The following is a 452042-nucleotide window of genomic DNA, read 5'->3' as shown; positions in this document are numbered from 1 at the left end:
GAGGCCGGCATCTCCTTGACGATGTCGGCCGAGTTGGGCCAGTCGGCGTACAACCCCTCGACGTCGGTGAGGATGACCAGCCGCTCCGCCCCGAGCGCGACCGCCAATGCCGCGGCCGCACTGTCGGCATTGATGTTGTGCACCATGCCCTCGGCGTCGGGGGCGATGCTCGCCACCACCGGGATCCGGCCCGCCGCCAGCAGGCCGCCGATCGCCTCGGTGCGTACCCCGGTGACGTCGCCGACCAGTCCGAGATCGACCTCCTGCCCGTCGACGCTGGCGGTACGCCGGGTCGCGGTGAACAGCCCGCCGTCCTCCCCCGACATTCCGACCGCCAGGGTGGACTGGGAGTTGATCAACCCGACCAGGTCCCGGCCGACCTGACCGACCAGCACCATCCGGACGACGTCCATCACCTCGGGGGTGGTCACCCGCAGGCCGCCGCGGAACTCGCTCGGGATGCCGAGCCGCTGCAGCATCGCCGAGATCTGCGGCCCGCCGCCGTGCACGACGACCGGGAACAGCCCGCAGCGGCGCATGAAGACCACGTCCTGGGCGAACGCGCGTTTCAGATCCTCGTTGATCATGGCATTGCCGCCGTACTTGATCACGATGGTCTTGCCGGCATAGGTCTCCAGCCACGGCAGCGCCTCGGTCAGGATGGCGGCCTTCTCGACCAGGGTCAGCTCGTTCATGTCGAGTACTCCGCATTCTCCTTGACGTAGTCGTAGGTGAGATCGTTGGTCAGCACGGTGGCCGTGCTCGACCCGGCCCGCAGATCCACCCCGACCTCGACCGAACGGCCCGACAGGTCGACCAGCGCACGGTCCTCGCCGATCGCGCCGCCACGGCAGACGGTGATCTTGTTGAAGGACACGTCGACGTCCTCGGGTGAGAAGGCGACATCGGTGGTGCCGAGTGCCGACAACACCCTTCCCCAGTTCGGGTCGTTGCCGAAGACCGCACACTTGAAGAGGTTGGACCGGGCAACCGCGCGGGCGGCGGTCACGGCCTCGTCCTCGCTCGCGGCATTCACGACCGTGATCGCGATCTCGTGGGACGCGCCCTCGGCGTCGGCGATCAACTGCCGCGCGAGGTCGGCGCAGACCTCGGTCAACGCGGTGGCGAACACACCGGGGTCGGGGACGATGCCCGACGCTCCGTTGGCCAGCGCGATGACGGTGTCGTTGGTCGACATGCAGCCGTCGGAATCGGCCCGGTCGAAGGTCACCCGACAGGCGGTCTGCAGCGCGGCGGCCAGCGCATCGGGCGGGACCGATGCGTCGGTGGTCAGCACGACCAGCATGGTGGCCAGGCCGGGCGCGAGCATCCCCGCGCCCTTGGCCATCCCGCCGATCGACCAGCCGTCCCGGCCGGCGCGAGCCTGCTTCGGCACGGTGTCGGTCGTCATGATCGCCTCCGCCGCAGCGGGCCCGCCGTCGGCGGCGAGCGCGCGGGCCGCGCTCGCGATGCCGGGTCCGACCAGGCGAAGATCGATCAACTGGCCGATCAGGCCGGTGGAACACACGGCGACCGCGTCGGCGGGCAGGCCGAGCGCGGCACCGGTCGCGGCGGCCATCGCCCGGGCGTCGTCCAGTCCCTGCTCGCCGGTGCAGGCGTTGGCGCCCCCGGAGTTCAGCACCACGGCGCGCAGGTGCCCGTCGGCCGCGTGCGCGCGGGAGACGGTGACGGGGGCGGCCGGGAACCGGTTGCCGGTGAAGACGGCGGCGGCGCTGTCCTCCGGTCCGGTGTTGTGCACCACGGCGAGATCGGGGCGCCCGCTCGGTTTGAGGCCCGCGGTCGCCCCGGCGGCGGTGAACCCGACCGGGTCGGTGACGCTCATGGCGCGACCCCGATCGTGCTCAGGCCGGTACGCTCCGGCAGCCCGAGCGCCAGATTCAGGCACTGCACGGCTCCACCCGCGGTGCCCTTGGTCAGGTTGTCCAGCGCGGCGACCGCGACGATCCGGCCGGCGGCCTCGTCGAGCGCGACCTGGACGTGTACCGCGTTCGAGCCGATGACGTGCTGGGTCTGTGGCCAGGCGCCCTCGTCGAGCAGCTCGACGAACGGCTCGTCGGCGAAGGCGTCGCGCCAGGCCCGGCGTACCTCCTCGGCATCGGTGGGCCGCGCGACGGGAGCGGTGCAGGTCGCGAGGATGCCCCGGGCCATCGGCACCAGCACCGGGGTGAACGAGACGGATGGATCCTCGGCGCCCAGCGCCGTGAGGTTCTGCCGCAGCTCGGGGACGTGCCGGTGCACCCCGCCGACGCCGTAGGCCGAAGCCGAGCCCATCAGCTCGGCGCCGAGCAGGTGCGGCTTGGGCGCCCGGCCGGCGCCGGACGGACCGCTCGCGGCGACCACCACGACATCGCGCCCGTCGATCAGGCCGGAGGTCAGGCCGGGCAGCAGCGCGAGCGTCGCGGTGGTCGGATAGCAGCCGGGCACGGCGATCCGGCGAGCGCCGGCGAGTTTGTCGCGCTGGCCCGGCAACTCGGGCAGCCCGTAGGGCCAGCTTCCGGCGTGCGGGCTGCCGTAGAACTGCTGCCAGGCGGCCGGGTCGGCCAGCCGGTGATCCGCCCCGCAGTCGATCACCAGCACGTCGTCCGGCAGCTCGGCCGCCAGTGCCCCCGAGGTGCCGTGGGGCAGCGCCATGATCACCACATCGTGCCCGGCCAGGTTCTGCGCGGAGGTCTCGGCGACGGTACGCCCGGCCAGCGGCCGCAGGTGGGGCTGGTGCTCGGCCAGCCGCGACCCGGCGGACGAGCCCGCGGTCAGGGCGCCGATCTCGGCATCGGGGTGCGACAACAACAGGCGCAGCGCCTCGCCTCCGGCGTACCCCGTGCACCCGGCCACCGCCACTCGGAACGTCATGCGGATGATTATGCCATACGCGGAATAGTTATTCCACGAACTAGGATCGGGCCGTGCCCCTCACCGACGAGCAGCTTCCCCGGTTCTGCCGCGAGCTCGGCATTCCCGGCCTGGCCGACATCCACGTGCACTTCCTGCCCGAGCGGATGCTGGACAAGGTCTGGGCCTACTTCGACACGGCCGGCGAACGCCTCGGTCGCCCCTGGCCGATCCAGTATCGCCTACCCGAGCCCGACCGGCTGCGCATCGCGCGCCGACTCGGTTTGCGCGCCATCCCCTCACTCACCTATCCGCACAAGCCGGGAATGGCCCGCTGGCTCAACGAGTGGTGTGCCGATTTCGCCGCGCGGGTACCCGATGCCGTGCACTCGGCCACCCTCTACCCGGAGCCGGACGCACCGGACTATCTGGCCCGGGCACTCGCCGCCGGCGCCCGCTTGATCAAGATGCATGTGCAGGTGGGTGCCTTCGCGCCCGACGACCCGTTGCTGGATCCGTGCTGGGAACAGTTGCAGGCGACGGGCGTACCGATCGTCATCCATTGCGGTTCCGGCCCGCAGCCGGGAGCCTTCACCGGGGTTTCGCCGATCGCCCGGGTCCTTGATCGCTTTCCCGATCTGGTGCTCGTGATCGCGCACGCGGGGCTGCCGGAGTACCACGCGTTCGCCGACCTGGTCGAGCGCCATCCGCGCGTACATCTCGACACCACGATGGTCGGGACCGATTTCACGCAGGCGCGTTGGCCGATGCCATCCGGGTACGCCGGGCGCCTGGCCGAGCTGGCCGATCGCGTCGCGCTCGGCAGCGATTTCCCCAACATCCCCTACCCCTACGCCCACCAGATCGAGTCGCTGGTCCGGTTAGACCACGGCGAGGACTGGCTGCGCACCGTGCTCTGGCGCAACGGCGCGCGGTTGATGGGTTTGTCCGACCCGACGGATCGTTGACGAGACGTCACCCCCGGGGAGGTACGCCGGCCGCGCGCTCCGGACGGATCTCGATCACCACCCGGTCCTCCTCGATCATGGCTCGCCGATAGTCGGCCCAGTCGGGGTGTTCGCCGGCGATCGAGCGGTACACGTCCTCCAGCAGGCCGAGCGTGCGCGGATCGGACTGATCACGGATGGTCGCCGGGCCCTCGACCTGGACCCACGGGCCGAAGAAGGCGTCGGTCATGATCAACAGAGTCGCCGCGGGGTCACGGCGAAGATTGCTGACCTTGGCCAGGCCGGCGCGGCTCGACACCACCAGGGCACCGTCGATCACCCCCGCGACCACCGGCGAGAGCTGGGGTCCGCCATCGCGTCGCCGGGTGCCGAGCACGGCACGGTGGTTGGCGGCAGCGAAGTCGAGCGCGACGGAAATGTCCATGCCTCATGATGCCCCGACCCGTCCGACGGGCCGGTGGCTACCCGCCAAGACCCACCCTCTCTTCGTGAGGTATCGCCGCCTGCCGACCCCGCCAGGGGGCGATAACTGACGACACGAGGGCAGGTGCCGGCCGCTCGACCGACCCGGCGGCTCAGGCGCGTTGCACGGCCCCGGTCTCCTCGGCTGCCCGGGCCACCGCGGCGTCGCGCGCCTGCGCGGCCTCGGCGTCGGTCAGCGTCCGGTCCGGTGCCCGGAACCGCAGGGCGTACGCCAACGACTTCCGGCCATCGCCGACCTGAGGGCCGCGATAGATGTCGAACAGTCGCACCGACTCCAACAACTCGCCGGCGCCGGCGGCCAGGGCCCGCTGCACCTGCGCCGCGGTGATCTCCTCGTCCACGACGAGCGCAACATCCTCCTTCGCGACCGGATGACCCGATACCGGCGTGACCACACCGAGCGCGGGCGCATGCGCGAGCAGCCGATCGAGATCCAGTTCGACGGCACAGGTACGCTCCGGCAGCCCGTAGGCCGCGATCACGCTCGGATGCAGCTCGCCCGCGTACCCGATCACCTCCTCGCCGACCAGCAGCGCCGCACAGCGACCCGGGTGCCAGGGCGCCTGCTCGGCGGCCCGGCGGTCCAGCCGCACCCCGACGGAGCGTGCTGCCAACTCGGCGAGCGCGACGGCGTGTTGCCACCCGACCGGCCGGGCGGGCCCGGTCCAGCCCGGCGGGTCCCACTGACCGGTCAGGACCCCGGCGAAGTGCCAGGGCTGGTCCGGCAGCGCGGCCGCCAGCGCGGACAGCTCGGCATCGGAGGGCCGGCGATCGACCGGCGGCACCGGCGCGCTCGGCCGGGCAGCGCCGGTGAAGACGGTGCCGGTCTCGAACAGGGCGAGGTCGTCATTGGAACGGCTGGTGTTGCGGGCGACCGCGCCGAACAGGCCGGGCAGCAGGCTGCTGCGCAGGTTGGGCTGGCGGTCCGACAGCGGGTTGGCCAGGGTGACGAGATCGCGGCGCGGATCGTCGTCGGGCACCCCCAGCCGGTCCAGGTCCTCGACCGAGATGAACGGGAAGCTGAGCACCTCGACGAAGCCGGCGGCGATGGCGGCACGGTTCACCGCGCGCCGCCCGCGCTGACCACGGGTCAGACCGCGCCCGACCGGGGCCGTCGGCACGACCGGCTCGATCCGGTCGACGCCCCATTTGGCCCCGACCTCCTCGACGTAGTCGAACGGATCGATCAGGTCGCCGCGCCAGGTGGGCGGGACAAGACTCAGTGAGTCGCCCAGCGCGGTCACCTCGACGCCGCTGCGCTCGAGGATGTCGATCACCTCGCCGGTGCCGATCGGAGCGCCCAACACCCGTCCGGGCAGCGTCGCGTCGATCCGCTGGGCCGGCATCGGCGCGACCTTGCCGACCACCGTCGTGCCGGTCACGGACCCGCCCCCGTGGGTGGTCAGGAGATCGGCGGCGCGGAGCGCGGCCGCATAGGCCGCGTCGGCGTCGATCCCGCGCTCGAACCGGCGCGAGGCCTCCGAGACCAGCTTGAGCCGACGCGAGGTACGCCCCACCTGGATCCGGTCGAACACGGCCGACTCGATGATCACGCGCGTGCTCGCATCGGAGATCTCGGTACTGGCCCCGCCCATCACGCCGGCGAGACCGATCGGACCGGAGTCGTCGGTGATCAACAGATCACCGGGCTGCAGCTCGCGGTCCTTGTCGTCGAGCGTGGTCAACCGCTCCCCGGCTGCGGCTTCCCGGACCACGATCGCGCCCGCCACCTTGTCGGCATCGAAGGCGTGCAGCGGCTGGCCGATCTCCAACATCACATAGTTGGTGACGTCGACGGTCAGCGAGATCGGGCGTACCCCGGAGAGCTGGAGGCGCCGGGTGATGAACTGCGGCGTCGGCCTGGTCGGGTCGATGCCGTCGACGGTGATCATCGTGTAGAGCGAGGCCTTCGGGGTCTCCAGCCGAACCGGCCAGCCGCCGGCGGTCTCGGCCGGCACCGGCTGCTCGACCGGGTCGGTGAACGTCACGTCGTTGGCCAACGCGGCCTCCCGGGCGATCCCGCGGATCGACAGGCAGTACGCCAGATCCGGCGTGACCGCAACGTCGAGCACGTCCTCGCGCAGGCGCAGGGCATCGGCCGCGTCCTGACCGGGGCGCAGCGCGACACCATGATCATCGGTGGGCGGCAGCACGAGGATGCCCTCGTGCTCGTCGCCCAGGCCGAGCTCGCGAGCCGAGCAGATCATCCCGTCCGAGATGTGCCCGTAGGTCTTGCGTGCCGAGATCGCGAAATCGCCGGGCAGCACGGCACCGGGCAGCGCCACCACCACCAGGTCGCCCGCGGCGAAGTTGTGCGCGCCGCAGACGATCCCCCGCGGGCCACCGCCGGTGACCTCGGATGTCGCGTTGTACTCCCCCACGTCGACGGCGCACCAGCGGATGATCTTGCCGTTCTTCTGGGGCTCGTCGGTGAAGGACTCCACGCGACCGACCACCACCGGCCCGGTGACATCGGCACCGGCGCGATCGATGGCCTCGACCTCCAGCCCGCCGCGGGTCAACTGCTCGCGCAGCTCCACGGGATCAAGATCATCGCGCAGGTCGGCGTACTCACGAATCCAGCCGATCGGCGCCCTCATCGTGCCTCCCCGACCAGCGAACGGCTGAATCGCACATCGCCCTCGGCCATGTCGCGCATGTCCTCCACTCCGTTGCGGAACATCAATGTGCGCTCGATGCCCATCCCGAACGCGAACCCGGTGTAACGATCGGTGTCGACACCGGCGGCCGCCAGCACCCGCGGGTTGACCACGCCGCTGCCGCCCCACTCGATCCAGCCCTCCGACCGGCAGGTCCGGCACGGTCGGTCAGGATTGCCCACCGACTCGCCGTGACAGACGAAGCACTCCAGGTCCACCTCGACGCTCGGCTCGGTGAACGGGAAGTAGTCGGGTCGCCACCGCAGCCGGATGTCACCGAACATCTCGCGGGCGAAGTGCTCCAGCGCGCCCATCAGGTGACCGAGCGTGATGCCCTCGTCGACGACCAGCCCCTCGACCTGGTGGAAGACCGGGAGGTGGGTCGCGTCGAGTTCGTCGGCGCGGTAGACCTTGCCGGGCGCGACGACGTAGACCGGCAAGGGCCGCTCCAACAGCGCGCGAAGCTGGACCGGGGAGGTATGGGTCCGCAGCACCAGACTGCGATCCCTGGGCTCGACGAAGAGCGTGTCCTGTTCGGCGCGCGCCGGGTGGTCGGGGTGCAGATTGAGCGCATCGAAGTTCATCCACTCCGACTCGACCTCCGGGCCCTCGGCGATCTCCCAGCCCATCGCGACGAAGACGTCGGCGATCTTGTCGATCAGCGCCGTGACCGGATGCGCGGCACCCTGCGGGCCGAGCTCGACCGGCAGCGTGACGTCCACCCGCTCGTCGGCCAGCCGCTGCGCCAGCTCGGTCTCGACGATCTCGGCCTCGCGGGAGGCCAGGGCCGCATTGACACGACCGCGGGCCTGGCCGATCCGGCGGCCGGCGTCCTTGCGATCGGCCGGAGGGAGGGATCCGATTTCCCGGTTGGCCAGGGCGAGCGCCGAACGGTCGCCGGTGTGGGCGATCCGGGCGGCCTTGAGCTCGGCGGTGCTGCCGGCCGCGGCGAACGCGGCCTCCGCCTCCGCGACCAGGCGCTCGACGCTCGCGGCGTCGAGCGCGGCGGGCGGCGCCGGCTCGTTGTCGTTCGGACTGGTCAAGGAGACTCCTTCGGGTGGTTCTGCGCCGGCCAGTCTAGGGAATGCGCGCCGGGGCGGCGTGCGGGTTTCGGGCGCCGGGCGCGCGTCGCCGCTCAGGGCTGGGAGCGCAGGTGACCGAGGTGGCGTACCGCCTCGTCGTAGACCGCGGAGACGTGATCGTCGAACAGCCGGTAGCGGACCCGGCGTCCCTCGCGCTCGCCGACCACGAGCCCGAGATGGCGCATCAGCCGCAGGTGATTGGACACCGATGCCTGCCCGGCGTCGATCGCCACGCACAACTCGGTCACGGTCGCCGGCCCGGATCGCAGCACCCCGAGCAGCCGGAGCCGGACCGGCGAGGCCAGCCCCTGCATCACCTCGGCCAACCGGTCGGCCTCGGCGACGCCCAGCGGGTCCGTCGCGTACCGGTCCTCGGGTGCGTCGCAGGTGGTCATGACAACCATTCTGCACACCCGGGTGCAGCCAGGGCCCCGCGCGACCGCTCAGCGCAGCAGGACGAGCTTGCCGACGGCGTCGCCGGCCTCGATGCGGGCGTGCGCCGCCCGCAGGTTCGCGGCCGTGATGCCGTCGACCGTCTCGGCCAGGGTGGTGCGAAGCGTGCCGTCGTCGATCAGCCGGGCGACCCGGTCCAGGATCTCGTGCTGCCGGACCAGATCCGCGGTGGCGAACGTCGGCCGGGTGAACATCGACTCCCAGCAGACCGTGATCGATTTGGCCTTGAACGCACGGACGTCGAACTCGGCCGGGTCGTCGATCAACACCAGCGAACCCTGCGGGGCGAGCACCTGCGCGAACTCCGCCGCCCGGCCGTCGCTGTGGGACGAGAAGACGAGGTCGACCGGCCCGTCGATCTGTTCGGTGAGCGGGCGCCGATGATCGATCACGGCGTCGGCGCCCAGTTCGCGTACCCACTCGGCGGACTCCTCGCGGGACGCGGTGCCGATCACCGTCAGCCCGGTCAGTCGCCGGGCGAGCTGGATGATCATGGAGCTGACCCCGCCCGCTCCGCCCATCACCAGCAGCCGGCCGGTGGTCTGGGTCCCGACCCGGAGCCGATCGAACAGCGCCTCCCAGGCCGTGATCGCGGTCAGCGGGACCGCCGCGGCCTCGGCGTCCGAGAGCGTGGCCGGCGCGGTGCCGACGATGCGTTCGTCGACGAGTTGGTACGCGGCATTGCTACCCGGCCGGTTTCGGTCCCCGGCGTACCAGACCCGGTCGCCGACGGAGAACAACGCAACCTCGGCGCCGACCTCCCGGACGGTCCCGACGGCGTCGTAACCGAGGATCTTCGGCGGCTCCTGTCGGCCCGCCGAGCGGCGGATCTTGGTGTCCACCGGGTTCATCGCGACCGCGGCGATCTCGACGAGCAGATCGCGCGGACCCGGCCGGGGCACCGGGACCTCGATGTCGACCAGCGACCGGTCGTCGGTCGCGGGCAGCGAGTCGGTCATCGCGACCGCGGGCATCGTGGCGGGCAGTTCGGCGCTCATTCCCCGACGATAGTCAGTCTGTCGGACGCGATTGGTCAGTCCAGCTCGACAAGACGACCGGCGTCGATTCGGTAGCGATTGATCTTCCATGATCGCCTGGAGCCGGCCATGCAGGTTCCTGACGCGAATCAACGACCGGTCGGGTGCTGCGCGGTGGTCGAGGCGTAGAGGCAGACGGCGGCCGCGGTCGCCAGATTGAGGCTCTCGGCGGACCCGCGGATCGGCACCGCGACCCGCGCATCGGCGAGCGCCGCGTCGGCCGGCGGCAGACCCCATGCTTCGTTGCCGAACAGCCACGCGGTCGGCCGGGCAAGTGCGCCGTCGGCGGCGAGTTGATCGGTGCGGCGATCCGCGGAGCCGTCGGCGGCGTAGACGGCGAGCCCGCGGTCGCGGCACGCGGCGATCGCATCCGCGACGGGTACGCCGGTCGCGATCGGCAGGTGGAAGATGCTGCCGACGCTGGCCCGGGCGACCTTGGGGCTGGTCAGCTCCACCGAACCCTCGGTCATGATCACCGCGTCCGCACCGAACGCGTCGGCGCATCTGATCACCGTGCCCGCATTGCCCGGATCGCGGATCTGCGCGCAGATCACCACCAGGCGCGGATCCCCGGCGAGGGCCGTGACGAGATCGGTCCCGATGCTGCGAGCGACCGCGACGATGCCCTGGGGATGGACGGTGTCCGCCAGCAGGGCGAGCTGTTGATCATCGACCGCACGCAGGCGTACCCCCGCGGCGTCCGCGGCCGCGATCAGATCTGCGTGCCGGGCGGCCGCCTCGCTGGTGGCGAACAGTGCCGAGACCAGGCCGGGTACGGCGAGCGCTTCGCGGGCCGCCTGCGGACCCTCGACCAGGAACTCCGCCCGCTCGCGACGCTGCTTGCGCGCCGACAACCGACGGGCCGACCGCAGCTCCGCCGCGGAGGCGGGTGCGATCGGCCCGGGGGTCGACGAAGTCAACGGCTGCGGCTCAGGCGGCCTGGACGCCCTGGTTGGCCTTGGCGACCTCGACCAGCGCGGTGAACGCCTTCGGGTCGCTGACGGCCAGCTCGGCGAGGATCTTGCGGTCCACCTCGACGCCGGCGGTCTTCAGGCCGGAGACGAACCGGTTGTACGTCATCCCCTCCGCGCGGACGGCGGCGTTGATCCGCTGGATCCACAGCTTGCGGAAGTCGGCCTTGCGGGCGCGACGATCCCGGTATGCGTAGACCAGCGAGTGGGTGACCTGCTCCTTGGCCTTGCGGTACAGGCGCGAGCGCTGCCCGCGGTAACCGGAGGCCTGCTCCAGGACCTCGCGGCGCTTCTTGTGCGCGTTGACGGAACGCTTCACGCGTGCCATGTCGATCTCTCCTTGTCGGGGCGCCGGGGGGGCCGGCACGAAGTTGGTCGCGCCGGTCGGGCGCGGACGGGGTGTTCAGCGGCTCACTTGCCGAGCAGCTTGCGGGCCTTCTTGGCGTCGCCGGTCGACATCACCGCATCGCCGTCGAGACGACGGGTCCGGGTGGACGGCTTGTGCTCGTTCAGGTGCATCTTGCCGGCCTTGCGGTGCATGACCTTGCCCGAGCCGGTGATCCGGAACCGCTTCTTCGCACCGGAATGCGTCTTCATCTTGGGCATGGTGGGCCCTCCTTCTGCTGCCAGGGCCGGCGTACCGGCCTTGCTTGTGATCGGCGCTCGCGCCGACCGGTTCCTACAGGTCGATGTCGGGGTCCATGTTGTCGGCCGGACCCTTTTTCTTCTTCTTCGCCGGGGCGGCGGCAACCTTCTCGCGCCGTTCGGCCAGCTCGACGCGCTCGGCCTCGGCGCTCTCGGTACGCTCCGCCGCGCGGCGGTCGCGATCGGCGTCGACGTCGGCCTTGGCCTCCGACTTCTTCTTGTGCGGGCCGAGGACCATCAGCATGTTCCGGCCGTCCTGCTTGGGATTGGACTCGACGAAGCCGAACTCCTCGACATCGTCGGCCAGCCGCTTCAGCAGGTTGAAGCCGAGCTCCGGGCGGGACTGCTCCCGGCCGCGGAACATGATCGTGATCTTCACCTTGTCGCCCGCCTTCAGGAACCGGACCACGTGACCCTTCTTGGTCTCGTAGTCGTGGCTGTCGATCTTCGGTCGGAGCTTCATCTCCTTGATCACCGTGTTCGACTGGTTCCGCCGGCTGTTGCGGTCCTTCTGCGCACTCTCGTACTTGAACTTGCCGTAGTCCATGAGCTTCGCCACCGGCGGACGGGCCATCGGGGCGACCTCGACCAGGTCGAGATCGGACTCGCGGGCCAACCGCAGAGCGTCGTCGATGCGAACGATCCCCACCTGCTCCCCAGCCGGGCCGACCAGTCGGACCTCGGAGACGCGGATGCGATCGTTGATGCGCGGTTCAGTGCTGATGTGTCCTCCTCGTGGACGATTGCCGGTTACGCCACCGCCTGGCGCAACCAAGAAAGGCCCCCGCGTCCGCGGAGGCCTGATCGGAGGGCGCGGACGGCAAACGCCCGCGACCCGTGGACCCGGCAACTTCCGCAACCTGTGGTCGTGGCGCCGCTCGGGTGGGAGATCAGATCCCCGCTTGTTCGGTGGGACCACCGATGGTGACAACCCGTCGGTGATCGCGGTCAATGGTAGCGGCTTGCGCGATGAATCTCACATCGCGCGACCACAAGGGTGGAACGCGGGCCGGGCCGCGACTATTCCGTCGGCTCCGCCGGGGCGGTGCGGGCCCAGCCGAAGCCGTCGGGCAGACGGACCAGTCGATGCCCCTGGGCGAGTTCGCCGAGCACCTCGCCCTCGATCGTCAGGGGCGCCGGGCCGACCACATCGACCAGCACCGTGCCCGCCCCCTCCGCGAGAGCGGTCTGGGCAACCCGGTCCAGGGTCGCGGGAATCGGTCGGGCCTGCGGATGCCAGGCCGCCGCCGAGTCGCTGCCCGTGAACACCGGCAGGGCTCGAGCGCCGTCCGGTCGCTGCAGCAAGACGGCGGAGACATCGCCCTCCCGGTTCGGATCGGGGGTCAGCGTCTCGTCCCCGGCGGCAAGGACGGGGACGAGCAGCCGCGCGCCGCACAGGGCGACGACCGCGTCCAGGTAGGCCTCGGGGCGGCCGCTGCCGGCCGCGACCAGCCGGTCGCGTACCACCTCATCCGGCGAGCCGTCGTCGTCGGCGAATCGTTCGTCGTAGCCGCCGAGTTCCCGGCCGCTCACGCGCGTACCCTCACTCGATCCCCCGCTTGCGGAGCAGGGCCTCGATCTCGTCCAGCTCGGGATCGGCGGGCTGCTTGCCGCCCGCGGCCTTCTTCGGCGGCGTGCCGGGCTGCGCGGTCGAGCTCCGGGGCGCGGGTGCGACCGCGCCGGCGTCGGCCGTCCCCGCGGGAAGCGCCTTGGCCGCGGCCCGTGCTGCCGCGATGCCGCCGATCACCCACAACACGATCGCCAGGCCGACGAAGCCGAGGCCGACCCAGACCACGGGGGCGAGGATCAGCGCAAAGGCCCAGGCGATGATCCCGGCCACGAAGTTCCAGACCAGCAGCAACAGACCGGTCAGGTAGAGCCCGACGGGCAACAGCGCCAGCCCGAACATCTGGACGGCCTTGCCGCGCCGCTTGCTGGTCCGCCAGGTGATCACGGTGGCGACCAGGCCGACCAGGGTCAGCCCGATGCACAGCGGCAGGAGATAGGCCTGGGGATTCATGGCTCCTAGGCTGCCACAGTCGGGCGGGTGCGGCCGTCGTCCGACGGTCGCTCTGCGGGAAGGATCGGGGTCGCACTCCGGGCCAGCACCAGCGCGACCGCGGTGGCGATGCCGCCGGCGGCGAGCAGCAGCCCGTGCGACATCCGACCCGCCGGCGGAGTGAAGAACTGCGGCAGGTAGACGACGAGTCCGAACGCCATCGGCAGCATCAGCGCCCTCGGCCGCTCCCGGCGCCACCAGCCGACCGCGAGCGCCACACCGAGAACCGCGAGCGCCAGCAGCCCGAGCGCGAAGGTGATGGTCGGCACGAGCGCGTAGCGGACGTCGGCGAAGGTCGACAGCAGCGACCAGTCCTCGTCTGCCACGGCGCGCCGGGCGATCGAACCGAGGCCGAACGTCTCCGCCCCGTAGTACGGCAGCAGGGCCGCCCCGGCGCCGACGGCGAGCGGACCCAGCCAGGCGTACCCCCTCCCCCAGCGGGTCGCGATCAGCGGCACCCAGAACATCAGGGCGACGATGCCGACCATGGCGAGCGTGTGGGCGCCCGTCCAGGCGTTCGAGGCGACCGCGGCCGCTCCGACAGCCCCGGTCTCGGGGTTCGTGGGCGGATAGGGCCGCAGTATCTGGTAGGCCGCGAAGCACGAACCGGCGAGCGCCGGCAGCGCGATCAGGGACAGGCGACGGATCATGATCGCTCCTCGGTGGACAATTCGAGAGCGGTGCTCTCTGTCAACCAAGGCTGCCGCGCCTCCGGCACGAAGTCAAGAGCACTGCTCTCTGTTGTGAGCGAAACCCTCCCGCACCGTCGCGGAGCTGGCAGGATCGGTTCATGGCCGGATCGAGCACACCGCGCGCCCGCGCCCGGGCCCGCACCCTGGACGAGATCACCGAGATCGCGCGACGCCAGATCGCCGAGCAGGGCGCGGCGACGCTCAGCCTGCGCGGCGTCGCCCGCGAACTCGGCGTGGTGTCGTCGGCGGTCTATCGCTACTACCCCTCGCGGGATGCGCTGATCACGGCGCTGCTGATCGACTCCTTCGGGCGGCTGGGTGATGCCGTCGAGCAGGCCGCCGGGCGGCGTGCTGCGACACCGCGCGCCCGGTTCGTCGCCGCCTGTGCGGTGCTCCGCGACTGGGCGCGCGACCATCCGCACGAGTTCATGTTGATCTACGGCTCGCCGATCCCGGGGTACGCCGCCCCGGCCGATACCGTGCCCGCCGCGGCCCGGGTGGTCACACCATTCGTCGAAGTGCTCGTCGCCGCCGGGGACGCGCTCGGCGCGGCCGAGGAGGTGCCGGGGCCCGCGGCCCTGGTGCGCCAGCTCGGCGGCATCGCCGACCGGCTGGGCGCCCCGGAGCTGGCGCCCGCGACCGTCGCCGCGCTGTTCTCGGTGCTCAGCGAGCTGATCGGATTCACCAGCCTCGAGCTGAACGGCCACCTGGTCGGCACCATCGACCCGGCCGACCGGTACGCCCGACTCGCCTTCGACCGGCTGGCGGACCGGGTCGGGTTGGGCGCGGACTGAGCGCGGCCGGCCGGAAGGCCCGCGCGTGCGGTCAGCTCGCGGCGCGGTGCAGCTCGCGCAACATGCGCACGGCTCGATCGGCGCGTTCGCCGTCGACGCGTTGGATGCCGAGCATCGGGCGACGCGGCGGATCGTGCTCGCCGCTGTTGCGGAGCACGAGATTGGCCCAGGGATCCGAGCGCCGGTAGCTCACCGCCGCGACGTCCGACCACGGGTACCGCCGGGTGCGGGGCCCGTTGCGCACGGTGACGCCGCCGGCGTCCGCGCGGACCGCCGAGGCCGACAACGACCAGATCACCGCGTCCAGGGCGACCAGGAAGCCGATCAGCGTGAGCACCTGCGGGATCGTGAAGAGCGCCCGGCTCAACTCCGGCAGTGCGAACCAGCCGAGGACCGCGGCGACCGTCAGCACACCCGTGCCGAGGGCGGCGCCGATGATCGACACCCGCGAGGTGAAGCGGTACGCCCGATCGCTCACGCGAACCCGCTCAGATCCGGCAGGCGGCGATGTCGGTGACCAGGATCGCGCGGGCACCGAGCGCATACAACTGGTCCATGATCAACTGCGAACCCTCGCGGCGTACCATCGCGCGCACCGCGACCCAACCCTCGCGGGCCAGCGGGGACACGGTCGGCGATTCGAATCCCGGTGTCAGGGCGGCGGCACGGTCGGCCAGCTCGGCCGCGATGTCGTAGTCCATCATCACCCAGTTGCGCGCGACCAGCACCCCGTCCAGGCGCCGCGCGAGCTGATCAAGGCCGGCGGGCGGCACCTCGCCGCGCCGCGCGATCAGGATCGCCTCGGATTCCAGGATCGGCTCGCCGAACAGCTCCAGCCCGGCCCGGCGCAGCGTGGTCCCGGTCTCCACGACGTCCGCGACGGCATCGGCGACGCCGAGCCGGATTGCCGACTCCACCGCACCATCGAGCTTGATCAGGCGCGCATCGACGCCGCGGTCGGCCAGATAGGAGCCGACCAGTCCCGGATAGGAGGTGGCGATCCGGCTGCCCGCCAGCCGCTCGACCGACCAGTCCTGACCCGCCGGCGCGGCAAAGCGGAACCGGGTACCGCCGAATCCGAGCGCCGCCGTCTCGTCGGCCGCCGCCCGGGAATCGAGCAGCATGTCCCGGCCGGTGATCCCGACGTCCAGCGTGCCCTCGCCGACATAGACGGCGATGTCGCGCGGTCGCAGATAGTAGAACTCCACGCCGTTCGCGTCGTCGGCGAGGATCAGCTCCTTGTTGTCACCCCGCTGCCGGTACCCGGCCTCGCGCAACATCTGGATCGCCGCGTCGGACAGCGAGCCCTTGTTGGGCACGGCGACGCGCAGCAGCGGACGGTCAGGACTGGGTTCCACGGGGCGCCAGCCTAGCCGCTCGGCACACACTCGCCGCCCGGGCGCGAGCCGGCGAGATCACAGGTGGCGCCAGACGTCCTCGGGCGCCAGGTCGAGGGCCAGCATCAACACCTGCAGGTGATAGATGAGCTGACTGATCTCCTCGGCGGCCTGTTCGCGGCCCTCGTACTCCGCGGCCATCCAGACCTCGGCGGCCTCCTCGACGATCTTCTTGCCGATCTCGTGCACACCGGCGTCCAGCCGCGCGACCGTGCCCGAGCCCGTCGGACGGGTACGCGCCTTCTCGGCCAGCTCGGCGTACAGGGCGGCGAAATCCTTGCTCACGCACGCACCCTAGCCGCGATCCTCAGGCGCCGACCCGGGCGGGCGCAGCGCCATCGCCGGCATTGCGGATGTCGCGCCGCCAGGCGAAGAACCCCGCGATCACGAACCCGCCGTAGATGGCGTACATGATCGCCGACGGGTAGAAACCGCCGGCCAGCAGCAGCGGGATCCCGACGATGTCGACGGCGACCCAGATCAGCCAGAACTCCGTCCAACCGCGGGCCATGCCGTAGGTGGCGAGGATGGAGCCCGTCAGGATCCAGGCGTCGGCCAGCGCGTTCCAGCTCTCCAGCGCGGTCAGCACGAAATAGAAGCCGATCCAGCCGACCAGGCCACCGATGATCAACTGCAGCCGTCCCGAGCGACCGGCCCAGCGGGGCTGGACGCCGACATGATCACCCGGGTGATGCCGGGCATAGGTCGCCCACCGGATCCAGCCGTAGACGCTGACGGCGAAGAAGAACACCTGACGACCGGCCTGCCCCCACAGGTCGAGCTGCTGTGGCGTACCGAACGCGCCACCGAGAAACACGGTGAACAGCAACACATTGCCGACGATGCCGACCGGCCACGCCCAGACCTTGCGGCGCATCCCGAGCACCGCGCTCGCCAGGCCGAATCCGTTGCCGACGATCTCGCGCAACAGGATCGGTTGGCCGAATCCGACATCGATCTGGGCGTTCAGGAACTGCCAGACGAACTCATTCATGATCATCTCCGCTCGACGAGCCCCGCATGGTCCGGGGTCGGAGCGATGACGCGCGGATCAGCGATGCGCCGGATGGGCGCGACCGCTGCAACACCGCGGGCCCTCGTGTTCTTCCCATCCGGACTCTCACCGTCGGTCGGGGACTTCCACCCCATCAACCGATGACTGGCTGCCATCGGGTCGCGGACTTTCACCGCCGGCTCGGATTTTCACCGACCCCAGAACACGCAGGAACTACCTGCTGGCCCCATCATGCCAGCCCGGCGGCAACACCCGGCGGCCGGGTCAGGACAGCCGCACCCCGAGCAGGGCGTCGATCGCCTCGGCGAGTTGTCCGGGGGCGTGCTCGTCCGCCCCGTCCTCGGCGGCCCACTCGTCCACCACCCGCAGCGCGGTCGGGGTGTCCAGATCGTCGCGGAGCGCGGCACGGAGCGCGGCCAGCGCGGGTTCGGCCTCGGGCGCGGCGCGCCGGGTGACCGCCGCGCGCCACCGTGCCAGCCGCTGCGTCGCGGCCTCGAGCTGGTCGTCGTCATAGCTCCAGTCGGTGCGCCAGTGATGATCCAGCAGCACGAGCCGAATCGCCATCGGGTCGACCCCGGCCTCGCGCAGCTTGCTGACCAGGACGAGATTGCCCCGGGACTTGCTCATCTTCTCGCCGTCCAGGCCGACCATCCCGCTGTGGGCGTACGCCTTCGCCAACGGCTCGCCGGTGGCCACCTCACCCCCGGCGGCCGACATCTCGTGATGGGGGAAGATCAGATCGGAGCCGCCGCCCTGGATGTCGAACGCGGGCCCGAGGAAGCGGTTCGCGATCGCCGTGCACTCGATGTGCCAGCCCGGTCGGCCGCGGCCGAGGCTCGAGTCCCAGGCCGGTTCGCCCGGTCGCTCGACGCGCCAGACCAGGCCGTCCAACGGGTGCTTCTTGCCCGGCCGATCCGGGTCGCCGCCGCGCTCGGCGAACAGCGCGCGCGCCTCGTCGTCGCCGAGCCGGGCCATCTCGTTGAAGTGCGGGGCCAGCTCGTTGCGGAAGTACCAGTCGGGGTGTTCGGGATCGTCGACCTGGTAGATCGCCCCGTCGGGCAACTGCTCCAGCAGCCGGTTGATCAACGGGATCGACTCGACCGCGCCCACGAACTCCGTGGGCGGCAGCACGTTCAGCGCCGCCATGTCGGTGCGGAACAACTCGGTCTCGCGCTCCGCCAGGTCGACCCAGTCCTCCCCGGTCGCCTCGGCGCGCTCCAGCAGCGGGTCGTCGATGTCGGTCACGTTCTGCACGTAGTTGACGTTCAGCCCGAGATCGCGCCACTGCCGCTGCAGCACATCGAAGGCGACATAGGTCGCCGCGTGCCCGAGATGGGTCGCGTCATAGGGGGTGATCCCGCAGACATACATCCGTGCGGTCCCGCGCTCGGGCCCGACGGGCACGACCTCGCGTGACCACGAGTCGAAGATGCGGACCGGGCCGGCGTCTCGATCGGGGGCGAGCGACGGAACGGGTGGGAATGGCCACGCCTGCATGCGGGCGATGCTAGGCCAGCCGGGGCGCCCGCACGAAACGAACCGCGATCCGGCTGGCCTTCGCGCCCGGTGTCGGCGCCCGCCTCGCGCGGATCAGAACGGCGGCCAGGGGAACGGGAAACGGTGCTCGGCCGGCTCGGGCAGTACTCCGGCCGCGAGCAGCGCCTCGGCCCGGGCCGCGACCGCGGCAACCTCGGCGGCCGACAACAGCCCGGACAACTCGCCGGCCGCGTCCCGGGCCGCGGCCACCAGTGCCCGGTGCTCGTCGGTCAACGGCTCGCCGGCGAAACCCCACAGCACCGTCCGCAGCTTGTCCTGGGTGTGGAAGCACACGCCGTGATCGACGGCGAACACCCGTCCCTCGCGGGTCAGGATGTGGCCACCCTTGCGGTCGGCATTGTTGATCACCACATCGAAGACGGCGAGTCGGCGCAGTCGATCATCGTCGGCATGGACCACCAGGACGGGTTCGTCGGCCGCGCCGAAGCCGTCCATCACGGGCAGCCGGCCGGCAAGATCATCGTGTTCGCTGATCAGGTCCACCAGGTCGTAGTCGGCCTCGTCCACCCACGCCTGCAGGGAACCCGGGCCGAGCGGTCCGTCCACCAGCACGGTCGCCGGGACAAGATCGAACCCGGCCAGACTGGACAGGCGGTACGCCGCGACCTCGCGGGCGGCGAGCGTGCCGTCGGGAAAGTCGTGCAACGGGCGCTCGCCGCGGACCGGCTTGTGGACGGCCAACCGATCGCCGACCTGGACCAGGAAGGTCGCATTCGATGCCGTCGTCAGCCGCCCTCGGATCGTCAGCTCGCCGGCGAAGGACGGATCCAGCGCGGAGACCTCACTCACCCGAGGCGAACAGGGGACGACGGTAGCCGTTGGAGCGCGGGCAGATGTGCCCGGCGGGGTCGAGCGGCTGGGCGCAGAAGGGACAGGCGGGCCGACCCGCGGCGACGACCGCATTGGCCCGGGCCACGAACTCCCGCGCTCCGGCCGGCGTGATCCGCACCACGAAGACCTCGCCGGCGCGCTCGGACTCGGCGGCGGCGACCTCGTCGGCCGAGGTCTCGTCGTCGGGCATGTCGTCCGCGGCGTCGGTCTGGGCGAACATCTCGATCACCACGCGGGCCTGGTCGGGATCCCAGGCCAGCGTCATCGTGCCGACGCGGAACTCCTCGTCGATCGGCGCATCGAGCGGCTGCACGTCACGGGGCTGGGCGTAGGCATCGGGCACGTCACCGCTTCGGCGTACCACCTCGTCGAGGATCCGCCCGAGGTGCTCGGCGAGCACCGAGACCTGCTGCTTCTCACACACCACGCTGGTGATCCGGTTGCCCTCGCGGGCCTGCAGGAAGAACGTCCGCTCTCCCGGCTCCCCCACTGTCCCGGCGACGAATCGGTCCGGAGCGTCGTACCGGTGCTCGACGATCGACATAGCGACCAGCTTAGGCCCCGCCACCGGCAGCAACGCCGGATTCCTCCGCGGGCGAACCCGCGCCGGGCTCGGTCGGATCGTCCACGTCGCCGCCGGGGGTGCCCTCGCCCACCGGCGCCCGCGGCACCAGCGCCGCCACATCGGTCCCGGCATTCAGCGTCAGCACGCGGGTCCGACCGTCGAGGGTGGACAGCACCGACAGGCCCGCCGGATGGGTCGAGATGCGCTGGAACTGGTCCAGGTGCAGGCCGAGCGCATCAGCCAGGATCGCCTTGATCACGTCACCGTGGCTGACCGCCAGCCAGACCGCGTTCGGTCCGTGCTCGGCCGCGACCCGGGCCGCATGCGCGCGGATCGCCGCCACGCCCCGCGCCGCCATCGCCGTCATCGATTCCCCGCCGGGAAAGGTCACGGCGGACGGCGCGGCCTGCACGGTACGCCACAGGTCCTCCTTCGCCAGCTCGCCCAGCGACCGGTTGGTCCACTCGCCGTAGTCGCACTCGGTCAGTTCGGGCTCGACGACCGGCTCGAGCCCCCGGCCGGCGAGGATCAGCTCGGCCGTCTGCCGGCAGCGCTCCAGCGGGGAGGTCACGGCGGCGGCCAGCTCGACCTCCCGCAGCGCGTCGCCGAGCCGGCTCGCCTGCCCCCGACCCGTCTCGTCCAGGTCGATCCCCGGTGTGCGGCCGGCGAGCACGCGCGCGGTATTGGCCGTCGAACGCCCGTGGCGGACCAGGAGCACCGTCGTCATGAGGCCAGCCTAGTGAGCCGGCCCGACGCGCCCGCGCGCCCGGAGCGGGTCAGGACAGGTAGCGGCCACGCAGATGGAACAGCGGTTCGGCCCCGCCGACCTGCGCGGTCTCGACGACCCCGCGCAGCAACAGGGCATAACCGGCGCGCCCGGGGTCCGGCATCAGGCGTACCCCCAACCAGCCGGCGGCGCCGGCCAACCGGGGACCGTGGGCATCGTCGAGCCACTCGCCGGTGCGAAACGGCCCGCCCGGCGCCGGCGCGACGCGGGCGAACGCTTCGGCCACCGCGGCCTGACCCTCGGCGAGCACGTTGACGGTCGCGGTCGTCGCGCCGGGGAGCGCATCGGCCAACTCCGAATCGGGGTCCAGCAGCCCGAGCACCTCCGGCGGATCGCCGTCGGCGATCAGCACCGACGACAGGGTCCAGCCCTCCGGGCGCTGCCCCGGCGCGCCGATCGTCCACACCGTCACCGGCGCCGCGAGCCGGCCGCGGAGCCGGCGCAACGGATCGCGGGCGTCGTCGGGCGGCAGGAACGGGTGGTCGGCATGGATGCTCACCGCTCCATGGTGCCGGGCGCTACCCCGGTGGCAGTTCGCGGCGCGCGGGCCCGACCCGGGTCCGACGGTGCCGGAGCGGCAAGCGCCTAGTGTTGCCCGGGGCCCGCGGGCCCGCACCGCGCAACCACCGACGACGAGGAAGAGCATGAGCTGGCTGGAAGCGATCGTCCTGGGGATCGTCCAGGGACTCACCGAGTTCTTGCCCATCTCGTCGAGCGCACACGTCTCGATCGTCGGGCAGCAGTTCGGTTCGGACCCGGGTGCCGCCTTCACCGCCATCACCCAGCTCGGCACCGAGACCGCGGTCGTCGTCTACTTCCGCAAGAAGATCTGGCGGATCCTCAGCCACTGGTGCCTGGCGCTCGTCGGCAAGATCCCCCGCAACGATCCCGACGCCCGCCTCGGCTGGCTGGTGATCCTCGGCTCGATCCCGATCATCGTCCTCGGCGTCGTGCTCGAGCCGCTGATCGAGGGACCGTTCCGCAATCTGTGGATCACGGTGGCGATGCTCGCCGGCGTCGGCTTGTTGATGGGCCTCGGTGACCGGGTCGGCAAGGAGACCAAGGAACTGGACCAGATCAGTTGGCGCGACGGCATCATCTTCGGCATCGCCCAGGCCTGTGCGCTGGTGCCCGGGGTGTCGCGATCGGGCGGCACGATCACGGCCGGGCTGTTCATGGGCTACACCCGCCGGGCCGCGGCCGAGTACTCGTTCCTGCTGGCCATTCCGGCCGTCTTCGGCTCCGGGCTGTACAAGCTGACCGACGTCGCCGACGAGCCCGATCCCGCCTGGGGCCCGATCATCGTCGCCACGGTGCTGGCGTTCGCGATCGGCCTCGCGGTGATCCACTGGCTGATGCGCTACATCAGCAACCACAGCTTTGCGCCGTTCGTGATCTATCGGGTGGCGCTGGCCATCGGGTTGGCGATCTTGCTGCTGGCCGGGATCATCCCGCCGGTCACGACCGGATGATCATCACAGGTTGCGGTACGCCTCGGCGAGCGCGTCGAGCTGAGCGATCTTGGCGTCGACGCCCGTGCCGGCGGGGCTGACCGCGCAGTTGGTCAGGCCGCTGTCGGCCAGGGCGCGCAACGATGTCGTCAGGCGCCCGACATCGCCGACCAGCGCCACCCGCTCGACGAGCTCCTGCGGCACCTCCCGCGCCGCCTCGCGCTGGTTGCCCGACAGGTAGAGGTCCTGGATCCGCGCGGCCGCGTCGGCGTACCCCATCCGGACGGCGTGTGCGTTGTAGAAGTTCTGCTTCCGGCTGCCCATCCCGCCGACGTAGAGCGCGACGTGCGGGCGCAACGAGTCGGCGGCCGCGGCGACGTCGTCGCCGGCGGCGAGCGGGACGCTGGCCATCACGTCGAACTGGTCGCGGGTACGCCCGGAGCGCGCGAGGCCGGCGTCGATCGCCGCGTTCAGGCCCTCGGAGGCGTCGGCGGCGTAGAAGATCGCCTGCAGTCCGTCGGCGATCTCCCCGGCCAGCTCGACATTCTTCGGACCGACCGCGGCCAGATAGATCGGCACCCGATCGGCGACCGGACGCGCCATGATCTTGAGCGGTTTGCCGGCCCCGCCGGGCAGCGGCAGCGGATAGTGCTCACCGTCGCTGCTGACCACCTCGCCCGACAACGCGGCACGGACGATGCCGACATACTCCCGGCTGCGGGCGAGCGGCTTGGCGAAGGGCCGGCCGTGCCAGCCCTCGGCGACCTGGGGTCCGGAAACCCCCAGTCCGAGCCGGAACCGTCCCCCGCTGACGGCATCCATCCCGGTCGCCGTCATCGCGGTCATCGCGGGGGTACGCCCCGGGATCTGCATCACCGCCGAACCGACATTGATCTTCGAGGTCTGCCCGGCGAGCCAGGCGAGGAAGGAGACGCAGTCGACGCCGTACGCCTCGGCGGCCCAGACGGTGTCGAAGCCGAGCATCTCCGCGTGCCGGGTCAGCCGCAGGGCGTCCTCGGGACGATCACGACCCGTCATGTAGCCGATGTTCAGCGACAGCTTCATTGCGCCTCCTGCGTGGGATTCGGGACCCGACTGGGCGTGATTGTAGTGTCGACGCATGATCCGTCGCCATGTCGGCCATACCGGGCTGCAGGTCTCGCGCCTGGGCCTCGGCACGATGACCTGGGGCAGTGATGTCGGCATGCCCGAGGCTCGTTCGCTGCTGACCACCTTCCACCAGGCGGGCGGGACCATGATCGACACCGCCGCTGCCTATGGTCGCGGCGCCGCGGAACAGATGCTCGGCACGCTGCTCGACTCGGTCGTCCCGCGGGACGAGATGATCATCGCAACCAAGGCCGGGTTCGGCGTCCGCGACGGGCACCGGGTCGTCGACACCTCGCGCAGCGGGATGTTGCACGATCTCGATCAGTCGCTGGAGCGCCTGGGCACGGACTGGATCGATCTGTGGCAGGTGCACGCCTTCGGCGAGGCGCCGATCGAGGAAACCCTGGCCGCGATGGACTATGCGGTCTCCTCCGGTCGGGTCCGCTATGTCGGGGTGTCCAATTTCGTCGGTTGGCAGACCGCCTATGCGGCGGCCTGGCAGCGGGCCGTGCCCGGCCGCACGCCGGTGGCCAGCGGCCAGGCGGAGTACTCGTTGCTGGCCAGGCGGGCCGAGATGGAGATCCTGCCGGCCACCCGGCGGCTCGGGATGGGCTTCTTCCCGTGGTCGCCGCTGGGCCGTGGCGTGCTCACCGGGAAGTATCGCGCCGGCCTGCCGCGCGGCTCGCGCGGTGCCAGTGATCATTTCGCCTGGTTCGTCGAGCCCTATCTGGAGCAGCGCTATCGCGGCGTGGTGGAGGCGGTCACCCGGGCCGCCGACGGGATGGATCTGCAGCCGCTGCAGGTCGCGCTGCTGTGGGTACGCGATGCGCCCGGGGTGACGGCCCCGTTGCTCGGCGCGCGGACCGCCGACCAGTTGATCACCTGCCTGCGCACCGAGGAGATGGAGTTGCCGGCCGAGATCGCGGCCGCCCTCGATGATGTCTCCGGCGGGCCGGTCGCGGCCCGCGGCGCCGAGACCGGCGCCTGATGATCACGGCAGGGTGCGCCGGGCGCGAATGATCTTGCGCCGCATCCAGGCGTCCCGGGTGCCATCGCGGTAACGGCGCAGCCGATGCAATTCCCAGCCCCGGTACTCCGCGGCATCGGTGAGCAGGCGGGCGACGGCTCGCCTCGACAGCGTCCGGTCCAGGCGTACCCGCTGCTCCTCGTACTCGATCGCGGTGACTCCCATGGCGAGACACCCTAGCCGCGCGGACAACCCCGCGGACCGCGGCTCAGGCGGCGCGCCGCGCCCGCAACGGCCGGCGCTCGCGGCCGAGGAACAACTGCACCACTCCGGCCAGTGCGCCCAGCCCGCCGAACAGCACGAAGAGCATTCCGTCGGTCAGATAGGCCGACCAGAGCTGGGGAGCGGTCAGGTTCGCGATCACGAAGGGCAGCGCGGGCAGTGCGATCTGGGGTGCATACTCGCGGTAGTAGGCGTACAGGCCGACCGCCAGACACGCCACGAAGGTGACGGCCAGGCCACCGATGATCATGGCGACCAGGGCCGGGAAGCCCCGGGCGGGAGCATGGCCCGCGCCCTTGCCGTAGAGCCAGAACGCGAGCAGGGCGATCGCGAAACACCAGATCGGCGAGGGCGTACCCGGTGCCCACAGGCCGATCAGCGTGATCGCGCCGCCGAGCAGCCCGAGCGCCGCGAGCGCGAGTCCGCGGTCGACGTGCTCGGTGGTGTCGACCGGCTCCTCCAAGGACGGTCGTGGGCCCGCGGAGGTCTCGGGCAGCCACTCGGGCGTACCGCCGCGCGCGGACAGCGGCAGTCGCGGGGTCGGCGCTCCGGCGGGTGCCGGGCCGAGGACGGGGAAGGGTGGCATCGAGGCCTCCTCGGATGATCCGGAGAGCCGAGCGAGCGGCTCGGCGGCAGGTTACTGCTGTGACGTGTGTTACGTAAAGGGCCTGTTGTTACCGGGCGGGGTCGGCCGTCGGGTGCGAATCCCGGCGCATCAGCCGGAACAGGGTTCCGCCGGCGCCGAGCGCGCCGAGGAGCAGGAAGATCAACGCGTCGGGGAGGTATCCCCCGAGCACGTCGGGATTGACCAGGTTGACGGCCAGGAACTCCGCACGGCCGTAGTCGATCTGTGCGCTTTCCGCGTCGTAGTAGGCCGACAGATCGGCGCCGATGCAGGCGAGAAAGGTGCCGACCAGCCCGACCACGATCAGCCCGACCAGCGCAGCGACGCCGCGTTCGGGTGGCCGACCGGCGCCGCGGGCGTAGAGCACCACGGCGCCGGCCGCGATGACCACCGCGGCGATCGAGGCGATGTAGCCCAAGGACCAGATCGCCACCGCAACCGCCGCGCCGACAACCAGTGCCGGCAGCGCGAACAACAGCCCGCGGCCGACCCGCTCGGGCCCGGCGGGCGGCTCCCCGACGACGGTGCCCGCGCGCGGTGCGGTCGCCCAGACGCCAGTCCGCCGCGGCGCGGCCGGCGGCGCTGCGGGGGGTTCGAAGTTGGGTCGGCCGGGTGGGTTCGTCATGGCTACCGCCTCGTTCGGGCCGCTGGCGCGGCGCCGGGCCACGGTCGGGCCCTCGTGGCGCGTGACGGTAATGGGTGTGGCGCGTGTTGCGGAAGAGGCGAAATCGAACTCTTCAGGCGAGGTCGAGGAATCGGTCCAGGACGCGCGCGCCGAATTCGAGGGAATCGGTCGGCACGCGCTCGTCCACGCCGTGGAACATGCCGACGAAATCGAGCTCGGGGGGCAGCCGGAGCGGGGCGAAACCGAAGCACCGGACTCCCATCCGGTGCCACGCCTTGGCGTCGGTGCCACCGCTCATCAGGAACGGCACGGCCCGGGCATGCGGATCCTCCGCGGCCAGGCTCGCCTGCATCGCATCGGCCAGCCCGCCCGCGAACTCGGTCTCGATCCCCGAGCTGTGCACGTCGATCTCGTAGCGCACCTTGTCCCCGAGCAGTTCGGACAGCGTCGCGAAGAACTCCTCGTCGCCACCCGGCACGATCCGCCCGTCCAGGCCCGCCGTGGCGCGGCCCGGGATCACGTTCACCTTGTAACCGGCCTGCAGCATCGTCGGGTTGGCGGTATTGGACATCGTCGCGCCGACCATCCGGGCGATCGAGCCGAGCCGCGCGAGTGTGGTCTCGACGTCGTCGGGATCGAGCTCGACCTGCCAGGCGTCGGCGATCGCGTCGAGGAACGCGCGCTGGGCATCGGTGATCCGGTGTGGCCAGCGGTGGCTGCCGATCCGGGCGACGGCGGCGGCCAGCTCGGTGACCGCATTGTCGTCGTTGCGCATCGAGCCGTGCCCCGCGGTGCCGTCGGCGATCAGCTTGAGCCAGGCCATCCCCTTCTCGGCGGTCTGTACGAGATAGAGCCGCAGGTCATCGCGTACCGTCAACGAGAATCCGCCCACCTCGCCGATCGCGTGCGTGCAGCCCTCGACCGTCTCCGGATGGTTGCGGACCAGCCAGTCGGCGCCGAGCACCCCGCCGGCCTCCTCGTCGGCGGTGAAGATCAGCCGGAGCGGGCGCCGGGGAGCCCGGCCCGTCCGGACGCGGTCGCGTACCACCGAGAGCACCATCGCGTCGAAGTCCTTCATGTCCACCGCGCCGCGCCCCCAGACCATGCCGTCGCGCAACTCGCCGGCGAACGGATCGACCGTCCAGTCGGCAGCATCGGCCGGCACCACGTCGAGGTGTCCGTGGATCAGCAGCGGCTCGGCGCCCGGCTCGGTCCCCTCGGGCGCGAAATCCGCAACAAGCGTGGTACGCCGCGGCTCGGACTCGTACAGGGTGCAATCGATGCCGACCTCGTCGAGCTTCGCGGCGACATACTCGGCGCCCGCCCGCTCCCCGGGCCCGTCGACGCCCGGGCCGAAGTTGGTGGTGTCGATCCTGATCAGTTCCGCGCAGAGGTCGACCACCTCCGCATCGGGTCGTCTCGTGCCGGGGCGCGTGGTCGCTGCGTCGGTCATGGACCCATCGTCGCGCGGGCAGCCCTTGCCCATCCCGCGGGGTCGGGTCGACAATCGGGGCAACCAAGGAGGACGCCATGGCCGAAGCCAAGTGCCAGTGCCCGAACTGCACGGACAACTGCGCCGACTGCACCTGCACGAACTGCAGTTGCCCCAACTGCTCCCACTGATCCGAACACGGGCCACCGGGCGGCTTCGCGATGTGCTCGCGCCGGGCTGAGTTGCTATAGTTCACTGCGCTCCGGACCCGCCCGGGGCACACCTCGTCCGGGTGGCGGAATAGGTAGACGCGCTAGCTTGAGGTGCTAGTGGCCAGAAATGGCTGTGGGGGTTCAAGTCCCCCCTCGGACACCCACTCAGGGTCGCTCGTAGCGACTTGCAGAAATCCCGACTTGGCAGAAATCGTTGTACCGAACGCAGCCGAGGGCGACGAAGAGCAGCCCGCCCAGGACTGGGAGGCCGATCGGGCAGGTTTTCCGGGTACCAGGTACGGGGCGGTCTGGGCAGTGGAGCCAGTCCACGGCGTGCAGCGGTTTGCACTGTCGGTGCCTCATGCTGAACTAGCGACCGACCACTCACCTCGGGACGAGAGAAGCCGTCATGAGCATCGACCGTGTGCAGATTGTTGACGCCTCGCTGGGAGAAGACTGGCTGAACGAGGAGAGGCGCGACCTCGCCCGCGCTTGCCGGGAGGCGCAACTCGGCGCCGCGCACAAGCAGCGCTTGCTGCTCGTAACGGACCGGTAGCCACCGCGACATCCGTCCAACGGGGAGAGCCATGACGCCGCAGCAGCGCGACATCGTCCGGTACTGGCACGTGCTGGAACTCTTCAGCACGCAGAAGGTCGATCCGCCCGATCCCAGGAATCAGCAACGCCCGGTCGTGGCGTGGCGAGATGGAGGTCCGCTGCCGTGGGAAGTGCTGCCGCCGCCTCGCAGCCGTGGGAAGACTCCCCTTGTGTGGCAGCACACCGTGTACCTCAACGTGTACGCCGTCGGCGGACTCTTCGAGCACCTGCACCGGGTCTTCCCTCGTGATGAGGACGCCTACGAGGAAAGACCCGGTGGGCTGAGCGCTTGCGCGGCGTTCGTCGTGGATCAGAACGGCCACTACATCGCCAACTCCGCGGTGCTCTCGTCCGCGCTGTGGGGCATCGGCCGCACAATCTCTCCGGGCGTGAACCACCCGGGCTGGTTCGACGGGTTCGAGATCGCGGACCAGCACCTCCGCAACGAGATCGATGTCCATCTTGCCGACAGCGTGAATGGGCCGGAGGACGACGAACCCCCATTGAAAGCCGCTGACATCCGCAAGATTCGTGCTCTGGCCGTCCGCGCCGCAGGCATCGACGGCCTGGCCCCGCTTCACACCAACGACGTCACCATCGCAAGCAGGCAGATTAGCGAGGACCGAGCCCAGGAACTACCAGGCTTCGACTTCCTCAACAGTTTCCACCTGAACGACTTGCGCTCCATTGCGGCCGCACCGACTTGGGGCCGAGCGCTCAATGCGTACCTGACACTCGACCAAGAAGTCCAGGTGGCCGACCGGGTCGACGTGCGAGCCCACCCCGAGGTCGTGGTGTCGGGGACCACCGTTTGGAACCTGCCGCTTGGCAGATGGCCGGCCAACCCGGAGCATCCGCTGTCGACCAGCCAGCAGTTCGCAGTCAATCAGGCGCAGACCATGGATGAGTGCGGCGTGAGCCTCTTGGGTGTCAACGGTCCGCCAGGGACCGGCAAGACCACGATGCTACGTGACATACTCGCGGGTAACGTGACGCGACGAGCGTTCCGCCTGGCGCAACTGGACCATCCCGACCACGCATTCGATGGGCTTGACCATCAATGGAAGGCAGGGGACTACACCCGCAGGGTTCGGCAATTGCGCCCGGAGTTCACGGGCTTCGAGATGATCGTCGCCTCGTCCAACAACTCCGCTGTCGCCAACGTCTCGGATGAACTGCCGCTCCGAGAAAGCATCTTCCCTGCCTGGGACGAAATCGACTACTTCGCCGACCTCGCCACCGAGATCGGACGGCGCGGTGGCCGGCCAGAAGGGGACGGTGTCAGACCTGGGCGCCGATGGGGATTGATCGCCGCTCGCCTCGGGAATGCGGCCAACCGCAGCAAGTTCGAATCCGCATTCTGGTTCGGTCGCACCACACCGAGGAGATCGCAGGATGCTGACGCCGGCGCCGCCGCGGTGGCCGGAATGCAGGACCTGCTCAAGGGGTGGGAAGCCGACCCTCGGAGTCGCCCCAACTGGTCTGAGGCGCGGAACGCATTCAATGATGCGCGGCGCGCCCTCGAAGAAGTCCTCTCGGATCGCCATCAGGCCGCCCGCCGCTTGGCACGGGCACAGGAACTCCAGACTGAACAACGACGAGCGGACGTTGACGCGAGCACGGCAGCAACTTCTGTCCGGATCGCTCGCCGTCACGTTGACGACGCCGCTGCCAGATTGGCCACCGCCGGGCAGATGGCCGCAGCGGCACGCGCCCGGCACGAACGTCATCTACTGCTCAAGCCCGGATGGTGGGAAGGGGTCACGAGTTGGGGCCGCGCCACCAAGGACTGGCGCCAGCGTTTGGTCCCGCTGACCCATGCCTTGGACGAAGCCGAACGCGAGCAGATCGCCGCAGCGAACCGCCTCTCCCATCTGCACGGCGAGGCGAACAGGTGGCAGGCAAGACACGACGCCGCCCGGGCCGCACTCACACGGCTGTCCAGCGAATGGGCCGGACTGGATGCAGCCCTATCGCACGATTACCAGCGATACGGCAGCACCTACCCGAGCCCGCGGTGGCTGGCCGACGAGCGCCAGCGCGAACTCCACGGCGCCTGGCTGGATCCCGAGGTCAACACCGCTCGCTCAAACCTCTTTCATGCAGCACTCAACCTCCACGTCGCATTCCTGGCCAACGCCAAGGGCGCCCGTCAGGCCCTCCATGGTGCCCTCGATGTGATGACGGGACGTGCGCCCACGGACCTCCGCTCGGCTGCCCGGCTTGCCGCGTGGCAGTTCCTGTTCATGGTCGTCCCCCTTGTCTCGACGACGTTCGCCTCCGTGCCCTCCATGCTCAGGGGACTGCAGGCAGGCGCAATCGGATGGCTCTTGATCGACGAGGCAGGGCAAGCCTCTCCACAGGACGCAGTCGGTGCCATCTGGCGAGCCAAGCACGTGATCGCCGTCGGCGACCCCATGCAACTCACCCCTGTGGTCACGGTGCCGCCGAAGGCACAACATGATCTTGCTCGTCAGTTCACGCTGAGCGAAACCTGGATCCCCGCCTACTCGTCCGTTCAACATCTGGCGGACAGGGTGGGCAAGCACGGGACGACCCTGAGCCTTGGGCAGCGAAGCCTGTGGGTGAGCGCACCTCTGCGGGTGCACCGTCGCTGCGATTCCCCCATGTTCGACATCTGCAACCAGATCGCCTACGAGGGGCTGATGGTCAATGGGGTGAGCGGCCGCAATGGAGACGACCGCGACGACGTACCGGCAAGCCAGTGGTACGACGTTCCTGCGCGGCAGCCTGGCACCCACCTTCAGGTGGACGAGATCACCTGTCTGCGCGAGCGGCTCGACCATTTGCTCGCCGCGAACATCCGTCCCGATCAGATCATCGCAATCTCCCCGTTCCGCGCGATCGCCAACCAACTCTCGCGGTTGGACGACGACTATCCGGGCATCACAGCAGGAACGGTTCACACCGCCCAAGGACGCGAGGCCGACGTTGTGTTCCTGGTCCTTGGCGGAGACCCCCGCAAGCCTGGCGCGAAGCGCTGGGCCTCGGCCGCTCCCAACCTCGTCAACGTCGCCGTCAGCCGCGCAAAGAGGCGGCTCTACGTCATCGGAGACCACAAGTCCTGGACGCAGCGCCCATTCTTCGATACCACCGCGGCGTACTTGGATGGCACACGACCCTGATCTCCACGAAGTCGGTCGAGCGAGAGTCCGCGAACAACCCTTCCGCGCCGGGGGTTCACGGTGAACGACGACCACGCGCAGATCGGTTGGGGCACGAGCGTGAGCCCAGTCGCTGTCCCGCGCTGAGGAGAGCGCGCCGGCGTAGGAGGATCTGGCGCAAGTGATCAGCGACCTGCTGGCGAACCTGGTGTGCCAGGACCTCGGAGACGGCAATGCCGACGAGATGAAGGGCAACGCTACGTCTCCCACGTACATCCATCCGGGCTGCACGGCGGTCGATGTCACATCCCAATGCGACGATGTCCACGATGACGCACACCGACGATCCCCAGCGACATGTGGCGGCGCCTTCGCCCCGACCCGCGAGGTCTTGGCCATTGGCCGCGCGGTCACTGGGCAGTGCGTCTGTCTGGCTTCGAGAAAGGCTGATCCTGGCCGGGGCTCTCTTGGTCACCGCGATCGGCGCAGGGACTTCAAGCACCCTCCTGGCAACCGGGGCACCGTGGGCTCCCGCCGTTCTATTTGGATTGGGTTTCGTTGGCGCCGTCGCAGTCTTTCTCGACCAAGTCGCCGACCGTTACGAGAAGAACGTGTCTGTGGTGCTGGGCGAAGCCCAAGACGATGCTGTTAGCGACGCGCTGATCGCGCTTCTCACGCTGCTGGACGACAGCCACCGGATCGCCTTCCAAGAAGGTCGACCAAGGGAGGTTGCGATCGAGACGCTGCAGTCGCAGTTGGCTAGTGCAGCCGCCAGCGCGCCAACGGCGTCGAGAGTACGGGCCTCATTCTACCGATTGACGTCAGACCCCTCTGGCCAGCGCGAGTTACGTGACCCGAAGAGCCGCGGCCGCGTCGACGAAGCCTCGACCGAGTGGGTGGAGAAGGACGACCCGGATCACCCGATATGGCAGATCATGTCCGGCCGCGACACCGACTGTCGCATTCTCTCGGCCCCCGATCCATGGCCCCGCATCGACTGGGACGCAAAGCCGTACAAGACAGTCATCTCGGCGCCTGTGACCGCCAAGGCACCGGCAGGTGACGACGTCGTGTTCGGCATGCTGTCGGTCAACGCGCCCCAAGTTGGCGACCTGACCGAGACCGATCGGCTCACGGTCATCGCCATGGCCCGGGTGATGGCGCTTGTGTTGGCGATGAAGACCGGGCCGAGAAAGCTCGGCAAATGACGGTCGCGCCGCAGCAACGACGCTCCCTCCGACTACCATGAAGCACGAGAGAAGGGCAGGACTCCCATGTCTGACACGTTGACCGGTACCGAACAGCAGGCAGTCGACGAGACCCGTCGCAAAATTGCGGAGTTGCGTGCCGAGTCTCAGCGCAGGCTCGCTGAGGAACGACGCAACCCGAAAGTCGTCAAGCGACGGCGCGAGAACCTCCTGCGCCGCTATCAGGAATCCTTGACCGCCGGTTGATCCGCCGTTGGGTCCGACCCACCGACACAGACCCGCCTCCCTTGTGGAGGCGGGTCTTTCGTGTGTGAGCGCGGAGGAGACGGCAACGGCGAGGCGGCAAGATGTCCTCATGTCGAACGACACGACCGCGGGCTCCACCGGCGTCCGGACGCCGCGCCAGCTCACCCACTACCTGTCCACCGAGGCCGGCAGCGCGGGGATCCTGCTGGCCGCCGCACTGATCGCGCTGGTCTGGGCCAACTCGCCGTGGGGCGCGACCTATGCCGAACTGTGGCACACCGAGGGCATCGTCGCTCTCGGTCCGCTGCACCTGGAGATGAGTCTGCAGCACTGGGGTGAACGACGGCCTCATGGTCCTGTTCTTCCTGGTGCTCGGTCTGGAGGTACGCCGCGAACTGTCGATGGGCGAACTCACCGACCGGCGCCGGATCGCCGTGCCGCTGATCGCCGCGGCGCTCGGCATCGCCCTGCCCGCGATGATCTTCCTCGCCCTCAATCCCACCGGCGAGGCCGCGCGCGGCTGGGGCGCGGTGATCGGCACCGACACCGCATTCATGCTCGGGGCCGTGGCGCTGGCGGGCCCGCGTTGCCCCGCCCAATTGCGGATCTTCCTGCTCACCCTGACCGTCTTCGACGACATCGCCGCGGTCTCGGTGATCGGTATCGCCTATGCCGACAACATCAACTTCGCCGCGCTCGCCGTGATGGGCGCCTGCCTGGTGGCGCTCGCGCTGCTCGGTCGGGCCGGCGTGTGGCGTACCTGGCCCTACGGCGTCACGGTCTTCGTACTCTGGCTGGCGACCCTGATGTCCGGCCTGCACCCGTCGGTCGCGGGCATGATCGCGGGTCTGATGATCCCGGCCCACGAGCCCACCCGCGACGACGTCGACTCGGCCACCTCGCTGTTTCGCGCGTTCCGGCAGTCGCCGCTGCCGGACTCGGGCCAGCAGGCCCAGCGCGGGCTGCAACGCGTGGTGTCGATCAACGAGCGCTGGCAGGTCGCGCTGCACCCGTGGACCAGCTATTTCATCGTCCCGGTGTTCGCGCTCGCCAATGCCGGCGTCGCGCTCGGTGGCGGCGTCCTCACCGACGCCCTGACCTCGCGGCTCACCTGGGGCGTGGTGATCGGCCTGGTGGTCGGCAAGGCGGCCGGCATCGGGCTCGGCGTACTGCTCGCCACCCGGCTGCGGCTCGGCGACCTGCCCGAGGGCGTCGGCTTCGGTCAGGTGCTGGGCGGTGCCGCCATGTCCGGCATCGGCTTCACCATGTCGCTGCTGATCATCGGCCTCGCCTTCGACGACCCCGTGTTGCAGACCGAGGCGACGGTCGGTGTGCTGCTCGCCGCCGTGCTCGCCGCCGCCCTCGGCTTCGCGATCTTCCAGATCGCCGCGCGCGTGTTCGGCCAGACCGAGGCGAGCCTGCCCTACCTGTTGTCCGAGCCGGTCGATGTCAGCCGTGATCATTACCGCGGCAACCCCGACGCCGAGCTGACCCTGGTCGAGTACGCCGACTTCGAGTGCCCGTTCTGCGGGGACGCCACCGGCATGCTGGAGGATCTGACCGAGCGGATGGGAGTGAACGGGCGCTACATCTTCCGTCACCTGCCGCTGACCGATGTGCATCCGCACGCATTCGATGCGGCCATAGCGGCCGAGGCCGCCGCGCGGCAGGGCAATTTCTGGGGGATGCACAACCTGCTGTTCGCCCACCAGGACCGCCTCGAACGCGACGATCTGCTCGGCTATGCCGCCGAGCTCGGGCTCGACCTCGACAGGTTCGCAACCGACCTGGACGACGAGGCGTTGGCCGACCGGGTACGCGCCGACATGCAGTCGGCGCACGACAGCGGCGCGCGCGGTACGCCGACCTTCTTCGTCGGCGACCGGCGACACACGGGGCCCTACGATGCGGGGCGCCTGGAGGCCGAGTTGGTCCGGGTGTTCGGCCGACCGGAACGCCGCCCCGGCGCGATCAGCACCGACGACATGCGGCATCGCCACGGGCCCGGCGGCAGCGATCCGGGCCCCGGAGCACCGGCGGCGGACTGAGGCGACCCGCTATGGTGAGGCGTCCGTGATCACCGGGGGCGCATTCGGGGAGGCCAGCACTTGACCACCTATGCCTGCCGCTGCGGCCACGGCCGCGACGCGCACCGTCACTACCGCCCGGGCAGCGACTGTGGACGGTGCGACTGTCCGCGCTACCGATCCGAGCGCGGGCCCTTCGGCCTCAGTCGTCCACGCGATCCAGCCGAACCAGCCGATCCGCAAGCTCCGGGCGGGCCGCCGCCAGCTCCACCAGCAACTCCGGAATCGTGACCAGCACCTCGTCCGGCGCGAGATCTGCCAGCCGTTCGGGCGCCACCACCGGAATCCGGCTGCCCGGCAGCGCCCGGCCCTGTTTGCCGGGTGAGGCGTCGCCGACCGCCAGCACCTGACCGGCGCCGACCCCGGCCATCGCGAACAACGCCACCGCGCGCGACGCGGCACCGTAGGCCACCACCCGATCCCCGGCCGCCCGGCGCGCGGCGAGGTGGCGCCGCAGTCGGCGTACCGACTCCGCCGCGGCGGCGCCCATGCCGGCGAGCGCGGCCGGTTCGGTGATCCCCAGCGCGGCGTCGCGGGCCACCAGTTCCGCGACGGATCCGTCCAGCGGGTGGGCCGCCGCCCGGTGGCGCAGCGCCAGCACCACGGAGCCGCCGTAGAGGTCGTGGCGTAGGGCATGAATCGGGACCAGTCCGGCCGCGCCGAGCAGCCGGACCAGCGCCGTCGCGCTGTAGTAGGCGTAGTGCCCGTGCCGCAGCGCATTCCACTGTCGTTGTTCGGCGATCGCTGCCAGGTCGTGGAACTGGACCAGCGCCGTCCCGTCGGGCGCCAGCGCCGCGGCGAGCCTGCCCGCGGCACGCGCCTGGTCCGGCTCGTGCATCAGCCCGAGTGAGTCGATCACCACCTCGGCGACACCGTCGGTCACCACGCGGTGGCCGGGCAACAGGTCGAGCCAGGTGCCGCCGTGCGGCGACCCGAACTCGCGCACGGTCGCACCGTCCAGCAGCCCCCGCTCCCCCGCGTCGGCGAGCGCGGACCGGGCCAGATCGCGCACCGCCGTGGGTTCGACGCCGACCACCTCCGGGCCGGGATCGACCTCGCCGGCCAACTGGGCGAGGCCACAGCCCCGGCAGCACCACATCGCCAGCGGGGCCCGCGGATCGGGACCGGGATCGGCCGGATCCGGCAGGTGCTGGGTGATCGGCTGCTCGCCGAGGTCGAGCACCACGTCGTCGCGTCCGCCCGCCCGGCCGCACGCCCGGCAGATCATCGCGCCCGGCCCGCCGTCGAGAAATGCCGCGACCGGTCTCGCCCGCCGGTCCGGTCGGGCGGCATGATCATCATGTGGAGATCACCGAGACCGAACTGGCCGGGCTGTTCGTGCTCCGGCCGACCGCCCACCGCGACCCGCGGGGACTGTTCACCCGGACCTTCGACGCCGCGCTCGCCCGCGCGCACGGCATGGAACTCGGGCCCGACTGCCAGGACTCGCAGTCGCGGTCGGCGCCCGGCGTCCTGCGCGGGATGCACGGCCGCGGCGGTGCGGGCGAGGCGAAGCTCGTGCGGTGCGCGAGCGGGGCCGTCTGGGACATCGTCGTGGACGCGCGGCCGGGCTCGCCGACCCTCGGCAGGCACCACGCGATGCGGCTCGACGACACCGACTTCGCCGCGCTGTGGATTCCACCGGGCTTCCTGCACGGCTTCCAGGTGATCGGCGAACGCGCCGCCGACGTCTGCTATCGGATCGACCGGCCACATGACCCCGCCGAGGACATCGCGGTGGCCTGGGACGATCCTGATCTTGCGCTGCCCTGGCGTGAGCAACCGCGATTGATCAGCGAGCGCGACGCGGCGGCCGGCCCGTGGGCGTCCCTGCGCGGCTGAACCACCCCGGCTCACGAATCGACCCTGCTCACGAGTCGAAGGGGACCGGCCGCAGCCCGTCATCGAGCTCGCCCGCGTCGAGCCGGCGGCGCAGCGTCGCCAACCGGACGAAGGACTCCTCGAAGCCCGCCCGGTCCAGCCCATGATCGCGGTACGCCGCCGCAAGCTCGGCCGCCCCGTCCGCGACCGACCAGCGACACCCGAAGTTTGGCAGCGCCTCCCGGATCGCGGAGAAGTCGACGCGATAGGAGCGCGGATCGGGCCCGGACTCCCCGGTGATCTCGACCTCGGCACCGGGCACCGCGCGCGCGACCTCGTCGGCGATCTGCGCGACCGTGACATTGTTGCGTTCGTCGCCGACATTGAATGCCCGGGCGTGCACCGCCTCCTCCGGCGCCGCGAGCGTCTGCCGGAACGCCTCGGCGATGTCGGCTGCGTGGACGAGTGGTCGCCACGGCGTACCGTCCGACAACACTCGGATCCGTCCGGTCAGCACGGCATGGCCGACCAGATTGTTCAACACGATGTCGGCCCGCAGCCGCGGGGAGTAGCCGAAGGCGGTGGCATTGCGCAGCGAGGTCGGATGGAAATCGTCATCGGCCAGCGTGATCAACTCGTCCTCGACCTCGACCTTGCTGCGGGCATACGGCGTGACCGGAGCCAGCGGGGCCGTCTCGTCGACCAGGGAGTCGCCGGCGGCCCCGTACACCGAGCAGGTCGAGGCGTAGAGGAAGCGCCGCACCCCCGCCTGCTTCGCGAGCTGGGCGAGCCGGACGGACGCGTCACGGTTGATCGCGAAGGTCAGCTCCGGGTCGAGCGCGCCCAGCGGGTCGTTGGACAGCGCGGCCAGGTGGACGATCGCGTCGAAGCCCGCGAGTTGATCAGCGGTGACGTCGCGCAGGTCGACGGCCAGCGCGGGCGGGTCGGCGGGGGCGGGGCCCAGCAGCTCGGCGGCATACAGGCCGGTGTCGAGGCCGACCACCTCGTGACCGTCGGCGGTCAGCACGGGCGCCATCACCGTACCCAGATAGCCCAACTGGCCGGTCAACAGGACTCGCATCAAGATCCTCCGATGGATGGGTCGAACATGATCAACTCTGGGCACCGCCGGTGAGGTCGAGGACCGCCTTCTCCAACACGAAGCCCTCGGCATGGCGGGCCTGCGCCTGGACACCGCGGATCCGCAGCACGGCCCGGAATGCCTCGTCGTCGAACCAGCTTCGCCCGTGCTGGCTCGGGTAGTGCTCGGTGATCAGCGCGATCTTCTCCCCGACCACGGTGGGTTCCAGCGCGACGTGCACCGACACGGTCGGCAGGTCGGTCTCGTACTTGACGATCTCGTAGCCCAGCACCAGATGATCGCGATACTCCTGCCCGACCAGTTCGGCGAGCAGGCGGTGATCCTGGTGGGCATCGCGACGCTGGGGTGCCAGCACGAGATCCGGGTCGCCGGTACGCCGATGCGCCGCGACCAGGGACTTCGCCCGCGCCCACTCCCCCGGCATCCGACCGTCCGGCAGATCGGCCACGGTGAGCCGCAACTCCGCGCCAGGACAGAACGCCGCCAGCGCGGCCCGTTCCTCGGCCTCCCGCTCGGTGCCGGCCCCGCTCAGCACCAGCGCATCGATGATCACGCCCGGGTTGGCCCGGCACAGGGTGAGCAGGCTGCCGCCGGCCCCGATGGCGATGTCGTCACAGTGCGCGCCCAACACCGCCACCCGGGCCAGCGGCCCCGGCCGCAACGGCTTCACCGCGCCGCGCCCGAGCGTGCCAGCAGCTTGATCCGGATCCGCCAGGCCGCCCACACCGCGCGCCGAGCGAGGCGACCGAGTGCGCCCTGCCAGCGGGGAATCCCCCACTCGCGCGCCACCTCACCGAGCAGTTCGTCGGTCTGGGCGTACTGCTCGGCCGAGTGGCTGGCGGACAGATTGCTGCCACTCAGCCGGAAAGCCGCATACGTCTGCGGCTGCGCGTACAGCCGGCCCAGCCGTAGCAGTTCCACCCACAACTGGGCGTCCATCGGGTAGACGCGGTGGGCGTTCCAGCCGGTGGTGCGCGCATAGTCGGCCATCCGGAACATCACGTTGGCGGGCTCGCCGATCTGGTTGATCCCGCAGCGCACCTGGCGGCGTAGCACCGTGCGCGCCTCGCACGGGCCGGTCAGGCCGCGCAGTCCGCGATCGGCGGCGCGCACCTGCCCGTCGGCGTTGATGAAGTCACGGCGGCTGGCGACGAGGGCGATCGACGGGTCCTCGGTGAGGATCTTCGCCTGGGCGGCCAACGCCCCGGGCCGCAGCAGGTCGTCGGCACACACCACCTTCACCAGTGCGCCGCGCAACTGGGTCATCGCAAAACGCCAGTTCTCCCCCATCGGCAGCAATCGCGGGGTACGCACCACTCGGAGCCGGGGATCGTCGATCGCCTCGAGGATGGCCGGGGTCTGGTCGGTCGAGGCGTTGTCGATCACCACGACCTCGAAGTCGGCGTCGCGTTGGCCGAGGACGGAGTCGAGTGTTTCGCGAATGAAGCGCCCGCCGTTGTGCGCGGGCACGCAGACCGAGATCATCGGTCCGGATGGCGCGACCTCCCCCGGGGTCTCGCCTGCCTCATCGGTCATAGACGCTGTACGGCAGCCCCGGGCGCTCGCCAGCCGCAAACTCCCTCAGGCGATTCCACAAATGATCACCGCTGGTGCGTCCCTGATCGCCGCGCGTGCGTCCCTGATCGTCGGCGACATCACCGCTCCCGGAGCGGCTCGTCTCGCCCCCGGCGGCGCCGCCGCTGTCGGTGGCGGTCGTGCCGTCGCCGGACGCCAGGTCGCCGGTGCCGTCGGAGCGGGAACCGCCCCCACCGTCGGAGCGGGCATCGCCCGACGCGGCCGGGTCACGCACGTAGTGCGCCACCCAGTCGATCTGGACCGTGCCGGAAGCGGGGGTCTCCGCATTCGGTACGCCGCCCTTGACCGTCTCGAACCATTCCGCCTCGGGGGCATTGGGGTCCATCACACCGATCTGGAACCCGATCCACATGCGCTCGCTCACCACGGCCCGCTTCTCCGGGGTGTCGAGCGCGATCCGCGAGTGGGGCTCGCCGTTGTGGGTGAAGATCAACTCGTCGGCCTCGATGATCACGCCGTAGGTGTTCCAGACCCAGGGATCGTCGACCTGCCGCGACGCGTCGAGTCGCTCGCGACCGTCCGCGGTCCGGAAGTGGTAGAACGAGCTGACGGTCCGGGAGTTGGAGTTGCCCTCGGCGATGTCGATCTCCGGCGGCCACTTGTCGCCGGCCGGCCAGAGCAGGAAGGCATACCCCAGACCCGCGGCGCGCGGCTGGCGGACGCGGAACTCCCAGCGACCGCCGGCTGCCGTGAACAGCGGCGCGCCGCTGACGCCGGCGCTGGTCCACTGGCCATCGCGGTAGGCGTAGGTCAGATTCAGCGTACCGTTGGAGATGGTGGTGTTCTCGGGTCGATAAACACCCATCGCGCCATTGCCGACCGGCTGGTAGCCCCAGCCGTAGGGCCCCCAATTCTGATCATTCACGCTGGCCGCGGTGAAATCCTCGGAGAAATCCGCCCGCCAGCCGTCGATCTGCGGCACCTGGTCGCCGTTGAACGACGGTGCCGCCGTTGACCGTTCAACGGAGTAGGTCGCCGTGGCCACCAATGCCATGCCAACGAGTGCGGCTGCCCAACGCAGTCGGCTCACGATTTCTCTCCCGGGTCAGGGGCAGCAGGGTTTGCCCGCTGCAGAATGCGCATCCGCATGAAGAACGGAATGGTCAGGGCTAGGCTAATGGCGAAGCGGCCCGCGTTCCACCCTGCCGATTGCGGCAGCAGCACCGACAGTGCGGCCACCACCAGTGCGGCGGCGCCGAATCCGAGCACCCGGCGATTGGGACGGGTCGCGGGCTGGCGGCGGGTGGCGATCCAGCGCAGCAGGCCCACCTGGGCGGTCAGGGCGACGAGGGTGGCGATCGCGGCCCCGAGGATGCCCAGGGGGACCAGCAGCGCGGCGGTGACCACGATCTTCACCGCCACGGCGAGCACCGCGCTCCAACCCAGCGGCCGGGTGTCACCGATGGTGGTGAGCAGTTGCATGCTCGCCGCCCCGGACGCGACCGGGATCGCACAACAGGCCACCACGAAGACGACCACCACCAGGCTGTCCGGCTGGTAGCTGGGCGGTGCGAGGACGCGGAGCAGGACCGGCGCGCCCAGGGTGACTCCGAGGATCGCCCAGCCGAGCAACACATAGATGCCGTCGCGGGCCTGCTCGATGACCTGCCAGCGCTGCGCCACGTCGCTGAGACTCTTCAGCCGCGGCAGCCACGCCCGATTGGTGAAGGTCAGCAGCAGCGACATCACATTGCCGATCGTGAAGGCGATCTGGTAGCGGGCGACCTCGGCCTCGCCGAGCACGCGCAACACGGCCAGCCGGTCCGCCGCCGCGAGGACGAATTGGGAGAGCCCGGCCAGCAGCAGAGGCGCGCCGAAGGCCAGCACCCGACGAAACTCCGGAAGGTCGCGCAGCCCGGCCGGTCGCGGGCGGGTCCAGCACAGCCCGAGAACCAGCGCCAAGCTCTGCGCGAACACCCCTCCCCAGGCGTAGGTGACGGCGCTGCGATCGCCCATCGACAACATGATCGCCAGACCGATCACCGGGCCACCGGCGCTGGACAGGATGCTGACGAAGGCGAATTGGGCGAGCCGGTCCTCGGCCTGCAGCAACGCCATCATCAACATCACCGCCGCCCCCGGCGCTGCCCATCCGAAGGTGATCAGGACCAGGTCGCGGTAGCCGGCGAATCCCAGCATCGACGACCACAGCGGACTGCTCAGCGCGAAGGCGGCGACGATCAGGAAGGCGAAACAGATCCCGGCAGCCAACAGGCCGCGGGTGCGGGCCGCGTCGGGATCCTCCAGCCGGCGCATCTCGAGCGCCTGGTCGAGGCCGAAGACGGCGAGCAGCAACAGCAACTGGTACAGCGCGATGGCGGCCGCCAGCGCGCCGAACTCCTCGACGGGCAGCAGGTGCGCCAGGACCGGCGAGATCGCCGTCGCCACGACGAGTTGCATGGACCAAACGACGACATAGATCATCCCCCGGCCGAACAGGTCCTGGCGCGACCCGCGGTCGCTGTCAACCCGAGACACCGGCCACTCCCGCTCGTAGCTCGGCGTCGATCCGGCGTACCAGATCGCCCGCGTCGTCGCCGATCTTGCGGGCGAACATCACGTGGGGACCGGCCGCGACCGCAGCGGCCAGCCGTTCGAAGTCGGCGATGCCGAGCCAGTCGGGGCTGCGCACCCGGGTCCGTCCTTCGGCCTCGCCCCAGTCCATCCACCAGGGGTGGCCCGGCACCGATTCGGCCGGCCAGCGACCACCGAGGGCCGGGCTGTGCAGCATGGAGGGGATGGCCACCTCATCGGGGACCCAGCATCGCCGGAAGTACCGCAGCAGGCGCGGATGGCGATCGAGCAGGTCGATCACCAGTTCGGCGTGCCGGCGGGCGAGAATCTTGCACTGCGATCCCCCGGCGAGGGCCAGCCCGCGCGGTCGTCGACGCGGGATCGGCGCCACCACCCGATGCCGCCGCACCGGCCAGTTCGGGACCACGAAACGGTCATAGCCGCGGGTCGGTCCCCACTCGGCGATCGGCAGCGCCTGCATGTAGCCGAACGAGAATCCGCGACGGTCCCGCAACGTGCGGACGATCCGGTCGGTGGAAACCAGCGGGTAGTCGCTGCCCGTGCACACGATGATGTGCTCGGCACCGGTACGCAGGGCCGCCCGGTAACCCAACAGCTCGGCCTGCAGCACGCCGAAGCCCGCCCAACTGACCTGGACCCGCGGGAGCAGCCTGACCCGCTCGGGGAGGCCGGCCGTCATCTCGCGCCACAGGTCGCGCGGCGCGCCGGCATCGATGTGCAGGAAGACCGGCAGCGGATCGAGTGCGGCGATCAGGCGGTGCAGGTGAGTGGGCTGGTCGTGGGCCACGATCACGGCGGCGGGCATCGGGTCGGCGTCGATCACCGGACTCGGCTCGGTCACGCGCGTTCCCCTCGATAGCGGTAGAGCTGGACATCGCCGTCGCTGAACACGAGCTCCCAGCGGGGCGACGCCGCCCACGCCGCGCGCAGGCGCTCGTAGTCGGCGAGGCGCTGCTGGCCGTAGCGGTCGCCGAAGATGCCGGTGGTGGTGGTCGCGATCGCCCAGTACTGCGGGGCATCGGTCAGCAGCAACGCATCCGTGGTCCGGTCGACATCGGCGGCCGGGTCGTAGTCCGGCCCGCCCGTCTGGCCAAACGGGTCGGCCGGGAAGAGCGTCTCGCGGCCGAGGAAGCCCACCGTCTCGTAATGACGCGTGATCCGCGACGGGGTCGCCGCGCCGGTACCCAGGGTGAAGGCGAGCGAACCCGGCGGGGCGTTGTTCTCGAAGTAGGTCACCGCCGCCACGTCGGAGCGCCGGATCACCCGCGACCAGTCCATGCCGGTCAGGCCGATGGTGTTGGCGGCGAACATGACGACCAGCGCGAGGCCGAGCGCGATGCGCGCCGGCGTGCGCACCCGGACGCGGGTGGGCATCGGCCACAAGGAGACCAGGATCGCGAGCCAGGGCAGCGCGAACAGCGTCACCCGGAAGATCCCTTCCTGCCCGTAGTCGGTCCCGACGGCCAGCAACGCCGGGCTGGCGGCCGCGGCGGTCAGTCCGATCGCGAGCCGCGTGCGCAATCGCAACACGGTGAGCACGGCGAAGCATCCGACCAGCAGCAGGGCGGCGGCCGGCACGCCGAAGGTCACCTGATTGACGATCGAGACCGGATAGGGCGATGCGGCACGGCTGGGCGGCGCGAGATTGTCGAAGATGCGCCCGAACGAGGCCCCGGTGGGCAGATAGCGCTGCAACACGCCAAGATTCAGCCAGGCCCAGCCGCCCGCCAGCAGCATCGGGATCAGGGGCAACCAGACCGGCCGGACGAGCCGGAAGACGGCGAGGGCGCCGAGGGCGAAGGCCAACAGGAACGGGCTGATCTGGTGGGTCACCGTGAGGGCAACACACAACGCCGTGGCGAGCAGCAGCGACGGATCGGTCCACGGGTGCCGCGCGGGCGGGCGCCCGATGAGCAGGGTCAGGATCATCAGGGCATAGACGAATCCGACGACCTGGGGCGCATAGAAGCTGGTCGTCAGCGAGCTGGCCAGAGCGAAGACCAGCCCCGCGACCCAGGCCCTGCGCGAGATGACGAAGCGGCCGGCGAGGGTACGCACCGCGAGCACCATGACCGGTGCCGCGACCGTGCCCCAGATCGCGGCGTACTCGAACGGCGAGGTGACGCCGGCGACCTCGAAGACGAAGGCCGTCGAGGTGAACAGGCCCGCCCAGGTCTGGTAGATGTCGGTCTCGGGCGACAGGTAGCCGCGCGCCTGGAGCAGGTCGACGATGCCGAGATGGCGGGCGGCGACCCCCACCGTCGGCATCCGGTACATCACGAACTGGCTGGTGACGACGACGGAGGACGCGATCAGGGCAGGGCCGGCGAGCCGACCGGTGCCGGACACCGAGCCGCCCAGCATGGACCACACGACCGCGGCGAGCACCACGGCGGCGCCGACGAACCACAGCGGCCCGGCCGTGATGGCCGCGCCCATCGGTTGGGCCGGGCCGGCGACGCGCCACGCCGCGAACAGGCAGATACCGAGGCCGAGCAGGGCGAGTGCCGTGGGCGCGAGATCACGACTCGGCCGCGGCCACCGGGCGCGGCCGGCGGCGAGCAGGCGCAGGTCGCCGCGCACCGCCAGCAGCATCAGCCCGCCGCTGACCACGGCCAGCACCGGCCACAGGGCCGTGATGCGGACCGCACCGGTCCAGGCGAAGGGGAAGCTGACGGCAACGAGCACGGCCTGGGAGACGGTCACCGCGAGAAGCACCAGGCGGTGCCACGGCATCCGACCGAACAGCGCGACGGCGAGCCCCGGCCCGAAGTTCAGGTAGGTCGCCAGCAGGACCGTTGCCACGGGCCAGCCGGCCGCGCGACCGGCGACGCCGATGAGCAGGACGGCCACCGCGCACAAGGCGAGGACAACTCGCCCGAGCGGTCCGGCGTCGGGATTCACCTCAGGAGGGAGCGGCGGGAGCGCCAACCAGCGCGACAGCCGACCGGGCCGACGACCCGGCCGATGAGAGACCGGGCGACGAACGTGCGAGGGATGGGAGACCTGCAGGCGTGACGCCGTGCGACTGGACGAACCCGGGATTGCTGGCGGCGTAATGGTCGCAGTCAACCGCTCCCCCAATCGATAAGTGCGCAGGGGTCGCCGACAGTACGGGACCCCACGACCCCCGATTTGGTCCTCGGCCGATGCCGAGTGGTGCAGTCCCGAGGAGGGAGGCTACCAAATCGTGACCACGATCAAGGAACCGCGGATCCGGCGGGTGCCGAGACCTCGAGCCGCGCAGCCGGTGCGGATCGGGTGTCCAGCCCGACCACCCAGCCGGCCGGCAGCAGGTCGGCCAGGTCCTCCGGCGTCGTCGGCACGCCCGGGTGGGCGCACACGGCGCGGGCCACCAGCCCGCGGGCGAACTTCGCGTCGTGGGTCGCGCCGGGCACCTCAACCCGGACCCAGCGGGCGGGCGGCGCCGGCCGCCAGGCAGCCGCATAGCTGCCGGACCGGCAGTCGACGACCAGACCGGTGCCGGCCGCAGCATCGAGGGGACCCCGCAGGGCGGTACGCCAGAGCGCGGCCAGCTCGGGCAGGCCCGGCAGCCGGGCACCCATCGACAATTTGTAGGCAGGGATCCGGTCGGCCGGCCGCAGCGCCCCGAACAGGGCGGAACTGATCACCAGCCACCGGCCCGCCCGACGCCTGGCCGCGGCGTCCAGCGAGCCCGGGTCGAGTGCCCGGTAGAGCACGCCGTCGTAGACCCGGTCGGCGCGCGCCGTCGGCGCGGAGGCGAGCGCGGCATTGCGGGCCACCTCGCCCGCCAGCCCGGCGGAGACCCCGAACAGCCGTGCGGCATCGGATCGCCCGGCGGCCTCGACGGTGGCAGCGATCACCTGCTCCCGGAGCCCGGCAAGGTCGGGGAAGGACAGCGCCGAAAGATCGAGCGACCGACCCCGGACCGGGCGGCGCTTGCCCTCCGACGGAGGCAGCAGGATCAGCACCGCGACAGGCTAGCCCGACCGGCGAGGGCCAGTGCTGTCACCCTTTGCCCACCTATTCTTCGCGCGAGCGCCGCTGCACGAGTGGCCCACATCGAGGGAGTTGAGCGAGATGGCCAGGGAATTGGTATGGACGGGGTTCGTCACGTTGGACGGCGTGATGGACTCCCCCGGCGGTGACGTCGAGGGGCACCCGGGCGGCGGCTGGGTCTTCCGCACCCCGTTCGAGGAGGCGGCCTTCGCCCTGAAGGGCGAGGAGCTGGCCGACACCGGGGCGCTGCTTTTCGGCCGCCGCAGCTATCAGGCGTTCGCGCCGTTCTGGTCGCAGTCGGCCGATCATGCGGCGTACCAGGATCTTCCGAAGTATGTGCTGTCCACCACGCTCGGTGAGCAGGACCTCGTCGGCGGCTGGGGCGAGACCACCATCCTGCGCTCGGTCGACGATGTCGCGGCCCTGAAGCAGACCGACGGTGGCGGCATCTTCGTCCATGGCAGCGGGGAGGTCGCCCGCAGCCTCGCCGACGCGGGCCTGATCGACCGGTACAACCTGCTGGTGTTCCCGGTCCTGCTCGGGGAGGGCAAGAGCATCTTCAGCCGCAGCAACCAGGCCGAGCAGCGGCTGACGCTGCGCGAGTCCGAGGCCTACGGCAACGGGGTCGTCAAGGCCGTCTACGACGTCGTGCGGTAGGCCCTGCGGGTCTCGCGCACCGTCGGCCACCTATCGAACGCTAAGCTCCCGCGGGTGAGCCATTCGTCACCGTGGGAACCGACGGCAGCGCGGTTGCGCGAGATCATCGACCTGGTCGTGCGGACGGGCGACGACGAGACACCGCCGCCGGAGCTCGCGGACGTGCTGGACCGGGCGCGGGAGTTGCTGGAGCCGTACGCGGCGGACCCACAGGATGCCGTTCGCGCCTTCTGGCAGCGGCTGTCGGGTGTGCACGGGCAGAGCCGCGCCCTGATCGGCGGCCCCGCGAATCCGCTGGCGCCCGTGGTGCGCTGGGACAAGGCCGAGGATGCGTGGGTGGGCCGGACGACGCTCGGGGTCGGCTACCAGGGGCCGCCCGGTCGGGTGCACGGCGGCATGGTGGCCGCCCTGCTGGACTCGGTCCTGGGACGGGCCCAACCACGCGACGGGCTGCGGTTCACCCGCACTCTGACGATCGACTACCTGGCCGCGACCCCACTGTTCACCGAACTGGTGATCCGCGCGCGTCCCGACGACCCGGGCGGCCGCAAGGTCTGGATCACCGGCGAGGTCGAGGCCGATGGGGTGGTGACCGCGACCGCCCGCGGCCTGTGGGTGGCACCGCGTACCGTGCCCGCCGACGCCCCCGGCGATCTGGGGTTGGAGCTCGGCCGGCCCGGGCCGGCAGCGTCCACCTGACAGGCGTCATGCCCAGCGCATGAGTCGCCGAACGCCCGCGCCCGCTCGTCGGTGGCAGGATCGTCGCCATGTCGGACACCGCCGGATGGGCGCAGGTCAATGCGCGGCGCCTGGAGTTCTACCTGCGCTGGACCATGTATCTCACCCCGATGACGATCCCGCTCGTGTTCTTCGTGATGGGACGAAGCGCCGCAGACGAGCCGGTGCGCGGAGTTCTCGCCCTGGTCGGCTCCCTGGTCGTGGCGGTGGTCGGGGCGCTGGTCATCCGTCGCACTCTCGCGGCGATGCGCCGCCGTTCCACGCTGCGCCTGTCCTGGCCGCCGGACTGGAGGCTCGTGGGGTGGGTCGCCCTGGGTGTGCTGGCCTCGGTCGCGTCCGCTGCCTTCATCCAGCCGCTGCTCGGCGCCTACACCCTGATCTACGCCTTCTCCTGCGTGACGCCGATCCTCGGTTTCCGCGATGTGTTGGTCGCCTCCGTCGTCACCTCCGGACTGTCGGCGGCAATGTTGATGATCTTCCCCGGTCCGGGCTCGGCCGGGGCCACGCTCGGCCTCACGATCCTGGTCGCGGCGATCGCGCCCTTCGTGTTGCTCACGTTCTGGCACACCGCGTGGATGCTGCGGGTGCTCTGGGAGCTGCAGTCGGCCCGCGACACGGCGGCCCGGCTCGCCGTGGCGGAGGAGCGTCTGCGCTTCTCCCGGGACCTGCACGATGTCTTCGGCCGCACGCTGTCGACCGTGGCCGTGAAGAGCGAGCTGGCCGCGGGCCTCGCCGATCGCGGCCGCAGCGCAGAGTCCGCGGTCCAGATGCGCGAGGTGCATCAGCTCGTCGAGGACGCGGGCAAGGAGGTACGCGAGGTGGTGCGCGGCTATCGGCACACGACCCTGGCCCACGAGCTGGTGGGCGCCCGGTCCGTGCTGGAGTCGGCCGGCGTCCGGGCCGAGATCGCCGGCGACCCCGACGGTCTACCCCAACCGGTGTCGGAGGCGCTGGGCTGGGTGCTGCGCGAATCGGTGACGAACCTGCTCCGGCACGCCACCGCGACCCGGGTCACCGTCCGACTGGATCGCCTCGGGGACCGGGTTCGCCTGGTGATCACCAACGACGGGGTACGCGAATCCCCGGCCGATCACGTCGGCGGGTCGGGGCTGACCGGATTGCGGGAGCGGCTGGCCAGCGTCCGCGGCGAGCTGCGTACCCGGTCCGACGACAGGCGATTCGCGGTGCAGGCCGAGGTGCCGTTGACAGATCCCGCCCGCGGCGGCCGGGGTATCGCCGCCCGACCGGCGATCCCCGGTCGGCGCGGCGAGCGTGAAAGGCTGGCACGGTGATCTCGATCCTGCTCGCCGACGACGAGGGCCTGATCCGCGACGCGCTCGCCGGACTGCTGGACCTGGAGGACGACCTCGCGGTGGTCGCCCAGGCCGGTTCCGGCACCGAGGCCGTCGCGGCGGCCCGTCACGCCACCCCCGATGTGGCGGTCCTGGATCTGCAGATGCCGGGGCTGGACGGGATCGAGGCCGCCAAGCAGATCGTGGCGCAGGTGCCCGGATGCGCCTGCATGATCGTCACCAGCCACGGCCGTCCCGGCTACCTGAAGGCGGCGCTGGCCGCGGGCGTGCGGGGTTTCGTGCCCAAGACGGTCTCGGCGCAGGTGCTGGCCACGGTGATCCGGACGATCAACGACGGCGGCCGCTATGTCGATCCCGAGCTGGCCGCGGAGGCGATCGGGGCCGGCGACTCGCCGCTGTCACCGCGAGAGGCCGATGTGCTCGCCCTGGCCGCCGACGGCTCGCCGATCGACGAGATCGCCAGCCGCGCGGCGCTGTCGGTGGGCACGGTCCGCAACTATCTGTCCGCGGCCGTCACCAAGCTGGCCGTCGCCAACCGGCACGAGGCGGCCAGGCTGGCCCGGCGCAACGGCTGGATCTGATCATGGACCGGCATGTGATCACTGTGCGGTCCGAGCGTCGGAGATGACCGCGAACCGGAGGAGGAACAGACGATGGAGCTGCGACACGACGAGGCGGGGGCACGCTTCCTGGCCGAGGACGCCGGCGAGGTGGTCGGTCTGATCGACTACGCGCTGGCCGGCGACGTGGCCACATTCACCCACACCGAGACGGATCCCGCGCGGCAGGGCCGTGGCATCGCCGGCAAGCTGACCTCCTTCGCCCTGGACCGGGCCCGCGAGCTCGGCTGGCGGGTCATTCCGCAGTGTCCCTACACCGCACGGTTCGTTGCCGACCATCCCGAGTATGCGGATCTGATCGCCTGAGCGGCGGGCGAGGCGCTGGCGGCGGTCGCGACCGCGCTACAGCCCGACCCGTTCCAGTTCGAGCGCGGCGAGACGGCCGATCGTCTCCGGGTCGCGCGTCCGCCAGCCCTCGGCGAAGTCAACGCCGGTACGGGCGAGCCGTGGCAGGGGTTGGCGGGCGATCGCCCGTAGCGCCAGCAGGTCCGCGCCGTGGCCGGCTCGCAGCATCGCCCGCGCCGCACGGTTGTCCGCGTGGAACCGCAGCCGGCCCGGCAGCCACCAGACGATCATGATCAGCGCCGGCACGGCGAAGGTCAGCACGCCGACCAGGGTCGCGGCCTGTTCGACGGCCCGGATCTGCTGCTCGGCGGCGTCCACGACGCCGCCGAGATTGCCGCTGGCCGCCTCGAACGGCGCCCGCAGCATGTCGCCCAGGCCGGGTACGCCGCCGACCTGGTCGGCCGCGCCGTCCAGGTCGCGCCGCACGTCCGCGACCGAACCGGCGATCCCCCGCACCGGATCCGCGATCGCACGGACCACACCGTCGGCGATCCGGCCGATCACGAACCATGCGACCAGCCAGCAGGCCACGAACACGTCGGCGGCGATCTGGCGCGCCAGCCGCGGCGACCTTCGCGCATAGAAGCTCATACAGCACAGCCTTCCACGCCATCGACATCCGGGCCGGGCGGACGATGCCCCGCTCCCCTGCCAGACGACCCCTCAGCCCGCGCCGCCGGGTCTGATCTTCCACCGCCCGTCGGGGAGCTGGAGGGCGAGCCCCGCCTCCTCCAGCCGACCGAGGTCGATGATCACCCGCGGCAGCTCCCGGGCGAGCCGCAGCGCAAGATCACCGGCCGCGATGCCGCCACGGCCCGGAAGCGCCTCGAACAGACCCAACAGGTCCGCCGGCAGCGCGTCGACGGGGCGCGGCGCATCCGGCGGCAGCTCCGGCGCCAGGTCCTCGCCGGCCCGCCCGATGATCTCCAGCACGTCGGCTGCCCCGGTCACCGCCTCGGCGACGTGATCGCGGATCAACTGGTTCGGCGTCACCGATCCGGCCGAGGTGATCGGACCGGGCACGGCGAGCAGCGGGCGACCGAGGGCGCGGGCCCAACTCGCGGTGTTCCGCGCGCCGGAGCGGTGCGCGGCCTCCACCACGACGACGGCGCTCGTAGCCGCGGCGATCAGCCTGTTCCGGGCGAGGAACCGGACCCGCGTGGGGTGGCTGCCCGGCGCAAGCTCGGAGAGCACCAGGTGCTCAGCGGCGATCGCGGCCAGCAGCGATGCATTGCCCTGCGGGTAGGCGACATCGACCCCACAGGCGAGCACCGCGACGGTGGCTCCTCCGCCGGCCAGTGCGCCGCGGTGGGCGGCGGCGTCGATGCCGTAGGCGCCGCCGGAGATCACCGCGACCCCCGCCTCGGCCAGGTCGGCCGCGAGATCGGCCGCGACGCCCTCGCCGTAGGCGGTGCTGGCGCGGGAGCCGACGATGGCGACGGAGCGCGCGGCGACGCTGGCCGGCCCGCGCAACCAGATCCCCAACGGCAGGCCACCCAGCTCGGCCGGGGTGATCGCCCGCGTCGACACCGCCCCGAGGTCGTCGAGGCCGCGCGGCCACTCCGCATCGCCGGGGATGACGAACCGCGCTCCGGCATCGACCGCCTGTCGCGCGACAGCGGTCAGGTCGAGCGCCGAGGCCCGCCGGGCCAGCGCACCGCTTCCCCCGCGCAGGCCCGCCCAGACCGCGATCGCACCGTGCTCGGCGACGGCCCTGGCCACCTCGAGCGAGCCCGGCTCGACAACGCAGCTCAGCCCGAGTCGCGCCTCGCGCTCGGCGTCGCCGACCGCGGCGCTCATCCGGCCACCCGATCGAGCGCGGCCTCGCCCCGCCGCAGCGCGAGCGCGAGGCGGACCTCGTCGCGGCCCGGCCCGTCGCGACCGGCCAGGTCGGCGAGCGTCCAGGCGACCCGGATGACCTTGTCCGCACCGCGGCCGCTGATCTTGCCGCGCAGCATCGCCTCCTCCACCAGCTCGACCCCGCCCGGGGCGGGCCAGTGCGCCCGGATCCACGGCCCGGGCACCTCGCCGTTGGTCGTCCACGGGGTGTCGGTCATCCGCGCCAGAGCGCGCAGCCGGGCGCCTACCACCCGGGCCGCCACCGCCGCGCTCGATTCGGCCCGCTCCCGCGCGCTGCGCAACAGCGCCTTGCGGAGCGGGCGCAGCTCCTGGTGGATGTCCACCCGGTCCAAGACCGGTCCCGACAGCCGCGAGCGGTAGCGCCGCACCGCCGCGGGGGCACACTCACACACCGCACCGGCAACCCCGGAATTGCCGCACGGGCAGGGGTTTGCGGCGAGCAGCAACTGGAAGCTGGCGGGATAGCTCACCTGCCCGGCGGCCCGGGCCAAGGTCACCTGGCCGGTCTCCAGCGGGGTGCGCAGGGCATCCAGGGCGCGCGGGCTGAACTCGGCCGCCTCGTCGAGGAAGAGCACCCCGCGGTGGGCGAGGCTGACCGCACCCGGCCGCGCGATCCGGGCACCACCGCCGACCAAACTCGCGACCGAGGCCGTGTGGTGCGGGTCGGCCAGCGGCGGCAGCTCCGGCACCCGGTCGCTGACCACCCGACCGGCCAGGGACTGCACCGCGCAGACCTCGAGGCCCTCGCTCGGTCGCAGCGGAGGAAGGATGCCCGGCAACCGCTCGGCGAGCATGGTCTTGCCGACGCCCGGCGGCCCCTGCAGGAAGAGGTGGTGGCGTCCGGCGGCCGCCACCTCCAGCGCCCACCGCGCCTCGAGCTGCCCGGCCACGTCGGCGAGATCGGGCGGCTCGGGCCCCGCGGCGGGCTCGCCGCGGCCGGCCGGCTCCGGCTCCGCGGCCCGGACCGGCCGGGGCCGGCCCCGCAGCAGGTCGGCCAGCTCGCGCAGATCGGCGACACCGGTGATGGCGATGCCGTCGACGAGCGCCGCCTCGGCCCATTGCGCCGCGGGCACGACCGCGCGGTCGAACCCGTGCTCGACCGCGGCCAGCAGGGCGGGCAGCACACCTCGCACCGGCCGGACCCGGCCGTCCAGGCCGAGCTCGCCCAGGAACACCTGCCCGGCGATCCGATCGGCGCTGCCGACCCCGGTCGCGGCGAGCACGGCGGCGACGATGCCGAGGTCGTAGTGCGAGCCGGCCTTGGGCAGCGAGGCCGGTGTCAGGTTGATCGTCATCAGCGACGCGGGCCAGTCGAAACCGCTGCTGGCGACCGCCGCCCGGCAGCGGTCGCGAGCCTCGTAGAGCGCCGCATCCGGCAGCCCGACCAGGACGGTGCGCGGCAGGCCGCCGCCGACCGCCGCCTCGATCTCGACCGGCTGGCCGCGCATGCCCAGCAGGGCGACCGACCACGCGCACGCGATGGCGCCGCTCATCAGCCGATCCCCCGCACATGGCGCAGCCGCGGTCGTGGGCCGCCCAGCAGCACGCCGATCGCGTCGAGCCGGATCCGGGTCGGGCCGGCATCGTGGGCGGCCAGCCAGTGGCCGGCCAGTCGCCGCAACCGGCGCAGTTTGTCTGCCGTGATCGACTCCAGCGGATCACCGAAGCCGAGGCCCCGGCGCGCCTTGACCTCGCAGAACACCACGGCGTCGGCGGCGACATCGCGCGCGATGATGTCGACCTCACCAGCGGCACAGCGCCAATTGCGCTCCAGCACGACGAAGCCGGACGCCTGCAACAGCTCCGCCGCCAGATCCTCGCCATGCCGCCCGAGGGCGATCCGCGCGTTCCCCACTCCCATGCCAGACCATTGGCCGGTCGGGTCCGCGAATTGTCAGCCGTCGGCGAAATTGTGGACAACCGGGCGGATCGGGTGCCCTGTGGACGGACTCAGCTCTCGGAGCCGGGGACCTCGAGATCGGAGTGCACGATCTCCTCGATCGACACATCGCGGAAGGTCAGCACCTTCGCGCTCTTGATGAAGCGGGCCGGCCGATAGACGTCCCAGACCCAGGCATCGCCGAGCGACACCTCGTAGTACACGTCGCCGCCCTCGGTGCGTACCTTCAGATCGATGGCGTTGCACAGGTAGAAGCGGCGCTCGGTCTCCACCGCGTACTTGAACAGCCGCACCACATCGCGGTACTCGCGGTAGAGCTGCAGCTCCAGTTCGCTCTCGTAGGCGTCAAGATCCTCGGTGCTCATCTCACCGCCACTCTAGCCCCGCCTGCCCGCGGTCGCGGCCGAACGACGCCCGGCGTGTGCGCGCTCGGCCGTCACCACGTTGTCGAAGCGGCGACGGTGCTCCGGGCACGGCCCGTGCTCGTCCAGCGCCGCCTGGTGCTCGGCCGTGCAGTAGCCCTTGTGCACCTCGAAGCCGAAGTCGGGGTACGCCACGGCGAGCTCGGCCATCCGCCGGTCGCGGGTGACCTTGGCGAGCACGGATGCGGCGGCGACGCAGGCGGCCACCCGATCGCCCTTCCACATCGCCAGACCCGGCACCCCGAGACCGTCGACACCGAACCCGTCGGTGAGCACGAAGCGCGGGGCCGCGTCCAGCCGGTGCAGCGCCCGGCGCAGCGCCTGGACGTTCGCGACATGCATGCCGAGGCGGTCGCACTCGGTCGACTCGACGGCCACAACGGCATACGCGAGCGCATTGCGACGGATCTCGTCGAAGGCGCGCTCGCGCGCCGCGGGGGTCATCAGCTTGGAGTCCCGCAGACCGGTGATCTGCCCGGCCCGGGTCGGGGCCAAGATCACCGCGGCGGCCACCAGGGGCCCCGCGCACGCGCCCCTGCCTGCCTCGTCGGCGCCCGCGACGGGCGCCAGGCCGGCCCGGGCCAGCGCACGCTCGTAGCCGTAGATGCCGCTGTCGCGCCGGACCAGCCAGGGCCGCTGCGTACCCCTGCGGTCGCTCGCCGTCATCTCAGCAACCCGCCCCCTCCGGCGAGATGGTGCCCCGGGCGGGCGCCGGCCCGGGCGGGGGTACGCCGGCGAAGGTCGTCGGCGTGCTGAAGGTCCGCCAGCGGTCGAACGGCGCCACGATCAGCCAGGCCGTCCCGACCACGTTGTCGACCGGGACGAACGCGGCCGAACCGGGATAGCCCTCGGGACCCTCCTGATCCATGTGGCAGCGAGAATCCGCGCTGAAATTGCGGTGGTCGCCCATCACGAAGATGTGCCCGGCCGGCACCACGGCCTCGAAGGGGACGCGCGCGGGGTCCACGGTTTCACCGCCGGAGGAATACAGGTATGCCCGCTCCTCCAGCGCCTTGCCGTTGACGGTCACCCGCCCGTCGGGATCGCAGCAGGCGACGGTGTCGCCGGCGACGCCGATCACGCGCTTGATCAGATGATCGTCGCTGGTGTCGGGCAGGATCCCGAAGAACTCGAGAGCCTTGCCGACGGGCCCGCGCTCCGCGGCTTCCTGGGTCGCCGGCAGCCAGCCGCCCGGGTCCTTGAAGACGACGATGTCGCCGCGCTGGAAGGGCGTGATCTTCTGCACGACGACCCGGTCATCGACCTGCAGCGTGTTCTCCATCGACTGCGACGGGATCAGGAATGGTTGGGCCACGAACGCGCGCAACAGCCCGGACAGCACCAGCGCGCCGACGATGACGATCACCAACTCGCGGACGAAGCGGGCGAACGAGCGACCGGGCGAGCGCTTCTCGCGTCGCCGAACGTTGTCTCCGACGGTCGCGTCCTGACCGGAGTCCACCGCTTCGCCCACCAACTGCCCTTCCGTCGCTCCGCGCGCCGCTCGCACGCGTGGCAGGCACCGCGTGGGCGCCACCGAGGAGCCAGCCTAGCCCGCCCGGGCGACACCACGCGCGGCGCGCCGGGTTCGCACATCAGTTCGAATCAGCGGGTACGCTGCACGCATGAGCCAGGTCACCCTCTTCGACGCCGTCGACCACGACGAGCCCGGCACCGGTCGCTACGCCGACGGCCTCAGCCGCCGCGAGTTGACCCGCGGCGCCTGGCTGGACGTCCGACCGGGCTGGGTGCTGCGACCCGACCTGCTGATGGAGCGACTGCTCGCCGACACGCCATGGCGCGGCGAGCGGCGGCAGATGTATGACCGCGTCGTCGACACCCCGCGGCTGCTCAGCTTCCACGGCGCCGGCGATCCGTGGCCGCACCCGCTGCTGCATGCCATGCGCGCCGAGCTCTCCGCGCACTACCGGCCCGAGCTCGGCGAGGACTTCGTCACCGCCGGGCTGTGCCTGTACCGCGACGGCCGCGACTCCGTGGCCTGGCACGGTGACCGGATCGGGCGCGGCAGCACCCACGACACGATGGTCGCGATCGTCTCGCTCGGCGAGGTGCGGCGCCTGGCGCTGCGGCCGCGCGGCGGCGGCCGGTCGCTGCAGATCCCGATGGCCTCGGGCGATGTGGTCGTGATGGGCGGCACGGCGCAGCGCACCTGGGAGCACGCGGTGCCGAAGATGCGAAACGCCGGCCCCCGGATCAGTGTCCAGTTCCGGGTGGCCGGCGTGCGCTGAGCGACGCGATCAGTTGTCGCGCTTCTCCTTGATCTTGGCGGCCTTGCCGCGCAGGCCGCGCAGGTAGTAGAGCTTCGCGCGGCGCACATCGCCGCGACGCTCGACCTCGATCTTGTCGATGATGGGGCTGTGCAGCGGGAAGGTACGCTCCACGCCGACGCCGAAGCTGACCTTGCGGACGGTGAAGGTCTCGGAGATGCCGCCGCCGTTCTTGGCGATCACGACGCCCGCGAAGACCTGGACGCGGGAGCGGTTGCCCTCGACGACCTTGACGTGCACGCGCACGGAATCGCCGGCCCGGAACTCGGGGATGTCCTCCCGCACGGCAGGCTGGGTGGCGGCCTCGATGAGCTTGTTCATGGGTTGTCCTCGCCGGTGCCACAGGTCACCAGGTGCTGGGTGAGCAGTCGTCTGCCCGCGCACTCGGGCGTTCCCCCTGTGGCAGGAGCCGAGACCGCGGGCAGCAGCCGTCAAGTCTGCCACACCGCTCGCCGCGCTGACCAATCCGCGCGGGGCCCTGTCGCCGCGAATGTCCCGATCCGGGTCGGCGGTGGTAGGTTGCCGGATGTGTCGGGGGATACCTGTCGGCTTTGTCGTGCCGACGAACTTGTCAGCGTGCTCGATCTGGGCGCGACGCCACCGTGCGAACGATTCCTGACCGCGGCGGAGCTGGATGCCGCGGAGCAGACCTATCCGTTGCACGTGCGGCTGTGTCGGCGCTGCCTGCTGCTGCAGATCCCCGCGCTGATCACGCCGGAGGACACCTTCACCGAGTACGCGTACTTCTCCTCCTTCTCGACCAGTTGGGTCGATCACGCGCGGCGTTTCGTCGCGGACGCGACCGATCGCCTGGGGCTCGACGGCGACAGCCTGGTGGTCGAGGTCGCCGCGAACGACGGCTATCTGTTGCAGCACGTGCTCGACCGCAAGATCCCCTGTCTGGGCATCGAGCCGAGCACCAATGTCTCCGCGGAGGCGGTGCGCCGCGGCGTACCCGTCGTCAACGACTTCCTCACCGAACCGCTGGCACGCCGGGTGCGGGAGCAGCACGGTCCGGCCGATCTGGTCGTCGCCAACAATGTCTGGGCGCACATCCCCGACGTGGCGGGGTTCACCCGCGCATTGCGCACCCTGGTGGCCGACGACGGGCGGATCAGCATCGAGGTGCACCACGCCCTTAACCTCGTCGCCGATGCCCAGTTCGACACCGTCTACCACGAGCACTTCCAGTACTGGACGGTGCTCGCCGCGCGGGGCGCCCTCACCGCCGCCGATCTCAGCCTGGTCGATGTCGAGCTGATCCCGACCCACGGCGGATCGATCCGCTTCTGGGCCGCCCCGGCCGAACACGCACCGACGCCGTCGCCCCGGGTGGGCGCAGTCGCCGACGCCGAGCGCGCGGCGGGGCTCGACCGCGTCGACGGGTACGCCGGCCTCGCCCCGCGGGTGTCGCGGATCCGGCGCGACCTGGTCCGCCTGCTGATCGACGCGGCCGACGCGGGCCTGAAGGTGGCCGGCTACGGCGCGCCGGGCAAGGGCCAGACCTTGCTGAACTTCTGCGGCATCCGGCCCGACCTGCTGCCCTACCTGGTCGATCGCAATCCCTACAAGCACGGGCGGTTCACGCCCGGCACCCGGATCCCGATCCGGCCGGTGGAGCAGTTGTATGCAGACCGACCGGATCTGGTCGTGGTGCTGCCGTGGAATCTGCGCGAGGAGATCACCCACCAACTGGCAGGCATCGCCGAGTGGGGCGGGCGGCTGGTCTTCGCCCAGCCCACGTTGCAGATCGTCGATCCGGCGACCGGGGCACCGACGCCCCTGCCGACCGGGCTCGGCGCTTCGCCGGCAGAGCGCTGACCGCGTAGTTGCCTGGAGTTTGGGGGGAATCATGAGGAGTCACGGACTGAAGGTCGTGCTGTTCTGTGGCGGTTACGGGATGCGGATGCGCGGCAGCGCGACCGACGACGTCCCGAAACCGATGCAACTCGTCGGGCCGTATCCGTTGCTGTGGCACGTCATGCGCTATTTCGCCCACTTCGGGCACAAGGAGTTCATCTTGTGCCTCGGCTACGGCGCGCAGATGATCAAGGACTACTTCCTCAACCATGCACCGACCGCGCACAACGACTTCGCGCTGCGCGGCGGGAAGGTCGAGTTGCTCGATGACGAGATGTCCGACTGGACGATCAACTTCGTCGACACGGGTCTGACCAGTTCGATCGGGGAACGGTTGCGACGGGTACGCCCGCTGCTCGGCGACGACGAGATCTTCCTCGCCAACTACGCCGACGTGCTGACCGATGCCGATCTGCCGAGCATGATCGACTCCTTCGTCGACGACGGACAGGCCGTGGCCTCGGTGATGTCGGTGCCACCGCAGGACACCTTCCACGTGCTCGAGGTCGACGAGAAGCACCGGGTCACCAAGATCACGCCGGTGGCGACGATGCCGATGCGGGTCAATGGCGGCATGATCATCCTGCGCCAGGAGGTGTTCGACCATCTCGGCCCGGGCGAGGACCTGATCGGCGACGCCTATGCCCGACTGGCGACCCAGGGCCGCGCACTGGCCCAGCCCTACGACGGATTCTGGAAGGCCGCCGACACGTTCAAGGAGCGCGCCGAACTCGACCGGATGTGGACCACCGGGCAACGTCCGTGGGCGATCTGGGACCGGGGCGCCGAATCACCCGCTGTGACAGGAGATCGATGACCGACACGGCTCTGGAACCGCCGATGCGGATCGGCGCGCCCGTGTGGCCGGAGGCGAGCTGGATCGGCAGTTATGACCGCAGCGCGCCACCGGTCCGACATGGCAAACTCCCGCTGCGCGACGGGTCCGGCTATCGCAACGCACGGTTCCTGGTGCGCGACGGACAGACCGCCGTCGGATTCGTCACGGCTCCCGTGGTCGACGGGGCCGTCGACGCCGACGAGCTGTGGCGCCGCGCGAGCGCCCTGCCCGAACGCCAGTCCCTGCGCGGCCCGATCGGGACCGCATTGCCGTTCTTCAGCGTGATCATCCCCACCCGCGACCGGCCGGGCCCACTGGCCGATGCCGTGCGCTCGGTGCTGGAGACCGACTACCCGGACTTCGAACTGATCGTGGTCGACAACGGCTCGGCGACCGATGCGACCGCCGAGGTGGTGCGCGCCGTGGACGACGAGCGGGTTCGCCTGGTCCGTGAGCCGCGCCCGGGAGCCTCGCGGGCCCGCAATGCCGGGGTCGCCGCGGCCCGCGGCGATCACCTCGCGTTCACCGACGACGATGTGGTCGCCGATCGCTGGTGGCTGCGCCAACTGGCCGCCGGGTTCTCCCGCGGCGCCGACATCGGCGTGGTCTGCGGCATGGTCCCCACCGGCGAGCTGGCCACCCCGGCCCAGGCGTGGTTCGACGAGCGGGTCACCTGGGCGTCGAACCTCACGCCGGTCACCTACCGGCTGGCCGACCCGCCCTCCCCGCGCGGGCTCTTCCCGTTCGAGGTCGGCCGCTACGGCACCGGCGCGAACATGGCCGTGCGGCGCGAGACGTGGGAAACGATCGGCGGCTCCGATGTCCGGCTCGGTCCGGGCACGCCGACCAAGGGCGGGGAGGACCTGGACGTCTTCCTCACCGCCCTCGCCGCCGGCTATGCCGTCGCGGTCGAGCCGTCGTCCGTGGTCTGGCACCGGCACCGCGCCGAGCTGTCTGCCCTGCGCTCCCAGGTCACCGGCTACGGCCGCGGGCTGGGTGCCTGGCTGACCAAGGTCGCGCTCCACCCGCGGCTGGCGCGCCACGCGGCGCCGGTGGCGCTTCCCGGGTTGCGGCACCTGGCCGGCCTGATCATCCCCTGGCGCCGGAACGCCGCGCTGCGCGAGGCCGACGAGAGCGTGGGAGCCCGCCGTCCCGCGCCGATCTCCCCCGGGCTGATGACCAGGCTGCGCCGGGTCGAGATGCTCGGCCTGTTGAGCGGCCCGGCGAGCTATCTGCTGTCGCGCTGGCGCAACCGCTGCGACCCGGGAATCACCCGCCGGGAGACGACCCGGCCCCCCACGATTGGCCAAGGCATGGGGATCGTGGGGTAGCATGCTTGCCGAAGCGGAAGTGATCGGGCAATGGCTGCCCGGCGATCGGGGGATCACATCACACCGCCGCACATTTCCCTGTGTTGGCAACGCTTCCTCCCCGATCGCGATCAAGTTGACCAGACCAGATCAGATCAACGAGACCAGATTCACCAGAATCGGAACCACTCGGGGGACAAAGTGACCTATCCGAAGCATCGCCCCGCCGCGCCGACGATCACGATCGTGATTCCGGCACTCAACGAGGCGAAGAACCTGCGACGCATCCTGCCGCAGTTGGCGTGGGCCGACGAGGTGATCCTGGTCGACGGCCATTCCGAGGACGGAACCCTCGAGGCCGCGCGCGAGGCCATGCCGGAGATCAAGGCCCTGCGGCAGACCCGGCGGGGCAAGGGCAATGCGCTCGCCTGCGGCTTCGCGGCCGCGACGGGCGACATCATCGTGATGTTCGACGCCGACGGCTCGGCCGACCCGACCGAGATCAACCGCTTCGTGGCGGCCCTGCAGAACGGCGCCGATTTCGCCAAGGGCAGCCGCTATGTCACCGGCGGCGGGTCCTCCGACATCACCGGCCTGCGCAGCATCGGCAACCGCGCGCTCACCCTGATCATGAACACGATGTTCCGCGCCCGGTTCACCGATCTGTGCTACGGCTACAACGCCTTCTGGCGCGATGTGGTGGTCGAGCTCGACCTTCCCTCCCCCGAGCCCGAGGCCGGCGGTGACCGGTCGATGCAGTGGGGCGACGGCTTCGAGATCGAGACGGTGATCAACTGCCGCGTCGCCACCAGCGAACTCGTCGTGCACGAGGTGCCCAGCTTCGAGCTGCCGCGGATGTTCGGGGTGAGCAACCTCAACGCGATCAGCGACGGGTTGCGCGTGGGGCGTACCTTGATCACCGAGTGGCGGCGGGCCTTCGGGCGTCGCGCGCCGAGCCCGGCGGGGCCGCCCCGGCAGCGGCGAGCGCGCCTGCACAGCGTGCCCGCAGGCGATCGCGCCGCGTGAGCCCGCGCGCCACGGTCGTCGTCTGTGCCTACACCCAACGCCGCTGGGCCGAGCTGACCGCCGCGATCGGCGAGGCGGCGGAGCAGGCCCGGGACGCCCAGGCCGATGTCGTCGTGATCATCGATCACAACGATGTGCTGCTGGAGCGGGTGCGGGTCGCGTTCGCCGGGACCGGCGTGCGGGTCGAGCCGAACACCGGCCCCCGCGGCCTGTCGGGTGCCCGCAACACGGGCTGGCGGCTGGCGCGAGGCGAGGTGGTGATCTTCCTCGATGACGATGCCCGCCCGCGGCCCGGCTGGCTGGCCGCCCTGCTCGCGCCGTACGCCGACCCCACGATCATCGCTGTCGGCGGGTCCGCCGCTCCGGTCTGGCCGGCGGGCCGCACCCGCCCGCCGAGCCTGCCCGCGGGCCCGGCCCGCGGCGAGCTCGACTGGGTGGTCGGGTGCAGCTTCACCGGCCAGGCCGCCGGTGCCGGTCCCGTGCGCAACCTGATGGGCTGCAACATGTCCTTCCGGCGCGACGCGCTGGCCGGTTCGGGCGGATTCGCCGAGAACCTCGGCCGGGTCGGTACGCTGCCGCTCGGCTGCGAGGAGACCGAGCTGTGCATCCGGGTACGCCGGTCGCGCCCCGGCGCGGTGATCCTCTTCGACCCGGCCGCGGCCGTCGACCACCACGTCAGCGCGGATCGCCTGAGCTGGCGCTATCTCGCCTCGCGCTGCCGCAGCGAGGGCCTGTCCAAGGCGGCGGTTGCGGGTCTGGTCGGCGCGGACGACGCGCTGGAGACCGAACGTGGCTATGTCCGCCGGGTGCTGCCACGCGCCGTGGCCCGCGAGCTCGGCGGGGCCAATCTGCCTGGCGCGGCGGCGATCGTCGTCGCGGTCGCCGCGGCCGGATTCGGCTACCTGCAGGGCCGCCTGGCGGGGCTGCGGACCCGCCGCGCCGGCCGGGTGCCGGTCACGGCCTGAGCGATCCCGCGCGGCTCACGTCCGGCGGGCGTTGGCCAGCACCGGCAGCGTCTGGCGCACCCGGGCGACGAGCTCGGGGTCGAGGTCGGCGACCAGGAGCTCGGGGCCCGCACCGGCGGACGCCAGCACCGTGCCGTCGGGGGCGACGATGATGCTGTGCCCGACCCCGGTGGGCGCGCGACCGGGATCGCGACCCTGGCTGCGCGGATCGGCCTGGTCGCAGGCCAGCACGTAGCAGGTGGTGTCGAGCGCGCGGGCCCGCGCCAGCAACTGGAAGGCCTCCGCCTTGCCCTCCCCCGAGCCCCAGGACGCCGGCACCACGATCGCCTGCGCGCCGTCACGGGCGAGGCGGTCGAACAGCCGCGGGAAGCGGATGTCGTAGCAGGTCGCGGCACCGACGACCAGCTCCCCCACCTCGAAGGTGACGGTCCCCTCGCCCGGCGCGACCGTGTCGGACTCGGCAAAGCCGAAGGCGTCGAAGAGATGGATCTTGTCGTACGCCGCCTCCACGCCCTGCCCGGTGATCAACAGCGTGTTCCGTACCCGGCCCGCATCTCCGGGGGTGAACATGCCGGCGACGATGACGATCCCGTGCCGGGCGGCGATGTCGCGCACCCGGGCGGCCCAGTCGCCGTCGAGCGGCTCGGCGATGTCGGTGAGCCGGTGGCCGAAGGCCCGCATCGTCGCCTCCGGGAAGACGACCAGTCCGGCGCCGGCGGCGGATGCGCGTTCGGCGTACTCCTCCACCAGCGCGAGGTTCTCGACGAGATCCCGTCCGCTGGTCACCTGGGCCAGTGCCACGCGCATCGCTACCCCTCTCTCCACGGCGTCCGGGCGGTCCGTCCGGTCCGTCGAGCCTAGCGGCCGACTACGCTGGGGCGATGATCGAGTTGCGTACGCCCGACGAACTGCGAGCCATGGAACCCGCCGGCCGATTCGTCGCCGACACCCTGACCGCGCTGGCCGCGAAGGCCTCCGTCGGGGACAACCTGCTCGACATCGACGCCGAGGCACACCGGCTGATCACCGAGGCCGGTGCCGTCAGTTGCTACATCGACTACCACCCGAGCTTCGGCGCCAGCCCGTTCGGGCATGTGATCTGCACCTCGGTGAATGCGGGCGTGCTGCACGGCCTGCCGCACGACTACACGCTGGCCGACGGCGATCTGCTGAGCCTGGATTTCGCCGTGTCGATCGACGGCTGGGTCGCCGATTCGGCGATCTCCGTCGTCGTCGGGGACCCGGCGCCGGCCGATCTTCGGCTGATCGACACCACCCAGCGCGCGCTGGCCGCGGGCATCCGCGCCGCCGTGGCGGGCAACCGGATCGGCGACATCTCCGCAGCGATCGGCAAGGTCGCGAGGCGCGCGGGCTACCGCACCAACCTGGAGTTCGGCGGCCACGGGGTCGGTCGGACGATGCACGGCGACCCGCACGTGCCGAACGACGGCAAACCGGGCCGTGGGCTGGTGCTGGAGCCGGGCCTGGTGATCGCGATCGAGCCGTGGCTGCTGGCCGACACCGACAAGATCATCCGCCTGGACGACGGCTGGACCCTGGCCTCGGCCGACGGCTCGCGCGGCGCCCACAGCGAGCACACGGTCGCGATCACCGCCGACGGCCCGCTCGTGCTGACTGCCCGTGCCGACGGGATCGGCGTACCCGACAATGCGGTGCTGCCGGCCAGCCTCACCGGCTGAGCGGAACGATTCGGTCTCATTCCCCCCGGGCGAGGGCGCCGAGCAGGTCGCGGTTCAGGCGGCTGATGTTGTCGAACGGGATGCCCTTCGGGCAGACCGCGGTGCACTCGCCGATGTTGGTGCAGCCGCCGAGGCCCTCGGCGTCGTGCTGGGCGACCATCGCGAGCACCCGGCTGTCCCGCTCGGGCTGGCCCTGGGGCAGCAGGCCGAGGTGGGTCACCTTGGCGGAGGTGAACAACATCCCCGACGCGTTCGGGCAGGCGGCGACGCAGGCACCGCAGCCGATGCAGGTCGCCGACTCGAAGGCGTGATCGGCATTGTCCTTCGGCACGGCGTTGGCATTGGCCTCGGGCGCGGAGCCGGTGTTCACCGAGATGTAGCCGCCGGAGGCGATGATCCGGTCCAGGGCGCTGCGGTCGACGCAGAGGTCCTTGATCACGCCGAAGGCCTCGGCCCGGAACGGCTCGACGTCAATGGTGTCGCCGTCGGAGAACGACCGCATGTGCAACTGGCAGGTGGTGGTCGGCACCTTCGAGTCGGCCCGACCGTGGGGTACGCCGTTGATCACCACGCCGCACATCCCACAGATGCCCTCGCGACAGTCGGAGTCGAAGGCGATCGGTTCCTCACCGTCGAGCGTGAGCCGCTCGTTGACGACGTCGAGCATCTCCAGGAAGGACATGTGCTCGGAGACATCGGGAACCTCGATGGTCTGCATGTGCCCGGGCTCGTCGGGGCCCTTCTGGCGCCACACGCGCAAGGTGATCTTCACTCGCCATTCCTCACTTCTCGTTCGCTGTCCCGGCTCACTTGTAGCTGCGTTGCTTCATCTCGACGTAGTCATAGACCAGCGGTTCCTTGTGCAGGATCGGCTTGTCGCCGCCATTCCACTCCCACGCGGCGACATGGGCGAACTCGTCGTCGTGGCGCAGCGCCTCGCCGTCCTCGGTCTGCGACTCCGCCCGGAAGTGACCGCCGGCGGACTCGCGCCGGGCCAGCGCATCGATGCACATCAGCTCGCCGAGCTCCATGAAGTCGGCGACCCGGCAGGCGCGCTCCAGCGACTGGTTCAGCTCGTGTTCGGTGCCGGTCACCAACACGTCGGACCAGAACTCCTCGCGGAGCTGGCGGATCTCGACGATCGCCTTGCGCAACCCGGCGTCGGTCCGCTCCATGCCGCAGTACTCCCACATGATCTTGCCGAGCTCGCGGTGGAAGGAGTCGACCGTGCGGCTGCCCTTGATCGACAACAGCTTCTCCAGCCGTGCGTTGACGGCATCGACCACCTCGACCACCGCTGGATCGTCCTTGGCGACCGGCTCGAACTTCCCGGCCGCCAGGTAGTCGGGCACGGTGTAGGGCAACACGAAGTAGCCGTCGGCCAGGCCCTGCATCAGCGCCGAGGCGCCGAGCCGGTTGGCGCCGTGGTCGGAGAAGTTCGCCTCGCCCCCGACGAACAGCCCGGGAATGGTCGACTGCAGGTCGTAGTCCACCCACAGGCCGCCCATCGTGTAGTGCACCGCGGGATAGATCCGCATCGGCACCTCATACGGGTTCTCGCCGGTGATCTGGGCGTACATGTCGAACAGGTTCCCGTACTTCGCCTCGACGGCCTTGCGACCGAGCCGCGCGATCGCGTCGGCGAAGTCCAGGTAGACGCCCAGGCCACCCGGGCCGACGCCGCGGCCCTCATCGCAGACATACTTCGCGGCGCGGGAGGCGATGTCGCGCGGCACCAGGTTGCCGAACGCCGGATAGCGCCGCTCCAGGTAGTAGTCGCGGTCGGCCTCGGGGATCTCGCGCGGATCGCGCTTGTCCTCCCCGCTCTTCGGCACCCAGATCCGGCCGTCGTTGCGCAGCGATTCGCTCATCAGGGTGAGCTTGGACTGGTAGTCGCCGGAGACCGGGATGCAGGTCGGGTGGATCTGGGTGTAGCACGGATTGCCGAACAGCGCGCCCTTGCGGTGCGCCCGCCAGCTCGCGGTGACATTGCAGCCCATCGCATTCGTGGACAGGAAGAACACGTTGCCGTAGCCGCCGGTGCACAAGATCACGCAGTCGGCCAGGTGGGGCTCGACCTCGCCGGTGATCAGATCGCGGGTGACGATGCCACGGGCCTTGCCGTCGACCAGGATCAGGTCCAGCATGTCGTGCCGGGTGAACATGGTCACGGTGCCGGCGTTGATCTGGCGCTCCAGCGCCTGGTACGCCCCGATCAGCAACTGCTGTCCGGTCTGCCCGCGGGCGTAGAACGTGCGCTGCACCTGCACGCCGCCGAAGGAACGGGTGTCGAGCAGGCCGCCGTACTCGCGCGCGAACGGTACGCCCTGGGCGACGCACTGGTCGATGATGTTGACGCTGACCTCGGAGAGCCGGAAGACATTCGACTCCCGCGAGCGGTAGTCGCCGCCCTTCACGGTGTCGTAGAACAGCCGCTCGATCGAGTCGCCGTCGTTCTTGTAGTTCTTCGCCGCGTTGATGCCGCCCTGGGCGGCGATCGAGTGCGCTCGCCGGGGGCTGTCCTGGTAGCAGAACGCCTGCACCTGGTAGCCGGCCTCGCCGAGCGTCGCCGCGGCCGAGGCCCCGGCCAGCCCGGTCCCGACGACAATGATCTTGATCTTGCGCCGGTTGGCCGGGTTCATCAGCCGGGCCTCGAAACGGCGCCTGGCCCACCGGTCCTTGATCTCTCCGCCGGGGGCCTTGGTGTCGGCGATCGGGTCGCCGAGGATCAGGTAGTCGTCCGAATCTATTCCCAGGGTGCGGTCCGGCGCGTCGTCGGTCGTCGGCTCTGTCGTCGGGGCGGTCTCGGTGGTCATGGCTGCACAACTCCAAACAGGCAGGCGAAGGGCGGGATCAGGAATCCGAGGGACAGCACCAGCGCAATGCCGGCGGACCAGGCCAGCGCCCGGGTCCGGGCGCGCGGGGTGCGGATTCCGCCGAGGGTGGCGACCGCGCTGTAGATGCCGTGGCGCAGGTGCATCCCGAGGGCGACGATGGCCGCGGCGTAGATCAACACGACCCACCACACCGTGAAGGCGGTGACCGTGCGCACGTACGGGTCGGCCAGACCGGAGCCGGGGAAGGCGCCGTTGGTGGCGGGGTCGAGCACCAGCTTCGGCAACAGCGTGAACTGCAGCAGGTGGTAGATCACGAACAAGGCGATGGTCAGGCCGCCCCAGCGCATGGTGAAGGACGCATAGGTGCGCTGCACGCCGGTGCGGTGCTGGGTCGACACGTAGCGCCGGCCCGGTCCGACGGCCGCGCGGTCGCGCTGGGTCAGGCGTACCGCCGAGACGATGTGCAGGATCACCGCGAGCAGCAGCACCGGGCGGATCGCCCACAGCCCTGCGCTGTAGGGCAGTATCGGCTCGCCGAGGGTACGCAGGCCCTCCGCGTAGTGGTTGAACTCCTCGGCGCCGGCGAACAGCTTGAGGTTGCCCAGCATGTGACCGATCAGGAAGAGCAACATGATCAGACCGGTGATGGCCATCACGTATTTCGAGACCACGAGCGAGCGCGCCGCCCGTTGGTGAACTGTCAGTGAACTCGTCGCCACGCCCGCAACACTAGTGCGACCAGTGTGTCCACTGGTAGTAAGGAGCACCTTTCGGCGACGTGGGATTTCTCACGTCCCTCAGAAGTCGCAGGCGTCCTCGTCGCGCTCGCCGCAGTACAGCTTGCCGGCGTCCCAGGAGTAGTCGCTGAGCTCGCCGATGGTGACCAGGCTGTAGCCCTTCTCGGTCATCGTAGTGGCGATCTCCTCGGCGGCGGCGACGGTCGGGGCGTGGATGTCGTGCATCAGCACCACGCCGCCCGGCTTGACCGTCTGCGCGGAGGCAGCGGTCTGGACGGTGTCCTTGGTCGCCCAGTCGCGGGTGTCGATGTCCCAGTTGACGATCGCCTGTCCCGACTCCTTCGCGGTCTGGCGGGTCAGCTTGCCCACGGCGCCACCCGGCGGACGCATGAACAGCGGGGGTCGGCCGGTGGTCTTGGCCAGCATCTCGTTCGTCTTGCCGAACTCCTTCTTGTTCTTCTCCGGGGAGCGGTTCGGCAGCGACGTGTCGTGCACATAGGTGTGGCTGGCGATCTCCATCCCCTTCGCGGCGGCGAAGGTGGACATCTCCTCGTCATTGGCCACGACCTGCCCGAGCTGGAAGAACGTGAGCGCCTGCCCCTGGGCGAGATAGGCCTCGATCACGTCCGGGGTGCCCGAGGCAGGACCGTCGTCGTAGGTCATCGCGGCGCACTCGCGAGCCTTGCAGTTCACACCGACCCAGGGATAGGGCCGCGCGGCGGGCTCGGCGGTGGGCTCGTCGGAGGCCTCCCCGCCGGAACCGCCCGGCCCCTGCGGGATGTCCACCACCTGCGGCTCCTCGGACGGTTCGGCGCCGGCCTTCTCGTCCTCGCCGCCGACCGACTCCTTGCGGTCGCGGGAGTCGAGCTTCGCGCCCGGGTCGAACCGCTCGGGTGCGGTCGCCGAGGCCTGCGCGTCGATGCCGAACGGCGACAACAACGGATCGATCGCCGCGCGCGGAACCCGGACCGGCCCGGGCACCAGATCGTCCCGGAACGCCAGCACCGCATTGCCCTCGGCGTCGAAACCCATCGCCGGTCCGTTGCCGTAGGGCGCCGCCTCCTGGCCGAGCGCCTCGCCGACCGCGCCGGCATCGGCGTCTCGCGGCAGGGCGTCGGTCACCGCCGACACGAAGGCGGGCCAGCCGTCCAGGCTGATCAGCCCGGGTGCGGCGACGCCGCGATCGCTGGCCCGGTCGTACCACACGCTGATCGGGACCTTGCGCGGCTTGCCCTCGACGGTCGAGGAGGTGTCGAGCCAGATCCCGACGGCCTTGGGCGAGGAGCCGACCACCCGCCACTGCTGGGTGTAGTCCGTGCCGTTGGCCATCGCGTTGTTCCGCAGCCCCTTGTTGGTCGCCAGCTCGACGGCCAGCGAGAGGTTGCGCGAGTCGGGATCGAACGGGACCGCGACGTCACTCACCCCGGCGTCCTTGCTGGACAGTTTCCCCTCGTCCAGGCCGCCGACCAGGCCGCGGTCGACCTCGGCGAGCGCGACGGGTGCGGCCTCGTCGCCGCCCTGACCGCCGGGCTGCGGGGGCGTACCGGGGACGATGCCCTGGCTGGGGCCGGTGCACCCACTGAGCACGAGCCCGAGGACCAGTGCCGCGAGCGGCGCAGCCATGGCCCGGCGATGCCCGGCGCGGCGCGCGAGGCTGGGCTGACAAGCGGTGGAGGATGCAGACTGCGAGCGGGACACGGCTGTCAGGGTAGTTCGTCGGGGGTCGGACTACCCCATCAGGCCCGGCACGTCGGCCAACTTCAGGAAACCTTTATCCAGGTCGATCTCGACGACGAGTGCGGCGACCAGCGGCACCAGGTGGATCGACCCGTCGGCAGCGATCTCCAGCAGGTCCTGCGCGGGCAGGTGGGCGATGCCGCGAACCCGGCCGACAGGCGTACCCGCGTGATCGCGCACCTCCAGGCCGACGAGCTGGCGATCCCAGTACTCCTCGGGGCCGGCGGGCGTCTCGGCGCCCGGCACATCGGCGTACAGCTCGACGCCGCGCAACAGCTCGGCGGCCGTGCGGTCGTCGACGCCGTCGAGGCTGACCAGCAGCCGGCCCTGGTGCCAGTGGCTGCGCGCCACCGTCCAGGACCGGCCGCCGGCATCGCGTACCCGTGCGCCGGCGGCGAAGCGCCGGTCGGGCTCGTCGGTACGCGGCGTGATCGTCAACTCGCCGCGAATGCCGTGCGGGCGGCCGATCCGCCCCACCCGGACCTCGACCGTCCGGGAATCAGCCACGTCCGATCAGCGGCCGCGGCGCGGCCGGTCGACGTCGACGAAGTCGATCTGCACGCGCTCGCGTCCGGCGAGGGACTTGATCACGGTACGCAGGGCGGTCGCGGTGCGGCCCTGCCGGCCGATCACCTTGCCGACATCGGACGGGTCGACCCGGACCTCGAGGATCCGGCCGCGGCGCAGATCCTTGTCCGCGACCCGCACCTCGTCGGGCCGGCTGACCAGCCCGCGGACCAGATGCTCCAGCGCATCGGCCAGCATGCTCAGGACTCGGTCCCGGCGTCGGCCACCGCGTTGACGAAGCCGGCCGCCTGCGCCGCCTCGGGGCTGTTGAACCAGACCTCGGCGATGGTCCGCCCGTACCACGGCGAGTCGGGCGTGTGGAACTTCATCGAGTCCTCGTTGCCCTTGATCTCGAAGCCCTCCGGCGGGTTCTCCCCACGGAAGGAGTTCTCGCCGTAGTCCTTGGCGTCGTCGGCCTTCGCCTCGTCGGTCTTGGCGTCGTCGGCCTTCGCCTCGTCGGTCTTGGCCTCGTCGGTCTTGGCGGACTTCTTGGCCTTGGTCTTCACGGCGTCGCCGGCGGCGGCCGAGCCACCGAGGGCGGCATTGAAGGCGGCGGTCTTGTCGGTCCGCTCGGGCTGCGGGTCGATCCCGGCGGGGCTGGTGTCGCCGCTGAACTTCTGCCAGTCGCCGGAGCGCTTGAACAGCGCCACCACGGCCTCCGTCGGCTGGGCGCCGACGCCGAGCCAGTACTGCGCCCGCTCGGAGTCGACGACGATGATCGACGGGTCGTTCTTCGGGTGGTACTGGCCGATCTCCTCGATCGCCTTGCCGTCGCGCTTCTGCCGCGAGTCCATCACGACGATGCGGTAGTGCGGGGTGCGGATCTTGCCGAGCCGCTTCAGTCGAATCTTGACAGCCACGTGGGTGGTATCTCCTGTGAAGTAGGGATGGTCCTCGGCTCGGCGTGGGGACACCGGGGGCCTCGGGCCGGATGGCTCTGGCCGGCCGGCGCGGTGAGAGGGCGCCCCGACGGCACAGATGCGCGGGCAATTCTGCCAGAACGAACCGGGCGGACCAACTCGCCCGCCGCCGGTCAGTGCCGAAAGCCCGCCAGCGGGACGGCGTACCGCGGTCCGAGAATGCCGCCGAGGCCGGTCAGCGCGGCGATCGCGATCAGCAACACCGCGGCCGGCCACCAGTGCTGACCCGCGCCGGCGACCAGCGCGGTGGCCAGCAGCGGCATGAAGCCGGAGATGACGCCGGCCAGGTTCTGCGCCATTCCGGTGCCGGTGTAGCGCATCTCGGGTCGGAACAGGCCCGTCATCAAGGTTCCGGAGACGGCATAGGAGACCGACAGCAGGCAGACGGCGATGATCATGCCGGCGGCGACCGCGATGGGATTGCGGGTGGCCAGCAGCGCGAAGGCCGGGAAGGCCGCCACGGCGCTCAGCACCGCGCCGCCGATGATCACCCGGCTGGCACCGAAGCGCTCGCCCAGCCGCCCGCAGATCAGCACCGTCGGGATCTGCCCGACGGCCGCCAGCAGGCTGCCGACCAGCAACACGGTCGAGTCGATCTTCAGGGTCTGGTTGCCATAGCTGATCATGAACGCGGTGACCAGGTAGAAGCCCGGTACGCCGAGCATGGCAACCAGGCTGGCCACCAGTAGCTGGCGCCACTGCAGGCGGAACATCGAGCGGACCGGCGTGCGATCGACCGACCTCGTGTCCAGCATCGCCACGAATACCGGCGACTCCTCCAGCCGGCTGCGCAACCACAGCGAGACCGCGAGCAGCGGGATCGCCAGCAGGAACGGGATCCGCCAGCCCCAGGCAGTGAACGCAGCACCCTGCCCGACGATGAGCCCGATGATCGCGAACAGGCCGGACGACATGATCGTGCCGATCGGCGAACCGATCTGCGGGATCGCGGCGAAGCGGCTGCGCTGGTGCAACGGCGCGTGCTCGATGGCCAGGGTCATCGCACCGCCCCACTCCCCGCCGACGCTGAGCCCCTGCAGCACCCGCAGTGCCATCAGCAACAGCGGAGCAGCCAGGCCGATCTGGAAGTAGTCCGGGAGCAGGCCGATCAGACCGGTCACCATGCCGATTCCGACGATGGTGATCAACAACGTCCGTCGCCGCCCGTACCGGTCGCCCATCCAGCCGAACAGCAGGCCGCCGATGGGGCGCGCGACGAGGCCGACGCCGAAGGTCGCGAAGGAGGCCAACAGCGATGTCGTCGGATCTCCGGTGACGAAGAAGGTCTTGTTGAAGACCAGACTGGCGGCGGCGGTGAAGAGGAAGAAGTCGTACCACTCCATGGCGGTGCCGACCAGCGCGCCGATCGCGACGCGGCGGGCATCGGCGGGGCTGAGGGTCTCGGCGGTCCGTTCCTCGGCGGGGCCGGCGGTAGCGGGTTGCTCGGTCATGTCGGGAGCCCTTCGTCGAGTTCCGGCGAAGGTTACGGGGTGGCCGACCCGGCCTGCCCCGGGGTCACCACGCGGCCCCGCAGCACCACCCGGTCCGGGCTGGCGGTGACGGTCACATCGGCTCGCGGATCGGCGTCGAAGATCACCAGATCGGCGGGATCGCCCTCCGCCAGCCCCGCGGCACCGAGCCAGTCCCGGGCCCGCCAGCTCGCGGCGCCGAGCGCGAAGTCTGCTCCCCCGACCCGGGACAGCAGCGCGATCTCCTCCGCGATCGTGCCGTGCGGGCGCAGGCCGCCGGCATCGCTGCCGGCGTAGATGGCGATGCCGGCATCGTGGGCCTTACCGACCGTCTCGAAGCGGCGGGCGAACAGATCGCGCATGTGCTTGGCGTAGGTGGGGAACTTGTCCTCGCCCTGCTCGGCGAAGATCGGGAAGTTCTCGATCTGCACCAGGGTGGGGTCCAGCGCGATTGCCTTGTCGGCCATCTGCGCGATCACCTCGTCGGTCAGTCCGGTGCCGTGCTCGACGCAGTCGACGCCGACCTCGACGAGATCGGCGACGGCCTCCTCGCCGAAGACGTGGGCGGCCACGCGTACCCCCAGCTCGTGGGCGCGGTCGATGGCGGACCCGAGGATCTCGCGCGGCCACAGCGGGGCCAGGTCGCCCGAACCCCGGTCGATCCAGTCGGCGACGATCTTGATCCAGCCGTCGGAATCGGCGGCCTGCCGCTCGACGGCGCCGACGAGATCGGTCGGCTCGACCTCCTCGGCGTAGTTGCGGATGTAGCGCTTGGCGCGGGCGATGTGGCGGCCGCACCGGATGGTCCGCGGCAGGTCCGTGCGCTCCTGCACCCAGCGGGTGTCGGCGGGGATGCCGGCGTCGCGGACGAGCAGCACGCCGGAGTCGCGGTCGGTGATCGCCTGGCGTACCGCCTCGTCGCGGTCGACCGCGCCGTCCGGGCCGAGCCCGATGTGGCAGTGGGCGTCCACCAGCCCGGGCATCAGGTACGCATCGCTTGCGATCGTCGTGGCATCGGATTGCGGCTCGTCGGTGATCACCCCGTCGACGATCCAGCGATCGGCCACCTCGCCCGACGGCAGCCACGTCCCGTGCAGATGCAGCGTCTCCATGCCCGGCATCCTGCCACCCGCCGCGATCAGCGGTTCTTGAACATGTCCCGCAGTTGCGGCGGCAGCTCGAAATCGCCCATCGCCTGCTGCAGTTGCTTCTCGTCGAGCTGGCTGGGGTCCAGATTGCCGAACGCGGCCGCGGGATCGGCCGGCGTCTCCTCGGCACCGGTGGTGATCGCGCCGGCCCGCTTGGCGGGATTCCCGGAGACGCCCTTGCCGCGCTTCTTGCCCTTCTTCGCCTGCTGCTTGCCCGAACGCTGGGCGCTCTTCCCGGGACCACCGCCCGGCATTCCGGGCATTCCCGGCATTCCGGGCATCGAGCCGCTGGCCAACGCGGTCATCATCTTGCGCGCCTCGAAGAAGCGGTCGACGAGCTGGTTGACGTCGGAGACCTTGGTGCCCGATCCCTTGGCGATCCGGGAGCGCCGGGAGCCGTCGAGGATCTTCGGGTTGTCCCGCTCGGTCGGCGTCATCGACAAGATGATCGCCTCGAGCCGGTCGATCTCCTTCTCGTCGATGTTGGCGATCTGGTCCTTCATCGCGCCGGCGCCGGGCAGCATGCCGAAGATCTTGGACAGCGGCCCCATCCGGCGTACCGCCTTCATCTGGTCCAGGAAGTCGCCCAACCCGAACTCGCCGCCGCGGCCGGTGAGCTTGGCCGCGGCCTTGGCCGACTGCTCGGCGTCGAAGGTCTTCTCGGCCTGCTCGATCAGGGTGAGCATGTCGCCCATGCCGAGGATCCGGCTGGCCATCCGGTCGGGATGGAAGACGTCGAAGTCGGCCAGCTTCTCGCCGTTGGAGGCGAACATGATCGGCCGGCCGGTGACCCGGGCGATCGACAGCGCGGCGCCGCCACGGGCGTCACCGTCGAGCTTGGTCAACACGACGCCGTCGAAGCCGACCCCCTCGGCGAACGCGTTCGCGGTGTTCACCGCGTCCTGGCCGATCATCGCGTCGACGACGAACAAGACCTCGTCCGGGTTCACCGCCGCCTTGATGTCGGCGGCCTGCTGCATCAGCTCGGCATCGACGCCGAGCCGGCCGGCGGTGTCGACGATCACCACATCGTGCTGTTTGGTCTCGGCGATGCCGATGGACTCGCGCGCAACCGCGACGGGGTCGCCCACCCCGTTGCCGGGCTGCGGGGCGTACCAGGCGACGCCGGCACGCTCGGCCACCACGGTGAGCTGCTGGACCGCGTTCGGCCGCTGCAGGTCGGCGGCCACCAGCAGCGGGGTGTGCCCCTGCTCGGCGAGCCACTTCGCGAGTTTGCCCGCCAGCGTGGTCTTGCCCGCACCCTGCAGGCCGGCCAGCATGATCACGGTCGGTGGCCGCTTGGCGAAGCGGAGGGTACGCGTCTGCCCGCCGAGGATGTCGACGAGCTCCTCGTTGACGATCTTGATGACCTGCTGGCTCGGGTTCAGCGCCCCCGACAGCTCGGCGCCCTTGGCGCGCTCCCTGACCGCGGCGATGAACTCCTTGACCACCGCCAGGTTGACATCGGCCTCCAGCAGCGCAATCCGGATCTCCCGCGCCGTGGCGTCGATATCGGCATCGGTCAGCCGGCCCTTGCCGCGCAGGCCCTTGAAGGTCGCGGCCAGCCGGTCTTGCAGTGTGTCGAACAAGGCTTCCTCGGTCCCGGGGATCTTCGGTCAGGCGGTCGGTACGGCGGCCCAGCGTACCCGCCGCTGCCCATTCTCCGGATATCCGCACCCGAACGGTGTGACCGGGTGCACAATCATCGAGCCCTTCGCCGTGCACGCCGCCCGGACGAGAGCGGCACGCATCGAGAAAGGCAGCACGTGACGGATACAGCCTCGGCATCGGCGCCGGTGAACAAGCGCGGCAGGGTCATCTTCGCCTCCCTGGTCGGCACGTCGATCGAGTTCTACGACTTCTACATCTACGCGACGGCGGCCGTGCTGGTCTTCCCCAAGCTGTTCTTCCCCAATGCCGACCCGACCACGCAGCTGCTCGGCTCGTTCGCGGTGTTCGGCGTGGCCTTCATCGCCCGCCCGCTGGGCTCGATCATCTTCGGCCACCTCGGCGACCGGATCGGCCGCAAGGGCACCCTGATCGGCTCGCTGCTGACCATGGGCGTCGCCACTTTCCTGATCGGCTGCCTGCCGACCGCCGCCACTCCCGGCTGGGTCGTCCTGGCACCCCTGTGCCTGGTCATCCTCCGGTTCTGCCAAGGCATCGGGCTGGGCGGTGAATGGTCCGGCGCGGCGCTGCTCGCGACCGAGAATGCGCCGGAGGGCAAGCGCGCCATCTACGGCACGTTCCCGCAGCTCGGCGCGCCGATCGGCTTCATCCTGGCGAACATCTTCTTCATCATCATGTCTCAGTCGCTCACTCCCGAGGCCTTCGCGAGCTGGGGCTGGCGGGTGCCGTTCCTGGCCAGCGCGGTGCTGGTCCTGCTCGGGCTGTACGTGCGACTGCAGCTCGTCGAGTCGCCGGCCTTCCAGCGGGTCCAGGCCCAGGGTGCGGTACGCCGGGTCCCGCTCGGCGATGTCGTGACCACCCACCTGCGGCCGCTGATCCTCGGCACCTTCAACATGCTGGCGACCTACGTGTTGTTCTACCTGCTGACCACGTTCGTGCTCAGCTTCGGCACGGCGGCGCCGGACGCGCAGGTTCCCGGATTGGGTTATCCGCGCAGCCAGTTCCTGGCGATGATGATCGTCGGGGTGGTGTTCTTCGGCGCCTTCGTGCTGGTTGCAGGCCCACTGGCCGAACGCTTCGGCCGGCGTCGCGCCCTGCTGGTGATCACGGCCGGGATCGCCGTCTTCGGCGCGCTGTGGGTGCCGATGTTCGGCGGCGGCTTCGTCGGCGTGATGGCCGTGCTGATCATCGGCTTCAGCCTGATGGGGCTCACCTACGGCCCGATGGGCGCGCTGTTGCCCGAGATGTTCCCGACCAATGTCCGCTACACGGGCTCGGCGGTCAGCTACAACCTGGCCTCGATCCTCGGCGCGGCGGTGGCGCCGTTCATCGCCTTGTTCCTGTGGCGCAGCGCCGGCGGCAGCCCCGTGCTGGTCGGGCTCTACCTGTCCGGCGCAGCCGTGATCACCATGGTCTCGCTCTTCCTGACCCGCGAGACCCGCGACCAGGCGTACGAGACCAACGTCGGCTGAGCCTCACCAGTTGCTGACCGAGCGGGTCAGGATGCCCGCGATGTCCTCCTCGCTGGGCACGCGCGGCGCCATCGTCAGCAGGCGCTGCTGCTTCATCGTGCCGGGCACCAGGTCGGGCACGTCGGACTCGGTGAAGCCGACCCCGCCGATGCCGTTCGGAATCCCGATGTCGCGCATCAGGTCGATCAGCACCGAGGGCAACTGGTCGGCCGGCTCGTCGGTCCGCTCCGCGTCCGGCGCGAGCAGCTCGGCCACCCGCAGGTGCCGGTCCGGAGCCGCGGAGAACGTGTAGCGGAACGCCTCCGGTGCGGTCAGGGAGACCGACATGCCGTGCGGCACCATCGCCTCCTCCTGCGGATAACCCGACGGGCGGAAGTCGCGGACCATCCCGGCGATCGGGTAGGCGTTGGCATGCGGGATGTGTACGCCCGCGTTGCCGAATCCCATCCCCGCGAAGGTCGCCGCGAACATCATGTCGCCGCGGGCCTCGGTGTCGCCCTCGTGCACCGCGCGGCGAAACGACCGTGCCAACAACCCGAGCGACTTCTCCGCCCACAGGTCCGACACCGGGTTGGCGCCGCAGTAGGTGACTCGCTCCTCGGGCGCCTTGCGCGCGAAGTCGGCGTACCAGCGCGCGGTGTAGGACTCCGCAGCGTGACACAAGATGTCCATACCGGCGGCCGCGGTCACCTCCGGGGGCAGAGTCATCGTCAGCGCGGGGTCGACGATCGCCATCGTCGGGCGCAGGCGCCAGTGGCTGATCCCGGTCTTCACCTTCATCGACAACACGTCCATGATGCAGACGTTGGTGCTCTCGGCGCCCGTGCCCGCGGTGGTCGGCACCGCGAAGAGCGGCTTCAGCGGTCCGGGCGGGATCTGCGCGCGCCCGATCGGCGCGTTCAGGTAGTCCATCAGCTCGCCGGGGAAGGTGGTCAGCAGGTTGACCGCCTTCGCGGTGTCGATCGAGCTGCCGCCACCGACCGCGACGAACGCGTCCCACGGCCCCTGGGCCGCGGCGTAGGCGATCGCCTTCTCCATGCTCTCGTCGGTCGGCTCCACGTGTACGCCGTCATAGACCTCGACCTCCAGGCCGTGGCGGCGCAGCGCGTCCGCGACCCGGTGCGGCACCTCGGTCGCCGCCAGCCCGGGATCGGTGATCACCAGCACCCGCTTGGCCCCGTACTGCGCGACGTCGAAGCCGATCTCGTCGCTCGCCCCGTTGCCCACCTTGAGCGGCGGTGCCCCCCAGGTGAAGATCGTCTCCTCGGTGCCCTGCTGCTGCTCGCTCACCTGGTCTCCTTCTTCTTCGCGCTCTCCTGTTTGCCCGTCGCCTGATCGGCGTCTCGCCGGTCGGCGCTCGCCCGGGCCACCGCGGCGCCGATGTCGTCGCCGGCCCGCAACGGCCGACCGGCGAAGATGCCCTCGTGGGCCAGCACCGGGCGCCGGTCCCCGGCCAGCTCGGGGTGCCTCTCCTCCAGCTTCTCGCGCCGACTGGCGAGGTTGTGCCAGTGACGTACCGCGTCGCGATCGCCCTTGCCGACCGCATTCCAACTGTGCGGGAGCTGCTCGCGGCTCGGGCCGGTCGAGGCGCCGGTCGTGTTCACCGCCGACGGCCGGCGCCGGCTCGCGGCCCCGCACTCGGGGCAGGCGGGCGCGTCGGCCGAGGCCGAGGCGACGAAGGCCTCGAACCCGTGCCCGGCCTCGCACCGGTAGTCGTAGATGATCATGGCGCCTCAGCTGTAGTGACCGTCGGGTGCATAGGTCAGCGTCTTGGCCTGCTCCGCGTCGTGGCCGAAGATCATCTCGGCCCCGGTCTCGTCGGCGATCCGGCGCAGCTTGTCCACCGACTCCAACCACTTGACGTTGTCCCAGACGATCGCCGCGCCCACCGCCGGCGGGCCCCAGGAATCGGCGAGATACACGGCATCGGAGGTGAAGATCTTGGTCCCGTCATTGGGCAGGTCGAGCCGCAGCGACATCGTGCCCCAGGTGTGCCCGGGGGTGAAGATCACGCCAACGCCCGGGGCGATCTCGGCATCGCCGTCGATCGGCTCGATGTCCAGTCCCGCGTAGTCGCTGACCAGGTGCGCACCCGCGAACTCGCCGGTGATCGTTTTCACGCCCTCCAGCTCGGCGCGCTGGGCCATGATCTTGGCCTTGGGGAACATCTTGGCGTTGGCGGCGTGATCGAAGTGCAGATGGGAGAGCACCAGCACGTCGATGTCATCCGGTCCGAGCTCGAGGTCGGCGAGCGCCGTGTCGAGATAGCCGGGCCCGTCGACGGGCTCGCGTACCGGGAAGAACTCCTGAAAACCGGTGGGCGCCCAGCGCTGCTCCCAGTCGCGGGGTACGCCGGTGTCCCACAAGATCTTGCCGTCGGGATGCTCGATCAGCACCGCGTGGGTCGGACAATCACCCCAGACGACCGGATCGTCCTTGTGGTGGCGGTCCCGGATCGTCCGGCCGCCCTTCAGCAGCAGCCAGGTCAGGTCCGTCTCCATCACGCCCGTGGACAGGACGTGCACCTTCATCTCCGTCACAACAACCTCCATCGCTTGTCGTCGGGTCTTGCGGCCTGCCTCCACCGTTGCGCCGCACCCTCGGCCGAGCCAATGTGGTCAGGCAACACAGAATGGCTGCGAACCTGGCATCGACACACACCCCGGCCGCTAGGCTCGAGGGGTGCCCGAACCGGCCCCGACCCCGCGCGACCCCACCCCGACCCGCGTGCTCCGCGCGGTCTCGGAGTGCGCGGTCGACCTGGCCGATCTGCGCGACCCGCACCTCGTGCTGCAGGGCATCGTGCGCCGCACGCGCGATCTGCTCGGCACCGACATGGCCTATCTCAGCCTGAACGATCTCGGCCGCGGCGAGACGCACATCGAGTACACCGACGGCGTGCGCACCGAGGCGTACCGGACGATCCGGATGCCGCTCGGTACCGGCGTCCTGGGCGCGGTCGCGGCCGGCGGGGTGGACGTGCAGACCACCGACTACACCGATGACGCCGCGATGAACCACCTGCCGCGGATCGACGACATCGTCGTCGGCGAAGGGGTACGCGCGATTCACGGCTGCCCGATCCGCGTCGGCGGGCACGTCGTCGGAGCGCTGCTGGTCGCCCAGCGCACCCGGATGCGGTTCGGCCGCCGCCAGATCGCCGCGCTGCGCCGGATGGCCGAGGCGGCGGCGGTCGCGCTGGAGCTGGAGCGGCTGCGCGCGGGCGGCGCCGATCCGGTGGCCGCGCGGTTCCACGACGAGCTGACCGCCCGCGTACCGGACGGTCCGGAGGCCGTCTGCACCCTGATCGGCGCCCGCGTCGGTCACCCGGTGGAGCTGATCGAGCCGGGCGCCGAGGTCGATGGAGTGGCCGCGGCGGCGCTCGGCACGGCGGTCGCCGCCTCGCTGCACACCGCGGCGGCGGTCGGGGTCGAGGGCGCCGACGCCACGGTGCTCGCCGCACGCCACGGCGGCGGGCACGTCGCCACCGTGATCTGCCGGGTCCCGCACGCGCGCCTCGGCGAACGCGAGCGCCAACTGCTGGGGCGCTCCTCGCCCGCGGTGGGCGCGGCGGTGGCCGTCCAGCGCAACCAGGTCGAGGCCCTGTCGCGCGGGCACGCCGAGCTGGTCGACGACCTGCTGGCGAGCGCGACCCCGGGCAAGGAACTGCTCGCAAGGGCCCGGGCCCTCGGGTTCGCCCCGCGCCGCCCGGTACTGGTGCTCGTGGCGCGCCGCTTCGGCGGCAGCCGCGAGGCGTTCGTCCGCGCCGCCCGCGCCGCGCTCGCCCCGGCGCCCGCGCTGGCGTCCTCCCATGACGGTCACCTGTGCGTGCTGGCGCAGCCGGCGGGCCCCGAGCACTCCGCCGATGCCGTGCTGGCGGCGGTCCGCCCGAACCCCGCCGTCCTGGGCTGGAGCATCGCGGCGGACGGGCTGGCCGAGGTGGCGGCCGCACATGTCACCGCCCGGCGGGCCGCGCACGCGCTCGAGGCCCTGGGCGCCGCGGCCGCGGCGGCCGACCCGCCCGCGCTGGGCCTCGCCGGCGTACTGGTCGCCGGCAACGACCCGGCGCTGGTCGACGAGCTGATCACCGGCCAGCTCGGCCCGGTGCTCGCCTACGACGAGCGGCACGGCACGCGGCTGGCCGAGACGGCCTGGGCGGTGCTGGAATCGGGATCGAGCGCCGGGTCGGCGGGGCGCCTGCACGTGCACCCGAACACCGTGCGGCAGCGCTGCGAGCGGATCGGCGCGCTGATCGGCGCCGACTGGCGGCGCCCGCCGCGCTCGGTCGACCTGCACTTCGCGCTGCGCCTGTGGCGCGTCCGGGCCGAGCTCGGCTGAGCGCCGTGCTTGCATGGGGCGGTGACCGAATCGACCCCCACCCCGCCCCCTTCCGACGATCCGCTCGCGCGGATCGGCATCCTGATCTCCAGCACCCGACCCAACCGGATCGGCCACCACGTGGCCGACTGGGTGACCGAACTCGCGCCTGATGACGTCGAGGCCCGCGCCCTCGATCTGGCCCGGATCGGTCTTCCACTGCTGGACGAGCCCGACCTGCCCGCCAATGGCAACTATGCGCAGCCCCACACCCGGGCCTGGTCGGAGTTGATCATGGGCATCGACGGGCTGATCATCGTCACCGGCGAGTACAACGCGGGCTATCCGGCGCCGCTGAAGAATGCCATCGACTACCTCTGGGCGGAATGGCGCGATCTTCCGGTGGGCTGTGTCGGCTACGGCTGGGGCGGCGCCCGGAAGGCGATCGCCGCCCTCGACCAGACCCTGGAGCGGCTGAACATGAAGGTGCTGCGCCCCGTCTGCCTCGAGTTCGGCAACGACCTCACCGAGCGGGGCGAGATCGGCGTACCCAATCCGGCGCCGGAGGAAGCGGTCCGCACGCTGTATTCCCAGTTGATCGCCGCCGGCTCGCCCCGCGGGGCCGGCTCGTAGCCGATCAACTCGTAGCCGGTCAGCTCGGGGGCAGCAGGGTGGTCGGCGTCGCGTCGGCGACGAAGACCAGCGCGTCGTAGGACTCGGCCGGGGCGAGAGTGATGGTGTAGGTGAACGGCAGGAACTGGAAGCCCGGCACCACCTCGTTGCCGACATTCGTCATCGCCCGTGGCTCTCGCAGGAAGGCGGCAACGGCCGGATCGGCGCTGGCGGAGGCGAAGTCGACGAAGCCCGGTTCCTTCTCGCCGAACAGCCGCGCCCACTCCTTCGCGGCCCCGTTGCTGATGCTGGCCTGCGACGAGCCCCTGACCCCGGCCATCGTGAAGGTGGAGTTCACCACGTCGGTGCCGATGGCGTAGTAGTCGTCGCCCAGCCGCTGCCGCAGCAGCGCACCGGTCGGCGTGAAGGTGTAGGGGGTGGTCAGGACGTGGCCGTTGTGCCCGGACAAGAACGCCCGGCGTCCGGGCTCACGGTCCAGCACCCAGCCCACGTTGTCGGCCATGAAGGCGTCGCGGAGATTGGAGTCGGCGCCGCTGGCGCGCCACTCGGCGCCCTGCCAGATGATCGTGGCGTACTGCCGGGCAAGATCGTAGGCCGCCCGATCGGTCTCGGCGTAGCGCTGCTCGCGGGCGACCAGGGTGTCCAACACGGTCCGGGCGGCGGCCGCGGCACTGCGCTGCTGCTCATCGTCCAGCCCGCGGAACTTGGCGTCGGTGAGCGGGGCGAGCGCCTCCTCGGCCTCCTTCGCGAAACCGGGGTCGAGCGCGGACAGGTTGCTCGCCAGGCCGTCCTTGTTGCGGTCATAGCGCTGGAAGTCGACACCGTAGAAGCTGATCTTGTCCCCGGCCTTGGCGCGGGTGTTGAAGTCGCGGATCCATTCCACCTGTGCCACCAACTCGCGGGTCCGGTAGATCGGGAAGCCGATCGCCGAGACGGCCTCCTGCGCGCTTCCGCTGCCGTCGCGGACATAGGCGTTGACCGCTGCCGCGCCGCCGAAGTCGCCCTCGATGGCGAAGACCCGGTAGCCGTGCTCGGTCGCCAGCTCCGCGAACACCGCCTGCTTGGCGGCCAAGAACTCGGTATTGCCGTGGGTGGCCTCGCCCATCCCGACCAGTCGGGCGCCGTCGACGGCGGCGGGCAGGGCGAGGTCGTCCAGCGGCGTGACGTAGCGGCCGAACTCGGCGGGGCCGAAGTCGGCGGTCGGGGCCGCGGTGCAGCCGCCGAACAGCAGCGTGGCGGTGATGACGGTGGCGGCCAGCAGGCGCTTGGTGATCATGTCGGTACGCTCCCGCATCCCGGCCGCCGCCACCGATGCCTGTCGTCACCGCTTCGGGTGATCGCGTCAGGGACCGCCGGTGACGGATGTCAGGCGGCGCGGCCTAGCGGGTCGGATCGAGCAGCGCGTCGACGAAGACCTCGGGGTCGAACGGCGCAAGATCATCCGCGCCCTCGCCGAGTCCGACCAGTTTGACCGGTACGCCGAGCTCGTTCTGCACCGCGACGATGATCCCGCCCTTGGCCGAGCCGTCGAGCTTGGTCAGCACCACGCCGGTCACGTCGACCACCTCGGCGAAGATCCGCGCCTGGGTCAGACCGTTCTGACCGGTGGTGGCGTCGATCACCAACAACACCTCGGTGACCGGCGCCTTGCGTTCGATCACGCGCTTGACCTTGCCCAGCTCGTCCATCAGGCCGGTCTTGGTGTGCAGCCGCCCGGCCGTGTCGACGATCACCACGTCGACCTCGTTCTCGACGCCGGCGCTGACCGCGTCGAAGGCCACGCTGGCCGGATCGGCACCTTCGATGCCGCGGACGGTCGGTACGCCGACCCGCTCGCCCCAGGTCTCGAGCTGGTCCGCGGCCGCCGCGCGGAAGGTGTCGGCGGCGCCGAGCAGGACATCGCGGTCCTCGGCGACGAGGACCCGGGCGAGCTTGCCCACGGTGGTGGTCTTGCCGGTGCCGTTGACACCGACCACCAGCACCACTCCCGGCGTACCGTCCGTGTGCAGGCCGCGGTCGGTGTCGGGACCGATCAGCGCCAGCAACTCCTCGCGCAGCACGGTCCGGGCCCGGTCGGGATCGGCAATGCCGTCCACGGTGAACCGCTCGCGCAGCCGCTCGGTGAGCTGCGTGGTGGGGCCGACACCGAGATCTGCGGTGAGCAGCGTGTCCTCGAAGTCCTCCCAGGTCTCCTCGTCCAGCTTCTCGCCCGACAGCAGGCCGAGCATGGCGCGGGACAGTGGGTTGTCGGAGCGGGCGAGCCGGGCGCGCAGGCGTTGCAGGCGGGTACGCGGGGGCTCCGGGGTCTCCAGCGGGACGGCGACCGAGTCCGCCGGCGCCTCGACCTCCTCGAGGGTCTCGTCGACCTCGACGGTCTCCTCCGGGGCGGGAGCCGGGACGGTCTGCTCGCGGTCGGTGACCGCCGGCTCCTCCCGCTCGTCGACCGCGACTCCCCCGGGCGCCGGGGGCTCGCCGGACTCCTCGGCGGCGCGGCCCTCCAGTTCGGCACGTTCGCGGGCCCTGATGGCCTGCCGGCGGGCCGCGACGCCGCCGATCGCGACCGCGACCAGACCGGCGACCAGGACGATGATCAGAATGAGGGTCAGATCCACCCGGTCATCCTAGGCACGTGCACGCGCGGCAGCGACCGCCCGGCATGTCCGCGCGTCCCGAGTCGCCCGGGAGCTCAGTCGCGCACGGGACGTCAGCCCGCCGCCCCCGCCGCCCCCGCATAGGCGGCGGCGCGTTGCAGCGCCTCGGACGAGAACGTCACATGCCCGACCGCGGCCCGGTCGCCGACGGCCGCCTGGACCGCGGCGACGTGGGCGCTGGTCAGTCCGCCGCAGAGTTCGATCAGGCTGACGCCCTCGTCGACGAGGGCGCGCGCGACCTCGGCGGCGGCGTCACCGGACGGGACGGGCACGATCAGTGCCCGGACGCCGGGGGCGGAGTAGACGTGGCGGTCGCGTACCGGATCGGCGCCCGGGTGCTCGATCACGGCCGCCCAGGTCACCGGGCTCGGAATGTCGGCTGCACTCATGGCCCCGATGCTGGCCCCTCGACCACGGTTCAGGTCCAGCCCGAGAGGTCAGTGCAGCAGGCGCTGGAAGCTGCGCGGCGGGGTCGCGTCGCCGTTCAGCGCCCGAGCGGTGCGCGCGAGCAGGTCGGCCGCGCCCGGGTGCCGCTCGCGGTAGCGGCCCTGCATGCCGATCACGACGAGCGCGATCACGCCCGTGGCGACGAGCGCGCTGAGGAAGACGAAGAGCACGGTCATGTCGATCAGATCCATGGCGAATCCCTTGAGCTGGAGTGGGGAAGGTCGGCAGCCAGCCCGACTGCCGTGACCAGTGTGACACGTGTGACGGGTGTGTCAATAGCCCAGACCGCGGTCGATGGCAACCAGCCGCGCCGGGCGGGTCGACAGTTCAGGCCGAGGCGCGAGCCCCGAGCCGCTGGCTGATCACCGCGGAGACGCCGTCGCCGCGCATCGACACCCCGTACAGCGCGTCGGCGATCTCCATCGTCCGCTTCTGGTGGGTGATCACCAGCAACTGGGAGTTGTCGCGCAGTTCCTCATAGATCTCCAGCAGCCGGCCCAGGTTGGTGTCGTCCAGCGCCGCCTCGACCTCGTCGAGGATGTAGAACGGGCTCGGCCGGGCGATGAACAACGCCACCAGGAACGCCACGGCGACCAGCGACCGCTCGCCGCCCGAGAGCAGCGACAGCCGCTTCACCTTCTTGCCCGGTGGCCGGGCCTCGACATCGATGCCGGTGATCAACATGTCGTTCGGGTCGGTCAGTACCAGCCGCCCCTCGCCACCGGGGAAGAGCCGGGCGAAGACCCGGGCGAAGGCCGCCTCGACGTCGGCGTACGCCTCGGCGAAGACCTGCTGCACGCGCGCGTCGACGTCCTCGATGATGCCCGCCAGGTCGGCCCGGGTGCGCTTGAGATCGTCGAGCTGCTCGGCGAGGAACGCGTGCCGCTCCTGCATCGCGTCGTACTCCTCCAGCGCCAGCGGATTCACCCGGCCCAGCACGCCGAGGGCCTTCTCGGCCTTCTTCAGCCGCCGGGCCTGCTCGTCGCGGACGTAGGGCACCGGCTCGGGCTGCTCGTCGTCCTCGGTGAGCGCCGAGCCGTCCTCGCGGGTCAGCACCGGCACGGCCCGCTCCGGCCCATAGTCCTCGGTCAGCGCCTCGCCCTCGATGCCCAGCTCCGTCAGCGCCTTCTCCTCCAGCGCCTCGACCTTCATCCGCTGCTGCGCGCGCGCCAGCTCGTCGCGATGCACCGCATCGACCAGCTTCTCCAGCTCCCCGGCCAGCTCGCGCGAGCGCCCCCGGGCGCTCGCCAGCACCTCATCGGCCTGCGCGCGTACCCGCTCCGCCTCGGTACGCTCGACCGCCGCCGCCTCGCGGGCCGTCGCGATCCGCTCGGCCAGCCAGCGGCACGCCTGCTCGACGGCGCGGGCGACCTCGGCGTCGGCGAGCAGTTGGCGGCGGCGCTGCGCTGCCCGCTCCCGGCTCGCGCGTTCGTGTTCGGCCGCCTTGCGCAGCGAGTCGGCGCGGCCGGCCAGCGCCCTGGCCCGCTCCTCCAGCGTCCGCAGCGCCAACCGCGCGTCCATCTCCGCCGACCGGGCCGTGCGGGCCTGCTCGCCGAGCCGGTCACGCTCGGCCGGGTCCGGCTCGGCACCCTCCTCGACCTCGGCCGAGGCCAGCTCCAGCCGCTCGGTGAGCTCGGCGAGGCCCGCCCGGTTGCGGTCCCTGGCCTGCTCGGCCTCGGCGATCGACTTCTCCGCCCGGTCGGCCTCGGCCTGCGCCGAGCGGGCCGTGGCCCCGAGCCGGCCGAGCTGCTCCGCGACGGCCGACATCTCCGCATCGGAGGCGTGCAGCCGCTCCAGCACCGCCTCCACCCGGGCCGCGGCGTCCGCGCGCCGATTGCCCAGCTCGGCGCGGGCGAACCGTGCCCGCTCCATCGCGTGGCCCGCGCGCGCCAGCGCCGCCTCGGCGTCGTCCACTGCGGCCTGCACCTCGATCAGTGACTGCTTGGCCTGGGAGCCGCCGGCGGCGTACCACGCGGACAAGATGTCGCCCTCGCGCGTCACCGCCGTCAGATCGGGGTACGCCTGGACGAGCTCGCGCGCAGCGGCCAGATCGGCCACGACGGCGACCTTGTGCAACAGGCGCCCGACCGAGGGGGCCAGGCCATCGGAGGCGACCAGCACGTCCGCGGCATAGCGAACCCCGTCGGGCAGCTCCGGCCAGCCCGCGCGGTCCATCGTCTCCGCGGAGCCGAGCAGCATCCCGGCCCGGCCGAGATCCTCGTCCTTCAGGTGCCGGAAGGCACCGACCGCGGCGTCGACGCTGCCGACCGCGACCGCATCCGCGGCGGCGCCGAGCGCGGCGGAGACCGCGGTCTCGTAGCCCGCCTCGATGCCGACCAGGGTCGCCACGGAGCCGAGCACGCCGTCCAGCCGCTCGCCCGCCGCGAGCAGCGCGCCGGTCGCGTCCTTGCGGTCCAGCCCCAGCCGCAGGGCCTCCACGCGCGCCTGCGCCGCGGCCCGGTCCGAACTCGCCGCCTGCTCCGCTCCGGCGAGTTCGGCAAGCTCGGTCTCGATCCGCTCCAGCTCGGCGGCCGCCTGCTCGTGCTCGGCGTCCAGCCCCTCCTCGCCCGCGGTCATCTTCGCCACCCCGGACTCGACCGCGGTGAAGTCGGCATTGGCCTGCTCGACCCGGGCCAGGGCCTCCGCCCGCGCCTCGCCGAGTCGCCCGAGCTCGGCATCGGCGGCCTCCAGCCGGCTGGTCAGCGAGCTCACCTGGCCGTGCAGCCGCGCCAGTCCCTCGCGCCGGTCGGCGGCGGCCCGGACCAGCCCGGCGTACCGCTTCTCCTCCTCCGCGTGGGCGGCCTCGCCGGCGACCCGCAGCCGGGTCGCCTCGGCGAGCGCGGCGTCGGCGGCCTCCACCTCGCCGCGCAACTGGGCCTCCTGCGCGCCGACGGCCTCGGCCTCGGCGTCCAGCTCTTCGGGATCGCGGCCCCCGCGCTCCTCGCCCTCCGCGGTCGCCGCCTCGGCATGCCGGACCCGCTCGCGGGCGATGGAGATCGTGCTCGCGACGCGCTCGCCCAGGGCCGACAGCTCGTACCAGCTCTCCTGCGCCGCGGCCAACCGCGGCCGGCCCAGCCGCAGCTGCTCCTCCGCCTCCGCCTCGTCCCCGCGGGCCTCCTCCAGTGCCGCGTCCAGGCGTACCCGCTGCTCCCGCGCGGCTGCCTCGTCGGCAAGCTCGGAGGCCAGCGCCAGCCGCGCCTGTACCAGGTCATCGGCGAGCAGCCGCGCCCGCGCGTCGCGGGCCTCGGCCTGGATGACGGCCGCCTTCCGGGCGACCTCGGCCTGCCGGCCGAGCGGCTTGAGCTGGCGGCGTACCTCGGCCAGCAGGTCGTTCAGCCGGTTCAGGTTGCCCTCGGTCGACTCGAGCTTGCGGGCCGCCTTCTCCCGGCGCTTGCGGTGTTTGAGTACGCCCGCCGCCTCCTCCACGAAGCCACGCCGGCCCTCCGGGGTGGCCTGCAGGATGGAGTCGAGCTGCCCCTGGCCGACGATCACGTGCATCTCGCGGCCGATGCCCGAATCCGACAACAACTCCTGGACGTCGAGCAGCCGGGCGTTCTCGCCATTGATCTGGTAGTCCGACCCACCGTTGCGAAACATCGTCCGCTTGATCGTGACCTCGGTGTAGTCGATCGGCAGCGCCCCGTCGGCGTTGTCGATGGTCAGCTCCACCTCGGCCCGCCCCAGCGGCGCCCGGCCGGACGTGCCGGCGAAGATCACGTCCTCCATCTTCCCGCCGCGCAACGACTTCGCGCCCTGCTCGCCCATCACCCAGCTCAACGCGTCGACCACGTTCGACTTGCCCGAGCCGTTCGGCCCGACCACGCAGGTGATGCCCGGCTCGAAGTGCAGCGTCGTCGCCGACGCGAACGACTTGAAACCGCGCAGCACGAGGCTCTTCAGATACATCGACTACCTCCGCGAACTCTCGTCGTCGTGGTGCGCACCGACCGGCTCGGAGTGGCGCCGATCCGGGTGCGCGGCGGCCTGCTCGGCCAACGCCTCCTCGGCCTCGTCCTCCACCTCGGGCGCGACGACCGGGGCCACCATCGGCACCGGCGGCGCGTGCTCGTCGTGGCGCTTGCGCCCGCGGACGGCAGAGAAGGTCCACAGCTTGTTCAGCACGAAGGTGATCGGCACGGTGATCAGGATCGCGATCAGGTGGGCCCAGTAGTAACGGTTCGTCAGCCCGGTGCTGCCCTCGGTGAACGGCGGCCCCGGCAGGTACAGCGGCGAGGTCGGGTTGATCATCAGCGTCTCGATCAGCATGGTGACCAGTTGCGCGCCGAAGCCGACCAGCAGGAACGGCCAGTACTCCCGCAGCCAGCTCGCGTGTTTGGCACTGTTGAACGTCCAGTGCCGGTTCAGCATGAAGTTCCACAGGTTGGCGATCAGGAACGCAAGCGTCGAGTAGATCAGTTGCCAGCGGACGTTGAAGTCGGTGAACGGGATCGCGAAGACCACGTCGTTCGGGTGCGACCAGATCTTGTTGGCCAGCACGAAGATGATGTTGTTGACGACGACGCCGGAGCCGCCGACCAGGCCGAACCGGATCAGTTGGATCCAGTTGTGCCGGTGGCGGACGAAGACATAGCGGGCGGCTCGTTTCACGATTGGGTCAGACTAGCCGCGCGGCGGGCTCGCTCGGCAATCCTTCGGCCTCGGTGTCGGGATCGCGCGCCAGGCCCTCGCCCCCGGCGGCGCGCAACTGCGCGGCGAGCTCGGCCAGCACGCGGCGCTCGTCGTCGCGACGGGTGACCAGATAGAGGTGGCGGCTGACCCGGGGCGTGAGCTCGACGTAGCTGACCGGCACGGACTCGGTCCGCGCCAGGCGCGGCACCAGCGCGGCGGCCAGGCCGGCGGCGACGAGTTCGAGCTGGGCGCCGAACGCGGGCACCTCGTAGCGGATGTCGACCGGCAGGCCCGCATCGCGCAGCAGGTCGGTCAGCGCGAGGTACGCCTCGCTGCCGGCCGGGCAGGAGGTCCACGCCAGGCCCGCCGCGTCGGCCAGGCGGTGCGGGCGGCGCGGGGCCGCGCCGGGCAGGGCAAGATCGACCGGCTCGGTGAGAATGCGTTCGGCGCGCATCGCGGCCAGCCCGCGGGGCGCCCGGTCCTGCCAGGACTCCACCAGCGCCGCGTCGAGGCGGCGGGTGTGGACCAGCTCGATGCCGTCGACCGCCTCGCCGTCGACGATGCTCGGGCGCAGCGCCGGGTGGCGTGCGGTGAGCCGGCCGAGGGCGGGGCCGACGATCGTGCGGATGGCACTCATCACCACCCCGAACCGCAGCGGGCCGCCGAGCGCGTCGCGGTCGCGGATCGCGGCCACGGCGGACTCGGCGCGCTCGATCCGCTCGCGCAGGTGCAGGCCGCAGGCGGCGAGCTCGCTGCCGGCGGCGGTCAGCCGGATGCCGCGCCCGGCCGGCTCGACGAGCGCCGCGCCGACGTCGCGCTCGAGGTTGCGTACCTGCTGGCTGACGGCCGAGCCGGTGATGTGCAGCAGGTCGGCGGCGGCGCCGATCGAGCCCGTCTCGGCGACCGCCGCGAACACCCGCAGCCGGTCCCAGTTCTGCACGTGAGCTCCTCGATTCCTCAGTCCTGCTAAGCAGATTGCCTCGGGATTTCTCGATTGAGCTTAGCGCTCGGTACGCCGATGATGGGCGCGTGACCCGATCTGCGAACCCGGCGAGCACCGAGGCCGGAAGGCGAGGCGACACGGCGCCGGCCGGCGAGGGCACTCGCGCGCTGCTGGTGCTGGTCGGCGGTTGCCTGCTGGTGGGCGCCTCGTCGACCTTCATCAAGCTGTCCGGGGCCACCGCGCCCACGGCGGCCTTCGTCCGCTGCGCACTCGCGGCCGTGCTGCTCGCCCCGGTGGCGCTCGGCGAATGGCGCCGCTACGGGCTCCCGCACCGCCGCGGCCTCGGGCTGGCGGCGGCCTCGGGGGTGCTGCTGGCGGCCGACTACCTGATGTGGACCCAGAGCGTGCTGGACACCGGGGCCGCGGTCGCCACCGTGCTGATCGGCGTCCAGGTCGTCGTGTTCCCGGTACTCGCGCTGCTGCTGCTCGACATGCCGATCGCCCGCCGGTTCTGGTTGACCCTGCCGGTGATGTTGCTCGGGCTGGTCCTGACCAGCGGCCTGCTCGGCGCCGATCCCGGCGCGCCCGCGCCACTGCGCGGCGCCGTCCTCGGGGTGCTGGCCGGCGGCTGTTATGCCGGCTACCTGCTGACCAACCGGCAGGCCGCCGTGCTGGACCCGCGCCAGATCGTCACGCCCGTCGCCGTGGGCACCACCGCGGCCGCACTGGTGATCGCCGCGGTGTCGGGGCTGGCGTCCCGGACACCGGCGGGCGGCGCGCTCACCATCGACCTCGGTGCCGTCGATGCCGGCGGCTGGGTCTGGCTGGTCGCGCTCGCCATCGGCGGGCAGGTGCTGTCCTTCGTCGCGATCAGTTACGGATCGGCCCGGCTGGCACCGTCGCGGGCCGGCGCGGTGATGCTGCTGCAGCCCGTCGCGGCCATCGCCCTCGGCACCCTCGCCCTCGGCGAGCGGCCCGACGCCGCGCAGGTGCTCGGGATGGCGCTGACCGTGATCGGCGTCGGCCTGGCGACGATCGGTCGCCGGCGCCGCTAGGGCGCGGCGATAATGTGCGATCTGTGGTCATCCGGGCGCCCGGGAGTGACCACAAAGTGATCACGCCCGCGGCGGGGATTGCGCCGGTGCGCGCTGGCAGCGCGGGCACCGATACGACGAGCGGTTCATGAACGGCTCCCGGCGCATCGGCGTACCACAGCGCCCGCAGGGCAGGCCCTCGCGGCCGTAGGCCTGCAGGGAGCGCTCGAAATAACCCCACTCCACACGTTTGTGACATTGATCTACGCGAAGTGAAAATGGAAGCGTTTCTCCTTGCCAAAGGCTGGTTTCGGCCGGCTGGCGAGTGCCCGTAGCGGGCTCCACGCCGGTTCCAATCAATGACTTCTGTATCTCAACGTACATCGGCTCCCTTCCAAGGGAGAAGCCGGCAGCCGAGGACCACGCTGCGCCGTCGACACCGCCTGCGGTATCTGAGGTTTCTGGACGAGTCTGTGGCGACTGGATGGCGTGGCAGACCTGAGGATCGGCACTCATGACCTCGTGCGTCGCCATCCCGGACGAGAGCAGTGTCGAGCCGCCGGCTGGCACCCGCATCGTGTCGTACGCGGCTCGGCGTCAGAGCCCCCTGCCCCCTCGTCGGCGAGCGATCCGCGACCCACACGACTCGACCCAGCACGATCGCACAGAACCCTTGCAACTTATACCCTAGGGGGGTATGGTTCGATGAAATCGTCCCGCCGAAGGAGCTGAGATCCATGGATACGACAGCGGCAACTCCCAAGCTGACCCGAGACCCTCGACGGTGGGCAGCATCGACTACCCGGGAAGATCTGATCGCCGCCGCATTCGGACTGTGGCTGATGGGCGCTCTGTACACCGACGGCTGGGCTCATCTGAACGTGCCTGGCATGGAGACCTTCTTTACGCCCTGGCATGCCGTTCTCTACTCCGGCTTCGCCGCACTTGCCCTGTGGACGGCGCGACTGGGGTGGAAGCAGTGGCGAGCACGTCCCCACGAATCCGCATCCCAGTCATGGCCGCTTCGTGCACGGATGGCTTTCCCACCTGGCTACGGTCTCTCCGCGATCGGTGTCGGAGTGTTTCTGCTGGGTGGCGTGGGAGACATGCTGTGGCACACGTTGCTGGGCATCGAGACCGGCATCGATGCGCTGGTCTCCCCGACGCATCTTCTGCTCCTGGTGGGCGCGGGTCTCCTCGTCTCCGGCCCAGTTCGTGCTGACCGCCTCACGCGGCGCAGCGGTTCGCTCGTGTCCTGGCCGGCGGTGATCTCCTACGCCGTTGTCGCCGGGATCGCCGGCTTCTTCCTCAGCTACACCTCGGTTTTCGTCACACCGTTGGCCCGGATTCCGATGACCACGATCCCCGAAGGCGCTCCGGGTCATGAGGCCGGCGAAATGCCGACGTCACTGGGGCTGGCATCCTATTTGTTGACAACGGCATTGCTCACCGTTCCGCTGTTGATGGCCAGCAACGGCCGGCGACTCCCGACCGGGGCGATCACCATGCTCGTTGCGCTTGCGGCCATCCCGGGGGCCGCGTTGCAGAACTGGCAGAACATCGTGGCGGCGATTGCAGCCGTGCTGGGTGCTGCCGTCGCCGACATCGCCGTGTCCGCCGCACGGACTCGGCGGCCCGAACACCAGGGATGGGTTGCGGCAGTACCGCTGTTCGTATGGCCGGCACAGCTACTGGGACTGCATCTGAGTGTCGGGGTGGCATGGACCGTTGAACTCTGGGCCGGCGTGGTAGCCCTCACCGTTGTGGAGGCGGTGGTGCTCGGCCGGCTGCTGGTCACACCGCCAGATGATGCAGCCCAGCCCGCCACCCTGGGACACGGGCGATCACCGGCAACGCAGTGAAGCCGCCGGCCCCGGCTCCAGCGCAGCGGGGACCGACTCGACCAGCACCACCCCTAACTCGACCAGCGCTTCCGAGTTCACCGGCTTCCAGCAAGGGCGCGAACGGCAGTCGCCTTCGCCAAGTCCCAGCTCGGAAAACCCTACGAATTCGGAGCGACCGACCCCGGTTCATATGACTGCTCCGGCATCACCCAGACAGCCTGGGAAGCCGCCGGCGTCCAGATCAGCCGAACATCGCAGCCCCAATCCCGCGACGGCTCACCCGTCGCCATATCCGACTTTCCAAGCTGGCGACATCGTCTTCTTCTGCAACGCCACCGCACCCAGCGACGTCGGCAACGGAGTCATGATCCACACGCCGCGGCCGGGCAAATCGGTCGAGCACTCCAAGATTAGATGCATGCCGTTCTCCGGCGCACGACGACCCTGCTGATCCAACGCTTTGCCCCTTCTGGTCTGAAAGCGCCTCACGCCGCCGGGATCCTCTCCGTGAATCCCCTGTATGACCAGAGGACGCCGCTTGATCGCTCGATGGCCAAGAACCTCAACCAATTGGGTGTGCGCGGGAACCTGCAGCGGCCAACAACGACCCGTTTGCGCTTTGGCCCGTTTAACGCCGGGCCCCTTGGCCGCCGAGCTCGTCCGACAGGTCAACCCTGCTGGTAGGCGACAGCGGCCATCATCCCGGCCTCGCCGTGGTAGACGTTGTGGCAGTGCGTGAGCCAGCGGCCGGGGTTGTCGGCGTCGAACTCGACGCGGAGGGTCTTGCCGGGCAGGACGATGGAGGTGTCCTTGCGGGGCCCGCCGCCGGCGTGCTGGTAGGTGTGGCCGTGCAGGTGCATGGGATGCCACATCTTGGTGCTGTTCTTGAACTCCAGCGCGACGCGCTCCCCGTCGACGATGCCGAGGGCGTCGCGCATGGGCTGCTCCATGTCCATGCGCTTGCCGTTGATCGCCCAGTCGTACTTCTCCATGGCCCCGGTCAGCTCGAGGACGAGTGTGCGGTCCACGGCGCGCTTGGGCAGGGCGACCGCGCCGGTCGCCTTGAGGTCGGCCGCGGTGGCGGGAGCTTTCGTCTGCGGGAGCTTCGCGCCCTTGGCCGGGGCGCTGCCGGATCCGGTGCGCAGGACGGCGACGGCCTGGTCCTGCTTCCCGAGGGCTTCGGCCATGACGGCGAACGCGCCGTCGCCGACGGTGATGACGGCGTCGTAGCGCTCGCCCATGCCGAGCACGACGCTCTCGGCCTCGTGCGGCTTGACCGGGTAGCCGTCGGTGTGGGTGATGGTGAGCGGGTGCTCGGCGACGCCGAACCGGAAGGCGGTGTCGCCGCCGGCGTTGATGATCCGCAGTCTGATCTTCTGGCCCGGCTTCGCGGTGAAGGTTTCGGGGTCGGCCGCTGGCCTGCCGTTGATCAGGTAGAGCGGGTAGTAGACGTCGCCGGCGTCGCCGCCGAGCAGCGGCGAGGTCGCCCCCATCAGGGTGTTGCCCATCCGCATCGGCCCCATGTCCATGCCGCCGTGGTCCATCATGCCCCTGCCGAGTTCCTTCATCACCTGGTCGGGTGTCGCGGTGACGCCGTCGAGCCAGTCGTCGAGGACGATGATCCATTCCTGGTCGTAGTCGGCCTTCTCGTTGGGGTCGTCGATGATCAGCGGCGCGTACAGGCCGCGGTCGAGCTGGGTGCCCACGTGCGGGTGGAACCAGTAGGTCCCGGCCTGCGGGAGCGCGAACTGGTAGGAGAACGTCCCGCCTGGCTCGACCGGCTTCTGGGTGAGGTTCGGCACCCCGTCCATGTCGTTGCGCAGCGCGAGCCCGTGCCAGTGCACGGTAGTCGGGTCGGGCAGCTTGTTGGTGAGGGCGACCTTGAGGGTGTCGCCGACGTTGCCGCGGATCGGCTTGGTCGCCGACGCTCCGGTGAAGGCCCAGGTCTTCGCCTCTTTCCCGGCCAGGTCCACGGTGGCCGGTTCGGCGGTCAGGGCGCGCTGCACGGTCGCGCCGGTGCGGCGGCGCTTGGATTCGGCCTTCGCGACGGCGGCGCTGTCGGGCCCGACGAACGAGGTGGGCTTGCTGGTGGAGGTGCAGCCGGCGAGGCCTGCGGCGGTGAGGGCCAGTGCGCCGGCGAGGAACTGGCGGCGGTTCAGGTCGGTGTGCATGGTTGAACGATGTCCTTCTGTGTCGATGGTGAGCGGTGCCACGGGCATCGGCCTCGACGCGCTCGACGACCACGGTTGATCGGATGCGCAGGCTCGAGGGCCCTCGGGAGAGGGGTCAGCGCCATCTGGGCGCGATGCCGTCGCAGATGCAGGGCAGGGTCATTGGCCTGCCCCCGATGGGCAGGAGCGCCGATGAGGGCGCTCCCCGCTGCTCACGTTCGATAGATCGACAGTTCCAGGTGCGACAGGGCCAGCCTTCGGGGCGTCTGGAGCAACAGCACCGGCTCGGGCGCGGGGCCGAGCTCGGGCAGGGTCGCGGCGAGCGGGGCCGGAAGGACGGGGATGCTCTTGCCGGTGGGCCCAGGGACGCAGGTGGAGCCTGAGCCGCTGCTCATGGCACCCGCGCAGCCGCCGGAGCCGTGGACCATGCCGTGCGATCCGGACGTCGACGACGAGGGGACGGCCGCCTCGGCGGTCAGAGCTGGCGTCGCCGGGGCGGAATGCTTCATCGAGGCCATGGGGGCGCTCATGGCCGTGGCCCCGGCACCGCTGACCAGCGAGTGCATGCCGAGGAGGCCGGCGATCAGCAGGGCCGCGAGGACGAAGAGCTGCAGCCGGTGCCGGCTGCAGCGGGGTTCGGCGGTCGCGGTCTCCACGCTGCACAGCATACCCCGGTGGCGTATCCCGTCTCCAACGGAGGATCCGTCGACGAGGCGCACGCCCCGCCTTGCGAGAATACCCAGCAGGGGTATACGGTTACTCGTACGCGGTACCCACCGGGGGTATCTCTACTGAGGAGGCAATCGATGGCTGCGAACGAGTACCAGGTGACGGGCATGACCTGCGGGCACTGCGAGATGTCGGTCCGCGAGGAGGTCAGCGGGGTCCCCGGCGTCGAGGACGTCGAGGTCAGCGCGCAGACCGGCAAGCTCGTCGTGTCCGGCTCCGGCGATATCGACGACGCGAAGGTCCTAGCCGCTGTCGAGGAGGCCGGCTACACGGCCGTGCGCGCCTGACGACACCACCACCAGCGCGGCTCACGCTTCCCGTCGACTCCGATGGCGACGGGGGCTGAGCGCGCACCACTGATCGCACGGGGTATGACTGCCCTGCGCACGAGCCGGACGCCGCAGAGCCCGGAGGAGAGAAAGGACGGCAGAGGATGACTGCACCAGCGCCGCTCAGCGCGGACGCCGGCATCGAGCTGGAGATCGGCGGGATGACCTGCGCCTCGTGCGCGAACCGGATCGAGCGCAAGCTCAACAAGCTCGACGGCGTCACCGCGTCGGTCAACTACGCCACTGAGAAGGCCAAGGTCACCGTGCCCGCGGACTACGACCCCGCGCTGCTGGTCGCCGAGGTCGAGAAGACCGGCTACACCGCGGCCCTGCCCAAGCCCCCGAGCTCGACGACCGCCGAGTCGGCTGACGGCGAGAGCGAGGAGGCCGACCCGGAGCTGACCTCGCTCAGGCAGCGGCTGATCGGGTCGATCGTGCTCACCGTCCCGGTGATCGCGATGTCGATGATCCCGGCCCTGCAGTTCACCTACTGGCAGTGGGCCTCGCTGACCCTGGCCGCGCCGGTGATCGTCTGGGCGGGCTGGCCGTTCCACAAGGCGGCGTGGACCAACCTCAAGCACGGCACCGCGACGATGGACACGCTCGTCTCGATGGGCACCTCGGCGGCGTTCCTGTGGTCGCTCTACGCGCTGTTCCTCGGCCACGCCGGCATGCCCGGCATGAAGCACCCGTTCGAGTTCGCCCTGGCCCGCTCCGACGGCGCGGGCAACATCTACCTCGAGGCGGCCGCCGGGGTGACGATGTTCATCCTCGCCGGCCGCTATTTCGAGAAGCGCTCCAAGCGCCAGGCCGGCGCGGCGCTGCGCGCGCTGCTCGACCTCGGAGCGAAGGAGGTCTCGGTGCTGCGCGACGGGGCCGAGGTCAAGATCCCGACCTCCGAGCTGGCCGCGGGCGACGACTTCGTCGTCCGCCCGGGCGAGAAGATCGCCACCGACGGCACCGTCGTCTCCGGCACCTCCGCGGTGGACGCCTCCATGCTCACCGGCGAGTCCGTGCCCGTCGAGGTCGGCGAAGGCGACCCGGTCACAGGGGCCACCGTGAACGCCGGCGGCCGCCTGGTCGTCCGGGCGACCCGCGTCGGCTCGGACACCCAGCTGGCGCAGATGGCCAAGCTCGTCGAGGACGCCCAGTCCGGCAAGGCCGCCGTCCAGCGGCTGGCCGACAGGATCTCGGGCGTGTTCGTCCCGATCGTCATCGCCATCGCGCTCGTCGCCCTCGCGGCATGGCTGATCTCCGGGGCCGGCGTCTCGGCCGCGTTAACCGCCGCGGTCGCGGTCCTGGTCATCGCCTGCCCCTGCGCCCTCGGCCTGGCAACCCCCACCGCCCTGCTGGTCGGCACCGGCCGCGGCGCGCAGCTGGGAATCCTGATCAAGGGCCCCGAGGTGCTGGAGTCCACCCGCAAGGTCGACACCGTGGTGCTGGACAAGACCGGCACCGTCACCACCGGCAAGATGACGCTCGTCGAGGCGATCGCCGAGCCCGGCACCGACCGCGCCGAGCTGCTGCGCCTGGCCGGGGCGCTGGAGGACGCCTCCGAGCACCCAATCGCCCAGGCCATCGCCAAGGGCGCGGTCCAGGAGGTCGGGCAGCTCCCGACGCCGGAGGACTTCGCCAACGTCGCGGGCAAGGGCGTGCAGGGCGTCGTCGACGGCCACGCCGTGCTCGTCGGCCGCGAGTCCCTGCTAGCCGACTGGTCCCAGCACCTCTCCCCCGACGTCGCCGCCGCCAAGGCCGCAGCCGAGGCCGAGGGCAAGACCGTCGTCGCCGCCGGCTGGGACGGGCAGGCCCGCGGGATCCTCGTCGTGGCCGACACGGTCAAGCCGACCAGCGCCGAGGCGATCCAGGGCCTTAAGGGCCTGGGCCTGACCCCGGTGCTGCTCACAGGAGACAACGAGGCCGTGGCCAAGCGGATCGCCGCCGAGGTCGGCATCGACCAGGTCATCGCCGAAGTCCTGCCCAAGGACAAGGTCGACGTCGTCGCCCGCCTCCAGGGCCAAGGGAAGGTGGTGGCGATGGTCGGCGACGGCGTCAACGACGCCCCGGCGCTGGCGCAGGCCGACCTCGGCCTGGCCATGGGCACCGGCACCGACGTCGCCATCGAGGCCTCCGACATCACCCTCGTGCGCGGCGACCTGCGCGCCGCGGTCGACGCGATCCGGCTTTCCCGCAGGACGCTGGGCACGATCAAGGCCAACCTGTTCTGGGCCTTCGCCTACAACGTCGCGGCCATCCCGGTCGCGGCCCTGGGCATGCTCAACCCGATGCTCGCAGGCGCGGCGATGGCCTTCTCCAGCGTCTTCGTCGTCGGCAACAGCCTCCGCCTGCGCGGGTTCCGCAGCATCGTCCCGGTCCGCGCACGATGATCCGGCCGTGATCAGCGGCGGCGAGACCGGCGTGGGCCGCGGTCCATCAAGCCTTGCGCTGAGCGGCGCAAGTCACGGGGCCCAGACGGGCGCGCGAGCACCGGGCCATCGGTTCACCGCGTGTGCGCCCGGACCTGGTCGGTCATACACGGTCCTGCGTGACGGCGTTGGAGATGGCCTTCTAGCTGTGGCCCGGCAAGGTTGTCGTGATCTGCTGGGCGATGGTTCGAGCGTCGTGTTGGACGAATCCCAGCAAGGCCGATCCGATTGTGGTCTGCCACGGTCGGCCGACGGTGTAGAGGCCGGCAGCGCCGGTCACGACACCGCGCTCGTGTCGGAGCCGCGACCAGTCGTCCAGTACGCCATCGATCCCGATCCAGGAGTCGTCGATCACGAAACCGGTTGCCCACAGGACCGCGTCAACTTGCAACGACGAACCGTCGCTGAACCCGACGAGCCGACCTTGACCGCCGACCAGCCGGGGCCGGAAGGAGACGCCGCGCTGTGTCAACTGGCGGCGGGACGAGCCGATGACGGTGCCGTCGTTGGCCTGCATCTTCCTGCCCAGCGGGCTGTTGGCCGCGACCCGGAGCAGCCCGAGGCGATCCTGCCACCAGAAGATGTCCCGGCCCAACGGTCGCTGCGGCACGCAGGCGTTCTGCCGGCCCTCCGACAGCACGACGCGTCGACCGGCAGAGGCCAGTTCGGCAGCGATCTGAAAGCCGGAGTTTCCGCCGCCGACCACGAGCACGACGCCATCAGGAAACCGCGTCGGGTTGCGGTAGTCGGCCGTGTGGACCTGGACCACCGCGGCCAGGCCGGTCGCCACGGGTGGCACGAACGGCTGGGAGAACGGCCCGGTGGCGATGACCACCTGCCGCGCGGTGATGGTGCTACCGGCAGCGGTGCGTGCTCGGAAGTGGTCGCCTGAGGTTTCGAGCCGGGTCAGGCGGGTGTTCAGGCGGAGGGGCGGTTCCAGCCAGGTGGCGTAGCTGCCGAGGTAGTCGGCCACCTGATCCCGCCCCGGGTAGGTGTCGGTCGGTGCAGGGAACGCCCGGCCCGGCAGGTTCGCGTACTGAGCAGGTGTGAAGAGCTTCAGCGAGTCCCACCGCGAGCGCCAGCTGTGGCCGATCGCCGGGCCGGCGTCGACGATGAGAAAGTCCACGTCCCGCTGCAGCAGGTGGTAGCCCACCGCCAGCCCGGCCTGGCCGCCACCGACGACCAGAACCTCATGATCGACAGCTGTCATCAGCCCGGCAGCTCACTTCCGCTCGTGTCGCCCGCCATGCGTCGATCCAAGCACAAGCGGCGCTCTCCTGCCCGGGGCGCGGCCAACAACACGATGACCACGTTGATGGAATACCCCATAGGGGTATATGGTTGCTAAGACCAGGATCGAGACGAGGATACGGAGTCCACATGCGAAAGCGACTGACAGCAGCACTGGCCGCGGGAGTGCTCGGCGGAGCGCTGGCCCTCGCCGGATGCACCAGCGCCGGCCAGGACCATCAGGGCCACGGCAGCAGCTCAGCCAGCACCCCGGCCAGCAGCGACGGCGGGATGGACCACTCGTCGATGGAGCACCCCATGGACGGCGGGCCCGCGCCCGCGGGCATCAAGACCGCCGCCGCCCCGAAGTACCCGGTCGGCACGAAGGTGATCCTCACCGCCGACCACATGATGGGCATGGACGGCGCGAAGGCCACCATCGTCGGGGCCTACAGCACTTACACCTACGCGGTGGACTTCGCCCCCACCACCGGCGGCGAGCCGGTCAAGGACCACAAGTGGGTCGTCCAGCAGGAGATCAAGGACGCCGGTAGCAAGCGGCTGGCCGACGGCACCGAGGTCACGCTGGAGGCCGAGCACATGAAGGGGATGAAGGGCGCGAAGGCCACCATCGCCTCCTCCACTGACGAGACCGTCTACATGGTCGACTACGAGGCGGGCGGCATGAAGATGACCAACCACAAGTGGGTCGTCGAGAGCGAGATCAAGCCGGCCGCCTGAGCCGGCCACCACCGCAGAGCAGTGCCCGGACAAGGGAAGCAGCAATGACAGATCCGAACGCGCACCAGCACCACCACGGCGACGCCGCAGACGCAGCCGCCGACAGGGGACACGCTGTCGCGACCACCGTGCCCGGCCATGGGGATGACCCGCACGCCGGGCACGAGGGCCACGCCACGCATCAGGGGCAGCACGGCGACCACGCCGCGCACGACGAGAAGGGAGACCGCGCCGGCCATGGCGGTCATGGAGGCCACGGCGACCACGTGGGCCAGTTCCGGCGGCTGTTCTGGATCAACCTCGTCATCGCCGCTCCGGTGGTGGCGCTCTCGCCGATGTTCGCGATGCTGCTGGGCTACTCGGTGCCCGGCTGGTCGGGCTGGGTCGCAGCGGTGCTGGGCACCGTCATGTACGCCTGGGGCGGCAAGCCGTTTCTCACCGGTGCCTGGAGCGAGCTGAGGAGCCGCAAGCCGGGGATGATGCTGCTGATCGCGCTGGCGATCACCGTGGCGTTCTTCGCGTCCTGGGCCGCCACCCTCGGGCTGGTCGACCACGAGCTGGAGTTCTGGTGGGAGCTGGCGCTGCTGATCGTGATCATGCTGCTGGGGCACTGGATCGAGATGCGCTCCCTGGCCCAGACCACCTCCGCGCTGGACTCCCTGGCCGCGCTCCTGCCCGACGAGGCCGAGCGCGTCGAGGGCGACGACGTCGTGAAGGTCGCGCCGGCCGAGCTGCGCGTCGGGGACGTCGTCATCGTCCGCCCCGGCGGCAGCATCCCCGCCGACGGCACCGTCGTCGACGGCCGCGCCGACATGGACGAGTCGATGATCACCGGCGAGTCCCGGCCGGTCGCCCGCGGCGAGGGCGACCCGGTCATCGCCGGCACGGTGGCCACCGACTCCGGCCTGCGGGTGGAGATCACGGCCACCGGGGACGACACGGCCCTGGCCGGCATCAACCGGCTCGTCGCCGAGGCGCAGAGCTCGTCTTCCCGTGCCCAGCGCATCGCCGACCGCGCCGCCGCGTGGCTGTTCTGGTTCGCCCTCGGAGCGGCTCTGATCACCGCGACCGTCTGGACGCTGGCCGGGTCCCCCGACGACGCGGTCGTGCGCACCATCACCGTCCTCGTGATCGCCTGCCCCCACGCCCTCGGCCTGGCGATCCCGCTGGTCGTCTCCATCGCCACCGAGCGCGCCGCCCGCGGCGGCGTCCTGGTCAAGGACCGGCTGGCGCTGGAGTCCATGCGTCAGGTCGACGCCGTGCTGTTCGACAAGACCGGCACCCTGACCAGGGGCGAGCCCACCGTCACCGGCGTCGAGCCGACCGGAGACCTGGACGCCGACCAGGTGCTCGCCCTGGCAGCCTCGGCCGAGGCCGACAGCGAGCACCCGCTCGCCCGGGCCATCGTCGCCGCCGCCAAGGACCGCAGCCTCGCGTTCGAGCCCGGCAGCGGCTTCACTTCCTCGCCCGCCGTAGGCGTCACCGCGACCGTGGCCGGCCACGAGGTCCGCGTCGGCGGGCCCCGGCTGCTCGAGGAGACCGGACAGTCCGAGATCGACGCGGCCGACGCCTGGCGCGGCGAGGGCGCGATCATCCTGCACGTCCTGCGCGACGGGCAGGTGGTCGGCGGGCTGAAGTTGGCCGACGAGGTCCGTCCGGAGTCCCGCGACGCCGTCGACGCCCTGCACCGGCTCGGCGTCGAGGTCGTCATGATCACCGGCGACGCCGAGGCCGTGGCGAACGAGGTCGGACGGGAACTCGGCATCGACCGCGTCTTCTCCGGCGTCCGTCCCGAGGACAAGTCGGCGAAGGTCGCCCAGCTGCAGCACGAGGGCAAGAAGGTGGCCATGGTCGGCGACGGCGTCAACGACGCCCCGGCGCTGGCCCAGGCCGACGTCGGCATCGCTATCGGCGCGGGCACCGACGTCGCCATCGCCTCGGCCGGGGTCATCCTGGCCAGCTCCGACCCGCGCTCGGTGCTCTCGGTCATCCAGCTGTCGAAGGCCGCCTACCGGAAGATGAAGCAGAACCTGTGGTGGGCCGCCGGCTACAACCTCGTCTCCGTGCCGCTGGCAGCCGGCGTCCTCGCACCTGTCGGATTCGTGCTGCCGATGTCGGTCGGGGCGATCCTGATGTCGCTGTCCACCGTCGTCGTCGCCCTCAACGCCCAGCTGCTGCGGCGCATCGACCTCACCCCCGAAGCCAGCACCCGCTCCGTCCTGGAGCGCCAGAAGTGAAGGACACGCCCATGACACTCGACACCACCACAGACGGCATCGGCACCGTCAGCCCCGCCACCGGGGCCGACGCCGGTGCACACCAGCACGGCTACATCAGCGACAAGGACCGCTACCTGGCGCGCATGAAGCGCATCGAGGGCCAGGCCCGCGGCATCGCCAAGATGATCGACGAGGAGAAGTACTGCATCGACATCCTCACCCAGGTCTCGGCGCTCACCCGAGCTCTGCAGGGCGTCGCGACCGGATTGCTCGACGACCACCTCAAGCACTGCGTCCTCGACGCCGCCAAGCTCGGCGACGACGGCGCGGCCATCGCCAAGATCCAGGAAGCCACCGACGCGATCAACCGGCTCGTCCGGTCCTGAGGCTCGACGAGCAGCGCACCCGCGCACACCAAGGAGAGGGACCCATGCCCCGTTTCGACCCGCTGACCGCCGAGACCGCCGTCGGCTCGTCCCGGGACCTGCTCGGCGAGCTCGTCGAGCGCCACGGCACCGTGGGCGACATGGTCTCCACGATGGCCCACTCCCCGGCCGTCCTCGGCGGCTACCTGCAGCTGAGCCGGGCCATGCGCCGCGCCAAGCTCGACCGGAGGATCAGCGAGCTGATCTCCATCGCCGTGCAGGCGCAGCAGGGCTGCGGCCTGTGCCTCGACGCCCACGTCGCGGCCGCCCGCTCCCTGGGCGTCGCCGAGGAGGAGATCAGCCTCGCCCACCAGGGCACGTCGAGCGATCCCGCCATCTCGGCGATCATCCGGCTCGGGCTGCAGGTCTATCGGGAACCGACCTCCGTCACCGACGAGCAGATCGCCGAGCTCCGCGCGTTCGGCTACAGCGACCGCGCGATCGCCGACGTCGTCGGCGTCGTCGCGCTCAACATCCTCACCGGCGCGTTCAACCTCGTCGCCGGGCTGGGACCCGAGGACCAGCACTGACGCCCGAGGGCATTCTCTTCGGCGACCCGACTGTGCACGGGGCCTTTCGACCGGCGGGTGCGGGCCGCGTCGTCGGCCTCGCACCGGCTGGCCTGGCAGCGGGAGCCGTGCTCGCAGCAGTCGCACTGGCCTCGGCCAGAGCGGGGTCTGGCGGTCAGCTCCCGGGTCGGATTGGCATGTCGCCGGTGTTTGCCGAATACTTGTCCGGGGCCGCGGCGTGCTCCGCGGCACTCTGGGGCCACCGAATCGAGCGGAAGGCGGGAAGGCAGTGCAGCGTTTCCTGAGCATCGCGCGCCGCTTCTCGCCGGTGCTCGCGGTCCTCACCGTCGCAGCTCTGCTGATGCTGCAGCCGCCGGCTCGCGCCGCTGACCATTTCTCGATGTCTGCGTCACTGGGCACCGTCGCCGCCGGTGCGGGCGCTGCCGAGATGGCGACCGGTCATTCCCCGGCGAACAGCGCTCCCATTGTGGTCCACGGCCAGTTCTCGACCAAGAACGTCGGTGACCAGCAGGCGGCCGCGGCCGCCGACCCCCTGTCCATGGGGACCGTGTCCTCCGGGATGGGCATGGCGTCGGGCTGCGGCGCGGACTGCGGCTCGCCGGCGAGCCCGTCCCCGGGGCCGATGGACTGCGTCGCAGCGGGCTGCCTGATCCTGCTGGTGCTGCTGGTCGGGATCGGAAGCCTGCGGCCGGCAGCCCGCGGAGGCGGCTGGTCGCTTCCGCGCCCAGCACGGCGCACTCTCATTGAATCGTTGGTCCTCCGCTGCTGGGCTCGCCCTCCGCTGAGCCTCGCCGAGCTGTCGATCAGTCGCACCTGAGCCGGTCGCAGGTCCATCCGCGCCCGTTTCGGGGCAGCAGACATGCAGCCGTGGCCGTTCCCAGCCGGAGAACCGGCAAGTAACCACGGACCCGGCAAGTAACCACGGAACCTGTGGGCGGGTGTGCCGACCCGCGACGCTCGCGACGCCCCGGAGTCCATTCTCTGACGACTCCTTTGACAACTCGCGACGACCCCACCGGCTGGAGTTGAGCGGTCCATGCATCCTCGGCGACGTCGGGCACGTCTTCCCCGGTGGCCGTCGACCATCCCAGCTGAGAGACCCATGACCAAGAACCAGAAATCATCCACTAAGTCTTCGAAATCGTTGCCATCGCAGCGCTCGACCGGCGGGCGTACGGCCAGCAGCCGGTCCGCGCGGGACCGGCTGCGGCAGATGCAGCTCCAGGAGGCCAAGGCCCGCCGGACTCGACGGCTGATCACGGGTGCCGCGATCGCCGTCGTGGTGCTGGCCGTCGCCGCCGGAGCGGTGGTCATCGCCAGCCTCCAAGGCGGAGGATCCGGCGACCCCTCCGGCGGGTCGGCCGCCGCCGCGGGGCGTCGGGACCTGCCGCCATGGTCGCTGCCCGCCAACACCTCTGACGCGGCGAAGGCCGCCGGCCTCCGAGTCGGCCCGATGGAGGGAACGGCGGCCCACTTCCACTCCCACCTCGACATCAGCGTCAACGGGCAGCCCATCGCCGTGCCGGCCAACATCGGCGTCGACCCCGCTAGCGGCCAGATGTCGGAGCTCCACACCCACGACGAACGCGGCGTGCTGCACGTCGAGGCCCCCACCGCCGACGGCCGCTACACCCTCGGCCAGGTCTTCACCGAGTGGCAGGTCCGCCTCGACGCCGAAGGCATCGGCGGACTGGACAACAGCAACACCGACAGCCTGCGCGCCTACGTCGACGGGAAGCGATTCCAGGGAGACCCCGCCACGATCCAGCTCACCGCCCACCGGCAGATCTCACTGGTCTACGGGCCGCGAGACGCCACCGACGACCCGGCGGCCAGCTACGCCTTCGAGCAGGGCGAGTAGACGATGCCAGCGAGAGGACCACAGACCGCGGCCCGGACCGTTGCGCTGGCCGCCGTCGTGCTGAGCGTGACGCTGGCCGCGGGCTGCACGAAGTCCATCGACTCCGCCTCGCCGTCGAAGGACGGCGGCTCCGCCGGGCCGGCCTCCGGTGTGCAGCTCTATCAACCCGGCCAGCGCAAGCCCGCCTCGACCGCCGGAGGGCCGGACGTCATGACCGGCGAGAACGTGACCACCGACCATCCCGGCAAGGTGGTCGTGGTCAACGTGTGGGCGTCCTGGTGCGGGCCCTGCCGCAAGGAGGCTCCCGACCTCGCCGCCGCGAGCCGTGACACGGCCAAGACGGCCCGGTTCGTCGGCCTCAACATCCGCGACGACCGCGAAGCCGCGCAGGCCTTCACCCGCGCCTTCAAGACCCCCTACCCGAGCATCTTCGACCCCGAGGGCAAGCAGCTCGTCAGGTTCTCCGGCCAGCTGTCGACCACAGCGATCCCGACCACCCTGGTGATCGACCGCGACCGGCGCAGCGCAGCCCGGATCACCGGCCCGGTCGACCGCGACACCCTCGTCGCGCTCATCACCGACACCGCCAACGGCAAATAGCCGACGCCCCGATGAGTGCCGGACGGGCAAGGGAGGTGCTGGAATCGAACGGAGGCTGGAGCCCCGGCGGTGAGCGGGGACATGCCCGTGGCGCTGCCGGTGGCCTTCTTCTCCCGGGCACGTCCCGATGGACACCCTGCCGCTGCTCCTACACTCAGCTTGCGTTTAGCTCGGCCTCGCCGCAGCGCGACTGATTAGTCTCCATCTGAGGTACGGTGTGCCTGTGCGCGTGCGCCCGAGCCTGACATCCAGCCGATTCCTGGGCTGGATCGTCGTCCTCGTCGCTGCCGTCGCAATCGTGTTCGGGGCGGCAGTCACCGTTCAATCCGGCCAGAAGTCGGCGACGCCGCATGTCGAAGCTGTCAGCCCGGCGGTGCATCGGCAAGTCCTGACCGAGGAAGGCCAAGCGGTTGATCACGGCTGGCAGACCGTGGGGGTGGCGTCCGTGTCGCCGCCTGTTCCCGCAGCCCAGGTGAGCGGCGGTTTCTCGATGACGCCGTCCTCCGGCTCCGACCACGGACCCGGCGACGGCAGCTGCCCACTTCTCGCCGCGGCATGCATGATCGCCCTGATGGTAGTCCTGGTGAGCTGGAGGCTCCGTCGACCCGGCACATCGGTGATCCGCATCCTGCCGCGGATGGCGACCCAGGTCCCGCAGGTCTCCTCCGTGCGCTACATGCCAGCGGCTCGATCTCCACTCATGTTCGGGATCAGTCTGACCTGATCGATGAAGGGGAGGCACAGCCTCTCCCGCTGCGGTTGACTTCCATAGCGCGACCCTCTACCGCCCATGTCGCGGCGAGACGCCCGCGCTGTTCCCTGCGTGCATCGCCACGTTCAGCTGGCGCACCGTCGGCTGCCCCCTGTTCGCGCGAACCCGCTCGCGTTCGGTGTTCGGCATCGGTGTGCCCGTATTCGGAGATCCCAAATGCTTCATCTCGTCAAGCCCGGCCCGGTAAAGGCCCGGCGTGTCGTTGTCGCGGCCGCCTCGGCCGCTCTTCTTCTCGTTACTTCGGCCTGCAGCACTGGTGCCGGTGCATCCCCGACTGGTGGCACCAGTCGCGGAGCAGTCCCCGATCCGGGACTGGTTCTGTTCAAGCCGTCCGACCGGCAACGAACCGCCGTTGCTGAAGGGCCCAAGGTCATGGGATCGGGGACCGCGACCACGAGGCATCCGGGCAGGGTCGTGGTGATCAATGTCTGGGCCTCTTGGTGCGGCCCCTGCCGCAAGGAGGCACCCGACCTGGCCGCTGCCAGCCGCAGCACGGACGAGGTCGCCCGCTTCGTCGGTCTCAACATCAGGGACCAGCGCGATGCCGCGCGGGCGTTCAGCCGTGCCGTCAAGATGCCGTATCCGAGCATTTTCGACCCCGAGGGGCAGCAGCTGGTCAAGTTCTCCGGGCAACTGTCGACCACCGCCATCCCGACAACGTTGGTGATCGACGAGCAACAGCGCAGCGCGGCCCGAATCACGGGCCCTGTCGATCGCGACACCCTGATCCAATTGGTCAACGACACCGCCGACGGCAGGTGAGCGGCAATGCTTGATCAACTGGCCGCATGGGCGACACAGTCGGTGAGCGGGTCGATGCCGGTGGCCCTCCCGGTCGCCTTCCTCGCCGGTTTGGTGTCGTTCTTCTCCCCCTGCGTCATCCCGCTGTTGCCTGGCTACATCTCCTACGCCACTGGCATGTCTGCCGCCGACCTCGTCGCCGGCGGCTCACGGATGCGTCTGGGACGGACCTTGATGGGCAGCAGCCTGTTCGTCGCCGGGTTCGGCGTGGTCTTCGTTGCGAGCGCGTCACTGGCCGGGCTGCTGGGCAGCAGGTTCATCACCTGGCAGGACCCGCTCACCCGCGTCATGGGCGTGATCATGATCGGGCTCGGACTGGCCTTCACTGGCCTCCTCCGCTTCGCCCAGCGCGACCTGCGACTCAGTTGGCTGCCTCGCTTCGGGCTTCTCGCGGCCCCGCTGATCGGCTTCGTGTTCGGGCTGGGCTGGACGCCGTGCATCGGGCCGACCCTCGGGGTCGTGTTGACCATGGCGATGAGTCAGGCGACCGCAGCCAAAGGGGCGTGGCTGGCCATCGCCTACACGCTCGGACTCGGCATCCCGTTCATCGCCGCGGCGATCGCGTTCAACAAGATCAGCACGGCCGCCCGCGCCCTGCGGAACCGGCAGCAGTTGATCATGCGCATCGGCGGTATCTCCATGATCATAGTCGGCCTGCTGATGGCCACCGGCCTGTGGACCAACGTGATCGGTGCGCTCCGACAATCCATCAGCGGATTCGTGACGGTGATCTGATGAAGCAACCAGGCAGCAACAGCACTCCCGAAGAACGTCGTCGAAAGCAACGCCAACGCGAGATGAACCGCCAACTGCGCGTGTGGACTCCGCGCCGCGTCGTCGGGTGGATCCTCGTCGTGCTAGCGGTGGTGATGGGCATCACGCACTGGCTCGCGCACCTGGGATGGCGACCGATCCCACTGGCCATGGGCTGGCAGGACCTGCTGCTCGGCTACCCAGCCGCAGGCCTTCTCGCCATTGCCGGCGGGGTCGTCATCGGCGCGCGCACCCACCGGCCTGGATCCGGGAACCGTGGCCATCACTGATCCCGCTCACAGATTGCCGCACCACATGTCCCGAAACCGGCACTGACAGCAAGGCAGAAGTATGCACCCCCACACGCCAACGGCAATGCCCTTGACATCGGTACGCATCCACGGGCACCGGGACACCGGGTCCGTCCGTCTTCGGACGATGCACGACAGCGGTCCAAGCCGGCACCACGTCCTGCTCGCATGCGTGCAGGGCTGCAGCGACATCGGGGAGGCATCGGCTCAATGATCGGTCACACGCTCCCGTTGTTCTTCATTCCGAGCCCTCCGTGGAGGGAATGGTTGCTGTTCGGGCGACTCCCGATCCGGGCATACGCGCTGTGCATCATCGCGGGCGTGATCATCGGCACGATCGTCGCCACCCGACGGTGGATCGCCCGAGGCGGCAGCCGCGACGCGGTCGAGACCGTCGCCCTGGTTTCGGTTCCGTTCGGCATCGTCGGAGCCCGCCTCTACCACGTGATCACCGACTACCAGCTCTACTTCGGACCGGGCCGCACCTGGTATCGAGCGTTCTTCATCTGGGACGGCGGCCTGGGCATCTGGGGCGGTGTCGCGCTCGGAGCGTTCGGCGGCTACCTGGTCGCGCGCCGACGCCGGATCAGATTCTGGGCGCTCGCCGACGCTCTCGCCCCGGGGGTGGCCATCGCGCAGGCCGTCGGCCGACTGGGCAACTGGTTCAACCAGGAACTCTTCGGTCGGCCGAGCACCCTGCCATGGGCGCTGAAGATCGACCCGCAGTACCGGCCCGTCGGCTACGAGCAGTACGCCACCTTCCACCCGACGTTCCTGTACGAGCTGATCTGGGACGTCGCGGTGGCGATCGCGGTGATTGCGCTCGACCGTCGGTTCCGGCTGGGCCACGGCAAGGCGTTCATGCTCTACGTGATGTTCTACACCGCCGGCAGAGCATGGGTGGAGAGCCTGCGCATCGACCCCGCGCATCACCTCGGCCCGTTCCGGCTCAACGACTACGTCTCGGGCATCGTCTTCCTGGCCGCCCTGCTCTGCTTGCTCTGGCTGCTCCGCAACAAGCCCGGCCGGGAGCTGGTCGTCGAGGGTGACCGGTCGGTCGTCGGCGAGCGGCCGGGCAGCAGAGCTGGTGAAACGCCGCCCGTCCCCGCTTCCGATTCCTTCGCTGCGTTGGACCAATCAGAGCCATCCGCGCTCGATCACCCCACCACGCCGGAGCACGACTCCGGCACAGCCGAGCGTGCCGGCGGGGGTCCGCGGTGATCTACCGACGCGATGACGCGACTTCCACCCGCGGTGCCGCCTGTCACGTTGACGATGCTGCTACCGACATTTCTGTGACCTGCGTGGATTCCTCATCCACCCGGGGCCGCGGCGGTCAGATAATTCAGTCGCTGGGTCGGCTGGTCTTGGCCGCGTTGTCCGGGTTGGCAGTCGGGTTCGCGTTTCAGCCGTACGCACTGTGGCCGCTGGGCTTCCTCGGCGTCGCGGGACTGTCGGTGGCTGTTCACGCGGTTCCGCCTCGGCGCGGGTTCGCGGTCGGATACGTGTTCGGGGTGGCGCTGCTCCTGGTGGCGATCGGCTGGGTCCGGGTGATCGTCGGCGGCGGCGCGGCCGCCTACCTGGGTGTGGTGGGCCTGATCGGATTCGAGGCCGTCTTCTTCGGGCTGCTCGGCCTCGCGCTGGCGATCATCGGGCGGCTCCGGTCCTGGCCGGTGATCGCCGCTGCTGCCTGGGTCGGCGTCGAGTACGTCTACGCGCGCTATCCGTTCGGCGGCTTCGGCTGGACCCGTCTGGCCTACACCGCAGTGGATGCCCCGCTGGCCGGACTGCTGCCCTTCATCGGCACCGTAGGTGTGTCGTTCGCGGTGGCTCTGCTGGCCCAGTGCGTCGGCTGGCTGGCGATCGAGATCATCCGGGCACGGCGGTCGCACGGACCGCTGACACGCAGCATGGTGGCCCGGACAGCGCTACCGGCATTGGCGACCTGGTCGATCGTGATGGGCACGGGTTTGGCCCTGTCCGGGTGGAATCCCGGCCCGCCGGCCCCTGCACAGAAGGCTCGTGTGGGCATAGTCCAGGGCAACGTTCCGGGGAAAGGGATCGAAGCGCTGGGCCGGATGCGCACCGTGACCGCGAACCATGTCCGGGAGACCCGCCGACTGATCAACGCCGCAGACCAGGGACGGATCGCCCGGCCCGACTTCGTTCTGTGGCCGGAGAACTCCACCGACATCGACCCGACCGTTGACCCGATCACGCGCGACCAGCTGCAGTCCGCGACCGAGCTTGCCGGGGTTCCCATCTTCGCCGGGGCGGTGATGGCCGGCCCCGGCGTCGACCAGCGGCAGACCAGCGGCCTGTGGTGGGACCCCCGCCGGGGCATCGTGGCCCGCTACGACAAGCGCAACCTGGTCCCGTTCGGCGAGTGGATCCCCTTCCGTGACCGACTGCTGCCGTTGTTCCCGATCTTGAAGCTGGTCGGAGCACAGTCGGTGCCAGGCACCCGGCCCGGCGCACTCCCGGTCCCCCTCCGCCTGGCCGGCGGCCCGGAGCAGCCGGTCATCGTGGGGGATGCGATCTGTTTCGAGCTGGCCTACGACGACACGATCTACGACGTGATCACCGGCGGTGCGCAGCTCTTCCTGGTCCAGAGCAACAATGCGACCTACGTCGGGACCGGCCAGGTCGACCAGCAGTTCGCCATCACCCGGGCACGAGCGATGGAGACCCGCCGCGAGATCGCCGTCGCCACCACCAACGGAGTCTCCGGCTTCATCGGCCGGGACGGCCGTGCGCAGTGGAAGTCCCGTGAGCGCACCGCCGCCTCGACCGTGGTGACGATGCCGCTGCGCACCAACATCACCCCGGCGGTGCGGATCGCCCCCTGGCTGGAGCGTGGCCTCGCACTCCTCGCGCTGAGCGGCTGCCTCACGGCGACGGTCGGGCGTGGCCGCGCCCGCCGGTCGAGAGCGGCAGGAGCGTGATGATGATCGTGAGTAGCCTGATCTGCACCGCGGTTCTGATGGTGGCGACCGGCCTGGGCTGCGTACGGACGCGCCCTTCTGCACGAGTGTTTCCCGGGTTGCTCCAGGTGGCCGGAGCCTGGAGCGCCTGCCTGCTACTTGTGGACCTTTGGCGTCGCGGTGCCGTCACTGTGGCGTCGATCGCGACGCTGTTGACCGTCTGCGCCGTGTCGATGATCTGGTTGCGGAGGGCGGATGGCAGCACCGAAGACACCTCTGACGACTTCCAGCTCTGGGAAAGCGAGCTCGCCAGCCCGGAGGTGTCGGAGGAATGAGCGTCTCCCGCGCGACCGGCCTCGCCCTGCTGGTCAGCCTCGCGCTGATGCACCCGATGGTGTTGACGTCAGCCGAACCCGTGCCGCCGAGCAATTCGTCGGTGCACCGCGTGCCACCCGACGCGCAGCCGATTCATGCTCCAGTCACGGCAAGCAACCCACCCGGTCGACATCCAGCAACTCGACAACCGTTGAGCGGCTGTCCCAGCTGCGCGCCCCCTTCGTTGGCGGCTTCATCGCATGACCGACCGACCGGTCCGATGGGCTGCATCGCCGCCGCTGGCTGCGTCATGACCATCGTCTTGCTGGCGGTGGCCGTGATCGTTCGTGGGCGAACCCCCGGTCGATGGTGGCATTGCCGAGCCCGCAGCATCGGATCGGCCATCGGAGCCGTCGCACATTGGCGTCGCCGACCGGCTCCCAGTCTCATAGAGCTGTCGATTCTTCGGATCTGACCCCACCCGCCCGGGCCATGAGCAGGCTGCGGTGAGCCCCAGCAATTCGTCCCGCTCCTCGGCCCATCAATTGCACACCCGGCTTGATCACTGCGCGCCCGGTTGAGCAGTCAGACAAGCTCCTCAGACTCTCCAGCACGACAGGAAACAGGAACGTGAATCAGAAGCGATCGAAGAACAAGCATCGACACGGTGCATCGACCAATCGCGAACCCGGATCCGCGCGCGCCCGCGCCCGGTTGGCAGAGATGAAACGGCAGGAGGCCCGCGCCCGAACGCGGCGGCGTTTCCTGGTCGGGGTCACCGCGGTCATCGTCGCCGGTGCCCTCGGCATCGGCATTTGGCTGGTGGCCCGGCAACTATCAGCACCCAACGCCGCTGGGCCGGTGGCCGGCACCAAGGGGCGAAGCGATCTGCCGCCGTGGGGGCTCCCGGCCGATCCGGGCCGCCTGGCCGAGGCCGCCGGTCTGCAGGCATCGAACATGGAAGGCACCGCCGCGCACTTCCACTCCCATCTGGACATCACCGTCAACGGCCAGCCGCTCGCGTTACCGGGAGCAATCGGCGTCGACGCGAAGACCGGCTCGATGTCGGAGCTGCACACCCACGACGAACGCGGCGTCCTGCACGTCGAGTCACACAAGACCGACGGCAAATACACCCTCGGACAGCTGTTCGCCGAGTGGGACGTGCGACTCGACGGCCAAGGCATCGGCGGCCTGACCAACAACAAGACCGACAGCCTGCGCGCCTACGTGGACGGCAAACCGTTCACCGGCGACCCCGCCACGATCGAACTCGGCGAGCGACGCCAGATCTCACTGATCTACGGCCCCCGGAACGCGACCGACAATCCGCCCTCGAGCTTCGCCTTCGACGCCAATGAATGATCTCCGCCCCACCAGCAGATCCGATGCCGCACCTGGCCCGCGAGCCGATCCCGACGCGGCGGGCATCGCAACCACCGAACCCGCCACTCGCAGGACTTCCTCCAATGCGCCGGTGATCGGATTCCTCGGCGGGCTGCGGTTCCTGTGGACGCAGTTGATCACCATGCGGACGGCGCTGGCGTTGCTGTTCCTGCTGGCACTGGCCGCGGTGCCCGGATCGTTGGTGCCGCAGCAGAACATATCGCCGGTGCGAGTCAAGTCCTTCCTCGACCAGCACAAGACGCTGGGACCGATCTATGACAAGGTCGGACTCTTCAACGTCTACACCTCGCCCTGGTTCTCCGCGATCTACATCCTGCTGTTCATCAGCCTGATCGGCTGCATCATCCCCCGGGCCGGGGTCTATCTCCGGGCCGTGCGAGCACAGCCGCCCCGCACACCGCGATACCTGCATCGTCTGCCCGCCTACGCCTCCGCCGACCTGACCGCAGCCGAAGCCGGCGACAGCGCGGCCCCGACCGATGCTGCCATCCTGCGCCGGCTGCGCGACAACCTGCGAAGCAGGCGGTACCGGGTCACCCAGCACCCCGACGGGTCACTGGCGGCCGAGCGGGGCTACCTGCGAGAGGCGGGCAACCTCGCCTTCCACATCAGCCTGGTCTTCTTGCTGCTCGGCGTGGCCGTGGTCTGGCTGACCAGCTTCCGCGGCGACCGGGCGCTGGTCGTGGGAGGCGAAAGCTTCACCAATGACCTGGTGCAATACGACGACTTCAAGGCCGGCCCGCTGTTCCGGCAATCGTCTCTGACCCCCTTCAGCATCAAGGTCGACAGCTTCGACGTGAAGTTCGAGACCGGCAACGTCCAGCGAGGGGCCGCGCGGGAGTTCAACGCCGCAGTCACTGTCACCGACCGTCCAGGAGACAAGCCCCGCCAGGAAACCTTGCGGGTCAACCATCCGCTCAACCTGGCCGGCGGCGAAAAGGTCCACCTGATCGCCTGGGGATACGCACCGATCGTGACGGTGAAGGACGGCGACGGCAACGTCGTCTCCTCCGGTCCTGTCATCTTCCTGCCGCAGGACGGCAACTTCACCTCCGCTGGGGCGATCAGTGCGCCCGACGCCAGGCCTCGCAAACTCGGCTTTGAAGGGTTCTTCCTGCCCAGCGCCTACGTGGACGGCTCCGGGCCCCGCTCGGTGTTCCCCGACGCGTTGAATCCCCAACTGTTCCTGAACGCCTGGTCGGGCAAGCCCACCGCCGAGACCGGCCAACCCCAGAGCGTCTACTCGCTCGACACCCGCGGCATGACCCAGATCATGAACCCGAAGGACCCCAAACAGCCGCTGCGGTTCATCCTCCGACCCGGATACATCCAAAAGCTGCCCAACGGGCAAGGATCCATCCAGCTGGACGGGGTGCAGCGCTGGATCAAGATCCAGGTCGGCGACTCCCCCGGCGCACCCATCACGATCGTCGCTATCGGAACCGCCGTGCTGGGGCTCAGCTTCTCGCTGTTCATCCGGCCCCGGCGGATCTGGGCACGGATCCGACGGGTCGACGGCCACAACCTCCTCGAGATCGCCGGACTCGACCGGGCCGACGCCCGAACGGGACTCACCGAAGACGTCGAAGCCCTCGTCAACAGCCTCGACCTGCAAACGAGCTCACGCAACCAGACCCCACCCGGGCACGGGAACGAACCGGCAGAGCCCGATCCGACCACCGACAACCAATCACCGAAGGAGACGGCATGACGATCGACTACTTCTCCAACCTCGCTCTGGTCACCGCGACCGTGATCTACGCCCTGGCCCTCACCATGCACAGCATCGAATGGGCAGCCGCACGAAAAATTACCGCCGCCCGAAGCACCACCGGCAAGCGGAAGGGCGAGGCAGCGGACGACATCGAGACCAGAACCCGCCCCGACGCACGCGCAACGACCAGCCGCGCATCAGAGGCCTCAGCGTCCACCCTGACGATCACCCGGACCGCCGCCCAAGCCACGCCTGACTCACCGACCCTCGAGCCCGAAGGCGACGTCGACGTCGACGATGAACCCTTTGACGGAGACCCGATTCCGCAGCAGAAGACCGAGATGTTCGGTCGGATGGGCATCTCCTTCACCCTGATCGGGCTGGCCTGCGCGATCGCAGGCATTACCGCCCGGGGCATCGCCGCTCACCGCTGGCCGCTGGGCAACATGTTCGAGTTCACCACCATGGCGATGGTGATCATCGTCGCCGGCTACCTGGTCCTGGCCAAGATGGGGATGCGCTGGCTCGGCCTGCCCATCACCATGGTCGCCACCGTCGGCAACGGCCTGGCAGTGACCGTGTTCTACGTCGCAGTCGCCGGGTTGGTGCCGTCGCTGAACTCCTACTGGTTCATCATCCACATCACTGCCGCGACGATCAGCGGAGCAGCGTTCAACATCGGCGGAGCCATCTCGATCCTGTACCTGATCAAGAAGCGGGCCGAGGACAAGGGAACCGAGAAGGGCTACCTCCTCCGACTCCCCGATTCGCGCCGCATAGACGTGATCGCCTACCGGCTCTTCGCCTTCGCCTTCCCGCTGTGGACGTTCACCATCGCCGCCGGAGCAGTTTGGGCCGAGTACGCCTGGGGCCGCTACTGGGGATGGGACCCCAAGGAGGTCTGGGCGCTGGTCACCTGGGTGATCTTCGCCTGTTACCTCCACGCCCGATCGACCGCCGGCTGGAAGGGCGGACGGGCCGCCGTCATCGCCCTGCTCGGGCTTGCCGTCTTCTGGTTCAACTTCATCGGAGTGAACCTGCTCCTCTCCGGGCTCCACTCCTACGCAGGCATCTAACCAAGAAGCGAACGGTTGACATCGATACCCCTGGGGTACGACAGCGACTCAGCCGTTACCGCGGCACCACCAGCGAGCTCGACCCGTCTCAAAACGACACCCGGCCGCTTCAGGGCCCCTACGGCTTCAAGCCTTTCGCAGTGAACCAAGGCAGTGGATTCACCGTCCGGTAGACATCGCCGGGAGTGACGCCAGCGGGGTACAGCTCCAGGTGTGTGTGCGGGCCGAACGTCCGGCCGGTCATGCCCACCCGGCCGATGACCTGACCGGCGGCAACCCGCTGCCCGGTGCGGACCGCGGCCGACGCCATGTGCGCCATCAGCATCTGCTTCCCGTCGGGGAACTTGATGCTGACGTAGATGCCCGCCCAACCGCTGGCCGGACCGGTACCGCCGTTGGTGACGACCCCATCGGCTGTCGCTCTGATCGGTGTCCCGATCGGGGCAGCGAAGTCCACGCCAGTGTGATAGCGCGACCAGGATCCGACCTGCCCGAACGTGGCGACGATGTTGTAACTTCCCTTGGCGATCGGCAATGCCCCGCCCCCGCTGCTCGTGCCGCCTGCAGTGTCTGAACTGCCGAGATCGGCAGTACCGCTGTCGGAGCCGTTGTCGCTCGATGCCGAGTCGGTCCGGCCGACCGCCGTGCTACCGGAGGATGCATTGCCCTTGCCCGCGTCAGCTTCTTGGGCCGCTCGCATCTGCTGTTGACGCTGCTCCTTGCTGAGCGTTCCCGATAGTTTGCGGCTCTTCTCGGCGTCGGATTTCAACGCCTCTGATCGTTGCCGGGCAGCCTCCTCCGCCCGCGTGTCCTCCTGGCCGGTGTCGACAACCTTGCTGTTCTTCTGGGCTGCCCGGCGCGCCGCCATGTCGACGGTGCCGTCGAGAGGCTGGCCCGTGCTCTGCTCCTCGCTACTGCCGCTGCCTTGGGTATCGCTGCGCTGACCACTGCGTGTTGCCTCCCGAAGGCCCGCGCGCGACCGGCCAGAGGTGTCGGCCCGGTGCCCGGTGGAGCCCGCGTCATCGGGCGCGCCAGCCGTACTGGAGATTCCGGTGACCGCAGGGTTCGCCTCATGGGCAACGCCGGTCATGGCGACCGCGCCAGCGCCGGCAAGGCCGAGTCCTGCGATGGCGGCCGCGGCAATGCCGTGGCGGATCCAGCTGCGTCTGTCCCGTCCGATGTGATCCAGGGCTCGGCCAGCTCTTGCTGCGGTGCCCGCGCGCAACTCGCCGACGCGGGTTCGCAGCTGACCGAGGCTTCGCCGCTGGCGACCGTCGGGACTCATTCGGCTAGAACTCCTCGTGGGATGGGAATGACCGGACCGCTAGAGAATAACGGTTCGATAACATCGATGAATGCTGGCTTGGCCAGACTTGAGGAAATGCTCACGCCTTCGGTGGCGGTCAACGACCGCTCCAGGCCATGATAGGTCAGCCACTGCTGTATAGTTCAGTGGATGCTGACCATTGCTTCGCGCCTTGACGTCATGAACCGGCTCGGCCGGGCGATGGCGGACCCGACGCGCTCCCGGATCCTGATGTCCTTGCTCGGCGGCCCGAGCCACCCGGCCGTGCTGTCGCGCGAGCTCGACCTGACGCGCTCGAACGTGTCGAACCACCTGACCTGCCTGCGCGACTGCGGGATCGTGGTCGCCGAGCCGCACGGCCGGCAGACCCGCTACGAGATCGCCGACCCGCACCTGGCCGCGGCGCTGACGACGCTGGTGGACGTGACGCTGGCGGTGGACGAGAGCGCGCCGTGCATCGACCCGCACTGCTCGGTGCCGGGCTGCTGCGCCGTGACCGGCTCGGGGGACGCCTCGTGAGCGCCGCCTGCGGCTGCGACGAGCCGACCACCAGCCCATCCGAGGAGGCCGAGGAGACCGAGCGCTCGTGGTGGCGCGACCCGGGACTGGTGGTGCCGATCCTCTCCGGCGTCGCGTTCGGCACCGGCCTGGTGCTGGAGTGGTCGGGGATGCACATCGCGGCACTGGCCGCGTTCTGGGCGGGTCTGCTGCTGGGCGCGTACACGTTCGTGCCCGGCGCTCTGCGGAACCTGTTCGTCAGGCGGAAGCTGGGGATCGCGCTGCTGATGACGATCAGCGCCGTCGGCGCGGTGATCCTCGGCTACGTGGAGGAGGCCGCCGCGCTGGCGTTCCTCTACTCGATCGCCGAGGCCCTGGAGGACAAGGCGATGGACCGCGCCCGCGGCGGCCTGCGCGCGCTGCTGAACCTCGTGCCGGAGACCGCGACCGTGCTGCGCGACAGCGCCTCGGTCGAGATCCCGGCGAAGGAGATCGCCGTCGGCGACGTGCTGCTGGTCCGCCCCGGCGAGCGGGTCGCGACCGACGGGCTGGTCCGCGCGGGCCGCTCCAGCCTGGACACCTCGGCGATCACTGGCGAGTCGATCCCGGTCGAGGTCGCCCCCGATGACGCGGTCTCCGCCGGCGCGATCAACACCGCCGGTGTGCTGGAGGTCGAGGCGACCGCGGCGGGCACCGACAACTCGCTGACCACCATCGTGGAGCTGGTCGAGCAGGCCCAGGCCGAGAAGGGCGAGCGTGCGCGGATCGCCGACCGGATCGCCCGCCCGCTGGTGCCCGGGGTGATGGTCCTCGCCGTCCTGGTTGGCGTGCTCGGATCGCTGCTCGGCGACCCCGAGACCTGGATCACCCGCGCCCTGGTCGTCCTCGTCGCCGCCAGCCCGTGCGCGCTGGCGATCGCGGTGCCCGTCACCGTGGTCTCCGCGATCGGGGCGGCGACGAAGTTCGGCGTCGTCATCAAGAGCGGGGCAGCCTTCGAGCGCCTCGGTGGCATCCGCCACCTCGCCGTGGACAAGACCGGCACCCTGACCCGCAACCGGCCCGAGGTCACCGCCGTCGTCGCCGCCGACGGCTTCGACGACGCCCAGGTGCTGGCCTGGGCCGCGGCCGTGGAGCAGCACTCGACGCACCCTCTCGCCGCCGCCATCGCCACCGCGGGCCAGGGAGCCCCCGCCGCGCAGGACGTCGCCGAGGAGGCCGGGCACGGCATCGGCGGCCTGGTGGACGGCCGCCGGGTGACGGTGGGCAGCCCCCGCTGGATCGACGCGGGGCCGCTCAAGGCCCGGGTCGAGGAGCTGGAGGCCGAGGGCCAGACCTGCGTGCTCGTGGCCGTCGACGGCCGGCTGGCCGGGGCGATCGGCGTCCGCGACGAGCTGCGCCCCGAGGTCCCCGACGTCGTGCACACGCTGCGGGCCCAGGGCGTCGAGGTGAGCATGCTCACCGGCGACAACGCCCGCACCGCGCACGCGCTAGCGCAGCTCGCCGGGATCGGCGACGTGCACGCCGAGCTCCGGCCCGAGGACAAGGCCCGCATCGTCGCCCAGCTCTCCGAGGCCTCGCCCACGGCGATGATCGGCGACGGCATCAACGACGCCCCCGCCCTGGCCGGGGCGACCGTCGGCATCGCGATGGGCGCGACCGGCTCCGACGCCGCGATCGAGTCTGCCGACGTCGCCTTCACCGGCCACGACCTCGGCCTCATCCCGCAGGCGCTGCGCCACGCCCGCCGCGGCCGGGCGATCATGAACCAGAACATCGTGCTGTCCCTGGCGATCATCACCGTGCTGCTGCCGCTGGCCATCACCGGCGTGCTGGGCCTGGCCGCGGTCGTCCTCGTCCACGAGGTCGCCGAGGTCGTCGTCATCGCTAACGGGCTGCGCGCCGCGCGTGCCCGCAAGCCTCAGGCAGCGGGCTGATGCGGGCGAAGGACGCGGTCCGCGGGTCCACTGCCCGGATCGCTCATGGTCCGAGGCGGACGCTCCTGGTAGCGGGGACCTTCCTGCTCGGCGGTTTGGTCGTCCTGGTCGACCAAGGGACCAAGGCATGGGCTGAGGCCACCCTCTCGACGCAGGAGCGCATCCCGCTCGTCGGCGAGCTGCTGGGACTCCAGCTGGCGTACAACCCCGGTGCGGCGTTCTCCTTCGGCGAGGGCTCGACCTGGGTGTTCGCGCTGGTCGCTGTCGCGGCCGCGGTCGCCGCGGTCGTCTTCGCGTTCCGTGTCCGGCGTCTTCGGTGGGTGGTCGTGATCGGTGCCGTCGGCGGTGCGGCGGCCTCGCACGCCGGGGACCGGCTCTTCCGCGCCCCCGGCTTCGCCCGCGGCCACGTCGTGGACTTCCTGGCCTACGGCGACTGGTTCATCGGGAACGTCGCCGACATCGTCATCGTCGTGGGCGCGGTCACCGGGGCGTTCCTGATGCTCCACGACGGCTCATCGCCAGAAGACTCCCCGAGTTCTTCGGCACGGCTCAGTTCCGAAGAGGCTGGCGAGCGGAGCTGACGACGGCTGCCGAGCCGCAGACAGGATTGAGAGGAGAAGATGTTGGAGATCACGCTGCAGTACTTCGACGGGTGCCCGAATTGGGAGGTGATCGACCGGCGGCTCGCCGAGGCCCTCGACGGCCGATCGGACGTCCGCGTCGCGCATCAGCGAGTCGAGACCGCCGACGACGCCGCCCGCCTCGAGTTCCACGGGTCCCCGACCGTCCTCGTCGACGGCGTCGACCCCTTCGCCGACGAGCACACACCGGTCGGGCTCGCCTGCCGGGTGTTCCGCACTCCTGCCGGGCTGGCCGGGTCGCCGACCGTCGATCAGCTGCGCGCAGCCATCGGTCGCGCGCCGACGTCGGCGGTGACGGGGCTCGAGTCGCCGGTCGGACCGCTGGGCGGGCTGCCGATCGCCTGCGCGCTCGCGCCGACCGCGGGCAAGCAGCAGCTCGAGAGGTGGCGAGCCTTCGACGACGACTACCTCCTCGAGGTCGAGCGCGGAGAGGCCAGACTGGTCGTGCACTACGCCCGGACCGACGACTCAGCGCGGCGGCTGCGCGACCTGGTCGCGACCGAGAGCGCCTGCTGCTCGTTCGTCGACTGGCAGATCGACGACGACCACGCCGACCTGCGCCTTGTCGTCACCGGCACCCCTGAGCAGCTCGCTGGTCTCAGTATCGGCTAGGTAGGTGTTCGGGGCCAGCCGCTGGCCGCGGCGACGCCGATGCGCCACCAGCATCGTCGTCCCGGTTTCTCAGGCAGCTCGGCGCAATCCGCGCGTGGACGGGCCGCGTCCGGGTACGGGACCGGATGGCCGAACAGTCGCTGACCGTGTTGCCGGGAGGAAGGAATCCGGATGGACGTCCTGAGCGCAGTCGTCGACGCGCTGGCGATGGCCGGCTCGATGGGCTGGCAGATCCTCTGGCCCCTCGTGCTCGGTTTCATGCTGTCCGGCGTCATCCAGGCGGTGGTGCGCAAGGAGCGCGTCACGCAGCTGATGGCCGACGACTCGCCGAGATCGATCGCGGTCTCCGCGCTGTTCGGCGCGGCGTCCTCGTCCTGCTCCTACGCCGCGGTCGCGCTGGCCCGGGCGCTGTTTCGCAAGGGCGCGGACTTCGCGGCGGCGATGGCCTTCGAGATCGCCTCGACCAACCTGGTGCTCGAGCTCGGGCTGGTCCTGTGGTTCGTGATGGGCTGGCAGTTCACCGCCGCGGAGTTCGTCGGCGGCCCGATCATGATCGTGCTGGTCGCGCTCGGATTCAGGCTCTGGATGCGCGGCCGGATCGTCGAGGCGGCGCGGCGGCAGGCCGAGCAGGGGCTCGCCGGGTCGATGGAGGGCCACGCCGCCATGGACATGTCCGTCCAGGGCGACGCCGGATTCTGGGCCCGGCTGCTCTCCCGGGACGGCGTGACCGCGGTCTCGCGCTACTTCGTGATGGACTGGGCGGCCGTGCTCCGCGACATCGTGCTGGGCCTGCTGATCGCCGGCGCGTTCGCCGCATGGGTGCCCAAGGCCTGGCTGCAGGCAGTGTTCTTCACCGAAGACCCGGTCGCCTCGTTCGTGCTGGGCCCGCTGATCGGGCCACTGCTGGCCGTGGTCAGCTTCGTCTGCTCGGTCGGGAACGTGCCGCTGGCGGCGGTGCTGTGGAACGGCGGGATCAGCTTCGGCGGCGTGGTCAGCTTCCTGTTCGCCGACCTGATCATCATCCCGATCATCCTCATCTACAAGAAGTACTACGGCTGGAAGGCCACGTCCCGGATCTGCCTGGTCTTCTACGCCGCGATGGTCGTCGCCGGATACCTCGTCGAATTGATCTTCGGCCCGCTCGGCATGGTCCCGCACGACCGGAACCTGGCAGTCGCCGAGACCGGCATCAGCTGGAACTACACCACCTGGCTGAACATCGCCTTCCTGGCACTCGCCGCCGCCCTGCTGACCGTGTTCCTCCGCACCGGCAGTACCGGCATGCTCCGCATGATGGGCGGCTCCCCGGAGCCGGCAGAGCGCGGACACCACTGACCGGCTCTCCGCCGCGGACGGCTCAGCCCGCGACGCACGAGGACGATGAAGCCTCGGCTGGCGGCGAGTCGGATGGTTCACCGAGATCGTCCATCTCCAGTGCCTGCCGGCCCGATCGGCACGGTGGTCCGGCCGGCGACGACGGCGAGATCGGCGCAGCACTCACAGATACCGGCAGACCTGGTCCGGGCTGCACGAGTCGAGGTCGGGCTTCGCGGCGTCGTTCCTGAGCCCGGCGATGGTGTCTCGGAGCGCCGCGAGCTGGGCGATCTGCTGCTCGATCTCGGCCAGGCGTGCATCGAGGAGGTCGCGCACGTGCTCGCAGGGCGCGTGGCCGCCGTCCCGGATGTCGAGGATCTGGCGGATCTGGGCGAGGGTGAGGCCCGCGGCCTGGCCGCGGTGGACGAAGTCGATCCGGGCGACCGTCTCGGGCGCGTAGTCGCGGTATCCGGACGGCGTCCGCTCGGCCGGGGGAAGCAGTCCCTGCTCCTCGTAGAAGCGCAGCGTCTTCGCCGTCGTGCCCGCCCGCTCTGCGAGTTCCCCGATGCGCATCTCGCATCCCCTCTTCGATCGGCGGAAAGTCCTCTTGACCTTCCCCTGCACTGGAAGGTCCAGCATGGCTGAGCAGGGACCAGAAGTCCAAGCATCGACAGGGAGCCGGGATGACCACCATGTACGACCTCGCCATCATCGGATCGGGCGGCGGGGCGTTCGCCGCCGCGATCCGCGCGACCACGCTCGGCAAGTCGGTGGTGATGATCGAGCGCGGGACCTTCGGCGGCACCTGCGTGAACACCGGCTGCGTGCCGTCGAAGGCCCTCATCGCCGCGGCCGACGCACGGCACTCCGCGGCCGACGCCGCCGACCGGTTCCCGGGGATCGAAACGACGGCGGGGCCGGTGGACATGCCCGCCCTGATCGCCGGGAAGCAGGCGCTGGTCGAGTCGCTGCGGGGCGAGAAGTACGCCGACGTCGCCGACTCCTACGGGTGGGCCGTCCGCCGCGGCGACGCCGCGTTCGCCGGCACCCCCGACGCACCGGTCCTCCAGGTCGCCGGGGACGACGGGAGCACCGAGACGATCGAGGCCGGGCACTACCTGGTCGCGACCGGCGCTCGGCCGTGGGCCCCGCCGATCGACGGTCTGGACGAGACCGGGTACCTGACCTCGACCACGGCGATGGAGCTGACGGAGGTCCCTGAGTCGCTGCTGGTGATCGGCGGCGGCTACGTCGCCCTGGAGCAGGCGCAGCTGTTTGCCCGGCTCGGCTCCGAGGTCACCGTGCTGGTGCGGTCCCGGCTGGCGTCGAAGGAGGAGCCGGAGGTGTCCAGGACGCTGCAGGAGGTGTTCGCCGACGAGGGCATCCGGGTGGTCCGCCGTGCGCTGCCGACGCGGGTGTCGCGGGACGCCGCGACCGGGCAGGCCTTCGTCACCGCCGACGTCGCCGGCGGCCGGGAGGAGTTCCGCGCCGACCAAGTGCTCCTCGCCCTCGGGCGACGACCAGCCACCGACGGGCTCGGCCTCGACGCGGTCGGGGTCGAGACCGGGGACCTCGGCGAGGTGGTCGTCTCCGACCGGATGCAGTCCTCCCACCCGCGGATCTGGGCCGCGGGCGACGTGACCGGCCACCCCGAGTTCGTCTACGTCGCCGCCCAGCACGGCACCCTCGTCGCCGAGAACGCGTTCGCCGACGCCGACCGGGCCGTGGACTACGCCCGGCTGCCGAGGGTCACGTTCACCGGCCCTGCGATCGGCGCGGTCGGGATGACCGAGAAGGACGTCGTCGCCGCAGGGATCCGCTGCGACTGCCGCGTCCTGCCCCTGCATCATGTTCCCCGCGCACTGGTCAACCGCGACAGCCGCGGCTTCGTCAAGATCGTTGTGGACGCCGACACCGGGAAGATCCTCGGCATCACCGCCGTCGCCAAGGACGCCGGCGAGCTCGCCGCCGCAGGGGTCCACGTGCTCGGCAAGACCGTCGCCGAGGTCGCCGACGCCTGGGCCCCCTACCTGACCATGGCCGAGGGCATCCGGATCGCCGCCAGGGCCTTCACCACCGATCCGTCGCTCCTGTCGTGCTGCGCGTGAGCGCGCACGGGGCCCAGCCCACCGATCACAGATCCGAGGAGATCGCGATGACCGACCGCACCACCGACCTGGCAGGAGGCCTGGCCGACCGGCTCGTCCGCACCGAGGAGTCCGGGCTCGACGCCGGCCTGCTCGTGCCGCTGCTGAGGCTGCTCGTCGAAGGGCATCCACTCGCGGTGGAGGACCTCGCCGACGCGGCCGGCCGCAGCGAGGACGACGTGCGCGCAGGCCTGGCGCTCGTCCCCGACACCGAGTACGACGAACAGGACCGGATCGTCGGCCAGGGCCTCACCCTGCGCCCCACCGTCCACCGGTTCGCCGTCGACGGGAACGACCTGTACACCTGGTGCGCCCTGGACACCCTGGCCTTCCCAGCCCTGCTCGCACGCCCGGCGCGCATCGAGTCGACCTCGCCGACCAGCGGCCAGACCGTCCGGGTGACTGTCGACCCCGCCGCAGGCGTCACCCGCGTCGAGCCCGCCACCGCCGTGGTGTCCCTCATCGACCCCGAGCGCTTCGCCTCGATCCGCTCCTCCTTCTGCAACCAGGTGCACTACTTCGCCTCGCCCGAGGACGCCGAGGAATGGCTCGCCGAGCACCCCGACGGCCAGGTCGTCACCGTCGCAGAAGCCCACTGGCTCGGCTCCGCACTCGCCTCCGCTTTCCTGGACGGCCCCGAAAGGGCCACCGGCGGACGCAACGTCCACCCATGCTGTTGATCACGACCCAGCCACGAGAATGCAAGACAAATGCGCCGACCGGATGATCGACCGGGCGGCGGGCTGCTGATGGCGGACGGCGCGGTTCTCTTCGTGGTGCTCTGCTGCGGACTGCCGCTCGTCCTCGCCGGAGGGGCGCTCGCCGGGATCGGCGGCCACCTGCGCAGCCCCTGGACCGTCGCCGCGGGGATCGCAGTCGTCCTGGCCGTCGCCGCGGCCGCAATAGCCGGGGCGCACCGCCGAACCCAGGACGCCGACTGCCGTCCGTCCCGGACCACGCGGGCCGCACAGGACCCAGCGGCACACCGACGCCGAGCAGCCGGCGCGGATCGATGACCGCCCGCGTCTCGCCGAGACGCCGCTCGGGAACGGCGCTGGCGGACACGACGAGCCGGCGCGGACACGGCAGCCGGGCACACGCCCACGAGGATGCCGTCACCAGATGCCCTGCCGCTCCACGCGCAAGGCAGATTGCCGACCAGAACGCGCAGCGATTTGCCATTTGATTCGACGCGCTTCAATATAGAGGCATGTCTAATCAAGCAGTGACCGCTGCGTCCCCGGCGACCCGACGGCTCTCGACCTTGGATCGGTGGCTGCCCGCCTGGATTGGCCTGGCGATGGTCGCCGGCCTGCTGCTGGGCCGTCTTGTCCCGGGGCTGTCCGGGCTGCTGTCCCGGATGGAGGTCGGCGGGATCTCGGTGCCGATCGCGCTGGGGCTGCTGGTGATGATGTACCCGGTGCTCGCGAAGGTCCGCTACGACCGGGTCGCCGCCGTCACCGGCGACAGGAAGCTGCTGGTCTCCTCGCTGGTGCTGAACTGGCTCGTCGGCCCGGCGGTCATGTTCGCCCTCGCCTGGGTCTTGCTGCCGGATCTGCCCGAGTACAGGACCGGGCTGATCATCGTCGGCCTGGCCCGGTGCATCGCGATGGTCGTGATCTGGAACGACTTGGCCTGCGGGGATCGCGAGGCCACCGCGGTGCTGGTGGCGATCAACTCGGTTTTCCAGGTCGTGATGTTCTCCGTCCTGGGCTGGTTCTACCTCACTGTCCTGCCCGGCTGGCTGGGCCTGGACACGCAGGGGCTGGACGTGTCGGTGGGGCAGATCGCGCTCAACGTGCTGGTGTTCCTCGGCGTCCCGCTCGTCGCCGGGTTCGCGTCGCGGTGGATCGGCGAGAAGCGCCGCGGACGGGACTGGTACGAGGAGAAGTTCCTGCCGGTGATCGGGCCGTGGGCGCTCTACGGCCTGCTGTTCACGATCGTGCTGCTGTTCGCCCTGCAAGGGAAGGCGATCACCTCCAACCCGCTGGACGTCGCCCGGATCGCGCTGCCGTTGCTGGCCTACTTCGCGATCATGTGGCTGGCCGGGATGCTGCTCGGCCGCGGCCTCGGCCTGGGCTACGCCCGGTCGACCACGCTCGCGTTCACCGCGGCGGGCAACAACTTCGAGCTCGCCATCGCCGTCGCCATCGGCACGTTCGGTGCCACGTCCGGGCAGGCGCTGGCCGGCGTCGTTGGGCCCCTGATCGAGGTGCCGGTGCTCGTCGGCCTCGTCTACGTGTCCCTCTGGGGCGCAAAGGCCTGGTTCCGCACCGACCCCTACGCCGAATCGAGTGCATCATGACCACCGCCGAAGCCGTCACCGGTTCCGAGGCTTGCGCGCCGTCCACGACGCACGCGATCGGCCAGGAAGCCGCGACGACCGTGGCCGGCGCGCTGAAGGCGCTGGCGGAGCCGCTGCGGCTGCGGATGCTGTCCGCTATCGCGACCGATCCCCGCGGCGAGTCCTGTGTGTGCGATCTCGCCGAGCTCGCCGACGTGTCCCAGCCGACGGTCTCCCATCACCTGAAGGTGCTCAAGGAGACCGGGCTGCTGCTGTCGGAGCGCCGTGGCACCTGGGTCTGGTACCGGATCGCCCCGGCGAGGCGGCGCGCCGTCTCCGCGCTGCTCGACGCGTTCGCCCCCGCCGCGGTCGCCGACGCCCCCGAGAATGCGGAGGCCCGCGCTCAGACGCTGCCGGACATGGACGGCCGGGTCACCCGCCTGGGCGAGGAGCTGGCCGACGAGACGGCCGGCCTGGACCGCGACCTCGTGATCGCGATCGTGCGCGAGTCCTACGCGGGCCTCGCCCGCTCGGCCAAGCTCACCCAGCACATGATCCCGCTCACCGAGCGCTTCGCCCGCCAGCGCCTGGCCGACCTGACGCGAGACCGGGAGGCAGGCCGGCCGCAGGTGCTGTTCGTGTGCGTCGCCAACGCCGGCCGCTCCCAACTGGCCGCGGCGATCGTCAACCGGCTCGCCGGAGGCAGGGTGATCGCGCGCTCGGCGGGGTCGACGCCGGCGGCGGACGTGCACCCGCACGTCCGGTCGCTGCTCGCCGAGATCGAGGGCGGGCAGGAAGCCGACCGAGCCTTCCCGAAGCCCCTCACCGACGACGCCGTCCGCGCCGCCGACGTGGTCGTCACCATGGGCTGCGGCGACGTCTGCCCGATCATCCCCGGCGTCCGCTACGAGGACTGGGCCGTCGGCGACCCCGCCCTGGCCTCGCCCGAAGGAGTCGAAGCGATCCGCGACGACATCGAGCGCCGCGTCCGCACGCTCATCGCCGCCCTCACCGACTGAAAGAACAGGACCGAACATGACCGATCCGAAGCCCTCCGTCCTCTTCGTCTGCGTCCACAACGCCGGCCGCTCCCAGATGGCCGCCGGCTGGCTCCGCCGCCTCGCCGGCGACCGCATCGAGGTCCGATCGGCGGGCTCGATGCCCGCCGATCAGATCAACCCGGTCGCCGTCGAAGCGATGGCCGAGGTGGGCATCGACATCGCCGCGGAGCAGCCCAAGATCCTCACCACCGAAGCGGTGCAGGACTCCGACGTCGTGATCACCATGGGCTGCGGCGACACCTGCCCCTTCTACCCCGGCAAGCGCTACGAGGACTGGACCCTCGACGACCCCGCCGGCCAGGGCATCGACGCCGTCCGCCCGATCCGAGACGAGATCCGCGCCCGCATCGAGAAGCTGGTCGACGAACTGCTCGCGCCCGCCGAGCAGGAGGAACGCGGGCAGGTGCCGGCGGTGCTGTTCGTCTGCAAGAAGAACGGCGGGAAGTCGCAGATGGCCGCCGCCCTCATGCGCCAGATCGCCGGCGACGCCGTCGAGGTCTACTCCGCGGGCACGGCCCCAGGGGCGTCGCTCAATGCGCTGTCCGCTGCTTCGGTCGCGGAGGTCGGGGCGAGCATGGCCGGCGAGCACCCCAAGCCGATCGACCCGGCCCTGCTGCGCACCGTGGACCGCGTCGTCGTCATCGGCGACGAGGCCGTCGTCGAGCCCGCGCCGGGGATGGCCGGGACCATCGAGACCTGGAGCATCCACGAGCCGTCAGACCGCGGGATCGAGGGCGAGGAGCGGATGCGTCTGATCCGCGACGAACTCGCCGAGAAGGCCCGCGGCCTCCTCTCAGATCTGGTCGTCTCGTCGAAGGCCTGAACCCGGGTCACGCCGTCTGCTCGGCCGTGGCCTCCGCCCGGCGGGGAGCCTGGGTGCGTGAGCTGGCGATCATGAGCACCGTCCCGACCGCTGCCAGGGCGGCGAGGACGAGGAACGCGTGCGCGTAGCCGCCGGTCGCCTCGGCCAGCACCGCGCCGGCGAACGGGGCGAGGGCTGTGGCCAGCAGCACCGGCAGGCCCAGGACGCCGGAGAGGTGGCCGTAGGCGCGCGGGCCCCAGCGGTCGGTGATCGCGGTCGCCTGCAGCAGCGTCGCGATCCCGCGCCCGATCCCGGCGGCCATCGCCGCCGCGACCAGCAGGCCGACCGGGCCCGGTACGACGGCGAGGGCGAGCGTGCTCGCCGACACCAGGACGAACACCGTCGCGGTGCGCGCGGTCAGCGGGACGCGGCGCGCCAGACCGGTGTAGACGAGGCGGCCGGCGACCTGGCCAATGCCGCCGAGGCCGAACACCCATGCCGCGGACTGCGCGGTCAGGCCGCGCTCGAGCATGAGCGGGACCAGGGCGAGCAGTCCGGAGTACATCGCCAGCGACACCAGGGTGAGTCCCGCTGCGAGCAGCCGGAACCGTGCGCTGCGCAGGACCTCCGTTGCGTGGGCGCGGTCGACGGCGGGTTCCTCGGGGTGCTGCTTCGCGGGCCAGGGCCGACGCAGGAGGAACCAGTGAGCCGGGACCGTGAGCACGGCGAGGACGACCGACGCCCACAGGTAGGTCGCCCGCCAGCCCACGTGCGCGCCGACGGTCGCGGTCAGCGGAGCGAACACCGTGCTGGCCAGGCCAGCGACCAGGGTGAGCGTCGCCAGCGCACCCAGGCGTCGACCCGAGAACCAGCCGGTGATCGCGGCGAAAGCCGGCGGGTAGAGCACCCCGGCCATCGCGGCCCCGGCCAGCACCCAGCCACCGATGAAGACCGGCAGTTCCGGCGAGACGGCGATCACCACGAGGGCGAGGACGCCGAGGATCGAGCCGGCGGACATGATGCGGCGCGGCCCGTGCTGGTCGATGACCCGGCCGACCGGCACCCCGGCCAGCGCCGAGACGACCAGCGCGGCCGAGAATGCCGAGGCGACGACGACCGGCGACCAGCCAGTGTCGGCGCTGATCCGCGGGGCGAGGACGGGGAAGGCGTAGTAGAGCAGGCCCCAGGAGGCGATCTCGGTCACGCACAGCGCCGCCAGCACCGTCCCCAGCGCTGGGCGCGTCGCCAGCTCAGGCAACGGCGGCACCCCGCGGCTGCCCGGCCAGAGCCGTGACCACGTAGTCGGCGTCGCGGTGGACCCCGCGCAGCGTGTTCGAGGAGAACGAGCGCTGGAACTCCAGACCGAGGAAACCCACACCCGGCAGGCCGGTCGCGACCCCACGGTCATGTCTCGGCATGCCGGCTTCGTCGAGGACGCCGAGGGAACGCAGGTACGGCAGATGCGGCCGGTAACCGGTCGCGAACACCACCGCGTCGACCTGCTCCCGCGAGCCGTCCGGCCACACGACACCGTCGGAGGCGAACTCGGCGAACATGGGCCGCTGGTCGGGGCGTCCCGCCTCCAGCGCCTTCCGGTACTTGTCGGTGCCGATCACTGGGGTGCCGGTGACGATCCGGGCGAGGACCGACGGCGGCAGCAGGTCGGCGCGGGTCACCTTCAACCACCAGTGCAGATCCTTTCCGGCGATGACCTGCGGCGCGAACCGGACCCGGTCCCGCACCGCCAGCGACGTCCTGGCGTGGTCGGCGAGCTCGTGGGCGACCTGGACGGCGGAGTTGCCCGCGCCGACGACCACGACCCGCTGGTCCGAGAACTCCTCCGGGGACCGGTAGTCGGCCACGTGCAGGACCCGGCCGCCGAAGGCTCTCTGACCGGGGATCGTCGGCACGTGCGGGTTGCCGAACGAGCCCGAGGCGGCGATCAGCGCGGACCCCTCGAACCTGCTCCCGTCGGCCAGCTCGACCATGAACGAGAGGCCGTCCGCGGCCACGCCGACGACCCGAGCCCCGGTTCGGATCTCGACATCAAGACTGCGGGCATAGCCGCGGAGGTAGTCGACGACCTCGTCGCGGCCCGGGTAGCCGTCCGGGTCGCCGGGAAATGGGTGGCCGGGGAAGGCGCTGTAGCCGCGCGGGGAGAACAGGCGCAGACTGTCGTAGTAGCGCGGCCAGGACCCGACCGGCTCCGGCCCGGCCTCCATGAGGACCGGCTCCCAGCCGTTCACGAGCCCGGCACGGGCGGCGGCCAGCCCGGACTGGCCGCCGCCGACGACGATCAGGCGGCCGCGGCTCATCCCGCCGTCCTCGTGCCGAGCTGGATCAGCTGCGGCGCGGGCGCGCAGCAGCCGCCGGACGACGCCTCTTCGGGCGCGTCGAACAGGCCCGACCCGCCGCACACCCCGGTGTCGGGCAGCTCCAGCTCCACCCGCGACGCGGCGTCGTGGTCACCGGCGAGCTCGGCGGCCACGCTGCGGACCTGCTCGTACCCGGTCATCGCCAGGAACGTCGGAGCGCGGCCGTAGGACTTCGCTCCGACGATGTAGAAGCCGGGCTCCGGGTGGGCGAGGTCGGCCGCGCCCGTGGCGCGCACCGAGCCGCAGGAGTGGACGTTCGGGTCGACCTCGGCGGCGAGCTTCGCCGGGGCCTGCAGCCGCACGTCCAGGTCCAGGCGCACCTCGGACAGGAACGACAGGTCCGGGCGGAACCCGGTCGCGACGACCACCCGGTCCGCGGGAGCGAGCCGGCGGCCGTCCTCGGCGACCAGGACCGCCCGGCCGTCCTCGATCCGCACTTCCTCGGTGCGGAACCCGGTGACCAGGTCGACGAGGCCGTCCTCGACGGCCTTCCTCGCCCGCTGGCCCAGGGCACCGCGCTCGGGCAGCTCGTCGGCGGGCCCGCCGCCGAACGCGTTGCCGACGGAGCCGCGGCGCAGCGCCCACGTCACCCGGGTGCCCGGCTCGCGGCGCACCACCGCCGCGAGGTCACCGATGGCGGTCGCTGCCGAGTGCCCGCTGCCGACGACCACGACGTGCTTCCCGGCGAGGGCTGCAGCCTCATCCCGGCTCGGCGTGCGATGGCCGAGCAGACCGGCCTCGACCGCGTCGACCTCGCCCAGGGCAGGCAGCCCGTCCGCGCCCGCCGGGCTCGGGGCCCGCCAGGTGCCCGAGGCATCGATCACCGCACGCGCCTCGAACCGCTCCTGGCTCCCGTCGGCGCGGCGGACGTGGACGACGAACGGCTGCTCGGCCCGACCGGCGTCGACCGAGAGGTCGCGGCCCTTCCGGCCCACCCCGACCACGCGCGAGCCGTACCGGACGCGGTCGCCCAGCGCCTCGGCGAGCGGGGCGAGGTAGCCCTCGACCCACTGCGCGCCCGTCGGGTAGTCCTTGTCAGGCGTGCTCCAGCCGGAGGGCTCGAGCAGGCGGCGGGCCGCGGGATCGGTGAGCTCCGACCACGGCGAGAACAGGCGCACATGGCCCCACTCCGTGACAGCCGACGCCGGGGTGTCGCCCGATTCCAGGACCAGCGGCTCCAGCCCGCGCTCGAGCAGGTGGGCGGCGGCGGCCAGACCCTGCGGGCCGGCTCCGATGACGATGACGGGATTCACTGCAACCTCCACGTATTGACGTTCTTCGATGTGTCGAGCCTGCCTCACGTATCGACAGATGTCAATACGTGAGGCAGAATGGAGGCATGAGCACTCCTCCCGCCACCGAGGCCACGGCCGACGTCGCGCCCTGCTGCGTCCTCGGCGAGACGATCGACGACGGCCTCGCCCACGACCTCGCGAAGGTGTTCAAGGCCCTCGGCGACCCCACCCGGGTCAAGCTCATGTCCCTCATCGCCGGCAGCAGCGACGGCGAGATGTGCGTCTGCGACCTCACCGAGCCCGTCGGGCTCTCCCAGCCCACCGTCTCCCACCACATGAAGCTGCTCGTCGAGGCCGGGCTCGTCGCCCGCGAGCAGCGCGGCCGCTGGGCCTACTACCGCCCCACCATCGACACCCTCGCCGCCGCAGCCAAGGCGCTCAACGCCTGATGGAGCCGCTGGCGACCAGGCCCATGACGCCGGCCGACTGGCCCGCCGTCGAGGCCATCTACCGCGCAGGCATCGCCACCGGCCACGCCACCTTCGAAGCCGAGCCCCCGCCGGACTGGCACGCGTTCGCGTCCGGCAAGCGTCCCGACCTCATGCTCGTCGCCGTCGACGGTGATGACCGCGTGCTCGGCTGGGCCGCCGCCGGACCCGTCTCGGCCCGCCCCGTCTACCGGGGCGTCGTCGAGCACTCGGTCTACGTCGCCCCTCACGCGGCCGGGCGCGGCGTCGGATCGCAGCTGCTCGGAGACCTCCTCGCCGTCGCCGACCGATCAGGCGTCTGGACGGTCCAGTCTTCGATCTTCCCCGAGAACGCCGCCAGCCTGAAACTCCACCAGAGCGCCGGATTCAGGGTCGTCGGACGCCGCGAGCGGATCGGGCTGATGCCGTGCGGGCCGCTCGCCGGCCAGTGGCGGGACACCGTGCTCATCGAGCGGCGCGCACCCGCGACGACTTCTTGAACCTCACGACTCCGGCTACGCACCGGGCCGCAAGGTGGTGGTGCTCGTCGGCCGACAGACGCGCACGGTCGACGCCTCGACCCGTCCGTGGTAGCCTGAGGGCACTACATCCCCCACGCCTCTCCACGATGCGCACTTGGGGGATTTTCTCTGCCCGCATAGAGGAGGGAGCGTCGATGCCGCAGCCGCGCCGCGCGCCCCGCCCGCGCGGAACGCTGAGCTACGACAAGCCGCCAATGGAGCTGGAAGATCTCGTCGACCGCCTCGCCGACCGCGGACTGGTCATCGTCAACCGGGACCGGGCGCTGCGGCACCTGCGCCACATCGGATACTACCGCCTCTCCCCCTACACGATCCCGTTTCAGACGGCCGGACCGGAGCATCGCCTGCGAGATGGGACGTCGTTCGACGACGTGCTCGACCTCTACGTTTTCGACCGGGCGCTGCGCTCGGTGGTCATCGACGCCCTCGAGCGCGTCGAGGTCGCCGTGCGCGCGGCGCTGACCGATCACATGTCGACGGTCTACGACGACCCGCACTGGTACATGGACGCCTCACACTTCCGCGACCGCGGCAAGCATGCGGGACTTCTGAAGATCGTCAGGGACACCTGCGACGAGCGGCTCCGCGGCACCCCGGACGCCGGGGAGGACTCGCTGGTCCACCGCTCGGCGCTCGAGCACTACCTCACCACCTACGGCTCACCCGAGCTGCCGCCGTCCTGGCTCATGGTCGAGACCCTCACCGTCGGACAGCTCACTAGCGGGTACCGGAATCTGAAGCGCCGCTCTGATCGGACCGCCGTCGCCCGGAGCATCGGCCTGACAGCGCCCGTGCTCGAGTCTTGGATGCAGACCTACGTCCGCGTTCGCAACGTCTGCGCCCACCACGGCCGACTGTGGAACGTCGGCCTCGGCGTCTACCCGGCGATCCCGAACTCGCCCATCGTGTCCTGGCTCGAAGGAACCGAAGCGCTGCCCGAGAGATCGAGGAAGCGGCTCTACCCCGTCCTCGTCTCCCTGCAGACGGTCCTGGAAACGATCTCCCCGCGCAGCGGCTGGGCGCGGCGACTTCACGAACTGGTCGACTCCCGCCCCGCGATGAACCTGCGTGGCATGGGCATCCCCGACGACTGGGCAGACGACCCGTTCTGGCGTCGACAGCTCGACTGAGCCGCCTGACGATCCGTCATGACAGAGGTCGGATTATCACTCGTGGTTGGGTTGAACGCGAGCGTTCGGCTAGCGTTTCCGCTGGCAGACTGGGCAAAAGTGGCTGGAGCGGTTCATGAATCGCTCGCGCACGATCGGGGTGCCGCAGCGCTTGCACGGGCGACCTTCCCGCCCGTATACATCCAATGTCATTCGTCCGGACGAGCCGTTGACGTCGACGTACAGCTCGTCGAAGCTCGTCCCGCCCTGGGCGAGCGCGCCGGCCATCACGTCATGGGCGTGGCCCAGCAACTCCCGCACCCGCGCCGCGGACAGCCGTTCCGCCGGCCGGTCGTAGTGCAGCCTCGCGCGCCACAGCGCCTCGTCGGCGTAGATGTTGCCGATGCCGGAGACGAGCGTCTGGTCCAGCAGGGCGCGTTTGATACCGGTACGCCGCCGCCGGATCCGACGTACCGACTCGTCGAGATCGAACTCCGGGTCGAACGGGTCACGCCCGATGTGCGCGATCTCGGCGGGCAGCTCCGCGCCGCCCGGCGCGAGCGACAGACCGCCGAACATCCGCTGGTCGACGAAGCGCACCTCGCGGCCGGCGTCGGCGAAGGCGAACCGGATCCGGGTATTGCGCACATCGGGCGCGCCCGGCGGGTCGAGGCGGAACTGCCCGCTCATCCCCAGGTGAGCGAGCACGGCATCGCCGTCGGTCAGCGGCAGCCACAGATACTTGCCGCGGCGGCGCGGCTCGGCGAAGGTACGCCCGGTCAGCGCCGCCGCGAAGCCCTCCGGGCCGTCGGGATGACGGCGCACCGGCCGGGGGTGCAGCACGTCGACCCGGCTGATCCGCCGACCCGTCAGAGCGGCCGCGAGCCCCCGACGGACCACCTCGACCTCGGGTAGCTCCGGCATCAGTCGTCGAGGAAGCCGACCGGCTCGTCGTCGAGCGCGGCGCGGCGCGGCGCGGCCTCCGACATGTGCTTCATCGCGGCGAACGCGATGCTGGCGGCCTCCTGTTCGGCCTGCTTCTTGCTGCGGCCCACCCCCGGACCGAAGGTGAGTTCGCCGACATGGGCGTGCGCCTCGAACCGCTTGTCGTGGTCGGGCCCGGACTCGGTCACCCCGTACCACGGCGCACCGTGGCCGGTGCCGGCGGCGAGCTCCTGCAGGCTCGTCTTCCAGTCCAGGCCGGCGCCCAGCTTCGCAGCACGGCTCATCAGCGGGTCGAACAGGTGATGCACGAAGCGCGACGCACCGTCTGCGCCGTGCACCAGGTAGATGGCGCCGATGATCGCCTCCAGCGTGTCGGCGAGGATCGACGGCTTGTCCTGGCCGCCGGTCCCCAGCTCACCGCGACCGAGCCGGACCTCCGCGCCGAGGCTGAGCTCGCGGGCCACCTCGGCGAGGGCGCGCGCATTCACCACGGCGGCACGCAGCTTCGCGAGGCTGCCCTCGGACACCTCGGGATGCGTGGCGTACAGATGTTCGGTGACGATCAGACCGAGAACGGCGTCCCCCAGGAACTCCAGCCGCTCGTTCGTCGGCAGGCCGCCGTTCTCGTAGGCGAACGACCGGTGAGTGAGGGCCAACGTGCGCAACTCGGCGTCCATCACGACGCCGAGGTCGGCACAGACCTGGTCAAGCTTCGGCACTCCGGGAACCCCGATTTCCCGAGTGCTCAGGCTTCGAAGACCTGGCGACGGTTCCCGCGCGGACCGTACTGACCGCACTCCGGGCAAGCGGTGTGCGGCAGGTGCTTGCCACCGCAGGCCGGGTTGGCGCAGGTCACCAGGGTCGGTGCCGACGTCTTCCACTGGGCGCGACGGTGCCGGGTGTTGCTCCGGGACATCTTCCGCTTGGGAACAGCCACGTTGTCTCTCCTCGATCACGACCGCGGGTGCGGCCGGGTGTTGCTTCGGCGCCGGTTCCGTCCGGCGACGGTGGTTCAGTTGTCCGCCGGTCCGCGCTCGCCCCACCCGGACAGGCCCGCCCATCGCGGGTCCGTGCTCGGGCCGTGGTCGTGCCCCGGGTCGGCGTTCAGGTTCGCCCCACAATCGGGGCACAACCCGGCACAGTCGGCCCGGCAGACTGGCATGAACGGCAGTTCCAACAGCGCCTCGTCCCGCACCAACGGCTCGAGATCGGCCAGCTCGCCGTCCAATCGGCTGGCATCCTCACCGTCGGCCTCGTTGCCCGGGTAGACGTAGAGCTCCTGGATGTCGATCACCACCTGCTCGGTCACCGGCTCCAGACAGCGCCCGCACTGGCCCGTCGCCTCGAAGCGCGCCTCCCCCGTCACGAGGACTCCCTCGACGACGGCCTCCAGCCGCAGCTCCAGGTCGATCGGGGCCCCGGTCGGGACGCCGATCACGTCGTTGCCCAGCCCCTCCGGCGCCTCCACCCGCTCGCGCACCTCGCGCATGACACCCGCCTGCCGATGCAGGTTGTGGGTGTCGAGAACGAGCCCGGAACGTGGATCGGGATGCCGACGCGACGAAGACATGACAAAACCCCTTCGAATGCACCGCAACCGGAACAGCGACATGACCGGCTGCCCACCTTACCCGGCGGCCCCGCGGACAGGCAAAACGAGGGGCCTGCGGCCCTGCCGTCCCGCCGGGTCAGGCCCCGCCCGCCGCGGCCACCCGGGCGGCGATCAGCGGCGGCACGAACTCATCGATCTCGCCGCCGAACCGGGCGACATCGCGCACCAGCGTGGACGAGATGTAGCCGTACTCCGCCGATGTCGGCAACAGTATCGTCTCCAGCCCCGACATCCGGCGGTTCATCTGCGCCATCTGCAGCTCGTAGTCGAAGTCGGCGGCCAGGCGTACCCCCTTCACGGCGACATCGATGCCGTGCTCGGCGCAGTAGTCGACCAGCAGGCCGTCGATCAGGCGTACCTCCACGGGCGCGTCCGGCAGCTCCGCGGCGAGCGCCTCGATGATCATCTCGCGTCGCTCGGCGGGCTCGAAGAGCGCGTTCTTGGCGCGGTTGCGGCCGACGCCCACGATCACCCGGTCGAACAGCAGGGCGGCACGGCCGATGATGTCGAGATGACCATAGGTGAGCGGGTCGAACGACCCGGGGCAGATGGCGATCACGCGTCCCTCTCCGCGGGCGCCGGATCGGGGCCACGCTGGGCGTAGTGGATGGTGGTCTCACCGTAGCGGCGCGACCAGTGCTCGAAGCCCGGCGGCCAGCGTGGGGCGGGGGTACGCGAGGAGCGCTCGATCGCCAGCAGACCGTCCGGGACCAGCCAGCCGTTCGCGACCGCGGCGCCGATCACCCGGTCGAGGTCCGCGCTGTCCAGCGCATAGGGCGGGTCGGCCCAGACGATGTCGTAACCACACCCGGCCGGGCGCTGCAGCGCGGTCTCGGCCCGCTGGGCCGACACGGTGACGGCCAGCCCGACCTCGCGGGCATTGCGCCGGATGATCTCGGCCGCCGGGCGCGCCGCCTCGATCGCCAGCACGGGCGCCGCGCCGCGGCTGGCCGCCTCCAGCGCCATCGCGCCCGAACCGGCGTACAGATCGCAGAAGCCGAGGCCCGCGAGTGCGGCGTCCGGTGCCTCGCCGGCGGTGCCGGCCCACGCGGCGAGCGCCGAGAAGACGGCCTCGCGGACCCGGTCGGTGGTGGGCCGGGTGTCGGCGCCACCCGGTGCCGCGATCCGGCGGCCCCCGGCCCGCCCGGCGATCAGCCGCGTCATCCGCGGTCCAGCCATTCCGCGTCGGCCAGCCGCTCGACCTGGGCGACCAGGTCGGCGATACCGTCGTCGGTCTGGTCGGGGTCGTCGGCGACCACGCGGCCGGCGATGTCGCGGGCCAGCGCGATCTCCTCGGCATGGTCGATCACCCGGACCAGCCGCAGGCTGGACCGCGCGCCGGCCTGGCTGGCGCCGAGCACGTCGCCCTCGCGGCGCTGCGCCAGATCGGCATCGGCTAGCGCGAACCCGTCCCGGGTGGCGGCGATGGCCTGCAGCCGCTCCCAGGACGCCGCCTCGGTGCCGGCGGCGGTGAGCAGCAGACAGACGCCGGGGTGCGCGCCGCGGCCGATGCGGCCACGGAGCTGGTGCAACTGGGAGATCCCGAACCGGTCGGCATCGCAGATCACCATCACCGACGCATTCGGCACATCGACGCCAACCTCGACCACCGTGGTGGCGACCAGCACGTCGAGCTCGCCCGCGGCGAATGCGCGCATCGTCTCGTCCTTCTCCTCGCTCGGCATCTGTCCGTGCAGCATCGCGACCCGTAGGTCGGCGAGCGGGCCCTCGGTCAGCTCGGCGTAGGTGTCCAGCACCGTCCGGGAGTCGCCGCCGGGCGCGGACTCGGCCGACCGGTCGGATTCGGAGATCCGCGGGCAGACCACGAAAGCCTGCCGCCCCTCGGCGACCTCCTCCCGGATCCGCTGCCAGGCGCGGTCCACCCAGGCCGGATGGGCCTGCTCGTCGACGACCACGGTCTGCACGTCGGCGCGGCCCGCCGGCAGCTCGGTCAGCGTGGAGATCTCCAGGTCGCCGAACACAGTCATCGCGACCGTCCGCGGGATCGGGGTCGCGGTCATCACCAGGACGTGCGGTTGCCGCTCCGCCTTCGCCCCGAGGGCCGCGCGCTGCTCGACCCCGAAGCGGTGCTGCTCGTCGACGACGACCAGGCCCAGATCGGCGAACCGGACGGTGTCGGTGAGCAGGGCGTGGGTGCCGATCACGATGCCAGCCTCGCCGGAGGCCACCCGCAGACTCGCGTTGCGCTTGCGTACCGCGGTCATCGACCCGGTCAGCAGCTCGACGCGGGTGGCCTGTTCGGCGGCGGTCAGTTGGCCGGCCTCGGCAAGATCGCCGAGCATCGCCACGATCGTCGCGTGATGCTGCCGGGCGAGCACCTCGGTCGGCGCCAGCAGCACCGCCTGGCCGCCCGCATCGACCACGGCCAGCATCGCGCGCAGCGCGACCAGGGTCTTACCCGAGCCGACCTCGCCCTGCAGCAGCCGTTGCATGGGCACGGTCCGGGCCAGGTCGGCGAAGATCTGTTCGCTGACCTCGGCCTGCCCGTCGGTGAGCGTGAACGGCAGCCGCGCGTCGAAGGCGTCGAGCAGGCCGCCCGGGCGCCGCTCGCGGGCGGTGCCGGGTTCGGCGGCGGCGCGCCGTCGGCGGTACGCCATCGCGAGTTGGAAGGCCAGCGCCTCGTCGAAGCGCAGCCGCCGCAGGCCTGCCCGGGCGGCGTCGAGATCGCGGGGGGCGTGCACCTGCTCGATGGCGTGGTAGAGCTCCGGCACGTCGGCGGTACGGCGGATCCACTCCGGCAGCGGGTCGGGCATGTCGCCGAGCTCGTGCAGGGTCAGGGTGAGGAAGTCGGCCAGCTCGAACGGCCCCAGCGATGCGGTGCTGGGATAGATGCCGATCAGCCCGCCCTGGCGCGCGACGCCGGCCAGCCCGCGGCCGCCCTTGTTGGCCAGTGCCTGGCCGCGCGCGCCCTTGCGCTCGAAGCCGTGCTCGTCGACGACGGCGTAGTCGGGGTGGGTGAGCTGCGGCTCGCCGCGGAACTCCCCCACCTTGCCGGAGAACACGGCGCGGGTGCCGGGTTGGAGCTGGCGTGCCCAGTGCTCGAGCAGCGGTCTGCGGCCGAAGAAGGTCAGCCGGAGGAAACCGCTGCCGTCGGTGATCTTCACCTCCAGACGGGTCTTCGGCGGCTGGCCGGTGATCTTGGCGCTGGTCACATCGGCGGCGACGATGGTGTCCTCGCCGACCCGCAGCGCGGAGAAGTCGCTGAGCCGGTTGCTGTTCAGGTAGCGGCGGGGAACGTGGCGGACCAGGTCGCCGAGCGTGACGATGCCGAGCTTGTCCAACGGTTTGCGCGACTTGTCGCCGAGCACCGAGACGGCTCGCTTGTTCAACCGACGGTACGCGTCGGTGCGCCAGGTCGCCGGACCGGCGGAACCGGCCTCGGAGACGGGCGGGTCGGACATGCCGGTCAGCGTAGTCGGCCGGCCTGACCGCGGCGGGTGCCCGCGCCGCCGCGCGGGCACCCGGCCGGTCGGCTCAGGCGGCCTGGGCTGCAGGCGCCTCGGCGGCCTCGGGGTCGTCGTCCAGCAGCCGGCGTCCGTCGTAGACGTCGCGGTCGAGGATGCCGTTCCGCTTGGCCACGATCACCGGGACCAGCGCCTGGCCGGTGACATTGGTGGCGGTCCTGATCATGTCGAGGATCGGGTCGATCGCGATCAGCAGGCCGACGCCCTCCAGGGGCAGGCCGAGCGTGGAGAGCGTGAGGCTGAGCATCACGATCGCTCCGGTCAGGCCCGCGGTGGCCGCCGACCCGACGACCGAGACGAACGCGATCAGCAGATAGTCGGTGACATCGAGCGGTACGCCGAAGAGCTGCGCCACGGTGATCGCCGCGAGGGCCGGGTAGATCGCGGCGCAGCCGTCCATCTTGGTGGTGGCGCCGAAGGGCACGGCGAAGGAGCCGTACTCGTCGGGGACGCCGAGCCGGCGTACCGACTGCCGGGTGATCGGCAAGGTGCCCACCGAGGAACGCGACACGAAACCGAACTGGGTGGTCGGCCACACGCCGGCGGCGAAGCGCCGCACGCTCAGGCCGTGGGCCTTGATCAACACCGGGTAGACGATCAGCAGGACGATCAGGCAGCCGATGTAGACGTCGGCGGTGAACACCGCAAGCGGGGCGACCAGGTCCCAGCCGTAGGCGGCGATCGCGCGCCCGATCAGGGCGCCGGAGCCGATCGGGGCGAGCTTGATCACCCACCAGGTGATCTTCTGCGTGATCTCCAGCACCGAGCGGTTGAAGTCGATGAAGGCCTTGGCCCGGTCGCCGACCGCGAGCGCCGCGGCGCCGAGGACGATGCCGAGCACGACGAGCTGCAGCACGTTGAAGGACAGCGAGGTGGCGACCGATCCGTCGTCGAGCTCGGAGGAGGCCTCGAGGCCGAGGATGTTCGCCGGGATGATCGATTCGAGGAAGTCGAGCCAGCTTCCCGTCGACGACGGCTCGGCGGCATTGTCGAGCGGGATCGTCGCGGTCGCGCCGGGATTGGTGAGCAGGCCGATGCCGATGCCGATGGCGACGGCGATGAGCGAGGTGATCGCGAACCAGATCAGCGTCTGGATCGCGAGCCGGGCGTTTTGGACCTGTCGGAGATTGGCGATCGAGACGATGATCGCGGTCAGGATGAGCGGCACCACGATCACGCGGAGCAACTGGACGAAGGTGCTGCCGATGGTGCTCAGGGTCTGGGTCAGCCAGTCAACGGACCAGACCCGCGCGATCAGACCCAACGCGGCGCCGAGCAGCAGGCCGAGCAGGACCTGGGCCCAGAAGGGGATACGGAACCGGCGACGTGGCTGGCTCGGAGCAGAGGACAAGGACATTGCGGAATCCGTTCGATCGGTTCCGGGCTGCGCCCGGATCGGGGATGGGGGACGTCGTGCGGGTACGCCGAGGCGCGCCGTCGCCGGACTCAGCGACAGCCAGTCGTGCCCACGCGCCGCAGGTCGATGTGCAGGCGGCGCCAGAAAACGCAACGGGTCATCAGTGCGGGAACCTCCGATTCCGGGGCATTATTCCGCGGAATCGGCGTGTCGTCATCTCGCCCGCTGGCGCCGCCGCTGGCGACTCGCCCCCGACGCCTGCGTGAAGCGGCCCAGTGAGCCCTAGCGCGCCCGCCCCTTCGATTAGGCGGGCGTGCCGGGCCTCGGCTATCATTGACCGGTTCCCGGCTCCGGGACCACAGACCATCACGCCGCGGGAGGGGTCTCCCGCATGCGGGCGCGGCCGGCCGGTACGCGCGAAACGACTGACGAGGAGAGCTCCATGGCTGCCGTGTGCGATGTTTGCGCCAAGGGCCCGGGCTTCGGCCACAACAAGCCTTGGTCCAAGAAGAAGACCAACCGCCGCTGGAACCCGAACATCCAGCGCGTGCGCGCCGTCGTCGGCGGTGCGCCGAAGCGGCTGAACGTGTGCACCTCCTGCCTGAAGGCGGGCAAGGTCGCTCGCTGACCAGACAGCGCCAAGAGGCCCGGTCCCTTTGGGGATCGGGCCTCTTCGCTGTCCGCGCCGGCCCGGGCCGATGCCCGCGGCGCGCCTACACTGCCTGACCCATGAGCGCCGCCATCCGTGAAGCCACCCGGAACGATCTTCCCGACATCCTCCGCCTCGTTCACGCCCTGGCCGTCTACGAGAAGGAACCGGACGCCGTCGAGGCGACGGAGCAGGATTTTGCCGCGGTGATGTTCCCGTCGGATGGCGCGCCGAATGTCTACGGTCTCGTCGCCGAGGTCGAGGGTGCGGTGATCGGCATCGCGATCTGGTTCTACTCGTTCTCCACGTGGACGGGGAAGAACGGGATCTGGCTGGAGGACCTGTTCGTCGATCCCGCGCATCGGGGCACCGGGGCCGGCACCGCACTCCTCGGCCGCCTCGCCCAGCTCTGTCAGGACCGGGGGCTGACCCGGCTGGAGTGGTGTGTCCTGAAGTGGAACGAACCCTCGATCGGGTTCTACCGCTCCCTCGGCGCCCGACCCCAGGACGAGTGGGAGACCTACCGTCTCGACGGCCCGGCCCTGGCCGCCTTCGCCGACAGGACTCGGGACTGAGATTTCCGCCCGGGCCGGGTGAGGGGCGCGGGAGCCGGAGGGCGACCCAGAACTACGTCGCGACGACCACCGGCACGATCATCGGCCGCCGGCGCATCTTGCCCGAGACCCAGCGTCCGATCCGGCGGCGGATGACCTGCTGCAGCCGGTAGGTGTCCGACACCCCCTCGTCCAGCGCGGAGCGCAGGGCGTCGGCGATCTCGGCGCGGATGCCGTCGAACATCTTGTCCTGATCACCCTCGAGGAACCCACGAGCCTGGATCTCGGGCCCGCTGATCAGCTTCTTGGCGTGCAGGTTGACGACGGCGACGATGGAGATGAAGCCTTCCTCGCCGAGCACCAGCCGGTCCGAGAGCTGCGATTCGGTGACCCCGCGCATCGTGCCGTCGACGAAGATGTAGGGGGCGTCGACCCGCCCGACGACCTCGGCCTTGCCATCGGCGAGGTCCACGACGCCGCCGTCCTCGACGAGCATGATCCGGTCCGACGGTACGCCGGTGGCCTGCGCGAGCTCGCCGTTGGCGATGAGGTGGCGTACCTCCCCGTGCACCGGCATCACATTGCGGGGCCGGACGATGTTGTAGCAGTAGAGCAACTCCCCCGCCGACGCGTGTCCGGAGACGTGGACGAGCGCATTGCCCTTGTGCACCACGCGTACCCCGAGCCGGGTCAGCCCGTTGATCACGCGATAGACGGAATTCTCGTTGCCGGGGATGAGCGACGACGCCAGCAGCACGGTGTCACCCTCGGTGAGTTCGATCGAGGGGTGTTCGCGACTCGCCATCCGCGACAGCGCGGACAGCGGCTCGCCCTGGGAGCCGGTGGAGATCAGCACGACCTCGTCGGGCCGGTACTTCTCGACGTCCTTCACGGAGATCAACAAGCCCTCGGGCACATCGAGATAGCCGAGCTTCTCCGCAACGCCCATGTTCTTGATCATGGACCGCCCGACGTAGGCAACCTTGCGGCCGTAGCGGGCGGCGGCGTTCATCACCTGCTGAACCCGGTGCACATGGGAGGCGAAGCAGGCCACGACGAGCCGCTGGGTCGAGGTCGCGAAGACCCGGTCCAGGGCGGGTTGGATGTCCTTCTCGGGGGTGGTGAAGCCCGGCACCTCCGCGTTGGTGGAGTCGGTCAGGAACAGGTCGACGCCCTCCTCGCCCAGCCGGGCGAAGGCGCGCAGGTCGGTGATCCGACCGTCCAGCGGCAACTGGTCCATCTTGAAGTCGCCGGTGTGCAACACGGTCCCGGCCTCGGTCCGGATCGCCACGGCGAGCGCGTCGGGGATGGAGTGGTTCACGGCGACAAACTCGAGCCCGTAGCCGTCGACGTCGACCCGCTCGCCCTCGCGTACCGTCCGCAGGTCGGCATTGCGGATCCGGTGCTCCCGGAACTTCTCGGCCAGCAGCCCGAGGGTGAGCTGGCTGCCGTAGACCGGGATGTCCTCGCGCTGCTTCAGCAGGAACGGCACCGCGCCGATGTGGTCCTCGTGACCGTGGGTGAGCACCAGCCCGACGATGTCGTCCAGCCGATCGGACAACACGTCGAGACCGGGCAGGATCAGATCGACCCCGGGGTGGGTCTCCTCGGGAAAGAACACGCCGCAGTCGACCAGCAGGATCTTGCCGTTGATCTCGAACATCGTCATGTTCCGGCCGACATCGCCGAGGCCGCCCAACGGGATCACGCGCAGCGTGTCCCTCGCCAGCTTGGGCGGGTTCATCACCTCGGGAAAGTTCATGGGTGCGAGCGTATCGGGAGGGACTCCAGCGGCGCCCGCGGCGCGCGAGAGCCGGGTGCCGCCGCGGCGGACGCGCCGCCGACGGCCGGAGAAAGCTAGAGTCCGCGGCTGCTCGCTCGGGGGGGACGAACAGCCACGGACTTGGACCTAGTGTGCCACAGCACGACCCTGATTCGGCAACCGTGCGGAGGCAATTTATCGGTCCGAATCGTCGGCGCCTAGGCTGCGGCTTGTGTCAGCATCCACCCCGGGCCAGCCGGTGGCCGATTCGGTACGCCTGGCGCTGCCCGACGAGGCCGAACAACTGGCCGCGATCCAGCGCCGCGCCTGGCAGGAGGATCTTCCGCCGGAGGTTTCGGCGCCGATGCTTTCCGAGGCGTCGCTGGACGCTGCCGCGGAAATCTGGCGTCGCGCGATCGTCCGTCCGCCGCTCGCGGAGTGCCGCGTGCTGGTCGCCGTCGACGGCACGAACGGCCGGGTCACCGGGTTCGCGGCAACCATGCCGGCCCAGGATCCGGATGCCGACGAGGCCACCGACGGCGAGGTCGCGGAGTTCGTGGTGGATCCGGTGAGCCGGCGCCGGGGCCACGGGTCGCGGCTGGTGAATGCCGCCGTCGACACGCTGCGCGCCGACGGTTACCGGTTGGCCCGGATCTGGGTCAGGTCGACCGACGATGTACTGCGCGGGTTCTTGTCCGCCTCGGGCTGGGCGGCCGACGGCGCGCACCGCGAACTGGGCGACACCGAAGCCGGGAACCGCCTGAAGCAGGTACGCCTGCACACCGCGATCGGCTGAGCCGCCCCGCTGGGTCGCGGCCTCAGGCGGGCGGGGTGAGCGGCACGTCGGTGCCGGAGACCACCACGGCCAGCCCGTCCGGGCCGGCCTGCAGCCGTTCGGCCCGCAGTCCCATCGGCAGTTGCAACGGGATCGGGCCGGCGAGCCGCTCGATGAGCTGGCGGGCGACACCGGAGGGAAGCTCGTAGTCGGCGACGGCGACGGCCGGGTCGGCGAGCGTCAGCCGCTGGGTGGCGACATCGAGCTGCGGCGTACCGGTCACGCGTGCGGTGACGCTGGCGCCGAACACCTCGGCGCGGTAGTCGACCCGGATCCGGCCCGGTTCGGCATAGCTGACGGGTTGCCCGACGAGCGCGCCGACGCCGGCCCAGTCGAGCGTCCCGGAGCCGTCCAGCCGGGACACCACCGGCGCCTCGATGCCGCGCACATCGGTCAGCGCGAGCTCGACGCGGCGCAGGGTGAGGGTGCGTTCCCCGTCCGGCACGGTGAACTCCGCCGCCGACACGTCGACGCGCTCGAACCGCCCGGCGGCGAGCTGGGTCAGGAACGGTACGCCGGCAAAGCTGACCCGCGGCGGCGGGGTGACCCGGAAGTCGGCCGCGATCTGCTCGGCCTGCTGGCGTTCGACCAGCCAGACCGCGCCGCGGTCGGCGCCGACCAACAGACCGGCGATCACCAACAGCGAGACGACGACGGCGAGGGCTCGCCTCATCGACCGAGCCCGAGGATGTCGTCGATGCCCACCGTGAGACCCGGCCGATCGGGCACGGCGCGGACTGCGGCGATCACCCCGGGCATGAAGGAGGAGCGGTCGAAGGAGTCGTGGCGCAGCGTCAGCGTCTCCCCCGGGTCGCCGAACAGCACCTCCTCGTGCGCGACGAGCCCGCGCAGGCGTACCCCGTGCACCCGGACGCCGTCGACATCGGCGCCGCGGGCGCCGGGCAGCTCGTGCACGGTGGCATCCGGCGGGGCGGGTACGCCGGCCTCGGCGCGCGCAGCGGCGATCCGGCGGGCGGTGCTGATCGCGGTGCCCGAGGGCGCATCGGCCTTGTCCGGGTGGTGCAGCTCGATCACCTCGACGGACTCGTAGAACCGGGCCGCCTGCTCGGCGAACCGCATCAGCAGCACGGCGCCGACCGAGAAGTTCGCGGCGATCACCACACCCACCTCCGGGCGGTCGGCGAGCAGGCCGCGCAACCGGTCCAGCCGCTCGGGGGTGAAGCCGGTGGTGCCGACGACGGCACTGATCCCGCGGTCGATGCACCAGGCGAGATTGTCCATCACGGCATCGGGGTGGGTGAAGTCGATCACCACCTGCGCGGCGGCCGCGGCCTCCCGGTCGTCGCCCGCGTCGATCCGCGCGACCAGCTCGAGCCCGTCGGCCGCCTCGACGGCGTCACAGCTCGCCCGTCCCATCCGACCGCCGGCGCCGAATACCGCCACCTTCATGCCTGCCCCTTCCGTTCGGTGCGCTCGCGCCGACCAGCGTACGGGCTCGCCGGTGGTCGCGGCCGGGTCAGGACACCCAGCGCTGGACGATCCGGTCGAGGCGGCGGCGGTTGGTCCGCGGACCGACGATGCCGAGCACCGGCGGCTGGGCGAGCAGCTCGCGCGCGACGGTGGTGACATCGTCGAGGCCGACCTCGTCGTGGCTGCGCAGGTAGTCCTCGACCGTGCGGGCATCGCCGGTCAGCTCCGCGGCGCCGTTGCGGCTCATCCGGGAGGTCGAGCCCTCGTAGGCGAGCACGGTCTGGCCGCGCACCTGACCCTGCGCCCGGGCCAGCTCCGCGGCGCTGACCCCGGAGTCGACAATGGCGGCGATGGTGTCGCGGACGACGGCGAGGATGTCGCCGGCGCGCTCGGCATGGCTCGCCCACTCGACGGTGAACATCCCGGCATCGGAATAGGCGCCCTGGACCGCGTCGATGGCGTACGCCAACCCCCGGCGCTCGCGGACCTCGACGAACAGCCGCGAACTCATCCCCCCGCCGAGGATCACCGACAACAGGTTCAGCGCGGGGCGCCGCGGGTCGAACCGGCCCACCCCGCCGAAACCGAGCACCGCGCTGGACTGCTCGAACGAGCGGGAGCGGCTGATCACCGCCGGTCGGGCCGCCCGAGGTCGGGTCGGCCGGCGGTCCGGGGTGGCGCTCGGCCGGACCTGGCTGCTGGTCGCGAACGAGGTGAGCTGGGCCACGAGTCGATCATGGTCGACCCGGCCCGCGGCGCTCACCACGATCGACGAGGGGCGGTAGAACTTGCGCCAGTAGTTGATCACCTGTCGCCGCGACATGGCGATGATCGATTCCTCGCTGCCGATCACCGGGCGGCCGAGCGGGTCACGGTCGAACAGCGCCGCGGACACCAGTTCATGGGCGGACTCGCCGGGATCGTCGGCGTGCATGGAGATCTCGTCGAGGATCACCTCGCGCTCGGCCTCCAGGTCCTCGCTCCTGATCAACGAGTTGGCCAGCATGTCGATCATGACCTCGACCGCCAGCTCACGGTCCGCGCCGAGCACCTTGGCGTGGAAGCAGGTGTGCTCCTTGGCGGTGTAGGCGTTGATCTCGCCGCCCACCCCTTCGATCTCGGCGGAGATCTGCTCCGCGCCGCGGGTCGGCGTACCCTTGAACAAGACGTGTTCCAGGAAGTGCGACGCGCCGTGTTGACGGGCGGTCTCGTGCCGGGACCCGGCGTCGACGAAGAAACCGAGGGCGACCGATCCCGCCCGGGGCATGGCCTCGGTGATCACACGCAAACCGCTCGGCAGCACCGTCCGGCGGATCTCGCCGTCGCGGTGCCGCCGAGCGGCAGCGGTGGGGTTTCGGGTCACTCCTGGTCGGCCGGGGCCGACTCCGCCGCGGGCTCGTCGGACTTCGGGGCGGCCTCGCCCTCGCCCGAGCCACCCTCGACGACCGGGATCAGCGACAGCTTGCCGCGATCGTCGATGTCGGCGATCTCGACCTGCAGCTTCTGCCCGACGCTGAGCACGTCCTCGACGTTCTCGACGCGCTTGCCGCCGGTCAGGTCGCGCAGCTTGGAGATGTGCACCAGGCCGTCCTTGCCCGGCAGCAGCGACACGAACGCGCCGAAGTTGGTGGTCTTCACCACCGTGCCGAGGTAGCGCTCGCCCTTCTCCGGCATCGTCGGGTTGGCGATGGCGTTGATCGCGGCGCGGGCCGCTTCCGCGGCGTCGCCGCCGGCGGCACCGATGTAGATCGTGCCGTCGTCCTCGATCGAGATGTTGGCGCCGGTGTCGTCCTGGATCTGGTTGATGATCTTGCCCTTCGGGCCGATCACCTCGCCGATCTTGTCCACCGGGATGGTGATCGAGATGATCCGCGGCGCGGTGGGGCTCATCTCGTCCGGAGCGTCGATCGCCTCGTTCATCACCTCGAGCAGCGTGTACCGGGCCTCCTTGGCCTGGTTCAGCGCCTCGGCCAGCACGCTGGCGGGAATACCGTCGAGCTTGGTGTCGAGCTGCAGCGCGGTGATGAAGTCCTTGGTGCCGGCGACCTTGAAGTCCATGTCGCCGAGCGCGTCCTCCGCGCCGAGGATGTCGGTCAGCGCGATGTAGCGCTGCTCGCCGTCGACCTCACCGCTCATCAGGCCCATCGCGATACCGGCCACCGGGGCGCGCAGCGGCACGCCGGCGTTCAGCAGGGACATCGTGGACGCGCAGACCGAACCCATCGAGGTCGATCCGTTCGAGCCGAGCGCCTCGGAGACCTGGCGGATGGCGTAGGGGAACTCCTCCCGCGTCGGCAGCACCGGCACGAGGGCGCGCTCGGCGAGCGCACCGTGGCCGATCTCGCGGCGCTTGGGCGACCCGACGCGGCCGGTCTCGCCGGTCGAGTAGGGCGGGAAGTTGTAGTTGTGCATGTAGCGCTTGGTCGTCTCCGGGCCGAGCACGTCGAGCTTCTGCTCCATGTCCAGCATGTTCAACGTGGAGACGCCGAGGATCTGGGTCTCGCCGCGCTGGAACAGCGCCGATCCGTGCACCCGCGGGATCACGCCGACCTCGGCCGACAGGGTGCGGATGTCGCGCAGCCCGCGCCCGTCGATGCGTACCTGCTCGGCCAGCACCTTCTGCCGGACCAGCTTCTTGGTCAGCGCGCGGTAGGCGCCGGTGACCTCGTTCTCCCGGCCCTCGAAGCGCGGGTCCAGGCGCTCGTGCACCTGGCCGAGCAGCTCCTCGGTGGCGGTCTCCCGCTCGGTCTTGTCGGCGATGGTCATCACCTGGGCGAGCTGGTCGGAGGCGTCCTGGCTGACGGCGGCGTACGCATCGTCGGCGTAGTCGCTGAAGACCGGGTAGTCCTTGGTCGGCTTGCCGGCCTTGCTGGCCAGCTCGGCCTGGGCCTCGCAGAGCGCCTTGATGAACGGCTTGGCCGCCTCCAGGCCCGCGGCGACGACCTCCTCGGTCGGTGCGGTACGCCCGCTCTTGACCAGGTCCCAGGTCTGCTCGGTGGACTCGGCCTCGACCATCATGATCGCGACATCGCCGTCGGGCAGCACGCGGCCGGCGACGACCATGTCGAAGGCCGCCTCCTCCAACTGCTCGACGGTCGGGAAGCCGACCCACTGGTCACCGATCAGGGCAACCCGGACACCGCCGACCGGGCCGTTGAACGGCAGGCCGGAGAGCTGGGTGGACAACGACGCGGCGTTGATCGCGACGACGTCGTAGAGCGTGTTCGGCTCGAGCGCGAGAACGGTCACGACCACCTGGACCTCGTTGCGCAGGCCCTTGACGAAGGTCGGGCGCAGCGGCCGGTCGATCAGCCGGCAGGTGAGGATGGCGCCCTCGGACGGGCGGCCCTCGCGGCGGAAGAACGAGCCGGGGATCCGGCCCGCGGCATACATCCGCTCCTCGACATCGACGGTGAGCGGGAAGAAGTCGATCGACTCGCGCGGCTTGTTGCTGGCGGTGGTGGCCGAGAGCAACATCGTCTCGTCGTCGAGGTAGACGGTGGCCGAGCCGGCGGCCTGCTTGGCGAGCAGGCCGGTCTCGAAGCGTACGACGTGCTTGCCGAGCTCGCCGTTGTCGATCACGGCTTCGGTGCTGATGACGTCAGGTCCCTCCACGGGGATTCCTTTCTGTGGTGGACCGCGACGAAGACCAGGGCGCGCGGGCCGACCCGGGGTCGGCCGCTGCGTGCTGGGAGGCCGGTCTTCGATCGAGGTCCGCGGGCGCTCCGCCGGGCCGGTGACGGCTCTGCAGGCGGCTCCCGAAGACCACTACCGAGGACAGGACTCCCGGTCGGCGCGGTCTCGTGGATTGTCAGTTCTTCGGTTGTTCTTCGGTTGTCGGGTGAGCGGCGCTGCCGCTGTCCCTTTCTAGCAAAGAAGGGAGTGTCCCCCGGTCGGCCCGGCGCGACACTCCCTCCTTCCCACCCGAACTGCGACTCAGCGGCGCAGGCCCAGGCGGGCGATCAGCGAGCGGTAGTGCTCGATGTCCTTCTTCGCCACGTAGTTGAGCAACCCGCGGCGCTGGCCGACCATCAGCATCAGCCCGCGGCGGCTGTGATGATCGCCCTTGTGCTGCTTGAGGTGCTCGGTCAGGTGCGAGATCCGCTTGGTGAGCAACGCGATCTGGACATCGGGAGAACCCGTGTCGCCCGGCTTGCTCGCGTACTCGTCGATGATCTTCTGCTTCTCGGCGGCGTCCATTCGACACTCGTCCTTTCCGATGTCCGTTGCGCGGCGCCCTCCCGCCTGGCGGCGGTCCACATCGGGTGGGCGAGGGCTCTTGGTCGTCCGCGGCCGTCATGACGGCAACCTGCACAGGATAGCCCGCGCGCGCAGGATGGGGCGAATCGGCGGGTACGCCGGCCGCTGGTCCCGGCGCTCGCCCGACCGGCTGTGGATAACCCGACCACGGGGATCGGCGGTCGCGTAGCTTGGATACATGAGCACCTCACCGGGGGTCGAGCCGCGGGTACGCCGGCTCGAGAACGATGTCGACGGCATCTATGAGCTGCTCGGCGACCTGTCGACCACGCAGAAGCGCCAATCGACGCGGCTCGCCGAGATCGCCGACACCCAGGGCGAGCACACCCGCATCCTGGGTGAGCATGCCCGTGTCCTGGACGAGCACACCCGCATCCTGGACGAGCACAGCCGCGTCCTGGGCGAACACAGCCGCGTCCTGGACGAGCACACCCGCATCCTGGGCGAGCACGGGCAGAAGCTGGACGAGATCCTGGGTCTGCTGCGGCCCTGATCGCGCCGGCCGGTCAGGTCAGCCGGTCAGGTCAGGTCGTCGTGGTCGCCGCGCACCCAGGCGGCGTACCGTTGCGCCGATTCCTGTACGGCGCGATCCGCACCGCCGCTCACCGCCCCGCCGAAGTTGTGCCAGATCGTGTCGTAGCGCAGGTCGGCCACGCGCGCGGCGATCCGCTCCACCACCGCGGCGGACAACGGCAGCCGGTTGGGGAAGCTGCGCATGAACGTGACCGTGCGCCGATCGGGATTGGGTGCGATGGTGTCGCCGGCGAACAGCACGCCCGCCCCGCCCTGACCCGCGGCCCAGTGCGCCACCGCGCTGCCCGGGAAGTGGCCGCCGAGCTGGCGCAGCACCAGCTCGTCGGCGAGCCGCAGCTCACCCGACCACTCCTCGATCGCGGGCCCCCGCCGGCCGAGCCAGCCGGCGTCGGCGGCGTTGACCAGCACGGTCGCATCGCCGAGGGCGGCCGACCAGTCGAGCTGGGCCCCGAACATGTGCGGGTGGCTGGCGGCGATCCAGCGCACTCCGTGCTCGCGGGCGAACGCGACCGAGGCATCGTCCAGGTAGCCCGGCGGGTCCCACAGCAGCGCACCGTCGGGCGTCGGCACCAGCATCGCGGTCTGCCCGATGCCCACCTGCGGCTCCGCCGTCAGCCCCCAGTAGCCGCCGTGATCGGCGACGGCGATCCGGGTTCCCGCGGCACGCAGCTCCTCGCCGGTGGTCCACGCCTGCCCGGTCGCGGGGACGTATTGGCGTTCGTCGGCGCAGATCGGGCAGACATCGGGCAGCGGTTCGGCGTACTCCACCGCGCAGGTGCGGCAACTGATCGTCATGGCGCCACTCTCGCGCCTCGACCGCCGTTGAGGTCAACCCTCAGCGCTGCTGGGAGACCAGGACGGCCGAGGTTCCGGGTTCGAGCGCGTCGAACACGTGCGGGACGTCGCCGGGGTAGCTGTGGTAGTCCCCCGGCCCGAGCTCGACCGGCTCGTCGGCCGCCCCGGTCAGCGCGCGGCCGGCGATCAGCACCACGTGCTCGACGGTGCCGGGCGCATGGGCTGCGGAGCGGCGTGGCGGTCCTGGCTCGGCGTCGATCCGGAACAGGTCGCGGCGTACCTGCGGCGGGCAGTGGGACAACACGACGGCCGCGTACTCGGCGTGCTGGGCGCGGGTCGCCTCCCCCTCGCCCGCGCGGATCAGCCGCGACTGCGCCTCGGGCGGATCGATCAGGGCCGAGAACGGTACGCCGAGCGCGGTGGCCAGCGCCCAGATCGTCTCCACCCCGGGATTGCCCTGGCCGGCCTCCACCTGGGACAGCGTGGACTTGGCGACCCCGGCGCGACGCGCCAGCTCGGACAGGCTCATCCCGGTGCGGGCACGCTCGGCGCGGACGGCGGCGGCGATCCGGGACACCGCGGCGCTCGGTTCGCTATTTCGATCATTTCGTTCGTCTTGACGAACAGGCGTCATGCGGTCATCGTAGACCACATGTCCCTCCTAGCACTGGCGCGACGCAGCCCCGCGATCCGTGCAGGGGTCTCGATCGCGGTCGCGACCGGCGTCTACGGGGTGTCGTTCGGTGCGCTCGGGGTGGCCGCCGGACTGGACATCGCGCAGACCTGCGCGCTGAGCCTGCTGATGTTCACCGGCGGCTCGCAGTTCGCGCTGATCGGCGTGCTCGCCGGCGGCGGCTCGCCCGCCTCGGCCCTGGCGGCCGGCACCCTGCTCGGCGTCCGCAACGGTGTCTACGCCATGCAGGTGAACGCCGCGCTCCGGCCCACGGGCTGGCGCCGATTCGCCGCGGCGCACCTGACCATCGACGAGTCGACCGCGACCATGCTCGCCCAGACCGACCCGGCCGAACAACGCCGCGGGTTCTGGACCGCCGGGCTCGGCATCTACCTGCTCTGGAACACGAGCACCCTGATCGGTGCGGTGGCCGGCGATGCGCTCGGCGACCCGAGGATGTGGGGTCTGGACGGGGCCGCCGTGGCGGCCTTCCTCGGGTTGTTGTGGCCGCGGTTGTCCGGCGGCGAGCCGTGGGCGATCGCGGTGCTCTGCGGCCTGGTCACCGCGCTGGCCATCCCGCTCCTGCCGAGCGGCGTACCGATCCTGGTGGCGGCCGCCGTCGCGGCACTCTTCGCCGTCGTGGTACGCCCGCGCCGCCCGAGGGAGGCCGCGGCGCGATGAGCTGGTGGTGGCTGATCGCCGGCTGCGCGGCGGCGTACCTGATCAAGCTCAGCGGCTTCTGCATCCCCGCCCGCTTCCTCGAGCGGCCGCTGATCGTCCGGATCGCGGGGTGTATGACGATCGGCCTGCTCGCCTCGTTGGTCGTGGTGAACACGATCGCCTCGGGCCAGCAGGTGTCCCTCGATGCCCGGCTGCTGGCACTCGGCGCGGCCGCGGTCGCGCTGGTGCTCCGCGCGCCGTTCATCGTGGTGGTCGTGGTAGGGGCGGTGGCCGCGGCGCTCGGCCGGCTCGCGGGGCTGGCCTGACCGACGACCGGCCGGGGTCAGTTCAGCAGCTCCCGGCAGCGGCGGACGTCGGCGTGCATCTGCTCGATCAGATCGTCCATTCCGGTGAAGGCGACCTGCCCGCGCAGCCGTTCGACGAACTCGACCTGCAGCGGTACGCCGTAGAGCTCGAGGTCGTCGCGATCCAGCACATAGGCCTCGACGACGGTCTCGGGCACATCGTCGAACGTGGGATTGGTGCCGACGGAGATCGCCGCGGGCCAGCGCGGCGCGTCGGGCACGTCGAGCCGACGGGCCCAGCCGCCGTAGACCCCGTCGGCGGGGGCGGCGCGCCAGTCCGGCACCGGCAGGTTGGCGGTCGGGAAGCCGAGCTCGCGGCCGCGCTGGTGGCCACGAACGACGATGCCGTCGTAGCAGTAGGGGCGGCCGAGCAGTTCCGAGGCCGCCTCGACATCGCCGTCGGCCAGCGCTGCCCGGACCCGGGTCGAGGAGACGGGCTCACCGTCGATATCGGCCAGCGGGAGGCCGGTCACCTCGAACTCGCCGCGGGACAGGTCGGTCAGCCGGCCGACATCGCCGGCGGCGCGATGGCCGAACCGGAAGTTCTCGCCGACCATGATCAGGTCCGGGTGCAGCGGGCGGAGGACCCGGTCGACGAACTCCTCGGGCGTCCACTCCGAGGTGTCATCGTCGAAGCCCACCACCTCGACCTCGTCCGCGCCGGCCGCACGCAGCAACCGCTCCCGGGTCGGCAGGTCGGTGAGCAGCCGGGGCGCCTTGTCCGGGCGTACCACCGACATCGGGTGCGGCCAGAAGGTGACGACGATCAACCGGTCGGCCTGGTCGCGGGCCGCACGCAGCAGGGCCTGGTGGCCGCGATGGACGCCGTCGAAATTGCCGATCAGTACCGCCGTGCGCCCGCGCTGCCGCGCGTCCGGGTCCTGGCGCCCGCGCTGCTGCGCGTCCGTGTTCTGCTGGGCCACGCCGCCACCATAGCGACGGGTCAGGACCCGGCGGCGAAGACCGCGACCGGGCGCGCGCTCGCGCCGTCGGGGCGGTAGATCGCGAGCAGTTCGCCGCCGTGCAGCAGCGCAGCCGGGCCGTTCAGTTCCAGCGCGAGGCGCCGGCCGTGACTGATGTCGGCGGCGGCGTCGGCGTCGACCGGCACCGTGGGGAAACAGCCGGCGGCGGCCTCGGCCATGTTGATCAACTCCGGCGCTGCGTCGGTGTCGATGTCGACCGCGCGGTCGAGACCGAACGGGCCGACGCGGGTACGCCGCAGCGCGGTCAGATGCCCCGCGCTGCCGAGCGCCGCGCCGAGGTCGCGGGCCAGCGCGCGGATGTAGGTGCCCGACGAACAGCGGACCCGCACGTCGCAGTCGACGACCGCGAGACCGTCGACCTCGGCCGGGCGGGCGCCGAGCAATGCGAACTCGGCCACCTGCACGCGGCGCGGGGCGAGCTCGACACTCTCCCCCGCCCGGACGCGGGCATAGGAGCGCTTGCCGTCGACCTTGATCGCCGACACCGCGGTCGGCACCTGGTCGATGTCGCCGGTGAATGCGGGCAGTGCGGCGCGGACGCGATCGGCGTCGATCCCCGCGGCGCCGGGGGTGGCGGTGGGCTCGCCGTCGGCGTCGTCGGTGAGCGTGCCGATGCCGAGCCGGATCGTGGCGGTGTACTCCTTCTGGGTCAGCATCAGGTGGCCGAGCAGGCGGGTCGCCCGGTTCACCCCGACCAGCAGCACGCCGGTCGCCATCGGGTCGAGCGTGCCGGCGTGACCGACCTTGCGAGTGCCGAGCAGTCGGCGTACCCGTCCGACGGCCTGGTGGGAGGTCCAGCCGGCGGGCTTGTCGACGACGAGCACCCCCGAGGCCGCCGGCTCATTCATCGTCGGCGTCGCGCGGCTTCTTGTAGGGGTCGGACTCGCCGGCATACGCGGCGCCGGAGGCCCGCTCGGCGAGCGAGGCATCGTCGGTGCGGGCGCGGTCCAGCAACTCGTCGATGTGCCGGCCGGCCTCGGGCACCGCGTCGGGCTGGAAGGCGATGGACGGCGCGTGTCGCAGCCCGAGCTGCTTGCCGACCTGGCTGCGGATCAGGCCGGTCGCCGACGCCAGGGCTGCCGCGGTCCCGGCATGGTCGGCGTCGTCGCCGAGCACCGTGTAGAAGATCGTGGCCTCGCGGGTGTCGCCGGTCAGCGAGACATCGGTGATCGTCACGAAGCCCAGCCGGGGATCCTTGATCCGCCGCTCCAGCAACTGCGCGACGATCGTCTTGATCTGGTCTGCCAACTTGAGGACGCGCGGCGACGCCATGATCACTCCTTGAGGACGCGGTGCGGGTGAACGCGGACAGGCCGACCAGTCTATCCCCAGCCGCGGGCCCGGTCGGCATCCGCGAACCCAGCCGGCACCCGCGAACGGTGCAACACCCGCGCCTGCCGACCCAGCCCGCACCTGCCGATCCAGCTCGCACCTGCCGGTTCAGCCCGCACCTGCGACGGCGTACCCCAATCCGCGAACCCAACCGGCACCCGCGAAGGGTGCAACGCCCGCGCCTGCCGAGCCAGCCTGCGGCTGCCGGTTCAGCCCGCGCGTGCCGAGCCAGCCCGCACCTGCTGATCCAGCCCGCGGCTGCCGATTCAGCCCGCGGCTGCCGGGACGCGAAGCGGGCCCGCCCCCGAGAGGGGACGGGCCCGCGTTCGTTCAGCTCGCGCGCCGAGGACGCTGGAGCGGCCGGTGGATCACTCCCGCGGCTTCTCCCGCATCTCGTAGGTCTCGATCACATCGTCGACCTTGACGTCGGAGTAGTTGGTCAACGTCAGACCGCATTCGTAGCCCTCGCGGACCTCGGTGACGTCGTCCTTCTCCCGGCGCAGCGACGCGATGTCGGTGTCGACCACCACCACGCCGTCGCGGAGCAGCCGCGCCTTCGCGTTGCGGCGCATGATGCCGCCGGTGACCAGACAGCCGGCGATCGTGCCGACCTTGGAGGAGCGGAACACCTGGCGTACCTCGGCGGTCCCGAGTTGCACCTCCTCATAGATCGGCTTCAGCATGCCCTTCAGGGCCGCCTCGATCTCGTTGATCGCGTCGTAGATCACCGAGTAGTAACGGATGTCCACGTTCTCGCGATCCGCCAGCTCGGTGGCCTTGCCCTGCGCCCGGACGTTGAAGCCGATGATCACCGCACCGGAGGCGGCGGCCAGCGAGACGTTGGTCTCGGTGATGGCACCGACACCGCGATCGATCACGCGCAGCGACACCTCCTCGCCCACGTCGATCTTGGCCAGCGCCTCCTCCAGGGCCTCGACCGAACCGGCGCCGTCGCCCTTGAGGATGAGCAGCAGCTCCGACGTCTCGCCCTTCTCCATCTGCTCGAAGAGCTGATCGAGGGTACGCCGACGCGCGCCCGCCGCCTGCTGTGCGGCCCGCTTGCGCGCCTCGCGCTGATCGGCGATCTGTCGCGCGGTCCGATCGTCCGGCACCACCAAGATCGTGTCACCGGCGCCCGGGACGCTGGTCAGGCCCAACACCTGGACCGGCATCGACGGCGGCGCCTCCGCGACGGAGTCGCCATGATCATCGAGCAACGCGCGGACGCGCCCGTAGGCCGGGCCACAGACGATCGAGTCACCCACCCGCAGCGTGCCGCGCTGCACCAGCACCGTGGCGATGGGGCCGCGACCCTTGTCCAGGTGCGCCTCGATGGCGACACCCTGGGCCTCCATGTCCGGATTGGCCCGCAGCTCCAGCGCCGCATCGGCGGTCAGCACGATCGCCTCGAGAAGGTTGTCGAGCCCCACGCCGGTCACGGCGGACACGTCGACGAACATCGTCTCGCCGCCGTACTCCTCCGGGATCAGCCCGTACTCGGTGAGCTGCCCGCGCACCTTCGACGGGTCGGCGCCCTCCTTGTCGATCTTGTTCACCGCGACCACGATCGGCAGATCCGCCGCCGTGGCGTGGTTCAGCGCCTCGATGGTCTGCGGCATCACCCCGTCGTCGGCCGCCACCACCAGCACGGCGATGTCGGTCGACTTCGCACCGCGGGCACGCATGGCGGTGAACGCCTCGTGACCCGGGGTGTCGATGAAGGTGATCTTGCGCTCCTGATCATCGACCTCGGTCGCGACCTGGTACGCGCCGATGGCCTGCGTGATGCCGCCGGCCTCGCCCGCCACCACATTGGACTTGCGCAGCGCGTCCAGCAGCTTGGTCTTGCCGTGGTCGACGTGACCCATCACGGTGACGACCGGCGGCCGGACCGCCAGGTCCTCCTCGCCACCGGCATCCTCGCCGAACTCGATGTCGAACCGCTCCAGCAGCTCGCGATCCTCGTCCTCGGGCGAGACCACCTGGATGTCGTAGTTCAGCTCCGTGCCGAGCACCTGCAGCGTCTCGTCGTTCACCGACTGGGTCGCGGTGACCATCTCGCCCATGTTGAACAACACCTGGACCAGGGCCGCCGCGTCCACGCCGATCTTCTCGGCGAGGTCGGTCAGCGAGGCGCCGCGGCGCAGCCGAACGGTCTGCCCCTCGCCCTTGCGGACGCGGACGCCACCGATCGTCGGCGCCTCCATCTCGTGCACCTCTTGGCGACGCTGCTTGCGCGACTTCCGACCGCGGCCCTTCTGGCCACCGCGGCCGAACGCGCCCTGGGTGCCGCCACGGCCACCACGACCGCGCCCGGGACCCATCGGCGGGCCGCCGGGACCTCCCGGGCCGCCGGGACCACGAGAACCGCCCGGACCGCCGCGGCCGCGGCCGGGGCCGCCGCCGGGACGCCCGCGCCCCGGCGCGCCGGGCGCGCCGAGCGAGGACTGCTTGGGCATCATCGCCGGGTTCGGCCGGGGCATCCCGGACACGCCGCCCGGGCGCGGCCCGCCAGGACGGGGGCCGCCGGGACGGCCCGCGTCACCGGTGCCGGTACGCCCCTCGGGCCGGCGCGGGGTACGCCCCATGCCCTGGGAGCTGGCGAACGGGTTGTTGCCCGGTCGCGGGCCCGACGGCCGGGGTCGCGGACCACCGGCACCGGGCAGGCCGCCCGTCGAGCCGGGGCGCGGCGACCGCGGTCCGGGTCGCTCGCCCGCGCCGGGGCGCGGCGGACGATCGCCGGACGGCCGCTCGGGTGACGGCCGCTCGGCCGGCGGTCGCGGACCGGGACGCGGCGCGCCGCCGGGGCGCGCGGGTGCCGGGGGCGCCGACTCGGCCGAGGGCGCCTGGGGCGCCGACTCGGTCGCTGCCGGGCGGTCCGGCTCGGCCGCCGGCTCCTGGGGGGCCTGTGGTGCGGGCGGCCGGGGTGCCGCCTTCTTGGCGGCCGGGCCCGGGGTCGGGCGCGGCGCTGCCTTCTTTGCCGGGGCGCTCTTCTGCGCGGGCGCGGACGGCGCCCCGTTGCCCGGCGTTGCTGAACCGCCGTCCAGCTTCTCGCTCAGGCGCCGGACCACCGGCGCCTCGATCGTCGACGAAGCGGAACGGACGAATTCCCCCATGTCCTTGAGGACCTGGAGGACCTCCTTGCTTTCGAGCCCGTGCTCTTTGGCGAACTCGTAGACGCGGACCTTGGCCACTACTCTCCTTCAGGTCCGGGCCTTCGAGTGCCTGGACCAGTTAGTTGTTGTGCGTGTTCATCGCTTGTGCGTGTTCATCGCGTGTCCATGAGCGATTGCCCACCTTCTGGTCGGACGAGGCCCGGACGACCGGGCCCCTGTCGGCTCGTACAAAGACCTCCCGACGGGAGGCGTACCCGCCAATCCTAGTCGGCCGGACCCAGAACTGTCGCATCGGGCCGCTCCAGCCGCGCGGCGAGGGCGCCCCAGTCGACGCGCAGGCCGTCCGCGGGCACCCGCAGCGCCCGGGGCAGCGCCCGGCGTCGGCGGGCGAGATCGAGGCAGCCGGGATCGGGATGCAGCCACGCACCCCGCCCGGGCAGGGTACGCCCGATCGCGATCGCACCACCCGCGCCGACGGCCAGCCGGCACAGCTCCGCCTGCGGTGCCCGCCGCCGGCAGCCCACGCAGGTACGCGTCGGCGCGGGCCCCTCGCTCACTCCGCGGGCTCGGTGTCCGGCCGGATGTCGATCCGCCAGCCGGTCAGCCGGTTGGCGAGCCGGGCGTTCTGCCCCTCGCGGCCGATCGCCAGCGAGAGCTGGTAGTCGGGCACGATCACCCGGGCCGCCCGGGCGACCGGGTCGACGATCTGGACCGAGCTGACCTTGGCCGGCGACAGCGCATTCGCGACGAACGTCGCCGGGTCGTCGGACCAGTCGATGATGTCGATCTTCTCCTCGTTCAGCTCGTGCATCACCGCCCGGACCCGTTGTCCCATGGGTCCGATGCACGCGCCCTTCGCACTGACGTCGGGGCTGTTGCTGGTCACCGCGATCTTGGTCCGGTGACCGGCCTCGCGGGCGACGGCCTTGACCTCGACCACGCCCTGCTCGATCTCGGGAACCTCCATCCTGAACAGGCGCTTGACCAGGTCCGGATGGGTGCGCGACACGACGACCTGCGGGCCGCGCAGCTCCTTGCGTACCGCCACGATGAAGACCCGGATCCGGTCGCCGTGCCGGTAGGTCTCGCCGGGCACCTGCTCGGCCAGCGGCATGATCGCCTCGATCTTGCCGAGGTCGACCAGCACGGTCCGGGAATCCCTGCCCTGCTGGACGATGCCGGAGACGATGTCGCCCTCGGAGGCGGCGAAGTGACCATACTTCTGCTCGTCCTCGGCATCGCGCAGACGCTGGAAGATCACCTGCCGCGCGGTGGCCGCGGCGACCCGGCCGAAGTCGTGCGGGGTGTCGTCGTACTCGCCGACGGCATTGCCCTCCTCGTCCAGCTCAGGGGCCAGGACGCGGACGCTGCCGGTCTTGCGGTCCAGCTCCACCCGGGCACCGGGCACGGGGCTCTCGGTCTTCTCGTACGCGTTGAGCATCGCGTCCTCGAGAGCGGTCACCAACACCTCGAGCGGAATCTCCTTGTCCCGTTCGATTGCGCGCAGCGCGGACATGTCGATGTCCATGATCATTCCTCCTCGGCGGCCGCGTCGGCGGTCGGTCGCTTCTTGCTCAGCTCGACCTGCACGGTCGCCTTCTCGACGTCTTCGAAGGGGATCCGGGTCTCGGTGCCGTCAACGCTGATCAGGGCGGCGTCGTCGGTGACGCCGCTGATCCGGCCCTCGATCGGCTCGTCCGAGCGGTCCGCCCCGGCGCGCGGCCGGACCCGGACCAGCCGGTCGAGATTGCGTCGCCAGTGCTCGGGCCGGACCAGCGGCGCGCTCACGCCGCGCGAGGACACCTCCAGGGTGAACGCGCCGTTGCCGACGGCACTGGACTCGTCCAGCCGGCGCGAGATGGCCCGGGTCGCCTCGGCGATGTCGTCCAGGCTCGGCCCGCGACCGTCCGGACCGTCACCGTCCACGGTGATCCGGAGCAGGGTACGCCGACCCGCCGGACGGACGTCGAGGGCATCGAGTTCAAGATCGAACTGCGCCAGGAGCGGAGTGATCTCGGCAACGAGTTGGGGTTCGTTCACGTTGTCCTCCGGTCCGGTTGTGCTCAGCAGTTTTGTCGCAGCATACCCCGGCAGCGACCGGGATTCCGGGTGTGCCTCGGGTAGCCTGCGGCAGGTGTCCGCCACCACCCGTCGAACCTTTCTCGCGCTCGGGTCCCTCGTCGCGGCCGGCGCTGCGGGCGGCATCGCCATCGGCACCGCGGCGCTGGGCAGCCCGGCGCTGAGCGGACCGCGACCGGTGCGCCCACCGAGCCCGACGCCCACCCCGCCACCGCGTCTCGCCGAGGGCATCGAGTTGTCCGCCGGGCTGCTCGCGGCCGCCCGGGCCGCCGAAGATGATCATCCGCTGGTCGCCCAGTTGGTCCGCGACCATGCGGCACAGCTCGCGGCGCTGCGTTCGCCGGAGCCCGCCGCCCGTCCCGCCCAGCCGACGCCCGGCACCGAGCCGCCGGCACCTCGGCCCGGCCGGGATCCGTTGCGTACCCTGATCGAGGCCGAACGCGCCGCGGTCGATGCCTATGCCGGTTGGGCGGGCGAGACGACCGGCGGGATCGCCCTGGTCTGGGGCTCGCTGGCCGCCCACGCCGCCGGCGCGGCCGGCGCCCTTCGCTCCTCCACCCGCCGCGCCGAATCACCGGCACCGGGCACCGGCCCGGCGGTCGCGGTCGACGACACCACCGCCCTGCAGCAGGTGGTCGCCCAGTCCCATGCCGCGATCTTCGGCTACCAGCGGCTGCTCGCGCTGGTGCCGCGCGGCGAGTCCGAACCGGTCGACGCGGGGCTCAAGGCCTACCGCGGGTTGCGCGACGACCTGACGGCGGCGCTGGCCGACCGGGGCGCCGCGGCGCCGGCGGCCGCCCCGGCGTACCGCACCGAGGGCAGCGCCGAGGAGATCGGCCGGCAGATCGAATCCGGCGCGTTGCCGTACCTGGGTCAGTGGCTGCAGGCAGCCGCGGAACCCGCGTCGGCCACGGCCGCGCTGCGCGAGGCGACCGGGCGCGCGCTCGGGTGGGGCGCCGCCCTGCCGGCATGGCCCGGCTGGCCCGGCTGAGCCGGCCGCCGGGGCCACGCCGGTCAGGAGTTCAGCGGGCCTCCTTGAGCGTGCGATGGGTGTGGTCCAGGGTCTCGCGGGTGCGCTGCAGCGTGCGCTGGTCGGCCTTCTCGGCGGTCTTGCCCTGGGCATTGGTCTGCTTCGCCGCCTTGGCCGTGCCGAAGTCGAGGCCGTTCTCCGCGGTGGCCGCCGGCTTGCGCTGGTCGTAGAGCCAGGCGCGGAAGAAGCCGTCGAGGTCCTCGCCGCTGAGCTTCTCGGCCAGGGCCATGAACTCCTCGACCGAGCCGTTTCCGTACCTCTTCTCCGCCTGCCAGGTACGCAGGAGCTGCCAGAAGGCCGGCGATCCGATCCGATTGCGGAGCGCCTGGACGCTCATCGCGCCCCGGTCGTAGACCGCGGCGTCGAAGACATTGTCCCGGCCCGGATCGGCAATCGAGACCTGCCACATCGGGCTGTCTGCGGCGTACCCGTCGTAGTACTCGCGCAGCAACTGGTTCGCGGTCCCCTCTCCCTGGTCCTCGCTCCACAGCCACTCGGCGTGGCTGGCGAAGGCCTCGTTGACCCAGATGTCCTTCCATTCCTGGACCGACACGCTGTCACCCCACCACTGGTGGGCCCACTCGTGTGCCACCACGCCCATGTTCGAGCCCCGCCGCCAGAAGCCGCGGGTGTAGACCGGCCGGGTCTGGGTCTCCAGCGCGTAACCGAAGTCCGCGGCCGGCGCGACGTCGCCGACGGCGTCGAACGGGTACGGCCCGTACTGGCTGGACAAGTAGTCCACCACCTCCGGGGTACGCGCGAAGTCGGTCTCGGCCCGCTGGGTGGTGGTCGAGTTGTCGGTCGGCACCGCATAGATCCAGGGCAGCCCCTTGCTGGTCGTGCCCTCGGTGACCTTGTACTGCCCGATCGCCATGAACGCCAGATAGGTCGCCATCGGCTTGGTCTCGCGCCAGCGCCACACGTCGCCCTTCGGCGACAGCGTGCGCGAGACGAGCTGACCGTTGCTCAGCGCCTCGACACCGCTCGGCACCCGGATCGTGACGTCGAACCTCGCCTTGTCCTGCGGGTGGTCATTGGCCGGGTACCACCAGGCCGAGATCTCGGGCTCCCCGAGCGCCACCGCACCATCGGGGGTCTTGATCCACGGGTTGATGCCGTCAACCTCAACCGAGGAGGGTACGCCGGCGTACTCCACCGTGATCGTCATCTGCTGGCCCGAGCGGATCCGGTTCTTCGGGGTCACGACCAGCTCGTGCGGGTCGTCCTGGTTGTACCGGGCGACCTTGCCGTTGACCGTCACGCGGCTCACCGGCAGCGCGAAGTCGAGATTGAAGCGCCGCAGGTTCTGGGTGGCCTTCGCGGTGATGGTCGTGGTGCCGGTGAGCAGGTCGCCGGCCGGGCGGTAGTTGACGTCGATGGCGTACCTGCTGACGTCGTAGCCGGAATTGCCGTAGTTGGGGAAGTAGTCGTCCCCGAGACCGGCGCCGCCGATGTCGCGCGGCGCGGCACTCGCGGTGATCGGGGCGACGGCCAGCGCGACGCCGGTGACGCCGGCGGCCAGCGCCGCCCGGAGGGTGCGTGAGCGGATTGCAGATCGGTTGTGGGACACGGAATCTCCTCGGATCCGCGCGGCCGGGGCCGGCCGATGGGCAGGCCCGGGTCCGCGCGTGGACGGGTTCGATCCCTATTTCCTACCGCAGCGGGCGCGTCACGTCAGGAGAATGCGGTGGCTACTTCCGGCCAGTCCACGCCGGGCAGGCGTCGAGGCGATCGACCGTTGACCCGGCCGGTCCGCTGTGGAAGCGTGAGGTGCCACCCCGGCGGCCGCGGCCCGCCTCTGGTCGCTGGCGAGCACACTCCAGGAGACCGCCATGGGCACATCGCAGCAGCAGTCCCTCGACCAGCTCCCGTTCCCGGAGGCCATGCGCGCCGCCCGTCGACCCACCGGGCCGATCCTCGGCATCGTCGTCGTCAGCGTCATCTTCCTGCTCGCGCAGGCCTCGGCCCTGCCGTTCGTCTCTCTCGACGACCAGGGCACGCAGATGACCTTCGCCAAGCAGGCGATCCTGACCGGCAGCTTCGCCGTCGGCGCGATCCTGATCTTCGCGTGGGTGCGGTGGAAGGAGGGTCGGCGCATCAGCACGCTCGGATTCGCCCGTCCCGGGGCGATGATGAAGATCGGCCGCGGCGCTCTGATCGGGATCGCCATGATCTCCGTCGTGGCGCTCGTCAACGCGGCCCTCGGCAGCGCGAGCATCGGCTCCCCGGACTGGTCGGCCGTGGGACCGGCCGCCGTCCTACTGCTCGGCTTCGGAGTCCAGGGCAGCACCGAAGAGCTCTACGCGCGCGGCTACCTTGTCCAGGCGGTCGCATGGAAGTGGGGGGTCATCGCCGCCTTCGCGATTCAGACGATCTGGTTCACCCTGCTCCACGGCGCGAACGGGGGCATGACGCTCGTGCCGGTGATCAATCTCGCCCTTGTCGCACTGTTCCTCGGGTGCTGGTCGTTGGCCGAAGGCGGTCTGTGGGGCGTGTGCGCGTTCCATGCGCTGTGGAACTGGGGTCAGGGCAACCTGTGGGGAGCGAACGTGTCGAACATGGAGATCTCGACATCCGTCCTCTCCTTCGACCCCGCCCCCGGGGCGAGCGAGCTGCTCACCGGCGGCGGATTCGGGTTCGAAGGCAGCATCGTCGCGACCATCGTGCTCGCGATCGGCACCGTCGTCGCGTTCACCATCTGGCAGCGCAACCGCCGCCGAGATGCCGGGGCGGAGGCCGAGCTCGGCCGCTGACCCGGCACACCTCTGCGGAAACGGCGTCACCGCCCGAGGTGTCCGATCAGCTCGATGACCAGATCGGCCCCGAGCTTGGCGATCAGGGCGCCGATGACCACCAGGAAGACCACCCGGACGAACCCGTTCCCGTGTCGGACGGCCATCCGCGCGCCGATCAGCCCGCCGGTGAGATTCGCCGCCGCCATGCACAGGCCGAGGCCGACGAGCAGGTAGCCGTTCAGTCCGAAGACCAGGATGGAGGCGATGTTCGTCGTCAGATTGGCGATCTTGGCCTTCGCGGTGGCCTCCAGGAAGCCGTAGCCGAGCACCGCGACCAGCCCGATCACGAAGAACGACCCGGTTCCGGGGCCGAGGATTCCGTCGTAGCCGCCGACGACCAGCCCGATCGCCGCCGCCTTCGCGTGGTGGCGCGCGTCGCGGGTGCCGACCCGCGACTCGCGGCCGAGCGCCGGGCGGCGCCACGTGTACCAGCCGACCCCGATCAGCGCGGCGAGCACGATCGGGGTGACCAGCGCGCGGGGCAGGAACTGGGCAAGCCAGGACCCGGCGGTCGACCCCGCATAGGCCCCGACCACCAGCGGCAGCACGGTCGACCAGTGCACGGTGACCCTGGTCACGTAGGTCAGCGTGGCGACCAGCGTGCCGGCCGCCGAGCTGATCTTGTTCGTGCCGAGGATGCTCGGCGGGGGCGTGTCCGCCGGAAGGGCGAGCAGCAACGACGGGAGCTGGATCAGTCCCCCACCGCCGACCACGGAGTCGACCCATCCCGCCACGAACGCGACGCCGATCAGGGCGAGCAGGGTGACCAGCGGTATCTCGTCGAGCACGGGCCGATCATGCTGTAATGACTAAGTGTTGATCAACCCTTACGGTGCGGAGCCGGTACGCCTGGCCGCCCGACTGGCCGACGAGCGGCCTCGCACACCCGCCGAGTTGCAGGAGATCTGCGACGACGAGGACGTGGTCGGCGGTCTGCCACCCCGCCCCGCCGACGTGCGTCAGCTCGACGAACTGCTGGACGCCTGGCTGACGGTCGTCGACGCGCCCGACGACCGCGCCCGCGCGCGGCGGCTGAACCGGCTGCTCGCCCGCTACGCCGAACACCCGCGGCTGACCGACCACACCGGCACCTGGCATCTGCACTACCGCCCCGAGCGGGTCGGCCTGGCCAGGCTGCTGGCGACCATGATCACCGTGGGGACCGCCCTGCACCTGACCGAGCGCGGGATGGACCGGCTGGGCCGCTGCGCCGCCCCCGACTGCCGGCGGGCCTATGCCGACACCTCCCGCAACGGCACCCAGCGATTCTGCTGCCCACGCTGCGGCACCCGGGAGGCGGTACGCCGACACCGCGCGCGGGCCTGAGCGCGCACCCGCGCCGTCACAGCCCGGCCGCGGCGAGCACCTGCGGCAACAGCAGGGCGAGGCCGCCGACCAGGCAGGCAAGACAGATGCCGAGGAAGATCAGCACCCAGAAGGTGGCCGGCAGCCGCGTCAGCCGGGCGAGCTGGCCGGCATCGGAGGTGCGACTCGGGTGGACCAGCAGCTCCAGGGCGGCCCGCGGCGCGGACAGCAGCAGCAACCAGGTCGCGGTGAACGCGATCATGGACTGTCGGGCCGGGGCGAGGTACCACGACGCGGCCGCGATCGCGCCGCCGAGCGCGAGCAGCACCAGCAGACCGTAGAAGTTCCTGATCTTGAGCAGCAGGAGCGCGAGCAGCACCAGGCTGGCCCAGAGCAGACCCACGGCGTACCCCTGACCCAACAGCCAGGCCGCGCCCAGCCCGAAGATCGCCGGCGCCGGATAGCCCGCCGCGAAGGTGAGTACCATCCCCGGGCCGGTCGGCCGGCCCCGGGAGACGGTGAGCCCCGAGGTGTCGGTGTGCAGCCGGATGCCCTCCAGCGAGCGGCCGGCCAGCGTCGCGACCACTGCATGGCCCGCCTCGTGCACGACGGTGGTCAGCATCCGCACGAGCGGCCAGGCGATCACGACCAGGCCGAGCGCGACCAGGGCGCTGATCAACACCTCGGCCGGCTCGGGCACCGGCTGCCGTTGCGTCGCCCGCCGCCAGATCTCGCTCACGATCTCCATCGGCAACCAGTGTGCGCGAACGCACCAAGATCGGCGCGGGACCGATCATTTCGCTGGCATCGCCGCCTGCCGCGGGAAGGCGAACAGGCAGACCACGGCGGTGACCAGCAGCGCGCCGACACCCGCACCGATGGTCAACTGCGCCGCGTGGCTGAAGGCCAACTGGGCCACCTGCGCGAGTGCCGGGCTGCCGCTGCTCACGGCCTCGGCGAGCGAGGCGGTGACGCCGGGCGGCAGCCCCAGCCGGTAGAGCTGGCTGAGCACTGCGCCGAGCACGCCGATCCCGAGCGCGCCGCCGACCTCCTGGAAGGTGTCGTTGAGCGCCGATCCCATCCCGGCCCGCTCGGGCGGCAGCGCGTCGATCACCCGCAGCGCCGCGCTGGTCATCGCCATCCGGTTGCCCACGCCGGACAGCGCGATGCCGCCGATCAACAGGGCGACCTGGGAGACGCCCAGCGCCGCGGTGCCGAAGCCGACCGCACCGAGCGCGAGCCCGAGCGCGGTCGCCAGCCGGTCGCCGAGCGCGGTCGTCAGCCGGGTGATCAGGCCGTTGGTGGCGAGCATCAGCAGCACCGACGGGAGGGTCATCAGTCCGGCGATCACGGCCGAGTAGCCGAACACCAGTTGCAGCAACTGGGTGGTGATGAACATCGTGGCCATCATCATGAAGAAGACCATCGCCTCGACCAGCGCCGGCAGGGCGAACGCCCGCCGGGTGAGCAGTGAGACGTCGAGCATCGGGTGCGCCGCGCGGAGCTGCCGCGCGATGAAGGCGATGCCGGCAAGCAGCGCGATGGCCGCGGCGGCGAGTGTCGGTACGCTCAGCCAGCCGTTCTCGGGGCCGCTGCCCAGGGCATAGATCAGTCCCCCCATGGTGAACACCGAGGTCACGGCACCGATCAGATCGGCGGGCTCGGCGGTGCCGTCGGTGGACTCCGGCACGGCCCTGAGCAGGACCGGGATCGCGATCAGGGCGACCGGGATGTTGAGCAGAAACAGCCAGTTCCAGTGCAACTGGCTGAGCAGCAGGCCGCCCAGCACCGGGCCGATCGTGAATCCCGCCATCGCGGCGATGCTGAAGACCCCCATCACACTGCCGCGCGCCGGACCGGTGAAGGTGGCGAAGAGCAACGAGAGCGTACTCGGCATCACGAGCGCCGCGCCCACCCCGACGAGCGCGCGAACCGCGATCACGCCCGGGACGGTGCCACCGGCGACGAGGATCGCCAACGAGGCGACGGCCATCAGCGCCAGACCGGCCAACATCACCTTGCGGCGCCCGATCCGGTCGCTGAGGTTGCCAGTGGTCAGTAGCAGGCCGCCGAAGGTGACCGAGTACGCCGAGACGATCCACTGCAGGTCGCCCGCCGAGGCGCCCAGGTCCCGGGCGATGGTCGGCAGGGCGACGTTCAGGATGCTGTTGTCCATCATCACGGTGACGAGCGCGAGCATCATCGCGGTCAGCACCAGCCAGTTCCTCCGCAGCACGCCGCGGCCGTCCGGCGCGACCTCGGGTGCGGGTTCGGTGAGTGCGGTGGCCATCGGGGCTTCTCTCGATCGGTGTTGGTCGAACTCCGTTCGGTTCGCACGAACACGGTACGACTATCGAACGGCGTTCGGCAACCCGCCCGCGGTTCGAGTCCGTTGTGGTTCCATGGCGCCATGGCTGATGGACGGCGCGGACCGCGGCAACCCGACCGGCGGCGACCACGGCGAGCGCCCAGCGAACGCCGCGCGGCGGGCCGGGCCCGGGTAGCACTGAGCACCGAGCGGATCGTCGACGCCGCGGTCGCGATCCTCGACGAGGGCGGGCCCGACGCGTTGACCTTCCGCCGGCTCGCGGGCGAGCTCGGGGTCGGCGTCGCATCGCTGTACTGGCATGTCGACGACAAGGAAGACCTGCTGATGCTGTGCTTCGAGCACGTGCTCGACGCGGACCGCGCACCGATCGAGCCCGGCCCCGGGGCCGGGGACTGGAAGCGGGACATCCGCGAACAACTGCTGGGCTACTTCGACCTCAGCGAGCGCCATCCGTGGATCGCGGCCATTGCTCCCGGCGTGACCGCCGACGGGTTCAGCGTGGCGGTACGGGTCCTGGGCCTGACCGGGGAGCGGATCCGCTCGCTCGGTTTCGACGACGTGCGCACGTTCTATCTGGCCTCGGCCCTCTTCGGCTCGCTCACCTCGATCATGATGCAGACGATGCGGCTGGCCTACGGACCGCCGGGGCGCCGGGAGGACGTGCTGGCCGAGTTCGCCGATGCACTGGGCCGGCAGGAGGACCAGTACCCCGGCGTCGCCCGGCTGGCCCGGGTGATGGCCACCCACTCCGATCGCGACCAGTTCGTGGCGGCGGTCGACGTGATCCTGGCCGGCATCGAGGCCGAGGCCGCCAAGCTCTGAGCGGTCGTCAGGCGGTCTCGGCGTCGGTTCGCCCGTGCACCAGCGCGAGCAGGTGCCCGAGGGCGTCGTCGACGGCCACGTTCTCGCTCATCCCGGTACGCCGGTCGCGCACCTCGAGCACGCCGTCGGCCAGCCCGCGGCCCACCACCACCGTGGTCGGCATGCCCAACAGCTCGGCGTCGGCGAACTTCACCCCCGGGCTCGCCTTGCGGTCATCCAACAGCACGCGCACGCCCGCCTCGTCCAGCTCGCGGGCCAGCTCGGTCGCCTTGTCCAGCACGGCCGCATCCTTGCCGGTGGCGACGATCTGCAGATCGAACGGCGCGAGCTCGCGCGGCCAGCACAGGCCCTTCTCGTCGCTGGTGCCCTCGGCCACCACCGCCACGGCCCGGGAGACCCCGATGCCGTAGGAGCCCATCTGCACCGTCGCGAGCTTGCCGTTCTCGTCCAGCACCTGCAGGCCGAGCGCGTCGGCGTACTTGGTGCCGAGCGCGAAGACGTGGCCCATCTCGATCCCGCGGGCCAGCTCCAGCGGCCCCGACCCGTCGGGGGCCGGGTCGCCCGTGCGTACCTCGGCGACCTCGATCACGCCGTCGGGGGTGAAGTCGCGACCGGCGACCAGATCGAAGACGTGCCGGCCGGCGGCGTCCGCGCCGGTCACCCAGCGCGTACCCGTCGCGACCCGCGGGTCGACCAGATAGGTGATCTTGGAGGCGTTCTCGGCCCCCAGCACGCCCGGGCCGATGTAGCCCTTGACCAGGTCGGGGTGCCGGGCGAAGTCCTCGTCGGCGAACGGCGCGTACGCCACCCCCTCGCCGAGCTGCGCCTCCAGCCGCTTGGTGTCGACCTCCCGGTCGCCGGGCAGCCCGATGGCCAGCGGCTCCGGCTCCTGCCCCGGCCGGGTGATCATGAACACGACATTCTTCAGGGTGTCGGCGGCGGTCCACGGCCGGTCGGTACGCGGCACCCGCTCGTTCGCCACGGCGACCAGCGTCTCGATGGTCGGGCTGTCCGGGGTGTCCTCGACATGCGCGGCCGGCGCGTCGTCGAACGGCACCGGATCCGGCGGCGCCAGCTCGACCGCCTCGACGTTCGCGGCGTACCCGCCCGGGGACCGCGCGAACAGGTCCTCCCCGACCGGCGAGACGGCGAGGAACTCCTCCGACTGCGAGCCGCCCATCGCGCCCGACATCGCGCGCACGATCACGTACTCGAAGCCGAGCCGGTCGAAGATCTTGCGGTACGCGTCGCGATGGCGCGCGTACGAGGCGGCCAAACCGGCCTCGTCGATGTCGAAGGAATAGGAGTCCTTCATCACGAACTCGCGGCCGCGCATGATGCCGGCGCGCGGGCGCGGCTCGTCGCGGTACTTGGTCTGGATCTGGTACAGCGTCAGGGGCAACTCCTTGTAGGAGTTGTACATGTCCTTCACCGCGAGGGTGAACATCTCCTCGTGCGTGGGGCCGAGCAGGTAGTCGCCGCCCTTGCGGTCGTGCAGCCGGAAGATCCCGTCGCCGTACTCGGTCCACCGGTTCGTCGCCTCGTAGGGCTCGCGCGGCAGCAGCGCCGGGAACCGGAGCTCCTGGCCGCCGATCGCCGCCATCTCCTCGCGGACGATCCGCTCGACGTTCTCCAGCACCCGCAGCCCGAGCGGCAGCCAGGTGTAGATGCCCGGGGCGACCCGGCGCACGTAGCCGCCACGGACGAGCCAGCGGTGGCTCGCCACCTCGGCGTCCGCCGGGTCCTCGCGCAGGGTCCGGACGAACAGTTCCGACATGCGGGTGATCAAGGCGCCTCTTCTCGGATGGTGGTTCTCGTGCATCGGGACGCGGCAACGATACCGGCGGGTGCGGGGGCGCGCGCGCCGATTGCTGTGCGCCGCGCACTCCGCCCACGGGCGGCTCAGCGCGCGGACATCATCAGCGAGATCAACATCGCCAGGATGACGGTGTTGAAGAAGAACGACACGGCGCTGTTGCCCGCCACCAGGGACCGCATCTGGCGTGTCGTCACATTGATGTCGGACGTGGCGACGGACGTCGACACCGTGAGGGCCTGGTACAGGTAGTCGCGGAAGGTGGGCTCGTCATCGCCGGGGAAGACCATGCCCGGCCGATCCACGTCCTCGCGCAGATAGTTCACCGCGTAGGCGATGACGCCCATGCACCAGGCGGACGCCACGCCCGCCATGGTGAGCACGATCACCGGTACGGACCGCTCGCCGAGGAACCACAACAGCAAGATCGCGATGATCGAGACCAGCGAGCCCTGCACCCCCCACGACAGACCCGAGTCGTCGAAATAGGTCAACCGGCTCAGCAGCCCGCGTCGCCGGCGCGACTGGGTCGCTCGTACCAGCCCGGTCAGCCGCGCCCGCGGCAGCGGCGCGAACACCACCCAGGTGAGGACCAGCGTGAGCAAGGTGGCGATCGGGGTGACCATCAGGTACGCCGCGACGTAGCGCACCCAGGGCGAACTGACCGGCAGCCGCCACAAGACGGTGGGCACCATGATCGCGCCGCAGGCGATGCCGATCCCCCAGGCGAGGCCGTTGCGGACGCCGTCGCGGGCGAGCCAGCGCCGCCACCAGGGTTCGGTCGCCGCGCTCGGTCGCACTGCCGAACTCATCGGTCCCCCTTTCGACCCGGCCCAGCATGCCCGCCATCGGGGCGTCCGTGTCGGATCCGCGCCGCCATGGTGCAAAGTGTCCGGGTAGCAGCACAGTCGACGAGGGAAGGGAACCGAGAATGTTCGGACGGCGCGCACAGCCACAGGCCAACCCCGACGCCACGCGGGCCGTGGAGCGGGTCGGGGCACAGACCACCGGTGAGCTCCGCTCGATCGGCAAGCGGCTGGACTCGCTCGCCCCGCGGGTCGGCATCCCGCGCGTGCTGCTGATCCTGGTGGGCCTGGCCAGCGCCGCGTTGATCATCAGCGGGACCCGGGAGATTCGCGAGATCGTGGCGCCGGTCTTCTTCGGGATCAACCTCGTGCTTGCCGCCTCCCCGGTGTCCAGTTGGCTGCGCCGCCGCGGACTGCCGGCGTGGCTGTGCGCGATCGTCTCCGGGGTATTGGTGCTGGCCTTCCTGTTCGCCTTCTTCTACGCGATCTACTGGGCGATCGCCTCGCTGGTGCGCGAGCTGCCGCGCTACACCCCGCAGTTCGAGTCGCTCTATGACCAGGTGCTCGCGCTGCTGGCCCAGTTCGGGGTGACCAGTACGCAGATCACCAGCCAACTGGAGACGATCAACCCGCAGAGCATCGTCGGCGCGGCCGGCGGGCTGCTGTCCAACCTGGGCAGCGCAGGCTCGCTGATGATCGTCCTGCTCACCGTGATCTTCTTCCTGGTGCTGGACTCGATGAACTTCGGCCAGCGACTGCAGCTCGCCGACTCCACCCACCCCCGGATCACCGAGGCCCTGATCTCCTTCGCCGAGGGGGTACGCCGCTACTGGGTCGTCACCACGATCTTCGGTTTGATCGTCGCCATCCTCGACGTCGGCCTGCTGATGATCCTCGGCGTACCGCTGGCCTTCGTCTGGGGTGTGTTGTCGTTCATCACCAACTACATCCCGAACGTCGGGTTCGTCCTGGGGCTGATCCCGCCCGCGTTGATGGCGCTGCTGGACAAGGGTCCGATCGCCGCGCTGATCGTGCTGATCGGCTACTCGGTGCTCAACTTCGTGATCCAGTCGCTGATCCAGCCGAAGTTCACCGGCGATGCCGTGGGCGTCACCCCGACCGTGTCGTTCCTGTCGCTGCTGTTCTGGGCCTACGTGCTGGGACCGCTCGGCGCTCTGCTGGCGCTGCCGTCGACCCTGCTGGTGAAGGCGGTGCTGATCGATGCCGACCCCAGGGCGCGCTGGGTGAACGCGTTCATCGCCTCCAATCCGACCACCGCCGAGGCCGACAGCACCCGCGAGGCGTTCCACGGCGAGGACGGCGACGAGCAGTCCCTGCCCGGCGGCGGCAGCGGCATCTCCCGGCCGCAGCGCGCGGCGACCTGAGCGCGAGGTCCGCGTACCCCGCTCGTCCGCGCCGTTTGCGACCACTCGCCCGAGTTCTGGCAGCAGTCCGCGCGGCAGACGCGCCCTTTGCGACCACTCGCCCGGGTTCCGGCCGCAGCGCGCGGCGACCTGAGCACGAGGTCCGCCTACCCGGCTCGTCCGCGCCGTTTGCGACCACTCGCCCGGGTTTCGGCAGCAGTCCGCGCGGCAGACGCGCCCTTTGCGACCACTCGCCCGAGTTCTGGCCGCAGCGCGCGGCGACCTGAGCACAGGTCCGCATACCCGGCTCGTCCGCGCCGTTTGCGACCACTGGCCCGAGTTCTGGCAACAGTCCTCGCGCCACACGCGCCATTTGCGACCACTCGCCCGAGTTCTGCGCCGGAGGCGGCCCGTCAGTAGAGCACGGTGGCGAACTCGCCGACCTGCCGGAACCCGACATGCCGGTAGGTCGCCAGCGCGGCGTCGTTGAAGTCGTTGACATACAGCGAAACCATCGGGGCGAGCTCGCGGGCCAGCGCGACGACGGCGGCCATCGCGGGCACCGCGAGGCCGCGGCCCCGGTGCGCCGGATCCACCCAGACGCCCTGGATCTGGGCGACCCCGTTGGCCAGCGAACCGATGTCGGCCTTGAAGATCACCCGGCCGCCCTCGACGATGCCGAAGGAGTGACCGCGCCGGATCAGCTCCCGCACATAGCCGCGGTAGTGCCGCGAACTGCCGCGCGGGAACGGCGAGACGCCGACCTCCTCGGTGTACATCCGCACGGAGGCGTCGAAATACGCCTCGACATCGGTACGCCGCACCGGCGCGACCCGCGGCTCGGGGTCGGCGGCCGGGGCCGCGTCGATCAGCATCAGCGGCTGGCGCGGGCGTACCTCCCGCGTGCCGTGCCAGTCCCGGCCGGTGCGGCACAACTCGCGCCACAGCGGCAACACCATGCGGGAGGCGCCGCCGATCGACGAACAGCGGCGGTGCTCGCCCGCCTGCCGGGCGAAGGCCGCCAGCGCGTCGGCGCCGGCGCGGAACGGGATCAGGTTCGACCCCGCATGACACAGGGCCTGCAACTCGTCGTCGTGGAACCACCCCCACACCGGGCAGCCCAGCCGGAACGGGTCGAGCCCGTGGGCCTCGACCCGGGCGGCGACGAAGACCGACTCCACCGGGTCAGTGGCGAGCAGGGCCGTGACGGCCGCCAGGTCGGCGTCGGTGACGACCCGGACCTGTCCCGCGGCGGGCCGGACGGCCTGCGTGGTCACGACACGGTGACCTCGGGGGCGCCGGACTCGCCGCCCTCCATGGATTCGGCGATCCGCATCGCCTCGGTGATCAGGGTCTCGACGATCTCGGACTCCTTGACCGTCCGGATCACCTCGCCCTTGACGAAGATCTGGCCCTTGCCGTTGCCGGAGGCGACCCCGAGATCGGCCTCCCGCGCCTCCCCCGGCCCGTTCACCACACAACCCATCACCGCGACCCGCAGCGGCACCTCCAGCCCGTCCAGCCCGGCGGTCACCTGGTCGGCGAGCTTGTAGACATCGACCTGGGCCCGCCCGCACGACGGGCAGGAGACGATCTCCAGCTTGCGCGGGCGCAGGTTCAGCGACTGCAGGATCTGCGTACCGACCTTGACCTCCTCCACCGGCGGCGCGGACAGCGAGACACGGATCGTGTCGCCGATCCCCTTGCTGAGCAGGGCGCCGAAGGCGGTCGCGGACTTGATCGTGCCCTGGAACGCCGGCCCCGCCTCGGTCACCCCGAGGTGCAGCGGCCAGTCGCCGCGCTCCGCGAGCTGCTCGTAGGCCTGGACCATGATCACCGGGTCGTTGTGCTTGACCGAGATCTTGAAGTCGTGGAAGTCGTGCTCCTCGAACAGCGAGGCCTCCCAGACCGCCGACTCGACGAGCGCCTCGGGCGTCGCCTTGCCGTACTTCTCCAGCAGCCGCTTGTCCAGGGAGCCGGCGTTGACCCCGATCCGCAGCGAGACCCCGGCATCCTTGGCGGCCTTGGCGATCGCGCCGACCTGGTCGTCGAACTTGCGGATGTTGCCGGGATTGACCCGGACCGCGGCGCAGCCGGCGTCGATGGCCGCGAAGACGTACTTGGGCTGGAAGTGGATGTCGGCGATCACCGGGATCTGCGACTTGGTGGCGATGGCCGGCAGCGCATCGGCATCGTCCTGGCTCGGGCAGGCGACGCGGACGATGTCGCAACCCGCCGCGGTCAGCTCGGCGATCTGCTGCAGGGTCGAGTTCACATCGGAGGTGACCGTCGTGGTCATCGACTGCACCGAGACGGGCGCGTCGCCACCGACCTCGACCGAGCCGACGCGGATCTTGCGCGAGCGGCGGCGCGGGGCCAGCACCGGCGGGGGCGGTGCGGGAATCCCGAGGTCCACGGTCATGCCTGTCTCCTCCTCGCTCCGGCTCGATTGCTCCGGGCTCCACTGCTCGGGGCTCGATTGCTCCGGTCGTCAGAACAACGTGATCGGCGCGATGACGTCGGCGACGATCAGGACCGCCCCGCACACCACCAGGAACCCACCTACAACATAGGCGACGGGCAGGGTCTTGGCGACATCGACATAGCCGGGATCGGGCCGGCGGAACGCCTTCGCCAGGCCGCGGCGTACCCATTCCCACAGGGCGCCGGCGATGTGGCCCCCGTCGAACGGCATCAGCGGCACCAGGTTCAGGATCGCCACGAACAGGTTCACCGAACCCAGCAGCATCAACACCATGGCGAACCGGTCGTTGTCGGTCAGCCGGTCGGTGGTGGCCACCTCGCCGGCGAAGCGGCTGGCGCCGACCACGCTGACCGGGCCGTTCGGGTCGCGCTCGCGCCCGGTGACCAGGTCGGCGGCGGTGTTGAAGACGCGGACCGGCAAGGTGACGACCCCGACCGCCGAGCGCACCGTCATGTCACCCATGGTCTCCAGCACCACGACGGGCGTTCCGGCCGCGCGTACCATCTGCGGCTGCACGCCGAGGAAGCCCGCGGGCACCCGACGGGCCGGGTCGTACTGGGCGGGTACGCCGGTCACCACCGTGTTCACCTGCGGCAACTCCACCAGCCCGCCGCCCCGCTCGACGGTGATCGTGGCGGGTCCGGCAAGATTGCCGCGGATCATCGCCGAGAGCTGGTCCCAGTCCTTCAGCTCGACGCCGTTGAAGGCGACGATCCGGTCGCCGTCGGCCATCCCGGCCGCGGCGGCCGGGGTCGGCGGGTCGCCCGGACGACACGACTGGTCTCGCCGATCGGCGGGAATCACACACTCCTGCACGCTCTGCACGACAAGCGTCGGCTGGTTGATCCCGTACAGCCCGAACAGCGTCTGCAGCAGTGCGAACGCGAGGATCAGGTTCATCGCCGGGCCGGCGAACATGATGATCAGCTTCTGCCACGGCTTCTTCTGGTAGAACAACCGGCCGTCGTCGGCGGGCTTGATCTCCTCGTGCTCGATCTCGCGGGCGGAATCGGCGAGGTTCTGGAACAGCCCGGAGCTGGAGGCCCGCAGCGACCCGTCGGCGTGGCGGGGATACATGCCGATCATCCGGACATAGCCGCCGAGCGGGATCGCCTTGATGCCGTACTCGGTCTCGCCGACCTTCTTCGACCACAGGGTCTTGCCGAAGCCGACGAAATACTGGGTGGTCTTGACGCCGAACAGCTTGGCAGGAACCAGGTGGCCGATCTCGTGCAGCGCGATCGAGGCCATGATGAGCGCGAAGAACAGCACCGCCGCGCCCAGATAGATGACGGTCTCCATCAACTGCTTCCTGCTCCCTGCTGTTCGGCCTCCCGGGCCCCGATCAGTTCACTCGCCCGTCGCCGCGCCCAGTTGTCCGCCGCGAGCACCGCCGCGAGGTCGAGGTCGGCGTCGTGGACCAATCGCGATCCTACGTCGCCGGGCGAAATCGCTGGCTCCGGCGCCAGGTGTTCGACCACGACCCGCTCGATCAGATCGACGATGTCGAGGAAGCCGATCCGGCCCTCGGTGAAGGCGTCCACCGCGACCTCGTTGGCGGCGTTGTAGACCGCGGGCGCCGTGCCACCGGCGGCGCCGCAGCGGCGGATCAGGCGTACCGCCGGGAACGCCTCGTCGTCGAGCGGCTCGAACGTCCATTGCGTCGCGCGCGTCCAGTCCAGCGGCGCGCTGGCGCCCGGCATCCGATCGGGCCAGCTCAGCGCCAGCGCGATCGGCAGCCGCATGTCCGGCGGCGAGCACTGGGCGATGGTCGAACCGTCGACGAACTGGACCATCGAGTGCACGATCGACTGCGGGTGCACGACGACGTCGATCCGATCCAGCGGCACGCCGTAGAGCAGGTACGCCTCGAGCACCTCCAGCGCCTTGTTCACCAGGGTGGCCGAGTTGATGGTGATCACCCGGCCCATCCGCCAGGTCGGGTGGGCCATCGCCTGCTCGGGGGTGGCCGCGGCCATCTCGGCGCGGCTGCGTCCGCGGAACGGGCCGCCGGAGGCGGTGACCAGCAGCCGGTCCACCTCGGCGCCGCGCCCGGCGCGCAGGGCCTGGGCGAGCGCGGAGTGTTCGGAGTCGACGGGCACCAGTTGGTCCGGCGCGGCGGCGTCGGTGACCAGGCGGCCGCCGATCACCAGCGATTCCTTGTTGGCCAGGGCGAGAGTGGAGCCGCCGGCCAGCGCGGCCAGCGTGGCCGTCAGGCCCGCCGCCCCGGTGACGGCGTTCAGCACGAGGTCGGCGCCGTCGCCGGCGAGCTGCGCCGCGGCATCCGGGCCGGCGACGATCCGCGGCAGCGTGGTCTCGCCGGCTGACCAGCCGCGCCGCTGTGCCTCGGCATAGAGGGCGAGCTGCAGGTCCTGCACGGCGCTCGCGCGGGCCACCGCGACCACCTCGGGGCGGGCATCCAGCACCTGGCGGGCCAGCAGCCCCGGCTGGCCACCGCCGGCGGCCAGCCCGCGTACCCGGTAGGCGTCGCGCCGCTCGCCCAGGACGTACAGGGCCTGGGTACCGATGGAGCCGGTCGAGCCCAGGATCACCACATCGCGCACCGGCCCATTGTGGCAATCCGGGGCGCGCGCCGCAGGTTCGGCGGCCCGCGCCGATCTTTTACCCCGCCGTAACACGGGGCGACGCCGGTGAAACATCCGCCGCGCAGACTGCCACCGAAGCCCACCGCGGGCACGAGATCTCTGATGGAGGAGGATCCCGATGGAGGACACAGCGTTGACTCCGGATCTGGTCTGGATGCTGGTAGCCGCCTGTCTGGTACTGCTGATGACGCCGGGCGTGGCGTTCTTCTACGGCGGGATGACCCGCGCCAAGTCGGCCCTGAACATGATCATGATGAGCTTCATCTCGATGGGCATCGTGGGCGTGGTCTGGGTGCTGTGGGGGTACGCCCTGGGCGGTGGCGGCGCCAGCGTGGCGGGCCTGTTCGGCAACCCGTTCGAGCCGCCCTACTCGTTCGGGATGCAGAACCTGATCGGCAGCGTCGATCTGGTCGGAGCGGCCTACGGCGGCACCTTCGCGATCATCACCGTCGCGCTGATCTCGGGCGCGATCGCCGACCGGACCCGGTTCGGCGCGTGGGTGGTCTTCGTCCCGGTCTGGGTCACCCTGGTCTATGCCCCGCTGGCGTTCATGGTCTGGGGGTCCGGCGGCCTGATGCTCGACGGGGCGATCGCCAATGCGCTCGGCGGCTCGGCGATCGACTTCGCCGGCGGCACCGTGGTGCACATCAACGCCGGCGTCGCCGCGCTGGTGCTCGCGCTGATCATCGGCCGTCGCTACGGCTTCCGGGCCGAGCCGCTGCACCGGCCGCACAACATCCCGCTGGTGATGCTCGGCGCGGCCCTGCTGTGGTTCGGCTGGTTCGGCTTCAACGGCGGCCTGGCCGCGGATGCGGCCCAGGCCGGCCTGATCTGGATCAACACGCTGGCGGCCCCGGCGGCGGCGATGTTGGCCTGGCTCGTGGTGGAGAAGCTGCGGGACGGCAAGGTCACCTCGATCGGCGCCGCCTCCGGCCTGGTGGCGGGCCTGGTCGCCATCACCCCGGCGTGCGCCAATCTGGAGCCCTGGGCCGCGATGCTGCTCGGCGTGATCGCCGGTGCGGCGGCCTGTCTCGCGATCGGGCTGAAGTACCGGCTCGGCTACGACGACTCCCTGGACGTCGTGGGCGTCCACCTGGTGGCGGGCCTGATCGGCACCGTCTACCTGGGCTTCATGGCGGCGCCGACGTTCGCCGACGCCCCGCTGGGGCTGTTCTACGGCGGCGGCGCGGCGCAGTTGGTGATCCAGGTGGTGGCCGCGCTGGTGTCGATGGTGTTCACCGGCGTGCTGACCTTCATCATCGGCTCGGCGATCGCGAAGACGATCGGCTTCCGCGTCTCGGCCGAGGACGAGGACCGCGGCGTCGATCTCTCGCTGCACGACGAACTCGCCTACGAGTTCATCGAGGAGAAGATCGACGAGCGCATCTCGGAGGCGAAGGCCGCCGAACGGATCTGAACGGTCCTCCCTCCGAGACCTCGGCCCGGCCGCCCGCGCGGCCGGGCCGAGTCATGTCCGGAGGCAGGCGCCGGAGGAATCTGCGCGACCGCCTGCAGACAGTCGCACTCGCGGGCTAGATTTCTGGCCAACGTCCCCCACAAGGAGGCTCCCTGATGAGCAGTCCAGCAATCGGCCGCCGGATCGCGGCCGCCATCGCCGCCGGCGCCGCGGCCCTCGCGCTGTCCGCGGGCACGGCGACCGCCGCCCCGAGCGCCGACGAACCGCCGTCGACCCCGGTCGACCGCTCGCCGGCCGACGGCGTGCTGATGAGCTACGCGGTGAACCTGAAGCGGGCCAATTTCGGCCAGATCAAGCGGGCCGAGCGGCTGGTCGAGTCGGCCGGCGGCACGGTGGTCCAGTCCTGGCCGCAGATCGGCGTGATCATCGCCCATTCCACGAAGGCCGCGTTCCTGGCCGATCTGGACCGGATCGGCGGGCGCGGCACCCCGGTCGAGTCGGCGGGCCAGACCCGCACCGCCGAGGTCGCGGAGGGTACGCCGAAGGGCAACAAGGCCCAGCCGCCCGGCCGCTCCAAGCGCTCCGACACCGCGCAGGACCAGCTTCGGCTCGGCGGCTACGAGGCCGGCCGCGGCGTCTCCGAGGCCGCGCTGGCGCCGGACCCGCTCGAGGGCGACCAGTGGGGCAACAAGGCGATCAAGGCCGATCAGGCGCAGGAGATCACCGGCGGTGACCCCGACGTGCTGGTCGGGATCGTCGACACCGGCGTCGAGGGCACGCACCCCGACCTGGCGCCGAACTTCCGCGCCGACAAGTCGGTCTCCTGCAACAACGCGGGCCAGCCGCGGCGTACCGGCTGGGAGCCGACCACCAACGGTCACGGCACCCACGTGGCCGGCACCATCGCCGCCGCGCGCAACGGGGTCGGCGTGGTCGGCATCGCGCCCGACGTGTCGATCGCGTCGATCAAGGTGTCCAATGACGACAGCCTGTTCTACCCCGAGTACGTCGTCTGCGGCATGATCTGGGCCGCCGACAACGGCTTCGATGTGACCAACAACAGCTACTACACCGATCCGTGGAACTTCTGGTGCGGTGATCAGGCCAACCAGGTGCCCGGGCGCGAGGCGGTGCGCCGCGCCTTCGAGTACGCCAACAGCAAGGGCGTGGTGAGCGCGGCGGCCGCCGGCAACGAGGACTACGACCTGGCCAACAAGACCACCGATCCGGTCAGCCCGAACGATGTCGAGGGCCAGGAGGTCGATCGGGTGATCAACAACAACTGCCTGGACATCCCGGCCGAGCTGGAGAATGTGGTCACCGTGTCGGCGCTGAACTCCGACATCACCAAGGCCTACTTCTCCAACTACGGCGAGAACAAGATCGAGGTCACCGCGCCGGGCCAGGGCATCGTGTCCACCTACCCGGGCGGCCGGTACGCCCGGCTCAGCGGCACCTCGATGGCCACCCCGCACGTCTCGGGCGTGCTGGCGCTGCTGAAGTCCACCCATCCGGATGCCAAGCCCGCCGAGTTGGTGAAGCTGCTTCGCGAGCAGGCCACTGACCTGCCGTGCGACGACGAGCGTTGCGTGGGCACCGCGGCGTTCAACTCCTTCTACGGCGACGGCAATGTCGACGCCCTGAAGGCAGTCGGCGGCTGACCGGGAAGCCGGACTGATCGACGACCGGGGCCGGTCGGGCAGGCGCGAGTGCGTCCGTCCGACCGGCCCCGTCGCGTGTCCCGGCCCGAATCCGCCCGGCCGATCCACGTTCCCGCCCGACTCTCGTCGTGAGCTGTCGCCGCCCAGGACCGCGCCCGGGCGGCGATACCTGACGACGAGATGGGCGCTGGCACAATCGCGCCATGACCCGGCGTACCCTCGAGATCGAATCCCTCGCCCAGCTCGATGATCATCTGGCGCGCATCGCCAGTCTGGCCGGGTGTTATCTGCAAGGCCTGGACCTGACCGGGCGCGCCACGCTGGCGGGGGTGGAGGTGGCCGGCGCGGTCTTCCTGGGCTGCCGGTTCGATCCCGGCGCCGATGACGACCTGCGCGCCCGCGGCGGGCTGATCTTCCCGGCGCTGCCGGGCGTACCCTTCGATCCTTACCGCAATGCGCTGTACGCCGCCCGCGAGCTCTACGACACCGCCGCCTATGCCGACTCGCTCGACGCGCGCAGCTATGCCTGGCGGCAGGGACACGTGCCGGAGCCGGGCATCGACGACACGCTGGCGATGGCCCTGCATGATCACTCGATCGGCGACGCGCTGGCCGATGCGCTGCGCCCCTACCCCGCCCGGGACCTGATCGGGATCATGGGCGGGCACGCGATCCGGCGCGACGAGCCGGCGTACCGGGAGGCGGCCGAGCTCGGCCGGGAGCTGACCCGCGCCGGGCGGCTGGTGCTGACCGGCGGCGGCCCCGGCGCGATGGAGGCGGCCAACCTCGGCGCGCTGCTGGCGCCGCGCGAGGACGACGCGCTGACGCAGGCGTGCGCGATGCTGGCGCAGGTGCCGGACTTCCGGCCAAGCATCGAGGACTGGGCGGGTGCGGCCTTCGCGGTGCTGGACCGGTTCGGCGGGCCCGATGCGGGTGCCAGCGTCGGCATCCCGACCTGGTTCTACGGCCACGAGCCGCCGAACGTCTTCGCGACCATGATCGCGAAGTATTTCTCCAATGCCCTGCGCGAGGACACGCTGCTCACCCGCAGCCGCGGCGGCATCGCGTGTCTGCCGGGCGCCGCCGGAACCGTGCAGGAGATCTTCGCCGCGACCACGGAGAACTACTACGCCCCGGATCCGGAGCTGATCGCGCCGATGGTGCTGATCGGTGTCGAGCACTGGACCGAGCGACTGCCAGCCTGGCAGTTGCTCACCGCGCTCGGCCGCGACCGGCCGATGGGCGCGTACCTGCATCTGGCCCCCGACGCCGCGGCCGCCGGCCGGGCACTGCTCGGCTGATCGCCGGATCGCGCGGAGATCTCGGTGCCCGCCCGGGCAGGCCCGTCCCGGATCAGGCGAGCAGCGCGGTGATCAGCAAGATGACAGGCACTGACAGCACGGTGGTCAGGAAGACCGAGTCCCGCGCCAGCACCACCCCGGCGTCGTAGCGGACCGCGAACACGAAGACGTTCTGCGCGGTGGGCAGAGCGGCGATGATCACCACGGCCAGCAGCGCCGGGCCGGTCAGGCCCAGGGCCAATGCGGCGACCAGCCCCGCCACGAGCGGCTGCACCACGAGTTTCAGTGCCGTGATCACCGCGAGCTGGGCCGGCCGTTCGCCGCGGCCGGGCACCGGGCCGGTGCGCAGGGACACGCCGTAGCCGATCAGCATGCATGGGATGGCCAGGCCTCCGATCAGCCCGATCGGATCCATGATCACCGCCGGCGGCTGCCAGCCGGTGACGGCGAGCAGCACGCCGATCGCGGCACCGATGGTGATCGGGTTGCGGATCGGCCGCAGCAGCGCCGAGCGGATCATCATGCCGGCGCCGAACCGGCCCGACTGCTGCCCGTCCAGCGCGTCCAGGATGGCCAGCCCGCCCGGTTGCAGGACCAGGATCTGGACCAGCAGCATCGGCGCCAGCACCGCCGCATCGCCGATCGCATAGGCGGCGATCGGGATGCCGAGGTTGCCGGCATTCACATACGAGGAACAGAACGCACCGATCACCGTGTCGCGGGCGTCGCGGCGGAAGGCCAGCCGGGAAGCGAGCACGGAGAGCACGGCGGTGACCACCACTCCGGTGACCGAGGCGATCAGATTCGCCGAGAACAGGCGGTGCACATCGGAGGAACCGATCATGGTGATCATCAGCGCCGGCGTACCGGCATGGAAGGTCAGCCGAGCCAGCACCACCTGCGCCCGGGCGTCCAACACCTTGGTGTGCGCCAGCACCCAACCGACCGCGATGATGATCGCGATGGTGGCGAAGCCGGACAGCACCCCCGCCACGTCAGGCTGCCCGCGACTTCACGACCCGGTCGCGGCGAGCTGCCCGCACGCGCCGTCGATCTCGCGGCCGCGGGTGTCGCGAACCGTGACCGGTACGCCCCGAGCCGCCAGTCGCCGGACGAACTCGGCCTCGTCCTCGGGCCGCGATGCGGTCCACTTCGAGCCGGGTGTCGGGTTCAGCGGAATCAGGTTCACGTGCACCCAACCCCAGCTCCCGTCGGCCTTGGTGCCGCGCCGCTTCAGCACATCGGCGAGCAGGTCGGCGCGGTGCGCCTGGTCGTTGATGTCCTTGATCAGTGCGTACTCCACCGATACCCGGCGCTTCGTCGCCCGGGCGTACTCCCAGGCCGCGTCGACGGCCTCGCCGACGTTCCAGCGGTTGTTCACCGGGACCAGCTCGTCGCGCAACTCGTCGTCCGGGGCGTGCAGCGACAGGGCCAGGGTCAGCGGCAGGCCCTCCGCGGTCAGCCGGTGGATCGCCGGCACCAGGCCGACGGTGGAGACGGTGATGCCGCGCGCGCCGATGCCGAGCCCGTCCGGCGCGGGCGTGGTCATGGCCCGCACCGCGCCGATCACCGACTTGTAGTTGGCCAGCGGCTCCCCCATCCCCATGAAGACGATGTTGCTGACCCGGCCGGGCCCGCCGGGAATCTCACCGGCGCGCAGCGCCCGGGCGCCGTCGGTGACCTGCTCGACGATCTCCGCGGTGGACATGTTGCGCTGCAGGCCGCCCTGCCCGGTCGCACAGAACGGGCAGGCCATCCCGCAGCCGGCCTGCGACGAGACGCACATGGTGGTCCGGTTCGGGTAGCGCATCAGCACGCTCTCCACCAGCGCGCCGTCGTGCAGCTTCCACAGCGTCTTCACGGTGGTGCCCTGGTCGGTCTGCATCCGGCGTACCGGGTCGAGCAGCCGCGGGAAGAGCTGCTCGGCGAGCTCGGTACGCAGTACCGCCGGCAGGTCGGTCCAGGACCGCGGGTCGTCGTTCAGGTGCTCGAAGTAGTGGCGCGAGAGCTGCTGCGCGCGAAACCGGGGCAGGCCGGCGGCCTGCACCGCCTCGATCCTCGCCTCGGGATCGAGATCGGCCCAGTGCCGTGGCGGCTTGCCACGGCGGGGTGCCTCGAACACCAGCGGCAGCGCGGTGCGTCCTTCGGTCATCGTCATCCTCCAGGAACGAAGATCAGCATGATCAGCCACGCCACCGGGGCTGCCAACAACAGCGAGTCGAGCCGGTCCATCACGCCACCGTGGCCGGGCAGGAAGGAGCTCATGTCCTTGATCCCGATGTCACGCTTGATCAGCGATTCGACCAGGTCGCCGCAGGCGCCGGCCAGAACCAGCGCCACGCCGAGGATCGCCCCGACCCACCACGGCTGGCCGAGGAACAGCGTCATCATCGCGACCGCGCCCGCGGTGCCGAGGACGAGTGACCCGGCGAAACCCTCCCACGACTTCTTGGGGCTGATCCGGGGCGCCATCGGGTGCCTGCCGAAGACGACGCCCACGGCGTACCCTCCGGTGTCGGCCAGCACGATCACCACCAGGAAGGTGATCACCCGCAGCGGGCCCTGGTTGCCGGCCAGCATCATCGACGCGAACGCGCCGAGCAGCGGGATCCAACCGATGATCAACATGCTGCCCGCGACATCGCGGAGATAGCCGTCGGCGCCGCGCGGCATCCGCCAGACCAGGCTGGCCAGGACCGTCAGCCCCAAGATGGCGAGCATCCAGGTGTTGGTACTGACCCGGTGCTCCAGATTCGCCTGGTAGGAGCCGATGATGATCGCGACCGTGCCGACCACGATCGGCACGATGGCGGCGTGGATGCCGATCCGTCGCATCGCCTGCCACACCTCGACGGTGCCCAGTGCGAGCGCCACGGCCATCAGCAGCACGAAGCCCAGGTTGAACCAGCCGAGCGTCACCACCAGGGCGACGAACAGGCCGACGCCCACGCCGATCGCCGCGGGCAGGTTGCGACCGGCCCGGCCGTGATCACGGACCGGGATCGCGTCGGGCGGCGGGTGATCCGCCGGGTCGTCTCCGGGTGGGGTCATCAGACCTCGAGCAGCTCGGCTTCCTTGTTCTTCAGCAGCTCGTCGATCTGGTCGGTGTACTTCTTGGTCCGCGCGTCGAGGTCCTTCTCGGCCCGGGTCACCTCGTCCTCGCCGACCTCCTTGTCCTTGACCAGCTTGTCGAGGGCGTCCTTGGCCTGGCGGCGGGAGTTGCGGATCGCGACCCGGCCCTCCTCGGCCTTGGTCTTGGCGAGCTTGGTGTACTCCTTGCGGCGCTCCTCGGTCAGCTCCGGCAGCGAAACCCGGATCTGGTTGCCGTCGGTGGCCGGGTTGACGCCGAGATCGGAATCGCGGATCGCCTTCTCGATGCCGTTGGTCGCATTGGTGTCGAACGGCGTGATCAGCACCATCCGCGCATCGGCGACCTGGATGGAGGCAAGCTGCTGCAGCGGAGTCTGCGTACCGTAGTAGTCGGCCGTGATCTTGGCGAACATGCCGGGGTGCGCACGACCGGTGCGGATCGCGGCGAACTCCTCCTTGGTGTGCGCCACGGTGGACGACATCCGGGAATCGGCCTCTTGGATGGTGTCGGCGATCACGCTCGTTCCTTTCGTCTGCTCGTCTCGGTGCCGGGATTGTTTCCCGCACCGCATCGGGTACGCGGGAGGCCGCGCCTCAGGCGTGCACCGTCGTTCCGATCTTCTCACCCGCCACCACGCGGCCGATGTTGCCCGCGGTGTCGAGGCTGAAGAAGACCATCGGCAGCTTGTAGTCGCGAGCCATCGAGATCGCGGTGGCGTCGGCGACCTTCAGGTCCCGGGCGAGGTACTCGTCATAGCTCAGGTCGTCGAACTTGGTCGCACCCGGGGTGGTGCGCGGGTCGGCATCGTAGACGCCGTCGGTGCCCTGCTTGCCCATCAGCAACACCTCGGCGCCGATCTCCAGCGCGCGCTGCGCCGCGACGGTGTCGGTGGAGAAGTACGGCATCCCGGATCCGGCGCCGAAGATCACCAGCCGACCCTTCTCCAGGTGTCGCTCGGCGCGCCGCGGGATGTAGGGCTCGGCGACCTGGCCCATCGCGATGGCGGTCTGCACGCGGGTGGCGATGCCTTCCTTCTCGCAGAAGTCCTGCAGGGCAAGGCAGTTCATGACCGTGCCGAGCATGCCCATGTAGTCGGCGCGGTCGCGGTCCATCCCGCCCTGCTGCAGCTCGGCGCCGCGGAAGAAGTTGCCGCCGCCCACCACCACGGCGACCTGGACGCCGCTGCGTACCACATCGGCGACCTGCCGGGCGATGCTGGCGACGACCTTCGGATCGACGCCGACGGCACCGCCGCCGAACACCTCACCGGACAGCTTCAGCAGGACGCGCCTGTACGCCATCGATTCTCCCTCGCCAGTTCCGGACACTGCCGCCCATCATCGCGCAGGCAGTCGCGCGGAGACAATTTGGCGACTCGGCGGCCGCCGCCCGCCGGGATGCGTCTGCCTCCCGGATGCGGAACGGGCGCCGTGGGTCTCCCCACGACGCCCGTCCCGGCGTACCGATCGAACGACCCGCTCGAATCAGGCGCCCGCCTCGAAGCGGACGAACCGCTTCACGGTGACGCCGGCGGCCTCGAGCTGCTGGCCGACGGTCTTCTTGTCCTCCGAGACCGACGGCTGCTCCAGCAGGACGTGGTCCTTGTAGAAGGCGTTGACCTTGCCGTCGACGATCCGGCTGATCGCCTGCTCCGGCTTGCCCTCCTCGCGGGCGGCGGCCTCGGCGACCTTGCGCTCGCCATCGACGACATCGGCGGGAACCTCGTCCCGGGTCAGGTAGGTCGGGCGCATCGCCGCGACCTGCATCGCCACGGCGCGGACCGCGTCGGCGTCGGCACCCTCGTACTCGACCATCACGCCGACCTGCGGCGGCAGGTCGGAGGCGCGGCGGTGCAGGTAGACCGCGGTCGGGCCGTCGAAGTAGGCGGCATTGGTGACCTCGAGCTTCTCGCCGATCTTCGCGGCGAGCTGCTGGACGGCGTCGGCGACGGTGGAACCGTTGACCTCGGCGGTGTTCAGCGCCTCGACGCTGTCGGCCTTGGCGGTCGCAGCCGCGGCGGCGATGTCCTCGGCCAGCTTCATGAACTCGTCGTTCTTGGCGACGAAGTCGGTCTCCGCGCCGAGCTGGACCAGCGCCTGGCCCGAGTTGGCGACGAGCCCGTTGCTCGCCTCGCGCTCGGCGCCGCGCTTGGCGGCCTTGGCCTGGCCGCTGACGCGCAGCAGCTCGACGGCCTTGTCGTGGTCGCCGTCGGCCTCGGTGAGGGCCTTCTTGGCGTCCATCATCCCGGCGCCGGTGGCGTCGCGGAGCTTCTTGACGTCAGCAGCGGTGACTGCCATGCGTACTCCCCTTTGGTGAAGGTTGGGTGGATGAGGTGATCAGTCGTTCTGGCTCGGGGTCGGCTCCGCGGGCGCGGCGACGTCGACGCTCTCGTCGGAGACCGGGCCCTTGTTCGAGGGGTTCTCCTCGGTGGCCTCGACCAGGGCCTGGGCGTCCGGGTCGTTCAGCGCCGGGGTGGCGCCGGAAGCGTCGGCGGCGGTCTCGCCGTCGGTGCCCTGGCCCGCCAGCAGCTCGCGCTCCCACTCGGCCATCGGCTCGTTCTCCTCCGAGCCGGTCTGCGCGCCGGAGCGCGCCATCAGGCCGTCGGCGACGGCGTCGGCGAGCACGCGGGTGAGCAGCGCGACCGAGCGGATCGCGTCGTCATTGCCCGGGATCGCGTAGTCGACCTCGTCGGGATCGCAGTTGGTGTCGAGGATCGCGATCACCGGGATCTTCAGCTTGCGGGCCTCGTCGACGGCCAGGTGTTCCTTCTTGGTGTCGACGATCCACACGGCCTGCGGGGTGCGGGCCATGTCGCGGATGCCGCCCAAGGTCTTCTCCAGCTTGTCCTTCTCGCGCTTGAGGCCGAGCAGTTCCTTCTTGGTCAGGCCGGTGTCGCCGCCGGTCTCGAGGTCCATGCCCTCGAGCTCCTTCAGCCGCTGGATCCGCTTGATCACGGTGTGGAAGTTGGTGAGCATGCCGCCCAGCCAGCGCTGGTTGACATACGGCATGCCGACCCGGGTGGCCTGCTCGGCGATGGCCTCCTGGGCCTGCTTCTTGGTGCCGACGAACAGCACCTGACCGCCGCGGCCGACGGTGTCCTTGACGAAGGCATAGGCCTTGTCGATGTAGTTCAGCGACTGCTGCAGGTCGATGATGTAGATGCCATTGCGCTCGGTGAAGATGAAGCGCTTCATCTTGGGGTTCCAGCGTCGGGTCTGGTGCCCGAAGTGAACGCCACTCTCCAGCAGTTGGCGCGCGGTGACGACGGCCATGGCCGTTCCTCCTCGTTCCGGCGCCCGTGCGCGGGCGCCCTCAGTTGGTCGGTACCGGCGGGTCGCCGGCACCCCTGACGCGGGCGCAGCACGAACCCTCGACGAATGCTCGGCGTGGGACTGAGCCATGCTGCCCGGCGTGACCGGGAACCCGCATGCGAAGTCGATCCGTAAGGATCGCTGCGACGAGTCTACGCGGCCGCCCGCGGACCGCGCCAATCCGCGGGATCCGGGTTGTCCACAGGGCGCGCGACCGGTGCCGATTGTCCACAGATCGCGGCCCGGCCGACAATCGGCGCCGCGGCGCGGCGATGGTCTGGCATGACCGTTCCGTCGCGCTCCGGGTACGCCATCGCGCTGGTTCTGCTGGCCGTGATCGGCCTGACCGGGGCCGGCCTGCCGCCGAGCGCCTGGCCGCTGGACGGCCCGGTGGTGCGCGAGTTCGACCCGCCAGCGAAGGACTGGCAGCCCGGGCATCGCGGTCTCGACCTCGGCGCGAGGCCCGGCACCACCGTCTCGGCGGCCGCCGCCGGGCGGGTCTCCTTCGTCGGCCGGATCGCCGGCCGGGACGTGCTGGTGATCGACCACGGCGACGTCAGGACGACCTACGAGCCGGTCCGGGCGAGCGTCGCGGTCGGCGATCGGGTGGACCTCGGCGACCCGGTCGGCGAGCTGCAGGCCGGACACCCCTGCGGCGCTGCGGCCGCCTGCCTGCACTGGGGGCTGAAGCGCGGCGAGGCCTATCTCGACCCCCGGGACCTGCTCGGCTCCGATCCGGCTCGCGGCGACGTGCGGATGTTGCCGGGCGATGCCCGCAAGCGCGCGGAGGAGGCGGCGCGGGCCCGCCGCGAGCAGGCGCAGGCCGGGGGCGGGCTCGGCCGGCCCAGCCCGCCGGGCGAGCACGGGTTCTCCATGCCGGTGCCGGGCCCCGTCACCTCGCCGTTCGGGATGCGGGTGCACCCGATCACCGGTGTCCGCAAACTGCACGACGGCACGGACTGGGGCGCCGGCTGCGGTACGCCGATCCGGGCTCCGTATGCGGGGACGGTGACGACCGTGACCTTCACCGGCGCCTGGGGCAACCGGTTGATCCTTGACCACGGGATGGTCGACGGGCGCGCGGTGCGGACGTCCTACAACCATGCGCTCGGCTACACCGTGCGACCCGGCCAGCGGGTCGCCGCGGGCCAGGTGATCGGCCGGGTCGGCAGCACGGGCTATTCGACCGGCTGCCACCTGCACCTTCAACTGTGGCTCGACGGGGGGATCGTGGACCCGCTCTCCTGGTTCTGAGCTGCCCCGTTCTGAGCTGCCCGTTCTGATCCGGCCGGTGCTCGGGGTCAGGCGCGCGGGTGGGCCTGCTCGAAGGCCGCCCGCAACCGCTCGGCGGTGACATGGGTGTAGATCTGCGTGGTGGCCAGTGAGCTGTGGCCGAGGATCTCCTGGACACTGCGCAGGTCGGCGCCGCCCTCCAGCAGGTGGGTCGCCATCGCGTGCCGGAGCCCGTGCGGGCCGAGGTCGGGGGCGCCCGGCACGGCGGCGAGGGCCCGGTGCACGATCCGGCGTACCACCCGCTGATCGATCCGGCCGCCGCGATCGCCGACGAAGACCGCCGCACCGGCGCCCTCTCCGGCCAGTTCCGGCCGGACCGCCAGCCACTGCTCGAGCGCCCGCTGCGCGGGCGCGCCGATGGGCACCGTGCGCTCCTTCGCCCCCTTGCCGAAAACGCGCAACGTTCCGCGGGCGGGATCGATGTCACCGAGATCGAGCCCGCACAGTTCCCCGACCCGGATCCCGCCGGCATACAGCACCTCGAGGATGGCGGCGTTGCGGCGGCCGGCCGGTCCCCCGTCGCGCGCGTGATCGAGCGCGGCGGCCAGCAGCTCGCCGGCGCGCCGCTGGTCCAGGGTCGCCGGCAGGCGCCGCGGCCGCTTCGGCGAGCGCAGCGCCTCGGCCGGGCTCTGCCCGATCTCGCCGGTCGCCGCCAGCCAGCGGAAGAAGGTTCGCACCGACGCCGCCCGGCGCTGGACCGTCGCGCGCCCGGCACCCATGCTCTGCTGTCGGGCGAGCCAGCTCCGCAACGACCGCAGTCCGGCCGTGGCCGGGGTCTCCCCCAACCGGTCCAGGTGTTCCAGCAGGCCCGAGGCATCGCCCAGATAGGCCCGGACGGTGTGCGCGGAGAGCTGCCGCTCCGCCGCCAGGTGCGCCCGATAGGCGGCCAACAGCGCCGCGTGCCGCTCGGGCGCGGCCGCGCCCGGATCGGCCGCCGGCTCGCCCTCGGTCACCCGGCCAGTCTGCCGTGCGGTGCGCCGAATCCCGTGCGGCACGCGGACGTGGTATCCACATGTCCATGACGTTGGGTGACGCGACGGTGGTCGTCGGGGGCTACACGAGCAACAACGACGGCGACGCCCGCGGGATCACCGGCTACCGGGTCGAGCCCACGGCGGAGGCCGTCGACATGCTCGAGCTCCCGGTGCTGGCCGCGGAGTCGCCCAGCTACCTGGTGTCCCATCCGAACGGTCGCTGGCACTACGCGGTCGGCGAGGGCGACAACTCCGAGCTCACCCTGTTCGGCGTGGAGCGCGACGCCCTGCGCCGCGGCGGATCCGTGCGCACCGGCGCAGCCGGGGCGTGCCACCTCGCGCTGACCACCGATGGCACCCACATCGTCGTCGCCCACTACACCGACGGCCTGGTCACCAGTCATCGGATCGGACCGGACGGTGCACCGGGCCCGGTGCTGGGCACGCACCGGTTCACCGGCTCGGGCCCGGACCCGGATCGCCAGTCGGTCCCGCACGCGCACCAGGTGGTGCCGTTCGGCTCGGAGATCCTCGTGGTCGATCTCGGCACGGACCGCATCCACCGGCTCGCGCTCGACAGCTCCGGCCGGTTCAGCGAATCGGGTCATCCGATCCCGGTGCCCGCCGGGTCCGGTCCGCGGCACCTGGTGGTCGACTCGACCGACCGGCTGATCGTCGCCTGCGAGCTGTCGGCCCAGGTCTTGTTGCTGCGCCACGACGGGCGGGAGTGGCGGGTGCGCGACGCGGTGTCGGCGACGACCAGTTCCCGGCACTGCCAGCCGTCGGCCATCCGGCTGCGCGGCGATGACGTGTTCGTCGCCAATCGCGGCCCCGACACCTTCGCCGTGCTCGACCTGGACCGCGACGAGGATTCGCTCACGCTGCTCACCGAGGTGCCCGTCGCGGGCCGCTGGCCGCGGGACCTGGTCGTCCACGAAGACCAGGTCTGGGTGGCCTGCGAGCGGTCGGACGCGGTGTCGGTGTTCCGCGACGCCGAGGAACTCGACGAGGAGCTCGGCGGCGCCGACGAGGACATCGAGTGGCTGCTGGACTTCCGGTTCGCAAGCCCCAGCCCGGCCTGCGTGTTGCTGGTGCCGCGGCCGGATCCGAGCGCCACGCCCACCCGCGACGGCTAACATTGGGCGCCGCGCACGCGCGGCGTACCGCGCCGCGCACGCGCGGCGTACCGCGCCGCGCATGCGCGGTGCATCGCCCGAGCACCCGGAGAAGGCCCACCTGCCCGACGAAAGGTCCCCGTTGTCCGATGAACTCGATGTCCCGATGACCTCGACCGACCTCACCGGCGGCGGGCGTGTTCGACCCATCACCCGCTGGGGCGCCCCCGTCATGCATGCCCCGACGACGCCGGTGACAAAGTTCGACGACGAGCTGCGCGAGCTGGCCCGCGACATGTTCGCGACGATGGCGGCCGCGTCCGGCGTGGGGCTTGCCGCAACCCAGGTCGGGCTCGGGTTGTCGATCTTCGTCTACGACTGCCCCGACGAGGACGAGGTGAACCGGGTCGGGGTGCTGTGCAATCCCGTGGTCGAGCTGCCAACCGGCAAGGAACGGCACCTGGAAACGGCCGACGAGGGCTGCCTGTCGCTGCCCGGCGCGTACGCGGAACTGGCCCGGCCCGACCACGCGATCGCCCGCGGTCAGGACGAGTTCGGCAACGATGTGGAGATCGTCGGCACCGGGCTGCTCGCGCGCTGCCTGCAGCACGAGACCGATCACCTCAACGGCATCGTCTTCGGCGACCGGCTGCGCGGCAAACTCCGCAAGGGCCTGTACGCCGCACACGAGGAACTGTCTGAGCGCTACCCCGCCGACTGGCCGGTGCACCCCGCGCGGCGGCCGACCCCGGCAGACGCGGAGTCCGACGGCTGAGGCGCGCGGCAGGATCACTGTCCGCGCTGGCTGAAATGGTGCTGGTCACACCGATCCGGGGTCCTAGGCTCGTCTCATGATCACCGAGACGTTGCTGCCCTATCTGGCAGTGGTGCTCGCCGTGGTGCTGGTGCCCGGCGCGGACTTCACGATCGTGCTGCGCAACACCGTGATCGGCGGCCGGGGACGCGGGCTCGCGACGTCCGCGGGGGTCGCGGCCGCGTCGATGCTGCAGGGACTGGCGGCCGCGGCCGGGCTCGGTGCGTTGATCATGGCCAGCCACACGCTGTTCGCCGCGGTCAAGTGGCTCGGCGTGGTCTACCTGTGCTGGCTCGCGGCGCAGGCGCTGATCAGCGCGAGGCGCGGCCGCTATCGCGATCCGGCGGCGAGCGCCGCGCCGTCGCGCTGGGCCGGGTTTCGGCAGGGCTTCCTGGGCAATGCGACGAATCCGAAGATTCTGATCTTCTACCTTGCGCTGCTGCCCCAGTTCCTGACGCCGGGCGCGCCGATCTGGATCGGCATCGCCTACGCCTGGCTGCTACCGGTTATCGGCACCACCTGGTTGGTGCTCATCGTGTTCGCAGCGGTGCGCGCCAGGGCGCTGTTGCTGCGCAGCCCGGTGCGGCGCGCCGTGGATGCGCTGACCGGCGTGGTGCTCGGGGCATTCGCGCTACGCCTGGCGACCGAGCGGTCCTGACCGGACCCGCGCCGGCGGACCTCGGCAGCAATGATCACCCGGCGAGCCCACCGGCGAGTACGAAGATCACCGCCGAGATGGCAAACCCGAGCAGCCCCATCGCGCCCTGCAACAGGGTCCAGGTCGCCAGCGTCTGCTTCATGTCGAGTCCGAAGAACCGACTGACCAGCCAGAACCCGGAGTCGTTGACGTGGCTGAAGCCCACCGAGCCGGCGGCGGTGGCGAGCACGATCGCCGCGATCTCGACCGTGTTGTAGCTTCCCGCCGCAACCACCGCCGACATCAGCGAAGCGGCCGTGGTCAGGGCCACCGTCGCCGAGCCCTGGGCCAGGCGTACCAATTGCGCGATCAGGTACGCCGCGACGATCACGGGCAGTCCGATGCCGTTCAGGGACTCGGCGAGCGCGTCGCCGATCCCGGTCGCGCGCAGCACCCCGCCGAACATCCCGCCGGCCCCGGTGACCAGGACGACGGAGCAGATCGGGCCGAGCGCGGAGTCGGCAATCTTCTCCACCAGCGTCCCCGGCTTGCCCATCCCCCAGCCGAGCACCGCCATCGACACCACGACCGTGATCAACAACGCGATCGGGGTCTCACCGAGCGTCCGCAGGGTCGCGACCCAGGGCTGGGCGAGGAATGCCTCCCGGTCGGGCTGCATCGCCGAGGCCATGTTCAGGCCCGTGTTCAACAAGATCAGCAGCAGCGGGAGCAACAACAGGGCGAGTACCCGCCCGACCGAGGGATTCGACTCGAAGCCCTCGTCCTCGGACCGGGTGCCGTCGAGAAGGGTGGGCACGGGCACGTCGAACCGGCGCCCGAGCCGGCCGCCGAGCAGCACGCCGACCACGTACCAGACCGGGATCGCCACGACCAGGCCGAGCAGCAGCACCAGGCCGACGTCGGCGCCGTAGATCGCCGACGCCGACACCGGCCCCGGATGTGGCGGCAGGAAGATGTGCATCGTGCTGAAGGCGATGGCCGAGGGCAGCGCGATGGACAGGAACGACCCGCCGACGCGGCGCGCGACGGCGTAGATGATCGGCATCATCACCACCAGTCCCGCGTCGAAGAAGATCGGGAAACCCATCAGCAGGCTGGTCAGCGACAGCGCGAATCCGGCGCGCCGTTCGCCGAAGATCGCGATCATCCGATCGGCGAGCACGCGTGCCCCGCCCGAGGTCTCGATCATCCTTCCCAGCATCGCGCCGAGCGCGACCAGCAGCATGACGCTGCCCAGGGTGGGATTGAAGCCGTACTCCAGGGCGTCGACGAGTTGGTCCGGCGGGATCCCGGCGGCCACGGCGGTGAGCACGCTGATCGCCATCAAGGCGATGAAGGCGTGCACCTTGAACACCATGATCAGCACCAGCAGCAGCCCGATCGCGGCAACGGCCAGCGCGAGCAGGCCCGCCGTGCCGAGCTGCCAACTCAGCGTCAGCTCATCCATCGTGCCTCCGATCCCCAGTTCGGCCCCGATCCCCGGTGGCATAGAACGCCACCGCCGAGCTCGCCGCAACGTTCAGCGAGTCCACCCCGTTCAGCATCGGGATCCTCACCCGCGCATCGAGCAACCGGTCCGCGCCCGGACTCAACCCGTGGCCCTCCGTGCCGAAGACCAGCGCCAACCGAGGATGATCGCCGGCGACCAGTTCGTCCAGGGTGAGCGCACCCTCGCCGAGCGACATCCCGGCAACCAGATAGCCCGCCTCGCGCAGCCGCGCGACACCGGCCGGCCACGGCTCGATCCGCGCCCACGGCACCTGCAGTACCGCGCCCATGCTGACCTTGATCGAGCGGCGGTAGAGCGGGTCGGCGCAGCGCGGCGAGACCAGCACGGCATCGACTCCGAGCGCGGCTGCCGAGCGGAACACCGCGCCCACATTGGCATGATCGACCAGATCCTCCAGCACGGCGATCCGGGAACGTCCCGGCGTGGCCAGCAGGTCGGCGACGGCGTAGCGCTGCTCGCGATGCAGCGAGGCCAGCGCGCCGCGATGCACGTGGAATCCCGTCACCCGCTCGGCCAGCTCCTCGGTGACCACCAGCACGTCGGTCGCCGGCCAGCGGTCCAAGACATCGCGCAGGGAGTCCAGCCAGCGTTCGGCGAGCAGGAACGACCGCGGCCGATAGCCCGCCTCGACCGCGCGCCGGATCACCTTCTCCCCCTCGGCGATGAACAGTCCCTCCGCAGACTCCAGATGCCGGCGCAGCGACGTGTCGCGCAGGGCGACATAGTCGGCCAGGCGCGGATCGGCGGCATCGGCGACGGTGATCAACGGCACCGGGTCATGCTGCCACGTCACGGCGCCCGCCCGGACGTGCCTAGGATCGGACGGGTGAACGCACCGCAACTCGGCACCCTGGACTGGCACGACCTGGCGACGACCACGGAGCTGGTCGCAGCGCCGGTGGCGGCGGCCGCCCCGCCGGGGCCCGCGTGGGTGGCGCCGATCGACGCCGAGCTGGCCGACACCGCGGCATTCTGCGAGCGCTACCAGGTGCCGCTCGGGGCATCGGCGAACTGCGTGATCGTGGAGGGCCGCCGCGGCGAGCAGACCACCCACGCCGCGGTGCTGGTGCTGGCCACCCATCGCGCCGATGTGAACAAGACCGTCCGCAAGCATCTCGGGGTACGCAAGATCAGCTTCGCGCCGATGGAGACCGCGACCTCGCTGACCGGGATGGAGTACGGCGGGATCACCCCGATCGGCCTGCCGGCGGACTGGCCGGTCCTCGTCGACGAGGCCGTCGCGGCGGCCGGGCCGGTGGTGATCGGCGCGGGCGTGCGTGCCGCCAAGATCATGATCGACGGCGCCGACCTCGCGCGGCTGCCGGGCGCCGAGGTGTTGGCGCTGGCCCAGCCGACCGATTGATCAACGAGCGGCGGTACGCCGGGTGAACCGAGCGCTGCCGTTGGGGACGGCGCGGGCCGCCCACCGACCGTCGGATTCGGTCAACGCCAGCGGCAGGCCGAAGGTCTCCGACATGTTCGCATCGGTCAGCGTCTCGCGCAGCGGCCCGCTCGCCACGATCCGGCCGCCGCGCAGCAGCAGCGCGTGGGTGATGCCGAGCGGGATCTCCTCGACATGGTGGGTGACCAGGACCTGAGCGGGTGCCCGGGTGTCGAGCGCGAGCCGCGACAGCGTACCCACCAAGGACTCGCGCCCGGCCAGATCCAGCCCCGCGGCCGGCTCGTCGAGCAGCAGCAGCTCGGGATCGCTCATCAGGGCCCGGGCGACGAGGACCCGCTTGCGCTCGCCCTCGCTCAGCGTGGAGAAGGTCCGCTCGGCGAGGTGGGCGACGCCGACCTGGTCCAGCAGCTCCCGCGCACGCTCGTGGTCGAGTTCCTCGTACTCCTCGCGCCACCGACCGAGCACGGCATAGGACGCCGAGACCACCACATCGGTGACCTTCTCCCCGCGCGGCACCTTGTCCGCGAGTGCGGCCGAGGTCATCCCGATCCGCGGGCGGAGCTCGAAGACATCCGTCGCGCCGAGGATCTCGCCGAGCAGGTCCACCATCCCGCCGGTCGGATGCAGATGGGCGCCCAGAACCTGGAGCAGGGTGGTCTTGCCGGCGCCGTTCGGGCCGATCACGACCCAGCGGTCGGACTCGTTGATCTGCCAGTCGATGTCGGCCAACAGCTCCGCGCTGCCGCGGATCACACTGACGCCGACGAGCTCGGCCACTTCTGCCATGCGCGCGAACCTACCAAGGCCGACCGGGCCGGCTCGGCCTCCACCCCGACCGGGCGCCGGAGGCCCCGGACTACGCTGGCCGGGTGCATGCCCTGGCCGCCGCGATCCGGCTGACGGCGCAGTTGAATCTGCTGCGTACCACCGCGACCAGCGTCGAGGTGACGGCGCGCGCGGTGACCGGCGACGACCCGGCCCACCATGTGGTCGACCCCGCCGGCATCCTCGGCCTGGACGCGCTGAACGCGGTCGAACTCGACACCGCACTGGCCGCCACCCGGTTGTTCGCGCCGGGCCCCTGGCTGCTCGCGGTTCCCCGCGCCGGTGCCCCCGGGCTGCTGCGCGGGCCGGCGGCGCTGAACTCGGCCGCGATCGAGGCCGGCGCCGCGGTCGTCGCCGAGCAGGGACGGTGCGCGTTCGTGCCCCAGTCGGTCGGCAATGCGGTGCAGTGGCGCATCCACGACGCCGCCCCGCCTGCCCCCGCCCCCGGCCCGTACGAGGCCGAGCGCGCGCTGAGCGAGGCGGTACTCGCCGCCGCCCGGGTGCTGGACGAGATCGGCGGTGCCGGCGGGGAGCGCCCGGCGAGCCCGGCGGGTCTGCTGCCGGCGGCCTATCCGGCGCGGTCGCGGCGCGCGGCCGACCGGGCGGCCGGGTTGTTGGTCGCCGCCGAGGCCGGCCTCGACGGCGCGTCGGCGGCGTGGTCCAGCCATGCGGTGGAGGTACGCTCCCGCGAGCTGCGGGCCCTGCGCGATGCCGCCGCGGAGGCGCTGTGCGCCGCGGTGGCCTGGCCGGGCGACCGGACGGGGTAGACGTTCCGGCGGGAACGTCGTGGTGGTACGCCGCCGCTCAGGCGCCCATCGCGTGCAGGCCGCCGTCGACGTGCAGGATCTCGCCGGTGGTGGCCGGGAACCAGTCGCTGAGCAGCGCGACGACCGCCTTCGCGGTGGGCTCGAGATTCTTCGAGTCCCAGCCGAGCGGCGCCCGCTCGCCCCAGATCGCGTTGAACTCGTCGGCGCCGGGGATCGCCTGCTTGGCCAGCGTGTCCAGCGGGCCGGCGGCGACCAGGTTGGATCGGATGCCGTCGGCGCCGAGATAGCGGGCGAGATACCGATTGACCGATTCCAGGGCGGCCTTGGAGACCCCCATCCAGTCGTAGACGGGCCAGGCCAGGCTGGCATCGAAGGTCAGCCCGACCACGGAGGCATCCTCGGCGAGCAGCGGCCGGCAGGCGTTGACCAGGCTGACCAGCGAGTACGCCGAGACCTGCACCGCGCTCGCCACGTCCGGCCAGGGCGTGGACAAGAACTTGCCCCCGAGCGAGGTCTCCGGGTTGGCGAAGGCCACCGAGTGCACCACCCCGTCGACGCGGTCCAGGTGCTCGCCCAGCGCGGCCGGCAGGCCTGCGAGGTGGTCGGCGTCGGTGACGTCCAGCTCGATCACCGGCGGCGTCGGGTCCAGCCGCTGCACCACCCGCTGGGTGAGCCGGAGCGCGCGGCCGAAGTTGGAGACCACGACGCTGGCGCCCTGCTCCTGGGCGATCCGGGCCACCTCGTAGGCGATGGAGGTGTGCTTGGTCAGGCCGGTGACGAGGATCTGCTTGCCCTCGAGGATTCCCATGTCGAACTGTGCCCTTTCCTGCTGATCTGCCCTGCTGGTCTGCCCCTACTGATCGCTTCAGTGCCCCATCCCGAGGCCGCCGTCGACGGGCAGCACGGCGCCGGTGATGTAGGCCGCATCCGGCCCGGCGAGGAAGCGCACGGCGCCCGCGACATCACTGGCCGCGCCCATCCGGCCGAGCGGGATCTGCTCGGCGTACCCGCGGACCAGATCCTCCGACAGCTCCGCGGTCATGTCCGTCTCGATGAAGCCCGGCGCCACCACATTGGCGGTGACACCGCGCGAACCGAGCTCGCGGGCGATCGAGCGGGCCATCCCGACCAGCCCCGCCTTGGAGGCCGCGTAGTTCACCTGCCCGGCCGAGCCGAGCAGGCCCACCACCGAGGAGATGAAGATGATCCGACCGAACCGCTTGCGGATCATCGGCCGCGCCGCCCGCCGCGCGACGCGGAACGCGCCGGCCAGATTTGCCTGCACGACGGCGTCGAAGTCCTCATCGCTCATCCGCAGCAGCAGCCCGTCGCGGGTGATACCGGCATTGGCGACGACGACCTCCACCGGGCCGAGCTCGGCCTCGACGGTGGCGAATGCCTGTTCGACCGACTCGGGGTCGGTGACATCGCACTGCACGCCGAGCACGCCGTCCGGGACCTCTCCCGAGCGGTGCGTGGCGGCGACCCGGTGGCCGTACGCCGCGAACTCCTCGGCGATCACGCGACCGATCCCGCGGTTGCCGCCGGTCACCAGCACCGTCCGGGGCTGCTCGCCGAATCGGTCCTCGGCGGCGGCAGCGGCGCCGCGGCCCTCCTCGTCAGGCGTCGAATTCACAGGCCCGAGGCTAGCGGACGTAGGCTGGCCGGGTGGCCCGACGAAACGCGCGGCGGCCCGTGCTCGTCACGTCCGCCCCGAACTCACCCGCGGTGGAGCGGCGGCACCGCGAGGTGCGGTACGCCATCACGATGGGCATCCGGATGGTCTGCTTCTTGTTGATCATCGTCGTCCCGGGCTGGTGGAAGGCCGTGATGCTGGCCGGCGCCGTGATCCTGCCCGCGATCGCCGTGATCGCCGCCAATGCCGTCGACCGGCGCGCGGAGCAGCCCACCCCTCGGGCCGCCGATCCCGGTGACGGGCGGGCGATCGCGACGGGCCCGGTGCTGCGCGCCGACGAGACCGATGATTTCGTCAATGAGACCAATGATCCCGCCGACGAAACCGATGATCCCGCCGACAAAGCCGGGGGCCACCGATGAGCGAGACGCCGACGGAGGACGCGATCTGTTCGGCGAAGGGTTGCCGCCGGGCGGCCGAGTTCGACCTCGCCTGGAACAACCCGAAGCTGCACACCCCCGAGCGCCGCAAGCACTGGCTCGCCTGTGCCGAGCATCGCGAATCCCTGGACCGCTTCCTGTCGGCGCGGGGCTTCCTGCGCGAGGTCGGGCCGATCGCCTGACCGGCCGGCTCAGCCGCCGATCGCCGACATCGGCCGCTCCGGCTGCAGGAAGCCCGGATCGTCGATGCCGTGCCCCGCGCGCTTGCCGGCCACCGCGGACAGCCAGCGCCGCGCCAGCTCCTCGTCGTCGGCCCCGCCGCGCAGCGCCGATCGCAGATCGGATTCCTCCCGGGCGAACAGGCAGTTGCGGATCTGCCCGTCCGCGGTCAGCCGGACCCGGTCGCAGTTGCCGCAGAACGGGCGGCTGACCGAGGCGATCACGCCGACCCGGGCATCGGTGCCCTCGACCCGGAACAGCTCGGCGGGCGCGCTCCCGCGGGCCAGCCGGTCGGCCGGATCCTCCACCAGCCGGAACCGGGTGGCGATCCGCGCATGGATCTCGTCGGCGGTGATCATCTCGGTCCGGCGCCAGCCGTGCTGGGCATCCAGCGGCATCTGCTCGATGAAGCGCAGTTGGACGCCCTCGCCGATCGCCCACTCCACCAGATGGGCGGCCTCATGATCGTTCACCCCGCGCATCAGCACGGAGTTGATCTTGACCGGGTGCAGGCCGGCGGCGACCGCGGCGCGGATCCCGGCCAACACATCGGGTAGCCGCCGCCGGCGAGTCAGCGCGGCGAAGGTCTGCGGGTCGAGGGTGTCGAGGGAGATGTTCAGCCGGTCCAGCCCGGCCCGGGCGAGCTCCTCGGCCCGCTTGGCCAGCCCGATCCCGTTGGTGGTCAACGCGATCCGCGGCCGCGGCCGCAGCGCGTCTATGCCGGCGACGATCTCGATCAGGTCGGAACGCAGCAGCGGCTCGCCACCGGTCAGGCGTACCGAGGTGATCCCGAGCCGCTCCACCCCGACCCGGATCAGCCGCGTCAGCTCGGCATTGGTCAGCAACTCCTCGCGATCCAGCCAGGGCAGTCCTTCGGCCGGCATGCAATAGGTACAGCGCAGATTGCAGCGGTCGGTCAGCGACACCCGCAGGTCGGTCGCGACGCGACCGAACCCGTCGACGAGGGGCAACCCGGACCGTGCAGCCATGCCGGCCAGTCTAGGCGCGCGGTCCCGGGGCCGTGATCGGCGCCGCGCGGGCCCATGTCATGATCGCAATGCGGGCGCGGTACGCCAGATCGCCCCCAGGACCGCGAGACGGACGACGGAGGACAGATGTCGGCTGAGACCAACACGCTGAACGGCTGGCTGGGCGAGGTGTGTGCCGTCCTCGATCTCGCCGAGGACGAGTTGGACGAGGACGCCCGCCACATCCTGCTCGACCTGACCCGGGACGCGGCGCACCAGGTGATCCGGCCGGCCGCGCCGCTCACGGCGTACCTGATCGGGCTGGCGGTCGGCCGCGGGGCGACGTTGAGCGCCGCGTCGGCGAAGGTGCAGCTCGCCCTGAGCTCCGCTGCGCCGGAGGAGCCGGACGAGACCGAGGAGCGGGAGTCCGGCACCTAGAGTCCGGCACCTAGAGTGGGTCCGTGCGTCGCCTGATCCTGCGCTGGCTCGCCCTGCTGGCCTTCGTTGCCGTGGTGGCGACCGCCTGCGTGCTGCTCGGGCGCTGGCAGCTCAGCCGGCTCGAGGAGCGGCAGCAGACCAATGACCGGCTGCTGGCCCGGGAGGCCGCCGAGCCGGTACCGGGCGAGGATATCTTCGGCGCCCCGGTGACCGAGGCCCAGCAGTGGCAGCGGGTCGAGCTGACCGGTCGCTATGACGCCGCGAACCAGTTCGTGATCCGGCTCCGCACCCGGGCAAGCGTGCCCGGCGTCGAGATCGTCGCCCCGCTGCGCACCGCCGACGGGACGGTGGTGCTGGTCGACCGTGGCTTCCTCGCTGCCCCACGCAACGCCCCGGCGCCGGCGGCGCCCCCGCCACCGGACGGGGAGGTCCGGGTGATCGGGTTCGTCCGGGTCGACGAACAGGGACCGGTCGAGGCGATCACCCCGGTCGACGGCCAGGCCCGGCTGGTGAACGCCCGCGGCCTGGCCGGCGCGCTGCCCTATCCGGTCGCCGACGGCTGGGTCGCGCTGCAGTCCTCGGACCCGGCCGAGCCGGAGCTGGCGCCGCTGCTGTTGCCCGAGCTGTCCGACGGTCCGCATTTCTGGTACGCCGTGCAGTGGTTCATGTTCGGCTCGATCGGCCTGCTCGGGCTCGTCGTCTTCATCCGCGCGGACCTGCGCGACCGCCGCGCCCAGCGGGCCGAGCGCGCCCGGTCGGCCGCGCCGGAGCGGCAACCCCAACCCACCGCAGGAGGCTGATCATGGATCTGGGACTGACCGACAAGGTGTTCGTGGTGACCGCGGCGAGCGCGGGCCTCGGCCTCGCCACCGCGCGGGTGCTGGTCGCCGAGGGCGCCCGGGTGGTGCTGGTGGCGCGCCGCGAGCAGGCCCTCGCCGAGGCGGTGGCCGAGCTCGGGCCCGAACGGGCAGCGGCGGTGGCCGGCGACCTGGCCACCCCGGAGCTGGCGGGGCAGGTCTGCCGCTTCGCCGTGCAGCAGTGGGGCCGGCTGGACGGCGCGCTGATCAGCGTCGGCGGCCCGCCCCGTGGGGCCGTGCTGGAGATGACCGACCAGGAGTGGCGACAGTCCTTCGACACCGTGTTCCTGCCGGCCCTGCGGATGGTCCGCGATGTGGTGACCTTCGGCACCGCCGATGATCTTGCGATCGGCGTCGTGCTGTCGACGTCGGTGCGGGTGCCGCTGCCCGGAATGGCGATCTCCAACGGGCTTCGGCCGGGGCTGGCGATGCTGATCAAGCAGTTGGCCGACGAGCTCGGCCCGGAGGGTACGCGGATCCTCGGCCTGATGCCGGGCAGCATCGAGACCGAGCGGTTGGCCGAGCTGATGGCGGCCGAGCCCGACCCCGAGCAGGCGATCGCCCGCGCGGCCTCGCGGATCCCGCTGCGGCGCCTCGGGCGGCCCGAGGAGTTCGGGCGGGTGGCTGCGTTCGCCCTGTCGCCGATGGCCTCCTATGTGACGGGTTCCATGATCGCCATCGACGGCGGCTCCCTGCGTACCCCGTGACCGCGCTCGCGCGCCTGGCGGGGGCGCTGCGCTGTCCGGTGTGTGCGGGCGCGCTGGCCGTTGCCGACCGGTCGCTGTGCTGCGGGCTCGGCCACAGCTTCGACATCGCCCGGCAGGGGCATGTCAATCTGACCGGGCGTGCCGCGCCGGGCCATGCCGATACCGCCGAGATGGTCGCCGCCCGCGCCCGCTTCCTCGATACCGGCGCGTACGCGCCGATCGCCGCGGCGCTGGTCGAACGCGCTCCGGAATCCGGGCTCGCCGTGGACGCGGGCGCCGGACCCGGCTGGTACGCCCGACAGATCCTGCAGGCCCGACCGGCGCTGTCTGCTCTCGCGCTCGACGTCTCCCCCGCCGCGGCCCGCACGGCCGCCCGCGCCCATCCCCGCCTGGCGGCGGTCGTCGCCGACACCTGGCGCGACGTACCGGTCGGTGATCGCCGCGCCGACCTGATCACCTGCGTCTTCGCGCCGCGCAATGTCGGCGAGTTCGCCCGGGTGCTGCGACCCGGCGGGCTGCTGCTGATCGTCACGCCCGGACCCGATCATCTGGCCGAACTGCGAGATCGTGAGCAGATGCTGGGCATCGAGCCGGCCAAGCTGGACCGGCTGGACACGGCCCTCGGCGCCGACTTCGAGATCACCGATCGATCTACCGTGCGCGGTCGGCTCGCGCTCGACCGCGATCAGGTACGCGATCTGATCAACATGGGGCCGAACGCCTTCCACGCCGCCGCCGATGATCCGGAGCCGATCGTCACCGGCCTGGCCGTCGAGGTGACGACGGCCCGACGGCGCTGATCGACCGCCGAACGGCCGGGTCGGCGCACGAGACGAGGGCCCGGCGGCGCCATCCGACGCCGCCGGGCCCTCGTGCCGAATCAGCGGGAGGCGCGCTTGCGCGCGGTCGCCTTCTTCGCCGTGGTCTTCTTCGCGGCGGTCTTCTTGGCGGCGGTCTTCTTGGCGGCGGTCTTCTTGGCCGGGGCCTTCTTGGCGGTGCTCTTCTTCGCCGTCGACTTCTTCGCCGGCGCCTTGGCGGTCGTCTTCTTGGCGGTCGTCTTCTTGGCGGCGGCCTTCTTGGTCGTCGTCTTCTTCGCCGTGGTCTTCTTGGCGGCGGTCTTCTTGGCCGGGGCCTTCTTGGCGGTGCTCTTCTTCGCCGTCGACTTCTTCGCCGTGGTCTTCTTCGCCGCGCCGCGGGTCGCACCGCCGCGGCCGCGCAGGTCCACGCCGGCCTCCTTCAGCACGCCGTGCACGAATCCGTAGGAACGGCCCGCGTCATCGGCGATCGACCGGATGCTCTCACCGGCCTTGTAGCGGCGGGCGAAACCCGCGGCCAGGCTGTCGCGCTGCCCGCCGGTGATCCGCGCGCCCTTGGCCAGGGAGGCGGTGGCGGCCCGGCCGGTGGACTTGCGGGCCGGGGCCTTCTTGGTCGTGCTGCGTGCGGGCGCCTTCTTGGCGGCGGCCTTGCGTGTGGTCGTTTTCTTGGTGGTCCGTCGGGTGGCTGTTGCCATGACTCCCCCTCGTGTTCGGGCGATCAGCAGATGAAGTTGGGAGGTTCGGCTGTCCGGCAGAGCAGCCGTCTTCCCACCATGATCAACCCAAAACGGGTCTCTGATCAAGATTTCGACGATATCGGCGTGTGGTGATCAGCGATCATCGGCCGATATCTGGTCGGAAACGGATCAGAAATGGGTGATTCCCCACACCGGCCCGGTTGCCGCGAACAACTGATCAAGCGACGCGGCGACGGACGGTCGGAGCTCGCGGATCAGGCCGGCGGCGGCCAGCACCGACGGGCGTACCCCGCCGAGACAGATCGATCCGAGGGCCGCCGCGTCCATCGCCGCGTCGGCCTCATCGTCGGTGCGGGTGACTTCGGCATCGCCGTCGGCGATCTTGATCCGGTAGCGACCGCCGACAAGATCAAGGGAGTCCTCGACCGCCAGCACGCAGGAACCCGTGGACTGCCAGGCCCGCGCGGTCAGCGCTGCCGGGACGTCCAGCATGCGCAACCAGACGTTCGCGTCCAGGCCGCGGACCCGATAGAGATCCGGCTCGGTGAGGGCGAAGCGCAACGGATCCTCGGTCGGGGCACTGCCCCAGCGGACGCTGTCGATCAGATCGACATGGCCGAGGAAATCCCACAGCGCAAGGTAGGCCCGCGGCGTCAGCGGCACCAGATCGCGGACGGTGATCTTGCCGAACTCGTCCGGATCGCGGCGCGCCTCCCAGGCCACGTATCCCTCGGGCTCACCGGACTCGGCGACGAAGATCGCGCCGCGTACCCGGCGGTTCTCCTCCCGCGACGACCAGTCCCACAGGCCGCTGACGTGGGTCGGGATGACGCTGAATCGCTGGACCGACCCGAGGGTCTGGGCGTGATAGCGGCGGAAGATCTCCCCCGCATGCTCCTCCAGGACGGCCGCATCGACCAGCACGACCTGCCCGCCGCCGTCCGGCGGTGTGTGCAGGGCGAAGCGGGAGTCGGTGGCGACCTCGATCTTCGCCTCGAAGGTGGCGGGACCGAACCCGAAGCGGCGATAGATGCCGCCCTCGGTGACGGTCAGCGCGGCAACCGGCAGCCCGGCGGCCTTCGCCTCGGCCAGTTCCGCGGACATCATGGTGCGCAACAGCCCGCGCCGCCGGTGCGACGGGCGTACCGTCACGTCGGTGATCAGGCGGGCCGGCAGCATCCGCCCGGCCCCGGCATTGATCGTCCCGTCGGTGCTGCTGAAGGTGGCGACCGGGCGGCGCGGATCGGCCGGCGCCGGGATGTCGTGATCATGCACCGCGCGCAGGGTGAACCCGTCGTCCAGCAGCCCCTGCAGTGATCTTCCGAGCGCCTCGTCGGTCAGCCGGTCCTGGTGGAATCCCTGACTGACGGCGCGCAGCCAGGCGACCGCCTCGGGATCCTCGGCGGGGTCGGCCGAACGCGGACGGAAGGTGCTCATCTGCAGATCCACGACCACCAACCTAGACGCCCGGCGGTGATCGGCCAACGGATGATCAGGCGAGCGCGACCAGATCGGAGTAGGTCGCGCTCCACAGATCCTCGTCGCCGTCGGGCAGCAGCAACACCCGGTCGGGCTGGAGTGCGTCCACGGCCCCCTCGTCGTGGGTGACCAGGACCACCGCGCCGGAGTAGGTACGGATCGCCTCCAACACCTCGGTCCGCGACGCCGGGTCCAGGTTGTTGGTCGGCTCGTCGAGCAGCAGCACGTTGGCCCCGGAGACCACCAGCATCGCCAGCGCGAGCCGGGTCTTCTCCCCACCGGAGAGCACGCCGGCCGGCTTGTCCACGTCGTCACCGGTGAACAGGAACGAGCCGAGGATCTTGCGTACCTCGGTGTCGTTCAGGTGCGGCGAGGCGCTGATCATGTTGTCCAGCACGCTGCGGGCGGTGTCCAGGGTCTCGTGCTCCTGGGCGTAGTAGCCGAGCCGCAGACCGTGACCGGGGACGACCTCGCCGGTGTCGGGATCCTCCATCCCGGCCAGGATTCGCAACATCGTGGTCTTGCCGGCGCCGTTCAGCCCGAGGATGACGACCTTGGAACCGCGGTCGATGGCAAGATCGACTCCGGTGAAGACCTCCAGCGAGCCGTAGGTCTTGGACAGGTCGTGCCCGGTCAGCGGGGTACGCCCGGACGGCGCCGGCTCGGGGAACCTGATCTTGGCGACCTTGTCGGCCACCCGCTCGCCCTCGATGCCGGCGAGCAGCTTGTCGGCGCGGCGGGCCATGTTCTGCGCGGCGACGGCCTTGGTCGCCTTGGCGCCCATCTTCGCCGCCTGGGTGCGCAACTGGTCGGCCTTGCGCTCGGCATTCACCCGCTCGCGGCGGCGGCGCTTCTCGTCGGTCTCGCGCTGGGCGAGATAGCGCTTCCAGTTCATCGAGTAGACGTCCAGCGCCGAACGATTGGCGTCCAGGTGGAACACCTTGGTCACCACGGCATCCAGCAGGCCGGTGTCGTGGCTGATCACGATCAGACCGCCCGGGTAGGACTGCAGGAATCCGCGCAGCCAGGCGATGGAGTCGGCATCCAGGTGGTTGGTCGGCTCGTCCAGCAGCAGGGTCTCCGCGCCGGAGAACAGGATCCGGGCGAGCTCGATCCGGCGCCGCTGTCCGCCGGAGAGGGTACGCAGCGGCTGGTCGAGCACCCGATCCGGCAGCGCGAGGTTGCTCGCGATCCGGGCCGCCTCGGCCTCCGCGGCGTACCCCCCGCCGGCCTGCAGTTCCGCCTCGGCACGGGCGTAGCGGGCCATCGCCCGGTCGCGCTCAGCATCGTCGGCCGAGCCCATCTGCTCCTCCGCGGCGCGCAGCCGGCGCAGCACGCGGTCCAGGTCGCGGGCGGACAGGACCCGGTCGCGGGCGAGCACGTCGAGGTCGCCGGTGCGCGGGTCCTGGGGCAGGTAGCCCACCTCCCCGCCGGGACTGACGGTGCCCGCGGCCGGCGTGCCCTGGCCCGCCAGGATCCGGGTCAGCGTCGTCTTGCCGGCGCCGTTGCGGCCGACCAGGCCGATCTTGTCGCCCGCCGCGATCTGGAACGACGCGTTCTCCAGCAGCAGCCGGGCGCCGGCGCGCACCTCGAGATCGCGGGCAACGAGCATGATCGGGACAACCTTCTGGTGGTGACGTCGTGCGCCCCCGGGTGTCGGGCGGACGGCAAACAGCACCAAGTTTCCCGCCTCCGGCGCCGAACACCAAACCGTTTCCGGGCGCGGGAGGCGCACCCCCCTCAGCCGCGCAGGGGCAACCCGGCGGCGCGCCAGGCGGCGTACCCGCCGATCACGTCGGCGACATCGGCCACGCCGAGGCGGGCCAGCGCGCCGGCGACGCGGACCGACGCATTGCCCTGGGCGCAGAACAGGATCGGTCGGCTGCCGGCCAGCGCTCGGGCGAGCCAGGGCAGATCGGACGGGTCGGCGGCCAGCGCCTGCAGGCGTGGTGACGGCTCGCCGGCCAACTCGCGCAACCAGACCGGGCGCAGGTCGACGAGGAGGCCGTAGCCGTGCAGCGCCTCCTGGTAGGCCCGGCGCGCGCTGATCCGCTCGGTGGGCGCGCCCGGACCGCCCGGCAGGAACCGGGCGCCGCTGAACAGCGAGGTCTGGCGGACGGTCTCGCCCTGGGTGACGGGGCTGGTGGTCATCTGGGTGTTCTCCGGGGTGTGGGCGCCTGGATGGGCGCGGGCTGTTGGCTGGGAATCAGGCGCGACAACAGCGACAACGCATTCGGCACGCCGACGGCGCGGCCGAGATCGCGGTGCGGGAGAACATGGCGCAACGATAGGCCGTCGCCCCGGCGGGCGTCATCGCCGTCCCGGTCGGCGAGACGGCCTCACTCGGCGCGCATGTCGACCGGTGTCGGCAGTTGCACGGTGCGGCTCACGGTGCACAGCCGGTCGCGGGACTGGCGGACCGCGGTCGGCAACACCTCGCGCGCCCGGTCGCCGTCGGCGCCCTCGCCGAACCGCACGGTGAACACCACCTCGACCGGGCCGAGGTGGTTGCCGTGGGCGTCGCGCAGCTTCTCGGCGGCCGCGTTGACCGCGAAGGCCTCCGGTTCGGCGCGGCGCGAGGTGAGCAGGTCGACATCGATCGCCGAGCACCCGGCGACCGCGGCGAGCAACAGCTCGACCGGGGTGAAATCGGCATCGCCCCCGCTGCCGATCGGCAGCGTGCCGCCGCGGGCATTGGTCGCGGTGTAGTGCCCGGCGCAATCGCGGGTGAGTTCGACCCCGCGCATCGCGTCGGTGGTCGGCTTCGTTGAATCGGTCACCCGGCCAGTCTGCCCGCTCAGAGCAGCGCGCCGACCCGGATGTGGGCCAGTTGCACCCGGAGCCGGTACGCCCGCGCGGCGAGCGGCCCGAGCGCAGGCCGGGCCAGCTCCAGCCCGAGCGCGGCCGCCACGGCCTCGACCACCTGGTCGATCGAGCGCCCGTCGGTCGGCACGGCCTCGGCGTACTCCGGGCGGCGCAGCGCGGCCACACACCGGTCGATCTGTTCCAGCGCCCACAGGTCGCGGCGCTTCCACTGCCGGACGGCGAGCCGCCGACGCAGCGTCTGTGGGCTTGCCTGCAGGGCGACGTGGCGGACGTCGTGCCCGGCGGCGCGCAGGCCGCCGACGATCTCGGCGAAGTACGCGTCGTCGACCAGGGTCATCGGCGCAATCACCGGCTGCTCGCGCCCACCATCGGCGCGGGCCAGCATCTCGGCCACCCCGGATCGCCACGCGGCGAATTCCTGGAAGTCCGAGCGCAGCGGCCCGGGCAGCATCCGCTGCAGGCCGAAGCCGGGCAGCTCGGGGTCGGCCACCCAGCCACGACCGAGGCGGCGGCGCAGCTCGTGCGCGGTCTGGGTCTTGCCGGCGCCGAACGCGCCGTTGACCCAGACGATCACGGGCGGCTCAGACGTTGAAACCGAGCGCGCGCAACTGCTCGCGGCCGTCGTCGGTGATCTTGGCGGCCGTCCACGGCGGCATCCACACCCAGTTCAGCACGGCGCGCTCGACCAGGCCGTCCAACGCCGTCGCCACCTGGTCCTCGATCACGTCGGTCAGCGGGCAGGCGGCGCTGGTCAGGGTCATGTCGATCACTGCCGACCCGTCCTCCTCCAGGTGCACGCCGTAGACCAGGCCGAGGTCGACGACATTGATCCCGAGCTCGGGGTCGACGACATCCTTCAGCGCCTCGGTGACGTCCTCCACGGAGGCGGAGGTGTCCGGCCCGGGCGCGGTCACGTCGGGCAGCTCGTCGGCGACCCGGTCGGACGGGCGTACGGTCTGGTCGATCTCGGACTCGGTCATTGCTGGTCCTCCTCGGTTCCGTTGCTCTGCGATCCGTCCGCGTTCTGCGGTACGCCCGCGCGGGCCGCGGCGTCCTTGAACGCCGACCAGCCCAGCAGCGCGCACTTCACGCGGGCGGGAAACTTCGCCACCCCGGCGAAGGCGATGCCGTCCTCCAGGGTGTCCTCGTTCGGCTCGACCTGGCCGCGGCCGTGCATCAGCTCGGTGAACTCCGCGTGCCGGGCGAGCGCCTCGGTCAGTGGCCTGCCGATCACCAGGTCGGTCATCACCGATGTCGACGCCTGCGAGATCGAGCAGCCGACGCCGTCGTAGGACACGTCGGCGACGGTGTCGCCGTCGAGCGCCACCCGCAGCGTGACCTCGTCGCCGCAGCTCGGGTTGACGTGGTGCACCTGCGCCCCGAAGGGCTCCCGCAGTCCGCTGTGGTGCTTCTCGCGGTAGTGCTCCAGGATGATCTCCTGGTACATCTCCTCGACATTCGCCGTCATGATCAACCTCGGTTGAAGAATCGCTGGGTGTGGCCGACCGCGTCGACCAGGGCGTCGATCTCGGCCTTCGTCGTGTAGAGGTACGACGACGCCCGCGTGCTCGACTGTACGCCGAGCCGCTCGTGCAGCGGCCGCGCGCAGTGGTGCCCGCCGCGCACCGCGACGCCGCGGCCGTCCAGGAACTGCGCCATGTCGTGCGGGTGCACCCCAGCCACGTCGAAGCTGATCGCGCCGCCGCGGTCGACGACCTGCGTCGGGCCGAGGATGCGCAGCCCGGGCACGGTCTGCAGCCCCTCCAGCGCGTAGGCGGTGATCTCGCGCTCGTGCTCGGCGATCGCCGACATGCCCAGCCCGGTCAGGTAATCGGCGGCGACGCCCAGCACGGCGGCCTCGGCGATCGGCGGCGTACCCGCCTCGAACCTGGCCGGCGGCGGCGCGAACGTCGAGCCCGTCATCCGGACGATCTCGATCATCTCCCCGCCGCCGAGGAACGGCGGCAGCTCCGCCAGCAGGTCGTAGCGTCCCCACAGCGCGCCGATCCCGGTCGGGCCGACCATCTTGTGACCGGTGAAGGCGACCAGGTCGGCGCCCAGCGCGGCCACCCGGGTGGGTAGCTGGGGTACGCCCTGACAGGCGTCGACGACCATGATCGCGCCGACCGCGTGGGCGGCCTCGGCGACCTCGGCGATCGGGTTGATCGTGCCCAGCACGTTCGACACCCAGGTCAGCGAGACGACCTTGGTGCGCTCGTTGATCAACCCGTCGCGTTCGGCGGCGGCAAGATCGAGCCGGCCGTCGTCGGTGATGTCGAACCAGCGGAGTTTCGCGCCGGTCCGCTCACACATCAACTGCCACGGAACGATGTTGGAGTGGTGCTCCATCACCGACACGACGACCTCGTCGCCGGGACCGAGCCGGGAGCCGAGGGTGTGCGCGGCGAGGTTCAGCGCCTCGGAGGCATTCTTGGTGAAGACCAGCTCCTCCGGCCGCGCCGCGCCCACGAAGTCGGCCACCTTGGCCCGGCCGCCCTCGTAGGCCTCGGTCGCCTCCGCGCCGAGCATGTGCATCGCGCGCGCCACATTGGCGTTGTGCTCGGCATAGTGCTCGGCAATGGCATCGATCACGACCTGAGGTTTCTGCGAGGTGTTCGCCGAGTCCAGGTAGACCAGCGGATGATCACCGACCGTGCGCTGCAGGATCGGGAAGTCCTTGCGGGCAACCTCCGGGTCGTAGGCCATGATCAGTTCGCCGCGGCCTTCACGAACCGGTCGTAGCCCTCGTCCTCGAGGCGCTCCGCGAGCTCCGGCCCACCCTCCTCGGCGATCTTGCCGTCGACGAAGACATGCACGAAGTCGGGCTTGATGTAGCGCAGGATCCGCGTGTAGTGGGTGATCAACAACAGTCCGCGATCACCCTGGTCGGTATAGCGGTTCACGCCCTCGGAGACGATCCGCAGCGCGTCGATGTCCAGACCGGAGTCCGTCTCGTCGAGAATCGCGAACTTCGGGTTCAGCAGCCCGAGCTGGACGATCTCGTGGCGCTTCTTCTCGCCGCCGGAGAAGCCGTCGTTGACCGAGCGCTGGGCGAAGCTGGCGTCCAGGTTCATCTGGGCCATCGCCTCGTTGACGTCCTTCACCCAGGTACGGACCTTCGGCGCCTCGCCGGAGACGGCGGTCTTGGCGGTACGCAGGAAGTTCGCCACGGAGATGCCCGGCACCTCCACCGGGTACTGCATCGCCAGGAACAGCCCGGCCCGCGCCCGCTCGTCGACGCTCATCGACAAGATGTCCTCGCCGTCCAGCGTCACCGAGCCGTCGGTGATCTCGTACTTCGGGTGGCCCGCGATGGCATAGGCCAGCGTGGACTTGCCGGACCCGTTCGGGCCCATGATCGCGTGCTTCTCGCCGCTGTTCACCGTGAGGTCGACGCCCTTCAGGATCTCCTTCGGGCCCGACTCGGTGTTGACGACCGTGTGCAGGTTCTTGATCGCGAGAGTTGACATGTTCTACGACTCCGTCGTGGTGGTGATGGACTTCAGGTGGGCTGCCAGCTCGGCCTCGACCGCGGCGAGGAGCTGGTCCTCGACCTCGGGCACGCCGATCCGGCGGATGATCTCGGCGAAGAACGCATGCACCACCAGGCGCCGCGCCTCGTCCTCGGGGATCCCGCGGCTGCGCAGGTAGAACAACTGCTGATCGTCGAACCGGCCCGTCGTCGACGCGTGGCCCGCGCCCTCGATCTCGCCGGTCTCGATCTCCAGGTTGGGCACCGAGTCGGCCTGGGCCCCGTCGGTGAGCAGCAGGTTGCGATTCTCCTCATAGGTCTCGATGCCCTCGGCGACCTTGCGGATCAACACATCGCCGATCCACACGGTGTGCGCGCCCTTGCCCTGCAGGGCGCCCTTGTAGGAAACATTCGACCGCGTCTTCGGCTGGTTGTGGTCGACGAACAGCCGGTGCTCCAGGTGCTGGCCCGCATCGGCGAAGTAGACGCCCAGCAGCTCGGCAGAACCGCCCGGAGCGGCGTAGTCGACCGACGCGCTCAGGCGTACCAGCCCACCGAAGGAGACGGCGATGTGCCGGACCTCGGCGTCGCGGCCGACCGACGCGTGCTGCGCGGAGTGATGCACCGCGTCGTCGGCCCAGTCCTGCACCGACACCACGGTGAGCTGCGCGCCGTCGCCGGCGATGATCTCCACCACGTCGGCGACGGTCGCCGACCCGGCGAATCGCAGCACGACGGTCGCCTTGGCGAACTTGCCGGCTCGGATGATCACGTGCCCGGCGCCGGCGACGTCGGAACCGGTGCCGGTGTGGGTGATCACGGTCGCGCCCTCGACCACCGCCTCGTCGGCGATGTCGATCACGGTCGCGCCACCGGCCGCCTGCCAGGCGCGCGCGGTGATCCGGTCGGCCGGCAGGTAGCCGCTGGAACCGATCACCGGGTCACCGGCGGCAACCTCGCGCACCGTCACGCCCTCGGCGGCGGCGATGTCGACGTCGAGCGCGCCCGGACCGAACGGCGCGTCGGTGTGCAGCCCGCGCAACCGCTTCAGCGGGGTGAACCGCCACACCTCCTCGCGGCCGGTCGGAACGGGATGATCATCGACATTCGTCGAGCCCTCCGGATGCAGGTGGCTCGCCACCCGATCGGAGGTCTCGACCGCGCCCGCGAGGTTGTTCGTCTCCAGGGGCTTGTTCTCCAGGGCTTGGGTCACCCGACGGCACCTTCCATCTGCAGTTCGATCAGCCGATTGAGCTCCAGGGCGTACTCCATCGGCAGTTCCTTGGCGATCGGCTCGACGAAGCCCCGGACGATCATGGCCATCGCCTCGTCCTCCTCCATGCCCCGCGACATGAGGTAGAACAACTGGTCGTCGCTGACCTTCGACACCGTCGCCTCGTGCGCCATCGACACGTCGTCGTTGCGGACGTCCACATAGGGGTAGGTGTCCGAGCGCGAGATCTGGTCGACCAGCAGCGCGTCGCACTTCACCACCGATGCGGAGTGCTCGGCGCCCTCCTGGACCTGGACCAGGCCCCGGTAGGAGGTACGCCCACCGCCGCGCGCGACCGACTTGGAGATGATCGAGGACGAGGTGTTCGGGGCGCAGTGCACCATCTTGGCGCCCGCGTCCTGGTGCTGGCCCTCGCCCGCGAAGGCCACCGACAGCGTCTCGCCCTTGGCGTGCTCGCCCATCAGGTAGACGGCCGGGTACTTCATGGTGACCTTGGAGCCGATGTTGCCGTCGACCCACTCCATCGTCGCGCCCTCCTCGCAGGTGGCGCGCTTGGTGACCAGGTTGTAGACGTTGTTCGACCAGTTCTGGATGGTCGTGTAGCGGCAGCGAGCACCCTTCTTCACGATGATCTCGACGACCGCGGAGTGCAGCGAGTCCGACTTGTAGATCGGCGCGGTGCAGCCCTCGACGTAGTGCACGTAGGCGTCCTCGTCGACGATGATCAGCGTCCGCTCGAACTGGCCCATGTTTTCGGTGTTGATCCGGAAGTACGCCTGCAGCGGGATGTCCACGTGCACGCCCTTCGGCACGTAGATGAACGATCCGCCCGACCACACCGCGGTGTTCAGCGCGGCGAACTTGTTGTCGCCGGTCGGGATCACCGTGCCGAAGTACTCCTCGAACAGCTCCGGGTGCTCGCGCAGCGCCGTGTCGGTGTCGAGGAAGAGCACGCCCTGCTTCTCCAGCTCCTCGTTGATCTGGTGGTAGACGACCTCGGACTCGTACTGCGCGGCGACACCGGCGACCAGCCGGGCCTTCTCCGCCTCCGGGATGCCGAGCTTGTCGTAGGTGTTCTTGATGTCGGCCGGCAGGTCCTCCCAGGACTGGGCCTGCTTCTCGGTCGACCGGACGAAGTACTTGATGTTGTCGAAGTCGATGTCGTCCAGCTCGGCTCCCCAGGCCGGCATCGGCTTGCGGCCGAACAGCTTCAGACCCTTCATCCGGCGGGCGAGCATCCACTCGGGCTCGTTCTTCTTCGCCGAGATGTCGGCGACGATGGCCTCGTTCAGGCCGCGCTGGGCGGAGGCGCCGGCGACGTCGTCGTCGTGCCAGCCCCACTGGTACTTGCCCAGGGCGTCCAGGTGCTCTTCCTGGGTGATCTCCTGCTGCGTCATCGGGCAGCCTTCCTTCCTCGGGGTCGGTGGGCTCGGGTGGTGGTCGGGACCGGATCGGTGAGATCCGGGATGTTGGTCGTGCAGACGCCGTCGCCCTCGGCGATCGTCGCGAGTCGCTGGACATGGACGCCGAGCAGGTCGGCGAAGGCCTCGGTCTCCGCCGCGCACAATTGCGGGAACTCCTCCGCGACGTGGGCGATCGGGCAGTGGTGCTGGCACAACTGCTCGCCGCCGTGCGCCGGCTGGACCGAGGCGACGTAGCCGTCATCGGTCAGCACCCGGGCCAAGATCTCGCCCGGGCTGAGCTCGGGATGGGCGTCGAGCTGCTCGCGATAGCGCTGTTCGACGCCGGCGACCCGGTCCCGGGCGAACGCCGCGACGGCGCCGTCGCCGCCGTGTTCGGCGAGCGCCCGCAGCGCGTGCACGGCCAGGTCGTCGTAGCTTTGCCGAAAGCCGGTACGCCCGGCGTCGGTCAGCGCGAAGACCTTGGCCGGCCGGCCGCGGCCGCGCTGGCCCCGGACCCGTTGCTCACGAGCCTCCAGGTCGCCCGACTCGAGCAGGGCGGACAGGTGCCGGCGGATCGCCGCCGGGGTCAGGCTGAGCCGGGTGGCCAGCTCCGCCGCGGTGGACGGGCCGTGCTCGAGGATGGACTGTGCGACGCGGCGCCGGGTGGACGCGTCGGTCTCCCCCGGGGGCACGGTCGGGTTCCCCGGGCTCGTCACGGGGCGATCCCCCGGCCGCGCGGAACTTTTCACAACGCCATTCTTGCCTTAATCCCCGACAGATCAACCAAGGGACCCCTAACCCGATCGGCCGCTGTGTCGGGGCGCGGCACCGCGCGACGTTAGGCTCGTCACATCGCCGAGCCCACGCCCGCCCAGGAGGTCGATGATGACCGCAGACCGGACCGATCCCCCCACCCCGGAGCAGGAGGCGATGGCGGCCGCGCGCGAGATCCATCTCGCCCGCCACCTGGGCGAGTACACGGTGCTGCACGAGCGCGCCGAACACGGCGGCGCGATCGACATCTACGCCTTCGGCCCCAATGACCACACGCCGCACGTCGTCCTGGTCACCTCCGGCATGTCGGAGCGCCCGATGCCCGTGCCGCCGGGCCACAGCGGCGTCGCCAGGCTGGAGTTGATCATCGCGGTGCCCGCCGACTGGCCGGGTCTCGCGCGGAGCAACGGCCAGTTCACCGCGCTGACCGAACTCGGCCAGCCGCGCCACTCCTGGCCGCTCCACCTGTTGTCCGCCCTGGCTCACCATCCGCACGAGAGCGGGACCTGGCTGGGCCGGGGCCACACCGTTCCCAACGGGAATCCCGCCCTGCCGTTCGCCGAGGACGTCGCATTCGTCGGCGCGCTGATCGGCCCGCCCCTGGGTCTGCCCGAGGAGCTGGCCGACGGCGAACCCGGCGGGGTGGGCTATCTGGCCGTGCTGCCGGTGACCGCATCCGAGCTGGCCTACGCCAGCGACCCGGCCGAGGGGCCGGATCCGTTGATCGAACGACTGCGCGCGAACGGCGTGACGGTCGCCGTGGACCGCAACCGCGCACCGGTGGCCTGACCGGGCAGCGCGCGATTGCCAGCGGCCGGCCGCGCTTGCTAGATTGACGCTCGAAACGATTCGATACGCGTCGAAGGGCGTACCCGTGAGCACCACCACCTCCCCCTCCCGCGAGCTGCTGCGCTGGCGGAACGCGATCTTCGCGATCTTCTTCGCCACCGGGTACGCCGTCGCGAGCTGGATGTCGCGGATCCCGCGGCTGCGCGACGACCTCGGCGCCAGCACCGGACAGATGGGCCTGCTGGTCTTCACCTTCAGCGTCGGCTCGATCGTCAGCCTGTCCTTCTCCTCGCACGTGATCGCCCGCTTCGGCGCCCGCGCCACCATCCGCACCGGCCTGCTGATGCTCGCCGGCGGGATGTTGATCGCCGGGCTCGGCACGCTGGCCCCGAACGCGCCGCTGATCGTCGCCGGCCTGGTGGTGGCCGGCCTCGGCATGGGCTCGACCGATGTCGCGATGAACTTCTCCGGCGCGGCCGCCGAGCGCGACCTCGGCAAGACGGTGATGCCGCTGTTCCACGCCGCCTTCAGCTTCGGCACGATGGCCGGCGCCGGGGTCGGGGCGCTCGCCGCCGCGCTCGGCGTACCGATCGCGCCGCAGGCCGTGTTCGCGGCACTGCTGACCGCGGCGATCGCCGCCACCACCGTGCGGATCCCGCTCGCGGCCAAGCCGACGGACGACGACGAGCCCGAGCCGAGCTTCGGCGAACGGATGGCGGTCTGGCGCCATCCGGCGACGTGGGCGATCGGTCTGGTGGTGCTCGGCATGGCGCTGACCGAGGGCGCCGCGAACGACTGGCTCGCGCTGGCCGCCGTCGACGGCCGCGGGATGACCGACGCCCAGGGCGCGGTCGTGCTCGGCATCTTCCTGACCGCGATGACGGTCGGGCGGATCGCCGGCGTCCGCGTCGTCGACCGGATCGGTCGGGTCCGGACCGTGCTCGCCACCGCGATCATCGCGGCCGTCGGGCTGGTCGCGGTGATCTTCGTGCCGCACCCGGTGGCCCTGTACGGGGGCGCGGCGCTGTGGGGCGTCGGCGCCTCGCTGGGCTTCCCGCTCGGCATGTCGGCCGCCGCGGACGACCCGCGCAACGGGGCGGCGCGGGTCAGCGCCGTTGCCACCATCGGCTATCTCGCCTTCCTGGCCTTCCCGCCCCTGCTCGGCTTCCTGGGCGACCACATCGGGATCCTGCACACGCTGCTGGTCGTGCTGGTGCTGATCGTGGCCGCCGCGCTGGCGGCGCCGTCCCTGCGCGAGCGCGCCCGGGCGGACCGGCGCGAGATGCCCGAACCCACCCGCCGGACCTAGACTGCCCGGGTGCCGACCCGACCCACGCCCGCGCTCAGCGCGCGGGGCCTGAGCGTGCGGTTCGGTGCCACGCCGGCGCTGGACGCACTCGACCTGACCGCCGCCGCGGGCGAGGTCACGGTGCTGCTCGGGCCGAACGGCGCGGGCAAGACGACGCTGCTGCGTTGCCTGACCGGGTTGCTGCGCCCCGACGCCGGCGAGTTGACCCTGCTCGGCCGGGAGCCGGCGCGGGCCATCGCCGACGGCCGGGTCGGCCTGATGCCGCAGCGCACCGCCGCCTGGTCGGGAATCCGGCCGCTGGAGTTGTTGGAATACCTGGCCGCCCTGCACGCCCATCCGCTGCCGGTGGGTCCGCTGGCCGCCGAGCTGGGCATCGACCGGTTCGCGGGTACGCCGTATCGCCGCCTGTCCGGCGGCGAGCAGCAGGCCGTGAACCTGGCCGGCGCGATCATCGGCCGCCCCGAGCTGGTGCTGCTGGACGAGCCGACGGCCGGGATGGACGTGCACCTGCGGCGTACCGTCTTCGACCTGATCGCCCGGCTGCGCGACGCCGGCGTGTCCGTGCTGCTGACCACCCACGACATGGCCGAGGCGAGCCGGCTCGCCGACCGGATCGCGATCATCGACCGGGGCCGGGTGAGCGCCCACGGGACCCTGGCCGAACTGACCGGGGGCGCGCGCGACCTGGAGGAGGTCTTCGTCGACCTGACCACCCCGGCGGGTGGCGCGCGATGACCCTGGACCTCTCCCCCGCGCCGGGCGCCGCCCCGCCGGCCCGGCGGATCGCCCGGCACGCGCGCACCGAGGCGTTGCTGCTGGCGCGCAACGGCGAGCAACTGCTGCTGGCGGCCGTGATCCCGGCCGCGACGCTGGTCGGCGGCGCGATCGCCGGCCCGCGGCTCGGCATCGGACTCGGCGCACTTGCGCCGTCGGTGCTGGCGCTCGCGATCTGGTCCACCGCATTCACCTCGTGCGCGATCGCCACCGGCTTCGACCGCCGCTACCAGGTGCTGGAGCGGCTGGCGGCCTCACCCCTGCGCCGCAGCGGTCTGGTGGCGGGCAAGGCGGCCGCGATCGTGATCATCGTGCTCGCCCAGGTGGCGCTGCTCGCGGCGGTCGCCGCGCTGCTCGGCTGGCGCCCGGCGCTCGCCCCGGCGGCCGCCTGCTCGGCCGCCCTCGCCGTGCTGGCCGCGGTCTGCGCCTTCGTCGCCGGCGCCCTGATCCTGGCCGGGACGCTGCGCGCGGAGCTCACCCTCGCCTGCGCCAACCTGCTCTACCTCGCCGGCCTGTTCGCCGGCATCCTGCCCGTCGGCGGCGCCGGCTGGCTGGGCGCCGTCCGCTGGCTGCCGACAGGGGCCCTCGGCGAGGCGCTCCGGGCGGCCGGCGCCGGCCATCCGGACTGGCTCGCCGTGGCCACGCTGGTCGCCTGGGCAATCGTCCTCACCATGATCGCCAGGAGGGTGTTCCGATGGACCTCGTGAGGCGCGTGGTCGGCGCCCGCACGCTGCCGGCCTGGGCCTGGGCCACGCTCGCGGTGCAATCGCTGATCATCGTCACGGGCACCACGGTGCGGCTGACCGGCTCGGGCCTGGGGTGTCCGACCTGGCCGCGCTGCACCGCGGATTCGTTCGTGCCGCAAGGCGAGCTGACCATCCATGCCGCGATCGAGTTCGGCAACCGGTTGCTGACCTTCCTCCTGATCGCCGTCGCCCTCGCCACCTTCGTCGCGGCCCTCACGGCCTGGTCCCGCGACCGGACCCGTCGCTCGTCGCTGGTCCTGGCGATCGTGATCGGGCTCGGCGTACCGCTCCAGGCCGTGGTCGGCGGCATCACCGTCCGCACCCAGCTCAACCCCTTCATCGTCGCGCCGCACCTGCTGATCTCGGTCGCCATGGTGGTGCTGTCGACGTGGCTGGTCCGCGCCGCCACCCGACGCCCCGGCCACCGCGCGGCGCGGGGCGGCCGGCTGCTGACCCTGCTCATCTTCTGCTCGCTGATGATCTCCATCTGGCTCGGCACCATCGTCACGGGCTCCGGCCCGCATGCCGGCGACGCCGGCGCCCGGCGTACCGGCTTCGACATCGAGACCGTCGCGAAGCTGCACGCCGGGTCGGTCTGGGTACTGCTCGGACTGACCGTGGTCGCGGTCGCCGTGCTGCGCACCCGCGCCGCCGTCGGCCTGCTGCTGGTCCTGCTCGCCCAGGGCGCGATCGGCTACCTGCAGTACTTCACCGGGCTGCCCGTGCCCGTGGTGGCGCTGCACATGATCGGCATCCCGGCCTGCACGATCGCGGGCACCTGGCTGCTGCTCGACTCCCGCACATCCGCCGCCGCGGCCTCCCCCGCCGCCCAGATCCACCGCGTACCGTCCTGAGCATGCACGCCGATCCCGAGCTGCCCGGGGCGGACCCGGTCACGATCAACCGCGCGCTCGATCTCGCCCTCAAGGTCGGCGAACTGTTGCTCACCAATGGGGCCGGATCGCTGGACACCGTGATGGCGATGCGCACCGTGACCAATGCCGCGGGACTGCGGGGCGCCCAGGTCGATCTCACGCTGACCACGATGATGATCAGCTACCAGGGCAGCATCGACCAGGTGCCGGTGACCCGGATCCAGTACGTCCATCGGGGCGAGCTGAACTACTCCGTGCTGGAGCGCGTCGAGCAGGTGCTGCGCGACCTGCGCGCCCGGCGGGCCGGGCTTGCCGAGGCGCGGCTGCGGATCGATGACACGATCGCGCGCCCGCGCCGCTACCCGAAATGGCTGCGGTTGCTGGCCACGCTGCTGATGGGCGCGGGCGTCGGTCTGCTGATCGGCGGATCGCCGGCGGTGGTCGTGCTGGCCGGCGTGTCCGCCGCCGCCATCGAACTGGTGATGCAGGCCTTCACCCGGTTCGGCATCCCCCAGTTCTTCGCCTATGTCACCGGCGGGTTCATCGCGACCGGCGTCGCAGCCGTCGTCCGGCTGGTCGATCCCGAGCACAACTCCTCGCTGATCGTGGCGGCGGTGATCATCGTCCTGCTCGCCGGGATGACCATCGTCACCGCGGTGCAGGACGCGCTGGTCGGCTATCTGGTCACCGCCGGCGCGCGCGGGCTGGACGCCGCGCTCACCACCATCGGCATCATCGCCGGGGTCGCCGGCGGCCTGTCGGCGGCGAATCGGCTCGGCGTGACGCTGACCGTCCAGCCCTACAGCCCGCCCACCCTGGCCAACCTGCCACTCTCGCTGCTGGCCGCCGCGGTGATCACCGTCGGCTTCGCCCTGTCCTGCTCCGGACCGCTGCGCGCGCTCGGGCCGGGCGCCCTGATCGGCGTGCTCGGCACCACGGTCGCGGTGCTCGGCGCCCAGTCGGGCTCGCTGTTCGGCATCGCGGCCGGCGCGGTCGCCATCGGCATCGCCGCGGCGCCGCTGGCCGACTGGCTGCGCATCCCGAGCCTGCTGCTGGTGATCCCGGCGATGGTCCCGCTGCTGCCCGGCCTGCGGCTCTACCGGGGCCTCTTCCTGCTGTCGCAGGGCTACATCGACGGCTGGACCCGGGTGATCGAGGCACTGTCGATCGCCATCGCGCTGGCGGCGGGCGTACTGCTCGGCGAGTATCTGTCCAGCCCGATCCGGCGGCTCTGGACGCGCAAGCTGACCGTCCAGAACTGAGGCGGATCAGCCGAAGATCACCGGATCGATGGCGGCAGCGAGGAAGACCAGCGCCAGGTAGCTGTTCGACCAGTGGAACAGTCGCATCGGCTTCAGTGCCGCATCCCTGCGACCACGGCGGGCCCGGACCAGCAGCGCCACCGCCTCGGCGAGGAAGATCGCGCCGGCGGCGCCCGCGACGGCCGGGTAGAGCCAGCCGGTGCCGGCCACCGGCCAGACGGCCAGGGAGACGGCGACGGTGACGACGGAATAGAGCAGGATCCGCACGGCCACCCGCGGCGCGTCCATCACCACCGGCAGCATCGGTACGCCCGCGGCCGCGTAGTCGTCGCGGTAGCGGAAGGCCAGCGCCCAGGTGTGCGGCGGGGTCCAGAAGAAGACGATCGCGAACAGCAGGATCGGGGTCAGCGCGACCGAGTCGGTGACGGCGGTCCAGCCGATCAGCGGCGGGAAGCAGCCGGCGATGCCGCCCCAGACGACGTTCTGGGAGGAGCTGCGCTTCAGCCACAGCGTGTAGACGAACACGTAGAACGCATTGGCGAGGAGCGCGAGCACCGCGGACAGCGGATTGGCACCGATCCACAGCACGGCGGTCGCGGCGATCCCGAGGATCCCGCCGAAGATCACCGCATTGCTCGGTGTGACCTGGTGGCGCGGCATCGGCCGACGGCGGGTACGCCGCATCCGCTGGTCGATGTCGCGGTCCAGCACGCAGTTGAAGACATTGGCGCTCGCGGCGGCCAGGAACCCGCCGATCATGGTCACCGCGACCAGCCCCAGGGGCGGGATGCCGCGCTGGGCGAGGAACATCGCGGGAACCGTGGTGATCAGCAACAGCTCGATGATCCGCGGCTTGGTCAGCGAGACGTAGGCGCCGAGAATGTCGCGCGTGCGGGCCCGGCCGGCCGGACGCGCCGCGGCCTGCGCCGAGCGCTCGGCAACCTCGATCTGGCTCACGAAACCTCGTCCCGCTCGACTCCTCCGACTGGCGTGGAGTCTAGTGTCGCGCCGCCTCGGCAGTCACATCGGCTCGCGGCGAGCGGGTCGGAGTAGGGCTGGCCACACCCCGAGGACTCGACCCCGACGGATGGTGCGCGACGAACGCGCGCACTGCAATGGACGGCATGAACACACTTCTTCGCGCCTGTGCCGTCGGAACCGTCCTCGCGGCCGGGCTCTCCCTGACCGCCTGCAGTTCCAGCCCGAGTTCTGCCCAACAGTCCTTCCCCTATGCCGGGTCCGCGCTCGATGTGATCAACGACAATGCCAACATGCCGGTCACGGTGACGGCCGGTGCCGCCCGGGAGGTCGCCGTCGAGGTCCGCACCCAGACCGTTGGCCGCAGCCCGCAGACCCCCGCTTGGTCGCTCAACGGCGACACGCTCATCCTGGGTACGCCGTGCGGCGCGAGCTGGGTCGGCTACTGCGAGGCCAGCTTCGCGGTACGCGTACCCGACGGCACGACCGTGCGGGTGAACGGGCAGGAGGCCGTCGTCGGCTGATCCCGGCGGCCGACCGCAACGCCGCCCGTCGATCGCGGGCGGCTCAGCCGGCCGGCCCGCGCAGGTACGCCAGGACCGCCGCGACGCGGCGGTTCTGGTCGTCGTTCGGCGGCAGGTCGAGCTTCATCATGATGTTGCCGATGTGCTTGACCACCGCCGCGTCGGAGACGAACAACCGGCGGGCGATGGCGGCATTGGAATGCCCCTGCGCCATCTCCGCCAATACCTCCCGCTCGCGCGCGGTGAGGCGTTCCAGCGGATCCCGGCGGCGCCGCAGCAACTGTCCGATCACCTCCGGATCCACGGCGGTCCCGCCGGCGTGCACGCGGCGCAGCGTCTCGCCGAAATCCGCGACATCGCTCACCCGGTCCTTCAGCAGATAGCCGATGCCGCCCCGGCCGGAGCTGTCCAGCAGGTCGGCGACGTAGCTCTGCTCCACGTACTGGCTCAGCACCACGACCGGCAGGTCGGGATTCTCCGCGCGCAGCAGCACCGCGGCGGCCAGCCCCTCGGCGCGGTGGTCCGGCGGCATCCGGACATCGGTGATCACCAGGTCCGGGGCGAGGGCCCGGCAGGCGCGGAGCAGCTCGTCTGCGTTCCCGACGGCCGCGAGGACCCGGAAGCCGCCGCGGTCCAGGAGCCCGGCCAGCCCCTCGCGCAGCAGGGCATTGTCCTCGGCGATCACGACCGTGATCGGTTCGGTCATCGGTTCGCCTCCTTCCCCGGGGCGGCGACGGTGATCGCGGCGATGGTGGGCCCGCCGAGCGGGGAATCGATCAGCAGGCTGCCGCCGAGGGCCGCGACCCGGTCCGCGATCCCGGCCAGTCCCCCGTCGACGCGGCCGTTGCTCGCCGCGCCGCCGCGGCCGTCGTCGCGGACCGTGACCCGGACCCGGCCGGGAGCCGGCCGCTCCAGCTCCACCTGGGCGTGCTCGGCCAAGCTGTGCTTGGCGACATTGGCCATCAGCTCGGCGATGCAGAAGTAGAGGTTGGTCTCGACCTCGGCGGGCAGCCGGTCGCCCAGCCGGTCGGTGATCGTGATCGGCACGGGCAAGGTGTCGGCAAGCTCGCTCACCGCGGCGACAAGTCCGTGATCGATCAGCACCTGCGGGTGGATGTTGCGGACGAAGCCGCGCAGCGCATCGAGCGTGCTACGTGCCTGCTGCTGCGCGCGCAGCACGTCCGCGCGGCCCGGCGCGTCCGCGGGCATGGCCGCGAGCGCCAGGCCCAGGGTCATGCTGACCGACAGCAACTGGGGTTGGACCCCGTCGTGCAGATCGCGCTCGATCCGCCGGCGCTCGACATCGAAGGCGCGGACCAGCCGCGCGCGGGACAGCGCGGTCGTCGCCAGGTCGCGCCGCAGGCGTTGTTCGGGCCGGGTCAGGACCTGCCGCACCACGGCGGCGTGCGCGCGGGCGAGGGGCGGCGCGACGGCGACCAGCCCAGCCAGGACGACGAGCGCGGCGGCGACCGCCACCACGGCGCGCGCCGCCGTGTCCACGGCGAACGGCCCGATCACGGCGTGATCGCCCGCCGCCACCAGGATCGGGCTGGTCAGGGCGACCACCGCGGCCACCACCAGGACCGCGATCAGCACGGCCGCGGCGCCGCCGAGGGTCAACAGCACGACCGTGTAGGCCAACGGCCGGACCAGGCTGCGCGGCTCGGTCAACCGGATCGTCGGGCCGTCGGTCGGATCGGCGCCGAGCAGCCACGCCACAGCGCGCCAGTCGGAGCGGGCCGCAACCGCGGCGATCACGGGCAGCCCCGCCCCGAGCAGGACCAGACCGGCGATCACCAGCGCGCCGACGGCCCCCGCACCGCGCTCGGCCCGACCGAGCGCCAGCCAGATCGGCGCGCCGAGCAGGCCGACCGCAGCGAGCGCCGCGAGCACCCGCAGCGACGTGCCACCGACGTGCAGCACGGCCCGCCACGCGCCGATCGCGGGTGGCGCCTCGGGGGCGGATCCGGCGCGCTGCATCGGTGCCATCCTAGGAGCGTCCTCGGCGCCGGCCGGTAGAGCCAGCCCTACCTCGATCCGGCGGTCGGCCCCACTGCCGCGCGGCGCGGGGCGCGGTGTGCTGGCTCCATGAGCCGATCACCCGCGTCACCGACCGCCCTGCAACTCGACGAGGTGACCCGCAGCTACCGCTCGGGCATCTCGAACCTGACCGCGCTGGACCACGTCACGCTCGGCTGCCGGCGCGGGTCCTGGACGGCCGTGATGGGCCCGTCCGGGTCCGGCAAATCCACCCTGCTGAACTGCGCCGCCGGCCTGGACCGGCCCGATTCCGGCCGGGTGTTCCTCGACGGCACCGACATCGCCGGCCTCGGGGACGATGCCCTGACCCGGCTGCGCCGCGACGTCATCGGCTTCGTCTTCCAGCAGTTCAACCTGGTGGCCGCGTTGACGGCGGCACAGAATGTCGCGCTTCCGCTGCGGCTGGCCGGGCGTACCGATGCCGATGGGGTGGCCGCCGAGGCACTGCACCTGCTCGGGCTCGGCGCGCATCTCGCGCACAGGCCGCGCGAGCTGTCGGGCGGCCAGCAGCAGCGGGTGGCGCTCGCCCGCGCGGTGGCGACCACGCCCAGCATCTTGTTCGCCGACGAACCGACCGGCGCCCTGGACAGCGCCTCGGCGGGAATCGTTCTCGACCTGCTTCGTTCGCTGGTCGACGAGCACGGGCAGACGATCTTGATGGTCACCCATGATCCGCTCGCCGCCTCCCGGGCCGACCATGTCGCCTTCCTGCGCGACGGACGGCTGGTCAGCACGCTGGCCGGCGCGGACGCCGCGACGATCGCCGCGACCCTGACCGATCTGGAAGGTGCCCGATGATCCGGCTCGCCGCACGCACCTTCGCCGACCGTTGGCCGCTCTTCGTCGGCACCGTGTCGGCGGTGACCCTGGGCGTGGCGATCGTGCACGCCGGGATGACGATCATCCTCGGCGTCGAGGGCGCGCCGCCGGCCGGCCTCGCCCCGGAGGAGGCGGCCGCGTTTCGTCAGTCGGCGTCGGCTGCGAGCACGCTGACCGGGATGACCGTCGTCCTCGGCGGTTTCCTGACGATCTTCGTGGTGGCGTCGACCCTCGGTTTCGCCGTCGACCAGCGGCGACATGATCTTGCCGTGCTTCGCCTCGGCGGGGTCACCGCCGGCCAGGTACGCCGGTTGCTGCTGGTCGAGGCGATGCTGGCGGCGCTCGCCGGTGCGGCGGCCGGGGCCGTGCTGGGGGTCGTCCTGGCGCAGGTGCAACGCGCCATCCTGAGCGGTCTCGGCGCCTTCCCGCCCGCGCTGGCGATCCCGGTCCGACCGGAACTGGCGGCGCTCGACGTCGTCGTGGCGGTGGGCGTCTGCCTGGTCGGCGGCTGGGGTGTGGCGCGGCGGGCCACCCGGATCGCGCCGCTGGCGGCGCTGCGCCGCGGCCCCGACGAGCGTCGCGTGATGACGCCCGGCCGGTGGATCGGCACGGCGGTCTTCACGGCGCTCACGGTGACCCAGATCTTCTTCGCGGCGAGCGCGGGCGGCGTACTGATTCCCCTGCTGCTCGGTCTGGGCACGGTGCTCACCGGGTCGGTCGCGATGAGCGGGCTGGCGCCGCTCGTGGTTCCCGTCCTCGCCCGTGCGCTCGGCGCGCTGACCGGCCGCTCCCCCGTCGCGGGGCTCGCCGCCGCGAACCTTCGTGACGCGGTCCGGCGTACCGCATCGTGCGCCGCGCCGATGATCGTCCTGGTCGGGCTCGTGATGGGCCTGCAGGGGATCCTCGACACCCAGACGCGGGCGGCCGGGACCGAGGCGGACCGGTTGCTGCGCGCCGATCTGGTCGCGACGGGGGACCGGGTCGATGCCGACGCGGTGGCGTCGATTCCCGGGATCGCGGTGGCGTCGGTGCAGACCCGGGTTCCGTTGACGGTCCGGCTCGGCCGCGACGGCATCCAGACCGATTCGCCGGGCACCGTCGTCGCTGTCGATCCGGTGGCCTTCCGGGCCACCAACGCGCAGCAGCCGGCGCGCGGCGATGTCTCCGACTTCGACGCGCGGGGCATCGTCTTCGGCCCCGGCCTGGACTCCACGATGCTCGCCGACCGCTACGACACCATCGAGGTGCTGATCGACGACCGGCCGGTGCGACTGGGCGAGGCCGCCCGGATGGGCGAGACGCTGGCCGGCGAGGACGGCTTCTACCTGGACCGGTCGATCGTGCCCGCCCGGCTGCTCGACGGGCCGACCACCGTCGTGGTGCAGCTCCTCCCCGGCGCCGATGCCGCGGCCGTCGGGCGGGCGCTGCGCGCGGCCGGCGCCGCCGATGTCCGCCGGCCGGGAGAGATCACTCCCGCGGAGAATGCCGCGGCCGATGCGGAGAACCGCGGGGTGATGGCGGCGATCGTCGGGCTCGGCAGCGGGTACGCCCTGATCAGCGTGCTCAGCACCCTCGCCATCTCCGTCGGCCAGCGCCGCGGCGAGCTCGCCACCTTACGCCTGGCCGGCCTGACCCGCCGCCAGATCGTCGGCGCCACGGTCGGCGAGGCGCTCGGCGCCATCGCCATCGGGCTGGTGCTCGGCGCCGTGGCAGCGGTCCTCGGCCTGGTCGGGCTGTGGCTGGCGACCGCCCGGGTCTACGGGAGCCCGGTGATCGCGATCCCGTGGTCCCTGCTCGCCGCGATCACCGGGCTGACCGCCCTGCTGACCGCGCTGACGGCCGTGCTGGCGGCGCGCTCGGCGCTGCGCATCCCGGCCATCCGCGCGCTGGGCACGGGCGAGTGAGCGCCGCACCGGCGGCGATGCCGATCCCGCCGCCGGTCGGCGGTGAGTAGCCGGTCGCCCGTGAGTAGGCTGGACGCGGAACCGCGCGGATCGCCGGATCGGTGATCGCGCGCAGGCCCGACCAGTCAGCTCGCGTCCCGATCGATGGCGTCCGGCGCGAGACCCGCGCGCGAAAGGACATCCGCAACGATGACCAGCTCCTCCCTGAAGCTTCCCGACGACTGGACCGATGTCGACGCCAAGGCGATCGACACGGTCCGGGTGCTCGCCGCGGACGCGGTCCAGAACGTGGGCAATGGCCACCCGGGCACGGCGATGAGCCTCGCGCCGGCGGCGTACCTGCTGTTCCAGAAGTACCTGCGGATCAACCCGGCCGACCCGAAGTGGCCCGGCCGCGACCGGTTCGTGCTGTCGGCCGGCCACTCCTCGCTGACGCTCTACATCCAGCTCTTCCTGGCCGGATTCGGGCTGGAGCTGGACGACCTCAAGGCGCTGCGCACCTGGGACTCGAAGACCCCGGGTCACCCCGAGTACGGCCACACCCCGGGCGTGGAGACGACCACGGGCCCGCTCGGCCAGGGCGTCGGCAATGCCGTCGGGATGGCGATGGCGGCCCGCCGCGAGCACGGCCTGTTCGATCCCGAGACGTCGATGGGCGAGTCGTTCTTCGATCACCACATCTACTGCATCGCCTCCGACGGCGACCTGGAGGAGGGCGTGTCCAACGAGGCGTCCTCGCTCGCCGGTACGCAGCGGCTGGGCAACCTGACCCTGATCTGGGACGACAACGCGATCTCCATCGAGGACGACACCAACATCGCGTTCACCGAGAACGTCCAGGGCCGCTACGAGGCGCTCGGCTGGCACGTGCAGACCGTGGACTGGACCAACGGCGGCAAGGGCTACACCGAGGACGTGCCGGCGCTCGCGGCCGCGCTCGACGAGGCCCGCAAGGTCACCGACAGGCCGAGCTTCATCGCGCTGAAGACGATCATCGGCTGGCCGGCGCCGAACCTGCGCGGCACCGGCAAGGCGCACGGGGCCGCGCTCGGCGAGGACGAGGTCGCCGCCACCAAGCGCGAGCTCGGCTTCGACCCCGACAAGACCTTCGAGGTCGATCCCAAGGTGTTGGAGCACACCCGTGCCCAGGTCGCCGAGAAGGGCGCGGCGGAGCAGGCACGCTGGGACGCCGACTTCGCCACGTGGCGCGAGGCCAATCCCGAGCGCGCGGCGCTGTGGGACCGGATGGCCAAGCGCGAGCTGCCCGACGGCTGGGACGCCGACCTGCCGACGTGGGACGCCGACGAGAAGGGCATCGCGACCCGGAAGGCCTCGGCCGCGGTGCTGCAGACCTTCAAGGACCTGCCGGAGATCTGGGGCGGCTCGGCCGACCTCGCCGAGTCCAACAACACCCCGATCGACGGTGAGCCGTCGTTCCTGCCGACCGACCGGCAGACCAAGATGTGGGAGGGCAACGAGTTCGGCCGCAACCTGCACTTCGGCGTGCGCGAGCACGGGATGGGCGCGATCCTGAATGGGATCACCCTGCACGGCGGCTCGCGCCCCTACGGCGCGACGTTCCTGATCTTCTCCGACTACATGCGCCCGCCGGTGCGGCTGGCGGCGTTGATGAAGCTGCCGACGATCTATGTCTGGACCCACGACTCGATCGGCCTCGGCGAGGACGGCCCGACCCACCAGCCGATCGAGCAGCTCGCGAACCTGCGCGCGGTGCCCGGCCTGGACGTCGTGCGGCCCGCCGATGCCAATGAGACGGCGATCGCCTGGCGTACCGCGTTGTCCCACAACGACCGCCCGGCGGGTCTCGCGCTGACCCGGCAGAACCTGCCGGTCTTCCCCCGCGGGGTCGACGGGTACGCCGAGGCGAGCGAGGTCGCCAAGGGCGCCTACACGCTGCTGGACACCCCGGACGGCTCGGCACCCGACGTGATCCTGGTCGGCACCGGCTCGGAGGTGCAGTACTGCGTCGGTGCCCGCGACCAGCTCGCCGCCCAGGGCGTGCAGGCCCGTGTCGTGTCGATGCCGTGCAAGGAGTGGTTCGACGAGCAGGACGACGCCTACCGCGACTCCGTGTTCCCGGCCGACGTGCTGGCCCGGGTCAGCATCGAGGCCGGCGTGGCGCAGGGCTGGCGCGAGATCGTCGGCGACTTCGGCGAGATCATCAGCCTCGACCACTACGGCGCCAGCGCCGCCGGCTCCCGACTGTTCACCGAGTTCGGCTTCACCGCCGACGCGGTCACCGATCGGGCCAAGAAGTCGATCAAGAACGCCGCCGACGGGGTACGCCGGCTCGCCCGCGCCGCCCACGGCCCGGTCGGACCGGCCGACGCCGAGGCCGAGTCCGGCTCCGACACCCCGGTCGGCTGACCGGCCATTTCCGAGCAACCCGATCAAGGAGGAGCATCCATGAGTGAGGCACTGCAGAAGCTGTCCGATGCCGGCGTATCGATCTGGCTGGACGACCTGAGCCGCGAGCGGATCACCAGCGGCAACCTGTCGGATCTGATCAAGAACGACTCGGTCGTCGGGGTGACCACCAACCCGACGATCTTCGCCGCCGCGCTCGCCGACGGCGAGTCCTATCGCGACCAGGTCGCCCAGCTCAAGGGCGACACGGTCGACGAGGCCATCGTCCTGCTCACGACCGAGGACGTGCGCAACGCCTGCGACCTGTTCCGCGAGACCTACGAGGCCACCGACGGCGTCGACGGCCGGGTCAGCATCGAGGTCTCCCCCGGCCTGGCCCGCGACACCAACGGCACGGTCGAGCAGGCCCGCCAACTGCGCGACATGGTGGACCGGCCGCAGGTGTTGATCAAGATCCCGGCGACCAAGGAAGGGCTGTCGGCGATCACCCAGACGATCGCGGCGGGGATCAGCGTCAATGTCACGCTGATCTTCTCCCTGGAGCGCTATCGCGAGGTGATCGATGCGTACCTGACCGGCCTGGAGCAGGCGCTCGAGGCCGGTCAGCCGATCGACGACATCCAGTCCGTGGCCTCCTTCTTCGTGTCCCGGGTGGACACCGAGGTCGACAAGCGACTGGACGAGATCGGTACGCCGGAGGCCGCCGCCCTGAAGGGGAAGGCCGCCGTCGCCAACGCCCGGCTCGCCTATCAGGTGTTCGCCGACTCGCTGCGCAGCGAACGCTGGCAGCGGCTCGCCGAGGCCGGCGCGAATCCGCAGCGGCCGCTGTGGGCGTCCACCGGGGTGAAGAATCCCGACTACGACGACACGATGTATGTCAGCGAACTGGTCGCCCCGCACACAGTGAACACGATGCCGGAGAAGACGCTGCAGGCGTTCGCCGATCACGGCAAGGTGACCGGCGACACGATCACCCCGTACTACGACGACGCCCGCCGGGTGCTGGAGCAGCTCGCCGACGTGGGCATCGACATGGCCGATGTCACCCAGGTGCTGGAGGACGAGGGCGTGGAGAAGTTCGCCAAGTCGTGGGACGAGCTGGTGCAGACCGTCCAGAAGGCCCTGGACGCCGCGTGATCGATCTGTCGCGCGCCAATCCGCTGCGCGATCCCCAGGACCGGCGGCTGCCCCGCATCGCGGGCCCGTCGGTCCTGGTGATCTTCGGCGTGACCGGCGACCTCGCCACCAAGAAGTTGATGCCCGCGGTCTACGACCTGGCCAACCGCGGGCTGCTGCCGCCCGGCTTCGCGCTGGTCGGGTTCGCCCGCCGCGACTGGGCCGACCAGGACTTCGCCGAGATCGTCCACGACGCGGTCCAAAAACACGCCCGGACGCCGTTTCGCGAGGAGGTCTGGCAACAACTGATCGACGGGATCCGGTTCGTGCCGGGCGATTTCGACGACGACGCGGCTTTCGCCCAGCTCAAGCAGACGATCATCGAGTTGGACGAATCGCGCGGCACCGGCGGCAACCACGCGTTCTACCTGTCGATCCCGCCCCGGTTCTTCGAGAACGTCGTCGACCAGTTGCGCCGGCACGGGATGGCCGACCAGGACGGCGGTCGCTGGCGCCGGGTGATCATCGAGAAGCCGTTCGGCCACGACCTGGAAAGCGCCCGTGACCTGAACCGGATCGTCTCCTCGGTGTTCCCGTCCAGTTCGGTGTTCCGGATCGATCACTATCTGGGCAAGGAGACCGTGCAGAACATGCTCGCGCTCCGGTTCGCCAACCAGATGTTCGACCCGATCTGGAACAACAACTACATCGACCAGGTGCAGATCACGATGGCCGAGGACATCGGCATCGGCGGCCGGGCCGGCTACTACGACGGCATCGGCGCGGCCCGCGACGTGATCCAGAACCACCTGCTGCAACTGCTCGCGCTGACCGCGATGGAGGAGCCGACCTCCTTCGATGCCCGGCAGTTGCGGACCGAGAAGCAGAAGGTGCTGGCAGCGACCAGGCCGCCGGCCGACATCGACGCGCACACCGCCCGTGGGCGCTACACGCGCGCCTGGGCCGGCGGCCGGAATGTCCGCGGCTATCTGGAGGAGGAGGGCATCTCGCCCGATTCGATCACCGAGACCTATGCGGCGATCCGGGTCGACATCGACAACCGCCGCTGGGCGGGGGTGCCGTTCTACCTGCGTACCGGCAAGCGGCTGGCCCGGCGTACCACCGAGGTGGCGCTCGGCTTCAAGCGCGCGCCGCACCTGCCCTTCGACAACACCGACACCGAGGAACTGGGCGCGAACGCGCTGGTGATGCGGATCCAGCCCGACGAGGGCATCACGCTGCGGTTCGGGGCGAAGGTGCCCGGCACCCAGATGGAGATCCGGCAGGTGAACATGGACTTCGCCTACGGCGGATCGTTCACCGAGTCCAGCCCGGAGGCCTACGAGCGGCTGATCCTCGACGTGCTGCTCGGCGACCCGCCGCTGTTCCCGCAGCACGAGGAGGTCGAGCTGTCCTGGCAGATCCTCGACCCGATCCTGCAGCACTGGGAGAATTCGGGTATGCCGCCGCAGGACTATGCCGCGGGAAGCTGGGGGCCGATGGTCGCCGACGAGATGATGGCCCGCGACGGGCACGTGTGGCGCCGGCCATGAGCGCGCGGGAACGAGTGAGGTACGCGGAATGATCATCGAACTGGCCGACACCACGGCATCCCAGATCTCCCAGGCGCTGCTGCGCGCCCGCCGCAGCGCCGGCAGCCCGGCGATGGGCATGGTGATGACCATGGTCGTGGTCTGCGACGAGAAGACCTTCGAGTCGGCGCTCGCCGACTCGACCAAGGCCGGCCGCGAGCATCCGTCGCGGATCCTGCTGGTCGTCCGCCGGCCGGGCCGGCGGGCCGGCCTGGACGCCGAGGTACGCGTCGGCGACGGCGCCCCCGGCGAGACCGTGATCTTGTGGCTGCACGGGCCGGTCGCCGATCACGCCGACGGGGTGGTGCTGCCGCTGCTGCTGCCCGACACGCCGGTCGTGGTCTGGTGGCCGGGGCGGGCGCCGGAGGTGGCGGCCGAGGATCCGGTGGGCGAGCTGGGCAACCGGCGGATCACCGACTCCGGATCGGCCGCGCAGTTGATCAACCGGGCGCGGCACACCCGGCCGGGCGATTCCGACCTGGCCTGGACCCGACTCACCGCCTGGCGCGCGCTGCTTGCCGCGGCCCTCGACCAGTACCCGGCGCACATCCTGTCGGCGACCGTCGCCGCCCGGCGCGGCAGTGCGTCCGCGCTGCTGCTGGCGGCCTGGCTGGAGGATCGACTCGGCGTACCCGTCCGGCTGCGGACCAGCGGCGGCCCGGGCATCACCGACGTCCGGATGACCACGGCGGCCGGGGACATCGCGATCAGCCGGGAGAACGGGGTGCTCGCCGACTACACCGTGCCCGGTCAGCCGCTGCGGCAGGTGGCCCTGAAGCGTCGCCCGATCACCGAGCTGCTCGCCGAGGAGCTGCGCCGGATGGATCCCGACCAGATCTATGAGACCGCGGCCGCCGGCGTCGTGGCCCGCGCCGCGCGGGCCGAGGCCGCCGGCCCGCGGAGATCCGCGAAGGCGCCGGCCAGCAAACCGACCGCCAGGAAGGCGCCGGCGAAGAAGGCGGCCGCCAAGAAGGCCGTCGCCAAGAAGGCCCCGGCAAAGAAGACACCGGCAAAGAAGGCCCCGGCGAAGAAGACGGCCGCCAAGCGGACGACGAGGAAGACCACCGGATCGAGACGAGGGAGTTGATCATGGAGACCGAGCTCGAGATCTTCGACGATGCGGACACGCTGGCCGCCGGGGTCAGCGAGGGGCTGGTCCGGCGGATCAGCGAGCTGCAGCGCGAGTCGAACACCAAGATCGTCTCGGTCTGTCTGACCGGCGGAACCATCGCGGGCAAGGTGCACGAGCTGCTGGGCGCCGAGCTGGCGGACGGCCCGGTCGATCCCTACCGGATCGCGCTGTGGTGGGGCGACGAGCGATTCGTGCCGACCGGGTCGGAGGACCGCAACGCCGAGCCGGCGATCAGCGCGCTGACCCCGGCCGGTCTGGACCAGGCGCTGGTGCACCCGATGCCGTCCTCGGACGGTGTCGACCTCGACGGCGCCGCACAGGCCTATGCCGCCGAGCTCGGCGACACCGTCTTCGACATCTGCCTGCTCGGCATCGGTCCCGACGGCCACGTGGCCTCGCTGTTCCCCGACCACCCGTCGCTGGCGGCGGGCGGGGAGGACGCCGCGGCCAGGGTGATCGCGGTCCGGGATTCGCCGAAGCCGCCGCCGGAGCGGATCAGCCTGACGCTGCCGGTGATCAACGCCAGCCAGCAGGTGTGGCTGGTCGCGGCCGGACAGGGCAAGGCCGAGGCCGTCGCCAAGGCGTACCGGCAGGATCCGTCGGTGCCCGCCGGGCGCGTGCACGGAAACGAGGCGACGTGGTACTGGCTGGACCGGGCGGCGGCCGCCGACCTCGACTGAGCGGCCCGGCCGCGGCGGCCGGGAAGAAAATACCGACGGGTGCGTCAACTGTGACGCAGCCGTCGGTATTTTCTTCTCAGGCCGTCAGTAGATGACCTCGCCGCGGGCGCGGCGGTCGCGCAGCAGCTCCAGGGCCTCGGCCAGGATGGCCTCGGCCTCGGAGTCGGAGCGGCGCTCCTTCACATAGGCGAGGTGGGTCTTGTAGGGCGTCGTCTTCGGCGGCGGCGGCGGGTTCTCCGCATCCGTGTTCGCCGGCAGGCCGCAACGCGGGCAGTCCCACGCCTCCGGCACGTCCGCCTCGATCGCGAAGGCCGGCCGGGTCTCGTGGCCATTGGCACAGAAGTAGGACACGTGCGCCCGCGGGGCGGTGTCCCCCCGCTCCGCCTCGCCCATCGGCCCGGCACCGACCCGGCTGCCGCGGATCGCGCTCCCACCTACCACGTGTCTGTCTCCTTCGTCGGGGCCTGCGGCCCATTTCTGCGTGTTGCGGCCGGACCGGCCGGGACTGTCAGGGGTGGTCGACGATCGGACCCCGAGCTGTCGGTGCGACGATCCGCGATGCCGTCGAGGTGGCCGCGCGGGGGGCCTTGGGCAGCGGAATCACGGGCGCAACTGTAATCGCAGCGTGCGGCATGGACCAAACCCCGCCGGCACCCGGTCAGCGGGCGGGAAAGCCGGGTCGGAGCGGTTGACAACTCCTGAGGTTCGGTTATTCCATAACTCTATGGAATATGAGTCGACTAGCGCGGCCGAACCCGACGCGGCGCCCGCCACCGCCCGCTGGAGCGATCTCTTCGCCCCCCACACCCGCGGCCCGGTCATCGTCCTGGCCTCCGGCATCGCGCTGTACGCGATCAACGTCTACGTCACCGCCAGCCTGCTGCCGAACGCCGTCGCCGACATCGGCGGCGAAGAGCTGTACGCCTGGGCGATGACGAGCTTCCTGCTCGCATCGGTGATCTCGTCGATGTTCGTCGGCCAGCTCTCCGCCGGGCTGGACGCGCGACTGGGCTACCTGCTCGCCTTCGCCGGATTCGGCGCGGGCCTGGTCATCGACGCCGTCGCGCCCACGATACCGGTCTTCCTGGCCGGGCGGATCGTCCAGGGCGCGGCCGGCGGGTTGCTCACCGGGCTCGCCTACACGGTGCTGCGGCGCGTCCTGCCGGCCCACCTGTGGACCCGGGCGATCGCCCTGCTGTCGGCGATGTGGGGAGTGGGCAACGTGATCGGCCCGGTGCTCGGTGGCCTGTTCGCCCAGCTCGGCGTGTGGCGCGGCGCCTTCTGGACCCTGATCGCGGCGACGGCCGCGGCCGCCGGCCTCGCCGCGCGGGTGATGCCCGCGTCGGGCCGTGGCGCGGGCGGCGCCGGCGGCGTACCCAAGCTGTCGCTGTTGCTGCTCACCCTCGCCACGGCCGCCCTGTCCGGCGCGCAGCTCACCACGGGGCTGCTGCCCGTCGCCGTGCTCGGCCTCGCGGCGGCCCTCGCGCTGACCGGCTTCGTCGCCCGGGATCGCGCCACCAGCCCCCGCTCGCTGCTCCCGGGGCTGACCTATCTCCCCCGCTCGCCGCTGCGCTGGATCTACCTGGTGATCGCGGCGGTCGCCATCGGCTCCACCATCGAGGCCTTCGTGCCGCTGTTCGGTCAGCGGCTCGGCGCGCTGTCGCCCCTGCCCGCGGGCCTGCTCGGCGCCGCCATCTCCTGGGGCTGGAGCGCGGCGGGCATCGCCACCTCGGGCGTGACCTCCGCCCGTGGCCTCGCCCGGCTGCGGATCGGCGGACCCGCCCTGCTCGCCGCCGGCTTCTGCGCCTACGCCCTGACCCAGCGCGCCGACCCCGGCCCCGTCATCGTGGCGGCCTGGTTCGGCACGCTGTTCATCGCAGGCTGCGGGATCGGGATGACGTTCGGGCACAGCGCCGCCGCGGTGCTGCGGAGCACCGACGACGACGCGGAGGCGCAGAAGGCCTCGGCCGGCGTGAACACGGTCCAGTTGGTCGCGAACACCCTCGGCTCCGCGCTGGCGGGCGTACTGGTCAGCCTCGGCGGGCCGTCGCTGGTCGGCTCCGCCGTCACGGTCTCGGTCGGCTTCGCCGTGATCGCAGCGCTCGGCGCGGTCTGCTCGGCGCTGGCGCTGCGCGGCGAGCGTTCGACCGGCGCACTAGGCTGAACCGACCATGACCAAGGCATTCCCCGAGCTGCCCATCTACGAGCAGCTCGCCCAGGTGGGCAAGGCGCTGGCCAGCCCGATCCGGCTGCGGCTGCTGGACCAGCTCGAGGAGGGCGAGTCCACGGTCGAGGAGCTGGCCGCGCGCGCCGGCGTCGGGCTGAAGAGCACGTCGGCGCAGCTCCAGCAGCTCAAGGCGCTGCAGCTCGTGGCCGCGCGCCGCGACGGCGTACGCATCCACTACCGGATCGCCTCGCCGCAGGTCTCGGCGCTGCTGGCCAGCTTCGAGGAGTTCGCCGAACGCACGGTGCCTGCGGTGCGGACGGCGGTCAGCGAGTACTTCGCCGCGCACCCCGGGCCGGAGCCGGTGACGGTGGAGGAGCTGGAGCGACGGATGCGGGGCGGCACGATGGTGATCGACGTGCGCTCCGCCGAGGAGTACGCCAAGGGCCACGTGCCCGGGGCGCTGAGCATCCCGCTGCCTCATCTGCGCGACCGGCTGGCCGAACTGCCGGCGGACGCGGACGTCATCGCCTACTGCCAGGGCCCTTACTGCCTGTCCTCGCCCAGGGCGGTCGCCCTGCTCGGCGAGCTGGGCCGCGAGGCCCGCTCCGTGCGGGGCGGGATCACCGCGTGGATTCGCTCCGGGCGGGAGCTGCGCACGCCCGCCTGAGCGGGGCATCAGCGCCCGGCGCGGCTCACGGGAACCAGCGGTAGAGCACCAACAGCACGACGACGATCGCGATCCAGATCAGCCCGAGGACGATGGTCAGGCGATCGAGCGTGCGCTCCGCGGTCGAGCTGCCGCCGAAGCTGGTCGACATGCCGCCACCGAACAGGTCGGACATGCCGCCGCCGCGGCCCTTGTGCAGGAGCACGAACAGCGTGAGGATCGTGCTGACGATCACCAACAGGATCGACAGGACGAGGATCGGTACGCTCATCCGGCGGACCCGATCCCGACGGGCGCGAGCGCTGGCGTCATGGGGGCGGCAAACACGGGCGTCACTCTAGCCCGACGACCCGACACACGCGAAGTTCGGCTCACCCGCCCGCCAGATCGTAGAAGCGGCAGATCGCGGCGAACTCGTCGACCTTCAGCGACGCACCGCCGACGAGGCAGCCGTCGATATCCGGTTCGGCCATGATCGCCACCACATTGTCGGCCTTCACCGAGCCGCCGTAGAGGATCCGGACCCGCTCGGCGACCGCGATTCCGTGCTCCTCGGCGAGGAACTGCCGGATCGCCCCACAGACCTCCTGCGCGTCGTCGGGGGTGGCGACCTTTCCGGTGCCGATGGCCCACACGGGCTCGTAGGCGATCACGCTGCGGGTGATGTCCTCGGGCTTCAGCCCGGCCAGCGAACCGCCGACCTGGGCCAGGCAGTGATCGACCTGGCCGTCGGCCTCCCGGACCTCCGGGCCCTCCCCGACGCAGACGATCGGGGCGATGTCGGCACGCAGCGCCTGCAGCGCCTTCGCCTGGACGACCGCATCGGACTCATCGTGTTCGGTGCGCCGCTCGGAATGCCCGACGATCACGTAGCGGCAGCCGAGCTTGGCCAGCATCCGCGCCGTGACCTCGCCGGTGTGGGCGCCGCCGTCGTGGGACGAGACGTCCTGCGCCCCGTACTCCAGTTGCAGCTTGTCGCCCTCCACCAGCGTCTGCACCGTCCGCAGGTCGGTGAACGGCGGGAACACCGCGACCTCCGACTTCGCCGGATCCCAGCGCTTGTCCTGCAGCGTCCAGGCCAGCTTCTGCACCAGCCCGGTCGCCTCGACGTGGTTCAGATTGGACTTCCAGTTGCCCGCCATCAGCGGGGTACGCCCGTGCGTCGCTTCGGCCATGATCAGTCCTCCAGTACCTGCAGGCCGGGCAGTTCCTTGCCCTCGAGGTATTCCAGGCTGGCGCCGCCGCCGGTCGAGATGTGGCCGAAGTCGTCGTCGGCGAAGCCGAGATCGCGCACCGCGGCCGCAGAGTCGCCACCGCCCACCACGGACAGCCCATCGACCTTCGTCATGGCCTCGGCAACGGCACGCGTACCGCCGGCGAACGCCGCAAACTCGGCGACGCCCATCGGGCCGTTCCAGAAGGCCGTGCGTGCGCCGGCGATCTTCTCGGCGAAGGCCGCAGCAGACTCGGGGCCGATGTCCATCCCGAGCTGATCGGCCGGGATCGCGTCGGCGGCGACCACCGTGGGCGGCGCGTCGGCGGCGAACTCGGGTGCCACCACGATGTCGGTCGGCAGGACGATCTCGGTGCCCTCGCGTCCGGCGCGCTCGAGGTAGCTCCGGCAGGTCTCGACCTGATCGGCCTCGAGCAGCGACTTGCCCACCTCGAAGCCCCGCGCCGCGAGGAAGGTGAAGACCATCCCGCCGCCGATCAGCAGGGAATCGGCCTTGGCGAGCAGGTTGTCGATCACCGCCAGCTTGTCCGAGACCTTCGCGCCGCCGAGCACGACCACGAACGGCCGCTGCGGATCCTCGGTGATCGCGCGCAGCACCTCGGTCTCGGCCTTGACCAGCTCGCCCGCGGCGTGCGGAAGCAGCTTCGCCAGGTCGTAGACCGAGGCCTGCTTGCGGTGCACCACCCCGAACCCGTCGGAGACGAAGGCGTCGCCCAGCTCGGCATAGGCCCGGGCCAGCTCCGCACGCTCAGCCTCGTCCTTGGAGTCCTCGCGCGGGTCGAAGCGGACGTTCTCCAGCAGCGCCACCTCGCCGTCGGCCAGCCCGTCGACCACCTCACGCGCCTGCGGACCCGTGGTGTCGGCCGCGAAGGCGACCGGCCGCCCGAGGAGCTCGGCGAGCCGCTCGGCGACCGGCGCCAGCGAGAACTCGGGGTTCGGCTTGCCCTTGGGCCGGCCGAGGTGGGCGAGGATGATCACCTTCGCCCCGGCATCGGCCAGCCTGGTCAGGGTCGGGACCGAGGCCCGGATCCGCCCGTCGTCGGTGATCTTGTCGCCGTCCAGCGGGACGTTCAGATCGCAGCGGATGATCACCCGCTTGCCGCGCAGGTCACCAAGATCATCGATGGACTTCATCGGTCCGCGGTCCCCTCTCCCTCGTGATTCGCTCAGAGCTTCTCGCCGACCAGCTTGGTCAGGTCGACCAAGCGGTTGGAGTAGCCCCACTCGTTGTCGTACCAACCGACCACCTTGACGTTGTTGCCGATCACCTTGGTCAGGCCGGAGTCGAAGATGCACGACGCCGGGTCGGTGACGATGTCGGAGGAGACCAGCGGATCCTCGCTGTAGTTCAGGTAGGGCGCCAGCGGCCCGTCCTCGGCGGCGGACTTCATGATCTCGTTGACCTCCTCGACCGAGGTCTCGCGGGCGGCCTCGAAGGTCAGGTCGGTGGCCGATCCGGTGATCACCGGGACGCGCAGGGCGTACCCGTCCAGCTTGCCCTTCAGCTCGGGCAGCACCAGGCCGATGGCCTTGGCCGCGCCGGTGGAGGTCGGCACGATGTTCTGCGCGGCGGCGCGGGCCCGGCGCGGGTCCTTGTGCGGGCCGTCCTGCAGGTTCTGGTCCTGGGTGTAGGCGTGCACCGTGGTCATCAGGCCCTTGTTGATGCCCAGCGCATCGTTCAGCGCCTTGGCCAGCGGGGCCAGGCAGTTGGTGGTGCAGGAGGCGTTGGAGATGATGTGCTGCGTGGCCGGGTCGTAGTCGCCGTCGTTGACGCCCATCACGATGGTGATGTCCTCGTTCTTCGCCGGAGCGGAGATGATCACCTTCTTCGCGCCGCCGTCGATGTGGGCCTTGGCCTTGGTGGCGTCGGTGAAGATGCCGGTCGACTCGATCACGATGTCGGCGCCGAGGTCACCCCACGGGATGTTCGCCGGATCCTTCTCGGCGAAGACCTTGATCAGCTTGCCGTCGACGGTGATGCCCTCGTCGTTGGCGGTGATCTCGCCGGGGAAACGGCCGAGCACGGTGTCGAACTTCAGCAACTGGGCGATCGAGGCGTTGTCGGTCAGGTCATTGGCGGCGACGACCTCGACGTCGGCGCCCGAGGCCACCAGGGCCCGGAAGAAGTTGCGGCCGATCCGGCCGAAGCCGTTGATGCCAACCTTGATGGTCATGCGCGATGCTCCTTAGCGGCGTGGTCTGTCGTGACACGGAACGCGCACACAATAACCAAGGCCCCCGAGCGCGCATCCGGGCGGACCAAACCGCCCACTGGCACGCTCGGCGTACCAGCACCGGAGTTGGTCTGGGCGCGGGCACGCGCGGTTCGGCACAACCCGGGGCCCGGCTCAGGAGTCCTCGAGCATCTCCGGGGTCAGGTTGGCGTCCGTGCCGGGGATCCCGCGCTCGCCCGCCAGCTTGTCGGCGGTGGCCAGCAGCCGCCGGATCCGCCCGGCCACGGCGTCCTTGGTCAGGGGCGGGTCGTGCAACTGGCCGAGCTCCTCCAGCGAGGCCTGCTTGTGCTCCAGCCGCAGCGTGCCCGCGGCGCGCAGGTGATCGGGGACCTCGTCGCCGAGGATCTCCAGCGCCCGCTCGACCCGCGCGCCGGCGGCAACGGCCGCCCGCGCGGAGCGGCGCAGATTGGCGTCGTCGAAGTTCGCCAGCCGGTTCGCCGACGCGCGCACCTCGCGGCGCATCCGCCGCTCCTCCCAGGCCAGCAGCGACTGGTGGGCGCCCATCCGGGCGAGCATCGCGGCGATGCCGTCGCCGTCGCGGACCACGACCCGGTCGATCGCGCGTACCTCACGGGCCTTGGCCGGTACGCCGAGCCGCCGCGCCGCCCCGACCAGCGCGAGCGCCGCCTCCGGCCCGGGGCAGGTCAGCTCCAGCGACATCGAGCGCCCCGGCTCGGTCAACGACCCGTGCGCGAGGAACGCGCCGCGCCACGCGGCGACGCAGTCGTCCAACGAACCGCTGACCACCTGCGCGGGCAGGCCTCGCGCGGGCCGGCCCTTGGAGTCGACGAGGCCGGTCTGGCGGGCCAGCGCATTCCCGTCGCGGATCACCCGGACCACATAGCGGTTGCCGCGGCGCAGCCCGGAGCCGTTCACCACGACCAGGTCCGTCTGGTGCCCGAACAGGTCGGCGATCGTGCGACTCAACCGTCGGGCGGCGGCGCCGGTGTCCAGCTCCGCCTCGATCACGATCCGGCCGCCCGCCAGGTGCAGGCCGCCGGCAAAGCGCAACATCGCCGTCAGCTCGGCGCGGCGCGTCGTCGGTCGGGTGATCTCGACGGTGGCAAGCTCCGCCTTCACCTGCTGAGTCATCGCCATGGCGGCCATCCAATCACAAGCGTGGGGGGTCGGTGGGGGCCTTCGAAGCGCATCAGTCCGGGATCAGGCCCCCATGATCTCGGCGTACATCGACGCCAGCCGCAACGGGTCGTGCCGGGCGGTGCCGTCGCGGACCGCCAGGTCCCCGACCACCAGCTCGGCGCCGAGCGAGGCGGCATAGGCGGGCAGATGCCGATCGTCTCGCGCGAACCGGGTATCGGCCAGCACCACGTCCAACCGGAGCTGGGGGGCGTGCTCGGCGAGCAGCTCCAGGTGCTGGGCGGCGGTGTAGCCACGGGTCTCCCCCGCCGGCATCAGGTTCAGCGTGAGCAGCCGCCGGGCCCCGGTCGTGGTGATCGCCCGGGCCAGCTCGGGCACCATCAGGTGCGGCATCACGGAGGTGAACCAGGAGCCGGGGCCGAGGATCACCCAGTCGGAGCTCTCGATCGCGCGGACGGCCTCGTCCGCGGCCGGCGGCTCCGCCGGCTCCAGCCGGATCGTGCGCACCTCGGCATTGGTCCGGGCGACCTTGTCCTGGCCGCGGATCTCCGACAGCTCGTCGGGGTGCATCGGGTCCACGCCGATCACCTCGGCCACGATGTCCAGCGGCACCCGCGACATCGGCAGTACCCGTCCCCGCGCGCCGAGCAGCGTGGCGACCATGTCCAGGCCGGCCACCGGGTCGCCGAGCCGCTGCCACAGCCCGGCGATCAGCAGGTTGCCGATCGCGTGACCCGACAGCGCCCCGTCGCCGTCGAAGCGCGACTGCAAGACATCGGCCCACAGCCGGCCGGACGCGTCGTCGCCGCACAACGCCGCCAGCGCCATCCGCAGATCGCCCGGCGGCAGGCAGTCCAGCTCGGCGCGCAGCCGGCCCGACGATCCGCCGTCGTCGGCGACGGTGACCACCGCGGTCAACCGGTCGGTGACCCGGCGCAGCGCGGTCAGCGACGCGAACAGCCCGTGCCCGCCGCCCAGCGCGGCGACGCGCGGCAACTCGCCGGCATCGAGCGGTGACCTGGCATCGAGCGGGGAGCCGGTCATTCGCGCCCCAGATCGCGGTGCATGACCGCCGTCGGCAGGCCCGCGGCGTTCAGCCGGTCGGCGAGCTCGGTGGCGATCGCGGTGCTGCGGTGCTTGCCGCCGGTACAGCCGATCGCGATGGTGGCGTACCGCTTGCCCTCCACGGCATAGCCGCGGGCGACGTTGCCGACCAGGGCCTCGACCTGCTCCACGAACTGCTCGGCGCCGGCCTGGGCGAACACGTAGTCGCGCACCGGCGCCTCCAACCCGGTGTGGGGTTGCAACTCCGGCACCCAGTGCGGGTTGGGCAGGAAACGGACGTCGAAGACCATGTCGGCATCCAGCGGTACGCCGTTCTTGAACCCGAACGACATCACGCACAGCCGCACCCGCTCCGCGCCGCCGCCGAAGACGTGGGCGACCTGGACGCCGAGCTGGTGCAGCGTGGTGGTCGAGGTGTCGATCACCAGATCCGCGCCGGCGCGCAGGCCGGCCAGCATCGCCCGCTCCTGCCGGATGCCGTCGAGCAGCGGCCCGTCGCCCTGCAACGGGTGCGGCCGCCGGACCGAGGACTGGCGGCGGACGATGACATCGTCCTCGGCGTCGACGAACAGCAGCTCGGGCGGCGTACCGGCGGCCGCGAGTTCGGTGAACACGGTCGGCAACTGGTCGAACTGGCTGCGGCTGCGGACATCCAGCACCACCGCAACCCGGTCGATCCCGTCGGCGGCGGCCTTGGCGCACAACTCGACGAGCATCGACGGCGGGAGATTGTCCACGACGTACCAGCCCAGGTCCTCCAGCACGTGGGCGCTAGTCCGCCGGCCCGCGCCGGACATGCCGGTGATCACCACCAGCCGGATCGCCTCGGCAGACGCCGGGGCCTGCTGTACTGCCGCCGCCTCTGTCACGGGGCCCATTATGGGCCCGGTCACGAACGCGATGCGTACCGATAGCTACGCGGCGCCGGACCGTCGACCTCGACGATGCGGATCGCGAAGGGCTCGGCGTAGCGGGTCCCCGCGTCGGTCACGCCCAGCTCGTCGGCGACGGTGCGCAGCTCGCCGGCCCGTTCGGCGAGGGCGGGCCTCAGCGCGCGCCCGACGTACTGGTCGAGCACCAGAGCGTCGTCGGCGCGCGCCTGCGGCCCGGCGTAGACGGTGACCGGGATGCTCGGCGGCTCCCCGCGCGGGTCGGTCATGTCCTGCACCATGGTGGCGGTGAAGTCGTCGGGAAATTCCACCGCCAGGACGGCATCGCCGCTCTCGACCCGGCCGCGCACGACCTGGGGGTCGTAGCGCAGCTCGACGGGGCGGAAGTCGCTGACGGCGGTGGCGGTGTCGAGCGAATCGACCAGCAGGTCGCCGAAACTCAGCCACTCGGTCTTCGCGCTCTGCAGCGCCGGCACCTCGACGGGCTCGTCCCGGTAGCCGAAGGCCACCTCGAAATCGGGCCGGTCGACGGCGGCGGGCGCGGCCGCCGGCGGGGGCGCCGCCTGCTCCGGCGGCGGGACCTGCGCTTCCGGTCGCAGGGCCCAGCCGGCGGCAGCGCCGCCGATCAGCGCGGCCGCGGTCACCGCGGCGGCCGGCGCGAGCCACCAGCGCCGGATCGCTGGGCTGAGCAGGATCCGGCGACGCAGCGTGTGCCGCCCGGTCCGGCGGTCGGGGGCGGTCACGACTGCTCGATCACCTCTCCGGTGGTCATGTTGATCGCCTCGCCGCGGGTGGTGTCGCGATCCAGCGCGGACTTCACCTGCTCGGCGGTACGCCGACCGAAGCCGGGCAGGGCGGCGATCTCCTCGGTGGAGGCGGCTCGCAGCTTGCGCAGCGACCCGAAATGCTTCAGCAGGGTACGCCGGCGCACCTCCCCCAAGCCGGGCACGTCGTCGAGCAGCGACTCGACCATCGTCTTGCTGCGCCGCCCGCGGTGGTGGGTGATCGCGAAGCGGTGCGCCTCGTCGCGCAGGCGCTGCAGCAGGTACAGGCCCTCGCTGGTGCGCGGCAGGATCACCGGATGCTCCTCGCCGGGCAGCCACACCTCTTCCAGCCGCTTGGCCAGCCCGACCAGCGCGACGTCGTTGATGCCCAGCCGGGCCATCGCGTCCGCCGCGGCCGCCACCTGCGGCGGGCCGCCGTCGACGACGACGAGCTGGGGCCGGTAGGCGAACTTCTTGGGCGCGCCGGTCGTCGGGTCGACCAGGCCTCCGGTCTCGCCGGCCTCCTGCTGCAGCGTCGCCTGCTCGTCGATCAGTCGCCGGAACCGGCGGGTGATCACCTCGTCGATCGACGCGACGTCGTTCTGCCCGTCGACGCCGCGGATCACGAAGCGCCGGTACTCGCTCTTGCGCGGCAGGCCGTCCTCGAAGACCACCATCGAGGCGACGACCTCGGTGCCCTGCAGGTTCGACACGTCGTAGCACTCGATCCGTAGCGGCACCTCGGGCAGCCCGAGCGCGGTCTGGATCTCCTCCAGCGCCCGGCTGCGCGTCGACAGGTCCGAGGCCCGCTTGGTCTTGTGCCGGACCAGCGCCTCCGAGGCGTTGCGCGCGACCGTCTCCAGCAGGCGCGCCTTGTCACCGCGCTGCGGCACCCGGACCTGCACCGCCGAGCCGCGCAGCTCGCCGAGGAACTCGGCCATCGACTCGGGGCTGGTCGGCAGGTGCGGCACCAGCACCTCGCGCGGCACGGCCCGGCCGCGCTCCTCCGGCGCGACATCGGCATAGAGCTGCAACAAGAATTGCTCGATCAGCTCGGGTACGCCGGCATCGTCGGTGCGGTCGGCCACCCAGCCGCGCTCGCCGCGGATCCGGCCGCCGCGGACGTGGAAGATCTGCACGGCGACCTCGAGCGGATCCTCGGCCAGCGCGATGATGTCGGCATCGGTGCCGTCGCCGAGCACGACCGCATTGGCCTCCATCGCCCGCTGCAGCGCCCCGATGTCGTCGCGCAGCCGGGCGGCACGCTCGAACTCCAGGCCCGCTGCCGCGGTCTTCATCTCGGCCTCGAGCCGGCGGATCATCGCCGTGCCCTGACCGGCCATGAAGGCGCAGAAGTCGTCGACGATCTCGCGGTACTCCTCCGCGCTGACCCGGTCGACGCACGGCGCGGAGCACTTGTCGATGTAGCCGAGCAGGCAGGGCCGGCCGGTGGCCCGGGCGTTGCGGAAGGTGCCGTTGGTGCAGGTCCGCACCGGGAAGACGCGCTGCAGCAGGTCGACGGTCTCCCGGATCGCCCAGGCATGGCTGTAGGGACCGAAGTAGCGAGTGCCCTTGCGCTTGGCGCCGCGGCCGACGAAAACGCGCGGATATTCCTCCGACATGGTGACGGCCAGCCACGGATAGGACTTGTCGTCGCGATACTTCACGTTGAACCGCGGGTCGAACTCCTTGATCCAGGAGTATTCGAGCTGCAGCGCCTCGACCTCGGTGTTGACGACGGTCCAGTCGACCCGGGCGGCGGTGGTGACCATCGTCCGGGTCCGCTGGTGCAGCCCGGCGAGATCGGCGAAGTAGGAGTTCAGCCGCGAGCGCAGATTCTTGGCCTTGCCGACATAGATCACCCGGCCCTCGGCGTCGCTGAACCGGTAGACACCGGGCTGCTCGGGGATCGACCCCGGTGCGGGTCGGTAGGTCGCCGGATCTGCCACCCGGCCAGCCTAGTTCGGCGTACCGACCCTCCTTCGCGGCGCGGCAGCCCTCGCCTCGCACCGTTTCCGACCACTCGCCCCAGTTCTGGCGCCGATCCGCACCAACCCGCCGCCCTTACCGACCACTCGCCCCAGTTCTGGCGACGAACCGCACCAACCCGCCGCCCATACCGACCACTCGCCCGAGTTGTGGCGAGGACCGTGCCGAGCACAGCGGTACGCGGCGCGGCAGCCCGCGCCTCGCGCCCATACCGACCACTCGCCCCAGTTCTGGCGACGAACCGCACGAACCCGCCGCCCTTACCGACCACTCGCCCGGGTTCTGGCGACGAACCGCACCAACCCGCCGCCCATACCGACCACTCGCCCGAGTTGTGGCGAGGACCGGGCCGAACGCAGCGACGGTACGCGGCGCGGCAGCCCTCGCCTCGCGCCCATACCGACCACTCGCCCCAGTTCTGGCGACGATCCGCCCGAACCCGCCACCCTTACCGACCACTCGCCAGAGTTGTGGCGAGGACCGGGCCGATCACAGCGGTACGCGGCGCGGCAGCACGCGCCTCGCGCCGTTACCGACCACTCGCCCCAGTTCTGGCGACGATCCGCCCGAACCCGCCACCCATACCGACCACTCGCCCCAGTTCTGGCGAGGACCGGGGCCGATCACAGCGATCACAGCGGTACGCGGCGCGGCAGCCCTCGCCTCGCGCCCATACCGACCACTCGCCCCAGTTCTGGCGCCGAACTGCGGTTCCGACGACCAGGTGGCGGTTTCCTTCTAGCGGTCAGTGACGGGCCCGCTACCAACGCCGGCCCAGCCAGGGCTAGTCGGTCTTCCTCGCTCTCAATTCGCGCTGCTTGTTGCGGGTGCCGCAGGACTTCATCTCGCACCATCGCCGCCGCTGAGCGCGTGACCTGTCAATGAATGGGTGCGTGCAGGTGCGGTCGGCGCACCATCGCACCTGTGAAGGGTCAGTCGACGCAATGAGCTGGAGGAACGATGCTGCGATTGCGCCGAGGCATTGCTGTGCAGTGCCCTCGCGGACGATTGACTGGTCGGGCTGCATAGTGATCCGGGGCTGGCCACTTGTGGAGGCGGTATTCAGTGCCAGGCGATGCTCGTCCGGCACGCCCTCTCCTCTCTTCCAGCTCTCGAGTGCGCGAAAGAGGGACGCCCGGAGGGTTCGGGCGGCGGCAAGGTCGTGCTCCGTGGCTTGCTCTGGTCGGTCCACAACGTCGGCATCGATGAACCACTGCATGAGGTCCTGCGGCTGTCGAAGCTCCTCCACATCCTTGCTCCCGCGCTCGGAGAGGGTGCCGATGAAGTCAAGCGCGGGATGTCCCGCGATGTGCACTGCAGCCATGTAACCACCTTGACCGGTGACTGCCGTATCGGCAAGGTAACCTCATGAACAGGTTACGCCACCCCCGTGCGGCACTGGTCGTCCTGTGCTTGGTCCAATTCGTCGATGTACTCGGCGTCACCAGCGCCACGACGGCACCCCGACCATCGGATGCTGGAGCTTCGGCGAGAGCCTCTCCCGCCATTACCGACCACTCGCCCCAGTTCTGGCACCGATCCGCACCAACCCGCCACCCATACCGACCACTCGCCCGGGTTCTGGCCGCGGCGAGCCCGCGTCGCGCCGAAACCCCCGCGGAACCCTCAGCCCCCGGCGGGACGCAGCGCGGGCAGCAGCCGGTGGTAGTCCCGGTCGCGATAGACCAGCGGCGGGCCGCCGCCGATCCGGGCGGTCAGCGCCTCCAGCAGCACCAGCCGGCTGGACGCCGCCGGGATCTGGCCCGCGATCCGGGCCCGGATCCAGCCGGCGGAATCGTTGATCACCGGCTCACCCGTCGGCAGCCGCCGCCAGCCGCGGCCGGCGAACCGGTCGATCCCGCTGGTCGCGAACCGGGTCGCGAGCTCGGCCTGGTGGTGGCCGAGGAAGTTCACGACGACGTGCTCGGCACGCTCGATCGCGGGCCACGACGACGAGCCCGAGTCGATCGAGAACGCCAGCAGCGCCGGCTCCGCCGCCACCGAGATCACCGAGGTCGCCGTGAACCCGACCAGCCGCTCCGGGTCGGCCAGCGTGATCACGCAGACCCCCGCCGGGTGCTGGCGAAAGACCGCCTTGAACTCGTCGACGGACAGACCCTCACGGGTCTCGGGGTCGGGCACGCCGCTCATCGGACCACCTCCCGGTTCCTCGCGGCACCTGCCAGGCGATCCAGCCGGGCCGTCCAGGCGTCGAGCGGGCCGGCCGGATCGTCGACCTCGGACTCGGCGACCGCGACGGCCGGCAGCACGGTGGCGCCGAGCTCGCCGAGCAGGGCCGTCAGCGCCCCAGCAGTGCTGACCAGATGGGCCGGGGCCGCCGCGACGACCACCGGCACCGCCACCGCGTCGCGCAGGTCGCCCGCGGCCAGGTGATCGAGCAGGCTCTTCAACAGGCCGGTGTAGCTGCCCTTGTACGACGGCGTCGCCACCACCAGCCGGCGTGCCGAGCGGAGCCGGTCGAGCCCGGCAACGAGCTCGGGCGACCGCTCGGCGGCGAACACCGATCCCGCCAGGTCGGCGGCCTCGATCGGCTCCGCTTCGCCGCCGGACCAGCGCTCGGCGACGGTGCGGGCCAGCCTGGCGGTACGCGACCCGGGCCGCGGGTTGCCGGACAGGACGACGGTCGTTGCTTCGGACGGTTCACTCATGGGCGGCCTGCTTCCACGGTCGGGGCGAGGATCGGATGATCGTTCGCCGGCGGTTCGGCGTCGGGCGGGGACGTGACCGGCTCCCACAACCGGTCGGGAAAGGCCTCGCGCGCCTGCGGCAACACATCGCCGAGGAACGCGTCGATGCCGCGCTGCAACACCGGGTCGGGCTCGTCGGCGGTGCCGATGTGCTGCACCTCGTGGCCCAGCAGCCCGTGCAGTTGGCCGAGCTGGTCGAGCACCTCCTCGGGGCTGCCGACGAGGTAGGAGCCGTTGGCGATCGCGTCGTCCAGGTCGGCGAACGGCACGGTCTGGCGAAACGTGGACGCCCGCGCGAGCCGCGCCGCGAACACCGGCGCGAACTCCGCGCGCGCCTGCTGGGAGGTCGGCGCCACGTGCACCGCCGCGGCGCCGGCGCCGACCAGCGCCCGCTCGGGCGGGTGGCCGTACGCCGCGAGCCGCTCGCGGTAGTGGTCGACCAGCTCGGCGTACTGCTCGCGCCGACCGGTGACATTGGCCGAGTACAGCGGGTCGCCGTATCGCGCGGCGAGCTCGGTCGAGTTGGTGCTGGTCGCCGAGCCGTGCCAGATCCGCGGCGGGCTCTGCAGCCAGTCCGGCCGCGGCACGAAGTCGACCAGCGGCGGCCGGAACCGCCCGGACCAGGTGACGCTCGGCTCGTGGATCAGCCGGCGCAGCAGGTCGTACTTCTCGGCGTTGCGCTCCCACTGGTCGTCCAACGAGTAGCCGAACACCCGCGCCTGCACCTCGGTGTTGCCCTTGCCGATGATCATCTCGACCCGCCCGCCGGACAGGTTGTCCAGCGTGGCGTAGTCCTCGGCAACGCGGACCGGGTCCAGCACCGACAACACGGTGACGGCGGTGAACAACCGGATCCGGCTGGTCCTGGCGGCGATCGCGGCGAGCAGCACCGGCGGCGCGGACACCTCGGTGTCCGGCGTGTGGTGCTCGCCGACGCCGAACCCGTCCAAGCCCGCCTGTTCGGCCCGGTCGGCCGCGGCGACGATCTGATCGAGCCGCTCCTTGGAGCCGACGCGGTCCGGGCCCGGCGCGTTGAAGCCGAGCGAGATCGCGAGGAACCTCACCGCGCCCCCTCGAACGGCTCGGGCGCCAGCTCGCCGGCCTCGACCAGCAGGTCGAGATGGTTCTCGGCGGGCGGCTTCGGGCAGGTGCCGTACGGGGTGAACGCCGCCGGGAAGTTGGTCGCGCGGTTGAAGTCGATCACCGCGGATCCGTCCTCGCCGATCTCGATCGGGACCACGCGCCACTCCGCGTGCGCTCCCCCGGCGCCGAGGTCGTCGAAGATCGCGGTCACCCCATGATCGCCGAACACGGCGAGGGAGTGGGTACGCCCGTCGTGCGCGAACTCCGTGACGCCGATCTCCTCGCGCTGGTGCACCAGGCCGGGCTGCGCGCCGTCGACGGTGACCCGCCTCGGCTCGGGGTGCGCGGCGAACGTGGCGTCCTTGATCCAGGCCGGGTCGAAGTCGTGCGCCCGCAGCCCTCCGAATGCGCGCCGGGCAGGCGCCTCCGGGTCCAGCACGCGCAGGCCGAGGCGGCCGGTACGCCGGATCAGCTCGAGGCGCCGCCCGTCGGCCAGCGTCAACCAGTGCAGCGACTTCGCCTCGCCGATCCCGGCGCGGGCCTCGCCGACGATCGGCGCGCCGGATCCGTCGGGCTCGACGGGCGCGATCTGCTCGCCCGCCCCGACGGTGACCCGGGCGGTGTCGTCGACCACGTCCCAGGTGCCGGGCAGCGCCGGCAGCACCTGCGGCGATTCGTCGAGCCAGTGCAGCGCGACCTGGCTGAGCACGCCGAACGGGGCGCGGAAGACCTGCTCCCGTTCGACGCGTTCGGCCACCGCGCGCCGTTCGGCGTCGACGGCGACCCGGTCGCTGTGCACCGCGTCGATGGTGGATCCACTCATCGCTGTCTCCTTGTTCTCGGTCGGTCTCGGACGATCCCCGGATCGGTGTCGATCATGCTGCGCTGTTGATCATGCTGCGCTGTTGATCATGGAGCGTGTTGATCATGGCTGTCCCGCCGCCGCGAGGACAGGCGTACCGTGCCGCGCCCAGTGTTCGGCGAGCAGCTCGTAGGAGCGCACCCGGGCCTCGTGATCATGGGTGATCGTGGTGATCACCAGGTCGTCGGCGCCCGTCGCCTCGGCGAGCAGCCGCAACCCCGCGGTGACCTGTTCCGGCGTACCCACGAAGCGGGACGCGATCCGGTCGGCGACCAGCGCGTCGTCCTCGGCGGTCCAGGGCAGCTCGGCGGCCCGTTCCGGCGACGGGTAGGCGATGGCGCCGTCGCCGCAGCGGATGCTGCGCACCCAGTGGCCGAAGCCGCGGGCCAGCTCGGCGGCGCGCTCCGGCGTCTCGGCGACGACCACGTCGGCGGACACGGCGACCCGCGGCGCCGCGTTGCGCGGGGAGGGCCGGAACGCGGCGCGGTACGCCTCGACGGCCTCCAGCACGTTGCCGGGCGTGACGTGATAGTTGGCGCCGAAGGCGAGGCCCAGCGCGCCGGCCAGTTGCGCGCTCTCGCCGCCGCTGCTGCCCATCACCCAGATCTCCTGGTCCGGCCCGGCGTGCGGGGTGGCGGCGAGCAGTCCGCCCTCGCGGTCGGCGTAACGATCCTCGAGCAGCGCGAGGAGGTCCTCGAGCTGTTCGCCGTAGGGCTGGGCCTCGCGGCCGCCGCGCAGCAGGTCACCCTGGGCGGCCACCCGCGGCCGGGAGCCGAGCAGGGCGAACAGCCCGGGCGGGCCGGGCGGCAGCGGCAGCCCGTTCGGCGCGCGGTCCGGGCGCTTCGGCGCGGCGGGCTGGTCCGCGCCACCCTTGTCGAGGCCTCCCTTGTCGGCGCCGTTCTTGTCCGCACCGTTCTTCTCGGCGGGACCGCGGCTTGCCGAGCGTCCGAGGCCGAGGTCGATCCGGCCGGGGGCGGCGGCGTCCAGCAGCCCGAACTGCTCGACCAGGGCGAGCGCGGACTGATTGCCGGCCAGCACCGCCCCCGATCCGAGCCGGATCCGGGAGGTGTGCGCGGCGAGCAGCGCCAGCACGACGGCCGGGGACGAGCCGGCGACGCCGGGGTTGAGGTGGTGCTCGGCGACCCAGTAGCGGGCATAGCCCGCCTGCTCGGTACGCCGCGCGAGGTCGATCGTCTCCGCCACCGCCCGCCGCGCATCGCCACCCTCGGTGATCGGCACGAGGTCGAGCACCGACAGCGGCACGACGGGCGCGCCGGGCGACGCCGCGACCGGCTCGTTGTTGCTCATGCGGGGCTCCTCTCGGGTTCCCGGGCGCCGGGTACGGCGGCCAGCAGGGTGCGGGTGTAGTCGTGGCGCGGCCGGGCCAGCACCTCCTCGGTGGGTCCGACCTCGACGATCCGCCCGGCAGACAGCACGGCGGTGCGGTGCGCGATCTGGCGGACGACGGCGAGGTCGTGGGAGATGAACAGATAGCCCTGCCCGAACTCCGCCTGCAGGTCGACCAGCAGCCGCAGGATCCTGGCCTGCACGGACACGTCGAGCGCGGAGACCGGCTCGTCGCAGACGATCAGGTCCGGCTGCGGCGCGAGCGCGCGGGCGATCGACACCCGCTGCCGCTGCCCGCCGGACAGCTCGCGCGGCAGGCGCCCGGCATAGCTGGTCGGCAGGCCGACGCGGTCCAGCAGCTCGGCGACGCGGGCCGCGCGGGCGGCGCGGTCGCCGATCCCGAACACGGCGAGCGGCTCGGAGATGATCTCCGTCAGCGTCCAGCGCGGGTTGAGCGAGGCGTACGGATTCTGCTGCACGACCTGGATCCGGCGGCGCAGCAGCCGCAGCGCCTCGCCGCGCAGCCCGGACAGCGGAGCCTGGTCGAAGCTGGCCTCGCCGGCGTCCGGTCGGACGAGCCCGAGCGCGACCCGGGCCGTGGTGGTCTTGCCCGAGCCGGACTCCCCCACCAGGCCGACCGTCTCGCCGCGCTCGACGGTGAGGTCGACGCCGGACACGGCGGCCACGGTGCGGTCCGCCCCGGCCGCGCGCGGCAGCCGGAAGGAGACATCCACGCCGCGCAGCTCCAGCAGCGGCCGGGACGGCTCGGGCCGGGCGCCCACCAGCGGCGGGGTGTCCAGCCGCGGGGCGGCACCGAGCAGCTCGCGGGTGTACCCCTCCCGCGGCCGATCGATCAGATCGGACACGGAGCCGGCCTCGACCACGGTGCCGCCGCGCATCACGACCAGCCGGTCGGCCCGCTCGGCGGCGACGCCCAGGTCGTGGGTGATCAACAACACGCCCGCCCCCGATGCGCTGCTCAGCTCTGCCAGCCGGTCGAGAATGGTGCGCTGCACCGTGACGTCGAGCGCCGAGGTCGGTTCGTCGGCGACGATCAGCGCCGGGTCGGCGACGGTCGCCAGGGCGATCAGCGCGCGCTGGCGCATCCCGCCGGAGAGCTGGTGCGGGAACTGCCGCGCGCGCTGCGCCGGCCGGTCCAGCCCAGCCCGCTCCAGCGCCTCGATCGCCCGCAGCCGGGCGGTACGCCGGTCGGCGAGCCGGTGGATGCGCAGCACCTCCGCGACCTGATCGCCGATCCGCTGCACGGGGTTGAGCGCGCTCATCGGATCCTGCGGGACGAAGCCGATCCGGCGCCCGCGTACCGCGCGCAGGACCCGCGGCCGCGCGCCGATTAGCTCGATATCGCCGAGCCGGGCGCTGCCGGAGACCTCGGCGTTGTCGGGCAGTACGCCGAGCAGGGCGTGCGCGGTGCTCGACTTGCCGGAGCCGGACTCGCCGACCACGGCGACGCACTCGCCGCGGCGCACGTCGAGGCCGACCCCGCGCACCGCCGGGGCGAGCGCATCCGCCAGCCGGTAGCCGATCCGGAGATCCTTGATCGAAAGCAGTGCGTCGGTCATCGGCGATTCCCCTCCAGGGCGCGGGCGAGCCGGTTCGCCGACAGCACGGTGGCGACCACGACCAGGCCCGGCAGCGTGCTCAGCCACCAGGCGCTGCCCAGGAAGCTGCGCCCGCCGGCGACCAGCGAGCCCCACTCCGGGGTCGGCGGCTGGGCGCCGAAGCCGAGGAAGCTGAGCGAGGAGACGGCGAGCATCGCGGTGCCGAAGTCGAGCACGGCGAGGACCAGCACCGGCCCGATCGCGTGCGGCAGCACGTGCCGCCGCAGGATCGTCAGGCGGCGCGCGCCGGAGGTGGCGGCGGCCTCGACGAAGGGACTCAGCCGCACCCGCATCACCTGGGCGCGCATCACCCGCGCCGAGGCGGCGATGCTGCCCGCGCCGACGGCGATCGCCACGTTCAGGGTGCCGAAGCCGAGCGCGGTGATGAAGGCCAGCGACAACAGCAGCGCCGGGAACGCCATCAGCACGTCCACGAAGCGCATCGCGAGCTGGTCGAGCCAGCCGCCGACGGTGCCGGCCAGCAGCCCGAGCAGCCCGCCCGCCACCAGGCCGAAGCCGACCGCGACCAGGGTCGCCTGCACCGACAGGCCGGTGCCGTGCACGACGCGGGTGAGCAGATCGCGGCCGATCTGGTCGGTGCCGAACGGGTGCGCGGGGCTCGGGCCGAGCAGGGAGTCGGCCCCGTTGGCCGCGTACGGGTCGCCGGGCGCGATCAGCCCCGGCGCGAGCGCGGCGAGCAGCACGACGGCGAGCCAGGCGATCGCGAGGACGACGGTCGGGCGTACCCGCAGCCTGCGCCGGACGCGTGCGGCGCGGACCCGGGCGGCTGCCGGGGCGGCCGCGGTGAGGCGTTGATCGAGGATGGTCACGAGCGGCCTCCTGGCACCGGGGCGAGGCTCAACCGCGGGTCGAGCAGCGGCTGGACCAGGTCGACGAGCAGCGTCACGACGACCACCGTGGCCGCGCCGAGCACGACGATCCCGAGCGTGAGCGGGATGTCCTGGGTGGCGACGGCCATCGCGGTGAGCTGGCCCAGCCCGGTCCGCGAGAAGACCGTCTCGGTGACCACCGCGCCGCCCAGGAACTGGCCGGCGAGTACGCCCGCGACGGCGAGCGCGGGCAGCGCCGCGTTGCGCCCGATGTGCCACAGCACCCGCGCCGGTCCGGCGCCCTTGGTGAGCGCCGTCTCGGCGTAGGGCTGCGCCGCCTCGGCGTCCAGGCTGCGGGTGTAGACCTGCGCGACGGTCGCGGAGCCGAGCGTCGCCAGGGTGATCGCGGGCAGCACCAGGCTGGCGGCGCCGTCGTTGCCGAACGCCGGGAACCAGCCGAGCCCGAACGAGAACACCTGCAGCAGCATCAGCGCCAGCCAGAAGCTCGGCACCGAGACCCCGAGCGGCGGCAGGGCGAGCAGCAGTTGGCGTACCGGACCGACGCGGAAGCGGGTCGCGGCGAGCGCCAGCGCCCCGCCGCCGAGCAGGCTCAGCCCGGTGGCGAGCAGCGCGATCTGGGCGGTCGGCCAGATCGCCTGCCCGATCGAGGCGGCCACCGAACCGGTCCGCGGCGAGCTGCCGAGGTCGCCGCGGGCGAGCGCGGCGAGGTGCTGCACGTACTGCACCGGCACCGGCTGGTCCCAGCCGTAGCGCGCCCGCAGCTCGGCGATCTGTTCGGGAGTGGCGGTGGATGCGCTCGGGTCTCCGCCGGCCGCGACCAGGGCGGCCGGGTCACCCGGCAGGGCGTACAGGACCAGGAACGCGACCGTGTACGCGGCCCACAGCACGCCGAGTGCCTGGACGATCCGCAGCGCGAGATGACGAACCATGATCACTCCACCCGGGCGGCGTGCAACTGCAGCCGGGAGTAGGAGTCGAACCGGACGTCGCGGGCCTGTTTCGACAGCCCCAGCACGGTGGTCAACTCGAACACCGGCGCGGTGTAGGCCTGCTCGATGATGATCCGCTGGGCATTCTCGGCATGCCGCAGCCGGGCCGCCCGGTCGGTGGTCCGCTGCAGCGCGGTGAACTCCTTGATCAACTCCTTGTCCTCGATGCCGTAGGGCGCCACCCCGTCCTGCCAGTAGATGTTGCGCAGGATGTCGGGATCGGGGCGGGTCGAGTTGCCCCAGGCCAGGTCGAAGTCACCTGTGCTGAGGGTTTCGTTGAGCTTGCCGATCTGGGTCTGGCGCAGCTCCAGTTCGATGCCCACGGCGCGCAGTTGTTGTTGCTGCAGCTCCAGCGCCGCCTGGTTCGGATTGAAGTTGGTGCCCCAGTAGGCAACCAGGTGCAGCCGTTCGCCGTCCTTCACGCGGATGCCGTCCGGGCCGGTAAGCCAGCCCGCCTCGTCCAGCAGGGCCGCCGCGGCGGCCGGGTCGGGCCGCAACTGCTCGGACAGGTCCACCCAGCCGGGGGTGTTCGCAGCGATCGGGCTGCTCGCGGCGCGGAAGCTCGGGCTGAGCACCGCCGAGGTGATCGCACCGGCGTCGATCGCCCTGGCGAAGGCCCGGCGGACCCGCACGTCGGAGGTGATCGGGCGCTTCACGTTGAACCGCAGGCCGAAGACCACGCCCGGATTGGGCCGCGACTGCAGCGTGAAACCGGCGGCGGACAGGGCCTGCTCGTCCTGCGCCGCGACGCCGCCGATCGCGTCGACCTGGCCGGAGCGCAGCGAGCCGGACCGGACCCCGGACTCGGCGATGATCGGGAAGATCAGCCGGTCGCTGGCCGCCGCGCCCTTGCGGGCCCACAGCGAGGAGCCCCAGTCATAGTCGGCGCGGCGGGTCTCCACCACCTCGCTGTTCGCCGCGTACGACTCCAGCACGAAGGGGCCGCTGCCGACCAGATTGCCCGCGCACCGGTCGGCCGGGTCGGTGTCCAGCGAGGACTTCGCGAGCAGGCCGAGGAAGTGGCTGGCCGAGGCCTGCAGGAACTGCGCATTCGGCTCGCGGAACCGGACCCGCGCCGTCAGCTCGTCGACCACGTCGGTGCCGGCGTACCCGCTGAGGAACTGCAGCGACGTGCCCTGGCTGGCGCCGTTGCGGATCACCTCGTCGAAGTTGTCCTTGACCGACCGGGCGTCGACCGGCGTGCCGTCGGAATAGGTCACCCCCGGCCGGAGCTTGAACGTGAACTCCTTGGCGTCGTCGGACTGGGTGAACGATTCGGCCAGCCAGGGAACGATCTCGCCCGTCTCGGGATCCTGGTCGGTCAGCGAGTCGACCAACTGTCGCGACGGGTACGCCGCGTCGTTGTTGCCCGCCACCCGCGGGTTCAGGCAGCCGGGGTCCGAAGCGAGCGCGAACCGGAACTCCGAGGGCGTGTCCCCGGCGGGATTGCCGCCCGCGCCCCCGCAGGCGGTGAGCGCGAGCGCCAGTCCTGCCCCGAGGGCCGCCAGCCCGAGGCGGGCGTACCTGCGGGCGGTCACGATGCCACCCGGTGCGAGGCGGGATCGGCGACCGGCTGGGCGCCGGCGGGGCGCAGCCCCAGGTTCTCCCGCAGCGTCTCCCCCGGATACTCGGTGCGATAGACGCCGAGGTCCTGCAGCTCCGGCACCACCGAGTCGACGAACTCGTCCAGCCCGGCGGGGATCAGGTGCGGCACCAGGATGTAGCCGTCGGCCTCGCCGTTGTCGACGGCATCGGCGAGGGCCCGCGCGACCGTCTTCGGCGTACCGACGAAGGTCCGGCTGGCCTGCACCTCGATGATCAACTCGCGGATGCTGAGGTTCTTCTCGGCGGCGATCGCGCGGTAGCGGTCGGCGAGGTCGGGCGCGTCGTTGCGGCGGGACTGGCCCTTGACGATCGCCTTCTCGGAGCGGTCCGGCTCGATGGCGGGCAGCGGACCGTCCGGGTCGTAGCCGGACAGGTCGCGGTTCCAGACGTGTTCGAGCAGGGCGATCGCGGTCTGCGGGGTGATCTGGCCGCGCCGGATCTCCCGATCGTTCTCGCGCGCCTCCTGCTCGGTGTCGCCGAGGGCGAAACTGACGCCGGGGAAGATCAACAACTCGTCCGGGCCGCGACCGAAGGAGGCCGCGCGGCGCTTGAAGTCGGCGAACGACTCGCGGCGCTTCTCCGGCGTCTCCCACCAGCGCGCGAAGATCGCGTCCGCCGTCCGGGCGCCGAAGTCGCGGCCGTCGGCGGAGTCGCCGGCCTGCAGGATGACCGGGTGCCCCTGGGCCGGGCGGGGCGTGCCGAAGGTGCCGGCGATGTCGAACTGTTCGGAGGTACGCGAGAAGTCGCGCACGGCGCCCTCGCGCAGCAGCGCCTTGCCGAACGGGTCGATCGGGTCGTCGTCCCAACTGTCCCAGAGCTGGCGGGCGGCGGCGACCAGGTCGGCGGCGCGGACGTAGCGATCGGCGGCGTCGAGATAGCCGCCGCGGCGGAAGTTCTCGCCGGTGAACGCGTCGGAGGAGGTGACCACGTTCCAGCCGGCGCGCCCGTCGCTGAGCAGGTCGAGGCTGGCGAATTCCTTGGCCAGTTGGTCGGGCTCGTTGAAGGTCGCGTTGATCGTGCCGATCAGCCCCAGCCGCTCGGTCACCGCAGCGAGCGCGGCCAGCACCGGGATGGTGTCGGGCCGGCCGACGACGTCGAGGTCGTGGATCAGGCCCTTGCGCTCGCGCAGCCGCAGGCCCTCGGCGAGGAAGAAGAAGTCGAACAGGCCGCGCTCGGCGGTCTGGGCGAGGTGCCGGAACGAGGCGAAGTCGATGTTGCTGCCGGCATCGGGGTGCGACCACACGGTGTGGTGGTTGACCCCCGGGAAGTGCGCCGCGAGGCGTACCTCGCGGCGCGTCGTCGGCTCGGTCATGATCGTCTCCTGTCGGTCGGGGCGGGTCGTGGCCGGGCGGCGTCAGGCCGCGTAACGGTTGGCGGCGGCGGGCAGACCGAACCGGTTGCGCAACCGGTCCGGCGCGGTGCGGTGCAGGACGCCGCGCTCGATCAGGTCGGGCACGACCACGCCGGTGATCACCGGCACGTCGAGCGCGGTCACGGCGGGCCGGAGCAGGACGCCATCGAAGTCGCCGGCCAGTTCGCCGATCCGCGTCGCGAGGTCCGCGGCGGACCCGACGAAGCGCGGTCGGTCGGCGGGGGCGGTCTCGGCGGCGGACGCCGCGGCCAGCTCCGCCGCCCGGGCGCGCGCCCGCGAGCCCCGCACGTCGACCGTCACCTCGAGTTCTGCCAGCCGCGGCGCGCCGGCCGGGCCGGTATCGCCGGTCACCACATCGGCCAGTTCGGCGGCGGGGTCGGGTACGCCGGAGCGCACCAGCACCGGCGGGTTGCCCTGCGGTGGCCGGGGCGTGATCAGCGGACCCCTGACGGTGAAGAACTCGCCCGTGAAGTCGACGTAGTGCAGCTTGTCGCGATCGACGAACCGGCCGGTCGGGCGGTCCCGGATCACCGCATCGTCCTCCCAGGAGTCCCACAGGGCACGGACGACCTCGACCACCTCGCGGGCCTCGCGCCCCGCCTCGGCGGCGGTCGGCGCTGGCCGGTGGCCGACGCGCGCGGCCCCGGCGGCACTCGTGTCGACCTGGACCGACCAGCCGGCGCGGCCGCGCGAGATGTGGTCCAACGTGGCCAGCGCCTTCGCCACGTGGAACGGCTCCCGATGGCTCACCGCCGTCTCCGCGACGAGCCCGATCGCGGTGGTGACCGGTGCGATCCGCGCGGCGAGGACGATCGGGTCGAGGCGCCCACGCGACGCGTCGGTCCGGTTCTCGTCGCCGAAGAGCACGAAGTCGATCCCTGCCGCCTCGGCCCGCTGCACGAGATCGAGCGCGAAGTCCGCCCGCCAGACCCGGCGCGGGTCGCCGGGCGTCGCCCGCCAGGCCTCGGGGTGGGTGCCGAATCCGTCCAGCGTCAGACCCAGCAGCGGGCCACGGGCCGGGCTGCCGGTCGGGTTCAGGTCATTCATCGGTGCCGCCTCAGGTTCATGTGGTCTATCTCAACTGATTTTATTTACTTTGATCCCGGTGTCCGACATGAGAGACGGCGTCTCGCTCGCGCGTCCACGGCCCCGAAGGCGGCCACCTAACATGTGCCGCACCCGACCTCGCCGAATGGAAAGGCGTTCAGATGACGGAGCCCACGACCCGAGCCGCAGGCGCATCTCTCCCGTCGGACGAACCACCGACGACCGACCGCCGCAGGGTGCTGGCGCTCGGCGGGCTGATCGCCGCGGGCGGAGCACTGGCCGCGACCGCCTGCGCGCCGGCCGAGCAGGAGCCCGAACAGCGACAGCCGGCGACCCCGGGGTCGCCGCCGGTCGACAGCGGAGCGAGCGGCGCCGGCATCCGGGCCGAGGACGTCCCGGTCGCCGGGGGCGTCGTCCTGCCCGGGGTCGCGGTCGTCACCCAGCCCGAGGCCGGCCAGTTCAAGGCCTTCTCCCCCGTCTGCACCCATCAGGGCTGCGAGGTCGGCGAGGTCAGCGCCGAGGGAATCGTCTGCCCGTGCCACTTCTCGGTCTTCTCGATCACCGACGGCGCCGTCGTCGAGGGTCCGGCTGAGCAGCCGCTGGCCGAGCTGCCGGCCTCGGAGGCGGACGGCATGATCAACATCGGCTGATCGGCCCGTCGGGTCGGGCCGCGTACCCGCCCCCACCGCAGGTACGTGGACTTCCTAGTAATACGATGGCCGCACTTCCACGCTTCCCGACCAGGGCGCACCCCGACAGGCAAGGACGGCATCGGACATGGACGTTCGAGAACTCACCCACTTCGTCGACGGCGCGCCCGTCCCGGGCAGCTCGGGGCGCTTCGCCGACGTCTTCGATCCCAATACCGGCGCCGTCCAGGCCCGCGTACCGCTCGCCGACTCCGCCGAGGTCGAGGCCGCGATCGCCAGCGCCGAACAGGCCCAGCCGGCATGGGCGGCGACCAACCCGCAGAAGCGGGCACGCGTGCTGATGCGTTTCCTGCAGCTCGTCAACGACCAGATGGATGATCTTGCCGCGATGCTCTCGGCCGAGCACGGCAAGACCATTCCCGACGCCAAGGGCGACATCCAGCGCGGGCTGGAGGTGATCGAGTTCGCGATCGGCATCCCGCACCTGTTGAAGGGCGAGTACACCGAATCGGCCGGCACCGGCATCGATGTCTACTCGATGCGCCAGCCGCTCGGCGTCGTGGCCGGGATCACCCCGTTCAACTTCCCCGCGATGATCCCGCTGTGGAAGGCCGGGCCCGCGATCGCCTGCGGCAATGCCTTCGTGCTCAAGCCGTCCGAGCGCGACCCCTCGGTGCCGCTGCGACTCGCGGAGCTGTTCATCGAGGCCGGCCTGCCCAAGGGCGTGTTCAACGTGATCAACGGCGACAAGGGCGCCGTCGACACCCTGCTCACCGACCCGCGCATCGCCGCCGTCGGGTTCGTCGGATCGACGCCGATCGCGCAGTACATCTACGAGACCGCGACCGCCCACGGCAAGCGGGCGCAGTGCTTCGGCGGCGCCAAGAACCACGCGATCGTGATGCCCGACGCCGACATGGACGCCGTCGCGGATGCGCTGATCGGCGCCGGGTACGGTTCGGCCGGCGAGCGCTGCATGGCGATCTCCGTCGCCGTGCCGGTCGGCGAGGAGGCCGCGGAGGCCCTGGTGCCGCGACTGAAGGAGCGGATCGCGAACCTGCGGATCGGTCGCAGCGACGACGAGAAGGCCGACTTCGGGCCGCTGGTCACGGCGCAGGCCAAGCAGCGGGTCGAGGACTACATCGCCTCCGGCGTCGAGGAGGGCGCCGAGCTGGCGGTCGACGGCCGCGGCTTCTCCCTGGACGGGCACGAGGACGGCTTCTTCACCGGGCCCACCCTGTTCGACAAGGTCACCCCCGAGATGAAGATCTATCGCGAGGAGATCTTCGGACCGGTACTGAGCGTGGTCCGCGCCGCCGACTACGAGGAGGCGGTACGCCTGCCCACCGAACACGAGTACGGCAACGGTGTCGCGATCTTCACCCGCGACGGCGACACCGCGCGCGACTTCACCAACCGGGTCAATGTGGGCATGGTCGGCGTGAACGTGCCGATCCCGGTGCCGATCGCCTACCACACCTTCGGCGGCTGGAAGCGGTCCGGCTTCGGCGACCTGAACCAGCACGGCCCGGACTCGGTGCGCTTCTACACCAAGACCAAGACCGTCACCCAGCGCTGGCCGTCCGGCATGAAGGAGAACGCGGACCACTTCGTCATCCCGACGATGGACTGATCATGTTCGAGCTGACCGAGGAGGATCGGGCGATCCGCGACACCGCGCGCGAGTTCGCCGCCGAACGGCTGGCACCGCATGCGGTCGAGTGGGACCAGGCCAAGCACTTCCCGGTCGACGTGTTGCGCGAGGCGGCCGCGCTCGGGCTCGGTGGGGTCTATGTCGGCGAGGATGTCGGCGGCTCCGGCCTGCGGCGGCTGGATTCGGTACGCATCTTCGAGGAGCTGGCCAAGGGCGATCCGTCGGTCGCGGCGTACCTGTCCATCCACAACATGGCCGCCTGGATGATCGATCGGTTCGGCAACGACGAGCAGCGCAAGGCCTGGGTGCCGGGCCTGTGCTCGATGGAACAACTGGCCAGCTACTGCCTCAGCGAACCCGGTGCGGGCTCCGACGCCGCGGCGCTCGCCACCACCGCACGCCGCGACGGTGATCACTACGTCCTGAACGGGGTCAAGCAGTTCATCTCCGGTGCCGGCACCTCGGAGGTCTATGTGGTGATGGCCCGGACCGGCGAGGCGGGTGCCCGCGGGATCTCCGCCTTCGTCGTTTCGTCGGGTACGCCGGGACTCGGCTTCGGCGCCGAGGAACGGAAGATGGGCTGGAACTCCCAGCCGACGCGGCAGGTGATCATGGACGATGCCCGCGTACCGGCCGAGAACCTGCTCGGCGGCGAGGGCGGTGGATTCGGGATCGCGATGCAGGGCCTGAACGGCGGTCGGCTCAACATCGCCGCCTGTTCGGTCGGCGGCGGCCAGGCCGCGCTCGATGCCACGCTGCCCTATCTGTCCGGCCGGCACGCATTCGGTGGCGCGCTGATCGACAATCCGGCGCTGCAGTTCCGGCTGGCCGACATGCGGACCGAGCTGGAGGCGGCGCGAAGCTTGCTCTGGCGGGCCGCCGACGCCCTGGACCGGGGGGCTTCCGATGCGGTCGAGCTGTGTGCGATGGCGAAGCGTTTCGCCACCGACGCGGGATTCGCCGCGGCCAACGAGGCTCTGCAACTGCACGGGGGTTACGGTTATCTCGCCGAGTACGGCATCGAGAAGATCGTCCGCGACCTCCGGGTCCACCAGATCCTCGAGGGCACGAACGAGATCATGCGGGTCGTGATCGCCCGGTCCATGATCAACAAGGCTTGACCGCAAGGACGACGATGGAGTCACAGATGAGCACACAGCCCGAGCAGTCCCGCCGCATCGCCTTCCTCGGGCTGGGCAACATGGGCGGACCGATGGCGGCCAATCTTGTACGGGCCGGGCACCGGGTGACCGGTTTCGACCCCGTGCCGGAGGCGGTCGCCCGGGCCGAGGAGCACGGGATCACCGTCGTCGGCGCGGCGGAGGACGCCGTGCGCGGGGCGGAGGTCGTGATCACGATGTTGCCGAACGGGGCGCTGGTCCAGGAGGCGTACGTCGCGATCCTGCCGGCGGCCGATCCGGGCACGCTGTTCATCGACAGCTCGACCATCGACGTGGCCGATGCGCGCGCCGCCAACGATCTGGCGACGCGCTCAGGGCACCGCGCGATCGACGCCCCCGTCTCCGGCGGCGTGGTGGGCGCCGAGGCGGGCACGCTGGCGTTCATGGTCGGCGGCACCGAGGACGACTTCGCCGATGCGCAGCCGCTGCTGGAGGCGATGGGCCGCAAGATCGTGTACTGCGGCGGCCCGGGCAACGGTCAGGCGGCGAAGGTCTGCAACAACATGATCCTCGGGGTTTCCATGATCGCGGTCAGCGAGGCGTTCGTCCTCGGCGAGAAGCTGGGGCTGAGCAATCAGGCGTTGTTCGATGTCGCCGCGAATGCGTCCGGACAGTGCTGGTCGCTGACCACCAACTGCCCGATCCCGGGGCCGGTGCCGACCAGTCCGGCGAACCACGACTACCGGCCGGGATTCGCCGCCGCGCTGATGGACAAGGACCTCGGGCTGGCCTCGAACGCGGTACGCAACAATGCGGTGGCGGCAGAGCTCGGGCTGCACGCGGCCGAGATGTACCACCGCTTCGCCAGCTCCGGCGGGGGCGGCCTGGACTTCTCGGCGATCATCAACGACATCCGTGACCGGTCGACCAGCGAGGTGGAGCAATGAGCGAGCAGAACCCGGAGAACATCACCGTCGAGCAGCGCGGGCGCGTCGGCCTGATCACGCTGAACCGGCCGAAGGCGCTGAACGCGTTGAACCGCGATCTGATGGAGGAGGTGATCGCGGCCGCCCGGGCCTTCGACACCGATCCCGCGGTCGGCGCGATCGTGATCACCGGATCGGAGAAGGCCTTCGCCGCCGGGGCAGACATCAAGGAGATGCAGTCCCGGTCGTTCTCCGATGTCTACGGCGGCGATCTGTTCTCCGACTGGGACCGGATCACCAAGATCCGCAAGCCGATCATCGCAGCGGTCGCCGGCTACGCGCTCGGCGGCGGGTGCGAACTGGCGATGATGTGCGACCTGATCATCGCCGCGGACAGCGCGAAGTTCGGACAGCCCGAGATCAACCTCGGCGTGATTCCCGGGATGGGCGGTACGCAGCGTCTGACCCGCGCGGTCGGCAAGTCGAAGGCGATGGACCTGGTGCTGACCGGACGGATGATGGATGCCGAGGAGGCCGAACGGTCCGGGCTGGTTGCCCGAATCGTGCCGGCGGCCGAGCTGGTGGATGCGGCCGTGGCGGTCGCCGAGACCATCGGCGCCAAGTCCCTGCCCGTCGTGATGATGGCCAAGGAGGCGGTCAACGTGGCGCTGGAGACGACGCTGTCCGAGGGCGTGCGGTTCGAGCGGCGTACCTTCTTCTCGACGTTCGCCACCGAGGACCAGAAGGAGGGCATGTCCGCCTTCGTCGAGAAGCGCGACCCCGAGTTCAAGCACCGGTAGGCCACGACCACGGTGCGGCGCCGGCCCGAGAACCGGCGGGTCCGCGCTACCAGCGGCCGGCGCCATCCTCGAAGTCGCCCGCATCGCGACGCATCCCCGCCAGGATCTGCAGCAGCGGACCAAGATGATCACCCGGCAGCCCGACATTGCCGAACACCTCCGCGTTCAGCTTGCCGGTCGCCTCCATCGCGAGCTCTCGCCCGTCGCCGGTCAGCTCGATCAACGTGGCCCGGCGATCACTCGGGTGCGGCGCCCGGCGTACCAGGCCGGCCGACTCGAGCCGGTCCACCGCGTTGGTCACGCTCGTCGGGTGCACCTGCAGCCGCGCGCTGGCCTTCGCCATCGGCAGCGCCCCCGCCCGGCTGAAACTGAGCAGCATCAACAGCTCATACCTGGCGAAGGTCAGTTGGAACGGCCGCAGCACCTCCTCGACGCGCGCCAATACGATCTGCTGCGCCCGCATCAGCGAGGTGACCGCCGCCATCCCGTCGGCGACCTCGCCCCAACCGTGGGCCGTCCACTGACGGTGCGCCTCGGCGATCGGGTCGAGCGGGAGCGGTTCCGGCATGGGCCCGATCATCCCATGGGTACCCCGGTCGGCCGTGAGTCGCGCTGCCGAGCGATCCCGGCCGCGCCGCCGGCCAACGCGACGACGCCGACGATGACGAATGCCGCGCCCTGCAGCAGCCAGGCGATCGGGCCGCCGGCCGTGATGCCGAGCACGGCGAGGAACGACCAGCCGAAGTGGAACCCGGTGTGCACCCCGACCGCCGCCCACAGCGAGCCCGTGCGCAGCGCCAGCCCGGCCGCCGCCAGCCCGAACCCGAACGGGAGCACGAGATAGAGGAAGCGCTCGACGAGCGACTGCTGGCCGCCGCCGGACAGCAGGTGCGGCACCGCGAAGAAGATCGCGGAGAGCACCGCTGCGGTGACCGGCCCGGTGGGCACGGTGCGCTGGAACCAGCCCCGCCAGATCAGCTCCTCGCCGAAGCCCTGCAGGAAGAGCGCCCGCGCGACGATGTAGGCCGCCAACAGCGCGGGCGGGATGCCCGCCAGCTCGCTGGGCTCCGGGCGGGCGCCGAGCGCAGCCGCGAGGGCCGTGGCGGCCGCCGAGAGCGCGGTCGAGGCGCCGAGCACGACGAGCCCGATCACCAGCGTCCGGCGGGTGAACACCAGGCCGAGGGAGGCCAGCGAGCGGCGATCCCAGTACCGCGCCACCACCGCGACCAGCGCCACGACCACCAGCGGCACAACCAGCCAGCTCGCAACCTTCAGCGCCATCGCCTCGGTGACGCGCGCCGGATCGGCCAGGACGGCGCTCACCGGGATCAGCAGCAGCGACGGCACCAGCGCAGCCACCGTCATGATCACCATCGCGACAGCGAATCGAGCCAACACCAGGAGAATCTTCTTGATCATGTGATCAGCCTCGACGAGTGCCGCGACCGGTGCGCCACCCCGACGTCATGATCCGGCCGGGGCGACCCATGACGGCGGTCATGGGTCGAGCAGCCCCCGGCTGCCTAGGCTGGCCCCGTGACGGACGACCCGGACCATGACGCGAGCCAGGGTGGCGGCCCCGGCCGGGCGCCTCGCGACGGTCCCGCGCCGCGGCTGCCGAGACCGGCGGCACGGATCCTGGACGCGTTGTTCGGGTTGTGCCTGCTGGTCGGGCCGATCACCTCGATCCTGGTCGCCGATCGCTCGCCGGACCCGTCCTATCTCGGGGTCATCGCGGCGATGCTGATCCCGCTGGCCGCGGTCTGGGCGTACTGGCGTTCCGGGCGCGGCGGCCTCGTGTCGGCGATCGCCTTCGCCGTGCTCGCCGCGCTGGTCTCCCTGTTCGGCAATCTGCTGGTGCTGATGTTGCCGGCCTTGATCGTGATCACCCTCGCGGTGGGCCGCGCGGCGAGCCTGGCGCTGGCGTTCGGCCTGCTGACGATCGGTACGCTGCTCGGGCTGCTCGTGCCGGGCGGCGGGCCGGACAGCCTGCGCGAGCTTCCGCTGAACGCCCTGCTGCTCGCCCTGGGGCTGACGATCGCCTGGTTCGTCCGCGCGTACGCCGCCGAACTCACCCGATCGGAGCGGCTCGCCGCCGATGTGCTGCGCAATCGCGAGGCCGAGCGCGAGCTGGTGCTGGCCGAGGAGCGCGCGCGGGCCGCGCGGGAACTGCACGACGGGTTGGGCCATCGGCTGACGATGATCACGATGGCGCTGGACTTCGCCGAACGGGCGCGCGAACGCCAGCCCGGCCGCGCCGACGCCGAGATCTCCGCGGCGCGCCGGGTGGCCGGGCAGACGCTCACCGAGATGCGCCGCTGGGTACGCGCGCTGGCCCCGGCCACCAGACCGGGCGCGACCGGCGCCGATGCGCTGGAGGCGATCGCGGACTCCTTCCGCGGGACGGGCCTGACCGTGACCGTGCAGGCGACCGGCGCCGCCGCCGCTCCGTCGGAGGAGATCGAGCTGTTCGCCCGCCGGTTCGTCCAGGAAGGGCTGACCAATGCCCTGCGGCACGGTACGCCCGATCGGGTCAGCATCGGTTGGCGACGACGGCCCGACTCGCTGGAGCTGTCGGTGATCGACGAATCCGCGCGCGCCGCGGCGGAGCCCGCCTCCCCCGAGCCCTGCTCACCGATCCCCGGATTCGGCCTGCGCTCGCTGGCAGATCGCGCCGGCGAGCTCGGCGGGCGCATCGACGCGACCCCCATCGAGCGCGGGTTCGCGCTGCGCGCCCGGCTGCCGCTGCCCACGCCGGGGGATTCCCGATGATCGGCGTGCTGATCGTCGATGATCAACAACTGCTGCGGCGCGGGCTGCGGATGCTGCTGGAACTTCAGGACGGGATCGACGTCGTGGCGGAGGCCGCCGACGGGGCCGAGGCCCTGGCGATGATCGACAAGTACCGTCCGTCGGTGGTACTGACGGACGCCCGGATGCCCGGCATGGACGGTCCGGCGCTGGTCGCCGCATGCGCCGAGAGACACCCGGGCACGCCGGTGCTGGTGTTGACCACGTTCGACGACGAGCCGGTCGTGACGGCGGCCGTGGCGGCCGGGGCCGCCGGCTTCCTGCTCAAGGACACCTCCCCGGAGCGGCTGGCCGAGGCGGTACGCGGGGTCCTGCGCGGCGAGTTGATCATCGATCCGCGGGTCGCCCGGCTGGTGGTCGGGCCGCGATCACCGGGGCCGGACGGGCCGGGTCCGCTCGCGCGCCTCACCCCGACCGAGCGCGTCGTCGCCGGACATGTCGCCGAGGGGGCGACCAACCAGGCGATCGCCGAACGGATGGTGCTCTCGGAGGGCACGGTGAAGAACCATGTGTCCAGCCTGCTGCGCAAGCTCGATCAGCCCAACCGCACCGCCTTGGCGCTCGCCCTGCTGAAGTGGCAGCGCGATTCCTGATCGGCGGCAGGCCGCTCAGGACAGCAGCGCCTTGCGCCGCTTGGCCGACACCGGCTTCCGCGAGGAGGTCGAGGACTTCGCGGCCGCCTTCTTCGTGGTCCGCTTGCGGGCAGACTTCTTGGCAGCGGTCGCACTCGCCGCCCCGTTGCGCTCGGCCCGGGGGCGGCTACCGACCGGCACCTCGCTGCCCCGCAGCGCCTCGGCCAGGAACGCGCCCGTGTGCGAATCCGGGTCTGCCGCCACCTGCTCCGGCGTACCCTCCGCGATCACCTGACCGCCCCGGGTCCCGCCCTCGGGCCCCATGTCGATGATCCAGTCACTGGTCTTGATCACATCGAGGTTGTGCTCGATCACCACCACCGAATTGCCGGCGTCGACCAGCCGGCCGAGCACCAGCAGCAGCTTGCGGATGTCCTCGAAGTGCAGGCCGGTGGTCGGCTCGTCCAGCACATACATGGTCCGGCCCGTCGAGCGCTTCTGCAGCTCCGAGGCCAGCTTCACGCGCTGCGCCTCACCGCCGGACAGCGTCGGCGCCGGCTGCCCCAGCCGCACATAGCCGAGACCCACGTCGACCAGGGTCTGCAGGTGTCGCGCGATCGCCGGAATCGCCGCGAAGAACTCCAGCGCCTCCGAGATCGGCATGTCCAGGACCTCGGAGATGGTCCGGCCCTTGTAGTGCACCTCGAGTGTCTCCCGGTTGTAGCGCGCACCGTGGCAGACCTCGCACGGCACGTAGACATCCGGCAGGAAGTTCATCTCGATCTTGATCGTGCCGTCGCCCGCGCAGTTCTCGCAGCGGCCCCCCTTGATGTTGAAGGAGAACCTGCCTTGCTGGTAGCCGCGCACCTTTGCCTCCGGCGTCTCCGCGAACAGTCGCCGGACATGATCGAAAACTCCGGTATAGGTGGCCGGATTCGACCGCGGGGTGCGCCCGATGGGCGACTGGTCGACATGGATGATCTTGTCGATCTGGTCGGTGCCGGTGATCTTCTGGTGCCGCCCCGGCACCTCTCGGGCGTTGTAGATCTCCTTGGCCAGCGCGGTGTAGAGGATCTTGTTCACCAGCGTCGACTTGCCCGAGCCGGACACCCCGGTGACCGCGGTCAGCACACCGAGCGGGAAACTCACGGTGACATCGCGCAGATTGTTCTCCGTCGCCTTGTGCACCGTCAGCTCGCGGCCGGGGGTGCGCGGGCGGCGGCTCGCCGGCAGCGGGATCGACCGGCGCCCCGAAAGGTACGCCCCGGTCAGCGACTCACTCGACTCCAACAACTCGGGCACCGGTCCGGAGACGACCACATTGCCGCCGTGCTCCCCCGCCCCCGGGCCGATGTCGACGACCCAGTCGGCGGTCCGGATGGTGTCCTCGTCGTGCTCCACGACGATCAGCGTGTTGCCCATCCCCCGCAACCGCAGCAGGGTGTCGATCAGCCGCCGGTTGTCGCGCTGGTGCAGGCCGATCGACGGCTCGTCCAGGACGTAGAGCACGCCGACCAGCCCGGAACCGATCTGCGTCGCCAGCCGGATCCGCTGGGCCTCCCCGCCGGACAGGCTGCCGGCCGCCCGGGACAGCGTCAGGTAGTCCAGCCCGACGTCGAGCAGGAACCGCAGCCGCTCGTTGATCTCCTTCAGCACCCGGTCGGCGATCTGCCGCTCGCGGTCGGAGAGCTCCAGGCCGCCGAGAAACGCGGCGGCCTCATCGATCGACAGCGCGGCGATCTCGGCGATGTTCTTGCCGCCGACGGTGACGGCGAGCGAGCTCGGCTTGAGCCGGGCACCGTCGCAGGTCCGACAGGGCACCTCGCGCATGTAGCCCGCGAACCGCTCGCGGGTGGAATCGGTCTCGGCCTCGCGGTGCCGCCGCTCGATGTAGCCGACGGCGCCCTCGACCTTCGCCTGCCAGGACATGTTGCGCCCGTGCCGGGTGCGATAGTGCACCGTGATCTTGTCCCGCTGCCCGTGCAGCAGCAGCTTCTGCACCCGGGCCGGCAGGGCCCGCCACGGCGTATCCATCGAGAAGCTGTGCTCGGCGGCCAGCGCGCGCATCACCTTGTCGTAGTAGTCGGCCATGTTGCGGTTGGTCCAGACCGTGATCGCGCCCTCGGCCAGGCTCTTCTCCTCGTCGGGCACGACCAGCTCGGGGTCGACCTCCATCCGCGTGCCCAGCCCGGAACAGGCAGGACAGGCGCCCCACGGTCCGTTGAAGGAGAACTGCCGCGGCTCGAGCTCGTCGATGGCGATGTCGTGCCCGTTGGGGCAGGCCATCTTCTCGGAGAACCGCCGCTCCCGGTCCGGCGCCTTCGCCTCGCGGTCGACGAAATCGACCGCCACCACACCGCCGGCCAGACCGAGCGCCGTCTCGACCGAATCGGTCAGCCGCTGCTTGACGCTCGGCTTGACCGCGATCCGGTCCACGATCACGTCGATGTCGTGCTTGCGGCGCTTGTCGAGCGTCGGCGGGTCGGTGAGCTGGTGCACCTCGCCGTCCACGCGGACCCGGCTGAAGCCCTGGGTCGCGAGATTGCGGAACAGGTCGACGTGCTCGCCCTTGCGGCCGCGCACCACCGGCGCGAGCACCTGGAACCGCGTACCCTCCTCCAGCTCCAGCAGCCGATCGACGATCTGCTGCGGGCTCTGCCGGCTGATCGGCGCGCCACAGACCGGGCAGTGCGGGTGCCCGGCGCGGGCGAACAGCAACCGCAGGTAGTCATAGACCTCGGTGATCGTGCCGACGGTGGAGCGCGGATTGCGGCTCGTCGACTTCTGGTCGATCGAGACCGCCGGCGACAATCCCTCGATGAAGTCGACGTCGGGCTTGTCGAGCTGGCCGAGGAACTGCCGGGCGTACGCCGACAGCGACTCGACGTAGCGGCGCTGGCCCTCGGCGAAGATCGTGTCGAACGCGAGGCTGGACTTGCCCGACCCGGACAGCCCGGTGAAGACGATGAGCGCATCCCGCGGCAGGTCGAGCGAGATGTCGCGCAGGTTGTGCTCGCGGGCACCGCGCACCAGCAACTGATCGGTCACCCGCCGATCGTATGCGCTCCCTCCGACACAACGAATCCGAGCGCCGACGGCCGGGATACCGTGGTGCCATGACCGCTGCCGACGACCTCCGGGCGAGCCTCGCACACGAAACCCAACACCTTCTCGGCGCGACGATCGCCGTCACCGACGAGCAGTGGCACGAGCCCAGCTCCCTGCCCGGGTGGACCCGCGCCCACCTGGCCACCCACATCGCCCGCAATGCCGACGGGCTGGTCCGACTGATCCGTGGCGCGCTCGACGGCACCCCGGCGCAGATGTATCCCTCCGACGAGGTGCGCGACGCAGAGATCGCCGAGGGGGCTACCCGGTCCGGTCTGGAGCTGCAACAGGATCTGGACGCCAGCGCCGGCCGGTTCGGCCAGGCGTTCGACGAGCTCGCCGAGAGCGGTCGGCTCGACGCGGTCGTGACGATGCGTGGCGGGGCCGAGGTGCCCGCCGGGTTGCTCGGGGTGGCCCGCCTCGGCGAGGTCGTCCTGCACCACGCCGACCTGGCGCTGGGCTACTCGCTGACCGAGGCCGACGGCCCGGCCCTGCAGGCCCTGCTCGAATGGGCAAGCAGACGGATGGGCCGCAAGCCGGAGATGCCGCCGGTGCTGCTGCGCTGGGAGGGCGGCGAGCTGTCCGTCGGCGAGGGCGAACCGACCGCGGTCGTGGAGGGTACGCCGGCCGCGCTGCTCGGCTGGTTGACCGGCCGCGACGGCGGTGCGGTGACCGGTGCCGACGGCATCGCCCCGCCGCCCTACTGATCCACCCGCGCCGAGCCACACCGAGGAGGAGGCAACGATGAACGCAGGCCACGTCGACCCCGGCGGCCCGCCCCTGGTCGAACAGATCGGTCCCGGGCTGACGCTGAGCAAGCTGTCGGTCGGCCCGATGGACAACAACGCCTACCTGCTGATCCCCGACGACGCCCCGGCCGTGCTGATCGATGCCGCCGCCGAACCGGACCGGCTGCGGGCCCTGATCGGCGACACCGAGGTCGGCACCATCGTCACCACCCACCGGCACCATGATCACATCGGCGCGCTGGCCGAGCTGGCCCGCGACACCGGGGCCCGGCTGGTCGCCGGTCGCCCCGACGCCGCCGCCATCGCCGACGCGACCGGCACCCGGCCGGAGCCGGTGTGGACCGGCGACGCGATCGGCATCGGTGGCTCCGAGCTCGCGGTGCTCGGGCTGGTCGGTCACACCCCGGGCTCGATCGCGCTGGCGTACCGCCCCGGCGACGGCCGCCCCACCCAGCTCTTCACCGGCGACTCGCTGTTCCCCGGCGGGCCCGGCAAGACCGCAAACCCGACCGACTTCGGCTCGCTGATGGACGATCTCGAATCGTCGGTCTTCGGTGCGTTCGACGACGCGACGGTGGTACGCCCCGGCCACGGCGACGACACCACCCTCGGCGCCGAACGACCCCACCTCACGGAGTGGCGGGACCGCGGCTGGTGACATCGCAGCCCGGGCCAACCCGACCACGGGCGGTGATCGTGCTCCGCCGGGATCTCGTCGTGAGCTGACGCCCGCTGCGCGGACGCCAGCGGGCGTCAGCTCACACCGGAACCGTCAGCGCAGGTCGTGCGGATTGTGCAGCGGCCGATCGGTGTCATTCTCCGAGCCGGTCCCCGCCTCGCGCTCATGGGCGGCGCGGACCTCTTCCGGGTCCCTGGCCGCGGCGGTCTCCTCGCGGCCGTGGGCGTCGGGCTCCAGGCCGTGCTCGACATTCCACCTGGACCGGATCAGGCTGGCCACGGTGGTGATCAACAGCACGCCGATGATCACGGTCAGCGACAGCCAGATCGGGATCTCGCCCTCGTTCGGCAGCGTCTTCACCGTGTCATAGGCCCACTGCATCGCCGGCCCGACCACGGGCGTCCCCGCGTACTGACCCGACTCGTGCATCGCGTGCAGGAAGAGCTTCACGCCGATGAACGCCAGGATCACCGACAGGCCGAGCGACAGGTAGACCAGCCGCTTCAGCAGCCCGCCGATCAGGAAGTAGAGCTGTCGCAGACCCATCAGGGCGAAGACATTCGCGGTGAAGACCAGGAACGGCTCCTGGGTGAGCCCGTAGATCGCGGGAATCGAGTCCAGGGCGAACAGGATGTCGGCGCTGCCGAGGGCGATGATCACCAGTGCCATCGAGGTGAGCACGCGCTTGCCGTCGATCTTCGCGGTCAGCTTGGTGCCGTGGTACTCGTCGACGAAGGGAAGGTGCCGGCGGGCGAACCGGACCATCGCATTGTCGCCGGTCTCCTCCTCATGCTTGCTGTAGTCGACGGCGAGCTTGATCGCGGTGTAGATGAGGAACAGGCCGAACAGGTAGAAGACCGCGGCGAACCGGTCAATCGCGACCGCCCCGACTGCGATGAAGATGCCGCGGAAGATCAGCGCCAGCACGATGCCGACGAGCAGCGCGAACTGCTGCAGGTGCCGCGGCACCTTCAGCGAGCCCATGATGATGATGAAGATGAACAGGTTGTCCATCGACAGGCTGTACTCGGTCAGCCAGCCGGCGAAGAACTCACCGCCGTAACGGGGCCCGGCGAAGATCGTCACGCCGATTCCGAAGATCACCGCCAGGCCGACATAGATCGCGACCGCGATCCCGGCTTCCTTCATCGAGGGCTCGTGCGGGCGCCGTCCGATGATGAAGATGTCGAAGGCCAGCACGCCGACCAGCACCACCGCGGTGATGATCCAGACATACAGATGGATATTCACTCAGAACCCTTCCAAGACACTCACTGCACATGTGTGATGAATCCTGGAGGTCTCTTCCGCCCGGTCCGGGCCGAGGACACCGGGGCGACCGATGGCCGCGCCGTGATGACGGCGTCCGCGTTGCAGGAATACTCCCCTCCGCGCCGTCCAGTATCGCAGGCGGACGCGGATCTGCGAAAACGCGTCAGCGGGTCGCCTCCAGATGCTGGCGCAGGTGCTTCTTCAGGTCCGAGATCTCGTCGCGCAGCCGCGCCGCAACCTCGAACTGCAGCTCCGCCGCCGCCGCATTCATCTGGTCGGTGAGCTCGGTGACGAGATCGGCCAGCTCGGTGGCCGGCAGGTCGGTCAGGTCTCGCGAGCTGACCCGGTCCACATCGCGCGGCACCGGCGACTTCACCCGCTGCCGGCCCTTGCCCTGCCCCGAGTACTCGGCGAGCAGCTTGGACGTGTCGGCATCCTCGCGGGCCAGCATGTCGGTGATGTCGGCGATCTTCTTGCGCAGCGGCTGCGGGTCGATGCCGTGCTCGGCGTTGTAGGCGGCCTGCAGCTCGCGGCGCCGATTGGTCTCGTCGATCGCGGCCGCCATCGACGGGGTGATCTTGTCGGCGTACATGTGCACCTGGCCGGCGACATTGCGCGCCGCGCGACCGATCGTCTGGATCAGCGACTTGTCGCTGCGCAGGAAGCCCTCCTTGTCGGCGTCCAGGATCGCGACCAGCGACACCTCGGGCAGGTCGAGCCCCTCGCGGAGCAGGTTGATGCCGACCAGCACGTCGTACTCCCCCATCCGCAGCTCGCGGAGCAACTCGACGCGGCGCAGGGTGTCGACCTCGGAGTGCAGGTAGCGGGTGCGCACCCCGTTCTCCAGCAGGTAGTCGGTGAGGTCCTCGGCCATCTTCTTGGTCAGCGTGGTGACCAGCACCCGCTCGTTGCGCTCGGCACGGGCCTTGATCTCGGCCATCAGGTCGTCGATCTGGCCCTTGGTCGGCTTCACCACGACCTCGGGGTCGACCAGCCCGGTCGGGCGGATGATCTGCTCGACGTGACCGTCGCTGCGGGCGATCTCGTAGTCGCCCGGGGTCGCGGACAGGTAGACGGTCTGCCCGATCCGGTCGCTGAACTCCTCGAAGGTCAGCGGCCGGTTGTCCATCGCGCTGGGCAGCCGGAACCCATGCTCGACGAGCGTGCGCTTGCGGGACATGTCGCCCTCGTACATCCCGCCGATCTGCGGCACCGTGACATGCGACTCGTCGATCACCAGCACGAAGTCGTCGGGGAAGTAGTCGAGCAGGCAGTTCGGCGGGCTGCCGGGCGCCCGGCCGTCGATGTGACGCGAATAGTTCTCGATCCCCGACGCCGTGCCGATCTGCCGCATCATCTCGATGTCGTAGGTGGTACGCATCCGCAGCCGTTGCGCCTCGAGCAGCTTCTGCTCCCCCTCCAGCTCGGCCAGCCGCTCCTCCAGCTCGGCCTCGATCCCGCGGATCGCCCGCTCCATCCGCTCCGGCCCCGCAACATAGTGACTGGCCGGCATCAGGTGGATCTCCTCATCCTCGGAGATCACCTCACCCGTCAGCGGGTGCATCGTCATCAACCGCTCGACCTCGTCGCCGAACAGCTCGATCCGGACCGCCATCTCCTCATACTTCGGGAAGACCTCGAGCGTGTCCCCGCGTACCCGGAAGGTGCCCCGCGTGCCCGCGACGTCGTTGCGCGTGTACTGGATGTTGACCAGGTCGCGCAGCAACCGGTCGCGGTCGATCGTGTCGCCGACCCGGACCGTGACCATCCGGTCGAGATACTCCTGCGCCGAGCCCAGCCCGTAGATCGCGGACACGGTCGCGACCACGATCACGTCGCGCCGGGTCAGCAGCGAGTTGGTCGCCGAGTGCCGCAGCCGCTCGACCTCCTCGTTGAGCGAGGAGTCCTTCTCGATGTAGGTATCGGTCTGCGGCACATAGGCCTCGGGTTGGTAGTAGTCGTAGTAGGAGACGAAATACTCCACCGCGTTCTTCGGGAAGAGCTGGCGCAACTCGTTGGCGAACTGGGCGGCGAGCGTCTTGTTCGGCTGCATCACCAGGATCGGCCGCTGCAACCGCTCGGCCAACCAGGCGATGGTTGCGGTCTTGCCGGTGCCGGTGGCGCCGAGCAGCACGACATCCTGCTCGCCGGCGTTGATCCGGCGCTCCAGGTCGGCGATGGCGGCTGGCTGGTCGCCGGCCGGGTCGAACTCGCTCTCGACCTTCAGCGGCGCGACCTGGCGCTTGAGCTCTGCTGCGGGACGCATGTCTGCCAGCGTACGCACCGGCACCGACAGTCCGCGCCGGAAGGCTCAGCCGCCCAACTGGGACCGCATCATCGAGCTGCTCATCGCGCCGAAACTCTGGGTCATCTCGTCCGAGTCCGGGGCGTTCGCCGCATCGAAGATCATCGATCCGATCACGGTCTGGTCGTCCTCGGTACGCACGGACACGAAGGCCACGATGCCGACCGTCTGCGACCCACCGCCCGAGGCCATCGTCACCGTCATGCTGCCGCTGGCCACGTCGAGCGCGGGGTCGACCTCGGTCCGCGTCGGCCCTTCCCGGTCGGCCTCGGTCCCCTCGGCCGCGAGCTGGTCGAAGTAGGAGCGCAGGGTCGCCTCCGCGCCGGCGCCGGTGCCCGCGCCGGCTTGGGCGACATAGACCGAGGTCCCGTCGGAGAGGACGACCGAGTTGGCGCCCCGCTCCTCGACCCGCCACCCGGGCGGCGGCTGCACGGTGACCCCGTCACCGACCTCGACGGCATCGCCGCTCGGCTCGTTCCCGCCACCGCCACCGCCACCGGTGCCGGGCCCGCTGGGCGGCGGATCGGTGGTCGCCGGTGGGGGCGGCACCGGTACGCTCGGCGCGCCCGCGTTCCGCGATCCGCCGGTGAAGCTGGACACTGCGCCGCCCAGGATGGCGATCAGGACCAGCGCCCCGACGATGATCCCGATGATCTTGAGCGGGCTGTTGCCCCTGGTCCGCGGCGGCGCCTGACCGGGACCCGGCGGCTGCGGCATGGCTCCCCACTGGGCCTGGGCCGGGGGCGGCCCGGCGTACGGCGCCTGCTGCGGTGCGAAACCCGGCTGCTGGCCGTACGGCTGCTGCGGCTGCTGCGGCTGCTGCGGCTGCTGCGGCTGCTGCGGCTGCTGCGGCTGCTGCGGCTGCTGCGGCTGCTGACCATAGGGCGGCTGGGGTTGCTGCGGCTGCCCGTAGGGCTGACCCGGTTGCCCCCACTGACTCATGCTCGCCCCCTACCCGCGGGATGGTGCGGTTTGTGCCGGGTCCGCACGGCCACGCCGCAGGCGCTGCAGAACGCCGCGCGGGAGAGCAGCGGCATCTCGCAGCGGTGGCAGAACTCCTCGGCTGCCTCCTCCAGCGCGCCCTCGTCGTCCTGCGCGTCCTCCAGCGCCGCCTCGATCAGACCCAGGTGCAGGATCCGGCGGATCCGCAGCAGCAACACGCTCAGGATGAGCAGCCCCCAGCCGATGCTCAGCACGACGCCGAGCGTCGGGTCGGCGAGGAAGCCGAGCAGGTAGACCCCGCCGGCATAGAGCACGTTCGCGGCGATCGCCTCGCCGAGCCCGCGCAGATAGCGGGGCGTGAACCCGTCATGGCCGCGGCCCAGACCGGAGAACTCGGCACAGGCGATGCCGGTGGCCGTGCCGATCACCAGCGGCTTCACGAAGCCTTCGAGGAAGAGCAGCGACATCCACAGGCCGGGGTCGATCTCGCGGACCAGGCCCCCGGTGACCAGCGGCCAGTGCCGCACGAGCGTGTCGGCGGTGGCATAGGCGACACCGGAGATGATGCCGAAGGTCGTGCCGTCCAGCAGGTCGTCGAAGCGCGGCCGGCTGGCCAGCAGGAGCGGGCCGACTTGGCGCAGCACCTCACCGATCACCGGTACGACGACGGCCACGATCAGCAGGCCGCCGATCGTCGGGCCGAGGGTGCCGCCGAGACCTCCGGGCAGGGGCCGCGTACCCGATCCGCCGAGCCAGACCCACCAGACGAGCGTGAAGCCCAGCGCCAGGACGAACGTCAGCGCGAAGGCCAGGGCCGTGACCTGGACGGGATGGTCGTCCCACAGGTTCACGTCGTAGAGGTAGACGATGTAGATGATCGGGATGGCGAAGGCCGCCAGCAGCACCGCGATCGGCAGCGCCCCGAAGCAGGCGGCGAGCAGCGTCATCACCAGCGCGACGACGAGCGCGACCCGGTACGTCTGCGGCCGCTCCGCCGCACCCCGCGGCATGATCGTGGAGACCACCGCGAACGACGCGACCGGTTCGTCCGGCTTGACGGCGAAAGACCTGCGGCGAGCCAGATCCGGTGTGCGCATGTCCTGACCACAGTGGTGGCAGAAGTGCGCGACCTCGGGCAGCATGGCGCGACAGCGTGAGCATTCCACGCCGAACCTCCTGATCGAATGGGGATGGCTCCCCGGGCGGGCGGGATCAGTGATCCCGGCACCACACTCCCGGATGAACGGCTCAAATCGCCGGATCCACGCCCGAGAACACCGATCGAGTTTGGTGGCAGCGCGCAGCCCTCGCCCACGTCGACCCGATCCATTGCCGCTCCGAGGGTCAGGGCCGCGGAGCCGCGCTGGCTCGGCGTACCAGCTCCTGCCAGACCCGGTCGGCCTCGACCAGCAGTTGGTCCCGGTCACCGGCGTTGTCGACGACCAGGTCGGCCACCGCGAGCCGTTCGGTACGCCCGGCCTGGGCGGCGATCCGCGCGCGGGCCTGCTCGGCGCTCGACCCGTCGCGGGCCATCGCCCGGCGCAGCTGGACCTCGGTGGGCAGGTCAACCACGACGACCAGGTCGAAGCCCTCGGCTCGTCCGGTCTCGACCAACAACGGGATCACGTGGACCACGATCGCGTCCGGCGGCGCGGCCCGCTCCAGCTCGGCCGCCCGGGCCCGGATCAGCGGATGCAGGAGCCGCTCCAGATCCTTGCGTGCTTCGGGATCCGCAAACACCACCGCGCCCAGCGCCTTCCGGTCCAGGCCGCCGTCGGCGGCACGGACCTGGTCACCGAACCGCTCCAGTACCGACGCCAGCCCGGGCGTGCCGGGGCCGACGACCTCGCGGGCGAGCAGATCGGAGTCGATCAACACGGCCCCGTGCTCGGCCCAACGATCGGCGACGGATGTCTTGCCCGAGGCGAGGCCTCCGGTGAGTGCGACCCGCAGCATGCGAGCGATGCTACGGCAGCCGCGCCCGCGGCCCGGACCGGTTGCTGTCCCCTGGTGCGGAAACGACAACGGCCCCGCTCCGTCGAGGAGCGGGGCCGAAGCGTCGGGCGATCAGGCTCCGGTGAGCTTGTCCCGCAGGGCCTGCAGGGCTTCGTCGGAGGCCAGCGAGCCGGCGGCGGGCGCCGGGCCGGAGGCGTCATCGGTCGACTCCGCCGCACCACCGCTGCTGTAGCCGGTGTCGGCGACGGCGCTGGCATTGTCCGCAGACTGCTCGGCCTGCTCGACCTGGCGCTTGTGCGCCTCCCAGCGGGCGTGCGCTTCGGCGTACTGCTGCTCCCAGGCGCGCTGCTGCTCCTCGTAGCCTTCCTTCCACTCCTGGGTCTCCGGATCGAAGCCCTCGGGGTAGACGTAGTTGCCCTCGGCGTCGTAGGAGGCGGTCATCCCGTACAGCGCCGGGTCGAAGTCGTCGGCGTTCACGTCGACGTCCTCGTTGGCTTGCTTCAGCGACAGCGAGATCCGGCGGCGCTCCAGGTCGATGTCGATGATCTTGACCAGCACCTCGTCGTTGACGCTGACGACCTGCTCGGGGATCTCGACGTGGCGGGCGGCCAGCTCCGAGACGTGCACCAGGCCCTCGATGCCCTCCTCGACGCGGACGAACGCGCCGAACGGGACCAGCTTGGTGACCTTGCCCGGCACGATCTGGCCAAGCTGGTGCAGGCGGGCGAAGGCCTGCCACGGGTCCTCCTGGGTCGCCTTCAGCGACAGCGAGACGCGCTCGCGGTCCATCTCGACGCTGAGCACCTCGACGGTGACCTCGTCACCGACGGCGACGACCTCCGACGGGTGGTCGATGTGCTTCCAGGACAGCTCGGAGACGTGCACCAGGCCGTCCACACCGCCAAGATCGACGAAGGCGCCGAAGTTGACGATGGAGGACACGACGCCCTTGCGGATCTGGCCCTTCTGCAACTGGGTGAGGAAGGTCTGGCGTACCTCGGACTGGGTCTGCTCCAGCCACGCGCGACGCGACAGCACCACGTTGTTGCGGTTCTTGTCGAGCTCGATGATCTTGGCCTCGAGCTCCTGACCGACGTAGGGCTGCAGGTCGCGGACGCGGCGCATCTCGACGAGCGAGGCGGGCAGGAAGCCGCGCAGACCGATGTCCACGATCAGACCGCCCTTGACCACCTCGATGACCTGGCCGGTGACCACGCCGTCCTCGTCCTTGATCTTCTCGATCGTGCCCCAGGCGCGCTCGTACTGGGCGCGCTTCTTGGACAGGATCAGGCGACCCTCCTTGTCCTCCTTCTGCTGGACGAGGGCCTCGATCTCGTCGCCGACCTCGACCACCTCGAAGGGGTCGACGTCGTGCTTGATGGACAGTTCCTTGGACGGGATCACGCCCTCGGTCTTGTAGCCGATGTCCAGGAGAACTTCGTCGCGGTCGACCTTGACGACCGTGCCGGAGACGATGTCTCCGTCGTTGAAGTACTTGATGGTCTTGTCGATTGCCTCGAGAAAGGCTTCGGGCGAGCCGAGGTCGTCGACGGCAACCTGCGGGGATGCCTCGAGGGAGGACGTCATGTAGTAGGGCTCCGATTGATGGTCTGCAAATGTTGGGCGCGCCGCGGATCCGATTTCGCCGCCGACGGGCGGCCGGCGAGCGCAGCCTGCTCGGTCTGAGTCTGCGCAGGCCACAGCGCCCGGCAAGTCTATCCGCCCCGGTCGGAGTCGGGCAAACACGAGACCATCGGCGGAACTGGGCGTCCCGCTCCCCTCGAGCCTAGGGGAGGTACGCCGTCGCGCCGGCTCGCCGCGGCCCGCGTGTCGGCCCGCGGTGGATCCGCGTCGGTGGACCCCGGGACACCCGCGCCGAAATCCGGATGCAGCGTCGGGAATGCGGGGACTAGCGTGGGTGTTGGCACAGGTGCTGCGGCGGTTTGCAGAAGGCAAGATCGGAGATGCCCTGTGTCGGCGCCGGGGCCTAGCTTTGCATCACCGGCGGCAGTCCGTCGGCTCGAACCCTTCGGGAAGGCAATCATGTCCCTCGACACGTCCCACGCCGGCGACGTACCCACGAATGAACCCGATACCGGCCGCACACCCCCGGGCGACCTGCTGGTGATCGGCCTGATGCTCGCGGCGGCATTCGTCGTCATCCTCAACGAGACGATCATGGCCAATGCGCTGCGCCCGCTGATGCTGGACCTGGGCGTCGACGAGCGGACCGGCCAGTGGCTTTCCACCGCGTTCATGCTGACCATGGCCGTGGTCATCCCGCTGACCGGCTGGGTGATCCAGCGGTTCAGCACCCGCACCGTCTTCATCACGGCGATGACCCTGTTCACGACGGGCACCGTCATCGCGCTCGCGGCCCCCAACTTCCCCGTGCTGCTGGCCGGGCGCATCGTGCAGGCCTCGGGCACCGCGGTGATGATGCCGCTGCTGATGACCACGATCCTCAACCTGGTGCCGATGCAGCGCCGCGGCGCGATGATGGGCAACATCACCATCGTGATGTCGCTGGCGCCGGCCCTCGGCCCCACGGCCTCCGGGCTGATCCTGCAGGGATTCGGCACCTGGCGCGCGATCTTCGGTGTGATGGTCCCGATCGCCCTGACGATGCTGATCCTCGGCATCGTGAAGCTGGTCAATGTCGGCGAGTCCGGCGGCGGCACCTTCGACGCCGTGTCGATCCCGCTCGCGGTGCTCGGTTTCGGCGGGATCGTCTACACCCTGAGCCAGATCGGTGAGTCGAGCGGCGGTGGCGTACCGATCTGGGTGTCGGCGGCGATCGGTGTGGTCGGCGTGGCGCTGTTCATGGGTCGGCAGTTGCAGTTGCAGCGTCGCACCGGCGCCCCGCTGCTGGACCTGCGTACCTTCCGGCATCGGCGGTTCGGGCTCGGCCTGGCGGTGATGGTGATCGCCTTCGCCGGGCTGATGGGCACCGCGATCCTGCTCCCGCTCTACCTGCAGGGGGTGCTCGGGCTGGTGCCGCTGCAGGCCGGCCTGGTCGTGCTGCCGGGCGGCATCGTGATGGGCCTGAGTGGGCCGGTCGTCGGGCGGATCTTCGACCGGTTCGGCCCGCGGGTGCTGGCGCTGCCGGGCACGCTGCTGCTCGCGGCCTCGCTGTTCGCCTTCAGCCGGGCCGGGGAATCGACGCCGGTGTGGATGATCGTCGCGGCGCACATCGCGCTGATGGTCGGCCTGTCGATGCTGTTCACGCCGATGTTCACCACGGCGCTGAACGATCTGCCCCCGCATCTGTACCCGCACGGCAGCGCGTGGCTCGGCTCGCTGCAGCAGGTCGCCGGTGCCGCCGGCACGGCCCTGCTGGTCACGGTCTCGGCGACGGTCGCGGTGGCCACCGCCGGCGCGACCGGCGACCCGGCCGCCGCCGGCCCGCAGGCCGCCGGCTTCGAGACGGCGATGAGCGTCGGCGCGGTGATCGCGCTGCTGGCCGTCCCGCTGGTGCTGGCGCTGGGCCGGGGCAAGCCCACCGAGCCCGTCGCCGCCGCGAGCGGTCCGGTGGGCGACGGTGTACCGGCCGCCGAGGCACCGCCCGCGCACTGACGCGCACTGACGCGCACAACAAGGGGCGCCGGTCATCCGTGACCGGCGCCCCTTGTCGTGTCCGGGCACGATCGGCGAGGTCCGTGTCCCGCCCGATTCCGGAGCCCCGTACCGGAGCCGCAATTTCTCCCGTAGCTGATGCCCTCAAGTCCGCTCCAGAGCGGGCATAACTGCGGAAACAATTCGGGACGGGGAGCGCGTAGCGACGCCGGGCGGCGCACGGAGAGTCAGGCGGCGCGAGGGGAGTTCAGGCGGCGCGAGGGGAGTCAGGCGAGGCCCGGAGAGTCAGGCGGCGTTGCGGAGCGTCAGTGGCGGGCGGCGTTGCGGTGCGACGGGTCGGGCTGCGCCGCCGCCCCCTGCGCCGCCGCCCCTTGCGCAGATTTGCCGGCAGGGGCGCCGTCACGCCTGCTGGCCGGGGCGCCGTCACGCCTGCTGGCCGCAGCGCCGTCACGCCCGCCAGCCGCCGCACCGTCACGCCCGCCAGCCGCCGCACCGTCGCGTCTACCGGCCGAGGCGCCGTTGCGCTCGCGGGCCTCGACGGCGGCGCCTCCCATCGCGGCGTCCGAGGTGCCACCGCCCTCCACAGCGGGAGCCGGGTGTGCATCGAGGGCGGCGACCCGCCGGACGAAGACGGTCACCCAGGAGAAGATCACGGTTGCCGACACGACCTCCACGGCGGTCCAGGTGAAGTAGCCGACGACCCGGCTGAGGAAGATCGCGGCGACCACGATGCCGACCGCACCGCCGGAGGCCCAGACGAATCCGCGGTCGAGGCCGAGCACCTTGATCGGAGTCAGCGCCATCAACAGGACCAGGGTCAGCGCCATCGCCATGGCGAAGGCGACATGCACCGGGCGGGAGGTGCTGACCGGGATCGCGCCGATCAGGACCATCAGCACGCCCGCCCCGCCGAGCAGCCAGCGCAGCAGGCGCCGGCCGCCCGGCCGCACCTGGGCGGCATGCCGGCGCAGATCGTGGTCCAGGTAGTCCACCAGCACCACGACGGCGATGCCGGAGAGCACGAGCGTGACATTCAGCGTCAGCGCCCCGAAGCTGCCCATCCCGCCGAGCTGGGAGAAGTCGCGCTGCCACCACGTCGAGTCGCGGGCGATCAACATGGCGCCGATGCAGCCCGTCGCCAGCATCGTGATCAGCACGCTGGCCAGGTGCACGGTGCTGGTGATGGTGGCCGAGTACTGGGCCAGCACGGCCGCCACGAAGGCCGCGACCATGATCAACAACGCGCCCGCCACCGGATCGAGGGTGAGATCGTAGAAGCCCTGCTGGAACAGCCCGAAGACGCCCAGGCACAGCAGCCACGCGATCAGCGCGTGCGCCAGCGTCAGCACCACCACATCGAGGTGCCAGCGCGTGGTGGGCTGGTGCCGACGCCAGGCCAGCTCCGGGCGACGGTTGGCCCGCGCCCGCTCGACCGGGTACGCCACGGCGGCCGCGACGCCGCAGACCACCGACGCGATCAGACCGATCGACGCACCGCGCGCCATCAACGGCAGGTGCTGACCCCACAGCAGCACCACCCCGACCACCAGCCCGGCCACCCCGAAGCATGACGGCAGCACGCGACTCAGGTCGCGGTGGCGCGGCGCCGGATCCGGTCCGGGGTGCTCGGCTGACATCGTGCTCTCCTCAGTGCGCGGCGTCGAACCACGACCTACCGGCTCCGACGGAAACATCCAGCGGCACTGTCAGCTCGACGGCGTGTCCCATCTTGTCGCGCACGAGCGTCTCGAGCGAATCGCGCTCGCCCGGGGCCACCTCGAAGACCAACTCGTCGTGCACCTGGAGCAGCATCCGGCTGCGCAGCCCCGCGTCCGCGATCGCCTGCTCGACGTCGAGCATGGCGATCTTGATGATGTCGGCGGCCGACCCCTGGATCGGAGCATTCAGCGCCATCCGCTCGGCCATCTCGCGGCGCTGGCGGTTGGAGCTCATCAGATCGGGCAGGTACCGGCGCCGCCCGAGCAGCGTCTCCGTGTACTCCGTGCGTCGCGCCCCGTCGACCAGCGATCGCAGGTAGTCGCGTACCCCGCCGAATCGCTCGAAATACTCCTCCATCAGCGCCTTCGCCTCGGAGGTGTCGATCTTGAGCTGCTGACTCAGGCCGAACGCGCTCAGGCCGTAGGCCAGGCCGTAGTTCATCGCCTTGATCCGGGCGCGCTCGGTCGTGCCGATCGCGTCGGGGGCGAGGTCGAACACCTTGGCGGCGGTGATGGTGTGGAAGTCCTCGCCCGACCGGAATGCCTCGATCAGGTCGGCATCCTCGGAGGCGTGCGCCATGATCCGCATCTCGATCTGGGAGTAGTCGGCCGTCAGCAGCGAGTCGAATCCGTCGCCGACTACGAAGGCCCGGCGGATCCGGCGGCCCTCGTCGGTCCGGATCGGGATGTTCTGCAGGTTCGGCTCGGTGCTGGACAGCCGGCCGGTCGCGGCGATCGTCTGCAGATAGGTGGTGTGGATCCGGCCGTCGTCGGTGACCGCCTTCAGCAGGCCCTCGACGGTCTGCCGCAGCCGGATCGCGTCGCGGTGGGCCAGCAGGTGGGCCAGGAACGGGTGCTCGGTCTTCGCGAAGAGCTGCTGCAGCGCATCGGCGTCGGTGGTCCATCCGGTGCGGGTGCGTTTGGTCTTCGGCATCCCCAGCTCGTCGAACAGCACCACCTGCAACTGCTTCGGCGAGCCGAGATTCACCTCCTTGCCGAGCACGTCGTAGGCCCGCTGCGCGGCATCGCGCACGGCGGCGTCGAATTCCGACTCCAGGCCCGCCAGATAGTCGGTGTCGACGGCAATGCCCGCCTTCTCCATCGTCGCCAGCGTCCGCTCCAGCGGCAGCTCGACATCGGTCAGCAGGTGCGAGTTGCCGCGCGCGGCGAGTTGTTCGTCGAGGGCGACGGACAGGTCGATCACGGCCCGCGCCCGGACCATCGCCGCCTGGGCCGCCGCCTCGGAGGTCGAGGTCTCGGTGTCGGCGAACAGGGTCGCCTGGTCGGTGTCGACGCCGATCTCGGGCGTGTCCACCGCCAGCTCGCGCTTGAGGTGGCGCAACACCAGATCGGCCAGGTCGAAGGTGCGCTGGTCGGGCTTCAACAGGTACGCCGCAAGCTCGGTGTCGGACACGATGCCGCGCAGATCCCACCCCCGCGCCCAGGCCGCGAGCAGTGGACCCTTGGCTCCGTGCAGCGCCTTCGGCCGGTCGGGATCGGCAAGCCAGTCGGCCAGCGCGCGCTCGTCGGCGGGCCCGAGCTCGGTCGCATCCACCCAGGCGCCGGAGCCGTCGGCCGAGGCCAGCGCCACGATGTGCACCTGCCCCGTGCCCGATCCCCAGGTGCCGAGCACCTCGACGCCGGTGCGCTCGGCGGCGGCGTGCTCGTCGAGCCAGCCCGCCACCTCGCCCTCGCCCAGGCGCACCCCGGTCAGCTCGAAGCCGCCCTCGGGCGCGGCCTCCTCGTCCGGCAGGCTCTCCAACAGCCGGTCGCGCAGCACCCGGAACTCGAGGGCGTCGAACAGCGTGTGCGTCGCCTCCCGGTCCCACGCCCGACGCTCCAGATCGGGCAGCGCGACGGCGAGCTCGAGGTCGCGGACCACGGCGTTGACCCGGCGGTTCAGCCGGACGGACTCCAGGTGATCGCGCAGGTTCTGCCCGGCGACCCCCTTGATCTGGTCGGCATGCGCCAGCAGCGTCTCCAGGTCTCCCCACTCGCCCAGCCATTTGGCCGCGGTCTTCGGCCCGACCTTGGGCACGCCGGGCAGGTTGTCGCTGCTCTCCCCGACCAGCGCGGCCAGATCGGGATAGCGCTCCGGGGCGACCAGGTAGCGCTCCTCGACGGCCTGCGGGGTCATCCGGGCGAGATCGGACACCCCCTTGCGCGGATAGAGCACCGTCACCGAGTCGGTCACCAGTTGCATCGCGTCGCGGTCGCCGGTGGCGATCAGCACCTCGGCTCCGGCCGCCGACGCCGTGGTGGCCAGCGTCGCGATGATGTCGTCGGCCTCGAAGCCCTCCAGCTCCACATGACTGACGTTGAGCGCGTCCAGCACCTCCTTGATCAACTGGACCTGGCCCTTGAACTCGTCCGGCGAGCTGCTCCGGTTGGCCTTGTAGTCGGCGTACAGCTCCGAGCGGAACGTCTGCCGCGACACGTCGAAGGCGACCGCAAGGTGGGTCGGCTGCTCGTCGCGCAGCACATTGATCAACATCGAGGTGAAGCCGAACACCCCGTTGGTGTGCTGGCCCGTGCGGGTGGCGAAATTCTCCACCGGCAGGGCGAAGAACGCCCGGTAGGCGATCGAGTGCCCGTCGATCAGCAGCAGCTTCGGCCGCTGCGCCGCACCGTCGCCATTGCCCGCGCTGGGAGTCGTCGCTTTCACCACGGATCGACTCTAGCGATCGGCACCGACAATGCGTTCGGGCGCGGTCAGTCCTCGCCGAGATAGGCCTTGCGGACCCGGTCGTCGGAGAGCAGATTCTGGCCGGTGTCGGAGAAGGCGATCGAGCCGACCTCGAGCACATAGCCCTTGTCGGCGAGCGACAGCGCCGCCTGGGCGTTCTGCTCGACCAGCAGGATCGTCACCCCCTCGGACTGCAGCTCGGCGATGGTCGACATGATCCGCTGCATCATCAGCGGCGACAGGCCCATCGACGGCTCGTCCAGCATCAGCAGCCGCGGCCGGCTCATCAGCGCGCGACCCATCGCCAGCATCTGCTGCTCACCGCCGGAGAACGTGCCGGCCGACTGCTTGCGTCGTTCCTTCAGCACCTCGAACAGATCGAACACGCGGGCCAGGTCCGCCTGCACCCCGGCGCGGTCGCGGCGGGCGAACGCGCCGAGCATCAGGTTGTCCTCGACGCTCAGCCGGGGGAAGATCCGTCGTCCCTCCGGCGACTGCGCCAAGCCGCCCTGGACCACCTTGTGGGCAGCCATCCCGTCGATCCGCTTGCCGTCGAACCAGATCTCGCCGGCCGACGGCTGCAACAGCCCGGACAGGGTACGCAGGGTGGTCGTCTTGCCCGCCCCGTTGGTGCCGAGCAGCGTCACCACCTGCCCCTCCTCGACGGAGAAGTCGATGCCCTTGACGGCCTTGACCCGGCCGTAGGCGACCTCCAGGCCGTGCACCTCAAGCATCGCCATCGCGTTCGCTCCCCTCGGTCGGTCGGTCGGAGAACCGCTGCGGTGTCGGATCGGAGACCCGCTGTGGTGTCGGGTCGGAGACCCGCTGTGGTGTCGGGTCGTCGCCGGCCAGATCGGCCTCGGCCTCGGCGCTGGTGCCGATATAGGCCTCGATCACGCGCGGATCGGACTGCACCTCCTCCGGCGTACCCTCCACCAGGACCTTGCCCCGGACGAGGCAGAGCACCCGGTCACAGAGATTGAAGATGAATCGCATGTCGTGCTCGATCACCACCACGGCCAGGCCGGTGTCGCGGATCTTGAAGATCAACTCCTCCGCCTGCCGGGTCTCCTGCGGATTCATCCCAGCGGTGGGCTCGTCGAGCAACAAGACCTTCGGCTCGGTCGCCAGGGCCCGGGCGATCTCCAGCCTGCGCTGGTCGCCGTAGGGCAGGTTCCGCGCCAGGTGCTCCGCGGAGTCGCCGAGCCCGACGAACTCCAGCAGCTCCTGCGACTTCGCCCGGGTCGCGGCCTCCTCGGCCTTGAATCCGAACGCGCGGGTGATGGCACTGATCGCGCCGGTCCGGGTCCGGCAGTACCGGCCGACCATCACGTTCTCCAGCGCCGTCATGTTCTGGAACAGCCGGATGTTCTGGAAGGTACGCGCCATGCCGGCCTCGACCACCTTGCGCGGCGAGGAGGTCAGTTGCCTGCCGTCCAGCACCACCCGCCCGGAGGTCGGCTTGTACAGGCCGGTCAGGCAGTTGAAGAAGGTGGTCTTGCCCGCGCCGTTCGGCCCGATCAGGCCGACGATCTCGCGCGGGAAGACCTCCATGGCGACATCGCTGACGGCGGTCAGGCCGCCGAAGCGCATCGTGACATTCTCCGCCGACAGCAGGGGCGCCTCGGCCCCGGCCACTCCCCCGCTCGTCCCGGGGTCCACTGCGGTGCTCATCGGGTCTCCTCTCCGGCCGAACGCCGAGCCGGTGCTCCGGCGGGCTCGCCGCTGTCCGGCGGCCCACCGGTCAGCTCGGCGTCGAGGTGTTCGGCGAGTTCCTCGTCGCTCTCGTGGAACTCGAGCTGGCGACGGCTGCTCGGGATCAGGCCCTCGGGGCGGAACCGCATCATGATCACGAGCAGCAGCCCGAAGATCAACAGCCGGTATTCGGAGACGAATCGCAGCTTCTCCGGCATCAACTTCAACAAGGTGGCACCGACCAGAACCCCGACGATGGTGCCCATGCCGCCCAGCACCACCGCGGCCAGCAGGAAGGCCGACTCCAAGAAGATGTACTGATCGGGAGTGACCGAGACATCGACGTGGGCCTTGACCGCACCGGCCACGCCGGCCAGGGCAGCACCGCCGGCGAAGGCCAGCAGCTTCAGGCCGAAGGTGTTCACACCCATCGCCTCGGCGGCCTTCTCGTCCTCTCGGATGGCGACCCAGCCGCGACCGATCCGGCTGTCGGAGAGCCGGGAGAAGACCAGGATGATCAGCGCCAGCACCAGCAACAGCAAGAAGAAGTAGTTGCCGAAGCGAGTGATGGTCACCCCGAGGATCTCGTGGCTCTGCCCGAAGTCGAATCCGAACAGGTTCAGGTCCGGGATCCCCGGGATGCCGTTGGAGCCGCGGGTGATGTTCGGGCCATCGCTGCCGTCGAGGTTGATCATCACCAGCCGGAAGATCTCGCCGAAGGCGAGCGTGACGATGGCCAGGTAGTCCCCCGCGACGCGCAGTGTCGGCGTACCGACGACCAACCCCAGGGTGCCGGCGACGACCGCGGAGATCAGCACCACGACCGGGAAGGGCGGGTGCCAGCCGATCGTGGAGAACGCCGAGTTCGACAACACGGCCGCGGTGAACGCGCCCGCGCCGAGGAAGGCGATGTAGCCGAGGTCGAGCAGGCCGGCCTGGCCGACCACGATGTTCAGCCCGAGCGCGGTGGCGGCGAAGATCAACACCTGGGTCGCGATCGACATGTTGGCGTCGGAGCCGTCCTGGGTGAACGGGAAGGCGAAGGCCGCGACGAAGGCCGCGAAGACCAGCACGTGACGGTGGGTACGCCCGACCGCCCCGAGCCAGGAGCCGAGACCCGAACGCATGATCACCAGCAACACGGCCAGGACGAGCGCCGCGCTGACCACGAAGGAGCCCGCATCGTTCTCGTCCAACAGGTACGCCGCGACCAGCAGCGCGACTCCCACCAAGAAGATGACCGCCAGAATGCCCAGCCAGCCCGGGGTACGCGACCGGCCGAGCGTCGGCACCGGGCCGGGAGGCAGCAGCCGGGTGCCCAGATAGGCGACGAGCGCGCCGGCCAGCGCGATCCAGCCACCCCACTCGACATAGACCAGTCCGCCGCCGTCGGCGGCGATCATGATCAGGGCCAGCGCGATGTAGATCAGGCCGCCGAGGGCGGCGCCGGAGGCGGCCCCGACCAGATTCAGCGGAGCGCGGGCGGGCGGGTTCGGCGTACCCATCTGGCCGGTCAGCCGACCCGCGATCGCCGACGCCACGACCAGAACCGCGATCCCGAGGAAGAAGAACTGCAGGCCGGACGGCCCGCCGAGATAGGTCATGTCGTCGAGGGCGTCGGAGGAATATGCCCACGGCAGGTATGGCGCGCCGAGCATCAGCACGCCGCCGATCAGGGTGAGCAGCCAGCCGACCCCGGCGAACCGGCGCCGGGTCTCCAGCGGCGGGAAGCTGGTCAGGAAGAGAATCACCGCGTTCATGCCCGATCCACCACCCTCGCTCCGAGCAGACCCTGGGGCCGGAAGACCAACACCAGGATCAGCAGTGCGAATGCCCAGATGTCCTTCCAGGCCGATCCGCCGAACTGTCCGGGGATCCAGTCGGTGGCCAAGACCTCGACCAGACCGAGCAACAGGCCGCCGACGACGGCACCCCAGATGTTGCCGATGCCGCCCAGAACGGCTGCGGTGAAGGCCTTCAGACCGGCCATGAATCCCATCTTGAAGTCGATGTTGCCGTAGCGCAGGCCGTGTGCCACGCCGGCCACCGCGGCCAGTGCGGCGCCGACAGCGAAGGCGACCATGATCACCCGGTCGACGTTGATACCCATCAGGCGGGCCGTGTCCGGGTCCTGGGACGTGGCCTGCATGGCCCGCCCCATCGATGTCTGGTTGATGAACATCCACAACAGCCCGGAGCAGACCAGCAGCGCGCCGATGGTGAACACATTCGACCGTTGGATGATCAGGCCGGCGAGATCGATCGCCTCACCGGAGACGCCCTGGACCGGCGGGTAGGGCACGGCGGCCTTGGCGACGAACAGGCGGACCGCCTCCTGCAGGATGACCGAGACACCGATCGCGGTGATCAGCGGGGCCAGCCGGGGCGCATTGCGCAGCGGTCGGTACGCCACCCGTTCGGTGAGCAGGGCGACCAGGACGGCCGCGATGATGCCGCCGAGCAGCATCAGCGGCAGTTGCCACAGCGGTCCTGGCGTCTGGCTGCCCAGGATGATCCAGGTACCGAGCGAGGCGAAGGCGCCGATCATGAAGATCTCGCCGTGGGCGAAGTTGATCAACTGGATGATGCCGTAGACGACGGTGTAGCCGACGGCGATGAGCGCGTACAGCGCGCCCAGCGACAGTCCGTTGACCAGGCTCTGTGCGATCTCCACGCACGTCCTCCTGAGGTCGAGAAGCAGTGGGCCCTGATCCGGGCAGGGGACGGGCGGGCGCCGGGATCGCCGGCGCCCGCCCGGTTTGACCGCGCGGGCGGCCGAGGTGTGATTACTCGTTGAACTCGCTGCTGAAGTCAGGCGCCCACTCGCCGCCCTCGACCTTGTACACGGTCAGCACGCGAGTCTTGTTGTCGCCGTACTCGTCGAACGCGACCGGGCCGGTCGCGCCCTGCAGTTGCACGCCGCCGATGGCATTCACGGTTGCCTCGCGGGCGGACTCGACGTCCTCGGCGCTGGCCAGCGACGTCTTCATCGCCTCGATCAGCACGTTGGCCGCGTCGTAGGCGTACGCACCGTAGGCGCCGTAGGGCTCGGAGAAGCCGCCGGCGTTGTAGGCATCGACGAAGGCCTTCGCCGAGTCCAGCGTGTCGACCGGCGCACCGACCGAGGTCGACAGGTCGCCGTCACGGCCGCCCAGCTCGATGAAGTTCGGGTCGTAGATGCCGTCGCCACCCATCAGCGGGACGTTCAGACCGGCCGCGGCCATCTGCTTGCTGAGCGGGCCGGCCTGCGGGAACTCGCCGCCGTAGTAGACCGCCTTCGGGTTGGCGCCCTTGGCCTGGTTGATCACCGCCGAGAAGTCCTTGTCCTCGGGGTTGATCGTCTCGGCCGCGACGATCTTGCCGCCGTTCTCGGTGTAGTACTTGCTGAACGCGTCGACCAGGCCCTGGCCGTAGGCCTTCTTGTCGTGGATGGTCGCAACGGTGTCGATTCCGTTGTCCAGCAGGTACTTCGCCGCGAACGGGCCCTGGACGGAGTCGGTGGTGCAGGTGCGGAAGTAGGTCTTGTAGGGCCGCTCGGGGCTCTCTTCCGGCTTTGCGCCGCGGGTCATGGTCGGGTTGGTGTTGGCGGGAGAGATCAGCGCCACCCCGGCGCCGTCCATCACCGGCTGCAGTGCCTGGCCGACCGAGGAGTTCAGCGGCCCGACGACGCCGATCACCTCGGGATCGCCGGCCAGCTTCGTGGCGGCGTTGCGGCCGACATCGGGCTTGGCCTCGTCGTCCTCGGCCGCCACCTCGATCGTCCATCCCGGGATCGCTCCGGACTCGTTCGCCTGCCGCGCGGCGAGTTCGACGGAGTTGCGGATGCCCAGGCCGAGCGGGGACAGGTCGCCCGACAGGGGCGCGATCACGCCGATCTTCACGGTCTTGGTATCGCCGCCCCCCGTGTTGCCACCGGGGCCCGCGTCACGGGTCCCGCAGGCAGTGAAGGCCAGCGAGGCGGCCAGCACGACTGCGCCCGCAGCCACAAACCTCTTGTGTTGCACAAGTCCTCCCAGGAGTGAATCGCCGCGTCGGGCGATTGTTCAGTCCGGCTGTGCTGCCGGACGAGCTTTGCTGAACAGTAAGCCCACCCGAGCGGCCTGGGAGGTGCGTGCGAGGTGGCGTTGTGAGTTCGTTACACCCGTAAGGAGCAAACCATCGGTTTGCTGGCGAGAGCGCCTCAGCGCTTGGGCAGGCCCTTGCCCTCGTTGCGCTTGGCCTGCTCGATGACGCCCTCGGCGACCTCGCGCATCGGCTTGCGAAGATCCATCGCCGTCTTCTGGATCCAGCGGAACGCCTCGGGCTCGGACATCTTGAACCCCTTCTGCAGCAGCGCCTTCGCCTGGTCGACCGCCTTGCGCGCCGCCAGCCGGTCGGCGAGGTCCTCGACCTCGGCCTCGACGGCGCGGATCTCGGCGTACCGGGCAACGGCGATCTCGATCGCGGGCACCACATCGGAGGCGTCGAACGGCTTCACCACATAGGCCATCGCCCCGGCCTCGCGCGCGGACTCGATCAGCTCGCGCTGGCTGAAGGCGGTCAGCATCACGACCGGGGCGATCCGCTCCTCGGCGATCTCCTTGGCGGCGCTCAGCCCGTCGCGTCGGGGCATCTTGATGTCCATCACGACCAGATCGGGGCGCAGCTCGCGGGCGAGCCGGACCGCCTCCTCGCCGTCGGCCGCCTCACCGACCACCTGATATCCCTGATCGGCGAGCAACTCGGTCAGGTCGAGCCGGATCAGCGCCTCGTCCTCGGCGACCAGCACCCGGCGCGGCGCCGGCGCGCCCGTCTCGGTCGCCGATTCGGTTGCGTCGTCCGTCGTGGCCTGGGGGGCAGCGGTGCGCTCGTCGGAGGTGCTCACCCCCGCATTCTGGCGGGCCGTGCCCGCAGCGGCAAACGGCGCGCCCGCGCCGCGACCGCTACACTGTTCGCGGCGCGGCCGGCGGTCGCGCCCGGCCGGGGTGGCGGAATGGTATACGCGGACGGCTCAAACCCGTCTGGCCGCAAGGCCATAGGGGTTCGACTCCCCTTCCCGGCACCGTCGTCGACGGGTCCGCCCCCGGATCAGGAGGCGGAGCCGATCGTCTTCGGATCCCGGATCTTGTGCACGCGCAGGGCGTTGGTATTGCCCGGTACGCCGACCGGCGTACCCGCCACCACGATGACCTTGTCGCCCGGTTCGCACAGACCCTTCCCGACCATCGTCTCGTCGACCTGGGCCACCAGGTCGTCGAAGTTGTAGACCTCCTCGGTCAGGAAGCTCCGCGCGCCCCAGACCAGCGTCAGCTCCTGCCGGGTCTGGTCCAGCGGCGTGAACACGAAGTAGGGCATCTTGGCCCGCAGCCGCGCGACCCGGCGAGCGGTGTCGCCGGACTTGGAGAACGCGATCACGTACTTGGCGCCGACGCGATCGGCCACCTCGACGGCGACCTTGGCGATCACCCCTCCGGTGGTGTGCGGATCCCAGTCGATGTCCGCGATCTCGTCGAAGCCCTGCTCCTCGGTGCCGGCGACGATCCGGGCCATCGTCTCGACCGCGACCACCGGGAACTGCCCGACGCTGGTCTCACCCGACAGCATCACCGCGTCCGCGCCGTCCAGCACCGCATTGGCGACATCGGAGGCCTCCGCCCTGGTGGGCCGCGGATTGCCGATCATGGACTCCAGCATCTGGGTTGCCACGATCACCGGCTTGGCCATCCGTCGGGCCTTCTCGATGATCATCTTCTGCACCATCGGGACCTCTTCGAGCGGCAGCTCGACCCCGAGGTCGCCGCGCGCGACCATGATCGCGTCGAAGGCGTCGATCACCTCGTCGATGTTCTGCACGGCCTGCGGCTTCTCGATCTTGGCGATCACCGGGACGGTACGCCCCTCCTCGGCCATCACCTGGCGTACCGCGGCGCAGTCGGCGGCGGTACGCACGAAGGACAGCGCGATCATGTCGAAGCCCTGCCGCAACGCCCAGCGCAGATCGGCCAGGTCCTTGTCGCTCATCGCGGGGACGTTCACCGCCACCCCGGGCAGGTTGATGCCCTTGTTGTTGCTGATCGGGCCGCCGACCTTGACCCGGGTGATCACGTCATTGCCGGCCACGTCGACGCATTCCAGCATCACCCGGCCGTCGTCGATCAGCACCAGATCGCCGGGCGCGACATCGCCCGGCAGCCCGGCATAGGTCGTCGACGCGCGCTCGCCGTCGCCGAGGATCGGGTCGGTGGTGATGGTGAACTGCTGGCCGTAGGCCAGGGTCGCCCGGCCGTCGCCGCCGAAGCGGCCCAGCCGGATCTTCGGGCCCTGCAGGTCGGCGAAGGTGCCGATCGGGCGACCGGCCTCGGCCGCCGTCTCGCGGACCGCGACCAGCGCCCGCTCGTGGTCGGGGTAGTCGCCGTGGGACATGTTGAACCGCGCGACATCCATCCCGGCGGCGATCAACTCGCGAAGACGCTCGGGAGAGGAGGACGCGGGGCCGAGGGTGCAGACGATTTTTGCTCTACGCACGCGTCGACCCTAGCGAAGTACCGGGACCGTGCAGACCCTTGTCCGCGCCGGGTCCCTCACTCCTCGCGCAGCACGCCCAGGGCGTGGACGAGGTCGGCCGGCGGTTCGGAGGAGAACTCGACCCGCTCCCCCGTGCCCGGGTGGACGAAGCCGAGCCGCACGGCGTGCAACCACTGTCGCTCCAGCCCCAGCCGTCGCGCCAGCACCGGGTCGGCGCCGTAGGTCGCGTCCCCGGCGAGCGGGTGCCGGATCGCCGACAGGTGGACCCGGATCTGGTGGGTTCGGCCGGTCTCCAGGTGCAGTTCGAGCAGCGTCGCCCCGCGAAACACCTCGAGAGTGTCGTAGTGGGTCACCGACGGCCGCCCGCCGGCAGCGACCGTCATCTTCCACTCCCCGCTGGGATGCCGGCCGATCGGCGCATCGATCGTGCCGAGCGGCGGATCCAGGTGCCCCTGGGCCAGCCCCTGGTAGACCTTGTCGACCGTGCGGTCGCGGAAGGCCTGCTTGAGCACCGAGTAGGCGTGTTCGCTCTTCGCCACCACCATCAGACCGGAGGTGCCCACATCGAGGCGCTGCACGATGCCCTGCCGCTCGGCGGCGCCGGAGGTGGCAATGCCGAAGCCCGCGGCCGCCAGATGTTCCACCACCGACGGGCCCTCCCACCCCAGCGAGGGATGGGCGGCCACCCCGACGGGTTTGTCGACCACCACGAGGTCGGCATCGTCGTGCACGATCCGGATGCCCTCGACCGTCTGCGGAACCACCGGTACGCCCGAGGGCCGCTCGGTGAGCTCGACCTCGAGCATGGCGCCGGGCCGCACCGGGGTGGAGGGCTTCGTCACGGGCTCGCCGTCCAGGCGTACCGCCCCGGTCTCGATCAGTCCGGCGATCCGGCTTCGGGACAGGCCCAGCATCCGCGCGGCGGCCGCGTCCACCCGGTCGCCGGCCAGCCCGTCGGGCACCAGGAGCAGCCGCCCGCTCATCCGGTCGCGGCCTTCTCGGCGCGGCTGCCGGTCGCGTCGTCGGTGATCAACCGCCCGTCGAGCCCGCGGCGCAGGAAGATCGACATCGCGATGATCAACACCGCGGCCGAGCAGATCCAGACGTCGGCCAGGTTGAAGATCGGCCAGTTCGGAAGCTGGAGCAGGTCGACCACCTCACCGCGCAGCGGCGCCGGGGGCCGGGCGATCCGGTCGACAAGATTGCCCCCGATGCCGGCGAGCAGCAGTCCGATCGCCACGGCCCAGGCCGGGTGTCGCAGCCGTGGCAGGGCGTAGGCGGCGATGCCGATCACGGCGGCGATGGCAAGCATCGAGAAGATCCAGGTGTAGCCGGTCCCGAGGCTGAATGCGGCACCGGAGTTGAAGAGCAACCGGAACTGCAACAACTCGCCGACGAAGGGCACCGATCGCCCCGGGGTCAGCGACCGCAGTGCCCACTCCTTGGCGAGCTGATCGGCCGACAGCAGCGCCGCGGCGAGACCCAGCGCTATCGCCAACGCGGGCCAGCGGGCCGGGCGGACCTCGGCGGCCGCCCGATGCTGATCAACGGCGCTCGGCACGCTGCTTGCACTCGACGCACATGACGGCGCGCGGGTGGACCTGCAGACGGCCCTTGCCGATCGGGTTGCCGCACTCCGCGCAGTAGCCGTAGCGGCCCTGCTCGATGGCCCGCAGCGCCTCCCGCGCCTGTTCCAGGGCCTCGCGCGCGCTGTGCGCGAGCGTCATCTCCTGGTCCCGCTCGAAGTTCGCCAGGCCGATGTCGGCGGGGTCGCGCCCGGCATTGTCGGCGCCGTCGCGGATCAGGCCCGCCAGGTCGCCCTCGGCGACCTCGATGGTGTGCCGGTGCCGGTCGATGTCGGCCTCCAGGTCGGCGCGCAACTCGTCGACCTCCGCGCGCGTCCACGCCTCCTCGCCGTCGCGGATGGGCATCGCCAGGGCGACATCGTCGACCGGTGCCCGGACCTCGGTGGCACTCGCGGCCGCCGCGGCGGGACGCCCCTTGGCGGCGGTGGCTGTGCTGCGCTTCTTGGCGGGCATCAGTCGCTCCTCTTCACGATCGCGGCTTCGGTCGGGGCGGGCCCCCGGGGCCGGCCGAGGCTGCTCGGTCCGCCGAAGCGTACCCGACCCGGACAATCGCGACGGGACCCCACCGAAGCGGGGTCCCGTCGCGTTGTTGCGGGTGTGCTGACGCGGTCAGCGGTTGTTGTCGCCGAGCAGCGCATCCAGCCGCGGCGTGCTGGTGGCGCCGACGGCCTGCGGGCCTCCACTCGACCCGGAAGCGGCCTGGTTGCCCGACCCCCCGCCGGCCAGCGCCGGAGCATCGGACGGCTCGATGACGGCCTTCTCCACGCTGTCCAGGGTCGAGCGCAACTGCGAGGAGAAGCTGCGCCGGTACTTGTCCTCGAAGGTGCGGAGCTGGGCGACCGCCGACTGCAGCCGGTCACGCTCGTCCTCGAGGTCGGCGAACAGCTCGGTGCGGCGCGCCTCGACCTGGCGGCCGAGGTCATCGGCGCCGCGCTTGGCCTCGTCGGTCACCTTCTCGGCGCTCACCCGGGCCTCGGACTCGATCCGGTCCGCGCGGGTGCGGGCATCGGTGGTGATCTGATGCGCCTTCTGGTTGGCCTCGTCGACCTTGCGGCGGGCCTCCGACTCGGCCTCGCCCACCAGCCGCTCCGCCTGTTCGGTGTGCAGTTGGACGAGTCGCACGACCGCGGCGCTGGCCTCGGGCGTGGTCGACACGACGAGCTTCTCGGTGCCCGACGACGCGGTCGCGGTCGCGGCCGGCTGCGCCGGGGCGACCCGCGTCTGCTCCTGCTCGCGCTCCTGGGTGGCGCGCTGGGCCTGCGCACGGAGCTGCTCGACCTGCTTCTTGAGCGCCGCGTTCTCCTCGGTCAGCTTCGCCGTGGCCTGATCGTTCTGCGGCTGCTGCTGCGGCTGCTGCTGGGAAACACGGGCCGAGTTGGTCTGCGCGGACTTGAGCGAGTCGACCTGCTTCTTCAGCGAGCCGTTCTCCTCGGTCAACTGTCCGAAGGACTCCTCGACCTGGTCAACGAACCGGTCGACCTCGGTCACCTCGTAACCGCCGCGCTTTGCCACGTGGAACTTCGTGTCGCGGATCTGGTCCAGGGTCAGGGTCATCAGTCACCTCACGGGGAACGTTCTGGAACGCTTGGTGCGCATGTGCACTGTTGGGAGCGTAGCACCGATGGTCAGCGCATGAGCAATTGCTCGTTGAGCACACGGAGCAGGATTACCGCAAACCACAGGCCGAGGAAAGCGAGATCGAAAGAAACCTGGCCGACCCGGACCGGCGGGAGGAACTTGCGGAACAGCCGCAACGGCGGATCGGTGACAGTGTAGACGGCCTCCGCGAACACCAACACGGCACCGCGCGGGTTCCAGCCCTGCACCACGATCGGCATCCACGACAGCACCATCCGGGCGAGCAGCAGAGCGGTGAACACCCACAGCACGACATTGATCACGGTGCCGAGCAGGAAGAGGGGGCCGAGCGTGGTCATGGGCCAAGTCTGCCCGATCGGGCCAATAATCCGGGGGTCGGTCAGGACTGGTTGAAGAACCCGCCGGCGATGCGTTCCTTGTCCTCCGCGGTGACGTTGATGTTGCGCGGGGACAACAAGAACACCTTGCTCGTCACGCGCTCGATGTCGCCGCGCAGCCCGAAGATCAGTCCGGCCGCGAAGTCGACCAGGCGCTTGGCGTCGGCGTCTTCCATCTCCGACAGATTCATGATGACCGGTACGCCGTCGCGGAAGTGCTCGCCGATGGTGCGGGCCTCGTTGTAGGTGCGCGGGTGGACCGTGATGATCCGCGACAGGTCGGCCGTCCGGGGCTCGGGCTCGCGCCGCGCACCCAGCGCGGTCACCGTGCCGGCCGGCGCATCCGCACCGGCGGCCGGGCGCCGCACGTCGGCGTCCTCGCGGACCGTCTCTCGCCGATCGCCCCGCGCCGCGGCGCGCTCATCGGCAACGTCGACGCCCTCGGTGAGCTCGTCGTCGTAGTACTCGTCGTCATAGCGATCGTCCGCCACGAGGCCCAGCCAGGCAGCGGCACGCTTGATGCGATCGGCCATCGTCCATCCCTTCACCTGCTCAGCGGATATCGGGGCCGAGGTTACCGCCCGGGAGCCGCCGTGGCGGGGATTGCGCCGCCGACACGCGGGGCCAACCAGACCAGTGCGCCGAGACTGCCCATCCGCGCCCCGTCGCGTCGATAGGAGTGCAGGAGCGGGTCCTCGCGGGTGCAGGCCGCCACCTGCTCGACCCGGCAGCCCAGGCCGAGCAGTTGCTGGCGTGCCGCGCCGGGCAGGTCCAGCGCGGGGGTGCCCCAACTGGTCGTGGCGGCGGCTCCCGGCAGGCCGGCGGCCACGGCATCGCGCATCTCCCCCGGCACCTCGTAGCACGAACCGCAGATCGCGGGGCCGATGACGGCGGTCGGCGCGGTGGCGCCCAGCGCGGCGAGCGCCTCCACCGTCCGGGTCAGTACGCCGGCGGCGAGGCCGACCCGGCCCGCATGGGCGACACCGACCGCGCGGGCGGTCTCGTCGACGAAGATCACGGGCAGGCAGTCCGCGGTCCGGATCAGCAGTGCCACGCCGGGCCGGTCGGTGACCAGCGCGTCGGCCTGTGGCGACGCCGGCTGGCCGGGCACAGCGCTGCCGAGCCAGGCATCGGCCGACCAGCCGGACAGCGCCGCGTCGTCGATGGTCAGCACGTCGGTGCCATGTACCTGCCAGGGGGTGTAGAGCCGCTCGACCCCGATCGCGGCGAGAACGGCGCGGCCGTCTCGGCGTACCGTCTCCACACCGTGGGTCGCCGCGCCGCCGAGGGTGAGTCCCACGGGACCGCTGCCGCCCACCCGGTCGGTGAAGGCGTAGCCCGGGCCGCCGGGCCCGGCGGGGCGATGCAACCGGAACATGTCAGCGCGTCCGGGCCGCTCGAACGGATCGCGTCATCTCGGGCCGCGGGTCACTCGGGGCGCCCGGTCCGGAAGCCCGTCACTTCAAGAAGCCTGGTCACTTCAGGAAGTCGGGCACGTCCAGGTCGTCGTCGCCGGCCGGGGGGCGGCCGCTCAACGGTCCGGGCGGAGTGCTGCCCGGGCGGGTCGGCTGCCGGTCGGGGCGGTCCCCGGACGGGGAGGTTCCGCCGGCCGGCACGCCACCACTCGGCTGGCCCGGGCGCGATTCGCCCGCACTCGACGGGCCCGCACTCGATGGGCCCGCACCGGATGGGCCAGCCCCCGAGGGTCCGACACCGGGCCGGCCGGCACCCTCGGCCGCGGACTCTCCGCCCGCCGGGCCGCCGGTCGTCACCTGCTCGGGGCGGCGGCTGCGCTGTTCGACTCCCGGCTGGCGCCGCGGCGGCGCGCCGCCCTCGAAGCCGGCCGCGATCACCGTGACGCGCACCTCGTCGCCGAGTGCGTCGTCGATCACGGTGCCGAAGATGATGTTGGCCTCGTCGTGGGCGGAGGCCTGGATCAGGTTGGCGGCCGAGGAAACCTCGAACAGGCCCATGTCGGAACCGCCCGCGATGGACAGCAACACGCCGTGGGCGCCGTCGATGCTCGCCTCCAGCAGCGGCGAGGAGACCGCCATCTCGGCGGCCGCGCGGGCGCGGTCCTCGCCGCGGGCAGAACCGATGCCCATCAGCGCGGAGCCCGCATTCGACATCACGGACTTCACGTCGGCGAAGTCCAGGTTGATCAGGCCGGGGGTGGTGATCAGGTCGGTGATCCCGGAGACGCCCTGCATCAACACCTGGTCGGCCTGCTTGAAGGCATCCAGGATCGCGACCTGGTGGTCGGTCATCTCCAACAGCTTGTCGTTGGGGATGACGATCAGGGTGTCGACCTCCTCGCGGAGCTTCGCGATGCCCTCCTCGGCCTGCACCTGACGCCGCCGGCCCTCGAAGCCGAACGGCCGGGTCACCACGCCGATGGTCAGCGCGCCGAGCGCCCGCGCGACGCGGGCCACCACCGGCGCGCCGCCGGTGCCGGTCCCGCCGCCCTCACCGGCGGTGACGAAGACCATGTCGGCGCCCTTCAGCACTTCCTCGATCTCGTCGGCATGGTCCTCGGCGGCCTGGCGGCCCTTGTCCGGGTCCGCGCCGGCGCCCAGGCCTCGGGTCAGGTCGCGGCCGACATCGAGCTTGACGTCGGCATCGCTCATCAGCAGCGCCTGCGCGTCGGTGTTGATCGCGATGAACTCCACGCCCCGCAGGCCGGACTCGATCATCCGGTTCACCGCATTCACGCCGCCACCACCGACACCGACGACCTTGATCACGGCCAGGTAGTTGTGCGAGGGATTTGCCACGGGATTTCCTTAGGAGCCGACACGCCGGACAGGTTGCCTGACAGGCTAGAGAGCGCCGACAGGCGTGTCCAACACCGCAACCGCGAGAGTCGGGGATCGGCCTCAACCTCTAGTTGACCCTCAGACCGAGGGTCGTCGACCCCGTGGCCACAGGCTCGGGATGGCCGTGATCGCCACCGCGAGCACGGTGAGCACCGCGCTGCCGATGGTGGCGAAGGTGACCACATGATCACCCGCGGGCAGCAAGACGTCCACCAGCAGCGAGCCGAGCACCTGGCCGGCGACCGCGCCGAGCGACAGCAGCAACACCCCGAGCTGGTGCACCAGCACGGAGGAGGCGGCGATGTAGACCACGCCGATCGCCCCGCCGAGGTACGCCCAGCCGGGCGCGACACCCGGCCGCGGCAGCCCGGCCGTCGCGGCGTGCACGGCGAAGGCCAGGCCGAGCAGCAGCGTGCCGACGCCGAAATTGCCGACCGTCGCCACCAGCGCCGAATCGGCGGCCCGGCGTACCCGCCCGTTGGCGGCCTGTTGCCAGCCCATCGCGATGCCGATCGCGATCGGTACGGCCATCGCCAGCCACGGGGCGGCGGCCGACGTCCCTGCGGACGCCCCCCAGATCACGGCGACGACCATCGCCGCGCCGCCCAGCACCCGGGTCGGCGTCACCGGCCGCGGGCCGCCGGGCCCGATGCCCCAACGATCGATGAGGATCCCGCCGATGCTCTGCCCGGCCACGGTGCCGACGGTGAACAGCGCGACGCCGAGCAGCGGGCTGACGGCCGCCTGGGCCAACACGAAGCTGGCGCCGACGACTCCCCCGCCCAGCGCCCAGACCGGTAGCTCGCCCGAGCGGACCGCCGCGGGAATCCTGGCCAGTCCGCGCCTGCCCCGCCGCAGGGCCAGGCAGGCGGCGACGACGATCACCAGGCCGGTGCCGAAGGACCACAGCGCAGCGGCGAACGGGTCGGCCCAGACGCGTCCGAGTTCACCGTTGCCCCGCGTCTGCAGCGCCATCCCCATGCCGATGCAGACGGCCACCGCTACCCCGGCGACCACCCGCAGCGCCCGGAGCGGCCCAGGGCTCCGCGTCATCGCACGACCGGATTGCCCGGAGCGCTGACATCGATCGTGCGCCCCTTCTGCGACAGCAACGCGGTGGCCACCTGTGCCTTCAGCTCGGCGTCGTCGGAGGATCCGAAGAACACATCGGGGCGGCCGTCCACCACCAGGGTGATGTCGTCGCGGCTGCTCGCCCGCAACTCGCGCCCGCGGTCTCGCAACTCCGGGGTGAGCGCGCCCGCGACGCGAGCGACCGACGCCAGCAACCGCGGATCACCGCCCTGGACGGCCGCCACGGGCAGATCGTCCGGCACCTTGTCCCCGGGCGGGAAGGCCGCGCCGTCGGCGTCGACCAGCCGCGGCCCTTCTTCGGTCGCCGTGACGAGCACCGGGGTGCGTTCGGTGACGACGATCCGCACGGTGCCCGGCAGCTCGCGGCTGACGGTCGCCCGGCGCACGGCAGGCAGCGCGGCGACCCGCTCGCCGATCACGGACTCCGACACCCGGACCAGCGGGGTGCCCTGCGGGATGGCGGCCGCCTCCCCCACCTGAGCGGGGGTGAGCACACTGGTCCCCTCGACCGTGACCTGGCGTACCACCAGCGCCGGTGAGAAGCCGACGACATAGCCGAGTACGCCGACCACCAGCAGGACCGCGGCGATGATCACGACCCGCCGGGCCCGGCCGCGGGCGCGCCGGCGGCGGCGCTCGTCGCGATAGGAGTCGAAACGGGTCGCGGTGCTCACCGACGCAGCTCCGCGACGATCGGCGCGGCCAGTTCGGTGACGTCCCCGGCGCCGAGGGTGAGCACCAGGTCGCCGGGGCCGGCCAGCTCGCGGATCCGGGCCGCGACGGCCGCACGCGAGACCAGTTCCGAACCGGGCAGCCGCTCGCCGATCAGCGCCGAGGTGACGCCGGGGATCGGTTCCTCGCGGGCCGGGTAGATGTCCAGCAGCAACACGTGATCGGCACCGGCCAGCGCCTCGGCGAACCCGGCGGCCTGGTCGCGGGTCCGGCTGTACAGGTGCGGCTGGAAGACCGCGATCACCTTCCGGGGCCCGGTCTCGCGGGCGGCGGCGAGCGTCGCCGCAACCTCGGTCGGGTGATGGGCGTAGTCGTCGACCACGCGGATCCCGCCGGCCTCGCCCGCCGACTGGAAACGCCGGGCAGTGCCGCTGAAGGCCTCCAGGCCGGCCAACCGATCGCCCAGCCCCAGCTCGCCGAGCACGGCGGCGGCGGCGGTGGCGTTCGCCCGGTTGTGCGCGCCGGGGACGGCCAGCTCCAGACGGACCGTCGCGAACTCGGCCCCCGGCGCGTCGCCGTAGCCGATCACCCGCGGCCCCCCGGCGGCTCGGGCCCGACCCGCGAGGGCGGCCGCGCCGGGGTCGTCGGCGCCGGCGATCAGCACCCGGGCAGGCGCCGCGAAGGCATCGAAGCCCGCCACATAAGCCGCGGGATCGCCCCAGTTGTCCAGATGGTCGGCCTCGACATTGGTCACGACGGCGATGTCGCGGGGCAGTTGCAGGAAGGACGCGTCGCTCTCGTCGGCCTCGGCGACGAACGGCGCGCCGGGATCGCCGAGATCGGCGCTCACCCCGGTCGCCGCGAGCGGCGCGCCGGTGACATAGCCCGGCCGGACGCCGGCGCCGAGCAGCCCGGCGACGATCATCGCCGACGTGGTCGTCTTGCCGTGCGTGCCGCCGACCGCGATCGATGGCCGCCCCCGCATCAGCGCGCCCAACGCCGCGGACCGGTGCAGCACCCGCAGGCCGCGCCGACGGGCCTCGACCAGCTCGGGGTTGTCGTCGCGGATCGCGGTCGAGACCACGACGGTGCGGGCGTCGCCGAGTTGGGCGGCGTCGTGGCCGACGTGGGTACGGATGCCGCGCAGCCCGCGCAGCGTGGCCGAGTCCGTCCGGTCGCTGCCGCTGACGGGTACGCCGAGATCGGCGAAGGCCTGCGCGATGCCCGACATCCCGGAGCCGCCGACGGCAATGAAGTGCACCGGTCCGAGGTCGGCAGGAGAGGGCAGCGCCGCCAGGTCGATGGGCTCGATCAGCGTCATCGGCGAGCCGCCGCGAGAGCGCGCTGGGCGAGCACCCGCGCCGCGTCTCCCGGCGTACCCGATCGCGCGGCAGCAGACATGTGATCGAGCACCGCCGGATCGGTGACCATGTCGATCACCTCCGCCTGGATCCAGGTGCTGGTGAAGGCGGAGTCGGCGACCAGGCGGGCACCGCCCGCGCGAACCAGTTCCTCGGCATTGCGTACCTGCTCGCCGTTTCCGTGCGGGAACGGCACCAGGACGGTCGGCAGCCCGACCACACCCGTCTCGACGACGGTCCCGGCGCCGGATCGACCGATCATCAGATCCGCGGCGGCATAGGCATCCTGCATCCGGTCGACATAGCCGACCGGGTGATAGCCCGCGCCGGTGTCGGGATCGGTCACCTGGAGATGCTCCTCGGTGAGCTTGTCGGGGCCGAGCACGTGCAGCACCTGGACGCCGGCGGCGAGCAGCGCGTCGCGGGCACCGAGCACCGCGGTGTTGATGCTCGCCGCGCCCTGCGATCCGCCGCTGACCAGCAGCACCGGCAGATCGTCGCGCAGCCCGAAGTGGGCGCGGGCCGCCGGCCGCGCGGCTGCCCGGTCCAGGTCCGCAATCTCGCGCCGCAGCGGGAGCCCGATCGTCTCGGCGCCCGGCAGCGGGGTGTCGGGGAAGGTGGTGAGGGTGGCCTCGGCGAAGCGGGCCCCGATCTTGTTGGCGATGCCCGGCACCGCATTCTGCTCGTGCACCAGGATCGGCAGCCGAAGCTGCCGGGCGGCCAGATAGACCGGCGTCGAGACATAGCCGCCGAAACCGACCACCGCGTCGGCGCCGAGCCGGCGCAGCGTCTGCTTCGCCCCGCGCACCCAGCCGAGCAGGTCCAGCGGCAGCCGGAACAGGTCGGCGCCCACCGAGCGCGGCAGCGGGCCGGCGTCGATCAGCTCCAGGTCGATCCCGGCATCGGGCACCACCCGGACCTCCAGCCCGCGCGTCGTGCCGAGCGCCGTCACCGCCACGTCGGGGTGTTCGCGCAACTGCTCGGCGGTCGCGATCAGCGGCGACGTGTGACCGGCCGTGCCGCCGCCGGCCAGCACGATGTGGGACCTGCCCGACCGTGGGGTGGGGTTGCTCGCCATCTCGGCCCTGTCTCCTCTCCGGCGCCGGCTCAGCGCCGGCCGCCCACCAATGTCGTCACCCGGGGCCGCCGCGGGCCGCGGCGCGCCTCCCGGAGCGCTCGGGCGCCGGGCTCGTTGCGGGCGCAGGCCACCAGTACGCCGAGTGCGCACAGATTGGCCAGCAGTGCAGACCCACCGTAGGACACCATCGGCAAGGGCACGCCGAGGACCGGGAGCAGCCGCAGCACGACGCCGAGGTTGATCAGCGCCTGCACGCTGAACCAGGCGGTGACCCCGGTGGCGGCGTACCGGCAGAAATCGATGTCGCTGCGGATCGCGATCCGCAGCCCGGCGTAGGTGAGCACGGCGAACAGGGCCAGCACCACCAGCCCCCCGAGCAGCCCCAGCTCCTCGGCGATGACGGCGAAGATGAAGTCGTTGTGGGCCTCGGGCAGGCTCCCCCACTTCTGCCGGCTGCCGCCGATCCCGGTGCCCCACCAACTGCCGGAGGCGATGGCATACAGCGCCATCGTCGACTGCATGTTGGCCCCGTCGAGACCCTCGGCGGGATTGAAGAAGGCGCTGAACCGCCGCATCCGGTCCGCCGACAACAGCGTCATCGGGATCACGGCGGCCACCGCCGCGGCGGCCATCGCGAGCATCAGGCGCATCGGCGTACCGACCCCCCACAACATCACGGCGATGATCGCGATCATGATCATCGCGGTGCCGAGGTCGCCCTGGAAGACGACGAGCCCCAGCAGCAGCAGCGCCGCCGGCAGGAAGGGCACCAGCAGGTGTCGTGGCTGGTCCAGCAGCCGACGCTTGCGGCAGAACACGTCCGCGCCCCAGACGATCAGCGCCAGCTTGGCGAACTCCGAGGGCTGGATCCGGAACAGGTCGATGCCGAGGCTGAGCCAGTTCCGGTTGCCGTTCACCGTCACCCCCAACGGGGTGTAGGTGAGGATCAGCAACAAGAACGCCAGGCCCATCCCGATCCAGCCGACGATCCGCAGCTTCGCGATCGGCAGCCGGGCCAGCACGAAGGCCGCGAGCAGGCCGACGACCAGGAAGAACGCCTGACGCTTGAGGAAATAGAACGCATCGTCGTACCGGTTGGCGGCATAGACGCTGGAGGCGGACAGCACCATCATCACGCCGAGGCCGATCAGCAGCGCCGAGGAGGCGAGCACCAGGTGCAGGCTGGCCTGCGGGTGTTGCAGCAGTACGCCGAGCTGGGAGCGCAGGTCGCCGCGCCTGCCGTCGGCCGTCCGGGGATCGCGTTGATCTTGATCGGGGAAGTGATCGATCGCCACGCCGCTCTACTCCTTCGCGCCTGGCCGGGTCTGCGCCGGCGGGTCGGTCCCGAGCACCGCTGCGGCGAAGTCGTCGCCTCGCGCGGCATAGTCGGGCCAGATGTCCAAGCTGGCGCAGCCGGGGCTCAGTGCCACCACGTCACCGGGCTGCGCGAGGGTCCGCGCGGCCGCCACCGCCTGCGCCATGGCTCCACTATCGGCCCGCGCGACCTCGATCACGGGGAGTTCGGGTGCGTGTCGGGCCAGCGCCTCGGCGATCACCGCGCGGTCGACGCCGAGCAGCACCGCCCCCCGCAGCCGATTGGCGTGCCTGGCGACCAGGTCGTCGAAGGGCGCACCCTTGGCCTGCCCGCCGGCGATCCAGACCACCCGGTCGAATGCCGACAACGCGGCATCGACCGCATGCGGATTGGTCGCCTTGGAGTCATCGATCCACCGGACGCCGTCCAGCTCCGCGACGGTCGCCAACCGGTGCGGGGGCGCGGCATGCGCGCGCAGTCCGTCGCGGACGGCACGCGGCGCGACGCCGAACGAGCGGGCGAGCGCGGCCGCGGCCAGCGCGTCGGCGACATTGTGCGGGCCGGACGGGCTGACATCGGACACGGAAGCGAGCTCGACCGCCGAGCTGCGGCGCTCGCGGATGAACGCGCGGTCGACCAGCAGGTCGTCGACGACACCGACCATGCTCGGGGCCGGCACGCCGAGGGTGAACCCGATCGCCCGGGCCCCCTCGGTGACCTCGGCCTCCTCCACCATCCGTTCGGTCGCGCGATCCGCGACGTTGTAGACGCAGGCGTCGGTGACGCCGGCATAGATCCGGGCCTTGTCGGCGGCGTAGGCGTCGGCACCGCCGTGCCAGTCCAGGTGGTCGGGCTGCAGGTTCAGCACCGCCGCGGAGTGCACGGCCATCGTGGTCGTCCAGTGCAACTGGAAGCTCGACAGCTCGACGGCCAGCACGTCCAGCGGCTCGGGATCGAGCACCGTCTCGGTGATCGGCCGCTCCAGGTTGCCGACGGCCGCCGTCCGCAGTCCCCCGGCCCGCAGCATCGCAGCGAGCATCAGGGTGGCCGTGGTCTTGCCGTTGGTCCCGGTGATCGCCAGCCACGGCACCTCCGACAGCCGCCATGCGAGTTCGGTCTCGCCCCAGACGGGTACGCCCGCGCGCGCGGCCGCGACGGGCAGCGCGGCGCCGGGCCGCCAACCGGGCGAGACGATCAGCAGGTCGGTGCCCGCCGGCAGGGCGGCGCTCGCGCCGGGGCCGATCCGGACGCTCGCGCCGAGCACCTCGAGCAGCGTGCCGCGCTCCCGATTGTCGGCATCGTCGCGTTCGTCCAGCACGGTGACCGTCGCACCGAGCTCGAGCAGCGCGTCCGCGGCGGCGAATCCGGACCGGCCGATCCCGGCGACGGTGACCCGGGCGCTCGCCCAGGGCGCGTCCCGGCCGCGCCAGGCCGCGACGTCCGGGTGGTCCCGGCTCACAACCAGGCCACCCACTCGCCGTAGAACAGCCCCAGGCCGAGGGCGGCACAGATCCCCGCGATGATCCAGAACCTGATGACGATGGTCACCTCGGCCCAGCCGAGCAGCTCCAGGTGGTGGTGCAGGGGTGCCATCTTGAACAGTCGCTTGCCGCCGGTGGCCTTGAAGTAGCCGACCTGCAGGATGACCGACATGGTGACCACCACGAACAGGCCGCCGAGGATGATCAGCAGCAGCTCGGTGCGGGTGAAGATCGCGATCCCGGCCAGCGCCGCACCCAGCGAGAGCGAACCGGAGTCGCCCATGATGATCTTCGCCGGCTTCGCGTTCCACCACAAGAAGCCGAAGCAGGCCCCGGCGAGGGCGATCGAGACCATGGCGAGGTCGAGCGGATCGCGTACCTCGTAACAACCCGGGCCGACCGAGCGGATGGATCCGCAGGACTGGTTGGACTGCCAGATGTTGACCAGCGTGTAGGAGGCGAAGACCATCGCGCAGGCGCCGGTGGCCAGGCCGTCCAGGCCGTCGGTGAGGTTGACCGCGTTCGAGGTTCCCGCGATCAGCAACATGATCCAGGCCACGATCAGCACGGCCGGCAGCGGCGGACCGATGTCGCGGAGGAAGGACAGCGCCTGGGAGGCCGGGGTGACGCCCCGCTCGTCGGGCAGGCTGAGCGCCAGGACGGCGAAGGAGATCCCGACGATGCCCTGCCCGATCAGCTTGGCTTTGGCATTCAGCCCGAGGCTGCGCTGTTTGCTGATCTTGGTCCAGTCGTCGAGGAATCCGACGATGCCCATGCCGACGAACAGCCAGAGGATCAGCAGTCCGGAGACGCTCGGCATCGACCAGGTGATCAGGTGCGCGCCGAAGAAGCCGAGCAGCACCGCGATGATGATCACCAGACCACCCATGGTCGGCGTACCGCGCTTGGTGTGGTGACTGGTCGGCCCGTCGTCGCGGATGAACTGGCCGTAGCCGTGTTCGGTGAAGTAGCCGATGGCCAGCCGCGTACCGAGCAGGGTGACGATCATCGAAATGCCGCCGGACAGCAGGATCGCCCTCATCGGCGCTCCCCCCGCGACTCGCCCTCGCCGAGTCGCGCGGCCAGCGCGGCGGCCAGTTCCTCCAGTGCCTGGGCGCGAGAGGCCTTGACCAGAACCGTGTCGCCGGGCTGCAGCATGTTCGCGAGTTCTCCTGCCACCTTGGTCCTGTCGTCGCTGCCCAGCACCGTAACGGTCCGGACGTTGGGTACGCCCGCCTGCTCGGCGGCCCCGGCCGCGGCCTCGGCGTACTCGCCGACCGCGATCAGCAGGTCCACCTCGAGCGCGCCGGCCGCCCGGCCCAGCGCCTCGTGCTCCGAGCGCGCCGTCGCCCCGAGTTCCAACATGTCACCCAGGACAGCGATCGCGCGGCCCTGGCCGGTGGCGGCGCGGCGGCGCCGGGCGATGTGGGCGAGGGACTCCAGGGCGGCGAGCATCGAGTCCGGGTTGGCGTTGTAGGCGTCGTTGATCAACAGCGCCTCACCCCCCGGCACCGCGAGGGTGCTCAGCTCCATCCGCCAGGCCGAGCGGGGTCGGGCGGCGCCCAGCCGTTCCGCGACGCGCGGCAGCGCCTCGGCGCCGAGTTCGACGAGCGCGGCGGTCGCGGCGGCGAGCGCGTTCGCGATCTGGTGACGGCCCGGGGTCGCCAGCCGGACGGGGGCGCTGGCGAGCGCGCCGCCGGATTCGGCGTGCAGCACGAATCCGTGCCGGTCGAGTTCGTCGGCATCGGGGTCGCTGGCCCAGACCCGCAGCTCGCCGGGCAGGTCGGGACGGCTGCCCACCGCCCACCAGGCGATCCGTCCCGCGGTCCGCGCGGCCATCGCGGCGACCCGGACGTCGGTGGCATTCAGCACCGCCCAGCCGTCGGGCGACAGCGCCTCGACCAGCTCGCCCTTCGCGCGGGCGATCGCCTCCCGGTCGCCGAACTCGCCGAGGTGGGCCTGGCCCACGTTCAGCACGATCGCGACATCGGGCGGGGTGAGCCCGCACAGATAGGCGATGTGCCCCTCGCCACGCGCGCCCATCTCGCTGATCAGCCAGCGGGTGTCGGGCTCGACGCGGGTCGCGGTCAACGGCAGGCCGTACTCGTTGTTGTAGGACCCCACCGGGGCCACGGTCGGCCCCTCGGCCTCCAGCAGTTGGGCGAGCACGTCCTTGGTCGTCGTCTTGCCCTGGGAGCCGGTGATCGCGAGCACCCGTGCGTCGGTGCGCCGAAGGACGTCGCGACCGAGCAGGCCCAGCGCGGCAACTGTGTCGCCGACGACCACCTCGGGAAGCTCACCGGTCGGCCGGCTGACCAGGGCGGCGGCCGCGCCTCCCGCGGCGGCGGCGGCGGCGAAATCGTGGCCGTCGACCTTGCTGCCCGGCACGGCGACGAACAGCGCGCCGGGGGTTGCGCGCCGGGAATCGATGACCACATCGGGGCCCACCGGGGTGTCGGGATCGCCGGCGAGGCGACCGTTGACGGCGCGGGCGAGCTCGTCGAGGCGCAGTGATCTCATCCGCGCTCCCCGGCGAGTCCGGCCCAGGTGCGGGTGACCACCTCGGCGTCGTCGAAGGGCAGGATCTCCCCCGCGATCTCCTGGCCGCGCTCGTGCCCCTTGCCGAGGATCGCGACAACGTCGCCGGGGGCGGCGAGCGTCAGAGCCTCGGCGATCGCGTCGGCCCGCCCGCCGGCATCGCGGACCACGGTGTCCGGTCCGGCCGCGGCGCGGGCCCCGGCCAGCGCGGCGGCCCGGATGGCCGCCGGATCCTCGGTGCGCGGATTGTCATCGGTGACCAGGACCACGGCGGCGCGGCGCGCCGCCGCGGCGCCCATCGGCTCCCGCTTGGCGCGGTCGCGGTCCCCACCGCAGCCGAACACGGCGATCACCCGCTGCCCCCGCTCGCCCGCGGCCGCCAGCGCCGCGTCGATGGCCTGCGGGGTGTGGGCGAAGTCGACATAGACCTCGGGGGCGTCGCCATCGAGCCAGATCCGCTGCATCCGACCGGGCACCGTCGCATCGGCGAGCCCGCGCGCGGCCGTGGCGGCGTCCAGGCCGGCGGCGCGCAGCATCGCCAGGGCGGTCAGGGCATTGGTGATGTTGTAGGCGCCCGGCAGCGCGAGCGCGAAGTCGAGCTGGCCGTCCGGGGTCGCCGCGTTGACCTCGGTCCGCCCGGCGGCGTCGGCGCCGGTCCGCAGCACGCGGAAATCCGCGTCCTCCGCGCCCACCGTGAGGAGCGGCAACTCGCCGGCGGCCCGGATCGTCCCGGCCAGCCGGCGGCCCCACTCGTCGGTGGTCACGATGGCCGCCGCAGCCACGTGCTCCGGCGTGAACAGTGACGCCTTCGCCGCGAAGTACTCCTCCATGTCGGCGTGGAAGTCCAGGTGGTCGCGGCCCAGGTTGGTGAAGCCGGCCGCGGCGAACCGCGCGCCAGCGGTGCGGCGGTACGCCATGGCGATGCTCGACACCTCCATCACCACCCGGTCGGCTCCCTGGTCGGCCATGGCCGCCAACAGCGCGTGCAGATCGGGCGACTCCGGCGTCGTCACGGTGGTCCGGGCCCGGTCCAGTCCCCGGCCGTCGACGGCGAAGCCGTTGGTGCCGATGATGCCCACGCTGTGGCCCAGCGCGCGCAGGCCGGCCTCGACGAGATGGGCGGTGGTGGTCTTGCCGTTGGTGCCGGTGACGGCGAAGAGCCCGAGCCGCGCTGCCGGGTCCCCGTACACCGCGGCGGCGAGCGGGCCCATCGCGGCCCGGGGATCGGGCACCTCGACGACGGGCACCCCGACGTCGCCGGCCAGCGCGACACCCTCGGCGTCGGTCAACACGGCGACCGCCCCGGCTGCGGCGGCCTGGGCGGCGTAGCGGGCGCCGTGGGTGCTCGATCCGGGCAGCGCGACGTACACATCGCCCGGCCCGACCAGCCGCGAGTCCAGGCCGACCCCGCTCGCGGCGGGCAGGCCGTCCGGGACGCGCGGATCGCGATCGGCGGGCTGAGGCACAGCCTGGACGGTACTCACCGCTGCCGCTCCGGCCAACTCACCATTCGATGTCGGGATAGTCGACCTCGCGCTTCACCGGCGGGATCCCGTAGTGGGGCAACGCGTACTTCATGATGTCGACGAAGACCGGTCCGGCGTCGCTGGTGCCAGAACCTCGCCCGTCCTGCAGCACGACGTAGGTGAGCAGGGTCGGGTCCTGGGCGGGTGCGACGCCGACGAACGAGGTGGTGAAGGAGTCATAGCGCCCGGTCTTGGTGTTGAACTTCTGCGCCGTGCCCGTCTTGCCCGCGGTGGCGTACCCCGGAATCTCCAGGTTGCCCACACCCGTGTGCACGACCGAGCCCATCATCGACACGATCTGCTTCGAGGTTTCCTCCGAAACCACCCGGCGCGGCTGGCCGCGGTCGATCGGCACATCGCGACCATCCGGTCCGGTCGCCGACCTGATCAGGGTCGGGCTGTTGTAGACACCGCCGTTGACGATGCCGGCGACCGCCGCCGCCATCTGGATCGTGGTCGTGGAGTACGCCTGACCGAACGCGACCCGGTCGCTGGTCGCGCGCTTGCCGAAGGCGTCCTCGGCGGGCAGCGAGCCGGTCCCCTCGCCCGGCAGCTCGATCCCGGTGCGCCGGCCGATGCCGAAGTCGGCCAGGTACTTGCGGAGCACGCCCTCCTCCATCTGGCGCGAGATCAGCATCATGCCGAGATTGGACGACTTCACGAGTACGCCGCGCGCGGTCAGGTTGATCGTGCCGTGCTCGAAGTGATCGGTCACCCTCGATCCGCCCGACCGCAGGCTCGGCGGGATGATCAGCCTCGACTCCGAGGACACCGTGCCGCTGTCGATGGCGGCCGCCATGGTCAGCACCTTGCCGGTGGATCCGGGCTCGAAGGCGAAGTTGTTCGCCCGGTTGAACAGGTCGTCGGGGTTTGCCTCGCCCGGCCGGTTGGCGTCGAAACCCGGGGTGTTGGCCATCGCCAGCACCTCCCCGGTCTTGATGTTCATCACCACGGCCGCGCCCGAGCTCGCTCGCGTGTCGGCCATGCCCTGGGCGAGCCGGCGCTCGGTGGCGGCCTGCAGCGACGTGTCCAGGGTGAGCTGGTAGTCGATGCCGTCGACCGCCGGGACGGTGACATTGCGGCCGAGCGGGATGCGATAGCCCGAGGAGGACTCATAGGTCTCCTCGCCCGGCGTACCGGTCAGATTGTCGTTGGCCGTCATCTCGATGCCGGCCCGGCCCTCGCCCTCGGAATTGACGAAGCCGAGGACGGCCGCCGCGGTGGACTGTTCGGGGTAGAGCCGGATCGGGTCGGACTGCCGAAACACCCCGTAGATGCCGAGCTGGGTCAGCTCGTCGGCGATCTTGGCGTAGCTGGCGACCGGTACCTTGCGCGCGACGAAGGCGAACCGGGTGTTGGGCTTGGTCAGCGCCTCGCGATACTTCGCGGGTTCCGGATCGGTCAGGTGCCGCACCAAGACGTCGACGATCTCGTCGGCCCGGGTGGCCGTGAGGCTGGGATCGGCGGTGATGGCGACCGCCTCCTCGGTGGTCGCGAGCACCGTGCCGGATCGGTCCGTGATCTCGCCGCGGACGGCGGGCAGCTTGACCTTCGCGGTCAGTCGGCTCTCGTTCTTCGCCGCGTATGCCTGGGTGTCGAGCGCCTGGATCTGGATCAGCCGGCCCGCGCACAGCGAGACGACGATCGCCAGGGCGATCATCAGCACGCGCAACCGCTGCTGGGCCGAGCCGAGCGGGATCCGCAGCGGGCGCCGGCGCCGGGTTCCGCCGCGCCGGACGGGGCGCCGACCGCCGCGCGAGCGGCCGGCGGCCGGGCCGCGGCGGGTCCGCGAATCGGGGCGTCGCGTCATCGGTCTCCTCCTCGGGAATCGTCGGAGTTGCCTCGGTTGTTCGCCTCGTCGCCGCGGGCGCGGTCGCCCCGGGCATCGGTCGCGCCGTCGCGCCGCGCCTGGTCGCGGGCCCGCTCGGCCTGCTCGCGCTCGACGTCGGCCCGCCGCTGCGCCCGCGCCTTCTCCTCCGCGGCGATCCGCTTGTCGGCCTGCTCGGCCGCCTTGGCCCGCTCCTCCTGCTGGACGGTGGCGGGGTTGCGATCCAGGAATGCGCGCGGGTAGTCATCGCCCGCCGGCTTCGGTTCGCCGCTGATCTTGCCGTCCGGTAGCACCAGGAATGCCGTGTTGTCCCGAGGCCGCATGCCGAGATCGGACGCGCGCCGGGTGAGGTTGCGGGTCGAGCCCTGCTCGTCCAGCGCCGCGCGCAGCCCGGCCTCGGTGTAGGACAGGTCGCGGACCTCGGTGTTCAGCCGGTTCAGCTCGAACGCCTGGGCCTGGAGCGCGGTGTTCAGCAGCAGCAGCCCGCCCATCCCGATCCCGAGCAGGGCGGCGAGCACGGCCAGGAACGGGACCCGGGACAGCCGGCCCGCGGCCGGGCGGGCCACCGGCTCCAGCGGCGGCCGCCGGCGACCGGGGGTCGCGTCCGGCAGCAGCGTGTCGAGCAGTGCACTCATGCGGCAACCTCCTGCAGTTTCTCGACGGCACGCAGCCGGGCGGACGCGGCCCGCGGATTGCCCGCGGTCTCGTCCTCGGCCGGCTGTTCGGCGCCACGGGTGAGCAGCCGCAGGCGCGGCCGCAGTTCGGATGCGGGCACCGGCAGGTGGCGCGGCGCGTCGGCGGTGGCGCCGGCGCGGAAGACCCGCTTGACCATCCGGTCCTCCAGCGAGTGGTAGGCCAGCACCGCCAGCCGCCCGCCGGGCCGGCCGGCGGCGGGCTCGGCCAGCGCGTCGACGGCGGCGGGGAGCGCCCGCGCCAGCGCATCCAGCTCGCCGTTCACCTCGATCCGCAGCGCCTGGAAGGTCCGCTTCGCGGGATGCCCGGTACGCCGCCCGCGGCCCGGGCGACCGGCGACGGCGCCGACCAGGTCGACGAGCCGGGCCGAGGTGTCGAACGGCTCGCTGGCCCGCGCCGCGACGATCGCACGAGCGAGCGGGCGCGCGGCGGGCTCCTCGCCGTAGGCCCGCAGCAGCCGGGCGAGGTCGGCCTCGGAGTAGGTGTTCAGGATGTCGGCGGCGGTGCGCGGGTCCCGGGCATCCATCCGCATGTCCAGCGGGGCGTCGACGGCATAGGCGAACCCGCGGTCGGCGGTGTCGATCTGCAGCGAGGACAGGCCGAGGTCCATGCAGATCGCCTGCACCCGCGGCGTACCGGCCTCGGCGAGCACGTCGGCCAGTTCGTCATAGACCGCCTGCACCAGGCGTACCCGGTCACCGAACGGAGCCAGCCGATCGGCGGCGAACGCGAGCGCATCGGCGTCACGGTCGATGCCGATCAGCCGGGCGCCGGGGTTGGCACGCAGCACGGCCTCGGCATGTCCGCCGAGGCCGAGGGTGCAGTCCAGATAGACGGAATCCGGTTCGGCCAGTGCGGGCGAGAGCAGTTCGGTCATCCGCGCGAGCATCACGGGCTCGTGTTGCGGCCCCGGCTGCTGCGACATCTCGACCCTCTCGCCAACCGCGCGTCCGACGTGTGTGCTTGCGGCCGCGCCGCGAGGTCCCAACCCGGAGGGCCTCGGGAAGGTCGCCTGGCATCGGGGAAGGGATGCCAGCCGACAGGCCCACCGGGTCAAGGCCGCGCGGCGCGGTCGTGCCCGATCCGTCCCGGGGTCAGCTCGCTGGCGCCCCGGGGAGTTCCTCGTTCATGGCGGCGAAGACGGGCTCCTGCTGCCCGGCGTACGCCTCCCATGCGGCGAGGTCCCAGACCTCGACCCGATTGATGGCGCCGGCGACCACGATGTCCTTGTCCAGCCCGGCGTAGTGCCGAAGCTGCGTCGGAACCGTGATCCGGCCCTGCTTGTCCGGGACCTCGTCGCTCGCCCCCGACGCCAGCATGCGCTGGTAGTCGCGGACCTGCTTGACCGTCCCGGGCGCCTGCGCCATCTCCTGGGTCATCGCCACGAACGTCGCCATCGGGTAGATCGCCAGGCACCGTTCCTGTGCGCGGGTGATCACCAGACCTTCGGCGAGTTCGTCGCGGTACTTCGCCGGGAGGAAGAAGCGGCCCTTCTCGTCCAGCTTCGGGGTGTACGTGCCAAGGAACATCGCACCTCCCCGGGCCGCCGATCAGCTCCGCTCTCCTCCACTGCGCTCCACTGTACTCCACTTTCCTCCACTCAATGCAAGTACCGCCCCACTTCTCCCCACCGCGTGTCCGTTCGTCCGCGCGATCGCGGACCGATGAACGCGGTCGGGAGAACGGGTGGGCCGGGAATCGTTGTCCCGCCGTGACCTCACGTACAGTGGCCCGGGCGCCGACACCGGGACGGCGTCCCATTCAGCAGTCGGCACAGCACGGAGGAAACGTGAACACCACCTATGAGGCCGGGCGCGCGGCGGCGCCCCCGCTGGAGCACGTGGGCGAGGTCATGGGTCGGGTCCGCGACGCGATCGAGAGCGTCATCGAGGGCAAGAGCGAATCGGTCAATCTGGCCCTGGTGGTGCTGCTGGCCGAGGGGCACCTGCTGGTCGAGGACGTCCCCGGCGTGGGCAAGACCATGCTGGCGAAGGCGATCGGCCGCTCGATCGACAGCTCGGTACGCCGCGTGCAGTTCACCCCGGACCTGCTGCCCTCCGACATCACCGGCGTCTCGGTGTTCAACCAGGAGACCCGCGACTTCGAGTTCAAGCCCGGCGGCATCTTCGCCAACATCGTGGTCGGCGACGAGATCAACCGCGCTTCGCCGAAGACGCAGTCCGCCCTGCTGGAGTCGATGGAGGAGCGGCAGGTCTCGGTCGACGGCACGACCTACCGGCTGCAACTGCCGTTCATGGTGGTGGCCACCCAGAACCCGATCGAGATGGAGGGCACCTACCCCCTCCCCGAGGCCCAGCGCGACCGCTTCATGGCCCGCATCGAGATGGGCTACCCGACGCCGAAGTCGGAGCTGGACATGCTGGAATCGCACGGCGCCTCGGACCCGCTGCGGTCCCTGCAGCCGGTGACGGACGCGCGTACCGTGCTCGGCCTGATCCAGGCCGTCAAGGACGTCTACGTGGCGCCGGCGATCAAGGAATACATCGTCGCGGTGATCAACTCGACCCGGAACACCCCGGACCTGCGGCTCGGGGCATCGCCCCGCGCCACCTTGCAGTTGCTCCGCGCCTCGCGCGCCTATGCGGCCCTGGCCGGCCGCGACTATGTCAGCCCCGACGACATCGCCGCGTTGGCGGTGCCCGTGCTGTCCCACCGCGTCCTGCCCTCGACCGACGCGCAGTTGGCTCGTCGCGCCGTCGGCGATGTGGTCGCCGAGCGGCTCCGGTCCGTCCCGATCCCGCAGGCGAACTGACCCCAGGCCCGCCGGCCGGTCCCGCAACTCCGCAACCAGAAAGACCTCATGCGCAATCCGTGGCGACTGATCACCGCCCGCGGCAAGCTGTTGGCGCTCATCGGCGCCATCACCGTGCTCGCGGCGATGCTGTTCGGCCAGCGCGACCTGCTCTGGGTCGGGCTGTTCCTGATCTTCTTGCCGCTGATCGCGTGGTTGATCATCGGGCGCAGCCGGCTGCGGCTCGCCGCGCAGCGCGAGCTGTACCCCTCCGAGGTCGCCATCGGCGACCCGATGACCGGTGAGATCGCCGTTTCGAAGCGCAGCCGGCTACCCCAGGGCGTGTTGCTGTTCGCCGATCATGTGCCCAGCGAGTTGGGCCGATCGCCGCAGTTCCTGATCTCCGACCTCGACCCGCACTGGCAGCACGACGTGACCTATCCGCTCACCGCACGCAGCCGCGGCCGGTTCCGGACGGGCCCGCTGCTGGTCCGCAGCACCGATCCGCTCGGCATGGTCACCCACGACCGCCAGTTCACCGCGACGACCGAGGTGATGGTGATGCCGCGCATCCATCCGCTGGGCCCGATGCGGGTCTCCGGTTCGGGCTCCAACACGGGCGAGAGCCGGCCGCAGACGGTCGGCACGCTCGGCCCGGACGATGTGATGATCCGCGAGTACCGCGCCGGCGACGATGTCCGACGGATCCACTGGCCGAGCACCGCGCGCCGCGGCGACGTGATGGTCCGCCGCGAGGAGCAGGCCTGGGATCCCAGCGCGACGATCATCCTGGACTCGCGCTCCGAGGCCCATGTCGGCGCCGGTCCGGATGCATCCCTGGAGTGGGCCGTGTCGGCGGCGGCGTCCATCGCACAGTACTTCCTTGATCAGCGCTACGCCGTCGATCTCTACCACGCCGACGGCGCGGTCACCCGCGCCGAGTCGCCCGACGGGCACCAGCTCTCCTCGCGCCAGGTGTTGATGCATGCCCTCACCGATCTGCGGGCCAGCCGTCAGCCGACGATGTCCAAGGCACTCGAGGCGGAACTGGCCGGCCAGTCCGGTGAGTTGCTGGTCGCCATCTGCGGGCTGCTCACCCCGGCCGACGCCGAGGTGCTGCTGCGGGCCCGGCGTACCCGCTCCCAGGCGATGGCGCTGGTCGCGGACGTGCCCGGCTGGGTGCTCGGCCCGGATGACGAGCCGATCGCGGTGAACGAGACCCAACGCAATGCCCACCGCGACGCGGTACGAATCCTGCGTGATCACCAGTGGCGGGTGGTCGAGGTGCCACGTGACAAGGCCCTGCCGCTGGCGTGGCGCGAGCTCGACCTGATGGGGGCGCTGATCTGATGGCGATCGATTCCCCGCCCGCCCCCGTGCGCCGGGCCGACGATCCCCGGCCCGATCCGCGACCGGCCCCCGTGGCCGCCGCCCGTCGGCTGCTGCCGAGCGATCGGTACGCCATCGCCGTGTTCGCCGCCATGGTGCTGGCCAGCGTGCCGCTGCTCAGCCTGACCGTCGATCCGGCCTTCCTCTGGCTCGGCACCGCGCTGGCTGGTGTGCTCTGCCTGGCCGGGCTGATCGCCCGCCGCTTCGACCTCGACCCGTTGATCATCCTCGGCGGCCAGGTGCTGTTGCTGGCGATCTTCGTGTTCGCGATCGCGGTCACGGCCGGCAATTCCGATCTCGGTGTGTTCGCCCGCCTGCCCGATCTGTACTCCCAGGGCATCCAGCACATGGCCAGCCAGCCGGTCCCGATGGAGCCCTCGGCCGGGGTCACGCTGCTCTTCGTGACCATGATCGGCGCGATCACGATCATGACCGATCACTTCGTCGAGACCGTGCAGCGCCCGGTCGCCACCCTGGGCCCGCTGATCACGCCGTATCTGATCACCGCTCTGGTGCCGACGCTGTCGGCGCCGTGGTGGGCGTTCGTCTCGATGGCGGCCGGCTACCTGCTGATACTGGTCGCCGAGGGCATGAACGGCGCCGAGTCCTGGACCCGTGGGATCAGCACGGACTCCGGCGGCCGGACGACCATCGGCCCCATCGCCTGGCAGCTCGCCGCCCTGGTGGGGATTCCGGCGATCGTGCTCGCCCTGGTGGCGGCGATGGCGTTGCCGGTACGCGATGCCGGCGGCAACTGGACGCTCGCCCCGCCGCGCGGCGACGCCGGGCCGCTGCAGCTCAACGACCCGTCGCAGGACCTCAAGCGCAACCTGACCCAACCCGAGGACCGGGTGGTGATGGTCTACCAGACGACGGCGAGCGACCCGGAGTACCTGCGGATGGCGACCCTGCCTCGGTTCGACTCGCAGGGCTTCTCCGGCATCCCGATCCAACTGAACTCGGGCAACGACCTGCCGCCCCCGCCGGGCGTCGCCGACGTGCCGGACCCGAGCGTGCAGACGTCGATCCAGATCGGCGAGCTGAACTCGATGTACCTGCCGCTGCCCTATCCGACCGACCGGTTCGAGGCGCCCGGACGATGGGCCTATGACCCGAACTCGTTGACCGTGTTGTCGAACGGCGACAACCGGGAGGCCGCCACGGCGAATCTGCAGTACACCGTGACCAGCTATCCCGTCGAGCCCGACGGAGCCGGGCTGGCGGCGGCCGAGGCGGGAATGCCCGCCGACTTCCAGGTCAGTGGCGAGGTGCCGGCCGACCTGCCGCCGGAGCTGATCGAGCTGACCAACCGGGTGGTGGGCGACGCGCCGACGCCGGCCCTCAAGGCCGCGGCGATCCAGGCGTACCTGCGCTCGGACGAGTTCACCTACTCGCTCGAACCGTCGGACTCCGACGGCTACGACGCGCTGACCCAGTTCCTGTTGGAGGACAAGCGCGGATTCTGCGTGCAGTTCGCCGGCTCGATGGCGATGATGGCGCGGGTTGCCGGCATCCCCAGTCGGATGGCCATCGGCTTCCTGCCGGGCACCAAGGCCGGCGACAGTTGGGAGGTCACGGTACGCAACATGCACGCGTGGCCGGAGCTGTACTTCGAGGACTACGGGTGGGTCCGCTTCGAGCCGACCCCGGGCGTCGCCGCCCCGCCGCCGTGGTCGCTGACCAGCAACGAGGGCGAGGGCGAGGAGCCCGACGAGCCGTCGGCGACCCCGATCCCCGAGCCGGCGCCCGAGCCGACCACCTCGGCCTCGCCGGTGCCCGTCCCCACTCCGGAGGACGAGGTCGGCATCCGCGACGACCTGGCACTGATTGCCCAGCGGGTGGCCGCGGCCGCCGGCGTGGTGCTGGTGCTCGGGCTGCTCGCCGCGCTGCCGGCCATCGTGCGACGGCGGCGCAAAGGGATACGGATGTCGGCGGAGGGTACGCCGAGCGAGCGCGTCGAGGATGCCTGGACCGAGGTCCGCGATCTGGTGGTCGATCACGGCCACGACTGGCCGAGCAGTTCGCCCCGCGACACGGGCGCCCGGATCGCGCAGAAGCTCGACGACGGGCCCGGGCAGGCCATGCAGCGACTGTCGGTGCTGGTGGAACGGGCCCGGTTCTCCCGTGACTACCGCAATACCGACGACCCGCGCCCGCTGGTCAAGCGCGTGGAGCAGGGCCTGCAGGCCAAGGAGGACGGCCGGCTCGGCCGGCTCGCGGCGCGCTACTGGCCGCGCTCGGTCTGGCACAACTTCAACCGGCGCCGCTGACCGACGCCAATTCGCCAGGGCCGCCGGTTCACCCCGCGGTTGCCGGTTCCACCCGCGCCTGCCGATCCACCCCGCGCCTGCACGTTCACGACCTCATCCGCGAACCCAACCGGCACACGCGAACCGAGTATCGCCCGCGCCTGCCGACTCAACCCGCGGCTGCACGCGCACGACGCCATCCGCGAACCCAACCGGCACACGCGAACCGAGTATCGCCCGCGCCTGCCGAGTCAGCCCGCGGTTGCCGACTCGCCCCGCGGCTGCCGGTTCAGCCCGCGGCTATCACCCAGAACGCGCGAAGGCCCGGCGGGTGAAATCCCGCCGGGCCCTCGCGACTTACGTGTGGTTCAGAAGCCCTCGTCCTGGCGTCGCCGCCAGCGCTCCTCCATCCGGTCCATGAAGTTCTTGCTCTCACCGGCGCGGCGGTGACGGGTCCGGCCACCCGGATCGGTCCGCGCCCCCATCGGCTTGCGCGGGTCCGACGGCTCGGGCCCCCGCGAACGCACCCGCCCGGCTCCGTTCCAGGACGAGATCGCGACGACCGTCGCGACCAGCATCAGCACGAATCCGGCGACGCTCAGGACCGGGTGGACCTCCATGCCACCGATCAACATGCCGAGTCCCGCGACGAATCCGATGCCGGCCAATGTTGCCCGCCGGCGGTGCAGGCGCCGCTGCGTGCTGCCCCGCATGGCGTTGGCCAGCTTGGGGTCCTCAGCCGCCAGCGCAGCCTCCATCTGGTCGAGCAGTCGTTGCTCTTCCTCTGAGAGGGCCACTGTCACCTCCCGAATCCGTCCGTCGAAACCTCGTGGGTGTCGATGATCCTTGGTGTCGACAGTCTAGTTGCGCCGGGGGGTGAAAGAAACCCGCAGCCGGGGCCGTTCACCGACCCTCTCGATGGGTACGCCGAAGCCGCCGTCAGGGTGTTCCGGCCGCCGTGGCGTACAGGTGCAGCCGCGGCGCTGCGGCCAACAGGCCCGGGTCGGCAGCGAAGGCACGCTCGAGGTCGAGAATCGCGCCGCCCCGGCCCTCGCCTACCTCGTCGGAGATCTGGCCGGCGGCGAGGCCGAGCCCGTGCGCCTCGCGGATCTCGAAGCCGGCCACGGCCAGCAACTCGCGCGCCCGCACCGGGTCGAGCATGGTCGGGTCCTGCCAGGTTGCCCGCGCCCTGGCGAAGTCTCCCGCGGCGGCGTGCGCGAGCGCCCTCGGGTAGCGCTGGGCCGTGACCAGGCTGAGGGCACCGCCCGGGCGCAACACGGTCGCGATGCCGGTCAGCGTCGCGGCGCGGTCCGACACCAGCTCGAGCACCTCGTGGCAGAGCACGAGATCGGCGGCGCCCGGTCCAAGATCGCCCACCAGAGTGGTGCTGTCGCCCTGGCGCCCGGTGAGCCGGTCACCGACCCCGAGCTCGGCGGCGCGGCGCTGCACGGCGGCCAGTGCGTCGGGGCTCGGGTCGATCACGGTCACACGATGGCCGAGCCCGGCCAACGTCCCCGCGAGACCGCCGGTGCCGCCACCGAGGTCGACGACATCGCTCGGCCTCGCGCCCAGCCTGGCCGTCAGCGCGTCGACCAGCACGCGCTGGGCGGCACCTGCTCCCCGCATCGTGCCCTCCTCACGCCGCGACCGGCACCTGTCGGGTCACGCGAGGTGCGCATCCCGGCCTGGGGTCGAGCGTAGTGGTCGGGTACGCGGACGCGCCGCGCGGATCGGGAATGCCCCGACGCCCCCGGGGGTCGAGGCCGGGAGCGTCGGGACAAGCCCCGGTTCGATCGCCTGCGAGCGGTCCTTCCCCAAGTCCGCATCGAACAGTTGTTCGAACACGGACCACTATAGACGCGACCTCCGACAATCGGTCAACAGCGCCACACCGGGCCGCGGTCCGACCCGCCGCCGACCGGCACTCCCGTGGGCCGACCCGCCGGGCCACCCTCGGCCGATGGTGCGACGCGACACCTGCGGGCATCGTGTGCGCGTGCCCTCCTCTGCCTCCACCCCGCCCCGGATCGCGCTGCTCGATGTCGCTCGCGGCTTCGCGCTGTGCGGCATCATCTTCGTCAACGCGCCGACCGTACTGGCCCGGTTCCATGATCAAGACCTCTACTGGCGGCTCGCCGACATTCCCGCCGAGGCGGTGCTGCAGGTCTTCGTGCAGCAGCGGTTCTTCCCGATCTTCTCGTTGCTGTTCGGGATCGGCTTCGGGATGATCTGGGGCTCCGCGAGACGGCGTACCGACCGTCCGCGGCTCGCGCTGCTGCGGCGGATCGGAATGCTGGCGGCTCTCGGGGCACTGCACCAGATCATCCAGCCGGGCGAGGCGCTGCTGCCGTACGCCATCGCCGCGCTGTTCTTCCTGCTCCCGGCAACCTTCCTGCCCGCCCGGCTGCGCTGGGTACCGATCGTGGCCGGAGCCGCGCTGACGGTCGCCGGCGCGCTGTCCGGGGGGATGGCCCTCATCCCGGGCCTCTTCCTGCTCGGCTTCGGACTGGCGGGCTACCGCGTTCCCGAACGGCTGACCGGGGCACGTGCGGGCGTGGTGGCCGCGGCGCTGGCGCTGATCATCGCGGGGATCAGCGCTCCTGCCGTGATCATGCTGATTTCCGACCCGACGCAGATCGCGCTCTGGCCGTTCGCCTCGGTCCTCGGCCTGGTGATGGCGACCGGCTACCTGGCTGCGCTGGTCGCGCTGCTGGCCACTCCCCTTTCCGGCGCCCTGCGCGCGATCTTCGCTCCGCTCGGCCGGATGGCGCTGACCAACTACATCGGGGCATCCCTCGTCCTGATGCTCGTCGCACTCACTCTCACCGAGCCCTTGGGCATCGACGACAGCCAGGCCGGGCGGGTCCGCCTGATCATCGTCTGCGCAGGGATCCTGTTGGCTCAGTTGATCATCAGCACCCTGTGGTTGCGCGCATTCGGTCAGGGTCCGCTGGAGCGGGCGTGGCGGCGATTCACCTGGTGGGAGGCCCGACCGCGCACCGCAGGTCGGCAGCCATCGTCGAGCTGAGCAGGTCCCTCGGCGTACCGGTGAAGATCAGTTCTCCGCCTGCGCTGTCGGCGCCGCTCGCTCAGCCGACAGTGCCAGCCCCTCCATCGTCGCGGCCGCATCGCGCAGCAGCCCGGGCGCGAGCCTGCGATGCACCGGCGCCAGGCACGACCAGCGGGATCGGCCGCGCCGGTCGCGGTAGCTGATCAAGGTGGTCAACGAAACGCTGCCGCGGCACCCGTCGGTCGGTCCCGGTGCGCCCTGCCGATCCGGCGCGACCTCCACCAACAGGCGACAACTGACCAATCCGAGGCATCGGCCAGCCAGATCCGACGCGCCCCCTCCGCCCGCTCGATCCGGGCCACCGCAACGCGCTCACCGCCGAGCACCGTACCCACGGGCATCCCCAGTACACCGCGGAAGATCACCGTCTGACCGGGATCGGGAGCGTCGCCGAACATCGCCTGGGCCCAGGCCCGCGGATCCTCCGGGGAATCGGTAGGCCCCGGGCTCACTCGCGCACGAACGGTCCCAGCACCTCGACCGCCCGGGCCACGTCGTCGGCGTCGTTGCTGACGTGGAACGACACCCGCAACCGCCCGGCACGCATTGCGGCCTGGATCCCGGCCGCGGCGGCGGCCTCGGCCGTGCCGGGTGCGACCGGGACGCTGACGATGGCCGACCCCGCCGGCGGGCGACCGAGCGCGGCGAGGAAGTCGTCGGCGAGCCCGACGTCGTGGGCGTGGATCTGCTCGATGCCCAGGCCGAGCAGGAAGTCCAGGGACTCCTCGAGCCCGACCCAGCTGTGCCAGGCCGGCGAGGCGTCGTAGGCGCGCGCGGTGTCGGCCAGTCGCAGCGGCGCCCCGTAGATCGAGTTCCAGACGTCCGCGTTGCCGAACCAGCTCGCCCCGTGCGGGATCGCCTCTCCGAAGTGCTCCGGCGCCATGGTCAACATCGCGCACCCGCGGGGAGCGAGCAGCCACTTGTACGCCGCGCAGACCGTGTAGTCGAAGCGCCCCGCGTCGATCGGCAACCAACCGGCCGCCTGGGTGAGATCGATCAGGGTCCGCGCGCCGTGCTCGCGGGCGGCCGCCTCGATCGCGTCGAGATCGGCCAGCGCCCCGTCGGCCGACTGGACGGCCGCCACCGCGACCAGCGTGGTGCCGGGCCCGATCTCGCCGGGCAGGTCGGCGAGCGGCACGTCACGGACCCGCACCCCACGCCGCTCCTGGGCGAGGAACGGGAACATCACGCTGGTGAAGTCCCCGCTGGCCAACAACACCTGCGCATCATCGGGCAGCCCGGCCGCCACGATGCCGGCGAGCACGCTGACCTGGGATCCGATGGCCACCCGGTCCGCGTCCACTCCGACCAGTTCGGCGTACCGCTCGCGGGCGTGCTGGACCGGGGCATCGAAGTCGGGGGCATTGTCCAGGCCGTGCGACCAGCGCTCGACGGCCGCCGCCACGGCGTCGACGGTACGCCGGGGCGGCAGCGCCAGCGAAGCCGTGTTCAGGTAGGTCCCCGCAGGGCTGAACTCCGCACGCACGCTCGCGATCGTCATGATCACGAATCTAGCGCGAGCGGGCCGGTCAGCTCTGGATGTAGTCGACCAACTGCTCGCGCTCGGTCTGCAACTCGTCGATCCGGTGCTTGACGATGTCGCCGATCGACACGATCGCGGCCAGCCCGCCGTCGGCGATCACCGGCAGGTGCCGGAACCGGCCGTCGGTCATCGTCCGCGCGACGACCTCAAGATCATCGTCGGGGGAACAGGTCTGCACGTCAGCGGTCATGATCGAACTGATCGGTCGGCCCAACAGGTCGGGGCCGTCGGTGAGCGCGCGCACGACATCGCGCTCGCTGACGATGCCGTCGACGCTGCTCCCGTCCTCGCTGACCACCACCGCGCCGATGCCGTGCTCGGCAAGCAGATCGACCAGGGCCGCGATGTCGGAATCGGGTCGCGCGGTGACCACATCCGCGCCCTTGCGGTCGATCACGTCATGGATGCGCATACTCGACGATAACTGCGCCAGCGCCCCGACACCAGAGCACGGCGAACGGCGGCCCCGATACCGGGACCGCCGTTCGTCGGGGGAATCAGACCGCGACCGCGAAATCCTCGCGGTGCGCGTGCGGCTGCTTGGCCCGGCACAGGTAGCGCGCATAGCCCGGCACGGTGAGGAAGGTGGCGTAGTCCTCGCCGAGCACGACCTCGCTGAACAGCTCGCGGGCGAGGTCGAACTTGTCCCCCTCGAACCGCTCCAGCCCGGCGAACTCCTCGTCAATGACGGCCTCGACCCACTGCGCGGTGATCGGCGTACCGTCACTGGTCTGCGAACCGGCGTTGATCCACTGCCACAACTGGGAGCGCGAGATCTCGGCGGTAGCTGCGTCCTCCATCAGGTTGTGGATCGCCACGGCGCCGTTGCCCCGCAGCCACGCCTCGAGGTAGCGAATGCCGACCTCGACATTGGTCCGCACGCCCGCCTCGGTGATCTCACCCGGCGTCGACTCGATGTCGATCAGCGCCCGATCGTCCGGGGTGACATCCTCGCGCAGCCGGTTGACCTGGTTCTCCCGGTCACCCAGCACCTCGTCGAATGCCGCCCGAGCGGTCTCGATCAGATCGGGGTGCGCCACCCAGGAGCCGTCGAATCCATCACCGGCCTCGCGCTTCTTGTCCTCGGCGACCTTGGTCAGCGCCTGCTCGGTTGCCTCCGGATCCTTGCGATTCGGGATGAAGGCGGCCATCCCGCCGATGGCGTGCGCGCCTCGCCGGTGGCAGGCCCGGACGAGTTGCTCGGTATAGGCCCGCATGAACGGGGCGGTCATCGTCACGTCCTGGCGATCCGGCAACACGAACCGCGGGCCGCGGGAGCGGAAGTTCTTGATCACGCTGAAGATGTAGTCCCAGCGGCCCGCGTTCAGGCCGGCGCTGTGCTCCTTCAGCTCGTACAAGATCTCCTCCATCTCGAACGCCGCGGTGATCGTCTCGATCAACACGGTGGCCCGGATGGTGCCCTGCTCGATGCCCAACAGGTCCTGCGCGAGGATGAAGATGTCGTTCCACAGCCGGGCCTCGAGGTGCCCCTCCAGCTTGGGCAGGTAGAAGTACGGTCCCGCGCCGTTGGCGATCAACTGCTTGGCGTTGTGGAAGAAGTACAACCCGAAGTCGACCACACCGCCGGCCATCGGCACACCGTCGACCAGCAGGTGCTTCTCGGCCAGGTGCCAGCCGCGGGGCCGGACGACGATGGTCGGCGTCTGGGTCGCGGTGACCTTGTACTCCTTGCCCTCGGGCGAGGTGAAGTCGATCTCGCCGTTGATCGCATCGCGCAGGTTGACCTGCCCGTCGATCACATTGGTCCAGGCGGGCGTGTTGGCGTCCTCCAGATCCGCGAGCCAGACCTTCGCGCCGGAGTTCAGCGCGTTGATCGTCATCTTCCGGCTCGTCGGCCCGGTGATCTCCACGCGGCGATCCACCAGCCCGGGCGCCGGCGGGGCGACGTGCCAGGAATCGTCGTTGCGGATGTGCTCGGTCTCGGGCAGGAACCGGGGATCGCGCCCGTTGCCGATCTCGGTACGCCGGTCGCGTCGGTCCTGGAGCAGTTCCTGGCGGCGGCCGACCGACAGGTCGTGCAGCCGGACCAGGAAGTCCAGCGCCTCGGGCGTCAGCACGCTGTCCTGTGCCGGTCCGTCGTCGCGGGTGACGGTGATGCGGTCGTTCATGATCATCTCCTGAGGAAGTGGTGGGGGTCAGCGCGTCGGCGACCCGGGTGTCAGTGGAACTGGGCGCTCTCGGTGGAGCCGGTCAGGGCCTGGGTGGAACCGTTCGGGTTCACGGCAGACGAGACCAGGTCGAACCAGCCGGTGCCGACCTCGCGCTGGTGCTTGGTGGCCGTGTAGCCGCGCTCCTCGGAGCCGAACTCGCGCTCCTGCAGGTCCACGTAGGCGCTCATTCCCTCACGGGCGTAGCCGTGGGCGAGATCGAACATCGAGTAGTTCAGCGCGTGGAAGCCGGCCAGCGTGATGAACTGGAAGGCATAGCCCATCGCGCCCAGCTCCTTCTGGAACTTCGCGATCGTCGCGTCGTCCAGGTTGGCCTTCCAGTTGAACGACGGCGAGCAGTTGTAGGACAGCATCTGGTCCGGGTACTCGGCCTTCACCGCCTCGGCGAACTTCCGCGCGAGCTCGAGATCGGGCGTACCGGTCTCCATCCAGATCAGGTCCGCATACGGGGCGTACGCCTTCGCGCGCTCGATGCACGGCTCGATGCCGTTGGTCACCTTGTAGAAGCCCTCCGGCGTCCGCTCGCCGGTGATGAACTGCTGATCGCGCTCATCGACATCGGAGGTGATCAAGGTCGCCGCCTCGGCATCGGTGCGGGCGATGATCACGCTGGGCACGCCGGCCACGTCGGCGGCCAGCCGGGCGGCGTTGAGGGTACGCACGTGCTGCCCGGTCGGAATCAGCACCTTGCCGCCGAGGTGACCGCACTTCTTCTCCGAGGCGAGCTGGTCCTCCCAGTGCACGCCGGCCGCGCCGCTGACGATCATGGACTTCATCAGCTCGTAGGCGTTCAGGGGGCCACCGAAACCGGCTTCGGCATCGGCGACGATCGGCACCAGCCAGTCCTCGACGCTCTGCTTGCCCTCCGAGAACTCGATCTGGTCCGCACGCTGCAGCGCGTTGTTGATCCGCCGCACGACCGCCGGCACCGAGTTGGCCGGGTAGAGGCTCTGGTCGGGGTAGGTCTGACCGGCGAGGTTGGCATCGGCCGCCACCTGCCAGCCCGACAGGTAGATGGCACGCAGGCCGGCCTTGACCTGCTGCACGGCCTGGTTGCCGGTGAGCGCGCCGAGGGCGTTGATGTACTCACCGTTCGGCGTGCCCTCGGTCAGCTCTCGCCACAGCTTCTCCGAGCCGCGGCGGGCCAGGGTGTGCTCCTCCGGCACGCGGCCGCGCAGGCGTACCACGTCCTCGACCGTGTAGTCGCGCTCCACACCCGCCCAACGAGGGTTGTTGGCCCAGTCGTGAGCCAGCGCTTCGGCGCTCATCGGCACATTGCTGGGGTTGGTGTTCTCCGACATCGGTCGCGACTCCTTCGTGGTCTCCCGGGCCGGGCTGCCCGTCGTGGAACAACCTTGCGGGCAGAACGCCAGTTTGATCGAGCCGAATCAGTGGAAAGATTCGCAAATCTTTCCTATGGTGAAGGAATGGCCGAGACGACATGGTCCAGTCCCGCGGCGGGCACCGTCCCGGCCGAGCGAAACACACCTTTCGAGCTCGGTCGCCGGCTGCGGCACCTGCGCAAGCAGCAGGGGCTCACCCTCGCCCAGGCCGGCAGCATCGGCGGGGTCGCGGCGTCCCAGCTCTCCCTGATCGAGAACGGCAAACGCGAGGCGCGGATCGGTACGCTGACCAAGCTCGCCAACCACTACGGGGTGGGGCTGGACGAGCTCACGGGTGCCGAGCCACCGAACCGGCGTACCGCCCTAGAGATCGAGCTGGAGCGCTACTCCCGCTCCCCGCTGGCGACCTCGCGGAATCTGCCGAAGGTCAGAATCGGCCCCCGGCTACCGATGGATGCGCTGGAATCGCTGGTCGCGCTGCACCGCCAGCTCGAGCGCGACGCCGAGGAGCGCACCGCGACACCGGAGGAGGCCCGGCGCGCGAACGCCCAGTTGCGCCGCGACATGCGTGCCCGGGACAACTATTTCGCCGAGATCGAGGAGGAGGCACGGTCGCTGCTCGGCAAGGTCGGCTATCGACGCGGCCCGCTGTCGGAGCACCTGGTGAACGCGATCACCGACAAGCTCGGCTTCAGCCTGCACCACGTCGAGGATCTGCCGCAGTCGACGCGGTCCGTGACCGACCTCAAGCAGCGGCGGATCTACCTCTCCCGCCGCTCGCGCGGTGATCATGATCCGCGCTCGGTGCTGTTGCAGGCGCTCGGCCATCACGTGCTCGGCCACGACACCCCGACCAGCTACGGCGATTTCCTGCGCCAGCGGGTGGAGACCAACTACTACGCGGCGGCGCTACTGATGCCCGAACAGGCGTGCGTGGACGTACTGACCGAGGCACGCAAGGCGAAGGAACTGGCGATCGAGGACCTGCGCGACACGTTCGCGGTGTCGTACGAGGCGGCCGCCCACCGGATGACGAATCTGATCACCCACCACCTGGGCATCCCGGTGCACTTCATGAAGGTGCACGAGGGCGGAACCATCTACAAGGCCTACGAGAACGACGATGTGGCCTTCCCGACCGACCACACCGGCGCGATCGAGGGACAGCGCTGCTGCCGCTACTGGACCTCCCGGATGATCTTCACCGTCCCGGACACCTTCAACGCCTACAACGCCTATACCGACACCTCGACCGGGACCTACTGGTGCACCGCCCGCACCGAGGGCACGACGCAGGGGACGTTCTCGACCTGCCTCGGCGTGCCCTATGTGCATGCGAAGTGGTTCCGTGGCCGGGAGACCAAGGAGCGTTCGGTCTCGCGCTGCCCGGACCCGAGCTGTTGCCGCAGCGCGCCCCAGGAGCTGCGTACCGACTGGGACGGGCAGTTCCTGCCCAGTTCGTCCGCGCACAGTCATCTGCTCGCGGCGCTGCCGCCCGGCGCCTTCCCGGGCGTCGACGAGGCCGAGGTGTATGCCTTCCTGGATCGGTACGCCGGGAGCTGATCCCCTGCGCCTGGCCACCCACCCGCCGCCTCAGATTCGCCACCCACCCCGCCGCCTCAGACTCGCCACCCACCCCGCCGCCGCCCCCTTCGGAATTGCTTCCGTAGTTATGCCCGCTATCAGGGACTGATAGCGGGCATAACTACGGAAACAATCGACCGGGAGGCGGGTGCGAGGGGCGGCCGGGAGGCGGGTGAGGGGGCCTCAGCCGGCGCGGCCCACGGGCCCGGAGTCGCGTACCTCGTGCACCGCGGCAAGCGCCTCGCGCATCCGGTCGATCCACTCCCCCTCGTTCTCCCCGACCAGGCGGACGCACCAGGCGAGCGCATCGGAGCGCGAGCGGGCGACGCCGGCATCGACGAGCGTGTCGAGCACCTTGCGCTGGGGCTGGCGCAGCCGCGTCATCACCGGAACCGCCAGGTGGGTGAAGAGCTGGCTCGTCTGCCCACACCTTACGCCCCAGGCGACCTTGCGGCCGAAGCGCTCCTCCGCCTCGTCGGCGATCGCCATCCGCTGCTGCCGGGTGTCCTCCCGGAAGCGGCGGATCCGGCCGGCCTGCGCCGCGGCATCGTCCTCGACGCCCTCGGGGGCCGCGACCTCGCCGGTCACCACGATCTCCTCGCGGTCGACCGAGACCTCCGGCGCCGCCACGAACCACTCACCGGGCAGCCGCCCCGCGAACCACGCCCCCACCTGGGAGCCACTCTCACCGTTCATGAAGTTATTACATGATTACATTGCATCAAAGTCAAGACCTCTGGCTTCGCCCGCGCCGCCACCGTCCCTGCCGGCCCTACACTTTCCCCATGGGCGCGCTTCCCCTCGTCTTCACCAGCGGTTGGGCATCGGGCGTCAATGCCTATGCGACGGTCCTGGTTCTCGGCCTGCTCGGGCGCTTCGCGGGCTTCGGCGACGTGCCGCAGGCGCTGCAGCGTACCGATGTGTTGATCATCGCCGGCATCCTCGCGCTGGTGGAGTTCTTCGCCGACAAGATCCCCTACGTCGATTCGGTCTGGGACACGATCTCGACGGTGATCAGGCCGGTCGCCGGCGCGGTGATCGGCGCCCTGATGGCCAACGCCCAGGGCGACCTGGTGACGATCACGCTGGCCTCCGTGGGCGGCCTGACCGCGCTCGTCTCGCACCTGGTCCGCGCCAGTCTCCGGCTGGCGATCAACACCTCGCCCGAACCGGCGAGCAACATCGCCGCGTCCGCGGGCGGCGAGGTCGCCGTGGTCGGAATGACCACCTTCGCCGTGCTCAACCCGATCCCGGCGGCGATCGTCGCCGGCATCTTGTTGATCATCGGAATCGTCCTTGCCGTGCTGGCCGCGCGACAGATCCGGCGCGGTTGGCGCCGCCTGCGCCACTGGCGGGAACGCCGGGCCGTCGGCCCGCCCGCGTGAGCCCGTCCGCCGAAGCCGTCGAGCGCACGCCGGTCGCCGTGATCGGGGCCTCGCTCGCCGGTCTGGCGGTCGCGGCCCGCCTTGCGCTGGCCGGGCACCGGGTGATCATCCACGAGCGGGCGTCCGCGCCCGCGCTCACCCTGCCGCCCGTTCTCGACCTTCCCGCCGCCTGGCGCGACACCTTCCGCAAGTCGGGCCGCCCGCTCGACCTCGAACTCGACCGGGCAGGCCTTTCCTGGACGCCCGCGCCGCCCACGGACCACGGTGCGCTCGCGCTCCCGCACGACCGGGCCGGGCAGTACGCCGCGATCAGCGCCGCCGCCGGTCCCGCGACCGCCCAGGCGTGGCAGGACTTCCTCGACCGCACCGATGACACCTGGCAGCGGCTGCGCCCGCTCGGTCTGGAGCAGGAGTTCCGGGCCCGGCGCCCCGACCGCGCGACCCGCCGCGCCATCGGCTGGCGGCACTCCCTCGCCGATCATGCCCGCGAGCTCGGCCACCCGCTGCTCGGCGACCTGCTCGGCGCCGTCGCGGCCGAACAGCACACCACCGCCGACCGGCTACCCGGCTGGTACGCCACCCGGCACGCGCTGCGGCGTACCTTCGGCCGCTGGACCATCACCGACGCGACCGGTACGCCGGACAATGCCGCCCTCGTCCGGCTGCTGCTGGCCCGCCTCGACAAGCGCGGCGTGGAGTTGCGCCACGGCAGCGAGATCCCCGATCCCGCGCGGCTCGATCCGGTAGAGCTCGGCGCCGCGGCCGTGGTGGACACCACCGGCGGCGACCGGATCGCCTGGCGCGGGCGCCGCACCTGGCAGCGGCTGACCCCGACGACCCGCTCGCCGGGCCGCTACTACGCCGGCCCCCTGACCCGGGCGGGCACCGAACCGTGGGCCCAACTGCTGTCGGCCGCGCTCGCCGCGTATGCCGTGCACCGCGATCGCACCGGCGAGGACATCCGGCCGACCCGCAAGGACACCCCGCGCCGCCGGCTGATCTGACCCGCGCCGGTCAACCGGCGACCCGAGCGGGACGAGGTGCACCGGGACGAGCCGCCGCGGGCCGGGACGTCCTTCGAGCGGCCCGGGGTCGGGCATAGACTGTGGCGTCTTGTTCCGGCCGATCCGGCCGAAGCGAAGAGGATGGACGGACCACTGAACCAGCAGCAGACGACCGACGCCCTGGAGCGCGAGCTGGCCACCGAACAGGCCCACGTCGACCGCGTCTACGAGCGCCTCGCCGCCGCGGCCCGGTCGGCCCGGCAGGTCGCCTCGGAGGGCCAGGCGCTCTACCGCACGGATCGCAACAACTTCTTCCGCGACGAGGACGGCACCGGAATGCTGGAGCGCGATGTCTTCGCCTTCCAGGCAGCCAAGCGCCTCGCCACGCTGGATGCCGAACACGAGGGGCTGGTCTTCGGGCGACTGGACCGCACCGACGGCGAGGTGCGCTACATCGGCCGCCTCGGGGTGCGCGACGAGGACTACGAACCCCTGGTGATCGACTGGCGCGCGCGGGCGGCCGAGCCGTTCTATCGCGCCACGCCGGCCGAACCGATGGAGGTGGTACGCCGTCGCGTGCTGCGCTCTCGCGGTGAGAAGGTCATCGGCATCGAGGATGACCTGCTCGACACCGACAGCGACACCGATCTGGTGGTGCTCGGCGAGGGGGCCCTGATGGCCGCGCTGAGCCGGGCCCGGGGGCCCCAGATGCGCGACATCGTCGCCACCATCCAGGCCGAGCAGGACGAGGCGATCCGCGCCCCCTACCAGGGCGTGACCATGATCACGGGCGGGCCCGGCACGGGCAAGACGGTGGTGGCGCTGCATCGTGCGGCGTACCTGCTCTATTCCAACCGTCGTCGCTTCGAGTCCGGCGGCGTGCTGGTGGTCGGGCCGAGCCAGGTGTTCATGAACTACATCGAGCGGGTGCTGCCCTCGCTCGGCGAGGACGCGGTCACGCTGCGCTCCATCGGTGGCGTGGCCGTCGACGCGCTGGGCATCACCGCGACCCGCAACGACCCGCCGGCGGCCCACGCGATCAAGGGCAGCCTGCGGATGGTGCCGGTGCTGCGGCGGCTGGTGAACAACCCGCCGACGAACGCCGGCGAGCCGCGGCTGCGGGTCAGCGTGAAGGGCGAGATCCTGACGCTCGACCCGCCACAGCTCGACCGGATCCGCGCCCAGGTGCTGCGGCAACGCCGCTACAACCAGGGCGCCGGCGAGGCCCGTGGCGCGCTGCTGGAGGCGCTGTGGCGACGCTGGGACGGGCTCGACCGTGGCACTGATGCCGCCGACCTGGAGCGGGAGGCATTCGAGGATCTGGTCATCTCCTCGGCCGCTTACCGCGACTTCCTCGCCGCCTGGTGGCCGGCCCAGACCCCGGCCGGGCTGCTGCGCCGACTCGGCGAGCCAGCGACCGCCGCCGCTCTGGCGCGAGACGATCTGACGCCGGACGAGGTGGCCACGCTGAGCGACAGCTATGCCGATCCGGCGGCCGGCTGGTCGGTCGACGACATCGCGCTGCTCGACGAGCTGGCCGCCGTGCTCGGACCGGCGCCCGCACCCGCCAGTGACGAGGACGACGACGATGGCTCGCTGGTCTTCGCCGAGGGCAATGGCCGCACCGAGGAGGTCGTCACGGTCGCCGACCGCCTCGCGCGCCGCCCGGTCGACGATCCGTTCGCCGAGCCGCACGACACTTTCGCCCATGTCGTCGTGGACGAGGCCCAGGACATCACGCCGATGCAGTGGCGGATGCTGCGCCGCCGCGGCGGCAGTGCCTCCTGGACGGTGGTCGGCGATCCCGCGCAGAGCTCCTGGCCGGATCCGGCCGAGACGCAGCGCGCGATCGACGATCTGGTCGGGCGCGGGCAGTCGCGGCGGTTCCGGATGAGCACCAACTATCGCTCCCCCGCCGAGGTGTTCGAGTTCGCCGCCGACGTGGTACGCCGCTCCTTCCCCGATGCCGATGTCCCCGCGGCAGTACGCCGCACCGGGTATCCGCCCCGGCTGGAGACCGCGCCGGCAGCCGGTCTCGACGAGCGTGTCGCCGAGCTGGTCGCGGAACTGGGCGGCCAGGTCGAGGGCACGATCGGGGTGATCGCGCCGCCGTCGCGGGTTCGTCAACTGGCATCACGGCTCGCGGGCGCGCTGCCCGAGGAGATCGGCCGGCGGCTGGCGATCGTCTCGCCCCTGGAGGCGAAGGGGCTGGAGTACGACGGCGTGGTGGTCGTCGCGCCCGACGAGATCGTCGCGGAGTCCCCGGGCGGGGCGCGCGTCCTCTACGTCGCCCTGACCCGGCCGACCCAGCGCCTGATCACCGTCGACGTCGCCGGCACCTGCGAGTGGCGCCCGGACGCGGCACGCCGCGAGCCGTCGCCGGCGAGCCCGCACTAGCGGGTCACGCCAGGCGCGCGAAGATCTCCCGGGAGGCGCGGGAGCGGTTCAGGGTGAAGAAATGCAGGCCGGGAGCGCCTGCCTCCAGCAGCCGCTCGCTCAGCTCGGTCGCGATGTCGACGCCCACCCGGCGGACCTGCGCCGGATCGTCGCCGACCGCGTTCAGCCGATCGACCACCCGCGACGGCAGCTCCGCGCCGGACAGTTCGGCGAACCGCTTGACCTGGCCCAGGTTGGTCACCGGCTGGATGCCCGGGATGATCGGCAGATCGCAGCCGGCAGAGCGCACCCGGTCAACGAGCCGCACCCAGGCCTCGGCATCGAAGAACAACTGGGTGATCGCGAACGAGGCACCCGCCCGCGCCTTGTCGATCAGCACCCGGGCATCAAGATCGGCATCGCGCCGATCCGGATGCAGGTCGGGAAAGGCGGCCACGCCGATGCAGAAGTCGCCGAGCGAGGCGACCAGCTCGACCAGTTCCGTCGCATTCGCCAGCCCCTGCGGGTGCGGGTGCCATGGCGCGGTGGGCCCGCCGGGCGGATCCCCGCGTACCGCCAGCACGTGACGCAGCCCTGACGCGGCGTACGCGCCGATGGTCCGCCGCAGGTCGGCCGCGGGTTGGCTGGCGCAGGTCAGGTGCGCCATCGTCCGCAAGGTGGTGTCGCGCGCGACCCGCTCTGTCACCCGCACGGTGCGCTCGCGCGTCGAGCCCGACGCCCCGTAGGTCACCGACACGAAGTCCGGCCGCAACGGCTCGAGCTCGCGGACGGTACGCCACAGCGTCTGCTCGCCCTCGGCGTCCTTCGGCGGGAAGAACTCGAACGAGTACAGCGGACGGTCCGCCTCCGCGAGCAGTTCCGCGATCGTCGCGGCGCGCGTGGGGGTCGTCGGCATGGCGCCCAGCCTAGGCAACGCCGCACCGAGCACCCCCTAGGCTCGCCCGGTGGACAGCACCCCCCTGCTCGACCCGGCCGAGCCCGCCGGGCCGCGCCTGCGCGCCGGCGTCGCCGCCGCGCTCGACACGTTCCTGGCCGGCCAGGCCGCGCGGCTGGCCGCGATCGGGCCCGAGACGGCCGAACTGTTGCGCCAGGCCCGCGCGGCGAGCGCCGGCGGGAAGCGGCTGCGGCCGGCCTTCTGCCTGTGGGGGTACGCCGCGGCGACCGGCGAGCTGGATCCGCCCGCGCCCGTCATCGCGGCCGCGGCCAGCCTGGAGCTGTTGCACCTGTCGGCGCTGCTGCACGACGACGTGATGGACGACTCGGCCACCCGCCGCGGGACGCCGGCCTCGCACAAGCAGTTCGAGGCCGGCCATGCCGCGGCCGGTCTGGCCGGTGACCAGGCCGCCTTCGGCCGGGCCGGGGCCATCCTGCTCGGCGATCTGTTGTTGATGTGGTCGGTCGAGCTGCTGCACCGGGCGGGGCCCGCGCCGGAGCAGTTGGCCCGGGGGTTGCCGCTGCTGGAACAGATGCGGACGGAGGTGACGGTCGGCCAGTACCTCGATGTGCTGGCCCAGGCCGCGCCCCTCGACGAGGCGGGGCTCGGGACCGCAGAACGGGTCGTGGAGTACAAGACCGCGCGCTACACGGTGATCCGGCCGCTACAGTTCGGCGCCGCGCTGGGCGGGGCGTCGCGGGAGTTGCAGCATGCGCTGGCCGACTTCGGCTCCCCGCTGGGCCGCGCGTTCCAGTACCGCGATGACCTGCTCGGCGTCTTCGGCGACGAGGCGGTGACCGGCAAGCCGGCCGGCGATGATCTTCGGGAGGGCAAGCGCACGGCGCTGCTGGCCCACGCGCTGGCCGGGTCGGCGCCGCGGGCGCGGGCGGAGCTGGCGGGCCAGATCGGCCGCCCGGATGCCGACATCGACCGGGCCCGGCAGTTGATCATGGACTCCGGTGCCGTGGCGCGGGTCGAGGAGATGATCGACGCCGGCCGACAGCAGGCCCTCGCCGCGCTCACCACGGCCGGGGTGCCGGACGCGGCCCGCCGGGGCCTGACGGGGCTGGTCGCGCGTGCGCTCGACCGGCAGGCCTGAGCCGTTCAGGCGGTCTGATCGAGGACCACGGCGAATGCCGGCCAGCGGGTGTCGGCGATGCGCTCGTCGAGGACCTCGCGTACCCCCGCCCAACCCGGGAGATCCTCCGGCCACGGCCAGCCCGCCAGCACCAGGGCGGTCGGGGCGGCGAGGTCGGTCAGGCAGTCCGCGAGCGCGTCGAGGTTGCGCCCGTACCAGTCCGGGAAGCCGAGCGCGTCGCCGACGGCGCCGAGCAGGTCGTCCTTCGTGCCGCCCGGCGCGGCGCCCAGCGTTGCCACCCGCCAACCCCAGGCGCGCAGCCGCCGTTCGGCCAGGGCGGTTCCGCCGCGCACCCGATAGACGCCCGGCTCGCGGCGCCGCAGCCCCTCGATCGCGCTCATCGCAGGATCCTCACAAAGCTCTGGTAGTGGTCGGCCGTCCAGTAGTAGACGTCCGGTCCGCGGCCGCCGGTGACGATCCGCCACGGACCCCGGTCGTCCTCGCCGGGTTTGTCGACCGTGTATTCGCGGTAGTAGCCGCGCTCGCGCTTCGGCAACAGGCCCTCCCGATTGCCGAATGTCTGCCCGTCCTGGCGGTAGGGGAACGGCCCGCCGGCATCGATCGACGCCAGGGTCTCCCGGGCGCTCGGCGGCAGCTCGGCCTCGGCGATCCCGCGGGCACCGTCTCCGGCCGGCGCTGTGCCGGACGGTGCGGTGCCGGACGGTGCGGTACCGGGCGGCGCCGAGGGTACGCCGGGCCCGGCCGCGTCGCCGCCGGAGCCGAAGACCAACCAGCCGAGCAGCACCAGCGCGGCCAGCACGGCACCGGCCGCGAGGAGGGTACGCCGAGACGCCGGCGCGGCGGCGCGATCAGCGCGGGTCATCGCGCAGGCTGGCCCGCTGGCTCGGGCCGAACGCGCGCAGTGCGTAGTCGCGGGTGGCGGGATCCTCGGCCCACGCGCGATTGATGCGGTCCTTGAGCGCGCGGGCGGCCGCCTCGGGGTCGCGCGCGTCGGTGATCGCGCGGACGACCACCACCCGGCGGGCACCGGCCTCGATCACCTCGTCCAAGGTCTCGGCGTTGATCCCGCCGATCGCGAACCACGGCCGCGCCTCGACGTCACCGGGCGGCGCCACCCGCGCTGCGTAGCGAACCAGGTCGAGCCCGGCCGGGGTGTAGTCCGGCTTGGTCGGCGTCGCGAACACCGGACCCACGCAGAAATAGGCAAGCTCCGGATCGGCGAGCGCGGCATCGGCCTGGGCCGGGTCGTGGGTGGAGCGGCCCAGCAGCGCCCACTTCGACACCTGCTTGCGGGCCTCGGCGCTCAGGGCATCGTCCTGACCGAGGTGCAGCACGTCGGCCCCGAACCGACCGGCGAGTTCGGGCTGGTCGTTCACCGCGACCAGGTGTTGGGTGCCGGCCGCGGCCCGGGCGCGCTCGAGGTATTCCAGCTCGACCTCGGCAGGCAGGTTCTTCTCGCGTACCTGCACGATGTCCACGCCACCGGCGAAGGCCGCCGCCACGAGATCGTCGAAATCGCCCCGTTCGCGGCGGGTGTCGACGCACAGATACAGCCGCGACTGGCGCAGCCGTGTGTCCAGACCGAGCAGGAACGTCACCTGCTCACCATAGAGGAAACACCGGGCCCGCTGGCGTCGCGGACTAGGATCGGATGAGTGGATGTGGTGATCATCGGGGATGGCCTGATCGGCTCGGCCATCGCCTGGCGGCTGGCCGAGCGGGGCTGCACCGTCTCCGTGATCGGCACGTCCTCCCCTGCCGCGGCGTCCGGGGTGGCGGCCGGGATGCTGGCACCGGTGACCGAGGCCACCTTCACCGACACCGCGATCGTGGGCCTGAACCTCGCCTCGCTGGCCCGCTTCGCCGACTTCGCGGCCGAGCTGGAGGCCGCCTCCGGGCTGCCGGCCGGGCTGTCCCGGGAGCCGACGCTGTCCGTCGCCGCCGATGCCGACGACGTGGCGCGGTTGCGCGACTTCGCCGGATTCCTCACCGAGCGCGGCATGATCGACTCGCCCGAGTTGATCGTCGGCCGCGAGCTACGCCGCCGCGAACCCCTGCTGGCGCCGACGGTACGGGCGGGCCTGCCGGTCGAGCGGGACTGGTCGGTCGACAACCGTCGGCTGTGGGCCGCGCTGCGCGAGGCCGGCGGGCGCGCCGGCGTGCGTCGGCTGTCGGGTCGCGTCGTCGCGGCCGGCGGCGGGTACGCCGAACTCGCCGACGGGCGTACCGTCCGCGGCGATGTCGCCATCGTTGCCGCGGGCGCCTGGTCGGGGACGCTGGAGCTGGGATTCCGGCTGCCGGTCCGCCCGGTGAAGGGCGTGATCGCGCGCCTGCGAGCGGGCCGGGTGCCGCGGCCGCGGGGGACCGTGCGGGCGTTCAGCTCGGGCTTCGAGGTCTACCTGGTGCCGCGCGTCGACGGCGAGATCGTGATCGGCGCCAGCGTGGAGGATGTCGGCTTCGACGATGCCGCCACGGCGGGCGCGGTGTATGAGCTGCTCCGCGATGCTCGCCGGGTGCTGCCCGCCGCGGCCGAGTACGCCGTCGACGAGATTTCCGTCGGATTCCGCCCGGCCACCCCGGACAACCTGCCCTTCCTCGGAGCTTCCCCGGTCGACGGGCTGCTGCTCGCCACCGGGCACTATCGCAACGGCGTACTGCTCACCCCCATCACCGCCGACACGATCAGCGCCCTGGTCGTTGACGGCGAGTTGCCCGAGGTCGCCCGGCCGTTCGGTTGGTCACGGCTCGCGGCGCCCACCCGACCCGAGACCGTGAGGAACTGACGATGTTGATCACTGTCAATGCCGAACCCCGCGAGGTCACCGACGGCACGACCATCGCCGATCTGGTTGCCGAGTTGCCCCATCGCGGAGTCGCGGTTGCCGTCGACGGCACGGTGGTACGCCGCAGCCAGCACGCCGAGCGCACGCTCGCCGAGGGCGATCGGGTCGAGATCGTCACCGCGGTCCAAGGAGGTTGATCATGGAGCAACCGGAACTGCCGCAGTCGATGCGGATCGCCGATGTCGAGTTCTCCTCCCGGTTGATCATGGGCACCGGCGGCGCACCCAGCATGAGCGTGATGCGCGATGCCCTGGTGGCCAGCGGCACCGAGCTGACCACTGTGGCGATGCGCCGGATCGACCCGAATGCGCCGGGATCGCTGATCGAGCTGCTGGACGAGCTGGGGATCGGGGTGTTGCCGAACACCGCCGGCTGCTTCACCGCGGCCGAGGCCGTGCTGACCGCGCAACTTGCCCGGGAGGCCCTCGAGACGAACTGGGTGAAGCTGGAGGTGATCGCCGACGAGCTGACCCTGCTGCCCGACCCGATCGAGCTGGTCGAGGCGGCCGAGCAGTTGGTCGCCGACGGCTTCGTCGTGCTGCCCTACACCAATGATGATCCGATCCTCGCGCGCAAGCTGGAGGACGCCGGCTGTGCGGCCGTGATGCCGCTGGGGGCGCCGATCGGCTCGGGACTCGGGATTCGCAATCCGCACAACATCGAGCTGATCGTCGGTGCCGCCGGCGTACCGGTGATCCTCGACGCCGGCATCGGCACTGCCTCGGAGGCGGCGCTGGCGATGGAGCTCGGCTGCGCGGGAGTGCTGCTCGCCTCCGCCGTCACCCGCTGCCGGGCGCCCGCCCGGATGGCGAGGGCGATGCGGCTGGCGGTGGAGGCCGGCGCGCTGGCGGCCGGGGCGGGCCGGATCCCGCCGCGCCGCTACGCCGAGGCGAGCACGGCGATGGCGGGCCGGATCGACTGATCCGGGTCGGTCAGCGCAGATCCTCCGGACCGCTACCCGGCTGCCCGTAGCCGGGCTGCTGGCCGTAGCCCGGTTGTTGCTGCCCGTACCCCTGCTGTTGCTGGCCGTAACCCGGCTGCTGCCCGTAACCCGGCTGCTGCTGGCCGTAACCCGGCTGCTGCTGCCCGTACCCCGGCTGCTGCTGCCCGTAGCCCGGCTGCTGGCCGTACCCAGGCTGTTGCTGCCCGTACCCCGGCTGCTGTTGTCCGTAGCCCGGGGCGGGGTAGGCCCCGTAGGCCTGGACCGGGTCGCCCATCCCCTGGTCGCGACGACGGATCAGGTCGATGTAGTAGATGGTGTTGTAGGCGGTCGCGAACGGCGTGCTCAGCAACGAGACCAGCAGGGGCGGGATCGAAAGCACCAGCATCACCGGGATCAGCGCAGCCATCACGGCGGTCGGATCGGAGCTGGAGTCCATTCCGGACGTCAGGGAGGAGCCGATCACCTGCCCCGGGACCTGCGCGATGGAGGTGACCACGCTGATCAACAACCCGAGCAGCAGGTAATAGCCGAGGGTGCGGAAGAAGAAGCCCCGGGTGAGGTCCCAGGCCCGCTTCAGCGCCGTCATCCCGCCGAGTTCCTCCACCGCCAGCACCGGCAACAACACGTACAGCCGGACGCCGATGATGATGGCCACCACCCAGACCGCGAAGCCGAGGAAGAACATCAGGAAGCCTGCGCCGACCATGGCCCCGGCCGCTCCGGCAGCGGAGTCCGACGAGGAACCGCCGGACACGGACGCAGCGATGACCGACATGGCGATGCCGGCGAACACGGCGAAGAAGATGCCGCCGACCACGAGCGCCACCGCGGTGAAGAACAAGGCGATGCCCAGCACCCGCCCCATCAGACCGCGGGTCCTGGCCCACAGCTCCCCAATGCTCGGATCGCCGCCCGCCGCCAGGTCGTAGGTGAGCAGGGCCATCATCCCCTGGGTCCTGACCAGGAACAGGACCAACAACACGCTCGCCACGAAGACGATCAGCACCCCGAGCACGACGAATCCGACAATCGTGCCCGCCCCGGTTTCTCCGGTCGCAGCGCCGACGGCCATCGCGGCGATGAGTCCCAGGGCGAGCGTGATCACCAGCACATAGGCCAGGGTCGCGGCGACGGGCAGCAGTGCCAGGCCGAGATACCGTCCGAAACGGGCCTTCATGGCGGCGAACGCACCGCTGAACACATCGCCGAGACCGAGGGCGTGCGGCGGGATGATCGGGGCGAGCGGCACGGGAGAGCTCATGCGCCCATCCTGTCAGCCGGCCGGGGCAACGGGGCCGGGGCACGCCGATGCCGTCGCTTCCCGGCCCTCGCTTGGCGCTCCCTCTAGACTCGGCCCTGGCAGCCGGCGTCCCGCGCCGGATGCCGACAGACCGCGGTACCTTCCCCTTTCGACCGCCGGAGTAGTTGATGACCATGACGCAGATGGGCGACCCGTTGATCGGTCATGTGCTCGATGGCCGCTACGAGGTCACCGATCGCGTCGCCCGCGGCGGCATGGCGACGGTCTATCTGGCCACCGATCAACGGCTGACCCGCACCGTCGCCGTCAAGGTGATGCAGGAGGGGCTGGGCGCCGACGAGGACTTCGTCGCCAAGTTCGATCGCGAGGCCCGCTCGGCCGCCCGACTGTCGCATCCCAATGTCGTCTCGGTCTTCGACCAGGGCCACGATGGCGACCGGCCCTACATCGTGATGGAACACATCGCCGGCGGGACGCTGCGGCAGTTGATGAACCGCGCCGGCGTGCTGGAACCGCTGCGGGCGCTGGAGCTGATCGAGCCCGTGCTGGCGGCGCTCGCGGCGGCGCACGAGGCCGGCATCGTGCACCGCGATGTCAAGCCCGAGAACGTCCTGATCACCGACCGCGGTCAACTCAAGGTCGCCGATTTCGGTCTGGCCCGCGCGATCAGCGCGCAGACCATCACCGCGAACCAGGGCCTGCTGATCGGGACGGTCTCCTATCTCCCACCGGAGCTGGTGCTGCACGGCCGCGCGACGCCCCGTTCCGATGTCTACAGCGCCGGGGTGGTGTTGTTCGAGATGTTGACCGGTAGCAAGCCGCACACCGGCGACACCCCGATCCAGGTCGCCTGGGCGCACGTGCACAACGACATCGAGCCGCCCTCGCAGCGCCTGGACACGTCCTGGCGGCACACCCGCACGGCCATCCCGCCCTATCTCGACGCACTGGTGCAGTCCGCGACCCGCCGCGAACCGACGCAGCGGCCGGCCGATGCGCGCGGCCTGCTCGCGGCGGTACGCGAGGCACGCGCGGCCCTGGGCAGCGGCGTGATGGACGACCCCGCGCTGACCGCCCGGTTCCGCTCGCTCGCACCGTTCGACGGCGCCGACGACCGCACGCAGGCCTTCGACCGGCCGACCCAGGTACGCGACACACAGGTACGCGACACACCGGTACGCCCCGCTCCGGTGCGGCCCGCGCGCCCACCGCGGCCGGCGACGCCCGTGCACACGCCGCTGTCGCCGAGCGTGCCGTGGGCCGAACGCAGCACCGACCGCGCGACCCCGGTGCCGATCGGCCCGCCGCCGGAGCCCGGGCGTACCGCACTGCTGCCGGCACAGCCCGACGAACCACGGGCACCGTCCTCGCCGTCTCGGCACCGGCGCGAGTTGGTGGAGCGACAGCGCCGCCGACGGCGCCGCGGGTGGATCTGGCTGGTCCTGCTGACCCTGTTGGTGCTGCTGGCCGCCGCCACCGGCTGGTGGTTCGCCGAGGGCCGGTTCACCGCGGCGCCGACCGTCGCCGGGATGACCCAGGCGCAGGCGAGCGACGCCGTCCGGCAGGCGGCCCTGCAACCGCGTACCACCGAGCGGTTCAGCGAGGACGTACCCGCCGGAGCGGTGATCGGCACCGAACCCGCCGGCGGCAGCCGACTGGAGCGCGACAGCGCGCTGACCCTGGTGGTGTCCAAGGGCCCTGAGCGGTTCGAGGCACCCGAGGTGGTCGGTTCCTCCCTCGACGATGCCCGCTCGGCCATCGAATCAGCCAGCCTCAAGGTCGGCAAGATCAGCGAACGCTGGGACGAGAAGGCGAAGAAGGGCACGGTGCTCTCCGCCGACCCGAAGGCCGGCAGTTCGCTGAAGCGGGACAGCACGGTCAACCTCGCCGTGTCGAAGGGCCCCGAGCCGATCAAGATCGGCGACTGGGTGGGCAAGGGTGCCGAGGAGGCGCGCGATGCACTCACCGAGAAGGGCTTCAAGATCAACGAGAAGACCGCGAACTCGGATTCGGTCCCGAAGGATCGGGTGATCAGCCAGGATCCGGAGTCGGGCACGGCCTTTCGTGGGGACACGATCACCATCGTCCGCTCGCTCGGCCCTGAGCTGGTCCAGATCCCCGAGGTGAAGACCAAGAGCGTCGACGAGGCGACCAAGCTGTTGAAGGAGGCGGGCTTCAAGGTCGAGTCGAAGCCCGGCCCCCAATATCTCGGGCTCGGCTATGTGATGTCGGTCGAGCCGACCGAGTCGGGCAAGGCGCCCAAGGGCTCGACGATCACGCTGCTGCTCGTCTAGTCGCACCGATCGCGACGGCAACCCGATCCGGGTGTGTCCGGTGGGCTGAGCGGCCGGTGTCAGGGGCGGGAGGCGGGTGGTGGGCCGGTGAGCGCGCCGGGCCGCCAGCCCTGACCGCCGATGCCGCCGGCCGGCGCCGTCGTGGGCGGGGCCCAGTTGAGCGTGGGCGGGGCCGGGCGGCGCTCGACGAGGTCGCGCTCGTAGAGCGTCTGGGCCGCCGTGAGGTACGCCACCGAGAACAGCGCGACCACCGGCGCCAGGACGATCGTGAGCAGCAGTGAGGCCCAGCCGGCGCCGAGCTGGGACCCGGCATCGGCACCCGGATTGGCCGCGGCGGCCAGCAGCGCGACCGGTAGCAGGGCGAGCACCCGGAGCAGCCAGGTCAGCGCCCCGAGCATGGTCACCCAACCCAGCGTGCGGGCCGTGTGTCCGGCGGTCAGTCGCCACGCCTCGCCCAGTGCCCGCACCCCTCCCGCGCGGCCGAGCGCCAGCACCGGCAGCAGGGGGTACAGCCGGGCGCCGACCACCGTCCACGCCGCGCCCGCGATCAGCACGGTGACGATCACCGGGATGAGTTGCGGCTCCGCGGTGCCGTACAGCCACCGGGCGATGAGCCAGACCAATCCGCTGCCGACCAGCAACACCACGCCCGCGCCGAGCAGGACAAGTCCCGTCGCGCGCCCGAAGAACCCGCGGCTGCGCCGCGCGGCATCGGCGACACCGATGCTCTCCCCCTGCGCGGTTGCGTGCGTCAGGGCACTGATCATGGCCAGCACTCGGAGGTTGACCAGCGCGCCGATCACGACCAGGGCCACGCCGAGCGCGCCGAGCAGGCCGGAGGTGAAGCCGTCGAGGCGACCCGGCTGCAGCGCGACGGCGATGGCGGCGGGCACCGCCAGCGCGACCGTGCCCAGGAGTGCCGGGGCGATCGACAACACGGCGTACGCCAACGGCCGGCGACGCAGGCATTGCCAGGCCGCGACCAGGATGTCACCGGGGTGATCGCGACCCGGCCGACCCAGCGCAGGAAGCTGGTGCGCCACGCTCAGACCTCCGCGGGCTCGCCGACCGTCAGGTCGACCAGCTCGGTATCGGTCAGCTCGCCCAACCGTCCACGGAACAGGCCGAGGTAGCGATCGTTGACCAGCCCCTCGTGTATTCCGAAGGCGCGCGGCGCGCCGACCGCGCGGACGAAATCGATGTGCTCCTTCATCGCCGCCCACGGGCCCATCACAGGCAGGGCCAGAATGTCGACGCCGCCGGGAACGGTGGCCAGCGAGTCGCCCGGGTGGAACAGCCGGGCTCCGCCCGGCGCGCCGATCACAAAGCCGACGTTGCCGATCAATGGGATGTCGCGATGGATCTCGGCATGGGTGCCGCCGACCGCGCGGACCTCGACGCCGCCGATGCGAAGCGCCGAGTCGGGCCCGAAATCCTCGGCCCGATCCGCGATCGCCGTGATCGCCTCGCGTACCTGCGGCTCGACCAGCACCCGCGCCTCGGGATTCGCCGTCAGCAGGCCGGGCAGCCGCTCGGGATCGGCATGGTCGGCATGCTGATGGGTGATCAACACGGCATCGAGCCCGGTCAACCCGACCCAGCCGTCGCCGAAGTTGCCCGGATCGATCAGCAGCCGGGTCCCGGCTTCCTCGACCAGCACGGCCGAATGCCCGAGGTGGGTGATCTTCATGCCCACCAAGTTACCCGGGCCTGCGGGCCACCCGGGCTCAGGCGAGCAGGTCGCCGACCAGTCGCCCGGCGCGTTCGCAGTCGGCGGCGGACACGTCGCGGTGGGTGACGGCGCGCAGCACGGACGGACCCATCGCGCTGATCAGGACGCCGGCGTCGCGGGCGCGCTCGGCGAGTTCGCCGGCCTTGCGCTCGCCGGTGTCGATCCGGACCAGATTGGTCTGCACGGTGGCCAGGTCGACCGCCTGCGGTGCCCGCTCGGCGATCGCCGCGGCGAACCGCCGCGCCGACTCGTGGTCCTCGGCCAGCCGGGGCAGCTCGTGATCGAGCGCGTAGTCGCACGCGGCCGCCAGCACCCCGGCCTGGCGCATCCCGCCGCCCAGCCGCTTGCGGAGCACCCTGGCCTCGGCGATCCGGTCGGCCGAGGAGACCAGCACGGAGCCGACCGGCGCCCCCAGCCCCTTGGAGAAACACACGCTGACCGTGTCGAAGAGCGCACCGTAGTCGGCCAGCGGTACGCCGGTCGCCGCGTGCGCGTTCCACAGCCTGGCCCCGTCCAGATGGGTGGCGATGCCCAGGGGTTCGCAGAACCTGCGTACCCGGACCAGCTCGGCCAGCGGCTGGATCCGGCCGCCGGAGAAGTTGTGGGTGTTCTCCAGGGCGATGGCCGCGGTCGAGACCAGATAGGGGCCCGCGTCGGGGCTGGCCAGCTCCGCGAGCACGTCGGCGGGTGGCGTACCGTCCGGCGTGAACCAGGTCCGCATGGTCACCCCGAACCAGGCGGCGTGCCCGCCGAGCTCGGCCCGCGCGATGTGCGCCCGGGCGTCGCACAGGACCTCCATGCCGCGCGGCACGAGCGCGGCGACGCCGAGCATGTTGGTCATCGAACCGGTCGGGCAGAACAGCGCCGCCTCGTGCCCGAACAGGTCCGCGACCCGCTCCTCCAGGGCGTTCAGCGTCGGATCCTCGCCGTAGACGTCGTCGCCGACCTCGGCCGACGCCATGGCCGCGATCATCCCGGGACTCGGCCGGGTCAGGGTGTCCGAGCGCAGGTCGACCGGACTCATCGTCTCTCCCGCGCTCACGCGGGCAGGTCGGCCCGCGCGGGGGCGAGCTCGTTGCCCGACTGTTCGAGGTCGCGCAGCCCGCGCCGGACCCGGCCGTCGGTGAGCCGCTGGGAGACCAGGAAGGCCAGCTCCAGGGACTGGTTGCGATTCAGCCGCGGGTCGCACAACGACTCGTACCGATTGCCGAGATCGCCCTCGGCAAGATCATCGGCGCCGCCGACACACTCGGTGACGTCGTCTCCGGTCAGCTCGACATGGATGCCGCCGGGCCAGGTGCCGAGTTGATCATGGACGTCGAAGAAGCCGTTGACCTCGTCCATCACGTCGCCGAAGGCGCGGGTCTTGTAGCCGTTGGCCGCCTCGAAGGTGTTGCCGTGCATGGGATCGCAGATCCACACCACTTCGCGGCCGCTCGCGCTCACGCCTTCGATCACGTCCGGCAGCAGGTCGCGGATCTTCTTCGCGCCCATCCGGGTGATGAAGCTGATTCGGCCGGGCTCGTGATCGGGATCGAGCCGGTCGGCCAGCGCCAGCGCATCCGCGGCGGTCGTGGTCGGGCCGAGCTTGATGCCGATCGGGTTGCGGACGTGGCGCAGCATCTCGACGTGCGCGCCGTCGAGCTGCCGGGTCCGCTCGCCGATCCAGACGAAGTGGCCGGACACGTTGTAGGGGCGCTGGGTACGCGAGTCGACCCGGGTCAGCGCGTGCTCGTACTCCAACAGCAGCGCCTCGTGGGAGGCGAACAGGTCGACGCTGCGCATGGCGTCGTCGTCCAGCCCGCAGGCGACCATGAACGCCAGCGCGCGGTCGATCTCGTCGGCCAGTTGCTCCCACTGCTTGCCGACGGGCGAGCTCTTCACCCAGTCGGCGTTCCAGGAATGCACTTGCGCGAGGTGGGCGAAGCCGCCGGTGACGAAGGCGCGGGTCAGGTTCAAGGTGGCGGCCGAGGCGTTGTAGACCTCCAGCAGCCGGCGCGGGTCCGGGGTCCGCGCCTCGGGGGTGAACGCGAAGCCGTTCACCGCGTCGCCCTTGTAGACCGGCAGCGTCACGCCGCCGCGGGTCTCGGTGTCCTTGGAGCGCGGCTTGGCGTACTGCCCCGCCAACCGGCCGATCTTGACCACCGGCACCTGGGCGGCGTAGGTCAACACCACGGCCATCGCCAACAGCACCCGCAGCTTGCCCTGGATGTTGGCGGCGGTGACGCCGGCGAAGGTCTCGGCGCAGTCGCCGCCCTGCAGCACGAAGCCCTCGCGCCGCGCGACCTGGGCCAGCTTGCCGCGCAGGTCGTCGCACTCGCCGGCGAACACCAGCGGCGGCCGCTGCTCCAGCTCCTTGACGACCTCGGTCACGGCCGAGGCGTCGGGATAGGCCGCCTGGTGCAACGGGTTGCGCGCATGCAGGTCGGCCAGCGACGGAAAGGCTTCGGGCATGGGCAACAGCCTAGTTCGTCGCCTCCTCGCGGCCCGAATCGTCTCTCATCTCGTCATCGGCGAGCCACCGTACGCATCCGGCCGCATCATCGACGGTCACCGTCAGTACCCGCCCCTCGGTGAGCGCGAACGCCACGCCCTCCCCGGCCCGCACAACCACCGCGGCCTTGCGAAAGAACCGCAAGCTACCCCGGTAGCCCCAGCCCCCATGCTGCATTGGCGCCACGCGAACAACACGAGCCGACAAGATCTCGGCACGAGGAATCTCGAGCCTCGGAAACCGTGGCGTGGAAAAGCCAATCCGCAATTTCTCGCGATCAATGCGAAGGTCAACCTTGAAAAACATCACACACAACAATGCCAGCACCAGCGCGGTCGATGAAAAGAGCACCGCGCCCATCACGGACACTCTCGCTATCCACATTGACGCAACCCCGCCCACGATAACGCAAGTCACCGAAACAGCCGGGAAAATTTTCGACCATGCGCCCCCTCTCCAGACGCTCATCGGATCCATCTGGACACCCCTCCTCGAATCCTCGCGACGGAAGCGGTGCGGGTTACGACTCGGGGGCATCCGCTTCAGAAGAAAGCCTAGCCGAGAATCACGACGCGCCGATCGCAATTTCTCCGAAGCTCCAGATCCCGAGAAGAAGCGGGGCACACAAAAACAAGACCAACTCCATGCGTGCTCTTGATCACGGCGCCACAGCCGATCACGAGGTGCACGCAGTGCCCACGACAACAGGATGGCTCAGTCGGTGCCCGATTCCATCGCCGCCCGGTCCAGCGCCTCGGCGTCGTCGTCGGGGCCGACGCCACCGGCGATGGCCCGGGCACCCCCGGGAGTCAGATCCCCGACCAGGTCGGCGGTGGCGCCACCGACGATGCCGCGCAGGGCGTACTGCTCCAACCGGGCGCGGGAATCGGCGATGTCGAGATTGCGCATGGTGAGCTGGCCGATCCGCTCGGTCGGGCCGAAGGCGGCATCGGCGACCCGCTCCATCGACAGCTTGTCCGGGTGGTAGCTCAGGCCGGGGCCGGTGGTGTCGAGGATCGAGTAGTCCTCGCCGCGGCGCAGCCGCAGCGTCACCGTGCCGGTGACCGCCGAGCCGACCCAGCGCTGCAACGACTCGCGCAGCATCAGCGACTGCGGGTCGAGCCAGCGGCCCTCATACATCAGCCGCCCCAGCCGGCGACCCTCGGCGTGATAGGCGCTGAGCGTGTCCTCGTTGTGGATGCCGGTCAGCAGCCGCTCGTAGGCGATGTGCAGCAGCGCCATCCCGGGCGCCTCGTAGATGCCGCGGCTCTTGGCCTCGATGATCCGGTTCTCGATCTGGTCTGAGATCCCGAGCCCGTGCCGCCCGCCGATCGCATTGGCCTCCAGAACCAGGTCGACGGCGGAGGCGAAGCCCTGCCCGTTGATCGCGACCGGCCGGCCCTGCTCGAAGGCGAGGGTGACCTCCTCGGGCTTGATCTCGATCTCGTCGTTCCACGACGCGACGCCCATGATCGGATCGACGATCTCGGCGCCGGTGTCCAGGTGCTCCAGCCGCTTGGCCTCGTGCGTGGCACCCCAGATGTTGGCATCGGTGGAGTACGCCTTCTCGGCCGACGCCCGGTACGGCAGACCGCGCTCGGTGAGCCACTGCGACATCTCGCTCCGACCGCCCAGCTCGGCGACGAAGTCGGCATCCAGCCACGGCTTGTAGATGCGCAGGTTCGGGTTGGCGAGCAGGCCGTAGCGGTAGAACCGCTCGATGTCGTTGCCCTTGTAGGTGGAGCCGTCGCCCCAGATCTCCACGCCGTCGTCCTTCATCGCGCGGACCAGCAGCACGCCGGTGACCGCGCGGCCGAGCGGGGTGGTGTTGAAGTAGGTACGCCCGGCCGTGCGGATGTGGAAGGCGCCGCACTGGAGCGCGACCAGCCCCTCCTCGACCAGCGCCTGCCGGCAGTCGACCAGCCGCGCCAGCTCGGCGCCGTACTCCCCCGCGCGGTCCGGGACCGAGGCGATGTCGGGCTCGTCGGCCTGGCCGAGGTCGGCGGTGTAGGTGCACGGCACCGCGCCCTTCTCGCGCATCCAGGCGACGGCGACGGAGGTGTCGAGGCCGCCGGAGAAGGCGATGCCGACGCGTTCGCCGACGGGCAGGGAACTCAGGACCTTGGGCATGCCCCGAGCGTACGCATAAGTTTTCCAGAAGTCGAATAAGTATGCGGTCAGCTCGCCGGCTCGATGAAGGTACGCGGGGCGTACTCGTCCACATAGACCTGCCCGGTCAGCGCCCGGATCGCCTGCATCACCTGATCGGTGGCGGCCCGCAGCGCGCCGCGGTCGTGGGCCCTGCCGACGAACGCGGTCAGGTCCAGCGGCGGGCCGAAGCGCACCGTCGGGGAGTGGACCTTGCCGAAGTGGCGGTCCTTGGGCGCGATCTTGTCCGTGCCGATCACCCCCGCGGGCACCACCGGCGCGCCCGTCGTCAGAGCGAGCCGGGCGATGCCGGTGCGGCCCTTGTAGAGGCGACCGTCGGGCGAGCGCGTACCTTCGGGAAAGATCCCGAACAGCTCGCCGCGCCGCAGCACCTGCGCGCCGGCGGCCAGCGCCGCCTCGCTCGCCCGGCCGCCGGACCGATCGATCGGCACCTGCCCGGTGCCGGAGAAGAACCCGCGTTGCAGGAATCCCTTGAGCCCGGACCCGGTGAAGTAGTCCGACTTCGCCACATAGGTGATTCGCCGCTTCAACGCGATCGGCGTGAACAGCCAGTCCGCCACCGAGAGGTGATTGCTGGCGATGATCGCCGGGCCGTCGACCGGCACATGTTCCAGCCCCTCGACCTTCGGTCGGAAGATCGCCTTCACCACCGGGCTCAGCGTCGACTTCAACAGCCAGTACGCGGCACCGCCGCGCGTACCGTCGTCGACGTCGCCCCCGGCCGGGACCAGTTCGTTGCGCGGCCGGTTCGCGTCTGCGGCGTCCGGGTCGCTCATCGGGACTCCACGGCGGGCGGGGTACGCCCGAAGCCGGGCCGGGGCAGGCGCCGCTCGGCCAGCTCGGCCTCGTCGTACTGGCCCGACTTCACGCTGCTGCCGTAGACATCGACATAGTCCTGGCCCGACAGCTCCATGATGCCGTTCATGATCTCGTCGGTGACGAAGCGCAGCACATTGCGATCGGTCGACCGGTCGTGCCAGGCGGAGAAATCCATCGGCTCGCCGAACACCACGCCGGGCCGGTTCACCATCGGCATCCCGAGCGGGCCGCGGACGCCCTCGGTGTTGCTCACCGCGACCGGGATCACCGGGACCCCGGCCGACAGCGCCAGCCGCGCCACGCCGGTGCGGCCCTTGTAGAGCCGCCCGTCCGGTGACCGGGTGCCCTCGGGGAAGATCGCCAACAGGTTGCCCGAGCGCAGCACGTCCGTCACCTCGCCCATGGCCGCCGCGCTGGCGCGCCCGCCCGAGCGATCCATCGGCACCTGCCCGACCGCCCGGAGGAAGGCGGCGACCACCCGCTGCGGGAGCGTCCTGCCCTGGAACAGCTCGGCCTTGGCCGGGAAGGTCAGCCGGCGCGGCGCCATCAGCGGAATGAGGATCGTCTCGGCGGCGCCGATGTGGTTGCTGGCCAGCACCGCGCCGCCACGGCGCGGCACGTTCTCCAGCCCGTCGGCCCACGGCCGCCACAGGACCCGCAGCACGGGCACGAACACAAGGTGCTTGAGCAGCCAGTAGACCACGGCGGCATGCTACCCCGCGCGCTTGCCGCCGCGAGCGGTCCGCGCTGGCTAGCATGCGGCGTGTGAATGCCCTGTTGTCGCCGGAGTCGTCGGTCTCCACCCAGACCTCGATGCCCGACGATGCCGCCGACGACAGGCCGGTCGGGGTCGTGTTGTGCCACGGCTTCACCGGGTCGCCGACGTCGATGGAGCCGTGGGCCGAGCACCTGCGCGCCGAGGGTTTCGCCACCTCGGTCCCGCTGCTGCCCGGGCACGGGACGACCTGGCAGGACCTGAACACGGTGCCGTGGACGCGGTGGTACGCCGCGGTCGACGAGGCCGCCACCGAGCTCGCCGCCCGCACCCGCACCCTGTTCGTGGCGGGCCTGTCGATGGGCGGCGCGCTCGCGCTGCGGCTGGCTCAGTTGCGCGGTTCGGAGATCGGCGGGCTGGTGCTGGTGAATCCCGCGGTACGCTCGGCCGACCGTCGGCTGCTGGCCCTGCCGCTGCTGCGGCGGGTGCTGGCATCGATGCCCGGGATCGCCAACGACATCGCGATGCCGGGGCAGGACGAGAACGCCTACTCGCGGACCCCCCTGAACGGGGTCGCCGCGATGATGCGGCTGTGGCGGGTGGTCCGCGCCGACCTGCCGCTGGTCGACCAGCCGGTGCTGCTGTTCCGCTCGCGTACCGACCATGTCGTCGATCCGAGCTCGGCGCGGATGATCATGCAGAAGATTTCCTCACCCGAGGCGACCGAACGGGTGCTGCACCGCAGCTGGCACGTCGCGACGCTGGACCACGACGCCGAGACGATCTTCACCGAGTCCGCCGACTTCATCCGCCGGCACGCCGGCTGAAACCACCGCGCCCGGCCGGTCAGCGGCCGGGGCGGACGATGTCGTGGCGCTCGGCCTCGCCCAGATCGGACTCGTAGCGGGCGAGTAGCGTGCGGAGCAGGTCGTTCAGGGTGCGGCACTCCTCGGCATCCAGCGCGTCGAACAGATCCGCCTCCACGCGTACCCGGGCCGCGGTGGCAGTGCGCCAGCGGCGCCGCCCGACCGCGGTGATCACGATCGGCCGGCTGCGACCGTCGCCCGCGGCGCCGGCCAGGGCGACAAAGCCCTCGGCGCTCAGCCGGGCGATCCGCGTGCTGACCGTGCCCGAGGTGAGCCCGAGCGCCGACCCCAGGGCCGTCGGCGTGATCGTGCCGCCGGAGCGGACGATGGCCGACAACGCCTCGAGGTCGCCGACGCTCAGCCCGGCCTCGCGAGCGACCAGCTCCACGGTGCGCCCGAACAGGCGCGACAGCCGGCCGATCCGTTGCCGAGCCGCCTCCACCTGCGGCGCCACCTCGGGCATCTCGGCGAGCCACTCGTCGAGCTCGCGGTCCACCGAATCCGGTTCGGCCGAACTCATGGTTGATCTCCCTTGATGCTCAAGATAGATTGCCTTGATAGTCAAGGTTAATTGTCGGGCGGAGTTCGATCAAGGAACGAACTCGATCAGGCAACAAGGAGAACGCATGACACAGCAGGTGTGGTTGATCACCGGGGCGAACGCCGGCTTCGGGCGCGCGATCGCCGAGGCCGCACGCGCGGCGGGGGATCTGGTGGTGGCGACCGCGCGCGACGTGTCCTCGCTGCGCGACTTCGACGAACCGCTGACCCTGGACGTCACCGACGCGTCGTCGGTGGACAAGGCGGTGCGCGCGGCGCTGCACCGGCACGGGCGGATCGACGTGCTCGTCAACAACGCCGGCCGCGGGCTGATCGGCGCGCTCGAGGAGTGCACCGACGACGAGCTGCGCGACCTGTTGGAGGTGAACCTGCTGGGCGCGCTGCGGACGACCCGCGCGGTCCTGCCGGCGATGCGCCGGCAACGATCGGGGCACATCTTCGCGATGTCCTCGGTGGGTGGGCGCGTCGCCAACCCGGGGCACGCGGCCTATGCGACGTCGAAGTTCGCTCTGGAGGGCATGTCGGAGGCGCTGGCCGGGGAGGTGGCGCCGTGGGGCATCCGGGTCACGATCATCGAGCCCGGCCCCTTCCGCACCGAGTTCGCCGGGCGCTCGATGGCGTACACGACCCCGATCCCCGACTACGCCGACACCCCCGCCGGGCGGTTGCGGGAGCGGTTCACCGACCAGGACGGCCGCCAGCCCAACGATCCCGCGCGGGCGGCCGAGTTCATCGTCGGGCTCACCCGCACCGATCCCGCGCCGCTGCGCGTGCCGCTCGGGCCCGAGGCGCTCAGTCGGATCGAGGCGGCGATGGGCCGCGACCTGGAGACGCTGGCGGCCTACCGCGAACAGGCCGCGGACATGCGGTTCGCGGATTGATCGACCGGGCCGGTGATCAACCGGCCAGCGCGCCGAACAGCTCCTGCCGTTGGGCGGCGCCGTCGAACCTGCGGGCATGCGTCCTGCCCCGATGCCCCGCGGCGATCAATGCGTCCGGCGCGGAGCAGACCTCGGGGATCATCCGCGCCAGCGCGCGGGGGTCGCCCGGTTCGACCAGCCAGCCCGTGCGCCCGTGTTCGACGATGTCGGGTACGCCCCCCGTGCGTGTGCCGATCACCGCCATGCCTGCCGCGGCCGCCTCCGCGAGCGCGAGGCCGAACCCCTCCTGCACCAGCCCGGCGGCGGCACGGCGTACCGGAGCCAGGAAAAGATCATGCTCGGCCAGCAGGGCCGGCATCCGTCCCCGGTCCACCGCACCGGCGAAGGCCACCCGCTCCCCCGCGCGCCGCCGCAGCCGATGATCCAGCGGGCCCGACCCCGCGATCGTCAGCGGCGGAGCATGATCACCGAGCAGCCGCCACGCATCGAGCAGCGTCCCGAAGCCCTTCTGAGCCACGAATCTGCCGGCCGCCAGGCAGCGCACCGTCGTCGCCGGCCGGCGGTCGATCGCGAAGAACTCCGGTGCAACCGGCGGGGGCACCATGATCACCTTTGCCCGCCCGGCCGGCGGCAGCACCGCGGCGATCGCCTCGCGGGTCCAGGAACTGATCACCCCGAACGCGTCCACCCCGGCGACGATCCGGCGCAGCGCGTGGCGGGTGCCGGGCAGCCGCGCCCACCACGCCTCGTGCCCGTGGCTCAATGCGACGATCCGCCGTGCACCGGCCCGCCGGAGCGCGGGCGCCAGTAACCCGAGGGGTGCGGCGGCACTGATCACCACGCGCTCGATTGCCCGCCGCCGGATCAGTTCGGCGGCGGCCCCGGCCACCGCGCGACCGGGCAGCAGGGTCGGCTGCCGGCACCGCCCCCCGCCGGACAACCGCGGACCGGGTATGCGTTCGACGGGGTACGCCAGCTCGGCGTCGTGGGCCGCGCTGCCCGGCTGCCGCGCCGTCAGCACGATCACCTCGCCCAGCCAGTCGCACACCGCGGCATTGAAGGTCTCAATCCCGCCGATCCGCGGACCGAAATCGTTGGTGATCACCAGCGTGGTCACCGGGCGCCGCCGCGCAGCTCCGCGATCCGCCGGTCGATCTCCGCGGCCAGCTCGCGCTCGGACAGTCCGAGGCCGGTCAGCACTCGCTCCGGCGGCTCGCCGGCGGCCAGCTCGGCATACGCCCGCTCCGCCCGTGGGACCGCTTCGGGCCCCCCGCCGGCGATCACCCGCCAGGCAAGCAGGGCCCGGCCGTATCCGGTGCCGCCCGAGCCGAACTCGGCGTCGGTCGGCACTCCGCTCGGCACCCGCCCGCGCAATCCGTCGGCCAGGATCGCGTCCATCTCGCCGACGGCCTCGGGCCAGGCCTGCTGAGCGCGCCACTCGGCGTACCCCTCCTCGACCCACAGCGGCGCATCCGTCGCCCAACTGGCGGTCTCCACGTGCACCGCTTCGTGCGCGATCAGCACCCCCCGGCCTTCGGGGGTCAGCCGGCCGACCGCAGGGTTGACGATGATCTCTCCGCGGTCATCGGATCCGGACCGGGTCAGAGCCGCAGTTCCGGTACGCCCGGACCCGCCGGTCAGCCGGGCGAAGCCGTCGGCATTGCGCGGCACAATGATCAACAACTCCCCACCCGACCGCCCGGCGGCCGCCAGCCAGGGGGCCGGGTCGTCGGCGGCGAGCACCGCGACGTCACCGGCAGCGCGAGGTTCGACGGGCTCGAGCGCCCAGACCGGCAGCTCCGCACCGGTGGTCGCGGCCCCGATTCCGGCGAGTCGCGCCGCGTCCCCGGTGCCCTCGACCACCAGCCACAGCGGCGTGGCCCGCTGCACGGACCAGCCGTCGACCGACCAGGTCACCGTCGTCTCGATCACCCGATCACCGCGCGGGTCACCCGGACCGGGCGGCCGCTGCCGCCCGGTGGCGGCGAGTCCGCGAAGATCGAGCCGGGCCAGATTGCTGCGCAGCAGGTCGGTGGTCGCGGCCCCGCCGGGCGTGGACCGGCTCTCCCACAGCCCGCGGTCGTCATCGACCGCCGCGCGGACCAGATCGCCGAGCAGGACGCGCGGATCGTCCTCACCCGGCGCGGTCGTCGGTGGCGCGGCGCAGCCGGGAAGAACCATGCTCGCCGCGGCCATCAGGGCCGCGGCGAGCAGGCGTAGCGCCGGAGTCAGCGTGGGTCGTGCGCTCAGAGCACGCGGGCTGCGGTGTTGAACGGCATCTGGTCGACAGGTGCGTAGCTGACCGTCTTGCCCGGCCGGGGCGAGTGGATGATCTTGCCGTTGCCGACGTAGATCGCGACGTGGCTGATCGGCGAGTAGTAGAAGACGAGGTCGCCCGGCTTCAGGTCGCTGCGGCTGACCCGCTTGCCGGCGCCGGCCTGCGCGCGCGACACGCGCGGCAGGCTGACCCCGGCCGCCTTGAAGGCGTAGGAGGTGAAGCCGGAGCAGTCGAAGGAGTCCGGGCCGGTCGCCGCGTACACATAGGGCTTGCCGAGCTGGGCCTTGGCCGTGGCGAGCACCTTTGCCACCCGATCGCTGTCGGGGATGCCTGCGGTCGGGTCGGAATTGCCCGACGACGAGGTCTTGGACGACGAGCCGGACGAGCCGGAGCCCGAACGGGTCGAGCCCGACGAGGAATCGGAATCGCTGTCGGAATCGGCGTTGGCCGCGGCCGCCTCTTCCTGCTGGCGGCGCTCCTCCTCGCGCTGCAGCCGCTGACGCTCCTCCTCGGTGAGCCGATTCAGCACGGCCTCGGCGTCGGCGACCTTTTGCTTGGACTGCTTCTGCAGATCCGAGACCTTGCGCTCCTGCTCCGCGATGGTCTTCACATCCGCCTCGGAGTCGCGCTTCATCGTGGCCAGCGACGCCTCCTGGGCCTGGAACTCCTGCAGCAGACCGTTCTGGCTGTCCGTGACGTGCTGCACGGTCGCGAACCGGTTGATGAACGTGTCGCCGTCGGAGCTGAACAGCACCCGGGTGCTGGGGTCGAGTGCGCGGTCCTGGTACTGCGCCAGCGCGAGCGCCCGGAGCTGAGCCTTCAGGTCCTCGACCTTGCGCTGCTGCCCGGCCTCGTCGGATTCGCGGTTCTTCAGCGCCTCACGCGCCTTGTCCAGCTTCTCCTGGGCCTCCAGCGCGTCCTGGTCGATCGCGTTGGCCTCGGTCTGGAGCTCCTCGACCCGCTTCTTCGCGGCCTCGACCGCATCGGGATCGGCGCTCGCCAGGGGTGCCGCGACTGCGGTCCCCGCGATCAGACCGGCGGTCAGGGCCATCGTTCCCAACAGCCGGAGACCGGCCTTGCGGCGATTGCGTGCTGCCACGCGCATTCCTTCCTGGGCGTACCGCCGGTTCCTGAGAACCGGCCGACGTGATCTCAGCCTGTGCGCCGGGTCCGGTGGGGAAGCCCGCAACTGCCGCGCGACACGGCAGCAACAATAGGGGTACGCCCGCCCTCCGGCAAACCTTGGCCGCGGTTTCCCTCAGGTTTTCTTCATTTTTTCCTCAGGGGCGCGCTATCGGCCCGTTGTCGGTGGGCGCGCGTAGCGTCCGCCGCCATGACCGCCCCCCGGGCCCAGCCCAGCTTCGACGACCTCGGCACCCCGCTGTCGGCCGCGACGTTCTGTGTCGTCGACCTGGAGACCACCGGCTCCGGCCCGGGCGCCTCGATCACCGAGTTCGGCGCGGTGAAGGTCCGGGCCGGCGAGCGGCTGGGCGAGTTCCAGACGCTGGTCCGGCCGGTCGGCGCGATCCCGGCATCGGTGACGGTGCTGACCGGCATCACCAACGAGATGACCGCGGGCGCGCCGTCGCTGGCGCAGGCCCTTCCGGCCTTCCTGGAGTTCGCCGCCGGGACGGTGCTGGTGGCGCACAACGCCCCCTTCGACACGGGGTTCCTGCGCCGCGCGTGCGCCGAGCTCGGTTATCCCTGGCCCGGCTGGACGGTGCTCGACACCGCCGCCCTGGCGCGCACCATCCTGCTCCGCGAGGAGGTACGCAACTGCCGGCTCGGCACGCTGGCCCGGCACTTCGGCTCGCCGACGACGCCCGACCACCGGGCGCTGACCGATGCCCGGGCCACGGTCGACGTGTTGCACGGGCTGTTCGAGCGGGTCGGCAATCTCGGCGTCGGGACGGTCGAGGACCTCGTCGAGTTCTCCCGCAAGGTCTCCCCGCAGCGCCGCCGCAAGCGGGTGCTCGCCGACGGCCTGCCCGAGGGCCCGGGCACCTATGCCTTCGTCTCCGACCGGACGGGACCGGGCCGCGCCGGCCCGGACGGGGTCGAGATCCTCTATGTCGGTACCTCCGTCAACGTTCGCCGCCGGGTCCGCAGCTACTTCACCGCGGCCGAGAAGCGCCGCCGGATGGAGGAGATGGTGCGGCTCGCCACGGCGGTCCGGGCCACCCCGTGCGCGACGGGTCTGGAGGCCGAGGTGACCGAACTGCGGCTGATCCTCGCCCACCGGCCGCGCTACAACCGCAAGTCGCGGTTCCCCGAGCGCGAGGCATGGTTGAAACTGACCCGCGAGGCATTCCCCCGGCTCTCGGTGACCAAGGCCGTGCGCGGCGACGGCTGCGACTATCTCGGCCCTTTCCCGAACCGGCAGGCCGCCCAGGCGGCTGCCGCCGCACTGCATGACGCCTTCCCCATCCGCCAGTGCACGGCGCGCCTGTCTCCGCGTCGACCGAGTTCGGCGTGCGCGCTCGCCGAGCTCGGCAGGTGCGCGGCGCCGTGCGATCGCAGTATCGATGTCGCGGGGTACGCGGCGATCGTCGATGGCGTCCGGATCGCCTGGCGGGCCGACATCCGGGCTCCCCTGGGCTCCGTCGCGCGGCGACTGGAGCGGCTGATCGCCCAGCGGCGGTTCGAGGAGGCCGCGGCGCTGCGCGACCGGCTCGACGCCCTGCGCCGGGCGAGTGTGCGGATGCATCGGATCGCGGCGCTGGCCCGCTGTCCGCAGATGGTCGCCGCGGCGCCGGCGCGGGCGGGCTGGGACATCCACGTGATCCGCCACGGCCGCCTCGCCGCGGCCGGGCGTACCGATCGGGCGGAGAACCCGCTGACCCTGGCCGACGAGCTGGTCGCCGGCGCGGCCACCGTGCCCGAGCCGACCACCCCGCCGCTGCCGGCGGGCAGCATCGCCGAGGCCGAGCTGCTGGCGGGCTGGCTGGAGCGGCCCGGGGTGCGGTTGATCGAGATCACCGGCGACTGGACCTGGCCGGTACATGCGGGCATCTCGCGCGCGGAGCGACCGGCCGTGCTGCTCGGTGCTCTAGGGTGACGGCATGGTCACCGCGATCGTCTTCGTGCACGCCGATGTCGCCCGGATTCCCGAGGTCGCCGAGCAGATCGCCGGCCTCGACGGGGTCACCGAGGTCTACTCGGTGACCGGCGGGATCGACCTGATCGTGCTGGTCCGGGTCCGCAACCACGACGACATCGCCGCGGTCGTCGCGGATCGGCTGAACAAGATCGACGGCGTCGTGCGAACCGAGACCCACATCGCCTTCCGGACCTATTCCAGCCACGACCTGGAAGCCGCCTTCTCGCTGGGCGACTGATCGTGCCGCGCGTACCCACCCCGGTGCTGGCGGCGCTGGCCGTCGTCGCGGTGTTGATCTTCCTGGCGGTTGCCGGTGGCCTGTACTGGCTCAGCCTGGACCAGCCGATGGAGCCGGTTACGCTGCAGCCCGGCTGAGGGCTGGCGCCGGCGATCAGGCCAGCGCCAACCCGACCGCCGTCAGTCCGGCCAGCGCGACCGCGCCGCCACCGAGCAGCAACCACTGGTTGCGGCCGCGTGCCGCGGCATTGCCGGGCGCCCAGCCGATCAGCGCGCCGGCCAGGGCGCCGCCGAGGATGCCGCCCAGCAGGCTGACCACGCCGAGCAGCGAGCCGCCGACGCCGCCGAGCACCACGTTCATCACGATCAGCAATGCGAACAGGATCAGGTCGGGCCGCACATCCATGCCCTGGCGGAACTTCAGCACCGCATTCGCGCCGAGCAGCCCGAAGATCGCCGCGCTCGCTCCGTACGCCGCCGCGTCCGGGCCGCCGAACAGGGCGAGCGCCGCGACGCCGCCCAGTCCGGCGATCACCCATACCGCGATCGTGCGCGCGCTGCCGACCATCGCCTCGATCGCGTTCCCGATCAACAAGATCATCAGCACGTTGATGATCATCGCGAACAACCCGCCGGGAACCAGCGTCCAGGTGATGGCCCGCCAGACCTCGCCGGCTGCCGCGGCCTGGCTGATCCAGGCCATCAGCATGGTGAACATGCCGCCCGTGATCAGGTCGGCAATACCGAACAGGGCGACGACCGCCGCGAGCACGACCGGTGCGCCGAAGCCGAGCCGCAGGCCGAAGCCTCCCGGGAGCGCCATCTGCGGCTGGTTGCCGCGGGCGGCGGCGCCACGCGGCCGGCGTACCCCCTCGTTGGCGGCGCCGACGCATTCCGGGCACTGGAAGCCCACCGACGCCGGCGCCATGCACTCACCGCAGATCGGCTTGTTGCACCGCTGGCAGGTGATTCCGGTACGCCGGTCCCGGTGCCGGTAGCAGGGTTGGAACCGGGCATCGTCCGACGGGCCCCGATCGGGATCGGGCACCGGACGCGGGCCGCTGGGGTGATCGGACAAAGGTCAGCCCTGGTCGATCTCGACGGACTCGATCACCACGGGATCGTTCGGCCGGTCGTTGCGGCCGGTGGGCACCTTGGCGATCTTGTCCACGACCTCGCGGGAGGCCGGATCGGTCACCTCGCCGAAGATGGTGTGCCTGCGGTTCAGGTGCGGCGTCGGGCCGACCGTGATGAAGAACTGCGATCCGTTGGTGCCGGGTCCGCGGTTGGCCATCGCCAGCAGGTAGGGGCGGTCGAAGGCGAGGTCGGGGTGGAACTCGTCGTCGAACTCATAGCCCGGGCCGCCGGTGCCGGTGCCGAGCGGATCGCCACCCTGGATCATGAACCCGTCGATGATCCGGTGGAAGGTGGTGCCGTCGTAGTAGTTGTCGGTGGTCAGCACCCCGGTCTCCGGGTGCTCGAACTCCTTGGTCCCGGTGGCCAGCCCGACGAAGTTCTGCACCGTCTTCGGGGCCTGGTTGTCGAACAGCTCGATGACGATGTCGCCGTGGTTGGTGTGCAGCGTGGCAGTGGACACGTGTGGGCCTTTCGGGTCGATTGCTCGCCGACCGGTCGGGGCCGGCTGGCCCCCGGTGCGGCACCCGTCCATCTTGGCACGAGCGCCCGGGTGGGCCGCTGCGGTGCCCGGCGGACGCGGTAACGTGACCGGGTCCGCCCCGACCGGGGCCGACGAACCCCATCGGAGGAAGCGATGAGCAAGCGAAAGAACGCCGCCGCAGAGATCACTCACACGGCCGCCAAGGCTGGCGAGGACGCGCTGAACAAGATCGGCCCGTACGTCGAGCAGGCCCGCGACCAGATTGCCCCCAAGATCGATGAGGCGATCGGCTCCGCGCGCGAGCGACTGGACAAGGACATCCTGCCTCGGTTGAACGAGGTGCTGAAGGACGCGTCGGAGCACCCGGCCGCCGAGGAGGCCCGCAAGCGCAGCCAGGCCGCCGCGGCCGCCCTGCGTGGCGAGCTGTCGCTGCCCGAGCCCAAGCGCAAGCGCAAGGTCTTCCTGCCTTTGCTGCTGGTGCTGCTCACGGCCGGCCTGGGTTACCTGGCCTGGAAGAAGCTGGCCGGCGACAAGGACGAGTGGGAGACCTACGGCAACACGTCGTGGAATCCCAGCGATGACTTCTCGGTGAAGGACGACAGCACCAGCCAGAGCTTCTCCGAGCCGGTCGATGTGCCGGAGGCCGCCGGTCAGGATGCGCCGGCGGCCGGGTCGGCCGGCCCGGATGCCGCGAGCACCTATGGCCCCGGCAGCTACGTGGGCGACGAGCCGCCGGTCGGCCACACGATCAAGGGCAACGCTCGGTCGATGAAGTACCACACGCCGGACTCCGGCGGCTACGAGCGCACCATCGCCGACGTCTGGTTCACCGACGAGGACGCGGCGCAGCGGGCAGGTTTCACCCGCGCCCAGCGCTGACCCGCGGCCCCGACGCCGCACACCGCCAGTGGCGGGTCCCCGTTGCGGGGGCCCGCCACTCGCGTCTTCTGGCGTCTTCGGTGGCCCCCTGCCGATTCACCCCGCGAATGCGACCGGGCACCCCCATCCGCGAACTCAACCGGCACCCGCGAACCGAGTAACGCCCGCGCCTGCCGACTCAGCCCGCGGATTCGACCGGGCTCCCCCATCCGCGAACCCAATCGGCACCCGCGAACCGAGTAACGCCCGCGGATGCCGACTCAGCCCGCGGATACGACCAGACACCCCCATCCGCGAACCCAACCGGCACCCGCGAACCCAGTAACGCCCGCGTCTGCCGGCCTAGCCAGCATCTGCCGATTCACCCCGCGGATGCCGATTCAGCCCGCGGATACGACCAGACACCCCCATCCGCGAACCCAACCGGCACCCGCGAACCGAGCAACGCCCGCGGATGCCGACTCAGCCCGCGGATGCGGCGTCGCGTCCCTTCCGCCCGACCTTTCCGGTCCCGACCTGCCCGGCCCCGCCCGACCTCCCACCCCGACCCCGGATACCGGACCTCGACCCCGGACCCCGGCCCGAGGTGTTGTCCGAACCCACTCAGGTGTTGTCCGACACGGGCCCGGTGTTGTCCGAATGCGGTCAGGTGTCTCCCGAGTGCCTCCCGAACGCCGGTACGCCCGGATTCCCCGCTGAACTGTTCCCGCGGCCGCCCGCCGGGTGGCACCGGGATCGAGGAGGCGAGATGTCAGGACAGCGCAGCGACACCGAGTGTCGGGGGACGCATGAGTGGGTGTCGGCTGCGCCGTTCCGGTCGCATCTCGCCGATCTGGTCGGGACCACCGGGTTGCCCTGGCGGGCGGTCGCCCTATATGCCGATGTGCCGACGCGATGCGTGCGGTCACTCTTGTTCGGCCGCCGGGGTCGCGTCGTGCGGCGGATTCCCGCGCGGGTCGCCGAACGGTTGCTGCGCGTCCGCGCCGCGCAGCTCAACGGGCTGACAGCCCGGTCCGGCGATGCCTGGGCGGCGCACGATCTGGCGTCGCGCCTGGCCGGGCGCGGCCAGTCCGCGGCGGAGATCGCACTTCTCGCGCGGGCCACCCGGGACGAGGCAGCGCTGTGGCTGGTCGGCCCGCCCGGCTGGGTCTCCGCGCGCAGCGTGCTGCTGTTGCAGGCCGCCTGTCACGCGGCGGGCATGGACTGGGCCGGGCCCGCCGACCCGTGGGAACCCAGCCCGGCGGAAGCCGCGGCCTAGGCTGCCCGGCATGTTCGGAGATGCCGCGAGCCTGCCCACCGCGCTGGGGCTGGCCGCGGCGACGGCGGCGGTCTGTGCCGCGGCCGCTCGGGTGTTGCCGGCGCTGCTGCCCGAGCCGGCCGAGCCCGACGGCAAGCGGCCGTACGCCGAGCTGGCCGACGCGCCGATGATCCTGGGCTGCGGCACCGCCGGCGCGATCGCCGGCGGTCTGATCGGCTGGTTCCTGCCCTGGCCGCTGTGGCCGGCCTGGCTGGTGTTCGCCACGCTCGGCCTGGTGCTGATCGCGATCGATGCCCGCACGACCTGGCTGCCGCTCGCGCTGACCCGGCCGCTGTGGGCGGCGACGGCGGCGGCCGTGCCGGTCACGGGTGCGCTGGCGGGTTGGGAGGTCGCATTCCGGATGATCGTCGCGGGGGCGGCGGTGGGCGCCTTCGTGTTGGCGTTCTGGTGGGTCGGGCGCGGCGCGCTCGGCTTCGGCGATGTGCGGCTCGCCCCCGTCCTCGGCGTCGTCACCGGCACCCTGGGCGTCGGCGCCGTCCTCTGGGGGCTGCTGCTCGGCTCGCTGATCGGCGTCGCCTGGGGACTCCTCGCGCGCCTGACCGGGCGCCGGGGCGCCTTTCCCTACGGCCCGGCCCTGTGGCTGGGTGCGTTGCTCGCGATTCCGCTGACCGCGTCCTGAAATTTCAGCCGACGTTCGCGCGCTCGGCGCCGATCGTGGTGTCGGGTCCGTGGCCGGTGTGCACGACCGTCTCGTCCGGCAATTCGAACAGGCGCGTCCTGATCGATTCCACGATCAGGTTCTCGTCGCTGAAGGAGCGGCCGGTCGCACCCGGGCCGCCGGAGAAGAGGGTGTCGCCCGAGAACAGTTCGCCGGTGTCGGCCAGCAGCAGACAGACCGCGCCCGGCGCGTGCCCCGGGGTGTGGATCACCCGCAGGTTCGTCCCGCCGATCCCGATCTCCTGCCCGTCGGCAAGGTCTGCATCCCAGGAATCGTCGGGATGGGTCAGCTCCCACAGCGGACGGTCCTCGGGATGCAGGTGGATCGGCGCACCGGTACGCCGACGCAGCTCCGGCGCGTACCGAACATGATCATCATGCGCGTGCGTGCAGACGATCGCACGCAGCTTGCGGTCCCCGACGAGTTCCATGATCGCGTCCGGGTCGTGCGGCGCATCGAGCACGACACACTCCGCATCGTCGCCGATCACCCAGACGTTGTTGTCCACCTCGAAGGTCTGCCCGTCCAGGCTGAACGTGCCCGACGTGACGCCATGATCAACGCGCACACTCACCAGACCACCACCGAACGTAGCACGTCGCCGTCGTGCATCCGGGCGAACGCCTGCTCGACCTGGTCCAACCCGATCTCCTCGGTGACGAACGCGTCCAGGTCGAGGCGACCCTGCTGGTACAGATCGACCAGCATCGGGAAGTCGCGCTCGGGCAGGCAGTCGCCGTACCAGCTCGACTTCAGCGACCCGCCGCGGCCGAAGAAATCGATCAAGGGCAGGTCGGGCACCTTCATCTCCGGCGTGGGTACGCCGACCAGCACCACCGTCCCGGCAAGATCACGCGCATAGAACGCCTGTCGCCAGGTCTCCGGCCGGCCGACCGCGTCGATCACCACATCGGCACCAAACCCGTCGGTGAGCGCCTGGATTCCCTCCACGGGATCGGCCCGCGACGAGTTGATCACATCGGTCGCACCGAGATTCTTCGCCCACTCCAGCTTCCGGTCATCGACGTCCACGGCAATGATCCGGCCCGCGCCGGCCAACCGCGATCCGACTACGGCGGCCATCCCGACGCCGCCGACGCCGATCACCGCCACGCTCTTGCCACGACCGACGTTGCCGGTGTTGATCGCCGCTCCGAGCCCGGCCATCACGCCGCAGCCGAGCAGTCCGACGGCCGCCGGACGCGCGCTCGGATCGACCTTGGTGCACTGCCCCGCCGCGACCAGGGTCTTGTCCGCGAAGGCGCCGATACCCAGCGCCGGGCTGAGTTCGGTCCCGTCGGTCAAGGTCATCTTCTGCAACGCATTGTGGGTGTCGAAGCAGTACCAGGGTTCGCCGCGTCGGCATGCCCGGCACCTGCCGCAGACGGCACGCCAGTTGAGGACGACGAAATCGCCGGGGGCGACCTCCTCGACGCCCTCGCCGACCGATTCGACGACCCCCGCCGCCTCGTGACCCAGCAGGAACGGGAACTCGTCGTTGATGCCGCCCTCGCGATAGTGCAGATCGGTGTGACACACCCCGCAGGCCTGGATCGCAACGACCGCCTCACCGGGCCCGGGATCGGGGATGTTGATCTTCTCGATGCGGACCGGTTCGCCCTTGGCCCGCGCCACGACTCCGTTCACCTGCTGCATGGCACCAACTATTGCCGACGCGACACCGCGCCCGTGAGCGGGGTCACAGACCGAGGCCGCGGCGACCGATCTCGTTCAGGTCGGAGACGGCGAACCGATCGGGCCAGCCGGCCTCGTAGTTCTCCTCGGGGAAGTCGGCCGGGCTGTTGCCGGTCTCCAGGGCCCGCGCGACGCTCGCGGCGTACTCCGCATTCTTGGCACACCACGGCGCGGCGGGGATGTACATGACATTGCCCCAGCCCTGCTGGTCGGTGACCGGCGCGACGGAGTGGATCATGTCGCAGTGCCACCACACGGTGTCGCCGGGAGCGACGTCCGGGATCCCGGACAGCCCGCGCACGAGGTGCGGGTGCAGCTCGGGATTCACCGGGAAAGTGCGATTCGGGCGTACCCCGGCCATCTCCGTCTCCGGAACATCGGACAGCAGCGGGCGCAACATCAGGTACGCCATTGCCTTCGGGATCGGCACGGTGTGCAACACGCCCTGGTCGCGGCCCATCTCACTGAGCGCGGTCCACCCCTGGAAGGTGCGGAAGGCCGAGCACATGGTGCTGCCCGGATACTGCGCGGCCTCGGTGCGGTACGCGGCATCCCACGGGTCGTAGCTCGCGACATCACCGGCGAACAGGTGGCGGAAGTGCTCCTGGTAGCCGGCGGTCATCCACAGGTCGAGCGTGCCCGGGTCGAGATGGGTGCCGAGGCCGCCCGAGTCGGTGCCCGGCGGGCGGCGGCGGATCCGGTCGGGGTAGAGCGAGTCGCGGTCGGGATCGAACCAGACCCGGCCCTCGGACTCATGCGTCCACAGCGAGTTCAGGAAGCCCTGTGCGGTGGCCATCCGCGGATGGGTACGCGCCGCCATCTGCGCTTCCGACCAGTAGATCGGGTAGATCTCGGGCTTGCTCATCACCGACTCGAAGAAGTCATCGGCGGGACCGGTGTAGGCGTCGAAGAAGCCGTTGCCCTCGACATACTCGACGATGTCGCGATCCCACTGCTCGGCCTGCGCGCGGTCGAAGGTGCCGCGGATCACCGCGCAGCCGCGGCGGCGTACCTGCGCGCGCTGCTCGTCGGAGATCTCACCGGCGGCGATGTCGGCGAAGTCCAGGACCGGCCAGACCTCCTCGCCGCGCGCCCGGGTTGCTTCGACGTCGGCGACCTCGGCCTCGACGTGGGCGACCACATCGGCGAACACGTCCTCGACGCTGCGGCCGGACTCGCGCTCGATGCGCTCGCGAAGTGCCCGCTTGATCTCGGCAGTGGCAGCGGCCAGGTCGGTCGGCTGGGTCTCCCAGTGCGGCAGCTCGGTGGTGCTCGTCATGATCATCCTCGATCCTGCGATATTAGTAAAGGTTCCTAACTAACGATAGGCGGTGCGACTGGCCCGCGCAAGCCTCCCCTGCCAGACTCCCGGGGTGACCACGCCCTCGCAGGACCTCGTCCGCGCCGAGACCGACCGGCAGGTGCTGCGTGAGTTCTTCGCCAACGCCCGGTTGACCCGGGCCGAGGTGGCGGCGAGTACAGGCATCTCGAAGCCGACGATCAGTCAGGCGGTACGCCGGCTCGCCGAGCGCGGGCTGCTCGCCGAGGCCGGCCCGGCCAGCGGCGGCCGCGGCCGATCCGGGACCTGGTATGCGCTACGAGCCGAGGCCGGGTGCGCGCTTGCGGTCGATGCGGGTCCGGACGGGGTACGCGCGGAACTGCTCGACCTGACCGGTGAGCGGCTGGCCGAGGTGGCCCGCCCGCTGCGCGCGCCGGTGGCCGGCAAGGCCCTGGCCGAGGCGCTCGATGGCGTGCTGGCGGAGGCGACGGCGGCCAGCCCGGGATCGGTGCTGGCGGCGACGGTGGGCGCGGCCGACCCGGTCGACCAGGGCAGCGGCCGGCTGGTCGAGCTGCCCGGATCACCGTTCCTGATGGGCGATCTGGACGCCGGGGCCACCCTGGAGCGCCACGTGCCGGGCCGCTGGCTGCTCGACAACGACGTGAACTGGGCCGCGCTCGCCGAGCGCGAGGCGGCCGGGACGCCGGGCCCGCCGGAGTTGGTGTTGATCTATCTCGGCCCGGGCATCGGTTCCGGGCTGATCATGGACGGGCGGATCGTCCGCGGCGCGCGCGGGCTGGCCGGCGAGCTGGCCCAGGTGCCGGTGCCCGGGCCGGAGGGGACGCTGCGCCTGGTCGAGCTGCCGGGCGCGCTCGGCCTGACCAGGCCCGGGACCTCGGCGATCGATGTTGCCCGAGCCCGCGCGATGATCACCGATCCGGTACGCCGCGAGCCGCTGCTCGCCGGGCTGACCGCGGCGATCTGCGCGGTCACGGCGCTGCTCGACCCCGGGCTGGTCTTGATCACCGGGCCGTGGGGCCGCGGCACGGGCCTCGCCGAGGCACTGGATGCGCGGGTCGCCGCCGAGGCCGGCGTACCCGCCCCGGTGCGGGAGGCCGCCCTGGGCCCGGATGCGGTGATGGTCGGCCTGCGCACCGCGGCCCTCACCCGCGCCCGTGCCGCCGTCGAGGCCGGCTGACCACAACCACGATTCTGCAAAGGGCGGAACACTTCCCGCTGTTTGCAGAATCCTCGGCGGCACTCTGTGTCAGACCTGCCTGTCAGCCTGTGATGAAGATCACCCCCAGCACAGGAGGACGAGATGACAGTCAACCACGTCGACCCGATGAACCCGATCCGCTCGATGCGATCGGCGTTCGAGCGCCTCACTGACAAACTGACACCAACCTTGAATCCAGAAATCAGCTCGCGTCTGATCGAGCAGTCCGATGCAGGACAACAGGTGCTCGACGCCGCGGCACGCGGCCATCGACGCCACATTCACGTGAGCGCGTTGTCCGCCCTCCTCGCGGGACCGATTTTCGGAGCCGCATTTGCCAATGTTGCGAGCATCGGGACCACTTCGCGATCGGTCGCCGTAGCTGGCGCCATCGTGCAAGGTGGCACGATTCTTATCTTGCTCGCGGCTATCGCATTCCTGGTGACCACCCGCGACCGCGCCCGTGGCGCTTACCTTGCGGCCCTCGGCGTAGTGGCATTCGCCCTTCTCAACAAGTTCATTCGCACCCCGGATCAGCGGCGGTATCGCGCGGCGTGCAACGCCATCATCACTTACGGCCGCCAGGTGTACCGATCGGCCAGAACCCCGCTCCTCTGCCACGAGCTTCGGCGCGCGGATGCCGATAATGCGAAGGATGCCGCACGGGCAGTTCTGTCGATCGGTGCCGCCGTAGGAAACTGTGCCGACCAGAACGCGCGTGACGAGCTGAGCGCAAGACTCGCCCAAACCATCGGGCATGCAAATGCTCAGCAATGGCGCAACGTGAGAGAGTTGCGAGTTGCTGACGCGACATTTCAAGACCCGCGAATCTGGTCCGTGTCGGTTGCTGGAATCGGTGCGGCGATTTCTTCTGCCCTCGGTGCCGGCTTCGTGGTGCCCTTGATCAAGCTGTTCATCCAGGGACGCTGACGCGACACTCCCCCGCTCCCCCGCTCAGCGGTCGGCGGCGCGTCGGGTGGCGGCGGCCCAGGCCTCCAGCTTGGCGGTGGCGGCACCGGATTCCATGGCGGCGACGGCGTCGGCCAGGCGCGGGCGGAGTTGCTCGGCGAGGTCGCGGTCCAGGTTCGGCCCGGCATAGGCGAGCAGGGCCGCGGCGGCGTTCAGCGCGACGATGTCGCGGACCGGGCCGGGCTCGCCCGCGAGGGTACGCCGAGCGATGTCGGCATTCAGCGCGGGCTCGCCGCCGACGAGTTGGTCGAGACTCGCCCGCGCCAGGCCCAGCTCGGCGGGATCCAGTGCCACCTCGCGGACCCGGCCGCCGCCGATCAGCCAGACCCGCGAGCGGGTCGTGGTGGTCAGCTCGTCCAACCCGTCGCCGCCGTGGAAGACCATCCCGCGGTGCCCGCGGTCGGCGATCACGCCGGCGACCAGCGGCGCCGACCTGGCGTCGGCGATCCCCACGGCCTGGGCGGCGGGCCGGGCGGGATTGGCCAGCGGGCCCAGCAGATTGAACGTGGTGGCGATGCCGAGCTCGCGCCGCGCCTGCGCGGCATGCCGCAGGGCCGGGTGATAGCGCGGCGCAAAGAAGAAGACGATGCCGGCCTCCTCCAGCAGCCCCGGCTGCGCCTGCGGGCCCGGGTCGAGGACCACCCCGAGCTCCTCCAGCACATCGGCCGTACCGCAGGCCGACGACGCCGCCCGGTTGCCGTGCTTGGCGACCCGCGCTCCGGCCGCGGCGGCCACGATCGCCGCCATCGTGGAGATGTTCACGGTGTTCGCCCGGTCACCACCGGACCCGACGACATCGACGGTCTCGCCCCCCAGCCGCACCGGCGTACCGTGCTCCAACATCGCATCGGCCAGGCCCCGCAGCTCGGCCACGGTCTCGCCCTTGGCCCGCAGCGCCACGGCGAAGGCCGCCACCTGCACCGGCACGGCGGCGCCGGTCAGCACCTCCGACATGGCCCAGCGCGCGTCATCGGTCGACAGGTCGGCGCCTCGGACGAGCGCGGTCAGCAGATCCGGCCAGTTCGGGACCGCGGACCCGGACGCAGTCGCGGCCACCTGCTCAGGCGACGGTGTCGGCGAGGCGGGTACGCAACTGCCCGGCGACGACGCCCGGCAGCGCGACGGGATCGACCGGATGGGTCGACACCGCATCGGCATGCGACCAGGTGGCGAGCCAGGCGTCCTGGGGTCGGGCGACCAGGACGACGATCGGCGGGCAGTCGGCCACCTCGTCCTTCACCTGGCGACACAGCCCCATCCCGCCGGCCGGCACCGCCTCGCCGTCGAAGACCGCGACATCCACCCCGCCGGCGTCGAGCGCGCGCAGCACCGCCTTGTAGGTGGCGGCCTCGACGATCGCGATCTCGGGCAGGTCGGCGGCGACGCGGCGGCCCAGGGCGTACCTGATGTCGTCCCGGGTGGACCGGTCATCGGAATAGATCAACACGGTCGCGGGGCGCTCGGCTGCTTGGTCATCCATGGCTGTTCGTCCTCACTCCAACACCGTGTAGTACGACAATTCGTCGTCGATCCTCCGTGACGTTCGCGAGCATGGTAGCGCCCGGGTTGCGGGTGATCGCGATCACGACCGGCGCGGCAGGGTCCCCCAAAGATGCCGGACGGACGATCTATGGCAATAATGACCCCGTGGCAACATCAATCGAGGCTGTCGGCGACGCCGGTTCGGCGCGCCGCCCGGACGAGATCGCGGCGGGTGCCCTGCACCGGATCAATCCGGCCCGCCTGAACGGCGTCAAGGGCCGCCCCGACCTGGCCGCCATCGGCACCATGGTGTGGCTGGCCTCGGACCTGATGTTCTTCGCCGGGCTGTTCGCGGCCTACTTCACCATCCAGAACGTCACCGACGCCCAGGCGGCGGCGACCGGTGGGACGGCGCTGTTCGAGTGGGGCCACTCGCTGATGAACATCCCGTTCACCGTGACCAACACCGCGGTGCTGGTGGCGAGTTCGTTCACCTGCCAGATGGGCGTGTTCGCCGCCCACCGGCGGCAGGTCTCGCGTACCGGAAGCATCCTCAACCCGCTCAAGTGGGGGCTGCGCGAGTGGTACATCCTCACCTTCGTGATGGGCGCCTTCTTCATCGGCGGCCAGGTTTTCGAGTACGCCACGCTGTTCAGCGAGGGCCTGACGATCTACAGCGACCCCTACGGCTCGATCTTCTTCCTCGCGACGGGCTTCCACGGCCTGCACGTCACGGGCGGCCTGATCGCCTTCGTGTTCGTCCTCGGCCGCACCTACCTGGCGCGGACCTTCACCCACGAGCAGTACGTGTCCACCGAATGCGTGTCCTACTACTGGCACTTCGTCGATGTCGTGTGGGTGGCGCTGTTCTTCGTGATCTACCTGCTGCCGTTCCTCACCTACTGAGCGCCCCGGAAGGATTGTTGTGAAGTTCTTGTCATCCCGTCGGCGGCACCCGGCGGCGAAGCCGATCCTTCTGCTGCTGGCGCTCTTCTTCATCGGCGGCCTGTACGCCGTCGCGGCGCCGAGTTCGCAGAGCTCGGCCGACGGCGGCAACTCCCAGCAGGTCGCCGAGGGCAAGGCGTTGTACGCCGTCGGCTGCTCCTCGTGCCACGGCATGAACGGCGAGGGCAGCCGCCAGGGCCCGCCGCTCGCGGGTGTCGGCGCCGCTGCCGTCGACTTCCAGGTCGGCACCGGCCGGATGCCGATGGCCGCCTCCGCCGTGCAGGCCCCGCGCAAGCCCGCCCAGTACTCCCAGGCCGAGATCGACGCGCTGGCCGCCTATGTCGCCACCCTGGGCCCCGGCCCCGCGATTCCGGAGCCGGACCAGTACGAGCCGGCCGGGCTGTCGCAGGAGGAGATCAACCGCGGCGGCGAGCTGTTCCGGACCAACTGCTCCGCCTGTCACAACTTCGGCGGCTCGGGCGGTGCCATGCCCAGCGGCAAGGCCGCACCGCCGCTGACCGGCGTCGACCCCAAGCACATCTACGAGGCCCTGCGGACCGGGCCCGGTGAGATGCCGGTGTTCTCCAAGGAGGTCATCACCGACGAGGACGCGAAGGCGATCATCGCCTACCTCGAGGCGCTGCAGCGCCAGCCGTCCGGTGGCCTCACCCTCGGCGCGCTCGGCCCGGTCTCGGAGGGTCTGTGGGCCTGGGTCGTCGGCATCGGCGGCCTGTGCCTGTTCGCCGTCTGGATCGCCTCGAAGGGAGCGCGCGCGAAGTGACCAGCCACGACAACCCGGGCCAGCTCGAGCCCAGCAACGGCCGCGACGCGGGCCGCATCCCCGGCACCACCGTCGTCGACACGAAACCGATCGCCGACCCCGGTATCGAGGAGCATGTCGAGCGCTGGACCGATGTCGACGAGGGCGCCGCCCGCCGGTCGGCCCGCAACATCTCGGCGCTGTTCCTGCTGGCTCCGGTGTTCGCGATCGCCTATGTCGTGATCTATTTCGCCGTGCCGCGGGAGATGACCATCCGCGTGTCGGAGACCAGCCAGTTCTCGGCGCAGACCACGCTGCTCGGCGCGTGCCTCGGCCTGGCGCTGCTGTGCATCGGCGTCGGCGCGGTGCAGTGGGCGCGCCAGATCATGACCGACCACGAGGAGGCCGAGGAGCGGCACCCCGCCGCATCCTCCGACGCGGATCGCGAAGCGATCATGATCGAGGTCGACAAGGGCATCACCCAGTCCGGCGTCAGCCGTCGGCAGATGATCCTGCGCAGCCTCGGCATCGGCGTCGGCGCGCTCGGTCTGCCCGCGATCATCTCCCTCGCCGACCTCGGCCCGTGGCCCACCCGGCCGGAGATCGACCGCACGATCGCGACGACGATCTGGTCGGAGGGGGTACGCCTGGTCAATGACGTGACCTACACGCCGATCCGGGCCGCCGACCTGCAGATCGGCCAGCTCGTCAACGCCCAGCCGGCCAACCTGGAGGAGCTGCACGGCACCGAGTTCCTGCAGCAGAAGGCCAAGGCGGCGATCATCATCGTCCGGATGAATCCGAACCAGATCGTCATCCCCGAGACCCGGCGTGACTGGCACGTCAACGGAATCTTGTGCTACTCCAAGATCTGCACCCACGTCGGCTGCCCGATCAGCCTGTGGGAACAGCAGACCCACCACCTGCTGTGCCCGTGCCACCAGTCGACGTTCGACCTCGGCCGCGCCGGGATCGTCGTCTTCGGTCCGGCGTCGCGTGCGCTGCCCCAACTGCCGATCACCGTCGACGGCGAGGGCTATCTGATCGCACGCTCGGGCTTCGTCGACGACGAGGGCCACAACCTGCCCACGGGCCCCAGCTATTTCGAGCGCGACTCGACCCACGACCTGACGCGCTCGCTGCCCGGAGAGGGTGAGAACTGATGGCGAAACCCAGCCAACGCGTGGAGGCGCCCGTCGACGACGCGGTCCCGGCCACCAGCCCCAAGCCGAAGCATCCGCTGCAGGCGGGTGCCGGCATCGCCACCTGGGCCGACGACCGGCTCGGCCTGGCCGGCCTGTTGAAGAAGAACCTGCGCAAGATCTTCCCCGACCACTGGTCGTTCCTGCTCGGCGAGATCGCGCTGTACAGCTTCATCATCCTGCTGCTCACCGGCGTCTTCCTGACGCTGTGGTTCAAGCCGTCGATGTCGGAGATCGAGTACGAGGGCTCCTACCAGCTCCTCCGTGGGCTCGAGATGTCGGAGGCCTACGCCTCGACGCTGAACATCAGCTTCGACATCCGCGGCGGCCTGCTGATGCGGCAGATGCACCACTGGGCGGCGATGCTCTTCCTCGGCGCGATGACCGCGCACATGCTGCGCATCTTCTTCACCGGGGCGTTCCGCAAGCCGCGCGAGCTGAACTGGCTGATCGGCATCGGCTTGTTGTCGATGGGCATCGTCGAGGGCTTCGCCGGCTACTCGCTGCCCGATGACCTGCTGTCCGGCACCGGCTTGCGGATCGCCGACGGCCTGATGCGTTCGGTGCCCATCGTCGGCACCTGGGCCGAGTTCTTGATCTTCGGCGGCGAGTACCCGGGCGACATCGTGATCGAGCGCTTCTACATGGCGCACATCCTGCTCATCCCGGGCCTGATCCTCGGCCTGATCACCGCGCACCTGGCGCTGGTCGTGTACCACAAGCACACGCAGTACCCGGGCCCGGGCCGCAAGGAGACCAACGTCGTCGGCTACCCGCTCTTCCCGGTCTACATGGCCAAGGCCGGCGGCTTCTTCTTCATCGTCTTCGGCGTGACGGCCCTGATGGGCGCGTTCATGCAGATCAACCCGCTGTGGACCTACGGTCCCTACAACCCGGCCGAGGTGACCGCCGGCTCGCAGCCGGACTGGTACATGGGCTGGCTGGAGGGCGGCCTGCGGATCATGCCCGGCTGGGAATGGGCGTGGGGCTGGATCGGGATCATCCCGCCGACCACCTGGTCGTGGAACGTGTTCCTGCCCGGCGTGGGCCTGATGGGCCTGTTGTTCACGCTGCTCGGCGCGTACCCCTTCATCGAGCAGTGGATCACCGGCGACAAGCGCGACCACAACATCCTGCAGTACCCGTGGCAGGCGCCCACCCGGACCGCGCTCGGCGTCGCCGGGATGTCGGTCTACGGCGTGTTCTGGATGGCTGGCGGCAACGACATCTTGGCCATCCAGTTCAACCTCAGCCTGAACTTCCTGACCGAGCTGTTCCGGATCCTGGTCTTCGCCGCACCGATCGCCGCGTTCATCATCACCCGGCGGATCTGCCTGGGCATCCAGCGGCGCAACGCCGAGCGGGTGCTGCACGGCGGCGAGTCCGGCCTGATGGAGCGCAGCCCCGACGGCGAGTACCACGAGGCGCACGTGCCGATCAGCACCGACGAGGCGTACACGCTCACCCAGGCGGCGGAGGACCGGCCCGTGCAGGCCGTGGAGGGCACCGACGAGCGCGGGGTGAAGCGCAAGAAGGGCGGGATCTCCAAGCTGCGGGCCGCCGCGAGCCGGTGGTACTTCGCCGACAACGTCCGCAAGCCCACGGCAGCCGAGATCGAGGCGGCGCACCACCACGACGAGCCCGAGGGCCACAGCGACTCCGGCAACGGCCACCACGCCGTGGACGGCGACGGCAGCGATCGCAGCGCGCTGGAGTCCAGCAAGCACTGAGCCCCGGGGGGGTACGCCGCCCGCTCGGCGGCGCGTGGCAACGGGGCGTACCGCGTGGAACAATGACGCGGTGCGTTTCCTGAACCAGCCGCAGCACGACCTGACCTACAACGACGTGTTCATGGTCCCGTCGCGCTCGCAGGTCACTTCACGACTCGATGTCGACCTGACCAGCACCGACGGCCTCGGCACCCCGCTGCCGCTCGTCGCCGCCAACATGACGGCCGTCTCGGGCCGCCGAATGGCCGAGACGATGGCCCGCAGCGGCGGCGTCGCGATCATCCCTCAGGACATTCCGACCGATGTCGTCGCGGAGACCATCGGCAAGGTCAAGGGCTCCCACACGGTCTTCGACACCCCGGTCACGGTCACGCCGGGCACGACGGTCGGCGAGGCCATCAGCCTGCTGCCCAAGCGCGGCCACGGGGTCGTGCTGGTCGTCGAGGACGGTCTGCCGGTCGGCACGGTCACCGAGGCAGACGCCCAGGGCGTCGACCGGTTCGCCCAGGTCCGGACGATCATGGGCGGCGAGCTGGTCAAGGTCTCCCCCACCGACTCGCCGCGAGAGATCTTCGACCAGTTGTCCGCGGCCCACGACGACTATGCGATCGCGCTCGGCGACGACGGCCGACTGCTCGGTGTGATGACCCGCAAGGGCGCGCTGCGCGCCGCGATCTACGCGCCCGCGCTGGACGCCGACGGCCGGCTGAAGATCGGCACGGCGGTCGGCATCAACGGCGATGTGCCCGCCCGGGCCGAGGCGCTGCTCGCCGCGGGTTCCGATGTCCTCGTGGTCGACACCGCGCACGGCCACCAGGACAAGATGATCAACGTGCTGGAGGCGGTCCGCGATGTGCGGGACAAGCTGGCGCCCGGCGTACCGATCGTGGCCGGGAACGTGGTCACCGCCGACGGTACCCGCGAGCTGATCGACGCCGGCGCCGACGTGATCAAGGTCGGGGTCGGTCCCGGCGCGATGTGCACGACGCGGATGCAGACCGGTGTCGGCCGGCCGCAGTTCTCCGCGGTGCTGGAGTGCTCGGCGGCCGCCCGCGAGCTGGGCAAGGCGGTCTGGGCCGATGGTGGGGTACGCCATCCGCGCGATGTCGCCCTTGCGCTGGCGGCGGGCGCGGGCTCGGTGATGATCGGCTCCTGGTTCGCCGGCACCCACGAATCGCCCGGCAACCTGATGGTCGCCGCCGACGGGCGCCCCTACAAGGAGTCCTTCGGGATGGCCTCGGCGCGCGCGGTGCGCAACCGGACCCGGGACTCCTCGGGCTTCGAGCGCGCGCGGGCGGGACTGTTCGAGGAGGGGATCTCGTCCTCGCGGATGTATCTCGACGCCGAGCGCCCCGGCGTACAGGATCTGCTGGACTTCATCACCTCGGGGGTCCGCAGCTCGTGCACCTATGCCGGAGCGGCCAATCTGCCCGAGTTCGCCGAGCGCGCCGTGATCGGCATCCAGTCCACGTCCGGTTACGACGAGGGCCGGCCCCTGCACGCCTCCTGGTGAGGCCGCGGCCGGTGTCGGAGCGTGGCCCTAGGCTGCCGGCATGGACAGCACGCGGTTGGCCCGGGACTATGTGGAGCTGCTGGAAGCGCGCGACTGGGAGCGCTGGGGCGCGTTGCTGCACCCGGACGTCGTCTACCTGGCACCGCAGACGCGGGAGCGGGTCGGCGGGCGCGAGGAGCTGGTGCGCTTCAACCAGCGCTACCCGGGCGAGTGGCACCTGCGGGTGGCCCGGCTGCATGCCGACGTCGCCGGCGCGGCGATCTGGATGGACGTGAGCCTGGACGGTGAGCCGCAGACCGGATTGGTCTGGCTGACCATCGGCGCCGGGTCGAGCGGCGAGCCGCTGATCACCGAGGTGGTCGACTTCTGGCCGCAGCCCTACGACATCCCGGAGCGTCGCCGCGAGACGCCGGCCGCGCCTGACCCGGGGCCCGCGTAGTCCCTGGCTCAGAGGGTCAGTGCTTGTAGTCGCCGACGTAGTACTGGTAGATCCAGCCGGACAGCGCCCAGATCCCGACCGCACCGCCGAGCAGGCTCAGCCACCACCCGAACACGGGCCCGAGCACGAAGACGCCCGCGGCCAGCGCGCACCAGAACGGCCAGATGCTGCTCGGCGGGAAGAAGCCGATCACGCCGGCGCCCTCAGCGATCGTCGCGTCGGGGCGGTCCTCCAGGGTCGGGCCGATGGACTTGCTGGTGACCCGCAGATACCAGGAGATCATCAGGCACAACAGCGCCGACATGGTCAGCGCCACCGTGCCGACGATCTCGTGGCTCAACAGCCAGTAGATCGGCGTGACGACGAGCAGGAAGATGAAGACGGACATGAATGCCCAGAACGAACCCCTCATCGGTTGCCCTCCGCCTTCTGCTCCGCCGAAACCGCTGCATCGCCGAGCTCGGCGCCCAGCACCTGGTCGTCGTTCTCGTCGTCCTCCTGCTGCACGTCCGGGTGGTTCACGTCGAACGCCGGGTAGCGCGAACGGATCCGCGGCAGCTTGGTGAAGTTGTGCCGCGGCGGCGGGCACGACGTCGCCCACTCCAGCGAGCGCCCCCAGCCCCACGGGTCGTCGACGGTCACCTTGGGCGACTTACGGGTGATCCAGACGTTCCAGAAGAACGGCAGCATCGAGATGCCCAGGATGAAGGCGCCGACCGTGGAGATCTGGTTCAACAAGGTGAATCCGTCGGTGGCCAGGTAGTCGGCGTACCGGCGGGGCATGCCCTCCGCTCCCAGCCAGTGCTGGACCAGGAACGTGGTGTGGAAGCCGATGAAGACCAGCCAGAAGTGCAGCTTGCCGAGCCGCTCGTTGAGCATCCGGCCGGTCAGCTTCGGCCACCAGTAGTAGAAGCCCGCAAACATCGCGAACACCACGGTCCCGAAGACCACGTAGTGGAAGTGCGCCACCACGAAGTAGGAGTCCGAGACCTGGAAGTCCAGCGGCGGGCTGGCCAGGATCACACCGGTCAGGCCGCCGAAGAGGAAGGTGACCAGGAAGCCGGCGCACCACAGCATCGGCGTGTCGAACGAGACGCTGCCGCGCCACATGGTGCCGATCCAGTTGAAGAACTTCACGCCGGTCGGCACCGCGATCAGGAAGGTGGTGAACGCGAAGAAGGGCAGGTTGACCGCGCCGGTGACGAACATGTGATGCGCCCAGACCGCCACCGAGAGCGCCGCGATGCTCAGCGTCGCGCCGACCAGCCCGACATAGCCGAAGACCGGCTTGCGGCTGAACACCGGCAAGATCTCGGTGATGATGCCGAAGAACGGCAGCGCGATGATGTAGACCTCCGGGTGCCCGAAGAACCAGAACAGGTTCTGCCACAACAGCGGCCCGCCGTTGCCGGCGTCGAAGATCTGGGCACCCATCACGCGGTCGGCCAACAACATCAGGAACGCCGCGGCGATGATCGGGAATGCGATCAGCACCAGGATCGAGGTGACCAGCACGTTCCAGGTGAAGATCGGCATCCGGAACATGGTCATCCCGGGAGCGCGCAGCGCCACGATGGTGACGATGAAGTTCACCGCCCCGAGGATCGAGGAAAGGCCGACCAGGTACAGCCCGACGAGCCACAGGTCGCCACCGGGGCCGGGCGAGTTCACCGCATCGGACAACGGCGGGTACGCGAACCAGCCGAAGCTGGCGGCGCCGGTCGGGGTGATGAAGCCCGACACGGTGATCAGGCCACCGACCAGATAGATCCAGTAGGAGAAGGCGTTCAACCGCGGGAACGCGACATCCGGCGCACCGATCTGCAACGGCATGATCGCATTCGCGAACGCCGAGAACAGCGGCGTCGCGAAGAGCAGCAGCATGATCGTGCCGTGCATCGTGAAGAACTGGTTGAAGGTCTCGTACTGCAGGAACTGCAGGCCGGGCGCGAACAGCTCGGCGCGGATGCCGAGTGCGAGCAGACCGCCGAAGCCGAAGAAGAAGATGCAGGTGACGAAGTACATGTTGCCGAGCAACTTGTGATCGGTCGTCGTCAGCATCTTGAAGATCAGCCTGCCGAGGCCCCGGTCGCGCTCGGCCTCCACCGGTGCGGCCGGCGTACCGACCCGTGCGGCAACTTCCTCAGCGGTGCTCATCGCGCGCCCTCCTGCGTTGCCTCTTCCTCGCCGTGCCCGGCGGGGACCGTCGGCGTCGCCACGCCACCGCGGAAACCGTCGGCGCGGCCGGTCTTGCCCTGCGCAACCAGATCGGCGAGGTACGCATCGTACTCGGCCTGGCTGACCACCTTCAGGTTGAACAACATCGCCGAGTGGTAGGTGCCACACAACTCCGCGCACTTGCCGGCGAAGGTGCCCTCGCGGTTCGGGGTCACCTCGAAGCTGTTGGTGCGACCGGGGATGACGTCCAGCTTGAAGTAGAACGACGGGACCCAGAACGAGTGGATCACATCGGGGCTGTTCAGGTTGAACTTGATCTTCTGGTTGACGGGCACCAGGAAGGTCGGGGTGTTCTCGATCGTGCCGTTGTCGTAGGCGATCGGCTCGCCCGACTCGTCCAGGTAGTTGAAGGTCCACGACCACTTCTGCCCGACCACGTCGATCGTGACGTCCTGGTCGTTCTCCGCGGCCAGCACCCGGTTCTGGGTGTTCAGGGTGTAGTAGAACAGCGCGCCGATGATCAGGAACGGCACGATGGTGTACATCACCTCGAGCGGCATGTTGTAGGTGGTCTGCCGGGGGATCTGGTTCTTCGCCGAGCGGCGGTAGCGGGTGAACGCCCAGATCATCAGCCCCCACACGACGGCACCGACCGCGAGGCAGGCGATCCACGCGCCGACCCACAGGTCGCCGATGTAGGCCGCCTTGTCGCTCGACTGCTCCGGCAGGCCCAGGTAGCGGGCCCGTCCCGGACCGCCGGTGCCGCAACCGGCGAGGACGACCGCCAGCGCCAGAACGCCCAGCGCTGCGGCCAGGCGGGGGCGCACACGACGTCGCGAAGTCAGACTCACGTGGGTCACATTAACGCATTTCGACCACCCGGATCGCACCCGGGCAGACCGTGCCGCCGGGCCCGCGTCGGCGTACCCGAGGCGGTGCCGGGAATCGTTGCGGACAACGAAAACGGCCCCGGATGCCGTGGCATCGTCGGGGCCGTTTCGCGGGCGTCTGATCAGTGGAAGCTGTCGCCGCAGGCGCAGGATCCGGTCGCATTCGGATTGTCGATGGTGAAGCCCTGCTTCTCGATGGTGTCGACGAAGTCGATGGTCGCTCCCATCAGGTACGGCAGCGACATCCGGTCGGTGACCACGCTGACGCCGCCGAAGTCCTTCACGCTGTCGCCGTCGAGCTGCCGCTCGTCGAAGAAGAGCTGGTAGCGCAGGCCGGAGCAGCCACCGGGCTGGACGGCGATCCGCAGCGCGAGGTCATCTCGCCCCTCGGCCTCCAGCAGGGACTTGACCTTCCCCGCGGCGACCTCCGTGAGCACCACGCCCCCGTCGACACCGGCCTCGCTCGTCTGGTCCTGAACCGTCATGTTCCCCTCCACTTCGCAGGCTGATTGTGGGTGGCTCGGCAACGAGTCTATGCCGCGACCGAGACGGCTCCAAACACCCGTCCGCTCAGTGTGCCCAGCTACGCGCGATCCGCGCGGACAGGGCCGTGAGCTGACCGGGCGTGACATCGGGCTGCGCCGCGAGTGGCGAGGGGTGCACGGCATGCGCGGCCTCGATCCCGAGGGTACGCATCTCGCGTGCGCCGATCAGGACGGTGCCCGCCAACAGCACCACCGGGGTCATCGACTCGGCACCCCAGTCGGCGACGGCCGCGATCACGCCCCCGCCCCGGCGGGCGAAGTCGAAGGTGGTGCAGCCGGTGACGATCAGGTCCGCTGCCCGCAGGGTCTGCGGCAGGCGGGCAAGCTCGGCGACCAGGTCGCCGCCGGTGCGCACCCGGGCGCCGAGGGCCGCCAGACCATAGGCCACTCCCCCGGCCCCCGCGCCGGGCGCCGCGGCGGCGGCCTCGTCGCCGCCCGCGCGGGTCAGCGCGGCGGCGAAGGACTCCAGGGCGGCGTCGGTGGCCAGCATGGTGGCGGCGTCGACATCGGCATCGCGGCCACGCAGGGAGGTGATGCCGCGCAGGCCGAGCAGGTGCCGTCCGGTCTCGTCGGCGGGCACGGCGAGATCGACGACGGTGGCGCCGAGGCGTTCGCGCACCGGACCCAGATCGAGATGACCGATGCCGCTCAGCCCGGCCGCGCCATGGTCGAGCGGACGATCGGCGGTCGCGCCGAGCCCGGCGAGGATGCCCGCGCCCCCGTCGTGGGCGGCGCTGCGACTCAGGTCGAGGACGATCCGGTCCGGCGGCGTCCGATCGGCATCGAGCGCGTCGGCGAGTGCCCGGCCGACCGCCAGGGAGCTGGCGGACGGATCCCAACCGCCCGGGTCGGCCGTGGCATCGGCCACGGCGACCAACAGCACGCCCCCGGCGCGCACACAACTGGCGACGGCCGAGCCGTCCGGATCTCCCGGCAGCAGGGTGACCTCGGCGCCGAGCAGGTCGGCCACCGCCTGGTCCAGCCCTTCGCCGGCCTCCCCGATCGGCACCACGGCGAGCTGGGCGTCGGGGGCGGTCTCGCGCCAACCGAGCGCGATTGCCTGCCCCGCGTCGGCAGAACTCAGCGAACCGATCCGGTCGCTGGCCACGAGTACGCGCATTCGCTCATCCTTGCGGAGCGGACCCCGGGTGACCAGTCGCGGTCGGATCAGCCGTTGGGGATCAGACCCTCGTCGCGATCGCCGAGCAGTTCGTGCACCTCCGCGAGCGACGCATCGGCCGCCGGCAGGATCAGATCGGAATCCACGAGCGCGTCGTCCGCGAGCGGCGTACCCGCATCGATCACGGCGGCGTGCAGGGCCTGCAGCGCCTGGCCCAGTGCCTCGGGATCCTCGGCCTTGACCGCGGCCTCGACCTGGTCGTCGAACGGATCCAGGGTCGCAACGGCGTCATCGGGCAACTCGAACTGGCCCTCGCCGACGATTCGGATGATCACCGCTGTCCTCCCTGGGCGGTGCCGCCCTGACCGTTGCCGTCGACCGGGTACGCCTCGAAGACCTGTTCGCCCTGTGCCTGGGCCTGCGGCTGCTGGGCGGGCTGACCGGCGCCGCCCTCGATCGCCTCGCGCTGCCCGCCGGCGGGGCCGGTGCCGAGCTGTGCCTTCATCGCGGCCAGCTCGTTCTCGACATCGGAGCCCGACGACAGCGCCTCCAGCTCGCGGGTCAGGTCGTCCTTTGCCGTGCCCGTCGGGTCCTCCAGGGCACCGCTGGCGAGCAGCTCGTCGATCGCGCCGGCGCGGGCCTGCATCTGCGCGGTCTTGTCCTCGGCGCGCTGGATCGCCATGCCGACATCGCCCATCTCCTCACCGATGCCGGTGAAGGCCTCGTTGATCCGGGTCTGCGCCTCGGCGGCGGAGTAGGTCGCCTTGATCGTCTCCTTGCGGGTGCGGAAGGCGTCGACCTTGGCCTGCAGGCGGCGGCTGGCCGAGACCAGCTTCTCCTCCTCGCCCTGCAGTTGCGCGTGCTGGGTCTGCAGGTCGCCGAGCTGCTGCTGGATGCCCGACTTGCGGGTCAGCGCCTCGCGGGCAAGATCCTCACGGCCCTGCTCGAGGGCGGCCTTGGCCTGGTTGTTCAGCTTGTCGATCTGCTGGTTGAGCTGGTTGGCCTGCAGCTCCACGCGCTTGCGGCTGGTGGCCACATCGGCCACGCCCCGGCGTACCTTCTGCAACAGATCAAGCTGTCGTTGGTAGGAGTAGTCAAGGGTCTCGCGCGGGTCCTCGACCTTGTCCAGTGCCTTGTCGGCCTTGGCGCGGAAGATCATCGACATGCGCTTGAATACGCCGCTCATGAAAAGCTGGGTCCTTCCCGTAGTTGACCGCCCGACACGTTGACCGCTGGACACGATGACCGCCGGCCACAAGTCTGATCGGTCACCAGCCTATGCGCATGGTGGGGCCGACGACAGGGCACTGGGGCCGAGTCGGGGTAGGGCGCGGTTTCGATTCCGGGGCCCGCCGGTGCGAGAATGGCGGTTCGACCAGCCCCAGAAGCCGAACGTCGGCACTGACCAGGAGGATCCGGGTGCCCCTGTTTCGCCCCTACCAGCCGAGCGACCGCAGCGAGGAGGCGGAGTCCGGCAAGGTCCGTCGGGCGGTACGCCGGGAGCGTGCGGCGCAGGTGACCGAGCCCGCTCCGGAGCCGGAGAGCACCGACAGCACCGAGGATCTGGGGGTCGGCAGCGACGGTGCGGGCGGTCCGGTCGGGCGTACCCGGGAGAAGAACCGGCCGACCCGGACCCGCAAGGAGGCCGAGGCGGAACGGCGGGCGAAGGCCCGGCCGAACCTGAGCAAGAAGGAGGCCCGCCGGTTGGCCACCAGCCAGCGCCGCGAGGCGCGGATGGCGGCGATGGCCGAGCGCGACAACACCCCGGAGAAGCAGTTGCTGCGGGACTTCTTCGACGCCCGGTGGAATCTGTTGGAGTTCTTGCTGCCCGCCCTGTTGCTGATGCTTGCGGGCACCGTGCTGGCCAGCGCGATCCCGGCGATCTCGACGATCAGCCTGGTGGTGACGTACGCCTTCCTCGGCCTCGCCCTGCTCGACTTCTTCCTCGCCTGGCGACGGTTCCGCGCGCTGCTGGACCTGCGGCTGCCGAAGTCGTCGCCGAAGGGCCTGCTGTTCTATGCGGTGAACCGGGCGATGCAGATCCGCCGGTTGCGGATGCCTCCCCCGCAGGTCAAGCGCGGCGAGAAGATCTGACCGGGGTAGCGTCTCCGCGTGGGTGATCAAGCGAACCGGATGCGGCGCGGCGAGTGGTATCTCGACGAGCCCGACCTGATCACCGAGCGCAGAGAATGCTGGCGGGTGCTCGACCGCTTCAACGCGACGGGTCCCGATGACGACGACATGCGCCGGGAACTCCTGGCCTCCCTGCTCGGCGAGCTCGGCGTCGGCGCCGTGGTGCTCCCGCGGTTTCGGTGCAGCTACGGCTCCCACACCCGGATCGGACCGAACGCGTTCGTCAACGAGGATGCGATCTTCATGGACGACGCGCCGATCACGATCGGCGCCGACGCCCGGATCGGCCCCCGAGCCCAACTACTGACCGCGCTGCACCCGATGGATGATCATGAACGCCGCCGCGCCGGCTGGGAACGACCCGAGCCGATCACGGTCGGTGAGAATGCCTGGCTCGGCGGCGGCGTGATCATCTGCCCCGGGGTGACCATCGGCCGCGATGCCGTGATCGGCGCCGGCAGTGTCGTCACCCGCGATGTGCCGGCCGGGACCTTCGCAGCCGGCAATCCGGCCCGGTCGATCCGCGATCTGTGACCACTCCGGCCCGGGACGAGGTTCCGCTCAGCGCCGCGGGAACTCCCCGCCGGCACCGTCCGGCCCGGGCGCTTCGTCGGCGGGGCCGCTCCCGGGCCCGTCACCGGGGTAGGGGCCGGCGGGTGGCGTACCCGGTGTGGCCCACCCGGGCACGACGGTGCCGGGCGGAACCGGTCCGCCCTGCATCCAGCCGTGATAGAGCTCCCGATAGCCGTAGTCGGTCTGACCGGGCACGGAGTAGCCCGTCCCGGGTCGCGGCACCGGGAAGTTGGCGCCGAACTGCGGCGGGCCCGCCGGCGGATAGGTCTGCAGGAAGACCAGCGACTCATACGGATCGGGCCAGTCGCGGGTCGGCGCGGAGCCGCTGGGCAGCGACGGGATCCCGCTCGGCACGAACTTCGGCGGCCAGAACAGCGCGCCGGGCTTGCTGCGGTCGCGCAGCGCCTGGGTCCGCCAGGTCAGCACCGGATGGCTCTGCATCAGGTTGACCAGCCAGGTCCACAGGCTGCGCTCCTGGGTGGCCCGGTCGGCGAACTCGTTGGTGTCGACGTTCACGTTGAGGTACTTGCCGGCCGCGAGTGTTGCCATCGCCCCGGACGCGCCGGGCGCGCAATAGCGGTAGCCGTAGTTGTCCGCGGTGTACTCCTGCGCGCGGGACAAGAACCCGCGCAGCGGCGGGATCTGGTTCAGCGCGGTGGTGAAGACCAGCCGGAAGTAGCTGACGTGGCCGGCGGCGATGTGGCCCACCTCGTGGCCGATGATGAAGCGCAGCGCGTCCGGGTCCCGGGCCTCGCCACCGATCTCGAACAGATCGGAGTAGACCGCGACGAACCGCCGGAACCCGTGCCCGGCGGCGAAGGCGTTGATCTGGCCGTTGCCGAGCACCACATAGGCATCCGGGACACGGCGCAGGCCGGCCTCGTAGGCCGCCTCGCAGACCATCCGGTAGCCCTGCGGGAACTGCGTCGGGCTCATCCGCACGCTGTTCACCCGTAGCTGCGCATACATCGTGGCGCGACTCACGAAGATGATCAGCGGCAGCAGCAGGGCGAGCAGGATCAACTGGTCCAGCACCCCGCTGGTGTCGCCCTCGGTGACCGGCGTACCCGTGGCGATCAGCACGATGAGCACCACCACGCCGACGTAGTTGGCCAGGGTCAGCGCGATCCCGATCACCAGCCAGGGCAGCTCACCCGGGTGCCGCATCGCCAGCCGCTGCGGGCCGGGCATGATCGTGGCGAAATTGGTCAGCGTCGGCGCCGCCGGATCCCGCTGCTCCGGCGTGGGGTCCGGGGGCACCGCTGGGGGGACGTTCTGGCTCACGAGATCGACCCTAGCGAACCGACGGCTGCACGAAAGGCGGCTTGTGAATGGCGAAGTCGGTGACCCGGCCGCGGATGTCGACGCCGACGATCCCCTCGGCGACGGCGGTGTCGATCAGCGCCAGCGCGATACCGGTCCTGAGCGTCGGCGAGAAGGTGCCCGAGGTGACGACGCCGATCTCGGCCCCGTCGGCGTCGCGTACCGCCATCCCCGGCCGCGGAATCCCGCGCCCGGTCGCCTGCAGGCCGCGCAGGGTACGCCGTGGCCCGGCCTCCTTCTCCGCGCGCAGCGCCTGATGCCCGGCGAACTCGGGCTTCTTCCAGCCGACCGCCCAGCCCAGCCGCGCCTGCACGGGACTGATCGTGGGCGAGATGTCCTGGCCGTGCAGCGGGTAGCCCATCTCGGTACGCAGGGTGTCCCGCGCGCCGAGGCCCGCCGGGGTCAGCCCGGCGCCATCCCCCGCCGCCAGCAGCGCGCGCCACAGCGCGGGCCCGGTGGCGCTCGGCGCGACCAGCTCGTAGCCGCGTTCGCCCGTGTAGCCGGTGCGGCAGACGGTGATCGGCTCGCCGTCGAAGTCCGCGGCGACCCAGGACATGTAGTCGTGCCCGGTGGGCAGCCCGGCCGCGGACAACACCTCATCGGCGCGCGGACCCTGGACGGCCAGCACCACGAAGTCGCGGTGCTGGTCGGTGACCGTGATGCCCTCGGGCGCGGCGGCGGCGAGGATGCGGACGACCTCGGCGGTGTTCGCCGCGTTCGGGATGAGGAACACCTCGTCGTCGGAGCGCAGATAGGCGATCAGGTCGTCGACCACGCCGCCGTCGGGCGTGCAGAGCAGGGTGTACTGGGCCTGCCCGGGCCCGATCCTGTCCAGGTCGCCGGCGAGCTGGGTGTTCAGGAAGTCCTTCGCGCCCGGGCCGGCGACGAGGGCCTTGCCCAGATGGCTGACGTCGAAGATGCCCGCCGCGGTCCGCACGGCGGTGTGCTCGGCAACCACGCCGGCGTACTCCAGCGGCATCGTCCAGCCGCCGAACTCGGCGAACTTCGCGCCGGCCTCGACATGGCACTCGTGCAGCGGGGACTCGATCGGCGTGCTCATGTCGCCACACGTTAGCCTGACCGGGCACCGCCGACGCGCGTGCGCGTACCCACCGGAAGGAACCCGCTGTGTCTGCTCCCGCCCTGCCGCCGATCGAACTGGTCAAGACGCCGCCCAAGCAGCTCGACGCGCTGATCGTCGGCGCCCGGGACACCGGCGACGGGCTGGCCGTGGTCGGGCTGCCGGACGCGCTCACCAAGACGTTCGGGAAGGGATTCGGCGGGCCGCAGGCGTATGCGGCCGCGATGGGGGTCACCGGCAAGCTCGGCGAGACCACGGCGCTGTCCGGCGACGGGGTCCGGGTGGTCGTGGTCGGGCTGGGCGATGCCGAGCCCGATCCCTACGACCTCCGCCGGGCAGCCGGTGCCGGGGTCCGCGCCGCTGCCAAGCTGGCCGGCAGCGACCCCCTCGACGTGGCCGTGTCGCTGGATGCGACCGAGCCCGAGCTGCTGCGGGCGGCGGCCGAGGGCGCGCTGCTCGGGGCGTACGGCTTCGCGGGAATCCGGTCGGAGGAGCAGCCCGCGAAGATCGCCCGGATCAGCCTGGTCGGCCCGGCGCGCGCCGCCGGGACGGAGGCGGTACGCGAGGGCGCGGTGATCGCCGAGGCGGTCGCCCGCGCCCGGGACTGGGTGAATCTGCCCGCCAACCTGCTCTATCCCGAGACGTTCGCCGCCCAGGCCAAGGAGCTCGCCAAGGGCACCAAGCTCGGCGTCGAGGTGCTCGACGACAAGCAGCTCGCGGCGGGCGGCTACGGCGGCCTGACCGCGGTCGGCGGCGGCTCCTCGCGCGGCCCCCGACTGATCCGGGTGACCTGGGCGCCGCGCGGGGCGAAGGCGCACCTGGCGCTGGTGGGCAAGGGCATCACGTTCGACTCGGGCGGCCTGGACATCAAGCCGCCGGACGCGATGTACACGATGAAGTGCGACATGGCCGGCGCCGCCGCCGTGCTCGCCGCCGTCCGGGCGATCGCCGATCTCGGCCTGAAGATCAAGGTCACCGCCTATGCCGCCTGCGCAGAGAACCTGCCGTCCGCGACGGCGTACCGGCCGAGCGATGTGTTGACCATGTACGGCGGGAAGACCGTGGAGAACGGCAACACCGATGCCGAGGGCCGGCTGGTGATGGCGGACGCGCTGGCCCGCGCGACCGAGGACTCCCCCGACGCCCTGGTCGACGTGGCCACCCTGACCGGCGCCGCGATGATCGCGCTCGGCGACTCGGTCGCCGCCGTCCTGTCGCCCGACGAGGAACTCGTCGACGCCGTGATGGACGCCGCCGACGCGGCTGGCGAACTGTTCTGGCCGCTGCCGATCACCGAGGAGGCCCGCGACAAGCTCACCTCGCAGGTCGCCGACGTGAAGTCGACCGGTGACCGGGCGGGCGGCGCGCTGACCGCGGCCGCGTTCCTGGAACACTTCGTCGCCGATGTGCCGTGGGCCCATCTGGACATCGCCGGGCCGGCCTTCGTCGGTGGCAAGAGCCCCGACACCCACATCGGCCCCGGCGGCACCGGCGCGGCGGTCGCGACGCTGGTCGAGCTGGCCCGCGGACTGGCCCGCTGAGCTACTCGCCCGGCCGCAGCTTCTGCCGCCGGTTGTAGTCGCGCAGCCGCTGCGGGTAGCCGCTGACCAGCGCGTCGAAGACGGGGATCTGCACCCGCTTCGCAAAGCCCCGCCCCCACGCGGCGTCCGGGATCCGGCGCCGCGTGGACTCACCGTCGTGGGCGACCAGCAGCAGCGACAGCCGGTCCAGCGTGGTCGGTGGCTCGATGAAGGCCTCGACGCCGGCGCGGGTCGCCGCGAAGTCCTTCAGATGTTCCTCGGCCGCGGCGATCTCGGCGCGCGCCATCTGCTCGCCCTTCGGTTTGCGCCCGCGCAGCCGGTCCAGCCATGACATGGGACCAATTATTGCCACCATCGCGAGCGCCGGGGTGTCGCCGACCCGGGACGCTTCCCCGGTGGGCGAGACGGATGCCTGTCTGACAGGATCGCGGCATGGCTGACCAGAACTACGACGTGGTGGTGCTCGGCGCCGGCAGCGGCGGGTACGCCTGTGCGCTGCGCGCCGCCGAGCTGGGGCTCTCGGTGGCGCTCGTGGAGCGGGACAAGGTCGGCGGCACCTGCCTGCACCGGGGCTGCATCCCGACCAAGGCCTGGCTGCACGCCGCCGAGGTCGCCGATGTCGCACGCGATGCCGAACAGTTCGGTGTCCGGGCCAGCCTCGACGGCGTCGATGCGGCCAGGGTCGGTGAGTACGCCGACCAGGTCGTTGCCCGCCTGTACAAAGGCCTGACCGGTCTGGTCGGCAGCCGCGGAATCGAGACGGTCGCGGGCTCCGGAGTCGTCGAGCGCGAGGGCGATCGGGTCGTGGTCCAGGTCGGCGACCGGACGCTGCGCGGGGCGGCCACCGTGCTGGCGACCGGTTCGGCGCCGCGTACCCTGCCCGGCATCGAGCCGGACGGCGAGTTGATCATGAACTCCGATCAACTGTTGCGCGCCACCGAGCTGCCGCAGTCCCTGATCGTGCTGGGCGGCGGCGTGATCGGCGTCGAGTTCGCCAGCGCGTACGCCTCCCTCGGCACCAAGGTGACCATCGTCGAGGCCCTCGACCGGCTGTTGCCGACGGAGGAGCCGGAGTCGTCGAAGGCGCTGGAGCGCGCTTTCCGCAAGCGCAAGATCGAGATCGTCACCGGTCGGCCGGTGGCCGGCGTGCGAACCGCCGACGACCGGGTGCACGTCGAGGTGGAGGGCGGGCGCGAGCTGGTCGCCGACCGGCTGCTGGTGGCCGTGGGCCGCGGCCCGGTGAGCGAGGGGCTCGGCTATGAGGCCGCGGGTGTCGAGACCACCCGCGGTTTCGTGATCACCGACGAGCGGCTGCGCACCTCGGTTCCGGACGTGTACGCCGTGGGCGACCTCGTGCCCGGCCTGCAACTCGCCCACCGCGGCTTCGCGCACGGGATCTTCGTCGCCGAGGAGATCGCCCATGCCCGGGGCCTGCTCGACGAGGCGCCGACCCCGGTCGCGGACTCGACGATTCCGCGGGTCACCTACAGCCATCCCGAGGTCGCCTCGGTCGGCCTGTCCGAGGTCGCTGCCCGCGAGGGTGGCGAGGTGGAGACGTTCAGCTACGAGCTCGGCGGCAACGGCAAGTCCCAGATCCTCAAGACCGCCGGCTTCGTGAAGCTGGTACGCCGCAAGGACGGCCCCGTGCTCGGCGTACATCTGGTCGGCGACCGGGTCGGCGAACTGATCGGGGAGGCACAGTTGATCACCGCGTGGGAGGCCTTCCCCGAAGACGTCGCCGCGCTGATCCACGCCCACCCGACGCAGAACGAGGCGCTCGGCGAGGCCCACCTGGCGCTCGCGGGCAAACCGCTGCACGTGCATGGCTGACAGGCCGCACTCCGGCAGGCGGCTGCGGCTAGGCTGACCCGGAGCGAACCGTTCGAAGGAGAAGCTGGGAGATCATGTCGACCCCTGTTGAATTGCCTGCTCTGGGCGAGAGCGTCACCGAAGGAACCGTGTCCCGCTGGCTGAAGCAGGTGGGCGACACCGTCGAGGCCGACGAGCCGTTGCTGGAGGTGTCCACGGACAAGGTCGACACCGAGATTCCGTCTCCGGTCGCGGGCACGCTGCTGGAGATCAAGGCCGCCGAGGACGAGACCGTCGAGGTCGGCGCCGTGCTTGCCGTGATCGGTGACGCATCGGAGGCCTCCGGCGACGGCGACACGTCCGGATCCGGCGACGCGGCTGCCGAGGACGAGGCTCCGGCCGAGAACGACGAGGTCCAGGAGCAGGCCGACGCCGGCGATCAGGCCGCTCGGACCAACCAGCAGGCCGACGACCCCAACCGCGAGGACGCCGCCGAGGCGGCCGAGCAGCCCGCACCGTCGGCCGACACCGCTCAGGCGTCGGGCGGATCCGGCACCGAGGTGAAGCTGCCCGAGCTGGGCGAGTCGGTCACCGAGGGCACGGTCTCGCGCTGGCTGAAGAGCGTCGGCGATGCGGTCGAGGTCGACGAGCCGTTGCTGGAGATCTCCACCGACAAGGTCGACACCGAGATCCCCGCCCCCGTCGCGGGCACCCTGCTGGAGATCCGCGCGGATACCGACGATGTCGTCGAGGTCGGCGGCGTCCTCGGCGTGATCGGCGAGCAGGGCGCCGCTCCCGCCGACGGTGGCGGCGAGCCCGCGGGCGACGAACCGGCCGCCCAGCCGACGTCGGAGCCGGATCCGGCCGAGCAGGCCGACGATGCGAGCGATGCCGACGCCGGTGACGAGGGCGGCCAGGCGCCGATCCCGACGCCGGACGACGACGGCAGTTCCGCCGCGTCGGACGAGCCGGCGAAGCCCAAGCAGACCGAACAGCCCAAGCAGGACGAAGCCAAGCAGGACGAGCCGAGGCAGGACGAGCCGAAGCGCGCCCAGGCCGGCGAGCAGCAGGGCGCGGACCGCGCACCCGCCGCGCGCCGGGCGGGCGGGGACGACTCGGGCTATGTCACGCCGCTGGTCCGCAAGCTCGCGCAGCAGCACGATGTCGATCTGTCCTCGATCGAGGGCACCGGCGTCGGCGGCCGGATCCGCAAGCAGGACGTGCTTGCCGCGGCCGAGTCCGCCAAGGCCCCCGCCCCGGCGCAGCAGCCCGCCGCCTCCTCGGCGACGGGCAACAAGGCTCCGGCCCAGGTCGAGGTCAGCCCGAAGCGCGGCACTACGGAGAAGATGTCGCGGCTGCGGAAGACGATCGCCACCAAGATGGTCGAGTCGCTGCAGACCTCGGCCCAGTTGACCGCGACCGTCGAGGTCGACCTGACCCGGGTCAGCCGGCTGCGCAACGCGATCAAGGACGAGTTCGCCGCCCGCGAGGGGGTACGCATCTCCCACCTGGCCTTCATCACGAAGGCGGCCATCGAGGCGCTCAAGGCGTACCCGAATCTGAACGCGACCGTCGACACCGAGGCGGGCGAGATCACCTATGCCGCAGCGGAGAACGTCGGCATCGCCGTCGACACCGAGAAGGGCCTGATCGTCCCGGTGATCAAGAACGCCGGCGACCTGTCGATCGCCGGGATCGCCAAGCAGATCAGCGACCTGGCCGCGCGTACCCGTGATTCCAAGATCGGGCCCGACGACCTGACCGGGGGCACGTTCACGATCACCAACTACGGCTCGGCGGGCACGCTGTTCGACACCCCGATCATCAACCAGCCACAGGTCGGCATCCTCGGCACCGGCGCGATCGTGAAGCGGCCGATGGTGATCAGCGACGAGAACCTGGGCGAGACGATCGCGGTCCGCGACATGATGTACCTCAACCTCACCTACGACCACCGCGTGGTCGACGGCGCGGACGCGGCACGCTTCCTGACCGCGGTGAAGGCGCGCCTCGAGGAAGGTGATTTCGGCGCCGAGCTCGGGGCCTGACGGTCGCGGCGCGGCTGATCACCCCGGAGCCCCGGCGGTGATCAGCCCATGCCTGCGGCGATCAGCCCGACGCCCGCACCGACCAGCCCGATCACCAGGCTGGCAACCCCGGCCCAGAGCAGCACGATCAGCCGGCTCGGCCGGGCCGGGTCCTGGCCGAGCACCGACAAGAAGAATCCGGCCGGGATCAGGATGGCCGAGAACAGCACGCCGCCGGAGAGCCAGCTCCACGGCGCGGCCACGCCACCGAGCGTGACGAAGAGCTCGATCACCATGCCGAGGATGACCAGCACCCCCGCATGCGCGTGACCGGCTCGGAAGAACGACTTCTGCAGCGCATTCGCCTCGTGCCGACCGGTCGCCACCCGGAGCAGGAAGGTGCCGCCGAAGGCGATGGTGATCACGATCAGCACCAGGATCCCCGTGCTGACCAGTTGTGTGTCCGACAGCGGCATCGCCCGCCCCAATCTTTCCAGTGGAAACTTGTCAGTGCCAAGACTGACCGATCCCATCACCGGACCGCAAGTCTTTCCGGTGGTAAGTTTTTGCCATGTCGTATCACCACGGCGATCTGCGCCAGGCCTTCCTGGCCGCCGCGGCGCGCGCGATCGAGGCCGACGGCATCGACTCGCTCAATCTGCGCGCGCTGGCCCGCGAGCTCGGCGTCACCCACACCGCCCCCCGGCACCACTTCGGCGACCGGCGCGGCGTGCTCACCGCGCTCGCCAGTCAGGGCCACGACCTGCTCACCGACCAGCTCGCCAAGCACGAACGACTGATCGACTCAGGCGTCGCCTATGTGCTGTTCGCCGTCGCCCATCCCGCCCACTTCAGGGTCATGTTCGCCCCCGAACTGCTGGACAACGACGATCCCACCCTCGGCGCGGCCCGCGATCGCCTGGCCGACGAGCTGACCCGCGGAGCGGGGCAACCCCGCGGCGCCAGCCCATCGGGAGATCCGGCGCTGCTCGCCCCGTGGGGCCTGGCCCACGGCATCGCCACGCTGGCCGTCGCGGGCAACCTCGGCCCGACCGACACCCCCGCATTCCGGAAGCTGGTGCGGGCGACCCTGGGACGGCTGGCCACGACATCGCACGCGTAGGCTGGCGATCATGGCGGAGCTGGTCTTTCCCGATCTCGGCGTCGACCGCGGCGAGCTGGTCGACTATCTGCAGGCCTGGGAGCTGCAACGGCGTACCCACGCTGCGGTGGTCGCCGGCGAGGCCCCGCCGACGGTCCTGCTGCTGCAGCACCCGTCGGTCTACACCGCCGGGAAGCGGACCGAGCCGGCCGACCTGCCGTTCGACGGCACGCCGGTGATCGATGTCGACCGCGGCGGCAAGATCACCTGGCACGGCCCGGGCCAGCTCGTGGCGTACCCGATCATCACGCTGCCGGACTCCGTGAAGGTCGTCGACTACGTCCGCCGCGTCGAGGAGGCGATGATCAGGACGCTGGCCGATTTCGGCATCGTCGCCGGCCGCGTGGGCGGCCGCTCGGGCGCGTGGCTGCCCGGCGACGGGGTGCGCGGCGAGCGCAAGATCGGCCAGGTCGGCATCCGCGTCTCGGCCAACACCACCATGCACGGCATCGCGCTCAATGTGGACCCCGAGATGGCCTACTTCGCCAACATGATCCCGTGCGGCATTGCCGATGCCGGCGTCACCTCGATGGCGATCGAGTTGCAGCACGGGGTGCCGATGCCCGAGGTCGCGAGGTCCCTGCGTACCCACCTGTCCGAGCTGCTTGCCTTCCGCTCCTACACCCCCGCCCCGGACCTCGCCCACCCCGCGCCGGTGACCGCCTGATCGATCACGCCCCGGGGGTAGACTCCGAACGGTGACGACCCTCCCCGAAGGACGCAAGCTGCTGCGGCTCGAGGTGCGCAATTCCCAGGTGCCCATCGAGAAGAAGCCGTCGTGGATCAAGACGACGGCGAAGATGGGCCCGGAGTATCGCGAGCTGCGCAATCTGGTCGCCGACGAGGACCTGCACACGGTGTGCCAGTCCGCCGGCTGCCCGAACATCTTCGAGTGTTGGGAGGATCGCGAGGCGACCTTCCTGATCGGCGGCGACCAATGCACCCGGCGCTGCGACTTCTGCCAGATCGACACCGGCAAGCCCGCCGAGTTCGACCGCGAGGAGCCGGTCCGGGTCGCGGAGTCGGTGCGCAAGATGGGGCTGCGGTACGCCACGGTCACCGGCGTGTGCCGCGACGACCTGCCCGATGAGGGCACCTGGCTCTACGCCGAGACGATCCGCAAGATCCACGAGCTGAACCCGGGGGTCGGGGTGGAGATGTTGGCCCCGGACTTCTCCGGCAACCGCAACTACCTGACCGAGATCTTCGCCACCCGGCCGGAGGTGTTCGCGCACAACGTCGAGACCGTGCCGCGGATCTTCAAGCGGATCCGCCCGGGCTTCCGCTTCGACCGCTCGCTGGATGTCCTGCGCTGGAGCCGCGAGTTCGGGCTGGTCACCAAGACCAATCTGATCCTCGGCATGGGCGAGACCCGCGCGGAGGTCTCCGACGCGCTGAGCCAGTTGCACGATGCCGGCGCGGAGATCATCACCATCACCCAGTACCTGCGCCCCAGCCCGCGGCACCACCCGATCGAGCGCTGGGTCGAGCCCGCCGAGTTCGACGAACTGGCCGACGAGGCGCGCGAGATCGGCTACGCGGGCGTGATGAGCGGCCCGTTGGTGCGTTCGTCGTATCGGGCCGGTCGGCTCTATCGTCAGGCGATGGATTCCCGTACCGACCAGTGAGAGATTCGAAGAAGAACCGATGAGCACGCCGAACCAGCCGAAGTCCCGGGCCGAGGTGCGCAAGGCCGTCCAGGCGGCGAAGGAGCGCGCCAAGGCCCTCGAGGTCGAGCAGAAGGCCGCACGCAAGGCGGCCAAGGAGCGCCGCAAGAGCTCCAACGACCCCTCCGACATGGGCCCGCTGCGCCAGATCCGCGAGGCGTACAAGATCACCAAGCAGTTCGAGCCCCGGCTGCCGTGGATGCTGCTGGGTGCGTTCTTGCTGCCGGCGATCATCGGCCTGCTGATCGGCCTGGCGATCAACCAGCCGGTCCTGTTGACGATCTTCGGCCTGCTGGTCGGGCTGCCGCTGGCGATGCTGGTGCTGGTGAACCGGACCAAGAAGGCGACCTTCAAGCGGTTCGCGGGCCAGGCCGGCTCGACCGAGGTCGCGTTGTCGATGCTGCCGAAGAAGAAGTGGATCTCCACGCCCGCGATCACCGCGAACAAGTCGATGGATTCGGTGCACCGCACCGTCGGGCCGGCGGGGATCGTGCTGATCGGTGAGGGCGAGCCCGGACGGGTACGCCAACTGCTCGCCAGCGAGGCCAAGAAGCACGAGAAGGTCGTCTACGAGGTGCCGGTGACGACGATCGTGATGGGTGATCGCGAGGGCCTGGTGCCGCTGGACCGCCTCGCCGACCACATCAAGAAGCTGCCGAAGAAGCTGGAGCCGCACGAGGTGACCGAGGTCACCTCGCGACTCAAGGCCCTGGATGCGGTACGCCCGAAGCTGCCGATGCCGAAGGGCCCGGTGCCGACGTCGATGAAGGGCCTGCGTCAGGGAATGCGCGGGCGCTGAGCCGCGGCTGCCCTGCCCCGGCCGGTCGGGGGAGCCGGCCGAGGCAGGGTCTTCGCCGGCCGGCGCTGTCGAGACTAGGACCGCCCCGATTCGCCAGCCAGTACTCCGTGCGATGCACGCGACACCACTTGCGAACCTTGCGGCGTTATGGTGGACGACGGGGCTTCGGGCGAGCCGTCGTCGGGTTGCCGCGAAGCCTCGAAGACCCGAGGCGAAAGCATGGAGATGTCATCCGCCCTGTTCGAGCCGGTGCTCGACACGACCGATATCGAAGCGGCCCGCGACAGCGTCGGCCGCGCCTACGTACCGCACCTGATCCGCCCGCGCGACGCTGGAAACGGCTTCCACGGACTCCACCTGAGCCGCCAGCTCGGTGCGGTCGCCGTGGACCGGATCAGCTACGGCAGTGACGTCCAGGTCATCCCGGAGACCAACCTCGGACAGCAGTACTGCGTGATGCACGCGGTCAGCTCCCGAATCACGGTCGCCAGCGACGGCGACAGCGTCGAGCTGGAGCCCGGCCGCTCGGTTCCGCTCGACGAGACACGCCTGTTCCGGATGCACTGGCGCCCGGGGGCCGTCGCACTGAACCTGCGGATCGACGTTGGCGTCCTGCGCCGGCACGTGGTCGAGCTGACCGGCGAGGCGCCGGGGCCGCTGCGCTTCGACCTGGCCGCCCCTCCCACCCCGACCACCGCCCGACGCTGGAATGCCGTGGTCGATTTCCTCGCCGGCCTCCCCCAGGACGCCGGGCACGCGTCGCCGCTGTGGATCGCCGAGCTGGAACGGTTCGTGGTCGGGACGCTGCTCAGCACCCACACCAACACCATCGCCGACCGACGAGAGTTCGCCGACACCACCGTCGCCGGCCGGTCGGCGCGGCTGGCCCACGACTACCTGATCGAGCACGCGGACGAGTCGATCTCACTGCACCAGCTCGCCCGTAACCTCGGCATCACGCCACGAGCGCTGCAACTCGCCTTCCGACGCAACTACGACATGACGCCACGGGAGTTCTTGCGGTCGGTACGCCTGCAGCGCGCGCATCTCGACCTGGTCGCCGATCCCGATGCGACGATCTCGGCGATCGCGCACCGGTGGGGCTTCTCCTCGCCGAGCCGGTTCGCCGCGCATTACCGGCGACCTTCGGTCAGCCCCCGTCGCGGGCCAGGAGCGGTGCCGCCGCCGGTACACTGCACATCTCGTGACTGCCCATCTGGTGAGTGCCGAGCGGGTCTCCAAGACCTACGGCACGCGTACCCTGCTCGACTCCGTCACCATCGGCCTGTCCACGGGCGATGTGGTCGGTGTGGTCGGCCGCAACGGCGACGGCAAGTCGACATTGCTCGGCATCCTGACCGGACAGATCGAGCCGGACTCCGGTCTGGTCCGGCACAGCGCCGGCCCCTCGATCGGCCACCTGCACCAGCGCGCGGATCACCATCCCGGCCAGACGGTGCGCGACCTGATCGTCGGCGGCCGCCCCGATCACGTCTGGGCGGCCGACCCGGTGGCGCGGCCGATGGTGCGCGAGCTGCTGCGCGACATCGATCTGGACGCCGAACTGGACACGCTGTCCGGCGGCGAGGCCCGGCGCGCCGAGCTGGTCGCGCTGATGTTGGGCAACCACGACCTGTTGGTGCTGGACGAGCCGACCAACCACCTGGACGTGGAGGCGGTCGACTGGCTCGCTGCTCACCTGAACTCCCTGCAGCGGCGCGGCACGGCGATGCTCGTGGTCAGCCACGACCGCTGGTTCCTCGACGCGATCTGTTCTCGGATCTGGGAGGTGCACGACGCGCGGGTGGACCCCTACGACGGCGGGTACGCCGCCTACGTGCTCGCCCGCGCCGAGCGCCAGCGCCAGGCGGCCGCCTCGGAGGCGCGCCGGCAGAACCTGGTCCGCAAGGAGCTGGCGTGGCTGCGCCGCGGGCCGCCCGCGCGTACCTCCAAGCCGAAGTTCCGGATCGACGCGGCCAACGCACTGATCGACGACGTACCCGAGCCGCGGGACAAGCTGGCCCTGGCCCAACTGGCCAGCGCCCGGCTCGGCAAGGACGTGATCGACCTGCACTCCGTCGGGCTGGCGCTCGGCGGGCGTACCCTCCTGGACGGCGTGACCTGGTCGCTGCCGCCCGGCGCGCGGATCGGGCTGGTCGGGGTGAACGGGTCGGGCAAGTCGTCGCTGCTGAAGGTGATGGCCAAGGAGCTCTCGCCGGACTCCGGGACCGTCAAGCACGGGCTGACCCTGCGGCTGGCGCATCTCAGCCAGGCGGTGGCCGAGCTCGATCCGGGCGATCGCGTGCTGGAGTCGGTACGCCGGCTGGCCGAGCGGACCACGCTGGCCACCGGCCGGGAGACGAGCGCGTCGACGCTGCTGGAGGACTTCGGCTTCACCGGCGACCGGCTGGTGACCCGAATCGGCGACCTGTCCGGCGGCGAGCGGCGCCGGTTGCAACTGCTGCGGCTGCTGCTCGGCCAGCCGAACGTGTTGCTGCTCGACGAGCCGACCAATGATCTCGACATCGACACCCTCACCGTGATCGAGGATCATCTCGATTCCTGGCCCGGGACGATGGTTGTGGTCAGCCACGACCGGTTCTTCCTGGAGCGGGTGTGCGATGTGACGTACGCGCTGCTCGGCGACGGGTCCTGCGTGCTGCTGCCCGGCGGGGTCGAGGAGTACCTCGCGCGCCGGCGGGAGGTCGAGCCGCCGGAGGCCGCCCCCGCCGCGGGCTCGGGAGGGGGCACCGCGTCGTCGCAGCAGCTTCGCCAGGCCCGCAAAGATCTGGCGCGGATCGAGGGCCAGCTCGGCAAGCTCGATGATCAACTCGCCCGGCTGCACCAGCAGATGGCCGATGCGGCCAGCGATCACGAGAAGCTGATCGCTCTGCAGGGCGACCTTGATCAGCTTCAGGCGCGCCGCGACGAGCTGGAGAATGCTTGGCTGGCCGCGGCGGAGCTGGCCGAGTAGGTCAGAACAGGCCGTCCTGCACGGCGGGCGGCGCGGTCGCGGCGTCCAAGGGGCCGATCCGGCGGCCCTTGAGCGTGGTGAGGTCGGCGACGAAGGTGTGTTGATCATCGCCGTCGAGTCGCGCCAGCGCGGCCGAGCCGATGACCGCGTCGACGCCGAATCCCTGCGTACCGCCGTCGACCCGGCCGGGGAACGGGTGCAGTGCACGGTCGGCGAGCAGTCCCGCCGGGTCGGGATCGGGTTGCCACGACTCGTGGACGACCCCCTCGATGCCGCGCGACGCGAGCAGCTCGCGGGCGGCGCCGATGCGTTCTGTGTGGGCGGCGCGGGTCTGGTCGGGGGTGGCGCCGGCGGCGAGCGCGGCGGCCTTCGCGCTCGGGCGTACCACCTGCCCGAGGTCGGTCTCGGCGCTGACCAGGTCCTCCAGGCGGCGTACCTCCAGACCGTCGGCCACCAGCGCCACGTAGCCCGCGACCAGCGCGCCCTGTTCCGCGACCCGGCGCCAGCGGCGCTCGTCCACGGCCGTGCCGACCTTGTGCAGCCCCGGACCGAAGCTCGCGACATAGAGCCAGTGCGGGCGCATCACCTGCTCGCGCAGCACCGGGTCGACGAACGCGCTGCGGTGCACGATGTGCAGCCAGCGGAACGGGTCGGCGGCCTCGCAGCGCTCGCAGCGATTGCCGCGGACGGCGGGCGCGCGGTCCGGGCAGGGCAGGTCGGTGCCCGCGGCGTCGCGGCGGCCGAGGCACCAGCGCACCTCGTCCAGCATCCGGTACGCCAACCGCGCGCCCGGCAGCGCGAACTCGTGTTGCTTCCCGGCGGCATCGGCCAGTGCGAGGACCGGGCGCTCGCGCAGGCGTACCCCGTGCACGAGCCACTCCCCCGGCGGCGGGACCATGCTCACCGGCGGCGGACGACCACCGTGTCGCAGGCGAGGTCCTGCAACCCGCGGCGGTTGGGGCCGATGATCAGGGCCGGCAGACCCAGGCTGACCAGCGCCGCGCGCAGGAATGCCCGCCAGCCGAGCGGTCGCCGATCGAGCCGCACCACGGCGATCCGGGCCAGCAACTGGCCGAAGCTGCCGCCGAGCAGGAGACTCAGCACGGCGCTCTCCACGAAGAACAGGCCGAGCACCGCGAACCGCTGCCAGCCGTAGCCGTTGATCACCACCGGCCCGAGGATGCCGAAGGCGAGCAGGGTGCAGGCCGCCCAGTCGACGATCAGCGCGGCGATCCGCTGCCACCAGGTGGCAAGAGCACCCGGGCCCTCGGCCGGCAGGCCGAGCTCGGCCCCGGGCCAGTGCCCACCCCTGTCGGTCGCCTGCGTGTTCATCACGATCACCCTACCCATCGCGGCCCGGGCGACCCCGGCTTGTGGTCGGATGCCCACGGAGGGGCGATGACCGAACACGGCAAAGACGAGTCCGACCGCGAGCTGGATGCGCGCGCGTCGGCGCTGTCGGCCCTGTTGCAGACCGAGGACGCGGGCATTCAGAACTCCTCGCAGGCGTCGATGGCGCTGATCGGGATCATCACCGCGTATCTGCCGGTGTCCATCTTCGCGGTCTATCAGCAGGAGTTCACGCCGCTGCTGATCGCCTACCTGCCGTGGCCGGTGGCGTTCTTGATGTTCTACCAGATGATCATGGTCGCCGGGACCTCGCGGCGGGCGCGTTCGGCAGCGCTGATCGAGGAGCGACTGGTGACGATCGGCGGGGTGGACTCGCTGTGGCAGCGCGGCCTGATCGGGTCCCGGGCCCGGAATCCGATCACGAACCTCTACACCATCGTGCAGGAGAAGGGCGACCGCTGGATCTCGCGCTACATCGCCGCGCTGCTGCCGTTCCTCGGGCTGTACGCGCTCGGTATCGTCTACACGTTCTTCATGTGCTTCGAGGCGAGCCGGCTGAATCCTGAGTATCCGCAGCGGTTCTGGGCCGTCATCGTTCCCGTGCTGGGATCGCTGTTGATCTGGACGGTCTTCGCCGACTCGGCGATGAGCTATTTCACTCCACGTTACAAGATCAACATCTGGGTGCCGACCGCGGCGCTCGCCGGTGTCTGGCTGCAGGGTTTCCAGGCCGACAACCGCACCCCGCTGCTGCTGTTGTTCTCGGTGGTCAGCGCCGTGCTGGTGACGATCGCGGCGATCGCGAGGCCGTTCCGGCCGCCCGGCTGGGCGGTGATCGCGCGATCCGGGCTTGCCGGGATCATCGTCGCGACGCTTGCCTATTGGTTGCTCTACGTGCCGTTCCAGGGGCTGCGTACCGACGAGGGGGCGCTGTGGGCGAACCTGTCGATGCATCTCATCGTGCCCGTTGTCCTGATCGCGGCGCTGATCTCGCGCCGATCGCCGCTGCAGCCCATGACGCTGCGCCAGGCGCTGGCGATGATGATCTTCCCGCTCGCCTATGTCGCCGTGCTGTGGGGATCGTGGTACGCCTTCGGCACCGAGATCCCGTATGTCTTCCTCGATCCGGGGCGCTCGCCGCTGCCCGTGTTCGTGCTGACCTGCATGGGCGCCGCGGTCATCTTCGTACTGGCCGGACTGTTCGAGCATCTGGTGCTGGCGATACGCGGCCGCCCCGACGATCCTGACTGACGGCGCGGGGCGTGTAACACGGCTGAAACATCTGTGCAACGCCCGGGAAATCGCCTCTGCCTAGCGTTGGCGGCACTGTCTGCGCCACGATGGCGTACCACTGCTGCGGAGGGCAAATGTTCACAAGTGCGGAAGACCTGCTGGCCTACGTCAAGGACGAGGGGGTCGAGGTCATCGATGTGCGCTTCTGCGACCTGCCGGGCGTGATGCAGCACTTCACGGTGCCGGCTGGTTCGTTCGGCCCGGAGGTGTTCGAGGAGGGGCTGGCCTTCGACGGGTCGTCGGTGCGCGGCTTCCAGAAGATCCACGAGTCGGACATGGCCCTGCTGCCGGACCCGACGACCGCCTACCTCGATCCGTTCCGTGCCGCGAAGACGCTGGTGGTGAACTTCTTCGTGCACGATCCGATCACCAAGGAGCCCTACAGCCGGGACCCGCGCAACATCGCGCGCAAGGCGCAGAGCTACCTGGCGACCACGGGGATCGGCGACACCGCCTTCTTCGCGCCGGAGGCCGAGTTCTACGTCTTCGACGACGTGCGCTTCGAGACGGCGCCGAACAAGAGCTTCGCGTTCATCGACTCGATCGCCGGCGCCTGGAACACCGGGGCGCAGGAGGAGGGCGGCAACCGCGGCTACAAGGTGCGCTACAAGGGCGGCTACTTCCCCGTCGCGCCCTATGATCATTTCGGCGATCTGCGCGACGAGATGGTCAAGCACATGGAGGATGCCGGGCTGGTCGTCGAGCGGGCGCACCACGAGGTCGGCACCGCCGGCCAGGCTGAGATCAACTTCCGGTTCGACGAGCTGCTGACCAGCGCCGACAACGTGATGAAGTTCAAGTACCTGGTGAAGAACACCGCGTGGGCGAACGGCAAGACCGCGACCTTCATGCCGAAGCCGATCTTCGGCGACAACGGCTCCGGTATGCACTGCCACCAGTCGATCTGGAACGACGGGAACCCGCTGTTCTTCGACGAGGCCGGGTACGCCAACCTGTCGGAGACGGCGCGCTACTACATCGGCGGCCTGCTGAAGCACGCCCCGTCGCTGCTGGCCTTCACCAACCCGAGCCTGAACTCCTACCACCGCCTGGTGCCGGGGTTCGAGGCGCCGGTGAAGTTGGCGTACTCCCAGCGCAACCGCTCCGCCTGCATCCGGATCCCGCTGACCGGCCCGAACCCGAAGGCCAAGCGCATCGAGTTCCGCTGCCCGGACCCGTCGGCGAACCCGTACCTGGCGTTCTCGGCGATGCTGCTCGCCGGCATCGACGGGATCCAGAACAAGATCGACCCGGGCGAGCCCGCCGATCGCGACCTGTACGAGCTGGAGGCCGAGGAGGGCATCGCGGTGCCCGAGGTCCCGGCGTCGCTGCCCGCAGTGCTCGACTCCCTCGAGGCAGATCACGACTTCCTGACCGCCGGTGACGTGTTCACCCCGGATCTGATCGAGTCGTGGATCGACCTCAAGCGCGAGGAGGTCGACGGCGCCCGCCTGCGGCCGCACCCGTACGAGTTCGAGCTCTACTACGACATCTGACAGACGTCGTCATCTCGAAAGGGCCTCTGACCTGCATGTTTGCAGGATCGGAGGCCCTTTCAGTTTCGTGGATCGAGGCCACACACCGCACTAGAGTTGCGCCTGTGATCACGGGTGAGCTGAAGAGCAAGATCGACCGCGTCTGGGACGCCTTCTGGTCCGGCGGCATCAGCAACCCGCTCGAGGTCATCGAGCAGATCACCTACCTGCTGTTCATCCGCCGCCTCGACGACCTCCAGACGCTGGCGGAGAAGAAGGCTCTCATCACCAAGACCGGCGTCGTGAATCCGTTGTTCCTTCCGGGCCAGTCGCACCTGCGGTGGAGTGAGTTCAAGAACGCCTCGGCCGAGGTGATGCACCGGACCGTCGCAGACGAGGTCTTCCCGTTCCTGCGGGGCATGGGTGACGGCACCACTTACAGCGAGCACATGAGGGATGCGCGGTTCACGATCCCGACCTCGGCGCTGCTGTCGAAGGTTGTCGACATGCTCGACGAGATCCCGATGGCCGACCGCGACACCAACGGCGATCTGTATGAGTACCTGCTCTCCAAGATCGCCGCGGCCGGCGTCAACGGCCAGTTCCGCACGCCCCGCCACATCATCGAGCTAATGGTGCGGATGACCGCGCCGAAGCCGTCGGACGAGATCTGCGACCCGGCGTGCGGTACTGCCGGCTTCTTGGTGGCGGCGAGCGAGTACGTCCGCGCCACCCACGCAGACGCGCTCCTCGACTCGGCGCAGCGCGAGCACTTCCACGCCTCGATGTTCCACGGCTACGACTTCGACTCCACGATGCTCCGCATCGGCAGCATGAACATGCTGCTACACGGGATCGAGTCTCCCGACATCCGCTATCGCGACTCACTCTCCGAAGGCGCGGCCGGTGATGCCGACAAGTACACGCTGATCCTGGCCAACCCGCCGTTCGCGGGTTCGCTCGACTACGAGTCCACCGCCAAGGACCTGCAGCGCATCGTCAAGACCAAGAAGACCGAGTTGCTCTTCCTTGCGCTCTTCCTCAAGCTGCTCAAGCCCGGCGGTCGGGCCGCTGTCATCGTGCCCGACGGCGTGCTGTTCGGCTCCTCGAAGGCCCACAAGGAATTGCGCCGGATCCTGGTCGAGGACCAGAAGCTCGACGCGGTCGTCAAGCTGCCGTCCGGTGTCTTCCGCCCGTACGCCGGTGTCTCCACCGCGATCCTGTTCTTCACCAAGACCAACTCCGGCGGCACCGATGACGTCTGGTTCTACGACGTCCGCGCCGACGGCTTCTCCTTGGACGACAAGCGCAACCCGGTCGAGGCCAACGATCTTCCCGACGTCCTCAGTCGTTGGTTGAACCTGGCGAAACCCGACTCCGCCGAGCGGGAGCGCGCCCGCACCGAACAGTCCTTCCTGGTCCCCAAGGCCGACATCGTCGCCCAGAGCTACGACCTGTCGTTGAACCGCTACAAGGAGATCGAGTACGACGAGATCGAGCACCGCGCGCCGCTGGAGATCATCAGCGACATCGAGACGCTTGAGGACGAGATCGCCAAGGGCCTCGCCGAGCTGAAGGCGATGCTGTCGTGAAGACGGTCGAGCTTGGCTCGGTCGCCACGATCGACCGCAAAGGAGTGGATCCTGGGACGATCCCACCGGAGACGCTCTATCTCGGCCTCGAGCACATCGAACGCGGCGGTCGTATCACCGGCCGCGACACCGTCGGCAGATCAGAACTCGCAAGCACTAAGTTCGCGTTCACGGAAGACCACGTCCTCTTCGGAAAGTTGCGTCCGAATCTAGGCAAGATCAGTCGCCCCGGATTCGCCGGAGTGTGCAGCACCGACATTCTTCCGATCCGCCCAGGCCCGGATCTCGACCGGAACTACCTCGCCCATTACCTCGCGCAGCCGAGCATGGTCGACTTCGCCGCATCCAGAACATCTGGCGCGAACCTGCCTCGCCTCAGCCCGACAGTGTTGGCGACCTTTCCGATCACCCTCCCACCCCTCGCCGAGCAGCGCCGCATCGCCGCGATCCTCGACCACGCCGACGCCCTCCGTGCTAAGAGCCGTCAGGTCCTCGACCACGTCGATTCCCTCGCCCGGTCGATCTTCCACGACATGTTCGGTGAACGGGCATGGCCGACCGAGAAGCTTGGCGATCGGCTCCTATTCCTTACAAGCGGCTCCCGGGGATGGGCCAAGTTCTACGCGGCCGACGGCGACAAGTTCATCCGGATTCAGAACGTCAGGAGTGGGTACCTTGACCAACGCGACATGGCCTTCGTTTCCGCGCCCGAAACGGCAGAGGCCCGCCGGACCGCGGTTCAGCCGGGCGACGTGCTCTTAAGCATCACCGCCGACCTGGGCAGGACGGCCGTCGTTCCAGATGGGCTCGGTCGAGCTTTCATCAACCAGCACCTGGCAATTCTCCGGGCGCCGTCTGTTGCGCCTCGCTATCTCGCCGACTTCCTGTCGTCGCCAGCAGGTCAACGTGAGATCCTTGGCAAGGACCGGGGCGCAACGAAGGCTGGGCTCAACTTCGACGACGTGCGTTCGGTCACGCTACCGATTCCCCCATTGAAACTCCAGACGGACTATGCCGAGCGCGTCGACCGGATCAACGCCCAGCGCGCCACGGTGCTCGCGGCAATCGAAGCCGGAGAGGGCCTCTTTAACTCCCTCCAGGTCCGCGCCTTTCGCGGCGAACTCTGACCGCCGAACCCATATCGCCCTCGATAACACTTCGCTACCCTGATCTGGTGGACATTCGCGCAGAGCGCCTCGCGGCTGGCATGAGCCAGTCGGAGCTGGCGCGCGCGGCGCAGGTCTCCCAGCCGAACCTGTCGGCGTACGAAAACGGCCGACGCACCCCGAGCCCCGAGGTGCTCGACCGGATCGGCCAGGCGCTGGCCGGTCGACCTTCGGTCCGCGTCGAGCACCATCACGAGGACATCCGGGCGCGGGTCGCGCAGTTCCGCGCGACGCGGCCGCGGCTCGTGGGGTCAGTCGCCCGCGGCGAGGACCATCACGGCTCGGACGTCGACGTGCTCGTCGACTTCACCGATGAAGCCACCTTGCTCGACGAAGTCGGGCTGCGCCTTGCGCTGCGTGACCTTCTCCAGGTGGAGGTGGACGTGATCGCGGACGACTCCTTGCACGGCGCGATGCGCGACCGACTCCTGCGTGAAGCGGTCGCAGTGTGAGCGACCAGACCGACGATGGCCGCACCGCCAAAGTGCTGGAGCAGTTCGGCGGTCAGCCTTGGCGGTTGATCGTCGGGATGCGCAACTTCGCCGTGCACCAGTACGACGACCTCGACCCACGACGTGTCTGGCGTACCGCCACCCCGTTTCCAATGTTCAGGCTGGTCATCTGCGAATGGATGTCGTAAAGGAAATCGAGGCGACTGCATCGAAGATCGAACGGTACGCGCTGGTTGAGGGCGACTTGATCCTCACCGAGGGCGGGGACCCTGACAAGCTCGGCCGAGGGACGGTGTGGCGAGGCGAACTACCCCTGTGCCTCCACCAAGCGAGCAAGCCTGCGCGCTCGTACTTCATGCGCGCAGCCAAGCAGACGACAGGGATCGCCTCCATCAACATGACCCAACTCAAGGCACTGCCCGTGGCCGTACCTCCGAGGGATCTGCAGTCCTTGTACCTGACTCGACTCGACCAGGTGACCGCGCAGCGTACTGCTGAACAGCGCACATCCGCCACGAGCGAAGAGTTCTTCACGTCGCTCCAATCCTGCGCGTTCCGAGGAGTGCTCTGATGACCGCGCCGACCTGGGAGGAGTACATGGCCCCGGCGCTTCGGGTGCTCTGCGACGGCGAAGTACATCGCACACGTGAGGTCGTGGCCGCCGCAGCAGACGATCTCGACCTGAGCCTCGAGCACCGGGCGATCCTCATCCCGTCCGGTCAGGAGCAGTGGGTCAACCGCGGCAACTGGGCACTCTCGTACCTGGCTCGAGCCGGCGCCGTCGAGCGTCCGACTCGCGGTCACTACCGGATCACCGAGATCGGCCGAAACCTGGTGGCGCAACATTCCGACGCGATCACCGAGCGGGATCTGCGTGACGTACCCGGCTACGCGTCGCCTCGGCACGGAGCGAAGCCACTACCCCCACCGGATGCGGCCTGGGCCGTGCCTGAGCCGGTCCTCGATCCGGTCGAGCAGATCGAGACGGGGATCGACCGCATCGAGGCAGAAGTTGCCGCCGACCTACTGAATCGCCTGCATGGCCGGGAACCGGCCTTCTTCGAGCAAGCGGTGCTCGACCTGCTGATGGCGATGGGCTACGGAGGCGCAGAGGGCCGCGCCACCCGCACCCAACTCTCGAACGACGGTGGTATCGATGGCGTGGTCGACCAGGATGCCCTCGGTCTGAGCAGGATCTACGTACAGGCCAAGCGGTACGCACCCGACAACCCCGTTGGCCGCCCGGCAGTCCAAGGCTTCGTCGGCGCACTTCACGGCAACCAGGCCAACCAGGGCGTCTTCATCACCTCCGGGAAGTTCAGCAAAGGAGCCCTTCACTACGCGGACAGTGTCCCGAGCAGGGTGGTCCTCATCGACGGTGACCGACTGGCCCGCCTGATGATCCGCTACGGCGTCGGAGTCCAGGTCAAGCGGACCCTCCACATCGTCGAGATCGATGAGGACTTCTTCGCATGAGCAACTTCGACTTCGTCCGCCAGACGCTGCCGTCGATCCACGACGACTGCGTCCGGGCCGAGTCGTACCTGTCGTCGGATCCTCGCTCGGCCTGTTTCTACAGCCGCCGCGTCGTCGAGGAGGTGGTGGGCTACCTCTACGACGTCTTGTCGCTGCGGACGCCGTACCGCAACGACCTTGCCGCCAAGATCGGCGATGCCGCGTTCAAGGCGAAGGTGCCGCGGGGCATCGGGCAGAAGCTGACCATGATCCGTCGCATCGGAAACACCGCGGTGCACGCGAACCGCCAGATCCGCCCTGACGTGTCGCTCGCGGTCCTGCGCGAGCTGTTCAACGTGGTGGTGTGGACGTCGTACCACCACTCACCCTCCCCTGACGTGGTGCCGCTGCAGGCCCAGTTCGACCCAGCACTCGCCGCCAAGGCAGCGCCGCTGTCGCGCGACGAGGTCGCTCGACTCGCCGCGAAGTTCCGGGAGCAGGATGAGGCCCACGCCCGCGTACTGGCCGAGAAGGACGACCGGCTGGCCCAGCACGAGACCGAGATCGCCGAACTGAAAGGACTGATCGCCGCCGCTCAGGCCGCAGCCGCGCCGGACACCCGCGACTACGACGAGGCCGCCGCCCGCGACCTGTTCATCGACCTCCTGCTGAACGAAGCCGGGTGGGAGCTGACCGACGAGCGTGACCGCGAGTACGAGGTCACGGGCATGCCCAACGCCGACGGCAGGGGCTTCGTCGACTACGTCCTGTGGGGCGCCGACGGCCTGCCCCTGGCCGTGGTGGAGGCCAAGCGCACGTCGAAGTCCCCGGAGGTCGGTCAGCAGCAGGCCAAGCTCTACGCCGACTGTCTGGAGAAGCAGTTCGACCGCCGGCCGGTGATCTTCTACACCAACGGCTACGAGCACCGGATCTGGGACGACGCCGGCGGCTACCCGCCGCGCGAGACCCAGGGTTTCTACACGCGCGACGAGTTGGAGCTCCTCGTCCAGCGCCGCCGAACGAGGCTGCCGCTGTCGAGCGCGCCGGTGAACACCGACATCGTCGGTCGGCCCTACCAGATCCGGGCGGTCAAGGCGGTCAGCGACGCCTTCGACCGCAAGCAGCGTGAGGCGCTCCTGGTGATGGCGACCGGCTCGGGTAAGACCCGCACCACCATCGCGCTCGTCGACCTGCTGCAGAAGGCGAACTGGGTCAAGCGCGTGCTGTTCCTCGCCGACCGCACGGCCCTGGTCAACCAGACCGCCAATGCATTCAAGGAGCACCTTCCTGGCTCGACCACGGTGAACCTCGTGACGGAAAAGGCTGTCGACGGACGCGTCTACGTTTCGACGTACCCGACGATGATGAACCTGATCAACGAGGTCGACAGCGGCCGGCGGCGCTTCGGACCCGGCCACTTCGACCTGATCGTCATCGACGAGGCGCACCGTTCCGTCTACGCCAAGTACGGCGCGATCTTCGACTACTTCGACTCACTGCTCATCGGTCTCACCGCGACGCCCAAGGACGAGGTCGACCACAACACCTATCGGCTGTTCCACCTCGAGGACGGTGTCCCGACCGACAACTACTCCCTCGACGAAGCCGTCGAAGCCGGCTACCTCGTGCCCCCGAAGGGCATCAGTGTCGGCACCCAGTTCCTGCGCTCCGGCATCAAGTACGACGACCTCACCGAAGAGGAGAAGGACCAGTGGGACGCGCTCGATTGGGGTGAGGACGGTCCGCCCGACGAGGTCGGCGCCGAGGAGATCAACCGGTTCCTCTTCAACGAGGACACCGTCGACAAGGTCCTGGAGACCCTGATGGTGCAGGGCTACAAGGTGGCCGGCGGTGATCGACTGGGGAAGACGATCATCTTCGCCAAGAACCAGAAGCACGCGGAGTTCATCGAGAAGCGCTTCAACCTCGCCTACCCCGAACTCGCCGGCCACTTCGCCCGCGTGATCACCCACGGCACGCCGTACGCCCAGTCGTTGATCGACGACTTCTCGATCAAGGACAAGGCGCCGCACATCGCTATCAGCGTCGACATGCTCGACACCGGTATCGACGTGCCCGAGGTCGTCAACCTCGTCTTCTTCAAGATGGTCCGCTCGAAGTCGAAGTTCTGGCAGATGATCGGCCGCGGAACCCGCCTCTGCCCCGATCTCTTCGGCCCCGACGAGGACAAGCAGGACTTCCTGGTCTTCGACTTCTGCGGCAACCTCGAGTACTTCAGCCAGGACCTCCCCGGATCCCAGGGCCAGACCCAGAAGTCACTCTCCCAGCTCCTCTTCGAGGCGCGACTCGGACTTGTCACAGCGCTCGGCGCCGAGGAACCCGATCTTCGCGCCTCCACCGCGAAGACACTGCACGAAGTCGTCGCCGGGATGAACCTGGAGAACTTCGTCGTCCGCCCGCACCGCCGAGCCGTGGAGAAGTACGCATCCGCAGACGCCTGGAACCAGATCGTGCCCGAGGATTTCGAGGCGCTGCTCACGCTCGCCGGACTGCCGTCCTCCATCCGTGACGACGACGAGGACGCCAAACGCTTCGACCTCCTCATCCTGCGTCGCCAGCTCGCCCAGCTCGACGGCGACGCCGTGCTGGCCGAATGGCTGCGCGAGTCCGTCCAACACATCGCCGCCGCGCTGCTCGGCAAGACCACGATCCCGAGCGTCGCCGAGCAGGCCGTGCTGCTGGAGTCGGTGGCCGGCGACGAGTGGTGGATCGATGTCACCCTGCCGATGCTGGAGCTCGCCCGACTCCGGATCCGCGGCCTCGCGCGGTTCATCGAGAAGACGACACGCAACCCGATCTACACCGACTTCCAGGACACGATCGGCGAAGGCGTCGAAATCGTGCTCCCCCGCGTCACCCCCGGCACCAACTTCGAGCGCTTCCGCGCCAAGGCCGGGGCGTACCTCCGCGAGCACCTGGACAACCTCGCCCTCCAGCGCCTCCGCCGCAACAAGCAGCTGACCGCGAACGACCTCACCGAGCTGGAGCAGATGCTTGTCGCCTCCGGCGGCCAGCAGGTCGACATCGTCTGGGCGAATGAGCAAACCGGCGGTCTCGGCATCTTCGTCCGCAGTCTTGTCGGCCTCGACCGCTCGGCCGCGATCGAGGCGTTCGAGTCCTACCTCGACGGCACGAAGTTCTCCGCCGATCAGGTCCGCTTCGTGAACCTGATCATCGACGAGCTGACCAAGAACGGCGTCATGGAGCCGAACCGGCTCTTCGAGTCGCCCTACACCGATCATGCCCCGACGGGCCCCGACCACTTCTTCCCCGACGCGGACGTCGACGTGATCGTCGAGACGTTGAACGGCATCAAGCGCACGGCCGTCCCTGAGGACGTCGCGTGACGTTGCCCACTGGCTCCGAAGGAAGGACTGCCGATGACGACAGCCGAGCGCGGGACCTGCCCTCGCTGCCAGGGACCGCATGTGCACCACCACGTCTTCGGCCTGCCGAGCCCGAGCGCGTTCCTGACCGAGGACGGCGACATCGTCGACTGGGTCACGATCGAGGGCTGCGTCGTACTCGACGACGAGCCGCGGTTCGATCGCCGTTGCGAGGACTGCCGCCACCGCTGGAACGCCGCCGACGACGCGGAACCGTCCGGCTAGCTGTGCGCGCGGATGATGATCTTGCCGAACGGTCGATTCTCGACGTAATGCGCGAAAGCGGCCCTGGCATCGCCTAATGCGAAGGTTTCGGCGATGGGGACGCTGATGCCGTGGGTGGCGACGGCGTCGACGAGTTCGCGAGTGTGTCGCAGGTGCCCGAGCGAGATCGGGTGCACGGCGGTGTTGCGCAGGAACACAGCGCTCGCGTCGATGGGTCCGGAACCGGTGGGGCTGACCAGCGACACGGAACCGCCGATCGTCGTTGCCGCCACTGACTCGTTCACGTCGCCGTACAGGTGCACGACGCGGTCGGCGCCCCGAGACCCGGTCGACGACATCACCTCGGGGACCATGGTGGGCCCGGTCATGATCACCCGCGCGGCGCCCAGCGCGGTGAGCGCGCCGTTACGGCTGGCGTCGGAGGTCGCGACCCAGGCCGTCGCCCCCATCGCGGCGGCCAGCGCGATGACGAAACAGGACACGCCCCCGCTGGTACGGCTCAGCACGAGGTCGCCCGGCGCCGTTGTTCGCCCGATCTGCAGGGCGTGCCATGCGGTGACGCCCGCGCACGGGAGACAGGCCGCCTGTTCCACGGGAATCGTCGCCGGGATCCGAACGGTGGCGGCCGCCTCCAGACAGACGAACTCGGCGAGCATCCCGTCCAGCGAGCCGCCGAGCTGGTCAGAACGCTCCGGCGAGAACGGCCCGTCGGCCCAGTGTGGGAACACCGCGCCGATCACCCGGTCGCCGACGGCGAGCCCGGTGACCCCCTCACCCAACTCGACGATCCGCCCGACTCCATCGGCGGCCGGAACCACTGTGTCCTTCACCGGCAACGGATAGTCACCGGCCAGGACCGACAGTTCGCGCTGATTCAGGCTCACCGCCTCCACGGCGACCAGCACCTGCCCCGCGGCCGGAGCCGGGCGGGGACGCGTGACGCACCGCAGGCTGTCCAGGCCACCACCGAATTCGCACAGCCAGGTCTTCATTCGCCGGCCTTGAGATAGCCATCGGCGCTGCTGATCAGGCCATCGACGACAGTGAACACGTTGATGCCGCGCTGGAGCAGCGATCCGCCGGCGTCCAACACCCGCCATTGCTGGACGACAACATCACCCGCGGCCACCTCGTCCTCGACCAGGAAGCGCACGGCACGGTCGCTGATCAGCTCGCCCCAGTACCGGCCACAGGCCTCCCGCCCACGCACCTGCGCACCGGCAGGTGCCGGCCCGGTGGTGTGCAGGACGCAGTCCGGCGCTAGCAGGGCGCGGAGGTCGGTGGGGTCGTGTCGTGCGAACGTCTCGCTGAATCGGGCGATCACCTGCGATGGACCCAGCCCTGAGGAAGTGCTCATGACGTCCACCGTCGTCGCCCCAGGGAGTGGCATCAATTCCTTCGAAGGAATCGCCGGCCGTGATCCACTGGGGATGTGACTGCATCCTCGTTCCAGGAGCTGCTGCTGGGTTGGCGTCAACGCCGCCGGGTCAGCCAACTCGATCTTGCGGTCGCCGCGGGCACAACCCAGCGATACCTGAGTTTTCTGGAGTCCGGGCGTTCCGCACCGGGGTCGGACATCGTCGTGCGTCTCGGCGCCGCCCTGGACCTCGATCTGCGCCAGCGCAATTCACTGCTGGCCGCGGCCGGCTTCGCGCCTCGATTCGACGATGCCCCGCTCGGCAGCCGGGAGCTGTCGACCGTCCGGCGCACCCTGCAGCTCATTCTCACCGGACACGAACCGCTGCCAGCCGTGCTGGTCCGGTCGTCCGGCGTACCGGTGGCCGCCAACAGCGCGATGACCTTGCTGCTGGAAGGTGTGGCACCGCACCTGCTGTCCCCGCCGATCAACCTGTATCGGCTGGCTCTCCATCCCGACGGGTTGGCCCGGCGCGTGGTGAACTTTGCTGCCTGGGCGGTCCACGTGATCCGGGCGGTGGAGGCGCGCGCGGCAACCAACCCGGATCCGGCGTTGGACGAGCTGGCCCGCGAGCTGCGCGGCTATCTTCCGCACGAGGCGGCGACCGACCTGCTCGCCGGAACCATCGCTCCGATGGTGCTGCGGACACCGTTCGGTGACGCCACCCTGATCACGACGGCGATGGGTTTCCGGAACACGGTCCACACGGCGCTCGACGAACTGCAGCTCGAGGCGTTTCTCCCCACGGACGACGCGACCCTCACGATCCTGCGAAAGCACGCGGCCGCGCCGCCCTCCGTGGCCGCAACGGCTGCCCTCGCTGCCGTGCGGGACTCCGGTTTCACGCACTGACCGGGCGCCCGTACCGGTGTCACCTGTCGGAGCCCGGGGCTAGGTTGTCGCCATGCCGAAGACTTGGGTGATCGTCGCGGCCCGCGATCATGCCCGCCGCGGGATCGACGGCGGGTTCGTGATGGCCAACCACGGCAAACGGGCGCCGCTGGCGCGAATGTCGCGGGGCGACCGCGTACTGATCTACTCCGCCAAGACCAACTACCCCGACGGCGAGCCGCTGCGCGCGATCACCAACGTCGGCGAGATCACCGGCGAGGAGCCCGAGCCGAGCGAGATCATCCCCGGCGGATTCCGGCGGGCGGCCGCGCTGCGCGAGGTCACCCCGGTGCCGCTGGCCGACGTCCGCGACCACCTGCCGACGAGCCGACTGCGCTTCGGGTTCTTCGAGCTGACCGGCGAGGACGCCACCGCTGTGTGGGCGCTGACCGGGGGCAGGCAGCCCGCCTGACCACGTCGCCTGCTCATGCGCCACGCGGTGCCGCGTCCAACACCCGCCGGGCGCGCCGCGCGATGAAGAACGCCCCGATGATGTCGAGGACGAACATCAACTGGAACAGAACCTGAACGACCACGAAGCTCGTCTCGATCTGCCCGCGCCTGCGCATCAGCACCAGCGCCGCGATCCCGTACGCCGAGGTCGGCAACATCACCAGATAGGTCCCCAGGACCAGGAACGGGATGTAGATCACCCCGATCACGAACCGCAGCCCGGCGATGCTGATCAGGAACATGATCAGAAAGTTCAGCACGAAGAACGGGATCCCGAACAACTTCACCGGAACGATCGCCCGCTGCAACGCGTCGAGCTCGCCGGCACGAGCCAGGCGTACGGCGTGCACGATCACCAGCACCGCCACGATCGCGTAGACGCAGTTCCAGACGATCAACAGACCGAGCGGGACGGCGAACGAGAAGGACTCCTCGCCCCAGCCCCACGGCGCGAACGTCCCGGTGAGCCCGGCGAACCAGAAGACGATGAAGGCGACACCCACCCACTGGGTCGCGGTCAGCAGCTTGGGCATGGGCTGATCGTGGCACCGCCGCGGGTCGCCGGGTCGGCGCGCGCTTGACCATCGCCGCAGCGGCCAGTTGACTGGCGAGACCACCCGATCAAGCAGGGACCCATCACCAGGAGGAGCACGTGAGCATCGTCCAACTGCCCGCCCGTCTCGCCGCCGGCGCGTTCATCCTGAACTCCGGACTCGGCAAGAAGGACCTGCCCGACGCCGCCATCGAGCACCTGCAGCAGATGGGCGCGACCGGCGTACCGCTCCTGAAGGACCTCACCCCCGAGCAGTTCCGGACCTTCATCGTGGTCACCGAGATCGGTCTCGGCGCCGCCCTGCTCGTGCCGATCGTCCCCGGCTGGCTCGCCGGCGGCGCGCTGGCGGCCTTCAGCGGCGGCCTGCTGAACATGTACCGCAAGACGCCCGGGCTGACGGTCGACGGCATCCGCCCCACCCAGGAGGGCACGGCCATCGCCAAGGACATCTTCCTGTTCGGCATCGCCGGCACGCTGATCCTCGACTCGGTCCGCTCCCGGGCGGTGAAGAAGCTGCGCAGGAAGTTGCACAAGGACGGCTGAGCGCCCGCCCCTCAGCGCCGCCCGGCGCTGAAGCTGGCCGCGCTGTGCGAGCGGCCGGCGGTTGCCGCCGCCGACCGCGGCCGGCGCCGGGTGCGCCCGCCCGATCCGGTCGGCCGCGACTCCGGCTGGGCCTGCGCGGCGCCGCGCCGGCCGCGCCCACCGCGACGCCGGCTGCGGGAGCGGGCGGGCGTACCGGACGTCTCCCGCGCAACCTGCGGCCGCGCGGGTGCGACCTCGATCGGCCCGGACAGCACCCGCTCCCCCGGCGCCAGCTCGGCCAGCACCGGATGATCGACACCGTTGACGCGGGTCGTCGTCGGTCGGATCCCGGCCGCGCGGGCAAGATCACGGACATCGCGCTGTTGATCACTGGTCATCAGGGTCACCACGGTGCCCGCGGCGCCGGCGCGCGCGGTGCGCCCGGAGCGATGCAGGTACGCCTTGTGCTCGGCCGGCGGGTCGGCGTGGATCACCAGCGCCACGTCGTCGACGTGGATGCCGCGGGCGGCGATGTCGGTGGCCACCAGCGCCGTCGCGCGGCCCTCGTGGAATGCGGCCATGTTGCGGGTCCGCGCGTTCTGGCCGAGGTTGCCGTGCAGCTCGACGGCCGCTACGCCGCCCTTGTTCAACTGGCGGGCGAGCGCCTTCGCCCGGTGCTTGGTCCGGGTGAAGATCACCGTACGCCCGGGCGCGCTGGCCAGGTCGACCAGCACGGGCAGTCGTTGATCAGGATCGACATGCAGCACGTGGTGCGTCATGGTCACCGGCGGCGCGGTCGCCGAATCCGCCTCGTGGGTCACCGGCCGGCTGAGGAACTGCCTCGCCAGCCCGTCGACCGCCTTGTCCAGGGTCGCGGAGAACAACAGCCGCTGCCCGCCCTGGGGCGTCGCCGCGAGCAGCCGGCGGACCGCCGGGAGGAAGCCGAGATCGGCCATGTGATCGGCCTCGTCGAGCACGGTGATCTCGACATCGGCGAGCGTGCAATGGCCCTGGGCGATCAGGTCCTCCAACCGGCCGGGGCAGGCGAGCACGATGTCGACGCCCTTGCGCAGCGCGGTCACCTGCGGCCCCTGGCCGACGCCGCCGAAGACGGTGCGGGTCGTCAGTCCGGCCGCCTTCGCCAGCGGCGCGAGCGACTCCTCGATCTGGCCGACGAGCTCGCGGGTCGGCGCGAGGATCAGGGCTCGCGGGGCGCGCGGGCGGGCGCGGCGGCCGCCGAGCAGGCGGGCCACCAACGGAAGCAAGAAGGCATAGGTCTTGCCCGATCCGGTCCGCCCGCGGCCGAGCACATCGCGCCCGGCGAGCGAATCCGGCAGCGTCGCCGCCTGGATCGGGGTGGGGTTCTCGATGCGGAGCCCCGCGAGAACGTCGTTGAGACGCGCGGGCACCCCAAGATCAGGGAAAGTGGTCAAGGTGAATCGCAATCTGTATCTGGTCCCACCGACGGCCGGGATCCCGATCTTCGGGCCGGCCACGCACGGAGCGGATGCGACCTGTCGGGAAGCAGTGCTGCGACGTGCGGACAACTCGCGGCGAGAGCTCGACGAGCTGATGCGCCCAGCCTAGCCGAGGCGCCCAACCGGGGGCGAATCGGCGCTCAGCCCGCGGCGCGCTCTGCGACCCAGCCGATGCCGTCAGTCAGCTCGACGGCATCGGCCGGGCCCCAGGAACCCGGTGCATACGGCTGCGGGGTCGGCGGGTCGGCGAGCACCGGCTCGGCCACCTCCCACGCCCGCTCCAGCGACTGGCTGGAGGTGAACAGCGACCGGTCGCCGATGATCACGTCGTGCAGCAGCGAGACGTAGGGCGGCATCGGGTCGGTGCCGGGGACGTCGCCGAGATTGATCTCGATCGGCCGGGTCGCGAGCTCGAGATCGGGGCCGGGCTTCTTCACCATCAGCCGCGCCGCCATCGAGCCGGCGCCGCTGAGCGACATCCGCAGGATCGAGTCCGGTACGCCCGACAGCGGCCCGGGCTCCGGGCGCAGCACCAGCGACACCTCCTGGTAGCCGCGGTGCATCCGCTTGCCGCTGCGCAACACGAACGGCACCCCGGCCCAACGCTCGCTGTCCACCCACAGCTGCGCCGCGGCGTACGTGTCGGTCGTCGAGTCGTCGGGCACGTCGGGCAGCTCCCGGTAGCCGTCGAACTGGCCGAAGATCACCTCGTCCGGGGCCAGCGGCCGGAAGTGCTCCAGCACGTCGGTCCGCGCCGCCTGCAGGTCGTCCGCGGACAGGCTGTGCGGCGGCTCCATCGCCACCTCCGCGGCGACCTGGAACAGGTGGGTGGCGATCATGTCGCGGAACGCTCCGTTGGCGTCGTAGAACTCGGCGCGATCGGAGACCCCGAGCGTCTCCGGCACGTCGATCTGCACCTGGCACACCGAGCGCGCGTCCCAGATGCTGCCGATCATCGGATTGGCGAAGCGCAGCACGTGCAGGTTCTGCGTCGCCTCCTTGCCCAGAAAATGATCAATCCGATAGACCTGCGACTCGCTCATCACCGAGTGCACCAGCTCGTCCAGCTCGCGGAAGGTCTTCAGGGACGTGCCGAACGGCTTCTCGTAGACGACGCGGGCATCGTGTCCGAGCAGCTTGTACTCCGCGAGCGCCTCGGTGATCTTGGCGAAGGCGCCCGGCGGCAGCGCCAGGTAGTGGATGTAGTTCGCGTCGGCGCCGACCTCGTCGAGGGCGGTGCCGATCACCTCGACCAGGGTGCCCGGATCGCCCGGCCGGAAACCGCCGCCGGAGAAGCGCAGATTGTCGGCGAACTCGCGCCACTTCCCCTCCGGCAGGTCGCCCGGCCCGAACTGTTCCAGCACCGAGCGCACATGATCGCGGAACTCCTCATCGGAGACCTCGCCGCGGCCGTTGCCGATCAGCCGCCAGCGCTTCGGCATCAGCCCCCGGGTGAACAGGTCCCAGAACGCCGGCAGCACCATCCGCTTCGCCAGGTCGCCGGTCGCACCGAACAGGGTGAAGATTGTCGCGTCGCTCGCCATCTCTGCCCTCCCTCGGGGGTACGCCCATCCCGCCGATCCTAACCGCGGCGACACGGCCGGAGGGACGCGGCCGCGTACGCGCTCGCGCCTCAGCCGGCGGCGTACTCGCTGCACTCGGGGCACTCGGCGATCACCGGGTGCCGACACGCGGCGAGATGATCGAGGTAGCCGATCATCGCGTCCAGCTCGGCGCGCTTGCGGCGCCAGCGGTCGCCCTGCTCGGCCAGCGCGGCCCGCTTGTCGGCGCACCGATCGGCGAGCAGCCGGCGCAGCACCGGGATCGGCAGCCCGATCCGGCGCAGCCTGGCCACCACGGCGACCCGATCGATGTCCTGGCGGACGAACACCCGCCGGCCCGCGGCATCGCGCCCCGGCGAGACCAGCCCCTCCGATTCCCAGTGCCGCAACACGTGCGGGGGTACGCCCACCCCGGCCGCGGCCTCGCCCACCGTCGCCACCGAATCGACTCCTCTCGCCTTGACTTCACGTCGACCTTAACTCCTAGCGTCACGGCCATGAAGATCACCTCCTTCAACGCCGGCACCCTGCGCGTGCCCGGCGCGGAACCCTTCGTCTCCCACTGTCTGTTGATCGCCGACGGCGATGCCCGCGTGCTGATCGACACCGGGCTCGGGCACAACGACATCGCTCATCGCGCCGAGCTGCTCGCCTCGTTCCACCCGGCGGTCGCGCCGGCGCTCGATCCCGCCGAGGCGATCGTCGATCAGTTGGGCCGCGCCGGCGTACCCGCCGATGCCGTGACCGACGTGATCATCACCCACGCCGATGTCGATCATGTCGGCGGGCTGGCCGACCTGCCGCGCGCCCGGGTGCACGTCACGCCGGCCCTGCTCGCGGCGATCACCGAACCGGCCGACCCCGCCACCGCCGGGCGGCTGTTCGCCCACCAGTGGCGCCACGAGGTGTCCTGGGCGGCGCCGGCGCGCGAGGTCACCTCACCCCTGCCCGGCCTGATCGCCCATCGCCCCGACCTGCCCGGGGCGCTGCGCGACCGGATCCTGCTGATCGACCTGCCCGGCCACGCGCCCGGCCACGTCGGCGTGCTGATCGAGCTCGACCCCGGTGCCGGCCCGCGCTGGCTGCTGCACGCCGGCGATGCCTACCACGCGCGCGGCCAGCTCACCGGTGGCGAGCTGGTGCCGCTGGTCGGGCGGTTGATCAACGAGTTCGCCCACGACCCGGAGCTGACGCGCCGCACCGTCGGCCGGCTCGCCGAGCTGGACGGCCGCGACGACGTGTTGATCATCTCCGCCCACGACCCGGCGGATCTGCGCGCCGCGCGCGACCTGGCTGGTTGATCATCGCCGGGAAGCCCGCCGCCCGGCCTCAGCCCTGCTGCGCGAGCGCGAACGGCAGCACGGCCGGCGCCCCGACCTGCCGCAACAGGCGCGCCGCGACGGTCATCGTCCAGCGCGAGTCGACGAAGTCGTCGACGAGCAGGATCGGCCCCGGCGCGTTCGGCAGGCGCGCGGCGAGCTCGTCGCCCACGGCGAAGGCGTTCCGGACCGAGCCGAGCCGCCAGGCGCTGTTGCCGCTGGACCCGCTCGGCGGCAGCTCGCCGACCAGCTCGAGATCGCCGAGGTCGACCAGCCGCCCGACCTGGGCCAGCCCGGTCGCGAGCGAGCGGATCAGCCGCGGCCGCGAGCGCGACGGCATGGCGACCACGCCGACGGGCCGCTCGGCCCACTCCCAGCCCCGCAGCACCTCCACGCATGCCCGGGCGAGGACCGCGGGCACCTCGGCGTCGACCGGCCGGCCGTCGCCGTCCGTGGCGAACAACTCGCGCAGCGGCGTACCCCAACCGAGATCGCTCAGCCGCGCCAGCACCCGGCCCGGCTCGGCCGATTCGTCCGGCTTGAGCTTGCCGCGCACGTCCGCGCCGAACCGGTCCATCCCCGAGGGCCACTGCCCGCGCGGCTCCAGGACCACCCCGGGCCGGTCGAGCGAGGCGGCCGCCCGCTCGCCCGCGCTGGCCGGCACGCCGGTCGCCAGCCAGGGCTCCCCGCCGGCGGCCCGCACGCAGTTGTCGCAGCGCCCGCACGGCTGCGCGTGCGGATCGTCGAGCTGGGCGGCCAGGAACTCCATCCGGCAGCCGTCGGTGCGCTGGTACGCCTTCATCGCCGCCTGCTCGTCCTCGCGCGCCTGCGCGATCCGCTCGTAGCGCTCGGCGTCGTAGGCCCACTCGGCGCCGGTGCGCTCCCAGCCCGAACCCGCCTTGCGTACCGCCCCCTCGACCGCGAGCACCTTGAGCAGCAGCTCCAGCTTGGTGCGGCGGATGTCCACCCGCGACTCCAGCGCCGGCACGCTCAGCGGCCCCTCGGCGGCCAGCGCGTCCAGCACGGCTCCCGCGGTGCGCTGCGTGGGCATCGATGAGGTGGCGAACCAGCGCCAGATGTCGGAATCCTCGTGACCGGGCAACAAGATCACGTCGGCGGACTCGGTGGCCCGGCCGGCGCGCCCCACCTGCTGGTAGTAGGCGACCGGCGAGCCGGGCGCGCCCAGGTGCACGACGAAGCCCAGATCCGGCTTGTCGAAGCCCATCCCCAGGGCCGAGGTCGCGACCAGCGCCTTCACCTTGTTGTCCTTCAGATCGGCCTCGGCCTGCTGCCGCTCGGCGAGGTCGCTGCGGCCAGTGTAGGCGCGCACGTCGTGGCCGGCGTCGGCCAGCAGCCGCGCGGTGTCCTCGGCCGCGGAGACGGTCAGCGCATAGATGATCCCGCTGCCGGGCAGCTCGTCCAGGTGCGACAGCAGCCAGCCGAGGCGCTGCCGGTTGGAGTCCAGCTCCACCACGCCGAGCCGCAGCGACGCCCGCGCCAGCGGCCCGCGCAGCGTGAACACCTCCTCCCCCGGCGCCAGCCCGGCGCCGAGCTGCTCCGCCACGTCGGCGACCACCCGCGCATTCGCGGTGGCCGTCGTGGCGAGCACCGGGAAGCCGGCCGGCAGCTCGGCGATCAGGTCGCGGATCCGGCGGTAGTCGGGCCGGAAGTCGTGGCCCCAGTCGGAGATGCAGTGCGCCTCGTCGATCACCAGCAGCCCGGCATTCGCCATCAGGAACGGCAACTGCTCGGCGCGGAACCGCTCGTTGGTGAGTCGCTCGGGGGAGATCAACAACACGTCGAGCTCGCCGGCGTGCAGCTTGTCGCGGATCTGCGCGAACTCCTCGGGGTTGGTGGAGTTGACGCTCGCCGCGCGTACGCCCGCCCGCTCGGCGGCGGCGACCTGGTCGCGCATCAGGGCCAGCAGCGGCGAGACGATCAGGCTCGGCCGCGCGGCGCCGGCCGCCTCGCGGATCAGCAGGCTGGCGATGAAGTAGACCGCCGACTTCCCCCAGCCGGTGCGCTGCACCACCAGCGCGCGGCGGCGCCCGGCGACCAGCGCCTCGATCGCCTCGAACTGCCCGTCGTGGAACTCCGCGTCCGGGCGCCCGGTCAGCGCGCGCAGGTGCTCGCGGGCGCGCTCGCGCAGGTGCTCGCCGGACGGATCCGCGGTGCTGCTCATGCGGCGAGTCTGCCGCAGCGCGCCGACACCGGGTCGCCGGCGCCCGCTCAGCCGTCCGCGCCGGCGATCGGCCGGACCCGACCGGGCGCGATGGCGGCCAGTTCGGCGAGTACGCCGGCGACGGCCCGCTCGCCGCCCGGATGCATCGCCTCGACGATCACCGCCGCGCGCCGCGTACCCGCCCGGATCGCCGAATGCCCGCTCTGCCGGTGGCACCACCGCCGGGCGTGCGCCTCGCCGGCCGCGTCGGCGAAGATCACCTCGCCGGGCGCCGGGGGCTCGACCGCCCCGGACAGGGTCAGGTAGTGCTCGTCGCCGGCGGCCCGGCGTACCCGCGGCGGACCGGTGATCCGGTCCAGATCGAGCGGCGCGACCCCGAAGGACAGCTCGCCGAAGTCGGCACGCACGTCCTCGGCATAGCCGAAGTCGAGTTCCGCGCCGCTCATGCCATCACCGGCCGCGCGCGCAGCCCGAGCGCCAGCCCGGCGCCGACCAGCGCCATTCCCGCCCACACGCCCGGCCCCGGCACGATGCCGACCACGGCGACGCCGGCCAGCGCGGCCGCCACCGGCGCCACCCCGGCGAGCAGCACCGCCCGGTCGCTGCCGAGGCCGCGGACCGCGGAATACCAACAGACGAAGGCGATCGCGGTCACCGCGACAGCCAGGAACGCGATGCTCGCCCACGCCGGCCCGGTCAGCGCCAGCACCGCGGCCGGGCCCTCGACCGGCAGGGCGATCGCCGCGAACATCACCGCGGCCAGCCACACCGCGTGCAGCGAGACGCCCCACGCGCCCAGCCGGCCGATCACCGGCACCGCCAGCAGGGTGAAGCCCGCCTCGCAGGCCAGCACCAGCCCGGCGAGCAGCGCGCCGGTAAGATCGGTACGCCCGAAGCCGATCACCAGCGCCGAGCCGGCGACGACCACCCCCGCAGCGGCGAGCACCGCCGTCCGCGGACGGCCGCCCTCGAGCAGCGGGCCGACCACCGCGACGATCACCGGCGCGCCCGCGACGGCCACCGCGAGCACCGACGGCTCGGCGTGCGCGACCCCGCGGACGATGCCGACGTTGAAGATCACCTGGCCGACCGCGGCAACCCCGATCAGCCACAGCCAGTCGCGCCCGCGGGGTCGCGGCACCCGCACCCGCAGGACCCGCGCCGCGACCACCAGGACCAGGGCCGCGCCGGCGTACCGGATCGCCTGCGCGGTGAACAGCGGCGCGTCGATCAGCGCATGGGAGACGGCGGTGCTGGCGCCGACGATGCCCATCGCCAGCGCCCCGCCCAGAACATTTCTCATCACATCGACCAGCAAAGCGGCATGATGGACCGGTGAACAGGGCCAATCCGGACGCGATCGATGAGTCCAAAACGCCGCCGTCCGGGGTAGACTTCCTGCAGCTCGACCCGGCCGCGCGCGCCGACGGCGTGGGGGTGACCGATTGGCTGACCGGCGAGCTGCGGGTCGCGATCGACGACGGGCGACTGCCGGTCGGGACCAAGCTGCCGGCGACGCGCGAGCTCGCGGACGGGCTCGGGCTGTCGCGGGGAGTGGTCACCGAGGCGTACCGCCGGCTCGGCGACGAGGGGCGGATCCGGGGCCGGGGGCGGGCCGGGACGCTGGTCGAGGCGGCCGCCCGCGCGCGTGCGACACCCCCGGCGGGCCGGTCGGCGCCGGGCGCCGATGCGGCGATCTTCGACCGGGCACCCGCGGCCGGGCTGGTCGACGCCTTGCGCGAACTGCCCGCACGGATCGACCTGTCGCCCGGGCGGCCCGACCTGGCCGCCTTCCCGCGGGCGGCCTGGCTGCGCGCCGAGCGGGCGGTGCTGGAGGAGTTGCCGGCGCACGTGCTCGGCTATCCCGATGCCAGCGGTACGCCGGAGCTGCGCGCGGCCGTAGCAGGGTGGCTGGCCCGCTTCCGCGGCATCATCGTGGACCCGGGCGAGGTGATCATCGTCGCCGGGGTGGCACAGTCGTTGACCCTGCTCGCACACCTGCTCAGCCGGAGCGGCGTGGACCGGATCGCGGTCGAGGACCCCGGCTCGCTCGGCGCCCGGGAATCGTTGCGGGCCTGGGGTCTGGCGACACCGCCGATCCCGGTCGACGACCAGGGCCTCGACGTCGCCGCACTCGACGCGAGCGGTGCGCAGGCAGTGTTGATCACGCCCGCACACCAGTTTCCCACCGGCGTCGCGCTGGCGCCGGAGCGCCGGCACGCCCTGCTGGACTGGGCGCGGCGGACCGGCGGGTTGATCATCGAGGACGACTACGACGCCGAGCACCGCTACGACCGCGCGCCCGTGTCGGCGCTGCGCTGCCTCGATCCGGATCTGGTCTGCTACACGGGCAGCGTCTCCAAGACCCTCTCCCCCGCCCTGCGGATCGGCTGGCTGGTCCCCCCGGCGCGCCTGCGCGACCAACTGGCCGGTCTGAAACGCGACACCGATCTGGGCAATGCGGCCCTGCCCCAGCTCGTCCTCGCCCAGATGATCACCACCGGCGCACTGGAGCGGCATCTGCGCCAGCTCCGGCGACAGCAGCAGCGCCGCCGCGACGCCATGATCGAAGCGGTCGAGCGGCACCTGCCGGGGGCCGAGGTGCACGGCGCTGCGGCCGGCGTACACCTGACGATCACGCTGCCCGCCGGCGCCGACGACGTGGCGCTCGCCGCCGCGGCCCTGGCCCGCGGGGTCAAGGTGCACCCGCTGTCCTGGCACGCCCAGCGCCCGGGCCCGGCTGGCCTCGTCCTGGGCTATGCCGCGACCCCGGGGGCCGTGATCGAGGAGGGGATCGGCATCGTCGGGGAGACCCTTGCCGACCAGGGCGCGCGCTGATCGGGGCTCATCCTCACCCCGCGTCCGACGGATGGGCGGCGAGCAGCCCGCGCAGCTCCGCGACGGCCTCGGTCAGCCGCTCGGCGAAGCCCGCGACATCGATCCGCGCCCGCGCGCTCAGGTACACCCGCCAGCGGTCGGGCAACAAGATGTAGCCGACCCCGATGCAGTCATCATTGGTCGGTCCGAAACCGAACCCGTCGATCAGTCGCGACGGCACCGAACTGGTCGACAGCCGTTCCTCGCGCAGGGCGAGCCAGCCCGGGGAGGCGTACAGCTCCGGTTCGTCGGGTACGCCGATGCGCGGCCCGTTGGTCCTGCGTACCTGCTGCAATGCCTCCAGGTGCTGTTGCGGCGCGCGCCCGGCCTGGCACTCCTTCGCCCGGGCCGCGTGGGCGGCGGCCGCGTCACGGATCGCGGTCGCCCGCTCGGCTCCACCGCGCGCGGGATCGCCCAGCGCCTCGACGAGGGCGACGCTGTGCGGAGTCACCACCCGCATCGCCTCCGTCCGGCCCTGCCGGTAGCCGCGCATGCTGACCGACTCATAGGTCGGCGCGATCGCGCCGCGCGCCCGGGCGTGGGCGACCTGGTAGGACAACTGGGCGAACGCGTCCGGGGAGACCCCGAGCGCCTTGATCGCGTCGGCCCCGAGGTCGAGATCGACCGCGACGGTGGCGGTGTCGGACACGAGGGCGGCGAACTCGGCCGCGGCCCGCCCGATCTCCTCGCGCAGTTGATCATCGAGTCGCCAGGTCAGTCGCCGGTGTGCCGGCGAGCCGCGGCCGGGATCCGGATCGTCGGTCGCGAGATCGATCATGGTCTCCAGCGCGGCGATCACGGTGGTTCCGTCCAGCCGGCTGTGCTCGATGTTGATGCCCGCCCGACCGTCCGGCAGCACGATCCACGACCACGGCTTGTCCCACCAGCGATTGGCGGCCGATCCGAACAGCAGTGCGTCGTCGGCACCAAGATCACCCGGGGCGGCCGCGTCGTCCAGACAGACGCAGCAGATCGCCGACTCGACCGCATCGAGCGCCTCGGCGTTGCCCAGGGCCAGCAGCCGCTCCCGGGCGGCGGCCCAGTCATCGCGCGGTCCGGTGGCGAGGATGCCCACCGGATCGGGTTCCGGCGAGCCCGCCGCCTGCCCCGCGATCGCGGCCAGCGCGGGTGCCAGCGCTTCCGGCGGGTACGCCCGGCCCGCGTCGTCGAGCACGTCGAGGGTGAAGATCGCCCCGCCGGCCAGCACGGCGACATGGCGGACCGACGGGTCCACCGGATCGACCGCGCCACCGATCGTCCGGTCGGTGTCGCGGCCCGGCCGCGGGATCCGGCAGGCGCCGAACAGGTAGCGCCACTGATGCATCGACACCCGCTGCCCGCGCACGGTGAGGTCGGGCAGGTCGTCGGCCCGGATCGCGCGATACAGCCGGGCGGTCCGGGCGAGCAGCCGCGCCGCCCGCCCGGCCTGCGCGCCGTCACCGTCCCCGCCGGGCTCGGCGGGCAGCACCCGGGGGCCCAACCGGAGGAAGAAGTTCGCGTGCATCGCGCCGGGATAGCGGCGGGCGAAGTAGCGCTCGGCGAAGAAGTCGTCCAGATAGCTGCCGCGCCCGGCGTCCTCGTCGCGCCCCGCCAACACCTGCTGCAGGGCCGGCCCGGGGCCCGCCACGAAGGCCGTCACCGCGCGCTCGGTCTCGGCGTACCCCGCGTCGTCGACCAGTGGACGGCACCACCGCAGGAATGCCTCGCCGGTTGCCGCGAGGCCGGGCAGCGGCAACCGCGGCAGGTCGCGCTCACGCGCGGTGAGCCCGGGCAGCGGGTCGATCGGCTCGACCATGATCGTCACCCGTCCCCGTAGAAGATTCGCTCGGTCACCCGCCGGGCACGCCGCGAGGTGCGATACCAGCGCTCCTCCAGGTGACTGGCGCCGCCGGTGCCGTCGCCCATCAGATCGGCGACCGCGGCGAACTCGCGGGTGTCGCTCGGCAGCACCTCGGCCTTCTTGCCGCGCACCAGCATGATCTTGTTCCGCAGCGTGCCGGCCAGCGTCCAGGCCTCGCGCAGCACCGCGGCGTCGGCCGGGTTGATCAACTTCTCCTGCTCGGCCACCGCGAGCGCGCGCAGCGTGGATGGGGTACGCAGCCCGGGCACCCGATGGGCGTGCTGGAGCTGGATCAACTGCACCGTCCACTCCACATCGCTCAGGCCGCCCGGGCCGAGCTTGAGATGGCGACGCGGCTCCTCGCCGCGCGGCAGCCGCTCGGTCTCCATCCGGTCCTTGAGCCGGCGGATCTGGGCGAGCGCCCGGGCGTCCAGCCCACCCTCGGGCCACCGGGTGGCGTCCATGATCGACAACAGTTCGGTGGCCAACTCGTCGCCGCCGGCTCCGGTGTCGGCCCGGATCAGGGCCTGGGCCTCCCACGGTTCCGAGCGTCCGGCGTAGTAGGACTGGTACGCCGCCAGCGATCGCACCAGCGGCCCGGACTTCCCGTCGGGTCGAAGATCGAGATCGATCTGCAGCCCCGGTTCGGGGCCGGCGGCGGCCAGCAGTGTGCGCAGCTCGGACACCACGGACACCGCATGGCGCGTGGCCTCCTCACCGGAATCCCGCATCACCACCACCGCGTCGGCGTCCGAGGCATAGGAGAGCTCCCGGCCGCCCCAGCGGCCCATCGCGACGATCGCCAGCTCGGGCGCGCCGGGATGATCCTCGAGCACCACCAGCAACGCGTTGTAGATCGTCGCCGCGGTCAGGTCGCTCAGCGCCGCGGCCACCTGCTCGCTGTCCAACCTGCCCAACACATCTGCCGCACCGATCCGGAAGAGCTCGCGGCGGCGTACCGATCGCACGGCGTTCACCCGCGGCCCCGCGCCCTCCTTGGCCGCGACCGCGCGCTCCATCGCCGCGTTCAGCTCCAGCCGGTCCCGCGGCGTCAGGTCCGCATCGTCGCCGAGGATCCGGACCGCCTGGGGGTCGCGCTGCAGCAGCCCGAGCAGGTAGCGCGAGGACGCCAGCACCGTCGCCAGCCGGTGCCCCATCATCCCCTCGTCGCGCAGCGCCCGGAGGAACCACGGCGCGTCGCCGAGATCCTCCGAGACCTGGCGGAAGGCGAGCAGACCATGATCGGGAATCGGCGCCTCGGCGAACCAGGCAAGCATCGCCGGCAACAACTGCCGGTTGATCTCGGCCTTCCGCGACAGGCCCCGGGTGAGCGCGGCGATGTGCCGCAGGGCGCCGTCGGGATCGTCGTAGCCGAGCGCCTTCAGTCGCTGGCCCGCGGCCTGCGGGGTCAGCCGCAGACCGTCCGCGGGGATCCTGGCGACGGCCTCCAGCAGCGGCGAGTAGAACATCCGCTGGTGCAGCGCCAGCACCGTGCGCCGGGTCTGGCGCCATCGCTTCTCCGCCTCGGCGGCCGGGTCGGCGAGCCCGAGGCTGCGCCCGGCACGTCGCCAGCCCGACACATCGCCCGGCGTGAGGTGGGTGCGACGCAGCCCGACAAGCTGCACCCGATGCTCGAGTGCGCGCAGGAAGCGGTACGCCTCACCGAGGCTCGTGCCGTCGCTGCGGCCGACATACCCGTGCTCGATCAGCTCGGCCAGCGCCGCCAGGGTTCCGCGGGCGCGGATCCGGTCGTCGGCGCGTCCGTGCACGAGCTGCAACAACTGCACGGTGAACTCGACATCGCGCAGCCCGCCGGCGCCGAGCTTGATCTCCCGATCGGCCTCCCGCGGCGGGATCTCGGCGACCACCCGACGGCGCATCGCCCGCAGATCGGCGAGAAACTCGGGCCGCTCGGCGGCGGCCCAGACCAGCGGCGCGATCATCTCGGTGAAGGCGTCGGCCAGCCCGGCATCGCCGGCCATCGGCCGGGCCTTCAGCATCGCCTGGAACTCCCAGTTCTTCGCCCACTTCTCGTAGTAGGCGCGATGGCTGGCCAGGGTCCGGACCAGCGGGCCGGCCTTTCCCTCGGGTCGCAGCGCGGCGTCGAGCGGAAAGATCTGCCCGACCCGCGTGTGTGCCGAGCAGATGCCGATGACCGCCGACGCGATCTTCGAACCGATGGCGAGCGCGCGCTGGGTGTCGACCGCCGCCGCGCCGTCGGCGTCGGGGGCCGGCTCGGCGACGAACAACACGTCGACATCGCTCACATAGTTCAGCTCCCGCCCGCCGGTCTTGCCCAGCGCGACCACGCCGAGGCGTACCAACTCGGCCTCCGGGCCGACCTCGTCGCGGGCGAGCTGCAGCGCGGCGGCGACGGTCGCGTCGGCGAGATCGGCCAACTCCCGCCCGACGGGCTCGACCACGGCGAAGGGATCGTCGGCAACCAGATCACGCGCCGCGATCCGCAACTGCGCCGTGCGGTACGCCACCCGCAGCGCCTCGGCCCGCGCTCCGGGGTCGGCCCCGGCCGCCGCGACCGCCGCGGTCAGCTCGTGCTCGAAGCCGGCTCGATCGCGCGGGCCCGGATCCTCCACCAGCGCGGCGGACGCGGGATTTCCGGCAGCCAGGTCATTCGCCGCGCCATCGCTTGCCCCGACCAGTGCGATCAGCCGTGCGGCAAAGTCCTGGTCGCCGGCCAGCCGCGCGGGCAGGCCCGGATCGGCGTCGACCAGCCGCGCGAGCGATTCGAGCGCGCGGTCGGGGTCGGCCGCGCGCGCCAGTTGATCGACGCCGACCTCGCGGGCCGGGGCCGGCCACCCGCGGACGACCTGCGCCGCCTCGTCCGGCCGCGCGAACCCCACGCGCGCCAGCCGGCCCTCCAGCGAGTCCAGTCGGGTCACGAGTCGATGCTAGCCAGCGGCGGCACGGGCGCGAGTAGGGTGCACGCTCATGGATCTGGCGAACGGCGATCGCGGCCCGCGGGTGGCGGTGCACGGCCTCGGCGCGATCGGCGGGCTGTTCGCCGCCCGGCTGGCCCGTGCGGGCGCCGCGGTCAGCGGGATCGGCCGCGGGGCAAATCTCGAAGCGATCCGCCGAGACGGCGTGCGCCTGATCGAGGCCGAGGACCAGCCCGTGACGGCGTACCCGATCACGGTCACCGAGGATCCCGCCGAACTCGGGCCCCAGGACATCGTGATCATCGCGGTCAAGGCGGCCGGGCTCGGCGACGTGGCGGCCGGTCTGCCCGCGCTGCTCGGGCCGCAGACCACGGTCGTCTCGGCGATGAACGGCGTCCCGTGGTGGTTCTTCGCCCGCCGCGCCCGGCCTCCGGCAGCGCTGCCCAGTCTCGATCCCCACGGTCTCGGCGACCTCGTCGACCCGGACCGGGTGCTCGGTGCGGTGGTGCACCTGAGTGCCAGCCGTCCGGAACCGGGCCTGGTCAGCCGCACCGCCGACAACCGGCTGGTGATCGGGCGCCCCGGCGCGGCGGCCGACGATCCGCTCACCGCACACACCGCCGAACTGTTCGCGCGCGCGGGCTTCGCGACCGAGCGCAGCGATTCGATCGAGCAGGAGATCTGGTTCAAGCTGTGGGGCAATCTGACGATGAACCCGCTGTCGGCGATCACCGGCTCGACCGTTGACCTGCTGCTCGACGACCCCGCGGTGCGGGGATTTGCCACGGCCTGCATGCGCGAGGCGGCCGCTGTCGGGGCCGCGATGGGCATCGAGATCGACACCGACCCCGAGCAGCGGCACACGCTCACCCGTCGGCTCGGCGCGGTGCGTACCTCGATGCTGCAGGATGTCGAGGCGGGGCGACCGGTCGAGCTCGACTCCCTGGTCACCATCGTCACCGAGATCGCCTCCGCCTACTCGGTGCCGACGCCGAACATCGACCTGCTGCACGGGCTGGCGCGGGCGCATGCGCGGGCCCACGGCCTGGTCGCGTGACGCCCGGCGAGCCGTGAGTTGTCCCGCCATTCACCTGCGCGTCATCCGACTCTTGCATTTCGGTCCTTGGACCATCCCCGGCACGGCGTACCGTCAATGATGTGACTGAGACGGCACGCGGCAACCGGGGGACGCAGCGCCCCCGCGCCGCCGCACGCCCGGCCGCCCAACGACGGCAGCGGCAGATCCAGACCTGGTCCGAACAGGTCGACCGAACGCTGCCGTGGCTCGACGATCACGGCACCGAGCTGACCGATACCGGTTCCCGGCACGGTTCGCGATCGGTGTTGTCCCAACTGGTGATCGCCCAGGCGGGGCTCGCGCGGGCGATCGACCACCCGACCAGCGAGCGGCCGAATCCGTTCACCGACTTTGCCGCGCACAGCTTCAGCAGCCGCGATGTCGAACTGCGCGCCGAGCTGGCCGAGAACGAATCCGTGGCCAGCCTGATCTCGCAGTTGCGGCTGGCCACCGCCGAGCTGACCGATCGGCTCGCCGCACCGGACCTCCCGGACGCCGTGCAGGGAGCACGGGCGCCGGTGCTGCTCGCCGACCTGCTGCGGCTCGGGGTGATCGAGTGGGTGGTGGCGGCGGGCGATCTGAGCCGGGCCGCGCCCACGGCACCGCCCGTGCCGGTGTCGCGGGCGGCCGCCGCCGACGCGGTACGCGGTCTGACCGAGATCCTCGCCGACCGCTATCCCGGCCGGTCGATCGAGGTACGCGTCCCGCCGCATGCCGCAGTCCAGATCGGGCTGGATCCCGCCGACGGCCCCACCCACACCCGCGGCACCCCGCCGAATGTGGTGGAGACCGATCCGGAAACCTTCGTCCGGATCGCCACCGGCCGCGACACCTTCACCGCGGCCCGCACCGCCCACCGGGTCCGGGCCAGCGGTACCCGCTCGGACCTGACCGAGGCATTTCCGCTGATCTGAGCGGCGTGGGCCGGCCCGAGTGGTGGACCGGCTAAGGGCGACCTAACCTAGGTGCGTGACCACGTCGACCGAGCCCGCGACTCCGGCTGCCGGCGACGATTCACTCGCGAGCATCCTTGGCGGGCGCCGGGCCGCCGTGGAGGCGAGCCTGCCGACCGCGGGCTTCCTCGCGGGTTGGGGACTGAGCGGCGGCGAGGTCGCGGTCGGGGCCGTCGCGGCGATCGGTGTGGGGGCGGCGCTGGCCGCATGGGCGCTGGCCCGCGGCCGCAAGCCCCGCGCCGTGCTGCTCGGTGTGTTGGCGGTCGCCGTGGCCGCGCTGATCGCCTTGAGCACCGGCCGGGCCGCCGACTTCTTCTTGCTACAGATCGTCGGCAACATCGCCAGTGCCCTGGCCTGGGCGACCAGCATCGTGATCCGCCGGCCGCTGCTGGGCGTCATCGTCGGTCTGGTCCTGCGGCAGCATGGCCGCTGGCGGTCCGACCCGTCGCTGGCACGCGCGTACCGGTTGGCGAGCTGGGTCTGGGTCGGCCAGTACGCGGTCCGGGTGCTCGTGTTCGGGACGCTGTGGCTGGCCAACCTTCCGGTGGCGCTCGGCATCGCCCGGCTGGTGCTGACCTGGCCGTTGGTCGCCGCCTGCCTGGCGGTCAGTTGGTGGGTGCTGCGCCGCGCGCTGCCGCCGGGGCACCCGGGCCTGCGGCATCCGGTGCCCGCGGGCGATCAGATGACCGGGAGCAACCGCTCCAGCTCGAACGGGGTGACCCGGGAGCGGTAGTCCTCGAACTCCGCCCGCTTGTTGCGCAGGAAGAAGTCGAAGACGTGCTCGCCGAGCGTGTCGGCGGCGAGTTCGGAGCGTTCCATCAGGCCGACCGCCTCGTCGAGATTGCGCGGCAGCGGCTCGATCCCCAGCGCCCGGCGCTCGCGGTCGGTCAGCGACCAGACGTCGTCCTCGGCCTCCGGGGGCAACTCGTAGCCACCCTCGACGCCCGCCAGCCCCGCGCGCAGGACGAGGGCGTAGGCCAGGTAGGGGTTGGCGGCGGAGTCGATCGAGCGTACCTCGATCCGCGCCGAGGATCCCTTCTGCGGCTTGTATCCGGGAACCCGGACCAGCGCCGAGCGGTTGTTGCGCCCCCAGCAGACATAGCTCGGCGCCTCGGTGAACCCGGCGAGGCGCTTGTAGGAGTTGACGAACTGGTTGGTGACGGCGCTGATCTCGCGCGAGTGGGCGAGCACGCCGGCGGTGAACTGCCGGGCGATCGTCGACATGTGGAACTCGTCCGCGCCGTCGTAGAAGGCGTTCTCGTCGCCGGAGAAGAGCGACATGTGGGTGTGCATCCCGGAGCCGGGGTACTCGCTGAACGGCTTCGGCATGAAGGTCGCGTGGATGTCGTGCAGGCGCGCGACCTCGCGTACCACCACCCGAAAGGTTTGGATGTTGTCGGCCATCGACAACCCGTCGGCGTAGCGCAGGTCGATCTCCTGCTGGCCGGGCGCGCCCTCGTGGTGGGAGAACTCGACCGAGATGCCCATCTGCTCGAGGATCGTGATCGCCTGACGACGGAAGTCGCTGCCCGGGCCGGTCACCGTGTGGTCGAAGAATCCGCCGCGGTCGATCGGCTCCGGACTCTGGCCGGGGATCAACCCGTCGCGAAGCAGGAAGAACTCGATCTCGGGATGGGTGTAGAAGGAGAAGCCCAGATCGGCCGCCTTCCGCATCGCCCGCTTCAGCACGAATCGCGGGTCGGCATAGCTGGGCGAACCGTCGGGGAGCTTGATGTCGCAGAACATCCGGGCCGTGCCGGCCTCGGCGCCGCGCCAGGGCAGCACCTGGAACGTGGTCGGGTCCGGGTGGGCGACCATGTCGGACTCGTGTACGCGCGCCAGGCCCTCGATCGCGGAGCCGTCGAAGCCGATCCCCTCGGCGAAGGCGCCCTCCAACTCCGCGGGGGCGATGGCCACCGACTTGAGGAAGCCGAGCACATCGGTGAACCAGAGCCGGACGAAGCGGATGTCGCGTTCCTCGATGGCCCGCAAGACGAACTCTGTCTGCTTGTCCATGCGCTCAGTGTGCCTGCCACCGTGTAACGGTCGCGTTACAGGTTGGATCGCCGCGCCGCGTGGGTCGCCGCGCCGCCTCGCGCCGAAACCGACCACACGCCCGGGTTGTGGCGACCCGACCCCCTCCCTCTCACGCCGAAACCGACCACTCGCCCGGGTTGTGGCGGCTTGAGCCCTCACACTCGCGCCGAAACCGACCACTCGCCCGGGTTCCGGCGCAACTGATCACTCGACCGCCCGCACATCGATCACCCGCGGCCGGGGAAGTGCCGCTGCCACTCGGTGCGCAGCCGCGGGACCCGCATCCCGTGCCGGCGCATGCCCGCGCACACCCGCTGCAGGGTGTGCGCGGGCGTGACGGACAGGTCCCGGGCGACGAAGATCAAGAACTCCCAGCCATCGGCGCCGATCTCCTCGCGTCGAGTGATGTCGTCCTCCCACTGCCGTTCGCGCTCGATGTGGTGGCGACCGTCGTACTCCAGCGCGAGGCGTTCGGCACGGTGGCCGAGATCGAGGCGGCGCCGGACCGCGCCGTGCGCGTCGCGCAGCTCGATGTTGATCTCGGGCTCGGGCAGGCCGGCGAGCACGAGCAGCATCCGAAGACGCGTCTCGCCGGGCGAGTCCACGCCGCGGCGTACCAGCGCGGCCGCGCGCCGCGCATTGATCCCGCCACGCCCACGGCCCAGGTCTCGAGCCGCCTCGACGAGCCGGGGCGGGTCGATCCCGCGCCGGCGTACCAGCGAATCGCCGAGGACCACCAGGTCGACCAGGTCGAGCCGGGCCGCCAGATCGAGGAAGGTCTGCGTCGGCGACGTCATCCTCACCCCGTCGTGGCGCACCGTCGCGGGGCGTGTCGCGTACCGGTGCTGCACCACCGCCTCGCGCCGCGAACGCGCGCCCGCCACCGCGCCGACGTGCGTCTCGCAGGTGTCGGGGACGATCGCCCCCAGCAGCCGCGCCGCGGTGTGGTGGGTGACGAACTCCGCGCTCGGGCGTACCAGTAGCGCCGCGCGGGCGAGCAGCTTCGGCGTGATCACGGTGCCGGTCGCCACGTAGCAGCCGTGGAACAGGCGTTGATACGCCGGGCCCCGCAACTGCGTGCGCCTGCGCCCGGCCGCGAGCCACTGTGCGGTGGTGAAGGGCCGCCCGTTGTCGAATCGCATCCGGCAACGTTGCCGTGCCGCGCGCGGTGATCGCGCCCCCGAGCGGGGGTTGTCCACAGGGCAACAACGAGTTCGGCCGCGGCCGACGCGTTTCCTGGCCACTTCTCGGGCGAGTGGTCGGTAACGGCGGGCACGAGCGCCGGAGGCCGGCCCAAACCCTGACCAGTGGTCACTTCTGGCCCTGACCAGTGGTCACTTGTAGCGCGCAACCACCGACCCGGCGCGCGCAGCCGCCCCGGTCAGCCCTTCGGGATCCTCTCCCAGTCCGCGAGCCACGCCCGGGCATTGCCGTCGGACGGCGCGCGCCAGTCGCCGCGCGGCGACAGCGAACCCCCGGCCACCACCTTCGGCCCGTTCGGCATCGCCGAGCGCTTGAACTGGCTGAACGCGAAGTAGCGCTTCAGAAAGACCTCCAGCCAGTGCCTGATCGTCGGCAGGTCGTAGGCGATCTTCTTGGGATCGGGGAAGTTCGGCGGCCACGCGCCGGCATCGACATCGGCCCACGCATGCCTGGCCAGGAATGCGATCTTGCTCGGCCGGAATCCGTAGCGCAGCACGTGGTACAGCGTGAAGTCCTGCAGCGCGTACGGCCCGATGGCCGCCTCGGTGGACTGCGGTTGATCACCGGGCACCAGTTCCGGGCTGATCTCGGTATCGAGGATCCGGGTCAGGATCGTCCCGGTGTCGGGCCCGAACAGGTCCGCATCGACGACCCAGCGGATCAGGTGCTGGATCAGAGTCTTCGGTACGCCGGAATTCACCCCGTAGTGCGACATCTGATCGCCGACGCCATAGGTGCACCAGCCGAGCGCCAGCTCCGACATGTCGCCGGTGCCGAGCACGATCCCGCCGCGGTGGTTCGCGATCCGGAACAGGTAGTCGTAGCGCAGCCCGGCCTGCACGTTCTCGAAGGTGGTGTCGTAGACCGGCTCTCCGGAGGCATACGGATGATCAAGATCGGCGAGCATCTGCTCGGCCGCCGGCCGGATGTCCAGCTCGGTGAACTCGACCCCGAGCGCGTGCGCCAGCTCGGTCGCATTCGTCTTCGTCTCGTCACTGGTGGCAAAGCCGGGCATCGTATAGGCGAGAATGTCCGAGCGGGGCCGCCCGAGCTGGTCCATCGCCCGCGCGGCGACAATCAGCGCATGGGTGGAGTCCAGACCGCCGGACACCCCGATCACGATCTTGGGCTGACCGATCGCGCTGAGCCGCTGGACCAGCGCCGACACCTGGATGTTGTACGCCTCGTAGCAGTCCTGGGCCAGCAGCGCCGGGTCGTTCGGCACGAACGGGAAACGCGCCACCTCCCGCCACAGCCCGATGTCGCCGGCCGGCGGATCGGCGACGAAGTCGATCGTCCGGTAACCGAGCTCGGCGTCGTCGTCGCGGTCCAGCCCCCAGGTGCGGGCATTGTCGCCGATCGAGCCGTCCCGGATCCGGTCCTGGCGGATCCGGTCAAGATCGAGATCGGCGACGCTGCGCCGGGGGCCGTCCGGAAAGCGCTCGGTCTCGGCGAGCAGGTCGCCACACTCATAGATCATCGTCATGCCGTCCCAGGACAGGTCGGTGGTCGACTCGCCCTGGCCGGTGGCGGCGTACAGATAGGCCGACAGGGTACGCGCGGACTGGGCCTGGCACAGCAGGTGCCGGTCGCGGGCGCGGCCAACGGTGATCGGGCTGCCGGACATGTTGGCGAGCACGGTCGCCCCGGCGAGCGCGGCCAGCGAACTGGGCGGCACCGGGACCCACATGTCCTCACAGATCTCGATGTTGATCACGAATCCGTCGAGATCGGCCGCCGCGAACAGCAGATCGACGCCGAACGGCACGACCTCCCCGCCCACCTCGATCGTCCCGCCGCGTTGATCATCGCCGGGCGCGAAGTGCCGCTTCTCGTAGAACTCGCGGTAGTTGGGCAGATAGGACTTCGGCACCACGCCGAGGATCTCGCCGCTATGCAGCACCACGGCGCAGTTGTAGAGCCGGTTGCGGTGCCGCAACGCGGCCCCGATGACGATCACCGGGCGCAGCTTGCGGCTGGCCTCCCGGACGGCGGAGATCGCCTCCCCGACCGCGTCCAGCACCGGATCCTGCAGGTGCAGGTCGTCGATGGCGTACCCGGTCAGCGACAGTTCCGGGAAGACCGCGAGCAGCGCCCCGTCGTCGTGACACAACCGCGCCTGCTCGATGATCACCGCGGCATTGCTCGCCGGATCGGCGATCGCCGTCGGGGTCGCGCAGGCGGCCACCCGCACGAACCCGTGCGCCGGCGCGGAGTCGAAGTCCATCTGCGAGTCCGGGATCGAATCTGGCATCACCGTGCGCCCGGCCGGGCCCTCATTCGGCGTCGTCGTTCCAGTTGGGATCGTTGTCCCAGGCCTCGTTGCGCTCCTGCACCTTCTCCAGGGCGCGCTCGGCGTCGGCACGCGTCGGATAGGGGCCGAGCAGGTTCTCGGCCCGGTCGGCGCCCTCGGGCACGATCTGCTTGGTCACGATGTTGTAGTACCAGGGGCCGTCGCCGGCCGCTTCGGAGCGCGGGGTGTCGGTCATGGTTCCCTCCTCGTCGGGCGCTTGCAGTGGCGATTGTGCCGCATAGGATCTGCGCCGTGTCGCCCACCGCTGCCCCCGTCCGCCCGCACGCCGTCTCGCCGATGCGGCGCGTACCGCGCGACATCCCCGCACCGCCCTATGTCGGGCGGGACCGGCCGCTGCCCTACACCGGCAGCGATGTGCAGTCGACCGAGGTGATCGAGCGGATGCGCGCGGCGGGCCGGCTCGCCGCGCGGGCCATGCGGGAGGCGGCGGCCGCCATCGCGCCCGGGGTCACCACCGACGAGCTGGACCGGATCGGGCACGAGTACCTGCTGGACCACGGGGCGTACCCCTCCACGCTCGGGTATCGCGGATTTCCCAAGTCCCTGTGCACCTCGGTGAACGAGGTGATCTGCCACGGCATCCCCGACGCCCGGCCGTTGGCCGACGGCGACATCGTCAAGATCGATCTCACCGCCTATCTGGACGGCGTGCACGGCGACAACTGCGCCACCTTCTTCTGCGGGCAGGTCGACGAGGAATCCCGGTTGTTGTCCGAACGCACGGAGGAGGCGCTGGCCCGCGCGATCCGGGCCGTGAGGCCCGGCCGGCAGGTGAACGTCATCGGTCGGGTGATCGAGAAGTACGCCGCCCGCTTCGGCTACGGCGTGGTGCGCGACTACACCGGTCACGGGGTGCACACCGCCTTCCATTCCGGGTTGATCATTCCGCACTACGACGCGAGCTACTACGACACGATGCTGCGACCGGGCATGACCTTCACGATCGAACCGATGATCACGACCGGTACGCACGAGTGGGAGCTGTGGGACGATGGGTGGACCGTGGTGACGGCCGACGGGTCGCGCTGCGCGCAGTTCGAGCACACCATCGTCGTCACCGAGGACGGCGCGGAAATCCTCACGCTGCCGTGAACGGGGCCGGGCAGGCCACCACACCCCGACGGGTGGTCGATAACGACGCGCACGGCCCCGCCGGACGAGCCCAAACCCCGGCGAGTGGTCGATAACGGCGCCACCGGGCGGGAACGGGCCACCACAAGCTCGACGAGCGGTCGATAACGGCGCCACCGGGCGGGAACGGGCCACCACAACCCCGGCGAGCGGTCGATGAGGGACGAGCCAGCCGATAAGCCGGATTCTGTCGCGGGTGATCATCCATCTGCGACGGCCGTTGCCGACCGCCTGGTGCGACCTACCCGGCTGCTCGGGCGAGCAACCCTCGAACGCAGCCTGTCTGGTCTTGCTCCGGGTGGGGTTTGCCTGGCCATCCCGGTCGCCCGGGATGCCGGTGGTCTCTTACACCGCCGTTTCACCCTTACCCCCTCACGGGGGCGGTCTGTTCTCTGTGGCACTTTCCCGCGGGTCGCCCCGGGTGGGTGTTACCCACCACCCTGCTCTGTGGAGTCCGGACTTTCCTCGGTACGCGATGCGCACCGCGACCACCTGGCTGGCTCGTCCAAGCCGAATTCTAGCGCGGCAAGCCACTCAGGACCGAAACTCGACCTTGCCCGTCACCATGTCGGCGGACTCGAGCGTCGCGTCGACCTCCTCGCCGGCCTCCAGCCGCTTGCCGACCAGCCGCGCCTCGACGGCGGGGTCCTCCAGCAGCAGGCTCCCCCGGTCGCCGTCCTGGTCGTCGACATCGACGATGGTGCCGCGGAAGGACTGCCCGATCCGATCGTGCAGGACCAGCGCCTCGACCAGATCCACGATGCCCCGCTCGAAGCGCTTGGCCCGCCGGTCCGCCTCCGTCATCTGCTCCGGCAACTCGGGCAGGGCCTCGCGCACCCATCCCGGCACCTCCTCGCCGGCGACGATCGCCGCACAGCATTCCAGGACGTAGCGATCGACGAGCCGCCGCAGGGGTGCCGTGGTGTGGGCATACGGCGTGGCCAGCGCGGCGTGCTCGTTGTCCTTCGGCACGGTGCCGTCGAAGGACAGGTAACCGGCGCCCCGGAACAGCGACGTGCAGGCATACATCATCGCCACGCCCTTCGGCGTCTCCGGGTCCAGGCTGCGCACGAAGTCCGGATAACCCATGTCGTCCGGCCACGGTACGCCCATCGCGCGCGCCACCCGGCGCAGCCGGCGCAGGGCACGCTCGTCGGCCGCGGGCAGGGTGCGGACGATGCCGACCTTGGCCCGCAGCATCAGCTTCGCCGCGCAGATGCCCGTCAACAAGGAGATCTGGGCGTTCCAGTCCTCCACCGGCAGTGCCGCACGGAAGATCAACGTCCACTGCCCGTCGACCACCTCGACCTCCTGCGCGGGCAGGTTCAACGAGACACCGCCACGCTCGGTCTCGATCTTGAGGCGCTTCTCGCCGATCTCGCGCAGCAGCATCAGCGACTCGCTCGCGCTGCCGTCGTCGATCCGCGCCTGGGCATCGTCATAGGTGAGCTGCTCGCGGCTGCGTACCATCGCCCGACCAAGATCGACATCGACCACCTCGCCCGCCGCGTCCAGCCGGATGTGCCAGACGAACGCCGGCCGGGTCTGACCGGCCAGCAGGCTCGCGGCAGATTCGGACAGCACGGGCGGATACAGCGGAAAGCGACGGTGCGGGGCGTAATAGGTCTGCCCGCGTCGGTGCGATTCGACATCGACCGGTCCCCCGGGCTCGACAAAGGCAGACACGCACGCGATCCCGTAACGGACCAGGTAGCCGTCGCCGTCACGCGACAGGTGCATGATCTGGTCGATGTCCTTGGCCCCCGGCGGGTCGATCGCGAAGAACTCGATCGCGGTCAGGTCCGGCGGGGACAGCGGTAGCGAGGCACTGCACGCCTGCTCTGCCGCCTGCTCCACCTCGTCGGGGAAGTCGTCGGTGACGCCGACCTCGGTCATCAGCTTCTCGAACCCCTCGACCAGTTCGACGGGTACGTCCTCGGGAACGATGATCGGGCGTGCGGGCATGACGCTCCTGTCTCAGAGTCCGGATTCGGGGGTACGCACGAGGATCCGGCCACACTCCTCGCAGCGCAGCACCTCCTCGGGAGCAGCGGCGGCATAGGCGCGCAGGTCGGCCGCGTTCGCCTCGATCCGGCAGCCGGTGCAGCGCCGCTGCACCAGCGCCGCCGCACCGAGGCCGTCGTGGCCGGACCGGACCTTCTCGTAGTAGGCGACGAGCTCGGCCGGTAGGGCGGCGACGAGCGCCGCCCGCTCGGTGTCCTGATCGCCGAGCGAGGAGTCGATCTCGGCGACCTGCTCGTCGCGGCGGGCCATCCAGCCGCGCAGCCGGTCCTCGATCGCCGACTTCTGCTCGTTCAACCGGGCCTGGTCGGCCTGGGCCTCCTCCAGCTCGCCCATCACCTCCAGCTCGGCGTCCTCCAGCTCGCCGATCCGCCGGCCGAGGTGGGAGACCTCGTCGATCAGCGCCGACAGTTGCTTGGGGTCGGTGACCGCGCCGCCGTCGATCCGCTCCTGATCACGGACGCGCCGCTGGCGTACCGGTTCCAGGTCCGCCTCGGCCTTGCGCTGGGCGCGCTCGAGGTCGGAGACCCGGGTATCGGTCTCGACCAGCTTCTCCATGATCGCGAGGCGCTGCTTCTTGCCGGTGGCGATGTCGGCGTGCTCGGGCAGGGAGCGCCGCCGCGCCTGCAGTTTCGCCGTCTCGGTGTCGACGGCCTGCAGGTCCAGCAGCCGGCGCTGGTCGGCGGGATCGGCTCTGATGTCACTACCTCCTGGCTGGGTCGGCCCGGGCGCCGGGCGACCCGCCGATCCTAATGGGTGGCCGGCACCGCCCGCGCGGCCCCGGCGGTCAGCAGATCGACCGCGACGCGAAGCCGGGACCCGTCGCGATCGGTGGGTACGCGCTCCTGCACCTCGAGTGTGACGATGCCGTGGATGGTGGCCCACGCGACCTCGGTGAGGCGATCGAGGCCCTCCTCGCCGGCGAACGGCCGGATCGCTTCCCGCAGCTCGCCGAACCCCGCACGCAGCTCGTCCGGTGTCTGCGCGCTGGCGAAGGTGAGCGCCGTCGGGCGGACGAACATCGCCTCGAAGGTGGCCGGCCGCTCGCGCGCGAAGCGCCGGTACGCCCGGGCGACCGCGAGCAGCGCGGCGTGGGCATCGCCCGCCCGGCGTCGCGCCCGCCGCAGCGCCGCGGCCAGCTCCGCGAACCCCTCGATCGCCACGGCATCGGCCACCGCCGCCATGTTCGGGAAGTGCGAGTAGAGCACGGGTTGGCTGTGGTCGATCAGCTCGGCCAGCCGACGGGTCGTCACCGCCGACCACCCCTCGCGCTCGGCCAGCTCGCGCGCCGTCGCGACGATCCGCCGCTCGCGTTCGCGTCGCTCGCGGTCCTTGCGCTCGCTCATGACCAGATCCTAACAATGATCACTAGCGTTGACATCTATTCTAGCAGTGCTAGTTTTTAGATATGGACCGGACACCCCGCACGGGACGAATCTCCCGCCTGGCCCCGATCGCGCTGGCCGTGCTCGGCGCGTTGTTCATCGGCGCGATCGGCCTGGCCTATCTGTTCGCACCGTCGGCGATCGCGCCAGGATTCGGCTTCGCGGTCGTCCCGGCGGCGGAGGGCTACTTCCAGGTCAAGGGCATCCGCGACCCGGCCAGCGGGTTGGCAATCATCGCGCTGCTGGCGACCGGGCATCGCCGCGCGCTCGGCGTGCTGATGATCGTGATGGCCACGATCCCTGCCGGTGACGCGCTGAACGTGGCGCTGCACGGCGGCGACCTGATGACCGCGATCTTCGTGCACGCGCTGACCGCGGCGCTGGTGATCGCAACCGGGATCTTGTTGCTGCGCCAGCGGCGCGCTCAGCGCGAGTTCCAGCTCAGCAGCGCACGCCCGTCCTTGTAGGGCCCGAGCACACTCAGCGTCCCGGTCTCCAGCGGGAACCGGTCGCCGAGCGCGAAATCCAGTCCCAGCCAGGTCAGGGTGAGCGCACGCAGGGCGTGCCCGTGCCCGAACAGCACGGCCCGCTCCACCCCGGACGCCTCGACCCGGGAGATCACCCGCTCGCAGCGCACCCGCACCTGCTCCGCGGTCTCGCCACCCGGCGTGGGATGACTCCAGATCGTCCAGCCCGGCACGCTCTCGCGGATCTTCGCGCTGGTGACGCCCTCGTAGTCGCCGTAGGCCCACTCGGCCAGATCGTCGTCGATGACCAATCGGTCCGGATCGAAGCCCGCGATCTGCGCGGTACGCCGGGCCCGGGCGCGCGGGGAGGACAGCACCAGCCCGAAGTCGGCCGGATCGAGCCGGCCCCGCAGATCGGCGGCCTCCCGTTCGCCGTCCGCGGTCAGCGGCAGGTCGGTGGTCGAGGTGTGCCGGCCGTCTGCGCTCCACTCGGTCTGGCCGTGGCGTACCAGATAGATGTCGGTCATCGATCACCCTTCGCTGGTTGATCAGCATCGTCGCCCGGGTCGAGTTCGATGGTTCCGTCGCGGACGTACCAATGGCCGCCGTCCGCGATGTGATCGGCGATCGCGCGCTGCAGCGACGTGTCCCGCGGCAGCGTTGCCGGGTCGGGGCCGTCGCGGCGCCGGAAGACGAAGAAGATCGCCTCGCCGTTGGCCGCCCGACCCCCGGGCTCGAGCCGCCAGCGCCGCTGGAAGCGGGCCATGTTCGACGACTCGGCGAGCACCTCGGTCAGGCGCGGGTCGAGCAGCCAGCTCGCGCAATGGAAGCCCGCCGGCCGGTGGTCGTCGAAGTGCGTCGCGAAGAAGGCGCGCGCCCGCGCCAGCGACGCATCGACCACATCGGGGCCCAGCGGCCCGGTTTCGGGGATGTGCACCGACAGGTACCACTCCCCACCGCGATCCAGCAGCTCGAACTGCAGCCGGCCGAGCCAGTACAGCCCGCCCGACCAGGCCACCCGCAGCCAGTCGCGGGTGTGCAACCCGAAGCCGCCGAAGGTCGCCCGATGCACCGCCACCTGCTGGCCGAGATCGGCCAGCGTGGCCCACGAGACGTCATCGGGTACGCCGCGGGCACGGTGCTCCGCGCGTACTGCATCGACCGTCGCCAGCAAGGCCAGCACGGCGACCTCCTCGCCGCGGCACGGGTCGAACGTCCCATGATCGCGAAACTCGCCGACCCGGCCGGCCAGGTCCCGCGCCGCGTCCGCCACCTCGGCCAGCAGGTCGGCATCCTCGGCGGCCCGATCGAGCAGCGCGGCAACCTCGGCTGCCTCACCGGCGAGGCCGAGGCGCGCGATGCGATCGGCATCGCGCGCCTTCGCGAGCTCCGCCGACACGTCCACGACGCCTATGATGCCTTGGCAGTCAGTCAGCCCCGACCGGAGGTGTCCGCACAGTCATGAGCGAGCCGCAGCAGAAGCTCCCGAACCGCCAGACCCCCTTCTCCGAGGCGTTCAAGGCGTTCATCCCCACCGGCTGGGCGGACTACGACTCATCCGCGGTCACCGAACTTCCCGCGGCCGCGCACACCGCGCCGCGCCGCGAACGGCTGGCCGAGCAGTTCGCCGGCGAGCGCCTGGTGATCCCGGCGGGCGGCCTGAAGGTCCGCTCCAACGACACCGACTTCAGCTTCCGGCCGCATTCTGCGTTCGCCTGGCTGACCGGCCTCGGCGCCGACCGGGAGCCCGACGCCGTGCTGGTGCTGGAGCCGAGCGACGACGGCCACGAGGCCACGCTCTACTTCAAGCCGCGCGCCCCGCGCGATGCCGAGGAGTTCTACGCCGATGCCCGCTACGGCGAGATGTGGGTCGGCCAGCGCGAGTCGCTGGAGGAGATGACCACGATGACCGGGCTGCCGACGGCGCCGATCGACGAGCTGCGCACGGCCCTGGAGAAGAACGCCGATGCGGTACGCGTGCGGGTGCTGCGCGATGCCGATCCCGACATCACCGCACTGGTGGACGAGATCCGCCACAGCGCCGACAGCGATACCGACACCGAGCTGCAGGTCGCGCTCAGCGAGGCGCGGTTGATCAAGGACGACTTCGAGGTCGAGCAGATGCGCGAGGCGTGCGAGCAGACCGCGCAGGGCTTCGCCGCTGTCGTCGCGGACCTGCCCGAGGCGGTCCGCCGGGGCCGTGGGGAGCGTTGGGTCGAGGGCATCTTCGGGCTGCACGCGCGCCACGTCGGCAACGACGCCGGCTACAGCACGATCGCCGCCGCCGGTGATCATGCCAACACCCTGCACTGGATCCGCAACGACGGTGAGGTACGCGACGGCGACCTGCTGCTGATCGATGCCGGCGTGGAGCTGGATTCGCTCTACACGGCTGACGTCACGCGTACCCTTCCGATCAACGGCCACTTCACCGAGGCCCAGCGCAAGGTCTACGACGCCGTGCTGGAGGCCCAGGAGGCCGGCATCGCGGCCGCGGTGCCGGGGGCGAAGTTCGCCGATGTGCACAACGCCGCGATCGCCGTGATCGCCCGGCACCTGGCCGAGTGGGGTCTGTTGCCGGTCAGCGCCGAGGAGTCGCTGGACAAGACCACCGGCGGCCAGCACCGGCGCTGGATGGTGCACGGCACCTCCCACCATCTGGGCATCGACGTGCACGACTGCGCTCAGGCCCGCAACGAGAACTACCGCGAGGGCACCCTGGCACCCGGCATGATCATCACCGTCGAGCCCGGTATCTACCTGCGGGCCAACGATCTGCTGGTGCCCGAGGAACTGCGCGGCATCGGGGTGCGGATCGAGGACGACATCCTGATCACCGACGACGGCAACGAGAACCTGTCGGCCGCGCTGCCCCGGCGAGCCGACGAGGTCGAGGCCTGGATGGCGCCGCTGCTCGCCGGCGACTGATCACTCGAACTGCGCGGCCCGGGCGCCCGGGCGGGAGTTCAGCAGATCCCGCGCCTGCTGGGCGACCTTGTGCTCGCTCAGCACCTCATATTTCGTGGCGACGATCTGGCTGACCGAGTTGAAGTCCCGCTTGCCGCCGGACATGGCGTAACCGATCACCGCGAAGACCAGCCCGATCACGATGCCGATGCCCAACGCGGTGAGCAGGATGGCCAGCAGTTGCGCCGGCTCGCCGAAGATCATCATCACCAGGCCGACCAGCAGGCCGGTACCGATCCCGCTGATGATGCCCTGCTGGATCACACTCCCCCAGCTCTTCCGGCTGAGCACGCGCTCGACGGACTTCAGCTCCGTGCCGACGATGGCCAGGTTCTGCACCGGAAACTTCTCGTCGGCCAGGAAATCGACCGCCTCCTGGGCCTGTTCGTACTTGTCGTAGATCCCGACCGACTGCGGGAACTCCAGCTCGAAGAGCGAACCGAGCTGACGGGGCTGGTTGAGCGACATGCGTGCCTCCCGAGCTGTTGTCTGAGGGATCAATCTACCCATCATGGCGCGATCTGGGCGTACCGTACCCGCGAGGTACGCTGCCGCGGTGACCATGACGACCTCGGTGTTCATCTCCCGCATCCGCGGGCTGCCCGTCGTCGACCCCGACGGCGACAAGCTCGGCAAGGTCCGCGATGTCGTGGTGCAGATCGGTCGCACCGGCGCGCCGCGCGTCCGCGGGCTGCTGGTCGAGTTGTTCGCCCGCCAGCAGATCTTCATCTCGATCCAGCGGGTCTCCGCGATCGACGCCGCCCAGGTCGCCACCACCGGAGTGATCAACACCCGCCGCTTCTCCCGCCGCGACACCGAGACGCTCGTGGTCGAGGACCTGTTCGACCGCGAGGTCGGCTGGCGCGGCCACGAGGGTCGCTACCGGATCCGCGATGTGGCGATGAAGGCGATCCGCAACCGGGAATGGGAGCTGGCCGAGGCGGCCCTCGTGGCGGTCGCCCGTCGCCCGGCCTTCCGTCGTCGCGAACATGTGGTGATCGCGGACTGGTCCGAGCTGACCGGGCTGGCCAGCGGCGGTCGCGGCAACGAGCAACTGCTCGCCGAGCTCGAGGACATGCACGCCGCCGATGTCGCGCGCAAGCTGCACGACATGGAGCCCGGACGGCGCGCCAAGGTCGTCGAGGCGCTCGCGGACGAGACCCTGGCCGACGCGCTGGAGGAGCTGCCGGAGGACGAGCAGGTGCAGTTGATCTCGCTGCTCGATGCCGAGCGGGCCGCCGACATCCTGGGCGAGATGGACCCCGACGACGCGGCCGACCTGATCAAGGAGCTCGCGCCGGACATCGCCGAGCAACTGCTCGCCCGGATGGAACGCACCGACGCGGAGACGGTCCGTCAGTTGATGGCCTACGCGGACGAGACCGCGGGCGGCATGATGACCACCGAGCCGGTGATCCTCCCGGCCGATGCCCGCGTCGCGGATGCGCTGGCGTTGGTCCGCAACGAGGAGCTGACTCCCGCGCTGGCCGGCATGGTCTATGTCTGCCGTTCGCCGCTGGAGGTGCCGACCGGCCGGTTCCTCGGCGGGGTGCACATCCAACGACTGCTGCGCGAACCGCCCTCGACGCTGGTCTCGGAGCTGATCGACTCCGACCTGGAGCCGCTCTCGGCGGGCGAGGAACTGCCCTACGTCAGCCGGTACTTCGCGACCTACAACCTGGTCAACGCGCCCGTCGTCGACGAGGACAACCGGCTGCTCGGCGCGGTCACCGTCGACGACGTGCTGGATCACATGCTGCCCGAGGACTGGCGCGGGCGCGGCCTGGACGGCCTCGAGCCCGAGCCCGCCACCGAACCCGACACCGCGGAGGTGAACAGTGGCCGATCGTGACGAGGATCGCGCGCGCCGCGAGCGCATCGCGCGCGACCGGCTGAACACCCCCGGTACGCAGCGCCGTCGGCTGCCCCGGCTGCGGCTGGACAGCGATGCGTTCGGGCAGTTCGCCGAGGGATTCGCCCGGTTCATGGGTACGCCGCAGTTCCTGCTCTGGATGACGGTGATCATCATCATCTGGATCCTGTGGAACACCCTGGCGCCCGAGCCGCTGCGGGTCGACCCCTTCCCCTTCATCTTCCTGACGTTGCTGTTGTCGCTGCAGGCCTCCTATGCGGCCCCGCTGATCCTGTTGGCCCAGAACCGGCAGGAGGCCCGCGACCGGATCGCGGTCGAGGCCGACCGCCGCCAGGCCGCGCAGAGTCGCGCGGACATGGACTTCCTGGCCCGCGAGATCGCGTCGGTCCGGATGAACGTCGGCGAACTCGCCACCCGTGAGTTCATCCGCCGCGAGCTGCGCGACGCCCTCGCCGAGGAGCGCGCCGAAGCCGAGGCCGAGCGGGGGTCGCCGACCGCGTAGGGTTGAGCGCATGTCCGTGCAGTCCACCAGTCCCGACCATCCGCTGCTGCCCGCCATCGAGAAGGCGCTGAGCGGCGTCCAGGACCCCGAGATCCGCCGCCCGATCACCGAGATCGGGATGCTGAAGTCCGTCGACATCGCCGCGGACTCCTCGGTCCGGGTCGGCATCTTGCTGACCGTCGCCGGCTGCCCGATGCGCGACACCCTGACCCGCGACGTGACCGCGGCCGTGGCCGGCGTCGCCGGTACCGGTGCGGTGTCGGTCGACTTCGGTGTGATGGACGACGAGCAGCGCGCCGCGCTGAAAGAGCAGTTGCGTGGCCCCGGCAACGACCGGGAGATCCCGTTCGCCAGGCCCGATTCGCTGACCCGGGTGATCGCGATCGCCTCGGGCAAGGGCGGGGTCGGCAAGTCCTCGGTGACCGTCAACCTGGCGCTGTCGCTCGCTGCCGCCGGGCGTACCGTGGGCGTGCTCGACGCCGACATCTACGGGCACTCGATCCCGACGATGCTCGGCGTCGGCGACTCCCGCCCGACCAGCGTCGACGACATGATCATGCCGGTCCCGGCGCTCGGCCTGAAGGTGAT

At 71.0% G+C, this 452042-nt stretch carries 438 protein-coding genes, 2 tRNA genes, 1 other RNA gene, 7 pseudogenes and 1 riboswitch (2 of these 449 only partly in view); of the genes and pseudogenes, 181 read left to right on the top strand and 267 right to left on the bottom strand.

Features of this window, described 5'->3' with window-relative positions; all coding sequences use genetic code 11:
- The 3 genes in view from argB to argC are tightly spaced (each overlapping or abutting the next) and all read right to left on the bottom strand, a layout consistent with a single transcriptional unit that may run on beyond the window.
- Positions 1-695: the 5' portion of an acetylglutamate kinase gene (gene argB / locus GGQ54_RS14910; RefSeq protein ID WP_179446073.1), read on the bottom strand. 262 nt of this gene lie to the left of the window's left edge; only the first 695 of its 957 coding nucleotides appear in the window; the start codon lies at positions 693-695; the stop codon falls past the left edge of the window.
- Positions 692-1843 carry a bifunctional glutamate N-acetyltransferase/amino-acid acetyltransferase ArgJ gene (argJ, locus tag GGQ54_RS14905; RefSeq protein WP_179446072.1) on the bottom strand — a complete coding sequence of 384 codons (1152 nt, stop codon included), beginning with the start codon at positions 1841-1843 and terminating at the stop codon, positions 692-694. The genes argB and argJ overlap by 4 nt, the downstream gene beginning before the upstream one ends.
- The gene (gene argC, locus GGQ54_RS14900) at positions 1840-2871 is read right to left on the bottom strand and encodes an N-acetyl-gamma-glutamyl-phosphate reductase (protein ID WP_179446071.1); all 1032 of its coding nucleotides are present in this window, start codon (positions 2869-2871) and stop codon (positions 1840-1842) included. Before argC ends, argJ begins: the two co-directional genes overlap by 4 nt.
- Positions 2872-2924: 53 nt before the next feature.
- Between argC and GGQ54_RS14895 the strand changes: the two genes are divergently transcribed.
- Positions 2925-3818 carry an amidohydrolase family protein gene (locus tag GGQ54_RS14895; RefSeq protein WP_179446070.1) on the top strand — a complete coding sequence of 298 codons (894 nt, stop codon included), beginning with the start codon at positions 2925-2927 and terminating at the stop codon, positions 3816-3818.
- 7 nt (positions 3819-3825) lie between these two features.
- Here the strand turns inward: GGQ54_RS14895 and GGQ54_RS14890 are convergent, their stop codons facing one another.
- From GGQ54_RS14890 to GGQ54_RS14835, 12 genes are all read right to left on the bottom strand, one after another.
- Positions 3826-4242 (bottom strand): PPOX class F420-dependent oxidoreductase, encoded by a 417-nt coding sequence (locus tag GGQ54_RS14890; RefSeq protein ID WP_179446069.1) that lies wholly within the window; start codon positions 4240-4242, stop codon positions 3826-3828.
- Positions 4243-4393: 151 nt separating this feature from the next.
- On the bottom strand, positions 4394-6901 hold the full coding sequence (pheT, locus tag GGQ54_RS14885) for a phenylalanine--tRNA ligase subunit beta (protein ID WP_179446068.1): 2508 nt from the start codon (positions 6899-6901) through the stop codon (positions 4394-4396).
- Entirely contained in the window at positions 6898-8004 is a 1107-nt protein-coding gene (pheS, locus tag GGQ54_RS14880; protein ID WP_179446067.1) for a phenylalanine--tRNA ligase subunit alpha, read from the bottom strand. Before pheS ends, pheT begins: the two co-directional genes overlap by 4 nt.
- A 92-nt stretch (positions 8005-8096) precedes the next feature.
- The gene (locus GGQ54_RS14875) at positions 8097-8438 is read right to left on the bottom strand and encodes an ArsR/SmtB family transcription factor (protein ID WP_179446066.1); all 342 of its coding nucleotides are present in this window, start codon (positions 8436-8438) and stop codon (positions 8097-8099) included.
- Positions 8439-8486: 48 nt separating this feature from the next.
- The gene (locus GGQ54_RS14870; RefSeq protein WP_246292658.1) at positions 8487-9494 is read right to left on the bottom strand and encodes a zinc-binding alcohol dehydrogenase family protein; all 1008 of its coding nucleotides are present in this window, start codon (positions 9492-9494) and stop codon (positions 8487-8489) included.
- A gap of 128 nt (positions 9495-9622) precedes the next feature.
- Positions 9623-10453 carry a TrmH family RNA methyltransferase gene (locus GGQ54_RS14865; RefSeq protein WP_179446065.1) on the bottom strand — a complete coding sequence of 277 codons (831 nt, stop codon included), beginning with the start codon at positions 10451-10453 and terminating at the stop codon, positions 9623-9625.
- Positions 10454-10463: 10 nt separating this feature from the next.
- Complete coding sequence (gene rplT, locus GGQ54_RS14860; RefSeq protein ID WP_179446064.1) at positions 10464-10832, bottom strand: 50S ribosomal protein L20; 369 nt, start codon at positions 10830-10832, stop codon at positions 10464-10466.
- An 83-nt stretch (positions 10833-10915) separates the two neighbouring features.
- The gene (gene rpmI / locus GGQ54_RS14855) at positions 10916-11110 is read right to left on the bottom strand and encodes a 50S ribosomal protein L35 (protein WP_179446063.1); all 195 of its coding nucleotides are present in this window, start codon (positions 11108-11110) and stop codon (positions 10916-10918) included.
- Positions 11111-11183: 73 nt separating this feature from the next.
- Complete coding sequence (infC, locus tag GGQ54_RS14850; protein ID WP_179446062.1) at positions 11184-11924, bottom strand: translation initiation factor IF-3; 741 nt, start codon at positions 11922-11924, stop codon at positions 11184-11186.
- Between the two features lie 245 nt (positions 11925-12169).
- Positions 12170-12682, bottom strand: coding sequence for an SseB family protein (locus tag GGQ54_RS14845; RefSeq protein WP_343045980.1), 513 nt, complete (start codon positions 12680-12682; stop codon positions 12170-12172).
- Between the two features lie 10 nt (positions 12683-12692).
- Complete coding sequence (locus tag GGQ54_RS14840; RefSeq protein WP_179446061.1) at positions 12693-13169, bottom strand: hypothetical protein; 477 nt, start codon at positions 13167-13169, stop codon at positions 12693-12695.
- 5 nt (positions 13170-13174) lie between these two features.
- Positions 13175-13858, bottom strand: a complete 684-nt coding sequence (locus GGQ54_RS14835) for a hypothetical protein (protein ID WP_179446060.1) — start codon at positions 13856-13858, stop codon at positions 13175-13177.
- A 140-nt stretch (positions 13859-13998) separates the two neighbouring features.
- Between GGQ54_RS14835 and GGQ54_RS14830 the strand changes: the two genes are divergently transcribed.
- Entirely contained in the window at positions 13999-14694 is a 696-nt protein-coding gene (locus GGQ54_RS14830; protein ID WP_179446059.1) for a TetR/AcrR family transcriptional regulator, read from the top strand.
- A gap of 31 nt (positions 14695-14725) precedes the next feature.
- Here GGQ54_RS14830 and GGQ54_RS14825 read toward each other — a convergent pair whose 3' ends face one another.
- The 9 genes from GGQ54_RS14825 to GGQ54_RS14785 form a co-directional block, all read right to left on the bottom strand.
- Positions 14726-15172, bottom strand: coding sequence for a PH domain-containing protein (locus tag GGQ54_RS14825; protein WP_179446058.1), 447 nt, complete (start codon positions 15170-15172; stop codon positions 14726-14728).
- A gap of 10 nt (positions 15173-15182) precedes the next feature.
- Complete coding sequence (hisG, locus tag GGQ54_RS14820; protein ID WP_179446637.1) at positions 15183-16028, bottom strand: ATP phosphoribosyltransferase; 846 nt, start codon at positions 16026-16028, stop codon at positions 15183-15185.
- Between the two features lie 81 nt (positions 16029-16109).
- On the bottom strand, positions 16110-16376 hold the full coding sequence (locus GGQ54_RS14815) for a phosphoribosyl-ATP diphosphatase (RefSeq protein WP_179446057.1): 267 nt from the start codon (positions 16374-16376) through the stop codon (positions 16110-16112).
- Positions 16377-16398: 22 nt separating this feature from the next.
- Positions 16399-17085 (bottom strand): nicotinamide riboside transporter PnuC, encoded by a 687-nt coding sequence (gene pnuC / locus GGQ54_RS14810; protein ID WP_179446056.1) that lies wholly within the window; start codon positions 17083-17085, stop codon positions 16399-16401.
- Between the two features lie 102 nt (positions 17086-17187).
- Positions 17188-17315, bottom strand: a riboswitch (FMN riboswitch).
- A gap of 55 nt (positions 17316-17370) precedes the next feature.
- Positions 17371-18603, bottom strand: a complete 1233-nt coding sequence (gene mshC, locus GGQ54_RS14805; RefSeq protein ID WP_179446055.1) for a cysteine--1-D-myo-inosityl 2-amino-2-deoxy-alpha-D-glucopyranoside ligase — start codon at positions 18601-18603, stop codon at positions 17371-17373.
- Positions 18604-18696: 93 nt separating this feature from the next.
- A complete protein-coding gene (locus GGQ54_RS14800) occupies positions 18697-19452 on the bottom strand; it encodes an SCO1664 family protein (protein WP_179443519.1) in 756 nt (251 codons plus the stop codon).
- Positions 19445-20038 carry a DUF3090 family protein gene (locus GGQ54_RS14795; RefSeq protein ID WP_179446054.1) on the bottom strand — a complete coding sequence of 198 codons (594 nt, stop codon included), beginning with the start codon at positions 20036-20038 and terminating at the stop codon, positions 19445-19447. Before GGQ54_RS14795 ends, GGQ54_RS14800 begins: the two co-directional genes overlap by 8 nt.
- A gap of 10 nt (positions 20039-20048) precedes the next feature.
- Positions 20049-20786, bottom strand: coding sequence for an MSMEG_4193 family putative phosphomutase (locus GGQ54_RS14790; protein ID WP_179446053.1), 738 nt, complete (start codon positions 20784-20786; stop codon positions 20049-20051).
- Between the two features lie 49 nt (positions 20787-20835).
- Complete coding sequence (locus tag GGQ54_RS14785) at positions 20836-21345, bottom strand: flavin reductase (protein ID WP_218843885.1); 510 nt, start codon at positions 21343-21345, stop codon at positions 20836-20838.
- 145 nt (positions 21346-21490) lie between these two features.
- Between GGQ54_RS14785 and GGQ54_RS14780 the strand changes: the two genes are divergently transcribed.
- A complete protein-coding gene (locus tag GGQ54_RS14780) occupies positions 21491-22318 on the top strand; it encodes an undecaprenyl-diphosphate phosphatase (protein WP_179446051.1) in 828 nt (275 codons plus the stop codon).
- A 3-nt stretch (positions 22319-22321) separates the two neighbouring features.
- Here the strand turns inward: GGQ54_RS14780 and GGQ54_RS14775 are convergent, their stop codons facing one another.
- Positions 22322-23362, bottom strand: a complete 1041-nt coding sequence (locus GGQ54_RS14775) for an LLM class F420-dependent oxidoreductase (RefSeq protein ID WP_179446050.1) — start codon at positions 23360-23362, stop codon at positions 22322-22324.
- A 55-nt stretch (positions 23363-23417) separates the two neighbouring features.
- On the opposite strand from GGQ54_RS14775, the gene GGQ54_RS14770 reads away from it, so the two are divergent.
- Positions 23418-24395 carry an aldo/keto reductase gene (locus GGQ54_RS14770; RefSeq protein ID WP_179446049.1) on the top strand — a complete coding sequence of 326 codons (978 nt, stop codon included), beginning with the start codon at positions 23418-23420 and terminating at the stop codon, positions 24393-24395.
- A gap of 3 nt (positions 24396-24398) precedes the next feature.
- On the opposite strand, the gene GGQ54_RS14765 is transcribed toward GGQ54_RS14770, so the two are convergent.
- From GGQ54_RS14765 to GGQ54_RS14750, 4 genes are all read right to left on the bottom strand, one after another.
- Positions 24399-24599 (bottom strand): DUF5703 family protein, encoded by a 201-nt coding sequence (locus GGQ54_RS14765; RefSeq protein ID WP_179446048.1) that lies wholly within the window; start codon positions 24597-24599, stop codon positions 24399-24401.
- Between the two features lie 43 nt (positions 24600-24642).
- A complete protein-coding gene (locus GGQ54_RS14760; RefSeq protein WP_179446047.1) occupies positions 24643-25242 on the bottom strand; it encodes a hypothetical protein in 600 nt (199 codons plus the stop codon).
- A gap of 88 nt (positions 25243-25330) precedes the next feature.
- Positions 25331-25906 carry a hypothetical protein gene (locus tag GGQ54_RS14755; RefSeq protein ID WP_179446046.1) on the bottom strand — a complete coding sequence of 192 codons (576 nt, stop codon included), beginning with the start codon at positions 25904-25906 and terminating at the stop codon, positions 25331-25333.
- A 112-nt stretch (positions 25907-26018) separates the two neighbouring features.
- Positions 26019-27359, bottom strand: coding sequence for a M20/M25/M40 family metallo-hydrolase (locus GGQ54_RS14750; RefSeq protein WP_179446045.1), 1341 nt, complete (start codon positions 27357-27359; stop codon positions 26019-26021).
- 265 nt (positions 27360-27624) lie between these two features.
- Here GGQ54_RS14750 and GGQ54_RS14745 point away from each other — a divergent pair.
- The 7 genes and pseudogenes from GGQ54_RS14745 to nhaA all read left to right on the top strand — a co-directional run bounded on the left by GGQ54_RS14745 (position 27625) and on the right by nhaA (position 34774).
- Positions 27625-27710, top strand: a tRNA-Leu gene (locus GGQ54_RS14745).
- 249 nt (positions 27711-27959) lie between these two features.
- Positions 27960-28106 carry a hypothetical protein gene (locus GGQ54_RS14740; RefSeq protein ID WP_179446044.1) on the top strand — a complete coding sequence of 49 codons (147 nt, stop codon included), beginning with the start codon at positions 27960-27962 and terminating at the stop codon, positions 28104-28106.
- Positions 28107-28137: 31 nt separating this feature from the next.
- Entirely contained in the window at positions 28138-31293 is a 3156-nt protein-coding gene (locus GGQ54_RS14735; RefSeq protein ID WP_179446043.1) for a DEAD/DEAH box helicase, read from the top strand.
- A 590-nt stretch (positions 31294-31883) separates the two neighbouring features.
- A complete protein-coding gene (locus GGQ54_RS14730) occupies positions 31884-32480 on the top strand; it encodes a hypothetical protein (RefSeq protein ID WP_179446042.1) in 597 nt (198 codons plus the stop codon).
- 66 nt (positions 32481-32546) lie between these two features.
- Entirely contained in the window at positions 32547-32726 is a 180-nt protein-coding gene (locus tag GGQ54_RS14725) for a hypothetical protein (RefSeq protein WP_179446041.1), read from the top strand.
- Between the two features lie 109 nt (positions 32727-32835).
- Positions 32836-33000 (top strand): annotated as a pseudogene (locus GGQ54_RS17480) (Na+/H+ antiporter NhaA); the annotation flags it as partial.
- Between the two features lie 61 nt (positions 33001-33061).
- Positions 33062-34774 carry a Na+/H+ antiporter NhaA gene (nhaA, locus tag GGQ54_RS17475; RefSeq protein WP_343045979.1) on the top strand — a complete coding sequence of 571 codons (1713 nt, stop codon included), beginning with the start codon at positions 33062-33064 and terminating at the stop codon, positions 34772-34774.
- Positions 34775-34955: 181 nt separating this feature from the next.
- Here the strand turns inward: nhaA and GGQ54_RS14715 are convergent, their stop codons facing one another.
- Positions 34956-36041 (bottom strand): methyltransferase domain-containing protein, encoded by a 1086-nt coding sequence (locus tag GGQ54_RS14715; protein ID WP_179446040.1) that lies wholly within the window; start codon positions 36039-36041, stop codon positions 34956-34958.
- 74 nt (positions 36042-36115) lie between these two features.
- Here GGQ54_RS14715 and GGQ54_RS14710 point away from each other — a divergent pair, with 74 nt between their 5' ends.
- On the top strand, positions 36116-36655 hold the full coding sequence (locus GGQ54_RS14710; protein WP_179446039.1) for a dTDP-4-dehydrorhamnose 3,5-epimerase family protein: 540 nt from the start codon (positions 36116-36118) through the stop codon (positions 36653-36655).
- A 28-nt stretch (positions 36656-36683) separates the two neighbouring features.
- On the opposite strand, the gene GGQ54_RS14705 is transcribed toward GGQ54_RS14710, so the two are convergent.
- From GGQ54_RS14705 to GGQ54_RS14670, 8 genes are all read right to left on the bottom strand, one after another.
- On the bottom strand, positions 36684-37715 hold the full coding sequence (locus GGQ54_RS14705) for an NAD-dependent epimerase/dehydratase family protein (RefSeq protein WP_179446038.1): 1032 nt from the start codon (positions 37713-37715) through the stop codon (positions 36684-36686).
- A 31-nt stretch (positions 37716-37746) separates the two neighbouring features.
- Positions 37747-38406 (bottom strand): PIG-L family deacetylase, encoded by a 660-nt coding sequence (locus GGQ54_RS14700; protein WP_179446037.1) that lies wholly within the window; start codon positions 38404-38406, stop codon positions 37747-37749.
- Positions 38403-39272 carry a glycosyltransferase family 2 protein gene (locus GGQ54_RS14695; protein ID WP_179446036.1) on the bottom strand — a complete coding sequence of 290 codons (870 nt, stop codon included), beginning with the start codon at positions 39270-39272 and terminating at the stop codon, positions 38403-38405. Before GGQ54_RS14695 ends, GGQ54_RS14700 begins: the two co-directional genes overlap by 4 nt.
- On the bottom strand, positions 39262-40326 hold the full coding sequence (locus GGQ54_RS14690) for a glycoside hydrolase family 16 protein (protein ID WP_179446035.1): 1065 nt from the start codon (positions 40324-40326) through the stop codon (positions 39262-39264). Before GGQ54_RS14690 ends, GGQ54_RS14695 begins: the two co-directional genes overlap by 11 nt.
- A gap of 32 nt (positions 40327-40358) precedes the next feature.
- The gene (locus GGQ54_RS14685) at positions 40359-41810 is read right to left on the bottom strand and encodes an oligosaccharide flippase family protein (RefSeq protein ID WP_179446034.1); all 1452 of its coding nucleotides are present in this window, start codon (positions 41808-41810) and stop codon (positions 40359-40361) included.
- Positions 41797-42708 (bottom strand): beta-1,6-N-acetylglucosaminyltransferase, encoded by a 912-nt coding sequence (locus GGQ54_RS14680; protein ID WP_218843884.1) that lies wholly within the window; start codon positions 42706-42708, stop codon positions 41797-41799. The genes GGQ54_RS14685 and GGQ54_RS14680 overlap by 14 nt, the downstream gene beginning before the upstream one ends.
- On the bottom strand, positions 42705-44771 hold the full coding sequence (locus GGQ54_RS14675) for a hypothetical protein (RefSeq protein WP_179446033.1): 2067 nt from the start codon (positions 44769-44771) through the stop codon (positions 42705-42707). The genes GGQ54_RS14680 and GGQ54_RS14675 overlap by 4 nt, the downstream gene beginning before the upstream one ends.
- 296 nt (positions 44772-45067) lie before the next feature.
- A complete protein-coding gene (locus tag GGQ54_RS14670; RefSeq protein ID WP_179446032.1) occupies positions 45068-45820 on the bottom strand; it encodes a peroxide stress protein YaaA in 753 nt (250 codons plus the stop codon).
- A 109-nt stretch (positions 45821-45929) separates the two neighbouring features.
- Between GGQ54_RS14670 and GGQ54_RS14665 the strand changes: the two genes are divergently transcribed.
- The 5 genes from GGQ54_RS14665 (at position 45930) to GGQ54_RS14645 (ending at position 49482) form a co-directional block, all read left to right on the top strand.
- Positions 45930-46505 carry a dihydrofolate reductase family protein gene (locus tag GGQ54_RS14665; protein WP_179446031.1) on the top strand — a complete coding sequence of 192 codons (576 nt, stop codon included), beginning with the start codon at positions 45930-45932 and terminating at the stop codon, positions 46503-46505.
- Positions 46506-46559: 54 nt separating this feature from the next.
- Positions 46560-47204, top strand: a complete 645-nt coding sequence (locus GGQ54_RS17470; protein ID WP_179446030.1) for a hotdog domain-containing protein — start codon at positions 46560-46562, stop codon at positions 47202-47204.
- Positions 47205-47272: 68 nt separating this feature from the next.
- Positions 47273-48535 carry a sensor histidine kinase gene (locus GGQ54_RS14655; protein ID WP_179446029.1) on the top strand — a complete coding sequence of 421 codons (1263 nt, stop codon included), beginning with the start codon at positions 47273-47275 and terminating at the stop codon, positions 48533-48535.
- On the top strand, positions 48532-49137 hold the full coding sequence (locus GGQ54_RS14650; protein WP_179446028.1) for a response regulator: 606 nt from the start codon (positions 48532-48534) through the stop codon (positions 49135-49137). Before GGQ54_RS14655 ends, GGQ54_RS14650 begins: the two co-directional genes overlap by 4 nt.
- Positions 49138-49158: 21 nt before the next feature.
- The gene (locus GGQ54_RS14645; RefSeq protein ID WP_281370147.1) at positions 49159-49482 is read left to right on the top strand and encodes a GNAT family N-acetyltransferase; all 324 of its coding nucleotides are present in this window, start codon (positions 49159-49161) and stop codon (positions 49480-49482) included.
- 36 nt (positions 49483-49518) lie between these two features.
- On the opposite strand, the gene GGQ54_RS14640 is transcribed toward GGQ54_RS14645, so the two are convergent.
- The 7 genes from GGQ54_RS14640 to lepB form a co-directional block, all read right to left on the bottom strand.
- A complete protein-coding gene (locus GGQ54_RS14640) occupies positions 49519-50112 on the bottom strand; it encodes a hypothetical protein (protein ID WP_179446026.1) in 594 nt (197 codons plus the stop codon).
- A gap of 72 nt (positions 50113-50184) precedes the next feature.
- Entirely contained in the window at positions 50185-51321 is a 1137-nt protein-coding gene (gene dprA / locus GGQ54_RS14635; RefSeq protein ID WP_179446025.1) for a DNA-processing protein DprA, read from the bottom strand.
- Complete coding sequence (locus GGQ54_RS14630) at positions 51318-52874, bottom strand: YifB family Mg chelatase-like AAA ATPase (protein WP_179446024.1); 1557 nt, start codon at positions 52872-52874, stop codon at positions 51318-51320. The genes dprA and GGQ54_RS14630 overlap by 4 nt, the downstream gene beginning before the upstream one ends.
- The gene (locus GGQ54_RS14625; protein WP_179446023.1) at positions 52874-53242 is read right to left on the bottom strand and encodes a YraN family protein; all 369 of its coding nucleotides are present in this window, start codon (positions 53240-53242) and stop codon (positions 52874-52876) included. The genes GGQ54_RS14630 and GGQ54_RS14625 overlap by 1 nt, the downstream gene beginning before the upstream one ends.
- A gap of 89 nt (positions 53243-53331) precedes the next feature.
- Entirely contained in the window at positions 53332-53646 is a 315-nt protein-coding gene (locus GGQ54_RS14620) for a DUF2469 domain-containing protein (RefSeq protein ID WP_179446022.1), read from the bottom strand.
- A gap of 12 nt (positions 53647-53658) precedes the next feature.
- Positions 53659-54369: a ribonuclease HII gene (locus GGQ54_RS14615; RefSeq protein ID WP_179446021.1), complete on the bottom strand. Its 711-nt coding sequence runs from the start codon at positions 54367-54369 to the stop codon at positions 53659-53661.
- Position 54370: 1 nt separating this feature from the next.
- A complete protein-coding gene (lepB, locus tag GGQ54_RS14610) occupies positions 54371-55177 on the bottom strand; it encodes a signal peptidase I (RefSeq protein WP_343045978.1) in 807 nt (268 codons plus the stop codon).
- Between the two features lie 151 nt (positions 55178-55328).
- Between lepB and GGQ54_RS14605 the strand changes: the two genes are divergently transcribed.
- A complete protein-coding gene (locus GGQ54_RS14605) occupies positions 55329-55952 on the top strand; it encodes an alpha-ketoglutarate-dependent dioxygenase AlkB (RefSeq protein ID WP_179446020.1) in 624 nt (207 codons plus the stop codon).
- A 9-nt stretch (positions 55953-55961) separates the two neighbouring features.
- Here the strand turns inward: GGQ54_RS14605 and rplS are convergent, their stop codons facing one another.
- The gene (rplS, locus tag GGQ54_RS14600; protein WP_179446019.1) at positions 55962-56312 is read right to left on the bottom strand and encodes a 50S ribosomal protein L19; all 351 of its coding nucleotides are present in this window, start codon (positions 56310-56312) and stop codon (positions 55962-55964) included.
- Between the two features lie 207 nt (positions 56313-56519).
- On the opposite strand from rplS, the gene GGQ54_RS14595 reads away from it, so the two are divergent.
- The 5 genes from GGQ54_RS14595 to GGQ54_RS14575 all read left to right on the top strand — a co-directional run bounded on the left by GGQ54_RS14595 (position 56520) and on the right by GGQ54_RS14575 (position 61990).
- Entirely contained in the window at positions 56520-57812 is a 1293-nt protein-coding gene (locus tag GGQ54_RS14595; RefSeq protein ID WP_179446018.1) for a methyltransferase domain-containing protein, read from the top strand.
- A 31-nt stretch (positions 57813-57843) separates the two neighbouring features.
- Positions 57844-58668, top strand: a complete 825-nt coding sequence (locus GGQ54_RS14590; RefSeq protein WP_218843881.1) for a sugar phosphate nucleotidyltransferase — start codon at positions 57844-57846, stop codon at positions 58666-58668.
- Positions 58665-60020: a glycosyltransferase family 2 protein gene (locus GGQ54_RS14585; RefSeq protein ID WP_179446017.1), complete on the top strand. Its 1356-nt coding sequence runs from the start codon at positions 58665-58667 to the stop codon at positions 60018-60020. Before GGQ54_RS14590 ends, GGQ54_RS14585 begins: the two co-directional genes overlap by 4 nt.
- A 180-nt stretch (positions 60021-60200) precedes the next feature.
- A complete protein-coding gene (locus GGQ54_RS17690; RefSeq protein ID WP_218843880.1) occupies positions 60201-61025 on the top strand; it encodes a glycosyltransferase in 825 nt (274 codons plus the stop codon).
- Positions 61022-61990: a glycosyltransferase gene (locus tag GGQ54_RS14575; RefSeq protein WP_179446015.1), complete on the top strand. Its 969-nt coding sequence runs from the start codon at positions 61022-61024 to the stop codon at positions 61988-61990. The genes GGQ54_RS17690 and GGQ54_RS14575 overlap by 4 nt, the downstream gene beginning before the upstream one ends.
- A 15-nt stretch (positions 61991-62005) precedes the next feature.
- On the opposite strand, the gene GGQ54_RS14570 is transcribed toward GGQ54_RS14575, so the two are convergent.
- Complete coding sequence (locus tag GGQ54_RS14570) at positions 62006-62797, bottom strand: carbon-nitrogen hydrolase family protein (protein WP_179446014.1); 792 nt, start codon at positions 62795-62797, stop codon at positions 62006-62008.
- Positions 62798-62871: 74 nt separating this feature from the next.
- On the opposite strand from GGQ54_RS14570, the gene map (GGQ54_RS14565) reads away from it, so the two are divergent.
- Positions 62872-63690: a type I methionyl aminopeptidase gene (map, locus tag GGQ54_RS14565; protein ID WP_179446013.1), complete on the top strand. Its 819-nt coding sequence runs from the start codon at positions 62872-62874 to the stop codon at positions 63688-63690.
- A gap of 16 nt (positions 63691-63706) precedes the next feature.
- On the opposite strand, the gene GGQ54_RS14560 is transcribed toward map (GGQ54_RS14565), so the two are convergent.
- The 10 genes from GGQ54_RS14560 to ffh form a co-directional block, all read right to left on the bottom strand.
- Positions 63707-64462 carry a succinate dehydrogenase/fumarate reductase iron-sulfur subunit gene (locus tag GGQ54_RS14560; RefSeq protein ID WP_179446012.1) on the bottom strand — a complete coding sequence of 252 codons (756 nt, stop codon included), beginning with the start codon at positions 64460-64462 and terminating at the stop codon, positions 63707-63709.
- Between the two features lie 34 nt (positions 64463-64496).
- Positions 64497-66506: a fumarate reductase/succinate dehydrogenase flavoprotein subunit gene (locus GGQ54_RS14555; protein ID WP_218843879.1), complete on the bottom strand. Its 2010-nt coding sequence runs from the start codon at positions 66504-66506 to the stop codon at positions 64497-64499.
- Entirely contained in the window at positions 66503-67198 is a 696-nt protein-coding gene (locus GGQ54_RS14550) for a succinate dehydrogenase cytochrome b subunit (RefSeq protein ID WP_343046025.1), read from the bottom strand. Before GGQ54_RS14550 ends, GGQ54_RS14555 begins: the two co-directional genes overlap by 4 nt.
- A 126-nt stretch (positions 67199-67324) precedes the next feature.
- A complete protein-coding gene (locus GGQ54_RS14545; RefSeq protein ID WP_179446010.1) occupies positions 67325-68887 on the bottom strand; it encodes a polysaccharide deacetylase family protein in 1563 nt (520 codons plus the stop codon).
- 105 nt (positions 68888-68992) lie between these two features.
- Positions 68993-69508, bottom strand: coding sequence for a ribosome maturation factor RimM (rimM, locus tag GGQ54_RS14540; RefSeq protein WP_179446009.1), 516 nt, complete (start codon positions 69506-69508; stop codon positions 68993-68995).
- A 6-nt stretch (positions 69509-69514) separates the two neighbouring features.
- The gene (locus tag GGQ54_RS14535; RefSeq protein ID WP_179446008.1) at positions 69515-69766 is read right to left on the bottom strand and encodes an RNA-binding protein; all 252 of its coding nucleotides are present in this window, start codon (positions 69764-69766) and stop codon (positions 69515-69517) included.
- A gap of 2 nt (positions 69767-69768) precedes the next feature.
- The gene (gene rpsP / locus GGQ54_RS17460) at positions 69769-70428 is read right to left on the bottom strand and encodes a 30S ribosomal protein S16 (protein WP_343045977.1); all 660 of its coding nucleotides are present in this window, start codon (positions 70426-70428) and stop codon (positions 69769-69771) included.
- A 173-nt stretch (positions 70429-70601) separates the two neighbouring features.
- Positions 70602-71939, bottom strand: coding sequence for an MFS transporter (locus tag GGQ54_RS14525; protein ID WP_179446007.1), 1338 nt, complete (start codon positions 71937-71939; stop codon positions 70602-70604).
- Between the two features lie 32 nt (positions 71940-71971).
- Positions 71972-73069 (bottom strand): amidohydrolase family protein, encoded by a 1098-nt coding sequence (locus tag GGQ54_RS14520; protein WP_179446006.1) that lies wholly within the window; start codon positions 73067-73069, stop codon positions 71972-71974.
- A gap of 26 nt (positions 73070-73095) precedes the next feature.
- Positions 73096-74694 (bottom strand): signal recognition particle protein, encoded by a 1599-nt coding sequence (gene ffh, locus GGQ54_RS14515; RefSeq protein WP_179446005.1) that lies wholly within the window; start codon positions 74692-74694, stop codon positions 73096-73098.
- Between the two features lie 177 nt (positions 74695-74871).
- On the opposite strand from ffh, the gene GGQ54_RS14510 reads away from it, so the two are divergent.
- Positions 74872-76206 (top strand): MFS transporter, encoded by a 1335-nt coding sequence (locus GGQ54_RS14510; protein ID WP_179446004.1) that lies wholly within the window; start codon positions 74872-74874, stop codon positions 76204-76206.
- Between the two features lie 3 nt (positions 76207-76209).
- Here the strand turns inward: GGQ54_RS14510 and GGQ54_RS14505 are convergent, their stop codons facing one another.
- Genes GGQ54_RS14505 through GGQ54_RS14495 form a run of 3 tightly spaced genes read right to left on the bottom strand, consistent with a single transcriptional unit; the run spans position 76210 to position 78737 of the window.
- Positions 76210-77496: an iron-containing alcohol dehydrogenase gene (locus GGQ54_RS14505; protein ID WP_179446003.1), complete on the bottom strand. Its 1287-nt coding sequence runs from the start codon at positions 77494-77496 to the stop codon at positions 76210-76212.
- Entirely contained in the window at positions 77493-77933 is a 441-nt protein-coding gene (locus GGQ54_RS17170) for a zinc ribbon domain-containing protein (protein ID WP_179446002.1), read from the bottom strand. The genes GGQ54_RS14505 and GGQ54_RS17170 overlap by 4 nt, the downstream gene beginning before the upstream one ends.
- 6 nt (positions 77934-77939) lie before the next feature.
- Entirely contained in the window at positions 77940-78737 is a 798-nt protein-coding gene (locus tag GGQ54_RS14495; protein ID WP_179446632.1) for an N-acyl homoserine lactonase family protein, read from the bottom strand.
- Positions 78738-78888: 151 nt separating this feature from the next.
- On the opposite strand from GGQ54_RS14495, the gene GGQ54_RS14490 reads away from it, so the two are divergent.
- On the top strand, positions 78889-80544 hold the full coding sequence (locus GGQ54_RS14490; RefSeq protein WP_179446001.1) for a GAF domain-containing protein: 1656 nt from the start codon (positions 78889-78891) through the stop codon (positions 80542-80544).
- Positions 80545-80565: 21 nt separating this feature from the next.
- Positions 80566-81156 carry an NAD(P)H-dependent oxidoreductase gene (locus tag GGQ54_RS14485; protein ID WP_179446000.1) on the top strand — a complete coding sequence of 197 codons (591 nt, stop codon included), beginning with the start codon at positions 80566-80568 and terminating at the stop codon, positions 81154-81156.
- Between the two features lie 19 nt (positions 81157-81175).
- Here GGQ54_RS14485 and GGQ54_RS14480 read toward each other — a convergent pair whose 3' ends face one another.
- The 7 genes from GGQ54_RS14480 to GGQ54_RS14450 form a co-directional block, all read right to left on the bottom strand.
- Entirely contained in the window at positions 81176-82432 is a 1257-nt protein-coding gene (locus GGQ54_RS14480) for an erythromycin esterase family protein (RefSeq protein ID WP_179445999.1), read from the bottom strand.
- Between the two features lie 103 nt (positions 82433-82535).
- Positions 82536-83768: a signal recognition particle-docking protein FtsY gene (ftsY, locus tag GGQ54_RS14475; protein ID WP_343045976.1), complete on the bottom strand. Its 1233-nt coding sequence runs from the start codon at positions 83766-83768 to the stop codon at positions 82536-82538.
- Positions 83769-83860: 92 nt separating this feature from the next.
- Entirely contained in the window at positions 83861-84196 is a 336-nt protein-coding gene (locus tag GGQ54_RS14470) for a DUF6506 family protein (RefSeq protein WP_179445998.1), read from the bottom strand.
- 48 nt (positions 84197-84244) lie between these two features.
- A complete protein-coding gene (locus GGQ54_RS14465) occupies positions 84245-84445 on the bottom strand; it encodes a hypothetical protein (RefSeq protein ID WP_179445997.1) in 201 nt (66 codons plus the stop codon).
- Between the two features lie 136 nt (positions 84446-84581).
- Positions 84582-88160, bottom strand: coding sequence for a chromosome segregation protein SMC (smc, locus tag GGQ54_RS14460; RefSeq protein ID WP_179445996.1), 3579 nt, complete (start codon positions 88158-88160; stop codon positions 84582-84584).
- Between the two features lie 3 nt (positions 88161-88163).
- Positions 88164-88862: a GtrA family protein gene (locus GGQ54_RS14455; RefSeq protein ID WP_179445995.1), complete on the bottom strand. Its 699-nt coding sequence runs from the start codon at positions 88860-88862 to the stop codon at positions 88164-88166.
- A gap of 7 nt (positions 88863-88869) precedes the next feature.
- A complete protein-coding gene (locus GGQ54_RS14450) occupies positions 88870-89823 on the bottom strand; it encodes a LysR substrate-binding domain-containing protein (RefSeq protein ID WP_179445994.1) in 954 nt (317 codons plus the stop codon).
- An 89-nt stretch (positions 89824-89912) separates the two neighbouring features.
- On the opposite strand from GGQ54_RS14450, the gene GGQ54_RS14445 reads away from it, so the two are divergent.
- Positions 89913-90881, top strand: coding sequence for an EamA family transporter (locus GGQ54_RS14445; RefSeq protein WP_179445993.1), 969 nt, complete (start codon positions 89913-89915; stop codon positions 90879-90881).
- 60 nt (positions 90882-90941) lie between these two features.
- Here the strand turns inward: GGQ54_RS14445 and GGQ54_RS17165 are convergent.
- A pseudogene (locus GGQ54_RS17165) lies at positions 90942-91103 on the bottom strand (zinc finger domain-containing protein); the annotation flags it as partial.
- Between the two features lie 494 nt (positions 91104-91597).
- Here GGQ54_RS17165 and GGQ54_RS14435 point away from each other — a divergent pair.
- Positions 91598-92722, top strand: coding sequence for a hypothetical protein (locus tag GGQ54_RS14435; protein WP_144009639.1), 1125 nt, complete (start codon positions 91598-91600; stop codon positions 92720-92722).
- A gap of 144 nt (positions 92723-92866) precedes the next feature.
- Positions 92867-93118, top strand: a pseudogene (locus GGQ54_RS17775) (NlpC/P60 family protein); the annotation flags it as partial.
- Between the two features lie 254 nt (positions 93119-93372).
- Here the strand turns inward: GGQ54_RS17775 and GGQ54_RS14425 are convergent.
- Together GGQ54_RS14425 and GGQ54_RS14420 are read right to left on the bottom strand one after the other, a co-directional pair.
- Complete coding sequence (locus tag GGQ54_RS14425; protein WP_029144349.1) at positions 93373-94875, bottom strand: multicopper oxidase family protein; 1503 nt, start codon at positions 94873-94875, stop codon at positions 93373-93375.
- A gap of 212 nt (positions 94876-95087) precedes the next feature.
- A complete protein-coding gene (locus tag GGQ54_RS14420; protein WP_029144350.1) occupies positions 95088-95531 on the bottom strand; it encodes a hypothetical protein in 444 nt (147 codons plus the stop codon).
- Positions 95532-95681: 150 nt separating this feature from the next.
- Between GGQ54_RS14420 and GGQ54_RS14415 the strand changes: the two genes are divergently transcribed.
- Positions 95682-95891: a heavy-metal-associated domain-containing protein gene (locus GGQ54_RS14415; protein ID WP_029144351.1), complete on the top strand. Its 210-nt coding sequence runs from the start codon at positions 95682-95684 to the stop codon at positions 95889-95891.
- A 146-nt stretch (positions 95892-96037) separates the two neighbouring features.
- Positions 96038-98317, top strand: coding sequence for a heavy metal translocating P-type ATPase (locus GGQ54_RS14410; protein WP_029144352.1), 2280 nt, complete (start codon positions 96038-96040; stop codon positions 98315-98317).
- A 181-nt stretch (positions 98318-98498) separates the two neighbouring features.
- On the opposite strand, the gene GGQ54_RS14405 is transcribed toward GGQ54_RS14410, so the two are convergent.
- Positions 98499-99566, bottom strand: a complete 1068-nt coding sequence (locus GGQ54_RS14405; RefSeq protein WP_029144353.1) for a flavin-containing monooxygenase — start codon at positions 99564-99566, stop codon at positions 98499-98501.
- 170 nt (positions 99567-99736) lie between these two features.
- On the opposite strand from GGQ54_RS14405, the gene GGQ54_RS14400 reads away from it, so the two are divergent.
- From GGQ54_RS14400 to ccsB, 17 genes are all read left to right on the top strand, one after another.
- Entirely contained in the window at positions 99737-100327 is a 591-nt protein-coding gene (locus GGQ54_RS14400) for a YdhK family protein (RefSeq protein WP_029144354.1), read from the top strand.
- Between the two features lie 44 nt (positions 100328-100371).
- Positions 100372-102564: a heavy metal translocating P-type ATPase gene (locus tag GGQ54_RS14395; RefSeq protein ID WP_084515714.1), complete on the top strand. Its 2193-nt coding sequence runs from the start codon at positions 100372-100374 to the stop codon at positions 102562-102564.
- Positions 102565-102575: 11 nt separating this feature from the next.
- On the top strand, positions 102576-102932 hold the full coding sequence (locus GGQ54_RS14390; RefSeq protein ID WP_094458783.1) for a metal-sensitive transcriptional regulator: 357 nt from the start codon (positions 102576-102578) through the stop codon (positions 102930-102932).
- A gap of 44 nt (positions 102933-102976) precedes the next feature.
- Positions 102977-103501, top strand: coding sequence for a carboxymuconolactone decarboxylase family protein (locus GGQ54_RS14385; protein ID WP_029144357.1), 525 nt, complete (start codon positions 102977-102979; stop codon positions 103499-103501).
- Positions 103502-103769: 268 nt separating this feature from the next.
- On the top strand, positions 103770-104318 hold the full coding sequence (locus GGQ54_RS14380) for a hypothetical protein (protein ID WP_029144358.1): 549 nt from the start codon (positions 103770-103772) through the stop codon (positions 104316-104318).
- Between the two features lie 396 nt (positions 104319-104714).
- Positions 104715-105362 (top strand): hypothetical protein, encoded by a 648-nt coding sequence (locus GGQ54_RS14375; RefSeq protein ID WP_051191545.1) that lies wholly within the window; start codon positions 104715-104717, stop codon positions 105360-105362.
- Positions 105363-105365: 3 nt separating this feature from the next.
- Complete coding sequence (locus GGQ54_RS14370) at positions 105366-105962, top strand: TlpA family protein disulfide reductase (RefSeq protein ID WP_084515715.1); 597 nt, start codon at positions 105366-105368, stop codon at positions 105960-105962.
- Between the two features lie 223 nt (positions 105963-106185).
- A complete protein-coding gene (locus GGQ54_RS14365; protein WP_029144360.1) occupies positions 106186-106686 on the top strand; it encodes a hypothetical protein in 501 nt (166 codons plus the stop codon).
- Between the two features lie 204 nt (positions 106687-106890).
- Positions 106891-107496: a TlpA family protein disulfide reductase gene (locus tag GGQ54_RS14360; protein ID WP_029144361.1), complete on the top strand. Its 606-nt coding sequence runs from the start codon at positions 106891-106893 to the stop codon at positions 107494-107496.
- Positions 107497-107502: 6 nt separating this feature from the next.
- Positions 107503-108270 (top strand): cytochrome c biogenesis CcdA family protein, encoded by a 768-nt coding sequence (locus GGQ54_RS14355; protein WP_029144362.1) that lies wholly within the window; start codon positions 107503-107505, stop codon positions 108268-108270.
- Positions 108270-108578 carry a hypothetical protein gene (locus tag GGQ54_RS14350; protein ID WP_051191550.1) on the top strand — a complete coding sequence of 103 codons (309 nt, stop codon included), beginning with the start codon at positions 108270-108272 and terminating at the stop codon, positions 108576-108578. Before GGQ54_RS14355 ends, GGQ54_RS14350 begins: the two co-directional genes overlap by 1 nt.
- 231 nt (positions 108579-108809) lie before the next feature.
- The gene (lgt, locus tag GGQ54_RS14345; RefSeq protein WP_051191552.1) at positions 108810-109820 is read left to right on the top strand and encodes a prolipoprotein diacylglyceryl transferase; all 1011 of its coding nucleotides are present in this window, start codon (positions 108810-108812) and stop codon (positions 109818-109820) included.
- Positions 109817-111544 carry an apolipoprotein N-acyltransferase gene (lnt, locus tag GGQ54_RS14340; RefSeq protein WP_169566226.1) on the top strand — a complete coding sequence of 576 codons (1728 nt, stop codon included), beginning with the start codon at positions 109817-109819 and terminating at the stop codon, positions 111542-111544. Before lgt ends, lnt begins: the two co-directional genes overlap by 4 nt.
- On the top strand, positions 111541-111858 hold the full coding sequence (locus tag GGQ54_RS14335) for a hypothetical protein (protein WP_179445991.1): 318 nt from the start codon (positions 111541-111543) through the stop codon (positions 111856-111858). Before lnt ends, GGQ54_RS14335 begins: the two co-directional genes overlap by 4 nt.
- A gap of 610 nt (positions 111859-112468) precedes the next feature.
- Entirely contained in the window at positions 112469-113203 is a 735-nt protein-coding gene (locus GGQ54_RS14330) for a hypothetical protein (RefSeq protein WP_179445990.1), read from the top strand.
- A gap of 163 nt (positions 113204-113366) precedes the next feature.
- Positions 113367-114956, top strand: coding sequence for a cytochrome c biogenesis protein ResB (resB, locus tag GGQ54_RS14325; protein ID WP_229119008.1), 1590 nt, complete (start codon positions 113367-113369; stop codon positions 114954-114956).
- Positions 114953-116035, top strand: coding sequence for a c-type cytochrome biogenesis protein CcsB (gene ccsB / locus GGQ54_RS14320; RefSeq protein ID WP_029144365.1), 1083 nt, complete (start codon positions 114953-114955; stop codon positions 116033-116035). The genes resB and ccsB overlap by 4 nt, the downstream gene beginning before the upstream one ends.
- A gap of 118 nt (positions 116036-116153) precedes the next feature.
- Here the strand turns inward: ccsB and GGQ54_RS14315 are convergent, their stop codons facing one another.
- A complete protein-coding gene (locus tag GGQ54_RS14315; protein ID WP_084515719.1) occupies positions 116154-117320 on the bottom strand; it encodes a M23 family metallopeptidase in 1167 nt (388 codons plus the stop codon).
- A 171-nt stretch (positions 117321-117491) separates the two neighbouring features.
- Here GGQ54_RS14315 and cmtR point away from each other — a divergent pair, with 171 nt between their 5' ends.
- The 5 genes from cmtR (at position 117492) to GGQ54_RS14290 (ending at position 122361) form a co-directional block, all read left to right on the top strand.
- A complete protein-coding gene (gene cmtR / locus GGQ54_RS14310; protein WP_029144367.1) occupies positions 117492-117860 on the top strand; it encodes a Cd(II)/Pb(II)-sensing metalloregulatory transcriptional regulator CmtR in 369 nt (122 codons plus the stop codon).
- Positions 117857-119773: a heavy metal translocating P-type ATPase gene (locus GGQ54_RS14305; protein WP_094459169.1), complete on the top strand. Its 1917-nt coding sequence runs from the start codon at positions 117857-117859 to the stop codon at positions 119771-119773. The genes cmtR and GGQ54_RS14305 overlap by 4 nt, the downstream gene beginning before the upstream one ends.
- Before the next feature lie 95 nt (positions 119774-119868).
- A complete protein-coding gene (locus GGQ54_RS14300) occupies positions 119869-120354 on the top strand; it encodes a signal peptidase II (RefSeq protein WP_218843875.1) in 486 nt (161 codons plus the stop codon).
- Positions 120355-120393: 39 nt separating this feature from the next.
- Complete coding sequence (locus tag GGQ54_RS17160) at positions 120394-121026, top strand: hypothetical protein (RefSeq protein WP_229118921.1); 633 nt, start codon at positions 120394-120396, stop codon at positions 121024-121026.
- 171 nt (positions 121027-121197) lie between these two features.
- On the top strand, positions 121198-122361 hold the full coding sequence (locus GGQ54_RS14290; protein ID WP_029144370.1) for a permease: 1164 nt from the start codon (positions 121198-121200) through the stop codon (positions 122359-122361).
- Between the two features lie 162 nt (positions 122362-122523).
- Here GGQ54_RS14290 and GGQ54_RS14285 read toward each other — a convergent pair whose 3' ends face one another.
- Positions 122524-122913 carry a heavy metal-responsive transcriptional regulator gene (locus GGQ54_RS14285; RefSeq protein WP_029144371.1) on the bottom strand — a complete coding sequence of 130 codons (390 nt, stop codon included), beginning with the start codon at positions 122911-122913 and terminating at the stop codon, positions 122524-122526.
- 110 nt (positions 122914-123023) lie between these two features.
- On the opposite strand from GGQ54_RS14285, the gene merA reads away from it, so the two are divergent.
- The 6 genes and pseudogenes from merA to GGQ54_RS17145 all read left to right on the top strand — a co-directional run bounded on the left by merA (position 123024) and on the right by GGQ54_RS17145 (position 128655).
- Complete coding sequence (gene merA, locus GGQ54_RS14280) at positions 123024-124448, top strand: mercury(II) reductase (RefSeq protein WP_029144372.1); 1425 nt, start codon at positions 123024-123026, stop codon at positions 124446-124448.
- Between the two features lie 47 nt (positions 124449-124495).
- Positions 124496-125167 (top strand): organomercurial lyase MerB, encoded by a 672-nt coding sequence (merB, locus tag GGQ54_RS14275; protein WP_094459170.1) that lies wholly within the window; start codon positions 124496-124498, stop codon positions 125165-125167.
- 530 nt (positions 125168-125697) lie between these two features.
- On the top strand, positions 125698-126792 hold the full coding sequence (gene arsB, locus GGQ54_RS14270) for an ACR3 family arsenite efflux transporter (RefSeq protein ID WP_036283238.1): 1095 nt from the start codon (positions 125698-125700) through the stop codon (positions 126790-126792).
- Complete coding sequence (locus GGQ54_RS17155; RefSeq protein ID WP_029144374.1) at positions 126789-127790, top strand: metalloregulator ArsR/SmtB family transcription factor; 1002 nt, start codon at positions 126789-126791, stop codon at positions 127788-127790. Before arsB ends, GGQ54_RS17155 begins: the two co-directional genes overlap by 4 nt.
- Before the next feature lie 16 nt (positions 127791-127806).
- A pseudogene (locus GGQ54_RS17150) lies at positions 127807-128202 on the top strand (arsenate reductase ArsC); the annotation flags it as partial.
- A gap of 33 nt (positions 128203-128235) precedes the next feature.
- Positions 128236-128655 (top strand): arsenate-mycothiol transferase ArsC, encoded by a 420-nt coding sequence (locus GGQ54_RS17145; RefSeq protein WP_265078031.1) that lies wholly within the window; start codon positions 128236-128238, stop codon positions 128653-128655.
- A gap of 7 nt (positions 128656-128662) precedes the next feature.
- Here GGQ54_RS17145 and GGQ54_RS14255 read toward each other — a convergent pair whose 3' ends face one another.
- The 3 genes from GGQ54_RS14255 to GGQ54_RS14245 are packed head-to-tail and all read right to left on the bottom strand — an operon-like array spanning position 128663 to position 132274.
- Positions 128663-129892, bottom strand: a complete 1230-nt coding sequence (locus GGQ54_RS14255) for an MFS transporter (protein WP_207947907.1) — start codon at positions 129890-129892, stop codon at positions 128663-128665.
- Positions 129885-130949, bottom strand: a complete 1065-nt coding sequence (locus GGQ54_RS14250; protein WP_029144376.1) for a flavin-containing monooxygenase — start codon at positions 130947-130949, stop codon at positions 129885-129887. Before GGQ54_RS14250 ends, GGQ54_RS14255 begins: the two co-directional genes overlap by 8 nt.
- Entirely contained in the window at positions 130946-132274 is a 1329-nt protein-coding gene (locus tag GGQ54_RS14245; protein WP_029144377.1) for an FAD-dependent oxidoreductase, read from the bottom strand. The genes GGQ54_RS14250 and GGQ54_RS14245 overlap by 4 nt, the downstream gene beginning before the upstream one ends.
- Before the next feature lie 74 nt (positions 132275-132348).
- On the opposite strand from GGQ54_RS14245, the gene GGQ54_RS14240 reads away from it, so the two are divergent.
- From GGQ54_RS14240 to GGQ54_RS14230, 3 genes are all read left to right on the top strand, one after another.
- Positions 132349-132693 (top strand): ArsR/SmtB family transcription factor, encoded by a 345-nt coding sequence (locus GGQ54_RS14240; protein ID WP_029144378.1) that lies wholly within the window; start codon positions 132349-132351, stop codon positions 132691-132693.
- Complete coding sequence (locus GGQ54_RS14235) at positions 132693-133211, top strand: GNAT family N-acetyltransferase (protein WP_029144379.1); 519 nt, start codon at positions 132693-132695, stop codon at positions 133209-133211. Before GGQ54_RS14240 ends, GGQ54_RS14235 begins: the two co-directional genes overlap by 1 nt.
- A gap of 176 nt (positions 133212-133387) precedes the next feature.
- Positions 133388-134383 carry an Abi family protein gene (locus GGQ54_RS14230; protein WP_029144380.1) on the top strand — a complete coding sequence of 332 codons (996 nt, stop codon included), beginning with the start codon at positions 133388-133390 and terminating at the stop codon, positions 134381-134383.
- Between the two features lie 69 nt (positions 134384-134452).
- Here GGQ54_RS14230 and mutM read toward each other — a convergent pair whose 3' ends face one another.
- The 8 genes from mutM to GGQ54_RS14190 form a co-directional block, all read right to left on the bottom strand.
- A complete protein-coding gene (gene mutM / locus GGQ54_RS14225; RefSeq protein ID WP_179445988.1) occupies positions 134453-135286 on the bottom strand; it encodes a bifunctional DNA-formamidopyrimidine glycosylase/DNA-(apurinic or apyrimidinic site) lyase in 834 nt (277 codons plus the stop codon).
- Positions 135286-135984, bottom strand: a complete 699-nt coding sequence (rnc, locus tag GGQ54_RS14220; RefSeq protein ID WP_218844199.1) for a ribonuclease III — start codon at positions 135982-135984, stop codon at positions 135286-135288. The genes mutM and rnc overlap by 1 nt, the downstream gene beginning before the upstream one ends.
- Before the next feature lie 68 nt (positions 135985-136052).
- A complete protein-coding gene (gene rpmF / locus GGQ54_RS14215) occupies positions 136053-136244 on the bottom strand; it encodes a 50S ribosomal protein L32 (RefSeq protein ID WP_179445987.1) in 192 nt (63 codons plus the stop codon).
- Positions 136245-136319: 75 nt separating this feature from the next.
- Entirely contained in the window at positions 136320-136877 is a 558-nt protein-coding gene (locus GGQ54_RS14210; protein WP_179445986.1) for a YceD family protein, read from the bottom strand.
- Positions 136878-136995: 118 nt separating this feature from the next.
- Positions 136996-137478 carry a pantetheine-phosphate adenylyltransferase gene (coaD, locus tag GGQ54_RS14205; RefSeq protein ID WP_179445985.1) on the bottom strand — a complete coding sequence of 161 codons (483 nt, stop codon included), beginning with the start codon at positions 137476-137478 and terminating at the stop codon, positions 136996-136998.
- Positions 137475-138083 carry a 16S rRNA (guanine(966)-N(2))-methyltransferase RsmD gene (rsmD, locus tag GGQ54_RS14200; RefSeq protein WP_179445984.1) on the bottom strand — a complete coding sequence of 203 codons (609 nt, stop codon included), beginning with the start codon at positions 138081-138083 and terminating at the stop codon, positions 137475-137477. Before rsmD ends, coaD begins: the two co-directional genes overlap by 4 nt.
- Positions 138080-140341 carry an ATP-dependent DNA helicase RecG gene (locus tag GGQ54_RS14195; RefSeq protein ID WP_179445983.1) on the bottom strand — a complete coding sequence of 754 codons (2262 nt, stop codon included), beginning with the start codon at positions 140339-140341 and terminating at the stop codon, positions 138080-138082. Before GGQ54_RS14195 ends, rsmD begins: the two co-directional genes overlap by 4 nt.
- 73 nt (positions 140342-140414) lie before the next feature.
- Entirely contained in the window at positions 140415-141761 is a 1347-nt protein-coding gene (locus GGQ54_RS14190; RefSeq protein ID WP_179445982.1) for a dicarboxylate/amino acid:cation symporter, read from the bottom strand.
- Between the two features lie 442 nt (positions 141762-142203).
- On the opposite strand from GGQ54_RS14190, the gene rpmB reads away from it, so the two are divergent.
- Both rpmB and GGQ54_RS14180 read left to right on the top strand, forming a co-directional pair.
- A complete protein-coding gene (gene rpmB, locus GGQ54_RS14185) occupies positions 142204-142389 on the top strand; it encodes a 50S ribosomal protein L28 (protein WP_179445981.1) in 186 nt (61 codons plus the stop codon).
- Between the two features lie 101 nt (positions 142390-142490).
- Positions 142491-142985: a GNAT family N-acetyltransferase gene (locus GGQ54_RS14180; protein ID WP_179445980.1), complete on the top strand. Its 495-nt coding sequence runs from the start codon at positions 142491-142493 to the stop codon at positions 142983-142985.
- Between the two features lie 52 nt (positions 142986-143037).
- Here the strand turns inward: GGQ54_RS14180 and GGQ54_RS14175 are convergent, their stop codons facing one another.
- The gene (locus tag GGQ54_RS14175; RefSeq protein ID WP_179446629.1) at positions 143038-144708 is read right to left on the bottom strand and encodes a ribonuclease J; all 1671 of its coding nucleotides are present in this window, start codon (positions 144706-144708) and stop codon (positions 143038-143040) included.
- 250 nt (positions 144709-144958) lie between these two features.
- Here GGQ54_RS14175 and GGQ54_RS14170 point away from each other — a divergent pair, with 250 nt between their 5' ends.
- Positions 144959-145522, top strand: a complete 564-nt coding sequence (locus GGQ54_RS14170) for a GNAT family N-acetyltransferase (RefSeq protein ID WP_179445979.1) — start codon at positions 144959-144961, stop codon at positions 145520-145522.
- 22 nt (positions 145523-145544) lie between these two features.
- On the opposite strand, the gene GGQ54_RS14165 is transcribed toward GGQ54_RS14170, so the two are convergent.
- From GGQ54_RS14165 to rpsO, 5 genes are all read right to left on the bottom strand, one after another.
- A complete protein-coding gene (locus GGQ54_RS14165) occupies positions 145545-146234 on the bottom strand; it encodes an LmeA family phospholipid-binding protein (protein ID WP_179445978.1) in 690 nt (229 codons plus the stop codon).
- Positions 146231-146971 carry a 4-hydroxy-tetrahydrodipicolinate reductase gene (gene dapB, locus GGQ54_RS14160; protein ID WP_179445977.1) on the bottom strand — a complete coding sequence of 247 codons (741 nt, stop codon included), beginning with the start codon at positions 146969-146971 and terminating at the stop codon, positions 146231-146233. Before dapB ends, GGQ54_RS14165 begins: the two co-directional genes overlap by 4 nt.
- A 67-nt stretch (positions 146972-147038) precedes the next feature.
- Positions 147039-148355, bottom strand: coding sequence for an insulinase family protein (locus GGQ54_RS14155; protein WP_179445976.1), 1317 nt, complete (start codon positions 148353-148355; stop codon positions 147039-147041).
- Complete coding sequence (locus GGQ54_RS14150) at positions 148352-150607, bottom strand: polyribonucleotide nucleotidyltransferase (protein WP_179445975.1); 2256 nt, start codon at positions 150605-150607, stop codon at positions 148352-148354. The genes GGQ54_RS14155 and GGQ54_RS14150 overlap by 4 nt, the downstream gene beginning before the upstream one ends.
- Before the next feature lie 321 nt (positions 150608-150928).
- The gene (gene rpsO / locus GGQ54_RS14145) at positions 150929-151192 is read right to left on the bottom strand and encodes a 30S ribosomal protein S15 (protein ID WP_179445974.1); all 264 of its coding nucleotides are present in this window, start codon (positions 151190-151192) and stop codon (positions 150929-150931) included.
- A gap of 238 nt (positions 151193-151430) precedes the next feature.
- On the opposite strand from rpsO, the gene GGQ54_RS14140 reads away from it, so the two are divergent.
- Positions 151431-151745, top strand: coding sequence for a hypothetical protein (locus GGQ54_RS14140; RefSeq protein WP_179445973.1), 315 nt, complete (start codon positions 151431-151433; stop codon positions 151743-151745).
- Positions 151746-151771: 26 nt separating this feature from the next.
- Here the strand turns inward: GGQ54_RS14140 and GGQ54_RS14135 are convergent, their stop codons facing one another.
- Both GGQ54_RS14135 and GGQ54_RS14130 read right to left on the bottom strand, forming a co-directional pair.
- Positions 151772-152581 carry an MBL fold metallo-hydrolase gene (locus tag GGQ54_RS14135; protein WP_179445972.1) on the bottom strand — a complete coding sequence of 270 codons (810 nt, stop codon included), beginning with the start codon at positions 152579-152581 and terminating at the stop codon, positions 151772-151774.
- A gap of 40 nt (positions 152582-152621) precedes the next feature.
- Entirely contained in the window at positions 152622-153215 is a 594-nt protein-coding gene (locus tag GGQ54_RS14130) for a helix-turn-helix domain-containing protein (RefSeq protein ID WP_179445971.1), read from the bottom strand.
- A gap of 18 nt (positions 153216-153233) precedes the next feature.
- Between GGQ54_RS14130 and GGQ54_RS14125 the strand changes: the two genes are divergently transcribed.
- Together GGQ54_RS14125 and GGQ54_RS14120 are read left to right on the top strand one after the other, a co-directional pair.
- Positions 153234-153935 carry an AzlC family ABC transporter permease gene (locus GGQ54_RS14125; protein ID WP_179445970.1) on the top strand — a complete coding sequence of 234 codons (702 nt, stop codon included), beginning with the start codon at positions 153234-153236 and terminating at the stop codon, positions 153933-153935.
- A complete protein-coding gene (locus GGQ54_RS14120) occupies positions 153932-154240 on the top strand; it encodes an AzlD domain-containing protein (RefSeq protein WP_179445969.1) in 309 nt (102 codons plus the stop codon). Before GGQ54_RS14125 ends, GGQ54_RS14120 begins: the two co-directional genes overlap by 4 nt.
- Positions 154241-154257: 17 nt before the next feature.
- On the opposite strand, the gene GGQ54_RS14115 is transcribed toward GGQ54_RS14120, so the two are convergent.
- The 7 genes from GGQ54_RS14115 to GGQ54_RS14085 form a co-directional block, all read right to left on the bottom strand.
- Positions 154258-155202, bottom strand: a complete 945-nt coding sequence (locus tag GGQ54_RS14115) for a bifunctional riboflavin kinase/FAD synthetase (protein WP_179445968.1) — start codon at positions 155200-155202, stop codon at positions 154258-154260.
- Positions 155203-155222: 20 nt separating this feature from the next.
- A complete protein-coding gene (truB, locus tag GGQ54_RS14110; protein ID WP_179445967.1) occupies positions 155223-156110 on the bottom strand; it encodes a tRNA pseudouridine(55) synthase TruB in 888 nt (295 codons plus the stop codon).
- Entirely contained in the window at positions 156103-156534 is a 432-nt protein-coding gene (gene rbfA, locus GGQ54_RS14105; protein WP_179445966.1) for a 30S ribosome-binding factor RbfA, read from the bottom strand. Before rbfA ends, truB begins: the two co-directional genes overlap by 8 nt.
- A gap of 428 nt (positions 156535-156962) precedes the next feature.
- A complete protein-coding gene (gene infB / locus GGQ54_RS14100; protein WP_179445965.1) occupies positions 156963-159788 on the bottom strand; it encodes a translation initiation factor IF-2 in 2826 nt (941 codons plus the stop codon).
- 185 nt (positions 159789-159973) lie between these two features.
- Positions 159974-160267 carry a DUF448 domain-containing protein gene (locus GGQ54_RS14095; RefSeq protein WP_179445964.1) on the bottom strand — a complete coding sequence of 98 codons (294 nt, stop codon included), beginning with the start codon at positions 160265-160267 and terminating at the stop codon, positions 159974-159976.
- Positions 160264-161238 (bottom strand): transcription termination factor NusA, encoded by a 975-nt coding sequence (gene nusA / locus GGQ54_RS14090; protein WP_179445963.1) that lies wholly within the window; start codon positions 161236-161238, stop codon positions 160264-160266. Before nusA ends, GGQ54_RS14095 begins: the two co-directional genes overlap by 4 nt.
- Positions 161239-161240: 2 nt before the next feature.
- Positions 161241-161750 (bottom strand): ribosome maturation factor RimP, encoded by a 510-nt coding sequence (locus GGQ54_RS14085; protein WP_343045974.1) that lies wholly within the window; start codon positions 161748-161750, stop codon positions 161241-161243.
- Between the two features lie 94 nt (positions 161751-161844).
- Between GGQ54_RS14085 and GGQ54_RS14080 the strand changes: the two genes are divergently transcribed.
- Positions 161845-162780 (top strand): DUF4439 domain-containing protein, encoded by a 936-nt coding sequence (locus GGQ54_RS14080; protein ID WP_179445961.1) that lies wholly within the window; start codon positions 161845-161847, stop codon positions 162778-162780.
- Between the two features lie 31 nt (positions 162781-162811).
- Here GGQ54_RS14080 and GGQ54_RS14075 read toward each other — a convergent pair whose 3' ends face one another.
- A complete protein-coding gene (locus GGQ54_RS14075) occupies positions 162812-164389 on the bottom strand; it encodes a M1 family aminopeptidase (RefSeq protein ID WP_218843874.1) in 1578 nt (525 codons plus the stop codon).
- A 262-nt stretch (positions 164390-164651) separates the two neighbouring features.
- On the opposite strand from GGQ54_RS14075, the gene GGQ54_RS14070 reads away from it, so the two are divergent.
- Positions 164652-165572, top strand: coding sequence for a CPBP family intramembrane glutamic endopeptidase (locus GGQ54_RS14070; RefSeq protein WP_179445960.1), 921 nt, complete (start codon positions 164652-164654; stop codon positions 165570-165572).
- A 26-nt stretch (positions 165573-165598) separates the two neighbouring features.
- Here the strand turns inward: GGQ54_RS14070 and GGQ54_RS14065 are convergent, their stop codons facing one another.
- Positions 165599-166402, bottom strand: coding sequence for a TSUP family transporter (locus tag GGQ54_RS14065; RefSeq protein ID WP_179445959.1), 804 nt, complete (start codon positions 166400-166402; stop codon positions 165599-165601).
- 25 nt (positions 166403-166427) lie between these two features.
- Here GGQ54_RS14065 and GGQ54_RS14060 point away from each other — a divergent pair, with 25 nt between their 5' ends.
- Positions 166428-166940, top strand: coding sequence for a CGNR zinc finger domain-containing protein (locus GGQ54_RS14060; RefSeq protein WP_179445958.1), 513 nt, complete (start codon positions 166428-166430; stop codon positions 166938-166940).
- A 16-nt stretch (positions 166941-166956) separates the two neighbouring features.
- Here GGQ54_RS14060 and GGQ54_RS14055 read toward each other — a convergent pair whose 3' ends face one another.
- A complete protein-coding gene (locus GGQ54_RS14055; RefSeq protein ID WP_179445957.1) occupies positions 166957-167667 on the bottom strand; it encodes a M50 family metallopeptidase in 711 nt (236 codons plus the stop codon).
- A gap of 45 nt (positions 167668-167712) precedes the next feature.
- Positions 167713-169209, bottom strand: a complete 1497-nt coding sequence (locus GGQ54_RS14050; RefSeq protein ID WP_179445956.1) for an MFS transporter — start codon at positions 169207-169209, stop codon at positions 167713-167715.
- Between the two features lie 120 nt (positions 169210-169329).
- On the opposite strand from GGQ54_RS14050, the gene GGQ54_RS14045 reads away from it, so the two are divergent.
- Positions 169330-170070: a TetR/AcrR family transcriptional regulator gene (locus GGQ54_RS14045; protein WP_179445955.1), complete on the top strand. Its 741-nt coding sequence runs from the start codon at positions 169330-169332 to the stop codon at positions 170068-170070.
- A 7-nt stretch (positions 170071-170077) separates the two neighbouring features.
- Here the strand turns inward: GGQ54_RS14045 and GGQ54_RS14040 are convergent, their stop codons facing one another.
- Positions 170078-171847: a proline--tRNA ligase gene (locus GGQ54_RS14040; RefSeq protein WP_179445954.1), complete on the bottom strand. Its 1770-nt coding sequence runs from the start codon at positions 171845-171847 to the stop codon at positions 170078-170080.
- 125 nt (positions 171848-171972) lie between these two features.
- Positions 171973-172698, bottom strand: coding sequence for a DUF1345 domain-containing protein (locus tag GGQ54_RS14035; RefSeq protein WP_179445953.1), 726 nt, complete (start codon positions 172696-172698; stop codon positions 171973-171975).
- A 119-nt stretch (positions 172699-172817) separates the two neighbouring features.
- Here GGQ54_RS14035 and GGQ54_RS14030 point away from each other — a divergent pair, with 119 nt between their 5' ends.
- Complete coding sequence (locus tag GGQ54_RS14030; RefSeq protein WP_179445952.1) at positions 172818-174077, top strand: AI-2E family transporter; 1260 nt, start codon at positions 172818-172820, stop codon at positions 174075-174077.
- Between the two features lie 392 nt (positions 174078-174469).
- On the opposite strand, the gene GGQ54_RS14025 is transcribed toward GGQ54_RS14030, so the two are convergent.
- The 4 genes from GGQ54_RS14025 to dxr all read right to left on the bottom strand — a co-directional run bounded on the left by GGQ54_RS14025 (position 174470) and on the right by dxr (position 179105).
- Positions 174470-175333, bottom strand: a complete 864-nt coding sequence (locus tag GGQ54_RS14025) for a GNAT family N-acetyltransferase (RefSeq protein ID WP_179445951.1) — start codon at positions 175331-175333, stop codon at positions 174470-174472.
- Positions 175330-176478 carry a flavodoxin-dependent (E)-4-hydroxy-3-methylbut-2-enyl-diphosphate synthase gene (ispG, locus tag GGQ54_RS14020; RefSeq protein ID WP_179445950.1) on the bottom strand — a complete coding sequence of 383 codons (1149 nt, stop codon included), beginning with the start codon at positions 176476-176478 and terminating at the stop codon, positions 175330-175332. The genes GGQ54_RS14025 and ispG overlap by 4 nt, the downstream gene beginning before the upstream one ends.
- A 69-nt stretch (positions 176479-176547) precedes the next feature.
- Positions 176548-177843 carry a M50 family metallopeptidase gene (locus GGQ54_RS14015; protein WP_179445949.1) on the bottom strand — a complete coding sequence of 432 codons (1296 nt, stop codon included), beginning with the start codon at positions 177841-177843 and terminating at the stop codon, positions 176548-176550.
- Complete coding sequence (dxr, locus tag GGQ54_RS14010; RefSeq protein WP_343045973.1) at positions 177843-179105, bottom strand: 1-deoxy-D-xylulose-5-phosphate reductoisomerase; 1263 nt, start codon at positions 179103-179105, stop codon at positions 177843-177845. The genes GGQ54_RS14015 and dxr overlap by 1 nt, the downstream gene beginning before the upstream one ends.
- Before the next feature lie 160 nt (positions 179106-179265).
- On the opposite strand from dxr, the gene GGQ54_RS14005 reads away from it, so the two are divergent.
- From GGQ54_RS14005 to GGQ54_RS13995, 3 genes are all read left to right on the top strand, one after another.
- Entirely contained in the window at positions 179266-180564 is a 1299-nt protein-coding gene (locus GGQ54_RS14005) for an ammonium transporter (RefSeq protein WP_179445947.1), read from the top strand.
- A gap of 155 nt (positions 180565-180719) precedes the next feature.
- Positions 180720-182225: a S8 family peptidase gene (locus tag GGQ54_RS14000; RefSeq protein WP_179445946.1), complete on the top strand. Its 1506-nt coding sequence runs from the start codon at positions 180720-180722 to the stop codon at positions 182223-182225.
- 203 nt (positions 182226-182428) lie between these two features.
- Positions 182429-183526: an LOG family protein gene (locus GGQ54_RS13995; protein ID WP_179445945.1), complete on the top strand. Its 1098-nt coding sequence runs from the start codon at positions 182429-182431 to the stop codon at positions 183524-183526.
- Between the two features lie 52 nt (positions 183527-183578).
- Here GGQ54_RS13995 and GGQ54_RS13990 read toward each other — a convergent pair whose 3' ends face one another.
- The 7 genes from GGQ54_RS13990 to rpsB all read right to left on the bottom strand — a co-directional run bounded on the left by GGQ54_RS13990 (position 183579) and on the right by rpsB (position 189889).
- A complete protein-coding gene (locus tag GGQ54_RS13990; protein ID WP_179445944.1) occupies positions 183579-184520 on the bottom strand; it encodes an AEC family transporter in 942 nt (313 codons plus the stop codon).
- Positions 184521-184538: 18 nt separating this feature from the next.
- A complete protein-coding gene (gene rlmN / locus GGQ54_RS13985) occupies positions 184539-185678 on the bottom strand; it encodes a dual-specificity RNA methyltransferase RlmN (RefSeq protein WP_179445943.1) in 1140 nt (379 codons plus the stop codon).
- Positions 185679-185680: 2 nt separating this feature from the next.
- Complete coding sequence (locus GGQ54_RS13980; protein ID WP_179445942.1) at positions 185681-186577, bottom strand: phosphatidate cytidylyltransferase; 897 nt, start codon at positions 186575-186577, stop codon at positions 185681-185683.
- Positions 186577-187131: a ribosome recycling factor gene (gene frr, locus GGQ54_RS13975; RefSeq protein ID WP_179446627.1), complete on the bottom strand. Its 555-nt coding sequence runs from the start codon at positions 187129-187131 to the stop codon at positions 186577-186579. Before frr ends, GGQ54_RS13980 begins: the two co-directional genes overlap by 1 nt.
- A 79-nt stretch (positions 187132-187210) precedes the next feature.
- Complete coding sequence (gene pyrH / locus GGQ54_RS13970) at positions 187211-187918, bottom strand: UMP kinase (RefSeq protein ID WP_179445941.1); 708 nt, start codon at positions 187916-187918, stop codon at positions 187211-187213.
- A 183-nt stretch (positions 187919-188101) separates the two neighbouring features.
- Positions 188102-188914 (bottom strand): translation elongation factor Ts, encoded by an 813-nt coding sequence (tsf, locus tag GGQ54_RS13965; RefSeq protein WP_179445940.1) that lies wholly within the window; start codon positions 188912-188914, stop codon positions 188102-188104.
- Between the two features lie 39 nt (positions 188915-188953).
- Complete coding sequence (gene rpsB / locus GGQ54_RS13960) at positions 188954-189889, bottom strand: 30S ribosomal protein S2 (RefSeq protein ID WP_179445939.1); 936 nt, start codon at positions 189887-189889, stop codon at positions 188954-188956.
- Positions 189890-190210: 321 nt separating this feature from the next.
- Here rpsB and GGQ54_RS17455 point away from each other — a divergent pair, with 321 nt between their 5' ends.
- Positions 190211-191182, top strand: coding sequence for a peptidoglycan DD-metalloendopeptidase family protein (locus GGQ54_RS17455; protein WP_179445938.1), 972 nt, complete (start codon positions 190211-190213; stop codon positions 191180-191182).
- A gap of 47 nt (positions 191183-191229) precedes the next feature.
- Here the strand turns inward: GGQ54_RS17455 and GGQ54_RS13950 are convergent, their stop codons facing one another.
- The gene (locus GGQ54_RS13950; protein WP_218844191.1) at positions 191230-192114 is read right to left on the bottom strand and encodes a tyrosine recombinase XerC; all 885 of its coding nucleotides are present in this window, start codon (positions 192112-192114) and stop codon (positions 191230-191232) included.
- A gap of 125 nt (positions 192115-192239) precedes the next feature.
- On the opposite strand from GGQ54_RS13950, the gene GGQ54_RS13945 reads away from it, so the two are divergent.
- The 3 genes from GGQ54_RS13945 to GGQ54_RS13935 all read left to right on the top strand — a co-directional run bounded on the left by GGQ54_RS13945 (position 192240) and on the right by GGQ54_RS13935 (position 194782).
- Complete coding sequence (locus GGQ54_RS13945; RefSeq protein ID WP_179445936.1) at positions 192240-193331, top strand: lactonase family protein; 1092 nt, start codon at positions 192240-192242, stop codon at positions 193329-193331.
- A 145-nt stretch (positions 193332-193476) separates the two neighbouring features.
- A complete protein-coding gene (def, locus tag GGQ54_RS13940) occupies positions 193477-194085 on the top strand; it encodes a peptide deformylase (RefSeq protein WP_179445935.1) in 609 nt (202 codons plus the stop codon).
- Positions 194086-194161: 76 nt separating this feature from the next.
- Positions 194162-194782: a LysE family translocator gene (locus GGQ54_RS13935; RefSeq protein WP_179445934.1), complete on the top strand. Its 621-nt coding sequence runs from the start codon at positions 194162-194164 to the stop codon at positions 194780-194782.
- A 34-nt stretch (positions 194783-194816) separates the two neighbouring features.
- Here GGQ54_RS13935 and GGQ54_RS13930 read toward each other — a convergent pair whose 3' ends face one another.
- Positions 194817-196229, bottom strand: a complete 1413-nt coding sequence (locus GGQ54_RS13930; protein WP_179445933.1) for a GntP family permease — start codon at positions 196227-196229, stop codon at positions 194817-194819.
- Positions 196222-197085 carry a TrmH family RNA methyltransferase gene (locus GGQ54_RS13925; RefSeq protein ID WP_343045972.1) on the bottom strand — a complete coding sequence of 288 codons (864 nt, stop codon included), beginning with the start codon at positions 197083-197085 and terminating at the stop codon, positions 196222-196224. The genes GGQ54_RS13930 and GGQ54_RS13925 overlap by 8 nt, the downstream gene beginning before the upstream one ends.
- A 33-nt stretch (positions 197086-197118) precedes the next feature.
- Between GGQ54_RS13925 and GGQ54_RS13920 the strand changes: the two genes are divergently transcribed.
- Entirely contained in the window at positions 197119-197655 is a 537-nt protein-coding gene (locus tag GGQ54_RS13920; protein ID WP_343045971.1) for a YbaK/EbsC family protein, read from the top strand.
- Here GGQ54_RS13920 and GGQ54_RS13915 read toward each other — a convergent pair whose 3' ends face one another.
- Entirely contained in the window at positions 197656-198480 is an 825-nt protein-coding gene (locus GGQ54_RS13915; RefSeq protein WP_179445931.1) for an ABC transporter ATP-binding protein, read from the bottom strand. It abuts the gene before it with no gap.
- An 83-nt stretch (positions 198481-198563) separates the two neighbouring features.
- Here GGQ54_RS13915 and GGQ54_RS13910 point away from each other — a divergent pair, with 83 nt between their 5' ends.
- Entirely contained in the window at positions 198564-199286 is a 723-nt protein-coding gene (locus tag GGQ54_RS13910; RefSeq protein ID WP_179445930.1) for a hypothetical protein, read from the top strand.
- Positions 199287-199323: 37 nt separating this feature from the next.
- Here the strand turns inward: GGQ54_RS13910 and fabI are convergent, their stop codons facing one another.
- A complete protein-coding gene (gene fabI / locus GGQ54_RS13905) occupies positions 199324-200094 on the bottom strand; it encodes an enoyl-ACP reductase FabI (protein WP_179445929.1) in 771 nt (256 codons plus the stop codon).
- 57 nt (positions 200095-200151) lie between these two features.
- Positions 200152-200844 (bottom strand): 3-oxoacyl-[acyl-carrier-protein] reductase, encoded by a 693-nt coding sequence (gene fabG / locus GGQ54_RS13900; protein ID WP_343046024.1) that lies wholly within the window; start codon positions 200842-200844, stop codon positions 200152-200154.
- A gap of 110 nt (positions 200845-200954) precedes the next feature.
- Here fabG and GGQ54_RS13895 point away from each other — a divergent pair, with 110 nt between their 5' ends.
- Positions 200955-201344 carry a DUF3099 domain-containing protein gene (locus GGQ54_RS13895; RefSeq protein ID WP_179445928.1) on the top strand — a complete coding sequence of 130 codons (390 nt, stop codon included), beginning with the start codon at positions 200955-200957 and terminating at the stop codon, positions 201342-201344.
- Positions 201341-201544 carry a hypothetical protein gene (locus GGQ54_RS13890; RefSeq protein WP_179445927.1) on the top strand — a complete coding sequence of 68 codons (204 nt, stop codon included), beginning with the start codon at positions 201341-201343 and terminating at the stop codon, positions 201542-201544. The genes GGQ54_RS13895 and GGQ54_RS13890 overlap by 4 nt, the downstream gene beginning before the upstream one ends.
- Positions 201545-201553: 9 nt before the next feature.
- Here GGQ54_RS13890 and moaA read toward each other — a convergent pair whose 3' ends face one another.
- Positions 201554-202570, bottom strand: a complete 1017-nt coding sequence (gene moaA / locus GGQ54_RS13885) for a GTP 3',8-cyclase MoaA (RefSeq protein ID WP_179445926.1) — start codon at positions 202568-202570, stop codon at positions 201554-201556.
- A 126-nt stretch (positions 202571-202696) separates the two neighbouring features.
- Here moaA and GGQ54_RS13880 point away from each other — a divergent pair, with 126 nt between their 5' ends.
- From GGQ54_RS13880 to GGQ54_RS13865, 4 genes are read left to right on the top strand one after another with little or no spacing between them, the layout of a single operon-like run.
- The gene (locus GGQ54_RS13880; protein WP_179445925.1) at positions 202697-202987 is read left to right on the top strand and encodes a DUF6457 domain-containing protein; all 291 of its coding nucleotides are present in this window, start codon (positions 202697-202699) and stop codon (positions 202985-202987) included.
- A 23-nt stretch (positions 202988-203010) separates the two neighbouring features.
- Complete coding sequence (locus tag GGQ54_RS13875) at positions 203011-203787, top strand: SURF1 family cytochrome oxidase biogenesis protein (protein WP_179445924.1); 777 nt, start codon at positions 203011-203013, stop codon at positions 203785-203787.
- A 2-nt stretch (positions 203788-203789) separates the two neighbouring features.
- Positions 203790-204551: an SDR family oxidoreductase gene (locus GGQ54_RS13870; RefSeq protein WP_179445923.1), complete on the top strand. Its 762-nt coding sequence runs from the start codon at positions 203790-203792 to the stop codon at positions 204549-204551.
- Complete coding sequence (locus tag GGQ54_RS13865; protein WP_179445922.1) at positions 204548-205351, top strand: putative RNA methyltransferase; 804 nt, start codon at positions 204548-204550, stop codon at positions 205349-205351. Before GGQ54_RS13870 ends, GGQ54_RS13865 begins: the two co-directional genes overlap by 4 nt.
- Before the next feature lie 80 nt (positions 205352-205431).
- Here GGQ54_RS13865 and GGQ54_RS13860 read toward each other — a convergent pair whose 3' ends face one another.
- The 13 genes from GGQ54_RS13860 to GGQ54_RS13800 all read right to left on the bottom strand — a co-directional run bounded on the left by GGQ54_RS13860 (position 205432) and on the right by GGQ54_RS13800 (position 217194).
- A complete protein-coding gene (locus GGQ54_RS13860; RefSeq protein ID WP_179445921.1) occupies positions 205432-206061 on the bottom strand; it encodes a helix-turn-helix domain-containing protein in 630 nt (209 codons plus the stop codon).
- 171 nt (positions 206062-206232) lie between these two features.
- On the bottom strand, positions 206233-207513 hold the full coding sequence (locus GGQ54_RS13855; RefSeq protein WP_179445920.1) for a GNAT family N-acetyltransferase: 1281 nt from the start codon (positions 207511-207513) through the stop codon (positions 206233-206235).
- Positions 207514-207556: 43 nt separating this feature from the next.
- Positions 207557-209155, bottom strand: a complete 1599-nt coding sequence (locus GGQ54_RS13850) for an ABC-F family ATP-binding cassette domain-containing protein (RefSeq protein WP_179445919.1) — start codon at positions 209153-209155, stop codon at positions 207557-207559.
- Between the two features lie 128 nt (positions 209156-209283).
- The gene (locus GGQ54_RS13845; protein WP_179445918.1) at positions 209284-209694 is read right to left on the bottom strand and encodes a rhodanese-like domain-containing protein; all 411 of its coding nucleotides are present in this window, start codon (positions 209692-209694) and stop codon (positions 209284-209286) included.
- Positions 209695-209882: 188 nt separating this feature from the next.
- Entirely contained in the window at positions 209883-210290 is a 408-nt protein-coding gene (locus GGQ54_RS13840) for an OsmC family protein (protein ID WP_179446624.1), read from the bottom strand.
- A gap of 50 nt (positions 210291-210340) precedes the next feature.
- Positions 210341-210943 carry an AAA family ATPase gene (locus tag GGQ54_RS13835; protein ID WP_179445917.1) on the bottom strand — a complete coding sequence of 201 codons (603 nt, stop codon included), beginning with the start codon at positions 210941-210943 and terminating at the stop codon, positions 210341-210343.
- Between the two features lie 7 nt (positions 210944-210950).
- A complete protein-coding gene (locus tag GGQ54_RS13830) occupies positions 210951-211349 on the bottom strand; it encodes a metal-sulfur cluster assembly factor (protein ID WP_179445916.1) in 399 nt (132 codons plus the stop codon).
- On the bottom strand, positions 211346-211837 hold the full coding sequence (gene sufU / locus GGQ54_RS13825; RefSeq protein ID WP_179445915.1) for a Fe-S cluster assembly sulfur transfer protein SufU: 492 nt from the start codon (positions 211835-211837) through the stop codon (positions 211346-211348). The genes GGQ54_RS13830 and sufU overlap by 4 nt, the downstream gene beginning before the upstream one ends.
- A 2-nt stretch (positions 211838-211839) precedes the next feature.
- On the bottom strand, positions 211840-213075 hold the full coding sequence (locus GGQ54_RS13820) for a cysteine desulfurase (protein ID WP_179445914.1): 1236 nt from the start codon (positions 213073-213075) through the stop codon (positions 211840-211842).
- 2 nt (positions 213076-213077) lie between these two features.
- Positions 213078-213839 (bottom strand): Fe-S cluster assembly ATPase SufC, encoded by a 762-nt coding sequence (gene sufC / locus GGQ54_RS13815; protein WP_179445913.1) that lies wholly within the window; start codon positions 213837-213839, stop codon positions 213078-213080.
- Positions 213840-213842: 3 nt separating this feature from the next.
- Positions 213843-215054, bottom strand: a complete 1212-nt coding sequence (gene sufD, locus GGQ54_RS13810) for a Fe-S cluster assembly protein SufD (RefSeq protein ID WP_343045970.1) — start codon at positions 215052-215054, stop codon at positions 213843-213845.
- Positions 215051-216472, bottom strand: coding sequence for a Fe-S cluster assembly protein SufB (gene sufB, locus GGQ54_RS13805; protein WP_179445912.1), 1422 nt, complete (start codon positions 216470-216472; stop codon positions 215051-215053). The genes sufD and sufB overlap by 4 nt, the downstream gene beginning before the upstream one ends.
- Positions 216469-217194 carry a helix-turn-helix domain-containing protein gene (locus GGQ54_RS13800; protein WP_179445911.1) on the bottom strand — a complete coding sequence of 242 codons (726 nt, stop codon included), beginning with the start codon at positions 217192-217194 and terminating at the stop codon, positions 216469-216471. The genes sufB and GGQ54_RS13800 overlap by 4 nt, the downstream gene beginning before the upstream one ends.
- A 166-nt stretch (positions 217195-217360) precedes the next feature.
- Here GGQ54_RS13800 and GGQ54_RS13795 point away from each other — a divergent pair, with 166 nt between their 5' ends.
- From GGQ54_RS13795 to GGQ54_RS13770, 6 genes are all read left to right on the top strand, one after another.
- The gene (locus tag GGQ54_RS13795; protein ID WP_179445910.1) at positions 217361-218041 is read left to right on the top strand and encodes a suppressor of fused domain protein; all 681 of its coding nucleotides are present in this window, start codon (positions 217361-217363) and stop codon (positions 218039-218041) included.
- Positions 218042-218126: 85 nt separating this feature from the next.
- Positions 218127-219350, top strand: coding sequence for an MFS transporter (locus tag GGQ54_RS13790; protein ID WP_343045969.1), 1224 nt, complete (start codon positions 218127-218129; stop codon positions 219348-219350).
- Positions 219351-219359: 9 nt separating this feature from the next.
- Positions 219360-220085: an ABC transporter ATP-binding protein gene (locus GGQ54_RS13785; protein WP_343045968.1), complete on the top strand. Its 726-nt coding sequence runs from the start codon at positions 219360-219362 to the stop codon at positions 220083-220085.
- Complete coding sequence (locus GGQ54_RS13780; RefSeq protein ID WP_179445909.1) at positions 220082-220831, top strand: ABC transporter permease; 750 nt, start codon at positions 220082-220084, stop codon at positions 220829-220831. Before GGQ54_RS13785 ends, GGQ54_RS13780 begins: the two co-directional genes overlap by 4 nt.
- The gene (locus GGQ54_RS13775; RefSeq protein WP_179445908.1) at positions 220819-221724 is read left to right on the top strand and encodes a COX15/CtaA family protein; all 906 of its coding nucleotides are present in this window, start codon (positions 220819-220821) and stop codon (positions 221722-221724) included. Before GGQ54_RS13780 ends, GGQ54_RS13775 begins: the two co-directional genes overlap by 13 nt.
- Before the next feature lie 2 nt (positions 221725-221726).
- Entirely contained in the window at positions 221727-223007 is a 1281-nt protein-coding gene (locus tag GGQ54_RS13770) for a threonine/serine exporter family protein (RefSeq protein WP_179445907.1), read from the top strand.
- A 6-nt stretch (positions 223008-223013) separates the two neighbouring features.
- On the opposite strand, the gene GGQ54_RS13765 is transcribed toward GGQ54_RS13770, so the two are convergent.
- Positions 223014-223964 carry a heme o synthase gene (locus GGQ54_RS13765; RefSeq protein ID WP_425487407.1) on the bottom strand — a complete coding sequence of 317 codons (951 nt, stop codon included), beginning with the start codon at positions 223962-223964 and terminating at the stop codon, positions 223014-223016.
- A 167-nt stretch (positions 223965-224131) separates the two neighbouring features.
- Between GGQ54_RS13765 and GGQ54_RS13760 the strand changes: the two genes are divergently transcribed.
- On the top strand, positions 224132-224509 hold the full coding sequence (locus tag GGQ54_RS13760; RefSeq protein ID WP_179445906.1) for a hypothetical protein: 378 nt from the start codon (positions 224132-224134) through the stop codon (positions 224507-224509).
- A gap of 43 nt (positions 224510-224552) precedes the next feature.
- On the opposite strand, the gene GGQ54_RS13755 is transcribed toward GGQ54_RS13760, so the two are convergent.
- Entirely contained in the window at positions 224553-225215 is a 663-nt protein-coding gene (locus GGQ54_RS13755; protein ID WP_179445905.1) for a response regulator transcription factor, read from the bottom strand.
- Positions 225212-226489, bottom strand: a complete 1278-nt coding sequence (locus GGQ54_RS13750) for a sensor histidine kinase (protein ID WP_179445904.1) — start codon at positions 226487-226489, stop codon at positions 225212-225214. The genes GGQ54_RS13755 and GGQ54_RS13750 overlap by 4 nt, the downstream gene beginning before the upstream one ends.
- Before the next feature lie 108 nt (positions 226490-226597).
- Here GGQ54_RS13750 and GGQ54_RS13745 point away from each other — a divergent pair, with 108 nt between their 5' ends.
- The 7 genes from GGQ54_RS13745 to pgl all read left to right on the top strand — a co-directional run bounded on the left by GGQ54_RS13745 (position 226598) and on the right by pgl (position 236180).
- Positions 226598-227347 carry an ABC transporter ATP-binding protein gene (locus GGQ54_RS13745; protein ID WP_179445903.1) on the top strand — a complete coding sequence of 250 codons (750 nt, stop codon included), beginning with the start codon at positions 226598-226600 and terminating at the stop codon, positions 227345-227347.
- Positions 227344-229272: an FtsX-like permease family protein gene (locus GGQ54_RS13740; RefSeq protein ID WP_179445902.1), complete on the top strand. Its 1929-nt coding sequence runs from the start codon at positions 227344-227346 to the stop codon at positions 229270-229272. Before GGQ54_RS13745 ends, GGQ54_RS13740 begins: the two co-directional genes overlap by 4 nt.
- 189 nt (positions 229273-229461) lie before the next feature.
- Positions 229462-231660: a transketolase gene (gene tkt / locus GGQ54_RS13735; RefSeq protein ID WP_179445901.1), complete on the top strand. Its 2199-nt coding sequence runs from the start codon at positions 229462-229464 to the stop codon at positions 231658-231660.
- Between the two features lie 39 nt (positions 231661-231699).
- A complete protein-coding gene (gene tal / locus GGQ54_RS13730; protein ID WP_179445900.1) occupies positions 231700-232797 on the top strand; it encodes a transaldolase in 1098 nt (365 codons plus the stop codon).
- Complete coding sequence (zwf, locus tag GGQ54_RS13725; RefSeq protein ID WP_343045967.1) at positions 232794-234329, top strand: glucose-6-phosphate dehydrogenase; 1536 nt, start codon at positions 232794-232796, stop codon at positions 234327-234329. Before tal ends, zwf begins: the two co-directional genes overlap by 4 nt.
- Before the next feature lie 28 nt (positions 234330-234357).
- On the top strand, positions 234358-235455 hold the full coding sequence (locus GGQ54_RS13720) for a glucose-6-phosphate dehydrogenase assembly protein OpcA (protein ID WP_179445898.1): 1098 nt from the start codon (positions 234358-234360) through the stop codon (positions 235453-235455).
- Positions 235456-235457: 2 nt separating this feature from the next.
- Positions 235458-236180, top strand: coding sequence for a 6-phosphogluconolactonase (pgl, locus tag GGQ54_RS13715; protein WP_179445897.1), 723 nt, complete (start codon positions 235458-235460; stop codon positions 236178-236180).
- An 84-nt stretch (positions 236181-236264) separates the two neighbouring features.
- Here pgl and GGQ54_RS13710 read toward each other — a convergent pair whose 3' ends face one another.
- The gene (locus GGQ54_RS13710) at positions 236265-236621 is read right to left on the bottom strand and encodes an RNA polymerase-binding protein RbpA (RefSeq protein WP_179445896.1); all 357 of its coding nucleotides are present in this window, start codon (positions 236619-236621) and stop codon (positions 236265-236267) included.
- A 283-nt stretch (positions 236622-236904) separates the two neighbouring features.
- Between GGQ54_RS13710 and GGQ54_RS13705 the strand changes: the two genes are divergently transcribed.
- Both GGQ54_RS13705 and GGQ54_RS13700 read left to right on the top strand, forming a co-directional pair.
- The gene (locus GGQ54_RS13705; RefSeq protein WP_179445895.1) at positions 236905-238344 is read left to right on the top strand and encodes an MFS transporter; all 1440 of its coding nucleotides are present in this window, start codon (positions 236905-236907) and stop codon (positions 238342-238344) included.
- A 7-nt stretch (positions 238345-238351) separates the two neighbouring features.
- Positions 238352-239014 carry an ArsR/SmtB family transcription factor gene (locus GGQ54_RS13700; protein ID WP_179445894.1) on the top strand — a complete coding sequence of 221 codons (663 nt, stop codon included), beginning with the start codon at positions 238352-238354 and terminating at the stop codon, positions 239012-239014.
- A gap of 25 nt (positions 239015-239039) precedes the next feature.
- On the opposite strand, the gene secG is transcribed toward GGQ54_RS13700, so the two are convergent.
- The 21 genes from secG to GGQ54_RS13595 form a co-directional block, all read right to left on the bottom strand.
- Positions 239040-239285 (bottom strand): preprotein translocase subunit SecG, encoded by a 246-nt coding sequence (secG, locus tag GGQ54_RS13695; protein ID WP_179445893.1) that lies wholly within the window; start codon positions 239283-239285, stop codon positions 239040-239042.
- Positions 239286-239385: 100 nt separating this feature from the next.
- Positions 239386-240189, bottom strand: coding sequence for a triose-phosphate isomerase (gene tpiA / locus GGQ54_RS13690; RefSeq protein WP_179445892.1), 804 nt, complete (start codon positions 240187-240189; stop codon positions 239386-239388).
- Between the two features lie 2 nt (positions 240190-240191).
- Positions 240192-241382: a phosphoglycerate kinase gene (locus tag GGQ54_RS13685; RefSeq protein ID WP_179445891.1), complete on the bottom strand. Its 1191-nt coding sequence runs from the start codon at positions 241380-241382 to the stop codon at positions 240192-240194.
- A 32-nt stretch (positions 241383-241414) separates the two neighbouring features.
- Complete coding sequence (gene gap, locus GGQ54_RS13680) at positions 241415-242422, bottom strand: type I glyceraldehyde-3-phosphate dehydrogenase (RefSeq protein WP_179445890.1); 1008 nt, start codon at positions 242420-242422, stop codon at positions 241415-241417.
- Positions 242423-242596: 174 nt separating this feature from the next.
- Positions 242597-243580, bottom strand: coding sequence for a DNA-binding protein WhiA (gene whiA, locus GGQ54_RS13675; protein ID WP_179445889.1), 984 nt, complete (start codon positions 243578-243580; stop codon positions 242597-242599).
- A 63-nt stretch (positions 243581-243643) separates the two neighbouring features.
- Positions 243644-244624 (bottom strand): gluconeogenesis factor YvcK family protein, encoded by a 981-nt coding sequence (locus tag GGQ54_RS13670; protein ID WP_179445888.1) that lies wholly within the window; start codon positions 244622-244624, stop codon positions 243644-243646.
- Complete coding sequence (gene rapZ, locus GGQ54_RS13665; protein WP_343045966.1) at positions 244621-245514, bottom strand: RNase adapter RapZ; 894 nt, start codon at positions 245512-245514, stop codon at positions 244621-244623. The genes GGQ54_RS13670 and rapZ overlap by 4 nt, the downstream gene beginning before the upstream one ends.
- Before the next feature lie 20 nt (positions 245515-245534).
- On the bottom strand, positions 245535-246278 hold the full coding sequence (locus tag GGQ54_RS13660; RefSeq protein WP_179445886.1) for a hypothetical protein: 744 nt from the start codon (positions 246276-246278) through the stop codon (positions 245535-245537).
- On the bottom strand, positions 246275-248248 hold the full coding sequence (gene uvrC, locus GGQ54_RS13655) for an excinuclease ABC subunit UvrC (protein WP_179445885.1): 1974 nt from the start codon (positions 248246-248248) through the stop codon (positions 246275-246277). Before uvrC ends, GGQ54_RS13660 begins: the two co-directional genes overlap by 4 nt.
- Before the next feature lie 824 nt (positions 248249-249072).
- Entirely contained in the window at positions 249073-249612 is a 540-nt protein-coding gene (locus GGQ54_RS13650; RefSeq protein WP_179445884.1) for a CGNR zinc finger domain-containing protein, read from the bottom strand.
- 302 nt (positions 249613-249914) lie between these two features.
- A complete protein-coding gene (locus GGQ54_RS13645; RefSeq protein WP_179445883.1) occupies positions 249915-250439 on the bottom strand; it encodes a flavin reductase family protein in 525 nt (174 codons plus the stop codon).
- Positions 250436-250957, bottom strand: coding sequence for an NADPH-dependent FMN reductase (locus tag GGQ54_RS13640; RefSeq protein ID WP_179445882.1), 522 nt, complete (start codon positions 250955-250957; stop codon positions 250436-250438). The genes GGQ54_RS13645 and GGQ54_RS13640 overlap by 4 nt, the downstream gene beginning before the upstream one ends.
- Entirely contained in the window at positions 250954-252060 is a 1107-nt protein-coding gene (locus GGQ54_RS13635; RefSeq protein ID WP_179445881.1) for an LLM class flavin-dependent oxidoreductase, read from the bottom strand. The genes GGQ54_RS13640 and GGQ54_RS13635 overlap by 4 nt, the downstream gene beginning before the upstream one ends.
- Positions 252057-252902, bottom strand: coding sequence for a DUF1684 domain-containing protein (locus tag GGQ54_RS13630; RefSeq protein WP_179445880.1), 846 nt, complete (start codon positions 252900-252902; stop codon positions 252057-252059). Before GGQ54_RS13630 ends, GGQ54_RS13635 begins: the two co-directional genes overlap by 4 nt.
- A 102-nt stretch (positions 252903-253004) precedes the next feature.
- The gene (locus GGQ54_RS13625; RefSeq protein ID WP_179445879.1) at positions 253005-254249 is read right to left on the bottom strand and encodes an LLM class flavin-dependent oxidoreductase; all 1245 of its coding nucleotides are present in this window, start codon (positions 254247-254249) and stop codon (positions 253005-253007) included.
- A complete protein-coding gene (locus GGQ54_RS13620) occupies positions 254246-255868 on the bottom strand; it encodes a dipeptide ABC transporter ATP-binding protein (RefSeq protein WP_179445878.1) in 1623 nt (540 codons plus the stop codon). Before GGQ54_RS13620 ends, GGQ54_RS13625 begins: the two co-directional genes overlap by 4 nt.
- Positions 255865-256737, bottom strand: coding sequence for an ABC transporter permease subunit (locus GGQ54_RS17685; protein WP_179445877.1), 873 nt, complete (start codon positions 256735-256737; stop codon positions 255865-255867). The genes GGQ54_RS13620 and GGQ54_RS17685 overlap by 4 nt, the downstream gene beginning before the upstream one ends.
- A complete protein-coding gene (locus GGQ54_RS13610; protein WP_179445876.1) occupies positions 256734-257687 on the bottom strand; it encodes an ABC transporter permease in 954 nt (317 codons plus the stop codon). The genes GGQ54_RS17685 and GGQ54_RS13610 overlap by 4 nt, the downstream gene beginning before the upstream one ends.
- Before the next feature lie 2 nt (positions 257688-257689).
- On the bottom strand, positions 257690-259285 hold the full coding sequence (locus tag GGQ54_RS13605) for an ABC transporter substrate-binding protein (protein ID WP_218843872.1): 1596 nt from the start codon (positions 259283-259285) through the stop codon (positions 257690-257692).
- Positions 259282-260664, bottom strand: coding sequence for an NtaA/DmoA family FMN-dependent monooxygenase (locus GGQ54_RS13600; RefSeq protein ID WP_179445875.1), 1383 nt, complete (start codon positions 260662-260664; stop codon positions 259282-259284). Before GGQ54_RS13600 ends, GGQ54_RS13605 begins: the two co-directional genes overlap by 4 nt.
- A 42-nt stretch (positions 260665-260706) precedes the next feature.
- Positions 260707-261771 carry an LLM class flavin-dependent oxidoreductase gene (locus tag GGQ54_RS13595; protein WP_179445874.1) on the bottom strand — a complete coding sequence of 355 codons (1065 nt, stop codon included), beginning with the start codon at positions 261769-261771 and terminating at the stop codon, positions 260707-260709.
- A 161-nt stretch (positions 261772-261932) separates the two neighbouring features.
- Here GGQ54_RS13595 and GGQ54_RS13590 point away from each other — a divergent pair, with 161 nt between their 5' ends.
- The 5 genes from GGQ54_RS13590 (at position 261933) to GGQ54_RS13570 (ending at position 266922) form a co-directional block, all read left to right on the top strand.
- Positions 261933-262421 carry a Rieske (2Fe-2S) protein gene (locus GGQ54_RS13590; protein ID WP_179445873.1) on the top strand — a complete coding sequence of 163 codons (489 nt, stop codon included), beginning with the start codon at positions 261933-261935 and terminating at the stop codon, positions 262419-262421.
- Between the two features lie 127 nt (positions 262422-262548).
- Positions 262549-264054 carry a CoA-acylating methylmalonate-semialdehyde dehydrogenase gene (locus GGQ54_RS13585; protein WP_179445872.1) on the top strand — a complete coding sequence of 502 codons (1506 nt, stop codon included), beginning with the start codon at positions 262549-262551 and terminating at the stop codon, positions 264052-264054.
- Between the two features lie 2 nt (positions 264055-264056).
- Positions 264057-265196, top strand: a complete 1140-nt coding sequence (locus GGQ54_RS13580) for an acyl-CoA dehydrogenase family protein (protein ID WP_179445871.1) — start codon at positions 264057-264059, stop codon at positions 265194-265196.
- A gap of 26 nt (positions 265197-265222) precedes the next feature.
- Complete coding sequence (mmsB, locus tag GGQ54_RS13575) at positions 265223-266143, top strand: 3-hydroxyisobutyrate dehydrogenase (protein WP_179445870.1); 921 nt, start codon at positions 265223-265225, stop codon at positions 266141-266143.
- Entirely contained in the window at positions 266140-266922 is a 783-nt protein-coding gene (locus GGQ54_RS13570; RefSeq protein WP_179445869.1) for an enoyl-CoA hydratase, read from the top strand. The genes mmsB and GGQ54_RS13570 overlap by 4 nt, the downstream gene beginning before the upstream one ends.
- Before the next feature lie 46 nt (positions 266923-266968).
- On the opposite strand, the gene GGQ54_RS13565 is transcribed toward GGQ54_RS13570, so the two are convergent.
- A complete protein-coding gene (locus GGQ54_RS13565) occupies positions 266969-267490 on the bottom strand; it encodes a MarR family winged helix-turn-helix transcriptional regulator (protein WP_179445868.1) in 522 nt (173 codons plus the stop codon).
- An 8-nt stretch (positions 267491-267498) separates the two neighbouring features.
- The gene (locus tag GGQ54_RS13560; protein ID WP_179445867.1) at positions 267499-268341 is read right to left on the bottom strand and encodes a CPBP family intramembrane glutamic endopeptidase; all 843 of its coding nucleotides are present in this window, start codon (positions 268339-268341) and stop codon (positions 267499-267501) included.
- A 117-nt stretch (positions 268342-268458) separates the two neighbouring features.
- Between GGQ54_RS13560 and GGQ54_RS17450 the strand changes: the two genes are divergently transcribed.
- Both GGQ54_RS17450 and GGQ54_RS13550 read left to right on the top strand, forming a co-directional pair.
- Positions 268459-269694: a histidine kinase gene (locus GGQ54_RS17450; protein WP_179445866.1), complete on the top strand. Its 1236-nt coding sequence runs from the start codon at positions 268459-268461 to the stop codon at positions 269692-269694.
- Positions 269691-270326 (top strand): response regulator, encoded by a 636-nt coding sequence (locus tag GGQ54_RS13550; protein WP_179445865.1) that lies wholly within the window; start codon positions 269691-269693, stop codon positions 270324-270326. The genes GGQ54_RS17450 and GGQ54_RS13550 overlap by 4 nt, the downstream gene beginning before the upstream one ends.
- Positions 270327-270341: 15 nt before the next feature.
- Here GGQ54_RS13550 and uvrA read toward each other — a convergent pair whose 3' ends face one another.
- Entirely contained in the window at positions 270342-273353 is a 3012-nt protein-coding gene (uvrA, locus tag GGQ54_RS13545; RefSeq protein ID WP_179445864.1) for an excinuclease ABC subunit UvrA, read from the bottom strand.
- 68 nt (positions 273354-273421) lie between these two features.
- Between uvrA and GGQ54_RS13540 the strand changes: the two genes are divergently transcribed.
- Together GGQ54_RS13540 and GGQ54_RS13535 are read left to right on the top strand one after the other, a co-directional pair.
- Positions 273422-274120 (top strand): maleylpyruvate isomerase family mycothiol-dependent enzyme, encoded by a 699-nt coding sequence (locus GGQ54_RS13540; protein WP_179445863.1) that lies wholly within the window; start codon positions 273422-273424, stop codon positions 274118-274120.
- Between the two features lie 37 nt (positions 274121-274157).
- A complete protein-coding gene (locus GGQ54_RS13535) occupies positions 274158-274820 on the top strand; it encodes an MBL fold metallo-hydrolase (protein WP_179445862.1) in 663 nt (220 codons plus the stop codon).
- A gap of 114 nt (positions 274821-274934) precedes the next feature.
- On the opposite strand, the gene GGQ54_RS13530 is transcribed toward GGQ54_RS13535, so the two are convergent.
- The 6 genes from GGQ54_RS13530 to rpsA all read right to left on the bottom strand — a co-directional run bounded on the left by GGQ54_RS13530 (position 274935) and on the right by rpsA (position 282903).
- Positions 274935-276092 carry a TerC/Alx family metal homeostasis membrane protein gene (locus GGQ54_RS13530; protein WP_179445861.1) on the bottom strand — a complete coding sequence of 386 codons (1158 nt, stop codon included), beginning with the start codon at positions 276090-276092 and terminating at the stop codon, positions 274935-274937.
- Positions 276093-276276: 184 nt separating this feature from the next.
- Entirely contained in the window at positions 276277-278379 is a 2103-nt protein-coding gene (uvrB, locus tag GGQ54_RS13525; protein ID WP_179445860.1) for an excinuclease ABC subunit UvrB, read from the bottom strand.
- 45 nt (positions 278380-278424) lie between these two features.
- The gene (locus tag GGQ54_RS13520) at positions 278425-279360 is read right to left on the bottom strand and encodes a hypothetical protein (protein ID WP_179445859.1); all 936 of its coding nucleotides are present in this window, start codon (positions 279358-279360) and stop codon (positions 278425-278427) included.
- Positions 279357-280457, bottom strand: a complete 1101-nt coding sequence (locus GGQ54_RS13515; RefSeq protein ID WP_179445858.1) for a PrsW family intramembrane metalloprotease — start codon at positions 280455-280457, stop codon at positions 279357-279359. The genes GGQ54_RS13520 and GGQ54_RS13515 overlap by 4 nt, the downstream gene beginning before the upstream one ends.
- 247 nt (positions 280458-280704) lie before the next feature.
- Positions 280705-281316, bottom strand: coding sequence for a dephospho-CoA kinase (gene coaE / locus GGQ54_RS13510; RefSeq protein WP_179445857.1), 612 nt, complete (start codon positions 281314-281316; stop codon positions 280705-280707).
- 111 nt (positions 281317-281427) lie between these two features.
- Positions 281428-282903, bottom strand: a complete 1476-nt coding sequence (gene rpsA / locus GGQ54_RS13505) for a 30S ribosomal protein S1 (RefSeq protein ID WP_179445856.1) — start codon at positions 282901-282903, stop codon at positions 281428-281430.
- Positions 282904-283359: 456 nt separating this feature from the next.
- Here rpsA and GGQ54_RS13500 point away from each other — a divergent pair, with 456 nt between their 5' ends.
- Positions 283360-284892 (top strand): MDR family MFS transporter, encoded by a 1533-nt coding sequence (locus GGQ54_RS13500; RefSeq protein WP_179445855.1) that lies wholly within the window; start codon positions 283360-283362, stop codon positions 284890-284892.
- Positions 284893-285197: 305 nt separating this feature from the next.
- Here GGQ54_RS13500 and GGQ54_RS13495 read toward each other — a convergent pair whose 3' ends face one another.
- From GGQ54_RS13495 to GGQ54_RS13460, 8 genes are all read right to left on the bottom strand, one after another.
- The gene (locus GGQ54_RS13495; protein ID WP_179445854.1) at positions 285198-286529 is read right to left on the bottom strand and encodes a hypothetical protein; all 1332 of its coding nucleotides are present in this window, start codon (positions 286527-286529) and stop codon (positions 285198-285200) included.
- Positions 286530-286539: 10 nt separating this feature from the next.
- Positions 286540-289278, bottom strand: coding sequence for a DNA polymerase I (polA, locus tag GGQ54_RS13490; RefSeq protein ID WP_343045965.1), 2739 nt, complete (start codon positions 289276-289278; stop codon positions 286540-286542).
- 44 nt (positions 289279-289322) lie between these two features.
- Positions 289323-290036, bottom strand: a complete 714-nt coding sequence (locus GGQ54_RS13485; protein ID WP_179445853.1) for an ABC transporter ATP-binding protein — start codon at positions 290034-290036, stop codon at positions 289323-289325.
- Positions 290023-290970 (bottom strand): ABC transporter ATP-binding protein, encoded by a 948-nt coding sequence (locus GGQ54_RS13480; protein WP_218843870.1) that lies wholly within the window; start codon positions 290968-290970, stop codon positions 290023-290025. Before GGQ54_RS13480 ends, GGQ54_RS13485 begins: the two co-directional genes overlap by 14 nt.
- Positions 290967-292751: a branched-chain amino acid ABC transporter permease gene (locus GGQ54_RS13475; protein ID WP_179445852.1), complete on the bottom strand. Its 1785-nt coding sequence runs from the start codon at positions 292749-292751 to the stop codon at positions 290967-290969. Before GGQ54_RS13475 ends, GGQ54_RS13480 begins: the two co-directional genes overlap by 4 nt.
- Positions 292748-293665: an iron chelate uptake ABC transporter family permease subunit gene (locus tag GGQ54_RS13470; RefSeq protein ID WP_179445851.1), complete on the bottom strand. Its 918-nt coding sequence runs from the start codon at positions 293663-293665 to the stop codon at positions 292748-292750. The genes GGQ54_RS13475 and GGQ54_RS13470 overlap by 4 nt, the downstream gene beginning before the upstream one ends.
- Positions 293666-293777: 112 nt before the next feature.
- Positions 293778-294977, bottom strand: coding sequence for a branched-chain amino acid ABC transporter substrate-binding protein (locus GGQ54_RS13465; protein WP_343045964.1), 1200 nt, complete (start codon positions 294975-294977; stop codon positions 293778-293780).
- A gap of 194 nt (positions 294978-295171) precedes the next feature.
- A complete protein-coding gene (locus tag GGQ54_RS13460) occupies positions 295172-295855 on the bottom strand; it encodes a response regulator (protein WP_179445850.1) in 684 nt (227 codons plus the stop codon).
- 94 nt (positions 295856-295949) lie between these two features.
- On the opposite strand from GGQ54_RS13460, the gene GGQ54_RS13455 reads away from it, so the two are divergent.
- A tRNA-Leu gene (locus GGQ54_RS13455) sits at positions 295950-296032 on the top strand.
- A gap of 26 nt (positions 296033-296058) precedes the next feature.
- Here GGQ54_RS13455 and pyk read toward each other — a convergent pair.
- The 22 genes from pyk to mraZ all read right to left on the bottom strand — a co-directional run bounded on the left by pyk (position 296059) and on the right by mraZ (position 318986).
- Complete coding sequence (pyk, locus tag GGQ54_RS13450; RefSeq protein ID WP_179445849.1) at positions 296059-297495, bottom strand: pyruvate kinase; 1437 nt, start codon at positions 297493-297495, stop codon at positions 296059-296061.
- Positions 297496-297551: 56 nt separating this feature from the next.
- Complete coding sequence (locus GGQ54_RS13445) at positions 297552-298478, bottom strand: RluA family pseudouridine synthase (protein WP_179445848.1); 927 nt, start codon at positions 298476-298478, stop codon at positions 297552-297554.
- A complete protein-coding gene (gene lspA / locus GGQ54_RS13440; protein ID WP_179445847.1) occupies positions 298475-299056 on the bottom strand; it encodes a signal peptidase II in 582 nt (193 codons plus the stop codon). The genes GGQ54_RS13445 and lspA overlap by 4 nt, the downstream gene beginning before the upstream one ends.
- The gene (locus GGQ54_RS13435; RefSeq protein ID WP_246292645.1) at positions 299040-299534 is read right to left on the bottom strand and encodes a TraR/DksA family transcriptional regulator; all 495 of its coding nucleotides are present in this window, start codon (positions 299532-299534) and stop codon (positions 299040-299042) included. Before GGQ54_RS13435 ends, lspA begins: the two co-directional genes overlap by 17 nt.
- Positions 299535-299690: 156 nt before the next feature.
- Positions 299691-300635 (bottom strand): DivIVA domain-containing protein, encoded by a 945-nt coding sequence (locus tag GGQ54_RS13430; RefSeq protein ID WP_179445846.1) that lies wholly within the window; start codon positions 300633-300635, stop codon positions 299691-299693.
- A 71-nt stretch (positions 300636-300706) separates the two neighbouring features.
- Positions 300707-301018: a YggT family protein gene (locus GGQ54_RS13425; protein ID WP_179445845.1), complete on the bottom strand. Its 312-nt coding sequence runs from the start codon at positions 301016-301018 to the stop codon at positions 300707-300709.
- Positions 301019-301059: 41 nt separating this feature from the next.
- Entirely contained in the window at positions 301060-301590 is a 531-nt protein-coding gene (locus GGQ54_RS13420; protein ID WP_179445844.1) for a cell division protein SepF, read from the bottom strand.
- 41 nt (positions 301591-301631) lie between these two features.
- The gene (locus GGQ54_RS13415; RefSeq protein WP_179445843.1) at positions 301632-302435 is read right to left on the bottom strand and encodes a purine nucleoside phosphorylase YfiH/LACC1 family protein; all 804 of its coding nucleotides are present in this window, start codon (positions 302433-302435) and stop codon (positions 301632-301634) included.
- 97 nt (positions 302436-302532) lie between these two features.
- Positions 302533-303831 (bottom strand): cell division protein FtsZ, encoded by a 1299-nt coding sequence (gene ftsZ, locus GGQ54_RS13410; protein WP_179445842.1) that lies wholly within the window; start codon positions 303829-303831, stop codon positions 302533-302535.
- Between the two features lie 120 nt (positions 303832-303951).
- Positions 303952-304926 (bottom strand): DMT family transporter, encoded by a 975-nt coding sequence (locus tag GGQ54_RS13405; RefSeq protein ID WP_179445841.1) that lies wholly within the window; start codon positions 304924-304926, stop codon positions 303952-303954.
- Entirely contained in the window at positions 304923-305639 is a 717-nt protein-coding gene (locus GGQ54_RS13400; protein ID WP_179445840.1) for an FtsQ-type POTRA domain-containing protein, read from the bottom strand. The genes GGQ54_RS13405 and GGQ54_RS13400 overlap by 4 nt, the downstream gene beginning before the upstream one ends.
- Positions 305636-306958 carry a UDP-N-acetylmuramate--L-alanine ligase gene (murC, locus tag GGQ54_RS13395; protein ID WP_179445839.1) on the bottom strand — a complete coding sequence of 441 codons (1323 nt, stop codon included), beginning with the start codon at positions 306956-306958 and terminating at the stop codon, positions 305636-305638. Before murC ends, GGQ54_RS13400 begins: the two co-directional genes overlap by 4 nt.
- Complete coding sequence (murG, locus tag GGQ54_RS13390) at positions 306955-308076, bottom strand: undecaprenyldiphospho-muramoylpentapeptide beta-N-acetylglucosaminyltransferase (RefSeq protein WP_179445838.1); 1122 nt, start codon at positions 308074-308076, stop codon at positions 306955-306957. The genes murC and murG overlap by 4 nt, the downstream gene beginning before the upstream one ends.
- Positions 308077-308105: 29 nt before the next feature.
- Positions 308106-309371, bottom strand: coding sequence for a putative lipid II flippase FtsW (gene ftsW / locus GGQ54_RS13385; RefSeq protein ID WP_343045963.1), 1266 nt, complete (start codon positions 309369-309371; stop codon positions 308106-308108).
- 6 nt (positions 309372-309377) lie between these two features.
- Positions 309378-310865, bottom strand: a complete 1488-nt coding sequence (gene murD / locus GGQ54_RS13380) for a UDP-N-acetylmuramoyl-L-alanine--D-glutamate ligase (RefSeq protein WP_425487406.1) — start codon at positions 310863-310865, stop codon at positions 309378-309380.
- On the bottom strand, positions 310847-311914 hold the full coding sequence (gene mraY, locus GGQ54_RS13375; RefSeq protein ID WP_179445836.1) for a phospho-N-acetylmuramoyl-pentapeptide-transferase: 1068 nt from the start codon (positions 311912-311914) through the stop codon (positions 310847-310849). Before mraY ends, murD begins: the two co-directional genes overlap by 19 nt.
- Complete coding sequence (locus GGQ54_RS13370) at positions 311911-313392, bottom strand: UDP-N-acetylmuramoyl-tripeptide--D-alanyl-D-alanine ligase (RefSeq protein ID WP_179445835.1); 1482 nt, start codon at positions 313390-313392, stop codon at positions 311911-311913. The genes mraY and GGQ54_RS13370 overlap by 4 nt, the downstream gene beginning before the upstream one ends.
- The gene (locus tag GGQ54_RS13365; RefSeq protein ID WP_179445834.1) at positions 313389-314876 is read right to left on the bottom strand and encodes a UDP-N-acetylmuramoyl-L-alanyl-D-glutamate--2,6-diaminopimelate ligase; all 1488 of its coding nucleotides are present in this window, start codon (positions 314874-314876) and stop codon (positions 313389-313391) included. The genes GGQ54_RS13370 and GGQ54_RS13365 overlap by 4 nt, the downstream gene beginning before the upstream one ends.
- Before the next feature lie 37 nt (positions 314877-314913).
- On the bottom strand, positions 314914-316746 hold the full coding sequence (locus GGQ54_RS13360) for a peptidoglycan D,D-transpeptidase FtsI family protein (protein WP_179445833.1): 1833 nt from the start codon (positions 316744-316746) through the stop codon (positions 314914-314916).
- Positions 316743-317399 (bottom strand): cell division protein FtsL, encoded by a 657-nt coding sequence (ftsL, locus tag GGQ54_RS13355; RefSeq protein ID WP_179445832.1) that lies wholly within the window; start codon positions 317397-317399, stop codon positions 316743-316745. Before ftsL ends, GGQ54_RS13360 begins: the two co-directional genes overlap by 4 nt.
- Positions 317396-318382: a 16S rRNA (cytosine(1402)-N(4))-methyltransferase RsmH gene (gene rsmH, locus GGQ54_RS13350; protein ID WP_179445831.1), complete on the bottom strand. Its 987-nt coding sequence runs from the start codon at positions 318380-318382 to the stop codon at positions 317396-317398. The genes ftsL and rsmH overlap by 4 nt, the downstream gene beginning before the upstream one ends.
- A 169-nt stretch (positions 318383-318551) precedes the next feature.
- Positions 318552-318986 carry a division/cell wall cluster transcriptional repressor MraZ gene (mraZ, locus tag GGQ54_RS13345; RefSeq protein ID WP_179445830.1) on the bottom strand — a complete coding sequence of 145 codons (435 nt, stop codon included), beginning with the start codon at positions 318984-318986 and terminating at the stop codon, positions 318552-318554.
- 323 nt (positions 318987-319309) lie between these two features.
- Here mraZ and GGQ54_RS13340 point away from each other — a divergent pair, with 323 nt between their 5' ends.
- Genes GGQ54_RS13340 through GGQ54_RS13330 form a run of 3 tightly spaced genes read left to right on the top strand, consistent with a single transcriptional unit; the run spans position 319310 to position 323868 of the window.
- A complete protein-coding gene (locus tag GGQ54_RS13340; RefSeq protein ID WP_179446613.1) occupies positions 319310-320230 on the top strand; it encodes an AAA family ATPase in 921 nt (306 codons plus the stop codon).
- Positions 320231-320278: 48 nt separating this feature from the next.
- The gene (locus GGQ54_RS13335) at positions 320279-321559 is read left to right on the top strand and encodes a DUF58 domain-containing protein (protein ID WP_179445829.1); all 1281 of its coding nucleotides are present in this window, start codon (positions 320279-320281) and stop codon (positions 321557-321559) included.
- Positions 321559-323868: a transglutaminase TgpA family protein gene (locus GGQ54_RS13330; protein WP_179445828.1), complete on the top strand. Its 2310-nt coding sequence runs from the start codon at positions 321559-321561 to the stop codon at positions 323866-323868. Before GGQ54_RS13335 ends, GGQ54_RS13330 begins: the two co-directional genes overlap by 1 nt.
- A 347-nt stretch (positions 323869-324215) precedes the next feature.
- On the opposite strand, the gene GGQ54_RS13325 is transcribed toward GGQ54_RS13330, so the two are convergent.
- The gene (locus tag GGQ54_RS13325; RefSeq protein ID WP_179445827.1) at positions 324216-324644 is read right to left on the bottom strand and encodes a DUF3040 domain-containing protein; all 429 of its coding nucleotides are present in this window, start codon (positions 324642-324644) and stop codon (positions 324216-324218) included.
- 142 nt (positions 324645-324786) lie between these two features.
- On the bottom strand, positions 324787-325473 hold the full coding sequence (locus GGQ54_RS13320; protein WP_179445826.1) for a class I SAM-dependent methyltransferase: 687 nt from the start codon (positions 325471-325473) through the stop codon (positions 324787-324789).
- A gap of 370 nt (positions 325474-325843) precedes the next feature.
- Between GGQ54_RS13320 and GGQ54_RS17680 the strand changes: the two genes are divergently transcribed.
- On the top strand, positions 325844-326875 hold the full coding sequence (locus tag GGQ54_RS17680; RefSeq protein WP_218843868.1) for a DUF418 domain-containing protein: 1032 nt from the start codon (positions 325844-325846) through the stop codon (positions 326873-326875).
- Between the two features lie 27 nt (positions 326876-326902).
- Here the strand turns inward: GGQ54_RS17680 and GGQ54_RS13310 are convergent, their stop codons facing one another.
- The 5 genes from GGQ54_RS13310 to aceA all read right to left on the bottom strand — a co-directional run bounded on the left by GGQ54_RS13310 (position 326903) and on the right by aceA (position 331950).
- Positions 326903-327073, bottom strand: a complete 171-nt coding sequence (locus GGQ54_RS13310; RefSeq protein ID WP_179445824.1) for a hypothetical protein — start codon at positions 327071-327073, stop codon at positions 326903-326905.
- 292 nt (positions 327074-327365) lie between these two features.
- Entirely contained in the window at positions 327366-328418 is a 1053-nt protein-coding gene (locus GGQ54_RS13305) for an aminotransferase class V-fold PLP-dependent enzyme (RefSeq protein ID WP_179445823.1), read from the bottom strand.
- Positions 328419-328446: 28 nt separating this feature from the next.
- On the bottom strand, positions 328447-328872 hold the full coding sequence (locus GGQ54_RS13300) for a CBS domain-containing protein (RefSeq protein ID WP_179445822.1): 426 nt from the start codon (positions 328870-328872) through the stop codon (positions 328447-328449).
- A gap of 85 nt (positions 328873-328957) precedes the next feature.
- Positions 328958-330589, bottom strand: coding sequence for a malate synthase A (aceB, locus tag GGQ54_RS13295; RefSeq protein ID WP_179445821.1), 1632 nt, complete (start codon positions 330587-330589; stop codon positions 328958-328960).
- A gap of 50 nt (positions 330590-330639) precedes the next feature.
- On the bottom strand, positions 330640-331950 hold the full coding sequence (gene aceA, locus GGQ54_RS13290; protein ID WP_179445820.1) for an isocitrate lyase: 1311 nt from the start codon (positions 331948-331950) through the stop codon (positions 330640-330642).
- Between the two features lie 126 nt (positions 331951-332076).
- Between aceA and GGQ54_RS13285 the strand changes: the two genes are divergently transcribed.
- Positions 332077-333555, top strand: a complete 1479-nt coding sequence (locus GGQ54_RS13285) for a helix-turn-helix transcriptional regulator (protein ID WP_179445819.1) — start codon at positions 332077-332079, stop codon at positions 333553-333555.
- Positions 333556-333759: 204 nt separating this feature from the next.
- Here the strand turns inward: GGQ54_RS13285 and GGQ54_RS13280 are convergent, their stop codons facing one another.
- Positions 333760-334272, bottom strand: a complete 513-nt coding sequence (locus GGQ54_RS13280; RefSeq protein WP_179445818.1) for a hypothetical protein — start codon at positions 334270-334272, stop codon at positions 333760-333762.
- An 89-nt stretch (positions 334273-334361) separates the two neighbouring features.
- Between GGQ54_RS13280 and GGQ54_RS13275 the strand changes: the two genes are divergently transcribed.
- The 3 genes from GGQ54_RS13275 to GGQ54_RS13265 all read left to right on the top strand — a co-directional run bounded on the left by GGQ54_RS13275 (position 334362) and on the right by GGQ54_RS13265 (position 338362).
- Complete coding sequence (locus tag GGQ54_RS13275; protein WP_179445817.1) at positions 334362-334961, top strand: DUF4126 domain-containing protein; 600 nt, start codon at positions 334362-334364, stop codon at positions 334959-334961.
- Entirely contained in the window at positions 334958-335965 is a 1008-nt protein-coding gene (locus GGQ54_RS13270; RefSeq protein WP_179443518.1) for a hypothetical protein, read from the top strand. Before GGQ54_RS13275 ends, GGQ54_RS13270 begins: the two co-directional genes overlap by 4 nt.
- Before the next feature lie 180 nt (positions 335966-336145).
- Entirely contained in the window at positions 336146-338362 is a 2217-nt protein-coding gene (locus GGQ54_RS13265) for a HelD family protein (RefSeq protein WP_425487423.1), read from the top strand.
- A 4-nt stretch (positions 338363-338366) separates the two neighbouring features.
- Here GGQ54_RS13265 and metF read toward each other — a convergent pair whose 3' ends face one another.
- Positions 338367-339257, bottom strand: a complete 891-nt coding sequence (gene metF / locus GGQ54_RS13260; protein ID WP_179445815.1) for a methylenetetrahydrofolate reductase [NAD(P)H] — start codon at positions 339255-339257, stop codon at positions 338367-338369.
- Between the two features lie 49 nt (positions 339258-339306).
- On the opposite strand from metF, the gene GGQ54_RS13255 reads away from it, so the two are divergent.
- On the top strand, positions 339307-340395 hold the full coding sequence (locus tag GGQ54_RS13255) for a polyprenyl synthetase family protein (RefSeq protein ID WP_343045962.1): 1089 nt from the start codon (positions 339307-339309) through the stop codon (positions 340393-340395).
- A gap of 5 nt (positions 340396-340400) precedes the next feature.
- Here GGQ54_RS13255 and GGQ54_RS17445 read toward each other — a convergent pair whose 3' ends face one another.
- Genes GGQ54_RS17445 through thiE form a run of 3 tightly spaced genes read right to left on the bottom strand, consistent with a single transcriptional unit; the run spans position 340401 to position 341993 of the window.
- Positions 340401-340775, bottom strand: a complete 375-nt coding sequence (locus GGQ54_RS17445) for a barstar family protein (protein ID WP_179445814.1) — start codon at positions 340773-340775, stop codon at positions 340401-340403.
- Positions 340772-341257 carry a guanyl-specific ribonuclease gene (locus GGQ54_RS13245; RefSeq protein WP_179445813.1) on the bottom strand — a complete coding sequence of 162 codons (486 nt, stop codon included), beginning with the start codon at positions 341255-341257 and terminating at the stop codon, positions 340772-340774. Before GGQ54_RS13245 ends, GGQ54_RS17445 begins: the two co-directional genes overlap by 4 nt.
- Complete coding sequence (gene thiE, locus GGQ54_RS13240) at positions 341244-341993, bottom strand: thiamine phosphate synthase (protein WP_179445812.1); 750 nt, start codon at positions 341991-341993, stop codon at positions 341244-341246. Before thiE ends, GGQ54_RS13245 begins: the two co-directional genes overlap by 14 nt.
- A 57-nt stretch (positions 341994-342050) precedes the next feature.
- Here thiE and thiO point away from each other — a divergent pair, with 57 nt between their 5' ends.
- The 3 genes from thiO to GGQ54_RS13225 are packed head-to-tail and all read left to right on the top strand — an operon-like array spanning position 342051 to position 344160.
- Positions 342051-343178 carry a glycine oxidase ThiO gene (gene thiO, locus GGQ54_RS13235; protein WP_179445811.1) on the top strand — a complete coding sequence of 376 codons (1128 nt, stop codon included), beginning with the start codon at positions 342051-342053 and terminating at the stop codon, positions 343176-343178.
- Positions 343179-343180: 2 nt separating this feature from the next.
- A complete protein-coding gene (thiS, locus tag GGQ54_RS13230) occupies positions 343181-343375 on the top strand; it encodes a sulfur carrier protein ThiS (RefSeq protein ID WP_179445810.1) in 195 nt (64 codons plus the stop codon).
- 2 nt (positions 343376-343377) lie between these two features.
- Complete coding sequence (locus tag GGQ54_RS13225; protein ID WP_281370023.1) at positions 343378-344160, top strand: thiazole synthase; 783 nt, start codon at positions 343378-343380, stop codon at positions 344158-344160.
- A gap of 10 nt (positions 344161-344170) precedes the next feature.
- Here GGQ54_RS13225 and GGQ54_RS13220 read toward each other — a convergent pair whose 3' ends face one another.
- Positions 344171-345442 (bottom strand): hypothetical protein, encoded by a 1272-nt coding sequence (locus GGQ54_RS13220; RefSeq protein WP_179445809.1) that lies wholly within the window; start codon positions 345440-345442, stop codon positions 344171-344173.
- 167 nt (positions 345443-345609) lie between these two features.
- On the opposite strand from GGQ54_RS13220, the gene pknB reads away from it, so the two are divergent.
- On the top strand, positions 345610-347736 hold the full coding sequence (gene pknB / locus GGQ54_RS13215) for a Stk1 family PASTA domain-containing Ser/Thr kinase (protein ID WP_179445808.1): 2127 nt from the start codon (positions 345610-345612) through the stop codon (positions 347734-347736).
- A 59-nt stretch (positions 347737-347795) separates the two neighbouring features.
- Here the strand turns inward: pknB and GGQ54_RS13210 are convergent, their stop codons facing one another.
- The 8 genes from GGQ54_RS13210 to GGQ54_RS13175 all read right to left on the bottom strand — a co-directional run bounded on the left by GGQ54_RS13210 (position 347796) and on the right by GGQ54_RS13175 (position 355653).
- Positions 347796-348779 (bottom strand): hypothetical protein, encoded by a 984-nt coding sequence (locus tag GGQ54_RS13210; RefSeq protein WP_179445807.1) that lies wholly within the window; start codon positions 348777-348779, stop codon positions 347796-347798.
- Positions 348780-348781: 2 nt separating this feature from the next.
- Positions 348782-349426, bottom strand: coding sequence for an MBL fold metallo-hydrolase (locus GGQ54_RS13205; RefSeq protein WP_179445806.1), 645 nt, complete (start codon positions 349424-349426; stop codon positions 348782-348784).
- A 37-nt stretch (positions 349427-349463) separates the two neighbouring features.
- Entirely contained in the window at positions 349464-350492 is a 1029-nt protein-coding gene (locus GGQ54_RS13200; RefSeq protein WP_179445805.1) for a threonine aldolase family protein, read from the bottom strand.
- Between the two features lie 14 nt (positions 350493-350506).
- A complete protein-coding gene (locus tag GGQ54_RS13195) occupies positions 350507-351922 on the bottom strand; it encodes a class II 3-deoxy-7-phosphoheptulonate synthase (RefSeq protein WP_179445804.1) in 1416 nt (471 codons plus the stop codon).
- 10 nt (positions 351923-351932) lie between these two features.
- Entirely contained in the window at positions 351933-352322 is a 390-nt protein-coding gene (locus tag GGQ54_RS13190) for a hypothetical protein (RefSeq protein ID WP_179445803.1), read from the bottom strand.
- A gap of 354 nt (positions 352323-352676) precedes the next feature.
- Positions 352677-354092 carry an argininosuccinate synthase gene (gene argG / locus GGQ54_RS13185; protein ID WP_179445802.1) on the bottom strand — a complete coding sequence of 472 codons (1416 nt, stop codon included), beginning with the start codon at positions 354090-354092 and terminating at the stop codon, positions 352677-352679.
- A 47-nt stretch (positions 354093-354139) separates the two neighbouring features.
- Complete coding sequence (locus GGQ54_RS13180) at positions 354140-354907, bottom strand: lysophospholipid acyltransferase family protein (protein WP_179445801.1); 768 nt, start codon at positions 354905-354907, stop codon at positions 354140-354142.
- Positions 354904-355653, bottom strand: coding sequence for a 1-acyl-sn-glycerol-3-phosphate acyltransferase (locus GGQ54_RS13175; RefSeq protein WP_179445800.1), 750 nt, complete (start codon positions 355651-355653; stop codon positions 354904-354906). The genes GGQ54_RS13180 and GGQ54_RS13175 overlap by 4 nt, the downstream gene beginning before the upstream one ends.
- A gap of 62 nt (positions 355654-355715) precedes the next feature.
- Here GGQ54_RS13175 and GGQ54_RS13170 point away from each other — a divergent pair, with 62 nt between their 5' ends.
- Complete coding sequence (locus tag GGQ54_RS13170; RefSeq protein ID WP_343045961.1) at positions 355716-356492, top strand: alpha/beta hydrolase; 777 nt, start codon at positions 355716-355718, stop codon at positions 356490-356492.
- A gap of 19 nt (positions 356493-356511) precedes the next feature.
- Here GGQ54_RS13170 and GGQ54_RS13165 read toward each other — a convergent pair whose 3' ends face one another.
- A complete protein-coding gene (locus GGQ54_RS13165; protein ID WP_218843867.1) occupies positions 356512-357051 on the bottom strand; it encodes a MarR family winged helix-turn-helix transcriptional regulator in 540 nt (179 codons plus the stop codon).
- 106 nt (positions 357052-357157) lie between these two features.
- Between GGQ54_RS13165 and GGQ54_RS13160 the strand changes: the two genes are divergently transcribed.
- Positions 357158-357973: an SDR family NAD(P)-dependent oxidoreductase gene (locus tag GGQ54_RS13160; RefSeq protein WP_179445799.1), complete on the top strand. Its 816-nt coding sequence runs from the start codon at positions 357158-357160 to the stop codon at positions 357971-357973.
- A 16-nt stretch (positions 357974-357989) separates the two neighbouring features.
- Here the strand turns inward: GGQ54_RS13160 and GGQ54_RS13155 are convergent, their stop codons facing one another.
- Genes GGQ54_RS13155 through GGQ54_RS17675 form a run of 3 tightly spaced genes read right to left on the bottom strand, consistent with a single transcriptional unit; the run spans position 357990 to position 361350 of the window.
- Positions 357990-359090, bottom strand: a complete 1101-nt coding sequence (locus GGQ54_RS13155) for a glycosyltransferase (protein ID WP_179445798.1) — start codon at positions 359088-359090, stop codon at positions 357990-357992.
- Entirely contained in the window at positions 359087-360169 is a 1083-nt protein-coding gene (locus tag GGQ54_RS13150; protein ID WP_179445797.1) for a hypothetical protein, read from the bottom strand. The genes GGQ54_RS13155 and GGQ54_RS13150 overlap by 4 nt, the downstream gene beginning before the upstream one ends.
- A gap of 50 nt (positions 360170-360219) precedes the next feature.
- The gene (locus tag GGQ54_RS17675) at positions 360220-361350 is read right to left on the bottom strand and encodes an NlpC/P60 family protein (RefSeq protein WP_179445796.1); all 1131 of its coding nucleotides are present in this window, start codon (positions 361348-361350) and stop codon (positions 360220-360222) included.
- Positions 361351-361584: 234 nt separating this feature from the next.
- On the opposite strand from GGQ54_RS17675, the gene GGQ54_RS13140 reads away from it, so the two are divergent.
- From GGQ54_RS13140 to GGQ54_RS17440, 3 genes are read left to right on the top strand one after another with little or no spacing between them, the layout of a single operon-like run.
- Positions 361585-363309, top strand: a complete 1725-nt coding sequence (locus tag GGQ54_RS13140) for a DEDD exonuclease domain-containing protein (RefSeq protein ID WP_179445795.1) — start codon at positions 361585-361587, stop codon at positions 363307-363309.
- 4 nt (positions 363310-363313) lie between these two features.
- Positions 363314-363589 (top strand): Lrp/AsnC family transcriptional regulator, encoded by a 276-nt coding sequence (locus tag GGQ54_RS13135; RefSeq protein ID WP_179445794.1) that lies wholly within the window; start codon positions 363314-363316, stop codon positions 363587-363589.
- A 2-nt stretch (positions 363590-363591) separates the two neighbouring features.
- Positions 363592-363726 carry a hypothetical protein gene (locus GGQ54_RS17440; protein WP_281370022.1) on the top strand — a complete coding sequence of 45 codons (135 nt, stop codon included), beginning with the start codon at positions 363592-363594 and terminating at the stop codon, positions 363724-363726.
- 16 nt (positions 363727-363742) lie between these two features.
- On the opposite strand, the gene GGQ54_RS13130 is transcribed toward GGQ54_RS17440, so the two are convergent.
- On the bottom strand, positions 363743-364516 hold the full coding sequence (locus GGQ54_RS13130; protein ID WP_179445793.1) for a rhomboid family intramembrane serine protease: 774 nt from the start codon (positions 364514-364516) through the stop codon (positions 363743-363745).
- A 153-nt stretch (positions 364517-364669) separates the two neighbouring features.
- Entirely contained in the window at positions 364670-365185 is a 516-nt protein-coding gene (locus GGQ54_RS13125) for a peptidylprolyl isomerase (RefSeq protein ID WP_343045960.1), read from the bottom strand.
- Between the two features lie 174 nt (positions 365186-365359).
- Between GGQ54_RS13125 and GGQ54_RS17105 the strand changes: the two are divergent.
- The 4 genes and pseudogenes from GGQ54_RS17105 to GGQ54_RS13110 form a co-directional block, all read left to right on the top strand.
- Positions 365360-365629 (top strand): annotated as a pseudogene (locus tag GGQ54_RS17105) (DUF5324 family protein); the annotation flags it as partial.
- Between the two features lie 288 nt (positions 365630-365917).
- A pseudogene (locus GGQ54_RS17770) lies at positions 365918-366085 on the top strand (sunset domain-containing protein); the annotation flags it as partial.
- 748 nt (positions 366086-366833) lie between these two features.
- Complete coding sequence (locus tag GGQ54_RS13115; RefSeq protein ID WP_179445790.1) at positions 366834-367343, top strand: hypothetical protein; 510 nt, start codon at positions 366834-366836, stop codon at positions 367341-367343.
- Between the two features lie 10 nt (positions 367344-367353).
- Positions 367354-368022: a prepilin peptidase gene (locus GGQ54_RS13110; RefSeq protein ID WP_179445789.1), complete on the top strand. Its 669-nt coding sequence runs from the start codon at positions 367354-367356 to the stop codon at positions 368020-368022.
- Positions 368023-368026: 4 nt separating this feature from the next.
- On the opposite strand, the gene GGQ54_RS13105 is transcribed toward GGQ54_RS13110, so the two are convergent.
- The 3 genes from GGQ54_RS13105 to GGQ54_RS13095 are packed head-to-tail and all read right to left on the bottom strand — an operon-like array spanning position 368027 to position 371035.
- Positions 368027-368635, bottom strand: coding sequence for an MBL fold metallo-hydrolase (locus tag GGQ54_RS13105; protein WP_179445788.1), 609 nt, complete (start codon positions 368633-368635; stop codon positions 368027-368029).
- Positions 368632-369717 (bottom strand): S-(hydroxymethyl)mycothiol dehydrogenase, encoded by a 1086-nt coding sequence (locus GGQ54_RS13100; protein WP_179445787.1) that lies wholly within the window; start codon positions 369715-369717, stop codon positions 368632-368634. The genes GGQ54_RS13105 and GGQ54_RS13100 overlap by 4 nt, the downstream gene beginning before the upstream one ends.
- Before the next feature lie 43 nt (positions 369718-369760).
- A complete protein-coding gene (locus GGQ54_RS13095; protein WP_179445786.1) occupies positions 369761-371035 on the bottom strand; it encodes a YbiU family protein in 1275 nt (424 codons plus the stop codon).
- Between the two features lie 94 nt (positions 371036-371129).
- Between GGQ54_RS13095 and GGQ54_RS13090 the strand changes: the two genes are divergently transcribed.
- Together GGQ54_RS13090 and GGQ54_RS13085 are read left to right on the top strand one after the other, a co-directional pair.
- Entirely contained in the window at positions 371130-372233 is a 1104-nt protein-coding gene (locus GGQ54_RS13090; protein ID WP_179445785.1) for an ROK family protein, read from the top strand.
- A gap of 123 nt (positions 372234-372356) precedes the next feature.
- Positions 372357-373184: a hypothetical protein gene (locus GGQ54_RS13085; protein WP_179445784.1), complete on the top strand. Its 828-nt coding sequence runs from the start codon at positions 372357-372359 to the stop codon at positions 373182-373184.
- A 24-nt stretch (positions 373185-373208) separates the two neighbouring features.
- On the opposite strand, the gene trpD is transcribed toward GGQ54_RS13085, so the two are convergent.
- Entirely contained in the window at positions 373209-374279 is a 1071-nt protein-coding gene (gene trpD / locus GGQ54_RS13080; protein ID WP_343045959.1) for an anthranilate phosphoribosyltransferase, read from the bottom strand.
- 4 nt (positions 374280-374283) lie between these two features.
- The gene (locus GGQ54_RS13075; RefSeq protein WP_179445782.1) at positions 374284-374703 is read right to left on the bottom strand and encodes a response regulator transcription factor; all 420 of its coding nucleotides are present in this window, start codon (positions 374701-374703) and stop codon (positions 374284-374286) included.
- 167 nt (positions 374704-374870) lie between these two features.
- Here GGQ54_RS13075 and ctaE point away from each other — a divergent pair, with 167 nt between their 5' ends.
- From ctaE to GGQ54_RS13045, 6 genes are all read left to right on the top strand, one after another.
- Positions 374871-375611, top strand: a complete 741-nt coding sequence (ctaE, locus tag GGQ54_RS13070) for an aa3-type cytochrome oxidase subunit III (RefSeq protein ID WP_459222529.1) — start codon at positions 374871-374873, stop codon at positions 375609-375611.
- A gap of 19 nt (positions 375612-375630) precedes the next feature.
- Positions 375631-376431: a cytochrome bc1 complex diheme cytochrome c subunit gene (qcrC, locus tag GGQ54_RS13065; protein WP_179445780.1), complete on the top strand. Its 801-nt coding sequence runs from the start codon at positions 375631-375633 to the stop codon at positions 376429-376431.
- Between the two features lie 56 nt (positions 376432-376487).
- Complete coding sequence (gene qcrA / locus GGQ54_RS13060) at positions 376488-377573, top strand: cytochrome bc1 complex Rieske iron-sulfur subunit (RefSeq protein ID WP_179446608.1); 1086 nt, start codon at positions 376488-376490, stop codon at positions 377571-377573.
- Positions 377573-379342 carry a cytochrome bc1 complex cytochrome b subunit gene (qcrB, locus tag GGQ54_RS13055; protein WP_179445779.1) on the top strand — a complete coding sequence of 590 codons (1770 nt, stop codon included), beginning with the start codon at positions 377573-377575 and terminating at the stop codon, positions 379340-379342. Before qcrA ends, qcrB begins: the two co-directional genes overlap by 1 nt.
- Before the next feature lie 70 nt (positions 379343-379412).
- Positions 379413-380855 carry a GuaB1 family IMP dehydrogenase-related protein gene (locus tag GGQ54_RS13050; RefSeq protein ID WP_179445778.1) on the top strand — a complete coding sequence of 481 codons (1443 nt, stop codon included), beginning with the start codon at positions 379413-379415 and terminating at the stop codon, positions 380853-380855.
- Between the two features lie 40 nt (positions 380856-380895).
- The gene (locus tag GGQ54_RS13045) at positions 380896-381294 is read left to right on the top strand and encodes a nuclear transport factor 2 family protein (protein ID WP_179445777.1); all 399 of its coding nucleotides are present in this window, start codon (positions 380896-380898) and stop codon (positions 381292-381294) included.
- Positions 381295-381310: 16 nt separating this feature from the next.
- On the opposite strand, the gene GGQ54_RS13040 is transcribed toward GGQ54_RS13045, so the two are convergent.
- The 7 genes from GGQ54_RS13040 to GGQ54_RS13010 form a co-directional block, all read right to left on the bottom strand.
- On the bottom strand, positions 381311-381706 hold the full coding sequence (locus tag GGQ54_RS13040; RefSeq protein WP_179445776.1) for a cytochrome c oxidase subunit 4: 396 nt from the start codon (positions 381704-381706) through the stop codon (positions 381311-381313).
- Positions 381703-383451: an aa3-type cytochrome oxidase subunit I gene (gene ctaD, locus GGQ54_RS13035; RefSeq protein WP_179445775.1), complete on the bottom strand. Its 1749-nt coding sequence runs from the start codon at positions 383449-383451 to the stop codon at positions 381703-381705. Before ctaD ends, GGQ54_RS13040 begins: the two co-directional genes overlap by 4 nt.
- Positions 383448-384323 carry an aa3-type cytochrome oxidase subunit II gene (gene ctaC, locus GGQ54_RS13030; RefSeq protein WP_343045958.1) on the bottom strand — a complete coding sequence of 292 codons (876 nt, stop codon included), beginning with the start codon at positions 384321-384323 and terminating at the stop codon, positions 383448-383450. Before ctaC ends, ctaD begins: the two co-directional genes overlap by 4 nt.
- Positions 384324-384484: 161 nt before the next feature.
- Positions 384485-384847: a HesB/IscA family protein gene (locus tag GGQ54_RS13025; protein ID WP_179445774.1), complete on the bottom strand. Its 363-nt coding sequence runs from the start codon at positions 384845-384847 to the stop codon at positions 384485-384487.
- An 85-nt stretch (positions 384848-384932) separates the two neighbouring features.
- Positions 384933-386027 (bottom strand): glycerate kinase, encoded by a 1095-nt coding sequence (locus GGQ54_RS13020; RefSeq protein ID WP_179445773.1) that lies wholly within the window; start codon positions 386025-386027, stop codon positions 384933-384935.
- Between the two features lie 47 nt (positions 386028-386074).
- Positions 386075-386362: a PspA-associated protein PspAA gene (pspAA, locus tag GGQ54_RS13015; protein ID WP_179445772.1), complete on the bottom strand. Its 288-nt coding sequence runs from the start codon at positions 386360-386362 to the stop codon at positions 386075-386077.
- Complete coding sequence (locus tag GGQ54_RS13010; protein ID WP_179445771.1) at positions 386359-387213, bottom strand: PspA/IM30 family protein; 855 nt, start codon at positions 387211-387213, stop codon at positions 386359-386361. Before GGQ54_RS13010 ends, pspAA begins: the two co-directional genes overlap by 4 nt.
- A gap of 233 nt (positions 387214-387446) precedes the next feature.
- Between GGQ54_RS13010 and GGQ54_RS13005 the strand changes: the two genes are divergently transcribed.
- A complete protein-coding gene (locus tag GGQ54_RS13005; RefSeq protein WP_179445770.1) occupies positions 387447-388121 on the top strand; it encodes a DUF3043 domain-containing protein in 675 nt (224 codons plus the stop codon).
- Between the two features lie 18 nt (positions 388122-388139).
- Entirely contained in the window at positions 388140-388694 is a 555-nt protein-coding gene (locus GGQ54_RS13000; protein WP_179445769.1) for a maltose acetyltransferase domain-containing protein, read from the top strand.
- A gap of 27 nt (positions 388695-388721) precedes the next feature.
- On the opposite strand, the gene GGQ54_RS12995 is transcribed toward GGQ54_RS13000, so the two are convergent.
- Both GGQ54_RS12995 and gcvT read right to left on the bottom strand, forming a co-directional pair.
- Positions 388722-390017, bottom strand: a complete 1296-nt coding sequence (locus GGQ54_RS12995) for a M48 family metallopeptidase (RefSeq protein WP_218843865.1) — start codon at positions 390015-390017, stop codon at positions 388722-388724.
- A gap of 10 nt (positions 390018-390027) precedes the next feature.
- Complete coding sequence (gcvT, locus tag GGQ54_RS12990; protein WP_179445768.1) at positions 390028-391116, bottom strand: glycine cleavage system aminomethyltransferase GcvT; 1089 nt, start codon at positions 391114-391116, stop codon at positions 390028-390030.
- A gap of 68 nt (positions 391117-391184) precedes the next feature.
- On the opposite strand from gcvT, the gene GGQ54_RS12985 reads away from it, so the two are divergent.
- On the top strand, positions 391185-392678 hold the full coding sequence (locus GGQ54_RS12985; protein WP_179445767.1) for a leucyl aminopeptidase: 1494 nt from the start codon (positions 391185-391187) through the stop codon (positions 392676-392678).
- A 1-nt stretch (position 392679) separates the two neighbouring features.
- Here the strand turns inward: GGQ54_RS12985 and GGQ54_RS12980 are convergent, their stop codons facing one another.
- Complete coding sequence (locus GGQ54_RS12980) at positions 392680-393012, bottom strand: hypothetical protein (protein WP_246292642.1); 333 nt, start codon at positions 393010-393012, stop codon at positions 392680-392682.
- A gap of 98 nt (positions 393013-393110) precedes the next feature.
- Here GGQ54_RS12980 and lpdA point away from each other — a divergent pair, with 98 nt between their 5' ends.
- Both lpdA and sucB read left to right on the top strand, forming a co-directional pair.
- On the top strand, positions 393111-394508 hold the full coding sequence (lpdA, locus tag GGQ54_RS12975; RefSeq protein ID WP_179445766.1) for a dihydrolipoyl dehydrogenase: 1398 nt from the start codon (positions 393111-393113) through the stop codon (positions 394506-394508).
- A gap of 74 nt (positions 394509-394582) precedes the next feature.
- Positions 394583-396535: a 2-oxoglutarate dehydrogenase, E2 component, dihydrolipoamide succinyltransferase gene (gene sucB / locus GGQ54_RS12970; protein WP_179445765.1), complete on the top strand. Its 1953-nt coding sequence runs from the start codon at positions 394583-394585 to the stop codon at positions 396533-396535.
- Between the two features lie 41 nt (positions 396536-396576).
- Here the strand turns inward: sucB and GGQ54_RS12965 are convergent, their stop codons facing one another.
- Positions 396577-396990 carry a hypothetical protein gene (locus GGQ54_RS12965; RefSeq protein WP_218843864.1) on the bottom strand — a complete coding sequence of 138 codons (414 nt, stop codon included), beginning with the start codon at positions 396988-396990 and terminating at the stop codon, positions 396577-396579.
- 95 nt (positions 396991-397085) lie between these two features.
- On the opposite strand from GGQ54_RS12965, the gene GGQ54_RS12960 reads away from it, so the two are divergent.
- The 6 genes and pseudogenes from GGQ54_RS12960 to GGQ54_RS12935 all read left to right on the top strand — a co-directional run bounded on the left by GGQ54_RS12960 (position 397086) and on the right by GGQ54_RS12935 (position 403116).
- On the top strand, positions 397086-397637 hold the full coding sequence (locus tag GGQ54_RS12960) for a TetR/AcrR family transcriptional regulator (protein ID WP_179445764.1): 552 nt from the start codon (positions 397086-397088) through the stop codon (positions 397635-397637).
- Between the two features lie 10 nt (positions 397638-397647).
- Positions 397648-398343 carry a lipoyl(octanoyl) transferase LipB gene (lipB, locus tag GGQ54_RS12955; protein ID WP_179445763.1) on the top strand — a complete coding sequence of 232 codons (696 nt, stop codon included), beginning with the start codon at positions 397648-397650 and terminating at the stop codon, positions 398341-398343.
- Between the two features lie 31 nt (positions 398344-398374).
- On the top strand, positions 398375-399304 hold the full coding sequence (lipA, locus tag GGQ54_RS12950) for a lipoyl synthase (RefSeq protein ID WP_179445762.1): 930 nt from the start codon (positions 398375-398377) through the stop codon (positions 399302-399304).
- Between the two features lie 19 nt (positions 399305-399323).
- Positions 399324-400142, top strand: coding sequence for a DUF4191 domain-containing protein (locus tag GGQ54_RS12945; RefSeq protein ID WP_179445761.1), 819 nt, complete (start codon positions 399324-399326; stop codon positions 400140-400142).
- A gap of 147 nt (positions 400143-400289) precedes the next feature.
- Positions 400290-401273: pseudogene (locus GGQ54_RS17765) on the top strand (AraC family transcriptional regulator); the annotation flags it as partial.
- Between the two features lie 73 nt (positions 401274-401346).
- Positions 401347-403116: an ABC-F family ATP-binding cassette domain-containing protein gene (locus GGQ54_RS12935; protein WP_343045957.1), complete on the top strand. Its 1770-nt coding sequence runs from the start codon at positions 401347-401349 to the stop codon at positions 403114-403116.
- 1 nt (position 403117) lies between these two features.
- Here the strand turns inward: GGQ54_RS12935 and GGQ54_RS12930 are convergent, their stop codons facing one another.
- Both GGQ54_RS12930 and GGQ54_RS12925 read right to left on the bottom strand, forming a co-directional pair.
- The gene (locus tag GGQ54_RS12930; RefSeq protein WP_179445759.1) at positions 403118-404020 is read right to left on the bottom strand and encodes a DUF2797 domain-containing protein; all 903 of its coding nucleotides are present in this window, start codon (positions 404018-404020) and stop codon (positions 403118-403120) included.
- Positions 404017-404448, bottom strand: a complete 432-nt coding sequence (locus GGQ54_RS12925) for an RDD family protein (RefSeq protein ID WP_179445758.1) — start codon at positions 404446-404448, stop codon at positions 404017-404019. Before GGQ54_RS12925 ends, GGQ54_RS12930 begins: the two co-directional genes overlap by 4 nt.
- Before the next feature lie 66 nt (positions 404449-404514).
- On the opposite strand from GGQ54_RS12925, the gene GGQ54_RS12920 reads away from it, so the two are divergent.
- The 10 genes from GGQ54_RS12920 (at position 404515) to GGQ54_RS12875 (ending at position 415531) form a co-directional block, all read left to right on the top strand.
- Positions 404515-405717 (top strand): voltage-gated chloride channel family protein, encoded by a 1203-nt coding sequence (locus GGQ54_RS12920; protein WP_179445757.1) that lies wholly within the window; start codon positions 404515-404517, stop codon positions 405715-405717.
- A gap of 116 nt (positions 405718-405833) precedes the next feature.
- Positions 405834-407255 (top strand): type I glutamate--ammonia ligase, encoded by a 1422-nt coding sequence (gene glnA, locus GGQ54_RS12915; protein ID WP_179445756.1) that lies wholly within the window; start codon positions 405834-405836, stop codon positions 407253-407255.
- 104 nt (positions 407256-407359) lie between these two features.
- Entirely contained in the window at positions 407360-408826 is a 1467-nt protein-coding gene (locus GGQ54_RS12910) for an N-6 DNA methylase (protein ID WP_179445755.1), read from the top strand.
- Positions 408823-409953: a restriction endonuclease subunit S gene (locus tag GGQ54_RS17670; protein ID WP_179445754.1), complete on the top strand. Its 1131-nt coding sequence runs from the start codon at positions 408823-408825 to the stop codon at positions 409951-409953. Before GGQ54_RS12910 ends, GGQ54_RS17670 begins: the two co-directional genes overlap by 4 nt.
- Before the next feature lie 47 nt (positions 409954-410000).
- Positions 410001-410444 (top strand): helix-turn-helix domain-containing protein, encoded by a 444-nt coding sequence (locus tag GGQ54_RS12900; protein ID WP_179445753.1) that lies wholly within the window; start codon positions 410001-410003, stop codon positions 410442-410444.
- On the top strand, positions 410441-410632 hold the full coding sequence (locus GGQ54_RS12895) for a HepT-like ribonuclease domain-containing protein (RefSeq protein ID WP_179445752.1): 192 nt from the start codon (positions 410441-410443) through the stop codon (positions 410630-410632). The genes GGQ54_RS12900 and GGQ54_RS12895 overlap by 4 nt, the downstream gene beginning before the upstream one ends.
- Positions 410620-411015, top strand: coding sequence for a restriction endonuclease subunit S domain-containing protein (locus GGQ54_RS12890; RefSeq protein WP_179445751.1), 396 nt, complete (start codon positions 410620-410622; stop codon positions 411013-411015). Before GGQ54_RS12895 ends, GGQ54_RS12890 begins: the two co-directional genes overlap by 13 nt.
- Complete coding sequence (locus GGQ54_RS12885) at positions 411015-411920, top strand: restriction endonuclease (RefSeq protein ID WP_179445750.1); 906 nt, start codon at positions 411015-411017, stop codon at positions 411918-411920. Before GGQ54_RS12890 ends, GGQ54_RS12885 begins: the two co-directional genes overlap by 1 nt.
- Positions 411917-415267, top strand: a complete 3351-nt coding sequence (locus tag GGQ54_RS12880; protein WP_179445749.1) for a DEAD/DEAH box helicase family protein — start codon at positions 411917-411919, stop codon at positions 415265-415267. The genes GGQ54_RS12885 and GGQ54_RS12880 overlap by 4 nt, the downstream gene beginning before the upstream one ends.
- A 33-nt stretch (positions 415268-415300) precedes the next feature.
- Positions 415301-415531, top strand: a complete 231-nt coding sequence (locus GGQ54_RS12875) for a hypothetical protein (RefSeq protein ID WP_179445748.1) — start codon at positions 415301-415303, stop codon at positions 415529-415531.
- Here GGQ54_RS12875 and GGQ54_RS12870 read toward each other — a convergent pair.
- On the bottom strand, positions 415528-416631 hold the full coding sequence (locus GGQ54_RS12870; protein ID WP_179445747.1) for a zinc-dependent alcohol dehydrogenase family protein: 1104 nt from the start codon (positions 416629-416631) through the stop codon (positions 415528-415530). The two genes, GGQ54_RS12875 and GGQ54_RS12870, sit on opposite strands and share 4 nt — an antisense overlap.
- On the bottom strand, positions 416520-416888 hold the full coding sequence (locus GGQ54_RS12865) for a nuclear transport factor 2 family protein (protein WP_179445746.1): 369 nt from the start codon (positions 416886-416888) through the stop codon (positions 416520-416522). Before GGQ54_RS12865 ends, GGQ54_RS12870 begins: the two co-directional genes overlap by 112 nt.
- A gap of 75 nt (positions 416889-416963) precedes the next feature.
- Between GGQ54_RS12865 and GGQ54_RS12860 the strand changes: the two genes are divergently transcribed.
- Both GGQ54_RS12860 and GGQ54_RS12855 read left to right on the top strand, forming a co-directional pair.
- Complete coding sequence (locus GGQ54_RS12860; RefSeq protein ID WP_179445745.1) at positions 416964-417800, top strand: MmyB family transcriptional regulator; 837 nt, start codon at positions 416964-416966, stop codon at positions 417798-417800.
- A gap of 52 nt (positions 417801-417852) precedes the next feature.
- Positions 417853-418251, top strand: a complete 399-nt coding sequence (locus GGQ54_RS12855) for an EVE domain-containing protein (RefSeq protein ID WP_179445744.1) — start codon at positions 417853-417855, stop codon at positions 418249-418251.
- A gap of 13 nt (positions 418252-418264) precedes the next feature.
- Here GGQ54_RS12855 and GGQ54_RS12850 read toward each other — a convergent pair whose 3' ends face one another.
- Positions 418265-418825, bottom strand: coding sequence for a DUF6652 family protein (locus GGQ54_RS12850; RefSeq protein ID WP_179445743.1), 561 nt, complete (start codon positions 418823-418825; stop codon positions 418265-418267).
- 119 nt (positions 418826-418944) lie between these two features.
- On the opposite strand from GGQ54_RS12850, the gene GGQ54_RS12845 reads away from it, so the two are divergent.
- Complete coding sequence (locus tag GGQ54_RS12845; RefSeq protein WP_179445742.1) at positions 418945-419388, top strand: hypothetical protein; 444 nt, start codon at positions 418945-418947, stop codon at positions 419386-419388.
- Positions 419389-419399: 11 nt separating this feature from the next.
- On the opposite strand, the gene GGQ54_RS12840 is transcribed toward GGQ54_RS12845, so the two are convergent.
- The 3 genes from GGQ54_RS12840 to GGQ54_RS12830 all read right to left on the bottom strand — a co-directional run bounded on the left by GGQ54_RS12840 (position 419400) and on the right by GGQ54_RS12830 (position 422847).
- Complete coding sequence (locus tag GGQ54_RS12840; protein WP_179445741.1) at positions 419400-420776, bottom strand: DEAD/DEAH box helicase; 1377 nt, start codon at positions 420774-420776, stop codon at positions 419400-419402.
- A gap of 209 nt (positions 420777-420985) precedes the next feature.
- Positions 420986-422389: a glucose-6-phosphate dehydrogenase gene (locus tag GGQ54_RS12835; RefSeq protein ID WP_179445740.1), complete on the bottom strand. Its 1404-nt coding sequence runs from the start codon at positions 422387-422389 to the stop codon at positions 420986-420988.
- An 89-nt stretch (positions 422390-422478) separates the two neighbouring features.
- Positions 422479-422847 (bottom strand): MerR family transcriptional regulator, encoded by a 369-nt coding sequence (locus GGQ54_RS12830; RefSeq protein WP_179445739.1) that lies wholly within the window; start codon positions 422845-422847, stop codon positions 422479-422481.
- A gap of 57 nt (positions 422848-422904) precedes the next feature.
- Here GGQ54_RS12830 and GGQ54_RS12825 point away from each other — a divergent pair, with 57 nt between their 5' ends.
- Positions 422905-423708, top strand: a complete 804-nt coding sequence (locus GGQ54_RS12825; RefSeq protein WP_179445738.1) for an MBL fold metallo-hydrolase — start codon at positions 422905-422907, stop codon at positions 423706-423708.
- A gap of 28 nt (positions 423709-423736) precedes the next feature.
- Here GGQ54_RS12825 and GGQ54_RS12820 read toward each other — a convergent pair whose 3' ends face one another.
- The 3 genes from GGQ54_RS12820 to GGQ54_RS12810 are packed head-to-tail and all read right to left on the bottom strand — an operon-like array spanning position 423737 to position 427211.
- Positions 423737-425908, bottom strand: coding sequence for a RecQ family ATP-dependent DNA helicase (locus GGQ54_RS12820; protein WP_179445737.1), 2172 nt, complete (start codon positions 425906-425908; stop codon positions 423737-423739).
- A 47-nt stretch (positions 425909-425955) separates the two neighbouring features.
- Complete coding sequence (locus GGQ54_RS12815) at positions 425956-426354, bottom strand: phenylalanine--tRNA ligase beta subunit-related protein (RefSeq protein WP_179445736.1); 399 nt, start codon at positions 426352-426354, stop codon at positions 425956-425958.
- Positions 426351-427211, bottom strand: a complete 861-nt coding sequence (locus GGQ54_RS12810) for a DMT family transporter (protein WP_179445735.1) — start codon at positions 427209-427211, stop codon at positions 426351-426353. The genes GGQ54_RS12815 and GGQ54_RS12810 overlap by 4 nt, the downstream gene beginning before the upstream one ends.
- A gap of 32 nt (positions 427212-427243) precedes the next feature.
- Between GGQ54_RS12810 and pdxR the strand changes: the two genes are divergently transcribed.
- Complete coding sequence (gene pdxR / locus GGQ54_RS12805) at positions 427244-428746, top strand: MocR-like pyridoxine biosynthesis transcription factor PdxR (RefSeq protein ID WP_179445734.1); 1503 nt, start codon at positions 427244-427246, stop codon at positions 428744-428746.
- Between the two features lie 13 nt (positions 428747-428759).
- Here the strand turns inward: pdxR and GGQ54_RS12800 are convergent, their stop codons facing one another.
- Both GGQ54_RS12800 and GGQ54_RS12795 read right to left on the bottom strand, forming a co-directional pair.
- The gene (locus GGQ54_RS12800) at positions 428760-430580 is read right to left on the bottom strand and encodes a choline/carnitine O-acyltransferase (protein ID WP_246293420.1); all 1821 of its coding nucleotides are present in this window, start codon (positions 430578-430580) and stop codon (positions 428760-428762) included.
- 5 nt (positions 430581-430585) lie between these two features.
- The gene (locus GGQ54_RS12795; RefSeq protein ID WP_179445732.1) at positions 430586-433525 is read right to left on the bottom strand and encodes a bifunctional [glutamine synthetase] adenylyltransferase/[glutamine synthetase]-adenylyl-L-tyrosine phosphorylase; all 2940 of its coding nucleotides are present in this window, start codon (positions 433523-433525) and stop codon (positions 430586-430588) included.
- A 49-nt stretch (positions 433526-433574) separates the two neighbouring features.
- Here GGQ54_RS12795 and GGQ54_RS12790 point away from each other — a divergent pair, with 49 nt between their 5' ends.
- The 3 genes from GGQ54_RS12790 (at position 433575) to GGQ54_RS12780 (ending at position 436286) form a co-directional block, all read left to right on the top strand.
- Positions 433575-434579: a 2-dehydropantoate 2-reductase gene (locus GGQ54_RS12790; protein WP_179445731.1), complete on the top strand. Its 1005-nt coding sequence runs from the start codon at positions 433575-433577 to the stop codon at positions 434577-434579.
- 101 nt (positions 434580-434680) lie between these two features.
- Complete coding sequence (locus GGQ54_RS17665) at positions 434681-435514, top strand: sterol carrier family protein (RefSeq protein ID WP_343045956.1); 834 nt, start codon at positions 434681-434683, stop codon at positions 435512-435514.
- Positions 435515-435569: 55 nt separating this feature from the next.
- Positions 435570-436286, top strand: a complete 717-nt coding sequence (locus GGQ54_RS12780) for a DUF3159 domain-containing protein (protein ID WP_179445730.1) — start codon at positions 435570-435572, stop codon at positions 436284-436286.
- Here the strand turns inward: GGQ54_RS12780 and GGQ54_RS12775 are convergent.
- The 4 genes from GGQ54_RS12775 to GGQ54_RS12760 form a co-directional block, all read right to left on the bottom strand.
- Positions 436232-437569: a glutamine synthetase family protein gene (locus GGQ54_RS12775; protein ID WP_179445729.1), complete on the bottom strand. Its 1338-nt coding sequence runs from the start codon at positions 437567-437569 to the stop codon at positions 436232-436234. The two genes, GGQ54_RS12780 and GGQ54_RS12775, sit on opposite strands and share 55 nt — an antisense overlap.
- Positions 437570-437817: 248 nt before the next feature.
- Entirely contained in the window at positions 437818-438732 is a 915-nt protein-coding gene (locus GGQ54_RS12770) for a hypothetical protein (protein WP_179445728.1), read from the bottom strand.
- Between the two features lie 239 nt (positions 438733-438971).
- Positions 438972-441047 carry an NAD(+) synthase gene (locus tag GGQ54_RS12765; protein ID WP_425487405.1) on the bottom strand — a complete coding sequence of 692 codons (2076 nt, stop codon included), beginning with the start codon at positions 441045-441047 and terminating at the stop codon, positions 438972-438974.
- Between the two features lie 22 nt (positions 441048-441069).
- Positions 441070-441282 (bottom strand): hypothetical protein, encoded by a 213-nt coding sequence (locus GGQ54_RS12760; protein ID WP_179445727.1) that lies wholly within the window; start codon positions 441280-441282, stop codon positions 441070-441072.
- 101 nt (positions 441283-441383) lie between these two features.
- On the opposite strand from GGQ54_RS12760, the gene map (GGQ54_RS12755) reads away from it, so the two are divergent.
- The gene (gene map / locus GGQ54_RS12755; RefSeq protein WP_179446601.1) at positions 441384-442199 is read left to right on the top strand and encodes a type I methionyl aminopeptidase; all 816 of its coding nucleotides are present in this window, start codon (positions 441384-441386) and stop codon (positions 442197-442199) included.
- Positions 442200-442398: 199 nt separating this feature from the next.
- Here map (GGQ54_RS12755) and rnpB read toward each other — a convergent pair.
- From rnpB to GGQ54_RS12735, 4 genes are all read right to left on the bottom strand, one after another.
- Positions 442399-442742, bottom strand: an RNA gene (gene rnpB / locus GGQ54_RS12750) — RNase P RNA component class A.
- Positions 442743-442772: 30 nt separating this feature from the next.
- Positions 442773-444203, bottom strand: a complete 1431-nt coding sequence (locus tag GGQ54_RS12745; RefSeq protein ID WP_179445726.1) for an RNB domain-containing ribonuclease — start codon at positions 444201-444203, stop codon at positions 442773-442775.
- A gap of 12 nt (positions 444204-444215) precedes the next feature.
- Complete coding sequence (locus tag GGQ54_RS12740) at positions 444216-444920, bottom strand: zinc ribbon domain-containing protein (protein ID WP_425487422.1); 705 nt, start codon at positions 444918-444920, stop codon at positions 444216-444218.
- A gap of 89 nt (positions 444921-445009) precedes the next feature.
- Positions 445010-445606 (bottom strand): TetR/AcrR family transcriptional regulator, encoded by a 597-nt coding sequence (locus GGQ54_RS12735; protein ID WP_246292638.1) that lies wholly within the window; start codon positions 445604-445606, stop codon positions 445010-445012.
- Positions 445607-445668: 62 nt separating this feature from the next.
- On the opposite strand from GGQ54_RS12735, the gene GGQ54_RS12730 reads away from it, so the two are divergent.
- Positions 445669-446112 carry a DUF4267 domain-containing protein gene (locus GGQ54_RS12730; RefSeq protein WP_179445725.1) on the top strand — a complete coding sequence of 148 codons (444 nt, stop codon included), beginning with the start codon at positions 445669-445671 and terminating at the stop codon, positions 446110-446112.
- Here the strand turns inward: GGQ54_RS12730 and GGQ54_RS12725 are convergent.
- Together GGQ54_RS12725 and GGQ54_RS12720 are read right to left on the bottom strand one after the other, a co-directional pair.
- Entirely contained in the window at positions 446070-446639 is a 570-nt protein-coding gene (locus GGQ54_RS12725; protein ID WP_179445724.1) for a histidine phosphatase family protein, read from the bottom strand. The genes GGQ54_RS12730 and GGQ54_RS12725 overlap by 43 nt on opposite strands.
- The gene (locus tag GGQ54_RS12720) at positions 446636-447517 is read right to left on the bottom strand and encodes an acyltransferase domain-containing protein (RefSeq protein WP_179445723.1); all 882 of its coding nucleotides are present in this window, start codon (positions 447515-447517) and stop codon (positions 446636-446638) included. The genes GGQ54_RS12725 and GGQ54_RS12720 overlap by 4 nt, the downstream gene beginning before the upstream one ends.
- Positions 447518-447573: 56 nt before the next feature.
- On the opposite strand from GGQ54_RS12720, the gene GGQ54_RS12715 reads away from it, so the two are divergent.
- Positions 447574-449040 (top strand): aminopeptidase P family protein, encoded by a 1467-nt coding sequence (locus tag GGQ54_RS12715; RefSeq protein WP_179445722.1) that lies wholly within the window; start codon positions 447574-447576, stop codon positions 449038-449040.
- Here GGQ54_RS12715 and GGQ54_RS12710 read toward each other — a convergent pair whose 3' ends face one another.
- Positions 449041-449547 carry a YflT domain-containing protein gene (locus tag GGQ54_RS12710; RefSeq protein WP_179445721.1) on the bottom strand — a complete coding sequence of 169 codons (507 nt, stop codon included), beginning with the start codon at positions 449545-449547 and terminating at the stop codon, positions 449041-449043.
- 88 nt (positions 449548-449635) lie between these two features.
- Here GGQ54_RS12710 and GGQ54_RS12705 point away from each other — a divergent pair, with 88 nt between their 5' ends.
- The 3 genes in view from GGQ54_RS12705 to GGQ54_RS12695 are tightly spaced (at most 10 nt apart) and all read left to right on the top strand, a layout consistent with a single transcriptional unit that may run on beyond the window.
- Positions 449636-450931 (top strand): magnesium transporter MgtE N-terminal domain-containing protein, encoded by a 1296-nt coding sequence (locus GGQ54_RS12705; RefSeq protein ID WP_425487404.1) that lies wholly within the window; start codon positions 449636-449638, stop codon positions 450929-450931.
- On the top strand, positions 450918-451454 hold the full coding sequence (locus GGQ54_RS12700) for a DUF1003 domain-containing protein (RefSeq protein ID WP_343045955.1): 537 nt from the start codon (positions 450918-450920) through the stop codon (positions 451452-451454). The genes GGQ54_RS12705 and GGQ54_RS12700 overlap by 14 nt, the downstream gene beginning before the upstream one ends.
- Positions 451455-451464: 10 nt before the next feature.
- Positions 451465-452042: the beginning of an Mrp/NBP35 family ATP-binding protein gene (locus tag GGQ54_RS12695; protein WP_179445720.1), read on the top strand. It continues 595 nt past the right edge of the window; the window shows 578 of its 1173 coding nt (coding positions 1-578); it begins with the start codon at positions 451465-451467; the stop codon falls past the right edge of the window.

Origin of the sequence: Naumannella cuiyingiana (assembly GCF_013408305.1) — a bacterium.
In the GTDB taxonomy this organism is placed as follows: Bacteria; Actinomycetota; Actinomycetes; order Propionibacteriales; family Propionibacteriaceae; genus Naumannella; species Naumannella cuiyingiana.
Note: the sequence above shows the minus strand (reverse complement) of the source record. Positions and strands in the feature narration are given on the sequence as shown.

Excerpts from the sequence above, each read along its gene's own strand:
- argJ (WP_179446072.1), bottom strand. The coding sequence starts at position 1,843 with ATGAGCGTCACCGACCCGGTCGGGTTCACCGCCGCCGGGGCGACCGCG.
- argC (WP_179446071.1), bottom strand. The coding sequence starts at position 2,871 with ATGACGTTCCGAGTGGCGGTGGCCGGGTGCACGGGGTACGCCGGAGGC.
- GGQ54_RS14890 (WP_179446069.1), bottom strand. The coding sequence starts at position 4,242 with ATGGACATTTCCGTCGCGCTCGACTTCGCTGCCGCCAACCACCGTGCC.
- pheT (WP_179446068.1), bottom strand. The coding sequence starts at position 6,901 with ATGAGGGCGCCGATCGGCTGGATTCGTGAGTACGCCGACCTGCGCGAT.
- GGQ54_RS14875 (WP_179446066.1), bottom strand. The coding sequence starts at position 8,438 with ATGACCACCTGCGACGCACCCGAGGACCGGTACGCGACGGACCCGCTG.
- GGQ54_RS14870 (WP_246292658.1), bottom strand. The coding sequence starts at position 9,494 with ATGAGCGCCGAACTGCCCGCCACGATGCCCGCGGTCGCGATGACCGAC.
- rplT (WP_179446064.1), bottom strand. The coding sequence starts at position 10,832 with ATGGCACGCGTGAAGCGTTCCGTCAACGCGCACAAGAAGCGCCGCGAG.
- rpmI (WP_179446063.1), bottom strand. The coding sequence starts at position 11,110 with ATGCCCAAGATGAAGACGCATTCCGGTGCGAAGAAGCGGTTCCGGATC.
- GGQ54_RS14840 (WP_179446061.1), bottom strand. The coding sequence starts at position 13,169 with ATGAATCCCCAGGCCTATCTCCTGCCGCTGTGCATCGGGCTGACCCTG.
- GGQ54_RS14835 (WP_179446060.1), bottom strand. The coding sequence starts at position 13,858 with ATGATCCGTCGCCTGTCCCTGATCGCGCTGCCGGCGCTCGCCGGTTCG.
- GGQ54_RS14830 (WP_179446059.1), top strand. The coding sequence starts at position 13,999 with ATGGCCGGATCGAGCACACCGCGCGCCCGCGCCCGGGCCCGCACCCTG.
- pnuC (WP_179446056.1), bottom strand. The coding sequence starts at position 17,085 with ATGAATGAGTTCGTCTGGCAGTTCCTGAACGCCCAGATCGATGTCGGA.
- mshC (WP_179446055.1), bottom strand. The coding sequence starts at position 18,603 with ATGCAGGCGTGGCCATTCCCACCCGTTCCGTCGCTCGCCCCCGATCGA.
- GGQ54_RS14795 (WP_179446054.1), bottom strand. The coding sequence starts at position 20,038 with ATGTCGATCGTCGAGCACCGGTACGACGCTCCGGACCGATTCGTCGCC.
- GGQ54_RS14790 (WP_179446053.1), bottom strand. The coding sequence starts at position 20,786 with ATGACGACGGTGCTCCTGGTCCGCCACGGGCGTTCGACGGCCAATACC.
- GGQ54_RS14780 (WP_179446051.1), top strand. The coding sequence starts at position 21,491 with ATGAGCTGGCTGGAAGCGATCGTCCTGGGGATCGTCCAGGGACTCACC.
- GGQ54_RS14775 (WP_179446050.1), bottom strand. The coding sequence starts at position 23,362 with ATGAAGCTGTCGCTGAACATCGGCTACATGACGGGTCGTGATCGTCCC.
- GGQ54_RS14770 (WP_179446049.1), top strand. The coding sequence starts at position 23,418 with ATGATCCGTCGCCATGTCGGCCATACCGGGCTGCAGGTCTCGCGCCTG.
- GGQ54_RS14765 (WP_179446048.1), bottom strand. The coding sequence starts at position 24,599 with ATGGGAGTCACCGCGATCGAGTACGAGGAGCAGCGGGTACGCCTGGAC.
- GGQ54_RS14760 (WP_179446047.1), bottom strand. The coding sequence starts at position 25,242 with ATGCCACCCTTCCCCGTCCTCGGCCCGGCACCCGCCGGAGCGCCGACC.
- GGQ54_RS14755 (WP_179446046.1), bottom strand. The coding sequence starts at position 25,906 with ATGACGAACCCACCCGGCCGACCCAACTTCGAACCCCCCGCAGCGCCG.
- GGQ54_RS14750 (WP_179446045.1), bottom strand. The coding sequence starts at position 27,359 with ATGACCGACGCAGCGACCACGCGCCCCGGCACGAGACGACCCGATGCG.
- GGQ54_RS14740 (WP_179446044.1), top strand. The coding sequence starts at position 27,960 with ATGAGCATCGACCGTGTGCAGATTGTTGACGCCTCGCTGGGAGAAGAC.
- GGQ54_RS14735 (WP_179446043.1), top strand. The coding sequence starts at position 28,138 with ATGACGCCGCAGCAGCGCGACATCGTCCGGTACTGGCACGTGCTGGAA.
- GGQ54_RS14725 (WP_179446041.1), top strand. The coding sequence starts at position 32,547 with ATGTCTGACACGTTGACCGGTACCGAACAGCAGGCAGTCGACGAGACC.
- GGQ54_RS14715 (WP_179446040.1), bottom strand. The coding sequence starts at position 36,041 with ATGATCTGCCGGGCGTGCGGCCGGGCGGGCGGACGCGACGACGTGGTG.
- GGQ54_RS14705 (WP_179446038.1), bottom strand. The coding sequence starts at position 37,715 with ATGCGAGTCCTGTTGACCGGCCAGTTGGGCTATCTGGGTACGGTGATG.
- GGQ54_RS14695 (WP_179446036.1), bottom strand. The coding sequence starts at position 39,272 with ATGACCGATGAGGCAGGCGAGACCCCGGGGGAGGTCGCGCCATCCGGA.
- GGQ54_RS14690 (WP_179446035.1), bottom strand. The coding sequence starts at position 40,326 with ATGGCATTGGTGGCCACGGCGACCTACTCCGTTGAACGGTCAACGGCG.
- GGQ54_RS14665 (WP_179446031.1), top strand. The coding sequence starts at position 45,930 with ATGGCCAGGGAATTGGTATGGACGGGGTTCGTCACGTTGGACGGCGTG.
- GGQ54_RS14655 (WP_179446029.1), top strand. The coding sequence starts at position 47,273 with ATGTCGGACACCGCCGGATGGGCGCAGGTCAATGCGCGGCGCCTGGAG.
- GGQ54_RS14640 (WP_179446026.1), bottom strand. The coding sequence starts at position 50,112 with ATGAGCTTCTATGCGCGAAGGTCGCCGCGGCTGGCGCGCCAGATCGCC.
- dprA (WP_179446025.1), bottom strand. The coding sequence starts at position 51,321 with ATGAGCGCCGCGGTCGGCGACGCCGAGCGCGAGGCGCGACTCGGGCTG.
- GGQ54_RS14630 (WP_179446024.1), bottom strand. The coding sequence starts at position 52,874 with ATGAGCGGCGCCATCGCGTGCGCGTGGTCGGTCGCCCTGCTGGGCATG.
- GGQ54_RS14625 (WP_179446023.1), bottom strand. The coding sequence starts at position 53,242 with ATGGGAGTGGGGAACGCGCGGATCGCCCTCGGGCGGCATGGCGAGGAT.
- GGQ54_RS14620 (WP_179446022.1), bottom strand. The coding sequence starts at position 53,646 with ATGAGCACCGAGGATCTTGACGCCTACGAGAGCGAACTGGAGCTGCAG.
- GGQ54_RS14615 (WP_179446021.1), bottom strand. The coding sequence starts at position 54,369 with ATGACGGCGAGCGACCGCAGGGGTACGCAGCGGCCCTGGCTGGTCCGG.
- GGQ54_RS14605 (WP_179446020.1), top strand. The coding sequence starts at position 55,329 with ATGAGCCAGGTCACCCTCTTCGACGCCGTCGACCACGACGAGCCCGGC.
- rplS (WP_179446019.1), bottom strand. The coding sequence starts at position 56,312 with ATGAACAAGCTCATCGAGGCCGCCACCCAGCCTGCCGTGCGGGAGGAC.
- GGQ54_RS14590 (WP_218843881.1), top strand. The coding sequence starts at position 57,844 with ATGAGGAGTCACGGACTGAAGGTCGTGCTGTTCTGTGGCGGTTACGGG.
- GGQ54_RS14585 (WP_179446017.1), top strand. The coding sequence starts at position 58,665 with ATGACCGACACGGCTCTGGAACCGCCGATGCGGATCGGCGCGCCCGTG.
- GGQ54_RS14570 (WP_179446014.1), bottom strand. The coding sequence starts at position 62,797 with ATGCGCGTGGCACTGGCCCAGGTGACCAGCGGACGGGATCTCGTCGAG.
- map (WP_179446013.1), top strand. The coding sequence starts at position 62,872 with ATGATCGAGTTGCGTACGCCCGACGAACTGCGAGCCATGGAACCCGCC.
- GGQ54_RS14555 (WP_218843879.1), bottom strand. The coding sequence starts at position 66,506 with ATGACCACCGAGACCGCCCCGACGACAGAGCCGACGACCGACGACGCG.
- GGQ54_RS14545 (WP_179446010.1), bottom strand. The coding sequence starts at position 68,887 with ATGGCTGCGCCGCTCGCGGCACTGGTCCTCGGGCTCGTGCTCAGTGGG.
- GGQ54_RS14535 (WP_179446008.1), bottom strand. The coding sequence starts at position 69,766 with ATGCTGGCCGATGCGCTGGAGCATCTGGTCCGCGGGCTGGTCAGCCGG.
- GGQ54_RS14525 (WP_179446007.1), bottom strand. The coding sequence starts at position 71,939 with ATGACCGAGCAACCCGCTACCGCCGGCCCCGCCGAGGAACGGACCGCC.
- GGQ54_RS14520 (WP_179446006.1), bottom strand. The coding sequence starts at position 73,069 with ATGGAGACGCTGCATCTGCACGGGACGTGGCTGCCGTCGGGCGAGGTG.
- GGQ54_RS17170 (WP_179446002.1), bottom strand. The coding sequence starts at position 77,933 with ATGATCATCTACGACTACCGGTGCGAGGCCGGGCACGGGTTCGAGGCC.
- GGQ54_RS14495 (WP_179446632.1), bottom strand. The coding sequence starts at position 78,737 with ATGAAGGTGCACGTCCTGTCCACGGGCGTGATGGAGACGGACCTGACC.
- GGQ54_RS14480 (WP_179445999.1), bottom strand. The coding sequence starts at position 82,432 with ATGATCACCAAGCGCCTGCTGGCCGCCACCGTCATCACCGCCACGCTG.
- GGQ54_RS14470 (WP_179445998.1), bottom strand. The coding sequence starts at position 84,196 with ATGAGTGCAGCCGACATTCCGAGCCCGGTGACCTGGGCGGCCGTGATC.
- GGQ54_RS14465 (WP_179445997.1), bottom strand. The coding sequence starts at position 84,445 with ATGGATCTGATCGACATGACCGTGCTCTTCGTCTTCCTCAGCGCGCTC.
- smc (WP_179445996.1), bottom strand. The coding sequence starts at position 88,160 with ATGTATCTGAAGAGCCTCGTGCTGCGCGGTTTCAAGTCGTTCGCGTCG.
- GGQ54_RS14435 (WP_144009639.1), top strand. The coding sequence starts at position 91,598 with ATGGATACGACAGCGGCAACTCCCAAGCTGACCCGAGACCCTCGACGG.
- GGQ54_RS14425 (WP_029144349.1), bottom strand. The coding sequence starts at position 94,875 with ATGCACACCGACCTGAACCGCCGCCAGTTCCTCGCCGGCGCACTGGCC.
- GGQ54_RS14415 (WP_029144351.1), top strand. The coding sequence starts at position 95,682 with ATGGCTGCGAACGAGTACCAGGTGACGGGCATGACCTGCGGGCACTGC.
- GGQ54_RS14410 (WP_029144352.1), top strand. The coding sequence starts at position 96,038 with ATGACTGCACCAGCGCCGCTCAGCGCGGACGCCGGCATCGAGCTGGAG.
- GGQ54_RS14405 (WP_029144353.1), bottom strand. The coding sequence starts at position 99,566 with ATGACAGCTGTCGATCATGAGGTTCTGGTCGTCGGTGGCGGCCAGGCC.
- GGQ54_RS14400 (WP_029144354.1), top strand. The coding sequence starts at position 99,737 with ATGCGAAAGCGACTGACAGCAGCACTGGCCGCGGGAGTGCTCGGCGGA.
- GGQ54_RS14395 (WP_084515714.1), top strand. The coding sequence starts at position 100,372 with ATGACAGATCCGAACGCGCACCAGCACCACCACGGCGACGCCGCAGAC.
- GGQ54_RS14390 (WP_094458783.1), top strand. The coding sequence starts at position 102,576 with ATGACACTCGACACCACCACAGACGGCATCGGCACCGTCAGCCCCGCC.
- GGQ54_RS14385 (WP_029144357.1), top strand. The coding sequence starts at position 102,977 with ATGCCCCGTTTCGACCCGCTGACCGCCGAGACCGCCGTCGGCTCGTCC.
- GGQ54_RS14375 (WP_051191545.1), top strand. The coding sequence starts at position 104,715 with ATGCAGCTCCAGGAGGCCAAGGCCCGCCGGACTCGACGGCTGATCACG.
- GGQ54_RS14370 (WP_084515715.1), top strand. The coding sequence starts at position 105,366 with ATGCCAGCGAGAGGACCACAGACCGCGGCCCGGACCGTTGCGCTGGCC.
- GGQ54_RS14360 (WP_029144361.1), top strand. The coding sequence starts at position 106,891 with ATGCTTCATCTCGTCAAGCCCGGCCCGGTAAAGGCCCGGCGTGTCGTT.
- GGQ54_RS14355 (WP_029144362.1), top strand. The coding sequence starts at position 107,503 with ATGCTTGATCAACTGGCCGCATGGGCGACACAGTCGGTGAGCGGGTCG.
- GGQ54_RS14350 (WP_051191550.1), top strand. The coding sequence starts at position 108,270 with ATGAAGCAACCAGGCAGCAACAGCACTCCCGAAGAACGTCGTCGAAAG.
- lgt (WP_051191552.1), top strand. The coding sequence starts at position 108,810 with ATGATCGGTCACACGCTCCCGTTGTTCTTCATTCCGAGCCCTCCGTGG.
- resB (WP_229119008.1), top strand. The coding sequence starts at position 113,367 with ATGCGGACGGCGCTGGCGTTGCTGTTCCTGCTGGCACTGGCCGCGGTG.
- ccsB (WP_029144365.1), top strand. The coding sequence starts at position 114,953 with ATGACGATCGACTACTTCTCCAACCTCGCTCTGGTCACCGCGACCGTG.
- GGQ54_RS14315 (WP_084515719.1), bottom strand. The coding sequence starts at position 117,320 with ATGAGTCCCGACGGTCGCCAGCGGCGAAGCCTCGGTCAGCTGCGAACC.
- cmtR (WP_029144367.1), top strand. The coding sequence starts at position 117,492 with ATGCTGACCATTGCTTCGCGCCTTGACGTCATGAACCGGCTCGGCCGG.
- GGQ54_RS17160 (WP_229118921.1), top strand. The coding sequence starts at position 120,394 with ATGTTGGAGATCACGCTGCAGTACTTCGACGGGTGCCCGAATTGGGAG.
- GGQ54_RS14290 (WP_029144370.1), top strand. The coding sequence starts at position 121,198 with ATGGACGTCCTGAGCGCAGTCGTCGACGCGCTGGCGATGGCCGGCTCG.
- GGQ54_RS14285 (WP_029144371.1), bottom strand. The coding sequence starts at position 122,913 with ATGCGCATCGGGGAACTCGCAGAGCGGGCGGGCACGACGGCGAAGACG.
- merA (WP_029144372.1), top strand. The coding sequence starts at position 123,024 with ATGACCACCATGTACGACCTCGCCATCATCGGATCGGGCGGCGGGGCG.
- merB (WP_094459170.1), top strand. The coding sequence starts at position 124,496 with ATGACCGACCGCACCACCGACCTGGCAGGAGGCCTGGCCGACCGGCTC.
- arsB (WP_036283238.1), top strand. The coding sequence starts at position 125,698 with ATGTCTAATCAAGCAGTGACCGCTGCGTCCCCGGCGACCCGACGGCTC.
- GGQ54_RS17155 (WP_029144374.1), top strand. The coding sequence starts at position 126,789 with ATGACCACCGCCGAAGCCGTCACCGGTTCCGAGGCTTGCGCGCCGTCC.
- GGQ54_RS14250 (WP_029144376.1), bottom strand. The coding sequence starts at position 130,949 with ATGAGCCGCGGCCGCCTGATCGTCGTCGGCGGCGGCCAGTCCGGGCTG.
- GGQ54_RS14240 (WP_029144378.1), top strand. The coding sequence starts at position 132,349 with ATGAGCACTCCTCCCGCCACCGAGGCCACGGCCGACGTCGCGCCCTGC.
- GGQ54_RS14235 (WP_029144379.1), top strand. The coding sequence starts at position 132,693 with ATGGAGCCGCTGGCGACCAGGCCCATGACGCCGGCCGACTGGCCCGCC.
- GGQ54_RS14230 (WP_029144380.1), top strand. The coding sequence starts at position 133,388 with ATGCCGCAGCCGCGCCGCGCGCCCCGCCCGCGCGGAACGCTGAGCTAC.
- mutM (WP_179445988.1), bottom strand. The coding sequence starts at position 135,286 with ATGCCGGAGCTACCCGAGGTCGAGGTGGTCCGTCGGGGGCTCGCGGCC.
- rnc (WP_218844199.1), bottom strand. The coding sequence starts at position 135,984 with ATGGACGCCGAGTTGCGCACGTTGGCCCTCACTCACCGGTCGTTCGCC.
- GGQ54_RS14210 (WP_179445986.1), bottom strand. The coding sequence starts at position 136,877 with ATGTCTTCGTCGCGTCGGCATCCCGATCCACGTTCCGGGCTCGTTCTC.
- rsmD (WP_179445984.1), bottom strand. The coding sequence starts at position 138,083 with ATGACGCGGCTGATCGCCGGGCGGGCCGGGGGCCGCCGGATCGCGGCA.
- GGQ54_RS14195 (WP_179445983.1), bottom strand. The coding sequence starts at position 140,341 with ATGTCCGACCCGCCCGTCTCCGAGGCCGGTTCCGCCGGTCCGGCGACC.
- GGQ54_RS14190 (WP_179445982.1), bottom strand. The coding sequence starts at position 141,761 with ATGTCCTTGTCCTCTGCTCCGAGCCAGCCACGTCGCCGGTTCCGTATC.
- rpmB (WP_179445981.1), top strand. The coding sequence starts at position 142,204 with ATGGCTGCCGTGTGCGATGTTTGCGCCAAGGGCCCGGGCTTCGGCCAC.
- GGQ54_RS14180 (WP_179445980.1), top strand. The coding sequence starts at position 142,491 with ATGAGCGCCGCCATCCGTGAAGCCACCCGGAACGATCTTCCCGACATC.
- GGQ54_RS14175 (WP_179446629.1), bottom strand. The coding sequence starts at position 144,708 with ATGAACCCGCCCAAGCTGGCGAGGGACACGCTGCGCGTGATCCCGTTG.
- GGQ54_RS14165 (WP_179445978.1), bottom strand. The coding sequence starts at position 146,234 with ATGAGGCGAGCCCTCGCCGTCGTCGTCTCGCTGTTGGTGATCGCCGGT.
- dapB (WP_179445977.1), bottom strand. The coding sequence starts at position 146,971 with ATGAAGGTGGCGGTATTCGGCGCCGGCGGTCGGATGGGACGGGCGAGC.
- rpsO (WP_179445974.1), bottom strand. The coding sequence starts at position 151,192 with ATGGACGCCGCCGAGAAGCAGAAGATCATCGACGAGTACGCGAGCAAG.
- GGQ54_RS14140 (WP_179445973.1), top strand. The coding sequence starts at position 151,431 with ATGAGCACCTCACCGGGGGTCGAGCCGCGGGTACGCCGGCTCGAGAAC.
- GGQ54_RS14135 (WP_179445972.1), bottom strand. The coding sequence starts at position 152,581 with ATGACGATCAGTTGCCGCACCTGCGCGGTGGAGTACGCCGAACCGCTG.
- GGQ54_RS14130 (WP_179445971.1), bottom strand. The coding sequence starts at position 153,215 with ATGACGCCTGTTCGTCAAGACGAACGAAATGATCGAAATAGCGAACCG.
- GGQ54_RS14125 (WP_179445970.1), top strand. The coding sequence starts at position 153,234 with ATGTCCCTCCTAGCACTGGCGCGACGCAGCCCCGCGATCCGTGCAGGG.
- GGQ54_RS14120 (WP_179445969.1), top strand. The coding sequence starts at position 153,932 with ATGAGCTGGTGGTGGCTGATCGCCGGCTGCGCGGCGGCGTACCTGATC.
- truB (WP_179445967.1), bottom strand. The coding sequence starts at position 156,110 with ATGAATGAGCCGGCGGCCTCGGGGGTGCTCGTCGTCGACAAGCCCGCC.
- rbfA (WP_179445966.1), bottom strand. The coding sequence starts at position 156,534 with ATGGCGTCGCCGCGCGTCCTCAAGTTGGCAGACCAGATCAAGACGATC.
- nusA (WP_179445963.1), bottom strand. The coding sequence starts at position 161,238 with ATGGACATCGACATGTCCGCGCTGCGCGCAATCGAACGGGACAAGGAG.
- GGQ54_RS14070 (WP_179445960.1), top strand. The coding sequence starts at position 164,652 with ATGGGCACATCGCAGCAGCAGTCCCTCGACCAGCTCCCGTTCCCGGAG.
- GGQ54_RS14055 (WP_179445957.1), bottom strand. The coding sequence starts at position 167,667 with ATGGAGATCGTGAGCGAGATCTGGCGGCGGGCGACGCAACGGCAGCCG.
- GGQ54_RS14050 (WP_179445956.1), bottom strand. The coding sequence starts at position 169,209 with ATGGCCACCGCACTCACCGAACCCGCACCCGAGGTCGCGCCGGACGGC.
- GGQ54_RS14045 (WP_179445955.1), top strand. The coding sequence starts at position 169,330 with ATGGCTGATGGACGGCGCGGACCGCGGCAACCCGACCGGCGGCGACCA.
- GGQ54_RS14040 (WP_179445954.1), bottom strand. The coding sequence starts at position 171,847 with ATGTCGGAACTGTTCGTCCGGACCCTGCGCGAGGACCCGGCGGACGCC.
- GGQ54_RS14035 (WP_179445953.1), bottom strand. The coding sequence starts at position 172,698 with ATGAGTTCGGCAGTGCGACCGAGCGCGGCGACCGAACCCTGGTGGCGG.
- GGQ54_RS14030 (WP_179445952.1), top strand. The coding sequence starts at position 172,818 with ATGTTCGGACGGCGCGCACAGCCACAGGCCAACCCCGACGCCACGCGG.
- ispG (WP_179445950.1), bottom strand. The coding sequence starts at position 176,478 with ATGACCGTGGACCTCGGGATTCCCGCACCGCCCCCGCCGGTGCTGGCC.
- GGQ54_RS14015 (WP_179445949.1), bottom strand. The coding sequence starts at position 177,843 with ATGGAGACCGTCATCTATCTGGGCGCGGCGGTGCTGTTCTTCGCGCTC.
- GGQ54_RS14005 (WP_179445947.1), top strand. The coding sequence starts at position 179,266 with ATGGAGGACACAGCGTTGACTCCGGATCTGGTCTGGATGCTGGTAGCC.
- GGQ54_RS14000 (WP_179445946.1), top strand. The coding sequence starts at position 180,720 with ATGAGCAGTCCAGCAATCGGCCGCCGGATCGCGGCCGCCATCGCCGCC.
- GGQ54_RS13995 (WP_179445945.1), top strand. The coding sequence starts at position 182,429 with ATGACCCGGCGTACCCTCGAGATCGAATCCCTCGCCCAGCTCGATGAT.
- rlmN (WP_179445943.1), bottom strand. The coding sequence starts at position 185,678 with ATGACCGAAGGACGCACCGCGCTGCCGCTGGTGTTCGAGGCACCCCGC.
- GGQ54_RS13980 (WP_179445942.1), bottom strand. The coding sequence starts at position 186,577 with ATGACCCCACCCGGAGACGACCCGGCGGATCACCCGCCGCCCGACGCG.
- pyrH (WP_179445941.1), bottom strand. The coding sequence starts at position 187,918 with ATGGCGTACAGGCGCGTCCTGCTGAAGCTGTCCGGTGAGGTGTTCGGC.
- tsf (WP_179445940.1), bottom strand. The coding sequence starts at position 188,914 with ATGGCAGTCACCGCTGCTGACGTCAAGAAGCTCCGCGACGCCACCGGC.
- rpsB (WP_179445939.1), bottom strand. The coding sequence starts at position 189,889 with ATGGCCGTCGTCACCGCGCGCCAACTGCTGGAGAGTGGCGTTCACTTC.
- GGQ54_RS17455 (WP_179445938.1), top strand. The coding sequence starts at position 190,211 with ATGACCGTTCCGTCGCGCTCCGGGTACGCCATCGCGCTGGTTCTGCTG.
- GGQ54_RS13945 (WP_179445936.1), top strand. The coding sequence starts at position 192,240 with ATGACGTTGGGTGACGCGACGGTGGTCGTCGGGGGCTACACGAGCAAC.
- def (WP_179445935.1), top strand. The coding sequence starts at position 193,477 with ATGACCTCGACCGACCTCACCGGCGGCGGGCGTGTTCGACCCATCACC.
- GGQ54_RS13935 (WP_179445934.1), top strand. The coding sequence starts at position 194,162 with ATGATCACCGAGACGTTGCTGCCCTATCTGGCAGTGGTGCTCGCCGTG.
- GGQ54_RS13930 (WP_179445933.1), bottom strand. The coding sequence starts at position 196,229 with ATGGATGAGCTGACGCTGAGTTGGCAGCTCGGCACGGCGGGCCTGCTC.
- GGQ54_RS13915 (WP_179445931.1), bottom strand. The coding sequence starts at position 198,480 with ATGGCAGAAGTGGCCGAGCTCGTCGGCGTCAGTGTGATCCGCGGCAGC.
- fabI (WP_179445929.1), bottom strand. The coding sequence starts at position 200,094 with ATGGGAATCCTCGAGGGCAAGCAGATCCTCGTCACCGGCCTGACCAAG.
- GGQ54_RS13890 (WP_179445927.1), top strand. The coding sequence starts at position 201,341 with ATGAGCGAGACGCCGACGGAGGACGCGATCTGTTCGGCGAAGGGTTGC.
- moaA (WP_179445926.1), bottom strand. The coding sequence starts at position 202,570 with ATGGCTGCACGGTCCGGGTTGCCCCTCGTCGACGGGTTCGGTCGCGTC.
- GGQ54_RS13880 (WP_179445925.1), top strand. The coding sequence starts at position 202,697 with ATGTCGGCTGAGACCAACACGCTGAACGGCTGGCTGGGCGAGGTGTGT.
- GGQ54_RS13870 (WP_179445923.1), top strand. The coding sequence starts at position 203,790 with ATGGATCTGGGACTGACCGACAAGGTGTTCGTGGTGACCGCGGCGAGC.
- GGQ54_RS13860 (WP_179445921.1), bottom strand. The coding sequence starts at position 206,061 with ATGGCAACAGCCACCCGACGGACCACCAAGAAAACGACCACACGCAAG.
- GGQ54_RS13850 (WP_179445919.1), bottom strand. The coding sequence starts at position 209,155 with ATGCTCGTTGCCCGCGATCTCGAGGTGCGCGCCGGCGCCCGGCTGCTG.
- GGQ54_RS13845 (WP_179445918.1), bottom strand. The coding sequence starts at position 209,694 with ATGACCACCAGCCCCGTCACCCAGGGCGAGACCGTCCGCCAGACCTCG.
- GGQ54_RS13840 (WP_179446624.1), bottom strand. The coding sequence starts at position 210,290 with ATGCGCGGGGTCGAACTCACCCGCGATTGCGCCGGGCACTACACCGCG.
- GGQ54_RS13830 (WP_179445916.1), bottom strand. The coding sequence starts at position 211,349 with ATGACCGAGTCCGAGATCGACCAGACCGTACGCCCGTCCGACCGGGTC.
- sufU (WP_179445915.1), bottom strand. The coding sequence starts at position 211,837 with ATGACGGCGAATGTCGAGGAGATGTACCAGGAGATCATCCTGGAGCAC.
- GGQ54_RS13820 (WP_179445914.1), bottom strand. The coding sequence starts at position 213,075 with ATGGCCTACGACCCGGAGGTTGCCCGCAAGGACTTCCCGATCCTGCAG.
- sufC (WP_179445913.1), bottom strand. The coding sequence starts at position 213,839 with ATGTCAACTCTCGCGATCAAGAACCTGCACACGGTCGTCAACACCGAG.
- sufB (WP_179445912.1), bottom strand. The coding sequence starts at position 216,472 with ATGACGCAGCAGGAGATCACCCAGGAAGAGCACCTGGACGCCCTGGGC.
- GGQ54_RS13795 (WP_179445910.1), top strand. The coding sequence starts at position 217,361 with ATGATGACCGCAGACCGGACCGATCCCCCCACCCCGGAGCAGGAGGCG.
- GGQ54_RS13780 (WP_179445909.1), top strand. The coding sequence starts at position 220,082 with ATGACCCTGGACCTCTCCCCCGCGCCGGGCGCCGCCCCGCCGGCCCGG.
- GGQ54_RS13775 (WP_179445908.1), top strand. The coding sequence starts at position 220,819 with ATGGACCTCGTGAGGCGCGTGGTCGGCGCCCGCACGCTGCCGGCCTGG.
- GGQ54_RS13770 (WP_179445907.1), top strand. The coding sequence starts at position 221,727 with ATGCACGCCGATCCCGAGCTGCCCGGGGCGGACCCGGTCACGATCAAC.
- GGQ54_RS13760 (WP_179445906.1), top strand. The coding sequence starts at position 224,132 with ATGAACACACTTCTTCGCGCCTGTGCCGTCGGAACCGTCCTCGCGGCC.
- GGQ54_RS13755 (WP_179445905.1), bottom strand. The coding sequence starts at position 225,215 with ATGACCGAACCGATCACGGTCGTGATCGCCGAGGACAATGCCCTGCTG.
- GGQ54_RS13750 (WP_179445904.1), bottom strand. The coding sequence starts at position 226,489 with ATGCAGCGCGCCGGATCCGCCCCCGAGGCGCCACCCGCGATCGGCGCG.
- GGQ54_RS13745 (WP_179445903.1), top strand. The coding sequence starts at position 226,598 with ATGAGCCGATCACCCGCGTCACCGACCGCCCTGCAACTCGACGAGGTG.
- GGQ54_RS13740 (WP_179445902.1), top strand. The coding sequence starts at position 227,344 with ATGATCCGGCTCGCCGCACGCACCTTCGCCGACCGTTGGCCGCTCTTC.
- tkt (WP_179445901.1), top strand. The coding sequence starts at position 229,462 with ATGACCAGCTCCTCCCTGAAGCTTCCCGACGACTGGACCGATGTCGAC.
- tal (WP_179445900.1), top strand. The coding sequence starts at position 231,700 with ATGAGTGAGGCACTGCAGAAGCTGTCCGATGCCGGCGTATCGATCTGG.
- GGQ54_RS13720 (WP_179445898.1), top strand. The coding sequence starts at position 234,358 with ATGATCATCGAACTGGCCGACACCACGGCATCCCAGATCTCCCAGGCG.
- pgl (WP_179445897.1), top strand. The coding sequence starts at position 235,458 with ATGGAGACCGAGCTCGAGATCTTCGACGATGCGGACACGCTGGCCGCC.
- GGQ54_RS13705 (WP_179445895.1), top strand. The coding sequence starts at position 236,905 with ATGGAATATGAGTCGACTAGCGCGGCCGAACCCGACGCGGCGCCCGCC.
- GGQ54_RS13700 (WP_179445894.1), top strand. The coding sequence starts at position 238,352 with ATGACCAAGGCATTCCCCGAGCTGCCCATCTACGAGCAGCTCGCCCAG.
- secG (WP_179445893.1), bottom strand. The coding sequence starts at position 239,285 with ATGAGCGTACCGATCCTCGTCCTGTCGATCCTGTTGGTGATCGTCAGC.
- tpiA (WP_179445892.1), bottom strand. The coding sequence starts at position 240,189 with ATGGCCGAAGCGACGCACGGGCGTACCCCGCTGATGGCGGGCAACTGG.
- GGQ54_RS13685 (WP_179445891.1), bottom strand. The coding sequence starts at position 241,382 with ATGAAGTCCATCGATGATCTTGGTGACCTGCGCGGCAAGCGGGTGATC.
- gap (WP_179445890.1), bottom strand. The coding sequence starts at position 242,422 with ATGACCATCAAGGTTGGCATCAACGGCTTCGGCCGGATCGGCCGCAAC.
- whiA (WP_179445889.1), bottom strand. The coding sequence starts at position 243,580 with ATGGCGATGACTCAGCAGGTGAAGGCGGAGCTTGCCACCGTCGAGATC.
- GGQ54_RS13670 (WP_179445888.1), bottom strand. The coding sequence starts at position 244,624 with ATGACCGGCTCCCCGCTCGATGCCAGGTCACCGCTCGATGCCGGCGAG.
- GGQ54_RS13650 (WP_179445884.1), bottom strand. The coding sequence starts at position 249,612 with ATGGCTGCAGTGCACATCGCGGGACATCCCGCGCTTGACTTCATCGGC.
- GGQ54_RS13645 (WP_179445883.1), bottom strand. The coding sequence starts at position 250,439 with ATGAGCGGCGTGCCCGACCCCGAGACCCGTGAGGGTCTGTCCGTCGAC.
- GGQ54_RS13640 (WP_179445882.1), bottom strand. The coding sequence starts at position 250,957 with ATGAGTGAACCGTCCGAAGCAACGACCGTCGTCCTGTCCGGCAACCCG.
- GGQ54_RS13630 (WP_179445880.1), bottom strand. The coding sequence starts at position 252,902 with ATGAGTGGATCCACCATCGACGCGGTGCACAGCGACCGGGTCGCCGTC.
- GGQ54_RS13625 (WP_179445879.1), bottom strand. The coding sequence starts at position 254,249 with ATGAGCAACAACGAGCCGGTCGCGGCGTCGCCCGGCGCGCCCGTCGTG.
- GGQ54_RS13620 (WP_179445878.1), bottom strand. The coding sequence starts at position 255,868 with ATGACCGACGCACTGCTTTCGATCAAGGATCTCCGGATCGGCTACCGG.
- GGQ54_RS13610 (WP_179445876.1), bottom strand. The coding sequence starts at position 257,687 with ATGGTTCGTCATCTCGCGCTGCGGATCGTCCAGGCACTCGGCGTGCTG.
- GGQ54_RS13600 (WP_179445875.1), bottom strand. The coding sequence starts at position 260,664 with ATGACCGAGCCGACGACGCGCCGCGAGGTACGCCTCGCGGCGCACTTC.
- GGQ54_RS13595 (WP_179445874.1), bottom strand. The coding sequence starts at position 261,771 with ATGAATGACCTGAACCCGACCGGCAGCCCGGCCCGTGGCCCGCTGCTG.
- GGQ54_RS13590 (WP_179445873.1), top strand. The coding sequence starts at position 261,933 with ATGACGGAGCCCACGACCCGAGCCGCAGGCGCATCTCTCCCGTCGGAC.
- GGQ54_RS13585 (WP_179445872.1), top strand. The coding sequence starts at position 262,549 with ATGGACGTTCGAGAACTCACCCACTTCGTCGACGGCGCGCCCGTCCCG.
- GGQ54_RS13580 (WP_179445871.1), top strand. The coding sequence starts at position 264,057 with ATGTTCGAGCTGACCGAGGAGGATCGGGCGATCCGCGACACCGCGCGC.
- mmsB (WP_179445870.1), top strand. The coding sequence starts at position 265,223 with ATGAGCACACAGCCCGAGCAGTCCCGCCGCATCGCCTTCCTCGGGCTG.
- GGQ54_RS13570 (WP_179445869.1), top strand. The coding sequence starts at position 266,140 with ATGAGCGAGCAGAACCCGGAGAACATCACCGTCGAGCAGCGCGGGCGC.
- GGQ54_RS13565 (WP_179445868.1), bottom strand. The coding sequence starts at position 267,490 with ATGCCGGAACCGCTCCCGCTCGACCCGATCGCCGAGGCGCACCGTCAG.
- GGQ54_RS13560 (WP_179445867.1), bottom strand. The coding sequence starts at position 268,341 with ATGATCAAGAAGATTCTCCTGGTGTTGGCTCGATTCGCTGTCGCGATG.
- GGQ54_RS13550 (WP_179445865.1), top strand. The coding sequence starts at position 269,691 with ATGATCGGCGTGCTGATCGTCGATGATCAACAACTGCTGCGGCGCGGG.
- GGQ54_RS13540 (WP_179445863.1), top strand. The coding sequence starts at position 273,422 with ATGACCGCTGCCGACGACCTCCGGGCGAGCCTCGCACACGAAACCCAA.
- GGQ54_RS13535 (WP_179445862.1), top strand. The coding sequence starts at position 274,158 with ATGAACGCAGGCCACGTCGACCCCGGCGGCCCGCCCCTGGTCGAACAG.
- uvrB (WP_179445860.1), bottom strand. The coding sequence starts at position 278,379 with ATGCGTCCCGCAGCAGAGCTCAAGCGCCAGGTCGCGCCGCTGAAGGTC.
- GGQ54_RS13520 (WP_179445859.1), bottom strand. The coding sequence starts at position 279,360 with ATGAGTCAGTGGGGGCAACCGGGTCAGCCCTACGGGCAGCCGCAGCAA.
- GGQ54_RS13515 (WP_179445858.1), bottom strand. The coding sequence starts at position 280,457 with ATGCGCACACCGGATCTGGCTCGCCGCAGGTCTTTCGCCGTCAAGCCG.
- coaE (WP_179445857.1), bottom strand. The coding sequence starts at position 281,316 with ATGCTGCGGGTCGCACTCACCGGAGGCCTCGCCTCGGGCAAGACATCC.
- rpsA (WP_179445856.1), bottom strand. The coding sequence starts at position 282,903 with ATGACGTCCTCCCTCGAGGCATCCCCGCAGGTTGCCGTCGACGACCTC.
- GGQ54_RS13500 (WP_179445855.1), top strand. The coding sequence starts at position 283,360 with ATGTCCCTCGACACGTCCCACGCCGGCGACGTACCCACGAATGAACCC.
- GGQ54_RS13495 (WP_179445854.1), bottom strand. The coding sequence starts at position 286,529 with ATGTCAGCCGAGCACCCCGGACCGGATCCGGCGCCGCGCCACCGCGAC.
- GGQ54_RS13485 (WP_179445853.1), bottom strand. The coding sequence starts at position 290,036 with ATGGCGATGCTTGAGGTGCACGGCCTGGAGGTCGCCTACGGCCGGGTC.
- GGQ54_RS13480 (WP_218843870.1), bottom strand. The coding sequence starts at position 290,970 with ATGAGCACCGCAGTGGACCCCGGGACGAGCGGGGGAGTGGCCGGGGCC.
- GGQ54_RS13475 (WP_179445852.1), bottom strand. The coding sequence starts at position 292,751 with ATGAACGCGGTGATTCTCTTCCTGACCAGCTTCCCGCCGCTGGAGACC.
- GGQ54_RS13445 (WP_179445848.1), bottom strand. The coding sequence starts at position 298,478 with ATGAGCGGGCGGCTGCTCCTGGTGCCCGACGGGCTGGCCGGCGACCGG.
- GGQ54_RS13435 (WP_246292645.1), bottom strand. The coding sequence starts at position 299,534 with ATGCCCGCCAAGAAGCGCAGCACAGCCACCGCCGCCAAGGGGCGTCCC.
- GGQ54_RS13430 (WP_179445846.1), bottom strand. The coding sequence starts at position 300,635 with ATGACCCTGACCCTGGACCAGATCCGCGACACGAAGTTCCACGTGGCA.
- GGQ54_RS13425 (WP_179445845.1), bottom strand. The coding sequence starts at position 301,018 with ATGACCACGCTCGGCCCCCTCTTCCTGCTCGGCACCGTGATCAATGTC.
- GGQ54_RS13420 (WP_179445844.1), bottom strand. The coding sequence starts at position 301,590 with ATGGCCGATCGCATCAAGCGTGCCGCTGCCTGGCTGGGCCTCGTGGCG.
- GGQ54_RS13415 (WP_179445843.1), bottom strand. The coding sequence starts at position 302,435 with ATGTTCCGGTTGCATCGCCCCGCCGGGCCCGGCGGCCCGGGCTACGCC.
- GGQ54_RS13405 (WP_179445841.1), bottom strand. The coding sequence starts at position 304,926 with ATGACGCGGAGCCCTGGGCCGCTCCGGGCGCTGCGGGTGGTCGCCGGG.
- murC (WP_179445839.1), bottom strand. The coding sequence starts at position 306,958 with ATGACGCTGATCGAGCCCATCGACCTGGCGGCGCTGCCCTCTCCTGCC.
- murG (WP_179445838.1), bottom strand. The coding sequence starts at position 308,076 with ATGGCGAGCAACCCCACCCCACGGTCGGGCAGGTCCCACATCGTGCTG.
- mraY (WP_179445836.1), bottom strand. The coding sequence starts at position 311,914 with ATGAGGGCGATCCTGCTGTCCGGCGGCATTTCGATGATCGTCACCCTG.
- GGQ54_RS13370 (WP_179445835.1), bottom strand. The coding sequence starts at position 313,392 with ATGAGATCACTGCGCCTCGACGAGCTCGCCCGCGCCGTCAACGGTCGC.
- GGQ54_RS13360 (WP_179445833.1), bottom strand. The coding sequence starts at position 316,746 with ATGACGCGACGCCCCGATTCGCGGACCCGCCGCGGCCCGGCCGCCGGC.
- ftsL (WP_179445832.1), bottom strand. The coding sequence starts at position 317,399 with ATGAGTGCACTGCTCGACACGCTGCTGCCGGACGCGACCCCCGGTCGC.
- rsmH (WP_179445831.1), bottom strand. The coding sequence starts at position 318,382 with ATGTCGCAGCAGCCGGGGCCGCAACACGAGCCCGTGATGCTCGCGCGG.
- mraZ (WP_179445830.1), bottom strand. The coding sequence starts at position 318,986 with ATGTTCCTTGGCACGTACACCCCGAAGCTGGACGAGAAGGGCCGCTTC.
- GGQ54_RS13340 (WP_179446613.1), top strand. The coding sequence starts at position 319,310 with ATGGGTCGGGTCCGCGACGCGATCGAGAGCGTCATCGAGGGCAAGAGC.
- GGQ54_RS13335 (WP_179445829.1), top strand. The coding sequence starts at position 320,279 with ATGCGCAATCCGTGGCGACTGATCACCGCCCGCGGCAAGCTGTTGGCG.
- GGQ54_RS13330 (WP_179445828.1), top strand. The coding sequence starts at position 321,559 with ATGGCGATCGATTCCCCGCCCGCCCCCGTGCGCCGGGCCGACGATCCC.
- GGQ54_RS13320 (WP_179445826.1), bottom strand. The coding sequence starts at position 325,473 with ATGCGGGGAGCAGGTGCCGCCCAGCGCGTGCTGGTCGACGCGCTGACG.
- GGQ54_RS13305 (WP_179445823.1), bottom strand. The coding sequence starts at position 328,418 with ATGACGATCGCGAGCGTGCGTGCGGAGTTCAGCCCTGCGGGGACCTAC.
- GGQ54_RS13300 (WP_179445822.1), bottom strand. The coding sequence starts at position 328,872 with ATGCGCATCCATGACGTGATCGACCGCAAGGGCGCGGATGTGGTCACC.
- aceB (WP_179445821.1), bottom strand. The coding sequence starts at position 330,589 with ATGAACGACCGCATCACCGTCACCCGCGACGACGGACCGGCACAGGAC.
- aceA (WP_179445820.1), bottom strand. The coding sequence starts at position 331,950 with ATGTCGGAGAACACCAACCCCAGCAATGTGCCGATGAGCGCCGAAGCG.
- GGQ54_RS13285 (WP_179445819.1), top strand. The coding sequence starts at position 332,077 with ATGGCCGAGACGACATGGTCCAGTCCCGCGGCGGGCACCGTCCCGGCC.
- GGQ54_RS13280 (WP_179445818.1), bottom strand. The coding sequence starts at position 334,272 with ATGAACGGTGAGAGTGGCTCCCAGGTGGGGGCGTGGTTCGCGGGGCGG.
- GGQ54_RS13275 (WP_179445817.1), top strand. The coding sequence starts at position 334,362 with ATGGGCGCGCTTCCCCTCGTCTTCACCAGCGGTTGGGCATCGGGCGTC.
- metF (WP_179445815.1), bottom strand. The coding sequence starts at position 339,257 with ATGCCGACGACCCCCACGCGCGCCGCGACGATCGCGGAACTGCTCGCG.
- GGQ54_RS17445 (WP_179445814.1), bottom strand. The coding sequence starts at position 340,775 with ATGAGCGCGATCGAGGGGCTGCGGCGCCGCGAGCCGGGCGTCTATCGG.
- GGQ54_RS13245 (WP_179445813.1), bottom strand. The coding sequence starts at position 341,257 with ATGACCCGCGCTGATCGCGCCGCCGCGCCGGCGTCTCGGCGTACCCTC.
- thiS (WP_179445810.1), top strand. The coding sequence starts at position 343,181 with ATGTTGATCACTGTCAATGCCGAACCCCGCGAGGTCACCGACGGCACG.
- GGQ54_RS13225 (WP_281370023.1), top strand. The coding sequence starts at position 343,378 with ATGGAGCAACCGGAACTGCCGCAGTCGATGCGGATCGCCGATGTCGAG.
- GGQ54_RS13220 (WP_179445809.1), bottom strand. The coding sequence starts at position 345,442 with ATGAGCTCTCCCGTGCCGCTCGCCCCGATCATCCCGCCGCACGCCCTC.
- pknB (WP_179445808.1), top strand. The coding sequence starts at position 345,610 with ATGACCATGACGCAGATGGGCGACCCGTTGATCGGTCATGTGCTCGAT.
- GGQ54_RS13205 (WP_179445806.1), bottom strand. The coding sequence starts at position 349,426 with ATGAAGATCACCCACCTCGGGCATTCGGCCGTGCTGGTCGAGGAAGCC.
- GGQ54_RS13200 (WP_179445805.1), bottom strand. The coding sequence starts at position 350,492 with ATGAGTCCGGTCGACCTGCGCTCGGACACCCTGACCCGGCCGAGTCCC.
- GGQ54_RS13195 (WP_179445804.1), bottom strand. The coding sequence starts at position 351,922 with ATGCCCGAAGCCTTTCCGTCGCTGGCCGACCTGCATGCGCGCAACCCG.
- GGQ54_RS13190 (WP_179445803.1), bottom strand. The coding sequence starts at position 352,322 with ATGGGCGCGGTGCTCTTTTCATCGACCGCGCTGGTGCTGGCATTGTTG.
- argG (WP_179445802.1), bottom strand. The coding sequence starts at position 354,092 with ATGCCCAAGGTCCTGAGTTCCCTGCCCGTCGGCGAACGCGTCGGCATC.
- GGQ54_RS13180 (WP_179445801.1), bottom strand. The coding sequence starts at position 354,907 with ATGAGCGACCCGGACGCCGCAGACGCGAACCGGCCGCGCAACGAACTG.
- GGQ54_RS13165 (WP_218843867.1), bottom strand. The coding sequence starts at position 357,051 with ATGAGTTCGGCCGAACCGGATTCGGTGGACCGCGAGCTCGACGAGTGG.
- GGQ54_RS13160 (WP_179445799.1), top strand. The coding sequence starts at position 357,158 with ATGACACAGCAGGTGTGGTTGATCACCGGGGCGAACGCCGGCTTCGGG.
- GGQ54_RS13150 (WP_179445797.1), bottom strand. The coding sequence starts at position 360,169 with ATGGCCGCGGCGAGCATGGTTCTTCCCGGCTGCGCCGCGCCACCGACG.
- GGQ54_RS13140 (WP_179445795.1), top strand. The coding sequence starts at position 361,585 with ATGACCGCCCCCCGGGCCCAGCCCAGCTTCGACGACCTCGGCACCCCG.
- GGQ54_RS13135 (WP_179445794.1), top strand. The coding sequence starts at position 363,314 with ATGGTCACCGCGATCGTCTTCGTGCACGCCGATGTCGCCCGGATTCCC.
- GGQ54_RS13130 (WP_179445793.1), bottom strand. The coding sequence starts at position 364,516 with ATGGCGCCGGCGTCGGTGGGCTTCCAGTGCCCGGAATGCGTCGGCGCC.
- GGQ54_RS13115 (WP_179445790.1), top strand. The coding sequence starts at position 366,834 with ATGTCAGGACAGCGCAGCGACACCGAGTGTCGGGGGACGCATGAGTGG.
- GGQ54_RS13110 (WP_179445789.1), top strand. The coding sequence starts at position 367,354 with ATGTTCGGAGATGCCGCGAGCCTGCCCACCGCGCTGGGGCTGGCCGCG.
- GGQ54_RS13100 (WP_179445787.1), bottom strand. The coding sequence starts at position 369,717 with ATGCAGCAGGTGAACGGAGTCGTGGCGCGGGCCAAGGGCGAACCGGTC.
- GGQ54_RS13095 (WP_179445786.1), bottom strand. The coding sequence starts at position 371,035 with ATGACGAGCACCACCGAGCTGCCGCACTGGGAGACCCAGCCGACCGAC.
- GGQ54_RS13085 (WP_179445784.1), top strand. The coding sequence starts at position 372,357 with ATGACAGTCAACCACGTCGACCCGATGAACCCGATCCGCTCGATGCGA.
- GGQ54_RS13075 (WP_179445782.1), bottom strand. The coding sequence starts at position 374,703 with ATGGATGACCAAGCAGCCGAGCGCCCCGCGACCGTGTTGATCTATTCC.
- qcrB (WP_179445779.1), top strand. The coding sequence starts at position 377,573 with ATGGCGAAACCCAGCCAACGCGTGGAGGCGCCCGTCGACGACGCGGTC.
- GGQ54_RS13045 (WP_179445777.1), top strand. The coding sequence starts at position 380,896 with ATGGACAGCACGCGGTTGGCCCGGGACTATGTGGAGCTGCTGGAAGCG.
- GGQ54_RS13040 (WP_179445776.1), bottom strand. The coding sequence starts at position 381,706 with ATGAGGGGTTCGTTCTGGGCATTCATGTCCGTCTTCATCTTCCTGCTC.
- ctaD (WP_179445775.1), bottom strand. The coding sequence starts at position 383,451 with ATGAGCACCGCTGAGGAAGTTGCCGCACGGGTCGGTACGCCGGCCGCA.
- GGQ54_RS13025 (WP_179445774.1), bottom strand. The coding sequence starts at position 384,847 with ATGACGGTTCAGGACCAGACGAGCGAGGCCGGTGTCGACGGGGGCGTG.
- GGQ54_RS13020 (WP_179445773.1), bottom strand. The coding sequence starts at position 386,027 with ATGCGCGTACTCGTGGCCAGCGACCGGATCGGTTCGCTGAGTTCTGCC.
- GGQ54_RS13010 (WP_179445771.1), bottom strand. The coding sequence starts at position 387,213 with ATGAGCGGCGTATTCAAGCGCATGTCGATGATCTTCCGCGCCAAGGCC.
- gcvT (WP_179445768.1), bottom strand. The coding sequence starts at position 391,116 with ATGAGCACGCCGATCGAGTCCCCGCTGCACGAGTGCCATGTCGAGGCC.
- GGQ54_RS12980 (WP_246292642.1), bottom strand. The coding sequence starts at position 393,012 with ATGTCATGGCTGGACCGGCTGCGCGGGCGCAAACCGAAGGGCGAGCAG.
- lpdA (WP_179445766.1), top strand. The coding sequence starts at position 393,111 with ATGGCTGACCAGAACTACGACGTGGTGGTGCTCGGCGCCGGCAGCGGC.
- sucB (WP_179445765.1), top strand. The coding sequence starts at position 394,583 with ATGTCGACCCCTGTTGAATTGCCTGCTCTGGGCGAGAGCGTCACCGAA.
- GGQ54_RS12965 (WP_218843864.1), bottom strand. The coding sequence starts at position 396,990 with ATGCCGCTGTCGGACACACAACTGGTCAGCACGGGGATCCTGGTGCTG.
- GGQ54_RS12960 (WP_179445764.1), top strand. The coding sequence starts at position 397,086 with ATGTCGTATCACCACGGCGATCTGCGCCAGGCCTTCCTGGCCGCCGCG.
- lipB (WP_179445763.1), top strand. The coding sequence starts at position 397,648 with ATGGCGGAGCTGGTCTTTCCCGATCTCGGCGTCGACCGCGGCGAGCTG.
- GGQ54_RS12945 (WP_179445761.1), top strand. The coding sequence starts at position 399,324 with ATGAGCACGCCGAACCAGCCGAAGTCCCGGGCCGAGGTGCGCAAGGCC.
- GGQ54_RS12925 (WP_179445758.1), bottom strand. The coding sequence starts at position 404,448 with ATGAACACGCAGGCGACCGACAGGGGTGGGCACTGGCCCGGGGCCGAG.
- GGQ54_RS12920 (WP_179445757.1), top strand. The coding sequence starts at position 404,515 with ATGACCGAACACGGCAAAGACGAGTCCGACCGCGAGCTGGATGCGCGC.
- glnA (WP_179445756.1), top strand. The coding sequence starts at position 405,834 with ATGTTCACAAGTGCGGAAGACCTGCTGGCCTACGTCAAGGACGAGGGG.
- GGQ54_RS12890 (WP_179445751.1), top strand. The coding sequence starts at position 410,620 with ATGGATGTCGTAAAGGAAATCGAGGCGACTGCATCGAAGATCGAACGG.
- GGQ54_RS12885 (WP_179445750.1), top strand. The coding sequence starts at position 411,015 with ATGACCGCGCCGACCTGGGAGGAGTACATGGCCCCGGCGCTTCGGGTG.
- GGQ54_RS12880 (WP_179445749.1), top strand. The coding sequence starts at position 411,917 with ATGAGCAACTTCGACTTCGTCCGCCAGACGCTGCCGTCGATCCACGAC.
- GGQ54_RS12875 (WP_179445748.1), top strand. The coding sequence starts at position 415,301 with ATGACGACAGCCGAGCGCGGGACCTGCCCTCGCTGCCAGGGACCGCAT.
- GGQ54_RS12870 (WP_179445747.1), bottom strand. The coding sequence starts at position 416,631 with ATGGCGGGTGTTGGACGCCGGCGGATCGCTGCTCCAGCGCGGCATCAA.
- GGQ54_RS12865 (WP_179445746.1), bottom strand. The coding sequence starts at position 416,888 with ATGAGCACTTCCTCAGGGCTGGGTCCATCGCAGGTGATCGCCCGATTC.
- GGQ54_RS12855 (WP_179445744.1), top strand. The coding sequence starts at position 417,853 with ATGCCGAAGACTTGGGTGATCGTCGCGGCCCGCGATCATGCCCGCCGC.
- GGQ54_RS12850 (WP_179445743.1), bottom strand. The coding sequence starts at position 418,825 with ATGCCCAAGCTGCTGACCGCGACCCAGTGGGTGGGTGTCGCCTTCATC.
- GGQ54_RS12835 (WP_179445740.1), bottom strand. The coding sequence starts at position 422,389 with ATGGCGAGCGACGCGACAATCTTCACCCTGTTCGGTGCGACCGGCGAC.
- GGQ54_RS12825 (WP_179445738.1), top strand. The coding sequence starts at position 422,905 with ATGAAGATCACCTCCTTCAACGCCGGCACCCTGCGCGTGCCCGGCGCG.
- GGQ54_RS12820 (WP_179445737.1), bottom strand. The coding sequence starts at position 425,908 with ATGAGCAGCACCGCGGATCCGTCCGGCGAGCACCTGCGCGAGCGCGCC.
- GGQ54_RS12815 (WP_179445736.1), bottom strand. The coding sequence starts at position 426,354 with ATGAGCGGCGCGGAACTCGACTTCGGCTATGCCGAGGACGTGCGTGCC.
- GGQ54_RS12810 (WP_179445735.1), bottom strand. The coding sequence starts at position 427,211 with ATGAGAAATGTTCTGGGCGGGGCGCTGGCGATGGGCATCGTCGGCGCC.
- GGQ54_RS12800 (WP_246293420.1), bottom strand. The coding sequence starts at position 430,580 with ATGGTCGAGCCGATCGACCCGCTGCCCGGGCTCACCGCGCGTGAGCGC.
- GGQ54_RS12790 (WP_179445731.1), top strand. The coding sequence starts at position 433,575 with ATGGATCTGGCGAACGGCGATCGCGGCCCGCGGGTGGCGGTGCACGGC.
- GGQ54_RS12775 (WP_179445729.1), bottom strand. The coding sequence starts at position 437,569 with ATGGACAAGCAGACAGAGTTCGTCTTGCGGGCCATCGAGGAACGCGAC.
- GGQ54_RS12770 (WP_179445728.1), bottom strand. The coding sequence starts at position 438,732 with ATGCGATTCGACAACGGGCGGCCCTTCACCACCGCACAGTGGCTCGCG.
- GGQ54_RS12765 (WP_425487405.1), bottom strand. The coding sequence starts at position 441,047 with ATGCCAGATTCGATCCCGGACTCGCAGATGGACTTCGACTCCGCGCCG.
- GGQ54_RS12760 (WP_179445727.1), bottom strand. The coding sequence starts at position 441,282 with ATGACCGACACCCCGCGCTCCGAAGCGGCCGGCGACGGCCCCTGGTAC.
- map (WP_179446601.1), top strand. The coding sequence starts at position 441,384 with ATGCGGCGCGTACCGCGCGACATCCCCGCACCGCCCTATGTCGGGCGG.
- GGQ54_RS12745 (WP_179445726.1), bottom strand. The coding sequence starts at position 444,203 with ATGCCCGCACGCCCGATCATCGTTCCCGAGGACGTACCCGTCGAACTG.
- GGQ54_RS12735 (WP_246292638.1), bottom strand. The coding sequence starts at position 445,606 with ATGAGCGAGCGCAAGGACCGCGAGCGACGCGAACGCGAGCGGCGGATC.
- GGQ54_RS12730 (WP_179445725.1), top strand. The coding sequence starts at position 445,669 with ATGGACCGGACACCCCGCACGGGACGAATCTCCCGCCTGGCCCCGATC.
- GGQ54_RS12725 (WP_179445724.1), bottom strand. The coding sequence starts at position 446,639 with ATGACCGACATCTATCTGGTACGCCACGGCCAGACCGAGTGGAGCGCA.
- GGQ54_RS12715 (WP_179445722.1), top strand. The coding sequence starts at position 447,574 with ATGAGCGAGCCGCAGCAGAAGCTCCCGAACCGCCAGACCCCCTTCTCC.
- GGQ54_RS12710 (WP_179445721.1), bottom strand. The coding sequence starts at position 449,547 with ATGTCGCTCAACCAGCCCCGTCAGCTCGGTTCGCTCTTCGAGCTGGAG.